This is a genomic window from Mucilaginibacter sp. OAE612, from assembly GCF_041806395.1.
GTDB classification, from domain to species: Bacteria; Bacteroidota; Bacteroidia; order Sphingobacteriales; family Sphingobacteriaceae; genus Mucilaginibacter; species Mucilaginibacter rubeus.
In genome coordinates this window covers 6,458,502-6,859,368 of the sequence record NZ_JBGMUW010000001.1, presented here as the reverse complement: position 1 = coordinate 6,859,368, position 400,867 = coordinate 6,458,502, and the positions used below count along the sequence as shown (strand labels likewise).

Here is a 400,867-nt window from a genome sequence, read left to right as displayed (position 1 = left end):
TTATTTATTTTTTAAAGTTTTGCAGTGTTTATCTTTCTTCCCTTTCCCTCTTCAACACCGATTCTTTTACCCTTTGTATGAACTACCGCTCCTGTTTGAAGCGGCTGCAAAGGTGCGAATTTCATTTTGATTTAGCAAGTGAAAATTTCACTTTTTTTAATCTTTTTATTCGCTTTTAATTTTCAAAAAACAACGCCTCTTTTTCTAAAGCGGTCACAAATGTACACAGAAAACCATCTACCAACCAAGATATATTTTCAAATAATTAAACCTATTTTACAACTGCCTGTAAATTAAGGTAAAATACATCCCCAAACACCCTCATAATTAAGTAAAGACGGGCATTTAGCTAATGTGTATATTTGAAATGTATATGAATGAGCATAATTTCCCTCCGCATTTCATCGCATCATTGAGCGCGGAAAACGGCTTCGATGAAGAAAATTTTGTAAAAGCGCACCGGTTTGAGGAGGCTCCAACCTCTATAAGGGTTAATCCTTTTAAACCATCTGCCTTAAAAATTACACAAAATGTACCCTGGTGCGCCAACGGATATTATCTTGAAAGCCGCCCGTCGTTCACATTCGATCCTCTTTTTCATGCTGGCTGCTATTATGTACAGGAAGCATCATCAATGTTTATTGATCATATTTTTAAAACCATCAACCAAAATAATGATGATGCGGTAAAAGTACTTGACCTTTGCGCGGCACCCGGAGGTAAAAGCACCTTGCTTAATTCGGCCCTGCAACCTGCCGATTTATTAGTGGCAAACGAGATCATTAAAACACGCGTACCTATATTAACAGATAATTTGAATCGATGGGGTACAGCCAATACCATTGTCACTAATAATGACCCTAAAGATTTCGGGAGGCTGAAAAGTTTTTTTGATATTATACTCGCTGATGCCCCCTGCTCGGGCTCGGGCATGTTCCGAAAAGATCCGGACGCGATGAGCGAATGGTCGGAAGGGAACGTGAACCTTTGCCACCAGCGACAGGAACGCATACTGGCTGATATTTACCCAGCCTTAAAAGAAGATGGGTACCTTATATATAGTACTTGCTCCTACTCACACCAGGAAAATGAAGATATCCTGGACTGGCTTTGCACCGAGTTTGAGCTGGAAAGCATCCGCATACCTATTAATAAGGAATGGGGCATTGTTGAAACCCAGTCGCCGGAGAAAAAAGCCTGGGGCTACCGTTTTTACCCGGGTAAGATAAAAGGCGAAGGCTTATTTGCCGCCTGCCTGCAAAAAAAAGAAAACAGCGGCGATCTGGCCTCCTTTAAAAACAACACCCAGCAAAAATTGCCGGGCAAGGAGCTCGACCAGGTGCGCTCATATATTAATAACCCCGACGACCTTTATTATTTTAAGGTAAATGACGACTGGATGGCTATTAACCGCGCCCATAAAGAAAGCCTCAATATACTACAGCGACAGCTCTATATAAAAAAATCAGGCGTAATTATAGGTAAGCTTGCCGGTAAAGATCTGATCCCCGACCATGAACTGGCGCTAAGCCTTATAATTAATAAAGATGCAGTTTTGGAAACGCCCCTTAATAAAGATCAGGCTATCCAATACCTGCGCCGGGACAACATAGAACTATCCACAACAGATAAAGGCTGGACGCTCATGACCTATGAAGGGCATCCGCTTGGCTGGGCCAAATTATTGCCAAATCGGATCAATAATTATTATCCTAAAGAAATAAGGATCCTCTCGACGCATCCTCCGAGGGAATGGTAATATTATGCCTTTACGTTAGATTCTGTGTTGATATGCAAAAGTTATTTTTTATTTTTGAGTCTTAGGCAGCTTTATGTTAGCCTGTTTAGGGCAGTCCTTCAATTGAAGCGACTGCTCTAACTATTTTCGGATATGTGTGCATTCTGTTGAAGGTAGTCTTTTTCGAATGGTTTGTTGGTTTTGTATATAGTGTATACCATCTCCAATAATTTTCTTTGTACTGCTACAGTAGCTTTCATTTTCACGCTATTTCGGGATACGATCCGGACAAATATAGCTTTATATCTTTCTGAATGTCTTATGGCCGCTAATGCAGGTAAGTGCATGGCTTTTCGTAAATGCTTGTTCCCCCTTTTAGATATCTTGGGTTTGCCCTTAACGGATGAGCCGGATTCTTTTTCCCTGACATCCAGCCCGGCGTAACTGGTCAGCTGCTTTTTACTCCTGATCAGCTCAAAGCCGTTTGTTTCGGCTATGATCACAGTGGCCGTTAATAAGCCGACTCCAGGAATAGTGGTAATGGTAGCCAGTGTTTGTTTTAAATGTTTGTCCTGTGCTACAGCTGTTCTAATCTCAGTAAGTATTTCTTTAAGTTGTTCACCAATCATCTTTATCCTGTCCATCATTCTGCGGATAGTATCTTCCCCCGGAAAAGCTTCGGACTGTTCAGCATGTAGCTGGTTCTTGATCATGGTTCTTTCTGCAATAAGTTGTTCTCTTTCACGGGTTATCTGCCGCAGGGTCCTGAACACCCTTTTGGGTTGTACCCAGTTATCCAGTTTCTTTTCAAGTCCGAACATGGCTATGGCAAAAGACATTGATTTATCGGTAATTGTTTTGATCTCCAGTGTCTTGAAGAAGTTTGAGATCTTGTTGGGCATGACAATACTTACAGCATACCCTTTGCCGGCCAGATAATAAGCAAGGCGCTCGTGGTATACACCTGTGGCCTCCATTACATATCTTAATGGATATTGGGGGATGCTTTGCTTGTTTATCCATACTTCCAGGTTTGCAAATCCTTTTTCATTGTTTGGAAAAATCTTGTTCGCATAAACTGTTATAACTGCCTGCTCATCCATCTTGCCGATAGAAACCACCAGCTCTTTTTGAGCCACATCAATACCTACTACTTGTTTTAATAATCTGCTTGCCATTGATCAAAGTTTTTAACTGTTATAAGTGAAAACCTTTCTTCGTTTTTCCTCCTGTTGGTTATCCTGGATATACTGCCTGGTCGTATTCCTTACATTCTGTTCAAACTCAAAAAAGTAAAGGAGTGAGGCTATATCTAACGCTCAACATGCTCAAGGCTGTTTGGGATTGCTGTGCTCTCACTCTTTTCACTCATAAAATCATTACAATAATATTAGATGTAAACATAGGAGGGATTGAAGCGGATACTAGCCAATGTGGCTAAGGCCCTGCGCAGTATGAGCGGAAAGCCCGGCCGAAGGCAACGCCCTAATAAATAAAGATCGAACTTAAACTCACAAAAAAAGCTAAGCCGCAAAGTTTTGGAATCTCTTCCCCCTTTGCGGCTTAGCGTATTTGCATAAAAGTAAATGCTACATTAAAGTTACTGTGATCAATTACCGTGCTCCATTATTTATTATTGAAATTTAAACCCTAAACCAATTTGCCAAACCTGGTTACGGTAATCGGGCAGGTTTTGATCAGCATAAGGACGATTTTCACCAAGGTCGATATTATAACGACCGCGGATCTCCACATTGCGGTTAATGTCAAAACTTATGCCTACTACACCGGCAACGTAACTATGATTGGCATCATTGTCAATATGATCAACACTGGTACCTAAACCGCTTTCGTAAGTATTTTTGGTTGATGTTAAAAAGGTAAGCTGCGGACCAACCAGCAGGTTAAAGCCCCGTACCACCCTAAATTTAGCCAGTAAAGGCACATCAATATAATTAGTGCGCTGTGTAAATTTCCCGTCCCGGTCATTCACCTCATATCCTTTTTGCGAAAACAATACTTCGGGCGCAAATGATAGTGGGTAGATAATAGGCACATCAAAGGTTAAACCCGCGTGCCAGCCGGCAAGTGAACTGGAACTGTAATTGCTGTTATAAGCATCAACCGTATTTGAAACGTTTAAACCTACTGCTAAACCAACTTTGGGGGTGTAAAAATCATCATAGCGGCGTTGGGGCTGGGATCTTTCAACAACCCTGCGGGGTGGCCGGCGATGACGCGGTCCATAGTAATACCCCTGCGCGCTAACTGTCCCTACGGTAAAAAGGCACATTGCCAAGAAAAGTAATTTTTTCATCGTATTTGTCTGTTTTAAATAAGTGGCGGAAAAGTCTTTAGCCCGTTAGTTTATCGGTTACTGCCGGCTTTTCCTTCTATGTATGTTAATAACGTGATAGATTAATAAAAAACACAAAGGTTTATTAGCGGTTTGATTTTTGTAATAGTTGTAACATCATTTTCATCAAAAATTCAGAATAACGCTACATTTGGCCTATGCAAGCTTCTAAAACCCGCATTTTCTACCCGCTGATTATCATCTTCACATTTTTCACCGCCGATGTTTTTGCACAAAAAGAAAGTTATATCCAATTGTTAGGCAAACAAAACCGCTGGGTCGACTCGGTGTATCATAAAATGAGCCGCAAGCAGCGGGTTGCACAATTATTATTTGTAAGGGCGCATACCAATAAAGGGAAAGCCTATGAAGATTCGGTTGGGCAGGTGATTAAAGAGCAGCAATTGGGGGGCGTTGTATTTTTTCAGGGTGGGCCGGTGCGCCAGGCCAACCTAATCAATAAGTATCAAAAACTGGCCAAAGTACCTTTAATTATAACTATGGACGGCGAATGGGGCCTGGGCATGCGCCTGGATTCTACCATATCATATCCATACCAAATGACCCTCGGTGCCATACAGGATAATAACCTGATTTACAAAATGGGCCAACAGATAGCTTATGATTTTAAACGCCTGGGCATGCAAATGAACCTGGGGCCGGATATGGATGTGAACAACAATCCTAATAACCCCGTTATCAATTACCGCTCTTTTGGCGATAACATGTATAACGTGGCCAAAAAAGGGATTGCTTATTTTAAAGGCATGCAGGATGCAGGCTTGCTTACTTCGGCCAAGCATTTTCCGGGACATGGCGATACCAATGTCGATTCGCATTTTGATTTGCCGCTGCTTCCTTATAGTCGTAGCCGATTAGATTCATTGGAGATGTATCCCTTCCGGGAAGCTATCAATGCAGGTATTAGCGGGGTAATGATCGCTCATATGGCGATCCCTTCCTTAGATAATACGCCCAAACTGCCCTCAACCCTTTCGCGCCCTATTATTACCGGAATCCTGAAAGATTCGTTAAACTTTAAAGGCCTGGTGATATCCGATGCGATGGAAATGAAAGGGGTAACCAAATATTTCCCCAAGGGCGAAGCCGATGTAAGGGCATTTATTGCCGGCAATGATATTATTGAACTATCTGAAAACTCCGACCGGGCTATCGGCCTGATCCGTAAGGCTGTGAGGCATGGCAGCGTTAGTGCTGTTGAGTTTGAAGCGCGGATCAAAAAGATCTTAGTTGCCAAATACTGGGCAGGGCTTAATCAATACAAGCCAACTGCTTTAACCAATTTAAGCCAGGACATTAACAGCGATGCCGCCAAAACACTGGTACAACAACTAAGCGACGCCGCGGTAACCCAATTGAAGAACAATAATGTAAAGCTTAATCCATTTTTAAAAACAGCCATCGTGAGTATAGGGGTAAGCTCGCCAACGCCTTTCCAGATGGAGGTTGTAAAAAGTTTCCCGAACAGCCGCATATTTATAGTTAATAAAGATGCACCGGCGATTGAAGTTGCCAATATCCTGAACTGGCTTAAACAATACCAGCAAGTAATTGTGGGCATACATGATGCCCGCCTGCGCCCGCAAAGCAAGCTTGACTACAGCAGCGATGTAAAACTGATGATTGCCGACCTGGCATCACGCAAAAACACGGCATTCAGTGTGTTTGCCAATGCTTATACTATAGCGGGTTTGCCGGGACTTGAAAAAGCTGGCAGTTTATTGGTTTGTTACCAGATGTCGCCCGAGTTGCAACAGTCGGCAGCGAAAGTGCTTAGCGGTCGGTTAAAGCCTACCGGTAAGCTGCCTGTAAGTGTAAATGCATTTTTTACAACGGGGATGGGGTTGTAGAAAAGAGATTAGAGACTGGCGATTAGAGGTTAGGTGCGCGCAGTTATAAATAATCTAACAGCCCATAACTGTTATTTAAACTGGCTTTCAGTTAATACTTTTTTATTTTTCATAACATTCAACAGGTATTGTGCCTCTGGCTCATAAAGATCTTCTCCAAAGCAGAAGTTTCGCATGCCATAGTCAAATGCTATAGTTCCCTTTTCTTTATTCCGGTAATAAAATACGAACCAAAATTTCCTGTCAGATTCCGAATCTATTTCCCTGATCCTAAACTCCCTGCATTCATTAAGATCGTAAACTTTTTCGCGGGTAAAAAGATCATTTTTTCGGTTGATGCTGAAGGTGCCCATTCCAATTTCGATGATCTCCTTGCCCCAAAACAACCAAATTATCGTTTTTACTGCCATAACTCCGCCAAGGGCCCAACCGCCTATCCATAGCAACATGAATACGCGGCCAAATTCGTTAGGGGAATTGAAAAGTTCACCAAATGCAGATGCTCCAAAATATCCCCAAAAAGTTATCCAGCAACAAATCCATATAATGGAGATATAATTTCGTTTTACAGGAATAGTAATTTTGAGATACTCGAAATTATCCTCAACTATCGCCCGCCCCTGATAAGGTTTTTCCATGGTTAATATTATGGCCTAAATATCATATTTATTATCCTGTTTGCAAATGCAGCAGCATCCTTTTTTATCTTTACTAAATATTATGCAATCTACATTCAATAAATATAACGCTAAATTTCAGGAAGCCTTAGCCGGTTTAAATCCCGAGCAATTGGCCGCGGTTAACAAAATGGATGGCCCTGTACTTGTAGTAGCCGGCCCCGGTACAGGCAAAACGCAGATCCTGGCAGCGCGGATAGGCAAAATCCTGACTGATACAGACGCTTTACCCAGCGAAATCCTGTGCTTAACGTACACCGATGCCGGCGCAGTGGCCATGCGCAAACGTCTGTTCGAATTTATCGGCCCCGATGCTTATCGTATTAATATATATACATTCCATGCTTTTTGTAATGAGATCATCCAGGAGAACCTCGAGTATTTCGGCAAGCTGAATTTGGAGTCGCTTTCCGACCTGGAATCAGCTATGCTATTCCGGGAACTGGTTGATGAGTTCCCGAACGATCACCTGCTGAAGCGTTTTACGGGCGATATTTATTATGATGTTCCCCGGCTTAAAAGCCTGTTCAGCACTATGAAGCGGGAAAACTGGAACGCCGAAATGATTGAGCAGGCGGTAAATGACTATCTTGAAGATTTGCCTAACCGCGAGGAATTTATTTATAAACGGGCTAATGCCAAAGCAGGCATCAAGATTGGTGATCCCAAACAAAAAGATATTGACGCTGCGCATGATGTGATGAAAAAACTGCTGGCTGCTGTTGGAGAGTACCAAAACTATACAGAAAAAATGAAAAGCCGCGGCCGCTATGATTATGACGACATGATCATTTGGGTGTTGCGCGCGTTCCGCGATAATGAAGAAATCCTTCGTAAATACCAGGAACGTTATCAGTATATTCTGGTAGATGAGTTCCAGGATACCAGCGGATCGCAAAACGAGTTGCTGCGCTTTTTGCTTAATTATTGGGATACCCCGAATGTTTTTGTGGTAGGCGATGATGATCAGTCGATCTTTAAATTTCAGGGAGCCAACATGAAAAACATCCTTGATTTTGCCAATGACTATGTAGATACACTATACACCGTAGTGCTAAAACATAACTATCGCTCCAGTCAGCAGATCCTCGATATTTCAAAAGCGCTTATCGACAACAATTTTGAACGATTAACCAGTCAGCTTAATTTAGATAAAGCTTTAAAATCGTCGCACCCGCGTTTTAATAACCTGTTGGTTGAGCCGGTGATCCGGGAGTACGAAAACCCTGATAAAGAACTGGTTGATGTATCGCTACAGATAAAACAACTGGTGGCTGATGGCGTGCCCCCCGGCGAGATAGCAGTTATCTATCGTAATCACAACCAGGTTGAGGAAATGATCAAATTCCTGGATGTGCAAAAGATCCAGGTAAATACCAAACGCAAGATAGATGTGCTTACCCAACCCTTTGGCGAAAAAATCATCAACATACTGCGTTACCTGGCCATGGAGCTCGATTCGCCATACAGCGGGGATGAATTGTTGTTTGAGATCATGCATTATGATTTCTTTAACATCCCCCCTATTGAAATTGCCAAGGCAAGCGTTGCTGTGTTTAAAGAAAACTTTGGTACCCTGGCTTACAATCAGCCTAAAACTTCTATCCGCCGTTACGTAAGCGAGATGAGGCCACCCAAACAAGCAGACCTTTTTCACCCCGACCAGCAACAGGAGATGCGGTACCTGGTAAGCAATATTGATTACCTGCTCAAAGAGTCGGTTAGCGTTACGCTGCAACAGCTTTTTCAAAGTGTGATAGCCAAAATGGGCATCCTGAAATATATCATGCAGCAACAGGATAAGGGCAGCTACATGCAAATGCTTACCAGTTTTTTCGATTTCCTGAAAGATGAAAGCCGCAAAAGGCCAGACATCAACCTGCCTGATTTGATCTCGACCATCGAAATGATGAAGAAACATCAGATCCGCCTGGAGCTTAACCAAAGCATCTTTTCGGAGAATGGTGTCAACTTCCTCACGGCACACGGCTCAAAAGGCCTTGAGTTTGAATATGTGTTTTTTATTAGCTGCGACAAACGTACCTGGGACAGTAAAGGCCGGAACAGCGGTTTCAGCTATCCCGACACACTTACCCGCTCCGCCGCTGATGAAATTGCACAGAAAGAGGAAGCACGCCGTCTGTTTTATGTGGCGGTAACGCGTGCCAAGCAGCACCTTATGATCTCATACGCTGCCAAGGACAGGAAAGACAAAGACCAGGAGGCAAGCCAATTTATAGGCGAGATATTAGCCAGCACCAATATGCAGGTACACTATCCTAAAGTGGATGCCATGGATATGATCGAGTTCCAGGCAACCCAATTCAGCGAAGCCGAAAAACCAAAAGTTGAATTACTGGATAAAAACTACATCAATCAGCTGCTGCAGAATTACACCCTATCAGTAACCCACCTGAGCAGTTACCTGGACTGCCCGCTGCGGTTTTATTTTCAGTGTTTGATCAGGGTGCCATCGGGTAAAAGTCCAGCGGCTACTTTTGGACAGGCGGTACACTGGGCACTCAACAAAACTTACAGGCAGTTGAAGGATAATGATAACGAGTTTTTGAGTACGGAAAATTTCATGCGCGAGTTTAGATGGTATATGGCCCGCAATCGCGATTCATTTACTAAAGATGAGTTTAAGCTGCGCTCAGCATATGGTGAAAAGATCCTCCCCCCCTACTACGAACAAAATGTGCCACACTGGAATAAAATAGCGGTAACAGAACGATCTATAAAAAATATTGAAGTAGCGGGTGTTCCTATTAAAGGTAACCTGGATAAAATTGAATTTGACGGCAAGCAGGCTACGGTTGTCGATTACAAAACCGGCAAGCCTAAAAATGCAAAAGATAAACTACTGCGCCCAACCAATGATGCGCCAAACGGAGGCGATTACTGGCGACAGGCTGTTTTCTATAAAATACTGATAGATCATGACCGCACTACCGACTGGCAGGTGATCAGCACCATTTTTGATTTTGTTGAACCCATAAGCGATGGTGAATATTACCGCGAAAAATTTGTGATAACACCGGAAGACATAGAGACAGTAACCGGGCAGATTAAGGACACTTATGAGCAAATCATGGTCCACAATTTCAGCACAGGCTGCGGCAAAAAAGAATGCGATTGGTGCCATTTTGTAAAAAGTAATTTTAAACAAGCCGATGAGATTTTGGGGATTGTTGCGGAGGAGGAAGGGGAATAGTTTTTTCTTAAAAAATTACTACCATACCATATGAAACACATCCTCCCGTTTTGCCTTTGGCGGTGTGATCACATTGACCACAAAAAGAAACGACAGGGGTTAACAGGGTTAACACAAATTCGAATATTTCTTAATATTAATCTAACAATCAGCTATTTATAAAAGGTACAGAGTTACACTAAAAATGCCCTGTGATCGGTGTTACCACCTTAAACGTACAAATTTAAACTCGCCATAGGAGAAATCGCATCACGTGATTATTACAATATGTTTCATTCTGCAAATTCATTAATTCCATAAATTCGGGTTTCAGACATACATCATATGAAACACATCCTCCCATTCCTCCTCCTCATCCTAACCTTGCCTGCCACTGCCCAAACCATCATAAAACAGGACGCTGGCATTAAGCAAATGGTTGATGAGGTATCAGCCAAAAACATTGAGGCTACCATCCGCAAACTGGTTAGCTTTAAAAGCAGGCACACGCTGAGCGATACAACCAGTAAAACCACGGGCAGCGGTGCAGCGCGCAACTGGATCAAGGCCGAAATGGAGAAATATGCTTCGGAATCAAACGGGAGGATGACCGTACAGTTTGATACGTTCACACAGCCTAAAGGTACACGTATCGATAAACCCATCAAGCTCAAAAACGTACTGGCCACACTGAAAGGTACCGATTCTAATGATACACGGGTGTACCTGGTATCAGGACATTATGATTCACGCATTAACGATGTGATGGACGCCAACGGTGTTGAACCCGGCGCCAATGATGATGCTTCGGGTACCGCCCTTTCTATGGAGTTAGCCAGGGTAATGGCTAAAAGATCATTCCCGGCTACTATTATTTTCATGACAGTGGTTGGTGAAGAGCAGGGTTTGTACGGATCTGCCAACGTAGCCAAACGGGCTAAAGCAGAAAACTGGAATGTGGATGCCATGCTGAATAATGATATCGTTGGCAATACTTACGGCATGGAAACCGACCTGAAAGATAACCGCAGCGTACGTGTTTTTAGCGATGGTGTACCTACGGCAGCCACCGATAAACAAGTGGCAGCTTTGAAATCATTGGGAGGGGAAAATGATAGTCCGTCCAGACAACTGGCGCGTTACACTAAAGAAATTGGAGAGCGTTATGTTGACCAACTCGATGTGAAGCTTATTTATAGGCGCGACCGCTACCTGCGCGGCGGTGATCACCTGCCATTTTTGGAACAAGGCTTTACAGCTGTAAGGTTTACCGAAATGAACGAAAACTTTAACCGCCAGCACCAGAACATCCGCACGGAAAACGGCATTGAATATGGCGACCTGCCCGATTTTGTAGATTTTAATTACGTGCAAAAGGTAGCCCGTATGAACCTTTCAGTATTGGCTAATCTTGCTTCGGCCCCTGCCGAACCGCAGAATGTAGGCGTTATTACCAGCGATTTGACCAATAAAACCAAACTAAAATGGGAAGCTCCCGGCACCGGTAAAAAGCCCGCCGGTTATTATGTATTGATGCGTGAAACCATCAGCCCCTATTGGGAAAAGAAATTCTATGTAACCGATACTATAGCTACGTTGAATTACTCAAAGGATAATTACTTCTTCGCGGTACAGTCTGTTGATGCTGAAGGGCACGAAAGTTTGCCGGTGTTTCCGAAGCCGGTGAGGTAGATAATCAAAAGATTGTAGGTTAGATAATGGACATTAGATTTTGCACTCAAGAAAAATGAATTTTTTGAATTTGATTCACGGCTGTTTAAGAAGTGAGTAATTAGCACTCCGGCAAACTGATAGGGATATTAATTGCCAATCCGCCATCACTTGTTTCCTTATACTTTGAGTTCATATCAAGCGCGGTTTGCCACATCGTTTTTACCACTGCATCAAGGCTTACCTTCGCTTTTTCGGGATTGCTTTGCAACGCCAGTTGTGAGGCAGTGATAGCTTTGATAGCACCCATGGTATTACGTTCAATGCAGGGGACCTGTACCAACCCACCAATCGGGTCGCAAGTGAGGCCGAGGTGATGTTCCATGGCTATTTCGGCAGCCATAAGTACCTGGCGTTGGGTACCGCCCATACATTCGGTTAATGCTGCCGCAGCCATGGCAGATGATACGCCAATTTCGGCCTGGCAGCCGCCCATGGCTGCCGATATGGTAGCGCCTTTTTTAAAGATGCTTCCGATCTCGCTGGCAGTAAATAAAAAATTGATGATCTTTTGTTCGGTATTGCCATCGCAAAAAGCAATATAATATTGGAGCACTGCAGGAATAACACCTGCGGCGCCATTTGTTGGCGCAGTTACCACACGGCCAAATGAAGCATTCTCCTCATTAACGGCTAATGCAAAACAGCTTACCCAATCTAAAGTATTTTTAAAGCTATCGCCGGTATTCCTGATAGCTGCAACCCATTCCTCATAATTGCTATATTTATTGTTGCCGATGAGCTTTGCGTTTAATTTTGCGGCGCGCCTTGCCACATTTAACCCGCCAGGCAATTGGCCGGTAGTGTGACATCCCCGGTAAATACACTCTTTTAATGCCTTGAAGATATTCAATGCCCCGGTACGGGTTTCCTGTTCGCTGCGCCAGGCCAGCTCGTTTTCGGCCACAACTTCCGAAATCCGAAGACCTGTTTTGATACACCAGTGCAGCAGATCGGCTGCGGTATCAATCGGGAAGGGAAGGTCAACCTCCGCTTTTGATTGCCCTGAAGCACCTTCCTTCACCACAAAACCACCTCCTATCGAGTAGTATGTTTCAGAAATTGCCTTTCCGGTACTTAAAAATGCCTGAAAAGTTACCGCGTTTGGATGATAAGGTAAGCTTTCGTTAAACAGGAACAGCAGGTCATCCTCAGCATAAAAACTCAATGGTAAAATACCACCGATGATCAGTTCATGCGAGCTTTTGATCTGCTCAATTTTAGGTATTACCTGGTCCACCTCGAAAGTAACCGGGTCATCGCCGCTTAAACCTAATAATATAGCTATATCCGTACCGTGCCCATGACCTGTTTTGGCTAATGAGCCATATAATAAGATCTTAACCTGCTGCACCATCGGCAGTACCCCCTGTTGCTCAAGCGACTGCACAAACTGCTGCGCGGCACGCCAGGGGCCAAGCGTATGCGAGCTCGACGGGCCAATGCCTATCTTAAACATATCAAAAACCGAAATCTGTTCTCTTTGCATCAAGTCAAAATTAAGGATAAATTATAATTACAGGTTCTATAATAAATACGTTATGCTAGTGCTTTTGATAAAAATAATTTATAATTTGCGTTGAACTTAAACAAATAATACACTTAAACTTAAACACTAAACAAAATTATGGATTCTTACACTTCTTCTTCCGACATGTCTGCGGGCATGGCTGGTGCTATTTTTGGTGCATTTTTCATCCCGTGCCTTATAATCTGGGTTATCGTGGTGATTAGTAGTTGGAAAGTGTACACCAAAGCAGGAAAACCTGGTTGGGCGTCAATCATTCCAATTTACAACATCATTGTACTACTTGAGATAATTGGAAAACCTATATGGTGGATTATCATGCTTCTGATCCCTTGCGCTAATATAATTTTTGGTATTTGGATGATTAACCTGTTAAGTAAAAGCTTTGGTAAAAGTGAAGGTTTTACAATTGGTCTGATTATCTTCCCGTTTATTTTTTATCCGATTCTTGGATTTGGAAGCGCAACCTATTTGGGTCCATCTGCCAAAGAAGCACAGGGCGCTGCACCATTTAACCCAAATGATTACCGCGATCCGTTCAATAATCAAAACCCACCTCCACAAAACTATTAATGTGGGTAAATAATATCATGATATATGCTTCCTGCAGCCGGTTAGGGTTTATCCACTGGCTGCAGGGGCATTTAATACCCTGTCCCTTTAAATATCTTACAGGTATTGATTGCCCCGGCTGCGGCTTTCAGCGCTCGGTAGTAGCACTCATCCAGGGCGATTTCCAAAAAAGCTTCTTCCTATATCCCGCGGCTATTCCGCTAATCCTTTTTTTTATCTACGGCATAGCCGATGTTATTTTTAAACTCGATACTGATAAAGCCGTTGTAAAGAAAACCATTTTTATGATCAATGGTAGTATCGTGCTTATCAGCTATGTTATAAAGATGTGGCATCTTTATAATCACGTTGCTTATTGATAAGGCTCAGACATGGCGCTTACATGGCTGTAATCTTTAATAATAGCCTGTAAAAACTGCAGGTCGTTCATATCGGGAGGCAGTGTGGCTATTTTCAAATGCTCTTTTAGTTTTGTTGCCATATTGTAAACCACAACGGCATTATGTGTTTTCATGTAATTATGTATCACGTCGGCTATCAGCCTTACATCGTTATCGTTTAGCTCAGCTACTTCTTTAAAAGTAGGTTCATAATCGTCACCCGATGGCCTGAATGTTAAGCTGTCTATTTTGGTACGCGGATGTGTTTTTACCATAGCTGTTCCGGCAACCACATCACCTATACGCTGGCCGTTTTCAGTCACCAGGGCACAAAGCAGTGCGCCAAGGTTAAGGGTAATGCCAAAATCAACCATGCGCATCAGCCATCTTAACAGGTACTGTCCAAAGCGGGGACGGTTACCATTGAGGCTGATCACCCGTATCTTCATTATCCGCTTGCCAACGCTTTGGCCATTAAGCAGCGTTTCGCAAATCAAATCGTAAAATACAAATATCGCCGCCATGATAATTGCGCACGTTACCAGCACGCTTTCGGGCATTTTTCCGATGATCAGAAAAATAAAGATGAAATAGAAAGCAATGAAAATGGCGTAATCAATTATCCGGGCAACTATCCGTTCGCCGAGGCCGGCTATTTCATAGTCTATATCAATATTTTGTGTTGTGTGTACGGTTATGGTTTGCATCTTAACAAAGATAAATTTGTTAGTGTAAAATATGATTGCATATTAAAGATTTGTGAGTATTTTAACAAAAAATAAAACCTGCTTTTTAAAATGCGTGAGGCGCTGTTTATCAAACAAAATACCGAAAAATGGAAGGCCTATGAAACCAATAAGCCAACGGACCCGGATGAGCTTGCTGCCGCATTTATAGCCATTACCGACGACCTGGCCTATTCCAAAACTTTCTTCCCACAATCAAATACAACAAAGTACCTTAACGGTCTTGCATCAACGTTTCACCAGGACATTTACAAAAATCAAAAGGAAAAAAGTAACAGGTTTGCAGCTTTCTGGCGATACGAACTGCCGCTGCTTTTTTTTCAGCATCGCAGGCAGTTATTGTATTCGCTTATCTTCTTTGCGGTTTTTACCTGTATGGGAGTGCTTTCGGCCAAATACGATAATCATTTTGTACGGCTTATCCTTGGCGATGATTATGTGAACATGACCAATGATAACATCGCGAAAGGTGATCCTTTCGGTGTATATAAAAGCAGTTCTTCGGGCCTGATGTTTTTCCAGATAGCCATCAATAATGTTTATGTCGAACTGCGCTTTTTTGTGATGGGCTTATTTTTTTCTGTTGGTTCATTATACGCCAGTTTAATGAACGGCGTTATGCTTGGCTCATTTCAGTATTATTTTTTCAGCAAGGGACTTGGAATCCAATCCATACTGGTGATCTGGATCCATGGTACGCTTGAAATGTCGTCGTTTATTGTGGCCGGTGGTGCCGGTTTAGTACTTGGTAACAGTTTGTTGTTTCCCAAAACGTATACCCGGCTGCAATCATTAAAAAAAGGGGCGCTTGAGGGCTTGAAAATTACAGTAGGCCTTATTCCCATCATATTGTTAGCCGCTTTTTTTGAAAGCTTTGTAACGCGCCATACCGAAATGCCTGTTTGGTTAAGTATTATTATATTAGCTTCATCATTACTGTTCATGATATGGTATGTGATCCTTTACCCCGCAAAATTGAATAAAAACCTAAACTATATTAATACCGATCATTAAATGAAATATATTATTGAACTGAGGAGGATCCGTGATTTTGGCGAAATAATAAATGACACCTTCACCTTCCTGAAACAGAATTTCAAACCGCTTTTTTCGTCATTACTCGTTATCTGCGGCTTTTTTGTGCTGGTTGGTACTGTTGCCACTGCATTTTCACAATTATCTGTTTATGACAGTCTTGATCCAGGCGCTAAAGGCGACTATAACAGCACCCTCAAAGTGGGTATAAGTGCTGCAGCAAACGGTTTTGTGATGATGCTGGCGCAATTTTTTATATACCTTACCACCCTGTGTTTTGTCGCAGTTTATCTTGAAAAAAAAGGAGATAAACCAACGGCACAAGACGTTTGGGGTTATTTTAAATATTACTTTTTCCGTTCGTTAGGGAGTGGTCTTTTATTATTCATCCTGCTCATTTTCGGTTTTTTATTTTGTATAATACCAGGCATATATCTTACGCCGATATTTTACCTTATTTTGCCTACCATGATCATGGAGAATGCCTCATTTGGATACTCATTCAATAAAGGCTTCCGGCTTATAAAAGATCACTGGTGGATGGTTTTTGGGATCATATTTGTTTGCTCGCTGATAGTAAGTGTAAGTAATTCAATTGCCAGTATACCTTTAATGCTTGTTGCCTCATTGCGGATCCTCGTTTCTTTTAAATATCTTTCAATAGCAGCAGTGATATTTTTCAGTATGCTTCAAAATATTTTACTACTTACTTATGCTATTCCAACCATAGCCATTGCCTTGTGTTATTTTAGCCTCCAGGAAAGAAAAGATGGAACCGGGATCTTAGAGCGTATAGAAGCATTTGGCACACATGCCGATAAAGCCGACGATCTGCCTGCCGAACAATACTAATTGAGTTATGCCTAAACCGATACTAATCCTTTTCATACTGTTGTGCTTTACCCTCAATCCGTCGGTGGCTAAAGTTGGCGGAAAGGCTATTCCCTTAAAAACAGACAGCGTTTTTAAAAAGAAGGCCGCGGTTGTGCGTATGGATAGCTCGAAGGTGAATGTACGCCGTTTTAATGAAAATGCACTTGATAAATACCGGGCTGACAAGGAATATCAGTATAACGACAAAAGTATAGGTAATGAGTTGTCGTTCTGGGATAGGTTTTGGATGTGGTTTTGGCGTACCTTATTTGGCAGCTTAAGCATAAGCTCCGGCTTTGCTGGTTTTCTTAAATACTTCTTTTTGATACTGGCCGTTGGTGCACTCATCTTTTTTGTAATGAAGTTGCTGGGTATGGATATGGGCAACCTGCTGCTGGGTAAGTCGCGCAAAACACCACTGGCCTATACCGAATCGACTGAGAATATCCACGAGATCAATTTTGATGAGGAAATTGACAGGGCAATTTTAAACCACAATTACCGCTTAGCCGTTCGCCTGCTTTACCTGCGAAGCCTGAAGCAGCTTAGCGATGGCGGCCTTATCCAGTGGCAACCCGAAAAAACCAATTCGGCTTACGTATATGAGCTTAACAATCCATCTGTACGGCAATCTTTTGTATCGCTAACCAGGCAGTTTGAATACGTATGGTATGGCGGTTTTAATATCGATGGTGCTGCTTTTGGTAATATAAACCAGTTGTTTCAAAACTTTAAAAAACAGCTGTTATGAAGGACCTTAAGATTTACTTTATAATAGCCACAGTATTGTTTGCCGTTTACATAGTGGCAAACATGAATAAGCCCAGGGATATTAACTGGACGCCTACGTTCAGCAATACCGATAAAATCCCTTATGGCACGCGGGTACTTTATGAGCGTGCCCGGGATATTTTTCCCGGTGCTGTGATCAAACCTAAACGCCAGGCCATTTACAATACTATTGCCGAAGATTCCATCAAAGGCTCATCATACATTATCATAGCCGGGGGGCTCAATATTACCAAGCCCGATTTTAAACAGCTTAAACAATATATTACTGCCGGTAACGACGTCTTTATCGCCGCCGGATTTTTAGGGGCCGATTTTGAAAAGGAACTTAAAATAAGCATCACTAATAAATTTGCGGTTAATGGAAATACTCATACGTTAATGCATTTTGTAAACCCGGCCCTGTCGCCCGAGGTGAATTATTTTGTTGATAAGGGTTTAACAGCAGGCTATTACGATAAATTTGATACCGCACATGCAGTAGTTATAGGTGAAACGGACGACCATAAGGCCAACTTACTGAAGTATCCGATGGGGAAAGGCAACCTGTATTTAACGCCCAATCCGGGTATGTTCACTAACTACAGCTTGTTGAAGCCTCAGGGGGCCGAATGGGCTTCTACTGCTTTATCCATGGTAAAGAAAACACCGGAGATAGTTTGGGACGAATATTATACTCAGGGTACCGGTGAGAATGACTCGCCGATGAGGGTATTCCTTGGGAATACGCAGTTAAAAGCGGCTTACTATCTGGCATTGTTTACCTTGCTGATATTTGTGCTATATGAGGCGAAAAGACGTCAGCGCATTATCCCAATTATTAATCCGCTCGAAAACTCAACTCTTGATTTCGTGAACGTAGTAGGGCAGGTATACTATGAACGAAGGGACAACATTAACATCGCCCGGAAAAAAATGCAGTATTTCTGGGCTTTTATACGCGAAACTTACCGGATAAAAGCAAACCGGCCAGGTCCCGAATTTGTAGAAGAACTGGTTAACCGTACCGGTGCAACCGAAGACCTTGCCCGTGAATTGTCCGGTGCATTTATCTTCATCAGTACTCATGACATTGTAACAGATCAAGAGCTCATCAGGCTCAACCAACTTATTGAACAATTTTATATCCAATCCAGGTAAATATGGAAAACGAATTTTTTGAACAACGTACCGATCTATCTAAATTAAGCACTGCTGTTGAGCAAATAAAAGCCACGCTGGCAACCATCATCGTAGGTCAGCATGATTCAATCGATCTGCTTATTGCGGGGATCCTGGCCGATGGGCATATCCTGATTGAAGGTGTGCCGGGCGTTGCTAAAACACTTACCGCAAAGCTTATTGCCAAAACTATAGATGCCCGGTACTCCCGTATTCAGTTCACACCAGATCTAATGCCATCAGATATCCTGGGAACCTCTGTTTTTAACCCTAAAACAACCGAGTTTGAATTTAAACAAGGGCCTATTTTCGGTAATATTATCCTGATAGATGAGATCAACCGTGCACCGGCAAAAACACAATCGGCCTTGTTTGAGGTAATGGAGGAGCGGCAGCTTACCATTGACGGGCACCGCTATAAAATGGAAGAGCCTTTTACCGTTTTTGCAACACAGAACCCGGTTGAGCAGGAAGGTACCTACCGCCTGCCTGAAGCCCAGCTGGATAGGTTTTTGTTTAAGATAGAAGTGAAATATCCAACGCTTGAAGAGGAAATAACTATCCTTAGTCGTCAGCATCAGCAAAAAACAACCGATCAGCTAAGCCAGGTGCAACCTTTACTCGCCGCTGCTGATATCAACCAGTTGCGCAACCAGGTGAGGGCCCTGCATGTAGAAGATAAGATCCTGGAGTTTACAGCTAAAATTATCCACGAAACACGTAACAGCAAATCCCTGCAGTTGGGCGGTTCGCCGCGTGCGTCGCTGGCTATTGTTAATGGAGCCAAAGCGCTTGCTGCTACCAGGGGGCGTGATTTTGTTACCCCCGATGATATTATTTATGTTGCCGCCCCTGTGCTGCGCCATCGGATTATGTTAACGCCTGATAAGGAGATGGAAGGCGTAACGCCCGACGAGGTGATAACCCAGGTAATACAAAAAATTGAAGTGCCACGATAGTAAAAGCGCGTGAAAAAACTATTCCGACTATTTTATACCAACTTGTTTTTAACTAACCGTTTATTCGGCGCGGTTGCTGCCTGTGTGGTATTGTATTTACTTTCGTTTTTCTTCCCCTGGCTGGGCATTGTGCCTGATATAGCTTTCTACGCTTTGCTGGCCTTGTTAATTGCCGATCTGTTCATCTTATATCGTTTAAGCGATGGTGTATTTGCCAAACGCCTTGCCCCTGAACGCTTAAGCAACAGCGACGAAAACGAACTTAGTATTTATATCGAAAACCGGTATAGTTTCAGCATTAACACCGGAATTATAGATGAGATTCCCGCACAGTTTCAGAAACGTGATATTTGGTTTACTACAACCCTTGCTCCCGGCGAACGTAAGCAGATTAATTACATGCTGAGGCCAACCCGCCGGGGCGAATATGAGTTTGGCTTTATCCGGGTTTTTGTGCGATCGGCTATTGGTCTGGTATCTAAACGTTACAATTTTGAGCAGGCTGAGACTTTGCCCGTTTATCCTTCGTTTTTACAAATGCGTAAGTATGAACTGATGGCTATATCAAACCGGCTCACCGAGATAGGCATTAAGAAAATCAGGAGGATTGGCCACAGTATGGAGTTTGAACAGGTAAAATCCTATGTTCCCGGCGATGACTATCGCACCATAAACTGGAAGGCCACAGCTCGGCGGGGCGACCTGATGGTAAACTCCTATACCGACGAAAAATCGCAGCACGTTTACTGCATCATCGATAAATCGCGGGCTATGCGGATGCCTTTTGAAGGGTTAAGTTTATTGGACTATGCCATTAACGCAAGCCTTGTGCTATCAAACGTAGCCCTGCTTAAAGAAGATAAAGCGGGCTTAATAACTGTAGGCGAAAAAATAGGTTCTATAGTGCCTGCCGATAAGAATTACGCGCAGCTTAATAAGATAATGGAGGTTTTATACAAGGAAAAAACCCGGTATCTGGAAACCAATATGGAGGCCCTTTATGTTACAACACGCAGGGTATTAAAACAGCGTAGTTTGGTGGTGTTCTTTACAAATTATGAAAGCCTTTCGGCGTTACAGCGACAGTTGCCATTTTTACGCAGGATAGCTAAGTTTCACCTGCTGTTAGTAGTCTTCTTTGAAAATACGGAATTAAAAACCCTGAGCGAACAACCGGCCAAAGATGTTGAAGGCATCTACATAAAAACCATTGCCGAAAAGTTTGCTTACGATAAAAAGCTGATGGTTAAAGAGCTGGCCAGCCACGGCATTCAGTCGATACTAACATCCCCTCAAAACCTTACCATAAACACAGTAAACCGCTACCTGGAAATAAAGGCGAAGCAAAAGATATAGATGACCATACATCTCCCGAATTGCCATTACGCAATTACCCATTGCGCCAATATTACTTATCGGGATAATTTTTAACATCAGGCAATTTAGTCCGCGCAGAGACAATTTAAAACTGCCGGTTAACAAAATGTACCCTATATTTACATTGCCAACAATAGCCCAATCAAAACTTTCAACTTTTTGTTAGCAATCTTTTTTTGAATTGTAAGCCTATTCCCTCAACTTCGCAGTCCGAATTTTGATTATGAGTATTCATTATAAAATAATAGCTGCAGAGCTTTCTGTAGCTGAGAAGCAGGTTACCGCTACGGTAGGCTTGCTTGATGAAGGAGCTACCGTTCCGTTTATTTCCCGTTACCGTAAAGAACTTACCGGCAGTTTAGATGAGGTACAGGTTGCCACCATTCGTGATCGTGTACAGCAACTTCGCGAACTGGACAAACGCCGTGAGGCTATCCTGAAATCGCTTACAGATATGGGCAAACTAACGCCCGAGCTTGAAAAACAGATCAACGAAGCAGAAACAATGGTTACTTTGGAGGACCTTTATCTTCCTTATCGCCCAAAACGCAAAACCCGCGCTACTACAGCCCGCGAAAAAGGCCTGCAGCCATTGGCCGATGTTTTATTGGAACAAAAAAATATCGACCCCGAACTGATAGCTGCGGAATACATCAGCGATGAAAAAGGCGTAGCCAGCGTTGAAGAAGCTTTAGCAGGCGCAAGGGATATCATTGCCGAAACCGTTGCCGAAAATGCTGAAATACGTACCAAAATCCGCGAGCTGTTTGTTGAAAAAGGCACTTTTGCATCAAGAGTGGTTGAAGGCAAAGAAGAGGCAGGCATTAAGTACAAAGACTATTTTGAATGGACCGAGCCTGTTAAAACAGCGCCATCGCACCGCGTATTGGCCATGCGCCGCGGCGAAAAGGAAGAGATCCTATGGCTCGACCTGAAACCTGAAGAAGATGATGCACTGGAGATATTGGAAAATTCAGTTATCAAGGCAAACAACCCGGCTGCCGGACAAATCCGCCTGGCTATCACCGATGGCTACAAACGGCTGTTAAAACCATCGATGGAAACAGAGGTGCGCCTGCTTACCAAAAAGAAAGCCGATGAAGAAGCGATCCGCGTATTTGCAGAGAATGCCCGCCAGCTATTGCTGAGCGCGCCGCTTGGTCAAAAACGCGTAATGGCGCTTGATCCGGGTTTTCGTACCGGTTGTAAACTGGTTTGTTTGGATGAACAGGGCAAACTGCTTGAAAATACCACCGTTTACCCGCACACCGGTGCAGGCCAGGCCCGCGAAGCCGAAAAAACAGTACAGCACCTGTTCCAGAAATATAATATCGAGGCTATTGCTATTGGCAACGGCACCGCAGGCCGCGAAACAGAGGTATTTGTGCGCAACCTGAATTTACCGGGCGTAACCATTGTGATGGTTAATGAAAGTGGTGCTTCTATCTATTCGGCATCTGAAGTAGCAAGGGAAGAATTTCCGGATTATGATGTCACTGTAAGAGGGGCAGTATCTATCGGCCGCCGTTTGATGGACCCGCTGGCCGAGCTGGTAAAGATCGACCCAAAATCAATTGGTGTAGGCCAGTACCAGCACGATGTTGACCAGAACAAGCTGCAAACCTCATTGGATGACACGGTGATCAGCGCCGTGAACGCGGTGGGGGTTGAGTTAAACACTGCCTCAAAACAGATCCTGGCTTATGTATCAGGCCTTGGCCCGCAACTGGCACAGAACATTGTAGAATACCGCAACCAGAACGGCGCTTTTAAACGTCGGGAGCAACTGAAAAAAGTTCCGCGTTTGGGCGATAAGGCTTTTGAGCAGGCAGCAGGATTCCTTCGGATCCACAATGCCGAAAACCCGTTGGATACCAGTGCAGTTCACCCTGAGCGTTATGGCTTGCTTGAACAAATGGCTACTGATATGAAATGCACAGTGAAAGACCTGATGAGCAACCCAACCCTGCGCAAAAGCATTCCGCTGCAAAGATATGTTTCCGAAACAGTTGGTTTGCCAACCCTGAATGATATCATGGCCGAGCTTGCCAAACCGGGCCGCGACCCGCGCGAGCAGTTTGAAGCTTTCAGCTTTACAGAGGGTGTAAATGCCATCGGCGATCTGAAAGTGGGCATGAAGCTGCCGGGCATCGTCACCAACATTACAGCTTTTGGTGCTTTTGTTGATATCGGCGTTCACCAGGATGGCCTTGTTCACCTGAGCCAGATCACCAACCGTTACATCAAAGATCCTAATGAAGTACTGAAAGTACATCAAAAGGTTGAGGTAACTGTTACCGAGGTTGATGTGAACCGCAAGCGTATTGCGCTATCCATGAAAGAGAACGATAAAAGCGAGCCCAATCAGCGCAGGAACGATGACCGCCGTTCGCAGGGTAATAACAATAAGCCCAACTTTAATAAAAGGGTTGAAAAAGAACCGGAAACCGATATGGCCTTGAAGCTGGCTGCGTTGAAGGGTAAGTTTAAGTTGTAATTAAAAAAAACGGGATTGCTCACGTGCTTGTTTACAAAAGCCAGTCATGTTGAACTTGTTTCAACACCCCACTTGCTAAGCAAGCCTGCTAAGCAAATTTGCGACTCGTCCTGTGGGGTGCCGAAACAAGTTCGGCATGACGATCTTTTTAAAAAGTTAGTAGCAAAGTCCCTGAATAGTTTCTCACAAACAAAAAAATCCCCAACCTTACGGCTGGGGATTTCTATTTAATATCTGATTATAACTTACGCTACTGTCCCTTCTTTCAGCTTCTCAGCATTCTCTGCAAACTGAAGCGATTCAAGGATTTCCTGCAGGTCGCCGTTCAATACGCCCGGCAGGTTGTAAATAGTCAGACCGATACGGTGCTCAGTTAAACGTCCCTGAGGATAGTTATAGGTACGCACCTTGGCCGACCGATCGCCGGTTGATACCATAGTTTTACGTTTTTTTGATGTTTCTTCCAGGTGTTTTTGCAGTTCCATTTCGTACACCCTCGAACGCAATACCTGTAAAGCCTTATCGTAGTTTTTCAATTGCGATTTCTGATCCTGGCACTGGGCAACAATACCTGTAGGGATGTGGGTTAACCTCACAGCCGAATAGGTAGTATTTACCGACTGACCGCCCGGCCCTGAAGCGCAGAACAAATCTTTACGGATATCACTAACCTGCAGGTCGATATCAAACTCATCAACCTCGGGCAGTACTACTACAGAAGCTGCTGAAGTATGTACACGGCCTTGTGTTTCGGTATCAGGCACACGTTGCACACGGTGTACACCCGATTCATATTTCAGGGTTCCGTAAGCGTCTTCGGCGTTTACATTAAATACAATCTCTTTATAGCCGCCGCTGGTGCCTTCGGTATAATCCACCAGTTCGGTACGCCAGCCGCGTTTTTCGCAATAGCGCATATACATGCGGTAAAGGTCACCTGCAAAAAGGGCTGCCTCATCACCACCGGTGCCGCCACGGATCTCCACAATAGCATTTTTCGAATCTTCAGGATCTTTAGGGATCAGCATCAGGCGAATTTCTTCTTCCTTTACTTCCTGTTGAGCAAGCAGTTCGTCAAGTTCCATTTTGGCCATCTCACGAAACTCCTCATCTTTTTCGGTAGCCAGGATCTCTTTATTGGTTTCGATATTGCTCATAATGTTGCGGTATATATGATACTCGTCAACAATTTTGGCAAGGTCTTTATATTCTTTATTCAACTGGGCAAAACGCTTCATATCCTGCATTACTTCAGGATTGCTCAATTCACCTTCAACATTTTTCCAGCGCTCGTATATCAGCTCTAATTTATCTAACATATTTTATAAATAATGATGCAGCTAAAACTGTTTGATATTGAACCGGCTTATGAAATATTTAACGTTTCGGGCCGCTTACAGGCTTGCTGCAAAAAAGTGCACAAAAGTACGCATTTTACTGCATATTTTAATTCAGTGGATTGTAAGTTGTTTTTCTTAGTTCATAGATAATGGTTCATGGATCATAGAGCGCTGCTGCCTATGGATAATAGTTTATGGACATAGGTAGCTCGGCTTATAGATCATAGTTCATGGATCATAGCAAAGCCACCCTATCAATATCAATTAGTCCAATCAAAAACCATGAACCATGAACTATGAACCATGAACTAAACAAAATATTCCAGTTTCAGTTCCTTGCCATCAAAAACGGCATAAGAAAAATATGAAATCCATTCGCCAAGGTTAATATAACGGCTTTGAGGGGTTATTTGAATATCAAGCGGTATATGGCGATGGCCAAAAACAAGGTAGTCGTAAAAATTGATCTTTAATTCTTCACGGCAAAAATTTACCAACCATTCCTGTTCGCCTGGCTTTGGATTTTCTTTTTTTGCATTGGTATCCCGGCTGTGGCGGCTCCATTTATTGGCTATTCCCACGCCAAGGTTTGGGTGAATTCGGGCAAACAGCCACTGACAAAACCGGCTCCTGAAAAAGCCTTTTAAAAACTTATAAAAGTTATCCCCCGGACCAAGCCCATCGCCATGATGAATGAAAAATTTCTTTCCGCCGCGCTCAATTTTTAATTCATTGCTGATGATAGTTGCGCCCAGTTCATTTACAAAATAATCAAACATCCACATATCATGGTTGCCTTTAAACAGGTAAAGCTTTACACCGGCATCGGCAAGTTCGGCAAGTTTGCCCAGGAAACGGATATAGCCTTTGGGCACTACGGTTTTGTATTCAAACCAAAAGTCAAAAACATCGCCAACCAGGAATAGTTCGGCGGCATCATGCTTAATACTGTCGAGCCAGCGCGTTATCTTATCTTCGCGTTGGCGGCTTGAGGCATATGTGCCTGTGCCTAAATGAACATCAGAAGCAAAATAGAGTTTGTCGCGAACCGGCATATCGGCAAAAGTACGTTTTAACAGCCAAACAGAAAAGATAAAGATTGTTACACAATAACCAGCAAACAACGCCGTATCTTAGTGGTTATTCAGCATACATTAAACATTAAAATTATGGCAATCCCCGAAAACCCAAATCTTGACGATGCGCAGGAAGATAAAGACCCCGGCAACGAATTTGAACAGAACGAAGGCCAGGATACCGGTAACGAAATAATTGATAAAAGCGAGCCGGATGTTGCCGGGTTAAATGCAGCCAGTCGCGCATCCGAATCGGCATTTACTTTAAATTTTGAAGATGGGTATGCCCCTGCTCCGGATAAAAATGACGAAGACCAGCAATCGCCAAAGCACTGATATATTAAGCAATGAAAAAAATATTACTGCCGGCATTAATCATGGTTGTTTTTGCCGGTAAGGCATCTGCACAGTCAAAAGGCTTCACGATGACTGATTTCAAGGCCAATATAGGCAAAACAGGCACTTTGTGCGATACTGTTTACTCGTACAAAGCGGTGAGCGATACGCTTACCCTGTTAAACTTGGGCGCGGCTTACCCAAGGCAAAAATACACCATAGCGGTAAAGGGCAATAAAATAAAGCTCGACCTGTCTACGATAAAAGGAAAACACGTATGCGCAACCGGCACATTTGAGTTTTTTAAAGGCCAGCCCGAAATCGTAGCCGACAAACCAGAGCAGATCACGGTTAACTAACAAGCTACCAGCGCCTTTTAAAAGGAAAAGCAGATCGTTGATCTGCTTTTCCTTTTAAAAGAGAATAATCTTATTAAGGTTTTTTAGCCTTAATCTTTATGCATTCCGCCTTTAGCTTCAATTAAAAAGCTTTGTACAAACCAAATACAATCTGCCCTTCGGTAATTGGCTGCTTGGTTACCAAACGGCCCACATTAAGCGTACGACCGGTTGTGGTTACATCGTATCCCTGTGATTTAACATAATTTCCTTTAAGCGATAATCCCCAACCTGCACCCATATCAAACCTGATTGCCGCGCTGCCGCCATAAGCAAAGGCATAACCTTTGGCGCTTTGCTGGGTAATGCTGCCGGTTTGCGCGTCAACACCGGTAACACTAATAGTTAACTGTGGTGATGTTTGGCTTTTGATTGCACCTGCCGATGCCCTTACATCAAATGATAAGCTGCGCCATACAAAGGTATATTGCGGGCCTACTAACAGGTTAAAGCTACGGTAACGTTTATCAGCGGTAACAGTTCCCTGGTCGGCTTTAAAATCGGTTGTATAGCCCTGCGATAATATCAGGTCGTCATCATATGAAAAATTGCTTTGGTCCTGGTATGAAAAAGTGTAACCGATACCAAAATTTCTGTAGATGTAATATGCTCCGTCAAGCTGGAAGGTGACGCCCTTGTTTGCAAAGCCCGATTTATTATTCTTATAATCCACCTTTTGGAAATCGCTTAACGGATAAGAAATACCCATACCTAAGCCTACATAAGGTTTAAGTTTTACTTTGGTTTCGTCATCTTTATCGTTGGTATCCTGAGCTTTTGAAGTAAATGCAAGCAGCATTAAAAGGCCTGCTGTAAAAAAAGTAAGGGTTTGTTTCATGTTTGTTATTATGTAACTGTATTACCGTTAGTTGCCGCTGCATCCTTAACCGCAAAGCAAACGTGTAAAAAAACGCATTATTATTGATACTTCGGTGATAACAAGCTCCGCTTCCGGGTTAAAAATCACACGGGTTATCAACTGCAAAAAGTTAAAGGGGGTAATTTTTAATAATTTGCCCTTATTTTACAACAGTTTTTTCACGCCGCTAATATAGCCTGCCACGGGCAATTAAACAGCAACCATGTGTAAAATTAACAACTTTTAACCTTTTGAACCGTTATTGCCTTGCGGTAATGTACCCTGAATGGCTATCTTTAGTTGCCTGTAATTTAAAACAACCATGACAAAAACGTTCTGTTTATTTGCATTAGCTGTTTTACTTTGCAGCTATACACATGCACAAATGACTATAAAAACACTTCCATACCCTAAAACAAAAAAAGTTGATGTTGTTGACACCTATTTTGGCACACAGGTGCCCGATCCATACCGCTGGCTTGAACATGATCATGCCGACGACACTAAAGCCTGGGTACAGGAAGAAAATAAGGTAACGTTCAACTATCTCGATCAGATCCCCTACCGGGCCGACATTCATAAGCGCCTGGAGTTTTTATGGAATTACGAAAAATATAGCGCTCCCTTTAAGGAAGGCAAATACATTTACTTTTATAAAAACGACGGGCTGCAAAGCCAAAATGTATTGTACCGCCAATTAGGCGATAACGGCGCCCCCGAAGTTTTTCTTGATCCCAATAAATTCTCTGCCGATGGTACTACCTCTTTACAAGGCATCCAGTTTAGCAAAAACGGGGAGCTGGCAGCCTACCAGATCTCTGAGGGAGGCTCGGACTGGCGCAAGGTCATCGTTATTAACACCGAAGATAAAAGCGTTGTGGGTGATACCCTGAAAGATGTAAAATTCAGCGGACTGGCATGGCATGGTACCGATGGCTTTTATTATAGCAGCTATGATAAGCCGACAGAAGGCAGCCAGCTTTCGGGTATGACACAGTTTCATAAACTTTATTACCATAAGCTGGGCACACCTCAAAGCACCGACAAGCTGATCTTCGGCGGTGATAAAACCCCTCGCCGTTACATAGGCGCTTACCTTACCGAGGATGAACGCTTTTTGGTGATCACAGCCGCCACTTCAACAACCGGCAACGAGCTTTATATCCAGGATTTAAGTAAACCCGGCAGCCAGATCATTAACGTTGTGAACAATTTTGATAACCAGCACAGCGTTTTGGATAATGTGGGGAGCAAGCTTTATATCCTCACCAATATCTACTCGCCCAATTTTAAAATAGTTACTGTTGATGCTGCCGAACCCGGCATTACCCATTGGAAAAACCTGATCCCCGAAACTAAAAACGTATTAAGCGCCACCACCGGCGGAGGTAAAATTTTTGCTGAATACCTGCAGGATGCCACCTCGCTGATCCAGCAATATAATATGGATGGCAAACTTGAACGTACTATCCAGTTGCCGTCAATAGGCTCTGCGTCGGGTTTCGGCACAAAAAAAGAAGAGAAGGTTACCTATTACACTTTTACCAATTACATATACCCGCCAACTATTTTTAAGCTGGATATTGAAACCGGCGCCTCCTCTGTCTATAAAAAATCGGGGGCAAAGTTTGATCCTGAACAGTATGAATCAAAACAGGTGTTTTATACCTCGAAGGATAAAACAAAGATCCCAATGATCATCACCTATAAAAAAGGGACGGTACTTAACGGGCAAAACCCAACTTTGCTGTATGCTTACGGTGGTTTTGGCGTTAGCTTAACCCCTGCTTTCAGTACATCAAACATCATATTGCTTGAGCATGGAGGTATTTATGCTGTGCCTAACCTGCGGGGCGGCGGCGAGTACGGCGAAACCTGGCACCGCAAAGGCATCAAGCTAAAAAAACAAAATGTGTTTGATGATTTTATTGCCGCGGCCGAATACCTTATCAAAAACAAATATACCTCCAAAGATTACCTTGCCGTTTCGGGCGGCTCAAACGGTGGCCTGCTTATCGGCGCTATGCTAACCCAGCGTCCCGACCTGTTTAAAGTAGCCTTCCCTGCCGTAGGTGTGCTGGACATGCTGAGGTATAATAAATTTACTGCCGGGGCCGGCTGGAGCTATGATTACGGCACCGCCGAAGATTCGGAACAAATGTTTAAATACCTGTATAACTATTCACCGTACCATGCCCTTAAACCGGGCATTTACCCTGCTACCATGGTTACTACCGCCGATCATGACGACCGTGTAGTACCCGCCCATTCCTTTAAATTTGCGGCACGCCTGCAGGAATACCAGCAGGGTACTGCGCCAACACTTATCCGCATTGAAACCAATGCCGGTCACGGAGCAGGACAAAGTACAGCCCAGCTCATCAATGGCCAGGTTGATAAATGGGCTTTCATGTTCTGGAATATGGGGATAAAGTGGTAACGATTTTTTAATTTCAATACTCAATTTATAAATGAAAAAATACCTGTTAGCTGTTGTTCTGTTATTCGTTGCCTCGGCAATAACATTCGCGCAGCATAAAAAACCAAATTTAAACATTGTATTTATAGGCAACAGCATAACCCAGGGCGTGCAGCTGGCCAATCCGGCAACTGAAGCGCCGCCAGCCACGGCAGTGGCTTATCTGCAAAAACAAAAGAACCTGGACACAGTAAGTTTCAGTAACCAGGGCCATAGCGGCTACACCACGCTCGATTTTTTGCCAGGCACAGGTACTTTTGCCAAAGTTGAAGAAGCGGCTAACGCTTTTACCAATAAGGACGCATTACTCATATTTTCGGTAAAACTTGGCACAAATGACAGTGCTATACACGGGCCGCATGGTGCTCCCGTATCGCCTGAAGATTATCAAAAAAATTTAAAGACCATAGCTGATAAACTTTTAGCCGATTTTCCGAAAGCGGTTATCATTTTCCAGCATCCGTTATGGTACAGCCCCAATACATACAACGGCGCAAAATATTTGCAGGAAGGGTTAAACAGGCTGCAAAGCTATGTGCCGATGATAGATGCGCTTGTAAAAGCATACGCTTCAACAAACCCCAAACAGGTTTTTGTGGGCGATACCAAAGCATTCGCCTACTTCGAAAAAAATCATTTAACTGATCTCATCCCCGAGAATGGTAAACAAGGTACTTTTTATCTTCACCCCAATAAAAAGGGGGCCGAAGCTTTAGGGCATTTTTGGGGGATGGCTATCAATAAAATAATAAAGCATTATTTTAAATAAATTAGTTATTGCTTTGCATCTTTTAAATGAAAGCTAAAGCAGAATGTGCAAAGCCGAAATAACATATTGATTTTCAATACCATTAAGTTACTTCCTGTAAATTAAATAATAGGCGCTATATAAGCCTACTGGCACACTAATCACCTTAAAATCACCACATAGCCCGAAATAACAATGTTATTCATCTTTGTATTTACTATATAGTAGTAAGTACCGGACGGCAGCGGTTTTCCCTGGTAAGTGCCATCCCAGGGCTTAGGATATCCTACAGAATGGAATAAAGACTGTCCGTAACGATTATAAACATCAACTGTGCTGTTTTCATACGCTACCAAGCCTTTAATTTCCCAATAGTCATTTACCCCATCACCATTTGGTGTAAAGGTGTTGCTAACGTTTATTACCGGCGAAACCTTAACTGCAACCTGGCTTTCGTTCACACAGCCGTTTGATTTATCAGTGATTTTAAGTTTGTAAATTATATCCTGATCGCCCGTTACTACCGGGTTTTTAGCTGTGGGGTTATCCAGACCGGTGGCCGGTGTCCATTCATAGGTTACGTTTTCGCTGCCTACTACCGGGTTTAAAGTAATGGTATGCCCTTTTAATACATATCTTGTATCGCCGGCTGCATCTGCCTGCACTGTTGGCGGCGGAACAAAATTGATGGTGATATCATCAGTAGGCGTATGACAATTATCAGCCTGGGTTGCGGTAAGTATCAATTTAACCGAGCCTTTTGCAATATCTATTGGGTCGGGCTGAAAGGTTGGAGCGTATACATCATCCGAAGGGATAAATTTACCTAAGCCCGATGCTGACGTCCACTTAACGGTAGTGCCTGAAAGCGGCCGACCATTTAATGGCACCATAGGGGTTTGGTTACAAACATTATCAATGCTTGGCGGTCCTGCATCGGCACCAGGATCCGGTGCAAACTTAAATATCACATCTTTGGATACGGCCGAACACCCATCAGGACTTGTTGATGTAAGGGTTAAAGTAACGGAACCGGCATTCTTATCTGCAGTTGATGGAAAATATTTACCTTTCGGGTCATCTTGTTTAGAGAAAGTGCCACTACCGCTGGTACTCCAGATACCGGTTCTATATACGCTCTTCACATCGCCATCAAGTTGTATAAATGGATCATTAACGCATACGTTATGCGAAGGGCCGGCATCGACAATTGGAAGCGGATTAACCTTAACGTCTACTGGATCACTTGGTTCGCCCGGGCAGTTATTGATTATCAAATACAAATTATAAGGACCCGCGTTAGCAGCTGTGGCGTTTGGAATGGTTGTGCTTGGGCTTTGAGTTTCCAGTCTGAAATTATTGGGACCGGTCCACAAATATTTTGCACCAGCTATAGGCTGGGTTTGCAGTATAATATCATTGCCTTCGCAAACGGGGCTGTTGCTGTGCCCATCTATTTTTAATGTCTGGGGCCTTACAGTTACTGTATATTTAACCGGAGTGCCCGGACAGCCAAATGCTACAGGCGTTATGGTATAAGAAACCTGGATAGGGTTTGTCGTGGTATTAACCAGGGCTTCATTAATAGGGTTAGCGGTTTGATCGGTAACCGCGGCATTGCTGATGCCGGTGACAGCCGGCCTGCTCCATAAAAACGTAGCCGTAGATATATTGGATGTTAAAGTAAGCCCAAGTGGGGTGTTGTTACACATAACAGACGACAGCGGCGGCGGATTGGTAATTACCGCTCCCGGGTTAACCGTCACCTTAAGCGGATACGGAACTCCCGGACAGTCGCCCGTTTTAAAATTAAACATATAGGTAACTTCAACAGGCGCATTGGTGGTATTATAAAGCACCTCTTTTATGATAGGTGACGCCTGGCCCGCTACAGCAGCATTACTGATACCCGGAACGGCCTCCCTGCCCCATGTAAAGCTTGTTACCGTTACCGGGGTGTTAAATTTAACTTCATAATTGGTGCTTGTACCATTACAAACCGGGCCGGGCGGAGCGCTTTTAACCACGGGGGTCGCATTTACCTTTACTGTGTATGTAAACACAGCTCCGGGGCAACCGTTTAAATATGGTGTTATTTTATAAGTCACGTCAACAGCCGCACCGTTTGCATCGTTATTTAACAGTGTTTCGGTAATTGTGCTTGATGTTTGCCCCGTTACCGCTGGGTTACTGATGCCGGCAACCGCAGGGCGGTCCCATGAAAAAGTGGTACCGGGCTGGTCGGCGGTGATCACGTAATTTAGCGCGGTACCGCTGCATATCGGATCGCCTGTGGCGCTGCTTATTACCTGTGGGGCAGGTGTAACTTTTACATCAACTTTAGTGCGTTCACTAATACAGTCATTAACCTTAGTCTCCACATAATAAGTTCTGTTGATGGTTAACGGAGCTGTAGGAAAAGGGTTTCCCTGGTGTACAGGGGTTCCTCCGACGGGCACATTGTACCAGGTATAAGTACCCGTTGAGCCGCTTGCGGTGAGTATAGCAGATTGGCCTTCACAAACCGTTGCTGTGTTATCGGTGCCAACCGTAGGTGCTGCCGGAGGGGGGATCGCCTTAACCAAAACAGGGGTACGCGCACTGGTAATACCGCCCACCGTTGTCGCAACATAATAAGTAATATCGTTTAGTATTGGCGGGGTAGTAAATATCGGGCCAACCTTAAGAGGTGTTCCACCGGTAGCATCGCTATACCAGCGGTATGTTCCGCCCGGTGCTGTAGCTACGAGGTTAGTTGTACTGCCTGTACAAACAGATTTACCAGGGGCCGTCGGCGCGGCGGGCACCGGGTTTATAGTTATGGTAACCGTGCTTGATTTTGAACCGCAAGGTCCCGCAGGATCATTAGATGTTAAAGTTAGTGTTGCAACTTTTTCTCCCGCGGCAGGGGTATAAACAGCATCCTGTTTTGTTGGGTCGGAGAATGTCCCCGCGCCACCCGTCCACTTTCCTGTTGTAGTCCCCCCTGTAATGCTACCGGCCAATTGTACAGGATCGCCCTGCTTCACGGGGTGATCCGGACCGGCATCAACGATAACCCTATTGTAAATAGTTATCTGGTTAGTAGCAATACTTTGCGGACAGCCGCTGCTTGCCGCTATGGTATTGGTTATGGTGTAGGGCCCTCCGGCGTGGCTTCTCACCAGGTCAATCTCGCCGGTGCCGGGATTTTTAAATACGATATTACCGGTTGGTTCGCTAAAAACGCCGGCACTTGCCCCCGGCGGGAAAACCGGCAGCGGGTTTTTTACATCGTTACAGATGGGGGTATTATATGTAAAAGTAGCATCCGGTGTTGTTACTATGGAGATGCTTTGGCTGGCCGTTCCCGAGCATGAGCCCCCATAGGTAAAAGTAATGGTGTATTTTCCGGGAATGCTTGCCGCCACATTGATCTCGCCTGTGGTGTTACTCACAAAAACAAGTCCGGGTGTTGACGAAAAAGTACCTCCGGCCGGATTAAGAATAGCAGGCTTTACATTACTTCCCGATGTACATATCGTGCCCGAAGGATACCGGAACTGGGGGTCAATAATAGATGTTATTGATACCGTGAAAGCGGTACGCGGACTAACACATGTGCCATTAACGGCCTCGGCATAAAAAGTTGTTTGTGCAAACAAAGGGTCGGTAGTATAAGTGTTGCCGGTATGCACCGGTGTACCGCCAGTAGCACCAGTATACCATTGAATGGTTTCGCCCGAAGCCGGAACGCTTAAGCTGGCAGGGTCGCCGGGGCATACCGTTGCAGTACCGTTAACCGTTGGGGCGGCAGGCAGTGGGGTAACCTGTACGGTTACCGGGGTACGCTGGCTGCTGCAGCCATTAGCTATACTTTGTACATAATAAGTGGTATTTGCAGTTAGTTCGGGCGTAACATAGGTGTTGCCGGTTACTAACAGGTTACCGCCGGTGGCCTGGTCATACCATTCATATTCATCGGGCGAGCCTGTTGCTGTAAGTGTGGCCGCTGTACCGGCACATATTGCCGGAACCGGTTGCACAGCAGGCGCAGGGATCGGATCAAGTACGGTTACGGTAATTGCCGACCTCTCGCTGATACATGCCCCTACCGTGGTTTGAACATAATAAGTTGTGGTGGCTGTTAAAGCGGGAGTTGTAAATGTATCGCCCGAAAATATAGAGTTACCGCCGGTGGCCGCGGTAAACCATTGAAAACTTCCGCCTTGTGCCGATGTTGCTGTTAAAGAGGCTGTTGCTCCATTACAAATTACCGGCCCGTCGGGCACAACAGGTGCATCCGGGGCAGGGGTAACAGTAATTGTTATCGGGGTACGTTCGCTTGTGCAACCGCCGGTGGTATGCTCAACATAATAAGTTTTATTACTTGTTAAAGCCGGGGTTTGAAAAGTATTGCCGGTACCAACCGAACTGCCTCCTGTGGCTGCTGTATACCAGTTATATGTGCCGGTAGGCGATGGATCGGCAGTTAAGGTAATACCGGTGCCATAGCAGGCAGACGGTGATTGCGAAGGTGGCGCGGCCGGTATTGGCGTTACAGATACCGGCACCGCGATACGGTCGCTTGTGCAATCGCCTACCCGTGTTTGCACATAATAAGTAACCGCAGAGGTAAGCACCGGTGTTGTATAATCCGGACTTGAAATTAACGGCGTGCCTCCTGAAGGCACATCAAACCACTCAGCTACTCCCGAGGCATCAGCATGCAGCGTAATAGCCGATCCGGAACAAGTGCTGTAGCCACCTGCAGGAAGTACAGGAACGGCTGGCGGCGCATTAATCCGGGCAACTACAGGGATACCAGAGCTGGCACAACCTTTAATTACTGTAAAAAGATAATAAGTGGTATTTGCAAATAATGGGGGCGTTGTATAGGTTGCATCGTTGCTCAATGGTGTTCCTGTTCCCGAAGAATTTGAATACCAGGCATAACTGTCGGCACCCGACGCTATTAACGTTGCGGGGGTACCATAACACACCGGATCTGCCTGGATGCCCGGCCGGCCTGTTACATTAACAACAACCGAGCTTCGCGTACTGGTACAGCTGCCTACTGTTGTTTCCACATAAAAAATGGTACCCTGGGTAATTGGGCCTGTTACATATGGGTTACCTGTAAACAAGAATTTGCCATCAGCATCATACCATTGGTAAGTTCCTCCGGGAGCCGTTGCTGTTAAAGTTGCCGAAGTATTGGGGCAAACAACCTGATTGGCTACCGTAGGCGGATTTGGAGAAGCTACAGCGGTAATCGGAATATTGGCAACCTTTGGCTGGCAGCCCGGGGTTTTATCACTAACCGTTACCGTATACGTTCCGGCTTTGTTTACATCAATAGATGGCGTATTTTCACCGGTGTTCCAGATGTAGGTAAATGGGCCTGTACCGCCCGATAGATTAGCGGTTAACGTTACATTCTTTCCCGAACATATCGTATTAGCTGTTGAGGATATGGTTACATTCAATGTACAAACTTGACTATACCCTGCTAACGACCAAATAACCAACAGGAATAGTACAAGCAACGGCTTATTAATGTTCTTCATAAGTCTCTTTATACTCAATAAATGTGGCTGCAAGCGGCTCATTTTAACAACTCCCCTTATTGAGCACAGTTTTAAGATTGGCAAACAATACTGTTATGCTATACCAATCCGGCAATGATGTGCGCCTTTTTACGTAAAATACTAAAAATAGGTTTGATAAAACGTCAACAAAATGCACAATGAAACCCTGATGAAATTATTTCTTTTATAGATTAAAAAAATACCCGGTTAGGAAAATAACCAGGTATAAAAGAGGCACGATAGTGTACCTCGTACAATTACAGGATCTGCCGGTAATCATTCACTCCCCGGCAGCGATATAATAGTATTTTAAAGATCCGGATTGGCTTATAACAAAGCCACAAAATCACGCATAGCCTGTCCCGGATCCTGCTGCTTCATGAAAGTTTCGCCAATAAGAAAACCATTGAAACCTTCCAGTTTAAGGTGCCTGATAGTTTCGGGATCGCTGATGGCGCTTTCCGAAATCTTCATAAACTCGGCGGGGATATGTTTAGCCAATTTGTAAGAGGTTTCAACCGACACGGTAAAATCGGCCAGGTTGCGGTTATTTACACCAATGGCATCCAGGTTGGGGTTAATGCTGCGTTCCAGTTCTTCGAGGTTATGCACCTCGAGCAATACGTTAAGGCCTATACTTTTGGCAAGTTTGGCCAGGGTATCAATTTCGGCAGGTGTAAGTATAGCGGCTATGAGCAGGATAATATCGGCGCCTAATGACTTGGCCTCTATCACCTGGTACTCATCTATCATAAAATCCTTGCGCAATACAGGGATGCTATTTACCGAACGCGCTTTCACCAAATCGGCTTTCCGGCCCATGAAGAAGTTACGGTCGGTTAAAACCGAAAGTGCCGAAGCGCCGGCAGCGGCATAATCTGTTGTAACGGCGCTAACCCGCACCTTGTCGTTAATAATACCTTTTGAAGGCGATTTACGCTTAAACTCGGCTATGATACCGGTACGTGACGGATCGAGCAGAAATTCTTTGAATGAATAGGTTTCACGGTGAAAATGATCCGATTCTTCAAGTACGGTATATGATGTACGTTTTTTTGCCGAAGCAACTTCTCTTTTTTTGTTGGCAACTATTTTATCAAGTATCGTCATAGTATCGAAGCACTAATATTTATGTCATTGCGAGGCGCGAAGCAATTAGTCTTACCCAACCCCCTCCAGAGGAGAGGATTTTAAGTGCTTTTTAAATCTTCCTTTCCGTAGGAGATTTAGAGGGGCTAATTGCTCTCTTCCTTATAATGACATAGTTGTAAGCTATTGGTTAATAAGTGTATTTTTCAATCAATTTTATAACATGTGCGTTGCCTGCGGCCCGGGCTTTTTGTTACAAGTCCTCGCCTTTCCTGCCCCCAATCCCAACCCGCGCTGTGGGCTTTTCACTGCAATCCCTAACGCGGCCACCGCGCACCGCTAAGTGTCCTGCTCTCCGCGAGAGACCCTGCGGGGACGTTATATCAATTTTTCAAAGTTATCATTATTTCATAAAACTAAGCCTTAAGCCAGTTTTGCATCATTTCCTTACCATAATCGGTCAGGATTGATTCGGGGTGGAATTGTACGCCCCTTACATCATATTGCTTATGCTTAAGCGCCATGATAGAATTATCGGCTTCATCAATAGCGGTAACCTGCAATGAATCGGGCAGGTCATTCCCGCTCACTACCCATGAGTGGTAACGCCCAACTTTAAAGCTCTCGGGCAAACCGGCAAATAGTTTTTCATCGCCATCTGTCACCTTTATCGGCGTCGCGATACCATGCATAGGCTGGTTAAGATTGTACAGGCTCCCGCCAAATGCTTCGGCAATAGCCTGCTGACCAAGACATACCCCAAATATGCTTTTGGTGGGTGCATACTTTGCTATTACATCCAGCAGCAAACCAGCCTCCGAAGGGATGCCCGGCCCCGGCGATAGGATGATCTTATCAAAAGCCTCCACATCCTCAATGGCAAACTGATCATTTCTCCAAACCTCACATTCCAGACCAAGCTCGTTAACCAAATGCACCAGGTTATAGGTAAAGGAATCGTAATTATCGATTATCAGGATGCGCCCCCCCCGCCCCCTAAAGGGGGTGCTTTCCGTGGTATTTGTATTTTCTTTCATTTTGTTTTATATATCTTCAATATTTGTCAAAATTATTATTCACTATTGTTCCCCCTTCAGGGGGTAGGGGGTTACAGCTCCTCCGCCAGTTCAAAAGCCCTTCTCAAAGCCGAGATCTTGGTATCAACCTCCCGTAATTCACTTTCGGGGATCGAACCAGCCACGATGCCGGCACCTGCCTGATAATGCAGGGTGTTATTTTTGCTTAAAAACGAACGGATCATGATGGCATGGTTAAAATCTCCGTTAAAACCCAGAAAACCTATCGCACCACTGTAAAAGCTGCGTTTAATGTTTTCGTTTTCATCGATGATCTCCATGGCACGGTATTTTGGAGCGCCGCTCAGCGTGCCCGCCGGGTAAGTATCAGCTACAACTTTAAAGGCCGATACACCGGGCTTCAGTTTTCCGCTTACGTGTGATACCAAATGGATCAGGTGCGAGTAATACTGAACCTCTTTAAATGCCTTCACGGTTACATTTTCACAATGACGGCTCAGGTCGTTACGGGCAAGGTCAACCAGCATTACGTGTTCTGCCGACTCCTTAGGGTCATTCTCGAGGTTGCGGGCCAGCTCGGCATCTTTTTCATCATCGCCGCTGCGCTTAAAGGTCCCGGCTATCGGGAAAATATTGGCTACATTATTTTTAATGGTGATCTGCGCCTCGGGCGATGAACCAAAGATCCTGAAATCGCCAAAATCAAAATAAAACAGGTATGGTGATGGGTTGATAGAACGCAGGGCGCGGTAAACGTTAAACTCATCGCCCAGGAAAGTACGGGAGAAAGCCCTTGAAGGCACTATCTGAAAAACATCGCCCCGATAAATGTGCTGCTTCATTTTCTCCACTATGGCAATGAACTCATCGCCGGTAAGGTTCGATTTTTCATCGCCATTGCTTTTAAAGCTATACTCGGGGAAGTTTTTGTTTTTGATGAGGTATTCCAGTTTTTCGATACCGCCATTGGTTGGTGCACCTTCGGGCTGATTATGAAATATGTAAAGTTCATTTTTAAAGTGATCGATAGCGATGATGTACCTGTAAATATGGTACTGCATCACCGGGATCTGGCGTGTAGCATCATCGCTTTGCTTTAGTTTAATGGTTTCATAATGTTCAACGGCCTCGTGGGTAAAGTAACCAAACAAACCATTGGTGATCATTTTTAGCGGCAACGAGTCGGTTTCAAAGCTGCCGGTAAAACTATTAAGCTGCTCGATCAAATCAAACGTACCAGCCTCATGTACTTCCTGGCTGCCATCGGGGTATTGTTTTTTTAGGATACCGTTATTGAGCACGATGCCGCTGAGCGGTTCGCAGCAAATGTAGCTGGTGCTGTTTTCGCGGCTGTGATAATCGGAGCTTTCCAGCAGCAGTGAGTTAGGGAATACATCGCGCAGGCGAAGGTAAATGCTCACCGGTGTGGTGGTGTCGGCCAGCAGCTTTTTATAAGTAGTAGTAATTTTAAATGTGCTCATGTTTATTTTTCAAATATCTTAAAACAAAAAAACCCGGCGAATTGGGGTCGCCGGGTTTCCTATTTAGGTTCACAATTGATTAGGTTGTCTCTGATCAAAAAGCGCAAGCCGGCTGCCAATTTAATTGGTGCCACCAGCTGTTTTTATGTGTGTTTTTAATCATCGCGGTCACAAATTTATAAAGAAATTTGAATTGTCAAATTTTTTGTGAAATTATTTATTTGCTAAATCCTATTAGCTACGTAGAATTACTGTGGAATAAGCATAATACCTACCGAAATAAGTACAATCCCGATCAAATAAAAGATAGCGATGGCTTTATGCTTAGCCTCTGGCAGGGCAGCTTTCTTTGATTTACTGTGCCCGATAGTGATTAATGCTATGGCAATAAGCATGATAACCCAGTGCTCAACAGTCCAGTAACGCGTGATAGGATTTTTCATGGTTTCTTTAGTGAATTGCACATTCGAACTTAAAAAGTATAATATGATGCCCAGCAAAAATTGTGTATGTACCGAGATCATGGCAAACAGGTTAAGCTTGCGGTTGCCCTCGCCATATGGTCTTTTACCCAGCCAGCCCATAAACGCGCGTATAAGGGCCAGCAATACCAGTACAATAACAATGTACCTGAAACCGGAATGGAATTCCTTAAAAAAGCTATAAAGTGTCATACATCAAAATTTGCCGTGAATATACGATATAAAGGTCATTGAAGTCATTAGGTCATCGTGTCATTTTTTGCAGACATAAACTGCCGCGGGCTTTCAGCCCGTGGTGAATCACTATGTAAGCTTTCAGCTTACATTTCTTCAGCTGAAAGCTGAACCCCTGCGCAACCACGGGCTGAAAGCCCGCGGTAGTTTATTCTTATATAAACAAAAAAAGCGATGAGCCTAAACCCATCGCTTTTCAAAATCCGAAATCGAAAATCCGATATTCGAAATTATATGAGAAGCCTTACCGGCTCTTCTAATAATTGTTTTAAAGTTTGCAGGAAGGCAGCAGCAGTAGCACCGTCAACCACGCGGTGGTCGGCGCTCAGGGTAACCTTCATGATGTTGCCAGGTACTACGGCACCATTTTTAACAACCGGAACAGCCTGAATACCGCTTACAGCAAGTATACATGCGTTTGGTGTGTTAATGATGGCCGTAAACTCGTCAACGCCAAACATACCAAGGTTTGAAATGGTGAAAGTAGAACCTTCCATTTCGTTTGGCTGTAGTTTTTTAGATTTTGCTTTGCCTGCAAACTCTTTCACTTCAACCGAAATGTGGCTTAATGATTTACCATCGGCAAATTTGATAACCGGTACCAATAAACCTTCGTCAACAGCAACGGCAACGCCAATGTGAACATGCTCATTAGTGCGGATCTTATCGCCTAAGAATGACGAGTTGATAGAAGGGTGCTGCCTTAAGGCAACAGCGCAGGCTTTAACAACAAAATCATTAAATGAAATTTTAACCGGAGCGATCTCGTTCATACGGGTACGGGCCACAATAGCCTGATCCATATCAATGCTCATGGTTACGTAGAAATGCGGAGCAGTAAACAAGCTTTCGCTTAAGCGGCGGCTGATAGCTTTACGCATTTGAGTAACCGGCCTTTCGCTGAATTTCTCTTCGCCTGTAAAGGTTGGCAATACGATAGGTGCTTTTGCAGCAGCAGCCGGAGCGGCAGCAGGTGCAGCTTCAGTAACAGGAGCCGCAGCCGGTTTAGCCGACGGTGTATATTCTTCCACATCCTTTTTGATGATACGGCCGCCTTCAGCGCTGCCTTTTACATCATTAAGGTTGATACCTTTATCTTTAGCTATTTTACGCGCAAGCGGAGATGCTTTTACGCGGCTATCATCAGTGTTAGAAGCTTCAGTGGCAGTAGCAGTTGCAGTCGCCTCCGTTTTAGTTTCAGTAGCAGGTGCAGCCTCGGCGGCAGGAGCCGAACCACCATCCTGTAATAACGGAGTGATGTCGGTACCTTCTTTACCTACTATGGCAATGATATCATTTACTTTAGCGGCTTCACCTTCTTTAACACCTATATATAACAAGGTACCGGCTTCGTAACCCACAACTTCCATGGTAGCCTTATCGGTTGCCACATCAGCCAGTGAATCATCAGCTTTTACTTTATCGCCAACTTTAAAGTTCCATTTTTCGATGGTACCTTCGGTCATGGTATCGCTTAGCAATGGCATGCGAATCACCGTAGCCGGAATGCTTGATAAATCAACCTTAGGTGCGGCTGGTGCCGGAGTAGCGGCAGGTGCTTTGTCGGCAGCTGGTGCCGCTTCCTTAGCAGGCTCTGCGGCAGCGCCACTGCCAGCCTGGTCAAGTAAAGACTTATAATCTTCACCTTCTTTACCTAAAATGGCAATTACAGAATCAATCGGGGCGGCAGCACCTTCCTGTATACCTATATACAGCAATGTACCATCCTGGTACGATTCAAAATCCATGGTAGCTTTATCAGTTTCAATCTCGGCCAGTACATCGCCCGATTTAACCTTGTCGCCAACTTTTTTATGCCATTTCGCCAATACCCCTTCGGTCATGGTATCGCTCATTTTAGGCATTTTTACTACTTCGGCCATATATTAATAGTATTATAAATTCAGTATAAATATAGTTAGTTCTTATCGTGAAGTTTAAAGTCTGAAGTTTTTAGCCTGAAGTCTTTTTTTTGACCGCAAAGACTATGGGCTTTCGACTTAGTACTTTCGACCTAAAACTTAGTCCCTTATGTAAGGGTAATCTTCTTGAACGTAAACATCTGTATATAATTCAGATGCATCCGGCCATGGCGATTCTTCAGCAAACTTCACAGCTTCATCAACAATAGCTTTGATCTTAGCGTCCATTTCGTCAAACCAAGCTTCATCAGCATATTTTTCGGCAAGGATAGTTTGTTTGGTAGCCTCAAGAGGGTCTTTCGCTTTATAGCTTTCCAACTCCTCTTTAGTACGATACTTTTGCGGATCGGACATGGAGTGACCTTTATAGCGGTAAGTACGCATTTCAAGGAAGGTTGGACCTTCGCCTGCACGCGCGCGCTGAACAGCTTCGTCCATTGCTACGTGTACAGCAGCAGGGTCCATACCATCAACCGGCGATGAAGGGATTCCATAAGGCAGGCCTAGTTTATAAATATCAGTCTGCGCGGTTGTACGCTCAACAGAAGTACCCATGGCGTAACCATTGTTTTCGCAAACAAAAATTACAGGCAGTTTCCAAAGCGCAGCCATATTAAAAGTTTCGGTAAGCGCGCCCTGGCGTACGGCACCATCGCCCATATAGGCAATGTTCACAAACTCGGTACCTTTATATTTTTCGGCAAAAGCAATCCCGGCACCCAGTGGTACCTGGCCGCCCACAATGCCGTGACCACCATAAAAATGTTTTTCTTTATCAAACATGTGCATAGAACCACCTTTGCCTTTTGAGCATCCGGTAGCTTTACCATACATTTCGGCCATAATGGCGTTTGGAGTTACACCTTTAGCAAGTGCATGAGCATGATCACGATATGCGGTGATCATACTGTCTTCAGGTTTAATTACAGACATGGCTCCGGCCAAAACAGCCTCCTGCCCAATATATAAGTGGCAAAAGCCCCTGATCTTTTGTTGTCCGTATAACTGTCCTGTTTTTTCTTCGAACCTGCGCATCAATAGCATCTGTTCGTACCACATCAGGTAGGTGTCCTTGTTTATTTCGATTGAACTCATGTATTAAACAACCTTTTTGGAGTAAAGCGCAAATCTAATTATATCCTGCAAAATATCGAAACCTCAAGCAAATTGTTGCAAAATTTTATTTGGTGGCCTTAAAGTGTGTTTAAACACAACAAACTGGCTGTTTATGAGTTTGGCATAGTCCGGCAGGTTAAAATAGAACTTAAAAAAAACACACCACGGCGCAATAAATTATCGTTTTACGAAGTTTTAGAAGGGTTGTTTTTCGCAAAAGACTAAAAAAAGCCTTTAAATAATTACAACCAAATTACATTAATACACGTACAAAAGCCTGTTTATTAAAAGGATGTGTAATAAAAAGCACTTTTTTATATTTTTTGAAAAATAAGCTGCATTTATTTGCAATTTTAAAAAATATAAATAGTTTTGTAGAGCACGATAGACATAGTGTCTGATTTAATAAACAATTTGTTGTCCTAACTCAACAAACAAACTGATTAAATGAAGAAATTTGCCCTGGCTATTGCCTTACTTTTCAGCGTCGTAGCTTCACAAGCTCAAACCAAAAGTGCTCAAAGCACCAGTGATGATAACAAAGACGACCAGGAAAGTTTAGGTAAAGCATACTTTTCCCAAATTATGGGAGTTGCTTTATCTGCTACTTCAAACATGAAACTCTTTCACTTTGTTTACGATTGGATTGGTACCCCTTACCATTTTGGCGGAAGCTCAAGAAGAGGCATTGACTGCTCAGCCTTCACCAAAGAATTGTACAGCGAAGTTTTTAACCTTGATATTAAACGTAACTCACGCGATATTTTCAGCATGGTTAACCCTGTTGGTAAGGATGAGTTAAAAGAAGGCGATTTGGTTTTCTTTAAGATCCACAGCCGCAGCATTTCGCATGTAGGTATTTACCTGGGTAATAATAAATTTGCTCATGCCTCGTCAAGGGGTGTAGCCATCAGTAGCCTTGACGATGCTTACTACAGCCGTTTCTTTTATAAAGGCGGCAGGTTGTTAGCTTCATTTAAGGATGAGTTTAAAGGTTCGGCATCGACGGGTAACAACGATATGGGCGACGACGTAGACGAAAGCAAGAACTAAACGATTTTGAAATAAATAAACTAATTTGGTCCCTTCATCCCGGTGAGGGGATTTTTTTTATAATGAAATTTTTATTGCTTACGGCAGCCTGCCTGGCGCTGTTTTTACAAGCGTGTAACCATCCGCCAAATAAAAAACAAATCCTGGCCCCTGCACCTAAACCCGATACTGCCACTACAACAACTACATCAGTTGTTCAGCCTGATTCATCCATATCCATTGCCGCTGTTGGCGATATGATGCTCGGAACATCGTACCCTAATAATTATACCCTCCCACCCGACAGTGCGAAAAACAGTTTTAATGTAATAGCTAACGAACTAAGAAACGCCGACGTAACTTTTGGCAATCTTGAAGGCAGCTTGCTTGACGGAGGGAACCCCGCCCATTATAAACTGCATCAACGAAGTAAAGCTTACTTGTTCAGGATGCCTACAGCCTATGCAGGCGTTTTTAAAAACGCCGGTTTTAACTTGCTGAGCCTGGCCAATAACCATATAGGCGATTTTGGCGATACGGGCCGGATGAGTACCACTCACGTGCTTGATAGCATAGGGATTAATTATGGCGGATTGCTTAGCCACCCCTCCACGGTGTTCGAACGTAACGGTGTTAAATATGGCTTTTGCGCTTTTGCCCCCAATGCCAATACCCTGCCTATTCTCGACCTAAAGAACGCAGCCCGTATCATAAGCCAACTGAAACAGCAGTGTGATATTCTCATTGTATCGTTTCATGGTGGTGGCGAGGGCGTAGCTTATGAACATATTCCTTTTGCAATGGAATCATTCATCAGCGAAAAGCGTGGCGATGTAAATGCCTTTGCCCATAATGCTATTGATGCCGGTGCGGATATTATATTGGGCAATGGCCCGCACGTGAGCCGGGCAATGGAGGTTTATAAAAACCGGCTGATCGCTTACAGTCTCGGTAACTTTTGTACTTATAAATCAGTAAGTGTAGCGGGGGTTTGCGGTCTGGCGCCATTACTAAAAGTAAACCTGAATAAAAAGGGAGAGTTTTTGAAAGGGCGCATCATATCCCTAAGGCAAGCGCATGATAAAGGGCTTGAACTTGATTCGCTTAACCGTGCTGCTATCCGGATCAGGGAACTTACAGAAGCCGACTTCCCGAATGCGGGATTACTTATATCCGACACGGGCGAGATCAGCCTTAACCCGGCTATTCAGAGCGAGAATTTATAAATAGATACCAGGGCAGGAATTGACTCCGGTATCTACATAGCTGTTAAACTTAAGAGAAAAAGCGCGGGATTGTGCGATTCCCCTCTTGAGATGGGCGGAGGGGTGTGTTGCTACTTTGGTAAACTTGTAGCAGAAACATACCCCCGCTCCCGCTCGCTTCTCCGCCCCCCTCTCAAGAAGGGATTTTTATTTTTCTACACTCTTTTCCCGAAGGAAAAGAGTGGTCGTACAGCAAAGCGCAGGCCGGGTGAGTAAATTATGCGATTTACCATACAGGCTAACACGCTATTTAAGCCGCTTCATCCTTAGTATTCCGCACCAGGCTGATACCCGTTGTAAAAAATATTAATGAGATAATACCTATTACCACCATGGTGGTTATTTGCGCGCTATGGTTTATGATAGCTACACCGGTATAAATAAGGCCAACTATACCAAGCACGCTCAATATAGCTCCAAAAGTTCGTTTTAAGTTCATGACAGGTGTGTTGTTTTTTATAAGCATTTTTTAAAAAACAAATAACACACCAATAATTAATGCTACTTTTATTTTAAACATAATAAACCAAACCATGCCCGAATCATTTGGATCATTGATAACAATCATCATTTTTGTTGTTATCCTTATTACTATTTTCACCTCGTTTGTGTCTGTAAAACAGGGCACTATAGTAGTTATCACCGTATTTGGCAAATACCGCCGCATCCTAACCCCGGGGCTTAATTTCAAGATCCCTTTTATCGAAAACATTTACTCCAAAATCTCTATCCAAAACCGCTCGGTTGAGCTGGAGTTCCAGGCGGTAACTTACGACCAGGCCAATGTGTATTTTAAGGCCATGCTGCTGTACTCGGTACTTGACCAGCAGGAAGAAACCATCAAAAACGTAGCTTTTAAATTTGTTGATGAGCGTAACCTGATGCAGGCCCTGATCCGTACGGTTGAAGGCTCCATCCGTGCTTTTGTAGCTACCAAACGCCAGAGCGAGGTACTGATATTACGCCGCGATATTGTTGAACACGTAAAAGAGCAACTGGATGTGATACTGGAAGGCTGGGGCTACCACCTGCAGGACCTCCAGTTAAACGACATTACTTTTGATGATGTGATCATGAAATCAATGAGCCAGGTAGTTGCTTCAAACAACCTGAAAGCCGCTGCCGAGAACGAAGGCCAGGCCCTGCTCATCACCAAAACCAAAGCTGCCGAGGCCGAGGGTAACGCTATCAAAATTTCGGCCCAGGCCGAGCGTGAGGCAGCTCAATTACGTGGCCAGGGCATTGCGCTGTTCCGCGAGGAAGTTGCCCGCGGTATGACTGTAGCCGCTAAAGAAATGGCCGAAGCCAACATGGATACCTCGGTGATTTTGTTCACCATGTGGACAGAATCCATCAAACACTGTTTCCGAAAACTCAAAAGGGAATGTTATTTTCCTGGATGGCTCAACCGATCAGATGCAACATACGTTAAAAGAAATGATGGCCTTAAACCTTTTACATACCGACAACGTCAAAAAGTAAAAGTTTGAAACCGCCAGTTTTTTTAAATGAAAAGAAATATAGTGAAAGTGATAGGCCCTGCGGCCATGTGTTTTTTAATGATGATTGCGCCTGCTTCGGCACAGTCATTTCACCAGCTAACTGCCAATGATTTTTGGGGAACGCCGCGGGCTAATGCCGGCGGCGTTGTAGCTTATACCAACTGCACCATCGACTACCGGTACCAGGCCCGGCGCGAAGGCAGGGGTTACCGGCTGAATTTTAACATCAGGCTCATCCTTAACAACAATAAATCATGGCTTGATAAAAGCAGGGTTAATACGCCGCAGCAACTCAGCGAAATACTGAAACATGAGCAGGGCCATTACACCATTGCCTTTTTAGAGCAGCAGGAGCTGCTACGCATAGTAAGCAATACCCGTTTCAGCAATAATTACAACTACGAAGCCATGGCCATTTTTAACCGTATCGACGCCAAGTACAAACAGCTCAATGCCGATTATGATGAGGATACGGCTCACATGACAGATCGCAAGCAACAGCATAGCTGGGACGTGTATTTTCAGCAGAAGCTTAAGTTTTTGCCAGGGGATACGGAGAGTTAGTTTTTTTTTGCATGCTCAAACATCCTTTGCCTAAGGAGTAAAAGCGAGGGATTGCGCGATTCCCTTCCGGGCATAGCCGTCAATTTAAGCGAAAGCAATAAAAATGAGTTTTTTTTTGAGATTGAGGGCAGAACGTAGTTTGCCCGTAAAGGCAAACTTTATGTATTTTTGCTCTCATAGTTTTATTTCTATTTTTTTGAAAGGCAGACCGGTGAAGGTCCTTGATGTTGATCTCAAGACCTTGTATCTCTCTACAAGGCAATTCTATCGCTAAAAGTCGCTCCAGGGCTCCTTTGATAAACTCCGTCAGCCCTTCATTATACTTTTGATGCAAAGCCTGTTTCGATATATTAAATGACTGCCTTAACATCAGCTGCATACTCATGCCATTAAATGATTGATTGCTGTCAAATAGCAGCGTATCCAGAAGATCTGCTCCGCTTATCTTCTGGATACGTTTGATCACTCCCGTCTCTTTCCTCAGGATATCAAGAAATCCTGGGTCAAATAATTCCGCTTTTAAGCGTTTAAATAACCCTGTCAGGTTTGGTTGGCCGATTCTTGCTCTTAAAAATTTTCATACTATTCCTTAAATTGACGACTATGCTCTCAAGAGGGGGGCATTAATGCGCATTAGCGGCATTGCTTTGTTCCTTTACAGCAATGACGCTTTTGTTTTACACCGGTTCTCGCTCTACCTCAACCGGCCTTTTACCATACCTATTAATAACTTCAGCCAAAATCAAATTAGGTACCCAGCTTAAAAAGGCAATGATGAGGTAGTTATTATGAAAATTTTACGCCATTACCTAAAACAGTAAACAGCCAGATATAAAAGCGCAGGGTAACCGCGCCGAAGGCGAGGGCATAACTCCGGTTCATCATTTTGATGTGATCGTCAATCCTTCCTTTTTTTATCAGCAGAAACGCAGCCAGTGTAAAAGCAGCCCACAATGTGTTTTGCAATAAAAAAGATATGAATACACCCGTTCCCCGGTTTATAAAAAGCGTCATGACATAGGCTCCCGGCGCAGCAAAAAAAAGCACACCAAACACATACAATTTTCCCAATGCCCTGTGCAGCGCTTTATTATTATATACCTTTTTTGAAAACTGAAAGAATCCGGCCAGTAGGATCACACTGCTGCCTATAATATGACAATAAAAAGCAGGCAGGTACCACCCGGTTTCAACCGCCTTTTGTTTGATGTGCAAAAAGTAGGAGTCATGATTAAAATCCCAGTATTGAATAAATGTGCCCGCACAAAGCACAAACACCCAAAAAAAGGCAAAGTATCTCAATATGCGGGTTGTAATGCTCATTTAGCTGCAAGTACATTAGGCTTTATTGCCGGCAATCCTTTAAGCTTCTGATCAATCCACTGGATATTATATTTGTCAATTTCGGTAAGCGAATCCTGAACGCTGACGTTTTCTGATTTATAATGTCCGTAAAATTGTTGTTCGAACATCTCCGTCCAGCGTTTGTCTTTAAACTTATAATTATAATCGGCATAAATTTCGTTTTTCATATATCGCAGCACTTCTGGCGAAATTGCCCCGCTGCTGGTCATTTCATATCGGCCATCGATCATCTTATAACAAATGTAACAGCCATCAATAAAATGATTGTCCATTTTACGGAATTTAGTAAATGCAAAAACCCTTTTGGTGTTCATCGTTTCCTCCACCTTGCCGTTTTGTATCTTTAGCAGATGAAATACTGGCAGTTCATTTAGATATGTGTTGTTATATAATTCAATACTTCCAACAGATGTTACTTTAACCTCCAGTAACGAATCGCTCAGCGCATTGATGTTAAACTCATTGCAACGGCCGCTGAATTCGCCGCCACCTTCTTCAGTATTAATATCGGTATTGATCCGGTAACCATACAGCTTATTATTCTTGTTATCAATAAGCACCATATTGTTGCTGTCATAAAATTCCGCCCGGCCGCCTATAAAGTAATCGCGGATGGAGTAATAAGCACTTTGGATCCAATTATCGCTACCTGTTGCTGAGCTGTTTACAGGCAAAGCTTTGGCTTTTACAATGTACCGACTGCTTGACTCTTCAAAATAAACATGGTTTCGCAGCGGATTTTTAAATTGTTTAATTCCTGAAATTAAATGCAGATCATCAAGGTATGAAGGAGGAATGTAAATAGCTCCATGCTGCTCCCTTGAATTAAACTCGGTAATCCCGCCTGCCGGGCTTTGATTTAGAGTGAACGAAGCCGGTTGCTTAAGTTTACCGAAAATATCCTTCACGTGAATATCCGCCTTTTCCGAAACCGTATAATCGCTTTTCAGCCAAAAATAATCATCGCCCTTCCTAATAGCTGCAACGTTTTCAGCATCGTTCAGAGGGAATATCTGGTCATATTCCACAGGTAATACTACTTTGCCGCTAAGGTCATAGAAGCCGCGTTTGTGGCCTTTTTCTACTTCAACAAGGTTAGGAAAAGTGCCGCCTATGGTATATACAAGATCGTATTCGGCCGGAATTATCTCTTTGTAATCAGGACTTACCAATCCCATTTTATAGGTTTTAGCGGTATCTTTTTCCTGCTGAAATTGTTCAAAAAAATCCCATTTGCCTTTTACCACATAAAAATAGGTTTGATCTTTAATGTGGCTAAACCAAATTATGCTATCGTATTTGGTCTTTAGGTTATTAGCATCGGCGAAAGCCTTTAAAGTTACCGGGCTGTAAATCTCTTTATCACTGTAATTTTTTTGCCAGGCACTGCTTTTATAAGCTATATAATCGGTCATGAAGCTGGTGCCATCAACCTGGTAAATTTTGTATTTGTTATTCTCTTCTTTTTCAATAGTGAACGTCAAACTACTTAGTCTGCTGCTGAGATGATCACCACTAAATGTTACCGGTACCACTGCAACCGCAAGTTCGGGGTTCGTAAAGGTGATCGTGCTTTGATCAACATTCAACTCAAGCTTAAACGAGGTTTCAGGGTCATCAGCTTTGTTGATCAATGCCGCAATTAAACGGCTGATAGGTTCACTGTTTTGCTTATCCTGGAAATATGCGAGTAAGGAGTCACGATTACCCTTAATTAATTGTTGATTGAAATTTTTCAGGAACTGGGTTATATCGCCCTGTTTTGGAGAGGAAGCACCCTTCCCTTTCAATAAGAAGTATCCGCTTATAGCTAAAATAACTACAGTTACCGTAATGATTATAACAGGTTTGGTTTTCATACAACCAAGGTAAGCTATTTTTTGAAATAGTAAAAACGAGCCAAAATCCTTAAAATTAGGCCAATAAATATTACTTATATTACATAATAACTATATAGTTAAAATCTATACAACATCAATTATAAGTATTCAGGGGGCGGTTTTAAATTTCTATATTTGCATAAACATTAAAAGAAATATCAAAATATGTTAACCATAGGACAAAAATTCCCCGAATTTTCTAAAACAGCAGTAGTAAGCCTTGAAAAAGGTAAAGAGTTTGAAACCCTTACTTCTGAGTATTTAACCAACGATGATAACGTTTGGACTGTAATGTTCTGGTGGCCAAAAGACTTCACTTTTGTTTGCCCTACTGAAATTGCCGAATTCAACAAAAACTTTGGCGAATTCCGCGACCGCGAAACCCGTTTGATCGGTGCTTCTACCGACTCTGAGTTTGTTCACGCTGCATGGAGAAGAGATCACGACGATTTGCGTGATTTGAAATTCCCTATGCTTGCTGATACTTCAAAATCATTAGCTGAAGATTTGGGTATTTTAGAGCCAACTGAAAAAATTGCTTACCGTGCTACTTTCATCATCGACCCACAAGGTATCATCCGCTGGGTATCAGTTAACGACCTGAGCGTTGGCCGTAACGTGAAAGAAGTATTACGCGTACTTGACGGTTTACAAACCGACGAGCTTTGCCCTTGCAACTGGGAAAAAGGTCAGGAAACTTTAACTGTATAATTGTACAATAGATAAACGTCCCCGTACTGTATCCGGTGCGGGGATTTTTTACACCCTTTTTTAAGCTGAAGAAAGATCGAAAACGAAAGGCTAAAAGCCTAAAGCTGAAGTTGTTTTAGTAGAGACGCATCACATGCGTCTCCCTCCAGGACACGCAACCTGCTTAGCGATATCGATTTTCATGTGGGAGACGCATGTGATGCGTCTCTACAATAAAAATTAACCCCCAAAAAAAATGAACGAAAGTACCGAAGTGATCCAGGAGATACTTGAAAGTATCGGATTAGATAAAAATTATCGCACAGCCAGCCTGAGCCTTTTAGAAACAGGCGAATCCCGTTACCTGCGCGATTTAAAGCTGAACTTTACGAGCACCCTTACCTCAGCACATTTAACTAATAAAGAATGCGCCTTGCTGGGTTTGGCTACTGCTGTAAACAATAACAATGTTCCGCTTACCAACTTCTTTACCAAATACGCTAAAGAAAACGAAGCTACCGATGCCGAAATTGCCGAAGCTGTAGGTTGCGCCTCATTGTTGGCATCAAACAACGTATTTTACCGTTTCAGGCATTTTACCCAAAAGGAAAAGTACACCCAAATCCCGGCACGGATCCGTATGCAGTTAATGATGAAACCGGTAACCGGTAAAGAGTTTTTTGAACTGGCCAGTTTAGCAGTATCAGCCATTAATGGTTGCGAAATGTGCGTGAACGCACATGAGGATTCGCTTATAAAATTAGGCACCACCGAGGAGCGTATTTTTGATGCCGTACGTATAGCGTCATTAATTACCGCTACAGGTAAAGTTATATTTTAACAAGCTTAACTTATTTTAACAATGAAAAAGGCATGAAACAATAAAATTTCATGCCTTTTTCATAAATAGTATTTTATTGCCCAATAAAATTTGCGTTTATTAATTAAAATCCAGTAAATTTATACCTTAAGATTAAACAAACCCCGGTCGCAATATTCAAATATGTTGTTTATGCGGGAGGAGTTACTTAAATTTTAATTGTTAATTTTTTTTGGGGAAAGCCGTTCCGGTAATAGTGGAACGGCTTTTATTGTTTTAGTGCGAATCCGCAACAGCTTTCAGCTTTTTGAACGGCTGCAGGTAAAGCAACGGTATCGAAAATAACATCACCAATCCCGATATCCAATAAGCATCGTCATACGTTAACAACAATGTTTGCCTGGTAACCATACCTTCGATAGCCTGATATGCCATATGGGTGGCATCAATCATTGATTTGCCTTTGGCCATAAATCCCTGGGTAAGCATGTGCAAACGGTCATTAAACGGATTGTTATACGGATTGATATTTACAAGCAGATTATTGCGGTGCACACCCTGGCGTATATGGATGAGGGTGGTTAATGTAGCTATCCCGAAAGAACCACCCAACTGGCGCATCATATTGTTCAAGCCCGATCCCTGACCTAACTCAGGGCCCTTCAAATCTGCCATGGCCAACGTAGTAAGCGGCACAAATAATAAAGCCATACCCACACCACGGATTAATAACGGTATTAACACATCCTTTTCGCCCGTAGCCAGTGTCGAATTGCTTAACATATGTGTAAATACATAAAAAAGGAACATGCCCGCAGTAGCCATAAACTGGGCTGGTATGCCCTTATTTAGCATTTTGCCTATAAATGGCATCATCACAATGGTACATAAACCACCGGGGAACAACAGCTCACCGGTTTGCTGGGCGTTAAAGCCAAGCAGATTTTGACAAAACACCGGGAACACGAACACCGATCCATACAAACCAAACCCAAGTATAAAGGATGTGAACATGCCCACAGCAAAACTTCGGTGCCGCAGAATGCTGAAGTTTACAATCGGGTGCTCGGTACTCATCTCACGCCAAATGAATAATATGGTACCTAATACAGCTGATATAGTTAAAACCAGGATGTATGGCTTAGCAAACCAGTCTTCACTTTCACCTTTTTCAAGTACGGTTTGTAAGCTGCCTACTGCAATAGCCAGCAGGATAATACCCCACCAGTCAACAGGTTTGCCTTTGGCATCCTTGGGTGTTTCCCGCACGAAGGTGTACGTACAAAACGCCGCCAGCGCCCCCACCGGGATATTCACGTAAAAGATCCAGGGCCATGAGTAGTTTTCAACTATCCAGCCGCCAATGGTTGGGCCTACTGTTGGGCCTACAACCGCTCCCAAACCAAATAGCGCGGTTGCAGTACCTATCTGCTCACGAGGCCAGGTTTCAAGCAATATGGCCTGGGCTGTCGAAATCAAACCACCGCCGGCAATACCCTGAATAATCCTGAACAATACCAGCTCATCCATACTGTGCGCGTTACCACATAAAAATGATACGATGGTAAACACTATGATAGATGCCATGAAATAGTTTTTACGCCCAAAACGGCCGCCCAGCCAACCCGACATGGGCAATATGATCACGTTTGCTACCGCATACCCGGTAACTACCCAGGCCACATCCTCAAGGGTTGCGCCAAGGTTACCTTGTATGTGAGGCAACGCTACGTTAACGATAGTGGTATCAATCAGCTCCAGTAATGAAGCTGTGATCACCGTAATGGTGATGATCCACTTTTTAAAGCCAGTTTCAGCCATAATATTATTCTTTAATTACTGATACGTTTACGCTCATACCAGGGCGTAATTTTGCAAGCTCCTCTTTAGTGCCGTTGATTTTAATTTTTACAGGCACACGCTGTACAACTTTTACGAAGTTACCGGTAGCATTATCCGGAGGCAACAGGGAGAATTTGGCACCCGTAGCAGGCGAAAAGTTGTAAACCTGGCCTTCCAGCTTCATGTCTGGATAAGCATCAACTTCAATTTCAACTTTTAAACCATTTTTGATATTGGTAAGCTGTGTTTCTTTATAGTTGGCGGTAATGTAAAGGCTGTTATCATTCACAATTGAGAACAGGGTTTGGCCGGCCTGCACCAACTGACCTAACTGTACATTCTTTTTAGAGGCTAAACCACTTGCCGGTGATTTCACCAGCGTGTAACTCAATTGCAGTTTTGCATAATCAATATCAACCTGTCTTTGTGATACACCCGTGTGGGTAACAGCTAACTGGCTGCGGGTTGTGCCAATTTGCTGCACAGCCGCTTTGTACTGATCCTGCGATGCTTTGTAGTTAGCTTTAGCAACATCCAAATCGGCCTTAGCCTGATCAAATTGCTGCTGGGTTACTGAACCGTCTTTTACCAGGTTGGCATAACGGTCGTAATCTTTCTGTACTTTTTCCAGGTGGGCCAGGTTTGATGAAACCTGGGCTTTTGCACTTGCAGAGTTTGCTTCGTTGGCGAAAATTTGCGATTGATTTACATTAATGCCTGCGCTTGCGCCAACTTGTGCCGCCTGAGCCTGCTCTAATTTTACTTTATAGTCGCGGTCATCAATTTTAACCAGCGGCTGACCAACGTTTACATGAGTGTTTTCTTCAAAATAAATTGAATCAACATATCCGCCAACGCGGGCAACTACAGGGCTGATATCACCGTCGATCTGGGCATCATCAGTATCAATGTGTTTGCTAAAGTAGATGTATTCTTTTATACCGAAAATTACGCCGCCAATAAGTACAATGCCTAATATGATGGGGATAACTTTGTTTTTCTTTTTCGGTTGTTCCGGTGTTTCTTGTTCCTTTGCCATTTTATTTAAAGGTTTGGTATTGTTATTTGTTGATTTTTCCTGTTGATTTTAATAGTGTATAGTAAGCCAGACCCGCATCGGCTTTAGCCAATTCTAAATTGATCTGTGCCTGGTAAAGCAAGGTTTCGGCATCGGCCCTATCGGTTGCAGATGCTATATTGCTTTTGTATTTTGATTCGAGGATCTTGTTGTTTTCACCGGCCTGATCAATAGAGGTTTGTAAAAGTTTAACCTTTTCAAGCGCCTGGGTATAGCTTTGGTAGCTTTGGTTCACTTCATTTTTTATCCTGTCGGTAGTGATGCCTTTGTTGATCTCAACCTGCTGCTCCTGGATCTTAGCCTCGGTAACTTTGTTCTTGTTGGTCCAAAGGGAGCTGAAGTTCCATGATACGGTTAATCCTACAGATATAGGGGTGATAAAATTACCGCTTTTAGGTATCGGGTTGGCGCTTACATCAACATAATAAGCAGCAGCCGATGCGCCTACCGTTGGCAGGTTATTAGCTTTAACGCTTTTAGTATTGGTTTCAGCAACGCGACTGCGTAAAGCAAATTGTTTAAACTCAGGGCGGGCGGCCATTGCTGTATCAAGGTAAGCAGTTAACGGAGATACCTGCCTGTCGGCTTCGGTGATCTGGTCGATGTTTAGCTGTGTCCCTTCCGGTAAACCTAACAACACATTAAGATTATAGTTGATGATACGACGGTTAGTTTCCAGGTCGACACCGTTAACCTCGATATTTGAGCGTTGTAATTGAAAGCGCAGCACATCGTTTTTGGTTACCAAACCCTGTTCAAAAAAACGCTGTGCCTGTTTAATTTGTACATCAACAGTAGCAAGGTTTTGAGCTACCACCTTTTTGCTTTGCAGCACTTTGTAAAGGTTATAGTACGAACTGATGATATCATAAACTACCTCGTCTTTATCATTTTCAACATCAAGGCGGGAAACCTGGGTGAGCAGATCGGTAGATTGGCGGGCATATTTCAATTTATTACCGCCAAATATGGTTTGGTTTAAGTTCAGGATCCCTAAATACGCATCGGCATGCGATGGCAGGTTAATGCTTTCAGAACCCAGCGCCAGTCTGTTGGCCGGGATTTGGGCACGGTTATAGCCATAGCTTACTTTACCTGTTGGCAATGCTTCGTCTTTTGCCTGATTGTATTGAGAAACAGCTTGCTCAACTTTTGAATTTGATAGTTTTAAAGTTTTGCTGTTTTCAAGGCCGAGTTTAATGGCTTCGTCAAGTGTAATTGTCCTGTCTTGTGCGCTGGCTGCAAAAGGCAGGCTCAAAACTATGAGGGCGATACTACCGCGTAAAATGGGCCGTAACACCTGCTTTAATAGCTTAAGGTGGTTGGTTTTGTTATTTTGAGTTGTCATGTTCTTTAACTAAATAAGCTTTTAAAAGTCTTTTCATGTATGTTTTAACACGTGGTTTCAGTTCATTCTCCATAAACTTTTCATCACGAATATCATGTCCCAGTATTAATGATGATAGCTGCGGCATGTTAACTATGTAATTTTTTGTGCCAAAAAGGGTAGCTATTACCAGTGCTATATCGGCATCTGTATGAAACAAGCCGCTGTTTACGCCTTCTTCCATAATCCTTTTTACCTCATATACATTTACCATCAGTATTTCGATGATCTTATCGGTAAGGTCGCCACGTTTATTCATGGACACTTCCCTGTTAATGAGTTTTTGAAAACAGTTGTTGGCTATGATGCGTTCAACGTAATTGTCGACACATTTATCCAGTTTATCCCAGGCATTCATGCTGCCATCGCTGTTAATATTTTGCAGCAGCGTACGGAACGAATTGATCTTGCGTTCAAAAACAGCCAGGAAAAGCCCTTCTTTTGATCCAAAATAGTAATTGAGCATAGCCATGTTTACACCGGCTTCGCCCGATATGGTACGGGTGGAGGCTCCGTCATAACCCAGGTCCGCGAATACCTTTTCGGCCACGTCGAGGATATGTTCCTTTTTATCTATCTTATCTTTTTCCATTGTTTTAACGGCACAAAATTAATCAAACGATTGATTAAGCGTATCGGATTGAAGCAGAAAAAGTTAATCAGTTGATTAAGATTACCATCGAATGACAGATTTGTTTGACAATGCTTGAAAAAATTGTAAAAATCAAAAGTGTTTGTTGAAACATTTAATATTTATCATTAAAAACTTTAACAGATTGATGGTCACCGTAATGGTTTTGTTATATTATTGATACAGGAAATACAGAATATCTATCTTTCAATATATTTGTTGCTATGAAGCGTATCCACCTCATTGCAGTATTCCTGTTTGCAACTGTTTTTTCAAAGGCCCAAACCAACCCACCTACCGATCTCGGCACTATTCAGCAAAACCTTAAAAAACTTGATGTGCTTGGTAGTGTATTATATGTTGCCGCCCATCCCGATGATGAAAACACCCGCCTGCTGGCTTACCTGGCGCAGGAAAAACATTATCGCACCGGTTACCTGTCGCTCACCCGTGGCGATGGCGGACAAAACCTGATAGGCAATGAGCAAAGTGAGCTGCTTGGTTTGATCCGTACGCAGGAATTGCTGGCTGCCCGCCGGATTGATGGCGCTGAACAGTTTTTTACCCGCGCCAATGATTTCGGCTTTTCAAAAGGACCGGAAGAAACGCTAAAGATCTGGGATAAGGAAAAAGTATTGGGCGATGTAGTTTGGGTGATCCGCAAATTCAGGCCGGATGTGATCATTTGCCGCTTCCCAACAACCGGCGAGGGGGGCCATGGGCATCATACCTCTTCCGCTATATTAGCGCAGGAAGCTTTTACAGCCGCCGCCGATCCAAACCGTTATCCGGAGCAGTTAAAATATGTAAAACCATGGCAGGCCAAACGCCTGATGTGGAACACTTTTAGTTTTGGCAACATTAATACTACCTCGGCCGATCAGTTTAAGATCAATGTTGGGGTTTATAATACCATCCTGGGTAAAGGTTATGGTGAAATAGCTGCCGAAAGCCGTAGCAATCACAAAACGCAGGGTTTTGGTTCGGCCAAACAACGCGGCGAATCATACGAATTTTTTAAAACTATTTTGGGCGATGCCCCGCAAAACGACCTCATGGATGGCGTTAATACCACCTGGAAGCGCGTTAAAGATGGCGATGCTATCTCAACGTTAACAGGTGTTATCAGCCGGAATTTTATTAGTGACGCGCCCGAAAAATCAGTACCGGCATTGGTACAATTGCTGACGAAAGTGGAGAAAATATCGGATAACTACTGGCGCGAACAAAAAACCAAAGAGCTGAACAACCTGATTACAGCTTGTGCCGGTCTTTGGTTTGAAGCTTACGCAGCCGAGCCAACATATGCTTTGGGCGATAAAATGAGCATACGTGCACAGGTGATCAACAGGTTTAACTATCGTGTTAAGATAAACAGCATTGATGCTAACGATAGCGCATTAGCATTGCAAAGCAAGGAGATACCATTTAATCAACTGCAAACTTTTGAAACTACTGCCGCCGCATCTATGTTAACGCAGCCGTACTGGCTTGCAGCCTCGCACCCCATTGGTGTTTACACTTTGCCCGATAACACCTTGGCCGGCAATCCCGAAAACCCAGATCTACCCAAAATTACCTTCCAGTTTATCATTGAGGGGAAGCCTATTAATATTGACCGCCGCATAATATATAAATACGTTGACCCGGTTAGGGGCGAGGTTTATCAGCCTATTGAAATAACGCCGCCGGTAACCGCCAATATCGAAGGCAAGGATTATATCTTCAGCACACAGCAGGTACAAACGGTATTGGTAAACCTGAAAAGTTTTACCAAAGCAAATGGAACCATCAGCCTGAAATCTGTTGCCGGTTGGAAAATAAGCCCCGAAAAAATTGACTTCACCGATAAGGATAAAAATGAGGAATGGTCAGTAGCATTTACGGTTACCCCAACTGATACTAAAACTAAGACTACCGATCTGGAAGCGGTGGTTAACGCTAACGGCCAACCATTTTCACTTAGCCTTCGCCGTATCAGGTATGATCACGTACCAGCTATTACCCTATTTCCGCCGGCACAAACAAAGCTTGTTTACCTCGATCTTAAACATAACGGCAGAAAAATAGGCTACATTGCCGGTGCCGGCGACCAAATGCCCGAAGCTTTGCGCCAGGTAGGTTATGATGTACATTTGCTAAGTGAAAATGAGGTGATGAATGGCGATCTTTCGGGTTATGACGCCATAGTAACCGGGGTACGGGCTTACAATGTGAATGAGCGCCTTGCTTATCAGCAGGCAAAACTAATGGCTTATGTAAAAAATGGCGGCAACCTAGTAGTGCAATACAACAATAACAATGGTATTGTTGTAAAACAAATAGGCCCGTATCCGTTCACTGTAGTGAACAGGAGGGTTACCGACGAAAATGCCGAGGTAACTGTTTTAGATCCTCAAAACCCGGTGTTAAACTATCCTAACAAAATAACCAATGATGATTTCAGCGGCTGGATCCAGGAGCGCGGACTGTATTTTGTAAGCAATATCGACCCGCAGTACAAACCCATTTTGCAAATGCATGATAAAGGCGAGGAGCCTCTTAACGGATCATTAATTGTTGGTGATTATGGCAAAGGCAGGTTTATATACACGTCACTCGCATTTTTCAGGGAATTACCTGCCGGTGTGCCCGGAGCTTACAGGTTGTTCATTAACTTGTTGAGCAAGCCAAAGTAAGCGAATAAATGCGCATTGCCAGGCGAAGATATCAGGATCCTCTGTGAGAGACCCTGATGGAACGTTAAAAAATCATGATGACGTATAAAAATAGTTTAGCGATAGTGCCTGGGCCGCGTTAGTGATAGTAGCGGATACCGGCCTTGTGGCTAATGCCTGTGCAGTATGAGCGGATAGCGCGGCCGCAGGCAACGCCCATATTTATGATATTGATCAAAAAAACACATTTAAAAATCAACAACTTACAATAACGAAGACAACCCGACCGGAGGGAACTCATTAATACCTATATAATTATTAATAATCCCAAACTGTACAAGCAGCCACACAGAACTGCTCTTCTAAATGGAGATTGCTTCGTACCTCGCTATTAAGGCTATCTTTATCTTTTCCTTTATTAAACGCGACTATCCGGCAAAAAACACTTTATGTTATCAAAACCGTGTCAATTTCAGCGCGTTAACAATTTTTTAATATAAAACTCTTTCAATTACAGTAAATTCTATTTACGTTTGAATTTTTTCTTGATGTAGCTTCAAATAATTTTTTACCCTGAAGCACATGTTACGCGTTGACAGTTCCAAACCATGCCAAATTATTTATGCCATTGCCAAGCATGACTACCTGTCGTATGTTATTGAGCCTCACATTGTTCAGCTTAACCCCAACGGTGAATTTTCGTTAACCCATCAGCGTTTATTTTCCAATACCGCCAAAGAATTTTGCGAGTTTTTGGACGAAACTGATATTAGGTTGATCAAATTGTTGGAGGAGATGGAGCAGGGAAATGTGATCAAAAGGTATTACAAAAAACCAATCCGCCCGTTCGAGTTTTTCTCCAAGATCTTCAATGAGCAGATGTTCGATATGATCCGCCCAAAACTGGAGAAACGGATAGCTGAAGCGTTGTCATTACTTTGCGGCAAGCAGGTATACCAGATGAGTAAAGAAGGTTATCCGGGCGAACGCAAACTTCAGCTGGCTACCGAGGCGGCATCGGTGTTATTTCATTTCAGGCGCAGTGAAGAAGAGATCAGGTATTTTCCTACCATCAAATACCAGGGTATGCGCATCGAGTTCATGTTTAAAAATGCCGAGATAATTTGCAATCACCCGGCCTGGATGCTGCTCGACGATACCTTGTATTATTTTGATAAGGAAATTGAAGGTAAAAAACTACAGCCCTTCCTGAATAAGCGTTTCATCGCTATACCAAAATCGTCGGAGCAATCATACTTTGAAAAATTTGTGGCCCCGCTTATCGAAAAGCATAATGTTTATGCCGAAGGTTTTACCATCAATACCGAAAAGTATGATGCACGCCCCGTGCTTAAGCCCATTTATATTGAAGGCGGCACTTCGCAGTTGCAACTTTCCTTTAAGTATGCGGGCTATATATTTCCTTATGGCGATGGCAGGCACATTTCTGTGCGGATGGAAAAAACCGGTGATGATTACCTGTTTCACCGTATCAAGCGTTCAACTACCTGGGAAAAAGGCAAAATGCACCAATTGGAGCAAATGGGGCTTAAAATAGCTTCATCATTGTTCCAAAACCTTGAAGTTGCCGGACGCGATGAAGATGACGACCGCTCGTTCTCTGTTTTTGAATGGCTCAATCAGCATCATGATCAGCTTATTGAACAGGGCTTTGAACTGGAACAGCCTGAAGGGCAAAAACGCTACGTATTTGGCAGCAGTAAAATTGAGCTTGAAGTAACAGAAAATAACGACTGGTTTGATATCAACGCCATGGTGAGCTTCGGCCCCTACCGAATCCCTTTTATCCAGTTAAAAAACCATATCCTCAATCATAAAAAGGAATTTACATTACCATCGGGCGAGATAGCCGTGATTCCCGAAAAATGGTTTTCACAATACGGTAACCTGCTGCACTTTACCGAAGGCAGCAATGAGTTAAAATTACGCCGTCATCATATAGGCCTCGTTACCGATTTGGCCGAAGGCGAAATGGCCAGCGTTACCATGACCCGTAAACTGCAAAAGCTAACTAATTTTGATGAGCTGGAGGATGCGCCGATGCCTGTTAATTTTGAAGGTCATTTGAGGCCGTACCAAAAAGCAGGCTATAACTGGTTCCACTTTTTAAAGCAATACCACTTTGGCGGCTGCCTTGCCGATGATATGGGTTTGGGTAAAACCATCCAAACTTTATCACTGCTGCAAAAGCACAAGGAAGATACGGAAGAGGCTGGAGGCAAAGCCACTTCGCTGGTGATCATGCCAACCTCGCTGATATATAACTGGCTTAATGAGGCCCGCAAATTCGCGCCACAATTGAAACTTATGGTACATACGGGCACTATGCGCTACCGCAGTGCCGAAGTTTTTGCCAATTACGATGTGGTGATCACTACCTATGGTATCAGCCGCATTGATATCGAAATGTTTAAAGGCTTCTTTTTTGATTATGTGATCCTGGACGAAAGCCAGAATATCAAAAATCCGTCGTCGAAATCATACCAGGCGGTTAAACAGCTCAAGTCTCGCTTTAAATTGATCTTGAGCGGTACCCCGGTCGAAAATTCGGTTAACGATTTGTGGACGCAAATGTCGTTCATTAATCCTGGTTTATTGGGCGCGCAACAGTTTTTCCAAAACGAGTTTGTGGCGCCGATAGAAAAGAAAAAGGATGAAGATAAGGCCCGCAAACTTCAGGCCCTGATTAAGCCTTTTGTGTTACGCCGCACCAAAGAGCAGGTAGCAACAGAATTACCACCCAAAACTGAAAATCTTTTCTACTGCCAGATGACAGAAGAGCAGTCGTCGGTTTATGAAGAGGTAAAATCCGAATACCGGAATGAGTTGCTGAAAAGCCTGGAAGATGGCACGTTTGCTAAAACACAGATCCAGGTACTACAAGGCTTGATCAAGCTAAGACAAATTGCCAACCATCCGATCATGATCGATAAGGATTATGAAGGCGACAGCGGTAAATTTGAAGATGTGGTTCATACCTTAGGCAACGTGCTTGACGGTGGGCATAAAGTGCTCATATTTTCGCAGTTTGTAAAACAGCTGAGCATTTACCGCGAGCATTTTGAGCGCATTGGTATTCCTTACGTCTACCTGGACGGCGCTACGCAAAACCGGGGCGACGTGGTTAAACAATTCCAGGAGGATGAAAAAACGCGTGTGTTCCTGATCTCGATAAAAGCGGGGGGCGTAGGTCTTAACCTTACCGAAGCCGATTATGTGTTCATCCTCGACCCATGGTGGAACCCGGCTGTTGAGCAGCAAGCCATTGACCGCACACATCGTATCGGGCAAACCAAAAACGTTTTTATCTATAAATTCATCACCAAAGATTCGGTTGAAGAAAAGATCCTGGCCCTGCAACAGCGTAAGCTCAGTCTGTCAAGAGCATTGATCACTACCGAAGAAAGCTTCATTAAATCGCTTACAGCCGAGGATATTAAGGAAATATTGGGGTAACCGCCCCCTCCCAAACCCGCCCCCTGAAGGGAGAGTGCTTTAAACGAAAAAGCGATGAATAATTAATACTCATCGCTTTTTTCGTTCTAATAACACGCTGTTTTTAAAGTCTCACCCTTCAGGGGGAGATTTAGAGGGGGCTTATTTTAACTTGCTCAACGCCGCTTTAACCCTCGGTATCAGGGCTTGAATTTCGCTCAGCGGGGTAGCACCTACAGAGGCACGGAACCAGTTCACCTCATCACCTGTACCAAAGGCCGAGAATGGAACAAATGCGGCTCCGGCCTCTTTAATTAAATAAAAGTTAATATCTGCCGAATCTTTCAATACTTTGCCGTCCGGAGTGGTTTTGCCACTGTAATCTATTTTCAGGGTAAGGTAAATAGCGCCCATAGGTTCAATAGAATCTACGTTTAACCCGCTGGTTTTCATCTCCTGGAAACCTTCATGCAGGGCAGTAAGGCTTGCCTGGATCTTTCCTTTTAAGTCATCAAGATAACTGTTTACATCAGCCTCGTCAGTTAAAAATTTGGCCATAGCCATCTGTTCAGGCTTTGGCGACCAGGCACCCATGTGGCCTACAATGGCTTTCATATTTTCGATAACCAGCTCCGGCCCGAAACCCCAGCCTACACGTACACCAGTTGCTGCAAAACATTTTGAACCGCCATCAACAAAAATCGTGTAATCTTTTAATTCAGGGCGAAGGGTTACCGGATCGTAATGCTTATGCTCGCCAAAAGTTAACTGCGAGTAGATTTGATCGTATAATAAATACAGTGGTTTCTCACCCGCTGCACGGCTCTTGTTTTCGGCAATTACAAGGTCGCAGATCTCTTCCAGGTCCTTTTTGCTGAACATAGTACCGGTAGGATTTAAAGGCGAACACAACGCCAGCAAAGCCGCTCCTTTTAAATGCGGGCGAATATCATCTGCAGTAGGCATAAAATTATTTTCAGGAGCGGTAGGGATTATCACTGCATCAGCATTCAGCAGATCGCTGTAATGGTTATTGTTCCATGACGGTGCAGGGAAAACCACTTTTTCGCCGGGGTTAACTACCGCCAAAAATATAGAATAGATCAGCGGGCGCGAACCACCCGAAATCAGGATCTGGTTGGGTGCATAGTCAAGACCTAAACTTCTTTTCAAAAAGCCACTTACACTCTGGCGCAGATCAAGCATGCCATCAGCAGCCGGGTAGTTGGTTTGATTATGATTATAGGCGTCAATAATCTTTTCCTTTAGAGGAGTTGGAATAGGATAAATATTGGAATCGAAATCGCCGATGGTAAGGTTGGCGATATTCTGGCCTTGTCGTTTTAATTCGTTGATCTCGCCCGCAATCTTGATGATCTCCGAGCCATGCAAATTTTGAGCTAATAAGGAAACACTCATGGATTTATGTATTTATGAGCGGCAAAGATAGCCGATTGAGGTGAAAGGCGAAAGGGTATAGGAAGGTAAAAGGATAAAGGCAAAAGGTGAAAGGTTTATTTGAGGGATTACAAAAAGCTGTATGGCTAAAAGAAAACCTTTTGCCTTTGACCTTTTGCCTTTGACCTTTTGCCTTTAACCTAAAAAGAAAAGGTCAAAAGCAGAAAATAAAACCTTTTGCCTTTGACCTTTTGCCTTTAACCTTAAAAGCTTATAAATATGCTTTGCGCAGTTTAATGATCCGCATCCAGTGCATGAGTTTCATTACGGGGTAAACCGGGTCTATCTCAAACCATTTGGCGCCAAAATTGGCTTTGTTGGGGTGTTTGTGATGATTATTCTGAAATAGTTCGCCCAGCATTAAAAAATCGAACGGGGTTGTGTTTTTTGATTTATCACCGTTATCAAAGTTTTGATAACCGTATTTATGACCGCACCAGTTAACAATAGCACCGTGTATTGGCCCCATTAAAAAGTGGATAGGGATCAACAGGAACATCCACCATGCTGTAGCAAACTCCACGTAAAATAAAATGTATAAAACACCAAATGAGATGCGTGATACCATTGATGAGCCAATAAAATCAACAAAACGCCATTCAGGGATATTACCCTTAAAGCGCTCTTCGGGCTCCTTCAGCTTCCTTACATGCAGCCTGTAGCTTTTAGCCGTATATACCATCATCTGGAAAACATCCTTAAAAAAATGAGGCGAATGCGGGTCTTTTTCGGTATCGCTATATGCATGGTGTTCGCGGTGCATAATGGCATAAGCTCTTGGGTTCAGGAACGATGATCCCTGGCAAATATAGGTGAGCAGGTAAAAAGTCCCCTCGTAAAACTTATTGGTTGTAAACATTTTGTGAGACGCGTACCTGTGCAGAAAGAACGTTTGAAAAAATAGCGACAGAAACCAGTGCGCTATGAAAAATATGATAATAACCATTGAATTGTAGAAAATAGACTTATTTATAATCTTTCCAAAGATACAATTTAAAGCCTTATAAAGTTTTTAATATGTGAATAATCGTATCAGCCTCAATAAAAAATGCCGTTCCTGGCATAGAAACGGCATTTGCTAAAAAAAGTTGTTTTACGAGGATTATAATAATTCAAACTGTTCGGCCAATAAGCGGTACGATTCCAGCCTGTCTTCAAAATTTTCGGTAATGGTAACAGCCATAATTTCATCCACTCCGTAATCATTGGCAAGCCAGTTTAACTTCAGCTTAAGCTCTGTTGGCGAGCCGGCAATTACGCGGTACCGGTTATAACGGATGCGTTCCTGTTCGGCCGGAGTATACTCTACATCTTTTACGTCATCATAACTTAAAGGTACTATTGGCCCGCCTTTTTCAAACTGCAGAAAGCGATGGTCCATCACGGCCTGGTGCTGCCTAACCTTTTCCTCATCTTCAGAGCAAAAGATAAACACAGCCACGTTGGCTTGTGGCTGTTGTAAGTCATCCGACGGTTGAAAACGTTCCTTGTACATTTTAACACTTTCGGGGCCACCGTTAGGGTTAATAAAATGAGCGAAGGAAAAGCCCATACCGAAATGTGCCGCAAACAAGCCGCTTTGTCCGCTTGAGCTTAGCAACCACATGTTAGGCACGGTTTTAATCTGCGGGATAGCCCTGATACGCGCCTGTATGGTTCCCGGTTCGTAAGTATCATGAAAGTAATTCTGCAGATCGGCCAGTTGCTCAACAAAGTCCTGCTCCCTAAACTGGTTTGAAGGGTTAAGCGCGGCTGCGGTGATCCTGTCGGTACCCGGCGCGCGGCCCATTCCAAGGTCAATCCGGCCGGGGAACAGCGCTTCCAGCATCCGAAAGTTTTCGGCAACTTTTAGTGTACTGTGGTTCGGCATCATAATACCTCCCGACCCCATGCGCATGTTTTTAGTTTCACCTGCTAAATGGGCTAACAATACCTCGGGTGTTGAACCTGCTATGATACCCATATTATGATGTTCCGAAATCCAGAAACGGGTATAGCCAAGGGTATCGGTATATTTTGCCAGTTGTATGGTTTCCTGTATGGCCTGCTCGGCAGTAGCGCCTTTTCTTATCGGCGACTGGTCAAGCACGCTCAATTTGATCTTGTTTGTGCTCATATCTATTGTGAACACAAAAATAAGCATCGGGTTGCAGGTGGGCTTTATGCCAGGGTTTTTATGGCATTGCAATTACTATTACTGCAGCATTAATTTTGACCCTGACAATAAATAAGCCCCGCCTGGGGAGCGGGGCTAAACATAATTAACTATTTATAATTGATTTGAAAAAATCCGTATTGATTACGAGCATCCCATTGAGTTGCCGCAGTTTAAGCATTTGTAACAGGTACCCGAACGAACCGTGGTATGCCCGCAAACGTTACAGCTTGGCGCATCACTTTGTACGCCCATGCTAACATCGAAAGATAAGCCTTTTCTTTGAGCATTTATAGAATTATCTGAAGATTGAGTAGATGGCTGATACACATTGGTTTCATCGGCATTAAAATCCTCATCACCCATTTGCGGGTTTCCCAATACGCCGTTTTTATCGGTTATGATGTGTACCAGGTCGGTGCGGTCCTGGTATTCGTAGCCCAGCATCCTGAAAATATAATCAATAATGGAGGTTGCACTTTTAATATTGCTATGCCCTACCACCATTCCCGCCGGTTCAAAACGGGTGAAGGTAAATTTTTCTACGTATTCTTCCAGCGGTACACCATATTGCAGACCAATAGAAACCGCGATGGCAAAACAGTTCATCAATGAGCGGAAAGTTGCACCTTCTTTATGCATATCTACAAAAATCTCGCCCAGGGTGCCGTCCTCATATTCTCCAGTACGCACAAATACGGTTTGCCCGTCAATACTGGCCTTTTGCGTAAAGCCGCGGCGTTTGTATGGCAGGTGTTTCTTTTGCACCACGCGCGAAAGCTGGCGCATAAAATTGGTATCCTTTGATTTTTCCATGATGGCCATGGCTGCTTCAATAACCTGCTCGGGTGTCAGATCGCTCAGTTTTACGTTGGCCGCTTCCCCTAATACTTCTTCAACCGTATCCAGCTTGTCATCGGCTTCTTCCTTAACGTCTGATTTGGTTGACAGCGGTTGAGATAGTTTACAGCCATCACGATAAAGTGCGTTGGCTTTCAGGCCCAGCTTCCACGAAAGCTCGTAGCAATCTTTGATCTCATCAACTTTGGCTTCGTTTGGCAGGTTGATGGTTTTTGAAATGGCACCCGAAAGAAATGGCTGCGCTGCTGCCATCATTTTGATGTGCCCATGGGCATGGATGTAGCGCTCTCCTTTTGCGCCGCATTTGTTGGCGCAATCAAAAATAGGATAGTGATGTTGTTTCAGGTACGGCGCTCCCTCGATGGTCATAGTACCGCAGATATACTCGTTAGCTTCTGCAATTTGTTTTTTGCTGAAACCAAGTGCGCGCAGTACATTAAAATCTGGCGCGTTATATTGCTCGGCCGTGATGCCCAGGCGTTTCAAACACTCTTCGCCCAGCGACCAGATATTGAAAGCAAAACTGATCTCAAAGGCAGATACCAGGCCCTTGTCCAGTTTTTCCAGCTCATCATCATTAAAACCTTTGGCTTTAAGCGCATCTATATTGATATGCGGAGCACCTTTTAGGGTTGCTGCACCTTTAGCATAATTAACTATGGCGGTAACCTCATGATCCTGGTAACCTAAATTGCGTAAAGCCTCGGGCACGGCCTGGTTAATAATTTTGAAGTAGCCCCCACCAGATAACTTTTTGAATTTCACCAACGCAAAATCCGGTTCGATACCGGTAGTATCGCAATCCATCACTAAACCGATAGTTCCCGTAGGCGCAATAACGGTAGTTTGCGCATTGCGGTAACCGTATTTTTCGCCCATTTCAACGGCCCTGTCCCAGGCATTGCAGGCAGCTGCAAGCAGGTAATCGGGGCAGTGCTTTGGGTTGATGCCCGGAGGGGTAATTTCCAAGCCCTCATAGTTTTCGGTAGAGTTATACGCAGCATAGCGATGGTTGCGCATCACCCGCATCATGTGCTCTTTGTTATCATTATAGCGGCTGAATGTACCGAGCTCACGGGCCATTTCGGCCGAGGTTCCATAGGCAGTACCGGTCATGATAGCGGTAATGGCTCCGCCAATAGCACGGGCCTCATCGCTGTCATAAGGAATGCCGTTCACCATCAGGGCCGAACCCAGGTTGGCATAACCAAGGCCAAGCGTACGGTAATCATAGGATAATTGTGCCACCTCTTTTGATGGGAATTGTGCCATCAATACGGAGATTTCCAGTACAATGGTCCACATGCGGCAGGCATGTTCAAAACCCTTTACATCAAATACACGTGTTTGCGAATTAAAGAAATGGGCAAGGTTGATGGATGCCAGGTTACAGGCCGTATTATCCAAAAACATATACTCCGAGCAGGGATTAGATGCATTGATGCGACCACCTTCGGGGCAGGTATGCCACTCATTGATGGTGCTATCAAACTGCACTCCCGGATCGGCACAGGCCCAGGCTGCAAATGCGATATCATCCCACAGTTTTTGTGAGGATATGGATTTAACGGTTTTGCCGGTCATCCGACTGGTTAGGTTCCAGGCCGAGCCGGTTTTAAGTGCTGTGAAAAAGCTATTGGGAATGCGTACCGAATTATTGGAATTTTGACCCGATACCGTGCGGTAGGCCTCACCTTCATAATCAGACGAATAACCTGCGGCTATCAGGGCCGCTACTTTCTTTTCTTCTTCTACTTTCCAGTTCACAAAACCCTCAATTTCGGGGTGATCCAGATCAAGGCAAACCATTTTGGCTGCCCTGCGGGTTGTCCCGCCCGATTTGATGGCTCCCGCTGCCCTGTCGCCGATTTTCAGGAATGACATCAGTCCTGATGAATAACCACCGCCCGATAGCTTTTCACTCTCGCCGCGGATCTTAGAAAAGTTTGTGCCTACGCCCGATCCGTATTTGAAAATGCGGGCTTCACGAACCCAAAGGTCCATAATGCCGCCCTCGTTCACCAAATCGTCATCAACAGAAAGGATGAAGCAGGCGTGCGGCTGCGGGCGTTCATATGCTGAAGTTGATTTACTTAACTGTTCTGTTACTGGGTCTACATAATAATGTCCCTGTGGTTTGCCGGTAATGCCGTATGAGGTATGCAGACCGGTATTGAACCATTGCGGCGAGTTTGGAGCAGCCAGTTGGCCAACAATAGTATAAACTATTTCATCATAAAAGATCTCAGCATCTTTTGGTGAAGCAAAATAACCATATCGCATGCCCCAATCTTTCCAGCAGTTGGCCATACGATGGGCAACTTGTTTAATGCTTTTTTCAGATCCGGTTGAGCCGTCGGGTTGAGGTACGCCTGCCTTACGGAAATATTTTTGAGCCAGAATATCTGTAGACACCTGCGACCAGCCCGCCGGCACCTCAACATCGTTCATTTCAAATACAGCATCGCCTGAGGGGTTGCGGATCACCGACGATCGCTTTTCATATTTAAACAGGTCGTAAACACTGGTACCTTCTTTGGTGAAATAGCGTTCGGCTTTGAGCCCCTTTTTCCCGCTTGCTGCGGACGCCTTCCTGGTAATGTTTTTAGCCATAGCTTTACAGATTATGATAAAATTAACTGAGTACGTGCAATACTAAAAAGGTTTAGGGGTTTTAAATCAAATCTATTAGTATGCTGAACAGCATAATAGCCGGAGTTTTCCACATGCCTGGAATAACATGCATCCCTTGTTCTTATACAAGAGAAATTAATTGATTTTTAATTACTTGCAGTGTTGATAATTAAGAATTGATGTACTTTTTAAGAAAAAGGACATATAGTTTTAACCATGCTCAATCACTGTGTTTTAGCCTGCCGGTGCCAGTCTTGTGAGGTTGCCTGTGTGTAAGGTTGACTCTTGCTTTCTAAAACAAAAAGCCTCCGGATTACTCCGGAGGCTGGGTTAATTGTTATATTAAGATCAGTCAACAATTACATCTCTAAAAAATGGTCGAAAGTATCGCTGCGGATACCTAACCTTAAGGTTTCAAGCGGGATGATATCCGTTGGAGCGATATTACCCAAGCTAACATTCGCACCTATCAATTTAATGAACCAAACTTGCTGCGCTTTTTGAGGCGCTTCCCAAATAATAGTCCCTTCAGGGATCTGGGTCAGGATCTCATCAATCAATCCCTGGCGTACCTCTCCCGAATCACGATAAATACCCACATTTCCGCTTTCACGTGCTTCAGCAATTACTTTCCATGAGCCGGCCTCAATTTCGGCATTCATCAGTTTGATCCATTTATAAGGGGCAAAGATCTTTTGAACATCTTTTGAGCCAACTTCGGATATTACCGTAACCTGTTTGGCCAGCTCGCTGATATAGTTACATTTTACATCATGCTCAATAGTGATCGAACCATCGGATACTTCGCAATGTTCCAGCTGGTACTTATCCAATAAACGGCGGTAATCGTCAAACTGGTTACGTACAATAAAGGCCTCAAACAGGGTGCCCCCAAAATAAACAGGGATCCCGGCCTCCCGGTAGAGCTTTAGTTTTTGTTCAAGATTAGGGGTTACATATGATGTAGCCCAACCCAGCTTTACGATGTCGGTATACGGCCCGCCAACTTCAATAAAATCTTCAACCTGGCGCAAGCTAAGGCCTTTATCCATAACCATGGTAATGCCTTTATCACGTGGTTTAGTTGTACGATCAGGAAGATGATTGATAGTGTAGTTCATTGTGAGTATTTGTTATAGCCTATAACTAAAAGTTCTAACGAGGCAAAGGTCGCAACAAATATGCAGATGTGCAAATTTCAAATGTTAAATGATTTTAAAGCTGATTGTAAATTTATTGTTGTGATTTTTATGGTGAGTGGTTGATTGGGTTGATTAGGTGAGTAGTTTAAATATACCTAAAACACAAAAGACGCATAATACGCGCCTTTTATGTTTTAATTTTTATTATAAGATAAACCATTCACCTAATCAACCCAATCAACCACCCCCATTCTCCTCTACTTAGTATACCTGTTGATAATATCCACAATCACTTTATTCTTTTGCAATTGCGGCAAATAATCAAACAGAATATAATGCTTTTCAGGGTCAGCGGCTAAAGCATATTCCAGGTTATTAAGGGCTTCGTTGTATTCGCCTTTGGCAAACAGGTAAGCCACCATACGGTAGTATAGCTCAGCCGCTTCGGGATTATTTTTGATAGCCTGGGCTATAATTTCAATAGCTTCATTAAGCTTTTGCTGCTCGTAAAGTATCGATGAGTAATCCAGCCAGGCATCAATGTCAAGCGGATTTAGCTCAACTACCTTTTCGTAAGCCTTTTCTGCTTCATCTAAATGCCCGAGCTTATATTCGGCATCGGCAATAGCAAACCAGTAATCGGCATTGGCAATATCAAGGTCGAGCGCTTTTTTATAAAAGTGCAGCGCTTCAAAGTAACGTTCCTCAAAATCAAGGGTTACCCCAATCCCAAACCAGGCATCGGCCAGTTTTGGATCCATCTTAACCGATTTTTTGTAGAAGGCACGCGCATCGTCCATTTGCTCCAGCTTTTCATAGCATTCGCCAATGGCACAATAAGTATCGGCATTGGGCTGCTCATATTCAAAGGTGTGGCGGTAAACTTCTATAGCTTCAGCATATTTTTCAAGGTTAACCAGTGCATTGCCTTTGTTGAAATAGGCCGATGCAAAGCTGTCCTTAATTAATATAGCATAGTCATATGCGTCGATGGCTTTTTCAAACAGGCTCAGCTTGGTATAGGCATTGCCTAAATTATACCAGGCCGCGTAGCTGTAGGGTTCGTTATCGATATATTGCTGGTAAAACTGAACACTTTCCTGTTGGTTGTCCATTACGTCGTAGCAAAACGCCAGTTCGTAAAGGGCATCCTGGTTTTCCATATTTTGCTTAAGACAGAGCTTAAGATAAGTTATGGCAGTCTCATAATCGCCCATGTTTTGATAAACGTAGGCTATGTGCAGCAGGATCTCGTCGGTCTCTTCGGCAAGGTCAAGCGCTTTTTCGTAATTTTCCAGCGCCTCGGAATAACGCTCCAGGCTTTCGTACAGATTACCGCGGATAATATAGATATCCGCGTCAGATGCTTCGAGCATAGCAGCTTGGTCCAAAGCGGCAAAAGCCTCCGGAACCTTGTTGCTTACTACAAGCAGTTGGGCCTGTTTGATCAGGAAAATTGCCGCAAAAGGGTGCTGGCTTCTCGCGTACTCTGCTACCTGTAATGCCCTGGCCGGATCATTCTTTTCGATGTAGTAGTCGATAATGTTCTCAAACGCCTGGGCATCAAAAAAGTACAAGTCCTGATTTCTGATCATTTCCTCGTACCGTTCTACCGAGAATTTTGGGTCTTCGGTAAAACCAAATTCAAATTCTTCTTCCATTCAATTTTGTTTGCAGAACATCCGCTTTAGGTTGACAAATTGCCTTGTAAAGACTTATTGAGTTCAAATTACAATAAGTAAGCATCCAAAATGCAATTTAGTTTTCAACATTCAAACATTCTTAACAACTGTTCAATACAAAGCATTGATAATTAATAACAATGGATACAACAGGCAAGCGATGAGTGATTCTGAAAAATTGCCCTAAAGATTTCTACCTTTGGCAAAAGTAACAATTATGGAGCCTAATATTTCAGATATCCTAAAACGTTTACATATAAACGATATTAATGACGCCTTTAGTACAGGCAGTACCTGGGGTAGCAGCGACTGTGCCGCGGCAAAAGATATAACATCGCCGGTCGACGGCAAAAAAATAGCAGCAGTAAGGCTGGCAACCGAAGCAGATTATAACCAGGCGGTTGAGCAGGCAGCCAAAGCATTTAAAACCTGGCGTAAAACCCCGGCACCTAAACGCGGCGAAATAGTGCGCCAGATTGGTGAGGCCTTACGCGCAGCCAAGCAGGACCTGGGCATCCTCGTATCCTACGAAATGGGCAAAAGCCTGCAGGAAGGCCTGGGCGAAGTGCAGGAGATGATAGATATTGCCGATTTTGCAGTTGGCTTAAGCCGCCAGCTTTACGGTTTAACCATGCACAGCGAAAGGCCAGAGCACCGCATGTATGAGCAATATCACCCGCTGGGCATTGTAGGTATTATTTCGGCATTTAACTTCCCCGTGGCGGTTTGGAGCTGGAACTCCTTACTTGCCTGGGTTTGCGGCGATGTATGCATCTGGAAACCATCCGAAAAAACGCCTTTAACGGCTATTGCCTGCCAGCATATAGCGCAGGAGGTGTTTAAAAAGAATAATATTGAAGAAGGTGTTTCATGCCTGGTTATTGGCGACCGTAACATAGGCGAACTTATGGCTGCTGATACACGCGTTCCGTTAGTATCTGCCACCGGCTCAACCCGTATGGGTAAAGCTGTAAGTGCCGCGGTTGGCGCAAGGCTGGGCAAAAGCCTGTTGGAACTTGGCGGTAATAATGCCATCATCATCAGTGAAAATGCCGATTTAGACATGTCGCTCATCGGCGCGGTGTTTGGCGCCGTGGGTACTGCCGGCCAGCGTTGTACCAGTACCCGCAGGCTTATTATTCATGAAAGCGTTTACGAGGCATTTAAGCAAAAGCTGGTTAACGCTTATAAGCAGATCAGGATTGGAAATCCATTGGATGAACACAACCATATGGGCCCGTTGATTGACACCGATGCTGTTGCCTTGTATCTTGAGTCGATTGAAAAATGCAAGGCCGAAGGCGGCAATTTTGTGGTTGAGGGCGGTAAGCTGGAAGGCGTTGGTTATGAATCTGGTTGCTATGTTAAACCGTGCATTGCCGAAGTTGAAAATCACTTTAAGATAGTGCAGCATGAAACCTTTGCCCCTATCCTTTACCTCATCAAATACAATACTATTGAGGAGGCTATCGATCTGCAAAATGGTGTTCCGCAGGGATTGTCATCGGCTATTATGACCAATAATTTGCGCGAGGCAGAACAATTTTTATCCTACGCAGGTTCTGATTGCGGAATTGCCAATGTTAACATCGGTACATCGGGCGCCGAAATAGGCGGCGCTTTCGGCGGTGAAAAGGAAACAGGCGGCGGCAGGGAGTCAGGCTCGGATGCATGGAAAGTTTATATGAGGCGGCAAACCAATACTATAAACTATTCAAAAACGCTGCCTTTAGCTCAGGGGATAAAGTTTGATTTGTAAAGTCTGAACCAGGATTGGGGGCGATTTTTAAGATTTATGGGATTTGCTTGTCCTATTTATAAGTAGGACGGGAATAAAATCCCGATTTATAAACAGGATAAGAAATAAAATCCTGGCCATCCACATAATCCACCCAAATCCCGGTTCGGATAGTTTCACTAACGCCCCGGAAAATAAAAATTAACCTAAATGAAAGTCGGCACGTAAAAAGCCGGAAGATTAAACTAAAACAATTTATTAAGTCTTAGATAAGACATACTATAACACAAGTTCATGTTCAAATTTTGCAAGTACGTAAGCGCAACCACTTTATCAGCAGCATTATTAGTTAATTTACCGGTATCGGCACAACAGGCACCTGTTGCCGACCCCGCCCCGCCAAAAGCCTGGCACCTGCTTGATTTAAAGGAAAGCGGCTTTTACGGCATCAGTTTAAAGCAAGCATACCTGTTTGTACAAGGCAAAAAAAGCAAACCTGTTCTCGTCGCAACTATCGACAGCGGTGCCGACACCCTGCAAACGGACCTAAAAACGGTGCTATGGGTGAATAAAAAGGAGATCCCGGGAAACGGCATTGATGACGACCATAATGGCTACGTTGACGATATACATGGATGGAACTTTTTAGGCGGCCCCGGCGGCAAAGCCGACTTTACCGAAACCACAGAAGAGGTACGTGAATACAATAAATTAAAAGGTAAATATGCTTCGGTTACGGATTCGACCGCTACCAATAAAAAAGAATATGCTTACTGGCTGCGTGTTAAAACGGTTTATGATTCAACAGTAAACAAGGCCAATACCGAAATCGGCCAGCTTTCGCCGGTGATGAACGCGTTGATGGTTACCAGCGGGTATATTAAGCGCGGTCTGAACTTACCGGCAAACGGCACTTTTACCCAGGCCGACCTTGTAAAGGTTAAAGCCACTAATGACACCCTAAGCCAAAGCAAATATGTTTGGGAATCGGTGTTTTCGCAGGAGGGCGCGGGTTCTACCAATGCCAAAATCATTAAGGACCTGAGCGAATACCTGGCGAAACTTAACAATGATGTATCGCCCGACCTTACATCGCGCAAACGCATTGTAGGCGATGATCCGGATACAATGGATGGCAAACCATATGGCAATAACCTGGTAAAATTTGCAGATGCGGCACATGGCACCGGTGTGGCCGGGCTCATTGGCGCGGTGCGTAACAACAATTATGGTATCAATGGCGTGGCCGATAATGTAAAACTGATGATCATTAAGGCCATCCCTAATGGCGATGAATATGATAAAGACGTAGCCAATGCTATACGCTACGCGGTTGATAACGGTGCCAGGGTGGTTAACATGAGTTTCGGAAAAAAGATCTCGCCGCACAAGGAATGGGTAGATGCCGCTTTCAAATATGCTGCCTCAAAGGATGTTTTATTAGTGATGGCTGCCGGTAACGATAACCAGGATATGGATCTTCAGCCCGAATTTCCAAATGATATTTTTTTAGATGGCTCATCAAGCGATGCTGATAACGTGATTAGCGTTGGTGCATCGGGGCCCAGAATGGGGCAAAACCTTGCCGGTGATTTTTCCAATTACGGCAAAAAGAGCGTTGATATATTTGCGCCAGGGGTAAAAGTTACCTCAATTACTACCGATGCTGAGGTTGATACAGAAGACGGCACCAGCTTTTCGTCGCCAATAACGGCAGGCATTGCGGCTTTGATATTAGAATACTATCCAAGCCTGAGTGCTAAGCAGGTAAAGGAAGCTATTTTAGGCTCGGCAACACCGCTAAGGGGCACCATGGTATTAAAACCCGGCAGCAAAACCGAAAAGGTTGATTTTACAACGCTATCCAAAACCGGGGGCATAGTCAATGCATACAAAGCGCTGCAAATTGCCTCAAAAATGAAGGGCGAGGTTTTATCAAACTAATTCCATAAAGATAGAACAGTGATTTTTGCATTGCGCAAAAATCACTGTACTCCAGCCTTTTACCTTTCTCCTTTTACCTTTAACCTCCTCAAAAGGGCAAAATAAAAAAACACTTTCCAGTTATGGTATTTTTCTCTACATTTGCGGGCTAATTGTTGCTCATTGAAATCGCTTAAAAAATATTCGATTCCCTTTACGGGGCTTAAACTTGGGAAACACCAGTTTGAGTATGACATACAGGATGACTTTTTTGATGAGTTTGAATATTCGCTCGTAAAAAAAGCAACCCTGCACTGTGAGGTTGAACTGGATAAGCAGGAAACTATGCTGATCCTGCATTTTAAGATAGACGGCACAATTGATACTACCTGCGACAGGTGTTTATCGCAACTGCCGCAGCAGGTTGATATTACTGAACAGCAAATAGCTAAGTTCAGCGATGAACTGATAGATGAAGACGAGGAGATCATTACCCTTGGCAAAAACGATCATGAGATTGATATAGCCGGGCTGATTTACGAATACATTAACGTTGCAGTGCCGTTTATATCGGTTTGCGACAACGAGGGTGAAACCCCTTATTGTGATAAAGAAATGCTTGAAAAACTAAATAGTTTTTCGGCAAATGGTGAACAAAGTGAGCAAACAGACCCACGGTGGGATGCGCTCAGGAAAATGAATAAATAATTAATATTAGGATATTATGCCACATCCAAAGCGGAAATTTTCGAAATCAAGGAGAGATAAACGCAGAACGCATTACAAAGCGGAAGCTCCAACTTTAACTACCTGCCAAACTACAGGCGCTGTGCATTTGCCGCACAGGGCATATACTGTTGATGGTAATGTTTACTACAACGGTAAAGTTCTTATTGAGAAAGCAGCAGTAGCATAAGTTTAATTTTCTGAGAATGAAGATTGGCTTAGATATTATGGGCGGTGATTACGCTCCCAAAGCAGCTGTTTTAGGAGCTATCGAAGCGTATAAAACTTTATCTGCCGACCAGAAACTGGTACTTATTGGCGATAAGGAAGTTACAGTAAGTATTCTTCAGGAAAATGGTGTAAGCCCTGATAACTTCGAATTTGTACATACAACCGAAGTTATTGGTATGGGTGAACACCCTACCAAAGCTATTGTTCAGAAGCCTGATTCGAGCATATCAGTTGGTTTCCAGCTGTTAAAAAGCGGCGAAATCCAGGCATTCTCATCAGCTGGCAATACCGGCGCCATGCTTGTTGGTGCCATGTTCAGCGTGAAAACTATTCCGGGTGTTGTACGTCCGGCAATGACTACTATTGTACCCAAACTTAAAGGCGGTTTGGGTATTTTGTTGGATGTAGGTGCCAATGCCGATTGTAAGCCCGATGTGCTTGTTCAGTTCGGCGTGCTCGGCAGCTTGTTTGCCCAAACCGTTTATGATATAGCCAATCCACGGGTTGCGCTCATAAATATTGGCGAAGAAGAAGAAAAAGGTAATATCCTTAGCCAGGCCACCTACCCATTAATGAAAGCTACATCGTTGTTTAACTTTGTAGGTAATGTTGAAGGACGCGATCTTTTTAGTGAAAGCGCCGACGTTTATGTATGCGACGGTTTTACCGGCAATGTAATATTAAAGCTTGCTGAATCGTTCTATGTTATAACGCGGAAAAAACAGCTAAAGGACGAGTTTTTTGACAGGTTTAATTATGAACAATACGGTGGCAGCCCGATACTGGGCGTAAATGCTCCCGTTGTTGTTGGTCACGGCATCTCGAGCCCCGAGGCAATAAAAAACATGGTCCTTTTATCAAAGAACATGGTAGAGAGTAACCTCGTTGATAAAATAAAACAAGCATTCCAGTAATTTTATAAAGATGAGTAAAGTTCATGCCGCTATTACCGCAGTACATGGTTACGTTCCCGACTATGTATTAACCAACCAGGAACTGGAAACGATGGTTGATACAAATGACGAATGGATAACCAGCCGTACCGGTATCAAGGAGCGGCGCATATTAAAAGGCGAAGGCCTTGCTACATCAGATATGGCGGTCCCTGCTGTTACCGAGCTGCTCAGAAAACGCGGCATCGGTGCCGATGAGATCGATCTTATCATCTTTTGTACTACAACCCCCGATATGATCTTCCCCGCTACAGCAAATCTTTTAGCGCATAAAATTGGTGCTAAAAACGCATGGGGATTTGATTTGCAGGCAGCCTGTTCAGGCTTCGTATACGGTTTAACCACCGGCGCTCAATTTATTGAAAGCGGCAAGCATAAAAAGGTGCTGGTTGTTGGCGGCGATAAAATGTCGGCTATTATTAACTACCAGGACCGTGCTACCTGCATCATTTTCGGCGACGGCTGCGGCGCGGTATTGCTTGAGCCTAATGAAGAAGGCAACGGAGTTATCGATTCTATTTTAAAAAGCGATGGTTCGGGCAGTCAGTACCTAAACCTGAAAGCCGGCGGTTCATTGAAACCGGCGAGCCATGAAACGGTTGATGCTAAAGAACACTTCGCCTACCAGGAAGGCCAGGCCGTGTTTAAATTTGCGGTAACCAATATGGCCGATGTTGCGCACGAGGTAATGGAACGCAACCACCTTACCGGTGATGATATTGCCTGGCTGGTACCACACCAGGCCAACAAGCGTATTATCGATGCTACTGCAAACCGTACAGGTATAAGCTCAGATAAAGTGATCGTTAACATCGAGCGCTATGGCAATACCACCAACGGCACCATCCCGCTTTGCCTGTGGGAATGGGAAAGCAAGTTTAAAAAAGGGGATAACCTCATTTTAGCAGCCTTTGGCGGTGGCTTTACCTGGGGTTCAGTTTATTTAAAATGGGCTTATTGATGTGCTGATTCCAGATGTGCGGATGTGCCAATTTACATAAAGGAGGTATATTCATCACATCAGAAATTTAAAACATCTGTAAAAAGTACATGTTATCTGCTTAAGGGAATAGAAAACAGACCGCTTAATTACGATAGCCGGTCATTTTAAAAGCTAATTAATCAACACATAACTTGCATATCTGCGCATTTGCATATCTGCACATTTGACTATAACTTAGATATAAACTTTGTCCAAAACCAATTAATCCTTCAACATGGATATTAAACAAATTCAGGACCTTATTCGCTTTGTTTCCAAATCGGGCGTGAACGAAGTATCAATCGAGCAAAAAGATTTTAAGATCACCATAAAAACCAACGAGGTGCAACCTACAGTGGTTCATGCCACTATTCCGGCAGTTACGCAACCTGTTACACAGGCATTGCCATCTGCTCCGGCTCCTGCGCCTGTTGAGCCTGCTGCACCGGCTGCTCCGGATACATCGAAATACATTACCGTTAAATCGCCTATGATCGGGACTTTTTACCGCTCATCAAGCCCGGATAAACCTATGTTTGTTAATGTTGGCGATGAGATCAAACCTGGTTCTGTAGTATGTATCATTGAAGCTATGAAACTGTTCAATGAAATTGAATCAGAAGTTTCGGGCCGCGTGGTAAAAATCCTTGTTGATAACGCCTCACCTGTTGAGTACGATCAACCCCTGTTTTTAGTAGAACCAGTTTAATTGATGCGCGTATGTGCAAATTACAGATGTGCAGATGATATTTAATTCGTTTGCACATTTATAATTTACATATTTGCCCTTCAATCATTCATTAATATTTTTCATCTGCATATTTGCACATCTGTAATTTGCATATTCAAGAAAAACAATGTTTAAAAAAATATTAATAGCTAACCGTGGCGAAATCGCCCTTCGTATTATCCGTACTTGTAAAGAAATGGGTATTAAAACGGTAGCTGTATATTCAACTGCAGATCGCGATAGTCTTCATGTTCGCTTTGCCGACGAGGCTGTTTGTATCGGCCCGCCGCCAAGCCGCGATTCTTATTTAAATATTCCTAACATCATTTCGGCTGCCGAACTAACCAATGCAGATGCGATCCATCCAGGTTACGGTTTCCTGTCTGAAAATGCTAAATTTTCGGCCATTTGCGCTGAGTATGGTATCAAATTTATCGGTGCTACTGCCGAGCAGATCAACCAGATGGGTGATAAAGCTTCGGCCAAAGATACCATGAAAAAAGCCGGTGTGCCTATTGTTCCCGGATCTGATGGTCTGCTTGCCGATGTAAAATCGGGTATTGCTATCGCCAATAAAATAGGTTACCCTGTTATATTAAAAGCAACTGCCGGCGGTGGTGGCCGTGGTATGCGTATTGTTTGGAAAGACGAAGAGTTTGAGAACGCCTGGGACTCGGCCCGTGCCGAATCAGGTGCAGCCTTTGGTAACGATGGCTTATACCTTGAAAAGTATGTTCAGGACCCGCGCCACATCGAAATTCAGGTTGTGGGCGATCAGTTTGGCAAAGTATGCCACCTTTCTGAACGTGACTGCTCTATCCAGCGCCGTCACCAGAAACTGGTTGAGGAATCACCTTCCCCTTTCATGACCGAAAAACTCCGTAAAAAGATGGGTGAGGCAGCTATTAAAGGCGCCAAAGCTGTTAAATATGAAGGTGCCGGCACTGTAGAGTTTTTGGTTGATAAAGACCGCAACTTCTACTTTATGGAGATGAACACCCGCATCCAGGTAGAACACCCGGTTACCGAAGAGGTGATCAACTTCGACCTGATCAAAGAGCAAATTAAAGTAGCTGCAGGAATCCCTATCTCTGGTAAAAACTATGAGCCAACAATGCATGCCATTGAATGCCGTATCAATGCCGAAGATCCGTTTAACGGTTTCCGTCCGTCACCGGGTAAAATAACCAACTTCCACTCTCCTGGTGGCCATGGTGTACGTATTGATACACACGTGTATACAGGCTATGTTATCCCGCCAAACTACGACTCGATGATTGCCAAGGTAATTTGCGTGGCCCAAACACGCGATGAGGCTTTGAGCACCATGGAGCGTGCGTTGAGCGAATTTGTGATAGAAGGCGTGAAAACTACAATTCCATTCCATTTAAAATTATTGAAGGATCCTAACTTCCGTGCTGGTAATTTTACCACCAAGTTTATGGATACATTTGAATTATAAAAATAAATTCAAACTATCTTCATACTATAAAACGTATTTAGCACTATAGCGTTGATACAGCGGTATATATTACAATGAGCGAGAACAAGATCATCAAGGCCATAAAGGATAAAGGTAAAACGTTAGAGGCAGAAATGTCGTTCTTTGATCACCTCGAAGCCTTGAGATGGCACCTCGTAAGAGCTTCGGTAGCAATTGTAATATTTACCGCTGTTGTTTTTTACTACTACGACTGGATCTTTGATACCATTATCATGGGGCCCAGCAAGTCAACCTTCTGGACTTACAGGATGCTTTGCAAAATTGGCGCCGCCCTGCACCGTGATGGTTTTTGTATTGACAAAGTAAACATCAAGCTCATTAATACCGAAATGGCGGGCCAGTTTACCCTGCAAATCAACTCGGCATTAATTATCGGTATCACATTGGGCGTCCCTTACCTGATATGGGAGATATGGCGTTTTATTAAACCCGCATTGCATGACGCCGAGCGTAAAGCCGCTACCGGCTTTGTGTTTTATGCCTGTGTGCTTTTCTTTTTAGGGATCACTTTTGGTTACTTCGTGATTACACCGATGTCTATTAATTTCCTGTCGAGTTATACGGTGAGTGCGGCTATCCAAAATTTATTTGATATCGATTCTTATATCTCGTCGGTAGCTACCCTTACCCTGGCTACAGGCGTTGTTTTCCAATTGCCTATCATCGTGTATATATTGGCCAACCTGGGTGTCATGACACCTAAGTTCATGAAAGAAACCCGCCGTTACGCTATTGTAGTGATCCTGATCATAGCCGCCGTGGTTACCCCTACTCCTGATATGCTTACGATGACCGTAGTTAGTATCCCGCTGTTTGTTTTGTACGAGGTTAGTATAGTTGTAGCCGGTCTTGTTGAAAAACGGAGGATTAAAAAAGAACAGGAGTTAGATAAAGCGTAATTGCCTTCTTTAAACCGGCAGCATGCTTTTTTAGTGAATGAAAACTACAAAAAAGGCGAGATTCGCATATTTTTCGGGTAAGTATTTCCTTTTTTAAGCAATTACAAACTGGCCGGTTTATAACAAAAAACTTACCTTTAACAAGCGATAAAACGTTATACTTTTGATAAATGAAGCAAGGATTAAAAATAGCTATCGGTTCGGACCACGCCGGGTATGATTACAAAAAAATTTTAACAGAGGCGCTGTCTTCTGTCGAAGTAAAAGATTTCGGCACCTATTCATCCGAATCGGTTGATTATCCTGATTTTGCACATCCTGTAGCCAATGCCGTTGAAAGCGGTGAGTGTGACCTGGGGATCCTGATTTGCGGCGCCGCCAATGGCGTTGCCATAACTGCCAACAAACACCAGGGCATTCGTGCAGCCATTTGCTGGAAAGAAGAAATAGCGGTACTGGCCCGCAGCCACAACAACGCCAATATAGTTTGCGTACCTGCCCGCTTTGTTACCCCCGAAGAAGCGAAGGCTATAGTAACTACATTTTTAAATACTGAATTTGAAGGCGGCAGGCATGCTAACCGTGTAGAAAAGATAGCCTGCATGTAATTAGGTTAAAGGGAAAAGGCGAAAGGTTAAAGGTTTTTTATCTCTTCGTTTATTTTGCAAAATGCAGCTGCCTTTTGCCTTTCACCTTTGCCCTTTTAACCTCAGAAAAAGAACTATTAACTAAAAGAATGAATAAATTACCACTATTGCTCATCGCGCTGGCTTCGGCAACGACAGCCTGTGCCCAGCAGAATGCCACGGCAATGAAATATGCCGGGCTGATAACTGCTGAAGATGCGAAAAAGCACCTGAGCATCCTGGCTTCGGATGCCTTTGAAGGCCGGGAAACAGGTAAACCCGGCGCCGAAAAAGCCGCTAATTATATAGCCGGCGAGTTTAAAAAATTAGGGCTTCAGGCTCCTGTTAACGGATCGTACTTTTTTGATGTTCCTCTTACCGAAAATGCGTTAAAAGTAACAGCATTCACCGTTAACGGCAAATCATTTGAGTATGGTACCGATTTTTATTTAGGAGGTGCGTTCCCTGATAAAAGTACATCTGTAAGTGATATCGTTTTTGTTGGCTACGGTACCGATGCCGAAATAGGCAGCACTGATCTGGCGGGTAAAATTATACTTTGGATCAACGAAGATAAGCCCGAAGCAGGAGCAACACCAAATACCAGCTATCGCATGAGCAATGCGCGTATGAAGGTTGTAAAAAACTTACAAAGCAAAAATCCCGCTATCATATTAGCTGCTAACCCGGGTATTGCAGCTGCACTGGCCCGCTTTGGAAAAAGCGTAACAAGTCCGCGGTTAACTATTAAAGATGACGCAGCTAAACCGGCAAACACCAATGCCCCTGTATTTAACATCACGGCTGCATTAGCTGACGAACTGGTAAAACCAACCGGTAAAACTTATGCTGATCTTAAATCTGCTTCTGCAGCAGCAGTTACCCCTGCTACTGTTATAAAAGATAATGTAGTTATAAACTACGCAACTACTAAAAAAGATGTAAAAGCAGTTGACGTATTAGGTTACATGCCTGGTACCGACCTGAAAGATGAAGTATTGATCTTTTCAGCACACTATGACCATATCGGTTTAAACCCTGATGAAAAAGCAAAAGATAAAGTGAACAACGGCGCCGACGATGATGGCTCGGGTACTACCGGCATTTTGGAAATTGCCCGCGCTTTTGCTAAAGCTAAAAAAGACGGTCACGGCCCCCGTCGCAGCATCCTGTTTTTAGGTAACGTTGGCGAAGAAAAAGGTTTATTGGGCTCAGAGTATTATTCAGACCATCCTGTATTTCCATTGGCTAACACCATTACCGATTTAAATATTGACATGATTGGTCGCGTTGGTGAAGAATACATCGGCAAACCCGATTCTGCAAATTATGTATACCCCATCGGCTCGGCCATGCTGAGCAAGGAACTGCATGAAATTGGTGAAAATGCCAATAACACTTACACCAAGTTAAAGCTTGATTACAAGTATGACGATCCAAATGATCCAAACAGGTTTTACTACCGCAGCGATCATTATAATTTTGCAAAACATGGCGTACCAATCATTTTCTACTTCAACGGTGTACACGCTGATTACCACCAGCCGGGCGACGAAGTAAGCAAGATCAATTTCCCGCTGCTGGCCAAACGTGCTCAACTGGTATTTTACACCGGATGGGAGCTTGCCAACCGCGATAAACGCCCTGTAGTGGATGCAGCGGCTGCCGGAGGGAAATAGTGAGTGGTTGATGGGGAGAGTGGTTCTCTCATCAAATAAAACACAAAAGGCGCACAATATGCGCCTTTTGTGTTTTATAAATAACTGCCGCGGGTTTAGCGCAGCGTAACCCATGGGTTGTATCGGTTAAGTTTTCAACTTAACCACTGAAGCTGAAAGCTTCAATTATTTAGAACCACGGGTTACGCTGCGCTAAACCCGCGGCAATGAGAAGCTTTTAAAACTTTCTAACATGTTATCTGTCCAAAAACAACCACTCACATAATCAACTAAATCAACCACTCACTCAAAAAATAAAACAAAAATCCTACTTTCGCATATATGGGAGCAACCGCTGAAGAATTTTTGGTAAAATCGGAGGAGAAGGCTTTTGATGCCGATCACCGTCGCATCATCAACTTCAATATTGACCGGTACAATACAGCGGTATCACGGGGCCTTTCGCGCATTATCAATTTAGATAATGCCAAAAAGAAAGGTCATGTGCTTAAATGGAAGGTGATGGAAAACCTGGATAAGTTCCTACCCGAATTTGAGGCCAATTTTCAGAAACGAGGCGGCAAGGTGATTTGGGCTAACGACGTAGAAGAGGCCCAGCGTGAGATCCTGAACATCATCAAAAAAGCCAACGCCAAAACTGTGGTGAAATCCAAATCGATGGTTACGGAAGAAATTCACCTGAACGAGTTTTTAGAGAGCAATCAAATAGAATCGCTTGAAACCGACCTGGGTGAATATATAGTGCAGCTGTTGGGCCAAAAGCCATATCATATTGTTACCCCGGCTATGCACCTCAGCAAGGAGGATATCGCGAAACTTTTCCACGAAAAATTTGGCACCCCTATTGATGCCACGCCCGAACAAATTACCCTGAAAGCCCGTGAGTTGCTTCGTAAAAAATATGTACAGGCCGATGTAGGTATCACCGGTGCCAATTTCTTATTAGCGGATACCGGCAGCATCGCTATCAGCGAAAATGAAGGCAACGCGCGCCTTTGTACTACATTCCCTAAAATCCATATTGCCATTGTGGGGATCGAGAAGATCATCCCTTCCATTACCGATCTGGACTTGTTTTGGCCAATGCTATCTACTCATGGCACCGGGCAAAATCTTACCGTTTACAATACTATATTAAGTGGTCCGCGCCGGCCGGATGAAACCGACGGACCTGAGGAAATGTACGTAGTACTGCTGGATAATGGCCGCACCAACCTGCTGGCAAAAAAAGACCAACGCCAGGGCCTTTACTGCATCCGTTGCGGGGCTTGCCTTAACGGTTGCCCCATTTATAAAAACATTGGAGGCCACACTTATGCCACCACTTACAGTGGCCCGATAGGCTCTATTATTACTCCGCATACACAGGGGATGGAAAATTTTAAACACCTGAGCTATGCTTCAAGCCTGTGCGGTAAATGTACCGAGGTTTGTCCGGTTAAGATCGACATCCATAAAATGTTGCTCCTCAACCGCCGCGATGCGGTGAACGAAAACCTGGTTACCAATAAAGAACGCTGGGGCTGGGCTATCTGGAAAAAAGGAATCCTTAAACGCAAACTCACCGATTTTTTTGGCGGAGGCATGAAAAACTTCCTGCTTAAAACCTTCTTTAAACGTACCTGGGGCCATTTACGCGAGATGCCGCACGTAGCTGATAAATCATTTAGCAAGCAATGGCAGGAAATGAACAACACACCCGAAGAATAGTGCTATGCGTAAAATAATCTTAAACGTCGCTGTTAGCCTCGACAGCTATATTGAGGGCCCTAATGGTGAGTACGACTGGTGCTTTGACGACCAGGATTATGGCCTTACCGACTTTTTCAAAGCCTGTGATGCCATCTTCATCGGGCGCAAAAGTTATGAGCTGATCATGCGTACCGATCCAAAAATGTTTGCCGCCATGAAAATTTATGTGTTTTCGGATACACTTCATGATCCCGAAGCTGATAATGTTGAAATAATAAGGTCTGCTGATTTTAAAAACAGGGTCGAAGAAATCAGGAGCCAGGAAGGACGCGATATCTGGTTGTTTGGCGGGGCAGAACTTGTTGAAGCGTTTATCAAAAAAAATCTAATCTCCGAATTATTACTATCCGTACACCCGGTAATTTTAGGTAGTGGAAAACCCCTTTTTACAAATATAAAAGAACGCATTAACCTGGTATTGCTTGGTGCCGAACAATTTTCAAGCGGACTTATTCAACTCAGGTATATCGTCAAACCGTAGTTCAAATCTGTAATTACTTGAAAGTTAAAGGCCTATATGCCTGCTCTGCGCTTAGTTGCCCTATCCTACTTCAATAACCACAAAATCCTTTTGCATCCGTTTCACCTGCTCGGCCATGCGTTTAATAAACAGGTAATTTGCCGTACCGCCAATAACCGCGCCTACAACCGGAACCAGGCGTTCGGCGGTGCGAGTGCCTAATATCATCAGCATCCTTTCGGCAATGCCTTCCATCATGGATTTGGTGATAGCCACGCCGGCTTCCACCCTTACTGATGTTGCCACTAACGACATAAAATCGTCGAAACCATTATCATACGTGCCCCGATAATAATACATAATGCCCATAATAGCCCTAAACTGCTGGGTGATCAGATTGATGAAATCAAATGGAATTCCAGCTACGAGGGTAAACATCCCCCCGCTGCCTGCCATAGCCCCCGAACCTGCTGCAAGACAAGCGCACTGGTTAATAAAACCTTCGAGGCCGAGTTTATCAACGCCGTTTTTTATTTTAAGCTGATCGATGCTTTCAAATATTTTCCTAAACCCCATATGGGCAAGGCTTTCGGTATGCAACCGGATATCATTACCTATTTTATTGAATTTGATGAGTTTCATTGTTTATTAATTAATGGCAGTTATTAAGCTACTGTGTTATTAACAACAGATCCATCTGCGTGTTTGTAAATTTGGCGGAAACAGAACAATAAGTTTTAAGGGATAGCTAAACCATATTTTTCATCCTGGTCGGGATGGTTACTATAGAGGCAAGCTTATTCAGGTGGAATGATTTTCTGAAATTGTGAGAAACTATCCGGAAGGGTTAATTAACCTACATGCCTCCTCAGGTTTTCAATTACCCCAACGGGTACTGCCAGTTCGCCTAATTCGGCTATTACAACCTGGGGACCGGGTAAAAACAGGGCCATGATATTAACCCGGATAACCTCTTGTACGCGAATACGCAAGGGCTCTCCCAACAAAGATAAGCCTCCACCTAACACTATAATATCAGGGTGAAAAAGATGTACGGCATGTGATAAGCCGAAACCCAGATCGGCAGCGGTATCATCCAATATTTTCAGAGCATCTGCATCTCCCGCTTCCAAAGCGGTCATTAATATTTTGGCTTCGCCTTCATTTACACCCGCACAAAGTTGGGCCAGTTTACTATCGGGCTTTTGAGCGATTACCTTGCGGATCTTTTGGTCAACCGCCCAGCCCGAGCAGCTATCTTCAAGCGTAAGACCTTCGCGGTTAAGGCGGATATGGCCTATCTCCGCTTCGCCCGGTTTTGTCCCGTGATAAATTTGGCCGTTAATAACCATTCCGGCACCTGCCCCGCTGCCAAGCGTTACATAAAATACATGTTCATAGTTACGCCCAACCCCTTTTAATGCCTCGCCAAGGGCCGCTGCATTAGCATCATTCTCCAAAATAACCGGTACATTAACCTGCTGCTGCAACCAACCCGAAATGTTAAATCCGTCCCATCCACTTAACTGGTGCGACTTAGCAATGCAGCCCGCCTCCCTGTCAACCGGTCCGCCAAAACCGATGCTTATACTTTTAATGATATACTCTTTTGAAATATTGGTGATGGTTTGGGCAATATGCTCCCTGATCCCTGCAGCAGCCAACACTCTGTCTACCGCAAAACGAAATGTCCTGTTGATAATAAAACTATCATCGGCCAAAACTATTTGCAGTTTGGTTCCGCCTATTTCAATACCTATATAGCAATTTTGCATGGTTAAAATATCCAGCTCTTAAAGTCTTGCTTCTATTATCTTGTTGTCTTGCTTCTGGCTTCTACTTCCACTTAAAACTTTTAATCATCACCGCCATGTCCTGCTTTATAAAACTAAGCACAGGTTGTATGGAGTCGAGCCGGGGTTCGGTGTTAAAATATAGCGCTCCCCGTATATAATTATGTACACTATCTGTAAGGAAAAACTGCGCCGATGAAGCGGCATTGCCGTCTATGGTATAATAAATGCCATAAACTTTTTTATCGGCATAATGGATGATGCCTTCGTCAATGGATGTGGCTTTTACGGTATGCTTAAAGGCGAAGGTGCGGGCATCCTCCACCAGTTGGTTAAACTCTTTTTTTGAGGTGATGGGCTGATAGCTTAAATGCAGCGTGGCATTAAACCGCGGGAACTGCATGTTTATCCAGCAAGGTTTGGCACCCCGCTTTTTATCTGGTTCAATAAAGGCGTACCTGGGATATGTAAAAGCATACGGGCAACCGGCAGCATAATCCTGGTATTCTTTTTTAGGGAACGCAATGCGATAGTAGCCGCGGGGCTTGGGCGCGTAATCATGATTGCCGCTGCATGCGGACAAAAACAATAGCACTGCTGCCAGTAAACTTACATACTTCATGGATGTTTCTCCTTTGAGTTCCAGATCTCCCATGATTTTTCGGCTTGTAAAACCAGCATTTCGTAACCATTTTTGGTAACAGCACCGCGCTCCCGCCCTTTTTTCAAAAACAGGGTTTCTTCTGGATTATATATCAGGTCATATAAAATATGATCTTCACCTATAAAATCATAAGGTATAAGCGGGCATTCATCAATATTAGGATGGGTACCCAAAGGAGTTGTATTGATGATAAGTTTGTGCTGTAAGATATGGTGTGGCTGAAGATCTTTAAACAAAATATTATCCGCATGGTGTGTAGGTTTGCGGGTAACAACTTTATAAGTTATACCTAAATTTTCCAGTACACACTTTACAGCTTTTGCAGCACCGCCATCGCCCAAAACCAGAGCATCATCATTACCATCACCAATTAAGGGTTTTAATGACTCTTCAAAACCATAAATATCGGTATTATACCCTTCCAACCTGAAATCATGGTCTTTAACACCTATTTCGCCTGAAAAGGCGGCAGCCACCGGGCTTTCAGCGGTTACACGGATACAATTAACGGCGCCGGCTGTACGTGCGTCATGCTCAATCCAGTCAAGCAGCGGCATCACGTTTATTTTATGGGGGATGGTAACATTAAGTCCGCAAATATTGGGATGCTCGTCAAGCAGGTCCTGCAAATCTTTAATATTCTCGAGCGGGTAAAGATCATAGCGGCAATCGGTAATGCCTTCGGCTTCAAATTTTTCGGTAAAAAATTTTTTTGAGAATGAGTGCGAAAGCGGGAAGCCTATTAGTCCGTAGTGTTTCATTATCAATTTTTATATCGATGCAAAGCGCTAAAGTAATCAATTATAGCTTAAGCTGGCATAGGTTTAATTGTGTAATATTAACAACAAAACAGGCAATTTTAACTATTGATTTAAAACAGGTAAGCTGAAAAAACTTTGGATAAAAATTTTTTATAAGGAGATTTATTTCAAATTAAGGTAATTCCGGGCGCCGATAAAATTGTAATTTGGGCTTCAATATCATGACCCCTATTACAATTTACCCTGTTCATCTTTTCCGAAGGATCATCCCTTTTTGTGTTATCATTTTATGCAGCTTTGCTGCACTGGCTCAAAGTCAATCCCGGCCCACTAAAGAACCTGTACTAAAAATGCTCCGCAGCATGAAAAGTCCGGATTCGGCAACTGTGCTTGCAAAAAAGCTGATCGATTCGGCCAGGAAAAACAACAATAAACTATTTGAAGCGCGGGTGTTGCTGGCCCGGGCTTACCAGGCTTATGGCGTAGGTAATGAACATGATGCTTTAACCTTTGGTCGTGAAGCTACCAAATTGACAACCACGGCTGATTCACTTACTTATGAAAAAGCACCAATAATGGTAGCCTACATGCTTAGCCGCGAAGCCAAAACGGTTGAAGCCTTAAACGTTGCTTTTAAAATACTGAAAGAGTGCGATAACAGGGGATGGAAAAGTTTAAGTATAGACTGCCGCGCCTGTATTGCCGATATTTATCGGTCGATTGGTAACCCTAAACAAGCCCTGCCTTATGCTGAGCAAGCTTCAAAAGATGCATTGAGCATAAAAGATACTGCTTCTTATATTTTTGCGCTGAGTAACCTATCCAATATTCTTTCCGAACGGAGCATCTCGTCGCCGGTTAACCTGATAAAAGCCACCAGGCTCATGGAACAGGTACTTGATAAAAAGTATGCTCATTTTCTTTCAGATTTTAGCATAGCCCGTTACCAGGGCAATCTGGGCCGGCTTTACCTCATGACCAACCAGGATAAAAAGGCAGAGGAGATCCTGATGAAATCACTGGAATTATCCCGCAAAGGCGAGTTCAAAACTCTCGAAAAGCATAACCTTAATGAACTTATGACCATGTATGTTGATCATAAGGAGTTTAAGAAGGCCGCACGATTCGGTGAAATGGCCGTTAGCCTCCAACCCGAATCGCAAAGTAACATCACCGTACAAAAAAACATCTATAATCATTTAACCGATGCATATGAAGGTATTGGCGATTATAAAAACGCTTTTAAGTATAGTTATCTGTACCGGCGGCTTAATGACAGCATCAACCAGCTCGATAAAGCAAGGGATGCTTCCGAACTGGATAAAAAATACCAAGCCGATAAACGGTTATTAATAGCCGCCGGTGAAACTAAGCTGGTTGAGGTACAACGGAATTTTTTAATTATGCTTGCGCTGTTTATAGTAATAGCCTCCATTATCAGTTATCGTTGGTTTATTCTTAAAAAGAAAAGAGAGACGGCCTTACTGGCCGAAGAACATAGTCAACTGGAAAAAATGGATGCTATGAAAACACGCTTTTTTGCAAACATAAGTCATGAATTACGCACTCCATTAACGCTCATCATGGGGCCGGCGGTTCAGCTCCTGGCTTTTACTAATTATGAAGTTGAACAGCGTAACATGCTGCACTCGATATTACGCAATAGCAAAAAGCTACTCAATATGACCAACGAATTGCTTGATCTTGGCAAGTTGGAAGCAGGGAAATTAGCACTACAACCCAAGCCCGTAGCATTATTATCATTTGTAAAGATACTATACCAGGGTTTTGTATCAGCCGCTGAATATAAACAAATCGATTACAGATTGCTCAACTCCATTGATCCGGCGCTTTTTGTTTTGCTCGACCAGGAAAAGTTTGAAAAAATAGCTAATAACCTCATCAGTAATGCCATTAAGTTTACGCCTCATGCAGGTACTATAACCATTACTGCTGATATTAAGCTGGGAATGATTGAGTTTGGAGTAGCCAATACCGGTGTGGGGATTCATCCGGATGATCTGCCCAATATTTTTGACCGTTATTACCAGGGCCGAGGTAATAATGCACCCTTAGAAGGGGGCACAGGCATAGGCCTTGCTATAGCGCGTGAACTTACAGAACTGATGGGCGGGCGTATTGCTGTTGATAATAATTGGGGAAAGGGTGTGTTTTTTAAGATAGAGATTCCGCTTAAGACAACTGAAAAGCCGGCAACTGAACTGCCCGAAACAGAAGCCGTAATTGTTTCGAATATTAAAACCGGAGGAAAAGACACTAACGGGGAGCTTATTATGCTGGTTGAAGACCATCATGAAATGGCTGCTTATATCGCAGATATTTTACGGCCACAATATCGACTCATCACTGCCGGCAATGGCCACGCAGCATTGCAAAAACTGCAGGATATGCCGGTAATGCCCAGCCTGATCATATCAGATGTGATGATGCCCGAAATGGATGGCTTTACCCTGCTTGAAACCCTGAAGCAAAGCTCGGCTTACTGCAACATCCCGGTGATCATGCTCACCGCACTGGCCAATACACGGCATAAGCTTAAAGCGCTTCATATTGGTGTTGATGATTATCTCACCAAACCATTTTTAAGCAGCGAATTGCTTGCACGCGCTGTCAATCTTATTAATAACGCCGCCGCCCGCTCCGGGGCTACCATTCCTGATGATGAAGAGCTGATTACAGGAACCAATGGTCAGCAGATTGAACAACCGGCAGAAAACCCGGGCTTGAAACTTTCGCCTGCCGATTTATCCTGGCTTGAGGAATTGGAAGCCCAGGTACGAAAACATACCGGAAAAACCGATCTTACCCTTGCCGCACTGAGCTATGAACTGGCGATCAGTGAGCGGCAATTGTTTCGCCGCATAAAATCAATTACCGGGCTTACACCCAATAAATACATCCGCGCCATTAAATTACAAATAGCACGCGAAGCTATCGAAAGCGGAAAGTACCGCACCATTGCCGAAGTATCATATGCAGCGGGGTTTGACACACCTGCATACTTTGGCAAATTGTTTAAGGAACATTATGGCCGCGATGTTAACGAGCTACTTTAAACAATCCGGCCGGTTATCATTGTCTTTTTAATTTCAGAAATCTTTAACTGACAGGAGGCTTTTTTTAAGCAAATGGCGGTTTTATAAAGCTAAATGGCAGTTTTATTATATCGCTTTTAGGCAGCTTTGTGAAATACAATCACCCCCTAATATAATGACTGTGACTTTTAATGAGGATAATCTCCGTACCCTTAACAGCCAAACCTATACAATACCAACTATCGGCAAAGCGCCTGATGCAATATGCCCAAGATGCAAAAACAAATTTTGCGACCGGATAAAAAGAGGTGCTATTGTTAAACTGTTCCTTCCCCGGCTTGCAGTAAAACGCTATCGCTGCAGCAGGTGCTCAAACAGGTTTTATAAACGCGGATAAATTTATTTAAGCATCTACCTTTTATTTTTTAGGATAGCAAGAGAAATCAGCCTTTCAACTTAAACCTGAATTATGCCTGATTTTAATTGTGCTTTGCCGGTTTACTTTCGGGTAGCCGGCATTGTTTTTTATGAAGGGGCCTCATCTTATATCCCATAGGGCGGAACGCGCTATTCCATTGATGCCTGCATATCCCGCCAACAAAAAAGCCCGCCAGTTATCCCGGCGAGCCTTCTTCATTAAAAGTAAGATTTTAAATAGCCTTATTCCACAACGCTTAATTTAAGTGTATTGGTTTTACCCTGTTTAATTATAGGGGTAGAAGCAGTGTTAACAACTACGTCGCCTGTTTTAATCAGGCCTTCGGCTTTAAGAGTGTCGTTAACATCGGCAATGGTTTGATCTGTGCTTTCCAGCTGATCATAATAATACGCCCTCACACCCCAAACAAGGCTAAGCGCATTCAATAGCTGCTTGTTGGATGTAAATATATATGTACTGGCTTTAGGCCTGTGGCTTGATATTTCAAATGCAGTATAACCTGAAGTAGTCATGGAAACGATACCTACCGCATTGCTTTGCTCAGCAATATGTACGGCAGATTCGCAAAGTGCATTGATCAGGAAATCCGGAGAAGAAGGGTCTTTAGCTGTCGCTTGCTTTGGAGCGTTAAACGGATAGCCTAATTCTTCAACATTGCGTACAATTTTGGCCATAGTTTCAATAACAATAACCGGGAACTCACCAACTGATGTTTCGCCGCTTAACATAACCGCATCGGCACCGTCAAGTACAGAGTTGGCAACGTCATTCACTTCGGCACGGGTTGGGCGTGGTGTGGTGATCATTGATTCCAGCATCTGGGTAGCTACGATAACCGGTTTTGAAGCAGCGCGGCATTTACGGGCAATCATTTTTTGCAGTAACGGTACTTCTTCAAGCGGCATTTCAACACCAAGGTCACCACGGGCAACCATTACACCATCGGTTGCAGCAATAATGGCATCAATATTTTCAATAGCTTCCGGTTTTTCAACTTTGGCAATTACCTTAGCCGCCGAACCGTTGCGTGCTATAATACGTTTCAAGTCAATGATATCCTCGCCTGTGCGAACAAAAGAAAGACCGATCCATTCAACATCCTGTTTAAGGGCAAATTCAAGGTTGATCAAATCTTCTTCGGTTAAGCTTGGGATAGACACTTTGGTGTTAGGCAGGTTAACCCCCTTGCGTGACGTTAAGATACCGCCGTGAACAACCTCACATATAACTGTATCAATTTTGTTGGTTTCAATAACCCTTAACTGCAGTTTGCCGTCATCAAGCAAAATAATTTCGTTTGCCTGTACGTCCTGTGGGAAGGTATCATAAGTAATATAGATCTGCTCATCGTTACCAATGCACTCGTGAGTGGTAATTTTAATGTGCGTTCCGTTAACTAAATGAATACCGCCGTCCTTTACCAGCCCGATACGGATCTTTGGGCCCTGTAAATCGGCCAGGATACCTACGTTGGTTTTGTATTGCTCGTTAATTTCACGGATAAGATCGATCACTACCTTATGATCTTCAGGCTTACCGTGCGAAAAATTAAGACGGCAAACGTTGACACCTGCCTTGATCATCGCTAATAAAACATCCTTTTTAGCTGATGCCGGCCCCATGGTGGCAACAATTTTTGTACGATTATAGTATAGTTCCATATTATTCGGGTTAAAACTGGAGGGTATTTAATGATTGTAAAACCAACATCTTTTTAAATTCGGCGCTAAAATAAAAGATTTTCCCGTGATTTTATTTTTTTTGGGTCAATCTTTACAGCTGCAACTATCTCTGGTATTTTATTAAGCGATGAAATGATCGTATCAAGCTCATTATCATCTATATAGTTACGGATCATTAAAAAATAGTCGGCACTTTTTATTTCAGGCACCAGGTAGCCATCTGAACCTTTATTGCCTATAAAGAAGAAGTCTGTTTCGGTGGTTTCCCAGCTGTAACGGTATAATGAAAACAAAACAGGTTCGCTCCCGGGGTAAATATCTACTTCCAGGTCATCGGTTTTTACGAAATTAAAATTCAAGTACTTGTTTATAAGAAAACAAACCCGGTAATCTTTAAGTGAGCTTGTTACTGCAATGAGCACAAAATCAAAATCGATCTCAAACTTTAAAAATTTCCTGTTCAAAATCATTACTTTTACGCCGTCAAAATTACTAATACAAACCGTTTCAATAAAATTTTGTTTAGAGATTTATATTGTAAAAGTTTTAGATTTGTTTATTGACAGAATTTATTTTTCTTTGCACTGAATTTTTATTAATCATTAAACTATAAAGACTATGTCTGATATCGCTTCAAGAGTAAAAGCTATTATCGTAGAAAAACTGGGTGTTGACGAAAGTGAAGTTACGCCAGAAGCGAGTTTCACCAACGATCTTGGTGCCGACTCGTTAGACACCGTGGAATTAATCATGGAGTTTGAAAAAGAATTTAACGTGGCTATTCCTGACGATCAGGCTGAAACTATTGGTACTGTTGGCCAGGCAGTTGCTTACCTTGAAAAAAACGTTAAATAAAACTCCTTAACTGGATTAAATGGAGTTTAAAAGAGTTGTAGTAACCGGGCTTGGAGCACTTACTCCTATTGGTAACACTGTTTCAGATTATTGGAACGGACTGATCAATGGAGTAAGTGGCGCTGCCTTGATCAAAAGTTTTGATACCGAAAAATTCAAAACTAAGTTCGCGTGCGAAGTAAAAGACTTTGACGCAGATGGTTTTTTGGGCCGTAAAGACGCCCGCAAATTGGATCCTTTTGTACAATACGCCTTATTTTCAACCGAAGAAGCCGTAAAAGACGCAGGATTAGATTTTTCAAAACTGGATACCAGCCGTATTGGCGTTATCTGGGGCTCGGGTATTGGAGGTTTAAAAACTTTCCTCGACGAGGTTACGGCCTTTGCCAAAGGTGATGGCTCTCCGCGTTTTAACCCGTTCTTCATCCCTAAAATGATTGCTGATATAGCCCCCGGCCATATATCTATTAAATATGGTTTGCGCGGCCCCAACTTCACTACTGTTTCGGCATGTGCTTCATCAAATAATTCCCTGATAGACTCATTTAACTACATCCGTTTGGGTAAAGCTAACATGTTCATCAGCGGTGGTTCTGAAGCCATTATCAACGAAGCCGGCATAGGTGGTTTTAACGCCATGCACGCATTATCAACCCGAAACGATGATCCGGCAACGGCATCACGTCCGTTTGATCTGGATAGGGATGGTTTTGTGGCCGGTGAAGGAGCAGGTACTATTATTTTAGAGGAGTTAGAGCATGCAAAAGCCCGCGGCGCTAAAATATACGCCGAAATGGTGGGTGGCGGCATGAGCGCCGATGCCTATCACATGACAGCACCTCATCCCGATGGCTTAGGTGCCGCATTTGTAATGCGCGCAGCCCTCGAAGATGCTAACCTTAGCCCTGCCGATATTGATTATGTGAACGTTCACGGCACATCAACCCCAATCGGTGATCCGCAGGAAATTAAAGCAATACAGGATGTGTTTGGCGATGATATTTACCGTATCAACATTAGCTCAACCAAATCAATGACAGGCCATTTACTTGGTGCTGCCGGCGCGGTTGAAGCTATTGCATCGATACTGGCATTAAAAAATGGTATCATCCCTCCAACCATTAATCACTTTACTGATGATCCGGCTTTTGATCCTAAGATCAATTTCACTTTCAATACCGCTCAAAAACGCGATATTAATATAGTGCAAAGCAATGGATTTGGTTTTGGCGGACACAACGCTTCTGTAATATTTAAAAAGTACGAAGATTAATTGTGGTTTGATGCCTATAAGTCGGTTCTACAAGCTTTATATATCACCCAACAGAAAGTATGTTAAAATTTTAAAGAATTTGCTCGGTTTTGTGCCGGGCAATTTGTCTTTATACCGCATGGCTTTCCGTCATAAATCGGTAGCCCAAAACATCAAGAAGGGGGTAAAAAACAGTAACGAACGCCTGGAGTTTTTGGGCGATGCCGTACTGGGCAGTGTTGTTGCTGAAGTACTTTTTAAATTATACCCTTATGAAGATGAGGGTTTTTTGACCGAATTACGCTCAAAAATAGTAAGCCGGGTAAACCTTAACGCACTCGGAAAAAAACTTGGCTTTGATAAATTGATTGAGTATGACAACCGTATGCTTAACTCGAGCAGGCAGGGGTCATTGCTTGGCGATGCATTTGAAGCCCTGATTGGCGCAGTTTATCTGGATAAAGGCTATGACTTTACCAAAAATTTCCTGATCAATCATATCATAAAACCTCATATTGATATTCATACGCTTGAGCAAACGGAAACTAACTTCAAAAGCAAGCTTATTGAATGGTGCCAGCGACATGGCCGCGATATTATTTTTGAACTGGTAACCAATCAGGATGGCGAAAGCACCAAGCTTTTCACTGTACAGGCCAATATAGATGGTGAAGTAATGGGCTCGGGCAAAGAGTTCAGTAAAAAGAACGCCGAAAAGCTTGCCGCCGAAAAAGCATGCGAAGCATTGGGCATCTGATTCAAAGTATTTTAACGATTAAAGCGGCAGTTTCTTTTCCTTTTTAAGTTCTACCGGCCCTTCACCCAATTTAACAGTTGAATCGGGCACGATGAATGTTGGACTGTTTAGCTTTTCGAGCTTTTCTTTATCACTGCTATTTTTATAATATTCATATGCCCGTATGGTGTGCTTTATCAGGTCATAATCAGTCCAGGCTTTAATATCTTTGTAGGTAGGCGTATAATAATTCATGAATTTACGGGCAAGGCTATCGGTAGCCAGACCGGTATATTGTTTCACAAATGGGATGTTGTAATGTTTGTGAATTTCGGCCTGCTCCAATTCGCTTTGGGCGTTTTGAGCAAAGCGACGTGCGCGATTGGGGGTTGTGCCCAAAAGCTCATAAAGACCGGTTACCGGGTTACTTAAAAAAGATAACGCCGGCGGCTTGCCATTATAATAAGTTCCCTGTTTCTTATAATCGTTCAATACCTGGTTTATTTCCTGCCGTTTGGTTTGGCCAACAACTTTTACCTCGTCAAGTTTTATAATGGGCTGCATGTAAACGGGCATGTCGCTATTGTTCAGTACCACTACTTTTTGAGGGGTATAGTCATCGCGGGAAAAAAGCAGGGTATCGCCAACACGGGTCTTTATGCTAAACCAGCCAACATCATCACTAAGTATCAATGTTTTGGTATTCAGATCTTTAACAAAAACCTGTCCTACACGCTCATTAGTCACCTTTTTTGAGATAACCCCTTTTACCGTAAACTCCTGGGCCGAAACATGAACGGTTATAAGGCATAGAACGCCTGTTACAAGCAGGTATAAATAGTTACGCATCAGTGATAATTGAACGTAAATATAGGAAGTGTATTTTATTTGAAATGTGAAAAAGTGTTAAAGCGCTTCGCTTTGGTGGTTGGAGGTTAGAGAATGGAGGTTAGTTTTACTTTTTTTTAATGATAAATTCTCTCTATTGAATTTATTTCAAATCCGAAATTTAACAGTGACCTAACCTCTAATCTCCGATCTCTAACCTCTAACTAAATTTGCTATCTTTGCGCATGATAAAATCCATGACAGGGTATGGAATTGCCAGTTTTGATTCGGGCAGTACAAAATACACCGTAGAGGTTAAATCCCTGAACAGCAAATTTTTAGAATTATCACTTCGTTTGCCGAAGATTTTTGCCGAAAAAGAGTTTCAGCTGCGTAATGACTGCAGCAAACTTATCGAACGCGGTAAAGTTAATTTATCTATCAATACCGAGCAGGTAAGTCAATCAGTAAAAGCGGCAGGCATTGATAAAGATCTGCTCAAACATTATTACAACCAGCTAAAATCAGTAAGCGAAGAGCTCGGCGAGCCAACCGGCAACCTGCTTCAGCTGGCATTGGGCTTACCCGAAGTTGTTAAATACGAAGAAGATACCATATCCGAAGATGAGTGGAAAGCCGTTGAAAAAACTTTTCAGCAGGCGATGGCCGCTTTCCAGGACTTCAGGGCTCAGGAAGGTAATGTTATTGAACAGGAAATCAAAGGTCGTATCAATACCATATTAAAAAACCTGGAGCTTGTTGAACTGGAAGATCCAAAACGTGTTCCTTTGATTAGGGAGCGACTTAATACATTCTTAGCAGAAGCCGCAAGCCGCGAAGCTATAGATCAAAACCGGTTTGAACAGGAACTGATCTATTATATTGATAAGCTTGATATTACCGAAGAAAAGGTAAGGCTAAAAGCGCATTGCGAATACTTTATCGAAACATTAAAAAACGCCGATGCAAACGGCAAAAAGCTGGGCTTCATTTCGCAAGAGATTGGCCGCGAGATCAATACATTAGGATCAAAAGCCAATGATGCCAACATCCAGAAACTGGTAGTAGGCATGAAAGAAGAGCTTGAAAAAATTAAAGAACAACTGTTAAACGTATTATAGTATAGTCATTGAGTCATCTTGTCATTAAGTCATTGATTGCTTTGCCGGCGGTTTTTGAAAAATGACACAATGACTTAATGACTTAATGACGCATTGATCAATGTCCAAAGAAGGTAAACTCATCATATTTTCGGCTCCGTCGGGTGCTGGTAAAACCACAATAGTACATCATTTGCTGGGAAAAATTCCTGATCTTGAATTTTCTATTTCGGCCACCACGCGTGAGCGCCGCGGCGATGAGGTGCATGAAAAAGATTACTACTTTATAAGCAAAGAAGAGTTTTTGCACCGCATAGCCAAAAAGCAATTTGTTGAATTTGAGGAGGTTTATACCGGTACTTTTTATGGCACGCTCCGTACTGAAATTGAGCGCATCTGGGCAAAAGGCAAAACAGTAATATTTGATATTGACGTTGAGGGTGGCCTTCACCTTAAACGCAAATACGGTCCCCAGGCTTTGGCTATATTTGTACAACCGCCATCGCTTGAGGTTTTAATTGAAAGGTTGACAGGCCGTGGCACTGATAGCGAAGAAAAACTGAAAGAACGCTTTGCTAAAGCAGAAAAAGAGCTTAAATACGCTCCGCAATTTGATATTATACTCAAAAATTACGATCTTGAAACTGCTTGCGCAGAGGCTGAGGAATTGGTGAGTAACTTTATTAGCCCCCCGGCCCCCTAAAGGGGGAGTGCAAAAAACTCATTTTGTACACCGGGAGCATTTAATCTACAAAACTTTTAATTTCCCCTTTAGGGGTTAGGGGCACAACATGAAGATAGGCTTACTGTTTGGTTCATTTAATCCTATACATATAGGGCATTTGATTATTGCCAATTATATGGCAAACCATACCTCGCTTGATAAGGTGTGGCTGGTTGTATCGCCCCAGAATCCGTTAAAAAAGTATGGCGATCTGATCAACACTTATGACAGATTGGAGATGGCCCGCCTGGCTACTGATAATGCAACCAATATTAGTGTGAGCGATGTTGAGCTGAAGTTGCCCCAGCCATCGTATACCATTGATACCCTTACTCATTTAAAGGAAAAATATCCCGAGCATGAGTTTGCCCTCATCATGGGTTCGGATAACCTTGGCTCCCTGCACAAGTGGAAAAACTATAAGCTTATCCTGCGCGATTACCGCATTTACGTGTACCCGCGCCCCCGGGTATGAAAACGCCGAACTGGCCGATCATCCTTCGGTTACCATCACCATGACGCCGCTTATGGAACTTTCGGCTACGTTTATCCGCAAATCAATAGCCGAAAAAAAGAACGTGCAGTTTTTTGTACCAGATCCGGTATTGAAATTTATTGAGAGCAAAAGCTTGTACAGGTAACTCTGTAAATCTAAATCGCCCGTCATCGCTTCGTACCTCACAGCAATAACGGGCAATTAATAAGTGTGGGCTTACCCAATAAAATGATATAAAAACACTACTTCGCCGGTGAAAGCCGGTTTGCGTTGGTCTTTTATTTCAAGTTCGATGGCCATGGTGGATTTCGTTGTGCCACGAAGGTTAAGCAAGCTGGTTAGCTTTACCTTTAACCGTACTTCATTATCAACCAGCACCGGTTGTGCAAAACGAAGGTTTTCGATACCGTAATTAATTTCCATTTTCAGGTTTTCGATCTTTACGATCTCTTTCCATAGGTGAGGGATAAGTGAAAGTGTAAGGTAGCCATGTGCAATGGTTGACTTAAATGGGCTTTCAGTTTTTGCCCTTTCCGGGTCGGTATGGATCCATTGATGATCGAGGGTTGCATCGGCAAATTTGTTGATCTGCTCCTGCGTAATGGTGTGCCATGATGATACGCCAAGGTCGTTGCCAACCTGCTGTTCAAACTCCTGAAAACTGCTGATTACAATCATATTGGTTTATTGATAGTTAGGTTTTTTTAATATTGAAGCCGCAAAGGTATTAAATTATAGTGTTTATTCGCCCAGTAATGCCTTTAAGCTTTCCAGTGTATCAGCCTCTTCTTTGGGTTTATCATGCCGCCACCTCAATATCCGCGGGAACCGCAATGCTATGCCCGATTTATGACGGGTGGATTTATTGATGCCCTCAAAACCTATCTCAAACACTAACTCGGGCTTTACGGTACGTACGGGACCAAATTTTTCGATGGTATTGCGTTTTATAAAATAATCAACCTTGTTGATCTCTACGTCGGTAAGGCCCGAATAAGCCTTGGCAAAAGGCACCAGCTTGTCGCCATCCCAAACGGCAAAAGTATAACCTGTATACAGGTCGGCCCGGCGGCCATGACCTTTTTGGGCATAGATCATCACAGCATCCACCGATAGCGGATCGATCTTCCATTTCCACCAATCGCCCCGGCGGCGGCCTACCTGGTAGGCCGCGCTTTTGCGTTTCAGCATAATCCCCTCGGCTATCATAGCGCGCGATTGTTCCCTGATACTTCCAAGCTGTTCCCAGCTTTCAAACTGAATCAGCGATGAAATACGGAACACTTCGGAATATAGTGTTGCTGTTTGTAACTGTTCCAAAATTTCCCGTCTTTCGGTTTGGGTTTTATAGCGGATATCTTCACCTTTATGTTCCAGGCAATCATAAGCAATAACGGCTACCGGGCTTTCTTCCAGAATTTTTTTGCTGAGGTTTTTTCTGCCGATACGCGTTTGCAGCACATTAAACGGCATAGGCAAGCCATTTTGGAAACTGAGGATCTCGCCGTCAATCACCGTACCATCGGGGAGGGCATTTAAAAAGAGATGCAGCTCGGGAAACTTTTCAGTAGCCAAATCTTCTCCACGGCTCCAGATAAAAATCTCGCCGCCGCGCTTTATCATTTGCGCACGGATCCCATCCCACTTCCACTCAGCCTGCCAATCGGATGCATCACCGAGGGCGATCCCTACTTCAGCAGGAGTTTTTTGTTTTTCGGACGTTTCCTGGATAGGATAGGCCAGGAAGAAAGGATAAGGCCGGGAGATATTAGCTTCGGCATCCTGCTCCGCCATCAATTGCGAAAACTGATAAGTTTCGGGCAGCCAGCTCCCCATAATGCGATGGGTAAGTACTGCGGGTTCGAGTCCGGAAATATCCGCCAGCGCCTTGATTACCAAATTTTGCGATACCCCAACCCTGAAACTGCCGGTAAGCAGTTTGTTAAAAACAAAGCGCTCCTGGTTATCAAGCATGGCCCATGAATCCATCAGCCATTCTTTTTTTTGCTCTTCGGTTTTATAGTTAAGGGCATTGATCTCAGCTATCCATTCGGTAAGCGTTTTGCTGCTGCTCGCGTCACTTTGAGGCATAAGTAATGCCATAGTTTCTGCCAAATCTCCCACTACATGATAGCTTTCCTCAAACAGCCAGGCAGGAATGTGTGATGCCTCGATGGCCCAGTTTCGTACCAGCGTTGAATTGATCTGCCGCTTTGGCCGGCGACCGGTAAACAAAGCAAGCATGTGCATTTTATCGGTATCGGGCACCGTGTTAAAATAGTCTTTTAATACTTTAACCTTTTCGTTGGTTTTATTGGTTTCGTCAAGCGAAAGAAAGAGTTGGGCGAAGGCTTTCATGAATCGGCCCCTCCAACCTCACCTAAATCCTCTCCAAAGGAGAGGACTTCCTTTTCTGGTTCTCCGGCGCTTGGAGCCTCCCCTTCGGGGAGGTTGGAGGGGTCTTCTTCCTCTCCATACAATGTATGCACCTCCCGGGCATTAAAACCAATCTCATTTAAATATCTCGAAAACGTGGCTGTGTATCCATGGGTAAGGTAAACGCATTCACACCCCGTAGCATCAATAGCACTAATAAGGCCATCCCAATCGGCATGGTCAGAAAGCACAAAACCCCTGTCGGCAGCGCGGCGGCGTTTGGCGCCACGAATGGCCATCCAGCCTGAACAATAACCAAAACTATAAGGCTGAAACTTCCGCATCCAGGGCGTACCCACTGATGATGGTGGCGCTATAATGATGCCTTTGCGTACCTCTTCTTTTGAACTTTCGGGGGTTATCCGCTTAGATGGGTTTAACAATACGCCATTACGGCGCAGGGCTTCGTTGGTATTTTCGATAACACCATGAGTGTAAACCATGCCATTAAACAAATCGAGGTTTTGCAAGATTCGTTGTGCTTTACCTAAGGAGTAACCTACAATTACTGTTGCCAGTCCGTTATCGAGATTATGACGCCACCAGCTATTGATCTCATTGAAAGTTTGTACCTGCGGCTTCCATTGGTAAACCGGCATCCCAAAAGTACACTCTGAAATAAAGTGATGGCATTTAACCGGCTCAAACGGAGTAGAAATCCCATCATCTTCTACCTTGTAATCGCCGGATACTACCCAAACCTCGCTTTTGTATTCAACCCGGATCTGCGCTGAGCCGATCACGTGGCCTGCCGGGAAGAGAGACACAGTAACACCATTCTTGTGTACTATTTCACCATACTCAACCGTTTGCAGGTTGATTTCGCCTAAACGGTACAACAAAACCTCGCGCGAAAGATGATGGGCAAGGTAATGTTTATGCCCCCAATAAGCATGATCAGCATGGGCGTGGGTTATTACAGCATCATCAACCGGCTTCCATGGATCGATATAAAATTTGCCCTGCGCGCAGTAAATCCCTCTATCTGTAAATTCAAGCAGCGGTTTTTTAGCCATGTTATATAAACTACTGATAAGCAAATTGGTTTGCCCCCCGGCCCCCTAAAGGGGGAGCATCCCAAAAACAAAAAAAATGTCATTTCGATAGAGCAAGGGCAGACTTGAGCGGCGGGGCGAAAGAGAAATCTCCTATGATGAAAATCTGCTACAGAAAGGCAAAAAGTCCTAAAAAGCGTGGTAATAGATTATATAAAGTTATAATATATAAATGACTAAGCAAACCGTGACCATGTTTTCTTAATTTTCCTTTGCAGATCAGAAGAGGAAACAGGCTCTGCTGGGGAGCAACCTGCCAGCAATATGATCTGCCGAATCAGATAAAAGAAGTCTCTGTAACAGGAGACTTTTTTATTTTATCTTTTTCGCCTATGGCTAAGAAAACCTTCACCGATTTTCAATTACGTTAATGCACCGATAAATACCAATCAATCTCCTATAAGCAGACACCATTACGGGCCGCAGCATCGCGTTTAAATTATTTGATAAAATGATAACCGTAGTCTTATACAAAGCAGACACCTCAAAAGGGGCTGCGGATTTCTCATTCCGGTTTATCATCTGATAACAAAACAGATTGTTTTATCCTGCACTTTTGTTGTTTATTATTTCACAACCGCTATTACATACGGGCATTCGTTTTTCATTACATACCGAATCCGGTTAAGCATTTTTTTAGCTATCCTGATGATGGCATTGTTCTTTTTCATCCTTTTACAGTAATTATTATAAGGCATCGTCAAGGCGGGATCTGTACGTACGGCTGTCCAACTGGCTTCAATGAGTTTTTCCCTGAGCTGATGATTGGCCCGCCTGGTCAGACCTGATACTTTTTCTTTATCACCAGTGCTGTGAGTATTGGGCACAAGGCCAACGTAATCGCATAAAGCATCGAACGATTTAAACCTGTTCACATCGCCCACTTCTGTTACAAATAACAAAGCGGTAATCTCGCCCACGCCGGGAATTGTCCTGATCAGGGCTATTCTTTCCTTATAACGCGCCTGCCTGGACAAAATACGCACCTGCCTGGTGGCGGCCAATACCATGCTCCTGGCCTGTAGGTAACCCTGAAGTTTAAGGTCAAGGGCTGTCCTGCCGAAGGACTCAATGACAGATTTTTAAGCCAGTTGGTAAAATTATTTGACCAATAACGGCCCTCTGATTCACCGAACGTTATCCCCTGGAAGTGAAGCCAACCCTGGATCCTGTTTTTATATCTCGTCTGATCTTTTACCGTTTGATTGTATGTGCGAATAATATCCCGGTCATCCTGTTGTTCAATACAGGGAATAAAAATACCGGTAAGGTCTCCTTTACTTAGTGACTGACTTAATTTCCGGCAATCAACGGTGTCTGATTTACGCTGTTTTTCCTTACCTGTCGTGGGTACATCGGCCGGGTTTACAACGATGCAGTTAATCCCTGCATTACTAAATTCCCGCTGATGACTGAAACCGCAAAATCCGGCTTCATAAACTACGTGGTAGTCCGCTGATGGGTAATTACGCTTAAGATAAGTACTTAATTCTCCCGCCGATGGGTTCTGCGAAAACGTCCTGAGTTCCATTTGTTCACTACGGATGCTTACCTTCCAGGATTTCTTATGGACATCTATCCCCGCAAAAATCTTTTGCCCGCTAAAATCTAATTGTGTAACTTGTTGCATGAGTTCTTGATTTAAAGTGTTTGTTCTTAGTTGTTTACTTTAATCTACAACCTTTTTTTCAAGAACTCTTCTTTAACTGTTTCATGCATACGATCTTATACGCCCTGTAAAACGTTGATTTTATGTCGTAGAAGATTTCTCCTCACCCATCCCGTTTGTTCCTCGGCCGGTTCGTCGAAATGACATCTTCTTTTGAAGCTTACGTTGTTGGTTATTTAAACCACAACTTCGCCTGCTTTTCATCTACCTGCAATCCCACTTCTCGCCCTAATACCAAACTGTTATTATCGGGGATATGCCCTGCCGGGAAATCGAAACATACTGGGTAGTTATATTCTTTAACAATCTCCATCACTATTTGGGACACAGTTTGGCCAAACGGTATGTCATTATCTTTAATATCAGTAAAGCCGCCTACTACCAGGCCGGCAAGATTCTTTAGTTTACCCGCCCTGTCCAACATGCGCAGCATCCTGTCTACCGAATACAGATATTCACCAACATCTTCAATAAATAGAACCTTATTGTTATAATCCAGATCGGACACCGACCCTGCAGCAGCTACCAGCAACGATAAATTACCGCCTACAATGGTACCTTTGGCTTTGCCGGGTTTATTAACATCATGTGTTGCAAATTCATAATTTAATTCTTCGCCAAATAGTGCCCGCCTTAACGTATCGATCGAATGTTTGGATGCATCAGGGATATTAACCGGCATTTGCCCGTGAATAGTTTGGGCACCATAATTAGTGAACAAGTGCGTATGCAATAGGGTTATATCGCTAAAGCCAATAAGCCATTTGGGATTTTGTGAAAAACGGCTAAAATCAACTTTGTCAATCATCCTCACGGTTCCGTAGCCCCCGCGAGCGGCAATAATGGCTTTGATACTATCATCATCAATAAACCGCTGCATATCGGCCGCTCTAAAATCGTCATCGCCGGCAAACTGGTGAAATGAGGCTTCTACTGTATCGCCTAAAACAACTTCCAGCCCCCAGCTTTGTAAAAGTGTAATGGCATCTGTCATGGGGTTGGGCAGTTTTTTGGCAGGGCAGGTGATGGCTATTTTGTCGCCTTTTTTGAGGTATGGAATTAGTCCGCAAGTCCGCAAGTCCGCAAGTCCGGAAGATTTTATATTATTCATTTGTAAATTATAATAAAACTATGTGTTCGGTCTTCAGACTTTTCCGACTTTCGGACTTCCTCACTCCCACTTAAATCAATTATCTTTGCACACTATTTACCAAGGCGATATTTAATGTCACAACTCAACAAATATAAACGATTCACCATTACATCGGCCCTGCCTTATGCCAACGGCCCCTTACATATCGGTCACCTTGCCGGTGCTTACCTGCCGGCAGATATTTTTGTGCGGTATTTAAGGTTGAAAAAGAAGGACGTGGTGTACATATGCGGCTCGGATGAGCACGGTGCTGCTATTACCATCAAAGCCAAAAAAGAAGATACTACCCCGCAAGCCATTATCGATAAATACCACAAACAGATAAAAGATAGTTTTGAAGAGTTCGGTATCGCATTTGATATTTATCACCGTACCTCGTCGCCTATTCATCATGAGCTAAGCCAGGAGTTTTTCCTGAACCTATATGAAAAGGACGAGTTTATTGAAAAATTCTCCGATCAGTATTTTGACGAAGATTATCAGCAGTTTCTGGCCGACCGTTATATCATCGGAACCTGCCCTAATTGCGGTAACGAAAATGCCTACGGCGACCAGTGCGAGCGCTGCGGCACCTCCCTTAGCCCTACCGACCTCATCAACCCGACCTCGACCCTGAGTGGCAAAACGCCCGTGCTTAAATCAACCAAGCACTGGTACCTGCCTTTAGATAAATACCAGCCATGGCTGGAGCAATGGATAGATGCCAAAGAAGGCAGCTGGAAAGTGAATGTTTTTGGCCAGTGCAAATCATGGCTAAAATCGGGCCTGCAACCACGCTCCATGACCCGCGACCTTGACTGGGGTATTGACGTTCCATTAGCCGAAGCCAAAGGCAAAAAGCTTTACGTGTGGATGGATGCGCCTATCGGTTATATTTCGGCCACCAAACAATGGGCTATTGATAATAAAAAAGACTGGAAACTATACTGGAAAAAACAAGCCGACGAGCAGGATGATGCTTGCTTATTGCATTTTATCGGTAAGGATAATATCGTATTCCATTGTATTATTTTTCCATCGATACTGCATGCGCACGGCGAATATATTTTGCCGCAAAACGTACCGGCCAACGAGTTTTTGAATTTAGAGGGTGATAAACTTTCCACTTCACGTAACCACGCGGTTTGGCTGCATGAGTACCTGGAAGAGTTTCCGGGCAAACAGGATGAATTACGCTATGTACTAACCTCCATCCTACCCGAAACCAGCGACAGCGAGTTTACCTGGAAAGATTACCAGGCCCGGGTAAATAACGAGCTGGTAGCCATATTAGGTAACTTTGTGAACCGGGTAATGATACTGATGCATAAGTTTTACGATGGTAAAATTGAGGCGGATACCGACAGGATTGAATTTACCGACGAAAGCCTGAGCAACGGCATCGGCGAATATTACGACGAGATAGAGAAGAACCTTGAAGCTTACCGCTACCGCCAGGCTTTGCAGGCGGTAATGGATATGGCCCGCTTAGGTAACCGCTACCTGACCGAAAAAGAGCCGTGGAAAACCATTAAAACAGACCCTGCCGCTGCCAAAGAAGCGCTGCACAACTGTTTGCTACTGATTGGTCATCTGGCTACTGCTGCGCAGGCGTTTTTACCGGCTACAGCTAAGAAGATCATTACCATGCTTAACTTGCCAAATGAGCCGATTGCTTATGACCAGGAAATGTATTTTAACAACGGCCACCAGTTGAACCCGGCTGCGCTGTTGTTTGAAAAGGTAGAGGATGATGTAATAGAAGCCCAGCTTAAAAAACTTGCAGATAAAAAGGTAGTAGCTCCACCAAAATCGGCCGATGTATTGCCGGCAAAAGAAAACGTTAACTACGAAACCTTTGCCACCATGGATATCCGCACGGGTACCATTTTAACTGCCGAAAAGGTTGCCAAAACCAAAAAGCTGCTGAAACTAACCATTGACACAGGAATTGACGAGCGCACCGTAGTATCCGGCATTGCCGAATATTATGAGCCGGAAAACATCATAGGCCAAAAAGTAAGCATACTGGTAAACCTGGAGCCGAGGGAGATCAAAGGTATTGTATCGCAAGGCATGATCCTGATGGCCGAAAACAGCGAAGGCAAGCTGAGCTTTGTTGCCCCTACTGAAGATTTCCACAATGGCGCAGTAATTCGTTAAATGTGCAGATTTGAGGTTTGCAGATGTGCAAATGAAGCCGTTTTAAATTTTGAATTTTAGGGTGTGATTTTTCATTGAAAAATTGCACCTTTGCAAACTAAATAAAAGATCAGTCTTTTTTTGAGGCTGATTTTTAAACGGTCCCGTAGTTCAACGGATAGAATAGGAGTTTCCTAAACTCTAGATATGAGTTCGATTCTCGTCGGGACCACGAAAGCCAGTAGTTGATTATAATTACTGGCTTTTTTTACGTTGGGGGAATTAATCCAAATCTAAATGAGCCCATTGGGCCGTTTTGAAGAGCTATCTTTGGATACAAGTAGGCAAAGGATTATATGAGCGGGAAGTTCTTCATGCTACTGATATAAATCCCCCTATTGTTCCCCCATCAGATATAAAAACACAAAAACTTGTCCTATTTTAGGATTTGCTACTTAAGGTAGTTCGATTCCTATCCGGAATAGAACTACCCTAAGTAACGCAATCGCTATCGCTATCTTTGTTTAAATCAAACTTATATATTATGGCATTATATACCCTTCTGTTGCTGGATATGAGAAAACGAGTTTTTCATCGGATGAATGATATAAATCAAACAAGAAATGAGCACATCACAAATAACGTTGTTTCTATGGTTCATGCTAATATGCTAATTCAGCTTAGAGAAATTGACTTTCAAGACAATAGTTTAGCCTTTGAAAAACAGGGATGGAAAGAAGATCAAGCATTGTATGACAAATTAATAATGGAATATAAAGACAAGACCGGGAAGTTCCTAACGGCTTGGGTTCAATAAGCATTCAAATTCGTTATTACTGACGATGACAACAAAGGTTGAATCTGTTCAAAAAATCAATCTTAATTCAAGCATTGGAGGCTGAAGATAAATTTATTGTATGCGAATGATCATTTTGAGCCCTTCCGAGTTGCCTTTTCACACAGTTGTAAATTAACTAAAACAAAAGAGCTATTTTTGACATAAATATAACCTTACATAACAATTAATAAACTTGAATAACATTAACCTAAATATTAGCGAGGGCTTCCTTAAGAGTAATCCGTATTCAACATACATTGTTGAGGCTGTCAATAAAATTACCAAGCTTCAAAACCTTGCTAAAGTAAATCTTAATCTAAAATCTGAGGTACTTGTTGGTAGCCGGAAGCCGTCATCAACAACAATTACTTTTAATGAAGACGGTACAGTAGCCACGATAACTATACCATTTTTTGTGGCGTACGTTAATCCAAATAAGACTTCTGCTCCGCCAAGCGTTGCGGGGGTGATATCAAGTATCGATCACGCTATAGATAGGGCTGGTAAGTTGCATAAAGAACAGTTTCCCATCGACAAAAGTAGTGAATCAGATGGGGGTGAATCAAACTTTGTTGACGGAAATACTACCGCTCTGTGACTTGGGCGACATTTTTGGTATTGAAATATTATATTTAAATAACTTCCTGATAATAAATCATATGCTTACATATCTTGACCATGAATTAGACACCAGAGTAGATTGCTACTCAATTATGTTAAAAATTAGTATCGGTGATTATTTAAAATTCATTCAAACCGTTTATAAAGACCAAGGAGGCATCAAAGGACAAAGAGCGCCGTTAAAAACAAAATCAGCTCAACGCATTCGCAAAAGATTAATTGATGATTTGAAACGTGGTACGGTTATTCCTCCAATTGTTTTGGGATTGAGATTAGATAATGAACATTTCACAGATCTTACAAGTGACATTCCATCAAAAAGCTTGAGTATCTTCCAAAGAATAGATGTAGCGAAGCAGGTAAGTATTATTGACGGAATGCAACGCACAACGGCCTTATATGAAGCTGTCCCGGCAAGCTTTTTTGAACCTGCTTTAGCTGTCGCTAATGACGGTGAAGGTTACTTAGATGTAAAGAAATCTATACGTTTAGAAATTTGGGTTGCCAAGGCCACAAATAGTCTTATATACAGAATGCTTGTTCTCAATTCCGGGCAAATACCGTGGAACATCAAAAGACAATTAGAAGTTGTATTCACGCAGTTAAAAACGGAACTTGAAGGTAACGTAAATGGTCTGGAGCTTAACACATCAGACGATAAGGATAGCCGTAAACAAGCGGGGCAGTATCAAGCCAGCCAGTTCATTGAACTATTTATGTTATTTGGCGCCAAACGCATTAACATCGATGTTCAAGAGGAACTCGCAGAAGAGTTTGCGCGGTTAGATATAATTGCTACAAGTGGAAATGCAGAGTTTATGAATATGTTTTATGGCATATCTCGACTGCTTGTAGGATTGGATCAGCAGTTTTCGAGAGTTCCTACAACTAAAGGTGAAATCGTATTAGCAAAGCATAAAACAGGCCTATCAATATTCTCATCGCAGCCTGCAAGGGCAGGCTTTGTTGTTGCGGCCTCGCAAGAAATCTTTGGCGTTCCGGGTATTGAATTTACGATTGAGGAGCAGAAGAAAAGATTTGATGATATACGGCAGCTTACTGATGGACTCGTGAAAAAATTAAGTGATGCTGATGTTTCCATTATAGATGAGTTTATTGATTTACCGACTTTAGATGAAAGGACAAACAAAAAGTCAGGTAAGGTAGGGGAATTTGAAAGAGCGTTTTTCTTGGACTCCTTTAAAACCTTTTTCACTTTGTTAAGAAGTGGCAGTCTAACAATTATGACTCCTTGCTGGAGTACCAAGTTGTAACATGAGTCGCAACGCCAAAAGTACTATGGAGCTTGTATTTGATACAATCAAATTACATGCGCAACCCAACCCCTTGCCATATCCAAAAGAATGGAATTATGACCGATGGGTTTATGGAGATATGACCGAATTTGCATGGTTAACTACTACAAAGTTATATAAATCAGTTGATTTGTCATTCGATATCAAACTCTCTTTGTTTGACTTTGATCAAAAGCGATATTTCGTCACAACTGGTTTGTCTGAACCTGAAATAGAGCCCAAAGGATTTGTAAACATCGGCATGAATGCGGGGCTTTTTACATTGGTAGTTTCTGAATTTGAATTGTCAGTTGTAAAAGATATTACAGCAAATTATATAGACAACTACATTCTTTCTCAAAGCCTTGAGAACAAACCTTACAAAGGTCACGATTACACGGATTTGGTGAGACTGTTCCCAACGATAAATGCATTCGAGCTAACAGCTGATTTCCCAGGTGATAGCAACAACATCGCTCAAATTGCTGCGATATTTGTTTCGTCGAACGCGCAGTATAGCCGATTGTCTTTCAGCAAAGCAGCATTGAAACAGTTGTCTGCACTTTCTTACGTGAATTCAGAAGTGCTTATATACGACAACATATTACAAGCGTTATTCTCATCAAATTTCAAGTTTGCATTTCTCGACCTCTACAGATGCGTTGAGATGTTGTTTCAACTTATTTATATTGATGATATGCATGCAGCTTTGCCTGCTGGGGTTTCCAAAATAGACCTTCTAAATGCAGTTGATGATGCATTGGGGTGGAAACCTATTGAACGGCAATCAGTATCAAAAATATTTGAAAAGACTCCACCGACAGAGTTGACTGCGTTAATCGGAATCATCAAAAAAGTTTCAGGCAAAACCGCAGACCACTCAGGTTGGTACTATGATTTGCGATGTCAAATTGTCCATTTAAAAACCAAACAAAAAACGATTGAAATAGATAATACAACTTGGAATCAACTAATCGAGGGTTCATGCCAACTATTATGTTATTGGTATAATCACTTTCAAAAATTAACCTGATAATTAAAGGAATTTATAGGTGCAATTCAAATTAAGCATAAAAACGCGGGATGCATTGATCATATCTTCAACCTAATTTCCTTATGGTCTCGAACCATAGAACCCAAAGCAAAACGTAGGCAAATCCCATTGACGGGGAAACCGGCCTTCCTGCAAAAATTTGACGATGAATAACGATGAAGTACTGTAAAAATCCCCATTCTATATTCTCGTGGGGACCACAGAACAACAGAACCGACAAGTCAAACTATTGCAGGCTCAGTTTATACCTTACCCCTGCTCAATCTGCTTCAAACTATCCATCTTTTTATAAGCCAAAAATCCTTTAATATCCTCAAAATGTTCACGAACGCGTTTATTGCCAAACTCAAATACTTTTTGTACCAGTCCGTCAAGGAAATCCCTGTCGTGAGATACAAGGATAAGCGTTCCGTCAAAATCCTTTAGGGCATCTTTAATGATATCCTTGGTCTTCATATCCAGGTGGTTGGTTGGCTCATCCAGGATCAGCACGTTTACAGGCTCCAGCAGTAGCTTGATCATAGCCAAACGTGTTTTTTCTCCGCCCGAAAGTACTTTGACCTTTTTGGTGGTATCATCGCCGCTGAACATAAATGCACCTAAAAGATCTTTGATCTTTACGGTGCCATCACTTAACGGGATCTGATCGATGGTTTCAAATACCGTTAAATTCTCATCTAACAAAGCCGCCTGGTTTTGGGCAAAGTACCCGATCTTGGCGTTGTGACCTACTTTTAAACTTCCTTCAAAATCAATCTCGCCCATGATAGCTTTAATCATGGTTGATTTGCCTTCACCGTTTTTACCAACAAATGCTACTTTTTCGCCCCGCTCAATCACCATGGCTGCCTTCTGGAACACCACATGGTCACCATAGGTTTTCGTCAGGTCTTCAACCATTACCGGATATTGACCGGAACGCGGCGATGGAGGGAACTTCAATCGCAATGCCGAAGTATCCACTTCATCTATCTCAATGACCTCAAGCTTTTCGAGCATTTTTACGCGGGATTGTACCTGCAAAGTTTTGGAGTACGTGCCTCTGAACCGGTCGATAAATTCCTGGTTATCGGCAATAAAACGCTGTTGTTCTTCGTAGGCTTTTAATTGGTGTACCCGGCGGTCGGCACGCAACTGGAGATAATGGGTGTATTTAGCTTTATAATCATAGATCCTGCCCATGGTAACCTCAATGGTACGGTTGGTGATGTTATCCACAAACGTACGGTCGTGGGAGATAACCATCACCGCCTTTGCCGAGTTTACCAGGAAATCTTCCAGCCATTGTATACTCTCAATATCCATGTGGTTGGTAGGCTCATCCAGCAAGATCAGGTCCGGTTTCTTTAATAGAATTTTGGCCAGCTCGATCCGCATGCGCCATCCGCCCGAAAACTCGGAAGTTTGGCGGGTGAAATCCTTGCGCTCAAAACCCAAGCCCTTCAATACCTTTTCAACCTCTGCATCATAATTCACCTCCTCCTGCGAATAAACTTTCTCGCTCAGCTCCGATACCCGCTCAATCAGCTTCATGTAGTCGTCACTGTCGTAATCGGTACGAATATTAAGTTGCTCATTCACTTCGTCCAGCTCTTTCTGCATCTGATTAGCCTCGTCAAAAGTTTTCATCGTTTCCTCAAAAACGGTAACGTTATCCTGGGTAAGCAAGTGCTGCGGCAAATACGCTATTACCGCGTCCTTTGGTCCGGTTACGTTGCCTGTAGTAGGTTTTGGCTGCGCCGGCGATGATCTTGAGGATGGTCGACTTGCCTGCGCCATTCTTGCCCATCAGGGCTATCTTATCATTCTCGTTGATGGAGAAGGTTACGTCACTAAATAAGGTGGTTCCGCCAAATGAAACGGAGATGTTGTTGACATTGATCACTGTATGGTAATATTGAATTTTGCGCAAAGATAAGTGAAAGACATAGAATTATGGCAGGAACTATGAAGAGGCTATCGAACCGCGTTTGCCTATACCGATGTTGAAGATTTGCAATCCACCTATATCAAAAAAATAAATAGCAAATAGCCTAATTTAGGAAACACTGCAAGCTATGAGCTTAGAAATATCCTCACTGAGGCCAAATTTCAACTAAAAAGCCTTTAATCTGAAGATCAAAGGCTTTTTACAAGATATAGGTTAACGGTGCGGAGATCATCTAACCATCCGCTGAATCTCCGCTGTTTCCTTTTAATAGTAAACCAGGGTCACTGGGTAATATTCACCGTTCCCATATCAGTGACGGTGCCGTTTGCTACCGAAACATTGGCTACTGTTTTGATGGCATAGGGGCTAACCGGAACAAATTTCACCTGGTAACTGCCCGCTGCCAGGCCAGGGAAATAATATTTACCGGTGGCATCTGTAGTTGAGCCAATGGTGTCGGCACCTGTAATAGCATATACCTTTGGTGAGGATGCGGCCGGGCTAACTACACCGGTCAGTGCACCCGAAGCGGCAGTAGCAATTGCGCGGATCACTGGTTTGAGGATGTACTTGCCGTTACCGGTAAGTACTACGGATTGCGCGGCGTCAAAGTCCAAACGCATAGTATAGGCAATACCGGCGGTAAGCTTATCATGAACGTTCAGCTTCACGCCGGAGGTCTGGCCACTTGGCGTGGTCAGGTCATATGACACTCCAGCTACAATTACACGGTTACCGCTGTCGTTCAACACCAGGCGCACCTGCTGAATAGTCCCTGCGGGGATATCCTGATCGGCCAGCACAGTATCACGGCCAGAACGGAAACGCAGGATATCAACCGCGCCTCCATTCACATTGAGCGTTTGTTCACCTTTGTCGGTTACTATGATCACACTTTTGATATTCAGGATCACGGCGTCAAAAGCGCCAGGGGCATCGGTCATTTTCACGGTCACGTGGGCGGTACTCCCGTTATTGGTACTATCCTTTTTACAGGAAAAGAGCATAAGGCTTAGGGCTGCAGTAAATAAAAATAGCTTTTTCATGATTTAAAAAGTTTGTTTATTGAGGGAACAAATCCGCCTATTTTTTGTGCCAATGTGACGATGAATGATGTGATTGTGTCGACGAATAGGCGCATAGCAGCTTGCAGCAATGCTTTATTACCTTTTGCCGGAAGCACAACTCGTTCTTTTCGCAAGAAATTATCATGCCATGTCCCCCTTTACCAAAGCCGATCGTCATTAGCACAAACAATAAACTATGAAAAGTGCATTACATATTATTTCAAGCGCGCGCGGCGCGTTGTCGTACAGCCGGTGTCTCAGCACAGCAATCATTAATAAGCTCATCGATAAAGGTGAAATCGACAAGGTAGTAGAAAGGGATTTGGCCAAAGCACCTCCGCCGTTTTTGGATGAGGCATTGATCTGGGAGTTCTATAAATTTCCGGAGATGATTGACGAGAGAGGGGAAAGATTCCTTAGCTATGCCAATGCTATTTTCAACGAGATGAACGAGGCTGAAATCATTGTCATAAGTACGCCTATGCATAACCTGGGAATATCTTCTCTTTTAAAAGCCTGGCTCGACCAGTTGGTACGTGTTGGTGTCAGCTATAAGTTTAATGCGGATGGCACAAAAACAGGCTGCCTAACCAGCAAAAAGGTATATTTGGCTATAGCATCCGGCGGAAGACTGGCATATTGGCCCAGGGAGTATGAGTTTATCGAATCATATATAAAAGCAGTATTTAGTGCCTATGCCGGAATTACCGACGTTTGCACCTACAGAGTTGAGGGTACTGCCGAGCCAAATTTCAGAGTAGATTACGAAGGCATTATACAAAACCTTTAGTTACAGATATGAAAGAGTTTATGCTGATTTTCAGGATGAAAGACGTTGAGGATTTTAAGCCGACACCCGAACAGATACAGGAACGCCTGAACTGGCTGGCCGGTATTGCCGCTCAAAATAAGTTGGTAGACCATGGCAATTCTCTATTACCGTTTTCGGGAAGCGCGGCAACTATACGGACTGGTGGCGTAGTGACCGATGGGCCATATACCGAAATTAAGGAGTTTATAGTAGGCTATGTTATTATAAGGGCAGAAACAATTGATGAAGCGATTGAATTGGTTAAAGATAGTCCAATCTTCAAGCTTGGAGGAAACGTTGAAATCAGGGAAGTTTTAAAACGTTAGCGATATTGGAGGCCACGCGATTGAACAATAATACTTTATTGACTGAGCTTTACAGGCAGGAATACCTTAAGATGATTGCTGTGTTGTGCCGCTATTTTGGATTGAAGCATATTGAAATTGCAGAAGATATCATCGGTGAAACGTTCCTTAAAGCATCTGAAAGCTGGACCATCGCCGGTGTCCCTGAAAACCCCGTGGCCTGGCTTTATACTGTTGCTCAAAACAAGACGAAAGATCATTTTAAACGTGCTACGCTTTTTGATACGAAAATTGCAGCCAACATTAAACAGAACACGGCAGAACCGGAACCAGATGTTGAATTCGGGAGTGAGCCTATTGGAGACAGCCAGTTGGCTATGATCTTTGCAGTTTGTGACCCGGGTAATTCTGCCGGGAGCCAGATCTGCCTGGCGCTACGGATCCTTTGCGGTTTTACCATAGAAGAAATCGCCAATGCTTTTTTGACCAGGACAGAGACTATAAAAAAACGCTTGCACCGGGCCAAAACCAGCCTTCGCAACAGCCATTTCCAGATCGGGGTATTAACCGAATCCAATATTAAGTTTCGCTTAAATAACGTACTTAAAACATTATACCTGTTATTTAATGAAGGTTATTTTTCAAAAACAAATGATCAACTGATCAGGAATGAACTCTGTGCGGAAGCCATAAGACTGACACTTATCCTGACAGCAAACCCGTTAACCGATACAACACAAACCAAAGCGCTCCTGGCCCTGATGTGTTACCAAAGCTCGCGGCTTGAAGCACGTACCAACAATAGTGGCGAAATTATTCTTTATGACGAACAGGATCAAAATCTATGGAATAAAGATCTCATTGAAAAAGGTAATTACTATTTTGTACAATCCTGTCAGGGTAATCAAGCCTCAAAATATCACCTCGAAGCGAGTATCGCCTATTGGCATACCAAACCTGCAGATCGCGATAAGTGGCAGCATATTTTGCAACTTTATAATCAGCTTATTTTAATAGAATACTCACCTGTAACCGCATTGAACAGGGCATTTGCCATTGCCAGGGTTTACGGACATGAAAAAGCTATACGGGAGACAGAGAAACTAAAACTGATTGATAGCGATCACTATCACAAGCTATTAGGCTACTTGTATGAAACTGTAGATGTTGATAAAGCGGTTGAACAATACAGCCTGGCGGCTCAAATAACCAGGGCTAAAACAGTAAAACAAGCTTTGAATAAAAAAATAGAACAATTAAGACGCTGAAGCTGCCATAAGAAAGAAGCCCTTTAAACGGTTAACGAACAAATACATTCTTCACAATTATCAATCCCCCTTTTCTTTTTAAATTAAATACCTGTATTTTAGATAATTAATTTCTCCCGCCCGGGTAGAATTCGCCGAAAGGCATTACCAGTTTTAAACCGATATTTAATAATAACAAAAATGGAACAGCAACCTAACCAGCCATCACCCGAAAACATTATGAAAATTGGCACAGGATTTTGGGCCTCAAAAATCCTTTTAACTGCCGTAAGTTTTCAATTGTTCACCCGGCTTGCCGAAAAGAAAACCATGAAAGCCAACGATATCAAAAACATTTTAGGGCTTAAATGTACCAACAGGAATGTTTACGATTTTTTAGATGCGTTAACCATTTTTGGTTTTTTAAAGCGTGAAGGTATTTTGGATACGGCTATTTATTCAAATTCTCTCGACACGGACACATTTTTAGATAAAAACAAGCCATCATACATTGGCGGCATCCTTGAAATGATGAACAATCGTTTATATACATTTTGGGGTAGCCTGGGCGAAGGGCTGCTTACCGGGCTTCCGCAAAACGAAATAAAAAAAAGCGAGGATTTTTTTGGCTTAATATATTCAGATCCTGAAAAATTGAAAGGGTTTATTAATGCAATGAGTGGCATTCAAATGGGGAATTTTATGGCCTTTGCTCAAAAATTTGATTTTACCCCATATAAAACACTGATTGATGTAGGCGGTTCGGCCGGGCTACTTTCATTGATGGTTGCCAGGCATAATGCCCATATGCGTTGCACCAGTTTTGACCTGCTGCCGGTTGAGCCTGTTGCAAACGCAACTATACAGCAATTCGGGCTATCCGACCAGGTAAACACAGCAAGCGGCGACTTCTTCACTATGCCGATACCCAATGCAGATATTGTTGTAATGGGAAATATCCTGCATGATTGGGACGAGGAAAATAAAATATCATTAATGAAAAAAGCTTATGACGCGCTCCCCGCCAACGGAGCATTTGTAGCTATCGAAAACATAATAGATAGCGAGCGAAAGGAAAATGTTTTTGGAATGATGATGAGTTTGAATATGCTTATTGAAACGGGCACCGGGTTTGATTACACATTTGCCGACTTCAACAGGTGGGCAAATATTGCTGGGTTTAAATCAACTTCAATCATTCCATTAACCGGGCCATCAAGCGCGGCAGTTGCATACAAGTAGATGAATGGTTCGATATTACTGAGAGAAAGAAATACAGGCAAGAAGTTCAAATTTTATTAAAAAATAGCACGGCTGGCGCCTCCGTCTACCTGTATGGTTGTCCCGCTGATGTATGCCGCCTGTGCCGATGAAAGGAATGCTACCAGGGCTGCAAACTCTTCCGGCTTACCAATGCGTCCGAGCGGAATGCTTTTAGCTTTTTCCTTAATTGCCTCTTCGGGGTCCACGTCCCCGGGCAGTGTGTGCCTGATCCGATCTGTCAGAATAAGGCCCGGTGCGATATTATTGACAGTAATTCCATAAACGCCTAATTCGTCGGCAAGCATTTTGGCCGTACCAACTACGCCCATACGCATCGCGGTAGACAGCACCGAGTTGGTCAATACAGACTTGACCGAGCCACTAACGATATTGATAATACGGCCGCTGCCTGCCGTTTTCATGAACGGCAATACCAACCGGGATGTGCGAACGAAACTGAGCATGTTTTGTTCATAGGCCTGCTGCCATTGCGTGTCGTCAAAGCTCTCAAATTTTCCGAAAGGTGGCCCTCCGGCGTTATTAACCAATATATCTATCCGTCCGTATATGCTGCCCGCCCGATTTATAAACGAAGCCAATTGCCCGCTATCGCTGACGTCTACCGGAAAGCAGGACACTTCATTGCCCGTTTTTGAACTAATGTCGTCTGCGGCCTCGTTAAGCTCTGCCGCGTTCCGCGAACCGATGATGACTTTCGCGCCTTCTGCTGATAAAGCCATTGCCGAGGCTTTTCCTAATCCTTTACTCGCAGCCAATACAACAGCTACCTTTTGATCTAATCCGAGGTTCATAAGGCAAATCTTTTAAGAGGCAAATCTCCTGAATTTTTAGTTATGAGGACTGTTATTCCGAAAAAATGATCCAAACATCACTATTTAGATTTGATCTTTTAATGGTGGAGGCTCATGAAGCGCAAGTTCCCAATCTTCAAACGGAGGTTCTACAACAAAAGAGTGATCACAATATGCCCGAAGATAATCCGTTGCTCTTTTTTCTGCATATTTGGCGTTCAGCACCTTTCCAGTATCATCCAGTTCAATCACATTGGCATAAATTGCAAATACCTGTTCAATGGCGTTTGGCTCATTACCATATAACGTAAGATAATCAATTCCTTCAAGTGTGTACTGACTACCGCTTGCCATGAAATAGGTAAACGTTCTTAATGCGCCGCTAAATGAATTGCTTAGTTTCATGCCATAAATTTAGCGTGTTTCTTTATAAGAATTGAAAGTCCGCTAAATGAGAAATAAAACAATGCGATAACCGGTTGATTAAATTCTAACTGATAATAGCTACCCCTTTCACCTGTTTGCCCTGCTCAGTTTCCTTCTAAACCTTGAAGCCAGGGATTCCAAATCACGTTTCTCAATGTCTTCGGGCTTATGGAACTGGGATAAAACAAGGGCCCTTGAAAGTTGAATAGTACCGTTGGTGGTTTTTACAAGAACGTTGTCTCCGCGTTCTGAATGATTTTTATAATTTCCGATTTGAGGATCGATACCGGCAAGGCGCATCAATAATTCAACTATAGCATAGAGCGGCAGTTTGTTCTTCGACATACATTTTGCTTATGTTGTTTAATACTAAGTTAAGTATATTTTAACAATTAATAAATAATACCCCTTCTCTGGCCTTACAAGGCGTGGTGTGATAAGGCCGGCCAAACAAAAATTTATAGCCTAAAACTATCTTCATTCTTTATTATCATATATCATAAATTTACCTCTATGAAAAAACTAACCTTTTTAACCTTATTTGCCCTGCTCAGCAAATTTGGTTTCGCACAAAATTTAAACAGTATGCAATGGTACAGTAAACCTCAAAAATCATTAATAGAAGGTAGTACGCTGCGCATGACCGTTGACCCCGCAACCGACTACTGGCGGGTAACACATTATGGATTTATAAGGGATAACGGTCCATTTTATTTTACCGAACAGCAAGGCGATTTTGAAGCCAGCGTAAAAATTACCGGGGCCTACAAAGAGCTGTTTCACCAGGCCGGGTTAATGGTAAGGATAGATAACAAAAACTGGATAAAAACCGGAATTGAATATGTTGACGGCGTGCAAAACGTAAGTGCTGTAGTTACCCGCGAAGTTTCGGACTGGTCGGTAGTGCCGAGGCATGACAGTCCCAAATCGGTTTGGCTGAAACTGCTGCGCAAAGGCGATTTCGTAGAGATCAAATATTCGTTCGATGGTGAAAAATATGATATGCTCCGCCTGGCTTATTTTCCGCCCAATGTAAAAGCGATGATAGGAATGGTGGCGGCAGCACCGGGCAAACAAAGCTTTGATGTAAAGTTTGAAGATTTCAAAGTTCAGAAGATCAGCAAGTAATTTTGCCGGAAGATGGATAGAGCTAAGCCTTTGAACTGGAGTTTGAAGGCTTTTTTATTTTAAAAGTATTATGGTGGAAAGAGGAATGGATATCGCTTTCATTACATTTCAATCATTTTTGTTATTTTTGCCCCGGTAAACTACCATTCCCTCTATGTGATAAATAATTTCTTTCAGGACAAATAAACAGCGCCGTTACCACAACGCATGCTGTACTTATTCACCTTTTTCAAGAAAGAAATTATGCTTATTCTGCACGATATCACTTATATACACCCTAACCGTGATCTTTTATTTGCCGGTATAGATCTCGTAGTTAATAAAAACGATAAAATAGCCCTCATAGGCAACAACGGCACGGGGAAATCAACCCTGCTTAAAATATTGGCCGGAAACTTACAGCCCGCAAGCGGCGTGGTAAAAACCGGTTCGAAACCATATTATGTGCCCCAGATTTTTGGACAGTACAATGCATTTAGCGTTGCCGAAGCCCTGCAAATAGACGATAAACTAAACGCCTTAAAGCAGATTCTTGAAGGCAATGTTACCGACGAAAATATGACCCTGCTCAATGACGACTGGGCTATTGAGGAACGCTGCCAGGAAGCGTTTATACATTGGCAGCTTAAGGATATTGATTTGTCGCAAAAAATGGACACGCTTAGCGGCGGGCAAAAAACAAAAGTATTTTTAGCAGGCATCGCCATTCATCGCCCCGAAATAGTTTTGTTGGATGAGCCGAGCAACCATTTGGATAATTCAAGCAGGGAACTATTGTATAATTATATCCAATCAACCAATAATACGCTGGTGGTGGTTAGTCACGACCGTACCTTACTCAACTTACTTACTACGGTTTGCGAACTTAGCAAGCGGGGCATAACCGTTTACGGCGGAGATTACGATTTTTATGCCGAACAAAAAATGATGGAGAGCGATGCCCTGAACCAGGATGTAAGAAGCAGGGAGAAAGCGCTCCGCAAGGCTAAGGAAACAGAAAGGGAATCAGTTGAACGGCAGCAAAAGCTGGATGCCCGCGGTAAAAAGAAACAGGAAAAAGCCGGTGTGCCCACTATCATGATGAAAACGCTTAAAAACAGCGCCGAAAAAAGCACCTCGAAGATGAAGGGTGTCCATGCCGAAAAAACTGATGCTATCGCACAGGAACTAAGCCAGCTGCGTACACGGTTGCCGGATATTGATAAAATGAAGATGGGTTTTGACAATTCGGCACTTCATAAAGGGAAGGTACTGATTACCGCTAAGGACCTCAACTTTGGATACAGAGATCAAGAGCTTTGGACCTCGCCGTTAAGTTTTCAAATCACCAGCGGCGAAAGGCTGGCGATCAAAGGGGCAAACGGCTCAGGCAAAACAACGCTGATAAAGATGCTGCTGGGCTCACTAAAACCACAATCCGGCACAATAGAACGCGCGGCGGTTAAAGCCATTTATATCGACCAGGATTATTCACTCATCAATAACAAGCTCAGTGTTTATGAACAGGCGGAAGAATATAATTCGGGCGTATTGCAGGAACATGACATCAAAATTCGCCTCAACAGGTTTTTGTTTACTAAGGAGTATTGGGATAAACCATGCAGCGCCCTGAGCGGCGGCGAAAAAATGCGGCTGATGCTCTGTTCGTTAACCATCAGCAACCAGGCACCAGATATGATCATCCTGGATGAGCCCACCAATAACCTCGATATTCAAAACATCGAAATTTTAACAGCAGCTATTAACGATTACCAGGGAACGCTCATCGTTGTATCGCACGATGAATATTTTTTAAAGGAGATAAACGTAGAACAGGAGATTTTGATAAGGTAAAAAGATAGAAAAAAAGGGGGCCACCGTTTGCTTCGCATACAGCTGGCCTCTTTTGTTTTTCATTTATTTAAAACCCCTTCTTCCTTGTGATCCCCGGCTTTCTGCTTTTCCGCTCTGCAGGTTCAGGAACACCTTCTGCTCCGTAGCTGCGGGCCATTTTGGCTATGCGCTCTTCCATGGTCTCGGTAGTTAGTCTTTCCCGGCCGAGGCTGTCAACCATGATCGGAAAGGCAAAAGGTGTTGGTCGCTCAATCACTTTCAAAATGATATTTTGTGTTTGGATCCGTTGCAAAGCAGCCCTTAGCCTGAACTCTTCTAATTGAAAGGCCAAAGCCTCGTTATAGGCCTGGCGTACCAGTAAGTTATCCGGCTCATACTCGCTGAAGACTTCAAACAATAATGAAGTTGATGCCTGCAAATGCTTGTTCTTAACCTGCTGACCGGGATAACCCGTGAAAACCAAGCCACCGATATGTGCTATATCCCTGAAACGGCGGCGGGCCATTTCATTGGCGTTTAAACTGTGCTGGATATCATCTATCAGGTTATCTATCGAAAAAAAGCCGGTATCCTCCAGTGCTTCTTCAATAGGGATATCGTCGTCGGTAAGCAATTCAAAGCCGTAATCATTCATAGCGATAGAAAAACTTGCAGGCCTTATTTTACTGATGCGATAAGCCAGCAGCGATGCCATGCCTTCGTGCACCAATCGCCCTTCAAAAGGATAAAACAACAAGTGGTGCCCTTCTCTCGATTTAAATGACTCGATCAAAAACTCGTGACTTTGCGGTAAGTGCGATAATTGCTGCTGCAAATCAAAAAGCGGTTTTAAAGCTTTAACTTCTACATCTTTTTCGATGCCATGCGCCACCTCATCCAGCTTCAGCCTGAATACAGCCGCCAGTTGTGATGATAACGGCATGCGTCCCCCGTTCCAACTCGGGATGATGCCTTTGGTTGAGTTGGATTTTTTAACGTAGGCTGTCATTTCTTTCACCCGTACAAACTCCAAACTCCGGCCTGCAAACCAAAAGGTATTACCGGGTTTTAACTTCGATACAAAGGACTCTTCAATAGTACCCAGACTACCGCCGCTGAGCCATTTTACGCGGATGTTTAATTCACTGGTAATGGTACCGATACTCAGCCGGTGGCGCATGGCTACTCTGCGGCTATTTACTTTATACAATCCGTTTTCAACCTCAACTTTTAAAAATTCATCATACTGGGCAAGTGTTTTACCGCCGCTGGTAATAAAATCAAGTAATTGTCCAAATTCGTTCCTGCTCAGATCAGCAAAGGCATAAGTGGTTTTAACCTCCTTAAAAAGTTCGTCGGCGTAAAAACCATCAGACACGGCCAGTGTCACCATGTACTGAATCAGCACATCCATGGTGAGCAGCATCGGATCGCGGCTTTCAAAAATCTTATCCTTAATAGCTTCCTTCAGCGCCGCGCCCTCCAATAACTCGAGCGAGTGCGTGGGTACAAAATAGGCCAGAGATGTCGCTCCCGGATGGTGCCCGCTTCGCCCCGCACGCTGCATAAAACGGGCAACACCTTTGGGACTGCCAACCTGTACAACGGTATCTACAGGGCGAAAATCAACCCCCAGGTCCAAACTTGAGGTGCACACCACCAGTTTTAGGGCTTCGGCATGCAGAGCGGCTTCTACCCAGTTGCGCAGCTCGTTATCCAATGAGCCATGGTGCATAGCCATGATGCCCGCATACTCGGGGTAATTATCCAAAATGGCATGGTACCAGATCTCCGATTGAGAGCGCGTATTAGTAAATATCAGTGTGGTTTTACTTTTGGCAACTATCTCCATCACCTCGGGCAGCAGCTTTAAACCGATATGCCCCGCCCAGGAGTAATTCTCAATATTCTGTGGAATAATAGACCGGATATCCAGCTTTTTCTCCAGGTTAGCGCGTACCATTTTAACCTGTTCCGGCGGAAAATCATTTCCTAATAAAACTTCGGCAGCCTGTTCAAGATTGCCAATAGTTGCGGAGATGCCCCAGATTTTCACCCCACCCCAACCCTCCCCGAGGGGGAGGGAACTTTTTTCTAAATATTGCTTAATGGAATCAATTACCTTTTCAGGATTTTGCAACACTTCATCATTAGTATATCTCAGCACGGTATATCCCTGTGAATTTAAATATGCTGTCCTTTCTTCGTCTAAATGTCGTTGTTCTATGCTGGTATGATATCCTCCATCAACCTCAACAATCAATTTCTTCTCAAGGCAGATAAAATCTGGTATATAATTCAACACAAGATGTTGCCGCCTGAATTTATATCCCGTCCTTTTACCTCTCAATAATTGCCACAAAATATTTTCAGCTTCGGTAGGTTGATGACGCATAAACTTTGCATTATCAATATTTGCCTGCCAGCTCAAAGCATCGGTTGTATGATAGCCGGGATATTTTTCTTTTACTTTAGTATCTAACTTTTCGGCTCCTTCTCCTTTGGAGAGGGTTGGGGTGAGGTGCTTTAATCTGGACAAACCCAGCTCCACCTGCACTCCCCTTTTTGTACCTAACAACTCATGCCATTCATCGATCACAACTACCTGCAGCTGACTGAATAACTTAGGATATTCCTTTTGGGCAAGCATGAGGTGCAAGCTTTCCGGCGTGGTAAGCAGTACTTCGGGCAGCTTTTTTTTGAGGGCTTGCTTTTCGGCAGCAGGGGTATCCCCTGTGCGGGTAGCTATGCGCCATGGTAAGCCGATCTCATCGCAGGCTTCCTGCATGGCTTTACGGATATCGTTGGTAAGCGCCCGCAATGGGGTTATCCAAAGCATCAGCAAGCCATTATTTTGTTTGGTTTTATAGGTATCGGGATGTGTGTTGATAAACCCTGCCAGAAAAGGCAGGAACAGGGCAAAAGTTTTACCGCTGCCCGTGGGAGCATTCAACAAGCCTGAATAGCCGCCAAGGTACGCCTCCATCATTTCGGCCTGGAAAGGGAACTGCTCCCAGTTTTTTTCCATGTACCATTGCTGTATAACCTGTTGGCCTTTGCTTGTCATTATTCTCTTAACAAAATTTTTGTTGTTTGGTTATTGCACGAATAATCGAGCCAACAAAATAACTATTAAATTGGTTATGGTAATATGACGATCAGAAATAGCTTAATAATCATTTCGATAGCCATCTGCCTTTTGGCCTGCGGCAACAATTCAAAAAAAGAAACAACTTTGGCCGATACCAATCACGTACCCAGGGATACCACAGGCCAATATCCTTTCGATAAAAACGATACAACTACCCACCATATCATGGCATCGGATGCTAATACGGCCAACACCGTTCAGTCCGACTGGCTGATAACTCCCGGCAAAAGCATCGGGCATATTATTTTAAATGATGATGTGCAAAATGTGATAAAGCGATTGGGCAAGCCTGATAGCTCCGACGCGGCCATGGGCAGTTCATTGATGGTCTGGTTTGCCAAACATGATATTACCCGTTACCGTACCGCGATTTTTTCGCACCGCAACATGGGCAGTAAGGATGAATCAATAAGTCATATACAAAAGATCCTCGTAACATCGCCGCGGTTTAGAACCGGTGAGGGCGTAGGTGTAGGTTCAACCAAACAGGATATTCAAAAATATTATTCATTAAAGCCAACCTCTACCTATACCAACAATGGCGGCAAGGTGCAGATTTACACCGATCCGGGTAAAGGGATTTCTTTTGAAATAGATAGCAGCGGCCGTTGCGTTGGCGTGGTAGTACATAAAGCCAATGATACTGCAGTGGCTTATTTGAATATGCATTGATTGTTTTCGACATAGAAACACATAATTGCGTCCTGGGCATACAAATCACGATAATTAAGCAAAGCCGCTTGTCCTGCCGAAGACGCATGTGATGGGTCTTTACAAATAAAGAAGGCCTTCCCGAAACGGAAAGACCTTCTTTATTATGATATCTACTATCCTTATTTCTTTTCGGGCATCAATATCAATTTAATCAAATTTTTACCGCTTAGATATTTATTAGCTGCATCTTTAGTGCTTTGAGGGGTTATTTGTTCAAGGCTGCTTACATGCCCCAGGATTTGGTCCGGGTTTTCGCCGTTTTGCGATGTAGAGGCAAGATATCCTGCCCAGAAAACATTTTGCTTTAGCTGCTGCTGGGTTGAACGGGCTTCTTCGGCAACAAATTTCTGGATATCTGCCGGTAAGGCGCCGTTCTGTTTAATTTTGGCTATCTCCTCCATGGTAGCGTTGATCAGCTTATCCACATTTTCGGGTGCGCAACCAAAAGATATGGTAAAAGTGTAACGCCCCCCCGGAATTTTATGGTAGCCGGCCCTTACCCCGGGAGCATATACACCGCTTTCCTGCTCACGTAACCGTTCAATCAGTTTAATGTTCAGTACTTCTTCCAGCGCATCTACCTGTATATTGTTAGCTTCATTGTAATCATAATCGCCGCTAAAAACCAATTGTACAGTGCTTTTATCACCTACCCCTTTATTCACCGTTTTGGTGATCAAACCCGCAGGCGGCTCAATATTCATGTTTTTGTAAGTTTCCTTGCTGTTGGTTGAGGGCAAACCGCCAAGGTAATGCTCAAGGTATGGCTTAATTGTTTCTATGTTAAAATTACCCACCAGTGTAAAGGTAAAACCACTGGCGTCGGCAAAGCGTTTTTTGTAAAAATCGTAAGCTTTATCAAGTGTTGCCGCATTTAACCTTGGTAAGGTAGTTACCATACCACGGAAATTATAGTTACTTAATACAGCCGATACCGTATCCTGGTAAACACTTCCGGGATCAAGCCCGCGGGTACTCAATATCGACCTGGTTTGATCGATGTTGGCATCCCAGATGTCTTTGTCTTTACGCGGCTGGGTAAAGTACAGGTAAATCAACTGAAGGGCTGTTTCAAAATCGGCTGGTGAGGTATTTCCCGAAATACCCTGTGCAAACTCACTGATATACGGCGAAATACTCAGGTTTTTGCCAGCCAGCTTTTTATCAAGCATGCCCTGGTTAAACTGCGCTATACCGCTTCCGCTGATAATAGATGAGGCCAGGTTTGCCGACGTAAATTCATCATCACTTGCCAGTGATGTACCGCCAAAAGCATAACCGTTTATCAGGATCTGATCGTTACGGTATTCAGTAGGTTTTAAGATCACTTTTAAACCATTGCCTAAAGTAAGCGTGGTTGTACCAAGGGCCTCATCTGTTTCTTCTTTAGCAACTTTAGTACCTTCAGGAACTTTGGCCAGCAGCGGGTCACTTGATACGTTATCAATATAGGCAGTTACATTTTGGCCGCCTGTGGCAATCCAGTTCAGCAAGGTTTTTTCGTCGGGCAAATTAGCTTTTTCTTTATCCGGGGCTTGTACTACCACCACACGGTTTTGATCGCTGATAAATTTACCGGCCATGGCATTCATATCGGCCAGGCTTACTTTATAGATATTGCCTATATAAAAATTATACTCATAGCTGATGCCGGGGATAGCCTCGCCGGTTAAAAAGTTGGCCTGGTATTCACGTACAAAATTTGCCGAAGGGGTTTTATCCCTCTCCCGGTAAGCATTCCCAATACCAACCAGCGCATCCTGCTTGGCGCGTTCCAGCTCGGTAAGGGTAAAACCAAATTTGCGGGCGCGTTCAGATTCGGCCACCACGGCTTTAACCGCTTTTTCAAGTTCGCCGGGTTTGGCGACAACCAGTGAAGTGTAAGCATCCTGGTCGCCAATAAAATTACCATAGCTGGTACGGCCATATAAAAACGGCGGATTAGGTTTTTGCAGCAACTCGTTTATGCGCGAATTAAGCATCTGGTTAAACAACTGTATCCTTACCTGCTGCATGTAATCGCCGGTAGTTTTAGTAACCGTGCCAGGATGTTTTACAATGATCTGTGCAACAGTGTATGGATACTCGGGATCCGTAACAATTTTTACCGCGGTACCCGGTGTTGCAGGTACGGAATATTTTGTCCTCGGCTTTTCGGCGGCCGGGTTTTTAAGCTGTGAAAAGTTTTGTTTAATGAGCGCCTCAACACGTTTTGGGTCAAAATCACCCACGGCAACAACAGCCTGCAAATCGGGGCGATACCAATCCTGGTAAAAAGCTTTGATAGTTTCGGGCTTAAAGTTTTTCAGGATATCTTCCTTTCCTATCGGCAAGCGGAGCGCATACCTTGAGTTGTTAAGCAGTACGGGCAATGTTTGTTGTTGCAGGCGTTCCTGGGCATTTTTGCCGCGAAGGCGCTCTTCTTCCAAAACAACGCCGCGTTCTTTATCAATTTCGGCAGGATCAAAACTTACATACCCGGCCCAATTAGCCAGTATATTAAAGCCTTTTTCAAACACACTGACGGTATCGGTTGGCAGAGGTAATTGATATACGGTTTCGTTAAACGAAGTGTAAGCGTTTAAATCGGCGCCAAATTTTACGCCTGCTTTTTGCAGGTAGTCAACCATCTGATTTTTTGGAAAATCGCGTGTACCGTTAAAAGCCATGTGCTCGGTAAAGTGGGCCAGGCCCTGCTGATCGTCATTTTCCAAAACCGAACCGGCTTTATTAACCAGGTAAAGTTCGGCCCTGCTTTTAGGTTCAACATTGGCACGGATATAATAAGTTAAGCCATTGGGTAATTTACCAATGATCACATCCTTGTCAACCGGTAATATATCGCTCTTGGCAGCAATGGCCTGGGTGCCGGGTTTATTTTTAGGCGACGGAACAGGTTTCTTTTTTACTTGTGCAAAAGCACTTCCGCCCGAAAGTGTTAAAGCCAATAGGGCCAGCGGAACGTATTTGTTCAGGTTCATTATAAAGTTTAATAGTCAGGGTACTAAGATGCAAAACGAAAATCTTAGTTACAAAGTATTGTTATGAAAATTAATGTTTTGTAGCTGATTTTGAGGCTGGCTTTTTAGCGGGAGGCTGATTAGCCGGAGCCTGGTTAGAAGAACCAAAAGCATCCTGCATCATTTGCGTCAGTTCGTCTTTATGTTCTGCAACCGCATTCTGGCCAACCATCATCCCCCTTTGCATTAACGCAGGCAATTTTGAGCTTACTTTTTGCCCTATCGGTGAGCTATAAAACACAGAAATCTGATTAAGCTCATCTTCAGTAAATTCTTCAGCATAAATAGCCGCCATTTTATCTTTGAGCAAATCCCAGGTAAAGTATTTGTTCATAAAGGTTTTCATCACATCAATGAATTTGGCACGCTGCTCTGCAGGCATTTGACTACTTGTGGAGTTAATGATATTATCCATCATTCCGCCGAACTGTTTATCTATACCAATAGAAATTAACAATTGCTCAGCGGCCTTTAAATGTGATTGGGTAATAGTTTGAGTGGTTGTTTGCGCTTTTAAGCTTGAAAAAGAAAACAGGATGATTCCTGTTAATGCGATAAGTTTAAGTTTTAGGTTCATATTAAATTTTGATAAAGATCTTTTTGATGTAGAACACCCACATCACTACCCATAAAATGAGCACTGTAAATATAGCACTTACCAATGAAGCATTTACAGGTGAAAAATAAGGCGCAAAAAAAGTTTGATAAATAGACGAGCCGTTTATTTTAATCATCCCCATATAATGCGGAATAAAGCCCGACAGCACATAAGCTGTTATAGCATTAGTGCCAAATACCACAAAGGGATAAGTAAAGCGTTTGTACCCCTGTATGTCAATAAGCCAGTAGCATAAAGCCAGCCCAATGGTTGCCAGGCCGCCGGTATAAAGCACAAAGGAGCTTGTCCACAAGGCTTTGTTAATAGGAAAAAACAAATCCCAGAACAAGCCTGCTATAACCGCGATTATTCCGTAAACAAACATCCAATTAGTTTTGATATTGTCATCGCGGTCTCTACGTTTTAGCCAGCTGCCCACCCTAATACCAAACAGGGCTGTGGCAACGGCGGGAATAGTCCCCAGCAAACCTTCCGGGTCCCAGGTATGCGATTCGCGCCAGAGGTGATCGGGCGTAAATACCAGCCTGTCTATCCATGCCCCCATATTGGTTTCAGGCTCAAGATTGGCATAGCCTACACCCGGTACAGGGATAAAGGTCATGATGATAAAATAACCTATAAGCGCTCCGGCAAAAATCCAGTCGCGCGTTTTTTGTGATGTTTTGAGATAAAGTACTGTGCTGATGAAATACACCAGGGCTATGCGCGGCAACACACCCGGCAAACGTAAATGAGCCAGCCCTGTATCGGGGTGCAAGGTCAGTTGAGTTATCCAGGGGATCAGCAGCAGGATCACGGTACGGCGCAGCGCCTTCAGGATTAGTTTACTGTGCGATACCGTAGCCTTTTTACTTTCCATGGCATATATAACCGATACGCCAACCATAAACAAAAAGAAAGGAAAAACCAGGTCGGTAGGTGTACAGCCATTCCATTTAGAATGTTCGAGCGGTGCATAGATATGCCCCCAGTCGCCAGGGTCATTGACGAGGATCATCATGGCGATGGTAATGCCCCGGAATACATCAAGGGAAAGAAGGCGTTTTGGTTTTTCGGTTATGGTTGAGGTCATAGGCTACATTAAAGAAATTCCCTCCCAAGGGAGGGGTGCGTTTGGAATGTGCATTGGCAGGGAGGGGTTTATACACCCTGTCAAAAACAAGGCTAATCGATGAAACCCCTCCCTACACCCTCCCAAGGGAGGGAATCGCACATGGCCTTCAATTACTACCCCATTGCCTGCTTCCACAAGACAATGAGGTTCTATAAATCCTTAAAACATATATCGTTTAAATGCTTCCATGGCCTCATATTCCGCAAGGCCAAGGCGGTCGTAGCGATGGGCGGTGTCACGGGTGCGGTCTTCTGCACGTACCCAGAACTCCCTTGCATCATCACCCGGGAATACAGGCCTGTCCTTTTGCGACTGGTGTTTGAAGATCGCATTTCGTTTGCGGATCACCTCCTGTGGCGACAATGGTACTGCCATCTCTATCTCATGTGTTTCAAACTCATGCCATGCACCACGGTACATCCACAGCCAGCAGTCTTCTACCCAGGCTTCTTTTCCTTTTAATCTTTCCAGTGCAGCTAAGATGATTTTGAAGCATACCAGGTGGGTTCCGTTAGGATCTGCAAAGTCACCTGCCGCGAAGATCTGCTGTGGTTTTACTTTTTGAAGCAGGTCGATAGTCAATTGAATATCTTCCTCACCTACCGAATTCTTTTTGGTTTTACCGGTTTCGTAAAACGGCAATGCCATAAAGTGGATATGATCATCCTGTAAGCCTGCATACCTTGCACCTGATATAGCTTCTGTTTTCCTGATAAAGCCTTTCACATTCCTGATCTCCTGAGTATCAATTTCGTTTGGTTGTTTGGTTGGGAAGAAGGTACGCATGTCTTCATAGGATTTCTGTAGATGCGCAGTGTCTTCGCCGATGCTTTTTGTAAAGTCGATGGCAAATTCCATGTACCTTAGCACGTCATCATCCCATACCGCGGTATTTCCTGAGGTTTGGTAAGCTACGTGTACATCATGCCCCTGGTCTACCAAACGAATAAATGTACCGCCCATCGAGATCACGTCATCATCAGGGTGCGGTGAAAAGATAATAGAGCGTTTTTTAGCAGGCAATGCCCTTTCCGGCCTTTGCGAATCATCCGCATCCGGTTTGCCACCTGGCCAGCCGGTGATGGTATGCTGGATCTGGTTAAAGATATCAATGTTGATATTATATACAGGGCCCTGCTCTACTGCAAGTTGGGCCATGCCGTGGTTATTGTAATCTTCTTCCGTTAGTTTCAGTACCGGTTTGTTAACCTCATTCGCCAACCAGATCACCGCCTTTTTCTTTAACTGGTTATCCCATACACAATCTTTCACCAGCCATGGGGTATCAAACCGGGTCAGTTCTGATGCAGCATCTGCATCCAGTACAAACTCCACATGTTGTGATAGTTGCAGGTAAGTTGCAGGTACTTCACCCGAGATCTCCCCTTCTACGGCTTTCTTGATGATCGGCGCTTTCTTCTTGTTCCAGGCCATCAGGATGATTTCCCTGGCTTTGAAAATAGTACCGATCCCCATCGTGATCGCTTTGGTTGGCACATTCGCCTTACCACCAAAATCCCTTGAAGCATCACTCCTGGTCAGATCGTCAAGCGTTACCATCCTGGTTCCTGAATTTGGTGCAGAACCCGGTTCGTTGAAACCGATGTGACCTGTACGACCGATACCCAGGATCTGAAGGTCTAAGCCGCCCAATTCTTCAATCTGCTTTTCGTAAGCCAGGCAGTAGCCTGCTACGGCTTCTTTATCCAGTGTACCATCCGGGATGTGCACATTGGCTTTATCTATATCAATATGGCTGAACAGGTTTTCGTACATGAAGGTTACATAGCTTTGCGCTGCTGTGGGCTTCATGGGGTAGTACTCATCCAGGTTGAAAGTGATCACATTCTTAAAGCTCAAGCCTGCTTCTTTGTGCTGCCTTACCAGTTCGGCATATACCCCTATCGGGGTTACACCGGTGGCAAGCCCCAATACCGCTTTTTCGCCTTTAGCTTGTTTCGCGCGGATCAGATCTGCTATCCGGTTCGCTACCGCTACCGAGGCTTCCTGCTGGTTGCTATATACGCTTACCGGTAACTTCTCGTAACGTGTCTCTTCCAATAAATTTAATCGTGCCATGAATCTTAGGAAATGAAAATGAGGTTAGTTGTTCAAAACAAATATATCAGATATTTACATAGTGCCGTTATTATTTTAACTTTTGCGGTAGTGTTAACCCATCTAAATGGGGTTAACACGGGTTAACACATTTCAAATCTTTAAAATAGAAAACATTAATAATCAACAGTTTAAACACAACCATGGGTTACACTAAACTGATATTTTCGAGCAATTAACACATCCAAACGTTTGCCCTTGTTATTGACAAAAGCAAGTGCTGATGAAACCTGGCCCGTTTAACCGGCATCAGGCCATAAAACAAGTATCATTTGATACTGATAGTTTGCCAATATCATTATTTTATTTCGTTGCTATATTAACAACAAATCATCGTCACTAAAATATTAAATGCATTGCCCCAACTTTTGCGGGTTGCCGCACAAATAGTAATTTAAGCCCATGATAGCATTGAACCATAACCTGCAGCACCTGTTTAGCATCGCTCAAAAACCATCAAAAACGGGCATCGGCCTAATGTCTGGCACCTCATTGGATGGGCTTGACATTGCCCTGTGCAAATTTACCGATAATGGTTTAAGCACTCATTTTGAGCTGGTACAATTTATCACAATCCCCTATCCGGATGACTTTAAGCTGCAAGTTCAGCAGGTATTTGCCCGGCGTAATGCAGATTTGGAAAAGGTAACTTTACTTAACGCTTATATCGGCAGCTATCACGCCGAACTGATATTGCAGGCACTTGCTCAATGGAAAGTCGACCCACAGGAGGTTGATTTTATCGCCAGTCATGGTCAAACTATTTACCATGCCCCCCAGCGTTTACATCAGCATAAAAACTACCCTAACGCCACCCTGCAAATTGGAGACGGCGATCATATCGCCGTAAAAACCGGCATATTAACCATCAGCGATTTCAGGCAAAAGCATATTGCTGCCGGAGGAGAAGGCGCTCCGCTGGCTTTATATGGTGATGTATTATTGGGCAATAAAACCGGCCAAAACCGGGTGCTGTTAAACATAGGAGGCATTGCTAATTTAACCTGGCTTCCTGGCGACGGTGATTTTAACCGCGTGCTCTGCACAGATATTGGCCCCGGCAATACACTCATCGATGCTGCCTGCCGAAAATATTTTGATAAGCCTTTTGATGAGGATTCGGTCATCGCTTACAAGGGGCGGGTAAATAAAGATCTATTAACGGCGCTCCTCTCCCATTCGTTTTTTGATGAAAAAGGCCCTAAAACCACCGGACCAGAACTGTTCAACCTTGCCATGGTTGCTGAAGCACAGCAACGGTCAGGTACCGTGAAGATTAGTGGTGAAGATCTTATTTGTACCCTAAGTGCCTTCACAGCGGCATCTATAGCCGGTTTTGTTAAGGAAAATATCGCAGGGGATCATGTTAAAATTTTTACCAGCGGCGGCGGGGCGCGAAATCCATTTGTTATTGGGGAATTAAAAAAACTATTGCCCCAAGCGACAATAGAAGATAGCAGTTTACTTGGGATCAACCCCGACGCCAAAGAAGCTATATTATTTGCTTTATTAGCTAATGAAGCCTTATGCGGTGAGCCGATCAGGATCGGCGTTAACCCGGCAGTGTTGATGGGGAAATTCTGCTTCCCGGTTTAAGCGGGGAGTTCAAATTGATTATTTCCACGCAGAGCGGCATCACATACGTCTATACACTTGCGCTGTAAACGCTCCAAATAGCTTATCGCCCCATCTGCTGCTTCATGAACCTTCTGATCCGCTGCAACAAGGTACCCTTTCTGTTTGCCAGGAAATTTTTGATCGCCTTATAAGCCTCTTCATTCTCCTCTATGGTGTCGGGAAATTGCGTTACCTGTTTGCGTCCCATTTGCACATGGTACATATCCTCTTTATTGGAGTGTACGCCAGTACCATCATGGCCTATATTTTGAATAAGCGACTGCGACGGGTTCAGCGTCAACCCGTTCTTCAAAAAAATAGAGGCATACCAGCGAATGGCCCATGAATTATTTTTACCGGCCTTAAACTGCTCTATCTGCTTCCAGAAATTCATTTTGCCTTCTATCGAAAAGCGGGCTATTTTCAGCATATCAAACTGAGCAATCAGCTTATCAACATCGGGTTCAAAGTTTTTCCAGGCGCGTGCCCAGGTTGCCCAGCCCCAGCTGGTGGCTGCCCGATAAAAGAATGTTTCGGGCAGTTTTTTGTCATGCAAATTGTACATATAGGCGCCGATATGCATTACCTGTTCCTGGTTTGCATATTTTGTTAATGCGTCATTAAAATACTGCAGGGTATATGGGGAAGATAACAGATCGTCTTCAAAAACAATCACTTTACCATATTCATACACCAACTGTGTTACCCCGCTGATGATGGATTCGGCCAGACCGAGATTATGATTACGCAAAATAACTTTTACCGATTTAAAACCGCTTACATCTTTTACCAGTTGCCTCACCTGCTCAACCTTTGGCTTATCGGCATCAGTTTTGGCTGCATCACAAAAAATGTACAGGCGCGATTCATCGGCCAGTAAATTTTGCTGCAAATAACTGATGGTACGGCGGGTATGGTCGGGCCGGTTATAAACAAAAAGAGCTATCGGGGCAAGATTTTGCATGGTATGATTTCAGCAGATCAGGTATTGCAATTTAAACGCCTTGCATTAAGTCGGGCATTTAATTTGCAAGGCAAAATTATACCATAACCTTCCGATTGCAAACAAATAAAATAATTTGTTTTTATTCTGCCGATTTTACCGTAAATGTGGTCCGCCGGTTAAGCTGTCTGCCTGCAGGGTTATCCTTGCCATTTGGTAATTTGTTTGGGGCAACGGGCATTCTTTTCCCGTACCCGCGGGCTGTAATGCGTGCAGACTTAATACCTTGCAATAACAGGTAATCAACACAAGCCTCCGCGCGGGCCTGCGATAATTTCATGTTAGCGGCGTCGGTGCCTATCCCATCGGTATGCGAGCCAAGCTCGATCTTAATTTTAGGGTTATCGTTCATGATGGCCACCAGTTTATCCAGCGTATCAAATGATTCGGATCGGAGATGGGCGTTACCAAAATCAAAATAAATATTCTCGATAGTTATCTGAACATTGATCTTATAATTCTGCAGGCAAATTTCGGGGTTAATGAGCGTATCAATACCCGGCTTTACTATCGGTGCAGGAATAACTTTGGTAAAGTACCCCTTTTGCGAAATCTCCAGTTTATACCTTGGCAGTTTTTCCTTTACCTGGAAAACATAATCGCCTTTGGCATCGGTTACTTTAACAGCCAAACCCATTTTCACGTCCGGATCTTTAAGGATCACCCTTGCCCCTGCCATACCACCATTAGTGCGGCAATCAATTACACGGCCACTGATATATAAAAACTTATACTGCCCGGTAAACAGGCTTAAGCAGCAGTCAGAGCCGCGTGCCGAACTCAGGTAGAATTTATTTGGATTGGTTGGATCAAGGCTGTAGTACAAGTCGTCTTTAGATGAGTTAACCGGGTAACCTAAATTAACCGGGGCCGACCAACGACCAAAATCTCCTTCGCTGCGGTAAACATCAAAGCCGCCCATACCGGTAAAACCATTCGAGCTAAAAAACAACACTTTATCGGCCTGGTCATAATATGGCGACTGTTCATCATATGCTGTGTTTACCGCATCGCCCAGGTTACTTACAGTTTTCGGCTGCCCGGCATCATCAAGGTTACTTTCCCAAATGTCGTCACCGCCTTCACCGCCGGGCCTGTCTGATGCGAAAAACAATCGCCGGCCATCAGCGCTAACAAAAGGGTGCTTGGAATTATAGCCTTCGGCGTTAACAGTATTATTCAGCCTTACCGGCTGCTGCCATACGCTGTTTATCAGTTGACTAAAATAAATGGCAGATACTGTTTTCCCGTTCTTTTTATACCACCGGGTAAGGTACATCCTGGTGCCGGTACCATCAAGCGCAGATGTAGCGTATTCAATTTGTCCTTCTTTATCAAACGCGTTAAAGTTTGTGGCAAGCGCTTTAGTTGAATCGAGGATGGCAGAACTGTAAACCCTGTTGGTATAAAACTTATCCTTATCAACCAGGCGTGATGAGGTAAACCAATACCTGCCCAGGTTAACGGTAAGGGCGTAGTCGCCCTGGTCTTTATTTAAGAACACTAAAGCCGATACATCAACGGCGCGCGGGTGTTCCAATTGCTTTAATGCATACTCGCACGAGATTATTTCTTTTTTAGCGAGAGCGGCATACTGCGGATCGGGAGCGTTGTCTGCAAACTGCTTTAACTGGACCAATGCTTCATTATACTTTCCGTTTGCCTGCAGGCAGATGCCGTACCAAAGCGGTATTAACGGATATTGGGCAGTTGGTGCTTCCTTAGCCAATTGGGCATACCATATGGTAGCATCAGTATAATCTTTATACAAGCGGTATGATTCGGCCAGGCGATAAATAATGTATTGATTAGTCTCAGCCTTTTTTGAACTGATTTTTTTTACTGCTGATGAACGCGGCACACTGCTTTTTGGCTCATCGGTTGTACCATCGGCAATATGCTTGTAATAATAGGCGGCAGTATAATACTCATGCCTGTTAAAGGCAGTGTCGGCCAGTGCCCTGTAGTTTTTCGCTTGTCCAAATGAAACTACCGGAAAAAACAATAGTAAGAAATAAGGTAATAGTTTTTTCATATTATATCCTTGGACAAATTGGGGCCGGCGAATCCGTGTAGCGACTAAATATATAGCTTATTGATAGTTCAAAACCGCCGCGGCCTGATGTAACCGCGCGAAGCCCTGAAGTATTAAAATCATAACTGGCACCAATCACCATCCTGCGTATATGGTAACCAACGTTGGCAATTGCAGCATCCTGTACCCGGACCATACCACCGAGTACCAGGCCGTTATCATCGGCAAACTTAAGTTCAGAATATAGTCCGAAAGCTTTGATCTCGCCTTTGCCTTGTTTAACGTAAACTGCGTTTGGGATCAGGTCAAAAAAATCAGACGCTTTTATACGGACACCGCCATGCGCAGTAAACCGCATAGGCAATTTGCTGGCTATACCACCCGCGGCAAATGGATCTGTTACATCATTGATATGGTTAATACTAAGTCCGCCAAACAAATTGGCTTTATTCATTGGGTCGGCGTTATAGTAATAGATACCTGCGCCTGCATCAAATACCGTTTTTGATGAATAACCAAAATTTTCGAAATTGGGCAATGTAGGGTCGAAGCCGCTGTTCGGGTCGTACTGGTTATCAGACTGGAGCTTACCCGGATCAAAACTACGGCTGATAACACCCGCCTGCAAACCGAAATGCAGCCGCTGATTACCATCACCTGACAGCGTTATGCCATAACCGAATGAACCATAAGCTGTAAAGTAATTGTACCCGGCAGTGCCTGCTTTTTGATCAAGGATATTAAGGCCGATGCCCACTTTATCGGTTGGCTTGAAATCGGCCGATACACCTGCTGTGCGGTAGCCATTGTTGATGTTTGCCCACTGGTCCCTGTAGTTGGCAGATAAGCGCGTATCGCCGTCAAAAACGCCCGTAAGCGCAGGGTTGAGCCAAAGCGGGTAAGCGTAATACTGTGAAAAATGCGGATCAACCTGCGCCTTCACCGTTCCTGCAACTGCAAACTGCAGCGCTATTGTAATAATGAGTAGTAGTTTCTTCATCTTAATAGCGTAATTGTTCCTTTTTTATTCAATTGCGCCCCGTTATTCATTGCCGCTTTTAAATAGTATACGTATACACCCACGGGCATCAATGAGCCTTTATAATAACCATCCCATCCTTTGTTAACATCGGTTGATGTAAAAACCAATTGTCCCCATTGGTCATACACATTAAAGGAAAGTGTTTTTATATTTTTTCCATGTGCATAAATAATATCGTTATTTCCGTCGCCATTGGGGGTAAAGTTGTTGGCTACATATATTACATTGTTATTATCGATGGTGGCGGCGGTAACCGCGACCGAAGCCCCGCTAAGCGTACATGACGATGCTCCCAAAGCCTTCACTGTGATGGTCACTGATTCGTTTAAGCCAAGGCCGCTCACTTTATGCGTTAAACCGTTACTGCCCGAACTTGGCGCGGTATAGGTTAAACCATTGTTGGTACTTACCAGGTAACTGGTAGCGCCACTTACCGCGCTCCACTCAAAAGCTACGCTCGATGAGGTAACTTCGCCAACCGTTACCACCGGCGCATCAAGCGGCTTGGTCATCTGTACCTGCACTGTAACTCTTCCGCTGCTGTTGCACCCGGTGTTGTTGGTCGCTTCCAGATAATAATTTTTTGCCGATGTTAAGTTAGCCGTAACATATGTATTGCCCTGAGCAAGCAGGTTTCCACCGGTCGGTGCATCATACCAGGAAATAACTGCCCCGCCTGATGCGGACGCGGTTAATGTGGCACTGGTGCCCGGGCAAACAGAAGTGCCCGAACTGCTTACTGTAACCACCGGCAACGGAATGATAGCTACGCTAACCGTCCCCCGGGCCGAAGAACCGCATCCTGCAGCGTTAACAGCCTGTACATAATAGGTTGTTGCCGCTGTTACGTTGCTAATTGCATAACTGGTCCCGATATGTAAAATGTTAGCATCGGTGGCGCTGCCGTACCAGTTATAAACAATACCACTTTGCGCGTTTTGTATGGTAATTGTTGTTGTGGAGCCGGAGCAAACGCTAACGGTGCTTTGCGTAAATTGCGGCACCGCCGGTAATGGCGAAACAGTTACCTGTATTGTTGTTAAAGGACTGCTGCAGGCGCTGTTAGATGCTTCAACATAATAACTTTTGCCTGCGTTTAAAACAGGAGTTTTGTAGGTAGTACCCGTGGCAAGTATTGTAGTTTTAGCAGGCGAATCATACCAGTTGTAAGTTAACCCGGCCTGCGGCGAACTAATCGTTAACGTGGCTGCGGTTCCCTGGCAAATGGTTAGGCCCGATGCTACGGGCGACGGTGCAGGCGGAGGTGTTAAAACCTGAACACTGATCACATTACTTACCATTGGGGTTGTACAGGTACCTGATGATACTATACGGCGGTAGTAAGCGCCCTTGCTTAATACCGGCGGGTCATAGCTTTTTAATGTGGCCCCGGCAATATTAGCAAAGGTTATATTATCGGCAGATGACTGCCATTGGTATGAAAAAGTACCGTCACCACCGGCAGGCGTGCTGCCCGTAATTGCCGAAGGGTTACCGGTTACACAAAAATCAGTAACTGTGGGGGCTGTGATCTGATTATTGGTTACCGCTATCACGGGCTTAACAGTTAAACTTATCTTTCCGCGTGATGTAGAACTGCAACCTGTTGAACTAAGTCCCTCTACATAATAAGTTATCGCTGATGTTACATTTTGCAATACGAAAGTACTGCCGGTATGCAAAATATTGGCATCAGTTGCAGTACTATACCAGTTATAAATAACACCGCTTTGCGAATTTTGTACACTGAGTGTTACTGTTGAGCCCATACAGGCTGTAACCGTTGTTTGAGAAAACTGAGGCACAGCAGGCGCCAGGGTAACCTTTACCTGTATTGTTGCTAACTGGCTGCCGCAAGTGCCGTTTGATGCTTCGACATAATAATTTTTTCCTGCGTTTAAAACAGGAGTAGTGTATGAGGTACCTGTAGCAAGCACCGTGATTTTAGTCGACGAATCATACCAGTTATACGTAAACCCGGCCTGCGGCGAGGCAACTGTCAATGTAGCCGGGGTTCCCTGGCAAATGGTTATTGTTGACGCTGCAGGTGATGGAGGTGGTGGTGACGTTGAAACCTTAAGGAGCACTACATTACTAAGCGCCGGAGTTGTACATGCCCCGGACGAAACCATACGGCGATAATAAGTATCATTGTTTAGCACCGGCGGGTCATAGTTTTTTGATACAGCACCCGAAATATCATTAAATGTTGCGTTATCTGTGGATGATTGCCATTGATATGAAAAAGTTCCATCGCCCCCCCCGGGCACACTGCCTGTAATAGCCGCCGGATTGCCTGTTGAACAAAATTGGGTAACAGCTGGCGCTACTATCGTATTGTTATTTACCGCTGCTATCGGCCTTACGGTAACATCATAATAAGAATCATAATCTACTACGCCGGCGGTAGAGATCCTGCGGCGAAGGCTGTATACAATACTCGAAGCAGATGTATTTGTTAACGAAGATGTGATATAATCTTTTTGAGTATTTGCCGACGGTGCATTTACCCAGTTCCCGTTGTTATTTATTTGCCATAGATAACTGTCGGGCACGGGGTTTTTTATATCGCCGTTAAGTACAGCTGCAGCAGCGGAGCAAATGGTGATTGCCTGCAGAGGCACAACCGTAATATGGTATGGAGTAAACCGTGGTTCAACAGACCGCGGCTCCGTGTTAACAGGCAATGGGGTTTCAAATGCCCGGCTAAAACCAGCGGACGGGAGAAAAAACAGGCAAAATATTGCCCATAATACTATTTTATATAGAAGTGCAGGTTTAGGGTGCATAGCTTAAATTAACGGATAATGATAATAATTATCTTTCATATTACTAAACTTTCAAAATATTTAATCACTAATCAAACGGTTTCAACGCCAACCAGCGTTAAGTTGACCCAATCAGTTATGTTAATTAATTATTTTATTGTTAATCCAGGTTTATTAATAACGTTATATTACAACGGTATCCTAAGCTCTTCTACGATATAATTAATTATAATGTTCACATTATCAAAAAATTTCAAACTAAGCTTTACTGCAATTGAAGCTGTTACAAATTTTACCTTTTAAAGGTGAGTGCAAACCCGTATCAGTTTAGTGTATGATGTGAAAAACTATGAATTATTAATAGCCCCAATTTACAGGAAACACATTGGATAAGGGCCTGATGAAGGGCAACCTGCGCCGGTAGCGGTTTTATTTAATTAAGCATAAACGGTAAATGCAGCCCGGCTAATAACATAAACGGCAATATTATTGTGAACGCGGCGGCAATAAAACTATATAAAGGCCTGGAATACTATAGCAATTAATATAACTTAACTCATACCTTTTTCAGGATGCGATCAAATACTATATTAATATCTTCTGAAATTTTTAAAATATATGCCAAAAACACGTACACCACGCCCACGATAACCGATCTGTAAATCATATCTGCAAATACATTCTTTAACGACGGAAGATAAAGCCCGATAAGCAGGCAAACCGTAAAGATCAATAATATATATACGTGTGCCATTGCAAGAGGCTGCAGGTTAAACTTAATTTTAACAAAAAGCCAATAAGCAAAGTTTAGTACAAACATGGTGATCAGGTATGATAAGGCAGCACCCATCATGCCTAACATAGGTATCAGGACCAAATTTGACAGCACACAAAAAACCACCCCCGAAACAATAAAAACAGTGGTAAGCTTGTAATATTTAGATACATTCATGATGTAGCCATTTAACCCTCCTGTCATATCAACCAGAAAGGCCACGCCCACTATAATAAATACATTGAAATAATTGGCGTACTCAGGTTTATGTAACAACATTATAATAAACGACCTGTTAATAACCAAGCCTATGAAAAGCAGGCAGCCGATAAGCATTTGTACTACTGATGTTTTGTAATAAATTTTACCAATCTTGGCCAGATCATTAGTAACCCATGACTGGGCTATGATCTGCAGTGAGGTGCGGCTCAATGCCTTGGCCGGTAAACTTATCACTACCGCAATGGCGAAAAACGTACCATAAATACCTACATAACTAAATGACTCTTTGGTAAGCATGCTCAGCATCAGGGTATCAAGGTTCTGGATCATTACAAAGGAGCTGCCACTTAATACCGTAAAAATGCCATAGCTCAAAAACGTTTTTCTTTCGCTTAGCAGCTGAGCACCAACAGTCGAAAACTTAAAGTGCCGGCCTTTGCTAATATAGGCAAGCAACACCAATACAGCCACCAGGTTAGCTGTTATATATATCATCAAAAAAACATGATAATCAACCAGCTTAATGGCTATGAGCAAAACGCCCGCGGTTGTGAACAAACGTAACCCTACTTCGCGCAAAAAGGAAGAAAGTACATTTTTAAATACCGTAAGCGCCAGGTTTTCCAGAACAGAAAATACAAGCGTAAAAAATGACAAAGGAATAAGGTAATAGAAATACCTGATTAGTAGCGGTGCTCCATTCTTATTCTTATAGTAACTAATAATAAAATCCTTAAAAACTACAAAAAGCACCGTGAAGATCGCAAAACCTATCAGGCTCCAAACAGTAACAAAAGATGCGAAACCGCCATGTTTTTTATCGTCGCTGCGATAGTAAGGGAAATATTTAAGAATGATATTACCAATACCTAATCCTGCAAACTGTGCATAAAGCAGCGATATAGTCCCCATTAAAATAAAAAAACCGATCTCTTCTGTGGTAAGGATCCGCTGAAAAAGAATGATAAGGTTAAAGAAACCTAAAGCAACTCCCGCATACAATATGAGGCTGTTAAAAAATCCCTGTTTTTGTAATAGGTTCATTTAATTTTGTTATTGCTGATGCTGCTTTGGATAATATGATCAAGCAAAGCGATGCGCATGTGAATATCATAATTATTAATCATGTGGTTCCGCGCCGCTTTACCCATTTGCACGGATAATTCAACCGATTCTGCAAGGATGCTAATTCTTTCGGCCATTCCGGCTATATTGTATTCATCAACCAAAAAGCCTGTCTCGCCATCAATAACAGCTTCCTTGATTCCCGAATGGCGGGTTGAAACTACCGGCAAACCTGATGATGATGCTTCGAGCACGGTAACCGGGGTACCTTCTTTGTCGCCATTGGCCGCTGTAACCGAGTGTTGTACAAATGCCCGCATGGTTTTCATTAACGTGCGTATTTCTTCAGGCTTTAATACCCCGGTAAGCGTAACTTGCTCATTAAGCCCAAGGTTGGCAATCAGCTCCCGGGTTTCATCAAACAGCGGTCCGCCCCCAACCATCCACAGCCCGGCATCGGGGTGTTTTTCCTGTAAAATTTTAAAGGCCTTAACTAAGGATTGAGGAGATTTCTTTTCAACAAAACGCCCTACGAATAAAAAATCTTTAGCGGAGGCTGATGTATCAAGTAAAGGGAAAGCAGCAGTATCCACTCCGCATGAAGCGGTAAACACTTTATCGGCAGGAGCCCCCATTTCTTTCAAAGTAGCAGCCATATCTACCGATACAGCAATAAAGGCACTCGCGTACTTAAATGCATCCTGGTAAAGTTCGGCATACTCAGCAACTGTATCGCGATGATAAACATCGGCTCCATGAAAATGAATAATCAGGGGAACTCCGGCTAATTTACAAGCTTCAGTAACAGATGCGCCAACCATGCCATATTCAGCAAATACAGCATCTATTTTATGCTCTTTTAAATATTTATACAAGGCGCAGGTACGTACTTTGATATTTTTCCTCTTAAAGATTCTTTTTTGGATGAGATAACTCAGCAAGCCCAGTTTTGAGCGGATCAGGGTTTTACCTTCATGATCATAAACAGGAAAGGCGCCGCCGTATAAAACTTTTTTATTACCAGCCAGGCCATCAATATGCGCTTGTATAAAGGTCTCGGAAAAAGCAGACTTATTGGGCTTTATGATGCATAAATTATACGCCTGGCTCATTTCAACCTAACTTTTTACGGACATAATACCGGCGGAAGAAACTGCCCATTTTATACATCGCCTTATTAAAGATCCTTCGGCTGCGTTGTGACGCGGTTACCGGTTTTGGATGAAAGAACGCGGCTTCGAAATCGTCATTTTTTTCCAATACGATGTGTGCATAGTCGCCTACGTTCCACACGTTTTTGAGTTCGTACAGGATTACCTCAGTACCAGTATCTGCAGCCAATTTACCAATAACCTCAAAAGATATATGCTCATCAACAGGCTGCATGGTTTCGGGCTTATTAACTAACGACCATTTTAAGTTAGCCGGTGTAGGGACCGTTAAAACAATGCGGCCTTTATTGCGCAATATTTTTGCAAGCGCGGCATGAACAGCAGGCCTGTCTGTAACAGCTATATGTTCATACACATCCATAAAAACAATCAGATCAAACTGCTCATTAAAGGTATCGGGGGTAAGGATGCTTTCCTTAAAATTGAGCTTGCTGTCGCCAAAAAGCTTTTGAGCAATCTGGATAGACATCGTGCTGATATCAATTCCAGTAATAACGGCATCGGGCCAATATTTACGCATCCGCGAACATATATTGCCCATACCACAACCTACTTCCAAAATGCGGACCGGTGCTGAAGGCGTAAAACGCCTAATAGTTTCCCACCCAAACTCAATACGAGGGTTCACTACTATGTAATCATTAAGCTTGTTTTTGACGTGCTCATCATAATAAGACACAACGTTTTCGCGGTTCGGATTTTCAGTCATTACAGAGGATATAAAGCTATGCTTTGCAGGTACAAAGTTAATAAATAATATTAAAGGGGGTTTTGGGCAACAATTATACAGATAGCGCAGCCACGCTGTACCTGCGTTTTATCTTAACAAAGGTGTATAATCGGTCGTAGCATTTCATGCGGCTAAATTAACAGTTTTATTGTAGTTTTTCACGAGTAGGCTTTAAAGTGAAACAGGTTCTTCCAAAAGGAAAAACCTGTTTCACTTTATTAATATGGTCGGAATTAATGTATTGCAGTATACAGTTTTTTAATTTCTTTATCCGAAAGCACCCTGTCATACAAACGCATATCGTCCAAAGCGCCTTTCAGGAAGTATCCGGGAGAGGGTACATCAGGATTATCTTTACCAATGTAAGCGTCTGCGGCTATCGTGATATTTGGAGAAGGAAACCCGTCAAATGTACTATCTTTTACACCATCAATATAAAGCGATAGGGTGTGAGTAGTATAATTATACACAGAGGTTACCATATGCCAGTTATTCAAAGCAACAGCTCCACTGGTAAGTATTGTTAAAGGACTGGCTCCTTCGTTAAAGGTAACCAATCCCAAACCACCCTGCCCGGTAGATACAAAGTCATACCCGGAGATAGAAAGATTCCATCCATTACCTAACCCTGGCAATCTTTTAGCTATTATCTGTGAAGCAAATGAATTATTATATGCATCAAGCTTCACCCAGGTAGTAATTGTAAAATCTGTATGAGATAGCCTGAGTGTTTGTTTGTCTTTGACAACGATGTAGCTATTAAATCCATTAAAATAGTAAGCACTATTAGCATTCCCAAATCTATCAGCAACCTGTGTTAAATTATATCCGGAGCCATTGTTACTGTTGCCAGACACGTCAGATGTATTGGCGCCAAAAGGATAATAAGCTATAAGGCCAACCTTAAGGCTGTCTTTAACGGTTACGATACAGCTTATTGATTTTGTTTTTTCAGCATTGCTCACCGAAACTTTTGCATTTCCTTCACCTTTGGCTTCGATACGGCCTAATTTGCTAACAGTTATAATTGAGGTATCTGATGACAACCAAACCAGCTTCGTTGTGTCAAAATTTATAGGCCGAACCTTTACGTCTAATTGTACTGCCTGCCCGGTATACATGGTAAGCGTATCCCGCAATGAAATTTCACTAAGAGTTTTTGTACTGTCGGTTACCGGTTTAGGTTGGTCTGCAATTTTGGTACAGGACGTGTGTGCAAATGCATATAATGCTACCAGCAACGACAAAGGATAAAATTTCTTCATATGATAAGGTCATGGTTGTTAGCTGCAAATATAATAAGTTCATCTCAGTTACAAAAATTCCCACTGTCACCTCATCGCATTTTATAATAAATTAGTGTTAAAGTCGCATATTTTGCCGAAATTAATTATCCTTTATAATGGTTTTCATTGCTGCCTTTTTCTTAGCAGCTGTTTTTGTAGTCACCAGCACCACACCATTTACGGCCCTCTCGCCGTAAATAGCCACAGCGGTTTTATCTTTTAACACGTTTATCTGTTCAATATCGTTCGGATTAATTTTATTTAAAGATGATCCCTGGGCCAGGGCTACCCCATCGATAATAATCAAGGGCGCTAATTTGCTATTATACCCGTCTCCAATAATGATATGAGATTTCGTAGTATCAGTAACCACTCTACCTTCGTAAATAACCTGATTGCCCCCGGATGGATTTTCAACTGCACCAGTTTTATTTTCCCCCGCTTTTGCAGGCTTATCACCCGCCAGTGTAAAGCTTATCGGTACTGAGTACTGCACTTTTACCGGTTTTCCGTTTTGGATTCCCGGTTTCCAGGCCGGCGATATACTAAGCACTCTTAAAGCTTCCTCGTCGCAACCTGAGCCTATCCCTCTTACAACCTTCATGTTTGATAACGACCCATCTTTTTCAACAACAAAAGTTATGATCACCCGGCCCTGAACATTATTATCACGGGCGGCTTTAGGATACCTCAGGTTAGTCATCAGGAACTTTCCAAACGCTTCCAACCCACCCTTAAACTCAGGCACCTGCTCAACTGATGTAAATACCGGATCAGAACCTGATTGAGCCGAAGCTATTGAGAATGTTACTGGTGCAGTAGTCTTTGTAGTATCATCGCTGGGAGCAAGCGTAAAACTGATAGGCACTGAATATTGAGTCCTTACCGTACGATTTCCCTGCATACCGGGCTTCCAGTTAGGCGATAGTTTTATCACCCTTAATGCTTCGTTATTCAGATCATCCGTAATGCCCTTTACAATCCTTTCATTTGAAAGCGTGCCATCCTTTTCAACAACAAAGGTTATGATCACCCTTCCCTGGATCTTTTGTTCCCGGGCTGTTGCAGGGTATTTTATATTGGTAGATAAAAATTTACCAAAAGCCCCCAGCCCGCCCGGAAACTCGGGCAAACGGGCAACCGCAGTATATACCGGTGAGGTATCAGCTGCTACAACCGGCCTTTCAAGTTTAAGAGGCTCATCAATAGTAATCTCCGCCACTTTACTGGCCGGCGTCGAGAAAACTTTATCGGCCTTAGTGTTGATGACCGCAATGGTATCACTATTATTAATTGTAGCTGATGACAGTACCATCATCAAAATAAACAGAGGGGCCGACAGTCCGTATTTAATAAGCGTTATGCGGTGCGATTTATTTTTTTGCAACATGATAATACGTTCTTTCAACAAACTTTTGTTAAAAAATGAATTAACCAAGTTGTGTGAAGGCGTATTGAATGTTTGGCTTAAAAGCAGCATGGCATAATCGGCCTTATCAGTACCGGCTTCAACAGCATGCCTGTCGGCTATAAATTCGTGAATATGCTTGATCGCCCGACGATAGAAATAAACAATCGGGTTAAACCAGTTAATGATCATCACCAGTTCAACCAGCAACACATCGGCCGAATGCCATTGTTTGGCATGTACATCCTCATGCGTGGCTATAGCCGCATTCTCCTCCCCATCGGCATTTAATTTCACGGTTTTGAAAAAGGAATAGGATACCTGTGATTGCGGCTGACTAATCACCTTTTTTAGCTTAAACAACTGCCAGATCAATCTGAGCGATAAAAAAACGATACCCGCCGCATATATAATAAACAACACCTCCCCTATACTAATAGGCGATTCTTCAATAGGTTTAAAGTGATAAACCAATACCGGGCTACTGTACAGGGTATACTTTACCTGCTGGGTAATAAATAGATTTTGCACCCAATTGGCCTGGATAACGGGTATCATAAATGATAGTAAAGCGGCACTTACCAGGTAAAGCCTGTTAAGCTGAAAAAAGGTTTCTTTACGAAGCAACAGCACATAAAACCCGTAAAACAGCAACAGGTATATGTTTACCAGTAATAAATATTGCCACCAGCTCATAATTACTTTTCTTTTAGTTTTTCAATCAGTTTCATGATCTCATCGGCCTCTTTCAGGTCGATCTTTTCTTTCTTTACAAAAAATGAAAACATGCGGTTAACGGAGTTGTCAAAGTAACCGCTCAGCAGTTTATCAGTGGCAAAATTCTGGTATTGCTCTTTGCTGATCACAGGGTGATATTCATGGCTTTTGCCAAACGCGGTATGCCCAACAAAACCTTTGGTTTCCAGGATGCGAATTATTGTCGACACCGTATTGTAGGCGGGCTTGGGCTCGGGCAACTGGTCGATAACGTCTTTAACATACCCTTTTTTTAACTGCCAAAGCACTTGCATAATCTGTTCTTCGGCGCGGGTTAACTCTTTAATTTCCATGTGCGTACTTTAAATATTAATACCTCGTGTATTAATGTGTTTAATTGGTTAAACTAAGGTAAGGGATGTATTTTTAATTTGCAACTAAATTTTTAGTTATTAATTTATTAAACTTTTAATTACCATCTTCGTTAAGTTGATCACATCTAATTATACATGAACATAACCTTCCATGGTGCTGCCCGTAACGTAACCGGCAGCAAACATTTACTCCGCTTAAACGACGGTACCAGCATATTATTAGACTGCGGCATGTTCCAGGGACTGGGCGAGCAAACCGAAGAAATGAACGAACATTTTGGCTTTAATCCCAAAGGTGTAACGCACATGATCCTTTCGCACGCGCATATTGACCATTGCGGTTTAATTCCGCGGCTCGTTGCCGAAGGATTTGAGGGAAACATTTATTGCACCCCGGCCACAATGGACCTTACACGCATCCTGCTGCTCGATTCGGCAAAGATCCAGGTACAGGACACCGAGTACAGTAACAAACACCGTATGCGCAAAGGCTTGCCGCTGCTTAATCCTTTGTACACCGAAGAAGATGTGATGGAGGCCCTTCGCCTGTTCAAAATTGTTGAATATGGCGAAGAGTTTGAAATTACCCCATCCATAAAATTTAATTTTACGGATGCCGGGCATATTCTGGGCAGCGCGGCAGTGCATATTACCGTTACAGAAAACGGCAGGGATACCCACATTACTTTTAGCGGCGATGTTGGCCGTTATGACGATCTGCTGTTGAAAAACCCGCAAACATTTGAGCAGGCTGATTATATTTTACTGGAATCAACCTATGGCGATTCGCTGCATAAAGAACTGGGGCCTATTGAAGAGTCACTACTGGAGATCATTAAACAAACCTGCGAAGTAAAAAATGGCAAGGTGATTATCCCGGCATTCAGCGTTGGCCGTACGCAGGAATTACTGTACGCCTTAAACGGCCTGGAACTGAAAGGCATCCTGCCGGATGTTCCTTATTATGTAGATAGCCCGCTATCGGAAAAAGCAACCGAAGTATTGATGAACCACACCGAGGTTTATAATAAAAACGTGCAGGAAGTTTTAAAAACCGATGCCAATCCTTTTGGATTTAAGGGTTTGCGCTTTATTGAAAGTGTAGAGGAATCAAAGGCGTTGAATAACGATCCGCGCCCCTGCGTCATCATCTCTTCATCAGGCATGGCCGAGGCCGGACGGGTAAAGCACCACATTAAAAACAATATCAATAATCAAAAGAATACCATTTTAATGGTTGGTTACGCAGAACCAAATTCATTGGGCGGCAGGTTATTGAGAGGTGATCATGAGGTACATATTTTTGGCGAAATTTATGAGGTAAAAGCCGAAGTCCGCTCAATCAAATCCATGAGCGCCCACGGCGATTATGACGACCTCCTCCATTTCCTGGCCTGCCAGGATCCAGCACTGGTAAAAACCGTATTTCTGGTTCACGGCGAGTACGAAGTGCAGCAGCATTTTGCCGGGAAAATAAAAGCGCACGGTTTCCATCATGTTGAGATCCCGTATCAGCACCAGAAAATTAATTTGGAGTAAATCATTACTAACAAGTGCTTTATCTTAACCGTCATCCTGAACTTGTTTCAGGACCCCACAGGACAGGTCGTCCACACGCATGGCTTACACCTTGCATGTGAGGTGCCGAAATAAATTCGGCATGACGCGTAGTAGGTTTTTACTACTTTCCCACCTGCTTTATCACCGCGATAATATCCTCTTCGCCAAAAGCAGCTTCGGCGGCCTGATAGGTTTGATAAGCAGTTTCGCCAAGCGGGGTAGCTAAACCGAGGTCTTTAGCCAGGCGCAGATCTTTGGCGATATGTTTTAATGCAAAAGCTGCGCTATAATTATTATTAACAATGGCATCGCCTTTTATTTTGATGAACGGGCTGCCCAGGGCACTGTTACCGATCAGCGTAGTTAGTGCTTCGGCTTCAATGCCATTTTGTTGTGCCAGCGTTATTGTTTCGGCAAGGCCTTGTGCAACAATGCCAAGCAAAGTATTAATGGCCAGCTTAGCCGCGTTACCTGCGCCGGTACCACCAACCAGCATAACCAGTTTACCCATTTTTTCGAGGATAGGTTTAGCCTGCTCAAATGCACCGGCCTCGCCTCCCGCCATGATAACCAGCATGGCATCCTCCGCCTGTTTGACACTGCCTGATACCGGGGCGTCCAGGTAATAATTACCTTGATCCTTGCATGCCGCTGCCATTTCTTTACTGATAGCAGGCGAAACTGTGCTCATGTTAATGATTATTTTGCCGCTTACTTTTGCGGCAAGTAAACCTTCATCACCATGAAAAATATCATTAATGGCCTTATCGTCTGATACCATGATAAAAACAACATCAGTAGCATTCAACAATAAGGCAGGCGAAGCAGCTATACCAATGCCCTGTGCCCTAAACGCCTCTTCCTTATCCTTGCTTCGGTTATAAACACTGAGCGGATATCCGGCTTTAATCAATTGCTGCGACATTGGAACGCCCATTTTACCTAATCCTATCCATCCTGTTTTAACTGTATTCATAGTAGCTATTTCGTTTTTGTTTTATATAGATTTTATTGATGTCAATTTCTCTCTTCTAAGTCATCTAAACAGACGACAAAAAACCTAATTACCGAATATTTTTGCGGATGCGGCTCAATGATTGAGGCGTTACGCCAAGGTACGACGCGATATCGGTAAGTGACACTCTCCTGGCAACCTCGGGCTGTCGTTCCAAAAACAACCGGTACCTTTCCGACGAATCGTAACCAAGATAGGTGTTGCGCGTTTTTATCTTCTCCATAAGCGTATGCTGCGAAATCTGATCGATCATTCCTTTTAGATAAGGCAGCTTTTCATATAAAGCCAGCAGGTTGTTTTTGCTAATAACCAATAGTTCTGTATCGCAGGCGGCCTGAATACTTTCATTAGCGATCACGTTGTTATTAAAGCTATACAGAATGGTGCAAAACTGATTGTCCTTTAAAAAGAAATAAGTAACCTCATTCCCCTTGTCATTTCGCGCCATAATACGCAGTATGCCGTTGGTAATAAAAAAGAGCTGTCTTGCTACATGCCCCAGCTGCAACAGCGTATCTCCTTCTTTAAATTTCATTGGCTCAAAGGCTTTTAGTATGAGCTCCTGATCATCAACCGGGATAGGTTTTAACTGCTGTAACCTGGCTATAAGTTGCTGTTGCATGATACAAAGATCAGGTAAAATTGAAGTAAAAGCATCAATAAAAAAGTCCTTGCGGAACGAAGCAACACCCCCCTCCAAATCTCCCCGGGGGAAACTTTATTTATCTCATTTTAAGGCCCTCCCTTCCGGGGAGGGTTTGGGTAGGGCTAACCCGCCTGCCCTATTTCCAATTTACTGATCTTATTGCCGGCACCAATCGTAAACTTAAAATAGGTTTTGAAATCGCCCCACTGGTCGCTGTGAAATTTGCCGTATAGGTGCAGCCCGCCTTACTCCACCTTATCGATACTGGTAAAACGTTCATGGCCTAAAGCTTTTTCAAAAAAACCTTTAAAGTCCATTTTATTACCATCATCAAAAAGCTGGGCATCATTGGTGAACAAGCTAAACCAAGCCTGCTTATCTCCGCTTTGCAGGGCATCAATGGCTTGTTTTACTACCGGGTTACGTAACTTTTCGGTGTTCATGGTATTGACGTTTTGGATAGTTGAAATGTTTGCTTTTACAGATTGAGCGTTTACAGCAGAAGTAATTAGTGTGCCGTATATGATATAATGATTAAGCGTTTTCATGACATGGTAGATGTATAATCAAATAATGCTACTTTTTTTAATTTTAAATACAGGTAGCAGCTTATAGCTATGACTATAAGCTGCTACCCTATGTTACTAAACTGACCATTAATTTGTTGCGCCGCCATTTACCAACAGGTGTTGTCCGTTCACAAATGATGAAAGATCGCTGGCGAAAAACTCGGCCACATTGGCCACATCTTCAACTTCGGCCAGGCGGCCCATCGGACAACTGTCAAGCAATTGTTTTCTTAATGCGGGGTAACTATCAGCTTCGGCAAAGATACCTGAATGATCAACAGCAAACGGTATGATAGAGTTAACTGTTACACCACGGTGACCAATCTCTTTCGAAAGAATATCAACCAAATACCTTGGCGTAGTTTTACTGCCGCCATACACTGCCATTCCGGGTACAGGGAATGAGGTTGTGCTTGAGGCTATGTATATAATGCGACCGTTATTCTCAACATTTTTGGCAGCCTGCTGCATAGTAAAGTAAGTGCCTTTTGTATTAATGCCAAACACACGGTCGAACTGTTCTTCGGTAAAATCAGTTACCGGGGTTTCCACCAGTTCGATACCGGCGTTAGCTACTACGATATCTATTTTACCAAACGCTTCTTTAGCTTCTTTAAAAAGCCTTTCAATATCAGCTACCTTACTTACATCAGCCTGCACAGCAATTACGTTCGCCCCCATCGCTTTGATGTTGCTGACCACTTCATCGGCCGATACTTTATCGCGCGAATAGTTGATCACGATATCGGCGCCTAACGCTGCATAACGTTCTGCAATTGCTTTACCTAAACCACGGGCCGAGCCGGTTATTACTGCTACTTTATTATTTAATGAGTTCATGATTGTTTTTTTGATTACACCGATGAAGTTTGATTTCACCGATTGCGTTAATGATTCTATGATTATTATTCCTGTCTCTCGCTGTCTTGCTTCTTGACTCTTGCCGTCTTGCTTCTATCATTCCCCCTTCAGGGGGTTAGGGGGCTTACGCCATTGCGCCATTAGCACCGATATTTTGTGCTGAAATCCATTTAGCATCGTCGCTTGCCAGGAAGGTTACTATTTTGGCAATATCTTCAGGCTCACCGATGCGGTTAAAAGCTGATAATGACGCCAGGCGGTCGATCAGCTCCTGTGGCTTGCCTTTGGTAAACAGTTCGGTATTTGTTGGACCGGGAGATACTGTGTTTACATTAATGCCCCTTGCGCCCACTTCTTTGGCAAATACGCGGGTTAATTGCTCCACCGCACCTTTGGTGGCTACATAGGTAGCATAAGTTGGCATCATAACGCGGGTAGTGGTTGATGAAAAATTGATGATACTGCCGCCATTGGCCAGTTTAGTTGCGGCTTCGCGCATGGTATTAAATGTTCCGCGAACGTTGATATCAAACTGGCGGGTAAAATCCTCGTCGGTAGTGTCTTTTATTAATTTGGTAATCATGATGCCGGCGTTGTTTACCAGTACATCAATTTTGCCGTAATGAGCTATCGCTGCGTCAAACATAGCTGCTACTTCATCGGCTTTGCTTACGTCGGCTTGCAGCGCAATGGCGTCGCCGCCTTGTTGTTTGATGGAGTTTACGGTTTGGTCGGCTGCTTCTTTACCGCCTGCGTAGTTGATAATTACTTTAGCGCCTTCGGCTGCTAATTTGTGGGCTACTGCTGCACCGATGCCTCTTGAGGCACCGGTTACTAATACTACTTTTGATGCTAATGTGTTCATGGTTTCCTTTGTTGTTTATGTTTTGTTGTCGTTGATTGACAATACAAAGGTGGCAAGGGCGAGGCCCCTGAATGATACACATATCAAAGCATTACATACGAATATCTAAGATTGAGGATTGGGCAGATTAATCATGAATGTAGAGACGCATAATTGCGTCTACCCATGATAAGATAAAAAATGTGGTTTTTCGCAGCAGATCAGCTTCGGGTGAAAACGAGCAGAACGATGCTGGGCGGTGCGGCTGCAGGGGCATAGCAAGTTTTTGCAGAAGCGGAGGCATTGCGTGCGAATCGGGGCAAAATAATTGCAGCCCGTAGTTCTGTTCGTTTTGCAGGGTGAAGGCCGCGCCGATGGCTATGGGCCAGGTTGTGCGCAAAGAAGCCTCTCTGCTGCAAGCCTTTTTGGTTACTTTTGTGGCGACAAAAGTAACTGGCCCTGCGTGGCCAAGAGCGCAACGATGTAAGTCAAATACTAATGAAGCCCGTTACCAGCCTGTCGGGGATTGCTTCATTCCTTACAGCAATGACGTGACGCAGATGTCATTTCACCTTCAGAGGCTCGCGGATTTTATACTCAGCAGGACTGAGGCCTTTACATTAAATTGCATATGGAAGATGCAATTATGCTTCTCTACAAAAACAACCTGTTCTGATGAGATTATAAAAACAGGAATTCCCGGTGATATTAGCTATATCCCCGCATGCTCCTTCCTGAACAACACCGGCGACATATCCGTATGCTTTTTAAAATAATTGCTGAAATGGGTAGCTTCAGAAAAACCCAGGCGATATGCAATTTCTTTAATGGAGAGTTTCGAGTTCTGCAACAGGGCCTTGGCCTCAGCTATAGTTTTTTCGGCAATCCAGGTGCTGATGGTTTTGCCCGTTTTTATTTTGATAACGTTACTCAGGTAGTTGGGATGAAGGCTTTGCGCGTCGGCGTAGTCCTGCACCCGGAAAGCCTGTTCAGCTGTACCATTGCTCAGGTCGCGGTAATGTTTTTCAAGCAGGCGTTTAAAGTTTTTTACAATTTCCGAGCTCCGGTTGCCTTCATATATCGGGTTATAATCTTTCCAGAAATATTCTTTGAATTTTAACAGCACCACCACAAACAGGTTACCGATGATCCGGTAACGATATGGGCTATCTGAATTATACTCTTTCAGAATTTGATGGTATAAAATATCAAACTCTTCAAAAACTTCGGGCGTAAGCACGCGGGCCGGAAATGTTTCGGCCAGCAGAAAAGGAAACTCATCAAAAATATTGGCGTGTACGTTTTCCTTCAAAAACGATTCGCTCAGCGTAAACAGGTATACATCGCCAATACGCTCCCAGTTAAACGAACGGAAATGGCCCGGATTGGTAAAGTAAATAGCTCGCGGCTGCAGCTTATGATTTTGCTCATCAATGGTATAATCACCACTCCCATCTTTAATGAAGGCAAAAACAAAAAAGTTAAGCCTGCTCAAGGGCGATTTAAACGGCATCGGCTGATTAATATCTTTCAGGTTAAAAACCGTAAAATCGGTATGTTTTATCAGCTCAAGTGGTAAGCCCAGGTGCTTGTATTGATCATAAAGGGTATTAAAGATCTGTTTTTCACTATCCTGGTGCATGGGTGAGATGTTTACTCCAAAGCTATGAGGGATACGGGAGATTTGCAAGACGCAGGCGAATCAATAAAAAAACGGCGCATCAGTTACGATACGCCGTTTTCTATTGTACATCTAATACATTTTTAATCAAAACTTACGCTGCCGTAACTGGTACTGATGGTAATGGTTTTATCACTACCACCTTTACCTAAATGACCTTTGTAGGTTTTTGTCGGACTATAGCCACGTTCACCGTCGGCAGGGGTTTTACTGGTGATGTTAACATCATGGCCGCTATAGTTAAAGCTACCGTAGTGAACAGTGATATCAAAATCAGCATTCTGGCCGTCGCTCACTCCCAGTTTTACACTTGAATATGATGAATTAACCGAAAGATTTTTCACATTTTTATCAACCTCTTCAATCTTTAACGCCCCACTGAATTTAACGTTGATATTACCCGAAGTAGTAATACGGCCAATTTTGGCCGAGCCGTAGCTTACATCAGCATTGAGTTTATCACAATCACCAAGATTAAGGCTGCCATAGGCTACATCCAAATCGCTGCCGGTAAGGTTGCCGATAGTTGCACTGCCATATTTAACCCTGATCTGGCAAGCTGGGTTGCTTAAGGATTTGGCGCTAAGGCTGCCATATGAGTTATTGATATTGAGTTTACCGCTCAGGTCGGGCAACTCGGTACTGCCATATTTGTTGTTAATGGTAAGCGGATTTTTGGCGGGCATGTAAACGGTATAATTGATCTCCATTTTACGCACAGAGTTTTTCTTACCAAACAGGTTGCTCCAGCTGCCGTTATCATCATCGTTTTGATTGATGTAAGTTTTGAACGATACCCCCGAACCATCTTTGCTATCCCTGATAGTTACGTTATCAAGCAGTTTTTGTGCTTTATCTTCATCATTGGCCCCAACCTTAATCTGTACATCAACCTTAACCTCACTTTTAGCCCAGGTAATTACCGTGATCTTGCCAAATTTGTTATCAATGTTAATCACATCGTTGCCATCAATATTATAGCTTTTGCTGTAGCTTTTGGTTTTCTCAACTATGTCCCCGTTTTGCAACCGTTTTTCATAACTCTCATCACCATCATAACTATAGCTAAAGTTTTGGTCGAAGTTTTTAAAGCCGAAGTTTATATTAGGACTAAGCATCTCAAATTTATCGGCAAACTTCAAGCTGTCAAATCCTTTAAACTTCATTTTAAATTTTAGCGTGTCGAGCTTTTTAAGTTTAAGGCTATCCTTAAACTTAAAAGCAAGCTGTTTGTTCAGCTTCAGCATATTTTGCATTCTAAAATGCAATTGCTTTTGCTGCTGCACGCGCAGGTTGCTCATTTCCTTTTGCAGTTCGCGCATTTTGGCGTTCAGCTCCTTCATTTTTTGCTGATATTCCTTGCTGTCGGTTACCGAAGTCCAGCCATCCCCGTTCAATTCAGCGGCGGGAGGCGGTGTAGGAGGCAATTTTGGCATTGCCGGCGCAGGCGGGGCTGCAGGACTTACCTGTGCAAAGTTTGCTGTACTTATGGCTAATAAGCCGATAAGCATAAGCAGGGCCGGACTAAATATTTTTGGTTTCATTATTTTGTTCCTTTTTCATCTGGTTAAACTGTTCAATTACATTTAATTGCTGAGTTAGCACCTCGGTTTGTATTTGCAGGTTCCGGATCATTGCACGTAAAACACGTTCCTGGTTAGGGCTGGTGGCTAAATCACTGTTTAGTTTTTTATAGGTGGAATCCATCTTGGCTATCTCGGCGCTGAACTCCTTGTATAGCTGAGGATCATTTTTAGATGCTGATTTAAGTTCGGTAAGCTTGGTTTCAACAAGCGATGCATAGCGCACCTGCTGTTGTGCGTACTCGGGGTTAATAGCGGCAAGGTCAACGCCTTTTGTGCCTTTTTGGCTTTGTATATATATGCCGAAGCCTATGCCCATTACAATGATCACCGATGCGGCCACTTTTAGCACGAAGCCCAGCGAAAAAGTCTTTGCTTCCCGCTTTTTTGGTTGTTCCTGCTCCTGGTCCAAAAAATTGAGCTGTGCCTCAATTTTACCCCACAAATCTGCCGATGGTTCTATTTCGTTAAATTCCTCGTTATTGTCGTGCATGAAATCTTCAAATCGCTTGCTCATGATACTTGTCCTTTCCTGTTTAAAATTTCAATTAACTTTCTTTTAGCTCTCAAAAACTGGGTTCTTGATGTGTTTTCTGATATATTCAATATTTGACCTATTTCTTCGTGGTCATACCCTTCAAGCAGATATAATGATATCACCACGCGATAGCCATCGGGCAACTGGTTCATGCCTTCTTTTACCCTGGCAACCTGGTACTGCAGGTCTTCATCGTCCCAGCTCTCGTCATCGGCAATATTTTCAAGATGGCCATCTTCCAGCTCAACCAGTTCCAGCTTTCGTTTGCGCAGCAGGTTGATCGACCGGTTCACAACAATCTGCTTAAGCCAGAGGCCAAATGTGGTATCCTGCCTAAAATCCTTCAGCTTGGCAAAGGCATCCACAAAAGCTTCCTGCAGCACATCTTCTGCTTCGGCAATATCGCCCACTATCCGAAAGGCCACGTTCAGCATAGCTTTCGAATACAATCGGTAAAGCTCATAACAGGCTTTTTTGCTCCCCTGTTTGCACTCAATTACCAGGTTGTAATGTTTATCAATATATATTGCTTCCAAATTCGTGACCGGCTTCAGGTTAATAGACGCAAGGCATTTTGCAACGTTGCACGTATGTGAAAAATATTTTTTTAATAAGGAATAATTTTTTTGACAGTTTTAAGTTGAGATGGGTTTAGATAAGCAGGTCCGCCTGAAAAATGCCTGACAAAATAGTTTGATAAAACAGCATAATCAAGACGTGTCATTGCTTCGTTCCTAATGATGCACTCATAAGTTATTGATTATTAAATATATTTTAAAAATCAACTCTATAATATTGGGCGTTGCCTGCGGCCCGTGCTATGCGCTCATACTGCACAGGCGTTAGTCACAAGGCTGGTATCCGCTCCTATCACTAACGCGGCCACCGCACAACATCGCTAAAATATATTGTACACGTTATCATTTTTTTTTCAGGATTTCACATGGCGGTTCCTCGCAATAAGGCTTTTTTAAACATCATCCGCACATCATCCGGCAATCCCTTAATCTCAAAAATCAAGGTTCAGATATTCATCCACCGCTTTCACCGCATTATCATACCTATCCTGCCCAAGGCCTGATATTACTACATACCGGGCGTTGAGCGCCTGAAGTTCGCGGTGCCAAACGTTCATGAAATATGCGCGCTTGGTTGGGAAATTGCGCAAGGGATCATCCTGCCAGGGCAGATCGATATCCAGCAGTAAATAAAAATCATAAGGATGGTGGGGCAATTCGTCAAGCACCTCCTGTGGGGCGCTGCCAAACATTTCCTCGCTCCAGATCTTTACTGTTAAAAAAGTGGTATCACAAATCAGGATCCCGTTAGCCTGCGGCAGCAGTTTTTTTTCGAGCGCCAGCTGGCCATGAAACATATTCACCTCATCCTGCCAGGTACAATCGCCCTTAAGGTTTGCACAATACTCGCGCGAATACTCGGGTACAGCCAGAGTATTGTAATGCGCCGCCAAATATTCAGACATGGTAGATTTACCTGTTGATTCGGGGCCTACAACTGCTATTTTGAGTATTTTGTTCATGAGGTAAAATTACATTAAATAAAAATCCCCTCATGGGACGGGGCGCGGTGGATGGTGCGGCCGCAGGGGTGTGTTCTTCGCGCGAAGAGAAACACACCCCTCCACCCCTCCACCCCTCTCAAGAGGGGAATCGCACAAGGCCTTCGCGTTTAGCGATGGCTTAGTTATTTTATCGAAACCAGACTACCTCTAATCTCTCCTCTACTCCGTTTTCTTCGGAACCCTTGTTGGTGTATCCTGGCCCGAAACTATAGTGCGCGAGCTTAGGGCTATCGCGCGGATGGTCGAAGTGATATTATTCACATCCAGCGAACTAAATTCATCGCCAACAGTATGGTATAATTTGTCAATATCGATCTGGTCGGTTGAGATGGTGTGGGCCGGTACGCCAACTTCGGCCAGCGACGCGTTATCACTTCTGTAAAACAGGTCCTGGTCCGGGTAAGGGTCCGGGTAAAACTTAAAGGCTGTGCCTTTCAGGTTCTTCTGCAGGATCTTGCCAAAATCAGATCTTTCAAACCCGGTAATAAATGCCGAGTTAGTGCCAAATTTAGATGCCTTACCAATCATTTCGATGTTGAACATGGCAACTACCTTATCTGCATCTATTTGTTTGGCAAAATACTGCGACCCGTATTCGCCAATTTCTTCGGCAGTAAAGGCTACGAAAATAAGCGTACGGGCATTATTGTTGAGCTTTTTATAGTATTTAGCCAGGCTCAATACAGCGGTTGTGCCTGAAGCGTCATCATCCGCGCCATTGGCAATGCTGTCTGTTACGCCGGGTTTATCAGGTTTGATAATCCCTAAGTGGTCATAGTGTCCCGAAAATACCACATATTCATTCGGTTTGGTTTTCCCGGGGAGGATACCGGCAACATTAAACAGTGGCAATTCTTCATTTTTGATATCACAGTTAACATCAAACGATGCTGTGTTATCGAACTTGCCCAATACAAATACCAGGGGCTGCTTTACTGTGCCTTTAAAATTTGTGCTGCCTGTCCCCAGGTACGACTTAACCCGGCTAAACAAGTCTTTAAATTTAGGGTCGATCAGCAAAAGTGTTTTTTTGCCGCTTTGTGAAGCTGCCCGGTACTCGGTCCTGAAATTTTTATCCGCACCAACGGTAACTACCTGTACATCTTTATCGCTTGCCCATTTAAACGAATCCGTACTGCTTGCAAACGCGCTGTCTGCAGCTATAGCCTTACCATTGATGCTTACAGTCAAGCTAACAGGGGTCGACCGTACCATCGTAAAGTTTTGACGGTAACCGGTATTGCCTGCCATAGGTTTAAGACCGGCCTTTTTATATTCGCCTTCAATAAATGTAGCGGCCTTTTCAATGCCCGGCGTAAAAGTGGCTCTGCCCTGCATATCATCGGCAGACAGGGTTTTAATGATGCGGGTCACATCATCTTTACTGATCAGTTTATTTACATCCTGTGCAAAACCATAAGCCGAAACGCTTAACAATGCCGCTGTTATTATCGAGATCTTTTTCATAGTTATTTGACTTTTGATTGCAGCCAGTTGTTACGGAAAGTTTCCTGTTCTTTGCTCAGTTGCTTGCCTGCCTTTTCAAAGGTTACCACTTCAAAGTTGGGGTTTTCCTCAAGTGTGATAGTGGTTTCATGGGCACCGGTCCGGTTTTTATAGTTTACTATGATCTTATCGCCCGGCTTTTTATCGGCGATGGCATCACTAAACCCTTTCTGATCTTTAATATCTTTTCCATCAACTTTCAGGATCACATCACCCGCATCGATGCCTGCTTTGTAAACCGGGGTACCTATAGTCGTGCTCGACAATATTGGCAAGCCTTCGGCATCAGCAGCACGTACCTGCCCGGCGCGGCCACGGCCCGGCGTAACTGCCAGCGGACCAGCCCAGCCTTTGCCCGGTTGTACTTTACGCAATACCAGGCCTGCTTTAGCCAATAGTTCTTCGTAATTGTTTTTGTCGGTTCCGTTGATGTAACGCTTAAAGAAATCGGCCGCAAACTTAGGGTTATTGGTTACTTTACCTAAATCGGTTTGCAGATCAGGGATGGTATACGGTTTCATTACTTTACCGCGTGTAAGCCAAACAGCACGCATGTAGTCATCAAGCGTCATGTTAAAGTCGCTGCGGAGGCGAAGGTCGAGCGCTAATGCAATGGCGCCGCCATAAGTGTAATAACTGGTAAAATCGTTAACGTTGTTGTTAGGATCTATAGATACACCGGCATCGGCAAAAACCGAATAGCGGCTCATTTGGGCGGCCGAATATTTGGCAGCGGCAGGTGTGTTTAAGATCTGGTTTACCAAACCGGCAATGGTTTTGGTATAATCATCAACCGTTACAAAGCCGGCGCGGGCAAGTAATAATTCGCCATAATATTGCGTAAAACCTTCGGCAAACCAAAGCTCGCTGCTCATGTTGGCATGTTCAAAGTTAAAAGGCTCCAATGATTTTGGACGGATGCGTTTTACATTCCAGCTATGGAAGTATTCATGTGCATAAACACCCATGAGGTTATTTTCAAATCCTTCAACCTTGGGTGCCGGGATAGTTATAGAAGTGGAGTTACGATGTTCCATACCGTCGCCTGATACAGCAGGATTTACATCGCTAACAAAAGTGTACTCGCCAAAATCATAAGTGGGCAGTTCGCCAAATACGGCTTTTTCTTCCAACACCAGCTTCTGGATCATCTTGCCGAAGTTATCAATCACACCCTGGCTATCGTCTGAGTGCATGGTCAGGTTTATTTTTTCTTTCTTACCATCGGTATTTACTACTTCCCAACTGCTAACGTTGTAATTGGACAGTTCGGTAGGGCTATCCATCATATATTGCAGATTGGGTGCGCTGTACACATTTGAGCCTTCATGCTTAAGTTGTGAAGCTACTTTCCAGCCGTATTTATCAATGTCGTTAAACTCAAAGGTAAGGGGGCGTTTATCCTGCCCTACCACCCACATAAACGTGGCGGGCATATTCAGGTGGGCATGGCTCGGATCGATAGAAGCATAAGTGCCATCGGTCCAGTTGCCAAAAAGTGTATAGCTCACTTTCACCGCTGCCGGGTGTTCTCCCACTTCGTAAACATCGCCTTCAATTTGGGTTAAAGGCAGCTCCTTACCTTCAACATCGGTAGCTTTAACGTTATAAATATTTTTACCAAACTCATGGGTTGCATAACGACCGGCAGATGAGCGGCTCATCCGTACCCTGAAAGCCCCTGATGGTGCCTGCGGAATGGTCATGCTTATCTCAGCCTCGTGATGGGCCGCGTTTGGAAATGATATGGAATAGTAAATTGCTTTTTGTGGTTCCTGCTGTGCCATAGCACTGCACGCAAGTACCGAGGCGGCGGTAAAGAGTAGTAATTTTTTCATCAACTTAAATTATCTGCGCTGAAATTACTATTAAATCACGAAAAAATAATATCAATATTATTATGCAGAAAATCGTTCTTAAAATAGGTAATGCAATCAGCAGGCGGATAAAATGATTTTTTTTTCGCTCACTTCTACATGTTAATTGTGGCAGGTTTAAAAAGCGTTAGCGTAAAGAACCCCTAAACCCCATTTAAAAAGGCTTAATCCGGTCGCATTCATTTTATTATATGTACATTTAAAGAAATTTGCCGGCTTATGATCCTTTTTTCAAAAAGAAATCTATACTACACCGATTACCAATGGACTACTTACATCCCGAATGATCCACGTGTAAATGGCAGGCCCGATCATACTGCGTTCAATAAAAATGAAGGGAACGAAATGGTATACCTGATCAACAAGTTAATGATGATATGGGATTATCGTTTTGCCAACACCGGCAATAAAATGGAAAAACTGATCCACGATAAGCTACCGGCCGAAATCTCCAGCCAGGAAGATGTGCAGAACTGGCTTAAATTAAACCTGAAATTTTAGGCAAAAAAAGCTAAAAACGGAATGCTTAAAGCTTAAAGTAGGAATAGCAGGAAGCAAGTTAATCGCTTTTCGCTTTGGGCGTTCGGCTTTAAGCTTCCGGCCCTATCCAAACAATAAGCTAAAAACCTCTTCAATACTGCTCACAATCTTAATGTCGATAGCATAGCGTGACAGATCCATCCGCTTTTTATCCTGACCGCTGGCAGGGAGGTTGTATTTAGAGATAAAGATCTGGTTAAAGCCAAGTTTCTGCGCTTCGGCAATGCGCTGCTCAACACGGTTCACCGCCCTAATCTCACCAGAGAGACCGAGCTCCCCAGCAAAGCAGGTTTTGAACGGAATGGGCATATCCTCATGCGATGATATAATGGCCGCCGCCAAACCAAGGTCAATAGCCGGGTCCTCAACCCTGATGCCACCGGTAATATTCAGGAATACATCTTTTGCACCCAACCTGAAACCGCAGCGTTTTTCCAATACAGCCAACAACATGCTCATACGTTTGGTATCGAAGCCTGTAGCTGTACGTTGCGGCATTCCATAAGCCGACGCACTAACCAAGGCCTGGGTTTCAATCAGCATCGGTCGCATACCTTCTAAAGTAGCCGAAATAGTGATGCCGCTCAATGGTGTTTCCCGGTGCGAAAGCAGGATCTCCGACGGATTGGACACTTCCCTCAATCCTTCACCCATCATTTCGTAAATACCCAGCTCTGATGCCGAGCCGAAACGGTTTTTGATGGTACGCAATATGCGGTAAACGTGGTGCCTGTCGCCCTCAAACTGCAGCACGGTATCAACCATGTGCTCCAGTATCTTCGGACCGGCAATCATACCGTCTTTGGTAATATGACCAATTAAAAATACCGGCGTCGAAGTCTCTTTGGCGAAGCGAAGCAATTCGGCGGTACATTCCCTAACCTGCGATACACTGCCGGGAGTTGATTCAATATGTGCCGAATGCAGGGTTTGGATCGAGTCGATCACCACCATATCCGGCTCTAATGATTCTATCTGTTTAAATATGTTTTGGGTGGATGTTTCCACCAAAACATAGCAACCCCCCCCGCCCCCTAAAGGGGGAGCTACCATTCCGCTTAGCCCTGTATAGTTGCCGCTGTTGGCATCCCCTTCAGGGGGCGGGGGGGGCGTGATTAACCTTTCGGCCCGCATTTTTATCTGTCTTTCACTTTCCTCGCCCGATACATACAAAACTTTTTGGTTTGGCATATTGAGCGCAAGCTGCAGCATCAGGGTTGATTTGCCTATGCCCGGCTCTCCACCTATCAATACCAGTGAACCGGGCACTATCCCTCCTCCCAAAACGCGGTTAAACTCTTTATCGGGAGTTGGCATACGGTGCTCTTCGGTATAAGTGATCTCCGTTACGGGCACGGGTTTATTGGCCCGCTGCTGACTGGTTGATGCAGGCTTCCAGGCAGGTACCGCAGCGTTGCCTTTTTCAATCACCTCCTCAACAAAAGTGTTCCATTGCTGGCATGACGGGCATTTACCCAGCCACTTGGGCGATTCAAAGCCACAGCTTTGACAAAAATACGCGATCTTGGATTTGGCCATTATTAATCAGATGTGCAGATTACAGATGTGCAAATATGCAGATTATTTTGATTTTTACTAAATTAATTAGCAAAACACATTGACAAATACTACTCAATTACCTTTACTTCTTATCTGCATAGATCCTGAAATAGCCACACTCCTTCAGCACTTCTTTATAGTAGGCCGTTTTATTATATTTTTCTTTCAGCTCGGCAAAATAATTGTAATACGCGCCGGTAACAGGCTGACTGGCTTTTATATCGGCAAACTTGTCGGCACCTTTAAAGTTTGGGTCATTGTAGATTTCATTCAGCGCGCATTTGCTCAGCATAAATGTACAAAGGGCACGTTGCTCGTCAGTCGCGGCGTTTTTCCGTGCCAGTTCATAATACCTGATAGCTGTACGCATGGAGGTTAGCTTATCATCCATCCTTTCTTCTCCCTCATAATAATAACGACCGGTAGGGCCCGATGCAACTACATCCCCCTCATAAAACAGCCTCGCGTTACCATAATAGGTAATGTTATAATAGGCATTAGCAACAGAAAAAGCATTACGATAAATATTTTTCCCGTTTTTAATATCGGTATCCATTGTATATAACGTTTCTAAAAAGGCTAATGGTGTAAACTTTTTCATCTTCATAGCCGCATGGTCACAATCATGACAATCAACTAACCTGCCGGCAAAAGGGTTGCCGGCAAGCACAAAATCTTCGGGCTTCATTTTTTTAAGCCGGGCAATAGCTTCCGGTAATTTTTGCTGATAAGCCAATGTGATAGCTTGATGGTAATATAAATTGTTAAGGGTTATAGGATAATAACGCAACATCGTTTGTTCAAAAGCAGTTTTATCCGGTTTATTTAACAGATCTATCATGTGTTGCACCCTTGCGCTATCCGCATAAAAATTCTGTGCATTGTTGTTAAAGCATACCTCCTTGATTAGGTTGCCTTGCTTTTTATAAAGCTGCGATATGGCAAGGTTACAAACCGAAATGGCATTATCAAACCGCAGGTCTTTGATCTTAATCTTACTATCGCGCAGGTTGGCAAGCCAGTTAAGAGGCTCCGTTAATTTTGCCTCCGCAGCGGCATCCATTTTTTTAAGGTTTTTGATATATAACATCAGGTCGAGCAACTTGCCCTGTGCTACAATCATTTTGTCACCGGCAGGGAACTGGCTTTTTGCTGTAGCGTAAAACTTACCGGCTGCGGTGTAGTTGCTATCCAAAAAGTTAAGGTACCCTGCCGCGAGGTTCCAATAGTAAGGCTTGGCTGTATTATTTTTAAGGGCGATGCTCTCCACGAGGCGTTTGCCGTTGTCATCGGCCCTTTTTACCGAATCAGCAGGCTTGCCATTCCCTGTTCCGGCTTCTCTGATATTGATGAGACGGCTTAGCAGCAGGTCCAGCTTTTCGGATTTTGGGTTGATGGCCGCGATAGTTTTTATAGCCCTTGCGGCATCATATTGTACCCCCATCATATGCCACAGGGTTATTTTCTCTTCCGGCGTTTTGGCAAGCCTGAGTGTGGCATTCCAATCACTTTCATTTTGCGGGTGGAAGCTCCAGAAGCTCGGGATCTTTAATTTATAAGTGTAATCATAACAAAGGCTGTACAGGTAGTTTGATAGGGCGTAGTTTTTTTGCCTGTAATAATATCCGGCTACATAGCCCATTGTACGGTAGTAAATGAGGTTTTTAGGAAAATGATCTTTGAACTGATTAAACAAGCTAACAGTTATTGCCGACGACGAATTATCCAGGAAGTAATAATAACGAACGGCTTGAAACCATAAACGCTCCTTGATAAAAGGATCTGTTTCGGCATCGAAGGCACTAATCAGCGTTGAAGCCAGCTTTACCGGCGAATGATTGGGCTTTACCTTATCCCACGAATAATATTGATCGTTTACCGAATAAACCTCACTTATTTTGGCCAGCTTAAGGTAGCTATAAAAAGCTTTGAGCATTTTTGCCGATACAGTACCGGTGCTCATAACCGGGTATTTAGCGGGCAATACTTTGAGCGCGCCTGCTGATTTACGGGAAATGGAATCAACAGCGCCGGCACTGGCTTTAATAAGCAGGTACTGCAGTGAGGCTTTGCTGAATTGACGGTTAAAATGATCGTACCATTCGTCAACAATAATATCGTTATACCAGCTGTTGCTCCCATCGGCATAGCCTAAGCCATAGTAAACCTCGTTACCCGTGTAAAAGAAGGGGGAGTATTGCTTGTTGACAAAATATTCGGGAGTGAAAACTGAATATTCTTCCTCGTACGAGTCGGCACAGGCCCAGATCACTCCGGCTATGGCCAGCGTGCATAGGCTAAAAACGAGCAGAAATTTGCGTAAGGGTTTCCTGGTTAAATTTTGAAAGGTCGATGTTGGCCAGTTCATAGTAGATGATGGTTGTATTTTTTTGTTTAGGTAGATGTTCCGTTATTTGCCCTGCGGCGGTAGTTAAAGTATTCTCGTCCGTTTCTTCAAGTTTAAAAATATCATTTTGTTTGATATAAATTCCATCCAGAAAAAAGCTTGTTTTGGCCCTGTAATTTGCCTGCCCTTCAATTGGTTCAAAATGAGCCTGATCGGAAAGTTGCCTTCGCCCTATTTTTCCATATACCTGGATCACCCGGCCCTCCCTGATATGAATAGCCCAGGAAAATAAAGGCAAGGCGATATCCAGCTTCAGGGGATAGCTGCCCAAGTAAACGATATACTTACCGGCATCATCTTCATTGTAAATTGAATTAGGCTGCTGCAGATCGGCGTTGAGCTTGCCCATGTTGTAAAACATCAGCACGCCTGCATCAACGGGTGGTATACCTGTACGCTCTTTAAATTTAACCTGGTGCAGCCTGATGGTAGCCTCCAGCCGTTTTTGGTTAAGCTTTTTAAATGCTTTAAGGAAGCTGAAGTATTTGTCCCGGGTACTTAATGACCAGTCGCAGTCGACCTGTACTTTGGTATAGCTGATCTTCTTTTCTGCGGACAGCTCATTTATTAGTTTATTGCAATGGCCGGCAAGGGCAGCAACAGCGGTATCGGCAGTGTTTTCAAAGGTTTTGTTGGTGATGTAGATAACCGGGGTAATATTTAAGCCCGCCGGGAGCTCATTGAGTTGCACAACGGCATTCGGGTATGAACGTTGTTCCTGATCATTCCAGCTTACATCAAAAAAACGGATATAGACATTATTGCCGGTTTGTTTTAATAAGCCGGCTTGTTGTTCGTTGAGCTTGAAGCCGGTTTTCCAGTAATAGAATGCAGTTGAGGCATTGCCGGGTTTTTTACAGGAGGTTAATGTAGATAGCAAAACTATAACTGTAAGCCAACCAAGAGATTTAAACATATTGAAACAGCAGACTATTTTATCGGAGTAAAGTACGGGATTTTTCGATAGATTGCTGAGGTGATACATGACTTATACTTTGCATGCGAACCACACAGCGCGGCCTTGCTACAGCGGAAAGCATAGGTTTAAGATAACGATCTACGATATGAAAAACATTCTTTTTATAAATGAACCTGATCTATACTTTGATAAAGATGAATTCATAGCCTGCCTTCCTGAAATTGACGGAGAAGATGAACTGTTAAAAGAGCTGAGTGCGGTGCTTAAATTTCCCGGTTATTTTGGACATAACTGGAATGCCGTTTACGATTGCCTGTGTGATTTTCATTGGATAGAAAAGAAAGGAGTTGTACTGGTGCATAATGTTATGCCCATGCTTACCGAAGAAAAACTAAAAGCATATATAGAGGTACTTCATGATGCAACTAAAAGCTGGGGCATTGATGAAGCACATTATTTTAAAGTGATTTTTCCTGTAAAATCAATGCCATTTTTAGAGTATATTTTAATGAATCTCAAATAAAAGCCCAGAACTTGTTTTGTACTGGTCGAAGTACGCTGTCGCTTAACTTCGACCAGTACAAGACCATTAATACCTTACTTATTCAATTTCTTTTCAACCGCACTACGTTGGTTGGAGCCTGCTGATTTTTTTGCCGCTTCCACCTTTTTTGCGGTTGTTCCTTCTTTGCGCGCTTCATAGTTCAATTCGTGTGGCTGCTCTGATACAGAGTTCCTTTCCACTTTTACGCCTCTTTTTGACATTGCTTTTTTTATTAGATGTAACTGATTAACAACGGCGTACTTTAATGGTTTTAACCACCGGGTAAATAATTGTCTTTTTAAATTAATTACAACTAAATGAAATTTAGCTTGTTCAGCTATAAAGGAAAAAGCTATGAAATACCTATTTGCACAAAAAAACAATACCGGACTATGGATCACAGCCGGCATAACAGGAGTTTTGGCAGCAGGCGCGGGGATCTGGTTTTACTTGCGTGGCAAAAAATCAGATGAAACAGCCGGCCCACAAAAAGAACACGTCCAGGACTATCTTGAAGCCAAACACCCCAAAAAGAAAAAACATAAAACCGATGTGGATGAGCTGGCAGACCTGGTACATCATCAGGCAACCTGAAAAGACTGTATACCCCTAACTGGTCGGAGTTAAGCAGCCAGCAAACTCCGACCAGGAGGGTTGCCGGCACGAACCAAACCGGAAGTAATACGACAACTATTATTAAGTAAACGTTATCTATGTGAGGGAAACGTACCGGTACTTAAACAAGTATTTACTCTTCTGATGTTAGCATTACAGCGCACAGCGCTCTTATTGTTTCAGCTAACTTGCCTTCGGCGTTTAACGCTATAAGTTCTGTCTCCCTAAAAGCACGTTTATGTGATTTCCCCTCGTGCTTCGCCTCTATAGTAATAAAGGCTTCAGCGTTTAAGCTATCAGGGCCTGATCTCGTTACCTTTAAAACTTCGAAGTTAGGCTCGAAAATCTCTTTTATTTTATCAATTATCTCCATATCTCAAAAATAAATGTATTGGTTTTAAAAAACATCAGATCAAATCGGGCTATTTTTCACATTTACTTATGTCTTGCTTTTAATAATCAACATTTGATTACCTCCTTTTTGAAATTCGTAATCCACTTTTTGTATATCAATATTAAAATCGCCGCCAAGCACCTCAAGTAATTCGTCAAAAAACAGGGGAGCCCCGGCATTGAGGTTCAATATTGGGAAGATCCGCAATTCGGGGCATATGCGCATGATCTCCTGTATCGCTTCCGTATGAAACTTTAACCCCAGATTATCATACAGCAATAAAAAATGAGAGCTTAGGCCCAACTCAAATGCATTATCAGCGAAAGAGGTTTTAGCGGGCATGGCATGTTTAATATATCTTTGCCGAAAGCAGTCCTGGTCAAAATCCCGCAGAAAATGGTTCATTGCGGTCATTCTTATTTCCTGCAGTTCTTCCACATCTTTAATGTTGTTCCAAACAAACTTATCGGCGTTAGCCCTCACCTGGCCTATCACTTCTACACAGGTTTCATCAATCCGTTTTCTGATATCATCAGTCGAAAATTGATATAAAGGATCGATGGAGGTAACCTGCTTACCCATTGCGTGCATCTCCGCATTAAAACTTGCCGGACCATCACCTATACTGACAATCTTTTTGGTAACATCATTGGCGCTAAGGTTAAACATTTGCTGATATTCGGTAAACGTGCGGCCCCAGGGCACAACGTTATTTAGTTCAAAAGCCATTATTGTAATTTTGTTATAGATAAAAAAACGGACCTATATAATGATACTGCCGGACGGATACTGAAAAAAGGACTAATACCTGATAGTCGTTATGATTCCGGCTGCACAAAGCTGTGACGCCACCAATTGAGTTTGGTTATGTGATAATTGATCATTGATGGGCAAGATATGATTAAAGACTGGCAATAGCAAGGTTTGTTATTTATTCCAAATGCAAACCAACATAAGGCTGACGTCGTCTCTGCTTCCATAAGGCTATTGCACCTGATGCATATGCCGAACACAGCGACAGCCACGACAGGTAACACTGTTTTGAATTGGGTTTAAGGTCCCCTAAAAACCAAAAAGAGCAGATGCTCATCCAACACCTGCTCTTTTTAAAGATCTTTAATTTTGTGCCATTTTCAAACAGTTGCACTTCTGAATTTTTTACAGTTTAATTTCTTCGTCTTTTGATGAGAAGAAATGGAACTCCGTTATTTGGTACGATGGGTTACTTTTAACCTTTATCCATTGGCCATATTTTATAAACCACTTCATTTGGCGGTTATAGATACCTTTTTTAATAAAGGCTTCAATATATGGGTGCACACACAGAGTTATTCCTTTTTCGTTTTGCTCGGTAAGGATGTAATTGAAATTGTTTTCAATATCATCCATCAGCAAAATGGTTGGCCTTATAGTGCCAGTTCCGTTACAGGTAGGGCAAACCTCGCTGGTAACGATGTTCATTTCGGGCCTTACCCGCTGACGGGTGATCTGCACCAATCCAAATTTGCTCGGAGGCAAAATGGTGTGCTTGGCACGGTCGTACTGCATTTCGGCACGCAGAAAATCAAAAAGCTCCTTACGGTTCTGCGGTTTGTGCATATCGATAAAATCGATCACCACAATGCCACCCATATCGCGAAGGCGTAACTGCCTTGCAATTTCTTTGGCAGCTTCTTTGTTTACCTGGTAAGCGTTCTCTTCCTGGTTTTCTTTGCTGGCTGTGCGGTTACCGCTGTTTACGTCAATGACGTGCAGGGCTTCGGTATGCTCAATTACCAGGTAAGCGCCACCGGCAAGGTTAACTGTTTTACCAAATGCGCCTTTAATCTGCTTTTCGATACCGAAATGGTCAAATATAGGCTCCTTATGCTTGTGCATGCGGACTATGCTCTCCATATCGGGCGAGATTTCATGAATGTATGACCGAATTTCTTCGAACATACTATTGTCATTGGTATAAATGTGCTGAAAATCGGGGTTCAAAATATCCCTGAGGATAGTTGATGTACGCCCAATTTCGCCCAATACCTTTTTTGAAGGCTCAACAGATGGCAGCTTGGTAATAAACTGTTCCCATTTCGAGATCAGGTCAAGCAGATCTTTCTGTAGTTCATCAACCCCTTTACCTTCGGAAACTGTACGGATGATAACGCCAAAATGCTTTGGCTTAATGCTTTCAACTACTTTACGGAGGCGTGTACGTTCAGTATTGCTTTTTATCTTTTTCGAAATAGAAATTGCTTCCGAAAAGGGTACTAAAACAACATACCGGCCCGCTATCGACAGGTCGGAACTTAAACGCGGCCCCTTAGTTGATATGGGTTCTTTAGCTATCTGTACCGGGATAAGCTGGTTTTTGGTCAATATCTCGGAGATTTTGCCTCCTTTATTGATATCTGCCTCAAGCTTAAACCCATCCAGTAGCTTTGACTGATATCCCCCGCTACGTACCTGCTTGGTTAGTTTAAGCAGGCTCTGCACCTGCGGACCAAGATCAAGATAATGCAAAAAGGCATCCTTCTCATAGCCAACGTCAACAAAGGCGGCATTTAAACTGGGCATGATCTTTTTGATGCGGCCCAGGTAAATATCGCCAACTGTATAGTTGTTGCTTACCTGTTCTTTGTGAAGCTCTACGAGTTGTTTATCCTGTAATAATGCAATGGTAGCCCCGTTGGGGGATGAATCGATAATTAATTCCTTTATCAATTGCTACTCCATTTCTTATAACGGTAAAAACCGTGTGTTAATAAGTGGGTAAAAAACACTAATAAATAAAAAGTACCCACCCCGGTTTGGGGCAGGTAAAATCACTAATGTTTAGTCTTAAGTCGTTGGTCGAAAGTTTAAAGTCAGAAAAAAAGACTTTGTACTTAAGACTAAGAACTATCGACTTAACATAAATGCTTATTTCTTTTTATGTCTGTTTTTTCTTAAACGTTTTTTACGTTTGTGGGTAGCCATTTTGTGTCTTTTACGTTTTTTACCGCTCGGCATAATAATAATTTTAAAATGTGTGTTAGTTATTTAATTCCTTAATATATCCATCAATGCGCTGACTGAAAACAGGGTCAGGCATCATTTCTTTGCATTTCTGGTAAGCGTCAATAGCTTCCTTTTTCATGCCTAATTGCTTATAGCTTTCGGCTAAATAGAAAGTAGGTTCCAGTTCCTGCTTTTGTGCAAGCAGTGTTTTAAACCTGCTTACCGCTTTTTCATACTGACCCGATTTCATGGCGAACATACCTAAGTTAAGGTTAGCGTTCCAATTTTTCGGGTCTTTTTTAACAACCTCAAGCAACAGCGCTATACCCTGCATAGGGCCTGCTGCGCCATTAACGTAAGCTATGCCCAACCCGGTTTTACCTTCAAGGCTTTCGGGTTGTAATTTCAAAGCATTTTGAAATGCTTCGGCAGCATCATTCACAAACGCAGGTTGAAATAAAGTATCCTGTGTAAGTTTATATGCATCATTAAAACGGTTACCTGCATTTATCCAGTCTTGTACCTTGTTTTCTTTACGGGCTAATGCCTGGTAATAAAACGCTGCAGGTGCGGGCTGGTTAACATCATCCCAGTGCTTGGCAAGCTGCGCTTGCAAAGATGGCGCATCTGCGTCTGATGCTTTTTTTAACTGGGCTTCAAGGTCATTGATCTTAGCCGCCAATGCATCCCCAATAGCTGCTTTGGCAGGGGCCGACACCATATCAACGGTAACATTAGCTGCCGGTTTAACAGCGCCTGCTGAGGCGGCCATGGCCGGTTTGCCGTTTTTATCGTCTTTTGGTTTTACCAAACCTTTTACGGGCAACCAATACAAATAGCCCATAATAACAACTACGGCTGCACTAACGACTATTTGTTTTTTATTCATGATGGCGTATAATTATTTTTTGCTGGTTTTGTTACCTGACTTTACTTTCTCAACAAAAGTTTTGGCCGGTTTAAAGCTTGGCACAAAGTGCTCAGGGATAATGATGGCAGTATTTTTTGAAATGTTACGTGCTGTTTTCTTAGCTCTTTTTTTAACCACAAAGCTACCGAACCCTCTTACATATACGTTTTCGCCGCCAACCATTGAGCTTTTAACAACTTTGAAAAACGCCTCAACAGTTTCCTGCACGTCTACTTTCTCTATACCTGTTTTTGATGAGATTTCAGTTATAATTTCTGCCTTAGTCATATCTTATTTACTTAATTTAATTTTATAAATACTTAACTGTTTTGGGGTTGCAAAAGTATTGCTTTATCCGTTAACAGCGAAATATTTATCCGTTTTTTTTTGCCAGGGCCGTAAAACCTACATTTTCGTTACAATTTTGAGTATGAGAGGCTTATAAATTACTGGTTAAACATCAATTTGCCGGTGTAAAGAAGTGTGAAAAAAAGTATGAAAATCTATCAATCCAACTGGTAGTAAAGGGCTTGTACTTTCACAGGTTAGTTGCCAATATTTATCTCTGATTTTTAAATATCAACTCCCCGGCCTCCTGGCTTTCTTCCTGGTTCCTGAATCTTAATTTCATATCTCCCAACCCTCCCTCCTCTTGTTGGTTCTTGATTGTCTGCCTCATGACCCTCCCTCTATGCCTCCTGCCCTCCTCTCTTGATTCCTGATTCTTGCCTTCTTGTTTCTTGCCTTCTTGTTTCTTAATTACTTTTACAACAATGAATTTTACCGACGAAGTGGTACAATGGTACTTAAACAACAAACGAAACCTGCCCTGGCGTAATACTACCGATCCTTATGTGATCTGGCTATCTGAAATCATACTGCAGCAAACCCGGGTAGAACAGGGTATGCCATATTTTTATCGCTTCCTGGAAAAATATCCTGATGTAAGCAGTTTTGCCGCTGCTCATGAAGATGAAATCCTGAAGCTATGGCAGGGACTGGGTTACTACTCCAGGGGGCGCAACATGCTAAAAACGGCCCGGTTGGTACAGGAGCTCCATAACGGCCGTTTCCCGGATAGCTATAATGAACTGATAAAACTAAAAGGTATTGGCGAATATACGGCTGCCGCCATCGCTTCGTTTGCGGCTAATGAAGCCAAAGCCGTGGTAGACGGTAACGTTTACCGTGTACTGGCGCGATACCTGGGTATCTATGAACCAATCAACTCAATCGGGGGTAAAAAAACATTTCAACAGGCTGCCAATGATTTTCTTAATAAGAAAATTCCGGGACTGCACAATCAGGCCATGATGGAGTTTGGCGCCATGCTGTGCAAACCTAAAAATCCGGCCTGTGGTATTTGCCCTGTCCGCCTGGGCTGCGTGGCCTTCAACACCAATGCTGTAGCCGCACTTCCGGTGAAATTAAAAACGGTAAAAGTACGTGAGCGCTTTTTTAATTATTTCCTGGTAACCAACGGCGATACCGTTTTGATGAACAAAAGGGGCGATAAAGACATCTGGGCCAATATGTTTGACTTACCTATGGTAGAAACAAGCTCACTTTTAACCCTGACAGCGCTATTGAAACACCTCGAAGTTTTAGCTGTTTTTGGTGATGATATTGAAGCTACTGAAATCTCGCCGGTGCATAAACACATCCTTACCCATCAGCGGCTTTTTGTAAGGCTGATAAAAATCAAAAACCAGCCACTCAAAACGCAGGAAAACTGGGTTAAAATTAACGTTCAAAACCTGCCGGAGTTAGCTTTACCAAAAATCATTTTTATATTATTAAAAAATATTTTTAATTTGTAAAATAATTTTGCGTTAATTTATGGCATGTCTGGAATAAACAAAGTAATACTCGTTGGCCACTTAGGCAAAGACCCTGAAGTGCGGAATTTAGAAGGTGGCGTATCTGTTACGAGTTTCCCTTTAGCTACTTCCGAAACTTTTAACAAAGATGGCCGCAAGGTTGAACAAACCGAATGGCATAATATTGTAATGTGGCGCGGACTGGCAGAAGTAGCGGCCAGGTTTCTTTCAAAAGGAAAGCTGGTTTATATTGAGGGCAAACTCCGCACCCGCTCATTTGAGGATAAGGAAGGCATAAAAAAATACACTACCGAAATTGTGGCCGAAAACTTCACTATGCTTGGCCGCAAGAGTGATTTTGATACCGAACCGTTAAAATCACCCTCAAAAAATGGGGACTCGTTTATAGATCATTTAAATGCCGAAGACTATTAAATTACCGATACTTACTAAAACATCTCCAAAAAAATGCCGGTAACACTTGTCACTGGCATTTTTCATATCCCGCAGAATTATAAATCGGTTATTGCTTAAAATAGTTCACACCCTGCGGCGCGGTACAATCGTCGGCCGGTCCGCATATATATGTCAACGTAAGTACATTCCCTCCGGCATTTAAAACCATAGTGTAGTTCGCCGTTACCGCAATGACGTTGCTAACCGCCGCCAGTTCGGAAACCGGACCAAAAGCATTGTTTTTGTTTTGATAATCGGTTATATCATACAAGGTTAACACCGAATTCTGGATCTTATACTTTCCAACCCTTTTTGACGCTGTTCCGATAAGCTTTTTGGAAACCGAGTCGATACTGGTCACAGTACCTTCAAATGTGTGATCGGTTTTAAAATCGTATTCATATTGTGTCCATTGTTTTGAAAAAGTAGCAGGAACAATCCATTTTCCGGATATGTTTAGCTCGCTGTTTGTTGCCCTCTCTTTATGGCAGCCCCAAAAAGCGGTTACTAAAACAATGGCTAACAAGCCTAATACTTTGGCGGGATTCGTAATTTGTTTCATATCAATGGTTACGCTTAAAAAAAGCATAATGATACAGCAGCATATTCTTTTTCCCGGCAAACGCAAAAGCCCTCATATAATGGACTATATGAGGGCTTTCCTGTTAATATGTTATCTTCCTCCCGGAGGGCATTTAGCTTTCAGATACTGTGTAAATAACGTGCGCAAATGCTGTGTTGTACCTTCGCCTTCCGATATCGAATGCGTACGGTTAGGGTACGACATTAGCTGAAACTGCCTGTTGTATTTCACCAGTTCATCAATCAGCAGCTCGGCATTTTTGTAATGCACATTATCATCGCCCGTACCATGAATGTAAAGCAGGTTGCCTTTCAAATTCTTAGCATAAGTAACCGGCGAACCTTTGATAAACACTGCACGGCCGGCATCATCGGTTGGTACGCCCATATAGCGCTCCTGGTAAATGTTATCATAAGTAAGCTGGTTGCCTACCGCCGCTACCGCTATCCCTGTTTTATAAATATCTCCATACTGGAACATCAGGTTAAGGGTTGATGAACCGCCGCCGCTCCAGCCGTGCACTGCTATACGGGCTGAATCGACAAATGGCCATTTCATGATCTCTTTGGCAGCCATAGCCTGATCGCGGATGTTGATGATACCTATGTTCTTGTAAATAGCCTTGCGCCAGGCTGTGCCTTTAGGGGCTGGAGCGCCACGACCTTCAACCGACATGTAAATATACCCGTCATCGGCCATACTGCCTTCATACAGCCTGTTACGGCCTGTCCCCCAGGTATCCGTTACGGTTTGTCCGGCCGGTTCGCCATAAACGGTAAACAGTACCGGGTATTTTTTATTGGGGTCGAAATTGGTTGGCTTTACCATCCAGCCGTCCATTTCAATGCCATCAACAGTTTTTACTTTGAAAAACTCGGGTTTATTTTTAGCGTTTTTATCAATGGCTATTACGGTACCGCCGATATGCTTGTGAGCTGGCAAACTGATCACCTCGCTTTGCGGGTGGGTATAGCTGTTACTGAAATTATGCAGCGCAACCTTGCCATTCGGCGAAATATCATAGCTATGCGTGCCCGGTTCATCAGCAGGCGAAACACGCTCGGCCGTGCCGCCGCTTAATTTTATTTTGTAAAGATATTTCTGTGTAGCATTATCCGGCGAAGCAATAAAGTATACATAACCCAGAGCTTCGTCGATCATGTCGATGCCAATCACATCATAGTTGCCTTTGGTGATCAGGCTTTCTTTGCCTTCGCGGGTTATTTTATACAAATGGCGCCAGCCGTCCTTTTCGCTCAGCCATAAAAAACTTTTACCTTTTTCAATCCAGCCCCAGCCTACCGGGTCGCCGCCGGCTACACGTGCTTTAACGTCAATCCATGAATCGTTGTGTTCTTCGCGGATTACGCGGGTGGTACCGTTTGACACGTTGCCTATAAACACGCGGCTTTCATTTTGCGCACGGTTTAGTTGTTCAAGAATAACTTCGTTTGAGTTATCGGCCCATTCCATATTAGGGATGTAATGCTGCACAGCATCGCCGGGTACATTGATCCAGGTAGTTGTACCGGTAGCGGTGTTAACAACGCCCACTTTACATGAGCTTGGATCTTCGCCCGCAACAGGGTACTCAACCGGCACAACATAGGGATAAACCGAATCGGTAGTGTTCAGCATCAAATAGGTTTTGATCTTGCTGGCGTCTAATTGCCAGTACGCAATTGATTTGCTATCCGGCGACCAGCGGAAACCATCGCGGCAGCCAAACTCTTCCTCATAAGCCCAGTCAAAAGTACCGTTGATAAGCGTTTGGGTACCATCGGTAGTTAATTGTTTTACCGAGCCATCGGCCAAATCTTCCATGTAAATGTTATGCCCGCTTACGTAAGCAGCTTTACTGCCATCGGGCGAAAATTTGGCGAACATCAGTGATGATGCCGGCAGGTTTTTACCCAACTGCCAAAGTTTTTTGGTGTTTGAATCATAAACCCAGTAATCGCCGCGGGTATCATAACGCCATACTTTTTTGGTATTGGTGTTGATGAGCACTTTTTTGTTATCATCGCTCACCGTAAACCTTTTAACACTGATAGGCGCTTTGCCTGCAGGCGTCAATTCTTCTTTGGTGATAAAAACAGTTTTTTTGGAGGTATCGCGGGCATCAATCATGATAATTTGCCCGCCGGTTATGCGGTAATACTGATAGCCGTCTTTTGTCCAGTTAACGGCGGCCCGTTGCGCCCGGGCCGTATTTTGCAGTAAGATTAATAATAGCGCAGTAAGGAAAAATAATCCCGAACGGTAAAATTTCATATACATTTAGTTTGAATTAATAGAGCGGCGTTATTTTTATTTATTAAATAACGTCACTGTAAATTTTGCGTTAAATTAGCACAATAAAGAACTCTAAAGCCCTCTGTAATGAAAAAAATACCTCTATTGCTCGCTGCCTGCATGTTATTTTTCGCATCGGTAAACGCCCAGCGGGCCGACAGGAGCAAGTTCATTAAAGACAGTTTAGACCTCTATATCAGCAAGGCCTTAACCAACTGGCGCGTGCCAGGCATAGCTGTTTGTATTGTGAAAGATAACAAGGTTGTGCTAATGAAAGGTTATGGTGTTAAAGAGCTTGGCCTCATGAACAAAGTTGATGAAAATACCCTGTTCATGATAGGCAGCAATACCAAGGCTTTCACGGCAACAGCGCTTGCCATGCTGGAGGCAAACAAAAAACTGTCATTAGATGACAAGGTAACCAAATACATACCTGAATTTAAGCTGGAAGACAAAAACGCAAGCGACCAGGTAATAGTGCGAGATCTCCTTTGCCACCGCCTCGGCTTCCGGACATTTCAGGGCGATTTTACTTTTTACAATACCAACCTTACACGCCAGGAGGTAATTCAGCGTTTGGGCAAGCTTAAAGCTACTTATCCGTTCCGTACACGCTGGGGATATACCAACGCGGCATTTTTAACGGCCGGCGAGATCATTCCGAAGGTTACCAACGGGCACTCATGGGAAGCTTACTTAAAGGAAGCCATTTTTGCACCACTGGGCATGGGCAATACTTTGGCCCTAAGCAAGGATTTGCCAACATCCTTAAACCGCACGGTGCCGCATACTATTGTCGACGGCAGGCTTACGCCAATCCCTTATTGCCAGATAGATGGGATCGCACCTGCGGGATCTATCAGCTCATCGGTAAATGACATGAGCAAATGGGTACTTGCTTTACTGAACGACGGTAAGGTTGGGCAGCGCCAGGTGATCCCTTCCGCAGCCATCCAGGCAACACGTGTGCCGCAGGATATCGTGAGTAGTGTTCATCATATGAATGGCGAAAATAACTTTGAGCTTTATGGCTTAGGCTGGTTTATCCAGGATTACTCGGGCCACAGGCTGGTGATGCATGATGGCGGGGTTAACGGCTATTTGTCGTCAGTAACGCTTTCGCCGCAGGATAACCTGGGCATCATCATATTAACCAATACCGATCAGAACCAGTTGTTTGAGGCCCTGCGCTGGGATATTTTAGATGCTTACTTCAAACAACCTTTCCGCAATTACAGCGAAGGTTATTTAAAACAATACAAAGCCAATATCGCAACCGAACAGGCCGAAGATAAAAAGTTGAGGGATTCTGTCCTGTTAAACCCCAAACCAATGTTGCTGCCAAACAAATATATTGGCAAGTACAGCAACGATTTTTATGGCAGCATGGAGGTTACCCAGGGCGAGGGCAACAACCTCGAAATGCGCTTTGAGCATCACCCTAAAATGTATGCCTTGCTAAAACCACTGGGCGGTAACCGCTTTTATGTGACTTTTTCTGACCCTACACTGGGGAAAGCTGTATTTCCGTTTATGGTACAAAACGGCGAGGTTACGGGAGTGCGCGTAAAAGTGGCTGATTTTGTAGAGCGGGGCGCGTATGATTTTAAAAAGAATTAGGGGAGTGACATTGCCGCCAACATCGTTGTTAAGTGTTTAAACCTGTTGGCCTCTGAAGGCAAAAATAACATACCCATCACGTCATGCTGAGTGTTTAAATCCATGAACTCTGAAGGTTAGATGACAAAGAGGGCCTGTCAGTCTGAGCCTGTCGAAGACTCGTGCGGAGAGGCCTGCCCACCATGCTTCGACGGGTTCAGTATGACACCCGTTTTAAGTTGTCATGGGTAGCCCGTCGAAGACTCGTGTGCAGAGCCTGCCGCCATACTTCGACGGGCTCAGTATGCCCCCCTTTTTTTAAGTTATCATGGGTAACTTACCTTAATTTAATTTAAGTCATGGTAAGGACGAAACTGTCCTATGGTAAAAATAAAGCTTGTTACTTCCTGAATAACCCTTCAAAAAACAGCGCCATAACATAAAATGCCATGGCGCTGAAAAAATATCTAAACAATTAAATCTTATTGCAGCACAATCTTACGGATACGGTTGTTATAATAGTCGGCTACGTAAACATTGTTGCCGGCATCAACTGCAATACCCTGCGGCGAGTTAAAGATCCCTGCAGTGCCAACACCTTCCGCAAAACCGCTTGTTCCGTTACCGGCAATTACTTTTAATACTTTATCCTTGGTAATCTCCAGGATCCTGCCATTCTGATCGGCTATGAAGAGATTCCAGCTTTTATCAAACGCAATGGCCGACGGGTTGCCAACAACTCCGGTCCGTTTATTACCGCCAACAAAAGTAGTAACAACGCCCGCCGGGGTTATTTTACGAATGGCATGATTAAGCGTTTCGGCTACATATATATTATTATTGGCATCAATAGCTATGCCGTTAGGCTTATTGAAAGTAGCGCTGGTTGCGGTTGCATTATCCAGGTAACTTGCGCCCCTGCTGCCTGCAAATGTGGTAACAACACCTGCCGGGGTTATTTTGCGGATCAGGTTATTACCCAAATCGGCCACAAAAATATTTCCGGAGCCATCAATTGCTAACCCGCGCGGACTGTTAAACGTTGCTTTGGTGCCCGTACCATCGGCATATCCGGCATCGCCGCTGCCTGCAAAAGTGCTTACCATACCTGCCGGGGTAATTTTACGGATATTATTATTGCCATAATCGGCTACATACATATTGCCTGTTGCATCGGTAACCAAACTTTGCGGAGCATAAAACTGTGCGGTGGCTATAGGGCCGTCAACATAGCCAATGCTACCGTTGCCGGAAAGTGTAGCGACATCTCCTGCTGCAGTAACTTTGCGTATGGCACTGTTAAATGAATCGGCTACATAAATATTGCCGTCGGCACCCACGGTTATCCCCTGCGGACTGTTGAAAAGAGCGGCGCCGCCCAAACCGTCAACAAAGTCGGCCGCGGTATTGCCCGCCAATGTGCTAACTGTTCCTCCTGTCGATGTTGTACCATCGCCGGTGGTAAACTGCACCACTTTACCGTAGCCTGTACCCGCGCTGTTTACAGCATATGCCCGTGCATAATAAGTTGTTTTAGGGCTTAAGCCGGTAAGCTTTGTAGTATAGGCGTACAAAATTACCGTATCGGTGGTTTTCTTATCGGCTGTGGTAGGAGTTTGATTGGTGGGGCTGTAACAGATACCGTAGCTGCTCAGGCTCACGTCAGTCGATCCATTAAATAAACCGCCTGTATAGGCTATGGTTCCACTTTCGGTAGTCACCACATCCATTGTGGTTAAATCAGGCACGGTTACGGGTGTAACGTTCCCTTTTTTACCACAGCTTGTGCCGGCCAAAGCAACGGCAAATAGAAACGCGGCAAATAAAATTGTTTTGGTAAAGCTTTTTTTCACGAGTTAGTTTAAAAGTTATATGTAGTAAGTAAGCAAAATTAACTTATCAATACGTAGCAAATTACTTTAAAGTAACATTTTAACAAATATTAACATACTTATTACTTACCAAAAAGCTCCGCCGCCCTGCAAACACAAATAAAACCGGTTAACTGCTTCCACACGGGGGCAAAATCATCAAAATCCGGCAACATTTTTGGTGTATACCTGTTATTAATTTACTATGAAACTCATAACGCTGTTCATATCCATTTTGATAGCTAATACAGCTATTGCGCAAAAACATGTACCACTGCCCCACGGAATGATATTTGGCGAAAAGCCCGACACGATAGCCTTGATGCCCGCCTCCAAACTGGAAGCTTTTATGGGTAAAAAAACACGGATCACTACGGCCGTTAGCGGTAAGGTTATTAAAGTAACTAAAGAAAAAGGCGGCTGGTTTGAAATGGATGCGGGTAACAACCGGGTTATAACAGCCCATTTTACCAATGCGGGGATAAACCTCCCCAGGCAATTGGCGGGCCGTACGGTAGTCATTTCAGGAATAGCAGCCAAACAATTTATTGCCGATGACCTGCAGCATATGGCCGGCGATACGGTTAGCGGCAAAAACCAGCATAAGGTAAATACCAACCCCGGCCGAAGGATCAGCTTTGAAGTAAAAGGATTAATGGTAGATAAATAAAGCTATTCAAGCCGGATAAACACCTACCCGTTTGTTACAATGAGCTGCCTTAATTTTTCAGAAACCTCGTTTTTGTTTACTGCAGATGCTTCGCGTTTGCATTTCATGTAATGCTCGCGGGCAATTTTTTCGGCCAGGTCGCCGATGGTTTTTACATGCATCTCTTTGCCAAAACGTCCCGCGAGTTTTAAACCCATCCCGGCTATTACCATACCGGCAATACCTATGGCCAGGTAATAAAAGGCCAGAACAAAGCTAACCACCAATATCATGGAAAACAGGTTAACTATCCATTGCTTGGGCTGAAGCAACCGGATCTGGAAACCCATCTCTTCTTCAATAGCGGCCACAGCCTCAATACGGCTATCGCGCGGAAAAAGATCAGCGAGTTTGGTTTGGGGCTTTATGATATCTTTATCATACCCCGATGATGTATTGATGGCATTACGGAGTTTGTAAAACGCCTGCTGTGTGGTACAGCCATCATTTGTTTTTTTTACCTTTTCAACAACAACGTCGCAAAGTTTACCAAAGTTTTGCACATCGTTTACCGATGTATCGTTTAAACTGATGTTAAATGATTTTTCAATTTTCACTAAAACATCATCCATATCTTCAGGATCAACACTCTTCAGGTTGATTTCCTGACCATTAGCCGTATTAACTTTCAATCTATAGCAACTAAATACAACAATAGTGAACCTGCAATTAGGGTTGCAGGTTCACGTTTATTAGCAATTAAACTACAAAGGCTGCAATTTAATGTTTTAATTATTTACTCAAATACATTGATTTCTCTTTGTACAAGTGCCTGAAGTATGGGTCCTGCAGGTTAGGGATAAAGCGGATAGCCTCACCTGTCGATTTCATTTCAGGGCCAAGCTCCTTGGTAACTTCAGGGAATTTATCAAATGAGAACACCGGTTCTTTGATAGCGTAGCCCCATAGTTTGCGCTCGATAGTAAAGTCGCTCAGCTTATTGGCCTCAAGCATAACCTTTGTGGCTATGTTGATGTATGGCACATCGTAGGCTTTGGCGATGAAAGGCACCGTACGTGAAGCACGCGGGTTGGCCTCAATCACATACACCTTATCATCCTTAACCGCGAATTGTATGTTAAGCAAACCGCGTACGTTAAGCGCTTTAGCTATCTTTTTGGTATATTCTTCTATCTGGTGGATTACATTGTCCGACAGATCGAACGGAGGCAATACAGCGAATGAATCGCCCGAGTGGATGCCTGCAGGCTCAATGTGTTCCATGATCCCAACAATGTGTACATCCTCGCCGTCGCTGATCGAGTCAGATTCGGCCTCGGCGGCACGGTCAAGGAAGTGGTCGATCAGTACGCGGTTGCCCGGCAGATTGCGCAGCAGGCTTACCACAGCTTTCTCCAGGTCTTCGTCGTTGATTACAATACTCATGCCTTGCCCGCCTAATACGTAGCTTGGGCGTACAAGCACCGGGTAACCAACCTTGTGGGCTACTTCAAGTGCTTCTTCAGCACTTTCGGCAACACCGTATTTAGGGTATGGTATATCAAGATCTTTCAGCAGGTCGGAGAAACGGCCGCGGTCTTCGGCAATATCCATGTCATTGAATGATGTACCAATGATCCGGATGCCGTGCTCGTGCATTTTCTCGGCCATTTTAAGCGCAGTTTGGCCACCCAGCTGAACAATTACCCCATAAGGTTTTTCAAGCTCGATGATCTCGCGTACATGCTCCCAGTAAACCGGCTCAAAGTACAGCTTATCGGCCATGTTAAAGTCGGTTGATACTGTTTCAGGGTTACAGTTAACCATGATGGCTTCAAAGCCTGCTTCTTTAGCAGCAAGTAAACCGTGCACACAACTGTAGTCGAACTCGATACCCTGGCCTATACGGTTAGGGCCTGAGCCTAATACGATGATCTTTTTCCGGTCAGATGCTACCGACTCATTTTCGCCTTCGTAGCTCGAATAGTAGTATGGAGTTTTAGCAGGGAACTCGGCAGCGCAGGTATCAACCATTTTGTAAACGCGGTGCATGCCCAGGGCTTTGCGGCGCTGGTAAACATCTTCCTCGGTTACGTTACCTAAAATGTGTGCTATCTGCACATCAGAGAAACCTTTTTGTTTTAGCGTGTACAGAAACTCCTCAGGAACGTTGTTCAATGAATAACGGCGAAGCTCTGTTTCCAGGTTAACCAACTCCTGGATCTGGTTCAGGAACCAGCGGTCGATCTTGGTTACTTTACGTACCGATTCGATTGGCACACCAAGGCTCAGGGCATCATAGATGTGGAACAACCTGTCCCAGCTCGGGTGCTCAAGGCTGGCCATGATCTCTTCGAGGTTACGGCTCTGGCGGCCATCGGCACCTAAACCGGCACGACCGATCTCGAGGCTTTGGCAGGCTTTCTGCAAGGCTTCTGTAAAGCTGCGGCCAATGCCCATCACCTCACCTACCGATTTCATCTGCAGGCCAAGTTCTTTATTAGCGCCTTTGAATTTATCAAAGTTCCAGCGAGGTATTTTAACGATCACATAATCCAAAGTAGGCTCAAAATAAGCCGAGGTTGTTTTGGTGATCTGGTTTTCAATTTCATCAAGATTATAACCTATGGCCAGCTTGGCAGCAATTTTAGCAATTGGATAACCGGTAGCTTTTGATGCAAGGGCTGAAGAGCGTGACACACGTGGGTTGATCTCGATAGCGATGATCGCTTCATCTGCAGGGTTTACCGAAAACTGCACGTTACAACCGCCGGCAAAGTTACCGATGGCGCGCATCATTTTGATAGCCTGGTTACGCATTTCCTGGTAGCAGCGGTCGCTCAGGGTCATGGCCGGGGCTACAGTGATCGAGTCGCCGGTGTGGATACCCATCGGATCAAAGTTCTCAATAGAGCAGATAATGATTACGTTATCGTTGCTATCGCGCAGCAACTCCAATTCGTATTCTTTCCAGCCTAACACAGCCTGCTCAACCAATACCTCGTGGGTTGGTGAAGCCTGTAAGCCACGGTTAAGGGCGGCATCAAAATCTTCCTTTCTGTGAACAAAACCTGCACCTTTACCACCCAGTGTGTAGCTTGGGCGAATAACCAGCGGGAAGCCAATTTCCTGCGCGCCTTCTTTACCTTCAAGAAAAGAGTTGGCGATTTTTGATTTGGCAACCCCTACGCCGATGTCAACCATCAGCTGGCGGAAAGCCTCACGGTTTTCGGTTTTTTCAATGGCGGCGATATCTACACCGATAACTTTAACGCCATATTTTTCCCAAATGCCGCGTTCAGACGCTTCGATACAAAGGTTCAACGCGGTTTGACCGCCCATGGTAGGCAGCACAGCGTCTATCTGCTGTTCGGTTAAAATTTTCTCAATGCTTTCGCAGGTGAGCGGCAGAAGGTAAACATGATCGCTGATAACTTTATCCGTCATGATAGTTGCCGGATTGCTGTTAATAATAGAAACGGAGATGCCTTCTTCTTTTAACGAGAGAGCGGCTTGTGAGCCGGAATAATCAAATTCGCAAGCCTGGCCGATAATGATTGGGCCGGAGCCAATGATCAGAACGGATTTGATGGAGGTGTCTTTGGGCATAGGGCTTTTTTTAAGTCAAAAGTTCTAAGTCAAAAGTCAAAGGCTGTTAAGCCTTTAAACGGTTTTTCCTATGCGCTGAAAGCCAAGAAATCCCGACTTCAGCGTCGGGGTGCAAAGATAGAGTTTTAACAAACACCATTCATGTTTTTTTTCAGATTTAATATTGTCGCCATAACACCGGGCCTTTTTTAAGTTTCGGAGCACATTTTCTTAAAACAATAGGCTTACTATTTCCGTAAAATCTCACTATATTTACTTACAGCCCGGCCTGTAATTTCCAATTGAACCTGTAATTGCGCCAGGGCGCAAATACGTTATATTTAAGGACTATGATAAAGAAGTCTGTTTTTCCGTTGCTTGCGGCTATTTTATTTTGGGGCAGCTGTGCTATGCTGCAATCAGTTGTTAAATCAACATTCCCGTATACCGCTACTATGGTTATCCCGGCGTCGGCCAAAGTTGATGAACCTGAAACCGCAATAAGCACGGGTAACAGCTTTGACCAGGATTTTACTAAAGATGGCAACAATGCCAGCAGGATAAGCGAGGTACGCATCATATCAGCCAAACTGCAGTCGAGCGACCCATCAGATTATAACATTGGCAACATAGCGTCATTAAGGGTATACATGGCTAAAAATGATGGCAGTGAAGAGGTAATGGTGGCCATACGTAAAGATATCCAACCCAACGCCGGCAACAGCATAGTACTTGACATTGACAACTCACACTTTTTAGACGAACTGGTGCGGCAGCCAAGCGTACGCATCCGGATGGTTTATCGCCTGCGTAAAGCTATGGCAACTGATGCCAGCCTGAAAGTATCATTGGGAATTGGATCGTACCCGGCTAATTAAGCTTACCTGCCTATCGCAAAAGAAACCGGAACGCTGTATCTAACTTTAACCGGAACGCCAAATTGTGTTCCCGGAACCCATTTTGGCGAGTTATTGAGCACCCGCACAGCTTCATCATCAATAATGGGAGCAACAGATTTACTCACTTTAATATCTGTTAATGTTCCATCCTTTTCCACAACGAAAGAAAGCACCACAGTACCTTCAATACCCTTACGCAGGGCATCATCGGGATATTTGATATTATTTGATAAAAACCTGCCGAACCGCTCAAGTCCGCCTTTAAATTGCGGAGGCAACCCACGAGATTTCAGGTAAGTATTAACTTTTCCCTCTTTAGTTGTAGCTGTGCCTGATATTAACACCCCGTTATCATAAATTTCGGTAAAAGTAGTTTTGAAGTCTTGAAAATCACCTTTCCACTGTCCATCGCGTGTACCGCCTTTTACAGGGCCTTCTTCTTCAACATAACCAAATTTGTTATCGTAACCTTTAAAGTAGCCATTACCCTCAGAAACCTGGTCGTTTCCCAATGAATCTTTATTGGCTATGATGAGGTAATTGCCAGACCTGTCGGCTGTACGGTCTTTATTACCTTCGGGATACGAAAACTGTGCGTATAACCTGCCATTGGGATAAAATTCCATATCCTCACCTGCCTTTACCCCGTTTTTATAGCTGATAACCGATTGCCTTTTGCCATTAGCATAGTAGGTAACACATTGCCCTTCAAATTGCGGCGGATCGATCTTTACAGATTTTCCGATGAGTTTTTGAGAGCCGCTGGGATAAAATTCAAAAACATTATATAACGTTGAAGCCGAGTCTGGCTCACGCACCACACGGATATAGTCGGCACTATCACGTATACCAACATACTTACCGTTATTTTTTATAAAATAAACATTTTGGCGCTGGGCATAGGCCCCGGTTGCAATAAGAAGAAAAAGGGTGATTGTAAAAAGCGGTTTCATAAATTGCGGCTTAGGCGCCGCTAATTTACTTAATCAATTTATTATCTGAATCGGGAAATATCAAAATTGGCTCATAATTCCGGGCTTCTTCAACCTCCATGTAGGCGTATGACATAATGATCACAATGTCGCCAACCTGTGCCAGGCGGGCGGTAGCGCCGTTAAGGCATACGGTGCCTGTTCCGCGTTCGCCTTTGATGACGTAAGTTTCAAAGCGTGCGCCGTTATTATTGTTCACTATCTGAACCTTTTCATTGGGGATGATATTTGCAGCCTCAATCAGGTCTTCATCAATAGTGATACTGCCCACATAGTTCAACTCGGCCTGCGTTACCTTAACCCGGTGAATTTTGGACTTTAATATTTCAATTATCATGGCGCAAAGTTAGGAATATTTAGTTCATGGTTCATAGTTGATAGTTCATAGTAATTGTTAGCTGATTGTAAATAGTTTATGGTTATTCTAAACCAACCCACTACCAGCAATTTTGCTAAAAGCCATGAACCATGATCTATGAACCACACGCTACCCAATCAACACATTATCAATCAATCTTGTTTTACCTACGCGTGCTGCAACAAGGGCAACAATAGTTTCGGATGCAGGGGCGGCATGATGCAGTGTTTTGCCATCGACTATTTCAAAATACTCCAGCTCAACGCCGGGTTCGTTGCTGATCATTTGGGCTGCCTGCTGCTGCAGGGTGTCAATTTTGTTGATATCGAAGTTTTCCTTAACCCAGTTAAGTGCTTTGGAGAGAATGAGCGAGTGTTCCCTGTCATACGGGGTCAGGTGGATATTCCTTGAGCTCATGGCCAGGCCATCGGGCTCACGCTCAATCGGGCACATCACCAGCTTAACGGGCATCTCCAGCACCTCAACCATTTTACTAATCACCATAAACTGCTGATAATCCTTCTGCCCAAAAAAAGCGATATCTGGCTTCACAATATTGAACAGCTTATTTACTACCTGAGTAACTCCCTGATAATGCCCGGGCCTGAATTTTCCTTCCAGCAGGTATTCCAGATCGCCCATGTCAAAATGCCATTTTTCATTATCAGCATACATCTCGGTAACCTGCGGATTAAACAAAATATCGCAGTTAACTTCTTCCAGGCGGCGGATATCATCTGTTATAGGGCGGGGGTATTTTTCAAGGTCCTTAGGATCGTTAAACTGTGTAGGGTTTACAAAAATACTGCAAACAACCTGGGTGCTTTGCTGCTTTGCCAGTTCAATTAAACCCAAGTGCCCTTTGTGCAATGCGCCCATGGTTGGTACAAAGCCAATTACTTTTACCGGCTTACGGTTAAAATAATCGGTTATCTCGTTTTTTGTGCTGAATATTTTCAACGTAATAGGTGTTACAAAATTTGGCAAAGGTGTACAATTGATTAAAAATAACCAAAAGTTACTTGCATAATTCGTTGGCAGTTTATATAATAATAGTTATATTTGCAAACTCAAATTTTTTGACTTCTTTACATTTTAAATACTGATTTAGTGATGGGTAAATCTAAGCTTTTGTTTATAACTCATGAAATGTCCCCTTTCCTTGAACTCACAAAAATTGCTGAAATAACACGCCAACTTCCGCAGGCCATGCAGGAGAAAGGTTACGAAATCCGTATCCTTATGCCGCGTTTCGGCAATATCAATGAGCGCAGGAACAGACTTCATGAAGTGATCAGGTTGTCGGGTATGAATATTATTATCGACGATAATGATAACCCGCTGATCATCAAAGTAGCATCTATCCCGGCGGCGCGTATGCAGGTGTATTTTTTGGATAATGAAGAATATTTTCAGCGTAAGCATGTGTTTGCAGACAAGGAAGGTAAATTTTACGCCGACAATGACGAGCGTATGATCTTCTTTTGCAAAGGTGCATTAGAAACTGTTAAAAAATTAGGCTGGGCGCCGGATGTGATCCATTGCCATGGCTGGATGAGCGCGCTTGTGCCTGCTTATCTAAAAACAACCTACAAAGACGATCCTACATTTAAGCACTCAAAAATCATTTACTCTATTTATGAAAATGATTTTAAAGAGCAATTGCACAATGACTTTGCTACAAAAGCCATCATGAGCAATATGAACGAGCAGCATGTGGAGCCGTACAAAGGCGGTACCAATTCGGCGCTGTATGCCGGTGCAATCCACTACTCAGACGGTATTGTTTTGGGCAGCCCTGATATTGATGCAGATGTGTTAAATAATGTTAAAAACAGCAATAAATCGGTTTTAGAATTTGATTCTACCGCAGATTTCGAAAATTATTACAATTTTTACGACGAAATTACCAACGACGAATTGGTGGATGTTGCATAAGACTTAATATTATATATGAAATTTTTCCGATTAGACTTATTGACCCTGTTAATAAGTCTTTTTATTTTGAACAGTTGTAAACGCCAGGATGGTATTGGTTTGGGCGTCAATGATCAAAACGAGATCAATGGCAACCTGATAGTTGATACCAACATCGTTATTAACACTGTTGTTGATGATACCGCGGCTACCTCGGGTCAAAACCGGACACCGCTTGCCAACTTTACCGACCCGGTATTCGGCACAACAAAAAGCATTGTTGCTTTAGGTGTTAACCTGCCTAACGGCGCCGCTTACACTGTTCCTGCAGGCACCCTGACAATTGACTCGGCTGTACTTGTGCTTAGATATTCTGACGGTTTTTATGGCGATTCGCTGGCTTCACGCTATAAAATAAACGTGTATCAGCTTCAACAAAAAGTAGAAAGCAAAACCTATTACAGCAACAACCACTGGGATGCCGACCTGGGCACTTTGCTTGGTTCTAAAACCTTCACAGCCCGTACGCATGATAGTATCACCATAGCACGCATCCGTACCGACACATTAGATACCGTTCAGCGCGTAGCACCTCAGTTACGTGTGCCGCTTAGTAAAGCCTTTATCTATAACAACCTTTTTAATGCAAGTGGTGCTGTACTTGCATCGCCAACAACTTTTCAAAGTACTGTAAAAGGCCTTTACCTTTCATTAGACAAGGCACAGGCCAGCGATGCCGGCGGTATTATCCAGCTTAATCTTGCATCATCTCACATTGATGTTTTTTATAAGGTTGTTACTGCCTCCACCAGTACAACATCCAGCGCCATTGATACGGCATCGGTAACCCTGCCGTTCTTTAACCGTGCTGCCGAAATTACGCATACCTACAGTACTACTATCCAGGCAGCACTGAATAATACGACAACATCACAAAATACGGTTTACCTCCAGGGGCTTGCAGGCTTAAGGGCTAAGCTTAGTTTCCCGGGCCTTGACAAGCTTGTTGACTCATCGGTAGTATTAAACCGTGCCGAAATTGTGATAACACCACGTGCCGGTTCAGGTGTACCTTATGCGCCTTTACCTAAGCTTACCATGTACAAGCTGGATATAGCCAAACAACGGGCACTGATACAGGATGCTTCGGCAAGTGACCCGCGTTCGCAAACAAGTTTATTTGGCGGCAGGTATGACCGTACCAAAAAAGAATACCACTTCCTGGTTACGGCTTTTGTTCAGGACCTGATCCGTAAAAAAACAGTTGATTACGGTACCTACATTGCCCCGGTTGATACTACACTTATTAACACCACAACTGGTATTGACGTGGCACCGTCAACACAAACGGCAGCCCGTACGGTGATAGTAGGGAGTGATAAGTCAACCCCGGGTTACAGCATCCGCATGAACATCATTTACACCAAGGTGCGCAAGTAAGATATCTCTCAATAAACAAAAGAATCCCCGCTTAGGGGATTTTTTTGTTTAAGACAAACACACTTCTTAAAATACTTTTTTAAGTATTTCAAAACTTCCTCATTTTCTAAAAAAATCAAAATAATTATTGCAGATATGTGTTATATAGCTGTTTATTTTGCGGCGTTTAACATTTATACTTGATTATTTTATGTGCGGAATTGTTGGTTATATAGGATTCAGGGATGCTTATCCCATCGTTATAAAAGGGCTTCACAGGCTTGAATACCGGGGCTATGACAGTGCCGGTGTTGCCCTGCTTGATCATGACCTTAAAGTTTATAAAAAGGCCGGCAAAGTTGAGGACCTTGAAAATTTTGTGAAGGGGATTGACCTGAAGGGGACAATTGGAATGGGCCATACCCGCTGGGCCACCCACGGCGAACCGAGCGACCGTAACTCGCACCCTCATTCATCGGGCGACAGGAGGCTTACCATTATCCACAACGGTATTATTGAAAACTATGGCGTGATCAAGGAAACCCTTGTGGCAAAAGGCCATGTTTTTAAAAGCGATACGGATACCGAGGTTTTAATACACCTGATTGAGGATATCCAAAAAGCAACCGGCCTTGATTTGAAAGACGCCGTGCGCGTGGCTTTAAACAAAGTAATTGGCGCATATGCCATCGTTATCATGAGTGCCGATGAGCCCGATCTGCTTATTGCAGCCCGTAAAGGCAGCCCGATGGTAATTGGCGTAGGCAAAGGCGAATACTTCATAGCTTCAGACGCTACACCTATTGTGGAGTACACTAAAAATGTGATCTACCTGAATGATAACGAAATTGCCTATGTACACCGTGAAAACCTGCTGGTAAAAAACATCGACAATTCGGTACAAACCCCCTATATCCAGGAACTGGACTTAAAACTGGAAATGCTGGAGAAAGGCGGCTACGATCATTTCATGATGAAAGAGATCTATGAGCAGCCCCGTTCCATCCGCGACTGCCTGCGCGGCCGTATTTACCCTCAGCAGGGCAAAGTTCAGCTGGGCGGCATTAAGGAATACACCGAGAAGCTTAAAAATGTTGACAGGATCATTATCGTGGCCTGCGGCACCTCCTGGCATGCAGGTTTGGTAGGCGAATACCTGATTGAGGAATATGCGCGTGTGCCGGTAGAAGTTGAATATGCCTCCGAGTTCAGGTACCGCAACCCAATCATTACCGAAAAAGACCTGGTGATAGCCATTTCCCAATCGGGAGAGACAGCAGATACCATGGCCGCCATTGAACTGGCTAAGGAAAAAGGCGCTACCATTTTCGGCATTTGCAATGTGGTCGGCGCATCTATTCCGCGTTTAACGCATGCGGGCGTTTATACCCATGCCGGGCCCGAAATTGGCGTAGCATCCACCAAAGCCTTCACCGCCCAGGTAAGCGTGTTAACACTAATAGCTTTTTATATAGCCCAGCAGCGGGGTAAAATCACCCAAAGCAAAATGGTTGAATATTTAACCGGCTTAAACGAGATCCCTAACCTGGTACAAGAAGCCCTGAAATCAAACGAACATATCCGGCAAATTGCAGCCCGGTTTAAAGATTCGACCAATTGCCTGTTCCTGGGCAGGGGCAGTTCATTCCCTGTAGCCCTGGAAGGCGCTTTAAAGCTCAAGGAGATCTCCTACATCCATGCCGAAGGTTATCCCGCCGCCGAGATGAAACATGGCCCTATCGCTTTAATTGACGACGAAATGCCTGTAGTATTCATCGCCACTAAACATTCATCGTACGAAAAGGTGATCAGTAACATACAGGAAGTAAAAGCCCGCAAAGGCCACGTAATTGCTATTGTATCCGAAGGCGATACCGAAGTAAAAGGCATGGCCGATTATGTGATAGAAATTCCGCAAACCAATGAGGCGTTTGTACCGTTAGTTGCAACCATCCCGCTGCAGTTACTGGCTTATCACATAGCTGTAATGCGCGGCTGTAACGTTGATCAGCCCCGTAACCTGGCCAAGTCGGTTACCGTTGAATAAGGGATAAAATCAGATTTTTACCAGCCCCTGCCAGTAACGGCAGGGGTTTTGTTATTTTTGGGAAGAAACAAATACCTGCTACCTATGAGTTTTGAAATGTTTACCCAGGCCGAGTCCTGGATCTCCCTGATCACACTTACGCTTTTGGAGATCGTTTTAGGGATCGACAACGTGATATTTATCTCCATCCTGTCTGATAAATTGCCTGCCGCCCAGCAAAGCAAGGGCAGGCGGATTGGCTTGGGCATGGCCATGATCACCCGTATCCTGCTGCTATTGTCCATTAGCTGGGTAATGACGCTTACCGCCCCCTTGTTTAACCTAAGTTCGGTTTTGAGTATTACCAGCCCGGAATGGGTTGAAAAATTGGCTATCTCCGGCCGCGACCTGATCCTGATCATCGGCGGCCTGTTCCTGATCTATAAAAGTACTGCCGAGATCCACCATAAAATTGAAGGTGAAGAAGAAAACGAAGGCGCAGTAAAAAAGCATTCGTTCTGGGGCACAATCATCCAGATCATGCTGCTGGACATCGTCTTCTCGCTCGATTCGGTGATCACCGCCGTAGGAATGGCCAGCCACGTGGAGATCATGATCTTAGCCGTTGTTATAGCCGTAGGCATTATGATGTGGGCATCAAACGGGGTAGCCTCATTTGTAAATAAGCACCCTACTGTAAAAATGCTGGCCCTTTCATTCCTGCTGCTGATTGGCGTTTCGCTTTTGGCCGAAGCTTTCGAACAGCATATCCCTAAAGGCTACATCTATTTCGCCATGGCGTTCTCTGTTTTGGTAGAGATGCTGAATTTAAAAATGAAAGCGAATAAGGGAAAGAAAGTGGTGAAGAAAGGATAATAAAAAACATCTCAATGTGAGTATTTAAATCCGGTTACCTCTGAAGGAGAAATGACAAAAGGGGCCTGTCAGTCTGAGCCCGTCGAAGACTCGCGCGCAGAGGCCTGCCCACCATGCTTCGAGAACCTACCCATGACACCTCTTCTTTTATTATGTCATGGATAGATAACGCGTTAGCCCCTTTAAGTCTCCCCAAAAAAGGGAGACTTAAAAAGCGGCATTTTTTAAAGTCCTCTCCTTTGGAGAGGGTTTGGGTGAGGCTAACTCGATCAATGACTTAATGACCCAATGACAAATCTATAGCGCCACTACCATCGCTTTACCTGCATATTTAACAACCTTATCAGCCTTGGCAGTTAAAGCTACATCCGAGCCATGAGCGCCTTTAACCATCACAATATTAAACGTGCGGCTTTTCAGCTGGCCCGGAAAATGACCTTTAGTATCGGATATGCTAAGTTTACGTGTTTTATCGTTCCAGCTTAATGTAAACGTAGCTGACTGTCCTTTTTCGTAATTGTAGTTATCGTTTTCATCCTCATAAAACTTAAATGAGGCATTAGCGCCGGGGTAAATCCGAAGCTCGATATTGCTGTTTGGTTTTTCGGTAGCATATTCAACATCCGGGCCCATTGGTATAATTGAGCCTGCTTTTACATATAATGGCAAAATCCCGATAGGTGCCGCGGCGCTGATGGTTTGGCCGCCGTCAAGCAGTTCGCCTGTCCAGAAGTTATACCATTTGCTGGCGGCAGGCAGGTAAACCTGGCGGGCCTTGGCTTTTTTATCTGCATCACTTGAAGTATATAGTTGCTCGGTTACCGGGTTAACCATAAAGGCCGGCCCAAACATATACTGGTCAGGAATGCCGTAAACCTTGCTGTCGCCGCGGTAATCAAATGCCAGCGAACGCATAATGGTATAGTTATCGTTAGTTACACGGCCTGCCAGTGAGTAAATGTATGGCATCAAACGGTAACGGAGTTTATCAAAGTTAAGCAGGATCGATCTTGTATTTTCATCCCAGTTTTTGCTGAAGATAGCGCGCTCACCTTTACCGTGGATGCGGAAAATAGGGCAAAACGTACCGAACTGGAACCAGCGGGTAAATAACTCGCGCTTATCCGGCTGCGACCAATCGGCAGGTTTCCAGTGATAGTGATAACCGCCGATGTCTGACGTCCAGTAAGGGATGCCAGAGGTACAGGCATTAATACCTTGTGGTACCTGGTCTTTAAAATCATGAAAAGTACATTCAATATCGCTCGACCATAATGTAGACGCGTTGCGCTGCTCGCCGGCAAAGGACTGCCTTACCAAAAAGAAAGCACGCTTACCCGGAATATCCCTGCGCCAGCCTTCGTATACGCCTTTAGTATGCTGTAATGAATAAGTGTTAAAATAGTCGATGCCTTTGCCAATGGCAAAATTACTTTGACGGCGGGCGTCAAGCAACGCCCCATTATCCGGCTCGCATTGATCAATCCACCAGGCATCCCAGCCGTAACGTTTAATGAGGCTGTCGCGGGCCTGGTCCCAGTAAAGCTCACGGGCTTTAGGGTTATGGGCATCATAATAAGTATCAAAAGTGTGGGTAACCACGTTATCCCAGGTGATATCGGTTAAACCTCCCATTTTGTTCAGCGCATCATAATTAGGGGTGCCTTTACCAAACACCGGCCAAATAGAGATCATGGCATGGATATTGGCTGCGTGTAAAGCATCAACCAATTTTTGCGGATGCGGGTAACGTTCCGGTTTCATTACATGTGAGCCTATCGGCAATGGGTCCCAGTAGTACCAATCCTGCACAATCACATCAACCGGGATATGGTTATTGCGGTAATTATCCTTTACGGTAAGGATTTCGTCCTCGCTCAGGTACCTGTCCTGCGATTGAAACAAGCCATAAGCCCATTTACCAAACATCTGCGCTTTGCCGGTAGCGGTTCGATAAAGATCGATGATATGGTCAAAGCCCGGCCCGTAAAAAAAGAAATAATCAACCTGCTTACCGCTTTCGGATACATATTTAAATTTAGTGTTGTCCGCTTCGGCACCATAAAAATTACTGGCCGAATAGTTATCCCACATTAAGCCATAGCCTTTTGTTGATAACAGCACCGGGATAGCACCTGTAAGATATTTAATAGCCAGGTCCTGGTTACGGCCTTTGTAATTGATCGACATAGAATCTAAGGGATGGCAGCCTAAACCAAACAAGGCCTCATCCTTCGGCGATGCAAATTGTGTAGTAACGTTATAAGTGCTGATCCCCGCAATGGTTGCCGGAGTAATGGATTTATTGTCGCTGTCCTCGGCAGTGATCACGTTACCCTTCAAATCGGTATAGGTGATGGCATTGGTGGCCTTATTGATCTTTACTTTCAGCTTTGCCGTAGTAATAACCACCTCGGTTTTCCCATCAGTAACCTGGTACGCTGAATGCTGAACCCATTTATTATTCACAACCAATGATGGCTTGGTCTCAAAAGCATCAAAGATGGTATATTTTATTTCGATGATATCGTCCCTGCGGATAAGCACTTTCATCAAACCTTTGTCGAGCGTGAAAGTAACGCCCTCAGCCGATTTTTTGAAAGATTTAATAACTGCCATAGCCGGCATGGCGGACAAGCCAACCAAAAGAAAAATGAACCACGCAATCGATTGCCTAACTTTTGCGCCTTTATGAAATACCTGTTTAAACATCATGATTATCACTGATTTGGTTTATACTGAGTGTGAGATTAACACTTAATTTGACACCGTGAATATAACTTACTTTTTTTAATTGGAGTAATTTTTTTATTGTCGAATTATCAGTTAGCTACTATAAGCCCCGAATATTGAGTATATCTTAAAGGTGATACAATTACCACGCCTTTTAATCAAAGTGGTGATACTATATTGTCAGTGTTCCAATGTTAAAAACAGGGTGTTCTACTAATGGAATGATGTTTTATAACTTACTGATTACCAATAGCAATCTGTTCATGTCGACTGAAAGGAGGTTTTGGCCCGTTCGTAACAATCTGCTTATAAATATCATTATTGCGCGAAATTTAACAAGTGTTCAGCCTTATAAAATGGGACAGTTTTTTTACCGGTGACGATGCCTTCGCCGGGCCACCGGGTAAATACTTTTTTAATTCCCCCACAATTTTTCTGCTTGATCCGTAAATAGTTGATTGGCGGGATTGAGGCAGAATTATGAAAAAGCTTGTAAACGCAAACAGCCTTAGTTATTAACTAAGGCTTTTGCGATGTAGCACCATTGAAGGTGATAAAGGGTGGCACCGACCTACTCTCCCACGTTTTACCGCAGTACCATCGGCTCTGGCGGGCTTGACTTCTCTGTTCGGAATGGGAAGAGGTAGACACCGCCGATATAGGCACCTGAATTTCTTTTTATTAAGGTGAAGCTTAAAGGTAAAAGGTTAAAGGTTTCTTACCTTTCGCCTTTATCCTTTGGCCTTTCAGCCTCATAAATGACATATTATTGAAAGAAGGAATTGAATGTAGAGAAAACAACAGCTTTGTTGTTTGTTTGTGGTTGATAGTTCATGGTTCATCGCTGCATATTACTATGAACTATGATCCAATTACTATCAACCCTTTTTTCTATCTGAAGAAAGCTTCGGGCAATTAGTATTACTCGGCTATGATGTCACCACCTTTATACCTGTAACCTATCAACGTAGTAGTCTCCTACGACCCTCAATGGAAGTCTCATCTTGTGGCTAGTTTCGCACTTAGATGCTTTCAGCGCTTATCTATTCCCAACGTAGCTACTCTGCAGTACACCTGGCGGCATAACAGATTCACCAGAGGTTAGTCCAACCCGGTCCTCTCGTACTAAGGTCAGCCCCACTCAAACTTCCTACGCCCACAACAGATAGGGACCGAACTGTCTCGCGACGTTCTGAACCCAGCTCGCGTGCCACTTTAATGAGCGAACAGCTCAACCCTTGGGACCTTCTCCAGCCCCAGGATGTGACGAGCCGACATCGAGGTGCCAAACCTCCCCGTCGATATGAGCTCTTGGGGGAGATCAGCCTGTTATCCCCAGCGTACCTTTTATCCTTTGAGCGATGGCCCTTCCATGCAGAACCACCGGATCACTATATCCGTCTTTCGACCCAGCTCGACTTGTCTGTCTCACTGTCAAGCAAGCTTATGCTATTGCACTCCGCGTACGGTTACCAAGCGTACTGAGCTTACCTTTGAAAGCCTCCGTTACCTTTTTGGAGGCGACCACCCCAGTCAAACTACCCGCCAAACAATGTTCTCCACTTTGTAGAGTTAGACACCAAATACAGAAAGGGTGGTATTTCAACGTTGACTAACCAACTCCTAGCGAAGCTGGATCACAGTCTCCCACCTATCCTACACATCCTGTATCCGATATCAATGTTAAGCTATAGTGAAGGTGCATGGGGTCTTTCCGTCCCGTTGCGGGTAACCGGCGTCTTCACCGATACCACAATTTCACCGAGCTCATGGCTGAGACAGCGCCCAGATCGTTACACCATTCGTGCAGGTCGGAACTTACCCGACAAGGAATTTCGCTACCTTAGGACCGTTATAGTTACGGCCGCCGTTTACTGGGGCTTCGATTCAATGCTTCGCCTTGCGACTAACATCCCCTCTTAACCTTCCAGCACCGGGCAGGTGTCAGGCCATATACGTCATCTTGCGATTTTGCATAGCCATGTGTTTTTGTTAAACAGTCGCCTGGGCCTTTTCACTGCGGCTGACATTGCTGCCAGCGCCCCTTCTCCCGAAGTTACAGGGCCATTTTGCCGAGTTCCTTAGCCATGATTCACTCGAGCACCTTAGGATTCTCTCCTCGACTACCTGTGTCGGTTTACGGTACGGGTTTTTATTACCTGAAGCTTAGCGGGTTTTCTTGGAAGTCTGATTACCTGAACTATCACCTTGTCCGAAGATTCGGTGTACTATCAGCTTTCAGCAAAGTCTGCGTACTTAACTACAAACTCTATACCTACAGCCTTTAACGAACTATTCCGTCAGTTCGCGTCAGTGTCACTACTCCGTCACCGCATCGCAGTAATAAAAAGTACTGGAATATTAACCAGTTGTCCATCGGCTACGCCTGTCGGCTTCACCTTAGGCCCCGACTAACCCTGATCCGATTAGCGTTGATCAGGAAACCTTAGTCTTTCGGTGGGCGGGTTTCTCTCCCGCCTTATCGTTACTTATGCCTACATTTGCTTTTCTATTCCCTCCACAGTCAGTTACCTTCCTGCTTCTCCGACAAATAGAATGCTCCCCTACCAGTCACATTACTGTGAATCCATAGCTTCGGTATACTGCTTGATGCCCGTTTATTATCCATGCCCGATCGCTCGACTAGTGAGCTGTTACGCACTCTTTAAATGAATGGCTGCTTCCAAGCCAACATCCTAGCTGTCTGTGCAATCGGACCTCGTTAGTTCAACTTAGCAATAATTTAGGGACCTTAGCTGATGGTCTGGGTTCTTTCCCTCTCGGCCATGGACCTTAGCACCCATAGCCTCACTCCAGCGTATATTATAAAGCATTCGGAGTTTATCTGGATTTGGTAGGATTTGACTCCCCCGCACCCAATTAGTAGCTCTACCTCTTTATAACTCAACCGCCAGGCTGTTCCTAAAAACATTTCGGGGAGTACGAGCTATTTCCCAGTTTGATTAGCCTTTCACCCCTACCCACAAGTCATCCGGAAACTTTTCAACGTTTATCGGTTCGGTCCTCCAGTACCTGTTACGGCACCTTCAACCTGCCCATGGGTAGATCACAAGGTTTCGCGTCTACCTCCCCTGACTATACGCCCTTTTCAGACTCGCTTTCGCTTCGGATCCGTGTCTTAAACACTTAACCTTGCCAGGGAAGAGTAACTCGTAGGCTCATTATGCAAAAGGCACGCCGTCACCCGTTACCAGGCTCCGACCGCTTGTAAGTACACGGTTTCAGGTTCTATTTCACTCCCCTGTTCGGGGTTCTTTTCACCTTTCCCTCACGGTACTGGTTCACTATCGGTCTCTCAGGAGTATTTAGCCTTACCGGATGGTGCCGGCAAATTCCCACAAGGCGTCTCCGACCTCGCGGTACTCAGGATACCACTATCCTATTATCTATTACCCGTACGCAGCTCTCATGCTCTATGGCAGGGTTTCCCACCCCCTTCCGGTTCTATTTAATATTCATGTTGTGGTCCTACAACCCCTGCTATGCCGTAACATAACAGGTTTGGGCTTCTTCCATTTCGCTCGCCACTACTCTGGAAATCACTATTGTTTTCTCTTCCTCTGCTTACTTAGATGTTTCAGTTCGGCAGGTTAGCGCATTTATGCAGTTATTCTTCAAATAACTAGGTTTCCCCATTCGGAAATCTGCGGATCAATTCATATTTGCTAATCCCCGCAGCTTATCGCAGCTTATCACGTCCTTCTTCGCCTCTGAGAGCCAAGGCATCCCCCGTGTACCCTTTCTTACTTTCTTCTACTCTTGCGCCTTTTGCGCCGCAAGGTATGTCTTTATTTTAGTCCGTCGTTCGACAGAGTCAAGAGTTCAGGAGTCAGGAAGCAAGATTACTCTTGTTTCTTTATTCTTGTAATCTTGGTTCTCAATCAAACAACTTCCTATCTGTTGTTTTCTCTTGTTTTCAATTACTTCTTCCAATATGTCAAAGAACGTTAGTTTTCATCTGTAGCGTAACCTATATTATAGTTACTGTAGAATACTTGGTGGAGAATAACGGATTCGAACCGTTGACCCCCTGCGTGCAAGGCAGGTGCTCTAGCCAGCTGAGCTAATCCCCCGAAGGATAAATTAATTAGTGATTTGGTGATTTATTGAATTAGTGATTGCTTTTCAATTCACTAACTCACTAATTCCTTAACTCGCTAATTGCCTTGTTGTAGTCCCGAGCAGATTTGAACTGCTGACCCCTACATTATCAGTGTAGTGCTCTAACCAAGCTGAGCTACAGGACTATTTGTTTTTAGTTGCAGTTATCAGTTGCAGTTTGCAGGACTTTTCTGCCTACTGCTGCTGCCACTGCTTACTGCCACTTGTCCTGTGCTTACTTTCGTTTACACATTCCACAGATGGCTTCATCTTCTGGGTTTCCTTTTGTCTTTTTTTTGTGTTTTAAGAAATATCATGTAGGTAACAGTTCCGAATTACTCAGAGATACTGCTCCAGAAAGGAGGTATTCCAGCCACACCTTCCGGTACGGCTACCTTGTTACGACTTAGCCCCAGTTACCGACTTTACCCTAGGACGCTCCTTGCGGTTACGCACTTCAGGCACTTCCAGCTTCCATGGCTTGACGGGCGGTGTGTACAAGGCCCGGGAACGTATTCACCGCGTCATTGCTGATACGCGATTACTAGCGAATCCAACTTCACGGGGTCGAGTTGCAGACCCCGATCCGAACTGTGAATGGCTTTATGAGATTGGCATCCTGTTGCCAGGTAGCTGCCCTCTGTACCATCCATTGTAGCACGTGTGTAGCCCCGGACGTAAGGGCCATGATGACTTGACGTCGTCCCCTCCTTCCTCTCTATTTGCATAGGCAGTCTGTTTAGAGTCCCCACCTTAAATGCTGGCAACTAAACATAGGGGTTGCGCTCGTTGCGGGACTTAACCCAACACCTCACGGCACGAGCTGACGACAGCCATGCAGCACCTAGTTTCGTGTTCCGAAGAACTGTGACGTCTCTGTCACATTCACTAACTTTCAAGCCCGGGTAAGGTTCCTCGCGTATCATCGAATTAAACCACATGCTCCTCCGCTTGTGCGGGCCCCCGTCAATTCCTTTGAGTTTCACCCTTGCGGGCGTACTCCCCAGGTGGAACACTTAACGCTTTCGCTTAGACGCTGACCGTATATCGCCAACATCGAGTGTTCATCGTTTAGGGCGTGGACTACCAGGGTATCTAATCCTGTTTGATCCCCACGCTTTCGTGCCTCAGCGTCAATCATACTTTAGTAAGCTGCCTTCGCAATTGGTGTTCTGTGACATATCTATGCATTTCACCGCTACTTGTCACATTCCGCCTACCTCAAGTACATTCAAGCTCTTCAGTATCAAGGGCACTGCGATAGTTGAGCTACCGTCTTTCACCCCTGACTTAAAAAGCCGCCTACGCACCCTTTAAACCCAATAAATCCGGATAACGCTTGGATCCTCCGTATTACCGCGGCTGCTGGCACGGAGTTAGCCGATCCTTATTCTCAAGGTACATTCAACCCGGTTCACGAACCGGGGTTTATTCCCCTGCAAAAGCAGTTTACAACCCGTAGGGCCGTCTTCCTGCACGCGGCATGGCTGGTTCAGACTTCCGTCCATTGACCAATATTCCTTACTGCTGCCTCCCGTAGGAGTCTGGTCCGTGTCTCAGTACCAGTGTGGGGGGTCATCCTCTCAGATCCCCTAAACATCGTCGCCTTGGTATGCCGTTACCACACCAACTAGCTAATGTTGCGCATGCCCATCTTGATCCTATAAATATTTGATTATAATACGATGCCATATCATAATGTTATGCGGTCTTAATCTCTCTTTCGAGAGGCTATCCCCCTGATCAAGGTAGGTTACATACGTGTTACGCACCCGTGCGCCACTCTCATTAGGAGCAAGCTCCCAAATCCCGTCCGACTTGCATGTATTAGGCCTGCCGCTAGCGTTCATCCTGAGCCAGGATCAAACTCTCCATTGTAAAATGTTTTGTTTAACCACTGACCCTATTATTAATTAATAGAATCTGTATTATATATCTTTATACAGTCTCTCTTCTTTTTGTAACTCTTCAGCTTTGTTTAACCTTGGTTAGACTTCGCCTCCCGTTACGCTACATGATTTCCATTTCTTAAAAGAACTTGCTCGCTTCATCATCCGAATCAGCTATTATGTCGTCGCAATTCGCATTGCTTAACTTGTCAGTTTGTTTCCCCGAAAATCGCTTCCGGCTCTTTTGTTTTACTCATTAACCATCGTTAACTTTCTCCCTTCTTTTATTGACTGAACTCGCTCAGCCTCAACTTCTTTCGCTCTCTCAAGCACCCTTCCGTTTGGGTCTGCAAAGGTAGGAAACCTTTTCTTATTTCCAAAACTTTTTTATTTTTTATTTTTAAAGTTTCAGACCCGCTTCTCTCTCTTCTTCTCCTCGTTTGCGGGCTGCAAAGGTGTGGATTTTTTTTCATTCCCACAAAAAGATTTTCAATCTTTTTTTCCTTTACTTTTCTATCCTTTTAATGTACTAACCCGCTAACTCACTTCCTCGTTTGCGGGCTGCAAAGGTAGCCACTTTTACGCCTTCTCCAAATTATTTCTACCTATTTTTCTTAATGTTTCCTTAACATACTATACATCAGGTAAAAAAAGTTTATACAAGCCTCGAAAACCAGCGTTAGGGATAGCAGCGGGTACCGGCCAACGAGCGTAATGCCTGCAGGCGTATGAGCGAATAGCCCGGCCGAAGGCAACGCCCTCATTCAGCTTGCTGTTTTAAGCACACAATTAATACTTACAAAAATCACGGGGCATCAACATCCGGTCTATAGATAATTTATCCATTTGCAAACCTCTACCATATACTTAGGAAGACAACCGCCGGAAACTCACCCAACGGTGATTTGTCTACCTCCGGCACACTATTTTCCTAACTTTTCATTTACAATACCTAAAACGATTTATAGAAATCTATATTTGTTAAACAACCGATTCAAAACACAACACATCTTATATTATAATGGAGGAAAAACCGCTACGGAGCCGGCAATGGTTTGGTAAAAAGGGCAAGGATGACTTCATATATCGCGCCTGGATGAAAAACCAGGGCATCCCGGCACATCAGTTGCAGGGAAAGCCGGTGATCGGCATCTGCAATACATGGTCGGAGCTTACACCTTGCAATGCCCATTTCCGGGAATTAGCCCAATCTATAAAAAATGGCATTTATGAAGCCGGTGGCTATCCCGTTGAATTCCCGGTGATGTCTTTAGGCGAAACTTTGGTTAAACCTACTGCCATGCTGTACCGAAACCTGGTAAGTATGGATGTTGAAGAGAGTATCCGTGCAAATCCGCTTGATGGCGTGGTGCTGCTTTGCGGCTGCGATAAAACCACGCCGGCACTGGTAATGGGAGCCTGCAGCGTAAATATTCCAACCATAGTAGTATCGGGCGGGGCCATGTTGACAGGTAAATACCGGGGCCGGGATATCGGCACATCGGATATCTGGCGCTTTTTCGCCGATCATCAAACCGGGCAAATGAACGATGAAGACCTTTATACTGCCGAAGCCTGCATGGCCCGCAGCCAGGGGCATTGCGCGGTAATGGGAACGGCATCAACAATGGCCTGCATGGTCGAATCGCTGGGACTTTCACTGGCAGAGAATGCGGCTATCCCCGCGGCCGACTCTCGTCGTAAAGTATTAGCGCACCTATCGGGCAATCGCATTGTCGATATGGTGCATGAAGACCTGAAACCTTCAGACATCCTGACCCGGGAGGCTTTTGAAAATGCCATCACCGTTAATGCGGCTATTGGCGGCTCTACCAATTTTATTATTCACCTGCTGGCCATAGCAGGCCGCATAGGGGTTGATTTAAGTATGGATGATTTCAATACATCATCCCGCAAAATACCCTTACTGGCCAATCTGCAGCCCTCGGGTAAATATTTTATGGAGGATTTTTATTATGCTGGTGGTTTACCGGCTTTAATGAAAGAGCTTCATGAACAACTTAACAGCGATACTATAACCGTAAGCGGCCACCCTATATTACGTAATTATGAAAACAGCGAATGTTTTAACCGCGAACTGATAGCGCCGGTTGATAATCCTTTTAACCCAACAGCGGGTATAACGGTACTTAAAGGTAATCTTTGCGAGAACGGGGCTGTGATGAAACCGTCGGCGGCAAGCCCGGGCTTAATGCAGCATACCGGTAAGGCCGTTGTATTTGAAAATATAGAGGATTTTAATCATCGCATTAACGACCCGGCATTGGATGTGGATAAAAACAGCGTTCTGGTATTGAAAAATGCAGGCCCCAAAGGCTACCCCGGCATGCCCGAAGTTGGCAATATGCTGATCCCGAAAAAACTGGCCGACCAGGGCATTACCGATATGGTACGCATCTCCGACGGGCGGATGAGTGGTACGGGCTTTGGCACGGTAGTACTGCATGTATCACCAGAGGCAGCCATCGGCGGAACATTGGCTATAGTACAGGATGGCGATATAATTAAACTTGATGTACCCGCCGGTACACTGCACCTTGAGGTTAGTGATGAAGAAATTGCCGAAAGAAAATCAAAGCTGGCATTAAATAACAATATCAGCAAACGGGGATACACTTATTTATACCAAACGCATGTAGAGCAAGCACATTTGGGAGCTGATCTTGATTTTTTAAGAGGGGGCTCAGGGAGTGAGGTTTTAAGGGATTCGCATTGAGAGAGACAAAATAACAAATAAGCTTTGAGCGAGGGCCGGTCAGTCTGAGCCTGACGAAGACTCGCGCGCAGAGGCCCTCCCACCATGCTTCGACATGCTACCCATGACAGCAAGCAATTAGTTAACCAACCATCAACCTAAAAATGATAACTGATAAATTTAACGGACAGGTAGCTATAGTAACCGGTGCCGGACAAGGAATAGGTTTTGAAATAGCTAAACAGCTAAGTCTCGCCGGTGCGTATGTATTATTGAATGATTTGAGTGAGGAACTGGCTGTTCAGGCATCCGATACCATTAACGGGCTCGGCGGTAATTGTTACCCGATAGCCGGCGATGCTTCGGACATTGATTTTATACAACAAATGGTTGATGAAGCGGTACAGCGTTATGGCAAACTTACCATTGCCGTTGCCAATGCCGGGATCACTTTGTTTGGCGATTTTTTGAATTACCCTGCCCAATCCCTGCAAAGTGTAATGAATGTTAATTTGCAGGGCAGTTTCTTTTTAGCGCAAAGGGCAGCCAGGCAAATTGTTAAACAAAAAAGCGGGGGCAGTATCCTGTTCATGTCCTCCGTTACGGGGCACCAGGCCCACCAAGACCTTGCCGCTTACGGTATGACGAAAGCCGCGCTTGAAATGCTGGCTAAAAGCCTGGTGGTTGAACTATCACAACATCAAATTACCGTGAATACCGTGGCCCCCGGTGCCACCCTTACCGAGCGCACGATGGAAGATGCCGGATATCAAAAAACCTGGGCCCGCATTACCCCTATGGGTCGCGCCGCAACTGTTGAAGATGTGGCAAACGCGGTGTTGTTTTTGGTTTCGCCAGATGCAAGGCAAATTACCGGTCAAAATTTGGTAGTTGATGGGGGGTGGACGGCGGTTAGTACTTCTCCATATTAGTGTAGTGAATGGTTGATTAGGTTGATAAGTGAGTGGTTTCCTTTCTTTGGATTAAAACTTGCGAAGTTTTAACGAGCTATAAGGTTATTCAACAGATAATCAAATGTAAACTTTGGTTCGTAACCAAAATACCGTTTAGCCTTTTCGCTCACATAAACCCGGTCGATACTTTTTGGGAACTCCCAGCCTTTTGATAGATAAACAGTTTCAGCCTGAGGATAATGCTTTCTTATTGCTTCGAGAGGGTTCTGTTTTAATTGTACAAGCTCATCTTTTTTAAAGGGTGAACTACTGGTGATATTAAAGATCTCGAACTCAGGAAAAGTTTGTTCCAAAGCTAATCGGAGGCCTTCGGCGCCATCGCGTTCATCGAGGCCGCGGTACAGGCGGTGATTTAGTTTGAGGTTATCTGTTTCGGGCAGGAAACGGCCAACTCTATACACCGATGCCTGTAAACCTTCGCGGTAAAAAAAATCCTTACAAAGCTGCTCGGCGGTTTGCTTGGTGATGTCGTAAATATCCCGTGGTTTAATAGGCAGTTCTTCATCAACCCAAACGGCCTGGTTAGCATCCACCATCGCATCGCCATAAATAGATGTAGTACTGGTATACAGCATTTTTTGAACGCCATTAGCAATACAGGCATTAAGCAAATTGAGTGTGCCGTAAATATTCACATCGATGAATGCTTCGCGCGGATAGTTCAATTCATAATGTTTACCGTGGATTGCTGCCGTATGAATAATTGCATCGATATTTTGAGTGACTATTAAAACAGCATCTTTATTTAATATATCAATCAGTTCATTGGTAGTTTCGGCCGGGATGATATCAATGCCGGTAACCTGGTGCCCATTTATCCGAAGATGGTTAACTGTAACCGCGCCCAATCTTCCTGATGATCCTGTTACTAAAACGCGCATAAGTTAATGACCGGGCGCAATAGCCAATATCCGGGACCACTCGGGGTGGCGTTTCAGGTACGAAGCCACGTAAACACAAAGCGGCACCAGTTTCAGGTTATTCTGTTCGATATAGTTGAATGTTTTTTCAACAATGGCCGATGCCACGCCTTTGCCTTCCAGCTCAACCGGCACTTCGGTATGGATGAGGTAAATTTTATCGTCCTTTTTTTTGTAGTCGATAAAAGCGCGGTAGCCTTCAACAGTCAATTCAAAATTGTGGATGGCCTCATTATTTACCAGGGGGATTTCTTCGTATTTCATAGCGTATATATTACGGGGTGAACAAATGTATAAAATGTTCACCCCGTTTAACAGAAATTACTTCTTAATTCCCCAAACCGATACCGATCCAGCCTTCACTTTAAACTCGGCCCAGCCATCAGCGGTGATCACTACTTCCTCGCCGTCATGTTTGTTTAAATAGTCCACAAAAACTTTACCGGCATGCCCGGCCCCAATTTCCATCTCCTTAAAACCATCCTCACTGTTTGAAATCACTACGGCACAACCTGAATCTTCGTGATCGGTATCGCCTTCACGCGTCCAGCCTATGCAGTTAGGGTGGTCAAAATAATCGCGCTGAGTTCCGTAGGCCATGTTTTTCCTTACATAAAGCATGGTTTCCAGTTCGGTTACTACAGGCAGCTCTATTTCATGATCTTCGCCGTCACCACCTTTGTCGGTATATTTTGAGCCATACATATCGGCATAAAAAACACAGGGATAACCGGCCTCACGCAGCAGGATCAACGCATAGGCCAAAGGCTTAAACCATTGCTCTACCGGTTGCTCTAACGATTGCAGCGGTTGAGTATCGTGATTTTCAACAAGTGTAACTGCCAGTTCGGGTTTTACACTTAAGAGCGTATTATCAAAAATGGTAGTAAGATCATAATCTTTTCCGCCCCTTGAGGCATGATGAAAGTTATCATGCAGCAGGGTATCAAAAAGCGACATGCGCCCTTCGGTAGCTTCAATATATGCTAACAGTTTAGGCAAATCAAAAGCCCAGTACTCACCAACGGTAAAAAACTCATGTTTAAACTCGTCGCGCATATAATCAAGCCATTCGTTGTAAAAGCCATGATCCATATGTTTTATGGCATCAAGCCTGAAGCCATTAAATTTTGCGGTTTTAAAATACCATTTGCCCCACTTTTTCAGTTCGTCCCGTACGCTTGGGTTACGGGTGTCGATATCTGAAAGCATAAGGTAATCAAAATTGCCGTTTTCGTCGTCAAGCACATCTTTCCAGCCCTCGCCATATTGGTTCTGGATACTGAATATGGCCGTCTCTTTTTTATAGGCATCATAATCAATACCCGAAAAGCACTGCCAATCCCATATAAATTTGGAGTATTTGCCTTTACGGCCCGGGAAAGTGAATTTGGTATATGCGCCTATTTCGTAAACCTCGCTTATAAACTCGTTACGGTTGGCGGGGTCAACCTTGCGGGCATTCACCTTTTCAATTTCATCGGCACCGCCCATATGGTTAAGCACCACATCAACATAAACCTTTAACTGGGCTTTTTGCGCCGCAGCTATCGCATCGAGATATTCTTGTTTGGTGCCGTATTTTGTTGCGATTGTACCTTTCTGATCAAACTCGCCAAGATCATAAATATCGTAAACATCATACCCGGCCGAGAGCCTTCCGCTTGCCGCTTTATAAGCCGGCGGAAGCCATACCGAATCGATCCCTTTTTTCTTCAGGTTTTCTGCATCATTTTTTAACTGATTCCACAATCTGCCTCCGGCGGGGTAATACCATTCAAAAAACTGCAGCATTGTAAAATTTTCCATGCTTTTAATTAAGTAAGCTAATTATAAATGACTACTTAACTAAATATAAACAGAAAGGTTTTATCCCGGCTTAACCTCGATGTTAAATCATTATGAACCTGTTTACCCGGCATGAATCTGGCGGATGTTTTGTATGACACTATCCGGGCAATGGTTTATTACAGCCGCTTTCGTCAATAAGCACGACGATACAGTCACTGTAATACCCCGTTTTAACACAATTAGAGCTATTTCCGGATTAGAAATCTTATTTAAGGATCAATACCGGGTGCCTGGCATTTAAAGACAAAGCTTCGGTTATGCTGCTGTGGGTTAAATTATAAAAAAAGCTGTGTTTGCCCGGCAGGGCAATGATCAATTGTACCTGCTGTTCTGTAGCAAAATTGAGTATGCCCCGTACAATATTTTTATCTTCCGAATAATGAAGCTTACATTCATAACAATTAACCAGCTGTTTTACCGATGCTTCAAATTCGGCCTCCCGGCCAATATGCTTTTTCTTCGGGTCGACATACAGAAGCATCAGCTTTGGGTTAAGCCAGCTGTGCGACGTGTTAAGGCCCTTTAAAACGCCGAGCCGGGCTACGGCTTCCAAATCACAGGGTACCAATGCCTGCTCTATTTTCTGATAATTACAATCAGGCGGAATGATCAGTACTTTTACCGGGCTGCTTTTTGCAATTTCGATGATCTGTTCGCCAATCATACTTAACTCATGCCCCATATCGCCGCCAACTATCATCAGGTCGGGGTGCTGATCTTCAACTACATTGTGTATAGCCCTAACAATAGGCTCAGTGCTAACTACCGTTTCTATCTCAATATTTTCGTGGCAGCGGTTTTTCAGCTTTTTCATGAGATCCTTAAGCTGAACTTCTATTTTTTGCCGCTCATTTTCAATATCATCAGCGCTTATCAGTAAAAAATCGGGCGAAGGAAGGATTTGTTCATATACCGATGTATAATAACTTTTGAGCAGTATAATTTTCTTTACCGGCATATCACAACCCATGTCGGCTGCATATTTTATAGCATTGGTATTGGTGTCGGAAAAATCTACCGGTATTAATATAGTTTTCATAACAAACAATTTAGGTACGTACGAGACCCGTGCGCTTAATGCTAAATTTACGATTTGTTTAACTATTTAATACAACTATTTGCAGCTAAAACGCTAATAAAACCTTCCCCCCTTTATCATAAGCAAAAGCCTGCGCAAACTCATCAACTGTATAAGTTGCCGATGGGGAAAGCTGAAACTCGGCCCTGCCAATGGAATGTACTAAATGACTGATCATGTGAGTTTTTTCTTCGAGCGAAAGCCCAGCCACATATCCCCTCACACCAAAACCCTTAATGACCAGGTTTTTAAACACGACTTCGGCGTTGAGGTAGGCAGCCGGCTGTGGATCAAGCAAACCATAAACAATAAGGTGCCCTCCGGGCGATAATGAGGATATTATTTCAGTAGCCAGTTCCCCGCCTACCGCGTCAAGTGCCGCTTTGATGCCCTTGCCTTTGGTAATTTCATCAATAACCTGCTTAAGCTTACCGGGTTCAGGAACTATTACTTCCTCGGCTTTTAAAGCTAATAACTCTTGCTTTTGCGCCTCATCGCGTACGGTGGCTATAACACAAATACCTTTTTCGGCGGCAAGCTGTATCACTATGCGCGATACTGTGGAATGGCCCGCAGTAAGCAGCAGCCAGTCGCCGCTTTTTACTTGTGCTTCCTGTATTAAACCATATGCGGTGTACGAATTGAGTAATAATTGCGCGGCTTTTGCTAATGGGAAGGTATCGGGCAATAATACCACGTCCTGCTCGTCAACTACCACATATTGCGCCCATGCCCCTATTTTGCTAAAAGCTACCAGGCTACCTTTGGGGATAATACTGTCATGTCCGGCTTCTTCAACATAACCGGCGCCTTCCAGTCCCGCTATTTGGGGCAGCACTGGCTGATAGCGGTATTTTCCGGCAATAAAAAGCAGGTCGGCCGGGTGTACAGGGCAGGCCTTCACCCTGATGAGCAACTGGCCGGAAGCCGGTTTGGGGTAGGCTAAATGTTTCAGTTGTATCACATCAGCGGCATTGCCTGCCTGCTCAAAAACCAATGCTTTCATAGTTGAAATACAAATTTCGGCTATGAAAGTTTTTAATGAGGTTAACATCTGCTACATGGAGTGTAAGGTAAAACAAGCATGTTGGCAGGTCTGGTTTGCAAAATTGAGCTAAAAAGCTTCACTAAAATTTATACCCCAAAGCAATGCCCAGGCTCCGGGTCCTGGTTTTCTTGTATGGGTAATTACCAACCTCGATATTAGCAAGCCCTAAATTATGAACTGCATTAATCATTAAACCGTTATCAAACTCAAAGCCGGCGACTACGTTGGCTCCATAGTCGAAAGATTTAAAATTGCTCCTGTTATCACTGCCAAATTTAGCTTTGAAGCTACGGTTGGCGGGAGATGATTGCCCCGGCGATTCGTTGCTTACCGGTGTAAACCTACCTGACAAAGCCCAACCAATATATGGCCCGGCGCCCAGATAAAATTTGCCGCCATGAACCGGAATGTTATAAACCAGGTTAACCGGCACCTGGATATAATATAAACGCCATTTGCCATACATCCGGTAAACAATATCTCCGCTTAAAACTTCTTCGGTAGTTTTACTGCTTAATGAATTGAAAATAATAGCCGGCTGCAACGAAAACCTGTTGACATTAAAGCTGGCAAAGACCCCGGCGAAATAGCCGGACCCGCTTTTTTCGGCATCGCGGATCTGCACATCCGTGCCGGGCGTCCGGGATAACCAGGTGCCGCTTACGCCCGCCCTGATGCCAAATTGAATAGCGTTTGTTTGTGCGGACAATTTAAAACATGCCAATAATAGCAGGGACGACAAGGTTAAATGTAGTTTCATGTTTGTGTAAAGTATGGTTTAGAAGGGATACGAAAAAATGCGCCGGGATGCGACATTCAACAATAAATTTTAGCGATAAAAAAAGCTTACCCTTAAATGAGGTAAGCCTTATATATATAATTGTATGCGATTATTTTTAAAACTTAATGCTCATGCTTAATGTACCGCGAGTTGGGTTTTGTGGCGCCAAACGGAACGACCAATATTTTTCGTTAGTCAGGTTGTCCAGCTTAAAGCCTATGCGGTATTTAGGCTGATCATAAAACACAGTGGCATCAACCGTGGTATATGACGGTATGGTGAATTTAAACGCAGCGGTATTGGTTTGGTATGAATCACTTCCGTAGTTGCCACCCACTCCAAAACCCAAACCCTGAATTTTACCGTGGGTAATGCGATAGCTCATCCATAAGTTGGCCAACCTTGCCGGGCCGGAGTTGGCCGGACGCAAGCCCAGAATACTGGCAACACCAGGGGCTGCATTAGTAATTTTACTGTCGTTATAAGCAAAACCAGCGACGATATTGAAGCCACTCAAAGGATTGGCGATCACTTCGGCCTCGATGCCCCTGCTTAACTGGGTGCCTGCCTGGGTAATAAATCCAGTATGTGCCGGATCATCCATTATGGTATTAGTCACAGAAATATTATAGTAACTAACTGTCGAGCTGATTTTATGATCCCAGATGTCAGCCTTTATACCACCTTCCCATTGGTTGGCATATTGGGGTTTAAAAGTTGAGTTATCAAAGCTTGTGGCTGTAGGAGTAGCATTATTAAAACCATTCATATAATTACCAAATAACGATACCTGGTCTTTAACTACCTGGTAAACCAAACCAAATTTGGGCGACCATGCCGTTTGACTGAAATTGCCGGTGGTTTTGCCATCGGCGGGTGTGTAAGCGCCTTTGTTAACAAACCTGTCGATACGGATGCTGGCCATGGCGTTCAGGCGTTCGGTAATATTAAACACATCCGATACATAGGCCGCGTAAGAGCTTTGGTTATTTTGAACATAATCGCCGGGCTTGGGAGCGGCGGCGGCTACAAGTGCCGAAACTTTGTCTGCCGTAAAACTATTATAAGCTGCTCCCGGGTTAAGGTAATTGATTGCCGGTGTGCTTACGGTAACGTTGGTATTATTGCTTTTTTGATTGTAATACTCTAAACCCGCAACAATGCGGTTACGGAACTGACCGATTTTAAAATCGCCTATAAAGTTTTGCTGCACGTTAGTGATATAATAAGGATAATCTTCCTGGGTAACCTGCCGTTTTATCTGCTTGCTACTATCGACGAGGGAAAACGCGGTAACCATGCCCTTGGTAGTCGAAAAAGTTTTATTGAACATGGTTTGCGATTTCCAGTGATCCGAGATCTTGTAATTGATCAATGAATAAAGATCAATTTGCCTGCTCAGGTAATCGACCCCATTGTTACCGAAAGAACGTTTATAATCGATGCCCAGATCTTTAACATTATAGGTCTTTCCTTTGGTGTCCGGGGCGAGCCTGTAGGCCGAAGTAGCGTTCGAGTTACCTATTTCCGCGTCAACATCAACCGATAAACGATCATTAACGATGTAGGTTATGCTGGGCGCGACAAAAAAACCGCGATTAAAGCCCGCATCCTGGAAACTGTGCTCATTGTGCACCGCCGCGTTAACGCGGAACAATACGGTTTTATCCTTATTTAAAGGCATGTTAACATCGGCCGTAAGGCGATTGAGATCAAAGCTCCCTGTTTGGTAAGTAATTTCGGTACGCGACGTTTCATTAGGTTGTTTGGTAACGCGGTTAAATAAACCACCAAACGATGCAAGACTGCTGTTGAACAGCGTACCTGTAGGGCCTTTTATTGCTTCTATCTTTTCAATATCGGCGGGGTCGATGCTGTTAAAGTTATAACCTGCTACACTGTTACGGATAAAATTGCCGGTAACAAAACCTCTTGATAACAAGGTGGTACGCCCGTTATTATATACTAATGGCACACCCGTACCCGGGATATTTTTAAAACCATCTGCATAACTGGTTACAATCTGCTCTTTCATCAGTTCGCTGGTAACCACACTGTATACCTGCGGGTTTTCAAGGTTTTTCAGCGGCAGACGGGCAACATCTTCAGTTTCCTTTTTTAGGAATTTGTTATGCCTGGCACTTTTAACATACACCTCCTGCAGGTCTTTTGCCCCTTCAGTTAAAACAAAACTAACTGTGGTAATTTCGCCTACGTTAACAATAACCTCTTTGGTTTGAGTTTGCAGGCCAATAAAGCTTGCAACAACGGTGTATGTACCTGCGGGAACATTTTTAATAGTAAAATGACCGCTTTGCCCGGCAGTAGCACCAAACTTGGTATTGCTTAAAACAACATTGACAAACTCCGCAGCCTTACCATCGGCAGTTTTTACAGTACCTTTTATAGTTCCTGCGCCGGTTTGCGCAGTTGCATTGTAGTTTAAAAACAGCATCGCCAGTATAAAGCTAAAAGCTATTTTGATCACTACTTTAAGAGTTGAAGATACATTTGTTATAGCCGGCTTACCGGAAGCAAGAATAGGGGTAAATGTAAAATGCATATTTTACTTAATAATGAATTGATTGAAGGATCAGCAGTATTAATCGAGCCACAAAATTTAATAACCTGCAACCCGGATTTGGCGCAAAGTTATATTTATTTAGATTAATTACAAATAAGGTTTTAAAAAAGGGAATCCCTAACTATGTAGGGTAATGGCTCTGAATTAATTGGGAATATGAGAAATATTTAGAAGAGGTTTTTAAGAAGATCTCCAGCAACTACAATATCAGGCAAGCTAAAAAACTACCCCTCCCTCCCCGGAAAACTTTCACTGCCCCGCATATAGCTGCCCAAACGTTTCAGCAGGTAGGTTGCTTTTATCAGCAATGTTTTATCGGTAACAAACTCGCTGATATCATCTGCTTTGTTCATCAACTCCTGCTTGTACACGTCCTTAAAATCGAAATAATTGAGTGCAAACTTCCATTTGCCGGTTAAAAACGAAAAAACTTCGGTGTCGTTTTCGAGCAATTGCGAATAATTAATTACCAGGTAATCATCGGGCTGCAGCTTTTTAAGCATTTTCAATATTGCTTCATTGTAATTGATCCATACTTTTAAATAGCTTTCGGCATGGTCATGGTAAAAAGCCTTCAACCTGCGCGGCCGTCTGAAATGAGTCCATACCTGGCGCTGAATATATTTACGGGCCATATACTTTTGGTCAACGGATACAAAATCACGCCTGAGTAATGAACTAACTACCGATTGATAATTACGCAGCACTACCAGGTACCGCGCACCGGGCAACAGCTTGGCATAAGTATCCAAAAAAAGACAGGTGCGCGGGTCTTTCCAGGCCCATTGGTTATAAAGCTGCTGTTTAATGCCAATTACTGCTTTCATCTTTTCAAGTTGATAAAGCGGCACTTCAATATCCCGGGTATCGGTTAGCCCCGATACTTCCAAACTGTTACGATCAAGGATCTCTTCATGCAGCTTCAAAAACTCCAGATCTTCAAAGTGGCCATCAACATTGCCTGTACCGCTGCCGCATAAGCGCTCGCCAATTTGCAGGCCGCAGCGGCTTAACCAGTTGGTTATAAGCGATGTACCCGAACGGTGCATCCCCGCAATAATTAACGTTTGCCGGGGCGTGAATTTAACTGTTGTATTGATCATACCTTGGTTAATAACGGCCGGCCGGCTGTAGCTGCTTAATTTGCACCTGCTGATAGTTATCAAGAATAAAACCTGCCAACATTTCGGTTGCCTCGGTCTGCCTGGTAATATGGGTGTTGATATACAAATCAGGCGACGACGGGATTTGGAAAGGGTCATTAATACCGCTTAGGTTAGTTACCTTGTCCGGATGGCCTTCGGGCAATAACGCGCGCTTGTAAAGTCCTTTGGTATCCCTTTGCAACAGTGTTTTTACGGGACAATCGATATGGATCAGCTTTACATCAGGATAAGTAGCCATCAGCTCGCGGCGAATCACATCGTATGGGTTTATAGCGCTGATGATGGTTACAACGCCATGCCCGGATAATTTACCGGCTATAAAACCAAGCCTGCGGATATTTTCAAAACGGTCTTCCTTAGTGTAACCCAGGTTAGGGAACAGCTTTTGACGGTATACATCAGCATCAATAATTTCAACAGGGATATCGGTATCAGATAACCTCATTTTAACATGTTGAGCAAGGGTGGTTTTACCTGATCCGGATAACCCGCAAAGCAGAATAATCATAAAGTGGTGTGTTAAGCGTTAATAATAATTGTTGTGTAAACCATTATTGAAAGCTTAACGCAAATATTTCGGACGAAATTGTTGTTAACACTTACTGTGTCGATACATGGCAACATTGTATCGATGAACAGCAAAATGATGTAGACGGAGAGAAAACTTCAGCAATTAATTATGGTTACTGCTTCTGCATGCACCAGGTTGTCATACAGCGCAGGTTTTGCACGTTGGTGGTTTTTATAGGTTCATAAAGCTGTGCGCCCAGCTCGCGGGTATATTCAAGCAGGATCTCTTCATTTACCAAAAACCGTTCGGAGCCGTCGGGCAGCAGGTAGCGGTAATTACCCAAAGGCTGTACCAATGTTTCAATGCCGATATCAGATGCAAGCCTTGCAAAGAAATAACCTCCTGGTTTCAGTACGCGCCATAGTGAGCGTACCATATTGTCAAAATGTTCGGCATCATTAGCAAAATGCAGCACGGCACTGCAAATTACCAGGTCAAACTGCCCGTCATCAAAAGGCAGGCCCTCAACAGGAGCAAGCTTAAAATTATCGGGCGAATGATCAGGGCACAGATCGGCAGATAGCCGTTTGGCCAGTTCAACAGCATGCTCACTTTGATCAATGCCATAAACCTTGAAGCCGTTTTGCAAAAAATAAGTTATGTTTCGCCCGTTGCCGCAGCCTGCGTCAAGTATAGTGCGGCAATCGTCAAAACGTCCTTTTAATAACTGGTCGAATAAATAGATATCGATATTGCCGTATAATTTCCGGAGGTTATTGCTGTTCATGGCCAGTCCTGTTTTACACCCGAAATTACTGTTTTATTGGATGCCATGGAGAAAACTTATTAACTTTAAGTATGGCTACCGATATGTATATTTTTTTTCAGTTTATGAAAAGCACCTTGTTGCCGCTGCCGGGTGTTACCCATAAAATGCACTTTGAGCATCCTGCATTTTATGTTAACGATAAGATCTTCGCCAACATACATGAAAAGGATGAGCAACTGGCTATTTACACCACCGAGCGCGAAAAATGGATGGCGCTTGACCCGCATACCTTTTTCATCACGCCGCATTATCAAAATTACAAATACATGCTGGTGCGCCTCGAAACCGTATCACCCGGCGATCTGAAGCACCTGTTAATAACAGCGTACCTTGCAAGGGCCACCAAAAAGCTGATCAGGGAATATGAAGAGATGATAAAGAGTGGCTGAGCCGATTATCAACAAACAGGCTTATCCTCCTTAGGGCCTTACGCCGTTCAGCGCTTCCCGGTTAAGATAAACATAAATCAAAACCCCTACTACCAAAACCGCCAGCACTACAAGCCCAATCTTCCCTTTTTTCTTATCCTGGCGCATAAGCCAAACCATCGCTGCTATTAGCGGAATCACAAAAACAATGTAAAAAATATATCCTGATGCGTTCATATCGTTATTCTGGGATCATAGTTCATGGATCATAGCAAATAGCTATTAACTATGATCCATGAACTATGATCTATTATCTAAAAAGCCATCCTCGCCATCGGGGCAACGTCCTGTCCTACAAATTCGCCTTTAAGGAATTTATGATAGCCTGCTATAGCAATCATGGCGGCATTATCAGTACAGTATTCCATTTTAGGGATAAAGCTGTTCCACCCGTTTTGTTCGGCCATAGCCTGTAGTCCTAACCTTAAGCCTGTATTGGCCGATACGCCACCCGCCAAAGCTATATCTTTAATGCCGTATGCCTGCGCTGCTTTTTGCAGTTTGTTAAGCAAGATGGTAGCGATCCGTTTTTCTACAGATGCGCAAATATCAGCCATGTTCTGGCTAACAAAATCAGGGTTTTGAGCTACGTTATCGCGGATAAAATACAGAATGGAAGTTTTCAGCCCACTAAAGCTAAAATCATACCCCGGGATCTGCGGCTCCGGGAACTTATAAGCATCAGGGTTTCCCTGTCGTGCATATTTATCAATGAGCGGTCCGCCGGGATATGGCAGGCCTAAAATTTTACTGGTTTTATCCATAGCTTCGCCGGCGGCATCGTCAAGGGTTTGCCCTATGATCTCCATATCAAAATAATCCTTCACCAGCACAATTTGCGTATGGCCGCCAGATACGGTAAGGCAAAGGAAAGGGAACGAGGGATTTTTATCGCCGATAAAGTGGGCCAGGATATGGGCCTGCATGTGGTTAATATCAATAAGCGGGATGCCTTTTGCCAGTGCGAAAGCTTTGGCAAATGATACGCCCACTAAAAGAGAACCTAAAAGTCCGGGACCACGTGTAAAAGCTACCGCATCAATATCATTTTTGCTTACTTTTGCGTTTATTAATGCCTGCTGAACAGCCGGAACAATATTTTGCTGATGAACCCTTGAGGCTAACTCCGGGACCACGCCTCCATAGGCCTCGTGTATGGTTTGATTGGCAATAACATTGCTCATGATCACACCATCAACACAAACCGAAGCTGAGGTTTCATCACATGATGATTCGATTCCTAAAATTACGGGCACGTGTTTATTAATTATTGATTTACTGATTTAGTAATTTAGTGATTTATTAATGAGAAGCAAACCAATCCCTCTTACTAATTGTATAGGGATAGAGGAAAATTCACCAACTCATTATTTCGCTAACTCACTAATTAAAGGTGCAAAGTTATTAAAAAAGTACTCAAAATATTCCTGGGCCTGGTATTGTTCATTTTATTGACATTGAGCATACTTTTGCTCACATTTCAGTTTAAGCCGGTACAAACCTGGGCTGCCAAAAAAGCAGCAGCTTACCTTGCCGGCGAATTGAAAACCAAAGTTGGGATTAAAAGCCTTTACCTCAGGCCATTTCGCTCGGTGGTAATTGAGGGGCTTTATATTTTGGATAAGAAACAGGATACTTTACTAAGCACACCCCGATTAGCTGTTGATGTTGAGGGTTTTTATCTTTTCAGAAGTATTAAACGCCGTACCATCAACTTTTCCAATATCGAACTGGATAATGGCTCCTTCTATCTCAAAAAACAAAAAGACAGTACTACCAACCTGCAATTTGTTATAGATTATTTTAATTCGGCGGATACCACCAAAAAAATCCAAAACAAACCCTGGACGCTAAATTTTGGCACCATCGCTATTAATAACTTTCATTTCAGGTACAAGAACAGCCTGCGCGATACGGTAATTGCCGGGGTTAACTTTAACGACCTGGATGTGCAGCATTTCAGCACGCTGATACAGGGTATGGATTTAAAGAACCACCTGTTTAAAGCTAATATAAAAAGCTTAAGCCTGCATGAAAAAAGCGGCTTTACGGTAAAACACTTCGCATCGGACGCTACAATAGATACCAATCAGATTTTACTAAGGCACCTGGCCATTCAAACACCCCGATCAGACCTAAAGGATTATTTCCGGATGAAGTTTAAATCGTTTGATGATTTTGACGATTTTGAAAATAAGGTACACATGGATGCCAGCTTTAAATCGTCACGCATTTCGTCATCGGATATCGCCTACTTTACCAGTTCATTAAAAAAAGTGAGTTTTGATTTGGGTATTGACGGGCAAGCCAAAGGTTATGTGAACAACCTCAAAGCCAAAAAAGTGACCATTACCGGCGGGCAGGCCACTTTTGTTAAAGGCGATTTTAACCTGCACAACCTTACCGATTGGGATAATGCATTCCTTGAGCTAAAATTTGACCAGGTTGCCTCCAACAAAAAAGACCTTGATTACCTGATCAGCCATTTTTCGGGGACGCCTACAGAAAAGGCTCCGGCCATACTTTCCAAATTCGGCAACTTTAATTTTACCGGCAGGTTTACCGGCTCGCAGAATGATTTTGTTGCCTATGGTGTTTTTAAAACTGCACTCGGTCGTTTTGATTCAGACATCAACCTTAAAATTGATAAAAATGACCGCCCAAGCTACAGCGGCAGGGTTAACGCCTATGCCTTTGACCTGGGCACCCTGCTTGATCAAAGCGATTTGGGCAGGGCCACCTTTACTTCAAACATACAGGGCAGCGGCGACGCGCTGAAAAGCCTTACTGAAAAAGTGGATGCAAAAATCGCATCCGTCACCTATAATAACTACACCTATAACAGGCTTACACTTAACGGCAGTTTTATAAACAGGCTGGCCAACGCTCATATTACCATAAACGACAGGAACATAAAGCTTGACCTTAAAGGCAAGGTTAACCTTAATCCCGCTTTGCCAACTTATGATTTAACTGCCGATATCAGGGACGCTAACCTGAACAAGCTTGGTTTTACCAAAGATACTTTAACTGTAAGCACGCTGCTTAAAACCCAGTTTAAAGGCGATGACCTGGCCAATTTGCAGGGGAACATCCTGTTTTCCCCGGCAAGGGTGGTCAATCCGCGGAATAATTATGCGGTTGACTCGCTTTACCTATCAGCAGAAGGAATAGGCAATAACCGCACCATCGCTTTAAAATCTGACTTTGCCGATGGCAGCATCAAGGGCAAATATGACCTTGCAACCCTGCCTTCGTATTTTAAAACCATCGTTAAAAAGTATATCCCTTCCATAAAAACAACTATAGTGCCGCCTAAGCCGGAGGAGTTTGATTTTAACCTGAACCTTAAAAACCTCGATCCGCTTACAGCCATCTTCCTGCCCGATCTGAAAATTCCCGACCAGGGAACTTTCGTTGGTCAATTTAATTCGGAAAAGAAAACAGCTACGTTATCGGGCTATATCAAAACGCTTAAATACGGCAAAACAGTTTTCCATGATTTTATTATTGACGAAAACACTACCGATAGCTTGCTGGGCCTCAACGTATCCCTGAGGCGGGTTGACCTAACTGACAGCCTTTTCATCAAGGATATCAACATTACCAACTTCCTGAAAAACGACAGCCTTAACTTTAACGTTAAGCTCTCCGACAAAAACGCCGTTAACCAGCTGGACCTCTACGGTCTGGTTGAATTTGGCCGCGATACTACGGCCAAACTGAAACTGCTGCCATCAGACGTGATACTGGAAAAAGAGAAATGGAAGATCCAGGAGCAGGTGCGCATCCGTTTACTGGATGGCAAAACACAGGTATCGGGCTTTGAGCTTTCAAACGGGCCGCAAAAAGTATTTATCGATGGTTTTATATCTGATAATCCCGCCGATCAGTTAAAGCTCTCGTTCCAGAAGTTTAACATGCGTACGTTTAACCAGCTCACGCGCACTTCGGGGGTAAACTTAAAGGGCTACCTGGATGGCGACGTTAAACTGACCTCGGTGCTCAAATCTCCGGGCATCGATTCGCATTTAACCATTGATTCACTTACCATGAACAAAACGCTGATAGGTAACGTGAAACTGGCCACCACACTTGGCAACGACCGTAAACAAGCCGATGTTAATATGAATATCATTAACCGCGGGCTGGAAACCATGAACATTGGCGGCACCTACTCGTTTGGTAAAGAGACTGATGATAACCTTGATTTTGATATCAAGATGAACCAAACCGAAGCTATTATATTTGAGCCTTTTGTTAAAGACCTCGTTTCGGATATAAAAGGCCATGTTTCAACCGACCTGAAGCTTACCGGCAAGCCATCAAACCCCCAGCTTAATGGCACCGTTACCCTTGTTAATACCGGCCTTACCGTTAATTATTTAAAAACAGCTTATACGGTTAATAATAAGCTGGATGTCAATAACAGCATTATCAGCATTAAGGATATGGTTTTGAAAGACATTCACAAAGGTACCGGAACCGCCAATGGTACCGTAAACCTCAATAACCTATCCAACCCGGATATTAATGTAAGCCTTAAAGCCGATAACCTGATGGCCCTGAATACCACGTTTAAAGATAACCACCTTTATTATGGTACGGCTTATGGCACAGGCACATTTAACTTCAACGGACCGGTTGATAACATGAAGATTGATATTACAGCCAGCACCAATGCAGGTACCGTTTTCAATATACCGCTCAACACCTCGTCAACCGCTAACGATTATGATTTCATTAAATTTGTAAGCCATAGTGACACCGCCAAAGTTGTTGCCAAAGAGCGTGCTTTCAACGGTGTTACCCTAAACTTTGATTTAAGCGCCGATGAAAAAACTATTGTAAAAATAGCTACCGATTACGGCCAACTGGAAGGCAGCGGCGTAGCCCGTAATTTAAAGCTGAATATCAACAGCCTGGGCGATTTTGAGATGTACGGTGACTTTTTGATATCGTCGGGCAAGTTTGAGTTTACGGCCAAAAACTTTATCAGTAAAAACTTTACAGTAAGCCAGGGTGGTACCATCAGGTGGACAGGTAACCCCTCAAATGCCGAGATCAACCTTAAAGCCTTGTATGAGGTGCGTACCAGTAAGGCGCCGCTGTACACTGCCGCGGGTTTACAAACCCCTACCTCGGGGCAGCAAACGCTGGTACAAGCCGAGCTGATCCTGACCAAATCTCTATTACAGCCTAATATTGATTTTGACTTTAACTTCCCTACCGACCCATCTGTTAAGGACGATCTGTCAACTTACCTTGCCGATGCCAATAACCGGAGCCAGCAGGCTATCAGCATTATTGTTCGCCGTAACTTTACATCAAACAGTAATAACTTAACCAACCAGGTGCTGGGCACTGCCGGCGAAGCGGTGAGCGAATTTGCATTTAACAAGCTTAACAGCCTAATATCGCAATCAAACATTAAAAACTTCGACTTAAATATTCGCTCCTTCAACGAGGCAAGTGCTTCGCTGCACTTCTTTGATAGCAGGCTATCATTTAACGGAAGCTTGTTCAGCAATAACGGCTCAAATGATATTTTTAATAACAGCAACAACAACCTGTTTAACCAACGGTTTAACAGCCTCACCAAAGACTTTGAGGCCTTATACAAGATACGCCGCGATGGCAACCTAACGGCAAGATACTCTTACAGGGCGTTAAACAACGTAACATTAAGCAGCCTTACAGACGTGCTGGCGCCGCAGTATGTAAACGGGTTAGGTTTGGTTTACCAGCGTGACTTTGATACCTTCGGTGAGTTTATCCGGAACATATTCAGACAGGGCCGCCGCAAAAATGCGCCGGTTAACCCCGCTCCTATCCCATCATCAATTACCACACCGGCAACCAGGCCCGATGAAGATGAGGATCAGTAGAGCCGAAGGCTTAAAGCTAAAAGCCAAAAGCTTTCCTGCACAAATACATTGAATAGTAAAAGGCTTAAAGCGATCTGCTTTAAGCCTTTTACTATAAATTATTTATTTCGCTTTAGGCTTTCAGCCTTTCGCTTTGATCTTATAACGATCAATGATCACGCATAATGGCATGGTCCATCTTGTCGCGTTTGGTGCGCAGGTAAGCTTCGTTATGAGGGTTTGACGCTATTTCGATAGGCACATTCTCAACAACTTCCAAACCGTAGCCGATAAGGCCTGCCCGTTTCTTAGGGTTATTGCTCATCAAACGCATTTTGGTGATACCGAGGCTGCGTAGGATCTGCGCACCGATACCATAATCGCGCTGATCCATCTTAAAGCCCAGCTTCAGGTTAGCGTCAACAGTATCATAACCGTTTTCCTGCAAATGATAGGCCCTTAATTTATTGATCAGGCCAATACCCCGGCCTTCCTGGTTCATGTAAACAATAGCGCCCTTACCTTCCTTGCTGATCATCTCCATTGCTTTATGCAACTGCGGACCGCAATCGCAACGGCATGAACCAAATATGTCGCCGGTAACGCATGAGCTATGCACGCGGACCAAAATAGGCTCACCAGGCTCCCAGGTTCCTTTTACCAGGGCGAGGTGATTTTCGCCGGTATCAACCTGGGTATAAGCTATCATATCAAAATCGCCCCATTCGGTGGGCATCTTCACAGCTACTTCTCGTCTTACCATCGACTCATGCTCCAGGCGATAAGCAATGAGATCTTTGATAGATACTATTTTAAGATTAAATTCTTTGGCTATCTCCAGCAGGTCGGGCAGGCGGGCCATTTCGCCGTCTTCCTTCATAATTTCGCAAATAACGCCGGCAGGTTCCATACCGGCTAAAACGGCCAGGTCAATCGCAGCCTCGGTATGCCCTGTACGGCGCAGTACACCGCCATCCTTGGCTATCAGCGGGAAAATATGCCCCGGGCGACCAAGGTCTTCGGGTTTAGTAGCCGGGTCGATAAGCGCAAGTGTGGTTTTTGACCTGTCGCTTGCAGAAATACCTGTAGTACAGCCATGACCAAGCAAATCGACAGAAACCGTAAAGTTAGTTTCGTGCGATGTGGTGTTATGGCTTACCATAGGCATTAGGTCAAGCTCGCGCGCCCTTTGCGCTGTAATTGGGGCGCAAACCAGGCCGCGGCCATGGCGTACCATAAAATTAATTGTTTCGGGGGTGGCATTGCGGGCGGCCGTTAAAAAGTCGCCCTCGTTTTCACGATCTTCGTCATCAACTACGATAATTGTTTTACCTGCTTTGATTTCTTCAATCGCTTCCTGTATGGTGTTTAACATTCTATACTTACTTGTTGGGTAGCGCCTAAACGCTTGTTTAATCTAAATCAAATTTAACGCATATTACCATGACTTGGGTCGGCCTTGTGTAAAATGATAATGCTTTTATAATATGGCTTTTATTAAATATACCGTTAATGACCGTGGCGGGTTGCCTTGGGCTTAAACTTTGCTGCCACGCGGTTTACAAAACGTTTATAAATCTCCATATCAAACAGGGCGGAGTCTGTAGCCGCTTTATAAGAAAGGAACAAACCGATAGGCAGCAGCGTGATAATAGAAATCCACATGCCCAGGTACTTGTTAATATCGCCGCCCTTAACCGATTTTTCGCCGATAGTGGTAATGATATAGTAGATGAGGAAAAATACCACCGAAACTACTACCGGCAAACCCAAACCACCTTTGCGGATAATGGAGCCCAGCGGCGCACCGATTAAAAACAATACCAAACAAGCTACCGAAAGGTTATATTTTTTTTGATACTCTACAAAATACCTGCGGATACCTTCCGAATCGCCTTTATACCTGTCGCTCCGGTTTTTGATCACATCCTTTATCGACCTTATTTCGGAAGCCGCACTGTTGAGGCTCATTTGCTGTTCGGATAAGGTAAGGCCCTGAAAAACATCTTTTTTAGGATCAAACTCTTTATATTTTTTAATAACCTTTGATTGCGCAGGTATTGAATAGTATTTAATGTATGGGGTAACCAGTTTATAATTCACCATCACATTGCTATCTACTGAACGCTGCGACGAATCGAGATAATGCCTCAGCTGTTTAATGTTCATCATTTGCGATGCGGACTTAAACTCGCTTTCACTGGTACGGGTAAGCTTAAATGCCGACAGATCAAACTTGGTTTCGGTTTCCTTAAAACGCTCCCGCAGCAGGCGCTGCCTCGTGTTATATGTGGCATTTTCGGAAGCGGTTTCTTCATATGTCACCCCATCCTTTAAACGTAATACCAGGTATTTATCGCCCATGGTGCGGAACATGGTGCCTTCGCGGGCCAGGATCACCGAATTGTTATTATCACCTTTCTCACTTTTTTTATAGATCATGATATCATACAACCGCTGTCCGTCCGGGTCCTTACGCTTTACACGGATTGTGTAGCCGGGAAAACTGGTACTGAACACCCCCTCGGGCAGCAAATCGGCCGATTTTTGTTTCCGGGCATCATACAACAGCGAATAATATTTAAGATTGGCCACCGGCAGCATATAATCAGAAAAAAAGAACGCCGCGATACTAAGTATAGAAATGATCACGATCATTGGGTACATGGCCCGGCGCAACGAAATGCCTGCCGCTTTGATAGCAACAAGCTCGTAATTTTCGCCAAGGGAGCCATAGGTCATGATGGTAGAGAGCAGGATGGATAACGGGAGGGCCATTTGAACATTGGTGGCCGAATTATACATCATGAGCTCCAGGATGGTATACCAGGCAAAGCCTTTGCCAATAAGGTCGTCAATGTATTTAAACAAAAACAACATCAGCAACACAAACATCACGATGAAAAGCGTAACCAAAAAAGGCCTTATAAACGATTTAAGGAGTAAAAGGTGGATCTTCTTCATTAGTGCTATTTGCAATTAACAGGGGCAAAACCAGTTAGCCGCACAGTTAAAACCAATTAACGTGCAAAACCAGTTCAGCGTACAAAATTAGCTAAAATAAAGTTTTATCAGGCGCCCAATACACTTATGAGGTAATCGATAGAGTTATCCCAGATCTGCTTTCGTTCTGTAATGGCATCTTCGGTGGCAAAATCAGTAATGGCCAGGGCTACATCATTGGTAAGCTCATCCTGCATTATTTCCATTTCAAAATAATACTGGGCATCATCATCGAGCCATTTAAAACGTACGGATCTGTTTTCCTTAACTGAACAAAGTTTGGCTTTTTGCGATTCGTCATCCCATGTAAAAGTATAAACATGGTCACGAATATTAACCTCATCGGCAAACCATTGAGACAAGCCATTAGGCTCGCTTAAGAAGCTGAACAGGATACGCGGAGATGACTTAATCTCGTACTCAATGGTAAATTTTTTCTTTTCGGACATTCGGTTTACACTTAAAAAAACAGGAACAAAAGTAAATGTGAAACATTTTTTCTAAAGAAAACGAATTTCTACTATATTTGCAAACCTTTTTAGGGACGGCCACTTGTTTTAACGCAAGGCCACTCTTTTTATTAACCACAAAAAGAGCCATAAAAATAAAAACGGCGGGGTAGCTCAGATGGTTAGAGCGTAGGATTCATAACCCTAAGGTCGGCAGTTCGATCCTGCTCCCCGCTACTTGAAGATGAAGCAGCTACAGTAAAATGTAGCTGCTTTCGTTTTTTTTGGTCATACAGTGTTCATACACACGTGCAGCCATTGCATGAAGTTATTAACGAGTGTCGCAATCCGGGCGGTTATAGTACAAGACAAATAAGACATTGATTTTCTCTGCTTTAATTTTATAATTAAGTATTATATATTTACTAAATATCTAATCGTTTATCGGACCTAAACATTGAGACATCACAATGGCAGAAGCAAAAGGCGAATATTTACAAAAAGAGTTAGCCACAAAAAAAATCTTCTTTTATAAAGACCCTACAGAAAAAGTAGATCAATTATCACGTGAAGTTTATAAAACTAAGGATGAAGAAGTTCATTATCCACGAGGTTTTGAAAAGGACAAACCGAAGTATAGAACTATTAGAAAGTTTATTTATAAAGGTTTCAAAGGTTCAATTCCTGTAGGTGTTATTAAGGCTGCGAATTTTGGGTATGGTTTTACTAAAACACTTAATCCCTTTGCCTTCTACATTAATGACAATTATGAAATCGAAGAAATAATTATTGAAAAAGACGGCAAAGTTGAAATTGACTTAGCAGGCAAAAAACTTTATTTGAGCCAACAAACTTTGGCTACATTAAATACAGTTTTTCGCAACATCTATTCTAAACATAGAAATGAAGTGAATTTCATTTTACAACTGTCATTAAGTGAAATATTTCCTTCCAAAGTCTCCAGGCCCAATAAGACCTATGTGCCAAATGCCTTAGCATCGTCATTGGCAAGTTGGGGCAATTCCATTGAAGAATTCTCCGATAGCGATAAAGAAGCGATTAAAGATTTATTTGATAAATTATCACTAAGCACCGACTTTCTAACTCAAGAATCGCTTGCTAAGACCAAGGAAATTGTAGACAGTAAATACATTCAAAAAACTATCAAAAAATGCGAAGAATTAATTGCACTTAAAACGGATAGTGAAAGTTTAGAAAAGCAGTGGCAAGGCTTCCTACATGAGAATAGTTGGATATTTTCGTCATTATTTGCCCAGCCTGTCGTATTACATCAGCGGGAGGCTTACGTTGGTGGCAAAACTATTGAAAATAAAGACGGAAAGTTCAATGATTTTCTATTAAAGAGTAGCTTAAGTACCAACGTATCCTTTGTTGAGATTAAGACCCATAAAACCAAACTCGTAGAAAATTCTGCTTACCGGGGCACAGATGTTTTTAGCGTTACAAAAGATCTATCAGGATGTGTTGCACAGGTGTTAAACCAAAGAGACAATTTTCAAAAAGAGTACTATACTTTAAAAAGTAAGAGTAAAGGAGAAAAAGCCGTTTTTGAAACTCTCAATTCAAAATGCATGGTTTTAATCGGTTCATTAGGAGATTTGAGCGATGACCAAAAAAGCTCATTTGAATTATTCAGAACTAACAGCAGGGACGTTGAAATTTTAACATTCGATGAGCTACTTACTAAGATTAAAACTTTACAACAAGTAATATCGAATAAATCATAAATAAATTTATGCAGGTTATTTGCATTGAAGATGCAGCTTTTTATGCACTGATTGACAAGTTTGTAGAAAGAATAAAAGAGAAAACTCCTATAAATCAACAAGACAAGTGAATATCAGGAACTGAAGCAATGTTATTGCCGAGGATTAAAAGTAAGACCACCTTGCAGAAATTAAAGGACGAGGGGAAAATCCATTTTACTCAACCCGAAAAGAAAATCGTTTTATATGACCGCCAACCTATAGAAGGCTATCTCGAAGTTTTACCTATGAAACCCTTTAATCATGGAAGAAGATGAGGGTAACGAGCGATTTAAGGAAATGGACGCTGGTAAGCGGCACTACGAGCGCGAGAGTTTCATCAAAGAAATGGGACAAGCCTGGGAAAACCGGAAAGAGAAAAGCGGAGAGTGATAGGCAAATCAATCTATATCAACAACTAACGAAATTGGGGCATTCGCCATCATGTTTAATAGTCTATTAATAAAAAAAATCAAGAGCATTCTTGTGGCATAATTATTATTAAGATAAAATATAAGCATCTTTATTAGGCGTTACAGTATCTTTGCAAAATGTTTTACAGACGAAAAATCATATTAGCGTTGCTTGAGTTGTTTGGGGGAGAATTGGAAAAAATTCGTCTCCAAAAACTATTGTTCCTATTTGCTCAAAAGCAGACAAAGGCCGATTACGAATTTATTCCTTATAAATACGGGTGCTATTCATATTCCGCGAACGCTGATTTGACAACCATGTCGACTAAATCCCTTTTAATAGAAACCGAAAAAAGCTTTATCAAAGCAGATAAGACAAGCTACCTAAAATTGCTTAAACCAGATGACAAAATAAAGTTGCATGCGGTTAAGGCTTCGTACGGAAATATGGGTAGCGAAGAGTTGATGAAGCACACATATAGGAACTTTCCTTACTGGGCGATCAATAGTGTAAAGGCAAACTCAATCTTAAATAAAGATGAGTTATTGATGGTAAATAAACAACGTAACAATAAAGACGAGGTGGTACTATACACCATAGGCTATGAGGGAATTAGTCTTGAAGCGTATTTGAACCGTCTTGTACAGAACGGGGTTCGCTTACTTGTAGATGTGCGAAACAACCCCTTAAGCATGAAATTCGGCTTTAGTAAAAGTCAATTAAAACGATATTGTGAAAGCTTGAATATCGCGTATATTCATATTCCTGAAGTGGGAATTGTTTCTGATCAGAGGCAAGAACTTAATACCCAGTCAGATTATGACGCTTTGTTTAAAAAATACCGCAAAGATACCTTAGCAAAAACTATTAGTTCTCAAGAATACATTATTACACTGCTTGAACAGCATAAAAAAATAGCACTTACATGCTTTGAAGCTAATATATGCCAGTGTCATAGAAAGCATTTAGCGGAAGCTGTAACAGATTTACCCAACTTTAAATACAAACTAATGCACATATAAATGCCACGGCACAAAGTCCTTATCACAGTTACCACTTATCCTCAACCATCACGAAGCCATGATGAACTTGTTTGTACCGCCGGAATACTTGAAAACGGGGATTGGATAAGAATATACCCAGTTCCTTTAAGTTTTTTAATTGATTTAAAGGGAACTGGCCAGGTCAATAATGTAAAATACACATGGATGGAACTTGAGTTACGTCGTAGAACTGATGACTTTCGCCCTGAAAGCCATTCTCCAATAAATTACGATTTCCGTGACTTAGTATTGGCGGAACGGCTCGACACGAAAAGTAATTGGCTTAAACGCAAAGAGTATGTACTCAAAAATGTTTATACGAACATTCCAGCGTTAATTGAAAAGTCCAAGGCACCTACAAATGTATCGCTTGCTACGTTCAAGCCGCAATCAATCATTCGCCTTGAATGGGAAGCGGATTCAAGAGAATGGAAAGATGAATGGAAGGACTTACGCAGGCAAGGAGATTTATTTGCTGGTGGTAAAGATCCAGAAATACTTATTCCGAAATTGCCCCATAAGTTTTTTTATGTGTTTACAGATGACACAGGTAAAGAGCGCCGATTAATGATTGAAGATTGGGAAATCGGCGCTTTATATTGGAATTGTGTCAGAGAAGCAGAAGGCAACGAAGCTGTTGCTTTGCAAAAAGTTAAAGACCAATACGAGCACAACTTTAAAAACAATAAGGATATTTATTTTTTTCTTGGAACCACAAGACAGTGGCACATGAGGAGAGCTAAAAATCCCTTTGTGATTATAGGAGTGTTTTATCCTAAAAAGGAGCTTCAAGGCTCCTTATTCTAACGAATAGTCGTACAGTTGCTCCTCCCTTAATATTGGGGTTAATGCAATGAATTTACCTGCTTGGGCGAAAAACCGAAATGCCGTGAAAAACTTGCTGAAAAGCTTGCCGGACTACTGAAACCAACTTGGTAAGCTACTTCGGCAATGGTGGCTGTGCGGCGCGCCAGGAGATCGTGTGCATGTTGTAACCGTATTTCGCGTACCAGTTCGCCAGGGGCCCGGCCAGTTATTGCCTTTAATTTTCGATGCAGCTGAATCCTGCTCATACCAATATCCCCAGCCAGCTGATCGGTCCCATAGCTGTTGTCATCCAGGTTATTTTCAACCGCGGCTTTTATCTTATTTAAAAAAGCCTGCTCTATCGTCGGCATATTGGGCAACTCTATCAGCCATCTCTTGTGCATTGCAATATGTTGTTTCAAAACATTGCGCGTCCCGATCAGGTTCCCGATCAGGGCCAGCAGTTCGCGCTTCTCAAAGGGTTTGGCAAGATAAGCATCAGCTCCTGTTTGAATACCTTTTACACGGCTATCTATGTCGGCCTTTGCTGTCAGCATGATGACCGGGATATGGCTTGTCCGTTCGTCTTTTTTCAATATCCCGCACAACTCATAACCATCTGTATCGGGCATCATCACATCGGTAATAATGAGTGCAGGGATTTGTTCTATACCCATTGTGATTCCCGCCTTGCCGTCCGAAGCGGTAATTACCCGGTACTGCTCCGCAAGCTGGCGTTCAATAAAGTCCCGGAGTTCCCGGTGATCCTCTACCAGCAAAATCAAGTCCATATCGGTCTCGGTTTTATCAGGTTTTGCTTCTTCGCTTTCAGCGGCTGCATTCATAGCCTTAAACTCCACTACACCCTCATGACCGCCCGCCGCTTCGTCCAAAGGCAACTGGATCACCACTTCGGTAAATGCCCCCTCCCAGCTATTTGCCGCAATACTGCCGCCCATTAGCTCAATCAGTTCTTTACAAAGTGCCAAACCGATCCCGCTTCCTTCTGCAGCCTGACTGCCCGGCGAATTGACCTGGTAAAAACGACTGAAAATATAGGGAAGCTTTGATCTGGGTATCCCTTTACCTGTATCGCGAACGCGAACTACATATTGATTCCCGGGCACCCCATCATCGTGATAGAGAAAAATCTCCACCCTGCCGACCTCCGTGAATTTTACCGCATTCCCGATAACGTTCAGCATGACCTTATCCAATTTATCCCGGTCTGCCATTACCCAAAGTTCGCGATAGTTTGACCGGAAATGCAGTGTGATGCCTTTTTGCAATGCAAGCGGCTCAAAACTTTGGACATGGCCTAATAACAATGCGTTTAAATCGAGCGGTTCGTACAACAATTCCATTAATCCCTGCTCCAGTTTACTCAGATCAAGCAACTGGTTGATAAGCCTCAGCAAGCGCTCGGCATTATTCAGGATCATCCGGTAATCCCTCAGCAATGATGGATCGGCGGTCTTGCCGGCAAGTTCCTTAACCGGATTGAGGATGAGCGTTAACGGCGTCCGGAATTCGTGCGCAATATTGCCGAAAAACCTTGATTTAACAGCGTCCAGTTCACGCAACTTATCCGCCTTTTCTTTTAGTTCTGCTGTGCGTTGCTGTACAATAGCTTCTAACTTCCGGGCCTCAGCCGCAACCATTTCGGTTCTTTCAGCTTCTTTTGACAGTGCAGAAGCCGACAATGCTTCAACCTCGGCCAGTTGTGCGGCCAATTGCTGGTTTGTGCCGGCATAATCGAGCGCGAGATAAAGGGACAGGCAAACCGGTAAAACAAGTTCGCCCGCGCTCATCACAAATACCCGCATTGAATTATAACCGTAAGGCCATACGCTGAACGTATCATCCCAGCAAAAAATATAAACCAGGAAAACTGCCATTACACCCGTTGTAACCAACCAGGCCTTACGCCTGCCTTTACGTATAAGGTGATATACACAGATAAAGCCATCCACATTACAAACCAGGAAAACTGATGAAAAAAAATCAGGAAAATCAGTTTCCTTTAATATATAAAATTTATAAAAGTAAAAAAGTAAATAGGCCGAGCATACGCACGCCAGGGTAACCTGGCGCCAGCGATGTACCTGGCCATAATCTAACTTATACAACAAAATGAGCCCCCACCACAAAAGCAACACCTTCAGGTTATAGATCATGTAATGAGCAATATATTGCAGCTGCGGATGGGCGGTTAAATAAAAAAGGTATACACACCCGCTGGTGATGCCCGTTAGCATAACAAACAATGCGTAATAAAAATTAAGCTTCTGCTTCGGATAAAACAGAAAAAGCAAAAAGTGCAGCAGGCCAAGAATGAAGGCTGCGGCGGCACACATTGGCACAAAATTATATAGCGTCCGGGCACGCATTATACGCTTGCTATACAAATCGTAATTGGTAAGTAACACCTCAAAGCCTACAAAATTACGGTACACACCAAAAGGGTTGGCGTAATGAATAGTTACCAGATGCGGCGCATTGCCCTTTAACCAAAAGGGTATCATCTCCAATGGTGCCCGGTTGGCTTCCGTTGCTTCAACCGGGTGGCCGATTTTGCCATAGCCGCCTATTGGCTCACCATCAATAAATATTTCTGACGCGCCATCATGATTAATGCGCAGGCCAAATTTTTGGCCTGCCACATCCTTACCTGCTTTTACCCAAATATTAAACCAGCCAACACCTTTCCACCCGGCGGGTAGCTTGTCTGTGCCAAACGCCGTATACTGTACAGTTTCCCAGCCGCCGGAACGGACATCAGGCGGTGTATTTGCGTTATTTATTTCAGGATGAAAGAACCAGTGTTTATCACGCAGTGATATTTCATTGTAGGCGCCGAAATCTTTGTGATGCAGAATTACCGTGTCTTGTGCATTGGCCGTACCGTACAAAGCCAAAAGCAAAAGCAACAAGACGAAGGTACATTTAGCTGGATGCATGTTGAGATTAAGTTTGCGTAAAACTGCCGGGATTTTATAATCAAAAATATATTATATTTATTATAATATACAGATACTACGGGGCTTTATTCATAACAGAGCGGCCTTAATATTAGTTAATACCTTTTTCCAGCCTGGCATTTTGACCCGCAAATATCTTCCATTCACCGTCACGTTTTACCACGACGATCATCCTGCGAAACTCAAACGTTTGACCCGGATATCGTTCGTCGCCGGCAAGACCCGTTCGTACGTGTACAACCGCAAGGTCCTGATTAAGATAGGTAATATCTTCAACAGCCCGGGTATAGTACCGGGTGTTTTTAAAATAAGTATTATGAACCTGCTTATAATGCTTAAAAATATCATCCCGACCTTTATAGTAGGCACCAAACCAGTTTACCCAGGTAGCATCAGAGGTGTAACTGGCCGCCAGTTTTTCCGGGTTATGGCTATTCCATGCATCTTCATAATTTTTGATCATCTGCCGTATCACAGCGTTGTTCGATGCAGTGTCAGGCTGCTGGGCCTGTACACTGGTACTGCATAGCCATATCAGAAGTATCAGGCTTGTTATCTTTTTCATAGGTATTATATACTGGAGGACAAACATCCATAGCGGATACTACAAATAAAGGTGATACTTCATGATGTTACTTATTTTTATGTTACAAATCCTTTATCTTTTGTTACATACAGCTAAACCTGCCCTATTCATGAAACGATTTCGAACTGATTTGTAACACCCGCGAAACTAACTTTCCCAACAGTCTCTTTTTTTTGTAATAACAATTTTGCCTCCGGGGCATTACGGCGCTTCCTGTTGAAAGCGCTGATTACAAATAACAAAACTTACCTATGAAAAAATTATTAAAACTAACGGAGGTAAAATTATTTACACCATGAAAACTTCAAAACCATTGTTTGCAATAATATTTGTTGCAACGGCAGCTATATCTTGCTCAAAAGATGCCAAAACCCCACCCGCCCAGGAGGTGACACCATTGGTAAAGCAAATGGTAAACAACCCGGCTTCTGCTATCGATCATACAATAACTGATATCGCCTATCAATAAAAAAACAGCCCGACACCATGAAAACATTATCAATCATTATGTTGATATATTGCTGCACGGCGCTTACCGCATGCGATTTTAGCAGGGGCGCCAAAAAAGACTTCAGTACAGGATTGTCTTACAATTACAATGGCTTTAACATACAGAATGTTTTACTGATCGATGCATCAGGCAATCCATTGAGCAACAACAAGGTATCATTAAACACGCGTGTATCCGTTGCAGCCCTTGGCATCGTCAATTACGGATTAAAGGACGGAAAGGTTTATCCGGGTATGATGCTGGCCGTTACCGATCAGAAAGGTAACCCGGTGATCAAGTCTGCCGACCTTTTTGCAGGCGGCAAAGGTTATCCGCCGGCAGGAGCAACCGAGCTACGGGGTGATATCACAATTGCACAGCCGATGGCATCCGGGCAGGTTTATCATGTCAACGTGCGCATATGGGATAAAGTAAAAGCAGGCAACGAGATCAATGCCGAAGCTGACCTTGTCGTACAGTGATTGATCACGATGTACATTATTGATAATCTTTAAATTTCTTATTATGGTTATTTTCATGCGCAGAAGGCCTGCGCTTATTTATGGCACCATCCTCGGCGCGATATGCCTGCTGGGCGGTGTTATGCAAAGTAAAGCTGAGACAGCATTGGTTGGGTTCCTGATGCTTATTTACACCGTTGGCAGTCTGATTATGGACAAAAGAAAAAAAGAAGCTGCAAAAAAACAGGGTTCTAAAGCTCAATAAGGTAGCCGTATAATTCGTAAAGCCGCTTTGTAATCCATGACAGAGTAAGAGTGCTAAACGAACCTGTCTCCTTATGTTACCCATGACAACTTAAAAAAGGGTGTCATACAGAGCCCGTCGAAGTATGGCGGGGCAGACCTCTGCGCACGAGTCTTCGACAGGCTCAGACTGACAGACCCTCTTTGCCATCTAACCTTCAGAGGCCCCGGATTTAAACACTCAGCAAGAGTTGGGCCACGCCGAAGTTATATTGACAAAAAGCTATGATAGTTGTTACCTGTTGTAGATCCTGCCGCCTTTGATCACTAATTTTACTTTTGTGATGTTATCGATGGATGCCAAAGGATCAGCATCCAGTACGATCAGATCGGCATCCATCCCTGCTTTAACGAGTCCTTTTCGCCCTTGTAGCCCGATGGCTGCGGCGCTGTTTTGGGTGGCGGCTATGATGGCATCCATAGGGCTGAAACCGGCATCCGTTACGAGCAGGCGCATTTCTTCCTGAACAAATTTTTCCTGATCGTCATCGGTACCGGCGCAAATGGCTATCCCTGCGCGATAAGCCTGAGCAACGATCCGTTTACCTACCTCATAGTCCCATATAGCAGCCGAATCCTGGCTTGCCCAAACTTTGTAGGTAAGTAAAGTGGCGTCCAGAATGGTGTGATGCGCTCGCATCAGATCAAAAAGCCCGTGCAAATCAGGCGTCACCTGATCCCAATACGCGGCGTTATGCCCGGCTTTTTTCCAGGCTTCCGGTATTTGTGCCTTTTCACGGACCAGCAACGGCACGTGCGAAATGGATATTAGTCCTGCCCGGACAAGGTCGGACGGCCCTGCGCCCTGCAGCCAGGCATGCCCCCAAACGGGCATCTGCTGTTTCTGTGCTTCCGTCATTATCCGGTTAACCTGCCCGGTGGTCAGGTTAGCATAGAGCTTGATGCCGCTCGCGCCGCTGCCCTTGGCTTCGGCTATTGCCAGTGTCAGGTTTGTGGAGTCGCTGATAGCCTGCATATAGGGCATTTTCCCGTTAATACCGCCTCTTGTTGACGTCGCTGTTCGCGGGTCACTGAAGAACACGGTACCGGCCATAAGGGCAGAATAACAGATTTCAGGTGACGTGATCTCTCCGAGCCGTGCATCGCGGGCCAAACCGGCAAGTACACGTCCGTCACCGGCCATATCCCTCACACAGGTCACACCGCTACACAGCATACGCTTCAGCACATCAAGTGTGTGCGCGCGGTTGTCTACACCGCTCGGATCGGTTGCCATATGCACATGACTATCGACCAGGCCCGGCAAGAGTGATTTCCCTCCGAGGTTGATTACTATAGCAGAATCCGGAATGGTGTGCTCCCCGGCCGTAAAAGTAAGGCTGATCTTACCATCACAAATAAACACTGTTTGACGGGGAAGCGGCACCCGGTGTTCTGCATCAATGATGGTCGCATTGGTCAGTACAAGCAATCCGGGTTTGTACTGGGCCCAAACGGCGACTGGCGCCAACAACAGGAATGAAATTATATACTTGATCATAGGCTTTGCTGCTTTTTGACAGCTTGCCCAATTTAAGCAATTTCGCAGAAAGCATCGTTCGGTGATGCCTTGACAATTCCTTGCGGATGCATGTAGAAATGGCCGACGGTTGGGATGACGAAAAACAAAAAATCGTTGCGGACTTCTGGCAAGTTTTTACGGCATGAATATTGAAATTAATAGCGTTATGAAATACACACACGCTATTTTAGGAGGAACCGGCCATATCGGTGCCGCGCTTTCGACCGCTTTGCTGCAAAAACAACAAAAGGTCATGATCATTGGCCATGATCCAGCTAAAGCTGCCGAATGGATTGTTAAGGGGGCAGCTTATGAGGTTGCAGACATCTGGGACACAGCCCGTTTAAAAGAACTGTTCGGACAGGCGGAGCGCCTGTTTGTGCTGAACCCGAATGCGGCTCCCGATAAAGATATCGATGCGGTGGAAAGGGAACAGATCGGCAGTATCCTAAACGCGCTTGAAGGGTCGGAACTGAAAAAGATCGTCGCCGCTTCTACCTATGGCGCCCAGCCCGGAGATCATATTTTTGACCTCGGTGCGCTGTATGAATTAGAGCAGGGCTTAGCCAAATTGGACATCCCGCTGGCAGTGATCCGCAGCGCTTATTACATGAGCAATTTTGACCAGGCAATACCAGCCGTCCGGGAAAAGGGAGAATTGACCACTTTGTTTCCGGCGGACTTTAAGCTGCCCATGGTCGCGCCGGCAGATATCGGTGCATTTGCAGCCAAATTAATGCTGGATGACCGGACCGGGCTGTTCTTCCTGGAAGGGCCTGAAACCTATTCTAATCAGGATGTGGCTGAAACATTCGGTAAGCTATTGCACAAAACGGTAAACGTGGTGACTATCCCGGAAGCTGGTTGGAAAGACTTTCTGATAAAGGGCGGCTTTTCCGAAAAAGCGGCGGCATCTTTCGCTAATATGACGAGACTTACCATTAGCCAGCAATCGGAAATACCAACCGCCCAACACGGGCCTACCACCTTGTTTCACTACCTGGAAAAGCAATTGCAGGTTAATGGTGCTTAAAATACTGTATCTCTTTTTCGTGTTTCATTGCGGCTTCTTTTGAATCGAAAGTGCCGAGATTTTTACGCTTGTGGGTTTCAGGATCAACCTTTTTGGAGTAGATCCTGTATTGCCCTGATTTTAATTTCCTGATCATTATTTATTAACATACCGCGAGCGGCAATGTTTACGCAAACAAACAATAGAACGTATTAGCCGTGATACCCCGGCAATATTGACAAATGGCCACGAGGTAAAAGTCGTGACATGGCAACAGAATACCGCAGCCTTTTTATTCTAATCGACTTAATATATTCAGTGCTGATTAAAGAATTCGGCCATTTGCGCCAAACCAGTTTTTGAAAACATTCTCTCCGAATTTTCCAGCGTGTCTTTTGTGGCTTCCGCTCCTCTTGCAACCATTTCTTTTTCAAAATGGGCAATCGCTGTTTTGATATCAGTAAATTGATTTCCGGTTAAACATTCGGCCAGTTCAAACGAATCCTGCAATGCTACATTAGCACCTTCGCCTGCATATGGTGGCATCCGGTGTGCGGCATCCCCAATCATTGTAAGGCTCTCATCCGTTTCCCAGCTTTGATTTAATGGGAAATAATATTGCGGACGGGGAATGAAACAAACCACCTCATTTGTAAAAAACTCATGCCATTCATCGCTCCAGCTGGCAAAATCTTTCTTAAACCATTCAAAAACTTCCTCTCTGTTATTGAAATTAATGCCGCTTTGTTCCAGCCAGTTTTCGGGTGTTTTAAAATTCACCACAAACATAATTGAGCCATCGGCTTTTGTGCCATAACCTACAAATCGCCCGTCATCAAACGCCATTACTTTTCCTCCTTTTGCAAAGGAAAAAAGTTTTGGAGTGTATTTTTCAGCGTTGTAAATGTTGCCTTCAATCAGCGTGATACCTGAATAAACCGGTTCAACGTCACTTAAATAAGGCCGCACTTTTGAATTGGCTCCGTCAGCCGCAATTACCAGATCGGCATAGGCGTTCGATCCGTTTTTAAAAAACAAACGCCAGCCTTTTCTTTCTCTTTCCATTGAAATGAAATGGCTGTCCCATACCACGGTATCGGGCTGCAATGAGTTCAATAAAATATCCCGCAAAGGCGCGCGGTCTATTTCGGGGCGGGTTTCCGCGGTAATAGTCGCAAAATTGTGGTCATCAAATGTAATATTGAGCATTCTATCCACAAGCAGCATCTTACTTGCTACAGGACGGTGGTATTTATAAAATTCATCCAGCAAACCGCTCCGTTTCAGCGCTTCCAGTCCTGTGCCTTCATGCAGGTCGAGCGTGGCACCCTGCACCCGTACATTTCTGTCCATATCCCGTTCATATACTTTTACATTTGCACCTTTAAGTTGTAAAAGCCTTGCTAAGGCCAGCCCCGCCGGTCCACCACCTACTATGGCAACCTGTTTATTATCTAATAACATAATTTTTCATCGTTTAATTACGATGCAAAATTATTTCTGCCTGATGGCCGATAATAGTATAAATCGGTCGTTTTTGTTTTTAGATAATTCTTTAGGTACAACGCCCGAAAACTTTTTCACTTCTTTGATAAAGTGGTTCTGGTCAAAAAAGTTCTCTTCCGGAAACAGCCGGCCGTCTGCAATATGCTCCAACGAGGCGCGGAAACGAAGAATATTGCAATAGGCTTTAAGTGAGATCCCGAATTGCTGATTAAAGTAACGATTTATCTGCCTGCTGCTCCAAAACACTTTTTCGGAAAGCTCTTTAACCGTGATCCTCCCTTTCGTTAGATAAATCAGTTCAAACAATTTTCGTTTACGTTCATCTATGCCTTCCGGAATAAGTGATCTGATCTTTTGCGTTGCTTTTTCAACAAAGCAGTCAAAATCCAGCAAATCGTTTTCTGTAAACCCCCAATAGCCTTCCGGTAAAAATCTGCCACCGTTTACTATATCGGCAATGGCCTCTCCAAAAATATACTCGACGGCAAGCAATTTGAAGCTAATGCAGAATATTACGCTATTGGCCGAAACTTTGGCCTGTTCAAACTGGGTTAGTCCTCCAAGCTGTGCAATACTAAAAGGCTGTGTAGCGGATTTAAAAAGCAATATATCAATAAGTCCGTCGGGTAACCCCGTTGTATCTTTATCGGCGTCCGATAGGTTACGTAAAAACCAAAAACTATCAACAAAATCCGAAAGTGGTTTACCGGGCTTAACAATTCTGTATTCCAGGTTATTGCTCATAGCTTTTGTGAATTGCGGTGTTGTATTGTAAATCCGCTGTTTACCTTTGATTTACCTGCGGTTTAATTATTAAGCAGCAGGTAAACTTAAATAAAATGTGGTTCCTGTGCCCATAGTTGTTTCAAACCAAATTTTGCCGTTGGCATTTTCAATAGAGTTTTTGATGAATGCAAGGCCTAAACCCGTTCCGGAGCTTTTGGTGGTAAAGTTTGGCTCAAAGATCTTTTCACGCATCTCTTCCGGAATCCCGTTACCGTTATCTTTGATGGTAAGCAGGATATTTTTGCTGGTTACCAGGTAATTGATATCTATGATGCACTTCCTATCCTGAGGGGTGGCTTCAATAGCATTTTTCAACAGGTTATTAAAACAGCGCAATAGCTGGTCGCGGTCGGCATTGATAATGAACGAATTCTCTGGTTGCAGATAGGTGATCTGCACATTATCCATCTGTTTAAAAATGGTAACTGCCTGGTTCAACATATCAAAAATATTGATCTGCTCAATGCGGGTATCCGGCATCTTGGCAAATGCCGAAAACTCCGACGCTATCGACGACAGGCTTTCAATCTGCTCCACAAATGACTTGCTGAAACGTTCAAATTTTTGATCAAACCTGGGATCTTTGTCCTTCCATGATTTATCAAGCAGTTGTAAGCCCAGTTTTAGCGGCGTTAGCGGGTTTTTAATTTCATGCGCAACCTGCTTGGCCATTTCGCGCCAGGCGCTTTCGCGTTCGGATTGTGCCAGCCGCTGGGCGCTGTTTTCCAGGGCCGATATCATTTTGTTATACTCTTTAACCAATGCGCCGATCTCGTCATCGCGCGACCATTTGATGTGTTCGTTCTTTTTACCGTAGATGGTTTTGCTGAGGCTTTGTTGTATAAAGTTTAAGGGCGCGGTTATCTGCCTTGCTATAATAATGGCAAACAAGCCAATTGCTATAAAAACAATGGCGTAAACGTTTATCATCACATTAAGCAATGAGCTTATGCGCTCGCGGTAATCGGCTTCATTACTAAAATAAGGAAGTTGGATATAGGCAACCGTTTTGTTTGATGCAGTAAGGGTTACCGGGGCATAGGCCGCTTTATAGCTCAGTTCGCCAATTTTCTCGTCGTTTACGAACTCGGTTTTTTGCAATTTGCTCAAAAAGATGAATGCACGGGCGTTCATCCGTTTTGCCACGAGGCCGTTTTCATAAATTTTAGGCTGAGTGGTAAGTAAGGGAACACCGTTGGTATCAAACAAAGTAAGATCGGTTGCGTAAGTATTGGCCAATTCATTAAAATGAACCTGGCTCTCCTCATTGAGATGCTCAACATACTGGGTAAAAAGACCGTTTTCAAATGCCGATGCTATACGGGTTATTTTATCCCTGATCATTTTTTCCTGCTGGGTATAGTACTGGTTACTGATGGATAAAAAAGTAATAAAACCAACAAGCACCAGGGTAACCACTACGGCCAGTATCATCGAGATCTGGATGCGGGTTTTATACAATACCTTATCAAAATTTATCCTGAAGTTTATCTTCAGCCCGTCTTCGGCTATGTTAAAGATCTTGATGCGGGCCCATGACCATTTTAAAGTGATGATAACCGCGCTGAATATCAGTATAACCACCAAAAAGAAGGTGAGCGAAGTAACCGCATAGTAAAGTGAGTTTTCCTCCCTGCTAACAACAATCAGGTTTCTTTCACTGGGCCTGTATATCAGGTGATTGTATGTTGTAAAGCTTTCGTACCAGGCAGTGCTGTGGTTTTGCGTGGTTTTTTCGGTGTATTTTTTCAGGTCGCCTTTAAACTCCCTGTTATCAAGCGAGTAAACATAGGTGCCGCGCTGGCTCAGCAATTTATTATCGCTATAAAAGGCGTATGAATAATCTTTAAAGTCATTTTCAGGGCTTATGTTGCCGTCAATCAATAACTCGGGGAAAGCGCCCGATAATTGCAGCGGTTTTGATTTAAGCTCAATTACAATAGTGCCCAATTGCTTATTACTGGTATTTACAGGCAGTATGGCAAAGTAATTCTGGTACCCGAATGATTCATTTTCGCGGTAAAAATAGTCGGATACCTTAAATGAGCTATATAGTACGAGGTCTTTAAACACACTCAGCGAGTAGTTTTTATCTGCCGATGTAGGTTCATCATTGGCATCAAATTCATGAACTTTAAACTCGTACTTTGACAGGTAGCCATCAAAATAAAGTTTTTGGAAACGGGTTTTAAGATAATCGCCGTTGTGCAGGCCATTGATAAAATAGCGTACTATGGCCGTATCCGTTATAATTTGATTTTCTATCCTTTTAAAAATATAGTCGGCTGTGGCATCATCCGGGATCTCCAGTTTTTGTACCAGGGCTTTCCGGGTTTCGTGCTCTTTCAGATCTTCAAAATGATTAAGCTTAATGGCCGCTATCAGGGCACAAATAAACACGATACCTAAAAAAGATGTGGCAAAAAGCTGCCCTTTATAGTAAATAAAACTATAGCCCCTTATCAGTACCAACAGTGCCCACAATATGTAAAACAGCGTAAATTCATGAAAATAGGCAAATACGACGGTAGCCATGATAATTCCGGACAAAAACAGGAATAACTGGTGCGTTCGGGGTACGTTAAGCTTCAGACATATGGTTAAAATGATTTCATTGAGCAGGTAAAATATCAAAAAGCTAAAACACAGCATTAATACCCCCAATATGCTGAACCCCGTTAAGCTGAGTACATTGTTTACATCAAAATTGATTTTTGAGTTGATAACCAGGCCATGAAACAAACGCAATAACGATGTTGACACCCCTATAAGCGTTAAAATAGCAACAACCACAATAACATAGCCGGCAGTTTTGCTCTGCACATTGGTTAAAAACCTGCGGCGCTGCCTATACACAAAGGCTACAAACCAAAAAATGACCAGGATATTGATACAAAAATCGCCCAGCGAAGGATAAACCAGGCTTGAGCCATAAAATGCCGGATTGAAAATGCTAAGCTTATACGTAAAATCGGGCAGGTTATAATGCAGGTTAACAAACCTGAACAACGCAATATATAAAGCAAGGAATATGATAGATAATACCACATACCCTTTTGATGCCACGTAATTGCAAATATTATGCATCAGTACACAAAGCGTAATGGCGGTGAGTATCCAAAATGAAAGTTCATAATAAACAAAATCATTATTGGCGTCATTATTTTTAAGCTTTACCGAAAACAGGTAATCATTATCGCTACTATGAACTTCATAAACGTTGACATCTGTAAAATCGGCTATATCAATGTTATCATCATCGAGCAGATCCCTGGCAAATTTGTTTTGAAGGTATTTGTTCTGGAACGCGTAATTGATCTTAACCGGAATAAAGAAGATAACGGAAAAATTTCCCTCCGTTTTCCGGAACGTTTCATAATACCCATTGGGCTGCTTAATAAAGGAATAACCATCTTTAATGGTATTGGTACTATCGGGCAATACTTTTATGCCACTCCAAAAGCTTAATTTATTATTGGTTAAGGTTATAAACCAAATGTTGTTTTGGGTGGTAAAATTTTCAATAGCATTAATAGCGTCCTGCTCATTATTGCGCAGGTTCATCATCTTTTTAAAACGTTCGGTGCCGTTAAGCTGTTTATTTATAAACGCTTCTTTGTTATGGAGGTTATCTTCCAGTATCCGGGCAGACTGCACAAGGCTGTTTACGGGCGTATATGTTTTTTGAACAATAACGGCCGTAAGCAGCAAACTAAGCCCTAAAAGGGCAAGCAATAGGCGTATTTTTCCGGAAGTAGTCAAGATGTTGCTATACTATGGATTTTTTGTTTAATACAAGCCTATAACAAAAATAAAAGCCACATGTTGTATGTGGCTTTTAAAAATTATTGCGGTAACGCGGCGCTTGCAGTTTCGACGGTTTTATCAACCTTTTTAACAAGGCCCTGCAGTACGTTGCCCGGCCCTACTTCGGTAAATGAAGTAGCACCATCTTCAAGCATATGCATTACGGTTTGTGTCCACCTAACGGCACCGGTAAGCTGGGCTATCAGGTTATGTTTAATCAGTTCAGGATCGGTATAGGGCTTGGCATCTATGTTTTGATAGATGGGGCAAATGGGGGCTTTGATCTCGGTAGCCACAATCGCGGCTTCCAGTTCAACCCTCGCGGCTTCCATTAACGGCGAATGGAACGCTCCGCCTACCTTGAGCTTCAGGGCACGTTTTGCACCGGCTTCAGTCATCTTAATACAAGCCTCGTCAATACCGGCAATGGAGCCCGATATCACCAGCTGGCCAGGGCAGTTGTAATTTGCGGGCACAACAACCTCGCTTATGCGTTGGCAAATGTCTTCTACCGTAAAATCATCCAGGCCTAAAATAGCGGCCATGGTTGATGGTTGTATTTCACAAGCTTTTTGCATAGCGTTGGCACGTGCTGCTACCAAACGCAAGCCATCTTCAAATGATAAAGCGCCTGCGGCTACCAGGGCCGAAAATTCACCCAGGGAGTGGCCCGCAACCATTTCGGGCTTAAAATCATCGCCCAAAACTGTGGCCAAAATGGTTGAATGTAAGTAAATAGCAGGTTGGGTAACGCTGGTTTGCACCAGGTCATCAGCTGTGCCTTCAAACATTACATCAGTAATGCGGAAACCCAGGATTTCGTTGGCTTTTTCAAACAGCTCACGTGCTTTTTCTGATTGATTGTACAGGTCTTTGCCCATACCCGGAAACTGGGCGCCCTGGCCCGGGAAAATATATGCTTTCATCTTGCCCCCTAACCCCCTAAAGGGGGAATATTGTTTTAGTGGTTTATAAATATAATTATTAGCTCCTTACTCCCCCTTTAGGGGGCCGGGGGGCTCTTAACTCAATTTCGAACTTATCAAATTCAAAAACTCAGTCCTGGTTTTTTCTTTCAGGAACTCGCCGGTAAAGGCCGATGTGGTGGTTACCGAGTTTTGTTTTTGTACGCCGCGCATGCTCATGCACAGGTGGCGGCATTCAATTACCACACCAACGCCTACAGGGTTAAGTGTTTGCTGAATACAATCGCGGATCTCGTTGGTTAAACGTTCCTGCACCTGCAAACGGCGGGCAAATACATCAACCACGCGTGGGATCTTACTTAAACCAACCACATGTCCGTTAGGAATGTAGGCCACATGCGCCTTGCCAAAAAATGGAAGCATATGGTGCTCGCACATCGAATAAACTTCAATGTCTTTTACTACCACCATCTGGCTGTAATCTTCCCTGAATTTGGCCGAGTTCAGGATCTCTTCGGCATTAAGTTCATAACCATGGGTTAAATAAAGCATGGCTTTGGCAACGCGCTCGGGGGTTTTTAACAAGCCCTCACGTGCGGCATCTTCGCCTATTTGCTTTAATACGTTATGGTAGTTATCTTTCAAACTATCAATCCGGTCCTGGTTATAACGATCTATTTTAATGTATCCGCCGAAATCGTCATCGTCGGTATCCTGGCTAAATTGTGAGTCGCTCATTTTATAAAATTAACCGCCAAAATACTCGGCAGAATTATTTTCAGTTTCGTAAAGCTTAACCGAATGTAAAAACACCCCCTCGTAAGCTTCAATAGGTCCTTTTAACTGGTTAAATATCTCAATGCAAAGCAACTCGGTCGATGCCATTTTACCGGCCATAAAATCAACATCCTTATTGATGTTTTTATGGTCAAGCTTTTCGATAACGTACTCGTTGATAATTATCTTCAGCTCTTTTAAGTCGATAAGATAGCCTGTGGCGTGCGTGACTTCGCCCTTTACAGTTACAAACAGGTTGTAATTGTGACCATGCCAGTTGGGGTTGGCGCATTTGCCAAACACCTCAAAGTTTTTTTCAGCGCTCCATTCCTCACGGTACATCCGGTGAGCGGCATTAAAATGTTCCTTGCGCGTTATATGTATCATCATAACAAAAGTGGGTGCAAATATACAAAACAAAAACAGGGTAGTTGTTTTATATTAGCCGTCAAAATAATGCAATATGCTTATACTCATTGTTGCAGCTACCAAATTTGAGGTTGCCCCTCTCGTAAATCAATTGGGCAATAAGGTTGATGTACTGATAACCGGTACAGGCATGGTACCAACAGCCTTTGGCATGGCCCGGCAATTAAGCAACCATACCTATGATCTTGTACTCAATTTGGGCATAGCAGGCAGTTTCGACCGTAATTTCCATTTAGGCGATGTGCTGGAAATAACCGAAGATACCTTTGCTGAGCTTGGCGCACAGGATGACGAAGCTTTTATCCCCATTGATATGCTTGGCTTTGGCGAGAGTGTTTTTTTGCCCACAACATCGCTTGAGCAGGTTTATCCAAACTTTTTTCTGAAAAAGGCAAAGGCTATAACCGTTAATATGGTGCACGGCCACGAGCCATCCATCCAAAAAGTACAGCAAAGGTTAAACCCGCAATTGGAAAGCATGGAAGGCGCGGCTTTTTTTTACGCCTGCCGGCAGATGAACGTACCGGGTATGCAAATCAGGGCAGTGTCAAATTATGTTGAGAAACGTAATCGTGAGGCCTGGAACATTGGGCTGGCCATTAAAAATCTGAATACATTTGCCGTCGACCTGGTGAGCCAGATCATTAACAGTTAATCTGCTACCCGTATGAAACTAACTCTCGGATTTTCGCCCTGCCCTAATGATACATTTATTTTTGATGCCCTTATTCACCATAAAATTGACACCGAAGGCCTGGAGTTTGAAGTATTTTATGATGATGTGGAAACGCTTAATCAAAAAGCTTTTCGCGGGGAGTTAGATATTACCAAGCTCAGCTATCACGCCTTTGCTTACGTAACTGATAGATATGTACTGCTTGATTCGGGCAGCGCGCTGGGTTTTGGTGTAGGGCCATTGTTGATTTCGAATCTGGAAATTTCGATTTCGGATTTGGAGAAAAACCTGATCCACGATCCGAAATCAGGGAGCCGAAACCCATTGATTGGCATTCCGGGCAAATATACTACAGCCAACTTTTTATTAGGCCTTGCCTTTCCTGAAGCTACCAACAAGCAGGTACTGGTATTTTCAGAAATTGAAGATGCTTTGCTTGATAACCGTATAGATATTGGTTTGATCATTCACGAAAACCGTTTCACCTACCAGGATAAAGGCCTCAAAAAAATCATCGATCTTGGCGACTACTGGGAAAAACGTACAGGTTGCGCTATACCCCTTGGCGGCATTGTAGCTAATCGTAATTTACCGTTGGATGTTCAGCATAAAATAAACCGGCTGCTCCGTAAATCGGTGGAGTTTGCTTTTGCTAATCCCAAATCCGGTTTAGCGTTTATTAAACAACATGCCCAGGAAATGAGCGAAGAAGTGATGTATAAACACATCGAACTTTATGTAAACCAATACTCAATTGAACTTGGCGAGGAAGGACGTAAAGCTATTAACCTGATGTTTGATGCTGCATTGGAGAAAGGGATTATACCGGAGGTGAAGCAGGGTATATTTTTGACTGATTAGTCTAACTGCATTGCTTCCAAAAACAAAAGAGGGACTCACCAAAATGCGTCCCTCTTTTGTTTATATCTATCCAATCAGCTATCAATACAATAAAGCATCATAAGGATACCTTTCAGTATGTATAGCCTTCACTTCCTTATAAAGCAAGGCCCTGAACTCCTCCACATTTTCCTTTTTAGTTGCCGAAATAAATATAGCCGGGGCATTATTTTTAGCCATCCAGCTTTGTTTAAAGTCTTCCAGTGTTAATGGTTCTTCCTGTTGCGGCACCTGGTGATCTTCGGGTTTAAAAGCGTCTATTTTGTTAAATACAGTAATAATGCGTTTATCAATAGCGCCGATATCTTTGAGGGTTTCGTTAACCGTGCGGATCTGATCTTCAAAATTAGGGTGTGAAATATCTACCACATGGATCAGGATATCGGCTTCGCGGGTTTCGTCAAGCGTCGATTTAAAACATTCAACCAAATGGTGCGGTAACTTACGGATAAACCCTACCGTGTCCGACATCAGGAAGGGCAGGTTCTCAATCACGACTTTCCTTACGGTGGTATCCAGTGTAGCAAACAGTTTATTTTCGGCAAAAACTTCCGATTTGGCAATCATGTTCATGATAGTCGATTTACCTACGTTGGTATAACCAACCAATGCTGTACGTACAAGCTGATGGCGATTTTTGCGCTGGGTCTCGTTCTGTTTATCTATCTGCCTTAGTTTATCCTTTAACAGTGAGATCTTATTCAGGATCAAACGACGGTCGGTTTCAATTTGCGACTCGCCCGGGCCGCGCATACCAATACCACCTTTCTGGCGTTCAAGGTGGGTCCAGAGACGGGTAAGGCGGGGCAGCAGGTATTGCAATTGGGCAAGCTCAACCTGCGTTTTAGCTTGTGCTGTTTGGGCACGGCTTGCAAAAATATCCAGGATGAGGTTATTCCTGTCCAGGATCTTTACCTGCAGTTCGTTCTCAATATTACGCAGTTGCGATGGCGAAAGGCCATCATCAAAAATAACTATATCAATTTCTTCTTCTTTAACGTAGGCTTTAATATCTTCCAGTTTACCTGAGCCAACAAAAGTTGCCCTGTCCGGGCGCTGTAGTTTTTGAGTGAAATGGCTCACCGTTAACGCTCCCGCGGTGCTGGCCAAAAACTCGAGCTCTTCCAGGTGTTCCTTCTCAATCTCGTCGGTTTCATTGGGCGTTATTACACCTACAAGTACCGCTTTTTCCTGCTTCACAGCAGTATCATAAAATTTTTGTTTCATTAATTACAGTATATCAATCCAAATGCCAGTTAAATAAATGTACGTAAACGGGGCTATGAAATAAAATTTTAATGTCAAAATAACATACGCGGGAATAAATTCATGACAGGAACTTTCATTATGAAAAATTAAATTAAAATGACTAAAAAAATTTGCTTTTAAATATTCCGGTAATTGTTATTTTTGATGTGATTAAACCTCATCACGATGAACAGGCTCTTACTGCTGCTTGGAGCAGCCCTATTTGCGTTACCGGTTACCGCTCAAAAAAAAACCGCCCCCCCTTCTAAAGTTTTACCTTTTGGCAAAATTGAAATTGCCGACCTTGAAATGGCCAAATGCGATTTTGAGCCCGATGCCAATGCCGAAGTTCTTTTTAACAAAGGCGATGTTTATTACGATAGTTCATTTGACATTAGCGGCGAGTACCACAAACGGATCAAGATTTTTAACGATAATGGTAAAGATGAAGCCAACATCCGTATTGAATATTACGGCGGTAACCGGCTGGAATATATTACCGATGTGCAAGCCGAAACCATTAACCTGGTTAACGGAAAGCCCGAAATAACCAAACTGGATAAAAAACTTATCTATACCCAAACCATTGATAAGGTACGCAATGCCATTGTATTTTCAATGCCCAACGTTAAAGCGGGGTCGGTAATTGAATACAAGTATAAATATCATACTGTTTCGATAAGCAATTTCCCGTCGTGGGATTTTCAGCAAAAAATACCGGTGCGGTACAGCGAGTTGGATACGTCTATTCCCGATCTGTTGTATTTCCGCACGGTGAACCACGTTTGGATGCCTTATTCAAAAGCAACCCATGATTCAGAAGCCCGCACCATGCCCGGCACAAATCCTTTATCATATAATGATGAAAAAGATTTTAGGGTTATGGAAAACATCCCTTCGCTGCATGATGAGCCTTACATGCGCTCATATACCGACAATATCATGTCGTTACAGTTTAACCTTACTTCTGTAAAATCAAGCTATGGCTTTTACAAGTCATATTCAGATACCTGGGCTAAAGTGGGCGGCATTATTGCCGATGATGAAGATTTTGGCGGCCAGTTAAAACGTAAATTAAAAGACGAAGAGCCTATTATCACCAAAGCTAAAACCTTTAAAACTGATGATGAAAAAATAGCTTACGTTTTTAACCAGGTAAAAACCCTCATGAAATGGGATGGCGTTGACCGCTGGTATACCAACGATGGTACTTACCGGGCATGGGAAAAGAAAACGGGCAATTCGGCCGAGGTAAATATTATTTTATACCACCTGCTTAAACAATCAGGCATTAAGGAAATCTACCCTATGATCGTGAGCACCCGCGAACATGGAAAAGTGAACCGCTTCAACACCTCGCTTTCGCAGTTTAACCGTGCAGTGGTTTATATTCCTGTTGATAGCACAAAAGAGTACATACTTGATGCTACAAACAAATACAATTTATATAATGAAACACCCGATATGCTATTGAATTCATCGGGTTTGTATATCGATAAGCAGGCCAACGCTTACGATATGCTTTATATTACAAAAGCAGCTCCGGCCAGGCAGGTGGTCATGATCAATGCCGACATTAAGGCGGATAGCAAAATGACCGGAACTGCAGATATCAGCAGCTTCAGCTACCACAAAATAAGCAGTGTTGAACGCTATAAAACCGATGGTGAAAAAAAATATATCGACTACATAAAGGCCAACGACAATAACCTTAAAATATCGTCATTAAAAATGAAGGATATGGAGTCAGATACCCTACCACTGGTACAAAATATAGCTTTTGACCTGGAGCTCACCGGTTCCGACGGAACATATATATATTTTAACCCCAACCTTTTTACCCCTATACGTACCAACCCTTTCCTGAGCGAAAAGCGCGCTACTGATATTGATTTTGGGCATCGTAACAGGTATGAGATAAACGGTACCTACAAAATTCCGGCAGGTTATAAAGTTGATGCGCTGCCAAAAAGCATACGCATGGTTATGCCCGATCAAAGTATAAGCCTTAAACGTTTTATTGCCGAACAGGATGGAATGATTGTAGTGCGATATGTTATATCATACGAAAAGGCTTTTTACGAAAAAGAAAGTTATCCTGAGCTGAGAGAGTTCTACAAACAAATGCAGGATATGCTTACTGAGCAGATAGTACTTAAAAAAGCCTGATCGAAAACATGAGCACTACATATTTTTACAGGCTGCTAACTATTGCAGGCATTGTCATTTTATCAATCAAAAGCTATGGACAGGATAAAAATCTCCCGAAAGAATTTTATATAGCATCAACCATCCCCGATTCATTAAAGGGAGAAGCAAATTCAGTTGTGCGGTATTCTTCAGACGAGGTTACCGTAAAAGCAGCTGGTAAAATGACGCTAAAGCATCACGCCATCATTACTGTTTTAAATGAAAAAGGTGATGCCGCCGCACAACTTGGCCTGGGTTACGATAAAAAATTCAGCAGTGTTGATAACGTGCAAATGCTGGTTTACAACGCTGATGGAACGATGATAAAAAAATATCACAAGAGCGATTTTTATGATTATGCCGCTACCGATGGGATCTCGATTGTAACGGACGACCGGATGCTGGCCATGAAACATCCGATATCTGCATATCCAACTACTATTGAGGTAATTTTTGAGGAGGACATGAACAGCTATCTCGATTTGGGCGAATGGGAAATTCAACGGCCCGAGCGGGCCGTCCAAAACGCGGAGTATACTGTCCTGGTCAATCCTTCGGTAGGCTTCAGGTACATGAATAAGAATACTACCATCAAGCCCGAAAAAACACCTGCCGGAGAGTTTGAAAAGTACACCTGGCATGTAAAAAATTTAAAAGCTATAAAGCCCGAAGACGATGCTGAATCATGGCAGGTTATGCCGCGGATCATGTTTGCAGCAAACTCATTCCAGTTTGGTGGTATTCCCGGCGATATCAGCACCTGGCAAAATTTTGGCAAATGGCTGCAGACCCTCAATGCAGACGTATGCTCGCTTAGTCCGGAACGGATAGCCGAGGTTAAAAAAATGACGGCCGACTTTAAAACAGACAAAGAGAAAGCCCGGTTTTTATACCAATACATGCAGCAAAACATGCGCTATGTAAGTATCCAGCTCGGCATTGGAGGTTTAAAGCCATTCCCGGCTACATTTGTCGACCAGAAAAAGTATGGCGATTGCAAGGCCTTATCAAACTACATGTATGCCTTATTAAAGGCAGCTGATATTCCATCGTATTATGCCATAATAAACGCAGGCTCAAACGAAGAGCCCGCTGATCCTGCATTTCCAAGCGATCCCTTTAATCACATTATTTTATGTGTACCTTTTAAAGGTGATACTACCTGGCTTGAGTGTACCAATATGCAAAAGCCTTTTGGCAAGCTCGGGCCTTTTACCGAAAACAGGTACGCCCTGCTGGTAACTGAAGATGGAGGCAAACTGGTTAAAACTCCGCGCAGTACAGATATTGACAACCAATTTAATAGCGAAGCACATGTGGTACTTGACGCGGATGGCGGCGCAAAGGCAACACTTAAAATTTTAAGCACAGGTGAATACCGCGATGATTACCTGGGTATAGCCGCCTTAAAAACCGACGAGCAAAAACAGGTACTGATTAAGATGCTGAACATGAAGCAGCCATCACTTTTTGAGTTCAAGCCATCAACAGATAAAGACGGCATAAAAGAACTGGACATTGAGCTGGAGTACGATAAATTTTGCGATGTATCGGCGGGCAACAAGCAGTTTTACAAACCCCGTGTTTTTGATCTGTGGAAAACAACCGTACCCATACTTGAAAAACGAAAAAGCGATTTTTTCTTTGAAATTCCCATGTTAAAAACATGCGTTACCACCATTGATTTGCCTGCTGGCTTTGAAATTGATGCTTTGCCTGCCGATCAAAGCCTTAAATTTACTTACGGCACTTATGATGTTAGGTATGTTTATGACGCAACTAAAAACCAGGTGGTAAGCACTACCAAATTCAACTTAAAAAACCATGTGATCCCCGCCGCCAAATACACCGAATTGCAGGTTTATCTGGATGCGATAGCCAAAGCCCAAAATAAAAAGCTGGTGATCCGCCGTAAAGCATAAATTTGCGCCTGATGATATTCAGGCTCGACGAACGTTTAATATTTCCAAAGCCCGATCTGGCCGAACCAGACGGGCTTTTGGCTGTTGGCGGCGACTTGAGTACCAAACGGTTATTGCTGGCCTATCAAAACGGCATTTTCCCCTGGTATAGCGATGATACACCCATCCTGTGGTATTCGCCTCATGAACGTTTTGTATTATATCCTGATGAGCTTAAAATATCCAAATCCATGCGGCAGGTATTACGCTCCGGCAAACTGAAGGTTACCGTTGATACCTGCTTTAACGATGTTATAACAGCCTGTTCAACCGCTCCGCGTGAAGGGCAGGATGGCACCTGGATTGTGCCCGATATGATATCCGCTTATAATCGCCTGCATTTGGAAGGCTATGCCCATTCGGTTGAGGTATGGCAGGATGACAAGCTGGTAGGTGGCCTGTACGGCGTACATGTTGGTGCTGTTTTTTGTGGGGAGAGTATGTTTACCCGCGTCAGCAACGCTTCAAAAACAGCGCTCATCTATCTGTGCAATACAGGGCTGTACAAGCTTATCGATTGCCAGGTACACACCGGTCATCTCGAATCGCTTGGAGCAAGGATGATAAGCCGGGAGCAATATATGGATGTATTGCTAAATAATTTAGTTTGATTAGTTACCTTTGAGCCATATGCAGCAGGTGGTAAATTTAAAGGAAAGGATCATTTTAGGTATCGACCCCGGCACAGCCGTTATGGGTTACGGACTGCTAAAGGAAACCGGCCCTAAAATTGAGCTGCTTGCTATGGGGGTAGTAAAAATGCCCGTTACCGACGATCATATGCTTAAGCTGCAGCGCATCTTCGAAAAAACCGTTGCCCTTATAGATAACTACCACCCCGATTGCCTGGCTATTGAAGCCCCTTTTTACGGCAAAAACATACAGGTGATGCTGAAACTCGGTCGCGCCCAGGGAATGGCCATAGCCGCCGCATTATCGCGCAATGTAGAGATCACCGAATACGCTCCCCGTAAAATAAAACAATCCATAACCGGTAACGGAAACGCTACCAAAGAACAGGTAGCCGCCATGCTGCAAAGCCTGTTAAAGTTCAAGGAAACCCCCGATTTTCTGGATGCTACCGATGGTTTGGCTGTAGCTGTTTGCCATTCATTTCAACGGATCCCTACAGGTTCGGGTAAGGCTGGAAGTAAAAAATCATATTCAGGCTGGGATACTTTTGTAAAGGATAATGCTAAAAGGGTTGTGAAGTGAGATCATCTGGTTTTTCCACCTTATTATTCCAAATAAAAAGCAGAAGACTTAAGAAGTTTTGAAAACTTCGTAAGTCTGAATTATAACGAACATTTGTCATGCTGAGTGTTTAAACCCGTGGACTCTGAAGGTGACAAAAGACGGCCTGTCAGTCTGAGCCTGTCGAAGACTCGCGCGCAGAGGCCTGCCCACTATGCTTCGACGGGCTACCCATGACCCATTTTTTATTTTTGTCATGGGTAACTTGTTTCAGCACCCCACTCGCTAAGCAGCCATGCTAAGCAAAGCGACTACCTGTCCTGTGGGATGCCGAAATAAATTCGGCATGACGATGGAGCATGTTATTTCTCCTTCAGAGACCCGTATTTTAACTCCTACCCATGACGCAGTGGAGACGCGCCTTTACGGCTTCACTACACTCTTCACATACTTATCCACACGCCCATCTTTAATAACCCCTTTCCAGTTTAAGCCGAAACCGAAATCATATTTATTGCCCTGCTCGTCAACATAACATTTCATATCGTGAGGAACATCCTCAAACTGCGCTTCAACGGTTTTCATATCCACCGGCATTTGCAGCGGTAATAATGCAGATGGCTCGGCTTTACCGGTCATGATATCAAGTGAGGCCTGGCCTTGCACGCCGAAATCAACAATGATAGCATTGGCGTCCTTTTCAAATTCAGCAAATACCATCGGGTTGCTCATATTAACAGATACAACAACCGGCTTCCCTTTCATTTTGGCATAAGTATCGGTAACCATAGCCAAATCGGTAACATTAATAGCAGTGCTTGATTTACCCTTGTAAGTACGGTTGGTAAATTTCTCCAGCGGGTCGCCACCTGCTATACTGGTAGCGCGGGCATCGGTGGCCGTGTATGCACCGTATTGCAGGTTGACTGGTACATATCCTGTTCCTCCGTTTTTAGCGTCGGCACTGCTATACCCCCCTCCACTATTGGGGCTGGCAATAAACACTAATGCATAATCGGCCTCATCAGGGTTATCGGTTACTTTAAAATATTTTTTAACAGTTTCCATATTCACAGGATATTCCAATTTTTCAGGTGTCTCCATTCCCAAAAAGTTCCTGCCAGCCGGAGTAAATTTTTTAGGTACATATACCGTTTTGCCGCTTTGTAAAGGCAATATATTAGCCTTGTTTTTCAACATCACTATGGATTTAAGCTGCGCCTGGTAACCTGCATCCATAAACTCGGGTTTGCCAACAGTTTGTTTGGAAACCTCAGGCTCCAGGTAAGGGTTTTCAAACAAGCCAGTCCTGAAAATATTGCGCAATAACCTCACTGCCGATTGCTCAAACCTTGCCCGCATAAACGCTTCGCCATGTTCTTTTATGCCTATCTGGTATGCTTCAACAACCGGGGCAACTTCGTTATTACCACCAAATTGATCAACACCCGCCATCAGCACCTTGTAATGGCGCTGCGCTATAGAAAGGCCCTCCACGCCCCATGATTTGCCCGAAAGGAATGAATCTACCGTGGTTTCATCGCCGGTAACCAGCCAATCGGTACAAACCACGCCATCGTATTTATATTTCTTGCGCAGCAGGTCGTTAATAATGTAGGAGTTATAGTTGTTGGCCACGTTTTCGTGGTCTTTGATATCCTGGTTGTATGAGATGGTATAATAAGGCATCACGGCTGCAGCCATGCCGGTTTTACCTTGCAGCTTAAACGCGCCCTCGGTAAAAGGGATCAAATGCTGCTTAAAATTATTGCCCGGGTAAACCGCATACTTACCATAAGCATAATGCGCATCCCTGCCGCCCTCACCTGCACCGCCACCAGGCCAGTGTTTAACCATAGCGTTTACACTGTTGTAACCCCAGCCGTTTTTAATTTCCTTTTCAGCGGCCGAAGTTTGGAAGCCATCAATATAAGCACGGGCCATATCGGCAGCTAACTGCGGATCTTCGCCAAAAGTACCGCTCACACGCGCCCAGCGCGGATCGGTAGCAATATCAACCTGCGGCGAAAGTGCTGTTGAAATACCTAAAGCCCGGTATTCCTGCGCTGCAATGTGGCCAAAGTTTTTCACCACCTCAGGATCAAAGGTAGCAGCCATTCCAAGCGAACCGGGCCACATAGAAATGGCACCACCCGCACCGGCATTATATTCGGCGGTAGCCACGGTTCCATGGCGGGGATCGGAGCTGTTATTATTGGGAATGCCCAAACCCAGGCCTTCTACAAACGCCTGCGCATTGTTATTCCATTGCGCGGCTATTTCGGGACTTTGCACCGAGGTTACCAGCACATGCCTTACGTTATCCTTAGCTAAAAATTGTTTTTGCTGATCGGAAAGGTCAGACGCTTTGGCACCGCTTTCAGCAAAAACTTTATTGTTATAAGTACCGGCGAATGGCCCGCCCGCTGCCGCCGGGATTGGCTGGTGACGGCTGTACAACATTAAACCTGCTATTTGTTCAACACTCATTTTTGAGGCGAGGTCTTTAGCGCGTTCATCAACAGGTAACCGCCAGTCTTCGTACTTATCCAGCCTGCCGTTCTTGTTCAGGTCTTTAAAAGCAAAGCCATCAACGGTTAATATTTTTATGCCCGATGTGGTGGCATAACCCAGGTTTTGCCCACCTGTATTGGTAACAAAAGCAATATCGCCTGCTTTTCTTTCTGTCCATTTGTTTTGCGCTATAACAGCAGTTGCCGGCAACAGAGCCAGCAAGGTTATCAGTTTAATTGGTTTGGCCATAATCATTCATGATTCGGGTTAAAGAAAAAGGCCCCTGCAAAAAATATGCAGAGGCCGGGGTTGGTTTTACTTTAGTTTTAGTTCTTTTATGGTTTGTTCGGGCAGCAGCGCTTTGTTTACCTTTTCAACAGTAATATCTTTAGCCAGGCTGAAAGATGCCGCTTCCTCTATTTTACGCGATGATGAACCTATTTTCACTTTATAGCTTCCTTCATCAGCTATCCAGGCCTGTCTGTTGGTATAAAACGAAGCCAGATCTGCTGCTTTGATCGTAAACGTCAGTGTTTGCGATTGACCGGGGGCCAGCAATTTGGTTTTGCCGAAAGCTTTCAGCTCATCTTCCGGTTTATCCAGATCCGTTTTAGGAGCCGCGAGATATAGCTGAACCACCTCTTTACCTGCTACATCGCCGGTATTTTTAACAGTAACCGAGGCAGTGATCATGTTTTTGAAAACCTTTGAGCTCAATTTCAGATCGCTGAATTTAAAATTAGTGTATGACAAGCCATAACCAAACTCATAGGCCGGGGTAACTTTAGCGACATCGTAATAACGGTATCCCACGTAAATACCCTCTTCATAAATAACCTGTGTTGGTTTACCTTCGGGCGTACCGGGGAAGTTATTAGCCGATGGCACATCTTTATAATCGGCAGGGAAAGTAGTCGCTAATTTGCCCGATGGGTTTACCTTGCCGCTCAGCACATCAGCAATAGCGTTACCAGCTTCCAGGCCAGGCTGCCAGGCTAATAAAATACCATCTACCTTATCGCGCCAGGCGGTAACATCAACAACACCACCTACGTTAAGCACAACAATTACCTTTTTACCCTTAGCATGAAACGCACTGGCAACACCATTGATCAATCCTTTTTCGGCATCGTTTAAATAATAATCGCTTTCCAATTTACGGTCGGCGCCTTCACCCGCGTTACGGCCTATCGTGATCAGCGCTTCATCGGCACCATTAGCTTCTTCAGCTACGATAGCGTTCACATCCATTTCGGGGATTGGTGCGGGATGGTCAAAAAAGTTTTTAGGTTTTGGCTGTTTGGCCTTCATATCTGTGAGGTACGCTTTGTAATTATTGGAAAGCGTTTCCTGCAGCTTAAAATTGGCATTGGCCAAACCTTGCATTAATGAAATAGTGTATGCTTTGTTTACATCACCGCTGCCGGTACCACCTGCAATAATATCGTACGAGGTATTGCCAAACACTGCAATCCTTTTGCCGGCACCAAATGGCAGCGCATGGTCATCATTTTTCAAAAGTACCATACCTTGTGCCGCAGCTTCACGGGCAACAGCAGCGTGACCGGCTAAATCTGGCGCATCAGAGTATTTATATTTTTTGAAAGTAGGCGATTGAACTATCACATTCAGAATCCGCTCCACATTGGCATCAAGCTGTTGTGCGCTAAGCTTCCCGCTTTTTACAGCAGCCACTATGTCATCAGATTGGGTTGGGTTACCCGGCATCAACAGATCGTTGCCTGCTTTCATCTGTGCTACGGCATCTTTACCGCCAAACCAATCGGTCATCACAAAACCTTTAAAGCCCCACTCCTTTTTAAGAATGGTAGTGAGCAGGTCGCGCCTTTCGGAGGTAAAAGTGCCGTTCAGTTTGTTATATGACGACATCACTGTCCATGGCTGCGCTTTTTTCACCGCAATCTCAAAACCACGCAGATATATTTCGCGCATGGCACGCTCGCTTACTATGGTGTTAATGGAGTTACGGTTGGTTTCCTGGTTGTTAGCCGCATAGTGTTTAATAGAAGTACCTACCCCGTTTGATTCGATACCGTTAACAATGGCAGCGGTCATACTGCCGGCCACTAAAGGATCTTCAGAATAATATTCAAAATTTCGGCCGCCGAGCGGGTTGCGGTGAATGTTGAGGCCCGGCGCCAGCAAAATATCCACACCGTATTCGCGCACTTCGTTACCAAAGGCAACGCCTACTTTATTTACCAATTGTGTATCCCAGGTTGAGGCCAGCAAGGTGGCAACCGGGAACGCCGTAGCATAATACGTTTTTGATTTATCGCCATTGCGGATAGGCTCAATCCTCAAACCTGCCGGACCATCAGATACCGTGATAGACGGGATACCTAAACGTGGAATAGCATGCGTGCGACCGGCAGCCCCGGGAACTTTTTCGGGGATATTGTAAGCATCCGGATCAGAGGGTGGCAATTTAAAACCACCTATATCAATAGCTTCGGGCTTTTTACCCTTTACCGGCGGCGGTACGCCCGGCATCTTAAAACCCATTCCCACAACAAGCTTCGATTTTTCTTCGAGTGTCATGGCAGCAACAATCTGCTTTACGTTTGTTGCGCTTAATTGTGGGGCAGGGCTTTTGCTTTGGGCTTGTACCGCCTGGTGAATACCACCGGCAAATAAAACGCATGCTAAAGCAACGTGTAGTTTGTAGCTCGTTCTCATTTTTTAAAATTAAATAGGTTAAAGGGGCTAATTGGCGATAATAACAGCAAGGAAAATATATTCTTTGTGTCATTATTACACAATAGTAAAAATTAAGTTTTACAATAGCAAGTTTTATCGATGAATAGATGAAGAATACGGATGGGAAGGAGAAATTGGACGATAAAATGGAACAATGATAAATTTTAAACTACCTGTTATTCTGAAAGATAACGAAGAATCTTTTCAAGATGCGGGGCCGCCATATAGGGTGAAGAAGATACTTCGTTCCTACCCATGACATGTTAAAAAAGGCGTTCTTCGTCAGCAGGTAAGCTTTGGGCGAAACGGGCGGAACAATGGTGGCCTTGAGCGAAGGAAAAGGGCATAGCACGTTTTTGCGGAAGCGTTGGACATGTGTGTGCGAAGCGGGGCAAAATAATTGCAGCCCGTGGTTCTGACCGTTTTGCAGGGCAAAGGCCGGCGTGACGGGTTGTGGAGTGGGTGAGCGCAAAGAGCCTCCCTGCTGACTTGATTTATTCGTTAAGTATATGTTTTAATAGGTACTCATGAGCTCGTTTCACTCGGTTTTTGGGTACTTTTGTATCAAGACAAAAGTACCTGGCTCCGCGCGGCCAAGAGCGCGACGATGTAAGTTCATTACAACAATAGCTGTTACCTGCCTGTGGGAGATTGCTTCGTTCCTTATAATGACGTAATTGCAAGGCGCTGATTATTAAATATATTTTCTGATCTGTTTTGTAATATGGGCGTTGCCTGTGGCCCGCGCTATCCGCTCATACTGCACCAAGCCTTAGCCACGTTGGCCGGTATCCGCTACTATCGCTAACGCAAAAAAGAGAAAATTTGAACTTTAGCCCTACGCCAACACCTCTTCCAATACATCTGCCGATTTGATATTGCCAAAGCCCTCGATATGCATAGCGTAATATTCCAGCAGCTTTTGCACCAGGTAGCGGCGTTCATCGTTGCTTAGTTTAAGCAGGTGCATATCTTCAAAACTGGTTTGCAATACTAATCGAAAATTATTGGTATGCGGGGGCGAGAGATAGGAAATGCTCTCGGGCTTATAGCGGGTGAATTGTCCATTTTTTATATCGAAATAATCAGCTTCACCCGCCATGTAGCGGTCGGGGTAAAAACCGAGGTAACGGGTTAGGTGGATTAAAAATATTAGGTGAAAGTTAGCAACACTTTCGGTTTGGTGATCGAGCCATTCAATAGCGCTGAAAATAAAATCGAACAAGTTTTCATCCGGCGATTGCTGTTTTATGGCTTTGTACAACACTTCGTTCAAAAATATGGCTATACAGCTCTTAATCACATCATAAGGAATACTCAGCAGTACCGGCGCATTCTTTAATTCGGAAATGCGCTGCACGCTGCCTGTATTTTTGTGATAAACCACCAGGTCGAGCAAATGCAGGGGTTGCAGCATGTTTCGACTTATTTTAGCCTTGGGCTTTTTAGCACCATTAATGATGTACGATTGCAGACCAAATTTCTCGGTAAAGATCTGTACGATCACACTGCTTTCGCCGTAATCGGTAGCCCTGAATATGATTCCCCGGGTTTTATGCAGCATGCCTTATCAATAAAATGATCTTCGGTAAAAAAATAACTATCCCGGTTATCAGCGCGAACAATGCAGCCACAACAACAGCACCGGCAGCTATATCTTTTACATGCCCCGCTTTTTCGTTATAAGTAGGCGAAACCAGGTCGGTCAGTGTTTCGAGTGAAGTATTGAGTAATTCGGTAATAAGCACTACGGCGATGCTGGCCATGAGCCAAAGCCATTCGGCGGTTGAGATCTGAAAAAGTAAGCCCAGGATTACAGCAATCGTTCCGGCCACCAAATGAAACCTGAAATTAGGCTGTGTTTTAGCAGCATACCCCAAACCCTTAAACGCAAAACCAAAACTGCGTATCAACCTTTTCATGTTCAAAAATACAAAGTTTAGGTGCAAATGCGGATAGCGCATTTACAGTGTCCATACCATTGTTATTAGTGCCAATATTAACATAGCAAAGGGCATAATACAAGTGTTCAACTTTTAAAAAAACCGGTGTTCAACTTTTTCTTTTACCAAAACACAAAACCTTGATTATCAACACCAACTTGTTCAAAAGCCCCAAAACAGCCAATCCAACAAAATATAACACACTGATTATCAAGGCCAATATTTTATAAAACAACAACAAGTGTTCACCCCTAAAAAAATTGAACACTAAACGCCGCAAGCAGATCAGGTAATAATGTATAACCCGTTACCCGTTAACTCATTGTCACATTATCACTATCATTAATAGGCAGATAACGCATTTTTTGTAGTTTTGCGCCTCTCTCTTATATATCACGTTAATAATGTTCTGGAAACATATAGCTTCTGCAATTCTTAAAAACAGGCTGATAATTTTTATCTGCGTTTTAGCGCTGAGTGCCTTTATGGGCTACGAGGCGTCGAAGGTAAAAATCACCTTCAATGGCGGCAAAGTACTTCCGGTTACCGATTCGGCATTTATCCGCTACTCCGAGTTTAAGAAAACCTTCGGGCAGGATGCCTCATCGATGGTTATTGGCATTAAATCGCCCAATATTTTTGATAAAGATGTTTTTAACGACTGGTACCAGATTGGCGAACAGTTAAAGAAAATAAAAGGGATTAAGGCTGTGATCTCGGCGGCTAATATCTATAACCTGCAAAAGGACACCCTGCAGCATAAATTTGTCCTGAAGCCTTTGGTTACCGGTCTGCTGCAAACCGCCGCGGCTGTCGATAGTGTAAAACAACAACTTACATCCATGCCTTTTTATAAGGGGTTAATTGTAAGTAACGATGGCCAGAGCACCCTGATGGCCATCACTTTTGATGATAAGATCATTAATACGCCTTTCCGTGTGCCCATCATTAAAAAGATCAACCAGCTTGGGCAGGCATTTGAAAACAAGCATAATATCAAAGTACATTATTCGGGTTTACCGCTTATCCGTACCGTGGTTGGCGATTTGGTAGCCCATGAGTTTTCGTTGTTCCTGAGCCTTTCGGTAGTTATTACCGCGCTGATCCTGTTACTGTTTTTCCGTTCGGTATTTCCGGTTATTTTCCCGGTATTGATCGTGATATTGGGTGTAATATTCAGCCTTGGTGTACTGCAAATGATGCATTATGAGATGACACTTTTAACCGGTATCATCCCACCGCTTATTGTGGTAATCGGGATCCCCAACTGCGTATTTATCCTCAATAAGTATTTTCATGAGTATGGCATCAGCGGTAATAAGATGGCTGCATTGGAGGTTGCCGTTGAGCGAGCAGGTATCACCACCTTTATAGCCAACGTAACTACGGCTATTGGCTTTGGTGTGTTATGCTTTACCAATAGCGAATTGCTTACCCAATTTGGTTTAATAGCCTCAATTGGTATCATGGGAACTTTTGCCTTAAGCCTTATTTTAGTGCCTATTATATTCAGTTTTCTGCCTGCACCAAAGGCGAGCCAAACCGGTATTAAAGACAGTAAACTGATGGATGGGCTATTGGCCACTTTAGATAAGCTGGTGCATACCAAACGTAAAACTATCTATTTAACCACCGCCCTATTGGTTGTCATCGCCATTGTTGGTATGATCAGGATCAATATCAATGGCTATGTGGTTGACGACCTGCCCCAAAGCAATAACACCCTGCACGATCTTAAATTTTTTGAATCGAATTTTAACGGGGTGCTTCCTTTAGAGGTTAGTATCGATACCAAACGCAAAAACGGCGTAATGAACTTAGCCACCATCCGCAAGGTAGAAAAACTGGAAAAACTGATCTCCTCCTACCCTGAATTCAGCCGTTCGGTATCATTGATCCAGGTTTTAAAATTCAGCACACAGGCGTTTTATGGCGGCAGTCCGGAATACTATCGCCTGCCCGACGGACTGGAGCAAAACTTTATCCTCAACTATGCCGGCAACTCAGGCAAAGGTACAAGCGGTTTGCTAAAAACCTATCTGGACAGTACTCACCGCGTTACCCGTGTTACCTTTGAAATGGTTGATGCCGGTTCAAAAAAAATGAATACCGTACTGGCCGAATTACAGCCACGCATCGATTCGATCTTTAACCCGAAAAAGTTTCATGTTGAGCTAACCGGTTCAAGCATCATATTTATAAAAGGTACCAACTATCTGCTCAAAAACCTTTATGAAAGCCTGGCCTGGGCTATTGTACTTATCGCGGGCGTAATGTGGATCCTTTTCCGGGGCATAAAGATGATCGCCATATCACTGGTGCCAAACCTTATTCCTCTTATTATCACAGCGGGCATCATGGGCTTTTTCGGCATCCCGCTTAAACCGTCAACCATATTGATTTTCAGCATAGCCATGGGTATCTCGTCCGACCAGACCATTTATTTCATTACCCGTTACCGTCATGAATTACGTCACAGTAAAAAAAGCATCTCTAAAATAGTTTCAGACACTATCCGCGAAACCGGGGTCAGCATGATTTTCATTGCTACCGTGCTGTTTTTTGGGTTCGGTATTTTCGCGATATCAAATTTTGGCGGCACCGTTGCCCTGGGCGTACTATTATCTATAACCTTACTGGTGGCTATGATCAGTAACCTTACGTTGCTGCCTGCGTTTTTGTTATCACTTGAAGGTGGTGTTGATCGTAACAAGATCAAGGGACCGGATATTGAGGAAGCCTGATAGGTGGCTCAAAGTTTCATGGACTGGTATTACCTATTACTTTTATTTTACCATAAGTATAACCAACGCTACCATCCATATTGGTGCCTTCTAAAATGTAAGTATAAGTTGATGGCTTATCGGCTGTATAAAATGATATGGTTGCTTTGCCATCGGCACCTGTTGTTACATTGGGCTTCCAATGTATGGTTGAACGCAAATCCGGAGTATGTTTATTGGTATTATCAGACAGATAACGTGGGCGATAAAAGCGGGAGGGAACACTTAATACTAATGGTTTGTATAAATAAGTTCCGGCTGTGTTTTTTATGCCCGGCCCGCTTCCTGATCGGGTAGTAAGTTCTATATAGGCAAAATCAGAGGGGTCAAGACCGCGTTTCCAGTCTGCGGGGGTATATCTCGTGTAGTATTTACTGCTATATTTAGCCGAGGTGATGACCTCAAGACCTTTTATATCTTCGGCATTAAACCTTTCCAAATAGTTTTTCATGGTGATGAAATTGGGCTCGTCGATATTGGGGCTTTTTAGCACCTCTGTCATAAGCATTCCATCAATAATTAGTGTAATTGGCTTATCATTAATAAAATACCATTGAAAACTAAATGTTTCTCCTGTAGATATTGGTGGCGGATCTGCAAGGTCTGACGCGTTCTTACCTTGTAAGGACAATTTCAGACAATAGTAATGCCCTATCGCCATAGGATCTCCCTTATCTGATATCGGCCGATGTATTTCGCCAACTCTGAAACCCGGAACTCTTTTTTCAAGAAACTGCAACCAGTTTTCTTTCCCCGCTTTTTCTATGTCTGCTTCATCAAAAGAGAGGTCAGCGTTACCAGGACCATTTAAATTTTGTGAGCCTTTGACTATTTTCTTTGCTGTAATTTTTACCTCTTTTAAAGCCCTGGTGTCAGGGGGCAGGTTGTCGGCCAGGTTTTGCCGCATCCGGTTATTTTTCAAACTGTTGAGCAAGGTAGTATCATTGCTTACATACCAGGGCATCGGTGCGGGGCCGGCAGATGCCAGCAGCACTGGTGGTGGAGCATCGTCCATTATAATGCCAACGTTAAAATTTTTGGCGGTTTTAATAAAATAAGCTGGGGTATCTGCAAGCGGGAGGTTACGGAACGCAAACCTGCCATCCTTATCGGTAAGCGTATCAGTTACAACAATAGGTGATTTTGAAAACAGCTGCACTTTAGTTTGTTTAGCAGGTTTGTTAAAAACATTAATTACCCGGCCTTTAACCGCAGCTTCAGTTTCGGCAGCATACACCGGCCGCCCTTTTTCCTCTGGCCATTCGTAGCTTGCCCAGCCCTGTGTAAGCAACAGGTTATCAAGTGCCGCTTTGGCTTGCGAATTGTTAGCGATGAGGTAATAGTTGGGTTGCTCCACAAAGCCTTTCAATTCGGATGTAAGCAGCATGCGGGTAACAATACTCTCGTTGTTCAGGCTATCCTGATGTACTTGTAAATCATCGGTAACCGCCATCGAAAAATTGCCCGCGAGCGGATTACCGAGGGCATCTTTCGCGTCAACGTGTAACGCTATACTATCTCGTAGATGATAAGCCATTTTATCTGCGTTAATGTTTAAATGCAAATTATCATGTCTATCAATAAAAATCAACCGTTCATTTAGGGCGTTGCTATTTTTATCAAGTAGCAAAAAATGAGTGATGCCTGAAGGGAAAAGTTTTTTGTCGATTTTTTGACTAATGGATGTACCGTTTTTAAAATCGACCATTGCACCATAACAAATAATTTCGCGGGCTTGACCAATCAGGAAATAGCTTTCACCCGACCGGGCAATTTTATCAGTTGCGGAAAGCAGGACTTTTACAGAATCTTCATTGGGGGGATTGATCACATTCAGAACGATCCCTTCCTTTTTAACATCGGGCAAAGTAAACTCACGTATTGCGCCACCCGGTAGGGTTACTTTAGCAGTATAATTTTCGCCGGTATTAACAACAGGCAGGTTAAAACTCCCCATGCCTAAATGCTCCGATTCAAAATTAGCAACAACCTGTTTTTCATGATCCAGAACTGCGCCTGAAACATTGATGCCCTTACCGTCCAAACCTATCGCTTTAAAACCAACATGTGCCGGTAAACCTGCTATCAGCTCGCCCCCTTCTGGCATAAACTGAACATCGGCATCCTGGGGGCGATTAAAGTTTAGTGGGATATTTACATGGTTACCTGCACCATCTCCGGCAACAATGCGAATATCTCCCGGTTTGGCCGGTAGCTTAAAAGTAATATCTATAAGCCCTTTTTCATCTGTTTGAATTGTTTGCCGATATAGTTGTCTCCGGCCTTTCAATACCGATAATTGAACAAGCTTACCCGCTACGTTGGCTTTATAGATATCACTCAGCAGTAGCTTAACATGTGCCTGCTCCTTGTTATCAGCCATCACACTTGAGCAGGTATAATTAGCCAGCCAATTGCTGCCTGTGTCATCGGCAACGGTAAATTGTTTACGAAAAAAACAATCCTGGCTAAAGTTTTGAAGCCATTGGGTATAGGCAATGAGCGTGTAAGTGCCGGCAGGTATATCTTTCAGGCTGATGTTGCCCCAGCTAAGCCCTTTCTCAACAGGCAATCGTTGCTTTTTTACCATTACATTGCTATCGGTAACAATGCTCACATACATGATACCGCTTTTGGCTGAAAGGTTGAGAGTTGGCGCATTAAACAGATAAGCCTTAAACCACAGGGTATCGCCAGGGGTATAAATGCTTTTATCCAGTAGAACATAGATCTTTTCGGCAGGGTTTTGGCGGGTAAGGCTATCCTGTGCCGATTTCATTTCAAGCAAGTGCGAAGCAGGGTCTTTTTCCTGGGCATAGCCCTCAACTCCTAAAAACAAAAAGCAGGCTAAAAATAGGAGGCAGGCGATAAAACCCCGCATTACTTTTATCAAATAAATAAATACCGGTTTGGCGGAGCCGAGAATTTTCAATTTGGATGTATTTAGGTTTATAATTGGGTGATATAAAGTTAATTATTATTACCAACAAATAAAAGATTGTACATTTATAATATGCCGAAAGATGAGGTTACCGATCTGCTTTTCTTTATGAGAACCTTCCCATCCGAAGTGCGGGAACGTGCCTTATGGCTGCGCGATTTTATATGGGATCTGTACCCTCAGGCCAACGAACTTATTTATGACAATTACAATGCTTTGGCAGTGGGCTGGTCGCCTACCGAAAAAATGAGCCATATCTTTTGCTCATTTGCCCTGTACCGTGGGGGTAATTACAATACCCATTTCGGCTTTTACTGGGGCTCCGAACTTTCCGATCCGCACAAAATACTTATTGGCGAAGGCAAGCAGTACCGCTATTTGCTGGTGAACGATATTGAAGCTTTTCCGCAGCAGGAAATAAAAAAACTGGTTGATGAGGCCTGGCAAAATTCGCTGGCAAAAGTTAAAGATGCCAAACAGCTAACCCATGGCAAAACCATTGTAAAAATGGTATCTGATAATAAGAGAGAGAAGAAACTTAAAGTCCCTAAGAAGTAACCCACTTAAAGTTACAAATCTGTGAAGGCTTTACAGGTCATAACATTCCTGGCTCTTATGTCTAAAAGTCTCGATTCTCTTCCCGCGCTCATCCCCTAAATACCTGCACTCATGTACTTTATCTTTTAACTATATAATAGTTTTTGTTGCTTTGATAATAATTCGGCAGCAAGCAAATTGAAACAACAAGCAACTATATCACTTTATTGGAAATGTCAGCTCATTGGCTGGTCGGTTGCGGCGCTTTACTGGGGGTATACAGGCTACAATCAGCCAGGCTTTAACTGGTTATTGTGCATTCTCCAATTTACTACCGATGTTGCTCTTTATATCCTCATTACTCACTTATATCGTTGCCTTGCCTTAAAATTGGGCTGGCAAAACCTCGGATTAAACAAATTATTACCCAGGTTAGTACCCGCAGTCGTCATATTGGGGTTGGTTTACCTGTTTGTAACTGTTTCAAAGGTTTACCTTTTCAGGGTTTGGTTTAAACCGGGGTTTTCGGAACCGTTCGGCGATTTTTTTGATTTCTATCGCGATAGCATTTTTGTGGCCGGGGTACGATTGATGTCGATCTGGCTACTGGCTTATCATTTATACCACTATGCAAAACGCGAAATCAATATAGCCCAAGAAAATGCCCGGCTGGCGGTTATTACGCGCGATGCGCAGCTTAACAACCTTTCGGCACAACTTAACCCGCATTTCTTATTCAACTCTTTAAATAACATTAAAGCTTTGGTTATTGATGATCCCAAATCGGCAAGACGGGCAATCGACCTGCTGGCCGATCTACTGCGAAACTCCCTTTACAGCGGCGACAAACAAATGATCTCCATAAAAGAAGAGCTGGAACTTGTTAAAGATTACCTCGAACTGGAAAAACTCCGGCTTGAAGAGCGGCTACAGTATCACATTGAAGCGGGCGATGAGTATCATAGTATGCTTGTTCCCCGCTTGTGTATTCAAACGCTTGTTGAAAATGCTATAAAGCATGGCATCAGTCAGCAAAAACAAGGTGGGCTCATTCGGGTACAACTTATTAATGATCATGATAATTTGATAATATCCGTAAGTAATCCCGGCCGGTTAAATCCGACGGACGATAGCAGCGGGCTTGGCCTTAAAAACCTAACTGAGCGTTTGCGATTACAATACAAAGACTTTGCCCATTTTACCATTAGCGAAACAAATGGCATAGTAACGGCAACCATTAAAATTCCTGTTTCATGAAAAAGATAATGGTATTGATTGTTGATGATGAACGCGCTGCCAGAAATGAAATACGGCGACTGTTGGCCAATTATCCAGACTTTGAAATTGCAGGAGAAGCCGCCAATGCCGATGATGCTCTGAAAATAATAAATGACCAAATACCCGACCTCCTTTTCTTAGACATCCAGATGCCCGAAAAATCAGGCTTTGACTTACTGGAATCGTTAGAGAAGGCACCACCGGTGATATTTACAACGGCTTATGACCAATATGCGGTTAAAGCTTTCGAAGTAAGTGCGCTTGATTACCTTGTAAAACCTATCCGCGATGAAAGATTTGAAAAAGCCATAGCGCAGTCAAGGCAGCGCCTGGGTAAAACAGACCCTGCCGGACAGATCTTTGTGAAAGACCGTCAACAATACCATTTTATCCAATGGAGCTCGGTACATCTTATCGAATCGATGGATAACTATGCCCGGATTTTGTTTGGCAATAAAAATGTGTTCCTGAAAAGCTCTCTTAACCAGTTGGAAGATAAATTGACCAGCAATATCTTTTTCAGGATCAATCGTGCGCAAATTGTTAACAGGCAATACATCCAAACCATAACAACGGTGGATGGCCGTTTAAAAATAACGCTTAGTACAGGTGCTCAACTGGAAGTATCCGAACGGCAATCGGCAAAATTCAGGCACTGGGCAGCAAGTAAGTAAATCAACTAACACATATATAAACAATAAAAAATGATGAGAAAATTATTCTCCCTGCTATTGCTATGCTTTGTTTTTGGCAGCATGGCATCGGCACAAAGCAAAAAAGCTACGGGATCTTACCTTCAGGATAGCGTATTGCTAAAAACACGTGACGGCGCATTTGTTACCGTGATGGTGGCCCGCAAAAAAGGCGTAACCGAAAAGCTGCCAGCTATTTTCCAGTTTACCATTTATGCCCGACGAACAGATTCATTAAAAATTCAGGAAGCTGCAGACAGGGGTTATGTTGGTGTATTTGCCTATACCCGCGGCAAATGGAACAGTCCCGGTGAGCCGCTGGCTTATGAAACCGACGGCCGCGATGCATACGATGTGATCGACTGGATCAGCAAACAACCCTGGAGCGATGGCCGGGTTGGCATGTACGGCGGAAGCTATAACGGCTTTACACAATGGGCTGCTACAAAGAAGCTTCACCCGGCGCTTAAAACCATTGTACCATCGGCCGCGGTAGCACCGGGGCTTGACGTACCCATGACCAATAATGTGCAAATGAGCTTCGTTTTTTCGTGGACTTATTACACCAGCAACAATAAATTCCTGGATGAAAAAGATTACAACAGTCCGCAATGGAACCAGTTGTACTGGAAATGGTATAATGCAGGCTTAGCTTATCATACCCTTGATAGCCTTACCGGCCGCGGAGTTAACCACATGTTCAAGCACTGGGTAGCACACCCCACTTATGATCAATACTGGCAGGATATGATCCCTTATAAAAAAGAATTTGCAGATATCAACATACCCGTGTTAACAACCACCGGCTACTACGATGGCGGGCAAATTGGCGGCATGTATTACTATCGAGAACATCTTAAATATAATCATAACGCCAATCACTATGTCATCATCGGCCCCTACGGGCATTTCGGTTCGCAAGGACACCCCGATCCGGTTTTTAATGGTTACCGCATTGATGACGCGGCGCGGGTCAACATCCACGAAATTATTTACCAGTGGTTTGATTATATCTTTAAAAACAAACCCAAACCGGCTTTTTTGAAGGATAAGTTCAATTTTGAAATTATGGGCGCCAACGAGTGGAGGCATGTGCCATCACTAAAACAAATGAGTAATGATACCCTGAAGTTTTATTTGGACAACTCCCGTTTAAATCCGGTTAAGCCGTTAAACAAGGCTTTCGTTTCACAAACTGTCAACTTTGCCAGGCGGGATAGCATCAGCAGCTATTATTTTTTAAACCAGCTTATTTACGACACTTTGAATACCGGTAGCAGTATTGTTTTTAAAAGTGATCCGCTCGCAAAACCTTTAACTATAAGCGGAGCTTTCTCGGGCGTTTTAAAAACGATCATTAATAAAAAAGATATGGACTATCATGTAGCTATGTTTGAGGAAATGCCTGATGGGAAATATTTTTATCTCACCTATTTTATGGGCAGGGCGAGTTATGCCGGCAACCCGGAGAAAAGACATTTATTAAAACCGGGACAAATGGAAAACATTCCCTTTACCAACAGCTATATCACCAGCAAGCAATTTAGCAAAGGCAGCCGTATCGTTGTCCTCCTCAATATCAACAAAAGCCCTTTTGAGCAGATCAACTACGGAACTGGTAAAAATGTAAGTGATGAAAATATCAATGATGCCAAAACACCGCTGCAAATAAAATGGTTTAATGATAGTTATATTAATATTCCGGTGCTGAGGTGAGGAAAGACACGAGACGGCAGGAAACAAGAGGCAGGAATATGAAATATATCGTCGAGTTGTAGAATTCAGACTTACGAAGTTTTTGAACCTTCGTAAGTCTTCACAGATCAGATTTTCTAACTCACAACAATGACGATTTCGTCATGAACAAGCATTACAATTTTTTAATCTCAATATTCCTGTACCAAACATCAGCACCATGATCCTGCAGTACAATGTGCCCTGATTTAAACGTACCGAAATCGGGCCATTGTTTGAATTTGCTACCGGCTACCAGCTTTTTCCAATTATCATCCCATAGCGTGGTTGATAATACATGTTCGCCATTGATCGTAAAATCAAGCTTGCTTTTGTTGCAAACTATCTCTACCTGGTTCCATTCACCGGCAGGTTTAACTACTTCTTTTGATATGGAGATCAGGTCATACAGGTCACCTGCGCGGTGTTTGATGAGTTTCCCGTCTTCATTTTCCTTGTTATCAACAACCTGGCATTCGGGGCCGGTAAAATAGCTGTATTTATATTTAGTGGTATCTTCCTTAACATGAAACAGGATCCCGCTGTTACCGCCTTTGGAAATTTTCCACTCCAGCTTCAGGTCAAAATTTTCATATTCACCATTGCTAACCATGTCGCCGCCGTTTTTGCTTTGCCAGTCGCCTTTTTGCGATGCGTCAAGATGCAGTACACCATCTTCTGCTTTCCAGGCCAAACCCGGTGCCGGTTTACCGTATGCATGCCAGCCGTCGGTAGTTTTACCATCAAATAATCGCTCAAATCCAGTAGCTGTGACCGCCGTTTTTTTGTTGGTATCAGCAACAACGGTGCTGTCGTTATTATAGTTTTTTGGGGTAGATGAATGGCAGCCGCTTATGGCGATGGCTGTTAATGCTATTAAAAATACCTTGTTCATTGGTGCTATGTTTAATTAGTAAGTTTTAAAGATTTCCCTTTTTAAATTCACCCACCGCATAAGTAGCAGCACGGGCCGTTAAAGCCATATACAAAATTGAAGGACTTTGGTTTCCGGTAGTCGCCATACAAGCGCCATCGGTCACAAACACGTTTTTGCACAAGTGGAGCTGGTTCCATTGGTTAAGCAGCGATGTTTTTGGATCTTTCCCCATGCGCACCCCTCCCATTTCATGGATATCGAGGCCCGGCGCCTGTTTGTTTTCGTGCTTTTGAATATTGGTACAGCCGGCTTTCTCAAACATATCAGCAGTCTGGGTTAAAAAGTCCTGTATCATCCGTTCATCATTGTCATCATACTCAACAGATGTGATCAGCAACGGAATGCCCCACTGATCTTTTTTATCCGGACTTAAGCGCACATGATTACTGGCCTTGGGTATGGTTTCGCCTTGGAGGTACATATATGCACTCCATCCGCCCGGTTCTGTAAGCGAATCTTTGTAAGCCCCTCCTACCCCGCCTTCGCCAGTTTCTTTTGGTCCCCGGTTACGGTATGCACCCATAAACGTGGTGAAGCCACCTTTATAATCGGTTTCCTGTTTGTGCAGGTTACGATAATTGGCCAGGATCAGCTCGGTTGGGTTACGGCCAAAATAATATCGATCTAAAAAACCATCCATATCTGCCGTTACCGATGCCCGGTAATTTTGAAAAGCGATGTATTTACCCAGTAGGCCATTATCATTGCCAAGCCCGTTCGGGAACCTTTCTGATTTTGAATTGAGCAGGATGAGGTTAGTATTCAATGCCGAAGCATTCATGAAAATGATCCGGGCCTTATACACGAACTCCGCTTTGGTATTGGTATCGATAACTTTTACCCCAGTAGCTTTGCCAAGCTTTTCGTCATAAATAATTGAATGCACTACCGAAAAGGGACGTATAGTGAGGTTACCCGTTTTTTTGGCCCAGGGCAGCGTTGAACTCACTGAGCTAAAATAACCACCGAAGGGGCAGCCGCGCATACACAGGTTCCGTGCCATACATTTAACGCGCCCCTGATCTATGTGGATCTGCTTCGGCTCAGTAATATGCGCCCAGCGGGCATGTACCAGGTGCCTGTCGGGATAGTTTTCTTTTATCTTTTTGCTGATATGTTCCTGCACTGCGTTCATATCAAAAGGAGGCAAAAACTCCCCGTCGGGCATAGCCTCAATGCCGTCTTTATTACCGCAAACGCCTATGAATTTTTCTACATGTGAGTACCATGGCGCTACATCATCGTAACTAATAGGCCATTCAATGCCGTAACCAAAACGGGCCGGGTTTTCAAACTCAAACTTGCTCCATCGCTGGCAAGCCCTCCCCCACGTAAGCGACTTACCACCAACCTGATAACCTCGGATCCAGTCGAACGGTTTTTCCTGTATGTAAGGATGATCTTCATCTTTCACAAAAAAATGGGCATCGTCCTCACCATAACCGGCAGCTCTGCTGATCAGTGGGTTTTCTTTCAGAAAATCCTTCGTCATTTCGCCCCGGTGCTTAAACTCCCAGGGATCCATAGTTGCTGTGGGATAATCCTTGATATGCTGTACATCCCGGCCCCGTTCAAGTACAAGCGTTTTTAAACCTTGTTCGCAAAGCTCCTTCGCCGCCCATCCGCCGCTAATACCTGAGCCTATCACTATAGCATCATAGGTAAACTGATCTTTAGCTTTCTGGGGGTCTTGAGGCATGGTTACAATTGGTTATGGTTAATAAACTGTTTAATTGTCAATAGGTTTTATAAAGCTGAAAGCAGAAGTCCGAAAGCTTAAAGCTTTAAGTTTTTGCCTTCGGCTTCCAGTTGTGCGGCCGCGGCATCATCCATAAATATCTGCGCATTTTGCAGCGTTTTAAATATTGATGCCGGTACATCGTTGGTAACACATCCTTGCAATGCCTCAGTAATAATTGGTGCTTTTTTACTTCCGCTGGCTATCAGCACCGGTACAGCAGCTTCGGCCAAATGCCGTAAGCCAAGTGTAATACCTTCGGTTAAAACAGTATCGGTCGTAAAGTATTTTTGAGCAACCTCTATAGTAATCGGTGCTAAAGGCGAATGATGCGCATAAGAATGAAAATCGGCGCCGGGTTCATTAAGACCGATATGTCCGTTAAGCCCAACGCCAACCACCATCATATCCAATCCGCCAAGTTTATCAATATGTTTATTCATGGCCTGGCATTCGGCATCCAGGTCATCAGCCACAGCGTTAAAGAACTTTACTTTACCGGGCGAAATATTAAGCGGCGTAAAAAAGTGCTTTTCGAGGAAATAAGTGCAGCTGCCATCATTAGTACGGTCGAGGCCAACCCATTCATCCAGTCCCACAAAGTTGGTTCGGCTAAAATCAACCTGTCCGTTATTTGCATACTGAACCAGGTAACTGAACATACCGGTTGGCGAATCACCGGAAGGGAAGCAGATCAACGCATCCGGCTTTTGGTTAACCAAGGTAACTACCAGGTCGGCCACCGCCTTCGACATGGTATTATAATCAGGATATGTATGTAGTTTCATTTGTTATTTATTATCGAGCCAAAGATTTACAGGTTTATCAATCTTTGCCGAAAATGGCAGCTCAATTTTTTTGCCGGCACCTGCCGAAGCATAAGCTGCATAGATAAGTTCGAGCACAGCTCTGCCGTCTTCCCCGGTTACAAGCGGGGTTTTGTTGTTCTGTACGCAATCAATAAAATGTTTTAGCTCATGCGGATAACCCTGGTTAAAAGCCTCTTCAAAAATGGTAAAACTCCAGCCTTGTGTAGTATCCGATTTTTCCATGGCGTAACCATAGCCATCGCGGCTGTATGTTACTGCTGCATTGCCCATAAACAAATCGGCATAAATAACGCCGCTAAGGCCATGGATTTCGCAACGGTCATCCATCCCACCATGTTTCGCCCAGCTGTTTTCTGCCACGGCAGTTACCCCGTTTTCAAACTCAACGATAATTACTGAATTGTCTTCGCCTTTGGTACGACCTTTATGCAGCACCGTGCTCATGCTGGCATACACACTTTTAGGCTTGGCATTATCCAGCATCCACCTAAACCAGCCTAACGCATGACAGCCCATATCCATGATCACCCCACCGCCCGAAAAATTGATATTATAAAACCAATCCGAATGCGGACCCGAATGTTTTTCGCCCTGCTTCAGCATATAGATCTCGCCGACGGCGCCCTCTTTTACCAAATGCCTTGCCCGCTCATATTTGGGTGCGAAGCAAAGCTCTTCGGCATACATCAGCTTTACGTTGTTGGCCTTGCATACGGCTATCATTTCATCGGCCTCCTCAAGCGTAACGGCAAGTGGTTTTTCAATAATTACATGCTTGCCGGCTTTGGCTGCTTTGATGGTAGCTTCGGCATGAAGGTAGTTTGGTAAGCAGATATCTACCACTTCGCAGCCCGATTCGGCAAGCAGTTTATCAATATCATCAAACCATTGGGCTATGTGATATTTTTCGGCAAAGGCTTCGGCTTTTTCGGGCTTGCGGGCATAGCAGGCCACAACATCAGCTTCGGGAATGAAACGATGGTATGATTCCATGTGAATATCGGTGATAAAACCGGCACCCAGTATGGCTACTTTAGTTTTGTTCATAAAATGTATATATAATAAAGCGCCGATAATTGGAACAGCGCGCAGGGTTTATCTGGTTTAGAATACCGTTCAAGATTAATGAATAATATTTAGAAATTGAAAATTTTTGGAAGATGCTTGTTGGGAGCATGTAAGAGCTGTTGTTGTATCCAAGTCACATTGGCCCGCTCAATCGCCGTGGGTTGGCTTTGTTCTTTTTCTTGATAAAAAGAACCAAAACCGAGCCGAGTGAGCTCATGAGCACCTATAAAACAAAATACTTCGCGAATAAATCAAGTCAGCAGATAGGCTTCTTTGCGCGCAAGGCCTTTGTCCTGCAAACCGGGCAGAACCACGGGCTGCAATTATTTTGCCCTGCCTTCACAGGCTCCCGCTCCTGCAAAAACTTGCTATGCCCTTTCCTGCGCTCTTGGCCACCATTGTTCTGCCCGCTTTCGCCCGAAGCTTACCTGCTGACAGAAGCGGTTTCAAGTATGTTACGGGAATTTAACGAGAGCCTTTATAAATACCATCCCCAAGTTTAAAGCAACAGTTTTATCTCCTACCCTTCCATGATATGCTTTTTTATAAACTCAATGGTTGATTCGGGCAGGGCATTGCCGCTGGCCTGTGTAAGGCTGCCGTCGGGCTGCAGTTCCAGCTCGGCATTGATGTTGTTATCAATAAAAACATGCAGCTTATTTTGCTCTTTTTCAACACGGCAGGTAAGCTCACGTTCTGAGTAGTTGATCAGGAACTCATATTTCCCATCTTTCGCGGCCGGAGTGGTGTCTTTTTGATCGATCATGGCAGTTTGTTTATTGAGATAACATACCACGATTGATGATGTTTACTTTATTGACAAATAAAACAGCTGTTTAAACATGTTTTAAAATGAGGCAGAAAAAAAAGAGATAGCCCGCCGGCTGTCTCTTTTTTAAATTTAAGTTGACTGACCTCATTATTTATCATAAAGAACTAATTGGTTAGAACGATAATAACAATTAGTCAAATATAAGCACTATAGAATTAGTAGACTAATTTTTTTGATAAAAAATGTTACTTTTTTTCAATTTTGGATCAGTTTTTCTTAACAGATGGCGTTTTGTTAACAATACTGTCCTTTTTCTGCCCATTTCCGGGTAGTTTTGGCACAAAATTTCTGATTATCGTATCCTTTTTAAATTTTATCACATTATTCTTCCCAGTATCAACTTTTAGGGTACTATCCGGGAGGTTTTTTATTCCGGGGCTCTTCAGGCTATCCGCTTTGAGGCTCACTCCCGGCTTAGCAGTTCCGGGTTTAGCAGGAGCATTTTTTCCTGGAGATTTAGTTGCCGGTGCTTTTTTACTGCGCTTCTTAATAATGTCTTCTTTTGATGCCGGACGCTCTTTAGGTTTCCACAAAAAGCCTTTCAATATCTTATCATCCTCTTTAACTTTTTCGATAGGGATATAACGATTTTCGGGCTTGGTTAAAAAGTAAATATCCGTAGCCTGGTTCTTTTTAAAAATGGTACGGATCCGGCTGCTTAATGACCGCTGCATACCCGAAACCTTGCCGCTGTCGCGCTGAAAATAAATGGTTTCGGCATTACCAAACGTATACATCTGGTCAAGCTTGTCATCCTTAAAATATCCCCGCATCTTTTTTCCCGACACCTGGTTAAAATGCGTTGAGTCATCCTTTTCAATATTTACGATAAATGCCGAGGGAAAAAGTTCAATATTATCCAGCTTTTTATGGCGCATTTGCATATATACGGTATCACCGCTCAACTGCGAACCCTGTGTCCAGATAATCGGGTTTACATACATGCGCATGGTAGAATCGCTGTTGCTATAAAATACCGAATCGGATTTAGCCTGCAGATCTGATTTAAAGATCTTAACGTGGTGATGGCCAATAAGCATCCGCACACGTGCCGTATCTTTCAAATTAACCGGGTATTGTTTAAAAACCGGGTCGCGTTGCATTTGTTCACGGTATATACTATCCTGCTTTGCTTTTTTAGCGGCAGCGAGCGCGTCCTTTTTCCTTTGTAATGAATCATTTACCGGTTTAGGCTTTCCAAAAAAATCGCGGTGAAAATAACTTGTATCTTTAGGCACCTTTATATAATAAGCAGTGAGGAACTTTGACGATTTTTTATCAGCCGCCAGTTTACGCTGTTTCAACGTAGTATCGCGTAAAGTACGCTGGCGTTCCTGGTAAATTTTCTGGTTTTTATAGGTCATGATCTGCGTTTCGATCGTATCAGCAGTCATATATATCGAATCGCGTTTGATGTGGCTGGTATCCTTCGGCGCCACAGTTGTTTTTACGGGGACAAGCTTTCCTGCTACTTTAGCAACCCCAGGCTTAATAGCATCGGCTACCCCGGCCAGGCTGCCTATGTTTTTTATATTCGCTTTATCTTTATTGTTTTTTAATGCTGGGGCCGCCGCCTTCAGTGCCGAATCGATCAGCTTTTCGTTCCCTTTTTTGGCCTGTGTTGCCGCTTTTATCAAAGCATCGGCATTAGCATCTTTATTATTTTTTAAAGCACCCTGTACCAGCGTAGTCGCCATATCAACATTGGCACTATCCTTTTTACCTATGGCAAAAGGCTGTTTAACGGGAATAGTATTGGCCGGGGCTTTGCGGTTGCTATCAGGTTTTATAGCATTAGCAATTTTAGTAAGGTCAGTTACTTTTTTGGCCGCCGCTTTGGCATTCTTATTTGCAGCGGGTAATTGCTTTGCCGTGGTATCGGTTTTACTGGTGTCCTTTTGCTCGGAGATCAGTACCACATAAGCATTTTCGGTAACAACAGTTTTTTCTTCGGCCCTGTAATAAGTACCCAGGTCGCCTTTAATGGTTACTTTTTGTTCCTTGTCTTCGAAGGTGATGTTTTTTACCGCGCGGCCATAGCCTTTCAGCTTATCGTAAAAAAGGCTGTCACCTTTTAATGATTTGGTACCCTGTCTGTATGAGTTTTTTTTACCAAAATACGCCTGCTCGGTAACGGTGTTATACAAACCGTTCTCGGTATACAGGGTATCTTTATCCTTGGTGCCGTAAATATTGGTTGGGCCGAAAAAATAGGCAATACGCGTACCCGTGTTATACTTAAGGGTATCGTTTTTTATCAAAGCATCGGGTGTGGTGAGCACCACATCGTACCTGAAATATGAGTCGCGGCTAAAAGCAAAATAGTAACCGTTTTTACTGGTAAGCACATTGTCCTTATTCACCAACTTTCCGCCGCCTGTATAAGTGCCTATGCGGCTGGCTGTATTATAGGTAAGATAATTAGTGGTTAGTGTGGCATCACGGTCAACCATTTTAACATTATCGGTAAGGATGGCCGTTTTGGTATTGCCGTTATAGTTCAGTTTATCCGAAAATATGTTCAGCGTATCGCCCTGGTTTATGTTTACATTACCAAAAGCATCAAAAGCATTATCGCTGGGATAAAAGTAAGCACTATCCGACCGGAGGATAGAGTAATCCTGCTTAAACACACCTTTATATACCTTAATCAGCTGTTTGCCGCTAGCCGTTTTTCCGCCGGTGCTTCGTTCAGATTGTATCAGGTTTACAATTGATTTTTTTTGAGCCATGGCTGTAGTTGCCATCGCCAAAAACAAAAAGCATAAAACGTATTTCCTCACAATGGCAAAATTAGTTTTTTGTTGGGGTTATTAAATTAATAATTTTGATGAATGCTGCCAGTTAATCAGTTTGTTAATTTTATTGAGCAAAACAGCTTATTTACGCCTGCTGCCAAAATACTGGCAGCTGTAAGCGGCGGCATCGATTCGGTTTTAATGGTACACCTGCTTAAAGCCGCGGGTTATGATTTTGGTATTGCCCATTGTAACTTTCAACTGCGTGGTAATGAAGCCCTGCGCGATCAGGCCTTTTGCCGTGACCTCGCCACAGCTCTTGGTGTACCTTTTCATACTGTTAATTTTGATACAGAGCAATACGCCGCAGACAACAGGGTATCCATACAAATGGCAGCCCGCGATTTACGTTATCAGTGGTTTGAAACCATGGGTCAGCAATCAGGTTATGAGGTTGTTGCGCTTGCTCACCACCAAAACGATACTATCGAAACAATATTGTTAAACCTTACACGCGGTACCGGAATTGCCGGCCTGCACGGCATTTTGCCCAAAAACGGCAGGTTGGTACGGCCTCTGCTTTTTCTTAACCGCACGGAGATACAGACAATTGTTAGTGCCGAAGGTTTAACTTTTGTTGAAGACAGTTCCAATGCCTCGGCAAAATATGCCCGCAATAAGATCAGGCTTGAAGTAGTACCTAAGCTGAAGGAACTGAACCCATCGCTGGAAAAAACATTTGAAAACAACCTGCTCCATTTCCGTGACCTGGAACTATTGCTTGAACTTAAGCTTGATGAATTAAGGCAAGCGTTGCCGCAGATACATAATGACCTTACATACCTGCCCATTACCAAAGTAAAAAACCTAAACCCCAAACGGCTGCTTCTTTTTAAACTGCTGGATGAATACGGTTTTAATGAAACTACCATCGACGATCTCATTGCCTCACTTGATAAACATCCGGGCCGGGTATTTGAGTCCGGAACACATACCTTATTGCTTGACAGGGAAAACATCATTCTCAAACAAAAAACAGCGACCCACCTGTCCGAAGTTATTATCAATGCCACAGACCATGAAGCAAATTTTGGCGTTTATAAGCTTAACCTGCTGCATGATGATAGTCCGCTGATTATAAAAGATAATCCGTTGGCAGTATCCATTGATGCTGATAAGTTAGTTTATCCGTTAAAAATGCGTACCTGGCACGAGGGCGATCATTTTTTCCCTTTGGGGATGAAGGGCAAAAAAAAGCTGAGCGACTTTTTTATTAATCAAAAAGTGCCGCTGCACCAAAAGGAAGAAATCCCAATCCTGGTAAATGGCAATGGCGAAATTATGTGGGTTGGCGGCTATCGCCCCGATGAAAGGTATAAAGTGAGTGATAACACTAAAAAAGTTACTATCTTCGAACTGTTTAAACTAACATGAGCGATAAATCCGTTTTTACCGAAAAACAATACCTTGGCCGGGAATTTATACCGCTAACCATACGCCTGGTTTTAGCCATGTTTTGTTTTGCTGCCTACTTTTTTACCGACGAACGTGAACGAAACGGCGATTTACTGGTTGTTGTAGGTTTTGCCATCATCATTATTTCCATTATTATGGGGTTCCTGCTGCATTTTCGCACCCGTGTAGAAAACAAAAGCGTTATGCTCGATGGCTTATGGACAACCAAACTGGTAAAAATAGATTTGAACAGCATTGTCAAGGCTGAAAAAGGTACCTATAGCCGCTATCTTTTCAACAACCCGGTTTATAACCTGCACACCAAAGGTACCATCCGCTTTTTCACATCAGGCAACGAAGCTATCCACCTTACAGATCGCGATGGCCTGCTTTATATCATCGGCTCCAAACATCCTAATGAGTTTTTGAGGGCGGTAAAGGAAGAAATGAAGAAGTAATCAGTCCCCTTAATGCACTGACCATCAACCGCCTGATTCAGGTAAAATTACGCGCTCACATTTACCATATTGAGTAAAACTACTTACGTTATTTAAAATACCACCGTTTATATTTGGACCGTATGCTACAGGCAGCCTTTTGAATAAAGCTTTTGCCTTATATGTTACAACGGCACCATTAGTTTCTATCAAATAGTTTAACCTTAAAGTAATTGGTATGAACCTCTTTAAAAGTGCATTGCTTTGGTATTTATGTATCATGAGCAACCTGGCCTTTGCACAAATAATCAGCCGCCCCAGGCCGCAATCTACTCCTCAGGTTATTATGCGCCGTATGCCCACCCGTTATGCGTTTTCAACAGAACAGCAAAGAAGGCTTGATTCATTATTAAGAGCTTATAAAATAAAAGCAAACGACCTAAGACGGGTGTCGCCTGTTGTATCTGAACGTAGTTTAATGATATTACAGACTGAAACCCGGCAAAAAGCCAGTCAACTGCTCACTACCGATCAAAAACAAAATTTCCAGGCGTTATCGCAGGATACCCTGATGGTGGCTTTTGACAAAGCAGTTGCCCCTATTAAGTCTTTCCCTTTTCCTCCGCCCTCAGGTTATACTTATGCGGTACTTGACGATGCGATTTTTAGCAGCTGCCAGTTATTAGGCGATGCAAGCAACATTATCTATAGAGCCATTACTTCATCAAATTGCAATTATGGTGACGTTGGGTACTACGCTATTCCTGATGGCTTTGTAGTAGTTACCAAAGTAGAAGAAATTAATGACGATGCTACTTCCGTTAGCGGCAGTGACCGTTTTTCTGAAGGGCGGTACCAAAGTATGAGCCTGTTAGATTTTTTTGCTCCCCGTAAAGGATATTTCAGGGTTTTCGCTTTTTTGGTAACGGATGTGCCATTTAACGCAACCAGCACACCTGTAACCGCAGGCAATGCACTGGAATGGATCCGTATGGCAGCCAATGTTTTACCGGATGCCATTAAAAAGAAACCTTTTAAGCCGGGATATAATTGCACTGTAATTGTTTATGAATTTAAATCGGAGGAGGCCAACACGCATTTGTCACCTTTGTTATCACCCCGGTTCAATGCTCAAACCCATCTCCAAAAATCACATATAGCCGAAAGCTTACAACCCTGATTATGGCCTCGATCATTAAATATAAAGCCCAGAAAAAGCTAACAACAGTTTGGTTTTGTTCATCCGCATTGCTTTTGATTTACGTAATTTTATGGCAGATGACCGGTAAAGAGACCATTACAGATATTGCATCATGGTTATTACAGCATCTTGTCCCCTACCTCACTCTCATTACAACAGGTTTTATAGTGGCTTATAGTCAGGAAAACAAATACGACAATGCACAAATAGATATTTTCTTTTACAGGCTATCATTGTTGGTAAGCATTTTTTATATAGGTTTCCTCCTGGTGGTTTTGGTTATGATCCCTAAAGATCAATTTCAGCACGGTCAGCAATATGCCAAAGATTCCTTTGAACAAACCAGCAAGATATTGCCTTATTTTGAGGCGATACTGGGCGGTGTACTTGGGGTATTTTTTACCAAGAAAAGTGATTGAAAATTTTTCTGCACATTTTCAATAATCATATTATCTACTTCCCATTATTAAGTTTTTCAACTCATCAATAAAACCGGGCTCTGTGGGTTGATAAAAGTTTGACGATATTATTTTTAAGTTATCCAAAATCACATATCGCGGAATAGATGATATATTTAACTGGCGCACAATAGCTGATTTAGTTGCCGCACCAAGGTGATAATTGTTTATTCCAAGATGTTTTTTTTCGGCCAGGGATGCGGTTTTCCAGGATGCTTCTTTTTGATCGAGATTAATCGAAATTACCTCAGCATTTTTTCTCAATGCAGATCTTAAACTATCCATCACAGGCAATTGAGCCCTGCAGGGCGAACACCAACTTGCCCAAAAATCCAATATGTAAAACTGTTTCTTCGATTTAAGCAGATGATTCAATGATACTTTTTTTCCGTTTAAACTAATTAACATATCGCTTGATATAATCTGCTTGCCATCCAGCATGTTTCTCATAATGCTATCGAGATGTATCAAATAGGCTGTATTAACCATCTTTCTCCTGTAGTCCTTTATTATTTCGCCAAATTCAGCCCCTTTTTTTACCGGCGAATGAGTTAAACAAATAATAAGATAGCTGGCTTTAAACCTGCCCAAATTAGCTGCCGATGCTTCTTTATATATAGTAATGCCATTAACATAGTCCTCACCTTTGTTAATGATTTTGAGCCTGACGTAGCCGTCAATCACACTCAATAAATCTTCGGCCAAAAATAGGTGTGGGCTATTTAAAACATGCTCGATATCCTCACTCAACTTTGAAAGTACAGGTAAAGCAGGCTCAAAGTATTGGCCATTACCCTCATAAAGCCAATTAAACAACCGTTTGTAATAATGAAGTTTACAGTTGATTGTCAGTTGCTCAAATGCTGATGAATCTATTTGAAAATTAGCCAAAAGGCCATTGATCCTATCCGTTTCTTCTCGAAATTTTCTATTAAATTCTGTATAAAAAGATTCCCAAAGTTCATTCTTGGAGAATACTGCTTTGCCGCCGGGCGCAGTAGTATAGTTGGTATAATATGAAATAGAATCGTTGGATAATACAATTCCTTTTTTTAATCTTTCTGTATTCAGAAATCCCTGGCTTGTTAATGATAAATTCAATGTATCTCCAGGCGATGCAAGTACTGAAAACTTTCTTTCTTTCGTGCTTTTATCTTTTCCAAACTCAAAAAAAGTCATTGTTAAGGCAACAGGAATATCTGTTGTTACATTACGTATAATTACAGTATCCTTTTCCCTGGGATTGATAAATTTGAGTTGCTTTGCTTCCAAAAAAGCGTTCATATACTCGAGCCTGAACTGCTCATGGGCTTTAAGCCGGAATACAATCGTTGCTTTAGAGCCGTTTTCCGTTGCTTGACTATGAATTGATTTGTGCTGATCAGGCCGAAACGCGGCAAAGAGCTGAACACATATTACAGATAGTAATATCTGGTAAAAAATTGATTTAAGGCTCATAGATAAGGTTTATATCGGATTATAACTCAAATATAAACAGATTATTATATCGCTTATAGCCCGTTAAAGATATATCATGCGTAAATATTCACTACTCACTCTCCATCACCTTCATCAATTCCTCAATAAATAAAATAGCTGCCCTTTTACGGTAAACACCTTTTTGCCATAATATGTATGATTGCCTTTTGATATCTTTTGATTCGATGGGGATGGCGATAACTTTATTCCAGCCTATGATAGCTTTTTCATTCAGGATAGTTGCCCAATGGCCGTTCTCAACCAAGGCTAATAATGAATGCACATCATTGAGCTCGATTTTTATATTGGGCACTATCTTTTTACGGTTAAACAGATCATTGATAAAATCGCGCGAACTGAAGCCTTTTCCCGGCAGGATGAGGTCAAGCTTAGCCAATTCTTCCAAACTTACTTTTTTGAGTTGGGCCAGCGGATTATTTTTAGATACCACCATGACCACGCTCGAGCTAAACAATTCCTGCATTTCCAGGTCTTCGTCGTCGCTTTCATTGTGGAAAGCGAGGATCATATCCAGTTCGGCCAGGCGTAGTTTCTTTTCTAATTCTTCCGGGCTGCCATAGGTGATAAAGATTTTGATACCGGGGTATTTGGTGCTAAACGGTGACAGTGCGGGTAATAACAAAGAAGTAAATGCATATGAAACGCCAAGGTTCAACTCGCCAATGGTGGCGTTCTGCAATTCGCTGATGGCCTGCTTGCTCCGCTGCACATCGTTAAGGATTTTGCGGGCATGAGTTAAAAATACATGACCGGCCTCTGTGATCCGTACGTGCTTGCCAATCCTGTCGAACAGCAGCATGCCCAGTTCCTCTTCCAGTTGTTTGATTTGCTGTGATAACGTGCTTTGTGTTATAAACACAGCAGCTGCTGCCTCAGTGAAGTTCATGGTTTCGGCAGCTTTAACAAAGTATTGCAATTGACGCAATTCCATAATCAATCGTTTTTATCTATCAATCCTATTAAAACAATCTATTTTACAAATGTATTGATATGGGCGATATTTGCAACATAAAACAATTCAATAGTCTTGCATTAAGTACTCCCCTGAATTTGCTTTTGTTATGAATTGAACAAATGAATGTGTTTCGCTCTTTAAAATACCGTAATTTCAAGCTGTTTTTTTACGGTCAGTCAATATCCCTCATTGGCACATGGATGCAAAAAACAGCAGTGAGCTGGTTGGTTTATCGCCTCACCGGTTCGGCCCTTTTATTAGGGATTGTGAGTTTTGTGAGCCTGATCCCGTCATTAATATTGGCACCCTATGCGGGCAGTATTGTTGACAGGCATAACCGTTACCGCATTTTAGTTATTACCCAGGTAGTATCCATGCTTCAAGCCGGTGCTTTTGCGTTCATGATCTTTTTCAAAATCTATAATATTCCCGCTATTATTGGCCTCAGCCTGTTGCAGGGCATTGTAAACGCCTTTGACGTTACCTGCCGTCAATCACTAATGGTTGATATGGTTGATGACAAGGCCGATTTGCCTAATGCCATCGCCTTAAACTCAACCATGACCAACCTGGCACGCATCGCGGGCCCCGCCATTGCAGGCATCGTACTAAGTGCTTTTGGTGAGGATGTTTGTTTCTTTGGCAACTTTTTGAGCTATATCCCTGTGCTCACCTGTTTATTTATGATGAAGCTAAACACCATAGTGCCTGTCCGTTCAGAAAAAAGTATCTGGACAGAATTACAGGAAGGTTTCAGATACGTATCCGGTGACAGCGACCTGAGCAGCATGATCCTGATGCTTACTGCAAGCAGCCTGTTTGTGATACCATTTAATACACTGATGCCAATCTTCGCCAAAGATCTTTTTAATGGCGATGCAAAAACCTTCAGCTGGTTTGAGAGCGCAGCTGGTTTAGGCTCAGTAATTAGTGCTGTATATCTGGCTAACCTGAAGAGTAATAAAAACCTGGTAAAGATCATGTCGATAGCAAGTCTTATTTTTGGTACAAGCGTGCTGATGGTGGCCTATGCAGGCAAACTCCCTTTTGCTTTAATATTTATGGTATTTACCGGGGTTGGTATGATGGCGCAAACATCGGCCATCAACACCTATATCCAAACCCATGCTATCCCGGCTATGCGGGCAAGGGCTATCAGCTATTATGTAATGGCTTACCAGGGCATGATCCCGGTGGGAAGTTTGATGGCCGGTTGGTTAGCCAATGAGCTTGGGCCACGCAGGGCTGTTTGTATTGAGGGAATTATCGGGGTATTAGCAACCGCACTCTTTGTATTATATAAAAGAAGACAAGCTGCCGGGGAAAGTGTTGAAGGAAAAGCAGTATTTGTTAAGTAAATTTATATCATCTACCTATATAAAATGTGAAAGCCCTTTCTGTTTGGAGAGGGCTTTGTTGTTATGAAGATGCCATGCGCTTCCGTATCATGATAAAGTTATAGAATCCGCAACTCAATTTTCTTTTCATCTCTTGCAAACGTAATCCAATCCAAAGATTCTTCAGACGGAACACATTCTTTCAGATCCAATCCCCGTGCATACCAGCTAAGCGCTTTCGGGCCGAAATTTATCGTCATTTCATACTCCCCTTGCCCGTCTGCACCAATCCAAGCCTTTGTTATAATTTTGCGGATGTCATTAACGCTTTTAGCCATTAATTGCTCATCAACAAATGGCATTGCCACCCCATCGCACCAAAAACGTCTTATTTCATTATCTTCAAAATTTCTGAATGTCTTTGATAAATGATATTCAAGGTAAATGCAAAAATCTTCGTTAAATGGGTGGTGAGGTTTCTCTTCGGGTATCATTGGGAAAGATATTATAGAAAAGCCCTCTCAAAATTGAAAGGGCTTTTGTTGTTATAAACGTGTCTTTGCATTACATCTTCAAACCAATTTCCCTCAAGCGCTCATCCAGGTATTCGCCTGCGGTAATATCAGAATACAGCTTAGGATGTTGCTCATCAATGCATGAATCAAGACTTGTCAAATCCATGTTCGATTTTGGGTGCAGGAAAAACGGCACGGAAAAACGGGAGAACTTCATCAGCTCACGCGGTGGGTTTACTACGCGGTGGGTTGTTGATTTTAACTTGTTATTGGTTAAACGCTGCAGCATGTCGCCAACGTTAACTACCAGGTCTTCACCATAAGCTTTAACCGGGAACCAGGTATTATCGCGGGTTAACAGTTCAAGACCGTCGGCGCTGGCTCCTATTAACAGGGTGATCAGGTTAATATCTTCGTGGGCTCCGGCACGTACAGCATCATCGGGCACCGAATCAGGATCGGTTATAGGGAAATAATGCAGGGTGCGAAGTATTGAATTACCGTTATGAACTTTATCATCAAAATAGTTTTCGGGCAATTCGAGGTAAACGGCAATTGCGCGGAGCAAATGTTTACCTGCTGCTTCCAGTTTTTTGTAAACTTCGATGGTGGTTGGGTTAAATTCGGGCAGCTCATTAACGGTTACATTATCCGGGTACTGTGCTTTCAGCACCTCGTCATCAGTTACGGTTTGGCCAATTTGCCAAAATTCTTTCAGGTCGGGGGTTTTAAAACCTTTTGCCGTTTCCTTGCCTTTACCGGTGTACCCGCGCTGGCCTGCTAAGCCCGGGATTTCATATTGCTGTTTTACTGCATCGGGCAGGGCAAACAGCGTTTTAACCTGGTCGTAAAGCCTATCTATCAATTCTTTACTAAGACCGTGATTAGTAATGGTAACAAATCCTGTTTCGTTAAAAGCCTTGCCGATATCGTTCGAAAATTGCTCGCGTTCATCGGCATTGCCGTTTATATAGGTATTCAGATCCAGGCGTGGAATAGTTATTGTGCTCATAGTTATAGTTTATAAAACAGGAAGCAAAATTATTTAATTTTTAAGCGCGGTACACAAGATAGCAATAAAATTTTATCCCCATAATTACACTGGCTCTGTTCGCATTAACTCGTTAAAACAATTTTTGCTTTAAACGTTTTATACTTCTGCTTGTCATACATTCAGCAACACCAATGTGACAGGCCATCTTAAACATACATTATTATGAAATTTATTAATAAAATATGCGGTATTAGCTTAATAGCATTTTTAATAATGCTTGCCGCACCAAACATGAGTAAAGCCCAGGAAGGAGGCTATGTATCCGACCAGGAGTTTTACGACGAACTTGACCCTTACGGTACCTGGGTTAACGACCCGCAATACGGTAACGTTTGGATCCCGGACGCCGGCGACAATTTCAGGCCATACGCTACCCGGGGCCACTGGGTAGTAACCGACTATGGCAATACCTGGGTATCCGATTATGAATGGGGCTGGGCCCCGTTCCACTATGGGCGCTGGCGCTATGATGATTATTATGGCTGGGAATGGATCCCGGGCCATGAATGGGCACCGGCATGGGTTAGCTGGAGGCACGGCGGCGGTTATTACGGCTGGGCGCCTTTACAGCCAGGTATAAGCATCAATATCTCTTTTGGCAATAGTTATAATGTGCCCGACAACTACTGGGTTTGCGCACCACAGGCATACATCACCAGGCCAAATATCTATAATTATTATGTGCCGCAAACACGGGTAGTTAACATTATTCATCAAACAACAATTATTAACAACACCTATGTTAATAATAACCGTACCTATATAGCCGGCCCAAGAATTAACGAGATCAGGCAGGTTACCAACAACCGTAACGTACGTGTTTACAACATTAACAACGCTAACCGGCCAAACGGCGGCGGCAGGGTAGTTAATAATACAGTAAATATTTACCGTCCGGAAGTAAGAAAAGCACCCGATGCACGACCTGCAAGGGTAGTAAACGCTGCCGCTTACAGGCAGCAAAACCCTAATGATGGCATCGCCAACAGACGCGGCGGTAACGCAACTATCAACCCCAATAATGCGGCCCGTCTGCGTCAAATTGCCCGTAACGAAAGACCTGATAACAAAATAGTACAGGTTAACCATCCAGGCCCGGCAGCCCGGCCTAACCCGGAAAATGGAGCACGCCCAAATCAGCCAAATGCAAGGCCGGGAGACAATCAAGCTCAGCAACGCCTGCAACAGCAACAAGCACAAAGGCAACAACAGCTTGATCAAAGACAAAATAATCAAACCCAACGCCAGCAGCAACAACAAGCCCAGCGTCAGCAACAATTACAGCAAAGGCAGCAAGATCAACGGGTAAAAAGCGAGCAGCAGAACCGTCCGCAGTCCCAACAGCAACAGCAAGCCCAAAGGCAGCAACAAGTACAGCAGAGACAGCAGCAACAGCAGGCCCAAAGAGAGCAGCAGTTACAACAGCGCCAGCAACAACAGCAGGCCAGAGGTGAACAACAGCGCCCACAAAGCCAACCTGACCAGCAGGCACAAAGGCAGCAACAGGAACAACAACGTCAGCAAGCCCAAAGAGAGCAGCAGTTGCAGCAGCGCCAGCAACAACAGCAAGCTCAACGTCAACAACAGGAGCAACAGCGCCAGCAACAACAGCAGGCTCAACGTCAACAACAGGAGCAACAGCGCCAGCAACAAATGCAGGCCCAACGTCAGCAGCAGGAACAACAGCGCCAGCAACAAATGCAGGCCCAACGTCAGCAGCAGGAACAACAGCGCCAGCAACAAATGCAGGCTCAACGTCAGCAGCAGGAACAACAGCGCCAGCAACAAATGCAGGCCCAACGTCAGCAACAGGAACAGCAACGCCAGCAACAAATGCAGGCTCAACGTCAGCAGCAGGAACAACAGCGCCAGCAACAAATGCAGGCTCAACGTCAACAACAGGAACAGCAACGCCAGCAACAAATGCAGGCTCAACGTCAGCAGCAGGAGCAGCAACGCCAGCAACAACAACAGCGTCAGCAACAGCAGCAACAACAACAACAACGCCAGCAGCAGGAAAGGCGACCTGCAAACCGGTAGAATAAATTTATAACCGCTACAATAAACAGCACGTATAAAGCATTATATACGTGCTGTTTTTATTTATAATCGCTATTATTAACAATGAAGAAATTCCTGCATATTAATTATTTTATCATCGCACTTGTTATCGTACTCAGTTCCACCGTCAGGGCACAGGAAAACGTAAGCAAGTCATCAACCCAAATCAACTTTATTGAAAACTCCTGGACCGAAGCTCTAAAACAGGCTGCCCGTCAAAACAAATATATTTTTGTTGATGCTTATGCCACTTGGTGTGGTCCCTGCAAAATGCTCAAGGCTACCACATTTAAAAACAACAAAGTAGCCGATTTTTACAACGATAATTTTGTAAATGTAGCTATCGACATGGAAAAAGGACAAGGCCCTGCCCTGGCTGCCGAATGGGGACTGCAGGCCTACCCTACCATGATTATATTTACCAGCAAAGGCAAACCCGTATCAGGAACCGTAGGCTATATCAGGGCAAATGACCTCATTAAATTTGGCAGGCAGGCATTGAATAAATAGTTCAATTGAACCTATAAAAAAAGACCGGCGCTATAAGCAACCGGTCTTTTTTTTAACTCAATTAACAACTTTATTTAGGTGTAGATAAAAGTACCTACTAATAAAGCCAACACCTGGTCCATAGATAATGGCTCATCAAAAGCTGCGGTAGCCACCTCAACAGAAGTTGAAGAGCTTGATAAACCAGGTAATGTGGTAACGTTAACACCACCCTGGGTAACGTTTTGTTCGCCATCGTAATTTCCGTTAACCTGCGTCACACCGGTATCATTACCCAAAGTAGCGGTACTGGTAATCCACGGGGAAACGCCCAGCAACTGTCGGATAGCCGATGCGTGGCGGGCTTCAACCGCATGGATTGATAAAGCCGCGGTCAAAATATCTTTATTGCCCAGCAAGTTAGGTGCCTGGCCTTTATAAGCACGTACACCCGTATCTTCAAAAGCCAGCGCCACCTTCAAAAACAAGTTGTAATTTCCGAACAAACCTTTAAAGGGCCCGTTACCTGTGCCGCCGCCTGCTGTAAAATCAAACTTGGGCGAAGTAACCGGCGTACCGCCCGAAGCTGTAATAGCTGATTTAAGGAAGGCCACATGTTGGTTTTCGTCGTCTTTTACTGTGTTGATATAAGAGGCGCCTGCAGCAGGAATCAACCCCGCTGAGGCAGCACCTGTATTATAAAATGACGACTCAAGATATTCAAGTGTTAAAGCATAATTTAAAACCTCAATCACTGTTGGAGCAGCAGCAGCCCCGTACGCCTTTTTGAGCATGGTACCCATGGCAAACGGCACAGCAGCCATAGCCACTTTTGAACCGAAGCTGGTTATATTTTTGATAGCTGCACGACGCGGATTAAGCCTGTCGTTCAGTTCGGGATCAAATTTTTCTATCTCGTCTATTATATTAAATAAATTCATGGCGATGTGGAATTAAGCTGTGTAACTATAATTGGATGCACTCACTTTAGTTTTGAGGTAGGTGTTTGCGATAGGCAATACCTCGGCAATGGTAGCTGATTTGTTCAAACCGTTGCTGTCTACCTGGTCATCGGCAGCAAATGACCCTGCCATCAGCATATTACTGATCAATGCTGCGTGCCTGGCCTCAACCGATACAATTTTACCGGCAATGGTTAAATAACCGGCATCCTTAATCAGGTAACCTGCACCATCATAAGCTTTAACACCGGTATCTTCAAATGCTTTAGCAGCACCAAGTACGGCTGCTTTTTTGGTAAAATCGATAGTGCTGAAATCGGTGGTAAGAGCAGGGATTGCATTACCTCCTAAAGCAGCTTTGAAAAATTCACGGTGGAGTATCTCATGATCACGAATACTTGTTAAAAGCGCTCTTTCATCGGAGGTCATCCCCGAATATGGGGTGGTAATTACCTGGATATAAAACGCAGCTTCCAGTTGCTCAAGCGCGTAAGCGTAGTTAAGGATCGCAAGATCGCCTTTGGCACCGATATCAATGCCCCCGCCAACAATTACCTTATGGTCTTTGTGACAAGCTGCTGTAGCTAAGAGTCCGGCTGATGCCACGCCTAACCCTGCATAGCGTAAAAATGACCTCCTGGCCATATTTGCTCCGCCTATGCTTTCCTGTTCAGATGTTTTCATAGAATTCGATTTTTAATGCTATAATTAGTTATCTTGTAGATGGATATACGCCCGTTATAATCCAACAGATTTCAATTTACGATAATTAATCTACTCTTAATTGGAGTGTTTAACTGCAGGTAAAACCCATGGCCCTATTTACAGCTAAAAAAACTTCAGAAAAAATTGAGAATAATAAAAAAGGCCGAAACACTCTCGCAGTTTTTCGGCCCTACATCTACCTATGAAAACAACCCTTTGAGAAGGGTGTTAATACTTATCCAAACCGGGTGCCAAATCATAAAACCGCTTTAAACTTCTATAAATAAGCTTTTTGGAGCTAACAGTTGTCACCGTGTGGAAAGCAATCCCAAAATCGGGGATTATAAGCTACTGTCATTAAATATTCTTAATTAAAAAGCAATCAGATCAGAGAGAGATTGAAATTTCCGCTAAATAAAAAAGGCCGGACAACTCTCGCAGTTATTCCGGCCCTACATCTACCTATGAAAAACAACCCTTTGAGAAGGGTATTAAACTATATTCAAACCTGATGCCAATGTTTAAAAATGGCTTTAAATGCCTAATTGGCAGCTTTTTAAAACACAACCGCACCTCAATGTGTAGAAATGACACCCAAAACCGGGAATTAATTTCCCAATGGTTAATTTCGGCAGGCTACATTTTAATTATCAGGCAACATAACGCCGTAATAAAAAAAGGCCGGACAACTCTCGCAGTTGGTCCGGCCCTACATCTACCTATGAAAAACAACCCTTTTTAGTAAGGGTATTAACTGTAATTCAAACCAGGTGCCAAATGCCAAAATGCCTTTCCAGTACTCAGAACGCATTTTCAAAGGCGTAGTGAATATAAAGTGAGTAAATACTTTCCTGGAAATAGTGGTATAATTTTCCCAGAGGTTAAAACTCGATCGGCTAAACTACCTCACCCATCATCACCCAGACTGGATGACCTATCCGGTTACATAAACCTGCTTAAAGAGGAAACCGGCACCAAACATTGGATAATAAAAAAGGTCGAAATACTCTCGCAGTATTTCGACCCTACATCTACCTATGAAAAACAACCCTTTGAGAAGGGTAATAACATTTATTCAAACGAAATGCCAATTGTTAAACATGCATCTATATACCTTAAAAACAGCTTTTTAATATTACTTAAATATTAAACTGTAGATTTTTTCCCCAAACGAGGGTGCAATTTCCACACCCGGGGAAACAGATTAAAAAATCAAACAATTCTGAGTATTAAATGCTTAATAAAGAAACCATCCCATATAAACTTTGTTAAACCGATTATGGACTATAATGTATATTTACTGGCAACCGATCCCCAAAACCCCTGTAGGGATGTGATCCATTCCAGGGATACACGCCTCAAGGTAAAAGTTTACTGTCTTGATGAAGAACAATTTAGTCCGGATGATAACGAGATCCAGCTTTATGGATACGCCGATCAGAAGCTTTACGCCTTTGAAACGGTTAGTGTAGCTGCCGAAGACGCGCTGGATTTGGTAGGCGCCATACAATGGTATGCCCACTATATCGAATTTCCGGAAATGGAAATCCTCCCGGAAGACCCCCGTCCGCGTGCCCAGTACAGGGATGTGAAGTAAATTACTAAAATACATCTCATTAAAAATCAATATATTACAAAAAATGCAAAATATTTTTTGAAGAATAAACATCAAGCCCTATATTTGCAGTCCCAAAAGCAAGGGAGCTTAGCTCAGCTGGTTCAGAGCATCTGCCTTACAAGCAGAGGGTCACTGGTTCGAACCCAGTAGCTCCCACCAAAAGCCTGACAGTAATGTTGGGCTTTTTTATACTTGCGCTCTTCGCTAAATACTTCACGAAAGTATTTGCATTATATGGCAAAGTGATTTAACTTCGCCGCTCGGTTTTGCCAAAACGATGGTAAAATTAAAAACAAAGGGAGCTTAGCTCAGCTGGTTCAGAGCATCTGCCTTACAAGCAGAGGGTCACTGGTTCGAACCCAGTAGTTCCCACAAAAAGGCCTTGCAATTGCAGGGCCTTTTTATTTAAAATCAGCCTTTAAAGTCTTTCAAACTCATTTTTATCGCAATACGCTTTGAGTTAATCCCCCTTGAAACTATCCACAAAAGCTTTAACCGCATCTGCCGTGGTTTGAAAAAATGCCGGCCCGGCAAGTAATGTTATTTGAGTTAAAGGCTTAGCCGAACTCAGCAAGTGATCTTTCAAAAAAGCCTCGGTTTCATAGGCGCTTATAGCGCCTTTAATAATGTTGACAGCAACAACGCCTGTAGGCGAATCAATACCAGCATCCTTTAAATCGCTGGCATGCGAATAACTGCTTACCCCCAGCCTTAAAGCTTCGCGCATTTCCACACGGCCAACACTGATCATTAGTTCAGGATTAAAGGACTTTCGGTCGCCAAGCCCTATGATCAGCAACTTTCCGGCAGGCAAGCTGCCAACTGATGGTGTAATAAGCATTGTTTCCAGGGTCCGGCCTTCAAACCTGCCGCTTTTACGCAATTCGGTGAGTATCCCTTTTAAGGCCTCATCTACATGTACAAGGCCGTTAAGATTGCGTGGCAATGCGGGCGGTGAATTAAAAATATCGCCCTCTGTGTATTCAAAAACACAAATTACCTGAAGTGGTGTTTGCTGATTGGAGGGTGATTGAACTGCAGTTGATATTGTTATACCGTCTATTTGGCCAATTGTTGCCGATGTACCGGGAGCGGGTAAAGTTGACACTTGTGTTTGTGCCCACCCCTTTGTAAAACTTACTAAGCTGATAATTGCCATTGCAAACATCAGCTTTAACGAGCCCGTATGCGATTTTATAGCTGCTTTCTTAATTATTGTAATATTGTGTTCCATGGATGACGATGTTTAAATTGATATTATTTATCTCTCTCATTAATACATCAAAAGTGGAGGAAATTGAAAAACAAAAAGATGACGTAGATTAAGAAATAAAAAATCATCTTAAAAGCTAAATAAATCTAAACGCGATTCCACCATATCATATATGAGGCACAACCAAAATGTTAAGCATTTTTTGTTCTTTTGCTTTAGCCTATGCAAACGTTAAAACAGTTAAAAAACGGAGAATTAAAAGGAGCAGTATCGCTTAAACTATCAGAAAATCTTTCCCACTTTCCTATTGAAATTTTTGAACTGGCAGATACACTGGAATATCTTGATCTTTCATTCAATAAACTGAACGCATTACCGTCAGATTTTGGCCGCCTCCAAAAGCTGAAAACCTTTTTCTGTTCAGAAAACCAATTCACTGTTTTGCCGGAAGTATTGTCCGACTGCCCATTTTTGGACATCGCAGGGTTTAAATCGAACCGAATAGAAAAGGTGCCGCCAGCATCGCTTAATCCTAATCTTCGCTGGCTCATCCTTACCAACAACAGGATTACCGAGCTACCCGCTCATATAGGCAACTGCAGCAGGATGCAGAAACTAATGCTTGCGGGTAACAGACTAACAAAACTGCCGGCTACACTTGCAGGCTGTCGTAACCTGGAGCTGCTCAGGATTTCCGCCAATCAGCTAAGTGAATTTCCCGAATGGCTCTTATCTATGCCCAAACTATCATGGCTGGCGTTTTCGGGCAATCCTTTCAGCTATAAACCAACAGTACATTCACTTACAGCGATTGATAGCAGCGAATTGGAAATCAACCAATTGCTTGGCGAAGGCGCATCCGGTGTTATCTCCAAAGCTACCTGGCGGCATGCCGGTGAAACCACTGAGGTTGCGGTTAAAATATTCAAAGGAGCAATTACCAGCGATGGCCTGCCCGAAGACGAGATGAACGCCTGCATTACCGCAGGCAACCATGAGGGATTGGTAGAATTAATAGGCCAAATCGCCAATCATCCCGAAAATAAAAAAGGGCTGGTGATGAAGCTCATACCAGGGAGTTTTTACAATCTCGGCCTGCCTCCCAGCCTTGTTAGCTGCACGCGTGATGTTTTTAAGCCTGATCTGACTCTGACACCCGAACAAGTACTAAAAATTGCAGGCACCATTGCATCCGTGGCGGAGCACCTGCACCGCAAGGGGATTATGCACAGCGACCTGTATGCACACAATATTTTAATTGACGATGAAACCAACACACTGTTCAGCGATTTTGGGGCCGCATGTTTTTATGATACAGCCAATACAACAGTAGCCGACAAACTTGAACGGCTTGAAGTAAGGGCTTTTGGCTATTTATTAGACGACCTGGCAAGGCTATGCAATGATACAGAACATCCTGATCTTAAAAAGTTATTAGTTTTGAAAGAAAGCTGCCTTAGCGAACAATTAATGAACAGACCCACATTTCAATATTTAAACGCAAAATTTTCCGGATTAAAATAGCCAGCCAAACATGCCCCTATTCATCCGAAACGCTACAGCGAATTTCATTTCCCTGACGACCTGTTTTATTTTGGAAAAACGAGTTACCTGCCCGCAATATTTCTAATTTTTTAGAAAAATTTAAACAAAAAACGATAGTTTTTGATAATCCGTCGATTCATTTAATCTATTCGTCGGTTTTTTTTTGATTTTAGCAATCCATGTATTAGATTTGTAGCTATTTCAATACAAGGTTACCACCTTGATTTGTGATAAGGTTTAGGTTTAAAGCCTCCAAGCAGCGAGTGCAAGGAGGCTTTTATTTTTTAGTCTTATCCATAACGCATCAACTAAAGTTTTAGTATTCTTTTAAAGTCAAAAGTCTTTAGTCTTTAGTCTTTAGTCGAAAGTTCTTTTTGGGCTTCTATGCTTGAAATTAATGGCTTACGGCTTGAAGATAATAGATCTCAAACTGGAATTTCTTTTTATCAGTAATTGGTATTGAAGTTAAAGACAGTAGACTCCGCTCGTTGTTGGTGTTGTCACCAACAACTTTTGAACCCTCGTGATTTCATGATATCCAATGGTCTATTCATATACCAAGCACAGAATTGTTGGTGACAACACCAACAACAGCAAGAGCATTATCAATTAAGTTCTTTAACTATTTTAGTCTTTCTAAACTTAAAATGCCCATTGGCGTCAACAGTCCAGATATCATCTTCAATTTGGGTATCATAATGATATTTTTCATCAATTTGCACTTCGTAATAATACCGAAGCTTCAATGTAAGATTTTCGCTTATAGTGGTATTTAACATACCGTGAAAATGATTATTTCCCGCAGGATCGTTAGCTACGATATGCATCGCGTCAATTACCTTTAACTTGTAAGTCAATGCCACAAGTGTTTCATCTGCTATCACCAAAAAAAAGCGTGGCTTTATCGCAATTAAAAACCAATCAGATTTGAAAGAGGAGTCTGTCAAATCAAAAGTCGACGGCCCGTCTTCGCCATCAATCATACTTGCACCTATCTCTCTGTATCTTAATTTTAACTTAAGCCCCGTAAGCTTTTTATCCTTAAAAGCAGAAAGATCAATTGTACCAGGCTCGGATGAAGGATTTTCTGTACTGAAAGGAAATTTGGGGAGTACCAAATTGTGTAAACGTTTAACCAGCTTAGCGCTATCAGTTAAATCACTTTCTATTTCAGGGTGTTTAGTTTGTTTGGGAGATGTTGAAACGCCGGGAACTTTGTTATAAGTGGCTGTATCCGTAGTACAACTACAATACAAAATAGCAGGAATAATTAAAATGACAAGGCTCTTTAGCATAGTTAAAAATAATAGTTTTTATGATTAACGTGCATTTTTTATGCTCATGACAACACCAACATTGACGGGACTCTACTCATAAAAATTTGCTCGCCCTACAGAAGACGCATGTAATGCGCCTCTACTACATCTTACTTATTTTCCTTCACCACATCAATGAGCCAGGTAACCAGGCCAATGAAGCCGGCTATGAATAACCCTGCTCCTGCGCCACGCGCGTAATCATCCCATTTTTCGGCCGGGCCACTGGGGATGGCCATCCCTGCCGAAAACAGGATTATCCCTATTAATAAAAGATAAACAGAGCGTTTTGCTTTATTTTTCATCGGCGTAAATTAAAAAAATCATTTTTAATTTCTGTATTTTTGCAACCTCCTAAAAACGAGGTGAAATTATAGATGTACAAGGAATATAAGCAGTTAAATTTATCGCAAACCGGCAAAGAGATACTGGACTTCTGGAAACAGAAAAATATTTTCGAGAAAAGCATTACCAGCCGTCCGGCAGGTAACCCTTATACTTTTTATGAAGGGCCGCCGAGCGCTAACGGTATGCCCGGTATTCACCACGTAATGGCGCGCTCAATTAAAGATATTTTTTGTCGCTACAAAACCCTTAAAGGCTACCAGGTAAAACGTAAAGGTGGCTGGGATACCCACGGTTTGCCTATTGAGCTTGCCGTTGAAAAAGCCCTGGGCATCACCAAAGATGATATCGGCAAAAAAATTAGCGTTAAAGATTATAACGATGCCTGCCGCAAGGAAGTTATGCGTTATACCGATGTTTGGAACGACCTGACCGAAAAAATGGGCTACTGGGTTGACCTGAACGATCCGTACATCACTTACAAAAACGAATACATTGAAAGCCTTTGGTGGATCCTTAAACAGCTGCACAACAAAGATCTGCTGTATAAAGGTTACACCGTACAGCCATACTCTCCAAAATCAGGTACCGGCCTAAGCTCACATGAGCTTAACCAGCCTGGCACCTACAAAATGGTGAAGGATACCACCATCACCGCGCAGTTTAAAGTTAAACGCGACGGCGATTCGGAGTTTTTGTTCAACGGAATAGATACGGAAGTATTTATCCTTGCCTGGACAACTACCCCATGGACTTTACCATCAAACTGCGCCCTCGCAGTTGGCGAAGCCATTACCTACGTTAAGATCAGCACCTTTAACCCTTACACCTACCTACCGGTTTGTGTAGTTTTGGCTAAAGACCTGATTAAGAAATACTTTAAAGCTGAAGGTGAGAATGCTTCGTTCGCTGATTACAAAGGCGGGGACAAGATCATCCCATGGAAAATTGAGGCAGAAGTAAAAGGCAGTCAACTGGTGGGCATCCACTACGAGCAGTTGATGCCTTATGTAACCAACGAGGATCTGGAGAAAAATGCGTTCCGCGTTATTCCTGCCGACTTTGTTACCACGGAAGACGGTACCGGTATAGTACACACCGCATCTGTTTTTGGTGCGGATGACTTCAGGGCATGTAAGGAAAACAATGTACCATCGGTAATGGTGAAAGACGAGACCGGCAAAGATGTTCCGTTGGTGAACAAACAAGGCCGTTTTGTGGATGAAGTTACCGATTACGCCGGCCGTTACGTTAAGGAAGAATATTATACCGACGCCGAGCGTGCCGAAGAAGGTTTTAAACCGACCGACGTACTCATCTCTATCAAATTAAAAACAGAGAACCGCGCGTTCGACGTTAAAAAATACGAGCACAGCTACCCGCACTCATGGCGCAGCGATGAGCCGATATTATACTATCCGCTCGATAGCTGGTTTATCCGTACCACCGCGGTTAAGGATAAAATGGTGGAGCTGAACAAAACTATCAACTGGAAACCGGAATCAACCGGTACAGGCCGTTTTGGTAACTGGCTGGAAAACCTGGTTGACTGGAACCTTTCACGTTCACGTTACTGGGGCACCCCGCTGCCTATCTGGCGCGAGGAAAACGGTGCTGAGGAGATCTGCATTGGTTCAATTGCTGAACTGAATGCAGAGATCGCGAAATCAATCAAAGCAGGTTTCATGCCCGAAGGTTTTGTGCTGGAAGACATGCACCGCCCTTATGTTGACGATGTTGTTTTAGTATCGTCAACCGGCAGTAAAATGCTGCGCGAGCCCGACCTGATTGACGTTTGGTTTGATTCTGGCGCTATGCCTTATGCGCAATGGCATTTCCCGTTTGAAGGCCAGGACGAATTTAAGAATGCGTACCCGGCAGATTTCATTGCCGAGGGCGTTGACCAAACCCGCGGCTGGTTCTTCACCCTGCATGCCATAGCTGTAATGTTGAGCGAAGCAAGTGATGAAGTAAAAGCAATTAATGAGCTGGTTGGTAATAAAGGTATCGCGTTCAAAAATGTAGTATCAAACGGTTTGGTACTTGATAAAAACGGCAATAAAATGTCTAAACGCTTAGGCAACGCTGTTGATCCGTTCGAAACCATCGAAAAATATGGCGCTGATGCTGCCCGCTGGTATATGATCAGCAATGCATCGCCATGGGATAACCTTAAATTTAACGAAGAGGGTATAGATGAAGTTAGGCGTAAGTTTTTCGGTACACTGTATAACACCTATTCATTCTTCACCCTGTACGCTAACATTGATAAGTTCACTTATAGCGAAGCCGAAATTGAGATTGGCAAACGCCCGGAGATAGACCGTTGGATTATATCGCTGTTAAACACCCTGGGCAAAGAAGTTGACGGTTATTATGCCGATTTTGAACCAACTAAAGCCGCCCGTGCTATCCAGGAGTTTGTGGATGTGCATTTCAGCAACTGGTTTATCCGTTTAAGCCGCCGCCGTTTCTGGAAATCTGATAATACGGAAGATAAGCTTTCGGCTTATCAAACTTTATATACCTGTTTAATTGCTATCAGCAAACTGATGTCGCCAATTGCACCGTTCTTTGCCGATAGGTTATATTGCGATCTGAATGCTGTTACGGGTAAAGAGGAGTTTGAATCGGTACACCTGGCTTACTTTCCTGAGTATGACAGCGCTTTGGTTGATGCCGAGCTTGAAGAGCGCATGCAGCTGGCACAGGATGTTTCGTCATTAACCTTGTCACTTCGTAAAAAGGTGAATATCAATGTGCGCCAGCCATTGAGCAAAATTTTATTGCCAATACTGGATAAAAGCTTTAAATTACACGTTGAGCAGGTAAAAGACCTCATTTTGTCTGAAACTAACATCAAGGATATCGAGTATATTACCGATACCGCAGGTTTCATCAAAAAGAAAATAAAGCCAAACTTTAAGGCCTTAGGCCAAAAAGTAGGTAAGGATATGAAAGTTGTAGCCGAAGCCATCACAAATTTCAGCCAGGAAGATATTGCCGCTTTAGAAACTAACGGTAACATCCCGGTTCTTGATGGCAAATACGAAGTATTAGCTACCGACGTTGAGATCATAGCCGAAGATGTACCCGGATGGCAGGTAGCAAATTTGGGAAAACTAACCGTGGCTTTAGATGTTACCATAACCAATGAATTAAAACAGGAGGGTATCTCGCGCGAGTTTATCAACCGTGTGCAGAATATACGTAAGACCAAAGGATTTGAAGTAACTGACAGGATAAACGTGCAGGTAAGCAGCACCCCGGCGATCAGAGAGGCCGTGGAAAACAATCTATCCTACATTTGCGCCGAAATTTTGGCCGACAGCATTACGTTTGTGGATAACCTTACCGGGGGAGAACCTGTTACAATTGACGAACAAGAAATATTGATTGCTATTAGTAAAGTATAATGAAACAAGAACAAGAAAAAACCAGATATTCTGAAGCTGACCTGCAGGAATTTAAAGGGATTATCCTGGATAAAATGCGCATAGCCCGCGAGGAATTAAACTCATTGGCTACCTCATTGAGTTCGCCTAATGCCAACGGCACCGATGATACTGCCGGTACTTACAAAACATTAGAAGATGGTTCGGCCACGCTTGAAAAAGAGCAGATAAACCAATTGGCCGCCCGTCAAAAAAAGTTTATTGAGCAGCTTGAAGCTGCCCTTGTACGTATTGAAAATAAAACTTATGGTGTTTGCCGCGAAACAGGCAAGCTGATCCCGAAAGAGCGTTTACGTGCTGTTCCGCACACAACCCTCTCTATGGAAGCTAAATTAAAGCAATAAATGAAGGCTGCTTATACCAAACCTTTTTTAACTGCTGCCTTCATCATCCTTGCCGACCAGATCATCAAGACCTGGGTACGTGCACACATGCAGCTCCAGGACGAAATTCGCTTCCTGGGAAGCAGGGGAATGCTGCATTACACCGAAAATAACGGTATGGCATTTGGTATGGAATGGGGCGGTGATGCGGGCAAACTGGCTTTAACGCTGTTTCGCATAGTTGCGGTTTGCGGTATAATTTACACCCTTATTTATTTAATTAAACACAAATACCATCGCGGGCTCATCATGAACGTAGCGCTCATTTTAGCCGGCGCCATGGGCAATATAATCGATTCAACCTTTTATGGTATAATGTATAAATATGCCCCTTTATTTCATGGCCGTGTGGTTGATATGTTTTACTTTCCGCTATTGCGTGGCACCTATCCGTCTTGGTTCCCGTTTTGGGCAGGCGAGTCGTTCGAGTTTTTCAGGCCGGTTTTTAACCTGGCCGATGCCTCTATCTGTGTAGGCGTAATTATGATTCTCCTGTACCAGAAGCGCTATTTTAAACACGAAAAACCAGAAGTAGCCAGCCCCAACAGCGAAATGGTTGAAGAATAAAATTATTAAATACTTAATATATTAAAGCCGCGATAAGCGGCTTTTTTTGTTGGAGAAAAAAATGAAATTTGGTGTAAAGGCCATGTCACCCTGAGCTTGTCGAAGGGTCGCGCGCAGAGGCCTGCCCACCATGCTTCGAGAACCTCAGCATGACATCCTCTTTTTAGTTTCCTCAAAAATCCACATAAACCAGCCTGCAAACCTGCTTACTACTCCTGTTGGCATCGGTAACAATCAATGCCCCCTTCTTAAACAGGGCTATACCTTCCCAGTTATTTTTAACACCATCAAATGAACGCACATATCTCCACTGCTTACTTTTACGGGTATCAAGCATCACAATTGATGCGTAGGGGTTATTGTGCAGATAGTCAGGATCAGCGCTCAACTTACTACCAAGCTCCGGTATTAGTTTACCTATAGCCGCTTCAGGCTTTTTCACCCAATCGTTATTTAGATAACCATCATAATCACCATTCCAAAAATAGTTTACACCGTAAATCTTTCCATCACCGGCTGCCGCAATATCCGTGACCCTGAAATACAGCAATGGCGTTTTAATTTGCTCAGGGGCTTTACTAAAGGAAGTATCTATCAAATAGCCGCAGCCACCTTTAGGCATGGCATTAAACTCATAATAAGCCAGCAATTTGTTTTCTTTAGGGAGATAGGTAACACTTTCAAAACCGGCATTGCTGATGGATGGATATCTCCGCAGGGAAATAAAATGCTCCGGATCAATTATCACTTCTCCTTTAACGGTATCTAATTTGCCCTTCAGCACAAAACAGTATGGGTATTTATCATCCGTTTCTATAGAAAGGAACACCGTATTATTAGCGATGCTGATAGCTTCAAAGCCTTCATAGTTTGCCTTTACAGAATCGGGCAGCAAATTCAGCCCTTTTACGCTGATGGTTTTATAGGCTGATAATGCTGTATCCTGCCCGTCAATAACCCGGTTGATGCTATCTGCAAAGATGCTATACAGGTTAAATGTGCCATCCAATTTTGTTTCTTTATGATCGCCGTATTGCGGTTCGAGGTAAAGACGGCCGCCATAAATGGTCACACCCGAAAATTCTTCGTTCAAACCGTTGATGGCTTTTGGTAGAGGGATGTTTTTATATACATTTTGTGCCCTTGCAGCCATTGCCGAAAGGACGGTTATAACCAGCATAAATAACAATCTTCTCTTTTTCATGTCGCCCGGATTATGTTGATTAAAAATAGATAATAAAGTCCGGAAAACTTTAACCTATGCCAATCAATAAAACCCACTTTAACACGTTATATATCACCACAAGCAACTAAATAGTGTATATTGGGACTTAACACGGCCGGATTTAACAATTATTACCAAACATTGTGAGTGTTAAACAGATATATCCGCCGCGATATATAACGATTTAACACTTTTTAACATTTAAGCATGGATTTTAGTTGGCGAAAAATTGAGCGGGTGTTTAAGTTTGCCTACCGAAACAAAAAAAATTAATGGAAGAACAAAATAGTTACACAGGAAATGTTTCATCAGCAGCTCCGGCAGCTCCAACATCGTATTCAACCGATATCAGGGCACTGAATGAAATGATACAAAGGGAAAGCGCGTTTATCGACCTGCTGCTTATGGAGATGGATAAAGTGATCGTTGGTCAGCGTTATATGGTTGAGCGTTTGCTGATCGGTTTACTGGCTAATGGGCACATTCTATTGGAAGGTGTACCGGGACTGGCAAAAACCCTGGCCATCAATACCCTGTCAAGAGCTATTCAGGCTGATTTTAGCCGGATCCAGTTTACTCCGGATTTGCTCCCTGCCGACGTATTGGGTACCATGATCTACAACCAAAAGAAAGAAGAGTTCATTGTGCGCAAAGGACCAATCTTCTCCAACTTTGTTGGGGGGTTGGCCGATGAGATTAACCGTGCGCCTGCCAAAGTGCAAAGCGCGCTGCTTGAGGCCATGCAGGAACGCCAGGTAACTATCGGCGATACCACCTATAAACTGCCCGATCCGTTCCTGGTACTGGCAACCCAAAACCCTATTGAACAGGAAGGTACCTATCCCCTGCCCGAGGCACAGGTTGACCGTTTTATGCTAAAAGTAGTGATCAAATATCCTAACAAAGAGGATGAGAAAAAGATCATGCGCGCCAATATCTCGCCTTCAGGCATGAATAAGCCAAATGCCATCATCAAGCCAGATGAAATCATCAAGGCCCGCAAAATTGTGCGCGAGGTTTATATGGACGAAAAGATAGAGCAATACATCATCGATATTGTTTTCGCTACCCGTTTCCCCGATCAGTTTAAGCTTGCCAAATACAAAACACTGATCACCTTTGGCGCATCGCCAAGGGCAAGTATCAGTTTGGCGCTGGCAGCAAAAGCATATGCCTTTATTAAACGTCGCGGTTATGTGATCCCCGAGGATGTACGCGCAGTTTGTCATGATGTGTTAAGGCACCGTGTTGGCTTAAGCTACGAAGCAGAGGCCGAAAACATCACCAGTGAGGATATCATTACCGGCATCCTGAACGTGGTTGAGGTACCGTAACCCCACCCAAACCCTCCCCGGAAGGGAGGGCTTTAGAAGCAAGGTATTATTAATTAACTAAAACATTCAAAAGTCTCCCCTACCGGGGGAGATTTAGAGGGGGCCTATGGAAACCAAGGATCTGCTAAAAAAGGTAAGGAAGATAGAGATCAAGACCCGTGGCTTAAGTAACCACTTATTTTCGGGCGAGTATCACTCGGCTTTTAAGGGGCGTGGTATGGCCTTTAGCGAGGTGCGCGAATACCAGATCGGCGACGAGATCCGTACTATCGACTGGAACGTAACCGCCCGCTTCAATGCGCCGTACGTAAAAGTATTTGAAGAGGAGCGCGAGCTTACCGTGATGTTATTGATGGATGTGAGCGGTTCGGAAAACTTCGGCACACAAAACCAGCAAAAGCAGGACCTGGCAACCGAGCTTTGCGCGGTACTGGCATTTTCGGCCATACAGAACAATGATAAGGTGGGCGTGATATTTTTCAGCGATAAGATCGAGAAGTTTATCCCGCCCAAAAAAGGCCGCAGCCATATCCTGATGATCATCCGTGAGCTGATAGCTTTTCAGCCCGAAAATAAAGGTACCAATGTAGCCGAGGCTTTAAAATACTTCACAAGCGTTATCAAAAAGAAATGTACTGCTTTCGTGATATCTGATTTTATTACGCCCGAATTTGAAAGTGAGCTCAAGATCGCCAATAAAAAACACGATATCATCGCTTTAAAACTGTACGATAAACACGAGGAAGAGTTCCCTAACCTGGGCCTCATTCCGGTTAAGGACGAAGAAAGCGGCCATATCATGTGGGTAAATACCGGTGATAAGGCCGTTCGCGATGCCTTTAAATGGGATGCTGTGAAACGCAACGCCGCCCTGCAGGACGCTTTTCGTCGCTCGGGGGTTGATTATACTACCATTGGCACACATGAATCATACGTTAAACCATTAATGACATTATTTAAAAAGCGGGAAGGCCGGCGGTAAAATATATGAACAGGTACATTAAATACACCCTGGCTATGTTGGTATTGCTTGCAGGCTTTTATCAAACAGGCAGGGCGCAAAACTTTGGGGCTAAAGCTACACTGGATAAAAAATCTATCCTGATAGGCGAGCAAACACAGCTCAACTTAAGCATCCGTTTTCACGCTAAAGACAGCATCGGCTTTCCTAAACTGGCCGACAGTATAGGCAAAATCCAGGTGGTAAAATTTAAAGCTGATACTGCTTTTGACCCGGGCGATAAATCCATCAAAACTGTAACCCGGCATTATACTATTACTGTTTTTGACAGCGGTACTTATGTTATACCGTCATACGTGTTCAAATCGCCGGTAGGTGATTTACCAACGGATACATTAAACCTTGATGTTAAAACAGTTGCGGTTGATACAACTAAAGCATTTTATGATATTAAACAGCCGCTTATCATTAAATATACTTTTTGGGATTGGCTGCGTGATAACTGGAAGCTGATTGCAGGTATACTGGCAGGTTTGATTGTTGGCGGAGGTTCGATATTTTATCTGCTCAAAAAGCCTAAAAAAGAAGTTGTTGTTGAAGAGGTTAAACCCGACATTCCGCTGCATATCCAGGCACTTCAAAAGCTTGAGGAGATCAAAAGCAAGCAGCTCTGGCAGCACGATCAGGTTAAGCAATATTATATTGAACTGAGCGACGTGGTGCGCGAGTACCTCGAAAAAAGGTACACGATACAGGCCCTCGAGCAAACATCCGAAGAAATTTTTGCCAGCTTAAGGCATATGGACATCGCCAGCGAAGACAGGAACCTGCTAAGGCAATTGCTTGTGCTATCGGACATGGTGAAATTTGCCAAAGAGAAACCTGCGGCCCATGAAAATGAAAAGAGCATGGAAAACGCTGTCACCTTTATTAAGGACACACAGCCTCATGCCCAGCCAACCAATGTAAATGTGAAGGGAGATGAGGCAAAATGATTTGGTTTAAAGGAATAGAATTCGCTCATCCAAGCTTTTTCTGGCTGTTCATCAGCATTCCGCTTATGGTGGGCTGGTACATCTGGAAACAAAAGCAGCTGCAGGGTAACCTGGCTATGCCAACTATCAGGGGCTTTGCCATGATCACCAAAAGCATGCTGCCCCGTTTCAGGCATTTGAGCATCATATTACGTTCGCTGGCTATGGCGGCGCTTATTGTTGCGCTGGCAAGGCCGCAATCGTCGTTAAGCTGGCAGGATACTACGACCGAAGGTATTGATATCGTTATTGCATCAGATATCTCGGGCAGTATGCTTGCCGAAGATTTTAAGCCCAACAGGCTTGAGGCCGGCAAAAACATCGCCATCGATTTTATCCAGAACCGCCCTAATGACAGGATCGGCCTGGTAGTTTTCAGTGGTGAAAGCTTTACGCAATGTCCGCTCACCATCGATCACTCGGTATTGGTAAATCTTTATGCCGACATCAAAAACGGGATGATTGAAGATGGAACCGCCATTGGCATGGGTTTGGCAACAGCCGTAAACCGTTTAAAGGATAGCGAGGCCAAAAGTAAAGTAGTGATCCTGCTTACGGATGGTTCAAACAATTCGGGCTCTATCCCTCCTGTTACCGCTGCCGAAATTGCCAAACAGTTTGGTGTAAGGGTTTATACCGTTGGTATAGGTACCAACGGCTATGCCCCCTACCCTGTTCAAACCCCAATGGGTGTACAATACCAGCGCATGAAGGTTGATATTGACGAAGGTACGCTGAACAAAATTGCCACCATTACCGGCGGCAAATACTTCAGGGCTACCAACAACAGCGCCTTGAAGGATATTTACGAACAGATTGACAAACTGGAAAAAGCCAAGATTGATGTTACCCAGTACCGCAAAAAAACAGAGCGCTTTTTACCGTTCGCAATTATCGCGCTGGCGCTTTTATCGTTGGAATTTTTAACAAGACATACCCTGCTTAAGGGAGCTATAACATAACAGCATGCTACGTTTTGCAAATACAGAATTTTTATGGGGATTGCTTGCTATTCCGCTGCTGCTCTTTATTTTTTTGAGGGTAAACTGGTGGAAACGTAAAGCAATTGCCTCGTTGGGAAACAAGGAGGTGGTGATGCAGCTGATGCCGCAGGTATCCTTTTCACGCCCCTGGATCAGGTTCATCTTTTTTATTTTAGCCTATGCGCTTGTTGTTATCGGCATAGCTGACCCTCAGCTTGGTTCAAAAACCGAAGAGGTAAAACGCAAAGGCGCTGACCTGATGATCCTGCTCGACGTTTCAAACAGTATGCTGGCGCAGGATTTGGCCCCTAACCGGCTGGAAAATGCCAAACGTGCACTATCTCAACTGATTGATAAACTGCACGACGACCGTATCGGCATCGTTGTATTTGCGGGCCAAGCCTATGTACAACTCCCGGTAACTACCGATTACGCAGCGGCCAAACTGTTCCTCAATACCATTAACACCGAAATGGTGCCAACGCAGGGTACTGCCATTGGTGCGGCAATTAACCTGGGGATGCAGTCGTTTGATTTTAAGAACGGCACCGGTAAATCCATGATCATTATTACCGATGGTGAAAATCATGAGGATGATGCCGTATCGGCAGCCAAAGCCGCTTTAGCCAGAAATGTTACTGTGAATGTGGTTGGTGTAGGTTCGGAAGAGGGTGCGCCGGTTCCAATTTACCAGGGTGGTAAACAAGTTGGGTTTCACAATGACAGCACCGGACACCCTGTAGTTAGTAAACTTGATGAGGCTATGGGCAAGGAGATTGCCGAAGCCGGTAACGGCGTTTATGTACGTGCCAACAATGCCAACAGCGGCCTTAACATTGTGATGGACCAGATTGCCAAGGTGCAACGCAAAATGACGGATACCAAACAGTTTAAGGATTTTGAAGACAGGTTCCAGTTTTTCCTGGGCATTGCCTTTGTGCTGTTACTGGTTGAGTTCTTCATCTCCATTCGCAAAAACATGCGCTTGAGCAAGATCAAATTATTTGAAGTAAAAAACACATGAAGCAATATATCATAGCCATTTTATTAGTGCTGCAGGCTTCATTTCTTTTTGCCCAGCAGGAAAGAAAATACCTGAGGCAGGGTGACCAACTCTATCAGCAAAAAAAGTATAAAGAAGCCGAAGCCGCGTACCGTCAGGCCATGAGCAAAAAGGCCAAAACCCTGGAGGGTAATTTTAACCTTGGCGACGCCATGTTTAAGCAAAAAAAATATGATGATGCCGCCACACAGTTCAATAAACTAGCAACTGCATCTATTGATAAAAATGTAAAAGCAGGCGCCTATCACAACATTGGCAACTCCTTTTTAACACAAAAAAAATACCAGGAAAGTATCGACGCCTATAAAAAAGCGCTGGTTAATAACCCTAAAGATGAGGAAACCCGGTATAACCTTGCCTATGCCCAAAAAATGCTGAAAAACCAGCAGAATAAAAATAAAGGCGGCGGGGGCAACAAGAATAATAAGGACAAGGACAAAAACAAGGATAAGAATAAAGATAACAAAGACAATAAGGACAAGGATAAAGACAAAAAAGACCAGGATAAAAATAAGCAGGACCAGGACAAGAAGGATCAGGATAAGCAAAACCAGGATCAGAAAGATCAGCAGGGACAGCAGCCAAACCAACTGTCAAAAGATGATGCGCAGCGGATGCTTGATGCCCTCAACAATGATGAAAAGCAAACCCAGGATAAGCTGAAGAATAAAAAATTAAAAGGTGCTAAGGTGCCTATTTCAAAAGATTGGTAAATCTTTGTTGTTTTGTAGATACTAATGAAAATTAAACTTTCCATATTAACGCTGCTGCTGTGTTGCTCAAGCCTGGTTTTTGCACAGGTAAAGTTCACGGCATCGGTAAATAAAACTACCATAGGGACAGGCGAAGTACTTGAAGTTACTTTTTCTATTAATGCCAATGCCGATCGTTTTGCGCCGCCTTCATTTGGTGGTTTCCAGGTGGTTGGCGGCCCCAACGTATCCAATAGCATATCCATGATCAATGGCGTTACCTCGGCAAGCATAGCATACGGGTATGATCTGGTACCAACCAAAGAGGGAGAATTAACCATCGGCCCTGCTACTATTATGGCGGGAGGAAGACCCTACAGCACTTCTCCTATTAAAATAAAAGTAGTAAAAGGCCAGGGTGGGCAGGTCAGTCAACAAGCTCAGCAGCAAGGCAGCAATGGGCCCGATAGCCGCAACATTCAAAAAGGGCGTGTAAGCGATATATCCAAATCATTGTTTTTACGTGCCGAGGTTGATAAAACAACCGCCTACATGGGTCAGCAGATCATGATGAACCTGCGCCTATACACCCGGGTTAATATCGCCAACGGCGAACCGGAAAAAATCCCCGATCTTAATGGTTTTTACAGCCAGGAGATCAAAAACACCAATCCTAACGCCCAATGGCGCACCGAAATTTTAAATGGTGTACGGTACAACGTAACCGATATTAAACAAACCGTTCTGTTTCCCGAGCATGAGGGCAATATCACTATTGAGCCTTCTGTCATGAACTTTATAGTACGGCAGCAGGCCGCTTCATCATCAGGCGACCCCTTCGATGCATTCTTTGGCGGATATGAGGATGTGAAGTACAAGATTAAAAGTGCGCCCGTTGTCATTCACGTGAAACCACTGCCATTAGCAGGCAAGCCTGCCGAATTTACAGGCGCTGTGGGCAAGTTTAATATTGAGGCTTCGCTTGATAAAAATGATGTTAAAGCTAATGATGCCATTAATTACACCATAAAGGTAAGCGGCGCAGGCAACCTGAAGTTGTTGAAACCGATAACGCCAACTTTCCCAGCCGACTTTGAGAAGTATGAGCCCAAGATCACCGATACCATTACCATAAATGCCAGCGGGGCATCAGGTAGCAGAAAATACACTTATCTGCTGATCCCGAGGCACCAGGGCGATTTTACTATCGACCCGGTTAAATTCGCTTATTTTAACCCAGCCACCGGCCGGTACGTTTCATTAAGCACCCCGGCATTTCATGTTAAGGTTGCCAAAGGCAGCAGCGATGGCAGTAACGTTACCGCCTTTTCAAACGCCGGCAAACAGGATGTTAAGGTGCTGAGCAATGATATCCGCTATATAAAAACCGGCACTGAATTAAACGAAGTCGGCAGCGATTTTTATGGCTCTGGATTATATTATTTCCTGCTGATCTTGGGTCCGGCAGGTTTCTTAGGCGCTTTGGTTTACGGTAAATGGCGAGATAAAAATAATGCCGACGTGGTTGGTTTAAAAAGTCGCAAAGCAGGTAAAGTGGCAGCCAAACACCTGGCCAGCGCCAAACAGCAACTAAACGATAAAAAGGCTTTTTATGAAAACCTCTTCCGCGGTTTATATGGCTATTTGAGTGATAAACTTAATATTCCTTACGCAGATCTTAACCGTGAAAAGATAGCTTCGGAACTAAAAGCCCGCTCGCTTGATGAAAGCCTCATTAACGAGATGTTGGGCACACTCGATCTTTGCGAAATGGCCCGCTATGCCCCTGTATCAGGCATTACCGAGCAACAGGTATTTGATAAGGCCCAGAACATGATCAATAACATTGAAAATAAAATATAACATGATGAAGCGCATTATATACTTACTGCTCATCATCGTTATGCCGATATCTGCATTAGCTAACGATGAAGCTAACATCCTGTTAAAAAAAGGGAACAACCAATACGCCAAAGGTCAGTATAAGGAAGCCATAACCACCTACCAGAAAATTGTGGACGATGGGCACCAGTCGGCATTGGTTTACTATAATTTGGGCAATGCTTATTTTAAAAATGAGGATGTGCCATCGGCGTTGCTTTACTATGAAAAGGCCCATAAACTTTCGCCGGGCGATGAGGATATCAATTTCAATATCCAGTTTGCCAATCAAAAAACAACCGATAAGGTAGAGGCCGGTACCGAGTTTTTCATTACCAAATGGTGGCACTCGTTTATTCTCCGCTTTTCATTAACAACTTTGGCGGTGATGACGATTCTGTTCTTTATAGCGGGATGTGCATTGCTGATCGTGTACAGGTTTACTAATTCGGTAAGCATTAAAAAATGGTCGTTTTATTCGGCTTTGGTAATCTTACTTTTCGGTTTCGCGAGCATGTTTGTTGCAAGTCGCCAGGATCAATACTTTGATGCCCATCACGGCGCTATCATATTCAGCACGTCTGTTAATGTAAAAAGCGCGCCAACGCCCAACGCTAAAAATCTGTTCCTGATCCATGACGGTACAAAGGTTGAGATACTGGAAAACAACAACGACTGGATGAAGATCAGGCTGGCCAGCGGCAACGAGGGCTGGATCAATGCTTCGGACGCTAAGGAAATATAGTTTTTGAGGAGGTGAAAGGATAAAGGTAAAAGGCGAAAGGTTGCTTTTTAAACTCAATTCTTTCTTTCACTGGTCGAAGTTTAGTGATATCGCAACTTCGTCCTAAAACTGTGGAAGCATTCTGCTTCCGCGGATTATCTATTGCAGATGTTCAGTTAAGCTGAATGGTTACCCATTTTGGGTCCAAGGTTCGCTATCGCTAAACTTAAACCAGGTGTGGCTTGGGCAGCAATTAAACTACGGACATCAAGGAAAATCCAAAAGAATTTTAATATTAAATCAAAATTGATCCCAAAAGTCAGGACTTTGTTGATCCATATCCAAGTCATCATTATAATGCGACCATGATTCATCATTGCTTAAGTCGTTATAATCATAACTAAGAGCTTCACGTTTTCCGTCTTGAATGTCTTCGAAACGATATTTGCCATATAGCACTAATGTTTTTTCAACTTCACGATAGTAACTTAATGAGCCATTCTTTAGTTTATAATTATACTTTAAATTATTAAGAGCCGCTTGACTATTTTCCTGCGAATAATCAAAATCAGGATAAAGATCGCCGATAAAGGCGTCTCCAAAAGTGTCATCCAGAGCTTGATAAGTTTTTATTTCAGAAACCCACTTGTCCCAAAAGTCGATTTCTTCTCTTGAAAAATTTCTAACATCTGGACGATATATATCGACTTTGTTTAAAAAGTAAGCAAACCAATGGCTTAATTCAGGTAATTGATTTTCTTTAAACAAGTCCTGATAGGAGCCTACGTACCCCCGGTCTGTTTCCGGAAGATTGAAAATGCTATCTATCTATTCAAAAATAAAGCTATCATATTTATTAAAAATGGTTATCATGCTTTAGCCAATTTTTTTTGCTATAAAATCATCTTTAAAGGTATTAAACATGTGCGAGAATAGCTCCATTTGAACATGTTTTCAAACCTTATACTAAAAAATTTAAATAATTGTCTAAAGGAAGCAACACATAAAACCCGCCGTCCGCTGCGTCTAAGGATGACTATTCTATGGCTGTCCGTAGATCTGTCTACGGATTCATAATGCCTGTAGTTTGCAACTACAAGCCATCAATGGGTTGAAGTTCACACTATCGCTAACTTTAGCCAAAGATTTATTTGGTGAATATCGATTCGTTTACTTTTCCTGTACCGGGGTCAATTGTAAATCTAAATCCGCACCAATTAAATGAAACCAATTTCAGATTTTGGATTTCAATACTTATAAAAGGGCAATATCCGATAATGTCAAGATTTTCGCTTCTTTCAATTTGCCATAAAATCTCACCGTTAAAATCTATGGCATACACATTCTGATTAAATTTAGTATCCCCCGAAATATCTAAAAGAACAACAATTTTGCTGTCGAATACCAACGTATCCTGTATCGAAAAATCAAACTCTATGAATTTTCCTGTTTCAAAAATTATCTTCTTTTGGTCTACACGATAGCTTCCTACATTCATAATTTAATATAATTAATGTTAGTAGAATATGGGTGGTCTATTAGTAAGCTCGGTGTTGCCTAAAATAGTTGCAATATCCTATTTTCACGGACTGTGTCAATTGCAGGTATTCAGTTAAGCTTTCAGTTTAATCTATTTTGGGTCCAAGTTACGCTATCGCTAAACTTGAACCAGTATTTGTGTATTTGCTTTGGGCTTAAAGCCTTAAGCTTTCGGCTTTATGCTGTGTTTCGCTAACAGCTCCAGTACATCTTCTTCGGTACCGGTAAAAGGGCCTGATGATTCTATTTTAAAACTGGCCATAGCAGCAGCAAACTCGCCGGCCTCCTGGAAACTCTTCCCTTTGGCGCGTTGGTATAAATAGCCTGCCATGTAAGTATCACCGCAACCAGTGGCATCAACTACTTCAACCGGTTTATACGCCGGGATCTGGTAATAAACACCATCTGTATAAATAACCGAGCCCATACTGCCTAATGTAACCACTACCTCTTTAACGCCCCAGTCATTCAAAACTTTGGCACCTTCATGAATGTCAGTTATACCAGTAAGTACTTCCATTTCATGTTCGTTCACTTTCAGGATGTGGATGTGCTGCAGGGCTTCACGTTTTTCGGGCCAATCGATGGCTATTACGTTTTTATCTTCTACCTTACGCAGGTAGCCCTGTGCGTCAAGAGAAAGTTTGCCGCGTTGTGCCAAGTTCTTTATAAATTCTACGGAGATATCATCGGCCAGTAAAGGGCCTAAATGATAAACGTCGGCCTGGATCTCGTCAAGCTGTTCAATAGTGAAGGGATCCGCTTTTTGTAACACGCGCTGGGTACGGTGATCCTGGTTAACAGAGTAAATATTTTCAAAGTAAACCGTTTCGCCGCCTGTAGTAGCATGTACTTCGATACCTTTGTTACGGAGTTTTTCAACAACCGGCATTTCGCTCAAAGCAAGCGAGGTAACCAGGGTATAATTCACATCCATGTTACGGATGGCGTTTGAAAAGTAAAAAGAAGTACCGCCAGCCATGTGTTTAACCGCTTGCGGTGTTACCACTTTATCTAACGTAATATGCCCTACACAACAAATATCGTACATGAAATTTCCCTATTATGATTTGATACTCAACCCCTATTATTAAAACAAACGGCAAATGTAAGAAATAGGAAAGGGAGTACAAGAATTGTAGCATATTATAACATCCCCGTTATAATCATTTACTCGCTGTTGAAAGTTGTTGAAGTGTTTTAGCACCCAGCATACCATCCGGAATAAGCTTACAATGTGCCTGAAAAGCCATCACCGCTTTTCTGAATATATCAGATTCTTGCCCGTCTATCGGTCCGGCATAATATCCAAGTGATTTTAACTGCTTTTGCGTTTCGGTTAATAAATCAATCTTTCGATCAGCAGACAGATCGCCCAGCGAGGGTACTTCTCCCGGGTGTTTAATTATTTTGGAAAGCTTAACTCTTAAGCTATCATCATTAACGAGGCCGGTTTGCACTAAAAAGTTCAGGTTTTGCGCAGCTGCCTGTTGATCGCCGTTGGTTTCTATCATTTTTAAAACCAGGTCTGCTTCAAATTTTTGTTTTTCCAGATTTCGATTTGCAACACCCTGTATCCATGCGCCTACTCCGGTACCGAGTAAGGCAAATATCGCTGAGAGGATTATCGGTGCATACTGTGATTTAAGCCACTTATTTTCACTCCTTTTCGACTGATCTTCCTGGTAGTACTTAAAAACTTCAAAGTCAAGCTCTGTTTTTATCTGTGATTTAAACTTGTTAAAACTTTCATCCGGTTGTGTGTCGGCCATAGGTTATTTATTAGCTGTATGATTATAAAATTAGATAATAAAATCTATTTTTTAAACAATCAACTCAGTCGCAAATCTAATAACAAGCTTTTATACTACCCCGCTAAACACATCTACACCTGCCATTTCGGCCAGGTCATCAAAATATACCGATGCGAGATGCTCCCAGCTTAAGCGGCTGCTGTATTGGAGGGCCCCTTCAATAAACTGTTCCCGCAGGCTTTTACTCTTCAGCAATAATTCAATCCGCTCAACATAGCAGCCGGCATTGTATGGCTCACATTTAAAACCATTAATGCCTTGCTCAATAAAATCTTTTGAACCGCCGCCATCGGCAATAACACATGGCAACCCGGATGCCATAGCCTCAAGTACAACGTTACCGTAAGCCTCAGATACAGAAGGAAAAAGGAACAGTGTTGACGATGCATACAATACCGAAAGCGTTTTATGATCTACCTTACCGGTAAATACTGCGTTTGGCATTTTTGTCTCACAGGCCTTCCGCGCAACACCATCGCCGGCAATTATGAAGTTAACTTCGGGATTTCTATCCTGCATAATGGTATAGATCTCAAACAGGGTTTCCAGGTTTTTTTCCCAAACCAGGCGGCTCGCAAATAAAATAGTTGGATTATCATTTCCTGTTATCGAGTGCAAACTTTTTTTATGCCGTGGTGAAAACAGGCTGGTATCTATTCCCCTTTGCCAAAGCTTCATACGATAGGTATCAACTCCCATATCAATCAGCTCATCTTTCATGGTAATTGAAGGCACGTATACCTGATCACATTGATTATAGAAAACCTTATGACTCTCGGCCATCATCTGCTTAACCTTATTGATAAGGAAAGGGGTATGTTTCAGGTAATAATCGATGTAGGAAATAAAATGAGTATGGTATATGCTCATAACAGGCAAGCCTTGCTGACTAGCATATTTTAACGCAAAATTGCCCAAAAGTGATGGCGTGGCGATGTGTACAACATCTGGCGAAAAATTATCAATCTCTTGCTTTAATTCGCCCATCACCAGGGCAGGTATCGCCATAGTGTAACCGGTATTGATCGGCAAGGTCAAAGCCGGCACTTTTAATGATTCAAAACCGGCTATGCTATCCGGCCCGGCACCGTAAACAAACAGAAACTCAAAAATATTACGGTCAATCCGTTTAATGAGCTGATACATGGTGCGTACTGCACCGTCAAAATCTTCAATAAGTATCTCGGCAAAAAATACTACTCTGATCTTTTTCATCTTATTGACTGATTAGCGGTTATTACTTTGTGTTCACCTTCGCATATCTTACAGGTTCCGGCCCCATCATCAGGAACTCTCTTAATTCGGCTAATTTATCGGTGTTGATCAGGTCAACCTCACATTCAAGCAAGGCTTTCCATACTTCCTTGTTTTCCGGGGAAGCCCACAGGCGTACCCGTTTTTTATGGTGATGCGCTGCGGCTACGTAATCACGAAGTAATTGTTTCTGATCTTCGGGCATCGGGCCTTTACCTGTCCAGCTGATCAGGCGCGAATATTTGCAGCTGGCAGTTTTATAAACGGTATTTGAAAGTGTATCGGTATGCACCTGCATCAGGTCCTCATCAATAAAAGCATAGCGTTGCCTTTGTGCCTGAAGCATTTTATAAGGTTTATTGCCGGTTATAACAATTGTTACTTTTCCCTCTATTATTTCGCCATCATTATAACTCGACAGCATAGGCGCATAGCGTTTTAATACTTCCGACAGCTTTGCATAAGTTTTTTCGGCGTCTGATTTAATATCGATCATCAGCGTACCCGGAGAAAGTGGGTATACCACCTCCCTGTTTTTACCCTCGTAACAGTTAAACAATGGCTTTAAATAAAGCTGCTCCAGGGTACGTCTTTTTTGAAAAGCGGGCAGCATATGTGCCACCAGCAATTCGTCATCGCGCAGGTAAATGTCAGCTTCTACGTTTTGAAAACCGTTATCCAGGGCATCGTACAGGGGCCGGTTGTGCCAGTAATCATTATGGGCGAAACCTTTGGAGAGGGGGCTGTTTTGAGCCTGGCAGGTAATGGCTCTGAAAGTAAGGATAACAAAAAACAGAAATTTCAGGTGCTTGTGGCAAAATGCTGCTTGCATCGTAATTTGTATTTGTTGCCACAAATTTATCCTTCAGATATGTACAGGCAGTTATGTCATGGTAAAGTAAAAGCACCAAATGCTTTAATTTATTGTAAATGACTTAACATTTTCATCACATTAAAATATACAAATTGACACCGTTCGATTAAGCTGGAGTCACATTAAATATGCATTTTATAAAGAAGTGTTAATATGCTATGACAAATGGCGAAGAATTGATGCACCGAGCTCCTGCCAGTTACAAGCCGTTTCGGGGAGTGAGAACAGATCTGAGATAAGCATAAATACATCTTCCGCACTCTCGCCTTCCTGCTTTAAATACCTAATGGATGTTGAGCCTGCCGATTTGGATAGCTTTTTACCATCCGCTTCAAGTAATAACGGATGATGATAAAATACGATATCGCTAAAATCCTGCTTACCCAACACAGTTGCCAACTGAGTCTGCGCCAGTGTTGACGCCCACAGATCTTCACCCCTCACAATCAGGTCAACGCCATAAAACAGATCGTCAATAACTGAGGTAAGCTGATAAGCCGGGAAACCGTCTTTTTTTTTGACCACAAAATTTTCCATTTCGGCAAGTAGCTGAGTTTGGATAATTTTGCCGGTATAACTTTTCACGAGCAATGTAGCAACGTTATCTGTACGTAAGCGCCAACTCGCTCCAAGGGTATTTAAAGGAGTTTGCTTATCCGAACACGTACAGCTTCCAATTTCGTTAAGTTGCTTGCGCGAGCAGGTACAGGCAAATACAAAGCCACCTGCGGCTAATTGCTCGAGGGCTTCGTTATACAGATGCATCCGGTGAATTTGTGAAAACCTGGCTTCAAAATCGTCGGCATCCTGCGGTCCTTCATCCCAGGGGATCTCCAAAAATCGTAGCGTATCAAAAATATCAGTCAGGTATTCCCGATTAACCCTTGCCCGGTCGAGGTCATCAATCCTCAATAAAACTTTAGCGCCATGCTTACGCGCCAATGTCGCGGTGATAGAAAAAGACAGCACATTGCCCACATGCAAAAACCCGCTTGGTGTTGGAGCAATGCGGGTTTTATTAAAATGTATCGGGGCACTTGTCAATAGCTTTTAGGATTGATGAATGCTAAGATACAAAAGCGGGCGGCTATAGCAAATAGTGTGACGGATTCCTTTTGAGCGATGGGTTGTGCGATTCCCTCCCCTGGGAGGGTGTAGGGAGGGGTTTCGTCGACATACCTATGCGCTTTAATGACGCACAAACCCCTCCCTGCCACTACTCATTCCAACCACACCCCTCCCGGGGGGAGGGAATTGAAAATGGAGCGCCTCCTATAAACCATTATGCCAGCAACGTACCTCCATCAACCACTAAATTCAACCCGGTGCCAAAGCTTTGCTTCATAAGATAAACAAAAGCAAGGGCAACGTCATCCGCGTGACCAACGCGACCAAGCAATAACGTATCTTTTGCCCAATTGTAAAGGCCTTCTTTATCTTCGGCAGGCATACTATCCCACAGGTTGGTGTCAATTACCCCGGGTACCACCGCGTTTACACGTATTGGAGCAAGCTCAACGGCAAGTGCCCTCACCAGGCCTTCCATGGCGCCGCAAATACTGCTGGCTATCGACCAACCAGCTGCCGGTCTTGCCCCTGCCGTGCCCCCAGTTAGGTTTACCGAGCCGCCCTCATTAATGAACGGGGCACCATACTTAACAGCAGCATAAGCCCCCCAATAGCGGAGATTAAAGAACTTACGTGCGGCCCCGATATCTGTTTGGTCGATATTATTCAAATTAAGATTTTCGGCAGCGGTATAAACCAGGTGATCGAACTTCCCGGCCTGCTCAAAAAATGATTGTATGTTTTCCTCGTGCGATAGATCTATGGCGTAGCCCTCTGCATCTTCAGGCAGCTGGCTTAAAGCATTATTGATCTTACTTTGATTACCTGAAACTATTACCACTTTAGCCCCTTCCGCAGCAGCAGCTTTTGCTGTCGCGAAGCCTATACCTGTACTGCCACCCAATATAATTACCCTTTTGCCTTTTAATGACGATTTGTTTTCAATTTGATTACTCATGATGTTTATTCTTTTTTAGACACCACAAATTTCCGCCGTAAAAAACCGGTTCCACTTACCATTTGGTAAAAAGCGATTAGCCTTCAGAATTTATAAAATGCTAAATTTGAGTTATGACACTCGCAGACCGGATTATCCAATTCAATGAGCAGCTAACCTACACCGGCGATCCTTTACCTGAAGACATCCGCATTATGAACCCTTTTAAGGAACATCCGCAAACCATGCGTATTGTCGATGAGTTTTACCATAAATATTATAATGATAATCAACAGCGGCATATCATTTTGGGCATTAACCCCGGCAGGTTTGGCGGTGGCTTAACAGGCATCCCTTTTACGGATCCTAAACGACTGATCTCTGAGTGCCACATCAATTACGAAGGCAAAATGTCGCATGAGCCTTCTTCTGTGTTTGTTTATGAGGTGATCAACGCCTTTGGCGGCCCGGAAGCTTTTTATAAACAAATCTATATTAATTCGCCCTGTCCGCTTGGTTTTACAAGTGTTGATGCAAACGGCAAGGAAAAGAACTATAACTATTACGACAGTAAGGAACTAACCAAAGCCGTTTATCAGTTTATGATCGAAAATATCCGCAAGCAGATTGACCTGGGCATTAATACCGAAAAATGCTTTTGTTTTGGTACGGGAAAAAATGAAACATTCCTGCGCAAGCTAAACGATGAATACCATTTCTTTGGCGAGATCATTGCACTGGAACATCCGCGTTTCATCATGCAGTATAAAACGGCAAGCAAGCAATTTTATATTGATAAATACCTTGCTGCTTTTGAAAGTATTGCGGGATAAGTTATCGCCTATTAAACAAAACTTATCAATTCCCCTCTTGAGAGGGGGCGCGAACGAAAGCGCGGTAGCAGGGGTGTGTTTCTGCGGTAGACTTATCAAGCAGAAACACACCCCTCCGCCCCTCTCAAGAGGGGAATCGCTCAATCCCGCACCATTTGTCCCTTATATTAACTATGCAATAAACATCCTCTTGTTTCAGGCTAAAACGCTTATATTGTGTGCTGCAACCAATTAACCTTTAAGCTATGACCCAAAGCAAGTTTTTAGCATTCCTGCTGGTGCTTTTTGTTTTTCCTTTTGTTTCAAAAGGGCAATCAGCTGCAAACAATAAACTCATCTCGCCCCGCATCAGGGTGATCATGGACAACGATTTTAGCGGTGACCCGGATGGTTTGTTTGCGCTTACACATTTGGTATTATCACCATCGGTTGACGTTAGAGGGATCATTGGTTCGCACCTGAATGCCAATGATGGGTTCGACAGATCTAAAACCCAGGCGGAGAACGCGGCAAAAAAGGCTGCAGACCTGTTAGCTGTTTTAAAGATTAAAGATCAATTCCCGGTAATAGCAGGCTCTAACACCGCGATGGTAAACGACAGTACCCCGGTAAAAAGTAAAGCTGTCGATCTGATCATTAAAGAAGCATCCCGTACAGACACCTCCTTACCTCTTTACATCCTTTGTGGCGCCGGACTTACCGAAATTGCATCGGCTGTATTAACCGATCCAAAAATTGCCGCCAAACTCACACTGGTGTGGATTGGCGGCCCGGAGTACAGCGATCTTGCACTACCCCCACCCAATTACAGCAGCCCCGAATATAACCTCAATATCGATATCAATGCGGCGAGAGCTGTGTTTAACCATTCTCAGCTAAAATTATGGCAGATTCCGAGGGATGGATATCGCCAGGCCATACTTTCCTACTCAGAATTACTGCTTAAAGTAAAGCCGCAAGGCGAAACAGGGAAATATCTGGCTGGCGCACTTGAAAACGTCATGAAGCTCATCCAGCAATATCGTCTTAATTTGGGTGAAACCTATATCATAGGTGATAGTCCGCTGGTGTTGCTTACCGCGCTGCAATCATCCTTTGAAGCCGATCCATCATCAAGTGAATATGTGTTAAAGCCCTGCCCGCTTATTAACGCACAAGGCGGATATGATTACAATGCCCATGGCCGAAATAATCCGTGTTTATCGCAGGTTAGATATCAACCTCATGTTTAATGATTTTTTTGCCAAGCTGGAGTTGGCTAAATAAATGCTGCATTTGGCACATTTTTAACCATAAACGGTTTATTTAGTATTACCAAAAGTGCTGTTTTGTAATTATTTTGCATGGTCATAAACCTTTGTTATCATGCTTAAAATAATTGGCAAAAAAACTCAAAATACGCTTCTGCTTACATTACTATTATTTGCGGGGGGTAAAACTCTTGCTCAAACCAATGATACATCGTTACCTAAGCTTATCGAAAAAAATGGCAGGCACGCGTTTTTAGTTGACGGCAAACCATTTTTAATGCTGGGCGGACAGGCGCACAACTCAAGTGCATGGCCCGCTTTAACGCCAGGCGTATGGAAATCGGCCGGAGCAATGCACCTTAACACGCTCGAAGTACCCATTTACTGGGAGCAGGTAGAGCCACAGCCCGGGAGGTTTAACTTTTCATTAGTGGATACCCTGCTTACCCAAGCCCGGCAGCATAACGTGCATTTGGTATTATTATGGTTTGGCACCTGGAAAAACGGCAGCAACCATTACATGCCCGAATGGATGAAACGCGATGCGGAGAAATATCCAAACATTACTGGTAAAACAGGCAAGCCCATTGACTCGCCTTCACCTCATTCAAAAGCCACTTTAGATGCTGATATCAAAGCGTTTTCGGCAGTTATGCGTTACTTAAAGCAGGCTGATGAGCAACATACCGTAATCATGGTGCAGGTTGAAAACGAACCAGGCTCATGGGACACCGTTCGCGACTATTCAGCCAAGGCGCAAAAACTGTTTGAAGGCGATGTCCCCGCCCAACTGTTAAAACCAGCTGTACTAAAAGCCCTGAATGTATCGGAACACTCAAAAGGCTCGTGGACCAAAGTTTTTGGCGACAGGGCTGACGAATATTTCCAGGCCTGGTCAATAGCCCGGTTCATCGAACAGGTGGCCGCAGCCGGTAAAGCTGAGTATCCGCTGCCATTATACGTAAACGTGGCGCTCCGTGATCCGCTTACCAATCCGCCGGCAACCCATTATGAAAGCGGGGGCGCGACAGATAACGTAATCCCGATCTGGAAAGTAGCCGCCCCATCAATTAACCTGCTTGCTCCTGATATTTACCTGTCGGGCAGCGAAAGGGTGTTGAAAGTAATTGACCTGTATACCCGCGCAGATAATCCCCTGTTTGTACCCGAAGCTGGCTTAATGGCTGATAATGCCAAATATTTTTATGATGTGTTGGCCCACGGTGGTATTGGCTTTTCACCTTTCGGGATAGATGACAATGGCGATAGTTCAAACGATGATCATTTGGCCGAGCTACTTTCCCCTTTTGCGGATGAATATGCCATGGCAGCACCAATGATGCGTGAACTGGCACAATGGGCATTTGAAAATAAGATCAAAGCCGTTGTTGAACATGAAGATGGCGCGGAGCAAAGCATTAAACTTGGTGCCTGGGATGCCATTGTAAAATTTGGCAGCGGCCGGGGTGGTGAACTTAAACCTAATAAAGACCATAACGGTAAAGCCATGATTGTTAGCCTTAATGAAAATAAATTTATCGCGACTGGAACAAACTGTCGCATCACCTTCCGCCCGGCCGGCAGCAACACCGGTAAGGCATGGCAATACCTTAAGGTTGAAGAAGGCTGGTATGATCAAGGCGTATTTAAATCGCTTCGCATCCTTAATGGTGATGAAACAGACTGGGGAGGGCCTGCAATTGGCGATAAGCCGAGGGTGTTGCAGATCTCGTTGGTGGTGAGGTAAAATTAATTAATGTAGAGACGCATAATTGCGTCTCTCGCAGGCAGGTCACGCATGCAATTTTCAATTAAATGAGGCTCAGTACATTAGAGACGCAATTATGCGTCTCTACACGTTAAACCCTCCTATTTCACCTCATAAACCACCGCCTCATACGGCATCAGCGTGCCATTTTTTGATGGCTTTTGATAATTGCCGATTAAAACCGTTGCATTACCCAAATTCATACCTGTTTGAGCCGGAGCTGTTTTACTTGTAAAATTCAGGAATACCAGCAGCTTCCTGCCGTTCAACTCCCGGGTGTAGGCATAAGTATCGGGGTTTTGTGCATCGAGCAATGTATATTTTCCGTATACCAGTACCGGGTTATCCTTCCGCAGCTTTACTATCCGCCTGAAATAATTCAACGTGCTATTGGCATCTTTTTCCTGCGCAGCAGCGTTGACACTTTTATAATTGGGATTTACCTTTATCCAGGGTGTACCCGTTGTAAAACCGGCATTGGCCGTGCTGTTCCATTGAAATGGAGTGCGCCCGTTATCACGGCTTTCAAAGGCTATTCGTTTTAAATATGTAGGCAAATCGGCACCAATATTTTTTTGCCGCTGATATTCGTTTAACGTTTGCACGTCACGATAGTCATCAATTGTGCTAAAGCCAGCATTGGTCATGCCCAGTTCGTCGCCATTATAATAGTATGGCGTACCGCGCATAGTCATCAAAAATGTAGTGAGCATTTTTGATGATACAGCCCTGAACTCCGGACTATCATTGCCGAACCTGCTTACCAGCCGGGCCTGGTCATGATTGGCTAAGAATATTGATAACCACCCCTTTGATGCAAAGGCACTATCCCATTTGGTAAATACCTGTTTTAAGTGAACTACGCTATAGCCTTCGGGTTTGGCAATATCCACACCTTCAAATGCGTAAGCCATGTTCAATTCATTTCTGTCGGCATCAACTAAATTATGGCCGTCTTCAAAAGTATTGCCTGCACCTTCGGCTACACTCATTACGTTATATTTACTGAGCACTTCTCTGTTCATTTCCTGCAGGTATCCGTGCAAATTGCCCTGTACGCCGTAATATTGGGTAAAGTTTTTTTCAAACCCTTTCGGAAAGGCCGGAAAGGTAGTATCCTTTGCAGCAAATTGGAAGGCATCCAGCCGGAAACCGTCAATCCCCTTATCAGCCCAAAACTTCATTATGCCGTATACTTCATTCCTCAGTTTTGGATTTTCCCAGTTAAGGTCGGGCTGCTTGCGCGAAAAATAATGCAGGTAATAGGCATTGGTAAGCGAATCATAACGCCAGGCATCGTGGTTTACGTCAAATAAACTGTAGCGATAAGCGGGTTTGCCCTTTTCGGCGTTCCACCAGTGATAATATTCCCGGTACGGATTTTTGCGCGAGCTCCTGCTTTGTTTAAACCATTCGTGCTCATCGCTGCTGTGATTTACTACCAGGTCCATCACCAGTTTTATGCCGCGGGAATGCATGCCTTTCAGCAAAACATCAAAATCATCCATGGTTCCAAAATCCTTCATGATGTTGCGGTAATCGCTTACATCATAGCCATTATCGTCATTAGGCGAGCTGTAAATTGGGTTAAGCCAAACAACATCAACACCGAGGCTTTTGATATAATCAAGTTTGGAGATAATGCCTTTCAGGTCACCAATACCGTCTCCATCGTTGTCCTTAAAGCTTCGGGGATAAACCTGGTAAACTACGGCTTCCTTCCACCATTTGCGGTCAATAGTGTCTGCTCTGCCTTGATTGTTTTGCGCGGCCCCTGAAATGGCAACAAACATAAAAACAATGAAGGCCACAAAACGAATGTAAGGTACGTTCATGATTATAATTGGTTAAGCTTTAGCAGGACGAAACAGACTTTCTGTGGTTTATAACAATAGAATATTAAGATAGCAATATTTAAGCGAAACAAAAAATAATGCAACTAAATCCGTCGGCTTAGCGCCCGTACAAATTTGAAGTTCAAACATTATGCACATTTCGGGGTTTAGAAATGAGCTAACACCAATCACAATTAAACAGTCAGTAAATTGAATTTTTAATATTTATATCCGTTAGCGTGCATCACAAACCACCACATAAAATTTCTACCCTGCTTTTAAAAACAGTTTTATTCATACTATTTACAGGCATATCGGTACATGCTTTCGGCCAGGTACCTGTACCTGCCGATTCGGTAAAAGCCGATTCATTGCGCATTAAAGAAAAAGTAGTAAAACCGGCCAAACCGACCGATACTTTATATAAACAATATGACTTTGGCGATCTGGTGCGTAACATACTTCACCCCGGCCGACCGGCTGCACCTCCTAATAAAAAGGCATCGGGAATTACCATCATACCCAATGTGGCATCCAATCCCACTATCGGCTCACAAATTGGGATCAAGGCTGTAGCCGGAAAAAAATTAGGGAACGATCCAAATACCCTGCTTTCGGTTGCTGCCACATCGGCTTCTATTACTACCAAGGGGATCATCTATTTTTATATCAACCATAACATATATACACCGGGTAATAAATGGAATTTTCAGGGCAGTTTGGTTGCAGCCAAAACAGTTTCGCCCGATTACGGCTTGGGAATTGGCCAGGCATCAAGCGGCAGCGAAGCCGACCAGGTGTTGGCCAATCCCGGGCGTAAAGGCAGGGCATTGCATTCGCAATTTTATAATATCCGCGAGAAGGTATACAAAGAGATAGATAAGGGATTATTTTTAGGCGCGGGCGCTTCTTTTGATATCAGGCGAAAAATTGAGGATACCAAATCAACAACTGATCTTACCCCATACAATATCTATAGCGACCGTCATGGATTTGCCCGCGACCATTATGCTGCTAACGGCTTGCTTTTTAACTTACAATACACTACCCGCGACAATCAAAACCGGGCCTACAGAGGGATTTACGTCGATGCCGGCTTCCGCATTAATCAAAGCTGGATGGGGAGCTCCAAAAATGCGGTACAGTTCACTACCGATTTCAGAAAGTATTTCAGCCTGTCAGAAACTAACCCCGAACATGTTGTTGCCTTCTGGAACTGGGGCTCATACCTTATCAGCGGTAACATCCCCTATCTCGAGCTGCCAGGCACCGGCAAAGATCCGGGCTTCCGGAGCGGCAGGGGTTATGTAGTACAATATTTTAAGGGTACGCAATACAACTACTCGGAAGTAGAATACCGTTTCCCGATACTGCGGAATAAATTTTTAAGCGGCGTGGCATTTGCCAACCTGCAAACAACCAATGATGAATCGGGCACCAAAATATTCCAGGTATGGCAACCGGGTTATGGCGGCGGTTTGCGGGTACTATTTAATAAAGCAACCCGTACCAATCTTTGTCTTGACTATGCCTTTGGTCGGTATGGTTCAAAGGGGTTCTTTTTGGGCTTGAATGAAGCATTTTAAAACGGCCTCTATGTTAATCACGAAGGCCGTTTCGTTAAATCGACTACGATAGTTCTATATAGCTTACTTAGTATAAACAGCGAACTTTGTATTTTTAGCATTGAGCGGTGTCATCCATTTAATATCTTTTCTTTTGATCGTGCCGTTTAGTTGATCTGCAATTACCAATTGTTTTTTATTTATCAATATCGAGTCCTTATCGGAAGATATCACGATCCATCCTGTTTCATCCACCATATAAAACTTATTATCAACCTTAACCAACACATCCTGATTGCCAGCTTTTGCTGCAGATAGTTTATTATCAAATGTTCGGGCGATTTTTATCTGATCAAAATGTTCCAGCGTACTGTGATAATCCAGATCGCCAATCGCCTTGTTTACCAGTTTTGAAAAAGAGTTTGATCCTGATCCTTTATCTAACCCAAAATACATTAGCGCTTTTGTATTGCCCGGCAAACTGCCCCAATGCTCGCTTTGCATAATGTTATTATAGCCTTTTTTAATGATCTTTAACTTAAACCTCATCTCCCCATCGGCCATAAAACTAAGTGAGATCTTAAAATAGCCCCGCACATCCGTTTTTCCAAGCAGTTTTTCATCAGCCCCGAAAATACCAGCTCCTTCAATTGGCAATAAGGTTTTTGAATCAACAACGAGACCGGCGATGTCTATATTTCTTGTCATTCTGTTATATGTGTTGGCCAATAGCAGAGCCGGGATGAAAAACAGAAGTATCGCAACAAAAGACAACTTTGTTATTAAAAATTTATTCATGACAGTATTTAAGTTTAGGTGAAGATAGGAGTTTAACTAAAGAAAAAAAATACAACATAAAATATCTGTGCTGTTAATTATTATTCTTAATTTTATACTGCAAGCACCTGTAAAACAATCATGTAATACAACTACATGATATTCCTAACCATATCAATAACCGGGAAGCATGGCCAAAAAGAAAACAGCCGATAAAGACAGCATATGGAAAAGCCTGCAATTGAAGCTGGGCGTAATTACTGTTATTTTAGGTTTAATAACTACCGGGTATAATCTGATTAAGAAAGATCCGCCACCGCCGGTTAACCCTGATCTGAAGGCCAGCCTCGAAATTTCGTATATCAGCATGGTCAATGATATTTATGCCCTGGCGGGGGGTGATAGTGCTGTAAGGAAAAAGGATGCCTTTTATCTTGATTATCCCATACTCACTAATGAAATTTCAGATAAAAACCTCCAGAAAACCGACCAGCTTTTTAACGACACCACGGCTGTTGATTATGACCTGTTTATCACCTGCCTCATGATCCAGAACAAAGGCAAAGGCGATGCATCAGACATTGAACTTGACGTGAGCAAGCTCAATATTAGCCAGCCGCTTACCATAACTGAAGCCCCTCAAAGCAAAAATGATTATGACAGCCAGATCAGGGCCAAAGGCAACGCTGTGAAACAAATTATAAAACTACCTTCAAGGCTTTCAACCGGGCAAGGAATTTTAATCCCCTTATTCGTGACCTATGATAAACCAAACGCTGTTAATAAAAACAGACAATGGAAAATTGAATCGAAAACCATTTTTCTGCCGGATAATATCCACTATACAGAACCGGCGGATACCGCCCGTAAATCATTAGTAATACGAAAAATGCTGAGCCCGGTTAGGCTGGCCGAAGGGGTGCAGGGGCGCGGATAGTTCGACAATGATCAGATATTCATAAGAATGGAAAATAACGAAAACCCAGTACCGGCCAAACAACCTAAAAACAGCCTCGCCCTTATCCTGATAGTGGCTGGCAGTGTCCTGATCATCGGCAACCTGTATTTTTATGTTGCCCGGCAAAAGCGCAATACTATAAAAAGGCAACAATTAGACAGCCTTGCCAAACAATTGGATACCGCCAATGCAAAATTTGAAATTGGCTATGGCGAAATGAGCATAGCCTCATACAATAAGATGAAAGATGCTGCCGGCCAAAAGGATCACAGCCCTTTAGTTTATCCGGTAATGAAGAACGAAATAGATGATCTTATCGCTGCCGGAAGCTATCACCCCGACTATGGAATCTCTTCCACTTACCTGGAGGAATTTACATCCTTATACAAGAAAAAAAAGCTGAAGCCAATGGGTACGGCAGTTGCCTGCTTAATTATTAAACAAGTTGGAAAAGGCAAAGCAGAATCTGTAAAGCTCGACATCAACCGTTTAAAGCTTGATGAAGTAAGTGAAATGTTTGACCCTACCGATATCAATAAATTTACAGATCCGGAACGTACAGCTAAATCTTTCCATTCTACTTCCCTGCAAATAGATCTTGGCGCAATGGATACCGGAGACGCATGGCTTATGCCCCTTTACATCAGCGACGGCTTCTTGAGATTAACAGAAGGCGGCGATCCGCCGGGATGGTCTGTTACCGCCGGGCCAATACTTCTCCCGGTTAGTTTAAATTATATCAAAAAAGATAAGCGTATTCAAAAGATCCCGCTGCAAGAAGTACTTAACCGGCCGATAGAGATACTGGATTAAGAAACAGTTGAAGTACGATATGAACTATCTGCCATGGCACTGTATGCCGGTTAAACAAATTTTATAAATAAACAGGCCGCTCTAATCACAAGAAAAGCGGCCTGTTATTTTGTTACTACTGGTTATTGTCCGCTTGTGGCGCTCCAGCCATCACCCCACCCACTGCCACCTGCTGCTTTGCTGCCTTTCAAAAGCTTATCGTATTTTACTGTTTGTTCTTTAGTTAAAACAGCTTTGATCTTTGAGATGGTAGCTTCCCGTAATGGCTTAATATCAACCATCATTTTCGTGTTATCACCTTTATCAGCAGCTTTGATCTTTTCAAACTTATCGGATGATTCCTGGTATATCACCGCAATTTTTTCGGTTTGTTTATCAGTGAGCTTTAATTGCTTTTGCAGGTCTTTTGATTTTTCAACAGGTTTGGCACCGGGCTTGGTTTGCGCGTTGCCTGCTACAGCCAATCCAATGAACATGCAGCATAGTAATAAGAGTTTTCTCATGGTTAAGATTTATTTTAATTGTTGTTGATATAAATGTAACTATTTTGGTATAAAACCAGAGCTAATATTTTCTATTACAGAAACATGATTTAATTTATTTTGGCTGCCATTTGCATCGGCATACAACCAGGCATGTTTTTGCTGCGGAAAATCAGTTTTGTTAACTGGGTAGTTTTGTATTGTGCATTACCCTCGGTGATATTTAAGAACTGATTGGGCGCCACATTTTTAAAGTATTGCACAGCGCTGCTGCCTGCCCATTTTATCTCAATCTCATCAATCATCTTTGCCTGGCCAATTCCTATCTCCTGCCGCAAAGGCGACGACCCAAAACTCCCGCCCGAATTAACGTCTTTATAAACAGAACGTTTAACCCCATTTTCGGTAAAAGTGAGTTTGATATGGCTTCCGATGGCTGCATTATTGGCTTTTGTGCCATTCAATTTCAGACTGATCCAATTATTATTGCTTATACCGGGGTTCATGTATAATGAACTGGTATACGAGTCGCCAATGTAAGCCCCTCCCATTTCGGCAAAAATATCCTGATGGCCGTTATTCCTCAAATCGGCAAATGCGATGCCGTGCCCCTTTTGCAAATTACCCGTACGCGATGAAGAAGTGATATCAGCAAAACGTTTACCCCCTATATTTCTGAAAAATTTGTTAGGCACAAGCGATTTAAAATCGGGGTTACCTGTACCAAAATACATATCAGGATAGCCATCGTTATCAATATCGCCAAAATTGGCCCCCATACTGTAAACTACTTTATCCAGTCCCGCCTCTTTGGTAACATTGGTAAATGTACCATTATGGTTGTTTTTATACAGGTAGATATTACCTGCTTCCGGAACGGCTTTGCCCAGGGCAGCAGCGGCACTGTAATACCCCAAAGTACGCTCAAAATGGTAATTGGCCACCATCAAATCGGGCCAGCCATCATTATTATAATCATAAAACCAGGTAGTAAAAGTCCGTTGTTTGATCTGGTCAAGGCCCGATTGTACGGTCACATCTTCAAAATCAACTCCGGCTTGGGTTTTGCCTTTATTTCTAAGCAGGTATTTGCGCCCGTCCATGGTTGAAATAAATATGTCGGCAAAGCCGTCGTTATCATAATCGGCAGACGCTACCCCTTTTACAAAAGCTTTGATGCCGCAATGGGCAGCCGTGGTTATGTTGCTGAATGTGCCATTACGGTTATTCATATATAACTGGCAGGTTGATTCATCGGCGTAGTACATCGACTCCGAATTTTCGTTACCAACAAACACGTCCAGCCAGCCATCGTTATTAAAATCGGCCCAGGTTGCGGTTTGAGTAGGGTGAAGCATAAACAAACCACTTATGGCGGTTACATCAGTAAAAGTCCCATCGCCATTGTTGCGCAATAAGGAACTTGGTTGGTTGCCGAAGCCCTTGGTGAGCCATGCGCCACGCAAAACAAAAACATCCAGTTTACCATCATTGTTATAATCCGTTTGCTGGATATTAAGCCCCCCGGTAATCCCTTTTAAACCGGCGGCTTCGGTTCGGTCACTAAACGTGCCGTCCTGGTTATTTTGAAAGTAATGCATCGGATCGCTCAGGTCCCAGCCCGATGTCATGATATCAAGATAGCCGTCGTTATTAAAATCATCAACAATGACCCCGCCTGCCCGGCCGTTGATGTTAAGGCCAAGGCTACCGGCCACATCAACAAAGGGTTTAACCTGTGCTGCAGTATCCGGGTCGGCATTAAGGCCGGGGATTAAGGCATTCTTAGGCACTTTTTGCGGATACTCGCCAAGCGTCATATAGGCTATATTGATTAACCAGCGCGACTCATAATCATCGGGACGAAGCTTTAACAATGCTTTATACACTTCAATTGCTTTTCTTGAGCCGGTTTGGATCTTGTGTACCCCATCATCTTTAATTGGGAAGATGCACGACGAGCCGGTATGGTTAAGCATACAATTGCTCCGTTCACCCAAACGCATGTAAGCTATGGCCTGTTCAGGCAACGTTTCATCAGTCGACATGAAATCGATGTTATCCATCAGGTACTTATAAATATCAACTGATTGCTGCTCTTGTCCTGCTTTTAATAGCAGTGAGGCCTTTGAAAATAACACCTCGGGGCTTTTGCCAAGCTTTTTGGTTTTAAGCAACGAATCGCAATAAGCCAGCTTCATTTCGGGGTTAAACGGGTTTGAAATGGTATTATTCTTTTTATTTATCTGCTTCAGCACCTGGGCCATCTCCTCATTAGATGAGTTCTGGCATGATGCTATTATGGTAAAGCCGCACAGCAGCACAAGCGCGGCGGTAACTTTTTTCTTTATCATAGGATTTTTATATACCCTCGCGGATAAAATGCCAGGGCTTTTACCCGCGAGATGTGGTATTAAATTGTCAATAGAAATTTCGGACAACACGACCATGGGCATTAAAACAAATGCAGGTCGGTAAATAGACTAAATGGAGAAAATCAGCAGGTTGCTTTGGGTGGTTGTTCGGGAATATCCTGATGAGAACTTACTAACGATTGCACAGGTTGTACAACGTTTTCAGGCAATGGCACTACAGGGCAGTAAAATTCAAATTGCACAAATGAAAGGCTTACATTATCCTTTAAAACCATTTTGCCAAAGGGCACATGCTCTTTGGGAGAAACAGGAGCCCCCTTTATTCCTTTTGCATCAAGCACATTGCTATCGGCAAAGCGGGTAGTTTTATAATTAGGAATGCACATCAGTTGAAGGGCAGTCCTCGTCAATCGCATTTTTACGTAATTGTAGGTGGCGTTTCCAAATGTAACATGCCCCGATATATTTTCAAAAGTTCGCCAATCATGAATAGCAGGTAAGTTAACCGGGATAGAGACTTCGGTAAGGTCATTTACATTATATAAGCCTTTCCCAACCTGTTCATTAAAAAACCGGTCCGATTTATAAACCAGGTATTGATGCAAGGCCAGCTGCCCGCCAATGTTAAGCAGGTAAATATTGAGCAATATTAAAGCAATGGTCTTTTTCAAAGGTTTACAATTATCTAAAGATGAGATTTATAAACGATATTTTCAAGCTTTATCTATATTATTATGCACTTAAATATTATTTAACGGGATTTAAAACATATAATACCAGGCGCATAATTGACTCCCCTGGTCTGCGCTCAACCGGCCCCTCCTCTATGACTTCGCTGCATAGCGAGTAGGGAAAATAAAAAAAAGACATGGGCTGTATCATAAATCATGATCAGCTTTTCTTTAATTTATTCAGATACTTAAGCGATATATAGTTTGGGATTGGATTGCCCCGATTAACAAAAAGAGGGGTTAACAGGGTTAACACAATTCAGGGTTAACATTCCCTTAAATAATTAACAATCAGCCAATTGAATATTTTTTTTCAAAAATATATTAACCCCCTTTTGTATAAATATTATCGGCTAAATTTCAACTCACAGGTAACACCACACCAAGGGTGGTCAATTTGATTTATGATACAACCCTACCAGCACAGCGATGTTCGGATGGGTCGATGCGTTTAATGTATACAATCAATATTATGCCTTTTTCAGCAGGAAACGTTTCTTTAACCAATCTCTGACAGGCTCATCATACAATTTGAGGCAGCCGTAGGCAATAGCTATACTGACTATAAAAATCCCCAGCCCGACAAGCAGGCCCTGCGCCATGGGGATCTTATTATTTGTTACCCAGGCTACATGGAAATATATTAAAGGATAATGCGTAATGTAAAGCGGGTACGAAATATCCCCCATAAATTTGCAAATCCTGACCGAGCTTTTACTTTTTAAACTCCCGCCAGCGCCGATAGCTACAATCAGCGGGAAAAGAATGATAATGCAGAACGATTCGTACAAACCGTTCATCCATAAATGCTCGCTGCCCCCTATCCTCGGCACACACAATATAGCGATGATCAGGAGGCTGCATACAGCAAATGCGCCTTTAATATGGATGAGCTTACCCATGCGGCAAAGCAGCATCCCGGCAAAAAATGGATAAAGCAACCGTGTGAAGCCAATATAGAGTTGTGTTTTATCAACCGACCATCCGCCAATTACATCGCCCTGCGGGCCCATTACCGTGTAATGGATCAGTAAACAGGCCGATAAAAACACCAATATAGCAAGCAAAGTTTTGGAGAATTTACGGATCACCAGCGCGTACAGGATATTTGCGACATATTCAAAAAACAGCGACCAGGCCGGCCCATTTAAGGGGTGCATTTCCTGCCAGCCGCGGATATCCATAGAAGGCAGTATGGGTATCAGCGTACAACCAACCAACATTACCAATAGCATTTTCCAAACCGGCGTATCATGAATAAGCGGAAAGGCTGTGCCGCTTTGCGAATAGAAGAACAGCGCACCAATAATCGATCCGACAATAACCATTGGCTGCAGGCGAATGAGACGGCGCTTATAAAAATCCCATTGGGTCATTTTGCCCCAGCGGTCGTCATAGGCGTAGGCAACTACAAAACCCGAGAGCAGAAAAAAGAAATCGACCGCCAGGTAGCCGTGATTTATAATTTGATGAAAACGATCGCCGGCATAGGTTTCAAAAATGTGGAAGGCCACTACAAACAGCGATGCTACACCGCGTAAGCCGTCAAGAATTTGATAATGTCCTTTTGTTTCAAGGTACGTAGTGCTTTTACTCATTTAGCAGGAAAAAACAAGTATGACAAATTGGTTAATTCGGGATTGATAGCATGCGCTGCAAACAGAACATAGCACCCTGGCTATAAATATGCTTTAATTTATTGGCAAGTCAAAACCGGAAGAATAAAGAGCATATTAACGTTACAATCGCGGCTTAGCAGCCAGTACTATCGGCGTCGTTTCCACAAGCTCAAGCGATTTAACCATATCTTTTGTGGTGCTTTTGTATTTTTTAAAATGAGTTGTTTGCAAATGGGCCTGGTAAGCGGCGGCATCGGCATAAATTTCAAAAACTGTTATGTGGGTGGGGTTATTCTTTTCGGCTACTGCGTATAGGATTAAAACGCCGGGTTCAACGCGCACAGCGGTTTCGGCATGCTCTTTAAGCGCAGCCATATAATTCTGCAATTGAGCAGAATCAATTGCAAGTTTGGCTATGCGTACCACATTGTTTTTATCCTGGGCGGTGGCACTATGTGGCGAAGATATCGATAACATAAAAATTATTAAAACTGATAGCAACCCGCTGCCAAAAGCTGGTATCCATGCTGTGCGGGTATGTTTTCCTGTTGGTTCTGAAATTTCATTTATAGCTTCCATTTTTTACTTTTTATAAATAACTCAACCACCATTTTCCTTTGTTGGCCTGTTTGTAATCATCATAGCGCTTGCATAAAGGATATAAGGCCATTACTATTCCAATCCAAACAAGATACGCAACCGGCAATGAAAACCCGTAGCCCTTCAGGTTTGTTGTAAACCAGATAGGTTGTTTCAGGAACCAGATCGTCCAGTCCTGCCCGGGCGTAAGCGCTGATGCGATAATTGCTATCAGGTGGATTATATAAATATGAATAAGGTAATAAAACATGGGCACCCTGCCATATACCGAAACCACTTTTACAACAGCTCCTTTTGATTTTTCGGTGAATGACAGGAACAGAAAGGCCGCACCCAGCGTCAACAGCAGGTACAACAACGATGGCGGATATTTATTTACCTTAATAAATGACAGGATGGTAAATAATGTATTTTTCTGTACGCTCCATTTCACCGGATCTCCATACAGGTTGGTATAACGTAATACAATAAACAAAGCAATACAAGTGGCGCCGGCTATCCATAAGTTTCGTTGCCTTTTGCCAACCTCATAGCCCGCCGTATACCATCCGCCTAAACAATAACCTAATGACATAACCGCCATTAGGGGTACAATGGGATACCCTACCAATAAAATTTCCTTATGCCAGGTAAAAAACTGCTGGTCATGAAGCAGCGACCAGCCAAAAGCCGGCAAAGTGCTGCCCGGCACATGAACGCCGTCTAAAAGATTATGCCCCAATATGATTATAACGCTAATGCCCAGGATCAATTTTTTAGGCAGATGGATCAATGCCGCCAGTATGATCATGCTTAAGCCCAGCGCCCATATAGTAATAAAGAAAAACATGGGAAATGTGATATTGAAGTTCCAGCCGAAGTTAACCACGAACATTTCGAGAAATATAAGCCACAATCCCCGTTTTACCAGGAATATGGATAACTCTCTTTTAGTTTTCTTTTGCCCGATGAGGTATGCCGATGTTCCGGCAAGCAGCATAAATATCGGGGCGCAAAAATGAGTGATCCACCGGGTGAAAAACAATATGCCGCTTGTTTTTGTAAGGTCAAGCGGATCATAAAAAAATGATCCGGAGTATAAATAGTCCCTCACATGATCAAGTGCCATAATAATCATGATAGTACCTCGGAGAAAGTCAATAGAGGTTATCCGGTTTTTTATAATTGCGCTCATTCAGGTTTTTTATGATGAAGTTACTATTTATATAGATAGATTTTAACGAATGCGTATTTCTTGACATTGGCATTAAGAGCACAATCCATTTTCCGATGCATGATGCATCTTTCCAGTTACCATTTTTATGTAACTATTTTAACTAAAATGATGTCTTGTAGTTATGAAACTACTCCAGGCATTCTTTTTGACCTTATTCACATTGTTGCTACCCGCCGTTTCCGATGCGCAAACCGGAGGTGGTAAAATTTCGGGGATAGTTTTAGATGATGCTAAAAAACCGCTCGATGGTGCAACCGTAACCTTGCTTATCGCAAAAGATTCTACGGTTGTAAGTACGCTGCTTACCCATCCGGACGGCAGTTTTGCCTTTCAAAATTTAAAAGATGATACTTACCTGGTTAAGGCAACCTATATGGGCTATAAAAATTACCGAAGCGCCCCTGTAGTTCTCAACCAGCAACAACCGGTTAATTTACCGGCATTCATTTTACCCTTAGCGGGCAAAACGTTGAATGAAGTAGCTATAACCGGTAAAAAATCTTATGTTCAGCAAAAAATCGACCGCACAATAGTTAATGTAGGCGCATTGATATCCAATACCGGCGCTAATGCTTTGGAAGTGTTGTCAAAAACGCCTGGCGTGCAAATAGATGCCGATGGCAATATTACCTTTAAGGGGAAAAGCGGGGTGCTGGTAATGATTGATGATAAACCAACTTATCTTTCGGCTGCAAACCTGGCCACGTACCTGCGTTCTTTACCATCTTCGTCTTTGGACCAGATAGAGCTGATGGATAATCCGCCGGCTAAGTATGATGCGGCAGGTAACGCGGGCGTAATCAATATCAAAACTAAGAAAAACACCACCAGGGGATTTAATGCGGTAGTGTCTGCCGACTACGCGTTGGGTTTTTATTACCGCAATAATGAAAGCATCAACCTTAATTACCGTTTCGACAAAGTTAACCTGTTTGCTAACCTTGCTTATAATAAACAAAGAACCTACCGAAGGCTTGAAATTGACCGCGATTATTTTGATATGAACGGGGACCAAATCTCCTCGCTAAAAGATATTTCCTATTTCAGACCGACAAGCAACAATACCAATATTAAAACCGGGATGGATTACTATGCATCGCCGAAAACAACCTGGGGGGTGGTATTTACCGGCACTTTATCGCACGACCATGACAGCAGCCCTGTAAACAGTTTATTATATGGCAAAAACGGCCAATTGGATTCAACCATTAATACCCTCAATACTTCCAAAAACAGCTTTAAAAGCGGAGGCATCAACCTAAATTACACCCATAAATTTGATAGTGCCGGCAGGGCGCTCACATTCGACCTGGATTATATCCGCGATGTATCGGGCAGTAACCAGTTGTTTGTAAATAATACCTTTTTGCCCGATGGCACTTTAACAAACTCAACCACGCTGAGCGATAATCTACCTGCTACTATCAATATCTACTCTGCAAAAGCCGATTATTCCCATCCACTCAAAGGCAAGGCAAAGCTGGAGGCCGGCGTTAAGAGCAGCTATGTAAATACGGATAATGCCGCCAATTACTTTAATGTAATTAATAACGTAAGCACTATTGATTATAACAACACTAACCGTTTTTTATATAAAGAGAATATAAATGCCGCCTATGTTAATTTCAATAAAAAATTAGGCCGCTTCGCATTACAAACCGGCTTGCGGTTAGAGAACACCAATGGCAAGGGGCATCAATTGGGTAATGTTCAAAGGGCCGACTCGTCTTTTGCTAATCATTATACAAACCTGTTTCCAACCGCGTATTTTTCCTATAATCTCGATACAGCAGGACATAAAGTATTGGTCCTTTCTTACGGCCGCCGGATAGGCCGGCCGAATTATGGAAGCTTAAACCCATTTACCTTTTTTGTAGACAAGTTTACCTATTTTTCAGGCAACCCCTTCCTGAAACCACAGTTTACCGATAATTATAAACTGGCCTATAGTTTCAAAAGCCTGTTTACCGTTGCGGTTGCATATAATTATACTACCGATGTCCAAAATGAAACCATTCACAAAAATGGCAACGTATTCATCAGCACCACCGGTAACATAGGGCAACGGAAAACACTGGATTTTTCTGTCAATACCAATCTTCAGCCGGCCAAATGGTGGTCGGTCAATTTATATGCCGAGGTATATAATAACACCTACCAGGGCATGTTTTACTCTGGCTACCTCCATCAATCTCAAAGCACATTTAGCGGCAATGGCAATAACCAATTCACCTTATCAAAAACCTGGAGTGCCGAATTAAGCGGCTTTTATGATAGCGGCGGCACTTACGGCCAGTTTGTTACGATACCCAAAGGCATGCTCAATGCCGCTATTCAGAAAAAAATATTGAATAACAAAGGTTCAATCAAATTAAATGCACGGGATATCTTTCACTCGTTTCGCCCAAGCGGTACCATTACCAATATTGAAGGAGCACATGCAACCTTCCATAATTTTTTAGATACCCGGGTGGTAACCCTTGCCTTTAACTATAGCTTCGGCAAATTAACAAACGTCCCTAAAAAGCGTGATACCGGCGGTGCGGATAGTGAACAAAACAGGGCGCATTAGTTTCAATATTGCCCGGAAATTAACAAGTACAGCATATTCTGATCCCCTTAAAAATCACGCTTATTTGCAGAGCGTTTTATTTTACCAAAGAGATAATAAAGAGCCAGGGCAAGCATAGTCCAGTAGAATGCGAACCCGATAAGAAAAAACGGGGGCGGCGTATCCGGCTCTTGCCTTAAAAAGTTAATAAAAGGTATCAGGGGCTCTATCAAAATAACTTTAACAGGTAATAAAATCATGGAAACCACATTCCTCCAGCCTGTTTCTGATCCTGTTCCCTGGAAAGACTCGCCATTCCCGGGAAAGAGCCTCACTTCCGATAAAGCAAGAGCATTAGTGATAAATTGAAAGGCAAACGCAGAAACGAGGAAGAGCATAACAAACTTTGTTCTTGAAGTTTGAGTTTAACGATACTGTAATTTAATTTAGCTCAATGGAGTTGTTAATAGAAAAAATTAAAAGTTATGTCCCGCTCTCTTTCGATGACGAAGGTATAGCGCGCACTTTATTTCACAAGAAAACTCTTAAAAAGGGCGAGCATCTGCTTAAAGCAGGCGATATTTGCCGCTACGTTGTTTTTATCGAAACCGGGCTTGTGAGATATTATATTAACAATGATGGAGTAGAACAAACCAATTACTTTAACAAAGAAAACGAGTTTGTGTGCGACTATATAAGTTTCCTGCCCCAAACTCCCTCGTACGTTAATATACAGGCACTGGAGGATACCACTATCTGGGTGATCAGTTACGTTGGTATGCAGCAATTTTATAATGAGGTAAAAGCAGGCGAAAGATTTGGCCGCCTGGCAATAGAACAGGTATTTGTAAGTGTAATCAGCCAGATAGGTTCTTTATATACCGATTCGCCCGAAACAAGGTATGCGAAGTTCTTAAGTGAGTATGCCGATATTGCACAGCGTATTCCTCAATACTATATAGCCTCCTATGTAGGTATTAAACCACAATCGTTAAGCCGTATCCGTAAACGGATCTGGGATAAGCATTAATTAACCTGGGTGAATGGATGGAAGATTTCCATTGCCCAATTTTGTACTGTTAAAAATAACAGTACATGAAAACAATACACGAAACACAGCAATGGGGCATCCGGTCGGCATCCTTTTGGATGACCCTGTTCATTGCAGTGGGCATCATTTTTATTGGTGTCCGCTTTATAATAAACCCTGCCGCCGGCGCTATAGGCTACGGTATTCCCATCATTAATAACGATGATTTACCATTTGGAAGAATAAAAGGCATCCGCGACATTTTTTCGGGAGTGGTCCTGCTACCCCTTTTATTGTTGCGTATGCGCAGGGCAACAGCCTGGGTATTTACATCAGCAATAACTGTTCCGGCAGCCGACTTCCTCATTGTGCTTTCAACAAACGGCCCATCGGATATTTCTCACTTAATGATCCATGGGTTAACCGCAGTTTATATGGCTATCACCAGTTTTTTATTATTTAAATCTTAATTAATTTTATGAATTCCTACACGCTTTTACAAATATGCCTCTTTATGCACCTTACCGGTCTCACACTAATGGCGGGAACCGATATTGTTGCGTTTGTTGCGTTCAGAAGCATTTTAAAAACCTATCAAACTAATAAAGATGCCGCAGTACACCAAATTGGTATACTATCCAGATTTTCCGTTTTACTACTTATCGGCGGTATACTGTTAGTACTTTCAGGAATGGGTTTCCTGATTATTACGCATAATGCCTTCGGCAATCAGCTATGGTTTAAAATTAAGATGATATTTGTACTTGGGCTTGTGCTTAACGGCATGCTAATGGGGCAAAAGAGCGGCAACCGGCTTAAACAAAGTTTGACAACAGGCAACAATGTGAAAGCCCGGCAGGTTGAAGATGCTATCCGTACTATGATCAGGTTTCATTTTATACAGCTTTGCATCTTCTTTATTGTGGTGCTAATGGCCGTTTTTAAGTTTAATTAAGTTGGAAAGTTGCGCCTTCATGCAAAAACAAAAGCCTCAAATCTTTCGACTCGAGGCTTTTGACTTTTTTCTGAGGTAGCGGGAACAGGACTCGAACCTATGACCTTCGGGTTATGAGCCCGACGAGCTACCAACTGCTCCATCCCGCACTGTTTTGATAGTGCAAATGTACAATAAGTTATCACATCCGTTTGTCATAAATGGTAGTATACTGTTAATAGTTACTTAACATGCTATCACCTAACTTATTAATTTCGTTGACATAAGTCAATTTCTTTCTTACTATAAGTCAATGTGTGGCGTTTGGGTACTTTGCACCTTTGTGATACCCCGACCGATGAACGGACAGGATCATAAAATTTCAAAGAAATGAAAACCGCTAAAGAATTATTGCTCAGCTATCTTGAGCATGTCAATAACCCCGATACAGCTATTGAACTTTTTGCCGACGACGCAGTGTTCGAGCTTCCCTACCTTGCAAGTTTAGGTTTACCCTGGCAATGGAAAGGCCGGGACGTAATATATAATTTCCTTAAAAACTTACCCAAAACATTCGGCAATTTTAAATTTCAAAACATCAGGATCCATATTGATACACCTGATCAGGCCTTTGGCGAATATGATGTGAACGCTATAGTCAATTCGACAGGTCGGGTTTATCCGCAAACCTACATGGGGCGCGTGGTTGCCGAAAATGGTAAGATCAAACTGATCCGCGAAGCGCTTGATATGGTTGTAGTGGCCAAAGGAATGTTTCCTGACGGGCTGGCACACTTAGCTTAAAGCTACTTACGAGCCTGGGCCCTTTTTTAAAAATTACAATTAACCATATCTTCCTTGGTTGTCCAAACCTGTTTTTCTTAGATTCATTGCCTCAAAAATGCTTCGATCAGCGTACAAAGGCCTTAACTAAAATTGTTGAGGCCTTTGCAATAATCAGGTACGCTATCATCAATTAGCCACATCATTATTTTCAATCCCCGTTTTGTTTTTATTGATCCTGTCTTTTAAGCCTCCAAAATTGTAGTTTAGGCTGATGCTGAACGACCTGTAATAATTCGTGCTTTGGTAGGTTTGATTAAACTGCGGGCCAAATGTTTTGCTTACACTGTTGCGGTATTTGGTAAACGGATTTTTGATCCCCCCAGAGATACTGAACTTATTTTTTACAATATCCTTGTTGAAATTGAACGCGCTGTAAAAAAAGCCGTTGGTGTACCCCTGTAAACCTGTAGAGTTGCGGCTATTTATACCCAAATCGGCATTCAGGGCCCAGCCATGGTTCAGGCGTACTACGTTTGATAGCGTGGCCCCATACATCAGCAGGTTATTGTTCACTACTTTTCCACCGGCCTGGCCTTGCAGCCATAAGTACATCATGTTACCATTGAGGCTTACATTGTAAATTTTAGTTACAGGATAACTAAGGTTAAAATTAACGCCTGCACTGCTGGCCTTGCCGGTATTAGCATAGGTAACTTGTGTAACCTGGGTAGCCCGGTCAAAATTAACAACCTGCAAATCGAGGTTGTTCATGAACGAATAGTCGAGCCCGATGTTTATTGATAATTTTTTATTGCTGCCATACCCAAGCTGGATATCGTTCAATAAAACAGGTCTCAGGTTTGGGTTACCGGTAATTTCATAATTGGGGTTTGAGCGGTCAACGTAAGGGTTAAGCCTATTGATGCCTGGTCTCCTGATCCTTTGCGAAAAACCGAAGTTGATACTGCTTTCGTCTTTAAATCTTTTACTTACCGAAACAGAAGGAACAACGTTAAAATAATTTTGATCGGCCACAGATGCTGTACTCATGAAATTGGCACGGATCACGGTTTCCTCAACCCGCACACCGGCATTGATGTTCCAACTGTTTAAAGCCAGTTGATAGGAGTTATAAGCGCTAAACACATTTTGAGTATTGGTAAACGCGTTTGACTGCGCTACGTCATGCTCATATAAACCGGTTGTTTCATTTAATGAGCTATAGCTAAAATCGCTGCTGTTATTCCTGAATATAGCTTTAACACCGGCATCAATGGTCATTTTATTTACCGGGGTAACAAAATCAACCTGTACAGTGTGTTCTTTAAATTTTTGTTTATCGCTTTGTTGAAAATTGGGGCCTGGGAAATTTACCCGGTCAAAAAATTGAACGTCGCCATTTTTGTTATTTGTGTTGCCGCTGTACATATATGAAAATGTAAGCAGCCTGTTTTTAACTCCCTTAAAGCCCAATTCATAATTGATCCCGGCATCAATGCCATGGCTGGCGGCTTTATTATTGTTTTGAAAACGGTATTGCTCAGGCTTACTATCGCCGGTCAGCAGGGACGACTGCCCGTTATGATCGGTTGCGCGGCTGCCGTTATAATTGAACTGGGCGGTTAACAAATTCAGTGTATCTATCTGCAGGCTTAATTCGGTGCCGAAATAAGCGGTTTTATTATTTGAACGTTGATAACCGGTTTGCGCCAGAGTTGTACCGGCAGTATCAACACGTTTGTTGGTATTATAGGTTTGCGGCGAATTGTTGATGCTGCCACCGCCAAAAGCAGAAACACCAAATTTGCCTTTTTTAGCCGTAACAGAACCTCCGATGCCGGGGCCACCTGTAGGCAAGCTTTCATTGATATTTACAGAACCATTGATACCATCGTTGACTTTTTTGCTGGTGATGATGTTAATGATGCCCGCCAAGCCTTCGGCATCATATTTTGATGGCGGTATGGTGATCACCTCAATCCGCTCAATGGTTGATGCCGGGATGCTTTTTAAAACGGCTTTAAGGTTGCTTTCCAAGCTGCCGGAGGGTTTACCGTTAATAAGCACTTTAAAGCTTGCATTTCCTTTGAGCAGTAAATTATCATCCCCATCTAATGACAGGTAAGGAATTTTCCTCATCATACGTAGTACATTATTTCCCTTACTTTCAGGATCCGCCTTCAGGTCGTAAATTATTCTGTCGGCCTTTTGCCTGATAATCGGTCTTTCGGCGGTTATGGCAACCTCTTTCAGGTTAGTCATTACATCCCTCAAATAAACCGGTTTTAGCACCAGTGTTTGCTGCTGATGTGTAAGATCGAGGGGTATTGTTTTTGAGCTATGGCCAATAGCGTTAATCGACAGCGAATAGCTTGACGGTTGTACCGAAGCAAAACTGAAGGAGCCATCGTCTTTAGTAACAGCAACCATAATGGTTTCATTGGCAGCATTCTTTAGCCGTACGGTTATCAATGACAAAGGTGCTTTAGTTACCGAATCAGCAATATCCCCTTTTACCTGCACCGGGGTTTGGCTATAGCTATTGAGGTTATAAATGATTAACACAGCTATCATCATGATTAACCGTATTGCTATTTGTTTAGTTTTCATATTTGTGAGGGTGTTAGATTTTGGTTGATTTTTTAGGCAAAGGATTCCCGGAGAGAAATTTCTCTCTTTAAAATTTGATGGTACAGGCGGCTAAACCGCCCGCTTAGTACAATAAATCAGGCTGATTATTTAATTCTTACGGCGGCGAAGCAGCAGGTAATAGATTAGAAAGCCGGCTGAGATAAAGATCATTTCAACGCCGTAAGGAACGGGCGAATCTTCGGCACTGTAGGGAATGAATTGCATTACTATAAAACCTATACCGGCGCAAAGGAGGATGAGCCCCCATTTTAAGGCTTCGTTGCCTGAGTTTAACTGGGCCAGAAATTTCACGCTGTTCTCATCCAGCGGCCCCGATTTAATAATGCGTTTTTTCAGCATGTAATTATAAAGGGCAAGTATGAATATGGCAATCAGTATAAAGAATATGATGATTACGATGAATGGCATTAACTGTTTCATGATCTTGTTTGTTTAAGTATTTGCTACAGTAGTCAGCAGATGGCTTGTGCAGGTTGCAATTATTTTAAAATATTTTTTATTCTTTTTTGCAACCGCTAAACCTTATATATTGACTACTGTAATATGTTTAATGAACACGAGGTTGTATCCAGAATATTAAATAAAGATCTCCGGGCTTTTGAACTGCTGGTAAAGCAGTACGAAAAGCTGGTTTTCTTTGTGATAAACCGGCTGGTGCAAGACCAGCAAAACAAGGAGGATATATGCCAGGAAGTTTTCATTAAGATTCACCAAAACCTGCACCGGTTTGAGTTTCAGTCGAAACTATCAACCTGGATAGCACGTATAGCCTACTTAACCGCTGTAAACTATTTAAAAAAGAACAAGAACAATCCCCCTGCCGAATATCCAGAAAATATTGATAATTATCATTTTACAGATGAAAACCCCGAACAGGAACTGATAAAAAAAAATACCGCAGCTTATGTTAACCTGCTTATTGAGCAAATGCCGCATCAATATAAAACAGTGTTAACGCTATACCACCTAAATGAGTTTTCATGTGCTGAGATCGAAGAGATCACGGGCATCCCGGAAGGAACAGTGAAAAGCCATCTTTTCAGGGCGCGGAAATTATTGAAAGAGAAAATTGAAAAAGACCTTAAGAAAGAAAATATATGAAAGAGCTGGATGACGACGAATTACAGGAACTATTGAACAGCGGCTTGGTTCCGGATAACAAAACACTTTCGGAAGAAGATAAGAACGACCTGCTCGCTTATCAAAACTTATTTACCGCACTGGGTACCGAGCCAAAAGAAGGCCTGCCTATGAGTTTTGCCGCTAACGTTAGGAGAAAACTGCAGGAGCAAATCAACCGTAAAAACGATCTGCGCTTTAACTTGTTGGCGCTTGGGATATTTGCAGCGGGTTTGGCCTTGGCCTATGGGTTGCTATCGATAATGAGCCCAGAAAGCGGTGATATGTTTTTAAATGCAATTATCAGCTTTAAATGGCTGTTATTAACACTGGTTGCAGGATTTGTGGGCTATCTTTTTATTGATCAGAGATTGGTAAACAGGAGTTATTAAGAACTGGGAAACGTAGAGATCATCATTGCGGATGAGGGTTAACACAAATCCAGAAACAAACTATCAAGTAACTGATAATCAATTAAATAAAACACAACAGGGGTTACACATCTCACAATGCGCAGAGCGGGCTTACATGTTTTGCAACCTGCAAACGGGAGACGCATGTGATGCGTCTCTACATTAAGATTAACGGGCTTCTTCTAACGTATCAGGAACAGCATCTTCGTCCTCTTCCTGTGGTTGAGACTCTTCCTTAAACACACGGATGGTTTTAATATACCTGCGTTGGTAACGTTCGTTCATGGCGGTTTCAGTAACGCCATTTTCATCACCCGATGTAGAATGGATAAACACCAATGGTTCACCAGGTTGTGATATCACAATACCAATGTGGCCTGCGCTGCGGTAATTGTGACTGCGGGTTCCGGTAAACAAAATCAAGTCGCCAAATTTGGCCTCCTTAATATCAATGCCCTTAACCGGTGTAAAATCCGATGAGCTGCGGGGGATAGAGATGCCGAAATGAGTAAAAACATAATTAACAAAACCTGAGCAATCAAAACCTTTTTCCGGGTTGCTTGAACCATACCGATACCTAACGCCTTTCAGGGTTTGGGCAAATTCAACCAGCTCGTCGGGTGTGGTTTCGCCAGTTTCATAATTGGCCTCAACTTCGGCATAATGATGCCTCAACCTCGCATGGCTATGCAATTTTACCGTTTTATTTGCTTTATGTTTTTTTGATGCGTGAAGTACGGCAGGCTTCACCGGCTTCATAAGTGATAAACAAGCTACAAGGAGGAGTTTGGAACCAATTACAACATGCATGTTGTAATGATAAGTAAAAATTTCCACGGATAGTAATCAAGATGTAAAAAAAAGATGATTGAATCTGATACTATTATTTCATTTGCTTCATCAAAAAAAGCAAAATGGGTGTTAAAATAACAATTAATAAAAACATTATTTACAATCCCCGTGGGACTAAGTTCAACTCGCCTGTATGCTAATTGAGCAGTAAAGCCCTTAACTAAAGCCCAAAAACGACAACATTTTAAAACCGGTATTCCGTTACTTGTTTAGATTATATGGCGTAGCCTCGTTCATGACCGTACAAATGATAAAAGAGGTCAGCATCACAAAAGTGCTTGGTGCCACTGCCGCCATCATCGTTTATTTGTTCAAAAAAATGCATCAATGGCTGCAATCTTATGTTTATCGCATCAACATTAGCGTGACTACTATTTGCTGCCGGCGGAATAACTGCAATAATTATTGCAATGGCAAAAATGGGTTTCCGGCCAATAAAGGCGGCAATGGCCAACCCGGTGACGAATTTTGGAAATGAATGCTATTGCTCAAGGGATACATTCCAAAATTATTGGGTCTTATTAATTATAGATATATTGCCTTTATTTATCTCTACATCAAATAACGCCATAGAAGGAATGGCATTATTTGATGCATCCCTGGCTGGATTCCATGCGGGTGCTTCCTTTATTAAGGACCTCAATTTTTGGATTATAGCATTGTTGTCAAATGATTCCTCCGAAAATTGCCTTGTTATCAATGGTTTCAATAGTTTTCCCTCAGTTGAAACTTCGCTTCGGTATGAAAGCCTGATTGTATAGCCTTTCGGAATAATTTTGGTGATCTGATTCTTTAAGGAATCTGCGAATGCTGTTGTGATGGCCGGTGATTTATAAGACTGCGCCCAAATAGATTGAGAAAGAAATATTATAAATATCAAAACCACATTTTTTTTCATGCCTTAAAATTATAAAAACTGAGTGCAATTTTCTATTCCAAATTCCCCGTCAATATCAATTGGTCGTTTAAAATTAACCGGAGAGTTTTTCGTTAAACAGGGATTGTAATTAACGCAACCAGAATCCTTTTATCTCCTAAATTAATCGTTAAATAAGATAATCTGTGGTAAAATTATTAACAACCCTTGAAAAAAGGCAGGTCAGCGCGTAAACTTGTTTTTCAAACAAAAAGCCTCAAATCTTTCGATTCAAGGCTTTTCATTTTCTTCGTAGCGGGAGCAGGACTCGAACCTACGACCTTCGGGTTATGAGCCCGACGAGCTACCAACTGCTCCATCCCGCACTATATTTGTGCTATATATTTGAGATCCGGCCATAACCCCGGAAAGGTGCTTCCAATTATCAAAATGCAAATTTGCACTCCGTTTTAATTGGACTGCAAAGATATAATTCGTTTCTTTGCAGTCCAAATATATTTTTAATTATTTTTTTATGGCTCATCAGGCAGGTTTTGTAAGTATAATAGGTAAACCCAACGCAGGGAAATCAACCCTTATGAACGCGCTGGTGGGCGAAAAAATGTCCATCATCACCCCTAAAGCGCAGACCACACGCCACCGCATTTTGGGTATTGTGAATGACGAAAACTACCAGATCGTGTTTTCGGACACCCCTGGTGTTATCAAACCGCACTACGCCCTGCACGAAAGCATGATGCACCAGGTTGACGGCTCTATTGTTGATGCCGACCTTATTTTGCTGGTTACCGACATTTATGAGGAATATGATGAAGCAGACGTTCTTAAAAAATTGGAGCGTTCATCAGCGCCTCTTGCCGTACTCATCAACAAAATTGACCAAAGCGATGAAGAAACCGTAAAAAAGAAAGTTGAATTTTGGCAGGAAAAATTAAACCCTAAAGCCATCTTCGCCATATCGGCACTGCATGGCCACAACATCAAGGCCATTATGGATTTCGTGATCGAAAACCTGCCGGAGCATGCCGCTTATTACGAAAAAGATGCGTTAACTGACCGTAACGACCGCTTCTTCGCTTCAGAAATGATCCGCGAACAGGTGTTTAAGCAATACAAGAAAGAAATTCCGTACAGCACCGAGGTTATTGTAACCGCCTTTATTGAGGGCGAAAAGCTTTACCGCATCAGCGCCGAGATTATTGTGGAACGCGAATCGCAAAAGAACATCATCATAGGCAAGGGCGGCGAAATGTTAAAAATTACCGGCACCTATGCCCGCCGCGCCATGGAAGACTTTTTTCAGCAAAAGGTTTTCTTGGAAATGTTTGTAAAAGTGATCCCCGACTGGCGTACCAAAAAGAATTACCTCAAACAATTCGGGTACGAATAGAAAGAACAGAATCAAGACTTTTAGAATCAAGATGCAGGATAATCCAACATCTTGATCTATCATTAATAAAAATTAAAAATTTCGTAGAAGCATTTGTTAAGTTAGATAGATTTGTATTCCTGAATCTTGATTTCTTGCATCCTGACTCTTAATAAAAAAGCATGAGTAACATAGTAGCCATTGTGGGCAGGCCCAACGTAGGCAAATCAACATTATATAACCGTTTAACCGAAAGCCGCAAGGCCATTGTTGATGACTTTAGCGGTGTCACGCGCGACAGGCATTACGGCGTTGCCGAGTGGCTTAACCACAATTTTACCGTTATTGATACAGGCGGCTATGTAGCCAATTCCGACGATGTTTTTGAAACCGCCATTCGCGAGCAGGTTGATATTGCCATTGAAGAAGCTTCAGTGATCCTTTTTGTTGTTGATGTTACAACTGGTATTACTGATCTGGACGATGAGATTGCCAACCGCCTGCGCAAAAGCAATAAACCTGTTTTTGTGGTAGTGAATAAGCTGGATAATAACAACCAGGTTGCCGATGCCATGGTGTTTTACAGTTTCGGCCTTGGCGAAATCTACAGCATTTCATCAATGACCGGCTCAGGTACCGGCGAACTGCTCGACGAAGTGGTAAAACACTTTGAAGACGAAGTACTTGAAGAAAACACCCGCCCTAAATATGCCATTGTCGGTCGCCCTAATGTGGGTAAATCATCTATCATTAACGCACTTATCGGTAAGGACCGTAACATTGTTACCCCTATTGCCGGTACCACCCGCGACTCTATCCATATCCATTATAACCAGTATGGTCATGATTTTATGCTGATAGATACTGCCGGGATGCGTAAAAAAACCAAGGTTAAAGAAAACATTGAGTTTTACTCGGTAATGCGCACCATCAAAGCGCTGGAAGAAGCCGATGTAATTATCCTGATGATTGATGCTGTTGAAGGCTTTGAATCGCAGGACATCAATATCTTCCACCTGGCCGAAAAGAACAAAAAAGGCGTGATGATTGTGGTAAACAAATGGGATTTGATTGAGAAGAACAATAAAACCGTCAAAGTATTTGAAGAGCAGATCCGCGATAAAATTGCTCCCTTTAGCGATGTGCCTATTGTATTTACTTCTGTTACCGAAAAGCAAAGGGTACTAAAGGTGTTAGACGTAGCCAACCAGGTTTACCAAAACCGCGCACGTAAAATCCCGACTTCCAAACTGAACGAGGTGATGCTGCCTATCATCGAAAACTATCCTCCGCCATCAATAAAAGGTAAATACGTTAAAATAAAATACATTACCCAAATTGCCGGCACTTCGCCAATGTTTGCGTTTTTCTGTAACCTGCCGCAATACGTTAAAGAACCTTACTACCGCTTTATCGAAAATAAACTCCGCGAAAATTTTGATTTTTCGGGCGCGCCGATACAGGTTTGGTTCAGGCAGAAGTAAGAACCTTGATTTTTAGGATTTGAGGATTACCTTGAATTTGATCTATCAAATCCAGACTTACAAAGTTTCACCACCGCGTCATTGCGGGGAACGAAGCAATCTCCTATTTGAAGGTACGCCCTGCTTAGTCCGAGATTGCTTCGTTCCTCGCAATGACGTTTTTTACCCCCTGGTTGTTACATTTCCATCTCCCTCTGCGTAATACTACTAAACCTCAATACTTTACACTTCATGAAAAAGTTTTACTGTTTAGTACTAATAGTACTGGCTGCTTTTACGGCATGCAAAAAAGGTGAGCTATCATCTGCCGGCGAAGAAGATAATGGCTGCATCAGTCGCGTTAAACGTGATTATAGCGACAGCAATAAAGTTGAGCTGGCAGCGGCCATTAAGCTCCTGCAAAAAAACAACATCCCGGTTAACGGCCTGGTGATATACAGAGTAATTTTAAATGATAGCATAAGCAATAATGGCCCGCTTAATATCTACCAGCATGTTATAGCTTATGAAGAAAGCAAAGGTTTGCCCATCTTTAATTCGGGAATAGGCTATCATTTTAGGAACGAGGTTTTTTCAACTACCATTGGCCGGCGCTATGGCACACTTAGCCTGAATACTAAGGCAACGGCCCCGTTGCCCCAAATACGTAAAATTTTTATTGATGCTTTTAAAAAAGATGGCTATACCATTGATAACCATGTTAATGAATCATCATGCCTTAATGCGGAGTTCGGATATTATAACCTAACGCCGGACACGCCTGATCAGCCGCATTTTGCCAAAGTATGGAAGGTTACTTTTATGAATTACGATTATCCGGTGGCCTACATTCAGGATGATAACCGAAAACTATTATCCTATTTCAACGGATTATTAACACTGAACAAAACCAATAAAAAATAAAATACCGGCGCCCTATTGGCATTTTTTTATCCAGCCGGCGATTCTACTTTGTCAGTTCAAAAACACAAAATGCAACATGGTTGCATTTTGTGTTTTTGTCATTTACCTTTATCCATAATTAATCGCAATATCATATGAAGGATTTTGATGTGATCATTATCGGCGGTAGCAGCGCCGGTTTATCTGCAGGCATGGCTTTGGGCCGTGCCATGCGTAAAGTGTTAATTATTGATAGCGGCATGCCCTGCAACCGCCAAACGCCACATTCGCACAACTTTTTTACCCGCGATGGTCAAACTCCGCACGAGATTTTGACTATTGCCCGTGAACAAACTCTAAAATACCCAACTATCACGCTGCTCCATAGTGAGGCAGCTCAATGTACACCAATAGCTAACGGTTTTGAGGTTAGTACAATATCCGGCGAAACATTCAGCGCAAAGAAGATTATCCTTGCTGCCGGTATTAAAGACCAAATGCCCGATATTCCCGGCTTCGCCGAATGCTGGGGAATATCGATTATTCATTGTCCCTATTGTCATGGTTATGAATACGGGTATCAGCCTACAGGTATATTTGCTAATGGCGAAATGGCTTTTGAGCTGGCTAAACTTATTTCAAACTGGACAAAAGATCTCATTCTGTTCACTAACGGAAAATCAACTTTAACCGAAGGTCAGCAATCCATTATCAGTTATAATAATATACAAATTATTGAGGGGGAAATAGCAGCGTTTGATCATCATGACGGCCAGATAACTACCATCCATTTGCAAAATGGCTCCGAAATAAAACTTAAAGCATTATATGCGAGGCTCCCATTTGTGCAACACAGCGATATTGCATTACAATTAGGCTGCTCATTTACCGATCAGGGCCATATCCAGGTTGATGCACAGCAAAAAACAACGGTACCCGGCGTTTACGCCGCCGGTGACAGTGCTTCGGGCATTCGCTCCATAGCCAACGCGGTTAACAGCGGCGGCATGGCAGGCGTTATGGCAAATTTGGAATTGATTAATGAGGTTTTCCTGCCGGGAAAGTAGCATCAATTCAATTGCAGTGCAGACTTACGAAGTTTTGAAAACTTCGTAAGTCTTTTTCATAGTCATGAAATCCTCAAATCAAGAGAATCAGGGTTCGGATCCTTACTGCTCCAACCCTTTTTTAAAGGTTACATCATCGGTGTTGATCACTTTAAAGTAGGCGTTATCACCCCATTTAAAGCGGGCCGCCTGGGCTTTCAGGATTGTTTTTATCGGCTCCCTGGAGATCTGTACTTCGTGCGAATCCATTTCTTTAATGGTTTGCGAGGCATACAGTATAAATTTATCGACCTCGTCATTACTAACAGCATATTGAGTTAAAAACTCAGCTTCAGTCGGGTATTTTTTAAGCAATTGCTGCTGGCGGTCAACAACGTAAGCGGTAAATAATTGCTGCTGGCTCAGGTCCTGGATAAGCGGGGTGAATTTGCTGGTATCCGCCGGTACAAAAACATCGGGCATAATGCCTCCGCCGCTAAAAACTTTACGCCCGCTTGAAGTATGGAATGATGGGGTGCCTTTAAAAACACTATCGTTAAGGTTGCTTTGTTCTGAAAAAAGTTCACCTTTTTGCATGCGCTGGGCAAGTTCATTGCGATAACTGTCAACCCCGTTTTTGTATGATTTCTGGATAGAGCGGCCCGAAGGGGTATAGTACCTGGCCACTGTTAAATTAACTGCTGAACCATCGTCAAAAGCAAACTGCTGCTGTACCAAACCTTTACCAAATGATCGCCGACCAACAATAGTAGCCCTGTCAAGGTCCTGCAGGGCCCCTGCTAAAATCTCACTGGCCGAGGCCGAATATTCATCAATAAGCACGGTAAGTTTCCCTTTCTGAAACATGCCCGAATCGGTGGCAAAGTAATCAGTACGGGGCTCGTGAATACCTTTGGTATAAACTATCAACTTTCCATCAGTTAAAAACTCATCGGCTAATGAAGTAGCAGCATTAAGGTACCCACCGCCATTGCCTCTCAGGTCGAGCAGCAATTTATTCATACCGTCAACTTTTAGCGCCGTTAAAGCCTTTCTGAAATCGAGGTCGGTAGTGGCCGAAAACTTGCTGATCTTGATATAGCCGGTGTTAGCATCGGCCATATAGGCAGCATCAACACTGCTCAGGTCAACATGCCCCCGTTTAACCGTAAGTATTTTTAAATCTTTGTTCAGCGGAGGCACAACACTCAGTTTTATTTCAGCATCCTTTTCGCCCCTGAAAACACTATTTATACGGGTGGCTGTTAGCTTGCTGCCCGAAAACTTTTTATCGTCGACATTGATCACCTTACTGCCCACCAGTAAGCCCGCTTTTTCGGCCGGACCGCCGGCATAAACCTGCGTAATGATCAGTGTATCACGAAGTAACTGGTATTCGATACCGATACCGTTAAAACCACCGTCTAACCGTTCATTGATGGATTGCGCCTGCTGCTGCGGTAAATAAAGCGAATGCGGATCAAGGTTTTGAAGCAGGTTATTTACCGACACGCCTTCAATACTATCGATATTAACGCTGTCAACATAGTTGCGGTCAACCAGTTGCAACACCTTTGCTATTTTACTATTGCTCACAAAGGAGAAGCCAAGGTTATGCGCGGCAAAATCCTTGTTAAGCACCTGGCCTATCATCACCCCTACCAGCAGCAGGATTATTGTCCGGAAAATTACACCCGCGGTCCTCTTCATAACTTATTACACACAAAGTTAATAATTGCAGGGTCAATAATTTTTACCCGCACCCTTGCATTTGATGATTTTTACCGAATTTTGTTATAAATTATTTGAAAATAGGCTATGGAAACCACCACCGAAAGGGAATCGCACTATAAAAACCTCGAAAAACAGACCGTAAGGGAAATTTTAGAAAACATTAATAACGAGGATAAAACGGTTCCGCTGGCTGTGGAAAAGGCATTGCCACAGATAGAAGCCCTGGCAACTATCACCGCAGAAAGGATGAAAAACGGCGGACGTTTATTTTACATAGGCGCCGGTACCAGTGGCCGTTTAGGCGTGGTTGATGCTTCGGAATGCCCGCCAACATTCGGCGTTCCGTTTGATATGGTGGTGGGCTTGATAGCAGGCGGCGATGGCGCGATCCGCAAAGCGGTAGAATTTGCTGAAGACGATGCTGTACAGGCCTGGAAAGATCTGGAAGCTTTCGACATTAATGATAAAGACGTGGTTATTGGCATAGCCGCTTCGGGCACTACACCGTATGTGATCGGCGGCTTAAAAACAGCTAATGAGCATAATTTAGTTACCGGCTGTATTGTTTGTAACAGCGGCAGTCCGGTAGCGGCTGTGGCACAGTACCCGGTTGAAGTAGTAACAGGCCCTGAGTTTTTAACAGGGTCAACCCGCATGAAAGCAGGCACGGCGCAAAAATTAGTTTTAAATATGCTGAGCACAAGCGTAATGATCCAGCTTGGCCGCGTAAAAGGGAACAGGATGGTTGATATGCAATTGAGCAACCACAAATTGGTGAACAGGGGCACCCGCATGGTAATGGACGAAACCGGGCTGAACGAAGAAGAAGCAGCCGGGTTACTGAAACAATACGGCAGCGTACGAAGCGCTGTTGATCATTATTTAAAAAAATAAACTGAATTTGAAGATGTGTTGATTTGGAAATTTGAAGATGCTTGTATTCGATAAATTCTCAAATTCAAAAAATTCGGGTTCAGACAATTTGAAATCAAAAACATGCACGATATTGAACCATATTACCGCTGGAGAGACGATTACGTGGCATCAGAAGATGAGTTTTCGCCTTTCTACGCGACAGAATACAGCGAGTTTGAATTTGACAAGCAGGTATACAATTACCTGCTGCACCCGCAATGGGACTCATTCGGCTCCAATACCCTTTATTTAAAAGTGCTTTTTGCCGATTATGATAAAGGCTACACTATTATTGAGCTGATAGGTGAATGGAATGACGCCATAAACAACGACATTATGCTGCTGAAGCGTGAGCTGCTCGACCTGATGATAGATAATGGCATCAGCCATTTTATCCTGATCGGCGAAAACGTACTCAACTTTCATTCAAGCGATGATTGCTATTACGAAGAGTGGTTCCAGGACGTGGAAGACGGCTGGATAGCAGGCATCAACTTCCGCGAACACGTGATAGACGAATTTAAACACAGCAATATCGACTATTACATCAATTTTGGCGGCGAACTCGATAGCCTTGGCTGGCGTACCCTGAAACCCATACAGGTTTTCAAAAAGGTTGAAGAGCAGTTGATGAGGAGATTGAATTAGGGGTACAGAGTCAAGAAGCAGGAAGAACAGAAATCAAGACTGCAAGAATCAAGAGACAAGACATTTCGGAAAACTTTCCTGTTTCTTGACTCTTGATTCTTGCAGTCTTGCTTCTTCATGCTGTATTCACCTTTTATTTATATATTCGTACTATAATTTTTAACACAAAATGGAATTTAAAGAATCTAAATACAACTTCGATAATGTAATCGAAGTTAGGGATCAATCAGAAGTTGCTTCACGCAGGTTTATGGCCGGCGTTTTCAGCTGGATGTTCGTTGCACTTGGCGTATCAGCGATAACAGTTTATCTATTTTTGAATATGGGCCTGATCAGTCTGATCGTTGCACCAACAGGCGGTCTTACAGGTTTTGGCTATTTTGCGCTGTTTTCGCCACTGGCGTTTTCATTGGTAATGCAATTTGGCTATAACCGAATCTCTTATCCGGTATTGGTGCTGCTTTTCGTAGCCTATGCAACGCTTATTGGCATCAGCTTAAGTTTGATATTTCTGATCTACACATCTGCATCAATATTGGGTGTTTTCATTACCGCATCAGTAACTTTCGGTATTATGGGCATTGCCGGTTATACTACCCAGATGGATTTAACAAAGTTTGGTTCAATCATGTACATCCTGTTCATTGGGATCTTTGTAGCTTCATTAGCTAACTTCTTTATGCACAGCGAACAAATGAGTTACATCATCAGCTACATAGGCATAGCTGTATTTACTGGTTTAACTGCCTACTATATGCAAATGTTAAAACGCATTGGAGCAGGTATTGAATACGGTGATGCAAGCTCGAAAAAGCTGGCCCTGATGGGTGCGCTAACATTGTACATCACACTGATCAACCTGTTTTTTATGCTCCTCCGTTTATTCGGCAGAAGAAGATAATCTCATTAAGAAATTCAATCATAAAGCTGCCTCCGCAAAAGGCGGCTTTTTTTGTTTAACAATGTGGCTTAGGCATGATATTTAGCGTATGTTATACACTTGCAAATGATAACTTTATTGCGCAACTTTGCACTGCTTATGGAGAAAGACGGAGGGATTAGACCCTGCGATGTCTTAGCAACCTGTGCTTCACAAGGTGCTACATTCTACCAGGCAGCAATTACGCGCCCGGACAGATAAGCGAAAGTCATAACAACACCCGACTTTTCGAGATAAGCTGTATTTAGATTTGAGATATTAGACGTGAGATTTGAGATAGCTTCGGCTCTTTCAATCGCCTGTTTAATGTCTTTTTATCAGATATATGAGGTGAAAGACATGATGTTTTAGCAAGGTTCTCTCCGCTAAAATCTCACGTCTCAAATCTCATATCTCACATCTCAAAAAATGGACATTAGAAAAGAATTACAGAAACGCATCCTGGTGATTGACGGAGCAATGGGTACCATGATTCAAAGGTACCAGCTTACCGAGAAGGATTTTCGTGGCGAGCGTTTTCGCGATCATCATAGCGACCTGCAGGGCAATAACGACCTGCTCAATATCACGCGCCCTGATATTATCAAAGCCATCCATGCCGAATATCTTGATGCCGGTGCGGATATCATTGAAACTAACACTTTCAGCACACAGGTAATTTCCCTTGCCGATTATCACCTGGAAGAACTGGCCTATGAACTAAGCTACGAAGGTGCACGCATTGCCCGCGAGGTAGCCGACGAATATACCCGGCGCAACCCTGCAAAGCCGCGTTTTGTTGCCGGTGCCATCGGCCCAACCAACCGTACTGCTTCCTTATCGCCAGACGTTAACGACCCCGGATATCGCGCCGTTACCTTTGATGACCTGGCCGAGGCCTATTATGACCAGGTACGCGGTTTGGTTGACGGAGGATCGCACCTGTTGTTGGTTGAAACTATCTTTGATACACTGAATGCAAAAGCAGCCCTCTTCGCCATAAAACGTTATGAGCTGGAATGTAAAGCTGCAGGTAAGGATTTTCCTGCTTTCAGGGATTCGGGCGGTATCATGATCTCAGGTACTATTACCGATGCTTCAGGCCGTACCCTTTCCGGGCAAACTGTCGAAGCTTTCTGGAACTCGATAAGCCATGCCAACCTGCTATCGGTAGGCCTAAACTGCGCTTTGGGTGCCCGGGAAATGCGCCCACACCTTGCCGAACTTTCTGAAAAAGCAGGCGTATTTATTTCGGCCTATCCAAACGCCGGCTTACCCAACGAGTTTGGCCAGTACGACGAAACTCCGCATGAAACCGCTCACCAGGTTGATGATTTTATCAAAGCCGGCCTGGTTAATATTGTTGGTGGCTGCTGCGGTACCACACCCGAGCATATTAAGTGCATTGCCGATAAGGCTGCCAAATATCCGCCCCGCCCTATCCCTCAAATTGAGCCGGATATGCGCCTGAGCGGCCTGGAAGCGGTCACCATTAAACCCGAAAGCATTTTTGTTAATGTGGGTGAGCGTACCAATATCACCGGTTCACCAAAGTTTTCCAAATTGATCCTTGCCGAAGATTATGAGGCTGCTTTATCTGTTGCCCTGCAGCAAGTTGAAGGCGGCGCACAGGTTATCGATATTAACATGGATGAGGGCATGATTGATTCGGAGGCTGTGATGGTAAAATTCCTGAACCTGGTTGCTTCTGAACCGGATATAGCCAAACTGCCTATTATGATCGACTCATCCAAATGGACGGTGATTGAGGCTGGTTTAAAATGCGTACAGGGAAAAGGTATCGTGAACTCTATCTCCCTTAAAGAGGGCGAAGAAAAATTTAAGGAACAGGCCCGGAAAATCTTAAGCTATGGTGCTGCCACCGTAGTAATGGCCTTTGACGAAACCGGTCAGGCTGATTCATTGGAACGTCGTATCGAGATCTGCAAACGATCATATGAGATCCTGGTGAACGAAGTAGGTTTTCCGCCGCAGGATATCATTTTCGATCCGAACATCCTAACAGTTGCTACCGGCCTGGAAGAACATAATAACTACGCGGTAGATTTTATTGAGGCCACCCGCTGGATCAAGCAAAACCTGCCGCACGCTAAAGTGAGCGGCGGTGTAAGTAACATTTCGTTCTCGTTCAGGGGTAATAATACCGTGCGCGAGGCCATGCACTCGGCATTCCTGTACCATGCCATTAAAGCCGGTATGGATATGGGGATTGTAAACGCCGGCATGCTGGAGGTTTACGAGGAGATTCCGAAAAACCTTTTGGAACTTGTAGAAGATGTACTCCTTAACCGCCGCCCGGATGCTACCGAGCGCCTGGTGGAATTTGCCGACACCATCAAAAGCAAAGGAAAAGAAGTTGTACGCGACGAAGAATGGCGCAAAGGCACCGTTCAGGAGCGCCTCTCCCACTCGCTGGTAAAAGGCATTGTTGAATACCTTGACGACGATGTGGAGGAAGCCCGCCAGGCCTACAGCAAACCACTTGAGGTTATTGAAGGTCCGTTGATGGATGGTATGAACATCGTAGGCGACTTGTTCGGTGCCGGCAAGATGTTTTTACCACAAGTGGTAAAATCAGCCCGTGTAATGAAAAAGGCGGTGGCTTACCTGCTGCCTTTTATTGAGGAAGAAAAAAAGAACAACGTAAATGCTGATCAGCGCGCCAACGCCGGCAAGGTGTTAATGGCCACCGTAAAAGGCGATGTACATGATATCGGCAAAAATATAGTTGGCGTGGTGCTGGCTTGTAACAACTTTGAGGTGATTGACCTTGGGGTGATGGTGCCCGCGCAACGCATTATTGAAGAGGCTAAAAAGCAAAACGTTGATATCATTGGCTTAAGCGGATTGATCACCCCATCGCTTGATGAAATGGTGCATTTTGCCAAAGAAATGGAGCGCGAAGGATTTACCATCCCGCTAATCATTGGTGGTGCTACAACGTCGCGCATTCACGCAGCCGTAAAAGTGGCGCCGCAATACTCCGGGGCTGCCATTCACGTTTTGGACGCTTCGCGCAGCGTTACCGTTTGCAGCAATCTAATGAGCAAGGACAACCGGGATGCCTATATCCAGGGCATTAAGGATGAATATGCCAAAGCCCGTGAGGCACATGCCAACAAAAAATCGGACAAGCGTTTTGTAACTATCGAAGAAGCCCGTGCTGGTAAATTCCAGATTAGCCTGGATGGCGATGTGGCGCCGAAACCCGCATTTACAGGCACCAAAGTATTTGAGAATTTCCCGCTGGAAGAGTTGCTGCCTTATATCGACTGGACGCCATTTTTCCATACCTGGGAACTTCGCGGCAGCTATCCGAAGATCTTTGATGATAAGTTTGTAGGCGTTGAAGCCAAAAAACTATTTAACGATGCGCAGGTATTGATGAAACGTATTGTTGACGAGAAACTGTTCACTGCGAAAGGCGTGATAGGTTTCTGGCCTGCCAACGCTGTAGGTGATGATATTGAATTATATACCGATGAAAGTCGCACAACAGTTTTAAATCACATCCATACCTTACGCCAGCAGGCCGAAAAGGTGAAGAATGATCCGTATTATGCCTTGTCAGATTTTATCGCGCCAAAAGAAAGCGGTGTGCCCGATTATTTCGGCGGCTTTGCGGTAACAACCGGTTTAGGTTGTGATGAATTGGTTGCTGAGTTTGAGGCCGATCATGACGACTATAACAGCATCATGGCCAAAGCCCTTGCCGACCGCCTTGCCGAAGCCTTCGCCGAAAAAATGCACGAGTTGGTACGTAAGGAATACTGGGGCTATGCCAAAGGCGAACAGCTAAGCAATGCCGACCTTATTAAGGAAGAATACCAGGGCATCCGTCCGGCACCGGGTTATCCGGCCTGCCCGGACCATACCGAAAAAACCACCTTGTTTGAATTACTAAAAGCAGAAGACAACGCAAACATGCACCTAACCGAAAGCCTGGCCATGCTGCCGGCCGCATCGGTAAGCGGTTTCTACTTCGCACATCCGCAGGCAAGATATTTCGGCTTGGGTAAAATCAGTAAGGATCAGGTTGAGGATTATGCTATCCGTAAACAAATGCCATTGGAGGATGTGGAAAGATGGCTAGGGCCGAATATTAATTATTAGCCCCCCTGCCCCCTAAAGGGGGAGTAAGGAAAGAAACGACAAAGCGAGGGCTTGTGCGGTTCCCCTCTTGAGAGGGGTGGAGGGTGTGTTAACAAAGCGATAATAAACGCCGCATAACACACCCCTGCCAACACACAAATCCACCGCGCCCCCTCTCGAGAGGGGAACTTGAATTGTAATTATAAAACTTAAATAAAAATTCCCCCTTTAGGGGGTTAGGGGTCAAATGAAAATACCTGAACATATAGCAAACGCCAACGGCAAAACACTTTTTTCTTTTGAACTGATCCCGCCTTTAAAGGGGCAGAGCATCCAGGGCATTTATAATGCTATTGATCCGCTGATGGAGTTTAAACCTCCGTTTATTGATGTTACTACCCTGCGCGAGGACTTTATTTACAAGCAGCACCCAAGTGGCCTGCTCGAAAAATTATCGTACCGCAAACGCCCGGGCACTATTGCCATCTGCGCGGCTATCATGAACAGGTATAAGGTTGATACCGTGCCCCACCTGCTTTGTGGCGGCTTTACCAAAGACGAAACCGAGAACGCCCTTATAGAATTAGAGTTTTTAGGTATCGAAAACGTACTGGTATTGCGTGGCGATGCGCGCCTTGGCGATTCATCATTTGTACCTACGCCTAATGGCCATTGTTATGCTACCGATTTGCTGCAGCAGGTAGTAAACCTTAACAACGGTATTTATTTGCATGAGGACCATGGCAATACAGCCAAAACAAACTTTTGTATTGGCGTAGCCGGTTATCCCGAAAAGCATTTTGAAGCCCCGAACCTTAAAACCGACTTTAAATACCTGAAGCAAAAGGTAGAAATGGGTGCACAGTTCATTGTAACCCAGATGTTTTTTGATATTGGTAAATACAAGGAGTTTGTAAACGGCTGCCGGGCCAATGGTATCAATGTGCCTATTATTCCGGGGCTGAAACCGATCACATCATCAAAACAATTGGTTACGCTGTCAAAGACATTCCATATTGATATCCCGGAAGATTTGAGTGATGCCATCCATGCCTGCGCCACCGAAAAGGATGTTAAAGAAGTAGGTATTGAATGGATGATCAATCAATGTAAAGAGTTGATTGCCTTTGGCGCGCCAGTGCTGCATTTTTATACCATGAGCAACGCCGGGCCTACTAAACGTATTGCTGAAGCGATATTTTAATCGCCGTTAAGGTCGCACACAACCTTCTCAAAGCGTCATTGCGAGGCACGAAGCAACCCCCGACTGTACAGGGCGAACTTGTATCGCTACTCTGTATATTGGGGATTGCTTCGTACCTCGCAATGACGAGAATGATTGGGTAACTGATATTTATAAAAGCAGTATTACTAAAAATAAAACGCTATTTTTATTTTAGTAATAAACTGCCTATGGATACCTTTAGTCACATCAAGGCTGTTATCAGCATTACATTGGGGCTTAGCATTACCCACCTGCTTAAAGGGGCGGCCAAGCAAATTCAGCACCCCGGCCGGGATAAACCTTATTGGGTGCATAACCTGTGGGCGCTTTACGTGTTTATATTGCTGCTGCACTTTTGGTGGTGGGAGATTAGCCTGCACGAAATAAAGCACTGGCTTTTTGCCGAGTACTTTTTCATCATTATCTACATTGTTACTTATTACAGCGTCTGTGCATTGCTCTATCCTGATGATTTAAAAGACTATCAGGACTACAAAGACTACTTTTACTCACGCCGGAAATGGATCTTCAGCATTTTGGGGGCCAGCTATCTGCTTGATATCATAGATACCGAAATAAAGGGGCCAAGCTATGTACATCACTATAACATCGAGTACCCAATCCGCAATATCAGTCATTTTATATTATGTATGATAGCCATTAAAGTAGAGAACCGCAACTTTCACGCGGCATTGGTGATCGTGTTCCTTTTGTACGAGGCCTCGTACATCCTGAGATTATTTTAACGGTTAAAATGAGAGGGCGCCGACATGCAACGGCACCCTCTTCCCCCGTTCACATGCAGGTTACTTGCAAAAGATAACCTGGTTCGTTTTTCCCCAGTCGTTACTTTCGCCGGTGGTTAATTTGCGATAGGTTGTCAGGGTTAGGCTACAGGCGCATGAGGGCCATGCGCTAAAAGGAGGAGTTAAAACAAATGGTGACGGCGAGGCCATGTCAAATTTCTTAGCGTCTCCGCGCGGGGTTGTGCCGCTGGGCAAACCGCTCACAGTACCCGTAGCGTTTGACCATACACCCAGCGACCAGCTGGCAATCAGCTCATGGTCAACTGTGTAATCGGCATGGGCGGTTCCGCTTACCGGAGTGCAGCCACTGCCCCCGCCGGCAAAAAGTTCTTCCAGCTTCAGCAGGTTTACTTCGTTCCAGTTGTTAACATAGATCTTGCCGATAAGCGATTGCGTATTCAGGTTTGGCGAAGCGGCATTAGCCGGATCGTCAGTAGTTTGAAATTGGATGTATAACATTCTGCCGTTTTTCTGATCTGCCACAGGCACAGCTAAACCAGGCGTTAACCCGGCGCTGGCATCGCCGCCTCCAATAATGGTAGTAGTGTTTAAATAAAACAGCGATCCATAAAAACCATTATCCAATGCAGGCTGATCAACACGTACCCAGCCATTGGCGTCAGGGTGCAGCACATGATCCGGGATCGGATTAGGATAATTATCTGCAGGAACGCTATCGGGCACAGAAGCAGGTTTATTGATATCGATCACTACATCCTGAAAGGCAGTTGTACCATTCCAGGTGATTTGCCGGGTGGCAACTTTTAAGGCTGTAGCTTCCATCTGGGCGGTAGTTACCGGGCTGAAGTTCAAGTTATCGGTAGAAAACAAAAAGCGGTAATAAAGTGGGCTGGCCGGCGCGGTGGGCACTTTCTTGGTGGCGTAGCCCCCCAGCTTAACCGAACCAAAGAAACCGTATCCTGTGCCGCCCGCTCCAAATTTGCTCATAAGGGTTTTACCGCTGCCATCAATATCAGATGTAATGCTGAAATTCCCAACCGCGGTAAACCATGGTATATCGCTGGTAATGATGCCGCCGCCTTTAATGCACAGTTTTACGCAGAAACAGTTGTTGGCATTATGCCTGTCGTTCTGGCGGCCCCGGGTACGGTCTTCGGCCAGCAGTACAGTGCCAGATGAACTTTCAACCCTGAAATAATAGTCCGGACCGGCAGGCCATTCTACATTGAGCCATGGCAATAAGGTTTTCCTAAAATTGTCACCGGGATATACGATAGTGAACTTGCCGTTGTTATCGGTATAGGCGTTGCCCAAATAGTCGTCTTGCAGCAGGTCGACATCATAAGCAAAAACCTTAACACCGGGAATTGGCTTTTGGGTTTCACAATCGTTTACATAACCGCAAACTACCCAAATGTCCAATAAGGTAAGGATGCGGCAAAACCATTTGGAATCTATTTTATAATCAAATCTCGCATATTGAGCATTTTCCTGGCTGCTTTTATACAGGGGTTGCAGTGTAGTAATGTGGAACTGTAATAGCGGTTCATTTTTAGGCAGCGGGATTTTGAAAGGTACGTTGCCGCAATACCAGTCTACATCAATACTGCCGCCTTCATAGCCGGATTTGCCGCCATCGATTTCGATAGTAAAATCGCCGTTTCCCTGTACATCGGCCTGTGTAATAAACAACCGCTCTTTCGCTTTCAGTTCATCATCATTTACCTGGTGAAAGGTTTGTTTGGGATCGGCGACAGCAAGCCGGGTTTCATTTTGCTGATCGGAAGGGCGATAAACTTTTACCGATGTGCCTGCAACAGGCAGTTCGCAGTCTGAACATAATAAACCGCGCAGGTTCCCTTTAATAATGTAGTTCATAAGTTTTTGATTAGTATTTGTACCGGCTTACTCTTTAAACTGGATTTTCAGCATACTCCACCGCAAACAAGCTGATGTGCGGCTCATTTGCTGAGTCAAAGTTTGGGCAAAACGGCTGCGCAATCAACGTTGCCAGTACGCTATTATAGCCTGTAGTGGTACGCGATATTAAAACGTATCATCAACATGAACCAAACGTAGAATTACGTTTTAAGGGAAATTTCGGTATAAAAAAGAAAGCGCCTTTCCGGGCAGGAAAGACGCTTTGCAATCACATTTTAGGTTGTTATTGATACAGATATGTTTCGGCGAGATGCTGCATAGCTTCCTGGAACAAGGCAAAAGCAGTTTCCTCATCATTTTGGTTTATCGCGTTAAGCGAAGTAGCAATATATTTATCGTACAGGCCTTTAAATATTGCCCCTTGGTTTGGTGTTTTGTCAATAGCTTCCAGCAGCGATGCAGAAATGGTGTAATATTTCTCAACTTCCACACCACTCAACTTATCGGTTAGTATTTTATCGCGGAACGCGCGCAGTGTATTTAACTGGCCTTCGGCTTCTGTGCCTAACATCGTGGTTGTTATGCGGGTAAGTGCGCATGGATCTTTGCCTGTAGTTGGGCAACCTGTTGAACCTGGACACGGATATGATTGATCTCCGATTAAAAACATATTGCTTTCAGGGTGTATAATTGCTTTATAAGAGTAGTCAGCATCAATACTGTGTCCGAAGTGATAGACCAAGTTATTTACTTTTGTGCTACATACGAGTTCGGTTAATATTTCTCTTCCCATGAACGATCCGCGGTTAATTTGTGTATAAGCCATAGTCGGATCAAGCTTCTTAAAATTCAATACATGATTAAATAATACCTGCCATGTTCTTTCTAATGAAATAACTTCACCAGTGTTAGTCATAAAACCGTGTTGATTAATGATGGAGTTAGGTAAACTGGCAGTTACGGTGTAATTACAAGGAATCAGCACCAACATTCTTGATGAAGGATCATTAGCATCTTCAAGGCCGTTCATAAACTTGATACCGGATACGTTTTCAGCGTTCAAAACAGTTTCAACAACTTTGCGACTAAGCATTACCGATTTAACTTCTGTAGGGAATTTTTGCTGAAAATTTTCGGTTAACTCTTGATAAAAGCTTTCGCTGATGAACTCGCCTACCCGATCAGGGCTGATCTGTGTAATTAGCATTTCTTGTTTCATAAAATTTGGTTTTAGGTTTTTGTAATATTATTATCAAAAGCAATTTAATAAACAATATCCATATTTAGATATTATATTAAAAACTTTTTTTGCATCCTGAAAAACAGGATTATTTAAGCACAAAAGACCTATATAACCAGCAATTTCATGCCACGTAAGATTACAGTTTCTGATACGTAAAAATACGTATAATACAAGCGTGATAAAACGGATTAAATTCACAATCAATTAATAATCAAACAGATAAAAACGAACCGGCAATATATTGTAAGATATATGGCCGGGGCATCTCATTGAAAGAGATACTTATTAGTATTAGTTTTATACAAAACTAAATCCCTACACGCTATTATTTTTTATGGAAACACAAGAAAGAAGACCATCATCACCTATTACCGGAAAAGAAGGCGCACCGATTGATATCAACCTGGCGGCCGAATGGACAAAGAATCACAGGCACCGTAATCCAAAAGATATCATATCACAATTTTTCGGACAGGAAATATTAAACACCATATTAAAGCAGGATGGCTGTATGGGCATCCGTATTTATTATGCCAACGATCAAAAGCTTAATAACTGGCAAAAGTTTTGGGTTTCTGTAAGCAATTTCCTTTTATCTGTTATCGCCGATGTTAGCGGGCAGCAGCATTTTATAATCACTGGGGTAACGGCTGATGGAGAGGATCAACTTCCAGGCAATAAATCAGCAGCGGCTAAAGAGTCTGCCAAAGGTGTTCAAACCTTCGCACTTATGACAGCCGAAAATGACAATATTGTTGGTGAACAGGCCGTGCCATGTCCTGGTACTGCTGGCTGTCCGCAAAATATTTTGACTAAAGACTAATATTAATTATTCTAATCACATGCTTGTAAGCGTTTTATTAATGAATATATCGGTCATGTCCGGTCTATTCCCGTTGCTGGCAGCGGCGCATAACTACAAGCATCTTGACAGCTTAATGAAATTGTTAGCTTTGTTTTTATTGATATCAGCCTTATTTGACTGGTCGATGTGGTTGTCATATCAATTCAAGCCACATACCGGACATCCCTTAAACACTAATCCATTACTCCACGTATATGTTATCCTAACAATAGGATTCTTTGGCTTGATGTATTATAAACTGCTTTCAAAGTCTTTTCTAAAGAAGATAGTTATATTACTCGCAGCTATAACAGTGGCAGTAGTATTATATAACGCCAAAAATTTGTTTGATTATCCATCGGTTTCAAATACAGCATCAAGTCTTTTACTAATAGTATTATCGCTTATATACTTCTATCAACTTTTAAATCCACAAACCTTTATTCATATTGAAAAACAAGGTTTATTTTGGTTTAATTCAGGCGTGCTATTTTACTCAGCAGTCAATATCTTTTTATTTATGCTTTTTAGCAAGATACCTGATAAGGATAAAGCAGATTATTATGTTATCTTTAGCATAACTAATATTATTACGAATCTAATATACTCTGTTGCATTACTTTGCAAGCCACAAAAAAAGGCATAGCAGGTTTGCATATTATGATCATGTATAACAGCCCTATTTTAGAGATAACCCAAAATGGCTTAATCCCGGTACTCATCATCGGGACACTCGTGGTTGTTATATTGATCGGCTTTTTATTCTTCTTCGTGATTATTTACCAGCGGAGGATGCTAAAAAACCAGGCAGAGTTACGCGCCATGCATGATGCACGGCAAACCGACCTCATGAACGCCGTCTTTGAAACCCAGGAAAGTGAACGCAGACGCCTGGCCGAAGACCTGCACGATAGTGTTGGCCAGGTACTTTCAGCTATAAAGCTTAATCTGCACCGGCTGGACAAAAATTGCGTGAGTGAGGTAAGTCAGCCCCTACTGATAGACACCCGTAAACTGGCCGATGAGTGCATCCAGGAGATCAGGAACATTATACAAAATGTGCTGCCTCCTATACTTACCGACTATGGGTTGCTGATTGCCGTCGAGGCGCTGTGCACCAAGGTGGAAAACAACACCCATATCAAAGTTAATTTCACTAAAAATTTTGTAGATAAACGCTTCTCCAATGAAATTGAACTGGCACTGTACCGCATAGCCCAGGAGTTGTTTGGTAATGCTATCAAACACTCGGAAGCTACGGTCATAAACCTTAATATGGCCTTACAAGCCGGTTACCTCATTATGGAGTTTAAGGATAATGGTAAAGGCTTTAATATGGACGATGTTAAGCAGGGTTTCGGTCTTAAAAATTTACAAAGCCGCGTGCAACTCATTAATGGCGAAATAAATACGTACAGCAAACCGCTTAGCGGGGCAATCAGTATCATTAAATTAAAAGTAGCATAGTTAAAATCAATAGTCTATATTTATTGATAATTTGAATCTTGTTAACAACCTATGGGCCCAATTAAATTAGGTATAGTAGACGACCATAAAATTTTCAGAAATGGTTTAAAAGCTACCCTTGAGGATTGCGGAGGTTTTGAGCTGATACTCGAAGCTTCGAACGGCAAAGAGCTGATAGGCTTATTGACCGACAAAACCCCCGATGTTATATTGATGGATATTAAAATGCCCGAAATGGACGGCATCCAAACCGCCACCTATGTCCATCAGCATTTTAAGGACATTAAGATCCTGGCGTTATCCATGTTTAATGAAGACAAATACATTGTGGATATGATGAAGGCCGGAGCATCGGGCTACCTGCTTAAAAATGCCGAACCGGAAGAGATCATCGAGGCTGTATCAACCGTTTATAACAAAGGTTTTTATTTTAACGAACATCTCTCTATAACGCTCATCAAACAGCTGGTAGGTAACGACCACGCCGATAATATCCCCAATAACAAAACCGACCTTAACGAGCGCGAAATTGAAGTGCTTAAACTGGTTTGCCAGGAGTGCTCCAACCAGGAGATAGCAGATAAAATTTTCCTGAGTGTGCGCACTGTTGAAGGTTACCGCGCAAGGCTGTTTGAAAAAACCGGATCGAAAAATTTAGTAGGGTTGGTTATTTACGCTATTAAACGCGGCATTATTAGTGTAAATTAGTCGTCAGTCCTAAGTTTTAAGCCTTAAGTCATTAATTATAAGTAAGAAGTACAAGGCCTGACCGACTTCTGACTAAAGACTTCCGGCTTAATACTTAATTACGCTGATAACTTTTTATCGCCGGCCAGGTTGCGCATAAATCTTTTGCGGTAGTTAAGCGGGCTCAGGTTCATTTTAGCTTTAAACATTTTATAAAAGTGCGATACATCGCCAAAGCCGCTCTCATAGGAAATCTCTGAAATAGGCTTATCTGTTTGCACCAGTTGCTGTATGGCATAATTAAGGCGATACTCAATTATAGTTTCCATGAATGTTTTGCGGGTAACTTTTTTAAAGTATTTGCAAAAAGCATTCGGGGTCATATTGGCAATACCGGCCGCTTTATCTAATGATACGTGGTTTCTGAAATTTTCAACCAGGTAAGCAAATACCGGGTTAATACGCTCACGCTCGGTATTTGAGCGCTCGCCAATAATGCGGTTCTGATCGAGCAGAACGTACTCTTCTGACGAAGCCATACGGTGCAGGATCTCGAGCAAACCTATCAGCATCCTGAAATTGCTTTTCTCTTCAACCAGGCTAAGCAGCAGTTTGTTAACCTCGGCACGCGTTTCGCCATAAAATGACACCCCGCAACCGCTTTGCTGAAAAAGTTTTTTGATGAGCTGAAGCTCAAATTTGTTAAAAAACTCTTCGCCCAAAAAAGCATCATTAAACTGGATCACCACCGCGCTTGCCTCGCGAAGCACTGTTTCATTGGGTTCAAGTTTCCAGCAATGCGGCAGGTTAGAACCAAGCAACACCAGATCGCCGGACGCAAAATCTTCCATGTGGCTGCCAACATAGCGTTTGCCGGTGCCGCTGATGATACACGTTAATTCATATTCTTCATGAAAATGATAAGGGGCATCAAATGCCAGCTTATCAAATTTCCGTACCAGAAATGACTGCGTGTTTGTAGGTTGAAGAACTTCGTACGACGCTTTTATCATTGCATATTTTAACGTAAATAAAATTCTAATTCAAATTACGGATAAAATCATCCATAAATGTACCATTCATTTCATTTTTTTTCAACTAAAGTTAACCTTACTTTGAAATATAAACCTAAAAACTATGGATACACAGATCGCTCATTTACCGTCACTTGATAATTTTATAAAACTATCCAACCACAATATTAATGAATTTCGTGAAAAAGGCCATACCCTTGTACACGAAGTGCTTACAAAAGATGAAATTGCTGCCTATCGCCCCGTAATTGTTGGCGCGGCCGACAGGTACAACACCGAAAAGCGCAAACTGGAAGAGCGCGACACTTATGGTAAAGCCTTTTTGCAGATCATGAACCTTTGGCAGGTTGATGAAGATGTTAAAACCTTTGTGATGGCCAAACGCCTGGCCAAAATTGCCGCCGACCTCATGGGGGTTGAAAATGTACGTATCTATCACGACCAGGCACTCTTTAAAGAACCCGGCGGCGGCCCTACCCCATGGCACCAGGACCAGTATTACTGGCCCATCGATACCAACAATACGGTAACCCTTTGGATGCCCCTGGTTGATATTGATGTAAACATGGGTATGCTGACTTTTGCCTCGGGTTCATACGTTAATGGCGCTGTATTTAACCATGAAATTTCTGACGAATCGGAATCGGCGTTTGACGATTATGTGAAAGAGAAAGGATTTGAAATAACCCGCGCCCAAACCATGAAGGCCGGCGATGCAACCTGGCACCGGGGCTTCACCATCCACAATGCTCCCGGCAATAACTCAGACAAAATGCGCGAGATCATGACCATCATTTATGTAGCCGATGGTGCCCGCGTTACCCCTTACAAAAACGAATGGCAAAAAAATGATCACCATAAATGGCTGATGGGTAAACCAATCGGGGGTCTGATTGATTCGGAGTTGAACCCGAAAGTGCTATGACCCCCTCTAAATCTCCCCCAAAGGGGGAGACTTTAAAATAGCTGTTAAAAGCCCTCTCCTTTGGAGAGGGTTGGGTGAGGTCACGCCGCTACCCAAACCGCATCAATAAACCATTTTTTGGTATCAAAAAACTGGCCTACCGGTTGAAAGCCTGTGTTTATGGCTATCTGATCGGTTTGCATAAGGGTGAACTTTTGGGAGATCTCCATGTAGATGTATTCATCCTTCTTGAAATCTATTTTTTCGTTGCCGACGCTTACCTGCTGATCTTGCAAACTGATGAGGTAGCTTTTGCACGCCCCGGTTTCAGGATCGTAGGTTGGATAATGTTCAAACTTGCTTATATCAAAATTAGCATGCAGCTCGCGGTTAATGCGGCGTAACAGGTTGAGATTAAACTCGCGGGTAATACCATCTTTGTCATTATAAGCTGCAAGGATAACGCGCGGATCTTTTTTCAGGTCCATGCCAATCAGTACCATGTCTCCTTCTGATAGGTTATTTCTTAGCTCACGGCAAAACTCTATGGCCCCATCAAGTGGCATATTGCCAATGTTTGAACCTAAAAACAGCACCACTTTACGCCTTGGCGAAATAGCGGCGGCCTTTTTCAGCATCTCAAAATATTCGCCATTTAGTCCGGTGATCTTTAAGCCGGGCAAAGTTACGGGCAGGGTTATATTGAGATATGATATTACATTATCTGAGATATCAATAGGCAAATAAGTAAAATCAGCTTTTTTATCCAGCAGATATTTAAGCAGGTAAGAGGATTTTGTGGCATCACCTGCACCAAGTTCTATCAGGTCAAAAGCATCGCCATCAGCAATCAGCGCGTCACAGATCTCGGCAGTTTTTTCTGAAAAGATCTCCAGTTCGCAGTTAGTCGGATAGTATTCAGAGCAATTCATGAGCTCCTGGAATAGCTTATCGCCATTGGCATCATAAAAATACTTTGAATTGAGGTGCTTTGGCTCCGATTGCAGCCCAGCTATAACATCATCATAAAACTGCTTGTTTTCGGCGCTTATGACACAATTAACGGCTGTGGGTGTAAAGGCTTGGCTCATAGATGTGGTGGTGTTTTGTGTCAATTTACCTCGCAAGTCTTATGCCAGTAAATTGCCATCGTAAATTTGTCTGAAAAAAATTGCGATATGTTGCACGACTATGACCCGGGGGCGTAACTTCTGACGCGCCGCGCAGCACTTTCTGATTAACCATAAACTTGCCATTGTATTCGCCTATGGCACCCGGCGCCTTGGCAAAACCCGGGTAAGGCAGGTAGGAACTTTCGGTCCACTCCCAGCGGCGCCCCCAGTTAAATTTTGAAGAGGCAGCTTCCCACTCAAATTCGGTGGGTAACCGCAAGCCTTTCCATGACGCATAAGCGTAAGCCTCAAAATAGCTGATATGTGTAACGGGATCTTTTAAATGCAGCGGCTCTAAGCCGTGATAGGTATAGTTATGCCATTCATTATCTATGAGGTGCCAATACAACGGCGCTTCAACCTTATTTGCTTTTACCCAATCCCAGCCCTCGGCGTGCCAGTGCCGAAAATCATAATAGCCGCCCCCGTCAATAAACTCCAGGTATTCGGCATTTGTTACCAGTTTGGGGCTTATTTCATAAGCATTGAGGTATACTTTATGCCGGTTAAGCTCATTATCGAAACAAAATCCATCGCCGGTAAAACCTATTTCATAAATCCCTTCACCCATACTAATAAAAGCATCATTCCCCCTTTCATCAATATGAGGGGCGGCATAATTTTTATTATAGGCAGGGAATAGTGGGTTGTGGCCCAGGATGAATTTAATATCGGTCATTAAAAGCTCCTGGTGCTGCTCTTCGTGGTTAAAGCCCAGAATAAGTAATTCTTTAACATCGTCACTTATTTCGCCGCATAAAAAGCTTTCCATGGCTTCATCAACATATTTGCGATAGCCATAGATTTCAATAACCGTTGGGCGGCTCAGGTTACCACGATCTGTACGGATCACGCGCGTGCCAACAGTTTCGTAGTAACTGTTAAAAACGTAATTATAATCAGGATTATATTCCTTGTAACCCATGAAGTAGGGCTTAAGGATGAACGTTTCAAAAAACCAGGTAACGTGACCAATGTGCCATTTAGGCGGACTAACGTCCACAACAGGCTGTACCACATAGTCTTCCGTTTGCAAATACGAACAAATTTTTTCTGTACGTTGGCGTACCTCTTTGTACCGGGCTATTAAATCCATCGATGTTATTTCTTATCCAAAAACTGTTTTAAGTTTGAAATTGTTTTAATCCCCAATTTCCTGGCCTGCTGCTGCCTCATCATTAAAGCGTAAGCATTGTTAAAACCAATGGGTTTAAGCCATTTAATTTGATACCTGCTTTCAAACTGGCGTTGTACATAATTGTATGTGCTATCCCTGTTTACTGTTACCTCATTAACCGTTTTTGGCGATGCCTGTAAAATTGCCAGCAAACCCGTACCCGTGTATTCTGGGTAAAAATCTATCTGGTTATTGGTTAGCGCGTCAAAGCAAATTTTGGTGCCGCCAAGGCCTGTTTTGGTTGATACCTCATGATCTGTATATCCCTTTATCAGCATGCTGTACATATTAGCCAGGATGTATTGTTCACCAAATATCTTTGAACCTATCCGCACTATGCCATCGTTCCCGCCCCGTTCCGGCCGCCATAATTTATTGGCAACCAAAAAATCCCTTGCAACACGTTCGGGGCTTTGGTGAAGATAGTCGGTACGGTAATTTAAAACCGTCATGACTGAATCATTTATTTTGCCCGAAAGCAGATTTAATGTCGGCTCAAGGTCAGGAAATTTTTTCAGGGCATCATCGCGAACAATTGGCGCCGCATAGTATGGCGGAAAAATGTGCTTATCATCATCCAGCACAACCAAATCGTAAGCTTTTAGCCTGCCATCGGTTGAATAGCCACTAATTACATCCAGATGCTTTTCAAATGCAGCCTTATACATTACAGCATCGCTGATCACGATGGTATGGATCTTTAAGCCGTATTTGCTCCGGAGGCCGAGATCGCCGTCCTGCCTGCCCATAAATTCGGGCGTAAAACCCGCGGTAAGCTTTCCTTTTGATTTTGCCGGGATGATATAGAACAGGCAGAATACTACCAGCAATACCGGGAATACATATAAAAAACGCTTCAACTTTTTAAAGCTGATCTTTTGTATCATCGATAACAGCAAATCAAAAACAACTGCCAGCAGCGCCGAAGGAATTGCTCCCGCCAGGATCATGTTGGTATTATTAAGTGAGATCCCACCGAAAATAAACTCGCCCAAACCACCGGCTGCAATAAGCGAAGCCAGTGTTGCCACGCCCACGTTGATCACCGTAGCCGTGCGGATGCCGGCAAATATTACCGGCATGGCCAGGGGCAACTCTACCTTAAACAAGATTTGCCATTTGCTCATCCCCATAGCAACAGCAGCTTCTTTAACCGACGCATCAACCCCCAAAATGCCCGTGTAGGTGTTGCGGATAATGGGTAGAAGTGCGTATAGCAATAATGCAACAATGGCTGGCTTAGGACCAATCCCTAAAAGCGGGATCATGAAACCAAGCAACGCTATACTGGGAATTGTTTGCAGTACTCCTGCAATCCCTAAAACTATGCCTGATAATTGTTTTTTACGAACAATAAGAATGCCCAGCGGCAAGCCAACTAATACAGCTATGCACAACGAAATAAAAGTAAGTCCGATATGCTGCAGGGTTTGCTCCTGCAGCTTGCCCGACTGCTGCTGCATAAACTGCCATAAGGTTTGCTGCTGCTCATTCATGGGCCTGATGGTTTTTATATTGATAAAAGGCCGTCATCAGCTGTTCAAAGCTTACCGTTTTAACCTGGTTTTGATCTTTGCTGATATTAATGGTTTCGCCGTTATTAAATTTAAAACTCTCCAGGGCTTCCCACAGGTTAGTACCGGCATCAAAAGATGAAGCTTTCGTTTCTTTATTTAATTCAGGCAATAATTCCCAAAGATCGATCAGCTTAATGGCCTTAAATTCCAGTTGCAAGCGCTGATGTTTCAAAAAATCTTTTACAAAATCATTTACGGAATTAAACAGTAATTGCGCTGGCGTTCCCGACTGGATAATCTTTCCTTTGTCCATCAGGCAGATCCTGTCACCCAGTTCAAAAGCTTCCTGCACATCATGCGTTACCATGATAATGGTTTTACGCTTAAGCTCATCAAGGGCTTTAAATTCGGCATGAATCTTTGAGCGGGTAACATTATCCAGCGCGCCAAAAGGCTCGTCCATCAGCAACACCGGCGGATTCGACACCAATGCCCTTGCCAAACCAATGCGCTGCTGCTGGCCACCGCTCAGTTCGTTAGGGTAAATATTCAGATACGAAGCATCGAGATGGAGTTTTTCCATTAGTTCGGCCGTGCGCTTTTCAGTTTTCTGTTTATCCCATTTTAACAGATTAGGCACAACAGCGATATTTTGAGCAACCGTATAATGCGGAAACAAGCCGTTGTTTTGCAGCACATAGCCAATCCCACGGCGCAGGGTTTCAGGATCCTGATCCATGATGTTTTTATCATCAATGTAAATACTGCCTTTGGTTGGTTCAATAAGCCGATTGATCATTTTTAGCGTGGTGGTTTTACCGCAGCCGCTGGTGCCTAACAAAATGAGGTTCTCCTGCTCCTCTACCTGGAAAGATACCCCATCAACCGCTTTAACCCCGCCAAAATATTTGCTTACCTTATCAACTTTGATCATGCGCGCCGGTTTTAATCCCCAAGGGTCATGAAAAGGTTATTCAGCGATTCGGAATACAGTGGATGGGCAAAAACACAATAACGGATCCTGTCGTAAGTAATACCGCCTTCCATGGCCATTTGCAGCACAGTCATGATTTCTCCGCCTTCGGGGCCAAGTACCGTAGCACCTAAAATCTTTTTTGTATCGGGATCAACAATGGCTTTCATAAAACCACGTGTATCGCCAGTCTCAATAGCACGCGCCACATGGGCCATGGGCAGCTTTGCTACTTTATATTTAATCCCCAGCTTTTTTGCCCCGGTTTCATCCAAGCCGATCCTGCCCAATTGCGGATCGGTAAACATGCAATAAGGCACCGGACGGTCCTGGATGTTATAATCCGTTTTTTCAAAAAGGTTACGGTAAACAATGGTATAATCGTTATAAGAAATGTGTGTAAACGCCGGGCCGCCCTTTGCGTCACCAAGTGCATAAACACCAGCGGCTGAGGTTTCCAGCTTATCGTTCACCCTGATGTTACCATGCTCATCCGTTTCAATCCCGGCGATGGGCAAATTCAAAGCCTCCGTTTGCGGTTTACGGCCGATGGCCACCAATACATGGGTGCATTTGATTTTGCGCTCCTCCCCTTTTCGAGCTATCGTCGCTGTTATTTTGCCGCCGGCTTTTTGTTTAAACTTAACAGCCTGGGCATTATTGAGGACCTCGATTTTCTCCAGTTCGAGGATCTTTTGCATCTCTTCCGAAATATCCTCATCCTCATGCGATACTATCCGCTCTGATTTTTCTAAAATGGTAACCTTGCTGCCAAACCGCCGAAACATCTGTCCAAACTCCAGTCCGATGTAATTTCCGCCAAGCACAAGCAGATGCCCCGGTACTTCTTCCAAATCAAGTATGGTGGTTGAGTTGAGATATTTTATCTCATTCAAGCCCTCAATTTCGGGAATCAAAGGCAGCGCACCCGGGTTTAAAAAGATAAGATCCGCAGTAATCGTTTGCTTTTTGCCGCTGTTAAGCTTAACCTCAATCGTTTTTTCGCCAGTAAAAGTCGCCTCGCCCAACACCACATCAAGGTTTTGTGTTTTTTCGGCAGATTTTAGTCCGCCATTACGCGAGCGTAATACGATATCATCCTTACGTTTTTTTATGGCGGCAAGATCAACCGAAAACTTTTTTACCGGCACACCCAATTCATGACTTTTACCCGCCATGTAAGCCGCCTTTGCCGAAGCAACCATGGTTTTAGTAGGCGTACAGCCATCGTTAACGCAAGTACCGCCATAAAATCGTTTCTCAATTATAACGGTCTTTTTTCCGGCATTAGCCAATTTTTTGGCTAATGGGGCGCCGGCCTGACCGGCGCCTATAACAATGGCATCGTAAGTTTTCATAGTTTTATTCGGTAATTTTCACACCCTTCCAAAACGCCACATAATTGGTAATGTTTTTTGCAGCATCTTTTGGTTCGGGATAAAACCAGGCGGCATCCTGGTTTTCTTTGCCGTCAACTTCGAGGGAATAATATGATGCCAGCCCCTTCCACGGGCAGGTTGTATGCACGTCGGACGGTTTAAGATACTCGGCCTTAACGCTTTCTTTAGGGAAATAATGATTATTTTCAACAACAATAGTGTCATTGCTTTCGGCAATGACCTGGTTATTCCAGATAGCTTTCATAAAAAGATGATTGATTTATGGAATAAAGATAGCTTTAACCCGGCAAAGTTTGCAAGCCCCCTCTTAGTTTTTTATTTTATTTAATTGATATACAATAGCTTTCATCAACAATTTGGATTTTTTTTATTCTTTCTTTTAATTTTATTATTTAAACTCTATCTTTGCAATCCCAAATCAAGGGAAACAATAAAAAAGGCCCGTTCGTCTAGGGGTTAGGACAGGAGATTTTCATTCTTCAAACAGGGGTTCGATTCCCCTACGGGCTACCACAAGACACGAAACCTCAAATCGAAAGATCTGGGGTTTTTTAATACGTTATCAATCCAGCGTTTTCCGGGGTTGCGTAATTCAAATCAAGGGAAACAAAATAAAATGGCCCGTTCGTCTAGGGGTTAGGACAGGAGATTTTCATTCTTCAAACAGGGGTTCGATTCCCCTACGGGCTACATGGAAAGCCGCTTTAGGAAACGAAGGCGGCTTTTTTGTTTACTATGTTTTGAGCTTATTACCTCCAAAATTGCCACCATTTACCCTCAATAACTTTTGTTGGTGCTTCTGTCTCTAAAGGCGCCGGTTCAACTCTCTTAACCTGCTCTGGTTGAACATCAATTGAAGAAAAGTATCTCATAATTTTTAAATAAGTGTCTTTCTCAATCGGTTGAAGTATATACTGCACTTCGTCAAGCCTTTCCAGCACCAGGGATGGGTGTTGAATAAATCGTTGCCTATCTATTTTTAATATTTCGCTACCCATTCTTAAGATAATCAGATCCGATTTTTGAAGTAGTAATTTATACTCCGGCAATATAATCTGAACCGTTTGCACGCCTTCTGGAAAATTTGCGTCCATAAGGGTTGGCACTTCTAAATCTTCAGTAGCTTGATCAATAAATTGTATTTTTCTAATTTCATCTATTACACGGTCGGCAAATTGCCCTTCATCGGGCTGGTCTTGTGAAAGTTTATTAAGAACGTAGTTCCCGAAATAAAACGGCCGTATACAACCTGGCAGCATAACTTCGTCGCTCTTTTCCAAAAGAAACCTTAATGTATCAACACCATTTAAACGAGATAAATGCGCCCAAGCCGAATTGTATTGGACTTCAAATTGATCTAAAGAAAGTTCGTCATCAAATTCAGGCGAAATTATTGAGTTATTGATTTGGGCAATTGCCAAAGCAAGTTTAGCTGCAAGTATATAATCAGCTGTACTTGCGCAAATATTCAGTTCCACATCATATGCAGCTTCACCAACAGTAAGTGCCACCCCGCGAGCCGATTCATTCTCTAAGTAAAACTTACTGTAACCAACAATAACTTCATCAGTTTCAACTTTTCCTTTAATGCAAACATTATTTGGAACAAAGCTATTCTTAAGCAACTGCCCATATGTAATATTCTGATTCTTATTTATGATGATGTGATAGCTCATAGTGGCTAAGCTACAACTATAAGCCTACATCATCAAACCAGCAACTATATCCAACGAAAAGGCCGATTAAAACGTTCGTTAATCGGCCTTTTGCTTGAGTTCGGAACGCGCACACTTTCCTTTCCCTTAATTTTACCCTTCATAACCCGGATCAAATTCCACAATCCATTCAATACCATATTTATCTCGGAACATACCGGCGTATGTACCCCACGGACTATCGCCGATTGGCCCTTCGACCTCTCCTCCGGCTGATAGTCCGTTAAATATTTTGTCGGCTTCTTCACGACTTTCGGCGCTCGCATATATTTTAGACCTGTTTTCGTTTTCGCTTACCCGTCCCATAAATTCAGGCACATCATTAGCTATCAATACGTTGTTTTTGCCAAGGGGTAAGCCAATGTACATTATTTTGTTTTCTTCACTTTCCGCCACCTGAAACTCAGGGCCGGCCAAATCTTTAAAACGAATGATCCTGGTGAACTCTCCGCCAAAAACTGATTTGTAAAAATCGAATGCTTCCTGGGCGTTGCCATTGAAGTTGATCCAGGGATTAATTGCTCTCATAATTTTTAGTTTTTAAATTGTTATGTTTTTTGTTTATCTCTTCGGTTATTAATATTCATTTCACCTTATGATTTTTGCGATAAGGTTGAAAACAGATCGTCCAGGTTTTTCAACATCAGCATCATTCCTTTGGTGAAACCGTCGGTTAAGCGCTCCATGCGTTCAAGCGATTCATTATAAATGGAAATATTCACGGTTGTTATGCCATCTTGTTCGCTGAAATTGTAATCCCATTCGGAGCCCGGTAATTCGGGGTTTTCGTCTTTATCAGCAAAAGAATTATATAGCTTGAAATTGGTTTTGGGGGTAATAGAAGTATATTTCTGCAGCAGCCAGCGTTCTTGCCCGTCGGGGCTTATCATGGCGTAAAATCTTCGTCCCCCAACTTCAAAATTCATGTATTTGGTTTTAGAGCGCATTGGCGCGGGTGCAGCCCACCGGTCAAGTATTTCCTGTTTGGTAAAAGCATCCCATACCAGGTCAAGCCCGGCATCAAACTCGCGGGTTATAAATACCTTTTGCGCTGCTTTATCAACGGTAAAATCAAATAGCAAATCGTTGTTCATATTTTCTGTTGTTTAATTGTTGATAATACTTTGTCGAGCTGATTAAACTGTGTTTCCCAGCTCTGCCTGAATTGGGCCAACCAATTATCAAGCTCCTGCATTTTCTTTGCATTAAAGTGATAATAAATTTCCCTGCCCGAGTGCTCAGGTTTAATCAGTTCGCATTCATGCAGTACTTTAATATGTTTGGATACTGCCTGCCGGGTCATATCAAATTTTTCGGCCATTGCATTAGGTGTCAACGCCTTGATAGCAATTAAAGTTAAAATAGCTCTGCGTGTCGGATCGGCTATGGCCTGGAATAGATCTTGTTTCATGTTAAAACGCGCAACTTTTGAGTTGCGCAAATTTATTTGTGATTATCTTTTTGGGGAGCTATAACGAGGGGCAGGAAATTTTCATTCTTCAATTGGTTTTTTATATAGTCATGGACACCCGATTATAGTTTTGAATCATAAGAATAATCGATGTTTTATTTCTTAAGATATAATCTTCAATGGAGTCATAATTTGTAGTATCTGATGTAATTTTGCTTTCGTTGAGGGTAACAAATTGTTCCGATTCTTCATTACCAAGCAAAGACGTTTTTAAAACAGTGTAACGAAGCCCCATCTTAAGAGCATTTATTTCATTGTCTGAAAAAATACTAAGACTTAAAATCTCGTTAGAAATTTCATTATAATCCGTCGACGTGAAAATCTTCAAGCGTGGCCTGCCTCCAAACGAAAGCACTTCGCCTTTGTACACCTCTGTTTTTTCTTCTTCTATATATTGTACAAAGATCAAGAATAACGGCAGATAACCGGGATTTCCTTTAGTTAAACTGAAATATAGGGCAGTAACAATAGAGTCAGGATTATATATATCAATAAGTAGCTTGAATTTTTTCGAACTTGATTGCAGATCTGTTATAAGACGACTAATAAATTCCGCCCATTGCGGCGTGTGTGCCAAACAATGCTGGCATTCCATGTAGATTTCTTTAAGCCGCTCCATTTGACCAGATTCGGTAAATGCAACGAATTTGTTTGAACTGCCTCCATCGTGTCCTTTAAGTTCTTTTAACAATAGATCGTCCCCGTATCTCGGATCATTCTTGAATATACCATATCGCTTAATCGCTGTTATCTGCCAATTCTGAATCCCGATAATACTCTCGAATTTTTCAGCATAACCAACCTCCATTGTGTCGTAATATTTACCCATTTCTAAGGCAACAATAAAAACCTGTTCTAGATAGGATTGATATGATTTTTTGTCTTCAAACTCACTTTCTTCCATATCGAGATGATGCATCCCCTTGAGAAGATCGATCGAATACAACAGTTCCTCTATTGATTGTTTTTGAAAAGCTGCATCAATTGCATAATAATGGAACAACTCTTTATCTGGCAAAGCATCTAAATCTATTGCTACATAATTATCAATATTTGCTTGTTGAAGTTTTTGATTTAACACTTCATGGGCTATTTGGCGCTTTTCCTTTGTGGCAAACAAATACAAAATCTGATACGCCATAAACTTTCGGGAATATCCAGGATTACTTATAGGCGCTACTTCTTCGATACTTTCGGGTATTTTAGTTTGAGCGTTTAAATAAATCCTTAAACCTTTTATAGGGAAACGAGATCTGAAGCAAGTAAAGGAGAATGCCCGTATTATTTCGTCCCAATGTGTTGAAATAACTATGATTTTTATCTCACTATCACGTGCTTTATATTTATCCCTAATAAGCTCAGCATATTTAAATACCTCTGTGAAGGTTTGGCGGGCGGCCGAATCGGATCTTTTAATTTCTACAATGACGAAATTGTTATAGACATCCTTACAAAGTATATCTATGAATCCGTTGGTTCCTATTTCATCTGACAGATAATATTCTTTCTTTACAATTTGCAAGCCTCGTTCAATAAACTCGGGATTGGCGACAAGCCAGTCGCGTATGATAAATTCAACTTGCATATGCTTTACCTACAATAGATTATTCATTAATTGAATAATTCAAATTACATAAATTTTACTAAAATCAACAACTAGGGTGTGAACATACCCGTGACTTATCAAACTAAGAAGCCACGGGTACATTGCCCTGCATCCAAGCGTTATATGCTCGAGCCAAACAACATTCCCACGAAGGACGCCCTCTACATTAAAAGATTTTGTTCCCATACTTAAATATCTATACCGAATAAATCTTCCATTTTTATTATTAATTTTAATTAACTGATTATCACTCCAATAACCATGAGAAGACTGCTACTCCTATTTTTCGCGCTTTTTGCAATTATTTGCGCCGCCTCGTGTCGTAAAAGTGATAATGCTACCCTTTCAAAGCCGAGTCCCGATTCGTTGAAAAAACCGGTTGTTATCACACGGCCCCCAGTAACATTGGTTGGCCGGTGGGATGTAAGCGCAGAAAAATTCGTAAAATATCGGGATGGTGCAGAAATATCGAATACCACCAGCGCAGCTGCTCCTTATAATTTAGCTTACGTAATTTTTAATAACGACAGCACTTATACGTGTTTAGCGATGGACTGGTACCCGGCACTTTCAACATATGGAGTGGTGAAGGACGAAGTTGCCGGGACTTATCGGCTTGCTGACAGCAGTTTATCCGTATCCTCCTACCTGGCTGGTTTAAATACGATATATTATGGTGGCCCTCCAAATTCGCCGCCTACCTTGACGCCCGTTTCGGATAAAATGGTATTGAGACAGTTTACAGATTCTACCCTCACTGTGCACCACGAATATGTATTTAATGCCACCGATCCATCGGCCGGGCCTGTTGGTAATTACAAGTATATCTGGGACCTGTATTACAGGAAACATGGTTATTAACCAGTTCCTGCAAGGTACAATCATACTGTTAAAACAGGTCGCATTCTTGCTTTCGGTACATAATTAGGGCTTAAATAGAACAATACCGGCAACATCTGTGTCGCGATCCACCCCGCAATTTGTCGTTTTCACACAGTACACAAGCCTAAAATACCTGCCATCTTTGTATTGTCAATCAAATCGAAACAATTAAACTAACATTCCATGAAAAGAGTATTTAAAGGATCTAATGTCATCCAACCGGTATTAATAATTGCTATACTTTTTTTTACCGTATTCCAATCTAAAGGGCAACAGCTTAAGCCAGCCGCCAGTGGCTATGCACCGGTTAATGGCATCAAAGTTTATTACGAAGTTTATGGCGAGGGAAAGCCTATCGTTTTGCTGCATGGCGCTTTTTATACCATTGAGCTGAACTGGGCGCAGTTAATCCCTGAATTGTCAAAAACAAGAAAGGTAATTGCCCTTGAAATGCAGGGGCATGGGCACACGCCATATTCCGACAGAAAATTAGACATTGCTACCCTGGCAAGTGATGTAGAAGGAGTAATGAATTACCTAAAAATTGATAGTGCCGATGTTGCAGGATATAGCATGGGAGGTTCCATAGCTTACCAGTTTGCAGTAAAAAGCCCTAAACGGGTAAGAAAATTAGTGATCATTTCATCTACGTACAAAACTAACGGCTGGCTGCCTGTGGTAAATGGTGGTTTTAAAGGTTTTAAGCCTGAATTTTTTGACAATACTCCGTTAAAAACTGCATATGATGCAGTGGCACCCGACAAAACAAAATGGAGAAAGTTTATAGAACAAATGATTGTTTTTGCCGGGGTACCCTTTGACGTGGGTGATGCCAATATTGCAAAAATCACCTCGCCGGTGCTGCTTATTTCTGGCGATAATGACGGGCTGGACAAAGTGGAGTTGGCAAAAACATACCAATTACTGGGAGGCGGCGTATCTGCCGATTTGGCCCCCATGCCAAAATCACATTTGGCCATTGTTCCTGCACAGGGACATGTAAGCTTAATGCAGCAAACAAAAACGATATCAGATCTTCTGAATGGCTTTTTACAATAATAAAGCCGCAATAATGCAATCTGAAGATACCACCGCAGGAAAAGGAATTTTATTTACCTATAACTATTTATAAACAAATGAGAAAAATCAGAATTTTTGAACATATCTCGCTGGATGGCGTGATAGAACATGACGGAGACTATACCTATGGCGCATGGACAACACCCTATCGCAGTCCTGCCGGAGCGGCAACCCTCCTGGAGGCATACGGGCCAAACTTCGACCTGCTGCTTGCCCGCCACACTTACGATATATTTAGTGGCTTTTGGCCTACTGCCGGAGATTTCCCAATGGCTAATGCTATAAATGCCGCAACAAAATACATAGTAACCCACAGGCCCGACAGCCTGGAATGGGGACCGGTAAAGGGTTTAGGCGAGGATATTATAGCGTCTATTCGCGATCTCAAATCAACCGACGGCCCCGACCTGATCGTCGTTGGAAGTTCAACGCTAACTTCTGTGTTGCTTGACCAGGGACTGGCTGACGAGGTTGTGCTCATCACCTACCCGGTGTTGCTTGGCCGGGGTAAACGCTTATTGTCGGACACTATTGACGCCCGGGAGCTTGCTTTTGTCGACTCGAAGAGTACACCCACCGGTTTGCTCGTCAACACTTACCGGCACGTTGGCCCGCTGAAAAAGTAACATTTCGCCAGGGGGCGGATTTCCCAAACACGCAGCGAAGCCGCTTTACGAAAGTAGAGCGGCTTTTTTAATTACTTCCGTGAATACAGCACCTACCTTACAAACTGACATTTGGTAAACCCTGCCAACCGCATTAATTGTTAACTTTGCAACAGTTAAAAGTTTAAGAATGTCTATAACTACCGAAGACGAAAAGATTGGAATGCAGCAGGCCAGCGATGCTGTAGCTATTACGCTCAAGAGGATGCGGGAGTACGCCAAACCGGGTATCTCTACAAAAGAACTTGACGAATACGGCGGCGAATTACTGGCACAGTTGGGAGCAAGATCTGCGCCTTTGCTAACCTATAATTTCCCGGGACATACTTGTATAAGCGTGAACGAGGAAGCAGCGCACGGCATACCTTCGGCCGATAAAATCCTTAAGGAAGGCGACCTCGTAAATATCGATGTATCAGCAGAGCTAAATGGTTACTGGGCTGATAACGGCGGCTCCTTCGTTTTAGGGCAGGATATCCATGGCTATGGCAAACTGGTGGATACCTCGAAAGAGATCTTAAAAAAAGCGATCAAAAACATTAAAGGCGGTGTCAGGATCTCGGAGATCGGCAGGCTAATTGAAACTGAAGCTAAAAAAGCCGGCTACACGGTAATAAAAAATCTGACCGGGCATGGTGTTGGCCGCAGCTTGCACGAAGAGCCGCATGAAGTTGCCAACTTCTGCGACAGGTATAACACTGCACGCTTTAAAAAGAATTCCGTGGTGGCGATAGAGACATTCATCTCAACACGGTCGACAATTGCCGATACTCAAGCCGATGGCTGGACATTAATTGGTAATAAAGGCGGTTTTGTTGCACAGCACGAGCACACCATTATGGTAACCGGCGGTGAGCCGGTAATATTTACCGCACAAAACGGTATTTGGGATTAATTCTTTTTGGAACAGATCAGGCAATACCCTGAAGTATTTATGTTAGATAGCTACTAAGCCGCTTTACCAAACCGAGCGGCTTTTTTTTGTGCGTATGCTATGACAAGCCGAGGGTATACATCCATTTAAAAAACGCTGCAAATCAGATCCGTGTATTTTGGCTTTAATTTATCCGTTAACCTATTATCCATTAGTATTTTATTAATTTGGAGTAGTTATTAACCTCATTCATTCACTTGAAGCCGTATACATTCCATATTACCCTTTATGACGCTGCGTTTTTTGGGATGCTGTTTATTGGCCTCACTTTTATCCTACTTTTATGGTTCGCCAGGAAAACAAACCAGTCGGCAAACCGGTTTTTGGCGATGGCGTTGGCTATTGCCGCTTTGTGGATAATCCGGATCCTGGGCACCGATATCGGGCTGTCAACCTATATTCATAACTGGGGCCGGCTGCCGCTGCAGTTTTCGCTGGCATTTGGCCCGCTCATTTTCTTTTATGTACTTAAAATAACCCAGCCGGAGTATAAATTCACCCGCAGGGACCTGCTGCATTTCAGCCCCTTGTTAGTCGAACTAAGCGCCTGGGCTTTAGAAGTGCTGGAAAGTATAAAAACGGGCCGGGCAACTTATGATACGCTGATATTTCAACGAATAAACCCTGTATTACTACTATTAGCATTTATCTCGATAATTATTTATCTATACCGGTGCCGCAGGCTGATCGAAAACTTTTACCAGGAGCTAAAATTTAACGGAGGCGACCGGTACCGGCACGAGTTGAAATGGATACATAACCTACTAACAGTCTTCGGGTTGTTATGGCTGTTGTGGATCCCTTTTATAGCTACTGACTATTTTTATTATGATTACCAATTGGGCACTCAGGCATTCTATCCTTTGTATCTCCTGCTAATGTCCATGCTTATCTGGATGGCGGCAAGAGCATTTTTAAGACCGGAAGTTACTGCACAGGCGGATAACATACCGGTTTTAAAACCATTACTACCAGCGGAGCTGAAGCAAAAAGGCGCCTGGTTAAAGCGGGTTGTTAAAGAAAATAATTACTACCAGGATCCTGAATTGAGTTTAAGCTCCCTCGCCGAAAAGCTCGGTATGCATACCCATGAGTTATCACGGATCATCAATACGGTGCTTAAAAAAAGCTTCAATGATTTTATTAACGAATACCGGGTACAGGCAGCTGTGCGGAAAATGCGGGATCCCGCTAATGATCATATCACCCTTTTAGGGATAGCGTTTGAATCGGGATTTAACTCCCAAAGTACCTTCAGCCGCATTTTCAAGCAGGTGACCGGGAAAAGCCCGCAGGAATATAAAAATAACTTAAAAAAAGAGTACCCATCTTATAAGTTGAGAAGCGATACCCAATTTGCGCCGGTAGTTTTGAATCATGAAACCGCTCCTAAATGGTCTTATGATAAAACAAACCGCAACTTTATGTTTAAAAATTATTTCAAAATCGCCTGGCGTAATTTAACGCGCAATAAAAGCTATGCCGCTATTAACATTACCGGCCTGGCCGTAGGTATTGCTGTTTGTATGGTAATCTTTATCATTATACAGTTTCAAACAAGCTTTGATAGTTTTCACCCAAAGAAAGACCGTGCCTATCGTGTGCTAACCGAATACCATCACGCAGAAACCGGTGATATTACCTATGGTAAAGACATCCCCTTTCCGTTGCCTTTAGGATTAAAAACGGCTTTCCCCCAAATAGAACAGGTTGCCCCAATTTTTGCAAGCCAAAATGACCAGTTGATTATTCCTGACGAAAATGGGGTCACGATAAAAATGTTTAAGGAACAAAGGGGCCTGTTTTACACCAATCCATCATTCTTTAAAATTTTCAACTTCCCGCTGCTTGCCGGCTCGTACGCTTCATTAAAAGACCCTGACAACGTACTGCTTACCAAAGAGGTTGCTGAAAAGTATTTTGGCGACTGGAAATCGGCAATGGGTAAAACCATTAAATTGCAAATGGGCGGCTTTATGTTTGAGCATGGCACGGACGTATTAAGAGTGTCGGGGGTCCTGGCTACCATTCCTCCAAATTCTGACTTTCAGCTCAAACTTGTTGTTAGCTTTGGGACTGGGTTTACCGGAGACTATTTAGCAAAATCTACAGATTGGAACAGAACGGTAACTGATTTTGGCTGCTATATTTTGTTACCCAAGAACCTTACTGCCGACAATTTTAATCAACAGCTGAGAGCTTATTCACAAAAGGTACAATCTTCTGATGATAAGGACAGTCATATTATACAAGCACTAAATGCTGTTCATTATGATTCACAAACAGGCAACTACAGCAACCAAACAGCCAGTCATCAGTTGCTCAATGTACTGTGGCTAATTGCCGCGTTCATCCTGCTCATTGCCTGTGTAAACTTTATCAACCTCTCTACCGCGCAGGCTGTTAACCGGGCAAAAGAGGTTGGTGTCAGAAAGGTTTTGGGGAGCAATAAATCGCAATTGCAACTCCAGTTCATTGTCGAAACATTTTTGATCGTAGCAAGCGCTGTATTACTTGCAGTTGCTATTACCATGCTTGCATTACCTTATATAAGCCGGCTGTTAGAATTGTCACTTTCGTTCAACATATTCAGCAATCCTTCAATTATTTTATTCCTTCTGGCTGTGGCAGTTGTTGTAACCGCCTTGGCGGGTTTTTATCCTTCTATTGTTTTATCGCGTTTCAATCCTGTTAATGCTTTAAAAAGTAAACTCACAACAGATCCGGCAAAGGGAATTTCATTAAGAAGGGGCCTGGTGGTGTTTCAATTCATCATTGCGCAGGCATTGATCATCGGAACGCTCGTCATTGTAAAGCAAATGGACTATTTTATGGATCAGCCTTTGGGCTTTGATAAAGAAACAATTGTTAATATTCCGTTCCGGGTAGATAGTCTTCGAATGAGCAGGCTGAGTTATTTGAGGGACCAGTTATTATCCATAAACGGCGTACAAGCGGTATGCTATAGTTCTAACACCCCAATTGAAAACGGTAATGATACGTGGAGCGCAGTCAGGTTTGACCACGCAACAAAAGAAACAGGTTTCAAGGCGATTACCAAATTTGCCGACGAAGGCTACGTACCCACCTACAAACTAAAGTTGATAGCAGGAAGAAACCTTCAGCCCTCTCCCTTGACCAGGGAGTTTTTGGTAAACGAATCGCTTGTAAAAAGCTTAGGGATTAAAAACCCCGGGGACATATTGAACAAGGAAATCAGCATATGGGATGGTGTAATAAAATGCCCGGTTGTTGGCGTATTAAAAGATTTTAATGACAGGTCTTTCCGGCACGGCCTTGCACCATTGCTTATCGCCACAAACATCACCATGTATAATCAGGCCGGTATAAAGCTTAAAACCACGAATGTTTTTTCGACGATGCAATCTGTTAAACAAGTATTTGAAAAAACATTTCCCAATTTTGTTTATGAATACCGATTTTTAGATGATAAGGTTGCAAGTTTTTACAAACAGGAAAATCAGTTAGCCCAATTGTATAAAATTTTTGCCGCTATCGCGATACTTCTAAGCTGCCTGGGCTTGTATGGTTTAGCCTCGTTCATGGCTGTACAACGGATAAAAGAAGTCGGCATCCGCAAAGTACTTGGCGCTACGTCAGGCAGCATCGTTTATTTGTTTTCGAAAGAGTTTATCATACTCATTGCTATCGCCTTTGCCATCGCTACCCCCATTGCATGGTATTACATGCACCAGTGGCTGCAAGCTTATGTTTACCGCATCAATATCAGTTGGTGGCTATTTGCGGCGGGTGGAATGGCAGCAATTGTTATTGCACTTGCAACCATAAGTTTCCAGGCAATAAAAGCGGCGAAAGCTAATCCGGTGAAGAGTTTGAGGAGTGAATGATTAAGTGGTTCAGGCAAACAAAGATATTAAATGGATTTGGTTCAATACAATATGTTGAATTATTTACTTTTAACAAATTGAATTCTTTAAATTGATCGCATAAAGAATCTAATTAAACCCTATGCGAAACGCAGCCGCTAAACCTTAACATCAACCTCACATATCAATACAGCCATGATCAAAAACTATTTTAAAGCAGCGCTTCGCAATTTCCGGGCGCACCGTTTTTTTACTTTCGTAAATATAGTGGGATTGGCTATTGGTGTCAGTGCGGCCCTGGCTATTTATGTTATCGTAAGTTTTGATCTCAGTTTCGATAGGTTTCACAACGATAGTGACAGGATTTACAGGGTCGTAACAGACTTTTCATACATGGATAAGGTAGTAGCCAAATTGGGCATGGTAAATGGCCCGCTTCCCGCAATAGTAAAAGCAGAAGCAACTGGTATAAAAACTGCCACCCGCTTTTTAGAAATGAAAAACACTGATGTACAGGTCCCCGATGAAACATCAAGTCCGGTTAAATTCAGAGGTGAAAGTAGTATTGTGCTGGCTGATGATGAATATTTTAATCTGTTTAATTATAAATGGCTGGCAGGTTCGCCAGCTACAGCACTTCGAGAGCCATACCAGGTGGTACTTACCTCTGATCAGGCCAGGAAATATTTCCCCAATACCCCTTACAACCAATTATTGGGCAAAACGGTTATATATGACAGCATCAAAACAACCGTTTCGGGTATAGTTCAAACTCCCGCTCAAAATACCGATTTTTATTTTAAGGATTTTATATCCTATCCAACCTGCCTGCATAATGCCAATTTGAAAAACATGACCCGTTTAACCGAGTGGCCGGGTGTGGTGTGGCAATTATTCATTAAGATTGATAAACATGCGAATGCCGCTGACATAGAAGAGCGGATCAACGGGTTGCTGAAAAAATACAATAAGGAACTAAGGCCCGGAGACGGCCAGACTGAACATTTACAATCATTCCGCGACCTGCATTTCGACCTGGTATATCCCAATTTTGAAAAAGGGAGGCGGGCGAGCAAGACTACGCTATATAGTTTACTCATTGTTGCCGGATTTCTGTTATTGCTTGGGTCCATCAATTTTATTAATCTTTCAACAGCGCAGGCTGCACAGCGGGCCAAGGAAATTGGGATCCGTAAAACTATGGGCAGCAGCAGATGGCAGCTAATTGTACAGTTTTTGAGCGAAACTTTGGTTATCACACTTGTTGCCATCTGCATAGCCATGGTACTGACACCGGTGATACTGAAATTCTTTGCAGATTTTATCCCCCCGGGCGTATCTGTTAATTATTTTGATAGCAACCTGTTGCTGTTTTTATTCACACTCCTAATAACAGTAACCCTACTGGCCGGATTGTACCCCGCAATTATCCTTTCCGGGTACCGGCCGGTATCTGTATTACATAACCTGCCGAACAAAGATACAGGCAACAGCGGCGGAACGTTGCTTAGAAAATCGCTGTCAGTTACGCAGTTTATAATCGCCCAATTTTTCATCATGACAACGCTGTTGGTTAATAAACAGGTTTTTTATGCGCTGCATAAAGATATGGGCTTCAGTAAAGACGGGATCATCAACATAAGTACTCCTCTTAATACGATAAATACTAACAAACAACAGTTATTTAAAGACAAAATAAGTCAGATCCCCCAGATCGATTTAATGAGTATCGGAAGCGAGCCGCCTGCTGATGAAAAGATCGGAGTATGGGAAGTAACTTATAACGACGGAAAAAAAGAAGTTAAAGCAACCCTGCAACAACGAAACGGCGACGAGAATTACCTTAAAGTTTACCGTATAAAATTATTAGCCGGCCGTAACCTGCAACCGGCAGATTCACTGACTGCCGTACTGGTAAATGAAAAGTATACCCATATGATAGGTTTTCAGAACCCCGCGGATGCTGTTGGGGCATCTTTTGATTATGAAGGCAATAAGAGAATGATAGTTGGCGTAGTTGCTGATTTTTATCAGAAATCACTCCGGGACCCAATCATGCCCATGTCTATACAAACCCCGCATTACCGGTTTAATGATCGGTTTTTCCATATCTTGCTAAAGCCTCAAACTACCGGAAATAATGATTGGAGCAATGCCATCGGCAGAATGAGAAAAGCCTGGACGGAGGTTTATCCAGATATTGAATTTGATTATCATTTTTTTGATGAAGAGGTAGCCCGTTTTTATGATAGCGAACAGCGCACATCGAAATTACTCGGCTGGGCAACAGGACTTTCTATATTAATCAGTTGTTTGGGCTTACTCGGCCTAACCATTTTTAATACCAACAGGCGCACACGGGAAATTGGTATCCGAAAGGTACTTGGCGCGTCGGTAACACAAATTGTAAAGTTATTGTCGTCAGAGATAGCCGGATTAATTATTTTATCTTTTGTATTGGTTATGCCATTTGCCTGGTTTGCAATGACCAAATGGTTGCAAAGCTATGCGGACCGCACGGCAATAAGCTGGTGGATATTTGTTCTTAGTGGAATTGGAATGTTGTTTGCCGCATTTTTAACATCAGCTTTTCAAACAATCAAGACAGCCTCCTCAAATCCGGTAAAAAGTTTAAGAAACGATTAAAATGCCGTTTGTAAAAACATTCTTTATTATTCTTTCAAAAAACCAGTTTGTATTTAGTGGTGTCAAGCCACCACTAAAGTCAGAAATTTCTAAGCATTAAACCTTATATACCCTGAAGTAAATGCCGTCGTATTTTACATGGAGACATTATTTTAACCCCAGCCTGCTGCGCAGAAGATCCCGGTAAGTGCTTCCTATCGGGATTTTTTCGCCGTTAATAATAAGTTGATGCACTTCGATCATGGTAATATGTTTAATAGCTACCACATACGATTTATGCACGCGTAAAAAATCCGCTGCGGGCACGAGGTCAAAAATATCGCCCATATTTTCACGCACCAGGATATTTCTGTCTTTAAGGTGAACGGTGATATAATTACCGTCTTTTTCCAGGTACAAGATCTCATCTACTTTAACCTGGTAAGTTTGCGGACCGCTTTTGATAAAAACGGTGGGCTCATCCTCTTTGCTTACCCCATTTCTTGAAGATAGTGCCGCTGCGGCTTTATTTATGGCTGCAAGAAAGCGCTCAAAAGTGATAGGTTTCAACAGGTAATCGAGGGCGTTCAAGTCGTAGCTCTCTACCGCATAGTGACTGTAAGCGGTAGTAAAAATGACCATTGGCCTGGGCGACAAGGTTTGCACCAACTGCATTCCGCTGATATCAGGCATATTAATATCCAGAAAAACAAGGTCTACCTTTTCGCGGTTCAGGAATTCGATGGCCTTCACCGGTTCGCGAAAGGTGGCTTTCAAATCAACCAGGCTGGTTTTAAGACAATAGCGCTCTATCACTTCAAGCGCCTTAGGCTCATCATCAATGGCAATGCAGGTTATCATTCCAGGTCAATTTCGAGTTTAACAATATATTTCCCCTGGTCTTCATTGATCTGCAGGTTATGTTTGCCGGGGTACAAAAGATCGAGCCGTCGCTTTACATTCCCGAGCCCGATGCCGCTTTTTTCATCCTCCATTTTTTTGATGGCGCTATATTTGGTATTGACACAGGTAAAGATCAGCTTATGGTCTTCAAGCACAATGGCAATATCTATCCCGGATGTTTGCCCAATAGAAACGCCGTGCTTAAAGGCATTTTCAACAAAAGGGATAAATAGCATCGGAGCGACGACGACAGTTCCCGTCTGCGCAGGGTGATCAAATATCACTTTTACCTCATCATCCGCATAACGCAGCTTATTCAGGGTAATGCAGTCTTCCAGGTATGCTATTTCTTTATTTTAGCGGCACGCCGCCTGCATTGCTGTCATAGATCATGTAGCGCATCATGCCCGAAAGTTTGGAGATGCCGTCGGCAAGCTCATCATTCCCCTTTTCCTGTGCCATCGAAAACAGGTTATTGAGGGTATTAAACAGGAAATGCGGATTGATCTGCGATTTAAGGAATTTGATCTCGGTACTCAGTTGATAAGCCTCCAGCTGATTGCGTACCAGTTCAGTTCGGGCCCATTCTTTCAAAAAGAAATAGGCTATTGAAAGCCCGGCTGCGGTTAAAAAAATAAGCAGCATGGTGAGCTGCATGTGCACCCAGTTCCCTATTGCAAAAAATGCGTTATGATTTGGTACCAGGTGATTCAGGCCATCATTGCCTGCTGCAAAACCAGGAGGCGGGGGCCCAATGGGCAGGTTATTGCTCAATTTAGAGCCAACCAAAATATAATTGGCCAGAAAGACCAATATAAACCAGCCTGCCGCGGTAGCGATGCCCGCAAATAAGCTTTTATAGCGAAGCGCCTTTTTAAAGATCAAAAATATATTACCGTAAAACAGCAGGGCCAGAAAAGCGAGTGTAAAGCGGGAATACGGAAAAATGGTGTCTACCTCACTCCTTTCCATGATCTTTCCGTTATGATTTACCCGGATCTTGACCGTTGAGCTGGTTAGCGAATTCAGGGTGTAGTACACCCCTATCCAGAACGCCAGGTGGATCAGTATCTCGATGATATGTTTGACCTTGATACGGTGCATTCTTCAAAAGTATATTAAGCCCGGCTCATTCATAAATTATTGATGTTAATATAGCGAATTGCCGGCTAAACGGGCAATTTTTGAAATCCGGGCTTAAGGCCGCCGGCAATTTGTTTTCGGCAGAAGCTCAAATAACAAATATCCATTCTATGCAGAAATGAAGACGCTGTTCATACCAAAGTTTTTGGTGGATTTAAAGGGCAAGGTACTATTGTTTAAAAATATCCAAATTATGAAAAAGCGATTTTTATTGTGCACAGCCCTTTTATCATGCACCATTATGGCCCGGGCACAAAAACCGGATACCGCACAAGTGCTGGTACACTACAAGTTTTCCCACATCAGGGATACTACCAACCGGGAGCACCCCTACACCGAGAACATGGTTTTGATTGTGGGTAAAAATGCCGGGGTTTACAAAAGTTATGACAAGCAGTTGCAGGATGCGCTATTCAAAAAACAGGTGCAGGAACAGATAGCCAACTCAGCCGACGGACATGTAAATATCCAGCGGAGGTCATCGGGCTCGGGTACGGATTATTACCAGCTCCCGAACGAAAAAAAACTGGCAAGGAAAGAACCGCTCCTGTTCAATAGCTATCTCATAACGGATGCCCTGCCCGCCATCGAATGGAAAATAAGCGGAGATACAGCAACGTTTGGTGGCTTGCATTGCCAGAAAGCAACAGGTCATTTCAAGGGAAGGGATTATACGGCCTGGTTCAGTCCTGATCTGCCGCTGCATATAGGCCCCCTGGAAACTCAATGGACTACCGGGGGTGATTGTAGAGGCTTATGATACCAA

The 400,867-nt window shown here is 43.3% G+C and carries 328 protein-coding genes, 10 tRNA genes, 3 rRNA genes, 2 pseudogenes and 1 riboswitch (1 of these 344 running past the window's edge); of the genes and pseudogenes, 158 read left to right on the top strand and 185 right to left on the bottom strand.

Annotated elements, in window-relative coordinates:
- Window positions 1-373 precede the first annotated feature (373 nt).
- Window positions 374-1,759, top strand: a complete 1,386-nt coding sequence (locus ABID99_RS28825; RefSeq protein ID WP_176628863.1) for an RNA methyltransferase — start codon at window positions 374-376, stop codon at window positions 1,757-1,759.
- 116 nt (window positions 1,760-1,875) lie between these two features.
- On the opposite strand, the gene ABID99_RS28820 is transcribed toward ABID99_RS28825, so the two are convergent.
- Both ABID99_RS28820 and ABID99_RS28815 read right to left on the bottom strand, forming a co-directional pair.
- On the bottom strand, window positions 1,876-2,916 hold the full coding sequence (locus tag ABID99_RS28820) for an IS110 family transposase (RefSeq protein ID WP_091169225.1): 1,041 nt from the start codon (window positions 2,914-2,916) through the stop codon (window positions 1,876-1,878).
- A gap of 455 nt (window positions 2,917-3,371) precedes the next feature.
- Window positions 3,372-4,055 (bottom strand): porin family protein, encoded by a 684-nt coding sequence (locus tag ABID99_RS28815; protein ID WP_090534850.1) that lies wholly within the window; start codon window positions 4,053-4,055, stop codon window positions 3,372-3,374.
- Between the two features lie 197 nt (window positions 4,056-4,252).
- On the opposite strand from ABID99_RS28815, the gene ABID99_RS28810 reads away from it, so the two are divergent.
- Entirely contained in the window at window positions 4,253-5,965 is a 1,713-nt protein-coding gene (locus ABID99_RS28810; protein WP_090534848.1) for a glycoside hydrolase family 3 protein, read from the top strand.
- A 71-nt stretch (window positions 5,966-6,036) separates the two neighbouring features.
- Here the strand turns inward: ABID99_RS28810 and ABID99_RS28805 are convergent, their stop codons facing one another.
- On the bottom strand, window positions 6,037-6,603 hold the full coding sequence (locus tag ABID99_RS28805; protein ID WP_188834633.1) for a hypothetical protein: 567 nt from the start codon (window positions 6,601-6,603) through the stop codon (window positions 6,037-6,039).
- Window positions 6,604-6,685: 82 nt separating this feature from the next.
- Here ABID99_RS28805 and ABID99_RS28800 point away from each other — a divergent pair, with 82 nt between their 5' ends.
- Together ABID99_RS28800 and ABID99_RS28795 are read left to right on the top strand one after the other, a co-directional pair.
- Complete coding sequence (locus ABID99_RS28800) at window positions 6,686-9,856, top strand: ATP-dependent DNA helicase (protein WP_188834634.1); 3,171 nt, start codon at window positions 6,686-6,688, stop codon at window positions 9,854-9,856.
- A gap of 324 nt (window positions 9,857-10,180) precedes the next feature.
- Window positions 10,181-11,527 carry a M28 family peptidase gene (locus tag ABID99_RS28795; RefSeq protein ID WP_188834635.1) on the top strand — a complete coding sequence of 449 codons (1,347 nt, stop codon included), beginning with the start codon at window positions 10,181-10,183 and terminating at the stop codon, window positions 11,525-11,527.
- A 100-nt stretch (window positions 11,528-11,627) separates the two neighbouring features.
- Here ABID99_RS28795 and ABID99_RS28790 read toward each other — a convergent pair whose 3' ends face one another.
- Entirely contained in the window at window positions 11,628-13,055 is a 1,428-nt protein-coding gene (locus ABID99_RS28790; protein ID WP_188834636.1) for an L-serine ammonia-lyase, read from the bottom strand.
- A 138-nt stretch (window positions 13,056-13,193) separates the two neighbouring features.
- On the opposite strand from ABID99_RS28790, the gene ABID99_RS28785 reads away from it, so the two are divergent.
- Complete coding sequence (locus ABID99_RS28785) at window positions 13,194-13,667, top strand: DUF5684 domain-containing protein (protein ID WP_217633233.1); 474 nt, start codon at window positions 13,194-13,196, stop codon at window positions 13,665-13,667.
- Window positions 13,667-14,026, top strand: a complete 360-nt coding sequence (locus ABID99_RS28780; protein WP_229701768.1) for a DUF2752 domain-containing protein — start codon at window positions 13,667-13,669, stop codon at window positions 14,024-14,026. Before ABID99_RS28785 ends, ABID99_RS28780 begins: the two co-directional genes overlap by 1 nt.
- Here the strand turns inward: ABID99_RS28780 and ABID99_RS28775 are convergent.
- On the bottom strand, window positions 14,020-14,754 hold the full coding sequence (locus ABID99_RS28775) for an RDD family protein (protein ID WP_090534842.1): 735 nt from the start codon (window positions 14,752-14,754) through the stop codon (window positions 14,020-14,022). The two genes, ABID99_RS28780 and ABID99_RS28775, sit on opposite strands and share 7 nt — an antisense overlap.
- A 90-nt stretch (window positions 14,755-14,844) precedes the next feature.
- On the opposite strand from ABID99_RS28775, the gene ABID99_RS28770 reads away from it, so the two are divergent.
- The 7 genes from ABID99_RS28770 (at window position 14,845) to ABID99_RS28740 (ending at window position 23,484) form a co-directional block, all read left to right on the top strand.
- A complete protein-coding gene (locus ABID99_RS28770) occupies window positions 14,845-15,807 on the top strand; it encodes a stage II sporulation protein M (RefSeq protein ID WP_090534840.1) in 963 nt (320 codons plus the stop codon).
- Window positions 15,808-16,680 carry a hypothetical protein gene (locus ABID99_RS28765; RefSeq protein WP_090534838.1) on the top strand — a complete coding sequence of 291 codons (873 nt, stop codon included), beginning with the start codon at window positions 15,808-15,810 and terminating at the stop codon, window positions 16,678-16,680. It begins immediately after the preceding gene.
- 7 nt (window positions 16,681-16,687) lie between these two features.
- Window positions 16,688-17,452, top strand: coding sequence for a DUF4129 domain-containing protein (locus ABID99_RS28760; protein WP_090534836.1), 765 nt, complete (start codon window positions 16,688-16,690; stop codon window positions 17,450-17,452).
- Window positions 17,449-18,630: a DUF4350 domain-containing protein gene (locus ABID99_RS28755; RefSeq protein WP_090534835.1), complete on the top strand. Its 1,182-nt coding sequence runs from the start codon at window positions 17,449-17,451 to the stop codon at window positions 18,628-18,630. Before ABID99_RS28760 ends, ABID99_RS28755 begins: the two co-directional genes overlap by 4 nt.
- A gap of 2 nt (window positions 18,631-18,632) precedes the next feature.
- Window positions 18,633-19,610 carry a MoxR family ATPase gene (locus ABID99_RS28750; protein WP_090534833.1) on the top strand — a complete coding sequence of 326 codons (978 nt, stop codon included), beginning with the start codon at window positions 18,633-18,635 and terminating at the stop codon, window positions 19,608-19,610.
- Window positions 19,611-19,619: 9 nt separating this feature from the next.
- Window positions 19,620-20,966, top strand: coding sequence for a DUF58 domain-containing protein (locus ABID99_RS28745; protein ID WP_373615880.1), 1,347 nt, complete (start codon window positions 19,620-19,622; stop codon window positions 20,964-20,966).
- Between the two features lie 244 nt (window positions 20,967-21,210).
- A complete protein-coding gene (locus tag ABID99_RS28740) occupies window positions 21,211-23,484 on the top strand; it encodes a Tex family protein (protein ID WP_373615879.1) in 2,274 nt (757 codons plus the stop codon).
- A 245-nt stretch (window positions 23,485-23,729) separates the two neighbouring features.
- Here the strand turns inward: ABID99_RS28740 and prfA are convergent, their stop codons facing one another.
- Together prfA and ABID99_RS28730 are read right to left on the bottom strand one after the other, a co-directional pair.
- On the bottom strand, window positions 23,730-24,803 hold the full coding sequence (prfA, locus tag ABID99_RS28735; protein WP_091167385.1) for a peptide chain release factor 1: 1,074 nt from the start codon (window positions 24,801-24,803) through the stop codon (window positions 23,730-23,732).
- A gap of 329 nt (window positions 24,804-25,132) precedes the next feature.
- Window positions 25,133-25,879, bottom strand: coding sequence for a UDP-2,3-diacylglucosamine diphosphatase (locus ABID99_RS28730; protein WP_188834639.1), 747 nt, complete (start codon window positions 25,877-25,879; stop codon window positions 25,133-25,135).
- Between the two features lie 114 nt (window positions 25,880-25,993).
- Here ABID99_RS28730 and ABID99_RS28725 point away from each other — a divergent pair, with 114 nt between their 5' ends.
- Window positions 25,994-26,236, top strand: coding sequence for a hypothetical protein (locus ABID99_RS28725; protein ID WP_090534827.1), 243 nt, complete (start codon window positions 25,994-25,996; stop codon window positions 26,234-26,236).
- 11 nt (window positions 26,237-26,247) lie between these two features.
- Window positions 26,248-26,595, top strand: a complete 348-nt coding sequence (locus ABID99_RS28720; RefSeq protein ID WP_090534825.1) for a hypothetical protein — start codon at window positions 26,248-26,250, stop codon at window positions 26,593-26,595.
- Between the two features lie 121 nt (window positions 26,596-26,716).
- Here the strand turns inward: ABID99_RS28720 and ABID99_RS28715 are convergent, their stop codons facing one another.
- The gene (locus ABID99_RS28715) at window positions 26,717-27,472 is read right to left on the bottom strand and encodes an outer membrane beta-barrel protein (protein WP_090534823.1); all 756 of its coding nucleotides are present in this window, start codon (window positions 27,470-27,472) and stop codon (window positions 26,717-26,719) included.
- A gap of 343 nt (window positions 27,473-27,815) precedes the next feature.
- Between ABID99_RS28715 and ABID99_RS28710 the strand changes: the two genes are divergently transcribed.
- Window positions 27,816-29,933, top strand: coding sequence for a prolyl oligopeptidase family protein (locus ABID99_RS28710; protein ID WP_090534821.1), 2,118 nt, complete (start codon window positions 27,816-27,818; stop codon window positions 29,931-29,933).
- Between the two features lie 31 nt (window positions 29,934-29,964).
- The gene (locus tag ABID99_RS28705; protein ID WP_090534819.1) at window positions 29,965-30,741 is read left to right on the top strand and encodes a GDSL-type esterase/lipase family protein; all 777 of its coding nucleotides are present in this window, start codon (window positions 29,965-29,967) and stop codon (window positions 30,739-30,741) included.
- A 140-nt stretch (window positions 30,742-30,881) separates the two neighbouring features.
- On the opposite strand, the gene ABID99_RS28700 is transcribed toward ABID99_RS28705, so the two are convergent.
- The 7 genes from ABID99_RS28700 to pdhA all read right to left on the bottom strand — a co-directional run bounded on the left by ABID99_RS28700 (window position 30,882) and on the right by pdhA (window position 43,630).
- Window positions 30,882-36,269: a PKD-like domain-containing protein gene (locus tag ABID99_RS28700; protein ID WP_373615877.1), complete on the bottom strand. Its 5,388-nt coding sequence runs from the start codon at window positions 36,267-36,269 to the stop codon at window positions 30,882-30,884.
- Window positions 36,270-36,617: 348 nt separating this feature from the next.
- Window positions 36,618-37,400 carry an indole-3-glycerol phosphate synthase TrpC gene (trpC, locus tag ABID99_RS28695; protein ID WP_090534816.1) on the bottom strand — a complete coding sequence of 261 codons (783 nt, stop codon included), beginning with the start codon at window positions 37,398-37,400 and terminating at the stop codon, window positions 36,618-36,620.
- 395 nt (window positions 37,401-37,795) lie between these two features.
- Window positions 37,796-38,416 carry an aminodeoxychorismate/anthranilate synthase component II gene (locus ABID99_RS28690; protein WP_373615876.1) on the bottom strand — a complete coding sequence of 207 codons (621 nt, stop codon included), beginning with the start codon at window positions 38,414-38,416 and terminating at the stop codon, window positions 37,796-37,798.
- 71 nt (window positions 38,417-38,487) lie between these two features.
- Window positions 38,488-39,897 (bottom strand): anthranilate synthase component I family protein, encoded by a 1,410-nt coding sequence (locus ABID99_RS28685; protein WP_373615875.1) that lies wholly within the window; start codon window positions 39,895-39,897, stop codon window positions 38,488-38,490.
- A gap of 248 nt (window positions 39,898-40,145) precedes the next feature.
- Window positions 40,146-40,571, bottom strand: a complete 426-nt coding sequence (locus ABID99_RS28680; protein ID WP_373615874.1) for a cytochrome B — start codon at window positions 40,569-40,571, stop codon at window positions 40,146-40,148.
- A gap of 272 nt (window positions 40,572-40,843) precedes the next feature.
- Window positions 40,844-42,496 carry a 2-oxo acid dehydrogenase subunit E2 gene (locus ABID99_RS28675; protein WP_373615873.1) on the bottom strand — a complete coding sequence of 551 codons (1,653 nt, stop codon included), beginning with the start codon at window positions 42,494-42,496 and terminating at the stop codon, window positions 40,844-40,846.
- Window positions 42,497-42,634: 138 nt separating this feature from the next.
- Window positions 42,635-43,630: a pyruvate dehydrogenase (acetyl-transferring) E1 component subunit alpha gene (gene pdhA / locus ABID99_RS28670; protein ID WP_090534807.1), complete on the bottom strand. Its 996-nt coding sequence runs from the start codon at window positions 43,628-43,630 to the stop codon at window positions 42,635-42,637.
- Between the two features lie 468 nt (window positions 43,631-44,098).
- Between pdhA and ABID99_RS28665 the strand changes: the two genes are divergently transcribed.
- Both ABID99_RS28665 and ABID99_RS28660 read left to right on the top strand, forming a co-directional pair.
- Complete coding sequence (locus ABID99_RS28665; RefSeq protein WP_090534806.1) at window positions 44,099-44,704, top strand: C40 family peptidase; 606 nt, start codon at window positions 44,099-44,101, stop codon at window positions 44,702-44,704.
- Between the two features lie 62 nt (window positions 44,705-44,766).
- On the top strand, window positions 44,767-45,909 hold the full coding sequence (locus tag ABID99_RS28660) for a CapA family protein (RefSeq protein ID WP_188834643.1): 1,143 nt from the start codon (window positions 44,767-44,769) through the stop codon (window positions 45,907-45,909).
- Window positions 45,910-46,198: 289 nt separating this feature from the next.
- Here the strand turns inward: ABID99_RS28660 and ABID99_RS28655 are convergent, their stop codons facing one another.
- Entirely contained in the window at window positions 46,199-46,387 is a 189-nt protein-coding gene (locus tag ABID99_RS28655; RefSeq protein ID WP_090534854.1) for a hypothetical protein, read from the bottom strand.
- A 94-nt stretch (window positions 46,388-46,481) separates the two neighbouring features.
- Between ABID99_RS28655 and ABID99_RS28650 the strand changes: the two genes are divergently transcribed.
- Window positions 46,482-47,438 (top strand): SPFH domain-containing protein, encoded by a 957-nt coding sequence (locus ABID99_RS28650; protein WP_373615872.1) that lies wholly within the window; start codon window positions 46,482-46,484, stop codon window positions 47,436-47,438.
- 18 nt (window positions 47,439-47,456) lie between these two features.
- Window positions 47,457-48,014, top strand: coding sequence for a DUF922 domain-containing protein (locus ABID99_RS28645; protein WP_090534801.1), 558 nt, complete (start codon window positions 47,457-47,459; stop codon window positions 48,012-48,014).
- Between the two features lie 79 nt (window positions 48,015-48,093).
- Here ABID99_RS28645 and ABID99_RS28640 read toward each other — a convergent pair whose 3' ends face one another.
- The 3 genes from ABID99_RS28640 to ABID99_RS28630 form a co-directional block, all read right to left on the bottom strand.
- Entirely contained in the window at window positions 48,094-48,480 is a 387-nt protein-coding gene (locus ABID99_RS28640; RefSeq protein ID WP_373615871.1) for a hypothetical protein, read from the bottom strand.
- A 320-nt stretch (window positions 48,481-48,800) separates the two neighbouring features.
- Window positions 48,801-49,337 carry a DUF2306 domain-containing protein gene (locus ABID99_RS28635; RefSeq protein WP_373615870.1) on the bottom strand — a complete coding sequence of 179 codons (537 nt, stop codon included), beginning with the start codon at window positions 49,335-49,337 and terminating at the stop codon, window positions 48,801-48,803.
- On the bottom strand, window positions 49,334-51,238 hold the full coding sequence (locus tag ABID99_RS28630; protein ID WP_373615869.1) for a WG repeat-containing protein: 1,905 nt from the start codon (window positions 51,236-51,238) through the stop codon (window positions 49,334-49,336). The genes ABID99_RS28635 and ABID99_RS28630 overlap by 4 nt, the downstream gene beginning before the upstream one ends.
- A gap of 186 nt (window positions 51,239-51,424) precedes the next feature.
- On the opposite strand from ABID99_RS28630, the gene ABID99_RS28625 reads away from it, so the two are divergent.
- On the top strand, window positions 51,425-51,970 hold the full coding sequence (locus ABID99_RS28625; RefSeq protein ID WP_090535023.1) for a peroxiredoxin: 546 nt from the start codon (window positions 51,425-51,427) through the stop codon (window positions 51,968-51,970).
- Window positions 51,971-52,205: 235 nt separating this feature from the next.
- The gene (locus ABID99_RS28620) at window positions 52,206-52,790 is read left to right on the top strand and encodes a carboxymuconolactone decarboxylase family protein (protein ID WP_091172949.1); all 585 of its coding nucleotides are present in this window, start codon (window positions 52,206-52,208) and stop codon (window positions 52,788-52,790) included.
- Window positions 52,791-53,045: 255 nt separating this feature from the next.
- Here ABID99_RS28620 and ABID99_RS28615 read toward each other — a convergent pair whose 3' ends face one another.
- From ABID99_RS28615 to ABID99_RS28600, 4 genes are read right to left on the bottom strand one after another with little or no spacing between them, the layout of a single operon-like run.
- Window positions 53,046-54,590 carry a DHA2 family efflux MFS transporter permease subunit gene (locus ABID99_RS28615; RefSeq protein ID WP_090535020.1) on the bottom strand — a complete coding sequence of 515 codons (1,545 nt, stop codon included), beginning with the start codon at window positions 54,588-54,590 and terminating at the stop codon, window positions 53,046-53,048.
- A 4-nt stretch (window positions 54,591-54,594) separates the two neighbouring features.
- On the bottom strand, window positions 54,595-55,650 hold the full coding sequence (locus tag ABID99_RS28610; protein ID WP_090535019.1) for an HlyD family secretion protein: 1,056 nt from the start codon (window positions 55,648-55,650) through the stop codon (window positions 54,595-54,597).
- A 22-nt stretch (window positions 55,651-55,672) separates the two neighbouring features.
- Complete coding sequence (locus tag ABID99_RS28605) at window positions 55,673-57,037, bottom strand: TolC family protein (protein WP_373615868.1); 1,365 nt, start codon at window positions 57,035-57,037, stop codon at window positions 55,673-55,675.
- A complete protein-coding gene (locus ABID99_RS28600; RefSeq protein ID WP_090535016.1) occupies window positions 57,021-57,668 on the bottom strand; it encodes a TetR/AcrR family transcriptional regulator in 648 nt (215 codons plus the stop codon). Before ABID99_RS28600 ends, ABID99_RS28605 begins: the two co-directional genes overlap by 17 nt.
- Before the next feature lie 263 nt (window positions 57,669-57,931).
- On the opposite strand from ABID99_RS28600, the gene ABID99_RS28595 reads away from it, so the two are divergent.
- Entirely contained in the window at window positions 57,932-60,385 is a 2,454-nt protein-coding gene (locus tag ABID99_RS28595) for a PIG-L family deacetylase (protein WP_373615867.1), read from the top strand.
- A 561-nt stretch (window positions 60,386-60,946) separates the two neighbouring features.
- Entirely contained in the window at window positions 60,947-63,841 is a 2,895-nt protein-coding gene (locus ABID99_RS28590) for a DEAD/DEAH box helicase (protein ID WP_373615866.1), read from the top strand.
- A 141-nt stretch (window positions 63,842-63,982) separates the two neighbouring features.
- On the opposite strand, the gene ABID99_RS28585 is transcribed toward ABID99_RS28590, so the two are convergent.
- The 6 genes from ABID99_RS28585 to ABID99_RS28560 form a co-directional block, all read right to left on the bottom strand.
- Entirely contained in the window at window positions 63,983-65,239 is a 1,257-nt protein-coding gene (locus ABID99_RS28585) for a pyridoxal phosphate-dependent aminotransferase (protein WP_176628837.1), read from the bottom strand.
- Window positions 65,240-65,489: 250 nt separating this feature from the next.
- Complete coding sequence (locus ABID99_RS28580) at window positions 65,490-66,224, bottom strand: acyl-CoA desaturase (protein ID WP_090534794.1); 735 nt, start codon at window positions 66,222-66,224, stop codon at window positions 65,490-65,492.
- 156 nt (window positions 66,225-66,380) lie between these two features.
- A complete protein-coding gene (locus ABID99_RS28575) occupies window positions 66,381-67,394 on the bottom strand; it encodes an LLM class flavin-dependent oxidoreductase (protein WP_373615865.1) in 1,014 nt (337 codons plus the stop codon).
- A 183-nt stretch (window positions 67,395-67,577) separates the two neighbouring features.
- The gene (locus tag ABID99_RS28570) at window positions 67,578-70,907 is read right to left on the bottom strand and encodes a vitamin B12-dependent ribonucleotide reductase (protein WP_373615864.1); all 3,330 of its coding nucleotides are present in this window, start codon (window positions 70,905-70,907) and stop codon (window positions 67,578-67,580) included.
- Window positions 70,908-71,287: 380 nt separating this feature from the next.
- Window positions 71,288-72,049: a phosphosulfolactate synthase gene (locus ABID99_RS28565; RefSeq protein ID WP_090534791.1), complete on the bottom strand. Its 762-nt coding sequence runs from the start codon at window positions 72,047-72,049 to the stop codon at window positions 71,288-71,290.
- Window positions 72,050-72,327: 278 nt separating this feature from the next.
- On the bottom strand, window positions 72,328-73,731 hold the full coding sequence (locus ABID99_RS28560; protein WP_090534789.1) for a lipopolysaccharide assembly protein LapB: 1,404 nt from the start codon (window positions 73,729-73,731) through the stop codon (window positions 72,328-72,330).
- 238 nt (window positions 73,732-73,969) lie between these two features.
- Between ABID99_RS28560 and ABID99_RS28555 the strand changes: the two genes are divergently transcribed.
- From ABID99_RS28555 to ABID99_RS28495, 13 genes are all read left to right on the top strand, one after another.
- Complete coding sequence (locus ABID99_RS28555) at window positions 73,970-75,511, top strand: aldehyde dehydrogenase family protein (RefSeq protein WP_373615863.1); 1,542 nt, start codon at window positions 73,970-73,972, stop codon at window positions 75,509-75,511.
- A gap of 273 nt (window positions 75,512-75,784) precedes the next feature.
- Window positions 75,785-77,434 (top strand): S8 family serine peptidase, encoded by a 1,650-nt coding sequence (locus ABID99_RS28550; protein ID WP_176628833.1) that lies wholly within the window; start codon window positions 75,785-75,787, stop codon window positions 77,432-77,434.
- 162 nt (window positions 77,435-77,596) lie between these two features.
- Window positions 77,597-78,121, top strand: coding sequence for a DUF177 domain-containing protein (locus tag ABID99_RS28545; protein ID WP_188834653.1), 525 nt, complete (start codon window positions 77,597-77,599; stop codon window positions 78,119-78,121).
- 16 nt (window positions 78,122-78,137) lie between these two features.
- Window positions 78,138-78,329 carry a 50S ribosomal protein L32 gene (gene rpmF, locus ABID99_RS28540; RefSeq protein WP_090534782.1) on the top strand — a complete coding sequence of 64 codons (192 nt, stop codon included), beginning with the start codon at window positions 78,138-78,140 and terminating at the stop codon, window positions 78,327-78,329.
- Between the two features lie 16 nt (window positions 78,330-78,345).
- Entirely contained in the window at window positions 78,346-79,284 is a 939-nt protein-coding gene (gene plsX, locus ABID99_RS28535) for a phosphate acyltransferase PlsX (protein ID WP_176628831.1), read from the top strand.
- 10 nt (window positions 79,285-79,294) lie between these two features.
- Window positions 79,295-80,284, top strand: coding sequence for a beta-ketoacyl-ACP synthase III (locus ABID99_RS28530; protein WP_373615862.1), 990 nt, complete (start codon window positions 79,295-79,297; stop codon window positions 80,282-80,284).
- Window positions 80,285-80,540: 256 nt separating this feature from the next.
- Window positions 80,541-81,014, top strand: coding sequence for an acetyl-CoA carboxylase biotin carboxyl carrier protein (gene accB, locus ABID99_RS28525; RefSeq protein WP_176628829.1), 474 nt, complete (start codon window positions 80,541-80,543; stop codon window positions 81,012-81,014).
- Between the two features lie 148 nt (window positions 81,015-81,162).
- Complete coding sequence (accC, locus tag ABID99_RS28520; protein WP_090534775.1) at window positions 81,163-82,497, top strand: acetyl-CoA carboxylase biotin carboxylase subunit; 1,335 nt, start codon at window positions 81,163-81,165, stop codon at window positions 82,495-82,497.
- A gap of 74 nt (window positions 82,498-82,571) precedes the next feature.
- Window positions 82,572-83,438 (top strand): twin-arginine translocase subunit TatC, encoded by an 867-nt coding sequence (gene tatC, locus ABID99_RS28515; RefSeq protein WP_090534774.1) that lies wholly within the window; start codon window positions 82,572-82,574, stop codon window positions 83,436-83,438.
- Window positions 83,439-83,608: 170 nt separating this feature from the next.
- Window positions 83,609-84,046, top strand: coding sequence for a ribose 5-phosphate isomerase B (rpiB, locus tag ABID99_RS28510; RefSeq protein WP_090534772.1), 438 nt, complete (start codon window positions 83,609-83,611; stop codon window positions 84,044-84,046).
- A gap of 128 nt (window positions 84,047-84,174) precedes the next feature.
- Window positions 84,175-85,743, top strand: coding sequence for a M28 family peptidase (locus ABID99_RS28505; RefSeq protein ID WP_373615861.1), 1,569 nt, complete (start codon window positions 84,175-84,177; stop codon window positions 85,741-85,743).
- A 321-nt stretch (window positions 85,744-86,064) separates the two neighbouring features.
- Complete coding sequence (locus tag ABID99_RS28500; RefSeq protein WP_373615860.1) at window positions 86,065-87,453, top strand: LutB/LldF family L-lactate oxidation iron-sulfur protein; 1,389 nt, start codon at window positions 86,065-86,067, stop codon at window positions 87,451-87,453.
- A gap of 4 nt (window positions 87,454-87,457) precedes the next feature.
- Window positions 87,458-87,976 carry a dihydrofolate reductase family protein gene (locus ABID99_RS28495; RefSeq protein WP_373615859.1) on the top strand — a complete coding sequence of 173 codons (519 nt, stop codon included), beginning with the start codon at window positions 87,458-87,460 and terminating at the stop codon, window positions 87,974-87,976.
- Window positions 87,977-88,036: 60 nt separating this feature from the next.
- Here ABID99_RS28495 and ABID99_RS28490 read toward each other — a convergent pair whose 3' ends face one another.
- From ABID99_RS28490 to aroE, 4 genes are all read right to left on the bottom strand, one after another.
- The gene (locus ABID99_RS28490) at window positions 88,037-88,597 is read right to left on the bottom strand and encodes a hypothetical protein (protein WP_354486998.1); all 561 of its coding nucleotides are present in this window, start codon (window positions 88,595-88,597) and stop codon (window positions 88,037-88,039) included.
- Between the two features lie 209 nt (window positions 88,598-88,806).
- Window positions 88,807-89,730, bottom strand: coding sequence for an ROK family protein (locus tag ABID99_RS28485; protein WP_373615857.1), 924 nt, complete (start codon window positions 89,728-89,730; stop codon window positions 88,807-88,809).
- A gap of 61 nt (window positions 89,731-89,791) precedes the next feature.
- Window positions 89,792-90,403, bottom strand: a complete 612-nt coding sequence (gene gldD, locus ABID99_RS28480; RefSeq protein ID WP_373615856.1) for a gliding motility lipoprotein GldD — start codon at window positions 90,401-90,403, stop codon at window positions 89,792-89,794.
- Window positions 90,367-91,173 carry a shikimate dehydrogenase gene (gene aroE, locus ABID99_RS28475; protein WP_354486995.1) on the bottom strand — a complete coding sequence of 269 codons (807 nt, stop codon included), beginning with the start codon at window positions 91,171-91,173 and terminating at the stop codon, window positions 90,367-90,369. Before aroE ends, gldD begins: the two co-directional genes overlap by 37 nt.
- Window positions 91,174-91,535: 362 nt before the next feature.
- On the opposite strand from aroE, the gene ABID99_RS28470 reads away from it, so the two are divergent.
- Window positions 91,536-94,250 (top strand): ATP-binding protein, encoded by a 2,715-nt coding sequence (locus tag ABID99_RS28470; protein ID WP_373615855.1) that lies wholly within the window; start codon window positions 91,536-91,538, stop codon window positions 94,248-94,250.
- A gap of 639 nt (window positions 94,251-94,889) precedes the next feature.
- On the opposite strand, the gene pyk is transcribed toward ABID99_RS28470, so the two are convergent.
- Window positions 94,890-96,329, bottom strand: a complete 1,440-nt coding sequence (gene pyk / locus ABID99_RS28465; protein WP_090534757.1) for a pyruvate kinase — start codon at window positions 96,327-96,329, stop codon at window positions 94,890-94,892.
- 65 nt (window positions 96,330-96,394) lie between these two features.
- The gene (locus tag ABID99_RS28460; RefSeq protein ID WP_229701770.1) at window positions 96,395-96,820 is read right to left on the bottom strand and encodes an IPExxxVDY family protein; all 426 of its coding nucleotides are present in this window, start codon (window positions 96,818-96,820) and stop codon (window positions 96,395-96,397) included.
- 148 nt (window positions 96,821-96,968) lie between these two features.
- Between ABID99_RS28460 and ABID99_RS28455 the strand changes: the two genes are divergently transcribed.
- From ABID99_RS28455 to rnc, 3 genes are read left to right on the top strand one after another with little or no spacing between them, the layout of a single operon-like run.
- The gene (locus tag ABID99_RS28455; RefSeq protein WP_031266521.1) at window positions 96,969-97,205 is read left to right on the top strand and encodes an acyl carrier protein; all 237 of its coding nucleotides are present in this window, start codon (window positions 96,969-96,971) and stop codon (window positions 97,203-97,205) included.
- A gap of 19 nt (window positions 97,206-97,224) precedes the next feature.
- Window positions 97,225-98,478, top strand: coding sequence for a beta-ketoacyl-ACP synthase II (gene fabF / locus ABID99_RS28450; RefSeq protein ID WP_090534755.1), 1,254 nt, complete (start codon window positions 97,225-97,227; stop codon window positions 98,476-98,478).
- 10 nt (window positions 98,479-98,488) lie between these two features.
- On the top strand, window positions 98,489-99,214 hold the full coding sequence (gene rnc, locus ABID99_RS28445; RefSeq protein WP_090534754.1) for a ribonuclease III: 726 nt from the start codon (window positions 98,489-98,491) through the stop codon (window positions 99,212-99,214).
- Between the two features lie 18 nt (window positions 99,215-99,232).
- On the opposite strand, the gene ABID99_RS28440 is transcribed toward rnc, so the two are convergent.
- Complete coding sequence (locus tag ABID99_RS28440) at window positions 99,233-100,042, bottom strand: hypothetical protein (RefSeq protein ID WP_090534752.1); 810 nt, start codon at window positions 100,040-100,042, stop codon at window positions 99,233-99,235.
- Between the two features lie 224 nt (window positions 100,043-100,266).
- Here ABID99_RS28440 and ABID99_RS28435 point away from each other — a divergent pair, with 224 nt between their 5' ends.
- From ABID99_RS28435 to nadD, 3 genes and pseudogenes are all read left to right on the top strand, one after another.
- On the top strand, window positions 100,267-101,142 hold the full coding sequence (locus tag ABID99_RS28435; RefSeq protein ID WP_229701771.1) for a YicC/YloC family endoribonuclease: 876 nt from the start codon (window positions 100,267-100,269) through the stop codon (window positions 101,140-101,142).
- A gap of 100 nt (window positions 101,143-101,242) precedes the next feature.
- Entirely contained in the window at window positions 101,243-101,824 is a 582-nt protein-coding gene (gmk, locus tag ABID99_RS28430; RefSeq protein ID WP_188834660.1) for a guanylate kinase, read from the top strand.
- Between the two features lie 88 nt (window positions 101,825-101,912).
- Window positions 101,913-102,486 (top strand): annotated as a pseudogene (gene nadD, locus ABID99_RS28425) (nicotinate (nicotinamide) nucleotide adenylyltransferase).
- 71 nt (window positions 102,487-102,557) lie between these two features.
- On the opposite strand, the gene ABID99_RS28420 reads toward nadD, so the two are convergent.
- The 6 genes from ABID99_RS28420 to ABID99_RS28395 form a co-directional block, all read right to left on the bottom strand.
- Entirely contained in the window at window positions 102,558-103,019 is a 462-nt protein-coding gene (locus ABID99_RS28420; protein ID WP_090534746.1) for a MaoC family dehydratase, read from the bottom strand.
- 63 nt (window positions 103,020-103,082) lie between these two features.
- Window positions 103,083-104,699 carry an ATP-dependent DNA ligase gene (locus tag ABID99_RS28415; RefSeq protein ID WP_373615854.1) on the bottom strand — a complete coding sequence of 539 codons (1,617 nt, stop codon included), beginning with the start codon at window positions 104,697-104,699 and terminating at the stop codon, window positions 103,083-103,085.
- Entirely contained in the window at window positions 104,696-105,793 is a 1,098-nt protein-coding gene (locus ABID99_RS28410; protein WP_373615853.1) for a ligase-associated DNA damage response exonuclease, read from the bottom strand. Before ABID99_RS28410 ends, ABID99_RS28415 begins: the two co-directional genes overlap by 4 nt.
- A 605-nt stretch (window positions 105,794-106,398) precedes the next feature.
- Window positions 106,399-106,842 (bottom strand): transposase, encoded by a 444-nt coding sequence (locus tag ABID99_RS28405; RefSeq protein ID WP_373615852.1) that lies wholly within the window; start codon window positions 106,840-106,842, stop codon window positions 106,399-106,401.
- Entirely contained in the window at window positions 106,776-107,462 is a 687-nt protein-coding gene (locus ABID99_RS28400; protein ID WP_373615851.1) for a transposase, read from the bottom strand. Before ABID99_RS28400 ends, ABID99_RS28405 begins: the two co-directional genes overlap by 67 nt.
- Window positions 107,463-107,673: 211 nt before the next feature.
- Entirely contained in the window at window positions 107,674-108,612 is a 939-nt protein-coding gene (locus ABID99_RS28395) for an LD-carboxypeptidase (RefSeq protein WP_373615850.1), read from the bottom strand.
- Between the two features lie 114 nt (window positions 108,613-108,726).
- Between ABID99_RS28395 and metG the strand changes: the two genes are divergently transcribed.
- From metG to ABID99_RS28365, 6 genes are all read left to right on the top strand, one after another.
- A complete protein-coding gene (gene metG, locus ABID99_RS28390) occupies window positions 108,727-110,796 on the top strand; it encodes a methionine--tRNA ligase (protein WP_373615849.1) in 2,070 nt (689 codons plus the stop codon).
- A gap of 139 nt (window positions 110,797-110,935) precedes the next feature.
- Window positions 110,936-111,007, top strand: a tRNA-Arg gene (locus ABID99_RS28385).
- 312 nt (window positions 111,008-111,319) lie between these two features.
- Complete coding sequence (locus ABID99_RS28380; RefSeq protein ID WP_373615848.1) at window positions 111,320-111,592, top strand: hypothetical protein; 273 nt, start codon at window positions 111,320-111,322, stop codon at window positions 111,590-111,592.
- A 214-nt stretch (window positions 111,593-111,806) separates the two neighbouring features.
- Entirely contained in the window at window positions 111,807-112,211 is a 405-nt protein-coding gene (locus ABID99_RS28375) for a hypothetical protein (protein WP_373615847.1), read from the top strand.
- 1 nt (window position 112,212) lies between these two features.
- Complete coding sequence (locus tag ABID99_RS28370) at window positions 112,213-113,508, top strand: hypothetical protein (protein ID WP_373615846.1); 1,296 nt, start codon at window positions 112,213-112,215, stop codon at window positions 113,506-113,508.
- Window positions 113,509-113,533: 25 nt separating this feature from the next.
- Window positions 113,534-114,562, top strand: coding sequence for a hypothetical protein (locus ABID99_RS28365; RefSeq protein WP_373615845.1), 1,029 nt, complete (start codon window positions 113,534-113,536; stop codon window positions 114,560-114,562).
- A 270-nt stretch (window positions 114,563-114,832) separates the two neighbouring features.
- Here the strand turns inward: ABID99_RS28365 and ABID99_RS28360 are convergent.
- Window positions 114,833-116,468: pseudogene (locus ABID99_RS28360) on the bottom strand (ABC-F family ATP-binding cassette domain-containing protein).
- A gap of 326 nt (window positions 116,469-116,794) precedes the next feature.
- Window positions 116,795-117,559, bottom strand: a complete 765-nt coding sequence (locus ABID99_RS28355; RefSeq protein WP_373615844.1) for a DUF4382 domain-containing protein — start codon at window positions 117,557-117,559, stop codon at window positions 116,795-116,797.
- A gap of 217 nt (window positions 117,560-117,776) precedes the next feature.
- Here ABID99_RS28355 and ABID99_RS28350 point away from each other — a divergent pair, with 217 nt between their 5' ends.
- The 4 genes from ABID99_RS28350 (at window position 117,777) to ABID99_RS28335 (ending at window position 121,185) form a co-directional block, all read left to right on the top strand.
- Complete coding sequence (locus tag ABID99_RS28350) at window positions 117,777-118,370, top strand: FMN-dependent NADH-azoreductase (RefSeq protein ID WP_176628814.1); 594 nt, start codon at window positions 117,777-117,779, stop codon at window positions 118,368-118,370.
- Between the two features lie 8 nt (window positions 118,371-118,378).
- A complete protein-coding gene (locus ABID99_RS28345) occupies window positions 118,379-118,717 on the top strand; it encodes a YciI family protein (RefSeq protein WP_373615843.1) in 339 nt (112 codons plus the stop codon).
- 20 nt (window positions 118,718-118,737) lie between these two features.
- Window positions 118,738-119,964: an RNA polymerase sigma factor gene (locus ABID99_RS28340; RefSeq protein ID WP_373615842.1), complete on the top strand. Its 1,227-nt coding sequence runs from the start codon at window positions 118,738-118,740 to the stop codon at window positions 119,962-119,964.
- A gap of 180 nt (window positions 119,965-120,144) precedes the next feature.
- Window positions 120,145-121,185 (top strand): methyltransferase, encoded by a 1,041-nt coding sequence (locus ABID99_RS28335; protein ID WP_373615841.1) that lies wholly within the window; start codon window positions 120,145-120,147, stop codon window positions 121,183-121,185.
- A gap of 56 nt (window positions 121,186-121,241) precedes the next feature.
- Here ABID99_RS28335 and ABID99_RS28330 read toward each other — a convergent pair whose 3' ends face one another.
- The 3 genes from ABID99_RS28330 to ABID99_RS28320 form a co-directional block, all read right to left on the bottom strand.
- Window positions 121,242-122,018, bottom strand: coding sequence for an SDR family oxidoreductase (locus ABID99_RS28330; RefSeq protein WP_373615840.1), 777 nt, complete (start codon window positions 122,016-122,018; stop codon window positions 121,242-121,244).
- An 84-nt stretch (window positions 122,019-122,102) separates the two neighbouring features.
- A complete protein-coding gene (locus ABID99_RS28325; protein ID WP_373615839.1) occupies window positions 122,103-122,423 on the bottom strand; it encodes a hypothetical protein in 321 nt (106 codons plus the stop codon).
- 108 nt (window positions 122,424-122,531) lie between these two features.
- Window positions 122,532-122,789 carry a hypothetical protein gene (locus tag ABID99_RS28320; protein WP_090534727.1) on the bottom strand — a complete coding sequence of 86 codons (258 nt, stop codon included), beginning with the start codon at window positions 122,787-122,789 and terminating at the stop codon, window positions 122,532-122,534.
- A gap of 168 nt (window positions 122,790-122,957) precedes the next feature.
- On the opposite strand from ABID99_RS28320, the gene ABID99_RS28315 reads away from it, so the two are divergent.
- A complete protein-coding gene (locus ABID99_RS28315; protein ID WP_373615838.1) occupies window positions 122,958-123,572 on the top strand; it encodes a DUF1349 domain-containing protein in 615 nt (204 codons plus the stop codon).
- 207 nt (window positions 123,573-123,779) lie between these two features.
- Complete coding sequence (gene abc-f, locus ABID99_RS28310) at window positions 123,780-125,405, top strand: ribosomal protection-like ABC-F family protein (RefSeq protein ID WP_373615837.1); 1,626 nt, start codon at window positions 123,780-123,782, stop codon at window positions 125,403-125,405.
- A 67-nt stretch (window positions 125,406-125,472) separates the two neighbouring features.
- Here abc-f and ABID99_RS28305 read toward each other — a convergent pair whose 3' ends face one another.
- Window positions 125,473-128,451, bottom strand: a complete 2,979-nt coding sequence (locus ABID99_RS28305) for a ligase-associated DNA damage response DEXH box helicase (RefSeq protein WP_373615836.1) — start codon at window positions 128,449-128,451, stop codon at window positions 125,473-125,475.
- Window positions 128,452-128,535: 84 nt separating this feature from the next.
- On the opposite strand from ABID99_RS28305, the gene ABID99_RS28300 reads away from it, so the two are divergent.
- Entirely contained in the window at window positions 128,536-129,207 is a 672-nt protein-coding gene (locus tag ABID99_RS28300; protein ID WP_176628807.1) for a hypothetical protein, read from the top strand.
- A gap of 161 nt (window positions 129,208-129,368) precedes the next feature.
- Here the strand turns inward: ABID99_RS28300 and ABID99_RS28295 are convergent, their stop codons facing one another.
- The 4 genes from ABID99_RS28295 to nagB all read right to left on the bottom strand — a co-directional run bounded on the left by ABID99_RS28295 (window position 129,369) and on the right by nagB (window position 136,081).
- Window positions 129,369-132,230: a pitrilysin family protein gene (locus tag ABID99_RS28295; RefSeq protein WP_090534718.1), complete on the bottom strand. Its 2,862-nt coding sequence runs from the start codon at window positions 132,228-132,230 to the stop codon at window positions 129,369-129,371.
- Window positions 132,231-132,300: 70 nt separating this feature from the next.
- On the bottom strand, window positions 132,301-132,846 hold the full coding sequence (locus ABID99_RS28290; protein WP_090534716.1) for a DUF2059 domain-containing protein: 546 nt from the start codon (window positions 132,844-132,846) through the stop codon (window positions 132,301-132,303).
- A gap of 1 nt (window position 132,847) precedes the next feature.
- Window positions 132,848-133,960 (bottom strand): acyltransferase family protein, encoded by a 1,113-nt coding sequence (locus ABID99_RS28285; RefSeq protein WP_373615835.1) that lies wholly within the window; start codon window positions 133,958-133,960, stop codon window positions 132,848-132,850.
- Between the two features lie 201 nt (window positions 133,961-134,161).
- Window positions 134,162-136,081 carry a glucosamine-6-phosphate deaminase gene (nagB, locus tag ABID99_RS28280; protein ID WP_373615834.1) on the bottom strand — a complete coding sequence of 640 codons (1,920 nt, stop codon included), beginning with the start codon at window positions 136,079-136,081 and terminating at the stop codon, window positions 134,162-134,164.
- 441 nt (window positions 136,082-136,522) lie between these two features.
- Here nagB and ABID99_RS28275 point away from each other — a divergent pair, with 441 nt between their 5' ends.
- Window positions 136,523-137,716 carry an anhydro-N-acetylmuramic acid kinase gene (locus ABID99_RS28275; RefSeq protein ID WP_373615833.1) on the top strand — a complete coding sequence of 398 codons (1,194 nt, stop codon included), beginning with the start codon at window positions 136,523-136,525 and terminating at the stop codon, window positions 137,714-137,716.
- 82 nt (window positions 137,717-137,798) lie between these two features.
- Here ABID99_RS28275 and ABID99_RS28270 read toward each other — a convergent pair whose 3' ends face one another.
- The 10 genes from ABID99_RS28270 to ABID99_RS28225 form a co-directional block, all read right to left on the bottom strand.
- Complete coding sequence (locus ABID99_RS28270) at window positions 137,799-138,701, bottom strand: sugar transferase (RefSeq protein WP_373615832.1); 903 nt, start codon at window positions 138,699-138,701, stop codon at window positions 137,799-137,801.
- Window positions 138,702-138,822: 121 nt separating this feature from the next.
- Entirely contained in the window at window positions 138,823-140,775 is a 1,953-nt protein-coding gene (locus ABID99_RS28265; protein ID WP_373615831.1) for an OmpA family protein, read from the bottom strand.
- A gap of 1 nt (window position 140,776) precedes the next feature.
- On the bottom strand, window positions 140,777-141,775 hold the full coding sequence (locus tag ABID99_RS28260; protein WP_354486972.1) for a PorP/SprF family type IX secretion system membrane protein: 999 nt from the start codon (window positions 141,773-141,775) through the stop codon (window positions 140,777-140,779).
- A complete protein-coding gene (locus tag ABID99_RS28255; protein WP_373615830.1) occupies window positions 141,772-144,606 on the bottom strand; it encodes a gliding motility-associated C-terminal domain-containing protein in 2,835 nt (944 codons plus the stop codon). The genes ABID99_RS28260 and ABID99_RS28255 overlap by 4 nt, the downstream gene beginning before the upstream one ends.
- A 535-nt stretch (window positions 144,607-145,141) precedes the next feature.
- On the bottom strand, window positions 145,142-146,626 hold the full coding sequence (locus ABID99_RS28250) for a polysaccharide biosynthesis C-terminal domain-containing protein (RefSeq protein WP_188834698.1): 1,485 nt from the start codon (window positions 146,624-146,626) through the stop codon (window positions 145,142-145,144).
- Window positions 146,623-147,759, bottom strand: coding sequence for a glycosyltransferase (locus tag ABID99_RS28245; protein WP_373615829.1), 1,137 nt, complete (start codon window positions 147,757-147,759; stop codon window positions 146,623-146,625). The genes ABID99_RS28250 and ABID99_RS28245 overlap by 4 nt, the downstream gene beginning before the upstream one ends.
- Window position 147,760: 1 nt before the next feature.
- Window positions 147,761-148,528 carry a bifunctional 2-polyprenyl-6-hydroxyphenol methylase/3-demethylubiquinol 3-O-methyltransferase UbiG gene (locus ABID99_RS28240; protein WP_090534691.1) on the bottom strand — a complete coding sequence of 256 codons (768 nt, stop codon included), beginning with the start codon at window positions 148,526-148,528 and terminating at the stop codon, window positions 147,761-147,763.
- A 254-nt stretch (window positions 148,529-148,782) separates the two neighbouring features.
- The gene (locus ABID99_RS28235) at window positions 148,783-149,814 is read right to left on the bottom strand and encodes a LamG-like jellyroll fold domain-containing protein (protein WP_373615828.1); all 1,032 of its coding nucleotides are present in this window, start codon (window positions 149,812-149,814) and stop codon (window positions 148,783-148,785) included.
- A gap of 121 nt (window positions 149,815-149,935) precedes the next feature.
- Window positions 149,936-151,939 carry a TonB family protein gene (locus ABID99_RS28230; RefSeq protein ID WP_373615827.1) on the bottom strand — a complete coding sequence of 668 codons (2,004 nt, stop codon included), beginning with the start codon at window positions 151,937-151,939 and terminating at the stop codon, window positions 149,936-149,938.
- A gap of 2 nt (window positions 151,940-151,941) precedes the next feature.
- Window positions 151,942-152,313: a BlaI/MecI/CopY family transcriptional regulator gene (locus tag ABID99_RS28225; protein ID WP_121233788.1), complete on the bottom strand. Its 372-nt coding sequence runs from the start codon at window positions 152,311-152,313 to the stop codon at window positions 151,942-151,944.
- A gap of 156 nt (window positions 152,314-152,469) precedes the next feature.
- On the opposite strand from ABID99_RS28225, the gene ABID99_RS28220 reads away from it, so the two are divergent.
- Window positions 152,470-153,873, top strand: a complete 1,404-nt coding sequence (locus ABID99_RS28220; protein WP_373615826.1) for an MBL fold metallo-hydrolase RNA specificity domain-containing protein — start codon at window positions 152,470-152,472, stop codon at window positions 153,871-153,873.
- A 142-nt stretch (window positions 153,874-154,015) separates the two neighbouring features.
- Here ABID99_RS28220 and ABID99_RS28215 read toward each other — a convergent pair whose 3' ends face one another.
- The 13 genes from ABID99_RS28215 to ABID99_RS28155 all read right to left on the bottom strand — a co-directional run bounded on the left by ABID99_RS28215 (window position 154,016) and on the right by ABID99_RS28155 (window position 166,557).
- Window positions 154,016-154,870, bottom strand: a complete 855-nt coding sequence (locus tag ABID99_RS28215; protein WP_373615825.1) for an NAD(P)-dependent oxidoreductase — start codon at window positions 154,868-154,870, stop codon at window positions 154,016-154,018.
- An 88-nt stretch (window positions 154,871-154,958) separates the two neighbouring features.
- The gene (locus ABID99_RS28210; RefSeq protein WP_373615824.1) at window positions 154,959-155,531 is read right to left on the bottom strand and encodes a Crp/Fnr family transcriptional regulator; all 573 of its coding nucleotides are present in this window, start codon (window positions 155,529-155,531) and stop codon (window positions 154,959-154,961) included.
- Between the two features lie 269 nt (window positions 155,532-155,800).
- The gene (locus tag ABID99_RS28205) at window positions 155,801-156,103 is read right to left on the bottom strand and encodes a hypothetical protein (protein WP_373615823.1); all 303 of its coding nucleotides are present in this window, start codon (window positions 156,101-156,103) and stop codon (window positions 155,801-155,803) included.
- Window positions 156,104-156,211: 108 nt separating this feature from the next.
- Window positions 156,212-156,964 (bottom strand): SDR family oxidoreductase, encoded by a 753-nt coding sequence (locus tag ABID99_RS28200; protein ID WP_373615822.1) that lies wholly within the window; start codon window positions 156,962-156,964, stop codon window positions 156,212-156,214.
- Between the two features lie 145 nt (window positions 156,965-157,109).
- Window positions 157,110-157,850 (bottom strand): SDR family oxidoreductase, encoded by a 741-nt coding sequence (locus tag ABID99_RS28195; protein ID WP_176628792.1) that lies wholly within the window; start codon window positions 157,848-157,850, stop codon window positions 157,110-157,112.
- A 127-nt stretch (window positions 157,851-157,977) separates the two neighbouring features.
- Window positions 157,978-158,229 carry a hypothetical protein gene (locus tag ABID99_RS28190; RefSeq protein WP_373615821.1) on the bottom strand — a complete coding sequence of 84 codons (252 nt, stop codon included), beginning with the start codon at window positions 158,227-158,229 and terminating at the stop codon, window positions 157,978-157,980.
- A gap of 312 nt (window positions 158,230-158,541) precedes the next feature.
- A complete protein-coding gene (locus ABID99_RS28185; RefSeq protein ID WP_373615820.1) occupies window positions 158,542-159,471 on the bottom strand; it encodes a helix-turn-helix domain-containing protein in 930 nt (309 codons plus the stop codon).
- Between the two features lie 122 nt (window positions 159,472-159,593).
- Window positions 159,594-161,054: a hypothetical protein gene (locus ABID99_RS28180; protein ID WP_188834688.1), complete on the bottom strand. Its 1,461-nt coding sequence runs from the start codon at window positions 161,052-161,054 to the stop codon at window positions 159,594-159,596.
- Complete coding sequence (locus tag ABID99_RS28175) at window positions 161,035-161,610, bottom strand: hypothetical protein (protein ID WP_373615819.1); 576 nt, start codon at window positions 161,608-161,610, stop codon at window positions 161,035-161,037. Before ABID99_RS28175 ends, ABID99_RS28180 begins: the two co-directional genes overlap by 20 nt.
- Window positions 161,607-162,167: an RNA polymerase sigma factor gene (locus ABID99_RS28170; RefSeq protein WP_091175659.1), complete on the bottom strand. Its 561-nt coding sequence runs from the start codon at window positions 162,165-162,167 to the stop codon at window positions 161,607-161,609. The genes ABID99_RS28175 and ABID99_RS28170 overlap by 4 nt, the downstream gene beginning before the upstream one ends.
- Window positions 162,168-162,640: 473 nt before the next feature.
- A complete protein-coding gene (locus ABID99_RS28165; RefSeq protein WP_373615818.1) occupies window positions 162,641-163,171 on the bottom strand; it encodes an AAA family ATPase in 531 nt (176 codons plus the stop codon).
- A gap of 201 nt (window positions 163,172-163,372) precedes the next feature.
- The gene (locus ABID99_RS28160) at window positions 163,373-164,680 is read right to left on the bottom strand and encodes a M20/M25/M40 family metallo-hydrolase (RefSeq protein ID WP_176628787.1); all 1,308 of its coding nucleotides are present in this window, start codon (window positions 164,678-164,680) and stop codon (window positions 163,373-163,375) included.
- A gap of 2 nt (window positions 164,681-164,682) precedes the next feature.
- A complete protein-coding gene (locus ABID99_RS28155; protein WP_373615817.1) occupies window positions 164,683-166,557 on the bottom strand; it encodes a M61 family metallopeptidase in 1,875 nt (624 codons plus the stop codon).
- 258 nt (window positions 166,558-166,815) lie between these two features.
- Here ABID99_RS28155 and ABID99_RS28150 point away from each other — a divergent pair, with 258 nt between their 5' ends.
- Window positions 166,816-167,097, top strand: a complete 282-nt coding sequence (locus ABID99_RS28150; RefSeq protein ID WP_090534662.1) for a hypothetical protein — start codon at window positions 166,816-166,818, stop codon at window positions 167,095-167,097.
- Between the two features lie 102 nt (window positions 167,098-167,199).
- Here ABID99_RS28150 and radA read toward each other — a convergent pair whose 3' ends face one another.
- The 3 genes from radA to ABID99_RS28135 all read right to left on the bottom strand — a co-directional run bounded on the left by radA (window position 167,200) and on the right by ABID99_RS28135 (window position 172,019).
- The gene (gene radA / locus ABID99_RS28145; protein ID WP_373615816.1) at window positions 167,200-168,675 is read right to left on the bottom strand and encodes a DNA repair protein RadA; all 1,476 of its coding nucleotides are present in this window, start codon (window positions 168,673-168,675) and stop codon (window positions 167,200-167,202) included.
- 103 nt (window positions 168,676-168,778) lie between these two features.
- The gene (locus ABID99_RS28140; RefSeq protein ID WP_373615815.1) at window positions 168,779-171,064 is read right to left on the bottom strand and encodes a hypothetical protein; all 2,286 of its coding nucleotides are present in this window, start codon (window positions 171,062-171,064) and stop codon (window positions 168,779-168,781) included.
- Window positions 170,994-172,019: a hypothetical protein gene (locus ABID99_RS28135; protein ID WP_373615814.1), complete on the bottom strand. Its 1,026-nt coding sequence runs from the start codon at window positions 172,017-172,019 to the stop codon at window positions 170,994-170,996. Before ABID99_RS28135 ends, ABID99_RS28140 begins: the two co-directional genes overlap by 71 nt.
- Before the next feature lie 148 nt (window positions 172,020-172,167).
- On the opposite strand from ABID99_RS28135, the gene ABID99_RS28130 reads away from it, so the two are divergent.
- Window positions 172,168-172,545: a barstar family protein gene (locus ABID99_RS28130; protein ID WP_354486957.1), complete on the top strand. Its 378-nt coding sequence runs from the start codon at window positions 172,168-172,170 to the stop codon at window positions 172,543-172,545.
- A gap of 74 nt (window positions 172,546-172,619) precedes the next feature.
- Here the strand turns inward: ABID99_RS28130 and ABID99_RS28125 are convergent, their stop codons facing one another.
- Window positions 172,620-172,787, bottom strand: a complete 168-nt coding sequence (locus ABID99_RS28125) for a DUF3606 domain-containing protein (protein ID WP_176628781.1) — start codon at window positions 172,785-172,787, stop codon at window positions 172,620-172,622.
- 133 nt (window positions 172,788-172,920) lie between these two features.
- Here ABID99_RS28125 and ABID99_RS28120 point away from each other — a divergent pair, with 133 nt between their 5' ends.
- The gene (locus tag ABID99_RS28120) at window positions 172,921-173,160 is read left to right on the top strand and encodes a hypothetical protein (protein WP_176628780.1); all 240 of its coding nucleotides are present in this window, start codon (window positions 172,921-172,923) and stop codon (window positions 173,158-173,160) included.
- 154 nt (window positions 173,161-173,314) lie between these two features.
- Here ABID99_RS28120 and ABID99_RS28115 read toward each other — a convergent pair whose 3' ends face one another.
- The 5 genes from ABID99_RS28115 to ABID99_RS28095 all read right to left on the bottom strand — a co-directional run bounded on the left by ABID99_RS28115 (window position 173,315) and on the right by ABID99_RS28095 (window position 177,758).
- Window positions 173,315-173,554, bottom strand: a complete 240-nt coding sequence (locus ABID99_RS28115; RefSeq protein WP_188834679.1) for a hypothetical protein — start codon at window positions 173,552-173,554, stop codon at window positions 173,315-173,317.
- Between the two features lie 66 nt (window positions 173,555-173,620).
- Window positions 173,621-174,304, bottom strand: coding sequence for a hypothetical protein (locus ABID99_RS28110; RefSeq protein ID WP_373615813.1), 684 nt, complete (start codon window positions 174,302-174,304; stop codon window positions 173,621-173,623).
- 429 nt (window positions 174,305-174,733) lie between these two features.
- A complete protein-coding gene (locus ABID99_RS28105; RefSeq protein WP_090534648.1) occupies window positions 174,734-176,284 on the bottom strand; it encodes an Rne/Rng family ribonuclease in 1,551 nt (516 codons plus the stop codon).
- A gap of 310 nt (window positions 176,285-176,594) precedes the next feature.
- On the bottom strand, window positions 176,595-177,449 hold the full coding sequence (locus ABID99_RS28100) for a tetratricopeptide repeat protein (RefSeq protein WP_373615812.1): 855 nt from the start codon (window positions 177,447-177,449) through the stop codon (window positions 176,595-176,597).
- Between the two features lie 12 nt (window positions 177,450-177,461).
- Window positions 177,462-177,758 (bottom strand): HU family DNA-binding protein, encoded by a 297-nt coding sequence (locus ABID99_RS28095; RefSeq protein ID WP_090534644.1) that lies wholly within the window; start codon window positions 177,756-177,758, stop codon window positions 177,462-177,464.
- A gap of 485 nt (window positions 177,759-178,243) precedes the next feature.
- Between ABID99_RS28095 and mutY the strand changes: the two genes are divergently transcribed.
- Both mutY and ABID99_RS28085 read left to right on the top strand, forming a co-directional pair.
- On the top strand, window positions 178,244-179,290 hold the full coding sequence (gene mutY, locus ABID99_RS28090; RefSeq protein ID WP_373615811.1) for an A/G-specific adenine glycosylase: 1,047 nt from the start codon (window positions 178,244-178,246) through the stop codon (window positions 179,288-179,290).
- Between the two features lie 24 nt (window positions 179,291-179,314).
- Complete coding sequence (locus ABID99_RS28085) at window positions 179,315-179,725, top strand: single-stranded DNA-binding protein (RefSeq protein ID WP_090534639.1); 411 nt, start codon at window positions 179,315-179,317, stop codon at window positions 179,723-179,725.
- An 88-nt stretch (window positions 179,726-179,813) separates the two neighbouring features.
- On the opposite strand, the gene ABID99_RS28080 is transcribed toward ABID99_RS28085, so the two are convergent.
- Both ABID99_RS28080 and ABID99_RS28075 read right to left on the bottom strand, forming a co-directional pair.
- Complete coding sequence (locus ABID99_RS28080; RefSeq protein WP_373615810.1) at window positions 179,814-180,308, bottom strand: hypothetical protein; 495 nt, start codon at window positions 180,306-180,308, stop codon at window positions 179,814-179,816.
- Between the two features lie 111 nt (window positions 180,309-180,419).
- Window positions 180,420-182,603: a S9 family peptidase gene (locus ABID99_RS28075; RefSeq protein WP_373615809.1), complete on the bottom strand. Its 2,184-nt coding sequence runs from the start codon at window positions 182,601-182,603 to the stop codon at window positions 180,420-180,422.
- A 108-nt stretch (window positions 182,604-182,711) separates the two neighbouring features.
- Between ABID99_RS28075 and ABID99_RS28070 the strand changes: the two genes are divergently transcribed.
- Window positions 182,712-184,244 carry a serine hydrolase gene (locus ABID99_RS28070; protein WP_373615808.1) on the top strand — a complete coding sequence of 511 codons (1,533 nt, stop codon included), beginning with the start codon at window positions 182,712-182,714 and terminating at the stop codon, window positions 184,242-184,244.
- Window positions 184,245-184,705: 461 nt separating this feature from the next.
- Here the strand turns inward: ABID99_RS28070 and ABID99_RS28065 are convergent, their stop codons facing one another.
- A complete protein-coding gene (locus tag ABID99_RS28065; RefSeq protein ID WP_373615807.1) occupies window positions 184,706-186,076 on the bottom strand; it encodes an NHL repeat-containing protein in 1,371 nt (456 codons plus the stop codon).
- A 223-nt stretch (window positions 186,077-186,299) separates the two neighbouring features.
- On the opposite strand from ABID99_RS28065, the gene ABID99_RS28060 reads away from it, so the two are divergent.
- Window positions 186,300-186,764, top strand: a complete 465-nt coding sequence (locus tag ABID99_RS28060) for a DUF4920 domain-containing protein (protein ID WP_373615806.1) — start codon at window positions 186,300-186,302, stop codon at window positions 186,762-186,764.
- Between the two features lie 23 nt (window positions 186,765-186,787).
- On the opposite strand, the gene ABID99_RS28055 is transcribed toward ABID99_RS28060, so the two are convergent.
- Both ABID99_RS28055 and carB read right to left on the bottom strand, forming a co-directional pair.
- Window positions 186,788-187,435 (bottom strand): hypothetical protein, encoded by a 648-nt coding sequence (locus tag ABID99_RS28055; protein ID WP_373615805.1) that lies wholly within the window; start codon window positions 187,433-187,435, stop codon window positions 186,788-186,790.
- Between the two features lie 100 nt (window positions 187,436-187,535).
- A complete protein-coding gene (gene carB, locus ABID99_RS28050; protein ID WP_354486949.1) occupies window positions 187,536-190,352 on the bottom strand; it encodes a carbamoyl-phosphate synthase large subunit in 2,817 nt (938 codons plus the stop codon).
- Window positions 190,353-190,681: 329 nt separating this feature from the next.
- On the opposite strand from carB, the gene ABID99_RS28045 reads away from it, so the two are divergent.
- A complete protein-coding gene (locus ABID99_RS28045) occupies window positions 190,682-191,209 on the top strand; it encodes a hypothetical protein (RefSeq protein ID WP_354486948.1) in 528 nt (175 codons plus the stop codon).
- 2 nt (window positions 191,210-191,211) lie between these two features.
- Here ABID99_RS28045 and ABID99_RS28040 read toward each other — a convergent pair whose 3' ends face one another.
- From ABID99_RS28040 to panC, 3 genes are all read right to left on the bottom strand, one after another.
- Window positions 191,212-192,183, bottom strand: coding sequence for a TonB family protein (locus ABID99_RS28040; RefSeq protein ID WP_354486947.1), 972 nt, complete (start codon window positions 192,181-192,183; stop codon window positions 191,212-191,214).
- A 25-nt stretch (window positions 192,184-192,208) separates the two neighbouring features.
- A complete protein-coding gene (gene panD / locus ABID99_RS28035; RefSeq protein ID WP_090534618.1) occupies window positions 192,209-192,559 on the bottom strand; it encodes an aspartate 1-decarboxylase in 351 nt (116 codons plus the stop codon).
- Between the two features lie 150 nt (window positions 192,560-192,709).
- A complete protein-coding gene (gene panC, locus ABID99_RS28030; protein ID WP_373615804.1) occupies window positions 192,710-193,567 on the bottom strand; it encodes a pantoate--beta-alanine ligase in 858 nt (285 codons plus the stop codon).
- 126 nt (window positions 193,568-193,693) lie between these two features.
- Here panC and ABID99_RS28025 point away from each other — a divergent pair, with 126 nt between their 5' ends.
- The 4 genes from ABID99_RS28025 (at window position 193,694) to ABID99_RS28010 (ending at window position 198,818) form a co-directional block, all read left to right on the top strand.
- A complete protein-coding gene (locus ABID99_RS28025) occupies window positions 193,694-194,518 on the top strand; it encodes a glycogen/starch synthase (protein WP_091175730.1) in 825 nt (274 codons plus the stop codon).
- 15 nt (window positions 194,519-194,533) lie between these two features.
- A complete protein-coding gene (locus ABID99_RS28020; protein ID WP_373615803.1) occupies window positions 194,534-195,937 on the top strand; it encodes a DUF4270 family protein in 1,404 nt (467 codons plus the stop codon).
- Window positions 195,938-196,127: 190 nt separating this feature from the next.
- Window positions 196,128-197,963 (top strand): glutamine--fructose-6-phosphate transaminase (isomerizing), encoded by a 1,836-nt coding sequence (gene glmS, locus ABID99_RS28015; protein ID WP_188834666.1) that lies wholly within the window; start codon window positions 196,128-196,130, stop codon window positions 197,961-197,963.
- Between the two features lie 84 nt (window positions 197,964-198,047).
- Window positions 198,048-198,818, top strand: a complete 771-nt coding sequence (locus ABID99_RS28010; RefSeq protein ID WP_373615802.1) for a TerC family protein — start codon at window positions 198,048-198,050, stop codon at window positions 198,816-198,818.
- Window positions 198,819-199,115: 297 nt separating this feature from the next.
- On the opposite strand, the gene ABID99_RS28005 is transcribed toward ABID99_RS28010, so the two are convergent.
- The 6 genes from ABID99_RS28005 to ABID99_RS27980 form a co-directional block, all read right to left on the bottom strand.
- Window positions 199,116-201,533: a TIM-barrel domain-containing protein gene (locus ABID99_RS28005; protein WP_373615801.1), complete on the bottom strand. Its 2,418-nt coding sequence runs from the start codon at window positions 201,531-201,533 to the stop codon at window positions 199,116-199,118.
- Between the two features lie 576 nt (window positions 201,534-202,109).
- A 5S ribosomal RNA gene (gene rrf / locus ABID99_RS28000) occupies window positions 202,110-202,221 on the bottom strand.
- 225 nt (window positions 202,222-202,446) lie between these two features.
- Window positions 202,447-205,326: ribosomal RNA gene (locus ABID99_RS27995) — 23S ribosomal RNA — on the bottom strand.
- Between the two features lie 242 nt (window positions 205,327-205,568).
- Window positions 205,569-205,645, bottom strand: a tRNA-Ala gene (locus ABID99_RS27990).
- 99 nt (window positions 205,646-205,744) lie between these two features.
- Window positions 205,745-205,819: transfer RNA gene (locus ABID99_RS27985), tRNA-Ile, on the bottom strand.
- 211 nt (window positions 205,820-206,030) lie between these two features.
- A 16S ribosomal RNA gene (locus tag ABID99_RS27980) occupies window positions 206,031-207,551 on the bottom strand.
- The 16S, 23S and 5S rRNA genes sit together here with 2 tRNA genes alongside, the layout of an rRNA operon.
- Before the next feature lie 1,032 nt (window positions 207,552-208,583).
- On the opposite strand from ABID99_RS27980, the gene ABID99_RS27975 reads away from it, so the two are divergent.
- Both ABID99_RS27975 and ABID99_RS27970 read left to right on the top strand, forming a co-directional pair.
- Window positions 208,584-210,299, top strand: a complete 1,716-nt coding sequence (locus ABID99_RS27975; RefSeq protein ID WP_373615800.1) for an IlvD/Edd family dehydratase — start codon at window positions 208,584-208,586, stop codon at window positions 210,297-210,299.
- Window positions 210,300-210,442: 143 nt separating this feature from the next.
- Complete coding sequence (locus tag ABID99_RS27970) at window positions 210,443-211,210, top strand: SDR family NAD(P)-dependent oxidoreductase (RefSeq protein WP_090534594.1); 768 nt, start codon at window positions 210,443-210,445, stop codon at window positions 211,208-211,210.
- 68 nt (window positions 211,211-211,278) lie between these two features.
- Here ABID99_RS27970 and ABID99_RS27965 read toward each other — a convergent pair whose 3' ends face one another.
- From ABID99_RS27965 to ABID99_RS27920, 10 genes are all read right to left on the bottom strand, one after another.
- Window positions 211,279-212,133, bottom strand: coding sequence for an NAD(P)-dependent oxidoreductase (locus tag ABID99_RS27965; RefSeq protein ID WP_090534592.1), 855 nt, complete (start codon window positions 212,131-212,133; stop codon window positions 211,279-211,281).
- 3 nt (window positions 212,134-212,136) lie between these two features.
- Window positions 212,137-212,436, bottom strand: coding sequence for a GNAT family N-acetyltransferase (locus tag ABID99_RS27960; protein ID WP_090534590.1), 300 nt, complete (start codon window positions 212,434-212,436; stop codon window positions 212,137-212,139).
- Window positions 212,437-212,493: 57 nt separating this feature from the next.
- Window positions 212,494-213,981, bottom strand: coding sequence for an alpha-amylase (locus ABID99_RS27955; protein ID WP_373615799.1), 1,488 nt, complete (start codon window positions 213,979-213,981; stop codon window positions 212,494-212,496).
- A gap of 247 nt (window positions 213,982-214,228) precedes the next feature.
- Window positions 214,229-215,062, bottom strand: coding sequence for a universal stress protein (locus tag ABID99_RS27950; protein ID WP_188834039.1), 834 nt, complete (start codon window positions 215,060-215,062; stop codon window positions 214,229-214,231).
- An 85-nt stretch (window positions 215,063-215,147) separates the two neighbouring features.
- Window positions 215,148-216,107 (bottom strand): zinc-dependent alcohol dehydrogenase family protein, encoded by a 960-nt coding sequence (locus ABID99_RS27945; protein ID WP_188834040.1) that lies wholly within the window; start codon window positions 216,105-216,107, stop codon window positions 215,148-215,150.
- A 121-nt stretch (window positions 216,108-216,228) separates the two neighbouring features.
- Entirely contained in the window at window positions 216,229-216,909 is a 681-nt protein-coding gene (locus ABID99_RS27940) for a porin family protein (RefSeq protein WP_188834041.1), read from the bottom strand.
- A gap of 136 nt (window positions 216,910-217,045) precedes the next feature.
- A complete protein-coding gene (locus tag ABID99_RS27935) occupies window positions 217,046-219,493 on the bottom strand; it encodes a TonB-dependent receptor (RefSeq protein ID WP_188834042.1) in 2,448 nt (815 codons plus the stop codon).
- A 245-nt stretch (window positions 219,494-219,738) separates the two neighbouring features.
- On the bottom strand, window positions 219,739-220,617 hold the full coding sequence (locus tag ABID99_RS27930; RefSeq protein ID WP_176626745.1) for a sulfotransferase: 879 nt from the start codon (window positions 220,615-220,617) through the stop codon (window positions 219,739-219,741).
- A 7-nt stretch (window positions 220,618-220,624) separates the two neighbouring features.
- Window positions 220,625-221,188 carry an adenylyl-sulfate kinase gene (locus tag ABID99_RS27925; RefSeq protein WP_176626743.1) on the bottom strand — a complete coding sequence of 188 codons (564 nt, stop codon included), beginning with the start codon at window positions 221,186-221,188 and terminating at the stop codon, window positions 220,625-220,627.
- Window positions 221,189-221,363: 175 nt separating this feature from the next.
- Window positions 221,364-221,978, bottom strand: coding sequence for a bifunctional 2-polyprenyl-6-hydroxyphenol methylase/3-demethylubiquinol 3-O-methyltransferase UbiG (locus ABID99_RS27920; RefSeq protein WP_090534575.1), 615 nt, complete (start codon window positions 221,976-221,978; stop codon window positions 221,364-221,366).
- A 104-nt stretch (window positions 221,979-222,082) separates the two neighbouring features.
- Here ABID99_RS27920 and ABID99_RS27915 point away from each other — a divergent pair, with 104 nt between their 5' ends.
- On the top strand, window positions 222,083-222,409 hold the full coding sequence (locus tag ABID99_RS27915; protein WP_373615798.1) for an MmcQ/YjbR family DNA-binding protein: 327 nt from the start codon (window positions 222,083-222,085) through the stop codon (window positions 222,407-222,409).
- 30 nt (window positions 222,410-222,439) lie between these two features.
- Here ABID99_RS27915 and ABID99_RS27910 read toward each other — a convergent pair whose 3' ends face one another.
- Window positions 222,440-222,625, bottom strand: coding sequence for a hypothetical protein (locus tag ABID99_RS27910; protein WP_090534570.1), 186 nt, complete (start codon window positions 222,623-222,625; stop codon window positions 222,440-222,442).
- A gap of 77 nt (window positions 222,626-222,702) precedes the next feature.
- The gene (gene tsaD / locus ABID99_RS27905; RefSeq protein ID WP_373615797.1) at window positions 222,703-223,704 is read right to left on the bottom strand and encodes a tRNA (adenosine(37)-N6)-threonylcarbamoyltransferase complex transferase subunit TsaD; all 1,002 of its coding nucleotides are present in this window, start codon (window positions 223,702-223,704) and stop codon (window positions 222,703-222,705) included.
- A 201-nt stretch (window positions 223,705-223,905) separates the two neighbouring features.
- Between tsaD and ABID99_RS27900 the strand changes: the two genes are divergently transcribed.
- The gene (locus ABID99_RS27900) at window positions 223,906-228,336 is read left to right on the top strand and encodes a translocation/assembly module TamB domain-containing protein (RefSeq protein WP_373615796.1); all 4,431 of its coding nucleotides are present in this window, start codon (window positions 223,906-223,908) and stop codon (window positions 228,334-228,336) included.
- 148 nt (window positions 228,337-228,484) lie between these two features.
- On the opposite strand, the gene ABID99_RS27895 is transcribed toward ABID99_RS27900, so the two are convergent.
- The 3 genes from ABID99_RS27895 to ABID99_RS27885 all read right to left on the bottom strand — a co-directional run bounded on the left by ABID99_RS27895 (window position 228,485) and on the right by ABID99_RS27885 (window position 231,767).
- Window positions 228,485-229,690: a bifunctional 3,4-dihydroxy-2-butanone-4-phosphate synthase/GTP cyclohydrolase II gene (locus ABID99_RS27895; protein ID WP_188834047.1), complete on the bottom strand. Its 1,206-nt coding sequence runs from the start codon at window positions 229,688-229,690 to the stop codon at window positions 228,485-228,487.
- 134 nt (window positions 229,691-229,824) lie between these two features.
- Window positions 229,825-231,279: an LptF/LptG family permease gene (locus tag ABID99_RS27890; protein ID WP_091175945.1), complete on the bottom strand. Its 1,455-nt coding sequence runs from the start codon at window positions 231,277-231,279 to the stop codon at window positions 229,825-229,827.
- A 107-nt stretch (window positions 231,280-231,386) separates the two neighbouring features.
- On the bottom strand, window positions 231,387-231,767 hold the full coding sequence (locus ABID99_RS27885) for an START-like domain-containing protein (protein WP_090534561.1): 381 nt from the start codon (window positions 231,765-231,767) through the stop codon (window positions 231,387-231,389).
- Window positions 231,768-231,930: 163 nt separating this feature from the next.
- Here ABID99_RS27885 and ABID99_RS27880 point away from each other — a divergent pair.
- The 5 genes from ABID99_RS27880 (at window position 231,931) to ABID99_RS27860 (ending at window position 235,797) form a co-directional block, all read left to right on the top strand.
- A tRNA-Met gene (locus ABID99_RS27880) sits at window positions 231,931-232,004 on the top strand.
- 233 nt (window positions 232,005-232,237) lie between these two features.
- On the top strand, window positions 232,238-233,515 hold the full coding sequence (locus ABID99_RS27875) for a Shedu immune nuclease family protein (protein WP_373615795.1): 1,278 nt from the start codon (window positions 232,238-232,240) through the stop codon (window positions 233,513-233,515).
- Between the two features lie 282 nt (window positions 233,516-233,797).
- Window positions 233,798-233,926 (top strand): hypothetical protein, encoded by a 129-nt coding sequence (locus ABID99_RS27870; protein WP_373615794.1) that lies wholly within the window; start codon window positions 233,798-233,800, stop codon window positions 233,924-233,926.
- A gap of 158 nt (window positions 233,927-234,084) precedes the next feature.
- The gene (locus ABID99_RS27865) at window positions 234,085-234,969 is read left to right on the top strand and encodes a DUF488 family protein (protein WP_373615793.1); all 885 of its coding nucleotides are present in this window, start codon (window positions 234,085-234,087) and stop codon (window positions 234,967-234,969) included.
- Window positions 234,970-235,797 carry a hypothetical protein gene (locus tag ABID99_RS27860; protein WP_373615792.1) on the top strand — a complete coding sequence of 276 codons (828 nt, stop codon included), beginning with the start codon at window positions 234,970-234,972 and terminating at the stop codon, window positions 235,795-235,797.
- A 38-nt stretch (window positions 235,798-235,835) separates the two neighbouring features.
- Here ABID99_RS27860 and ABID99_RS27855 read toward each other — a convergent pair whose 3' ends face one another.
- Together ABID99_RS27855 and ABID99_RS27850 are read right to left on the bottom strand one after the other, a co-directional pair.
- A complete protein-coding gene (locus ABID99_RS27855) occupies window positions 235,836-238,757 on the bottom strand; it encodes a response regulator (protein WP_373615791.1) in 2,922 nt (973 codons plus the stop codon).
- Window positions 238,758-238,869: 112 nt separating this feature from the next.
- Window positions 238,870-239,343 (bottom strand): SgcJ/EcaC family oxidoreductase, encoded by a 474-nt coding sequence (locus ABID99_RS27850; RefSeq protein WP_373615790.1) that lies wholly within the window; start codon window positions 239,341-239,343, stop codon window positions 238,870-238,872.
- Window positions 239,344-239,659: 316 nt separating this feature from the next.
- Between ABID99_RS27850 and ABID99_RS27845 the strand changes: the two genes are divergently transcribed.
- Genes ABID99_RS27845 through ABID99_RS27835 form a run of 3 tightly spaced genes read left to right on the top strand, consistent with a single transcriptional unit; the run spans window position 239,660 to window position 240,580 of the window.
- Window positions 239,660-239,833 (top strand): hypothetical protein, encoded by a 174-nt coding sequence (locus ABID99_RS27845; RefSeq protein ID WP_373615789.1) that lies wholly within the window; start codon window positions 239,660-239,662, stop codon window positions 239,831-239,833.
- Window positions 239,834-239,850: 17 nt separating this feature from the next.
- The gene (locus tag ABID99_RS27840; protein WP_373615788.1) at window positions 239,851-240,336 is read left to right on the top strand and encodes a hypothetical protein; all 486 of its coding nucleotides are present in this window, start codon (window positions 239,851-239,853) and stop codon (window positions 240,334-240,336) included.
- A 55-nt stretch (window positions 240,337-240,391) separates the two neighbouring features.
- Window positions 240,392-240,580, top strand: coding sequence for a hypothetical protein (locus ABID99_RS27835; protein WP_373615787.1), 189 nt, complete (start codon window positions 240,392-240,394; stop codon window positions 240,578-240,580).
- Window positions 240,581-240,853: 273 nt separating this feature from the next.
- Here ABID99_RS27835 and ABID99_RS27830 read toward each other — a convergent pair whose 3' ends face one another.
- Window positions 240,854-242,119 (bottom strand): amidohydrolase family protein, encoded by a 1,266-nt coding sequence (locus ABID99_RS27830; RefSeq protein WP_373615786.1) that lies wholly within the window; start codon window positions 242,117-242,119, stop codon window positions 240,854-240,856.
- 187 nt (window positions 242,120-242,306) lie between these two features.
- On the opposite strand from ABID99_RS27830, the gene ABID99_RS27825 reads away from it, so the two are divergent.
- Entirely contained in the window at window positions 242,307-243,173 is an 867-nt protein-coding gene (locus tag ABID99_RS27825; RefSeq protein WP_188834064.1) for an NmrA family NAD(P)-binding protein, read from the top strand.
- Here the strand turns inward: ABID99_RS27825 and ABID99_RS27820 are convergent.
- The 7 genes from ABID99_RS27820 to ABID99_RS27790 all read right to left on the bottom strand — a co-directional run bounded on the left by ABID99_RS27820 (window position 243,160) and on the right by ABID99_RS27790 (window position 251,341).
- Window positions 243,160-243,309: a hypothetical protein gene (locus ABID99_RS27820; RefSeq protein WP_090534531.1), complete on the bottom strand. Its 150-nt coding sequence runs from the start codon at window positions 243,307-243,309 to the stop codon at window positions 243,160-243,162. The two genes, ABID99_RS27825 and ABID99_RS27820, sit on opposite strands and share 14 nt — an antisense overlap.
- A 158-nt stretch (window positions 243,310-243,467) precedes the next feature.
- Window positions 243,468-244,616 carry an NAD(P)/FAD-dependent oxidoreductase gene (locus tag ABID99_RS27815; RefSeq protein ID WP_090534529.1) on the bottom strand — a complete coding sequence of 383 codons (1,149 nt, stop codon included), beginning with the start codon at window positions 244,614-244,616 and terminating at the stop codon, window positions 243,468-243,470.
- Window positions 244,617-244,646: 30 nt separating this feature from the next.
- Entirely contained in the window at window positions 244,647-245,402 is a 756-nt protein-coding gene (locus tag ABID99_RS27810) for an AraC family transcriptional regulator (RefSeq protein WP_090534527.1), read from the bottom strand.
- A 69-nt stretch (window positions 245,403-245,471) separates the two neighbouring features.
- The gene (locus ABID99_RS27805) at window positions 245,472-249,206 is read right to left on the bottom strand and encodes an ATP-binding protein (protein WP_139160075.1); all 3,735 of its coding nucleotides are present in this window, start codon (window positions 249,204-249,206) and stop codon (window positions 245,472-245,474) included.
- An 83-nt stretch (window positions 249,207-249,289) separates the two neighbouring features.
- Window positions 249,290-250,177, bottom strand: coding sequence for an ACP S-malonyltransferase (gene fabD, locus ABID99_RS27800; protein ID WP_090534523.1), 888 nt, complete (start codon window positions 250,175-250,177; stop codon window positions 249,290-249,292).
- A gap of 96 nt (window positions 250,178-250,273) precedes the next feature.
- The gene (gene folE / locus ABID99_RS27795; protein ID WP_090534521.1) at window positions 250,274-250,915 is read right to left on the bottom strand and encodes a GTP cyclohydrolase I FolE; all 642 of its coding nucleotides are present in this window, start codon (window positions 250,913-250,915) and stop codon (window positions 250,274-250,276) included.
- A 9-nt stretch (window positions 250,916-250,924) separates the two neighbouring features.
- Entirely contained in the window at window positions 250,925-251,341 is a 417-nt protein-coding gene (locus ABID99_RS27790; protein WP_090534603.1) for a 6-carboxytetrahydropterin synthase, read from the bottom strand.
- Between the two features lie 76 nt (window positions 251,342-251,417).
- Between ABID99_RS27790 and mqnB the strand changes: the two genes are divergently transcribed.
- Together mqnB and ABID99_RS27780 are read left to right on the top strand one after the other, a co-directional pair.
- Window positions 251,418-252,038: a futalosine hydrolase gene (gene mqnB / locus ABID99_RS27785; RefSeq protein ID WP_090534519.1), complete on the top strand. Its 621-nt coding sequence runs from the start codon at window positions 251,418-251,420 to the stop codon at window positions 252,036-252,038.
- 12 nt (window positions 252,039-252,050) lie between these two features.
- On the top strand, window positions 252,051-252,920 hold the full coding sequence (locus ABID99_RS27780; protein WP_188834066.1) for a menaquinone biosynthesis family protein: 870 nt from the start codon (window positions 252,051-252,053) through the stop codon (window positions 252,918-252,920).
- An 81-nt stretch (window positions 252,921-253,001) separates the two neighbouring features.
- On the opposite strand, the gene hflX is transcribed toward ABID99_RS27780, so the two are convergent.
- Window positions 253,002-254,186, bottom strand: coding sequence for a GTPase HflX (gene hflX, locus ABID99_RS27775; protein ID WP_112657043.1), 1,185 nt, complete (start codon window positions 254,184-254,186; stop codon window positions 253,002-253,004).
- Between the two features lie 207 nt (window positions 254,187-254,393).
- Between hflX and ABID99_RS27770 the strand changes: the two genes are divergently transcribed.
- The 4 genes from ABID99_RS27770 to ruvC are packed head-to-tail and all read left to right on the top strand — an operon-like array spanning window position 254,394 to window position 259,573.
- The gene (locus ABID99_RS27770) at window positions 254,394-256,376 is read left to right on the top strand and encodes a DUF3857 domain-containing protein (protein ID WP_090534513.1); all 1,983 of its coding nucleotides are present in this window, start codon (window positions 254,394-254,396) and stop codon (window positions 256,374-256,376) included.
- An 8-nt stretch (window positions 256,377-256,384) separates the two neighbouring features.
- A complete protein-coding gene (locus ABID99_RS27765; RefSeq protein ID WP_090534511.1) occupies window positions 256,385-258,319 on the top strand; it encodes a DUF3857 domain-containing transglutaminase family protein in 1,935 nt (644 codons plus the stop codon).
- Window positions 258,320-258,330: 11 nt separating this feature from the next.
- The gene (gene aat, locus ABID99_RS27760; RefSeq protein ID WP_090534509.1) at window positions 258,331-258,969 is read left to right on the top strand and encodes a leucyl/phenylalanyl-tRNA--protein transferase; all 639 of its coding nucleotides are present in this window, start codon (window positions 258,331-258,333) and stop codon (window positions 258,967-258,969) included.
- A gap of 19 nt (window positions 258,970-258,988) precedes the next feature.
- Entirely contained in the window at window positions 258,989-259,573 is a 585-nt protein-coding gene (ruvC, locus tag ABID99_RS27755) for a crossover junction endodeoxyribonuclease RuvC (protein ID WP_090534507.1), read from the top strand.
- A 402-nt stretch (window positions 259,574-259,975) separates the two neighbouring features.
- Here ruvC and ABID99_RS27750 read toward each other — a convergent pair whose 3' ends face one another.
- The 4 genes from ABID99_RS27750 to ABID99_RS27735 all read right to left on the bottom strand — a co-directional run bounded on the left by ABID99_RS27750 (window position 259,976) and on the right by ABID99_RS27735 (window position 266,709).
- Window positions 259,976-262,315: a glycoside hydrolase family 3 N-terminal domain-containing protein gene (locus ABID99_RS27750; RefSeq protein WP_090534601.1), complete on the bottom strand. Its 2,340-nt coding sequence runs from the start codon at window positions 262,313-262,315 to the stop codon at window positions 259,976-259,978.
- A 66-nt stretch (window positions 262,316-262,381) separates the two neighbouring features.
- Complete coding sequence (locus ABID99_RS27745) at window positions 262,382-264,766, bottom strand: glycoside hydrolase family 3 C-terminal domain-containing protein (protein WP_090534504.1); 2,385 nt, start codon at window positions 264,764-264,766, stop codon at window positions 262,382-262,384.
- Between the two features lie 859 nt (window positions 264,767-265,625).
- Entirely contained in the window at window positions 265,626-266,351 is a 726-nt protein-coding gene (recO, locus tag ABID99_RS27740; RefSeq protein ID WP_090534502.1) for a DNA repair protein RecO, read from the bottom strand.
- Window positions 266,341-266,709 carry a diacylglycerol kinase family protein gene (locus ABID99_RS27735; protein WP_090534500.1) on the bottom strand — a complete coding sequence of 123 codons (369 nt, stop codon included), beginning with the start codon at window positions 266,707-266,709 and terminating at the stop codon, window positions 266,341-266,343. The genes recO and ABID99_RS27735 overlap by 11 nt, the downstream gene beginning before the upstream one ends.
- A 425-nt stretch (window positions 266,710-267,134) precedes the next feature.
- On the opposite strand from ABID99_RS27735, the gene ABID99_RS27730 reads away from it, so the two are divergent.
- Window positions 267,135-269,474 carry an RND family transporter gene (locus ABID99_RS27730; RefSeq protein WP_373615785.1) on the top strand — a complete coding sequence of 780 codons (2,340 nt, stop codon included), beginning with the start codon at window positions 267,135-267,137 and terminating at the stop codon, window positions 269,472-269,474.
- Between the two features lie 16 nt (window positions 269,475-269,490).
- Here ABID99_RS27730 and ABID99_RS27725 read toward each other — a convergent pair whose 3' ends face one another.
- The gene (locus ABID99_RS27725; RefSeq protein ID WP_373615784.1) at window positions 269,491-272,445 is read right to left on the bottom strand and encodes a hypothetical protein; all 2,955 of its coding nucleotides are present in this window, start codon (window positions 272,443-272,445) and stop codon (window positions 269,491-269,493) included.
- 81 nt (window positions 272,446-272,526) lie between these two features.
- On the opposite strand from ABID99_RS27725, the gene ABID99_RS27720 reads away from it, so the two are divergent.
- From ABID99_RS27720 to ABID99_RS27705, 4 genes are all read left to right on the top strand, one after another.
- Entirely contained in the window at window positions 272,527-273,012 is a 486-nt protein-coding gene (locus ABID99_RS27720; RefSeq protein ID WP_373615783.1) for a hypothetical protein, read from the top strand.
- Between the two features lie 177 nt (window positions 273,013-273,189).
- Window positions 273,190-274,248 carry a sensor histidine kinase gene (locus ABID99_RS27715; RefSeq protein WP_373615782.1) on the top strand — a complete coding sequence of 353 codons (1,059 nt, stop codon included), beginning with the start codon at window positions 273,190-273,192 and terminating at the stop codon, window positions 274,246-274,248.
- Window positions 274,245-274,943 (top strand): LytR/AlgR family response regulator transcription factor, encoded by a 699-nt coding sequence (locus ABID99_RS27710; protein WP_373615781.1) that lies wholly within the window; start codon window positions 274,245-274,247, stop codon window positions 274,941-274,943. The genes ABID99_RS27715 and ABID99_RS27710 overlap by 4 nt, the downstream gene beginning before the upstream one ends.
- A gap of 30 nt (window positions 274,944-274,973) precedes the next feature.
- A complete protein-coding gene (locus ABID99_RS27705) occupies window positions 274,974-276,677 on the top strand; it encodes a CocE/NonD family hydrolase (RefSeq protein ID WP_373615780.1) in 1,704 nt (567 codons plus the stop codon).
- 154 nt (window positions 276,678-276,831) lie between these two features.
- On the opposite strand, the gene ABID99_RS27700 is transcribed toward ABID99_RS27705, so the two are convergent.
- The 4 genes from ABID99_RS27700 to ABID99_RS27685 all read right to left on the bottom strand — a co-directional run bounded on the left by ABID99_RS27700 (window position 276,832) and on the right by ABID99_RS27685 (window position 281,247).
- Window positions 276,832-277,590, bottom strand: a complete 759-nt coding sequence (locus ABID99_RS27700) for a DUF1080 domain-containing protein (protein WP_373615779.1) — start codon at window positions 277,588-277,590, stop codon at window positions 276,832-276,834.
- Window positions 277,591-277,615: 25 nt separating this feature from the next.
- Entirely contained in the window at window positions 277,616-279,331 is a 1,716-nt protein-coding gene (locus tag ABID99_RS27695) for a GMC oxidoreductase (protein WP_373615778.1), read from the bottom strand.
- Window positions 279,332-279,408: 77 nt separating this feature from the next.
- Window positions 279,409-280,158 carry a glucosamine-6-phosphate deaminase gene (locus tag ABID99_RS27690; RefSeq protein WP_373615776.1) on the bottom strand — a complete coding sequence of 250 codons (750 nt, stop codon included), beginning with the start codon at window positions 280,156-280,158 and terminating at the stop codon, window positions 279,409-279,411.
- A 3-nt stretch (window positions 280,159-280,161) separates the two neighbouring features.
- Complete coding sequence (locus ABID99_RS27685; protein WP_090534483.1) at window positions 280,162-281,247, bottom strand: Gfo/Idh/MocA family protein; 1,086 nt, start codon at window positions 281,245-281,247, stop codon at window positions 280,162-280,164.
- A gap of 236 nt (window positions 281,248-281,483) precedes the next feature.
- Here ABID99_RS27685 and ABID99_RS27680 point away from each other — a divergent pair, with 236 nt between their 5' ends.
- Window positions 281,484-281,771 carry a hypothetical protein gene (locus ABID99_RS27680; protein ID WP_373615775.1) on the top strand — a complete coding sequence of 96 codons (288 nt, stop codon included), beginning with the start codon at window positions 281,484-281,486 and terminating at the stop codon, window positions 281,769-281,771.
- A 17-nt stretch (window positions 281,772-281,788) separates the two neighbouring features.
- Here the strand turns inward: ABID99_RS27680 and ABID99_RS27675 are convergent, their stop codons facing one another.
- Window positions 281,789-282,034 (bottom strand): hypothetical protein, encoded by a 246-nt coding sequence (locus tag ABID99_RS27675; RefSeq protein WP_091216455.1) that lies wholly within the window; start codon window positions 282,032-282,034, stop codon window positions 281,789-281,791.
- 272 nt (window positions 282,035-282,306) lie between these two features.
- A complete protein-coding gene (locus ABID99_RS27670) occupies window positions 282,307-284,883 on the bottom strand; it encodes an OstA-like protein (protein WP_373615774.1) in 2,577 nt (858 codons plus the stop codon).
- A 51-nt stretch (window positions 284,884-284,934) separates the two neighbouring features.
- On the opposite strand from ABID99_RS27670, the gene tilS reads away from it, so the two are divergent.
- The 4 genes from tilS (at window position 284,935) to ABID99_RS27650 (ending at window position 288,350) form a co-directional block, all read left to right on the top strand.
- A complete protein-coding gene (gene tilS / locus ABID99_RS27665; protein WP_373615773.1) occupies window positions 284,935-286,272 on the top strand; it encodes a tRNA lysidine(34) synthetase TilS in 1,338 nt (445 codons plus the stop codon).
- Window positions 286,269-286,751: a hypothetical protein gene (locus tag ABID99_RS27660; RefSeq protein WP_090534476.1), complete on the top strand. Its 483-nt coding sequence runs from the start codon at window positions 286,269-286,271 to the stop codon at window positions 286,749-286,751. The genes tilS and ABID99_RS27660 overlap by 4 nt, the downstream gene beginning before the upstream one ends.
- Window positions 286,752-286,968: 217 nt before the next feature.
- The gene (locus tag ABID99_RS27655; protein WP_139160073.1) at window positions 286,969-287,910 is read left to right on the top strand and encodes a hypothetical protein; all 942 of its coding nucleotides are present in this window, start codon (window positions 286,969-286,971) and stop codon (window positions 287,908-287,910) included.
- A 2-nt stretch (window positions 287,911-287,912) separates the two neighbouring features.
- Window positions 287,913-288,350 (top strand): hypothetical protein, encoded by a 438-nt coding sequence (locus tag ABID99_RS27650; protein ID WP_090534471.1) that lies wholly within the window; start codon window positions 287,913-287,915, stop codon window positions 288,348-288,350.
- Between the two features lie 30 nt (window positions 288,351-288,380).
- Here the strand turns inward: ABID99_RS27650 and ABID99_RS27645 are convergent, their stop codons facing one another.
- Both ABID99_RS27645 and ABID99_RS27640 read right to left on the bottom strand, forming a co-directional pair.
- Entirely contained in the window at window positions 288,381-289,673 is a 1,293-nt protein-coding gene (locus ABID99_RS27645; RefSeq protein WP_373615772.1) for a TlpA family protein disulfide reductase, read from the bottom strand.
- Window positions 289,674-289,938: 265 nt separating this feature from the next.
- A complete protein-coding gene (locus ABID99_RS27640) occupies window positions 289,939-290,820 on the bottom strand; it encodes a LysR substrate-binding domain-containing protein (protein ID WP_373615770.1) in 882 nt (293 codons plus the stop codon).
- A gap of 143 nt (window positions 290,821-290,963) precedes the next feature.
- On the opposite strand from ABID99_RS27640, the gene ABID99_RS27635 reads away from it, so the two are divergent.
- Window positions 290,964-292,202 carry an MFS transporter gene (locus tag ABID99_RS27635; protein ID WP_175490116.1) on the top strand — a complete coding sequence of 413 codons (1,239 nt, stop codon included), beginning with the start codon at window positions 290,964-290,966 and terminating at the stop codon, window positions 292,200-292,202.
- 98 nt (window positions 292,203-292,300) lie between these two features.
- Here the strand turns inward: ABID99_RS27635 and ABID99_RS27630 are convergent, their stop codons facing one another.
- Window positions 292,301-292,675, bottom strand: a complete 375-nt coding sequence (locus tag ABID99_RS27630; RefSeq protein WP_090534467.1) for a hypothetical protein — start codon at window positions 292,673-292,675, stop codon at window positions 292,301-292,303.
- 70 nt (window positions 292,676-292,745) lie between these two features.
- On the bottom strand, window positions 292,746-293,708 hold the full coding sequence (locus tag ABID99_RS27625) for an isopenicillin N synthase family oxygenase (RefSeq protein ID WP_090534465.1): 963 nt from the start codon (window positions 293,706-293,708) through the stop codon (window positions 292,746-292,748).
- Between the two features lie 204 nt (window positions 293,709-293,912).
- Between ABID99_RS27625 and ABID99_RS27620 the strand changes: the two genes are divergently transcribed.
- Both ABID99_RS27620 and ABID99_RS27615 read left to right on the top strand, forming a co-directional pair.
- Complete coding sequence (locus ABID99_RS27620; RefSeq protein ID WP_373615769.1) at window positions 293,913-295,790, top strand: DUF6600 domain-containing protein; 1,878 nt, start codon at window positions 293,913-293,915, stop codon at window positions 295,788-295,790.
- An 84-nt stretch (window positions 295,791-295,874) separates the two neighbouring features.
- On the top strand, window positions 295,875-296,321 hold the full coding sequence (locus ABID99_RS27615) for a thioredoxin domain-containing protein (protein WP_091173590.1): 447 nt from the start codon (window positions 295,875-295,877) through the stop codon (window positions 296,319-296,321).
- A gap of 74 nt (window positions 296,322-296,395) precedes the next feature.
- Here ABID99_RS27615 and ABID99_RS27610 read toward each other — a convergent pair whose 3' ends face one another.
- Both ABID99_RS27610 and ABID99_RS27605 read right to left on the bottom strand, forming a co-directional pair.
- Window positions 296,396-297,241 carry a ferritin-like domain-containing protein gene (locus tag ABID99_RS27610; protein ID WP_090535042.1) on the bottom strand — a complete coding sequence of 282 codons (846 nt, stop codon included), beginning with the start codon at window positions 297,239-297,241 and terminating at the stop codon, window positions 296,396-296,398.
- Window positions 297,242-297,253: 12 nt separating this feature from the next.
- Window positions 297,254-297,946, bottom strand: a complete 693-nt coding sequence (locus ABID99_RS27605) for a ferritin-like domain-containing protein (RefSeq protein WP_176626662.1) — start codon at window positions 297,944-297,946, stop codon at window positions 297,254-297,256.
- A gap of 1,300 nt (window positions 297,947-299,246) precedes the next feature.
- Between ABID99_RS27605 and ABID99_RS27600 the strand changes: the two genes are divergently transcribed.
- From ABID99_RS27600 to ABID99_RS27590, 3 genes are all read left to right on the top strand, one after another.
- Complete coding sequence (locus ABID99_RS27600; RefSeq protein WP_090535036.1) at window positions 299,247-299,564, top strand: hypothetical protein; 318 nt, start codon at window positions 299,247-299,249, stop codon at window positions 299,562-299,564.
- A 102-nt stretch (window positions 299,565-299,666) separates the two neighbouring features.
- Window positions 299,667-299,744 (top strand) — tRNA-Val (locus ABID99_RS27595).
- A 138-nt stretch (window positions 299,745-299,882) separates the two neighbouring features.
- Window positions 299,883-299,957, top strand: a tRNA-Val gene (locus ABID99_RS27590).
- An 88-nt stretch (window positions 299,958-300,045) separates the two neighbouring features.
- Here ABID99_RS27590 and ABID99_RS27585 read toward each other — a convergent pair.
- Window positions 300,046-300,819: a M17 family peptidase N-terminal domain-containing protein gene (locus tag ABID99_RS27585; RefSeq protein WP_229701711.1), complete on the bottom strand. Its 774-nt coding sequence runs from the start codon at window positions 300,817-300,819 to the stop codon at window positions 300,046-300,048.
- Window positions 300,820-301,020: 201 nt separating this feature from the next.
- Between ABID99_RS27585 and ABID99_RS27580 the strand changes: the two genes are divergently transcribed.
- Window positions 301,021-302,322, top strand: coding sequence for a leucine-rich repeat-containing protein kinase family protein (locus ABID99_RS27580; protein WP_373615768.1), 1,302 nt, complete (start codon window positions 301,021-301,023; stop codon window positions 302,320-302,322).
- 626 nt (window positions 302,323-302,948) lie between these two features.
- Here ABID99_RS27580 and ABID99_RS27575 read toward each other — a convergent pair.
- Window positions 302,949-303,638, bottom strand: coding sequence for a hypothetical protein (locus tag ABID99_RS27575; protein ID WP_373615767.1), 690 nt, complete (start codon window positions 303,636-303,638; stop codon window positions 302,949-302,951).
- Between the two features lie 131 nt (window positions 303,639-303,769).
- The gene (locus ABID99_RS27570; RefSeq protein ID WP_373615766.1) at window positions 303,770-303,964 is read right to left on the bottom strand and encodes a hypothetical protein; all 195 of its coding nucleotides are present in this window, start codon (window positions 303,962-303,964) and stop codon (window positions 303,770-303,772) included.
- 72 nt (window positions 303,965-304,036) lie between these two features.
- Between ABID99_RS27570 and ileS the strand changes: the two genes are divergently transcribed.
- The 3 genes from ileS to ABID99_RS27555 are packed head-to-tail and all read left to right on the top strand — an operon-like array spanning window position 304,037 to window position 308,409.
- Window positions 304,037-307,420 carry an isoleucine--tRNA ligase gene (gene ileS, locus ABID99_RS27565; protein ID WP_373615765.1) on the top strand — a complete coding sequence of 1,128 codons (3,384 nt, stop codon included), beginning with the start codon at window positions 304,037-304,039 and terminating at the stop codon, window positions 307,418-307,420.
- A complete protein-coding gene (locus ABID99_RS27560) occupies window positions 307,420-307,803 on the top strand; it encodes a TraR/DksA C4-type zinc finger protein (protein ID WP_090533802.1) in 384 nt (127 codons plus the stop codon). Before ileS ends, ABID99_RS27560 begins: the two co-directional genes overlap by 1 nt.
- On the top strand, window positions 307,804-308,409 hold the full coding sequence (locus tag ABID99_RS27555) for a lipoprotein signal peptidase (RefSeq protein WP_090533800.1): 606 nt from the start codon (window positions 307,804-307,806) through the stop codon (window positions 308,407-308,409).
- Window positions 308,410-308,581: 172 nt separating this feature from the next.
- On the opposite strand, the gene ABID99_RS27550 is transcribed toward ABID99_RS27555, so the two are convergent.
- Entirely contained in the window at window positions 308,582-309,613 is a 1,032-nt protein-coding gene (locus ABID99_RS27550; RefSeq protein ID WP_373615764.1) for a hypothetical protein, read from the bottom strand.
- 425 nt (window positions 309,614-310,038) lie between these two features.
- Here ABID99_RS27550 and ABID99_RS27545 point away from each other — a divergent pair, with 425 nt between their 5' ends.
- The 8 genes from ABID99_RS27545 to ABID99_RS27510 all read left to right on the top strand — a co-directional run bounded on the left by ABID99_RS27545 (window position 310,039) and on the right by ABID99_RS27510 (window position 318,327).
- Window positions 310,039-310,968 (top strand): AAA family ATPase, encoded by a 930-nt coding sequence (locus tag ABID99_RS27545; RefSeq protein WP_373615934.1) that lies wholly within the window; start codon window positions 310,039-310,041, stop codon window positions 310,966-310,968.
- A 106-nt stretch (window positions 310,969-311,074) separates the two neighbouring features.
- Complete coding sequence (locus tag ABID99_RS27540; RefSeq protein WP_176626649.1) at window positions 311,075-311,950, top strand: DUF58 domain-containing protein; 876 nt, start codon at window positions 311,075-311,077, stop codon at window positions 311,948-311,950.
- Between the two features lie 5 nt (window positions 311,951-311,955).
- The gene (locus ABID99_RS27535) at window positions 311,956-312,924 is read left to right on the top strand and encodes a hypothetical protein (RefSeq protein ID WP_373615763.1); all 969 of its coding nucleotides are present in this window, start codon (window positions 311,956-311,958) and stop codon (window positions 312,922-312,924) included.
- Window positions 312,921-313,925: a VWA domain-containing protein gene (locus ABID99_RS27530; RefSeq protein ID WP_217633220.1), complete on the top strand. Its 1,005-nt coding sequence runs from the start codon at window positions 312,921-312,923 to the stop codon at window positions 313,923-313,925. Before ABID99_RS27535 ends, ABID99_RS27530 begins: the two co-directional genes overlap by 4 nt.
- A gap of 4 nt (window positions 313,926-313,929) precedes the next feature.
- Window positions 313,930-314,970, top strand: coding sequence for a VWA domain-containing protein (locus tag ABID99_RS27525; protein WP_373615762.1), 1,041 nt, complete (start codon window positions 313,930-313,932; stop codon window positions 314,968-314,970).
- Window positions 314,967-315,722, top strand: coding sequence for a tetratricopeptide repeat protein (locus tag ABID99_RS27520; protein WP_373615761.1), 756 nt, complete (start codon window positions 314,967-314,969; stop codon window positions 315,720-315,722). Before ABID99_RS27525 ends, ABID99_RS27520 begins: the two co-directional genes overlap by 4 nt.
- A gap of 24 nt (window positions 315,723-315,746) precedes the next feature.
- Window positions 315,747-317,564 carry a BatD family protein gene (locus tag ABID99_RS27515; RefSeq protein WP_373615760.1) on the top strand — a complete coding sequence of 606 codons (1,818 nt, stop codon included), beginning with the start codon at window positions 315,747-315,749 and terminating at the stop codon, window positions 317,562-317,564.
- A 1-nt stretch (window position 317,565) separates the two neighbouring features.
- Window positions 317,566-318,327, top strand: a complete 762-nt coding sequence (locus ABID99_RS27510) for a tetratricopeptide repeat protein (protein ID WP_229701712.1) — start codon at window positions 317,566-317,568, stop codon at window positions 318,325-318,327.
- Between the two features lie 279 nt (window positions 318,328-318,606).
- Here the strand turns inward: ABID99_RS27510 and ABID99_RS27505 are convergent, their stop codons facing one another.
- The 8 genes from ABID99_RS27505 to ABID99_RS27470 form a co-directional block, all read right to left on the bottom strand.
- Window positions 318,607-319,074 (bottom strand): hypothetical protein, encoded by a 468-nt coding sequence (locus ABID99_RS27505; protein WP_373615759.1) that lies wholly within the window; start codon window positions 319,072-319,074, stop codon window positions 318,607-318,609.
- A 379-nt stretch (window positions 319,075-319,453) separates the two neighbouring features.
- Window positions 319,454-319,804: a hypothetical protein gene (locus ABID99_RS27500; protein ID WP_090533780.1), complete on the bottom strand. Its 351-nt coding sequence runs from the start codon at window positions 319,802-319,804 to the stop codon at window positions 319,454-319,456.
- A 204-nt stretch (window positions 319,805-320,008) separates the two neighbouring features.
- The gene (locus tag ABID99_RS27495) at window positions 320,009-320,896 is read right to left on the bottom strand and encodes a PfkB family carbohydrate kinase (RefSeq protein WP_090533779.1); all 888 of its coding nucleotides are present in this window, start codon (window positions 320,894-320,896) and stop codon (window positions 320,009-320,011) included.
- Window positions 320,897-321,011: 115 nt separating this feature from the next.
- A complete protein-coding gene (locus ABID99_RS27490) occupies window positions 321,012-321,617 on the bottom strand; it encodes a peptidoglycan-binding domain-containing protein (protein ID WP_090533777.1) in 606 nt (201 codons plus the stop codon).
- 90 nt (window positions 321,618-321,707) lie between these two features.
- Complete coding sequence (locus tag ABID99_RS27485; protein ID WP_373615758.1) at window positions 321,708-322,874, bottom strand: glycosyltransferase family 4 protein; 1,167 nt, start codon at window positions 322,872-322,874, stop codon at window positions 321,708-321,710.
- A 22-nt stretch (window positions 322,875-322,896) separates the two neighbouring features.
- Complete coding sequence (locus tag ABID99_RS27480) at window positions 322,897-323,745, bottom strand: phosphatidylinositol-specific phospholipase C/glycerophosphodiester phosphodiesterase family protein (protein ID WP_373615757.1); 849 nt, start codon at window positions 323,743-323,745, stop codon at window positions 322,897-322,899.
- Window positions 323,746-323,943: 198 nt separating this feature from the next.
- Window positions 323,944-324,831: a glutamate--tRNA ligase family protein gene (locus ABID99_RS27475; protein ID WP_373615756.1), complete on the bottom strand. Its 888-nt coding sequence runs from the start codon at window positions 324,829-324,831 to the stop codon at window positions 323,944-323,946.
- Window positions 324,832-325,069: 238 nt separating this feature from the next.
- Window positions 325,070-325,813: an SDR family oxidoreductase gene (locus ABID99_RS27470; RefSeq protein ID WP_188834088.1), complete on the bottom strand. Its 744-nt coding sequence runs from the start codon at window positions 325,811-325,813 to the stop codon at window positions 325,070-325,072.
- Between the two features lie 113 nt (window positions 325,814-325,926).
- On the opposite strand from ABID99_RS27470, the gene ABID99_RS27465 reads away from it, so the two are divergent.
- From ABID99_RS27465 to ABID99_RS27455, 3 genes are all read left to right on the top strand, one after another.
- Window positions 325,927-326,625: an SMUG2 DNA glycosylase family protein gene (locus tag ABID99_RS27465; protein WP_188834089.1), complete on the top strand. Its 699-nt coding sequence runs from the start codon at window positions 325,927-325,929 to the stop codon at window positions 326,623-326,625.
- 245 nt (window positions 326,626-326,870) lie between these two features.
- Window positions 326,871-327,857, top strand: coding sequence for a nucleoside hydrolase (locus ABID99_RS27460; RefSeq protein ID WP_373615755.1), 987 nt, complete (start codon window positions 326,871-326,873; stop codon window positions 327,855-327,857).
- Window positions 327,858-327,990: 133 nt separating this feature from the next.
- On the top strand, window positions 327,991-329,622 hold the full coding sequence (locus tag ABID99_RS27455) for a DUF5597 domain-containing protein (protein WP_188834091.1): 1,632 nt from the start codon (window positions 327,991-327,993) through the stop codon (window positions 329,620-329,622).
- A gap of 122 nt (window positions 329,623-329,744) precedes the next feature.
- On the opposite strand, the gene ABID99_RS27450 is transcribed toward ABID99_RS27455, so the two are convergent.
- Entirely contained in the window at window positions 329,745-331,478 is a 1,734-nt protein-coding gene (locus ABID99_RS27450; RefSeq protein ID WP_229701713.1) for an alpha-glucosidase, read from the bottom strand.
- 239 nt (window positions 331,479-331,717) lie between these two features.
- Here ABID99_RS27450 and ABID99_RS27445 point away from each other — a divergent pair, with 239 nt between their 5' ends.
- On the top strand, window positions 331,718-333,064 hold the full coding sequence (locus tag ABID99_RS27445) for a BamA/TamA family outer membrane protein (protein ID WP_229701714.1): 1,347 nt from the start codon (window positions 331,718-331,720) through the stop codon (window positions 333,062-333,064).
- A gap of 63 nt (window positions 333,065-333,127) precedes the next feature.
- Here the strand turns inward: ABID99_RS27445 and ABID99_RS27440 are convergent, their stop codons facing one another.
- Complete coding sequence (locus ABID99_RS27440; RefSeq protein WP_139160055.1) at window positions 333,128-333,751, bottom strand: hypothetical protein; 624 nt, start codon at window positions 333,749-333,751, stop codon at window positions 333,128-333,130.
- 259 nt (window positions 333,752-334,010) lie between these two features.
- On the opposite strand from ABID99_RS27440, the gene ABID99_RS27435 reads away from it, so the two are divergent.
- Window positions 334,011-334,757 (top strand): hypothetical protein, encoded by a 747-nt coding sequence (locus tag ABID99_RS27435; protein WP_176626624.1) that lies wholly within the window; start codon window positions 334,011-334,013, stop codon window positions 334,755-334,757.
- A gap of 27 nt (window positions 334,758-334,784) precedes the next feature.
- Complete coding sequence (locus ABID99_RS27430; RefSeq protein ID WP_188834092.1) at window positions 334,785-335,591, top strand: hypothetical protein; 807 nt, start codon at window positions 334,785-334,787, stop codon at window positions 335,589-335,591.
- A gap of 122 nt (window positions 335,592-335,713) precedes the next feature.
- Here the strand turns inward: ABID99_RS27430 and ABID99_RS27425 are convergent, their stop codons facing one another.
- The 6 genes from ABID99_RS27425 to ABID99_RS27400 form a co-directional block, all read right to left on the bottom strand.
- Complete coding sequence (locus ABID99_RS27425; protein ID WP_176626621.1) at window positions 335,714-336,094, bottom strand: hypothetical protein; 381 nt, start codon at window positions 336,092-336,094, stop codon at window positions 335,714-335,716.
- Between the two features lie 89 nt (window positions 336,095-336,183).
- Window positions 336,184-338,427: an FG-GAP-like repeat-containing protein gene (locus ABID99_RS27420; RefSeq protein ID WP_373615753.1), complete on the bottom strand. Its 2,244-nt coding sequence runs from the start codon at window positions 338,425-338,427 to the stop codon at window positions 336,184-336,186.
- A 143-nt stretch (window positions 338,428-338,570) separates the two neighbouring features.
- Entirely contained in the window at window positions 338,571-339,119 is a 549-nt protein-coding gene (locus ABID99_RS27415; RefSeq protein WP_373615752.1) for a hypothetical protein, read from the bottom strand.
- 530 nt (window positions 339,120-339,649) lie between these two features.
- Entirely contained in the window at window positions 339,650-340,777 is a 1,128-nt protein-coding gene (locus ABID99_RS27410) for an acyltransferase family protein (protein WP_373615751.1), read from the bottom strand.
- Window positions 340,778-340,918: 141 nt separating this feature from the next.
- On the bottom strand, window positions 340,919-341,377 hold the full coding sequence (locus tag ABID99_RS27405; RefSeq protein WP_373615750.1) for a putative quinol monooxygenase: 459 nt from the start codon (window positions 341,375-341,377) through the stop codon (window positions 340,919-340,921).
- A gap of 10 nt (window positions 341,378-341,387) precedes the next feature.
- A complete protein-coding gene (locus ABID99_RS27400) occupies window positions 341,388-342,572 on the bottom strand; it encodes a DUF1624 domain-containing protein (RefSeq protein ID WP_188834096.1) in 1,185 nt (394 codons plus the stop codon).
- A 163-nt stretch (window positions 342,573-342,735) separates the two neighbouring features.
- Here ABID99_RS27400 and ABID99_RS27395 point away from each other — a divergent pair, with 163 nt between their 5' ends.
- The 4 genes from ABID99_RS27395 (at window position 342,736) to ABID99_RS27380 (ending at window position 347,150) form a co-directional block, all read left to right on the top strand.
- Window positions 342,736-345,186 (top strand): outer membrane beta-barrel protein, encoded by a 2,451-nt coding sequence (locus tag ABID99_RS27395; protein ID WP_373615749.1) that lies wholly within the window; start codon window positions 342,736-342,738, stop codon window positions 345,184-345,186.
- 433 nt (window positions 345,187-345,619) lie between these two features.
- A complete protein-coding gene (locus ABID99_RS27390) occupies window positions 345,620-346,195 on the top strand; it encodes a Crp/Fnr family transcriptional regulator (protein WP_090533738.1) in 576 nt (191 codons plus the stop codon).
- 65 nt (window positions 346,196-346,260) lie between these two features.
- Window positions 346,261-346,665, top strand: a complete 405-nt coding sequence (locus tag ABID99_RS27385; RefSeq protein WP_090533736.1) for a DUF4267 domain-containing protein — start codon at window positions 346,261-346,263, stop codon at window positions 346,663-346,665.
- 8 nt (window positions 346,666-346,673) lie between these two features.
- Window positions 346,674-347,150 (top strand): hypothetical protein, encoded by a 477-nt coding sequence (locus ABID99_RS27380; RefSeq protein WP_373615748.1) that lies wholly within the window; start codon window positions 346,674-346,676, stop codon window positions 347,148-347,150.
- 76 nt (window positions 347,151-347,226) lie between these two features.
- On the opposite strand, the gene ABID99_RS27375 is transcribed toward ABID99_RS27380, so the two are convergent.
- Window positions 347,227-347,299 (bottom strand) — tRNA-Met (locus ABID99_RS27375).
- A gap of 220 nt (window positions 347,300-347,519) precedes the next feature.
- Here ABID99_RS27375 and ABID99_RS27370 point away from each other — a divergent pair.
- Window positions 347,520-347,933, top strand: coding sequence for a nuclear transport factor 2 family protein (locus ABID99_RS27370; protein WP_112656261.1), 414 nt, complete (start codon window positions 347,520-347,522; stop codon window positions 347,931-347,933).
- Window positions 347,934-348,101: 168 nt separating this feature from the next.
- On the opposite strand, the gene ABID99_RS27365 is transcribed toward ABID99_RS27370, so the two are convergent.
- Window positions 348,102-350,525 carry an outer membrane beta-barrel protein gene (locus tag ABID99_RS27365; RefSeq protein ID WP_373615747.1) on the bottom strand — a complete coding sequence of 808 codons (2,424 nt, stop codon included), beginning with the start codon at window positions 350,523-350,525 and terminating at the stop codon, window positions 348,102-348,104.
- A gap of 129 nt (window positions 350,526-350,654) precedes the next feature.
- Window positions 350,655-350,987 carry a DUF6249 domain-containing protein gene (locus tag ABID99_RS27360; RefSeq protein ID WP_090533723.1) on the bottom strand — a complete coding sequence of 111 codons (333 nt, stop codon included), beginning with the start codon at window positions 350,985-350,987 and terminating at the stop codon, window positions 350,655-350,657.
- A 123-nt stretch (window positions 350,988-351,110) separates the two neighbouring features.
- Between ABID99_RS27360 and ABID99_RS27355 the strand changes: the two genes are divergently transcribed.
- Window positions 351,111-351,668: an RNA polymerase sigma factor gene (locus ABID99_RS27355; protein WP_090533720.1), complete on the top strand. Its 558-nt coding sequence runs from the start codon at window positions 351,111-351,113 to the stop codon at window positions 351,666-351,668.
- Window positions 351,665-352,078 (top strand): hypothetical protein, encoded by a 414-nt coding sequence (locus ABID99_RS27350; RefSeq protein ID WP_090533718.1) that lies wholly within the window; start codon window positions 351,665-351,667, stop codon window positions 352,076-352,078. The genes ABID99_RS27355 and ABID99_RS27350 overlap by 4 nt, the downstream gene beginning before the upstream one ends.
- A 189-nt stretch (window positions 352,079-352,267) precedes the next feature.
- On the opposite strand, the gene ABID99_RS27345 is transcribed toward ABID99_RS27350, so the two are convergent.
- Window positions 352,268-352,858, bottom strand: coding sequence for a C40 family peptidase (locus tag ABID99_RS27345; RefSeq protein ID WP_373615746.1), 591 nt, complete (start codon window positions 352,856-352,858; stop codon window positions 352,268-352,270).
- Window positions 352,859-353,156: 298 nt separating this feature from the next.
- Here ABID99_RS27345 and ABID99_RS27340 point away from each other — a divergent pair, with 298 nt between their 5' ends.
- The gene (locus ABID99_RS27340) at window positions 353,157-353,429 is read left to right on the top strand and encodes a hypothetical protein (RefSeq protein WP_373615745.1); all 273 of its coding nucleotides are present in this window, start codon (window positions 353,157-353,159) and stop codon (window positions 353,427-353,429) included.
- A 30-nt stretch (window positions 353,430-353,459) separates the two neighbouring features.
- On the opposite strand, the gene ABID99_RS27335 is transcribed toward ABID99_RS27340, so the two are convergent.
- Together ABID99_RS27335 and ABID99_RS27330 are read right to left on the bottom strand one after the other, a co-directional pair.
- A complete protein-coding gene (locus ABID99_RS27335; protein WP_373615744.1) occupies window positions 353,460-353,849 on the bottom strand; it encodes a hypothetical protein in 390 nt (129 codons plus the stop codon).
- Window positions 353,850-354,120: 271 nt separating this feature from the next.
- Window positions 354,121-354,193, bottom strand: a tRNA-Met gene (locus ABID99_RS27330).
- A 149-nt stretch (window positions 354,194-354,342) separates the two neighbouring features.
- Between ABID99_RS27330 and era the strand changes: the two genes are divergently transcribed.
- The 4 genes from era (at window position 354,343) to ABID99_RS27310 (ending at window position 358,630) form a co-directional block, all read left to right on the top strand.
- On the top strand, window positions 354,343-355,218 hold the full coding sequence (gene era, locus ABID99_RS27325; RefSeq protein ID WP_090533711.1) for a GTPase Era: 876 nt from the start codon (window positions 354,343-354,345) through the stop codon (window positions 355,216-355,218).
- A 161-nt stretch (window positions 355,219-355,379) separates the two neighbouring features.
- Window positions 355,380-356,681, top strand: a complete 1,302-nt coding sequence (gene der / locus ABID99_RS27320) for a ribosome biogenesis GTPase Der (protein WP_373615742.1) — start codon at window positions 355,380-355,382, stop codon at window positions 356,679-356,681.
- 231 nt (window positions 356,682-356,912) lie between these two features.
- A complete protein-coding gene (locus tag ABID99_RS27315; protein ID WP_373615741.1) occupies window positions 356,913-357,584 on the top strand; it encodes a hypothetical protein in 672 nt (223 codons plus the stop codon).
- 134 nt (window positions 357,585-357,718) lie between these two features.
- A complete protein-coding gene (locus tag ABID99_RS27310; protein WP_373615740.1) occupies window positions 357,719-358,630 on the top strand; it encodes an NAD(P)/FAD-dependent oxidoreductase in 912 nt (303 codons plus the stop codon).
- 102 nt (window positions 358,631-358,732) lie between these two features.
- On the opposite strand, the gene ABID99_RS27305 is transcribed toward ABID99_RS27310, so the two are convergent.
- Window positions 358,733-360,319 carry a S41 family peptidase gene (locus ABID99_RS27305; protein ID WP_373615739.1) on the bottom strand — a complete coding sequence of 529 codons (1,587 nt, stop codon included), beginning with the start codon at window positions 360,317-360,319 and terminating at the stop codon, window positions 358,733-358,735.
- A gap of 108 nt (window positions 360,320-360,427) precedes the next feature.
- On the opposite strand from ABID99_RS27305, the gene murQ reads away from it, so the two are divergent.
- The 6 genes from murQ to ABID99_RS27275 all read left to right on the top strand — a co-directional run bounded on the left by murQ (window position 360,428) and on the right by ABID99_RS27275 (window position 368,909).
- Window positions 360,428-361,237 carry an N-acetylmuramic acid 6-phosphate etherase gene (gene murQ, locus ABID99_RS27300; protein WP_354485449.1) on the top strand — a complete coding sequence of 270 codons (810 nt, stop codon included), beginning with the start codon at window positions 360,428-360,430 and terminating at the stop codon, window positions 361,235-361,237.
- A 102-nt stretch (window positions 361,238-361,339) separates the two neighbouring features.
- A complete protein-coding gene (locus ABID99_RS27295) occupies window positions 361,340-361,906 on the top strand; it encodes a hypothetical protein (protein ID WP_176626583.1) in 567 nt (188 codons plus the stop codon).
- A 169-nt stretch (window positions 361,907-362,075) separates the two neighbouring features.
- Entirely contained in the window at window positions 362,076-362,807 is a 732-nt protein-coding gene (locus ABID99_RS27290; RefSeq protein WP_176626581.1) for a Bax inhibitor-1/YccA family protein, read from the top strand.
- Window positions 362,808-362,940: 133 nt separating this feature from the next.
- Window positions 362,941-363,050: riboswitch (SAM riboswitch) on the top strand.
- 204 nt (window positions 363,051-363,254) lie between these two features.
- A complete protein-coding gene (gene metH, locus ABID99_RS27285) occupies window positions 363,255-366,959 on the top strand; it encodes a methionine synthase (protein WP_373615738.1) in 3,705 nt (1,234 codons plus the stop codon).
- Between the two features lie 226 nt (window positions 366,960-367,185).
- Window positions 367,186-368,142, top strand: coding sequence for a methylenetetrahydrofolate reductase (locus ABID99_RS27280; RefSeq protein ID WP_091173421.1), 957 nt, complete (start codon window positions 367,186-367,188; stop codon window positions 368,140-368,142).
- A gap of 209 nt (window positions 368,143-368,351) precedes the next feature.
- On the top strand, window positions 368,352-368,909 hold the full coding sequence (locus tag ABID99_RS27275) for a hypothetical protein (protein WP_090533691.1): 558 nt from the start codon (window positions 368,352-368,354) through the stop codon (window positions 368,907-368,909).
- A 60-nt stretch (window positions 368,910-368,969) separates the two neighbouring features.
- Here ABID99_RS27275 and ABID99_RS27270 read toward each other — a convergent pair whose 3' ends face one another.
- Window positions 368,970-370,808: a hypothetical protein gene (locus ABID99_RS27270; protein ID WP_373615737.1), complete on the bottom strand. Its 1,839-nt coding sequence runs from the start codon at window positions 370,806-370,808 to the stop codon at window positions 368,970-368,972.
- 286 nt (window positions 370,809-371,094) lie between these two features.
- On the bottom strand, window positions 371,095-372,030 hold the full coding sequence (locus tag ABID99_RS27265; RefSeq protein WP_090533687.1) for a hypothetical protein: 936 nt from the start codon (window positions 372,028-372,030) through the stop codon (window positions 371,095-371,097).
- A gap of 358 nt (window positions 372,031-372,388) precedes the next feature.
- Between ABID99_RS27265 and ABID99_RS27260 the strand changes: the two genes are divergently transcribed.
- From ABID99_RS27260 to ABID99_RS27245, 4 genes are read left to right on the top strand one after another with little or no spacing between them, the layout of a single operon-like run.
- Window positions 372,389-372,877 (top strand): hypothetical protein, encoded by a 489-nt coding sequence (locus tag ABID99_RS27260; protein WP_090533685.1) that lies wholly within the window; start codon window positions 372,389-372,391, stop codon window positions 372,875-372,877.
- Between the two features lie 19 nt (window positions 372,878-372,896).
- Window positions 372,897-373,544: a hypothetical protein gene (locus tag ABID99_RS27255; RefSeq protein ID WP_090533683.1), complete on the top strand. Its 648-nt coding sequence runs from the start codon at window positions 372,897-372,899 to the stop codon at window positions 373,542-373,544.
- Window positions 373,520-374,365: a sensor histidine kinase gene (locus tag ABID99_RS27250; protein ID WP_373615736.1), complete on the top strand. Its 846-nt coding sequence runs from the start codon at window positions 373,520-373,522 to the stop codon at window positions 374,363-374,365. The genes ABID99_RS27255 and ABID99_RS27250 overlap by 25 nt, the downstream gene beginning before the upstream one ends.
- Before the next feature lie 51 nt (window positions 374,366-374,416).
- A complete protein-coding gene (locus ABID99_RS27245) occupies window positions 374,417-375,073 on the top strand; it encodes a response regulator (protein ID WP_373615735.1) in 657 nt (218 codons plus the stop codon).
- Window positions 375,074-375,171: 98 nt separating this feature from the next.
- Here the strand turns inward: ABID99_RS27245 and ABID99_RS27240 are convergent, their stop codons facing one another.
- Window positions 375,172-376,065, bottom strand: coding sequence for an AraC family transcriptional regulator (locus tag ABID99_RS27240; RefSeq protein ID WP_373615734.1), 894 nt, complete (start codon window positions 376,063-376,065; stop codon window positions 375,172-375,174).
- Between the two features lie 124 nt (window positions 376,066-376,189).
- On the opposite strand from ABID99_RS27240, the gene ABID99_RS27235 reads away from it, so the two are divergent.
- Window positions 376,190-377,011, top strand: coding sequence for a phytanoyl-CoA dioxygenase family protein (locus ABID99_RS27235; protein ID WP_373615732.1), 822 nt, complete (start codon window positions 376,190-376,192; stop codon window positions 377,009-377,011).
- A gap of 80 nt (window positions 377,012-377,091) precedes the next feature.
- On the opposite strand, the gene ABID99_RS27230 is transcribed toward ABID99_RS27235, so the two are convergent.
- The 6 genes from ABID99_RS27230 to ABID99_RS27205 are packed head-to-tail and all read right to left on the bottom strand — an operon-like array spanning window position 377,092 to window position 383,473.
- A complete protein-coding gene (locus tag ABID99_RS27230; protein WP_373615731.1) occupies window positions 377,092-378,081 on the bottom strand; it encodes an L-histidine N(alpha)-methyltransferase in 990 nt (329 codons plus the stop codon).
- Between the two features lie 25 nt (window positions 378,082-378,106).
- On the bottom strand, window positions 378,107-379,258 hold the full coding sequence (gene egtB, locus ABID99_RS27225; RefSeq protein ID WP_373615730.1) for an ergothioneine biosynthesis protein EgtB: 1,152 nt from the start codon (window positions 379,256-379,258) through the stop codon (window positions 378,107-378,109).
- 5 nt (window positions 379,259-379,263) lie between these two features.
- Entirely contained in the window at window positions 379,264-380,835 is a 1,572-nt protein-coding gene (locus ABID99_RS27220; protein WP_373615729.1) for an ABC transporter permease/substrate-binding protein, read from the bottom strand.
- Window positions 380,828-381,790 carry an ABC transporter ATP-binding protein gene (locus tag ABID99_RS27215; RefSeq protein ID WP_373615728.1) on the bottom strand — a complete coding sequence of 321 codons (963 nt, stop codon included), beginning with the start codon at window positions 381,788-381,790 and terminating at the stop codon, window positions 380,828-380,830. Before ABID99_RS27215 ends, ABID99_RS27220 begins: the two co-directional genes overlap by 8 nt.
- A gap of 11 nt (window positions 381,791-381,801) precedes the next feature.
- Window positions 381,802-383,187, bottom strand: a complete 1,386-nt coding sequence (locus ABID99_RS27210; RefSeq protein ID WP_373615727.1) for a mercuric reductase — start codon at window positions 383,185-383,187, stop codon at window positions 381,802-381,804.
- A 4-nt stretch (window positions 383,188-383,191) separates the two neighbouring features.
- Complete coding sequence (locus ABID99_RS27205; RefSeq protein ID WP_090533667.1) at window positions 383,192-383,473, bottom strand: DUF427 domain-containing protein; 282 nt, start codon at window positions 383,471-383,473, stop codon at window positions 383,192-383,194.
- Window positions 383,474-383,667: 194 nt separating this feature from the next.
- Between ABID99_RS27205 and ABID99_RS27200 the strand changes: the two genes are divergently transcribed.
- Both ABID99_RS27200 and ABID99_RS27195 read left to right on the top strand, forming a co-directional pair.
- A tRNA-Glu gene (locus tag ABID99_RS27200) sits at window positions 383,668-383,742 on the top strand.
- 105 nt (window positions 383,743-383,847) lie between these two features.
- Window positions 383,848-383,919 (top strand) — tRNA-Glu (locus ABID99_RS27195).
- Between the two features lie 59 nt (window positions 383,920-383,978).
- Here the strand turns inward: ABID99_RS27195 and ABID99_RS27190 are convergent.
- From ABID99_RS27190 to ABID99_RS27170, 5 genes are all read right to left on the bottom strand, one after another.
- Complete coding sequence (locus tag ABID99_RS27190) at window positions 383,979-384,905, bottom strand: hypothetical protein (protein ID WP_188834121.1); 927 nt, start codon at window positions 384,903-384,905, stop codon at window positions 383,979-383,981.
- Window positions 384,906-385,037: 132 nt separating this feature from the next.
- Complete coding sequence (locus ABID99_RS27185) at window positions 385,038-385,472, bottom strand: VOC family protein (RefSeq protein ID WP_188834122.1); 435 nt, start codon at window positions 385,470-385,472, stop codon at window positions 385,038-385,040.
- Between the two features lie 65 nt (window positions 385,473-385,537).
- Window positions 385,538-386,038 carry an SRPBCC domain-containing protein gene (locus ABID99_RS27180; RefSeq protein ID WP_188834123.1) on the bottom strand — a complete coding sequence of 167 codons (501 nt, stop codon included), beginning with the start codon at window positions 386,036-386,038 and terminating at the stop codon, window positions 385,538-385,540.
- The gene (locus tag ABID99_RS27175; RefSeq protein WP_090533654.1) at window positions 386,035-386,355 is read right to left on the bottom strand and encodes a helix-turn-helix transcriptional regulator; all 321 of its coding nucleotides are present in this window, start codon (window positions 386,353-386,355) and stop codon (window positions 386,035-386,037) included. Before ABID99_RS27175 ends, ABID99_RS27180 begins: the two co-directional genes overlap by 4 nt.
- Window positions 386,356-386,455: 100 nt before the next feature.
- Complete coding sequence (locus tag ABID99_RS27170) at window positions 386,456-388,000, bottom strand: endonuclease NucS domain-containing protein (RefSeq protein WP_373615725.1); 1,545 nt, start codon at window positions 387,998-388,000, stop codon at window positions 386,456-386,458.
- Between the two features lie 282 nt (window positions 388,001-388,282).
- On the opposite strand from ABID99_RS27170, the gene ABID99_RS27165 reads away from it, so the two are divergent.
- The 6 genes from ABID99_RS27165 (at window position 388,283) to ABID99_RS27140 (ending at window position 398,076) form a co-directional block, all read left to right on the top strand.
- A complete protein-coding gene (locus tag ABID99_RS27165) occupies window positions 388,283-388,882 on the top strand; it encodes a hypothetical protein (protein WP_373615724.1) in 600 nt (199 codons plus the stop codon).
- Between the two features lie 204 nt (window positions 388,883-389,086).
- Window positions 389,087-389,962 (top strand): alpha/beta fold hydrolase, encoded by an 876-nt coding sequence (locus ABID99_RS27160; RefSeq protein WP_373615723.1) that lies wholly within the window; start codon window positions 389,087-389,089, stop codon window positions 389,960-389,962.
- A gap of 77 nt (window positions 389,963-390,039) precedes the next feature.
- Window positions 390,040-390,609, top strand: a complete 570-nt coding sequence (locus tag ABID99_RS27155; RefSeq protein ID WP_373615722.1) for a dihydrofolate reductase family protein — start codon at window positions 390,040-390,042, stop codon at window positions 390,607-390,609.
- Window positions 390,610-390,778: 169 nt separating this feature from the next.
- Window positions 390,779-391,543 (top strand): type I methionyl aminopeptidase, encoded by a 765-nt coding sequence (map, locus tag ABID99_RS27150; RefSeq protein ID WP_373615721.1) that lies wholly within the window; start codon window positions 390,779-390,781, stop codon window positions 391,541-391,543.
- Window positions 391,544-391,779: 236 nt separating this feature from the next.
- On the top strand, window positions 391,780-395,451 hold the full coding sequence (locus ABID99_RS27145; protein WP_373615720.1) for an ABC transporter permease: 3,672 nt from the start codon (window positions 391,780-391,782) through the stop codon (window positions 395,449-395,451).
- A gap of 174 nt (window positions 395,452-395,625) precedes the next feature.
- Complete coding sequence (locus ABID99_RS27140; protein WP_373615719.1) at window positions 395,626-398,076, top strand: FtsX-like permease family protein; 2,451 nt, start codon at window positions 395,626-395,628, stop codon at window positions 398,074-398,076.
- Between the two features lie 147 nt (window positions 398,077-398,223).
- On the opposite strand, the gene ABID99_RS27135 is transcribed toward ABID99_RS27140, so the two are convergent.
- From ABID99_RS27135 to ABID99_RS27125, 3 genes are all read right to left on the bottom strand, one after another.
- The gene (locus tag ABID99_RS27135) at window positions 398,224-398,916 is read right to left on the bottom strand and encodes a LytR/AlgR family response regulator transcription factor (RefSeq protein ID WP_373615718.1); all 693 of its coding nucleotides are present in this window, start codon (window positions 398,914-398,916) and stop codon (window positions 398,224-398,226) included.
- Window positions 398,913-399,194: a hypothetical protein gene (locus ABID99_RS27130; protein ID WP_373615717.1), complete on the bottom strand. Its 282-nt coding sequence runs from the start codon at window positions 399,192-399,194 to the stop codon at window positions 398,913-398,915. Before ABID99_RS27130 ends, ABID99_RS27135 begins: the two co-directional genes overlap by 4 nt.
- A 115-nt stretch (window positions 399,195-399,309) precedes the next feature.
- A complete protein-coding gene (locus ABID99_RS27125; RefSeq protein WP_373615716.1) occupies window positions 399,310-400,062 on the bottom strand; it encodes a histidine kinase in 753 nt (250 codons plus the stop codon).
- A 232-nt stretch (window positions 400,063-400,294) separates the two neighbouring features.
- On the opposite strand from ABID99_RS27125, the gene ABID99_RS27120 reads away from it, so the two are divergent.
- Together ABID99_RS27120 and ABID99_RS27115 are read left to right on the top strand one after the other, a co-directional pair.
- Window positions 400,295-400,861, top strand: coding sequence for a GLPGLI family protein (locus ABID99_RS27120; RefSeq protein WP_373615715.1), 567 nt, complete (start codon window positions 400,295-400,297; stop codon window positions 400,859-400,861).
- Window positions 400,842-400,867: the start of a hypothetical protein gene (locus ABID99_RS27115; protein WP_373615714.1), read on the top strand. Its footprint extends 355 nt past the window's final position; 26 of the gene's 381 nt are visible here — the first part of the coding sequence; its start codon is at window positions 400,842-400,844; its stop codon lies beyond the right edge, outside the window. Before ABID99_RS27120 ends, ABID99_RS27115 begins: the two co-directional genes overlap by 20 nt.

Excerpts from the sequence above, each read along its gene's own strand:
- ABID99_RS28615 (WP_090535020.1), bottom strand. The coding sequence starts at position 54,590 with ATGGCTGAAACTGGCTTTAAAAAGTGGATCATCACCATTACGGTGATC.
- ABID99_RS27620 (WP_373615769.1), top strand. The coding sequence starts at position 293,913 with ATGAAATTTATTAATAAAATATGCGGTATTAGCTTAATAGCATTTTTA.
- ABID99_RS28060 (WP_373615806.1), top strand. The coding sequence starts at position 186,300 with ATGAAACTCATAACGCTGTTCATATCCATTTTGATAGCTAATACAGCT.
- radA (WP_373615816.1), bottom strand. The coding sequence starts at position 168,675 with ATGGCCAAATCCAAGATCGCGTATTTTTGTCAAAGCTGTGGCTTTGAA.
- ABID99_RS28215 (WP_373615825.1), bottom strand. The coding sequence starts at position 154,870 with ATGAATACAGTTAAAACAGGATGGATAGGATTAGGTAAAATGGGCGTT.
- ABID99_RS28160 (WP_176628787.1), bottom strand. The coding sequence starts at position 164,680 with ATGAAAAAGATCTCGATAATAACAGCGGCATTGTTAAGCGTTTCGGCT.
- gldD (WP_373615856.1), bottom strand. The coding sequence starts at position 90,403 with ATGGGAGATCTGGAACTCAAAGGAGAAACATCCATGAAGTATGTAAGT.
- ABID99_RS27730 (WP_373615785.1), top strand. The coding sequence starts at position 267,135 with ATGTTCTGGAAACATATAGCTTCTGCAATTCTTAAAAACAGGCTGATA.
- ABID99_RS27275 (WP_090533691.1), top strand. The coding sequence starts at position 368,352 with ATGGATACCTTTAGTCACATCAAGGCTGTTATCAGCATTACATTGGGG.
- rnc (WP_090534754.1), top strand. The coding sequence starts at position 98,489 with ATGCCTATAAGTCGGTTCTACAAGCTTTATATATCACCCAACAGAAAG.
- ABID99_RS27165 (WP_373615724.1), top strand. The coding sequence starts at position 388,283 with ATGAGAAGACTGCTACTCCTATTTTTCGCGCTTTTTGCAATTATTTGC.
- ABID99_RS28235 (WP_373615828.1), bottom strand. The coding sequence starts at position 149,814 with ATGAAGAAATTTTATCCTTTGTCGTTGCTGGTAGCATTATATGCATTT.
- ABID99_RS27820 (WP_090534531.1), bottom strand. The coding sequence starts at position 243,309 with ATGATCAGGAAATTAAAATCAGGGCAATACAGGATCTACTCCAAAAAG.
- ABID99_RS28530 (WP_373615862.1), top strand. The coding sequence starts at position 79,295 with ATGAGTAAAGTTCATGCCGCTATTACCGCAGTACATGGTTACGTTCCC.
- ABID99_RS27560 (WP_090533802.1), top strand. The coding sequence starts at position 307,420 with ATGAAACAAGAACAAGAAAAAACCAGATATTCTGAAGCTGACCTGCAG.
- ABID99_RS27720 (WP_373615783.1), top strand. The coding sequence starts at position 272,527 with ATGCCGAAAGATGAGGTTACCGATCTGCTTTTCTTTATGAGAACCTTC.
- ABID99_RS27935 (WP_188834042.1), bottom strand. The coding sequence starts at position 219,493 with ATGCATTTTACATTTACCCCTATTCTTGCTTCCGGTAAGCCGGCTATA.
- ABID99_RS28110 (WP_373615813.1), bottom strand. The coding sequence starts at position 174,304 with ATGGCTTTTGAACTAAATAACGTTGTGCCCTGGGGCCGCACGTTTACC.
- ABID99_RS27380 (WP_373615748.1), top strand. The coding sequence starts at position 346,674 with ATGAATTCCTACACGCTTTTACAAATATGCCTCTTTATGCACCTTACC.
- ABID99_RS28300 (WP_176628807.1), top strand. The coding sequence starts at position 128,536 with ATGACGATCAGAAATAGCTTAATAATCATTTCGATAGCCATCTGCCTT.
- ABID99_RS28265 (WP_373615831.1), bottom strand. The coding sequence starts at position 140,775 with ATGAAAAAACTATTACCTTATTTCTTACTATTGTTTTTTCCGGTAGTT.
- ABID99_RS28070 (WP_373615808.1), top strand. The coding sequence starts at position 182,712 with ATGAAAAAAATACCTCTATTGCTCGCTGCCTGCATGTTATTTTTCGCA.
- ABID99_RS27465 (WP_188834089.1), top strand. The coding sequence starts at position 325,927 with ATGACACTCGCAGACCGGATTATCCAATTCAATGAGCAGCTAACCTAC.
- ABID99_RS28775 (WP_090534842.1), bottom strand. The coding sequence starts at position 14,754 with ATGCAAACCATAACCGTACACACAACACAAAATATTGATATAGACTAT.
- ABID99_RS28740 (WP_373615879.1), top strand. The coding sequence starts at position 21,211 with ATGAGTATTCATTATAAAATAATAGCTGCAGAGCTTTCTGTAGCTGAG.
- ABID99_RS28245 (WP_373615829.1), bottom strand. The coding sequence starts at position 147,759 with ATGAGCCAGGCGTATAATTTATGCATCATAAAGCCCAATAAGTCTGCT.
- ABID99_RS28195 (WP_176628792.1), bottom strand. The coding sequence starts at position 157,850 with ATGAACACATTAGCATCAAAAGTAGTATTAGTAACCGGTGCCTCAAGA.
- ABID99_RS27120 (WP_373615715.1), top strand. The coding sequence starts at position 400,295 with ATGAAAAAGCGATTTTTATTGTGCACAGCCCTTTTATCATGCACCATT.
- ABID99_RS27865 (WP_373615793.1), top strand. The coding sequence starts at position 234,085 with ATGTTTTACAGACGAAAAATCATATTAGCGTTGCTTGAGTTGTTTGGG.
- ABID99_RS27205 (WP_090533667.1), bottom strand. The coding sequence starts at position 383,473 with ATGAAAGCTATCTGGAATAACCAGGTCATTGCCGAAAGCAATGACACT.
- ABID99_RS28415 (WP_373615854.1), bottom strand. The coding sequence starts at position 104,699 with ATGAAAGCCTTCGCCCAACTCTTTCTTTCGCTTGACGAAACCAATAAA.
- ABID99_RS27230 (WP_373615731.1), bottom strand. The coding sequence starts at position 378,081 with ATGAGCCAAGCCTTTACACCCACAGCCGTTAATTGTGTCATAAGCGCC.
- ABID99_RS28240 (WP_090534691.1), bottom strand. The coding sequence starts at position 148,528 with ATGACTGAAAATCCGAACCGCGAAAACGTTGTGTCTTATTATGATGAG.
- ABID99_RS27550 (WP_373615764.1), bottom strand. The coding sequence starts at position 309,613 with ATGAAAAAGAGAAGATTGTTATTTATGCTGGTTATAACCGTCCTTTCG.
- fabF (WP_090534755.1), top strand. The coding sequence starts at position 97,225 with ATGGAGTTTAAAAGAGTTGTAGTAACCGGGCTTGGAGCACTTACTCCT.
- ABID99_RS28325 (WP_373615839.1), bottom strand. The coding sequence starts at position 122,423 with ATGAAACTAAGCAATTCATTTAGCGGCGCATTAAGAACGTTTACCTAT.
- ABID99_RS27895 (WP_188834047.1), bottom strand. The coding sequence starts at position 229,690 with ATGTTAAACACCATACAGGAAGCGATTGAAGAAATCAAAGCAGGTAAA.
- ABID99_RS27235 (WP_373615732.1), top strand. The coding sequence starts at position 376,190 with ATGGATACACAGATCGCTCATTTACCGTCACTTGATAATTTTATAAAA.
- ABID99_RS27410 (WP_373615751.1), bottom strand. The coding sequence starts at position 340,777 with ATGAGTAAAAGCACTACGTACCTTGAAACAAAAGGACATTATCAAATT.
- ABID99_RS27435 (WP_176626624.1), top strand. The coding sequence starts at position 334,011 with ATGGCCAAAAAGAAAACAGCCGATAAAGACAGCATATGGAAAAGCCTG.
- ABID99_RS27575 (WP_373615767.1), bottom strand. The coding sequence starts at position 303,638 with ATGCTAAAGAGCCTTGTCATTTTAATTATTCCTGCTATTTTGTATTGT.
- ABID99_RS27690 (WP_373615776.1), bottom strand. The coding sequence starts at position 280,158 with ATGAAACTACATACATATCCTGATTATAATACCATGTCGAAGGCGGTG.
- ABID99_RS27515 (WP_373615760.1), top strand. The coding sequence starts at position 315,747 with ATGAAAATTAAACTTTCCATATTAACGCTGCTGCTGTGTTGCTCAAGC.
- rpmF (WP_090534782.1), top strand. The coding sequence starts at position 78,138 with ATGCCACATCCAAAGCGGAAATTTTCGAAATCAAGGAGAGATAAACGC.
- ABID99_RS27425 (WP_176626621.1), bottom strand. The coding sequence starts at position 336,094 with ATGAGAAAACTCTTATTACTATGCTGCATGTTCATTGGATTGGCTGTA.
- ABID99_RS27675 (WP_091216455.1), bottom strand. The coding sequence starts at position 282,034 with ATGATCGATCAAAAAGACACCACTCCGGCCGCGAAAGATGGGAAATAT.
- ABID99_RS28580 (WP_090534794.1), bottom strand. The coding sequence starts at position 66,224 with ATGGTTATTATCATATTTTTCATAGCGCACTGGTTTCTGTCGCTATTT.
- ABID99_RS27530 (WP_217633220.1), top strand. The coding sequence starts at position 312,921 with ATGATTTGGTTTAAAGGAATAGAATTCGCTCATCCAAGCTTTTTCTGG.
- ABID99_RS28290 (WP_090534716.1), bottom strand. The coding sequence starts at position 132,846 with ATGAACCTAAAACTTAAACTTATCGCATTAACAGGAATCATCCTGTTT.
- plsX (WP_176628831.1), top strand. The coding sequence starts at position 78,346 with ATGAAGATTGGCTTAGATATTATGGGCGGTGATTACGCTCCCAAAGCA.
- ABID99_RS27490 (WP_090533777.1), bottom strand. The coding sequence starts at position 321,617 with ATGGCCGACACACAACCGGATGAAAGTTTTAACAAGTTTAAATCACAG.
- ABID99_RS28250 (WP_188834698.1), bottom strand. The coding sequence starts at position 146,626 with ATGAACCTATTACAAAAACAGGGATTTTTTAACAGCCTCATATTGTAT.
- ABID99_RS27510 (WP_229701712.1), top strand. The coding sequence starts at position 317,566 with ATGATGAAGCGCATTATATACTTACTGCTCATCATCGTTATGCCGATA.
- ruvC (WP_090534507.1), top strand. The coding sequence starts at position 258,989 with ATGCAGCAGGTGGTAAATTTAAAGGAAAGGATCATTTTAGGTATCGAC.
- ABID99_RS28620 (WP_091172949.1), top strand. The coding sequence starts at position 52,206 with ATGAACGAAAGTACCGAAGTGATCCAGGAGATACTTGAAAGTATCGGA.
- ABID99_RS27520 (WP_373615761.1), top strand. The coding sequence starts at position 314,967 with ATGAAGCAATATATCATAGCCATTTTATTAGTGCTGCAGGCTTCATTT.
- ABID99_RS27310 (WP_373615740.1), top strand. The coding sequence starts at position 357,719 with ATGAAGGATTTTGATGTGATCATTATCGGCGGTAGCAGCGCCGGTTTA.
- ABID99_RS27605 (WP_176626662.1), bottom strand. The coding sequence starts at position 297,946 with ATGAAAACATCTGAACAGGAAAGCATAGGCGGAGCAAATATGGCCAGG.
- ABID99_RS27130 (WP_373615717.1), bottom strand. The coding sequence starts at position 399,194 with ATGCTATTTATCCCTTTTGTTGAAAATGCCTTTAAGCACGGCGTTTCT.
- ABID99_RS27600 (WP_090535036.1), top strand. The coding sequence starts at position 299,247 with ATGGACTATAATGTATATTTACTGGCAACCGATCCCCAAAACCCCTGT.
- ABID99_RS28485 (WP_373615857.1), bottom strand. The coding sequence starts at position 89,730 with ATGCAAAATTGCTATATAGGTATTGAAATAGGCGGAACCAAACTGCAA.
- ABID99_RS27945 (WP_188834040.1), bottom strand. The coding sequence starts at position 216,107 with ATGAAAGCATTGGTTTTTGAGCAGGCAGGCAATGCCGCTGATGTGATA.
- ABID99_RS28645 (WP_090534801.1), top strand. The coding sequence starts at position 47,457 with ATGAAAAGAAATATAGTGAAAGTGATAGGCCCTGCGGCCATGTGTTTT.
- ABID99_RS28355 (WP_373615844.1), bottom strand. The coding sequence starts at position 117,559 with ATGAAAAAGCTATTTTTATTTACTGCAGCCCTAAGCCTTATGCTCTTT.
- ABID99_RS27335 (WP_373615744.1), bottom strand. The coding sequence starts at position 353,849 with ATGAAAAAAAATGTGGTTTTGATATTTATAATATTTCTTTCTCAATCT.
- ABID99_RS27660 (WP_090534476.1), top strand. The coding sequence starts at position 286,269 with ATGAGCGATAAATCCGTTTTTACCGAAAAACAATACCTTGGCCGGGAA.
- ABID99_RS27395 (WP_373615749.1), top strand. The coding sequence starts at position 342,736 with ATGAAACTACTCCAGGCATTCTTTTTGACCTTATTCACATTGTTGCTA.
- ABID99_RS28440 (WP_090534752.1), bottom strand. The coding sequence starts at position 100,042 with ATGCGTAACTATTTATACCTGCTTGTAACAGGCGTTCTATGCCTTATA.
- ABID99_RS28500 (WP_373615860.1), top strand. The coding sequence starts at position 86,065 with ATGGGAGCAACCGCTGAAGAATTTTTGGTAAAATCGGAGGAGAAGGCT.
- ABID99_RS28805 (WP_188834633.1), bottom strand. The coding sequence starts at position 6,603 with ATGGAAAAACCTTATCAGGGGCGGGCGATAGTTGAGGATAATTTCGAG.
- ABID99_RS27875 (WP_373615795.1), top strand. The coding sequence starts at position 232,238 with ATGGCAGAAGCAAAAGGCGAATATTTACAAAAAGAGTTAGCCACAAAA.
- ABID99_RS27640 (WP_373615770.1), bottom strand. The coding sequence starts at position 290,820 with ATGGAATTGCGTCAATTGCAATACTTTGTTAAAGCTGCCGAAACCATG.
- ABID99_RS28690 (WP_373615876.1), bottom strand. The coding sequence starts at position 38,416 with ATGAAAGAAAATACAAATACCACGGAAAGCACCCCCTTTAGGGGGCGG.
- ABID99_RS27780 (WP_188834066.1), top strand. The coding sequence starts at position 252,051 with ATGAAACTAACTCTCGGATTTTCGCCCTGCCCTAATGATACATTTATT.
- ABID99_RS28780 (WP_229701768.1), top strand. The coding sequence starts at position 13,667 with ATGTGGGTAAATAATATCATGATATATGCTTCCTGCAGCCGGTTAGGG.
- aroE (WP_354486995.1), bottom strand. The coding sequence starts at position 91,173 with ATGAAACACTACGGACTAATAGGCTTCCCGCTTTCGCACTCATTCTCA.
- ABID99_RS28330 (WP_373615840.1), bottom strand. The coding sequence starts at position 122,018 with ATGAACCTCGGATTAGATCAAAAGGTAGCTGTTGTATTGGCTGCGAGT.
- ABID99_RS27450 (WP_229701713.1), bottom strand. The coding sequence starts at position 331,478 with ATGAACGTACCTTACATTCGTTTTGTGGCCTTCATTGTTTTTATGTTT.
- fabD (WP_090534523.1), bottom strand. The coding sequence starts at position 250,177 with ATGAAAGCATATATTTTCCCGGGCCAGGGCGCCCAGTTTCCGGGTATG.
- ABID99_RS28350 (WP_176628814.1), top strand. The coding sequence starts at position 117,777 with ATGAAAAGTGCATTACATATTATTTCAAGCGCGCGCGGCGCGTTGTCG.
- ABID99_RS27525 (WP_373615762.1), top strand. The coding sequence starts at position 313,930 with ATGCTACGTTTTGCAAATACAGAATTTTTATGGGGATTGCTTGCTATT.
- ABID99_RS27485 (WP_373615758.1), bottom strand. The coding sequence starts at position 322,874 with ATGAAAAAGATCAGAGTAGTATTTTTTGCCGAGATACTTATTGAAGAT.
- ABID99_RS27140 (WP_373615719.1), top strand. The coding sequence starts at position 395,626 with ATGATCAAAAACTATTTTAAAGCAGCGCTTCGCAATTTCCGGGCGCAC.
- ABID99_RS27210 (WP_373615727.1), bottom strand. The coding sequence starts at position 383,187 with ATGAAAACTTACGATGCCATTGTTATAGGCGCCGGTCAGGCCGGCGCC.
- ABID99_RS28705 (WP_090534819.1), top strand. The coding sequence starts at position 29,965 with ATGAAAAAATACCTGTTAGCTGTTGTTCTGTTATTCGTTGCCTCGGCA.
- ABID99_RS27355 (WP_090533720.1), top strand. The coding sequence starts at position 351,111 with ATGTTTAATGAACACGAGGTTGTATCCAGAATATTAAATAAAGATCTC.
- ABID99_RS28490 (WP_354486998.1), bottom strand. The coding sequence starts at position 88,597 with ATGAAACTCATCAAATTCAATAAAATAGGTAATGATATCCGGTTGCAT.
- ABID99_RS27840 (WP_373615788.1), top strand. The coding sequence starts at position 239,851 with ATGAAAACATTATCAATCATTATGTTGATATATTGCTGCACGGCGCTT.
- ABID99_RS27710 (WP_373615781.1), top strand. The coding sequence starts at position 274,245 with ATGAAAAAGATAATGGTATTGATTGTTGATGATGAACGCGCTGCCAGA.
- ABID99_RS28680 (WP_373615874.1), bottom strand. The coding sequence starts at position 40,571 with ATGACACTTTATAGCTTTTTTAAGGAATTCCATTCCGGTTTCAGGTAC.
- ABID99_RS28115 (WP_188834679.1), bottom strand. The coding sequence starts at position 173,554 with ATGGAGATAATTGATAAAATAAAAGAGATTTTCGAGCCTAACTTCGAA.
- accB (WP_176628829.1), top strand. The coding sequence starts at position 80,541 with ATGGATATTAAACAAATTCAGGACCTTATTCGCTTTGTTTCCAAATCG.
- ABID99_RS28380 (WP_373615848.1), top strand. The coding sequence starts at position 111,320 with ATGGCATTATATACCCTTCTGTTGCTGGATATGAGAAAACGAGTTTTT.
- ABID99_RS28820 (WP_091169225.1), bottom strand. The coding sequence starts at position 2,916 with ATGGCAAGCAGATTATTAAAACAAGTAGTAGGTATTGATGTGGCTCAA.
- ABID99_RS28760 (WP_090534836.1), top strand. The coding sequence starts at position 16,688 with ATGCCTAAACCGATACTAATCCTTTTCATACTGTTGTGCTTTACCCTC.
- ABID99_RS27555 (WP_090533800.1), top strand. The coding sequence starts at position 307,804 with ATGAAGGCTGCTTATACCAAACCTTTTTTAACTGCTGCCTTCATCATC.
- ABID99_RS27540 (WP_176626649.1), top strand. The coding sequence starts at position 311,075 with ATGGAAACCAAGGATCTGCTAAAAAAGGTAAGGAAGATAGAGATCAAG.
- mqnB (WP_090534519.1), top strand. The coding sequence starts at position 251,418 with ATGCTTATACTCATTGTTGCAGCTACCAAATTTGAGGTTGCCCCTCTC.
- ileS (WP_373615765.1), top strand. The coding sequence starts at position 304,037 with ATGTACAAGGAATATAAGCAGTTAAATTTATCGCAAACCGGCAAAGAG.
- ABID99_RS28610 (WP_090535019.1), bottom strand. The coding sequence starts at position 55,650 with ATGGCAAAGGAACAAGAAACACCGGAACAACCGAAAAAGAAAAACAAA.
- ABID99_RS27625 (WP_090534465.1), bottom strand. The coding sequence starts at position 293,708 with ATGAGCACAATAACTATTCCACGCCTGGATCTGAATACCTATATAAAC.
- ABID99_RS27400 (WP_188834096.1), bottom strand. The coding sequence starts at position 342,572 with ATGAGCGCAATTATAAAAAACCGGATAACCTCTATTGACTTTCTCCGA.
- ABID99_RS28210 (WP_373615824.1), bottom strand. The coding sequence starts at position 155,531 with ATGCAACAGCAACTTATAGCCAGGTTACAGCAGTTAAAACCTATCCCG.
- ABID99_RS28045 (WP_354486948.1), top strand. The coding sequence starts at position 190,682 with ATGATAAAGAAGTCTGTTTTTCCGTTGCTTGCGGCTATTTTATTTTGG.
- ABID99_RS28405 (WP_373615852.1), bottom strand. The coding sequence starts at position 106,842 with ATGGTATTGGCCGCCACCAGGCAGGTGCGTATTTTGTCCAGGCAGGCG.
- ABID99_RS28435 (WP_229701771.1), top strand. The coding sequence starts at position 100,267 with ATGATAAAATCCATGACAGGGTATGGAATTGCCAGTTTTGATTCGGGC.
- ABID99_RS27960 (WP_090534590.1), bottom strand. The coding sequence starts at position 212,436 with ATGAAATACGAAGAAATCCCCCTGGTAAATAATGAGGCCATCCACAAT.
- ABID99_RS28400 (WP_373615851.1), bottom strand. The coding sequence starts at position 107,462 with ATGCAACAAGTTACACAATTAGATTTTAGCGGGCAAAAGATTTTTGCG.
- ABID99_RS27500 (WP_090533780.1), bottom strand. The coding sequence starts at position 319,804 with ATGAATGTAGGAAGCTATCGTGTAGACCAAAAGAAGATAATTTTTGAA.
- ABID99_RS28285 (WP_373615835.1), bottom strand. The coding sequence starts at position 133,960 with ATGACCTCAACCATAACCGAAAAACCAAAACGCCTTCTTTCCCTTGAT.
- ABID99_RS28555 (WP_373615863.1), top strand. The coding sequence starts at position 73,970 with ATGGAGCCTAATATTTCAGATATCCTAAAACGTTTACATATAAACGAT.
- ABID99_RS28665 (WP_090534806.1), top strand. The coding sequence starts at position 44,099 with ATGAAGAAATTTGCCCTGGCTATTGCCTTACTTTTCAGCGTCGTAGCT.
- ABID99_RS27930 (WP_176626745.1), bottom strand. The coding sequence starts at position 220,617 with ATGATCAATACAACAGTTAAATTCACGCCCCGGCAAACGTTAATTATT.
- ABID99_RS28565 (WP_090534791.1), bottom strand. The coding sequence starts at position 72,049 with ATGAACTACACTATCAATCATCTTCCTGATCGTACAACTAAACCACGT.
- ABID99_RS27825 (WP_188834064.1), top strand. The coding sequence starts at position 242,307 with ATGAAATACACACACGCTATTTTAGGAGGAACCGGCCATATCGGTGCC.
- ABID99_RS28150 (WP_090534662.1), top strand. The coding sequence starts at position 166,816 with ATGATCCTTTTTTCAAAAAGAAATCTATACTACACCGATTACCAATGG.
- ABID99_RS27370 (WP_112656261.1), top strand. The coding sequence starts at position 347,520 with ATGAAAACCGCTAAAGAATTATTGCTCAGCTATCTTGAGCATGTCAAT.
- ABID99_RS28755 (WP_090534835.1), top strand. The coding sequence starts at position 17,449 with ATGAAGGACCTTAAGATTTACTTTATAATAGCCACAGTATTGTTTGCC.
- ABID99_RS28560 (WP_090534789.1), bottom strand. The coding sequence starts at position 73,731 with ATGGAAGAAGAATTTGAATTTGGTTTTACCGAAGACCCAAAATTCTCG.
- ABID99_RS28675 (WP_373615873.1), bottom strand. The coding sequence starts at position 42,496 with ATGGCCGAAGTAGTAAAAATGCCTAAAATGAGCGATACCATGACCGAA.
- ABID99_RS28075 (WP_373615809.1), bottom strand. The coding sequence starts at position 182,603 with ATGAAATTTTACCGTTCGGGATTATTTTTCCTTACTGCGCTATTATTA.
- map (WP_373615721.1), top strand. The coding sequence starts at position 390,779 with ATGTCTATAACTACCGAAGACGAAAAGATTGGAATGCAGCAGGCCAGC.
- ABID99_RS27790 (WP_090534603.1), bottom strand. The coding sequence starts at position 251,341 with ATGATACATATAACGCGCAAGGAACATTTTAATGCCGCTCACCGGATG.
- ABID99_RS27890 (WP_091175945.1), bottom strand. The coding sequence starts at position 231,279 with ATGAAGAAGATCCACCTTTTACTCCTTAAATCGTTTATAAGGCCTTTT.
- ABID99_RS27405 (WP_373615750.1), bottom strand. The coding sequence starts at position 341,377 with ATGGAAGCTATAAATGAAATTTCAGAACCAACAGGAAAACATACCCGC.
- metH (WP_373615738.1), top strand. The coding sequence starts at position 363,255 with ATGGACATTAGAAAAGAATTACAGAAACGCATCCTGGTGATTGACGGA.
- ABID99_RS28010 (WP_373615802.1), top strand. The coding sequence starts at position 198,048 with ATGAGTTTTGAAATGTTTACCCAGGCCGAGTCCTGGATCTCCCTGATC.
- ABID99_RS27420 (WP_373615753.1), bottom strand. The coding sequence starts at position 338,427 with ATGATAAAGAAAAAAGTTACCGCCGCGCTTGTGCTGCTGTGCGGCTTT.
- ABID99_RS28825 (WP_176628863.1), top strand. The coding sequence starts at position 374 with ATGAATGAGCATAATTTCCCTCCGCATTTCATCGCATCATTGAGCGCG.
- ABID99_RS28420 (WP_090534746.1), bottom strand. The coding sequence starts at position 103,019 with ATGATTGTAATCAGCAGTTTTCAGGAGTTTGAACAGCAGGTTGGCAAC.
- ABID99_RS27850 (WP_373615790.1), bottom strand. The coding sequence starts at position 239,343 with ATGAAAAAGATAACAAGCCTGATACTTCTGATATGGCTATGCAGTACC.
- carB (WP_354486949.1), bottom strand. The coding sequence starts at position 190,352 with ATGCCCAAAGACACCTCCATCAAATCCGTTCTGATCATTGGCTCCGGC.
- ABID99_RS27870 (WP_373615794.1), top strand. The coding sequence starts at position 233,798 with ATGGAAGAAGATGAGGGTAACGAGCGATTTAAGGAAATGGACGCTGGT.
- ABID99_RS28120 (WP_176628780.1), top strand. The coding sequence starts at position 172,921 with ATGAAATACCTATTTGCACAAAAAAACAATACCGGACTATGGATCACA.
- ABID99_RS28395 (WP_373615850.1), bottom strand. The coding sequence starts at position 108,612 with ATGAATAATATAAAATCTTCCGGACTTGCGGACTTGCGGACTTGCGGA.
- ABID99_RS27270 (WP_373615737.1), bottom strand. The coding sequence starts at position 370,808 with ATGAACTACATTATTAAAGGGAACCTGCGCGGTTTATTATGTTCAGAC.
- ABID99_RS27305 (WP_373615739.1), bottom strand. The coding sequence starts at position 360,319 with ATGAAGAGGACCGCGGGTGTAATTTTCCGGACAATAATCCTGCTGCTG.
- ABID99_RS27885 (WP_090534561.1), bottom strand. The coding sequence starts at position 231,767 with ATGTCCGAAAAGAAAAAATTTACCATTGAGTACGAGATTAAGTCATCT.
- gmk (WP_188834660.1), top strand. The coding sequence starts at position 101,243 with ATGTCCAAAGAAGGTAAACTCATCATATTTTCGGCTCCGTCGGGTGCT.
- ABID99_RS27470 (WP_188834088.1), bottom strand. The coding sequence starts at position 325,813 with ATGAGTAATCAAATTGAAAACAAATCGTCATTAAAAGGCAAAAGGGTA.
- ABID99_RS28715 (WP_090534823.1), bottom strand. The coding sequence starts at position 27,472 with ATGAAACAAACCCTTACTTTTTTTACAGCAGGCCTTTTAATGCTGCTT.
- ABID99_RS28790 (WP_188834636.1), bottom strand. The coding sequence starts at position 13,055 with ATGCAAAGAGAACAGATTTCGGTTTTTGATATGTTTAAGATAGGCATT.
- ABID99_RS28660 (WP_188834643.1), top strand. The coding sequence starts at position 44,767 with ATGAAATTTTTATTGCTTACGGCAGCCTGCCTGGCGCTGTTTTTACAA.
- ABID99_RS27650 (WP_090534471.1), top strand. The coding sequence starts at position 287,913 with ATGGCCTCGATCATTAAATATAAAGCCCAGAAAAAGCTAACAACAGTT.
- der (WP_373615742.1), top strand. The coding sequence starts at position 355,380 with ATGAGTAACATAGTAGCCATTGTGGGCAGGCCCAACGTAGGCAAATCA.
- ABID99_RS28700 (WP_373615877.1), bottom strand. The coding sequence starts at position 36,269 with ATGAAGAACATTAATAAGCCGTTGCTTGTACTATTCCTGTTGGTTATT.
- ABID99_RS28275 (WP_373615833.1), top strand. The coding sequence starts at position 136,523 with ATGATAGCATTGAACCATAACCTGCAGCACCTGTTTAGCATCGCTCAA.
- ABID99_RS28590 (WP_373615866.1), top strand. The coding sequence starts at position 60,947 with ATGTTACGCGTTGACAGTTCCAAACCATGCCAAATTATTTATGCCATT.
- ABID99_RS27190 (WP_188834121.1), bottom strand. The coding sequence starts at position 384,905 with ATGAGCTATCACATCATCATAAATAAGAATCAGAATATTACATATGGG.
- ABID99_RS27460 (WP_373615755.1), top strand. The coding sequence starts at position 326,871 with ATGACCCAAAGCAAGTTTTTAGCATTCCTGCTGGTGCTTTTTGTTTTT.
- ABID99_RS28095 (WP_090534644.1), bottom strand. The coding sequence starts at position 177,758 with ATGACTAAGGCAGAAATTATAACTGAAATCTCATCAAAAACAGGTATA.
- ABID99_RS27610 (WP_090535042.1), bottom strand. The coding sequence starts at position 297,241 with ATGAATTTATTTAATATAATAGACGAGATAGAAAAATTTGATCCCGAA.
- ABID99_RS28020 (WP_373615803.1), top strand. The coding sequence starts at position 194,534 with ATGAAATTTTTCCGATTAGACTTATTGACCCTGTTAATAAGTCTTTTT.
- ABID99_RS27430 (WP_188834092.1), top strand. The coding sequence starts at position 334,785 with ATGGAAAATAACGAAAACCCAGTACCGGCCAAACAACCTAAAAACAGC.
- ABID99_RS27975 (WP_373615800.1), top strand. The coding sequence starts at position 208,584 with ATGGAGGAAAAACCGCTACGGAGCCGGCAATGGTTTGGTAAAAAGGGC.
- ABID99_RS27910 (WP_090534570.1), bottom strand. The coding sequence starts at position 222,625 with ATGAACGCATCAGGATATATTTTTTACATTGTTTTTGTGATTCCGCTA.
- ABID99_RS28550 (WP_176628833.1), top strand. The coding sequence starts at position 75,785 with ATGTTCAAATTTTGCAAGTACGTAAGCGCAACCACTTTATCAGCAGCA.
- glmS (WP_188834666.1), top strand. The coding sequence starts at position 196,128 with ATGTGCGGAATTGTTGGTTATATAGGATTCAGGGATGCTTATCCCATC.
- ABID99_RS27315 (WP_373615741.1), top strand. The coding sequence starts at position 356,913 with ATGAAAAAGTTTTACTGTTTAGTACTAATAGTACTGGCTGCTTTTACG.
- ABID99_RS28795 (WP_188834635.1), top strand. The coding sequence starts at position 10,181 with ATGAAACACATCCTCCCATTCCTCCTCCTCATCCTAACCTTGCCTGCC.
- ABID99_RS27535 (WP_373615763.1), top strand. The coding sequence starts at position 311,956 with ATGAACAGGTACATTAAATACACCCTGGCTATGTTGGTATTGCTTGCA.
- ABID99_RS27385 (WP_090533736.1), top strand. The coding sequence starts at position 346,261 with ATGAAAACAATACACGAAACACAGCAATGGGGCATCCGGTCGGCATCC.
- ABID99_RS28080 (WP_373615810.1), bottom strand. The coding sequence starts at position 180,308 with ATGAAACAAATTACGAATCCCGCCAAAGTATTAGGCTTGTTAGCCATT.
- ABID99_RS27245 (WP_373615735.1), top strand. The coding sequence starts at position 374,417 with ATGGGCCCAATTAAATTAGGTATAGTAGACGACCATAAAATTTTCAGA.
- ABID99_RS27860 (WP_373615792.1), top strand. The coding sequence starts at position 234,970 with ATGCCACGGCACAAAGTCCTTATCACAGTTACCACTTATCCTCAACCA.
- pdhA (WP_090534807.1), bottom strand. The coding sequence starts at position 43,630 with ATGAGTTCAATCGAAATAAACAAGGACACCTACCTGATGTGGTACGAA.
- ABID99_RS28650 (WP_373615872.1), top strand. The coding sequence starts at position 46,482 with ATGCCCGAATCATTTGGATCATTGATAACAATCATCATTTTTGTTGTT.
- ABID99_RS27440 (WP_139160055.1), bottom strand. The coding sequence starts at position 333,751 with ATGACAAGAAATATAGACATCGCCGGTCTCGTTGTTGATTCAAAAACC.
- recO (WP_090534502.1), bottom strand. The coding sequence starts at position 266,351 with ATGCTGCATAAAACCCGGGGAATCATATTCAGGGCTACCGATTACGGC.
- ABID99_RS27260 (WP_090533685.1), top strand. The coding sequence starts at position 372,389 with ATGGAAACACAAGAAAGAAGACCATCATCACCTATTACCGGAAAAGAA.
- ABID99_RS28270 (WP_373615832.1), bottom strand. The coding sequence starts at position 138,701 with ATGCAAAATCTTGCCCCGATAGCTCTTTTTGTTTATAACCGGCCCGAC.
- ABID99_RS28315 (WP_373615838.1), top strand. The coding sequence starts at position 122,958 with ATGAAAAAACTAACCTTTTTAACCTTATTTGCCCTGCTCAGCAAATTT.
- ABID99_RS27920 (WP_090534575.1), bottom strand. The coding sequence starts at position 221,978 with ATGAACAGCAATAACCTCCGGAAATTATACGGCAATATCGATATCTAT.
- ABID99_RS27630 (WP_090534467.1), bottom strand. The coding sequence starts at position 292,675 with ATGATACCCGAAGAGAAACCTCACCACCCATTTAACGAAGATTTTTGC.
- folE (WP_090534521.1), bottom strand. The coding sequence starts at position 250,915 with ATGAGCGACTCACAATTTAGCCAGGATACCGACGATGACGATTTCGGC.
- ABID99_RS28255 (WP_373615830.1), bottom strand. The coding sequence starts at position 144,606 with ATGCACCCTAAACCTGCACTTCTATATAAAATAGTATTATGGGCAATA.
- ABID99_RS27950 (WP_188834039.1), bottom strand. The coding sequence starts at position 215,062 with ATGAAAACTATATTAATACCGGTAGATTTTTCCGACACCAATACCAAT.
- ABID99_RS27845 (WP_373615789.1), top strand. The coding sequence starts at position 239,660 with ATGAAAACTTCAAAACCATTGTTTGCAATAATATTTGTTGCAACGGCA.
- ABID99_RS28345 (WP_373615843.1), top strand. The coding sequence starts at position 118,379 with ATGAAAGAGTTTATGCTGATTTTCAGGATGAAAGACGTTGAGGATTTT.
- ABID99_RS28165 (WP_373615818.1), bottom strand. The coding sequence starts at position 163,171 with ATGAACAAAATACTCAAAATAGCAGTTGTAGGCCCCGAATCAACAGGT.
- ABID99_RS28495 (WP_373615859.1), top strand. The coding sequence starts at position 87,458 with ATGCGTAAAATAATCTTAAACGTCGCTGTTAGCCTCGACAGCTATATT.
- ABID99_RS27480 (WP_373615757.1), bottom strand. The coding sequence starts at position 323,745 with ATGCAAGCAGCATTTTGCCACAAGCACCTGAAATTTCTGTTTTTTGTT.
- panD (WP_090534618.1), bottom strand. The coding sequence starts at position 192,559 with ATGATAATTGAAATATTAAAGTCCAAAATTCACCGGGTTAAGGTAACG.
- ABID99_RS28225 (WP_121233788.1), bottom strand. The coding sequence starts at position 152,313 with ATGGAAATTAAAGAGTTAACCCGCGCCGAAGAACAGATTATGCAAGTG.
- egtB (WP_373615730.1), bottom strand. The coding sequence starts at position 379,258 with ATGGATTTAATAGCCCGGTACAAAGAGGTACGCCAACGTACAGAAAAA.
- ABID99_RS27155 (WP_373615722.1), top strand. The coding sequence starts at position 390,040 with ATGAGAAAAATCAGAATTTTTGAACATATCTCGCTGGATGGCGTGATA.
- ABID99_RS27135 (WP_373615718.1), bottom strand. The coding sequence starts at position 398,916 with ATGATAACCTGCATTGCCATTGATGATGAGCCTAAGGCGCTTGAAGTG.
- ABID99_RS27160 (WP_373615723.1), top strand. The coding sequence starts at position 389,087 with ATGAAAAGAGTATTTAAAGGATCTAATGTCATCCAACCGGTATTAATA.
- ABID99_RS28005 (WP_373615801.1), bottom strand. The coding sequence starts at position 201,533 with ATGATGTTTAAACAGGTATTTCATAAAGGCGCAAAAGTTAGGCAATCG.
- ABID99_RS27645 (WP_373615772.1), bottom strand. The coding sequence starts at position 289,673 with ATGAACGCTTTTTTGGAAGCAAAGCAACTCAAATTTATCAATCCCAGG.
- metG (WP_373615849.1), top strand. The coding sequence starts at position 108,727 with ATGTCACAACTCAACAAATATAAACGATTCACCATTACATCGGCCCTG.
- ABID99_RS27280 (WP_091173421.1), top strand. The coding sequence starts at position 367,186 with ATGAAAATACCTGAACATATAGCAAACGCCAACGGCAAAACACTTTTT.
- ABID99_RS28470 (WP_373615855.1), top strand. The coding sequence starts at position 91,536 with ATGAAAAGTCCGGATTCGGCAACTGTGCTTGCAAAAAAGCTGATCGAT.
- ABID99_RS27925 (WP_176626743.1), bottom strand. The coding sequence starts at position 221,188 with ATGATTATTCTGCTTTGCGGGTTATCCGGATCAGGTAAAACCACCCTT.
- ABID99_RS28635 (WP_373615870.1), bottom strand. The coding sequence starts at position 49,337 with ATGAGCATTACAACCCGCATATTGAGATACTTTGCCTTTTTTTGGGTG.
- ABID99_RS28175 (WP_373615819.1), bottom strand. The coding sequence starts at position 161,610 with ATGAGCAAGCGATTTGAAGATTTCATGCACGACAATAACGAGGAATTT.
- ABID99_RS27125 (WP_373615716.1), bottom strand. The coding sequence starts at position 400,062 with ATGCACCGTATCAAGGTCAAACATATCATCGAGATACTGATCCACCTG.
- ABID99_RS28125 (WP_176628781.1), bottom strand. The coding sequence starts at position 172,787 with ATGTCAAAAAGAGGCGTAAAAGTGGAAAGGAACTCTGTATCAGAGCAG.
- ABID99_RS28720 (WP_090534825.1), top strand. The coding sequence starts at position 26,248 with ATGAAAAAAATATTACTGCCGGCATTAATCATGGTTGTTTTTGCCGGT.
- ABID99_RS28815 (WP_090534850.1), bottom strand. The coding sequence starts at position 4,055 with ATGAAAAAATTACTTTTCTTGGCAATGTGCCTTTTTACCGTAGGGACA.
- ABID99_RS28320 (WP_090534727.1), bottom strand. The coding sequence starts at position 122,789 with ATGTCGAAGAACAAACTGCCGCTCTATGCTATAGTTGAATTATTGATG.
- ABID99_RS28505 (WP_373615861.1), top strand. The coding sequence starts at position 84,175 with ATGAATAAATTACCACTATTGCTCATCGCGCTGGCTTCGGCAACGACA.
- ABID99_RS28365 (WP_373615845.1), top strand. The coding sequence starts at position 113,534 with ATGGAGCTTGTATTTGATACAATCAAATTACATGCGCAACCCAACCCC.
- tatC (WP_090534774.1), top strand. The coding sequence starts at position 82,572 with ATGAGCGAGAACAAGATCATCAAGGCCATAAAGGATAAAGGTAAAACG.
- ABID99_RS28100 (WP_373615812.1), bottom strand. The coding sequence starts at position 177,449 with ATGAATAAAAAACAAATAGTCGTTAGTGCAGCCGTAGTTGTTATTATG.
- aat (WP_090534509.1), top strand. The coding sequence starts at position 258,331 with ATGATATTCAGGCTCGACGAACGTTTAATATTTCCAAAGCCCGATCTG.
- ABID99_RS27185 (WP_188834122.1), bottom strand. The coding sequence starts at position 385,472 with ATGAGAGCAATTAATCCCTGGATCAACTTCAATGGCAACGCCCAGGAA.
- ABID99_RS28800 (WP_188834634.1), top strand. The coding sequence starts at position 6,686 with ATGCAATCTACATTCAATAAATATAACGCTAAATTTCAGGAAGCCTTA.
- ABID99_RS27545 (WP_373615934.1), top strand. The coding sequence starts at position 310,039 with ATGGAGATGGATAAAGTGATCGTTGGTCAGCGTTATATGGTTGAGCGT.
- ABID99_RS28585 (WP_176628837.1), bottom strand. The coding sequence starts at position 65,239 with ATGAGTGTTTCCTTATTAGCTCAAAATTTGCATGGCTCGGAGATCATC.
- ABID99_RS27735 (WP_090534500.1), bottom strand. The coding sequence starts at position 266,709 with ATGAAAAGGTTGATACGCAGTTTTGGTTTTGCGTTTAAGGGTTTGGGG.
- ABID99_RS27655 (WP_139160073.1), top strand. The coding sequence starts at position 286,969 with ATGAACCTCTTTAAAAGTGCATTGCTTTGGTATTTATGTATCATGAGC.
- ABID99_RS27695 (WP_373615778.1), bottom strand. The coding sequence starts at position 279,331 with ATGCCTCAAGACCCCCAGAAAGCTAAAGATCAGTTTACCTATGATGCT.
- ABID99_RS27685 (WP_090534483.1), bottom strand. The coding sequence starts at position 281,247 with ATGAACAAAACTAAAGTAGCCATACTGGGTGCCGGTTTTATCACCGAT.
- ABID99_RS28730 (WP_188834639.1), bottom strand. The coding sequence starts at position 25,879 with ATGCCGGTTCGCGACAAACTCTATTTTGCTTCTGATGTTCATTTAGGC.
- ABID99_RS27915 (WP_373615798.1), top strand. The coding sequence starts at position 222,083 with ATGAAAAGCACCTTGTTGCCGCTGCCGGGTGTTACCCATAAAATGCAC.
- ABID99_RS28025 (WP_091175730.1), top strand. The coding sequence starts at position 193,694 with ATGGGTAAATCTAAGCTTTTGTTTATAACTCATGAAATGTCCCCTTTC.
- ABID99_RS27855 (WP_373615791.1), bottom strand. The coding sequence starts at position 238,757 with ATGCATCCAGCTAAATGTACCTTCGTCTTGTTGCTTTTGCTTTTGGCT.
- ABID99_RS27970 (WP_090534594.1), top strand. The coding sequence starts at position 210,443 with ATGATAACTGATAAATTTAACGGACAGGTAGCTATAGTAACCGGTGCC.
- pyk (WP_090534757.1), bottom strand. The coding sequence starts at position 96,329 with ATGGAACTATACTATAATCGTACAAAAATTGTTGCCACCATGGGGCCG.
- ABID99_RS27295 (WP_176626583.1), top strand. The coding sequence starts at position 361,340 with ATGCACGATATTGAACCATATTACCGCTGGAGAGACGATTACGTGGCA.
- ABID99_RS28155 (WP_373615817.1), bottom strand. The coding sequence starts at position 166,557 with ATGAAAAAATTACTACTCTTTACCGCCGCCTCGGTACTTGCGTGCAGT.
- ABID99_RS27770 (WP_090534513.1), top strand. The coding sequence starts at position 254,394 with ATGAACAGGCTCTTACTGCTGCTTGGAGCAGCCCTATTTGCGTTACCG.
- ABID99_RS27345 (WP_373615746.1), bottom strand. The coding sequence starts at position 352,858 with ATGAAGCCGGTGAAGCCTGCCGTACTTCACGCATCAAAAAAACATAAA.
- ABID99_RS28185 (WP_373615820.1), bottom strand. The coding sequence starts at position 159,471 with ATGCACCAGGATAGTGAAAAACAGATCTTTAATACCCTTTATGATCAA.
- ABID99_RS28750 (WP_090534833.1), top strand. The coding sequence starts at position 18,633 with ATGGAAAACGAATTTTTTGAACAACGTACCGATCTATCTAAATTAAGC.
- ABID99_RS28810 (WP_090534848.1), top strand. The coding sequence starts at position 4,253 with ATGCAAGCTTCTAAAACCCGCATTTTCTACCCGCTGATTATCATCTTC.
- ABID99_RS28335 (WP_373615841.1), top strand. The coding sequence starts at position 120,145 with ATGGAACAGCAACCTAACCAGCCATCACCCGAAAACATTATGAAAATT.
- accC (WP_090534775.1), top strand. The coding sequence starts at position 81,163 with ATGTTTAAAAAAATATTAATAGCTAACCGTGGCGAAATCGCCCTTCGT.
- ABID99_RS28785 (WP_217633233.1), top strand. The coding sequence starts at position 13,194 with ATGGATTCTTACACTTCTTCTTCCGACATGTCTGCGGGCATGGCTGGT.
- ABID99_RS28410 (WP_373615853.1), bottom strand. The coding sequence starts at position 105,793 with ATGGCTAAAAAACCGCTGCTTGAATTTACAGATAGAGGGATTTACTGC.
- ABID99_RS27390 (WP_090533738.1), top strand. The coding sequence starts at position 345,620 with ATGGAGTTGTTAATAGAAAAAATTAAAAGTTATGTCCCGCTCTCTTTC.
- ABID99_RS28135 (WP_373615814.1), bottom strand. The coding sequence starts at position 172,019 with ATGTTTAAATCTCTTGGTTGGCTTACAGTTATAGTTTTGCTATCTACA.
- ABID99_RS27580 (WP_373615768.1), top strand. The coding sequence starts at position 301,021 with ATGCAAACGTTAAAACAGTTAAAAAACGGAGAATTAAAAGGAGCAGTA.
- ABID99_RS27570 (WP_373615766.1), bottom strand. The coding sequence starts at position 303,964 with ATGAAAAATAAAGCAAAACGCTCTGTTTATCTTTTATTAATAGGGATA.
- murQ (WP_354485449.1), top strand. The coding sequence starts at position 360,428 with ATGGAAACCACCACCGAAAGGGAATCGCACTATAAAAACCTCGAAAAA.
- abc-f (WP_373615837.1), top strand. The coding sequence starts at position 123,780 with ATGCTGTACTTATTCACCTTTTTCAAGAAAGAAATTATGCTTATTCTG.
- ABID99_RS28140 (WP_373615815.1), bottom strand. The coding sequence starts at position 171,064 with ATGAACTGGCCAACATCGACCTTTCAAAATTTAACCAGGAAACCCTTA.
- ABID99_RS28220 (WP_373615826.1), top strand. The coding sequence starts at position 152,470 with ATGAACATAACCTTCCATGGTGCTGCCCGTAACGTAACCGGCAGCAAA.
- ABID99_RS28305 (WP_373615836.1), bottom strand. The coding sequence starts at position 128,451 with ATGACAAGCAAAGGCCAACAGGTTATACAGCAATGGTACATGGAAAAA.
- ABID99_RS27240 (WP_373615734.1), bottom strand. The coding sequence starts at position 376,065 with ATGATAAAAGCGTCGTACGAAGTTCTTCAACCTACAAACACGCAGTCA.
- ABID99_RS27220 (WP_373615729.1), bottom strand. The coding sequence starts at position 380,835 with ATGAATGAGCAGCAGCAAACCTTATGGCAGTTTATGCAGCAGCAGTCG.
- ABID99_RS28685 (WP_373615875.1), bottom strand. The coding sequence starts at position 39,897 with ATGAGCACATTTAAAATTACTACTACTTATAAAAAGCTGCTGGCCGAC.
- trpC (WP_090534816.1), bottom strand. The coding sequence starts at position 37,400 with ATGACGATACTTGATAAAATAGTTGCCAACAAAAAAAGAGAAGTTGCT.
- ABID99_RS27965 (WP_090534592.1), bottom strand. The coding sequence starts at position 212,133 with ATGCGCGTTTTAGTAACAGGATCATCAGGAAGATTGGGCGCGGTTACA.
- ABID99_RS27700 (WP_373615779.1), bottom strand. The coding sequence starts at position 277,590 with ATGAACAAGGTATTTTTAATAGCATTAACAGCCATCGCCATAAGCGGC.
- era (WP_090533711.1), top strand. The coding sequence starts at position 354,343 with ATGGCTCATCAGGCAGGTTTTGTAAGTATAATAGGTAAACCCAACGCA.
- ABID99_RS28040 (WP_354486947.1), bottom strand. The coding sequence starts at position 192,183 with ATGAAACCGCTTTTTACAATCACCCTTTTTCTTCTTATTGCAACCGGG.
- rpiB (WP_090534772.1), top strand. The coding sequence starts at position 83,609 with ATGAAGCAAGGATTAAAAATAGCTATCGGTTCGGACCACGCCGGGTAT.
- tilS (WP_373615773.1), top strand. The coding sequence starts at position 284,935 with ATGCTGCCAGTTAATCAGTTTGTTAATTTTATTGAGCAAAACAGCTTA.
- ABID99_RS27815 (WP_090534529.1), bottom strand. The coding sequence starts at position 244,616 with ATGTTATTAGATAATAAACAGGTTGCCATAGTAGGTGGTGGACCGGCG.
- ABID99_RS27255 (WP_090533683.1), top strand. The coding sequence starts at position 372,897 with ATGCTTGTAAGCGTTTTATTAATGAATATATCGGTCATGTCCGGTCTA.
- ABID99_RS28600 (WP_090535016.1), bottom strand. The coding sequence starts at position 57,668 with ATGGAAAAAGATAAGATAGATAAAAAGGAACATATCCTCGACGTGGCC.
- ABID99_RS27265 (WP_090533687.1), bottom strand. The coding sequence starts at position 372,030 with ATGAAACAAGAAATGCTAATTACACAGATCAGCCCTGATCGGGTAGGC.
- ABID99_RS27940 (WP_188834041.1), bottom strand. The coding sequence starts at position 216,909 with ATGAAACTACATTTAACCTTGTCGTCCCTGCTATTATTGGCATGTTTT.
- ABID99_RS28260 (WP_354486972.1), bottom strand. The coding sequence starts at position 141,775 with ATGAAGAAACTACTACTCATTATTACAATAGCGCTGCAGTTTGCAGTT.
- ABID99_RS27810 (WP_090534527.1), bottom strand. The coding sequence starts at position 245,402 with ATGAGCAATAACCTGGAATACAGAATTGTTAAGCCCGGTAAACCACTT.
- ABID99_RS28625 (WP_090535023.1), top strand. The coding sequence starts at position 51,425 with ATGTTAACCATAGGACAAAAATTCCCCGAATTTTCTAAAACAGCAGTA.
- ABID99_RS27955 (WP_373615799.1), bottom strand. The coding sequence starts at position 213,981 with ATGGAAAATTTTACAATGCTGCAGTTTTTTGAATGGTATTACCCCGCC.
- ABID99_RS28770 (WP_090534840.1), top strand. The coding sequence starts at position 14,845 with ATGCGTGAGGCGCTGTTTATCAAACAAAATACCGAAAAATGGAAGGCC.
- ABID99_RS28085 (WP_090534639.1), top strand. The coding sequence starts at position 179,315 with ATGTCTGGAATAAACAAAGTAATACTCGTTGGCCACTTAGGCAAAGAC.
- ABID99_RS27180 (WP_188834123.1), bottom strand. The coding sequence starts at position 386,038 with ATGAACAACGATTTGCTATTTGATTTTACCGTTGATAAAGCAGCGCAA.
- ABID99_RS27680 (WP_373615775.1), top strand. The coding sequence starts at position 281,484 with ATGAGCACCTATAAAACAAAATACTTCGCGAATAAATCAAGTCAGCAG.
- ABID99_RS27455 (WP_188834091.1), top strand. The coding sequence starts at position 327,991 with ATGCTTAAAATAATTGGCAAAAAAACTCAAAATACGCTTCTGCTTACA.
- ABID99_RS28595 (WP_373615867.1), top strand. The coding sequence starts at position 57,932 with ATGAAGCGTATCCACCTCATTGCAGTATTCCTGTTTGCAACTGTTTTT.
- ABID99_RS28765 (WP_090534838.1), top strand. The coding sequence starts at position 15,808 with ATGAAATATATTATTGAACTGAGGAGGATCCGTGATTTTGGCGAAATA.
- ABID99_RS27615 (WP_091173590.1), top strand. The coding sequence starts at position 295,875 with ATGAAGAAATTCCTGCATATTAATTATTTTATCATCGCACTTGTTATC.
- ABID99_RS27750 (WP_090534601.1), bottom strand. The coding sequence starts at position 262,315 with ATGGCCAAACCAATTAAACTGATAACCTTGCTGGCTCTGTTGCCGGCA.
- ABID99_RS27765 (WP_090534511.1), top strand. The coding sequence starts at position 256,385 with ATGAGCACTACATATTTTTACAGGCTGCTAACTATTGCAGGCATTGTC.
- mutY (WP_373615811.1), top strand. The coding sequence starts at position 178,244 with ATGAATTTTACCGACGAAGTGGTACAATGGTACTTAAACAACAAACGA.
- ABID99_RS27635 (WP_175490116.1), top strand. The coding sequence starts at position 290,964 with ATGAATGTGTTTCGCTCTTTAAAATACCGTAATTTCAAGCTGTTTTTT.
- ABID99_RS28295 (WP_090534718.1), bottom strand. The coding sequence starts at position 132,230 with ATGAACCTGAACAAATACGTTCCGCTGGCCCTATTGGCTTTAACACTT.
- ABID99_RS27290 (WP_176626581.1), top strand. The coding sequence starts at position 362,076 with ATGGAATTTAAAGAATCTAAATACAACTTCGATAATGTAATCGAAGTT.
- ABID99_RS28630 (WP_373615869.1), bottom strand. The coding sequence starts at position 51,238 with ATGAAAACCAAACCTGTTATAATCATTACGGTAACTGTAGTTATTTTA.
- prfA (WP_091167385.1), bottom strand. The coding sequence starts at position 24,803 with ATGTTAGATAAATTAGAGCTGATATACGAGCGCTGGAAAAATGTTGAA.
- ABID99_RS27745 (WP_090534504.1), bottom strand. The coding sequence starts at position 264,766 with ATGAGAACGAGCTACAAACTACACGTTGCTTTAGCATGCGTTTTATTT.
- ABID99_RS28605 (WP_373615868.1), bottom strand. The coding sequence starts at position 57,037 with ATGACAACTCAAAATAACAAAACCAACCACCTTAAGCTATTAAAGCAG.
- hflX (WP_112657043.1), bottom strand. The coding sequence starts at position 254,186 with ATGAAACAAAAATTTTATGATACTGCTGTGAAGCAGGAAAAAGCGGTA.
- ABID99_RS27495 (WP_090533779.1), bottom strand. The coding sequence starts at position 320,896 with ATGTACGATATTTGTTGTGTAGGGCATATTACGTTAGATAAAGTGGTA.
- ABID99_RS27585 (WP_229701711.1), bottom strand. The coding sequence starts at position 300,819 with ATGGAACACAATATTACAATAATTAAGAAAGCAGCTATAAAATCGCAT.
- ABID99_RS28575 (WP_373615865.1), bottom strand. The coding sequence starts at position 67,394 with ATGAGCACAAACAAGATCAAATTGAGCGTGCTTGACCAGTCGCCGATA.
- ABID99_RS28455 (WP_031266521.1), top strand. The coding sequence starts at position 96,969 with ATGTCTGATATCGCTTCAAGAGTAAAAGCTATTATCGTAGAAAAACTG.
- ABID99_RS27830 (WP_373615786.1), bottom strand. The coding sequence starts at position 242,119 with ATGATCAAGTATATAATTTCATTCCTGTTGTTGGCGCCAGTCGCCGTT.
- ABID99_RS27175 (WP_090533654.1), bottom strand. The coding sequence starts at position 386,355 with ATGAAACAAGATCTATTCCAGGCCATAGCCGATCCGACACGCAGAGCT.
- ABID99_RS27350 (WP_090533718.1), top strand. The coding sequence starts at position 351,665 with ATGAAAGAGCTGGATGACGACGAATTACAGGAACTATTGAACAGCGGC.
- ABID99_RS27170 (WP_373615725.1), bottom strand. The coding sequence starts at position 388,000 with ATGCAAGTTGAATTTATCATACGCGACTGGCTTGTCGCCAATCCCGAG.
- ABID99_RS28200 (WP_373615822.1), bottom strand. The coding sequence starts at position 156,964 with ATGAACTCATTAAATAATAAAGTAGCAGTAATAACCGGCTCGGCCCGT.
- ABID99_RS28460 (WP_229701770.1), bottom strand. The coding sequence starts at position 96,820 with ATGATTTTGAACAGGAAATTTTTAAAGTTTGAGATCGATTTTGATTTT.
- ABID99_RS28230 (WP_373615827.1), bottom strand. The coding sequence starts at position 151,939 with ATGAGCTGGTGGCAATATTTATTACTGGTAAACATATACCTGTTGCTG.
- ABID99_RS28710 (WP_090534821.1), top strand. The coding sequence starts at position 27,816 with ATGACAAAAACGTTCTGTTTATTTGCATTAGCTGTTTTACTTTGCAGC.
- nagB (WP_373615834.1), bottom strand. The coding sequence starts at position 136,081 with ATGGCACGATTAAATTTATTGGAAGAGACACGTTACGAGAAGTTACCG.
- ABID99_RS28725 (WP_090534827.1), top strand. The coding sequence starts at position 25,994 with ATGGCAATCCCCGAAAACCCAAATCTTGACGATGCGCAGGAAGATAAA.
- ABID99_RS28180 (WP_188834688.1), bottom strand. The coding sequence starts at position 161,054 with ATGAAACCAAAAATATTTAGTCCGGCCCTGCTTATGCTTATCGGCTTA.
- ABID99_RS27215 (WP_373615728.1), bottom strand. The coding sequence starts at position 381,790 with ATGATCAAAGTTGATAAGGTAAGCAAATATTTTGGCGGGGTTAAAGCG.
- ABID99_RS28205 (WP_373615823.1), bottom strand. The coding sequence starts at position 156,103 with ATGAAAACGCTTAATCATTATATCATATACGGCACACTAATTACTTCT.
- ABID99_RS28655 (WP_090534854.1), bottom strand. The coding sequence starts at position 46,387 with ATGAACTTAAAACGAACTTTTGGAGCTATATTGAGCGTGCTTGGTATA.
- ABID99_RS27835 (WP_373615787.1), top strand. The coding sequence starts at position 240,392 with ATGCGCAGAAGGCCTGCGCTTATTTATGGCACCATCCTCGGCGCGATA.
- ABID99_RS28570 (WP_373615864.1), bottom strand. The coding sequence starts at position 70,907 with ATGGCTAAAAACATTACCAGGAAGGCGTCCGCAGCAAGCGGGAAAAAG.
- ABID99_RS27365 (WP_373615747.1), bottom strand. The coding sequence starts at position 350,525 with ATGAAAACTAAACAAATAGCAATACGGTTAATCATGATGATAGCTGTG.
- ABID99_RS28130 (WP_354486957.1), top strand. The coding sequence starts at position 172,168 with ATGAAAAACATTCTTTTTATAAATGAACCTGATCTATACTTTGATAAA.
- ABID99_RS27705 (WP_373615780.1), top strand. The coding sequence starts at position 274,974 with ATGATGAGAAAATTATTCTCCCTGCTATTGCTATGCTTTGTTTTTGGC.
- ABID99_RS27360 (WP_090533723.1), bottom strand. The coding sequence starts at position 350,987 with ATGAAACAGTTAATGCCATTCATCGTAATCATCATATTCTTTATACTG.